This is a genomic window from Kitasatospora hibisci (assembly GCF_043950205.1).
Lineage (GTDB): Bacteria > Actinomycetota > Actinomycetes > Streptomycetales > Streptomycetaceae > Kitasatospora > Kitasatospora hibisci.
Window position 1 is genome coordinate 1,621,670 of record NZ_CP171642.1, and the last position, 457,057, is coordinate 2,078,726.

Consider the following 457,057-nt stretch of genomic DNA (forward strand, 5'->3'; position numbering starts at 1 on the left):
ACCCGCACGGTCTGGCGCAGCGGCATGGCCATGGCTAGCTCGCCTCCTGGGGGATCGAGGGTGTGGGGTGGGTGAGGGTGCCGGGTGCCGGGCGCCGCCGGTCCGGCCGGTTCTGTCCGTGCCAGTCGACCAGCCCGGGCACGGCGGCCCGCAGCGTGCGCCAGGCCCGGACGCCGGCCGGCAGGGTGCCCGGTCGTAGCAGTTCGTGCTCGGGGGTGTCGACCACCACCCGCAGGACGGCCGCGGGCAGCACCGGCCGGAGCTCGTGCAGGGCGGCGAGGACGGCGGCGGCCTCCATGTCGACGGCGAGCGCCCCCTGCAGGTGCAGGGCACGCCGTTCCAGGCCGCGCACCACGTGGTCGGCGGTGTGGTGGGTGCCGGTGTGGGCGGTGAGGCCGCGCGCCCTCAGGGCCCGGGTGAGGTCCGGGCCGGAGTCGACGGCGAAGTGGTTGCCCTCGGCGTCGCGCACCCCGTCCGCGACGATGATGTCGGCGGGGGCCACGCCGGGCCCGACGGCGGCGCCGAATCCGGCCACCACGACGGCGCCGTAGCCGCCGGGCGCCGAGGTGAGCAGCCGCCGTACGGCGTGCGAGGCGCGCCGCCGCCCGACGCCGGTGCGCACGAGCACCGGTGGACCGCCGGCCGCGCCGCGCCAGTCCCCTCCGCGCAGGGCCCAGACCTCGGGGCCGAGCGCGCAGAGCACCAGCAGCGGGGCAGCGTTCACCGGGCCGCCCCGATCGCCGGGGTGCCGGTGGCCGGACGGCCGGTGCCGGGGTTGCCGTGCAGGTACCGGCCCAGTGCGGTGACCGGGAAGACCAGCCGGTACAGGTGGTAGTTGATGGAGAAGTCCCATGGGAAGCCGGTGCCGGTGAACTGTGGTTCGTCCCAGGTGCCCTCGGGCAGCTGGGTGCGGACCAGCCAGTCGACCCCGCGCTCGACCGCCGGGTTGGCCCGGCCGTCGGGGCCCTCGCCGGCCGCGAGCAGGGCCATCAGGGCCCAGGCGGTCTGCGAGGCGGTGGAGTCGCCGCGCCCGGCCCAGCGGACCGGGTCGTCGTAGGAGCGCATGTCCTCGCCCCAGCCGCCGTCGGTGTTCTGGCGGTCCTCCAGCCAGCGGACGGCGCGGCGGATCGCGGGGTACTCGTCCGGGACGCCGACGGCGACGAGGGCGGGCAGCACCGAGCCGGTGCCGTAGATGTAGTTGGTGCCCCAGCGGCCGAACCAGGAGCCGTCCGCCTCCTGGTTGCGCAGCAGCCACTCGACGCCCCGGCGGGTGCGCGGGTCCTTGGCCTTGCCGACCTCCGCGAGCATCTCCACCACGTGCGCGGTGACGTCGGCGGACGGCGGGTCGACCACCTCGCCGAAGTCGCAGAAGGGCAGTTTGTTGGGCAGGGTGCTGGTGTTGTCGACGTCGAACGCGCCCCAGGCGCCGTTCTTGGACTGCATGCCGAGGTTCCAGCCGACGCCGCGGTCGACCGCTCCGCCGACCTTGGCGGGGTCGGGGTGGCGGACCCGGCGCAGCGCGAGGACCACCTCGGCGGTGTCGTCGATGTCGGGGTAGGTGTCGTTCTCGAACTCGAAGGCCCAGCCGCCGGGGCCGAGCGAGGGCCGTTGCACCGACCAGTCGCCGCGCCGGGTGATCTCCTCGGCGAGCATCCAGTCGACGGCGGAGACCAGGGCGGGGTGGTCGGCCGGCAGCCCGGCGTCGACCAGGGCGATGGTGGCCAGGCAGGTGTCCCAGACCGGGGACTGGCAGGCCTCCAGCCAGCGGCGGCCGTCCTCGGTGTGCACGGTGAAGCGGTCGAAGGAGGAGAGTCCGGCCTGCATCACGGGGTGGTCGAGCTCGTAGCCCTCCAGGTGCAGGGCGATCAGCGAGTAGACGGCGGGCGGCTGGATGCCGCCCCAGCAGCCGTCCGCCTCCTGGCGTTCGACGATCCAGCGGCAGGCCTGGGAGACGGCGAGCCGGCGCAGCGGGCGCAGGGCCCGGCGGTGGTAGGCGTGCAGGACCTTGTCCAGGCGTTCGAAGACGCCGTCCCAGCTGGTGGCGGGGGCGAGCGGGCGCTCGGGGAAGGGGTGGTCCGGGTCGGTGTGCAGCTCGGTGAGCGGGAACGGCGCGGGGCGGACCGGGCGGTGGGCCGAGACGATGGTCAGCGGCACGATGGTCTGGCGGGCCCAGCAGCCGAAGGCGTAGATGTTCAGCGGGAGCCACTTGGGCAGGAACATGATCTCGGGCGGCATCTCGGGCAGCCGTTCCCACGGCCACCAGCCGAAGAGTGCGAGCCAGATCCGGGTGAAGACCCGGGCGGCCGCGATGCCGCCGGCGGATCTCACGTAGCGGGCGGCGGCGGCCATGTGCGCGTCGTTCGGGTCGTCGCCGGCCAGTCTGAGGGCGACGTAGGCCTCGACGGTGGTGGAGAGCTCGGGCGGCCCGCCGTGGAAGGTGGACCAGGTGCCGTCCTCCCGCTGTTGGGAGCGGATCCACTCCGCGGTGGCCTTGGTCTGGTCCTCCGTCCGGATCCCGAGGAACTGCCGGAGCAGTAAGTCCTCCGCGTCCATGGTGACGTTGGTTTCCAGGTCTCCCTTCCACCAGCCCTCGGAGCTCTGCAGCGAGAGCAGGTGGGTGGTGGCCCGGGCCAGGGCCTCCTCGGCGGAGGCGGGCCCGGGCGGCTGGTCGGGCGCCTCGGCCGCCCGTACCGGCTCGGGCCCCGCGGGCTGCCACCGGCCGGCGCTCAGCAGCGCCGGCGGGCGGTCGCCCACCGCGACCGGCTCGGAATCGTACTCAGGGTCGAGCCGGCCGTCCGCGGTAGATGTCAACGTAACGTCACCTCTCTCGTACCACCACGAATTCGGCGAGTGCGACGAAGTGCTCACGCACTGCGTCGGGCATGGGTACCTCGTCCAGGGCGGCGAGGGCAGTCGTGTGCTGGCGGCGGGCCTCTTCCTGGGTCCAGGCGCGGCCACCGGCCTCCTCGATCAGGGCGGCGCGGGCGGCGAGCTCGGGCTCGCTCTCCTCGCCGCGCCCGGTCGGGTCGGCCAGCTGCTCGGCGAGCTTGCGGGAGGCGGAGCCGCCCTCCGCGAGGGCTGCGGCGACCGGCAGGGACTTCTTGCGCTGGCGCAGGTCGCCCCAGTGCGGCTTGCCGGTGACCTCGGTGGCGCCCCAGATACCGAGCAGGTCGTCCACCGCCTGGAAGGCCAGGCCCAGGTGGTGCCCGTAGCGCTCCAGCGCGCCCGAGACGCGGTCGTCGGCGCCGGCCAGGACGGCGCCGATCGCCGAGGCGGCGGCGAGCAGGGCGGCGGTCTTGCCTCCCTCCATCTCCAGGCACTCGTTGACGGTGACGCTGTCCCGCTGCTCGAAGGCGACGTCCATGGCCTGGCCGTCGATGAGCTTGCGGGTCGCGGTGGTGAGCAGACGGACGGCACGCGCGGCGTCGGTGGCGCTCGCGTCACCGGAGGTGGCCGCGTCGAGCAGCACCTCGGTACCGAGCGTCGCCAGTGCGTCGCCGACCAGGATCGCCTGGGCCGGACCGAAGACCGTCCAGGCGGTGGCCCGGTGCCGTCTGGTCTCGTCACCGTCCATCAGATCATCATGGAGCAGGGAGAAGTTGTGCACCAGTTCAACAGCCACCCCGCCGGGCACCCCGGCCTCGGACGGAGCACCCGCGGCCTGGGCGGAGAGCAGCGCCAGGGCCGGGCGGACGGCCTTGCCCCCGTCCCCCGCGGACGGCGTGCCGTCCCGGTCGATCCAGCCGAAGTGGTACGCGGCGACGGTGTCCATCGGTGCCGCCAGACGGGCGACGGCGGCCTTCAGCGGCGGGGTGCAGAGCGTTCGGCTACGGGCGAGCAGTTCCGGCACCGAGACCGGTTCGGCGTGCGCCGTGCCTCCGACGGCAGTGCCGGTGCGTGACTCCACGTGCGTTCCCTCTCCCTGGTGGTGCCGGGCCGCACGGGACGGCCGGGCGCTTGCGATGTCGATGAGGCCGGTACGGCCGACGGCGACGGACCCGCCGGCTCTCGCGGGGTCGCCGGGGCCGGCGGCGGGGCCCTGGGTCACCTGGGCCACCTCCCGTCGCCCCGGTCCACCGGGAGCCGGGCGCCGGCCGCGGCCGGCGCCGCGTCGGCCGCGGCGTGGCCGCTGCGGACGGCGCCTTCCATGGTGGCGGGCCAACCGGTGGCCGTCCACGCGCCGGCCAGCAGCAGGCCCGGGACCCTCGTCCGGGCGGACGGGCGCACGGCCGCGGTGCCCGGGGCCGGGTCGAAGGTGGCGGTGCGCTCACGGGTGACGAAGAAGTCCAGCACCTCGGCACCACCCGCGGCCGGGAGCAGACGGGCCAGCTCCGGCAGGTAGCGGCGGCGCAGCTCGGCCACCGGCAGGTCGATCTCGTCCTGCACGGCGGACTGCGAGAGGGCCAGGTACTGGGCACCGGCGTGCGCCCGACCGAGCGCGGAGCCGGCCAGACCGGAGTGCTCGGTGCGGTCGAAGACCCACTGCACCGGCGAGCCGAGCGCGGCGAAGAACGGCCGGCGCAGCACCTTGCGGTCGTAGACCACGTGGACGTTGAGGATCGGCGCGGTGCCGAAGCCGGCCAGCCGGTCCTGCCCGGGGACGGCGTCGGGCGGCAGCAGTGCGGCGGCGGTGTCCTGCGCGCCGGCCAGCACCACCGTGTCGGCGGTGAGCAGCTCGCCGCCCTCCAGCCGGACGGCGTGCTGCGGCGAGGCCGGCTTGAGCTCGACGGCCCGGGCGCGCAGCAGCACCGTGACACCGGCGCGCTCCAGTTCGGCGAGCGCCCGGTCGTGGTGGATCCGGCCGAGCGGGACGGCCGCCATGCCGATGTCGGAGGCGCCCGGATCGGAGAGCAGGCCGGTCTTGAACACCATCGCGGCCAGCGCCAGCGACACCTGGTCGGCCCGGGCGTTCAGGGTGGCCACGCCGACCAGGTCCCAGAGGGCGGCGACGGTCCGCTCGTTCTGCCCGTTGCCGCGCAGCCAGGCACCGAAGGAGACGGTGTCCAGGGCCGGGTCGGCGAGGTCCAGGCCCTGCAGCGCGAGCGCGCCGCGGACCACCCGGGCGCGGTCGGCCGGGCCCAGGTGCGGGTAGCGGGCCAGGCTGCCGGCCAGGTGGAGCGGAACGGGCAGGCCGGCCCTGCGCAGCCGGCCCAGGGTGCGCTCGGGGGCGCCCTCGGGGCCGGAGACGCCGAGCACCGGCACGTCCAGCCGGTCCTGGAGGTGGACCAGCCGGCTCGCGCCGAGGCGGTCCAGCAGGCCGCGGTAGGCGGTGCAGCAGCGCAGGTAGACGTGCTGGCCGTTGTCGACGGTCAGCTCGCCGCGCTGGAACGAGAAGGCCAGGCCGCCCAGCCGGGGGCGTCCCTCGACCAGGGTGACCCGGTGGCCGGCCTCGGCCAGCCGCAGCGCGGCGGTGATGCCCGCGAGGCCGCCGCCGACGACCACGGCGGCCGGGCACGCGGCGTCGGCTCGCCCGGTCATCGGCCCTCCCCCTCGCGTCCGGCGCCCGGCCGGACGGCGGCCGGGGCGTTCGTGGTCAACCCGGTCGTGGCCGAGGCGGCCGCGCCCGGCACGGTCGTGCCCAACACGGTGGACAAAACGGCTCCACCCATCAGTGATTCCCCGCTGACACAGCGTGACAGAACTGCGGCAAGAATCAAGAACGCCCCCCGGCGAGCCCGGAAAGCGCCACGTACGCCTTCTCCCAGCCCGGCAGCGAGACCCGGCCGCGCAGCACCGACTCCGGGTCGGCGGCGATCCGGCCGAGCAGCCGGTGGTAGATGCCGGCCATCGCCGCGGTACAGGCGCGGCTGCGGCGGTCGAGCATCGGCAGCAGCCGCAGGCCCTCCTCGAAGGCGGCCTGGGCCCGGCCGGCCTCGAAGGCCACCAGGCCGGCGAAGTCCGCTCCGGCCGGCGGCCTGGGCAGCGCGAAGCCCTGCTGGCAGCCGAACCGCACGAGGTCCTCGGCGGGCAGGTAGGTCCGGCCGTTCAGGGCGTCCTCGCGCAGGTCGCGCAGGATGTTGGTGAGCTGCAGCGCCAGGCCCAGAGTGTCGGCGTACGCCGCGCCGCGCTCCGGGTCGTCGCAGCCGTAGACGCCGAGCGAGAGCCGGCCGATCGCACCCGCGACGCAGCGGCAGTAGACCTTGAGCTCCTCGTACGTCTGGTACTCGGCGCCCTTGAGGTCCATCTCGACGCCGTCGATCAGCTCGTCGAAGCCGCCGAGCGGGATCGGGAAGCGCCGGGCGGCGTCGGCCAGGGCGACCTTGATCGGGTCGGTGTCGTCCTCGGCGACCACGCCGGCCCTGATCTCGTCCAGCAGCTCGCGGGTGCGCAGCAGCGCCTCGGCCTTGCGGTCGTCGGGGAGGTCCCCGTCGCCGATGTCGTCGACCCGGCGGGCCAGGGCGTACAGGGCCGACATGGCCAGCCGCTTCGGCTCCGGGAGCAGACGGATGCCGTAGCTGAAGTTGCGGGCCTGCAGTCCGGTGACTGCCTCGCAGTACCGGTACGCCGCCATGACCTGCGCCGACGCCAGTGGTGATGCCGCCACTCGGGCGTTCACCTTCCCTTCGCGAAGATGGCCGCCGCCTTCGCTGCGAGGCGGCGCTTGTCCGGCTTCGCCTGCTGGGCGAGCACGTCGTACCCGGCGTCCTCGATGGCCGCCAGGGCCGCGTACCCCCCGGCGGTGAATCCCGCCAGGAGCAGTCGAAGCCTCCCCCGAACCGTACCTACCAATGGCGCGCCGCGGTCGAGCAGGGTGCGGGCCCGGTCGGCCTCGAAGGCGATCAGCTCGCGGACGGCGCCGCTGGCGGTCGGCGCGGCGAGCTCGGCCTCGGTGACGCCGAACCGGGCGAGGTCCTCGGCCGGCAGGTAGATCCGGCCGTGGGAGAGGTCCTCCGCGACGTCCTGGAGGTGTTCGACCACCTGGAGGGCGCTGCAGACGGCGTCCGAGAGCTCGATCCGCGCGGGGGTGGAGACGCCGGCGATGGCGAGGACGAGGCGGCCGACCGGGTCGGCGGAGAGCGTGCAGTAGCCGATCAGGTCGTCGTAGGTGGCGTAGCGGGTGGTGGTCTGGTCCACCCGGTTGGCCTCGATCAGACGGCGGAACGGCTCCGGGGTCAGCCCGTGCCGGTCCACCACGGGGACGAGGGCGCGCAGCAGCGGGTGGCGGGGGGTCTCGGCGGCCGCGGGGTGCAGGACGGACTCGAAGACCCGGTCGAGGTCCTGCTCCAGCCCGTCGAGCAGCGCGAGCCGGAAGACGGTCTCCGCCGCAGTGGGCGGGCCGCTCTGGGCCGAAGGGGTGGCGGGGGGCCGTTCGGCCACCCCGAGCAGCCGGGCGGCGCCGGCCGGGTCGGCGAGGTCGCCGTCGCCGGCGTCGTCCACCAGCCGGGCGAAGCCGTAGACGGCCATCAGGTCGCCCCGCCAGGCGGCGGGCAGGAAGAACGGGGCGACCGGGAAGTTCTCCGCGTTCGCCTTGTCCAGCGTCACCCCCGTCGAACGGTCCGCTGGCTCACTACTGGGCTGGGCCGAAGCCGACACTGCAGTCACTCCCCCGTTCTACACCGCTCCGCACTCCCGGCCCGAGTCGGACACGCGTCCGATACCGGGAGTCCCGTACGACACACCACTCCCGCGTCTACAGCGTGGCACCACCGACCGCGCCGGAGAAGGGCGCCCCGCCCGGCGCACCGGGCGCTCACCCGGCCGGCGGCGGGCCACCCGGGCGACGCCCGGAAGGCGCCCGACGCCCCGCGGGCGGGCCCGGGAACGCCGCAAGGGCCGGTGACCGGGTGTCCCGGTCACCGGCCCCGTGCGTGCGGGCCGGGCGGCGCTAGGGGCGCTCGCCGCGCTCGTACCGGCCGACGACCTCCTCGGTCGGGCCGTCCATGACCAGCTCGCCGGCCTCGATCCAGATGGTCCGCTCGCAGACCTCGCGGATCGAGGCGTTGTCGTGGCTGACCAGGAAGACCGTACCGGCGGACTTGCGCAGCTCGTCGATCCGGGCCTTGCTGCGCTGCTGGAACGCCTGGTCACCGGTCGCCAGCGCCTCGTCGATCAGCAGCACGTCGTGGGTCTTCGCCGCCGCGATGGAGAACCGCAGCCGGGCGCCCATGCCGGAGGAGTAGGTGCGCATCGGCAGGGAGATGAAGTCGCCCTTGTCGTTGATGCCGGAGAACTCGACGATCTCCTGGTAGCGCGCCCTCACCTGGGCGGGGGTCATGCCCATCGCCAGGCAGCCGAGCACCACGTTGCGCTCACCGGTGAGCTCGTTCATCAGGGCGGCGTTGACGCCCAGCAGCGAGGGCTGGCCGTTGGTGTAGATGCCGCCGCGCTCGGTCGGCAGCAGGCCCGCGATGGCCGCGAGCATGGTCGACTTGCCGGAGCCGTTGGAGCCGATCAGACCGATCGCCTCGCCCTTGTAGGCGGTGAAGCTGATGCCCTTGACCGCGTGCACCTCGCGCACGCCGGCGGCGCGCTTGCGGCTGATGATGCGGCTCATCGCGGAGGTGGCGCTGCCCTTGCCGGAGCCGGCGCCGTGCACCTTGTAGACGATGTGCACGTCGTCGACGACCACGGTGGGCTCGCGGGCCACGTCGGCGTCCTGGACGGACAGGTCCTTGCGCAGGTCGATGTCAGCCACGGCCGTACTCCTCCTCGGCCTTCCAGAAGAAGACGTATCCGACGACGAACATCCCGACCGCCCAGGCGATGGCGAACTTCCACTGGTGCGGCGGGAAGTCCTGGTGCTGGGCGACGTGCTTGTTGTAGATGACGGGGGCCAGAGCGTGCCGGACCAGGTCCATGTAGACCGAGGCCGGGTTGAGCTGCATCACCTTCTGCCAGAACTCGGGCCAGCCGTTGATCTTGTCCTGGATGCTGAACATCACGCCGGACAGGAACATCCAGGCCCGCATCGCGAACGGGATCAGCTGCGAGATGTCGCTGGTCTTGGAGCCGATCCGGGCCATCACCAGGGCGATGCCGGTGTTGAACATCGACTGCAGGAGCAGCGCCGGGACCACCAGGACCCAGGTGCGGCCCGGCGCGATCCCGCTCGCCAGCACGACGCCGACCAGCACGACCAGCGAGATCAGCAGTTGCTGGAGCTGGATCACCGTGAAGGCGATCGGCAGCGAGGCCCGCGGGAAGTGCAGGGCGCGGATCAGCCCGAGGTTGTCGGAGATCGCCCGGGTGCCGGACTGCACCGCGTTCTGGGTGAACTGGAAGACGAAGACGCCGATGCAGAGCCAGGCGGTGTAGGTGCCCTCGGGGAACCCGTCCTTGTTCTTGAGGATCACACCGAAGACGAGGTAGAAGACCGCGCAGTTCAGCAGCGGGGTCACGACCTGCCAGAGCTGGCCGAGCTTGGCGTCGGTGTACTGGGCCACCAGGCGGGCGGTCGCGAAGGCCCAGATGAAGTGCCGGCGGGCCCAGAGCTGCTTGGTGTAGGCGACCAGGCCGGGTCGTCTGCCACTGACCGCCAGGCCGTACTTGTCCGCAAGCTGCTTGGGGGTCAGGCCTGCGTCCGCCCCCCTCGGGGCTGAGAGGCTGACGGGTTCACTCACTGTCGACACATTCGTCCTTCGCGCGGGATCGGGTCGGGGCGGGCCGGTCGGCGGGGGTCCGCCGGCCTTTCGCCGAGGGGGATCCACTCGGATCACGGGGGTTGCGGCCGGTGCTGGTCCACCGGCCGGTGCGATCGGCCTGCCCTGCGGCTCGCGACGCAGCGGCAGGCCGTCGCTTCGGTCGTCCGACGGATCAGACGACCGGCGGTCGGCCCAGCCTGGTCAGTTGCCAAACGGTACGCCATCGCATGGGCCGCCGCTTACCGCAGGGTTCGCGCCAGCCCGCCCGGAACCCGCCCCACCAGGCCTTCAACGCCTCCTTGGAGGGACGGCGGGCCAGCGTGAGCAGGAACCAGGTTCCCAAGTAGAGAGGCACCAACAGGGCCGGAAGGTTCCGCCGGGCCAGCCAGACCCTGTTCCGCGCCACGTTGTGGAAGTACGCGGCGTGCCGGGCGGGCGAGGTCGCCGGGTGGTACAGCACCACGTCGGCCCGGTAGTCGATGGCCCAGCCGGCGTCCGCCGCGCGCCACGCGAGGTCGGTCTCCTCGTGCGCGTAGAAGAACTCGGCGGGCAGCTGCCCGGCCTGCTCGAACACCGTGCAGCGCACCGCGCTGGCGCCCCCCAGGAAGGTGGTCACCCGGGACGAGCGCAGCGGGTCGCTCGCCCGCAGCCGGGGGACGTGCCGGCGCTGGGTGACGCCGGTCTCGGGATCGGCGATCCGGAAGCTGACGATGCCCAGCCGCGGGTCGGCCGTGAAGGCCTCGCGCAGCAGCCGGGCCGAGTCGGTGCCCGGCAGCAGGCCGTCGTCGTCCAGGAAGAGCACCGCGTCGACGTCCCGGCCGTCCCTGCCGAACAGCTCGATGCCGACGTTGCGCCCGCCCGGGATGCCGAGGTTCTCCGGCAGCTCGACGCTGCGCACGTCGGCGGGGAGGGACGGCAGCGGGGCGCCGTTGGCGACCACGGCCAGCTCGACCCGCGGGCCCTCCTGGGCACGGACCGAGGCGATCAGGGCGTTGAGCTCCTCCGGCCGGTTGCCCATGGTGATGATGACCGCGCCGAGCCGGAAGGTGTCGGCCCCGGTCTGCGCGGCGCTCACCGCAGCCTGCTCGAAAGGACGATGCTCAGCAGGTGGAGCACGGTCTGCAGCATGGCGATCGCGGCCAGTACGACCACCGCGAGCCGGGTGAAGAACAGCCCGCCGTGCACGGCGTCCGCGACGCCCGCGGCGAGGATGAACAGCGAGGCCTCGACCGCGCCCACCAGGCGGTGGAACTTGAGGACGGAAGCCGCCCGACGGGCCCTGGCGACGCCCGCCGAGCGCGGCACCGAGGCGCTGTCCTCGACCGCCGTCATGCCGCTGCGGGCGCGGGCCACGTCCACCAGGTCCGTCTCGGACTTGATCAGGATCGCGCCGAGCGCGGCCAGGGTGCCGAGGAAGGCCCACTCCCAGTGCGAGCCGCCGCCCTCGCGGTGCAGCAGGTCGGTGGCCCGCAGGCCGAGGCCGGTGAGCAGGGCCGCCTCGGACATGTAGTGGCCGACCCGGTCCAGGTAGACACCGGTGAGCGAGGTCTGCCGGCGCCAGCGGGCGACCTCCCCGTCGACGCAGTCCAGGAGCAGGTAGGCCTGGATGAGCAGGGCGCCGAGGACCGCGCCGACGAGGCCGGGGACGACGAGCGCGGCACCGGCCAGGATGCCGGTGAACATCATCAGGTAGGTCAGCCCGTTGGGCGTGATCGCCGTCATGGTCGAGAGCACGCGGGTGATCCGCAGCGAGATCTTCCGCATGTAGAGGCGGCCGGCCCAGTGCTCCGCGCTGCGGCGCTGGAGCATGCCCTCCGGGTGGATCACCGCGCGCAGCTCCTCGATGGAGGGGCGGCGGGTGAGGTCCACCGGGGCCGGGGGAGAGCCCTTCGTGGCGGGGTCAGCTGTTGACGGCTTGGACATAGTCGGCGTACGCGTCCCTGATGGCTGAAGGGGAGAGGTCGAGGTGCTCAAGGATGGTGAAGCGACCCGGACGGGTGTTCGGAGCGTAGTGCACCGCTTCGGTGAACTCCGCCTCGGTGAAGCCGATCTGAGCTGCGGTCACCGGCAGCCCGTGGCGCGCCAGGCGCTCCACGATCAGGCCGGTCAGCTCGCGCTCGCCCCGCAGGAAGCTGGCGAAGGCGGCCCCGAGGCCGACCTGCTCGCCGTGCTGGGCGGACCGCTTGGGATACAGCACGTCCAGGGCATGCGAGATCTCGTGGCAGGCACCCGAGGAGGGCCGCGTGCTGCCCGCGATGTTCATCGCGATGCCGGACAGTACCAGGGCTTCCGCGAGCGCAGTAAGGAGGTCCTGGTCCTGGAGGCTTCCTGGGTGGCGCAGCAGGTTCTCGCCGGCCGAGCGGGCCATCGCGACGGCCAGTCCGTCCACCGGTTCACCGGTCTCGGCCTGCGACAGCTCCCAGTCGGCACAGGCCGAGATGTTGGAGATGACGTCGCCGATCCCGGCCGCCACGAAGCGCGGCGGGGCCTGCCGGATCACGTCCAGGTCCACCACGATCCCGATCGGGCTGGGCACCCCGTAGGAGCCACGGCCGGCGTCGTTGTCGAGGGTGGAGACGGGCGAGCAGATGCCGTCGTGGGCGAGGTTGGTGGCGACCGCGACCAGCGGCAGGCCGACCCGGGCGGCGGCGTACTTGGCGGCGTCGATGATCTTGCCGCCGCCGAGGCCGACGATCGCGTCGTAGTGCCCTCCGCGCATCGCCTCCGCCAGCCGGACCGCGCTGTCCAGGCTGCCGTCGTCGACGTTGTACCAGTCGGCACCGGGCAGGGCCGGCTCCAGCCGCGCGCGCAGCACCGCCCCCGAGCCGTTGCTGATCGCCACCGCGATCCGGCCCGAGGCGGAGAGCCGCTGGTCGGCGAGGATGCCGCCGAGCGCGTCCAGCGCGCCCGAGCGGATCTCCACGAAGACCGGCGACGGCACCAGCCGGGTCAGTACTGGCACGCGATCTCCCGCGCCCTCGCCAGGTCGTCGTGGTTGTCGACCTCGACCCAGGACACCTCGCCGATCGGCTGCACGTCGATCCGCAGGCCGCGGTCGACCATCTCCTGGTAGCCGTCCTCGTAGTACAGCTGCGGGTCGCGCTCGTAGGTGGTGCGCAGCGCGTCGGTGAGGTCGGCGGCGGCGGCCGGGTTGATCACGGTGACGCCGATGTACTCGCCGGTGGCCTCGGCCGGGTCCATCAGCTTGGTGATGCGGCGCATGCCGGCGGCGGGGTCGACGACGACCTTCATCTCCTCGTCGGCGAGCTTCTTCACCGTGTCGAGGGCGAGCAGGACGCCGGGGGCGTCGCCGCTCTCGGCGAGCCGGGCGTTGCCCTCCAGCATGGTCCGCTGGACGGAGGCCGGGTGGACGGTGTCGCCGTTGGCGAGCAGCAGGCCCTCGGTGAACAGCTCCCGGGCGCACCAGAGGGAGTAGGCGTTGTTCCACTCCTCGGCCTTGTCGTTCTCGACCAGGGTGAGCTTGACGCCGTACTTCCGCTCCAGCGCCGCCTTGCGGTCGTACACCGCCTCCTTGCGGTAGCCGACGACGATCGCCGCCTCGCGCAGGCCGACCTCGGCGAAGTTGCCGAGGGTGAGGTCCAGGACGGTCCGCTCCCCGTCGACCGGCACCAGCGCCTTGGGCAGGGTGTCGGTGTACGGGCGCAGTCGGCGGCCGGCGCCGGCTGCCAGGACGAGGCCGATCATGCGGGGGTCTCCTGATCCGTCGTGCTCTGGTGATCCGTTGATCCGTCGTGTCCGCTGGTCCGTCGGTCCGGTGCGGTCCGTGCGGTCCCTCGGTGGGTGCGCCGCCGCCCGTCCGCCCCTCGGGGGGACGGAGCGCGGGTGGCGCGCCGGTGCCGGCGGGGATGCGGGCACCGCGTCGTATGTGATGGTAGGCGACCGTGGCGACCAGCCCGAACGGGGCCGGGGCCCGGCGGTCACGGGGCCGCGGACGGGCGGCGGGCGTGCCGGGCCGGCGCGGCGGGGGTTGTGGAGGAGGAGTGCCGCCGAGGTGTCGGTTTCGCCGCGCGCGCACCACCGGATCGAACGCCGGCCGAACGAGACCCGAACGGTTCTGCTAATCCGTTGCCCGTTCCGGGGACGGGATCGGACCGGGTTCGGCCATGATCGGCCCGGTTGTGCGTGGGACCCCTGTGCACCGCCACCCGTACGGCAGACTGGAGCACGACGCCACCGGTGCTCCCTTTTGCCCCTGAAAGAGGCCTCATGCCCCAGAGTCTGCCGACCAGCCCGACGCACTTCACCTCCGAGATCGACACCGGTCTCGACGTGGAGACCGACGTGACGGCCGACCCGACTGCCGGGACCGCAGCCGCCGGGCCGGAGATCCTGCTGGAGCTCGTCGACGACGAGGGCGTGACCATCGGCACCGCGGAGAAGCTCTGGGCCCACCAGCAGCCGGGCCGGCTGCACCGGGCGTTCTCGGTGTTCCTCTTCGACCGCCAGGGCCGCCTGCTGCTGCAGCGCCGCGCGCTGGGCAAGTACCACTCCCCCGGCGTCTGGTCGAACACCTGCTGCGGCCACCCGTACCCCGAGGAGCAGCCGTTCGTCGCCGCCGCCCGGCGCACCGCGGAGGAGCTGGGCGTCGCCCCGGCGCTGCTCTGCGAGGCCGGGACGGTCCGCTACGACCTGCCGGACGAGGCCTCCGGCCTGATCGAGCGGGAGTGGAACCACCTGTTCGTCGGGCTGGTCACCGCGCCGGTGCGGCCGAGCCCGGAGGAGGTGGACGACTTCGCCTTCGTCACCGCGCAGGAGCTGCGCGAGCTGCAGGAGGAGCGGCCGTTCTCGGTCTGGTTCCGGACCGTCTTCGAGGCGGCCCTGCCCGGGATCCGCGAGATCGCCGGCCGCGACTGGTAGGCGCCCGACCGGCGTCCGGTCACTCCGCTCCGGGCCGGCCGGTCGGCCTCGGGCGGTCACTCGGCTTCCGGGCGGTCACTCGACCTCGGGCCGGTCCGCGTCCTGTCGGGGGATGGGCAGCGAGGCCCAGATGACCTTGCCGCCCTCCCCCGTGCGCTCGACGTCGCAGATCCCCCCGGCCTGCAGCGTCACGCTCTTCACCAGCAGCAGCCCGCGCCCACCGGTCCGCCCGGTGTCGCTCTCCAGCGCCTTCGGCCGGTAGGGGTCGCCGTCCTCGACCGAGACCCGCACCCAGCCGCCCCGCACCGCCAGCTCGGTGGTCACCTCCGGGGAGAGCTCCGCAGCGTGCGTCACGGCGTTGCCGACCAGCTCGGAGACGATCAGCAGCACGTCGTCCACCAGTTCCTGGTAGCGCACCCCGGCCATTCCCTGGGCGAGCAGCCGGTCCCGCACCGCATGCCGGGTCCGCGGCACGGAGGCCTCGGCGGCCGGCACCGCGAACCGCCACACCCCCTCGACCGGCCCGGCCCCGACCCGTCTCGGCTCGGCCTCAGCCGCCCCGCCGATCTGCTCCAGCTCCACGTCCAGCCGCCCTTCGTCCGCGACCCCGGGAATCAGGCGTTCCGCTCATGGCGCCCTCGGTCCACAGAGGCTAGGAGAGCCGCCGGGGCAGTCCGGGGCACCGTCGACAACTTGCCCGTGTCGGATCGTTCCCGCTCGATCCCGATCGCTCCCCCCTCCCAACCCGACCGCTTCCCACCCCCGAAACCACCGCTTCGCTCAGATCATCGACCCGTCCCGGCCACCCGCGCGATCCCCACCGGGGAAACGCAGGTGAGAAGCACTCCAGAACCCTGGTAATGTTCTCTCTGTCGCCGAGGGGGCGAGAGAAAAGTCCCCGAAGCACACACCCCGTCCGGGTGGCGGAATGGCAGACGCGCTAGCTTGAGGTGCTAGTGCCCTTTATCGGGCGTGGGGGTTCAAGTCCCCCCTCGGACACCGACAATTCCCCGTGGGAACTCGAAAGAGCTCCCACGGGGAATTTCTCTTTTCCGGACCGCTTTCCGCGGTTCCGCGACGGGGACGCGACGGGGGGCGCCCCCGCGCCGCAATTCCGTTCCGACCACGCATCCCGAGGCGCACGGCACGCGACCGTACGCCGGGCACACGCCCGCCGACCGGCCCCGCAGCAGCGTCACGCCTCCGACCTGCGGGCATCGCGCTCCGATAGTCGGACACGAGATGGCAACGATCGAACGATCTGAGCTTTACCTGAGGCTTTCGCCCGATTTCGCACCATAGTCTGCTCTGCGTTTGTCCTGGCCCCGACGAGAGAGAGGACCGATTCGTTGAGCGCGCCCGATTCGACGACGGCATCGACGGCCTCCCATCAGCACTACCGACGTTCGCTCGGCACCATCAGCCTGACCGCGGTCGGGCTCGGCTCGATCATCGGGTCGGGCTGGCTGTTCGGAGCGGAGCGCGCGGCCAGACTGGCGGGCCCCGCATCGATCGTCGCGTGGGTGATCGGGGCCGCGGTCGCGCTCACCATCGCGCTGACCTACAGCGAGCTCGGCTCGATGTTCCCCAAGGCCGGCGGGATGGTCCGGTACGGCCAGTACTCGCACGGGTCGCTGGCGGGCTACCTGGCCGCGTGGGCCAACTGGATCGCGATCGTCTCGGTGATCCCCGGCGAGGCGACCGCCTCGGTCCAGTACATGAGCTCCTGGGACTTCGGCTGGGCCAAGGGCCTGTACGACGGGCAGGAGCTGTCCGTCAGCGGCGTGGCGCTGGCCAGCGTGCTGCTGGTCGGCTACTTCGCGCTGAACTGGTTCGCGATCACGCTGTTCGCCAAGACCAACACCGCGATCACCGTGTTCAAGGTCGTCGTGCCGACGCTGACGGCGGGCGCGCTGCTGCTCGCCCACTTCGACACCGCCCACTTCACCGACCACGGCGGCTTCGCGCCGAACGGCTGGAGCGCGGTCTTCACCGCGGTCGCCGTCTCCGGCATCGTCTGGGCCTTCAACGGCTTCCAGTCCCCGCTGAACCTGGCCGCCGAGGCGCGCAACCCCGGCAAGTCGCTGCCCAAGGCCGTGATCGGGTCGATCCTGATCGCCCTGGTGATCTACGTCGCGCTGCAGGTCGCCTTCCTGGGCGCCATCCCGGCTGCGGACCTCTCCGGCGGCTGGAGCTCGCTCGGCTACACCTCCCCGCTGGCCGACCTCTCCATCGCCTGGGGCCTGAACTGGCTGGCGCTGCTGCTCTACGCGGACGCCTTCGTCTCCCCCAGCGGCACCGGCATGATCTACGCCGCCACCACCTCGCGCATGATCCACGGCGTGCAGGAGAACGGCCACCTGCCGTCCCTGTTCGGCCGGGTGGACCCGAAGACCGGTGTCCCGCGCCCGGCTCTGCTGCTCAACCTGCTGATCGCCTTCCTCTTCCTCGCGGTCTTCCGCGGCTGGGGCTCGCTCGCCGAGATCGTCTCGGTGGCCACCGTGATCTCCTACATCACCGGCCCGGTCGCCGTCATGGCACTGCGCCGGCTGGCCCCCGAGCTGCCGCGCCCGGTCCGCCTGCGCTCGATGCCGGTGGTCGCCCCGGTCGCCATGGTCTTCGGCTCGCTGGTGCTCTACTGGGCCCGCTGGCCGCTGACCGGCAAGGTCATCCTGCTGATGGCGGCCGGTCTGCCGATCTGGGCCTGGTACGAGCTGCGCAAGCCGTTCGCCGAGCTGAAGCCGCACCTCAAGGCCGGCGCCTGGATGGTCGCCTACCTGTTCGTGATGGCCGCCGTCTCCTGGGCCGGCTCCGCCGACTTCGGCGGCCACGGCTACCTGCCGGAGGGCTGGGACCTGCTGATCGTCGCGGCGATCGGACTCGCCTTCTACCAGTGGGGCGTCGCGAGCGCCTGGGCCAACCCGTCCCTCGCCGCCGTCAAGGCCGAACTCGCCGCCGAGGCCGCGGACGCCGCGGACGCCGACGGCGCCGCCCACCTGCCCCGCCAGGCCGCCGAGACGTCGCGCGTCTGAGCGGAGCGCGTCCCGGCGACGGGGAGAGGGGGTGTCGAGCTCGATGCTCGACACCCCCTCTCCCCGTCGCCGGCGCATCGTCACGAACACCCCGTACCGACGCGTGCGGCCGTTCAGCCTGCCGCAGCCGTCGACCTCCCGAGAGGTGCGGCCCGGCGGTCCTTCGAAGCGCCGTTCGCGCCGGCTCGACCGGCGCTTCCGTGGCGGGAGGGCGTCCTCGACACCGGGACGATCAGGCGGCCACGGAGTCTGCGGTACGGCCGGCCGCGGGGTGGTCCTCGGTGCGGGCCAGACGGGCGGCGAGGCCCAGGTGGAGAACGGCGAGCACGGTGCCGCCCGCGGCCATCCCCGGGTTGTGGGCCGCCAGGCCGATGGCGGCGTCTCCCGCCTGGACCACCCCCGCGACCAGCAGCAGCGGCGCCAGACCGCGCCCGGTCCGGCTGACGAGCAGCTGGTGCAACAGGGCCGCGCCGAGCGGCAGGGCACGGGCCACGTAAGCCTGGACGTACAGCTCGGCGAGCGGACCGGCCTGCTCGGCGGTGCCGGGCAGGGCCAGCTCCGGGGAGAGCAGGCCGGCGACGGCGGACGCCACGGAGAGCGCGGCGCCGGCCGCATTGGCGATGGCCAGGGCCCGCATGCCCCGGGTGGCGGCGAGGGTGGAACGGCGCAGCATTGAGTCACTCTCCGAATCGTTCTAATTCTGAATGGTTTTCGCATGCTAGCGTTCCTCGCGTGAACGATGTCAACCCCCCACCGGCTCAGCCCCCGCTCCTGACGGACTCCGTGGTCTTCCGGCTCGGCACCCTCGGCAGCGTCGTCACGGCCCGGTACACCGAGGCGCTGGCGGAGCTCGGGCTCAAGCCCAAGCACGTCGGCCTGATGGTGGCGCTGGATTCCGGCGCGCCGCCGTCGCAGCTGGAGCTGGCCCGGACCATGGCGGTCGCGCCCAGCCTGGTGGTCTCGTTGGCGGACCACCTGGAGCAGATCGGCGCGGTGGACCGGGTCCGCGACCCGGCGGACCGGCGGCGGCAGGTGCTGGCACTGACCGGCGCCGGGCGGGCGCTGCTCGCCGAATGCGCGGCGCTCGCGCACCGGCTGGACGCGGAGGTCACTGCCGCTCTGGGGGATTCGGAGCGCGAGGCGCTGCGGCGCACGCTCGGGGTACTGGGGGTGCAGGCGGGGCTACCGACCCGTGACTGAGCCGGGCCGTGTCCCCGCCGGGCATTCCGGCGGGGACACGGCCGGCGGAGCCGTCCCCCGGGAGCGGGAACGGCGAGAGCCGCGTGGCACGGGGCCACGCGGCTCTCGGGCGCACCGCCGGGTACGCCGTCGACGGACGCGATGCGGCGATGCGGCGATTCAGCGGATCACAGGAGCGGAGGGGTCGGGCGTCAACCAGGTCAGCCGCGGCGGGCCCGACGGATGGCGGAGGTGACGACGGGGGGGAGGAGGTCTCCGGCGACGCGCTTGGCGACGTTGACAGGGCGCCGGCGCTCGGCCGCACGGGCACGGCGGGCGTCGAGGTCGGCCTCGGCCGCGCGCTGCGCCCGCAGCTCCTCCTCCGCCGTCTGCTCGGCCTCGCGGTGGGCGGCCTCCGCCGCCAGCCGGTCGTGGTGGCGGGAGGGCCGGAACGGGGCGATCCGCAGCGGGTTGTTGCCGATGCGCACTATGCGCCGGCCGTTCAGCAGCTCGACCGTGAGGTCGCAGTCCTCGGACAGGCCCACCCGGCCCAGCAGGTCGTGCTGCGCCGGCTCGGGGTCGCCCCAGGTGCCGTAGAACTTGCCCTCGGTCAGCACGATCGGCTTCAGGCCGTGGTTGAACACGGCCTCCCAGGTGGCGGCGGCGACGCCGGGGGTGTGCGCCGAGCGGTAGTCGTCGAGGACCACCACGCCCTCCGGCTGCAGCGCCACCCGGGCGACCTGAAGGTCTCCCACCACATGCTCGTACAGGTGCGAGGCGTCGATGTGGATGAAGCGGAAGGCGCCGGCCGGGATCCGGCCGCCGGCCAGGGTGGAGGTCGGCGCCTGGATGATCTCGGGCAGCGCGTCGTGGAAGGAGAGGTAGTTCTCCTCGAACGCGGACCTGGTCAGCGTCTTCCGGTAGGACATCTCCATCTCGGCGGCGTTCTCGTCGTCCGGGGCGTCCGAGTCGAACAGGTCACAGACGGTGAAGGTCTCGGACGGCTGCAGGTGGCTGCCGATCACGATGGCGCTGCGTCCCAGGTAAGCGCCCATCTCCAGGAGGTCGCCGGTCACCCCGGCCTTCTCCTGCCGGGTGAGGAACCACTCGAAAAGGTGGCGGTCGTGGTCCCAGAACCAGCCGGGGACGTCATCGAGCACGGCGGGCTCGGCGGGCCGGTGCTGCTCGGTGCGCAAGGCGGCGTCGGTCACGAGGTGGCTCCTTACACGGTACGGACGACCGATGGGAACGGTCCCTGGACTCGGGACGGCGGGTCCCGGACTGCGAACGGTCTCCCACCCATCATCCGGAGGAGCCGGCGGACCGGCACGGCGAGAACCCGCCCGGACTCGCCGCCGGCACCGCTGCCGAAGGCCCGAGTGCGCTGCAATCTACCCTCCGGTGACCGGAGTTGAGGAGCTTTTGCACAAGGAATCGGCCGCGACCCGTCGATCCGCCGGGAAGCGGCGAACGGTGGCACGGAACCGGAGGGAACGAGGGGGACGCGCACCACCGGACGCGCGCCGACCGTCACGCACGGCGCCGACGAACCGCCCGCACCGGGCGGCAGGGCGGTTTCCGGCCAGGTGGGCCGCCGGATCCGGCTCTTGCGCACGCCCGCCCGGCCGTCCTTGACTGGCCTCCGACCAGCGATGTCAGTTGAACCGCCGATCACACGAAAGGACCAACCGGTGCCGCAGCACACGGACCACCAGCGCACGGAGGACGCCGTCCCGTACGGAGAGCACGGCGACCAGTACATCGACGGCAGCTGGCGCCCCTCGCTGGACACCGGCTCGATCCTGGTGCTGAATCCGGCCACCGAGCGGGTGCTGGCCACCGTCGCCGCCGGCGGCGCGGCCGACGTGGACGCCGCCGTCGCGGCCGCCCGCCGGGCCGCGCGGGCCTGGGGGGCGACCACCCGTGAGGAGCGGCTGGCCCCGCTCACCCGGCTCCGCGACGGCCTGGCCGCACACCAGGAGGAGATCACCGCCACCGTGGTCGCCGAACTGGGCGCGCCGGTCGGTTTCGCCGCCGCCGTGCACGCGGGGCTGCCGCTGACCGTGGCCGGCTCGTACCTGACGCTGCTCGCCGACCACCCCTTCGAGGAGCGGATCGGCAACTCCGTCGTGTTCGCCGAGCCGGCCGGGGTGGTCGCGGCGATCACGCCGTGGAACTATCCGCTGCACCAGATCGTGGCCAAGGTGGTGCCCGCCCTCGCGGCCGGCTGCCCGGTGGTCCTCAAGCCCGCCGAGGACACCCCGTTGGTCGCCCGGCTGTTCGCGCGGCTGGTCCACGAGGCGGGATTCCCGGCCGGCGTGTTCAACCTGGTGACCGGCACCGGCCCGGCGGCGGGCGCGGCGCTGGCCGCCCACCCGGGGGTGGACGTGGTCTCGTTCACCGGCTCCACCGCCGTCGGCCGCAGCGTCGCGGAGACGGCCGGCCGCGGGATCAAGCGGGTCGCACTGGAGCTGGGCGGCAAGTCGGCCAACGTCGTGCTGCCCGGCGCCGACCTGGCCCGGGCGGTCAACGCGAACGTGGCCAACGTCTTCGCCAACTCCGGCCAGACCTGCAGCGCCTGGACCCGGCTGCTGGTGCACAGCGACCGGTACGAGGAGGCGGTGGCGCTCGCCGCGAAGGCGGCCGGCAAGTACCGGCCCGGCGACCCGGCCGATCCGCAGACCCGGGTCGGCCCGCTGGTCAGCGCCCGCCAGCGGGAGAGGGTCCGCGGCTTCATCACCGGCGCGCTGGCCGAGGGCGCCCGGCTGGTGGTCGGCGGCGCCGGGGCCCCGGACGGCCTGGCGACCGGCTACTACGTCCGGCCGACCGTCCTCGCCGGCGTCACCGCCGACATGGCGGTGGCCCGGGAGGAGGTGTTCGGACCGGTGCTGGCGATGCTGGCCTACCGCGACGAGGACCACGCCGCCGAGCTGGCCAACGCGACCGAGTACGGCCTGGCCGGGGGCGTCTGGGCGGCGGACACCGCCACCGCCGCGGCCTTCGCCCGACGTCTCGACGCGGGCCAGATCGACCTCAACGGCGGCCGGTTCAACCCACTGGCGCCGTTCGGCGGTTACAAGAACTCCGGCCTCGGCCGCGAGCTGGGCCGGCACGGCCTGGAGGAGTTCCTGCAGTACAAGTCCCTGCAGTACTGAGGCGGTCGAGGGCGCCGGGCGCAGGGGCGGGGCCCCTGCGCCCGGCGGCGACCGGTGTCAGGCCAGGTCGACGCCCGGGTAGAGCGGGAAGCCGGACAGCAGGTCGGCGGCCCGCTTGGCGACGCCCTCGCTCAGGGCGGCGTCCAGGTCGTACTGGGCCTTGGACGGGGCGCCCGCGGCGGTGGTGACCGGGGTGGTGCCGCGCAGGACGGTGTCGACCAGGGCGGCGACCTCGTCCATCTCGGCGGTGCCGAGGCCGCGGGTGGTGAGCGCCGGGGTGCCGAACCGGACGCCGGAGGTGTACCAGGCGCCGTTCGGGTCCTGCGGGACGGAGTTGCGGTTGGTGACGATGCCGGAGTCCAGCAGCGCGGCCTCGGCCTGGCGGCCGGTCAGGCCGTAGCCGGTGACGTCGGCGAGCACGAGGTGGTTGTCGGTACCGCCGGTGACCAGCTTGCCGCCGCGCCGCAGCAGGCCCTCGGCGAGCGCCCGGGCGTTGTCGACCACCTGCCGGGCGTACGCCTGGAACTCCGGGCGTCGGGCCTCCGCGAAGGCGACGGCCTTGGCGGCCATCACGTGCGAGAGCGGGCCGCCGAGCACCAGCGGGCAGCCGCGGTCGACGTGCTCGGCCAGCTCGGCGGCGCAGAGCACCATGCCGCCGCGCGGGCCGCGCAGGGACTTGTGGGTGGTCGTGGTGACGATCTGGGCGTGCGGCACCGGGTCGTGGTCGCCGGTGAGCACCTTGCCGGCGACGAGGCCGGCGAAGTGGGCCATGTCGACCATCAGGGTCGCGCCGACCTCGTCCGCGATCTCGCGCATCCGGCGGAAGTTCACCAGCCGCGGGTACGCCGAGAAGCCGGCCACCAGGATCAGCGGGCGGAACTCCTTGGCGGTGGCGCGCAGCGCGTCGTAGTCGATCAGGCCGGTGGCCGGGTCGGTGCCGTAGCTGCGCTGGTCGAACATCTTGCCCGAGATGTTGGGCCGGAAGCCGTGGGTGAGGTGGCCGCCGGTGTCCAGGGACATGCCGAGCATCCGCTGGTTGCCCAGCTCCCGGCGCAGCTCGGTCCAGTCCTGCTCGGTCAGGTCGTTGACGTTGCGCACCCGGGCGCGTTCCAGGGCCGGGCCCTCGACCCGCTGGGAGAGGACGGCCCAGAAGGCGGTCAGGTTGGCGTCGATGCCCGAGTGCGGCTGGACGTACGCGTGGTCGGCGCCGAAGAGGGCGCGGGCGTGCTCGGCGGCGATGGCCTCGACGGTGTCGACGTTGCGGCAGCCGGCGTAGAAGCGGCGGCCGACGGTGCCCTCGGCGTACTTGTCGCTGAGCCAGTTGCCCATGGCCAGCAGGACGGCCGGGGAGGCGTAGTTCTCGCTGGCGATCAGCTTGAGCGAGGCACGCTGGTCCTCGATCTCCTGGCCGATCGCCGCGGCGATCCGCGGCTCGACCTCGCGGACGGTGTCCAGGGCGCTGCGGAAGGCGGTGTCGGCGACGACGCTCGCGGTGGTGTGGGGATGCTGGGCGGCCAAGGCGGTCTCCTCGTGTCCTCGTGACGCGTTCGGACGGCCCAGGCGCTCGGCAACTTGACGTGGCGTTCCACGGAGCCGCTTCCCGATGGTCGATTCCATCCGTGCGCGCCAGTCGCGACTCGCCCGGATCGTATCAACACCCGGGGAACGGCGGCGGCGGTCTCAGAGTGCGGGACGGGCTGCCCCCGCCCCCGCCGCCGCCACCCCGGCCGGCCCCCGCAGTGCGCCCCGGCCGACTCGTGGCCGCCCCCGGCCGCGGCGCACTGCGGGGGTGCCCGGACGTGCGGCGGCGGGCCCGGACGTGCAGGCGGGAGGCGGTGTGCCGGGCATGCGACCGCTCCCCCGGCGTTCGGCTGCGCGGCCGGCCCCGGAGGCACTAGCGTGCGAGCAGGAGTGATCACCAACCCGAGGGGCCACCTGTGTCGGACGACCTGCTCATGGCGAAGATCCACCACGGCTTCGACCACCTCGACGCCGACGGCGACGGACTGCTGACCGAGCGGGACCATGTGCTGATGGGCCACTCGGTGGCGCGTTCGCTCGGGCACCCGGAGGGGTCGGAGGCCGAGGCCTGGATCGTCCGCGCCTACCTGACGATCTGGCACGACCTGCACCTGGCCCACCTGCCCGCCGACACCCAGGCGATCACCCGCGAGCAGTTCGTCGCCTCGACCAGCTCGCTCGCCGACGACCCGGAGGCCGCGCAGGCCAGCCTGGGCGCGCTGGCCGGGGCCTTCCTCGCCGTCGCCGACACCGGCAAGAGCGGGACGGTCGACGCGGGCGAGTTCTTCGTCTTCCAGCGCGGCCACTTCGCCGGGCTCTCCCGCGACGACGCCGACGAGGCCTTCCGGCGGCTCGACCGCGACGGCGACGGCCGCCTCTCCGCCGCCGAGTTCACCAGCGCCATCATCGAGTTCTGGACCAGCCGCGACCCCGAGGCCCCCGGCAACTGGTGGACCGGCCGGCCCCCGTTCGCGCGGTAGCGGTCGGCGGCGGGGTCGGCCCGGAACCCGCGTCCCGGGATGCGGGATCCGTGCGGCCGCCAGGCCGGGGCGGACGGGACGGCCGGGTAGCGTGGGAGCGTCTGCGTCCGGGCGGGGGCAGCCGAGGACGGCACGGTGCGAGGCGGCGCACCGGCATTCGTCCGGCCGCCGCACCGGCGCCGGCTGCCGTGTCCGACCGGGCGCGGCACCGACCGCCTCAGAGGACTCCGCGTCATGCCTACCACCGCCTACCTCAGCCGGCCCGCTCTGGTCGTCGGCCCGCACGTCGTCCGGGCCGAGCGGATCCGGGACGACATCCTCGCCCGCAACCCCGGCTACTCGGCGCGCCAGGCCCAGACCGTCCGGATGGCCCTGGGCAACCTGCCCGGCACCAGGCGGTACTTCCAACCGTACGAGGTGGTCACCGACCCCGGCCGCACCGCCGCCGAGCGCAAGACCACCGTGATGGCCGACCTGCTGGCCGCCGCCGAGCACGCCGCGGCCGCGGCCATGGCGGACGCCGGGGTGGCGGCCGGTGACGTCGACTGCGTCATCGTCACCAGTGCCACCGGGGACGGCGTACCGGGCCTGGACGTCCAGCTGCAGCAGGGGCTCGGGCTGCGCCCCGACGTCAGCCGCCGACCGATCACGCAGCTGGCCTGCGCGGGTGGCGCGCACGTGCTGATCATGGCCGAGGAGTACCTGGCCCGGCACCCCGGGGCGGTCGTCCTGGTGGTCGCCGCCGAGTCGCTCTCCTCGCTCTACCAGGACAGCCAGACCTCGATCGAGGACCAGATCTACAAGGCGCTCTGGGGCGACGCGGTGGCCGCGGCCGTCGTCACCGCGGAGCAGCGCACGGCCGGGCTCCGCCTCGACCACGCCTTCGAGTACACCATTCCGCAGACCACCGACCGGTACCGGAAGCTGACCGACGGGCGCGGCGACCACTTCGCCTCCACCCGCGCCTCGCTGCGCTCCGTCACCGACCTGGGCCCGGCGCTGCTCGACTGGCTGGACGAGCACGGCGGCCGGGAGCTGGACTTCGGCGTGCTGCACCCGGGCGGACCGGCGATCCTCGACCGGCTCGGCGCCCTGCTCGGTCTGGACGGGGAGTTCCTGCGCCACTCCAAGGGGGTGCTCGGCGAGGAGGGCAACCTGGGCGGCGCGACGATCTTCTCCGTCCTCGCGCGTACCCACGCCGCGCCCCCGGCGGACGGGGCGCGCGGGCTGGTCTTCGGCCTCGGGCCGGGCGTCGCGCTGAGCGTGCTGCTCGTCGGCTGGGCCGGTCCGGCGGCCTGAGCCCGGCAGTCCGCGTCCGCGGGCGGGGCGCGGACGCGGGGGCGGGGGCGGGGGTCCTGCCGTCGGGGTCTTCCCTCGGGGCCTTCCCCCGGGGCCTGGGGCGGGCCGGCCGGGACCGGGATGATGGACCCGGCCGCGCCCCGCGGACGGAGCCGTCGGCCAGGAACCAGCACCACCACCCGCGGACACCACCGCCGTCACCACCCCAGGGAGCCCGCCCGTGCCCTTCCTCTACGTCGTCGTCTGCGCCTCGGGCCGCGCGCCCGAGGCGCCGGCGCTGATCACCGCCGCCCAGGCCGAGGGCTGGGAGGTCGGCGCCGTCGCCACACCCGACGCGCTCGCCCTCGTCGACGGGGCCGCGCTCGCCGAGCTGACCGGGTATCCGGTCCGCTCGGCCTGGCGCAAGCCCGGCGAGCCGAAGCCGCTGCCGCCGCCGGATGCGATGGCCGTGGCGCCCGCGACGTTCAACACCGTCAACAAGTGGGCCGCCGGGATCTCGGACACGCTGGCCCTCGGCATCCTCTGCGAGGCGTACGGGCTGGGCGTACCGACGGCCGTGCGCCCCGTCCTCAGCCAGGCCCAGGCCGCCCATCCCGCGTACGCGGACAGCCTGGCGCGGCTGCGGTCGATGGGTGTGCTGGTGAGCGAGGACGGCGACCTCACCGAGGTGCTGGGCCTGCTGCGGCCGGCCCTGGCGGCGTCCCGGGAGCGGTCGGACGGCTGAGCGCCGGGCGTCGGCGCCGCCCGGCGCCCGGCGGGCTCAGGCCGCCGGGACGATCCGCTCGACCAGCGAGTCGATCAGTGCACCGAGCCCGTCCGTGCCCAACACCTCGGGCAGCGTGAGGTGTTCGAGGATCAGACCGGTCATCGCCAGGTAGAGCGCGACGACGGTCCCGCGGTCGCCCGGGAGGCCTTCTCGCAGGTGGTAGGCGATGTTGGCCTCCAGCTCCTCCCGGATCGTTCCGGTGAGGGCGGCGCGCAGCCCGGGCCGCCGGGTGGACTCCAGGCGCAGCTCCAGCATGGCCAGGTAGCCCGCCCGGTCGGCGGTGATCCGGCGCATCAGATCGTGCATCAGGGCGGCGACCAGGGCCCGGTCGCGCGGGGCCCGCAGCAGTTCGGCGATGACGGCCGGGTCCGGGACGAGGCGTCGGTGGATCTGCCGGGCCGTGTGGTCGAGCAGGTCGTCGCGGTTGGCGAAGTAGTTGGACGCCGTCCCGGTCGGGACGCCGGCCTGCACGTCGACCGCGCGGAAGGTGAGACCGCGGGCGCCCTCCCGGGCCAGGACGTCGATGGCGGCATCGGTGAGGGCGGCACGGCGGGCGGGGTTCTGGGCCACGGCGCGGTTTCTCCTTCGGGGGCGGGACAACCACTACAGGCAAAGCACTATAGTTGAAGTGGTTGGGCGCGGAGCGCCGGGCTCACCGGGCGCCCCACCCCGCCTCTCAGCCGCCGGAGAACCGTCGCCACGGGCCCCGCACCGACGTGCGCCCCGATGTCCTCGGCGCGCGGCTGACACTGACCACCAGGCAGACGCCCACGACCACGATCGCCCCGCCCGCCAGGGTGGGACCGGTCAGCGGCTCGGCCAGGACCAGCCAGCCCAGCGCCACCGCCACCACCGGGTTCACGTACGCGTAGGTGGCCGCCAGGGTCAGCGGCGCGGACTGCAGCAGCCAGGCGTACGCGGTGAAGGCGACCAGCGAGCCGACCACCACCAGGTAGCCCAGCGCCAGCCAGGAACGCATGGAGAAGGCGGCCGGGTCCAGTCCGTGCTGCTCACCGCGCGCCAGTCCGATCAGCACATTGCCCAGCCCGCCCACGAGCATCTGGTAGGCGCTCGCCGCAAAGACGTTGCCCGGCATCGGGAGCCGCTTGGCGACGAACGAGCCGGCCGCCCAGGTCAGGGTGCCGCCGACGACCGCGACCACGCCGACCGGCGCGATGTCCCCGCCGATCGCGGGCGCGGAGAGCACCGCCAGGCCGACCAGCCCGAGCAGCACCCCGGTCAGCTCGGCCGGCTTCGGGCGCCCCCCGGCCGCCGCCGTCAGCAGCACCATCCAGAGCGGGACCGCCGCGACCAGCAACGCGGCCAGCCCGGAGGAGATGTGGTTCTCGCCGAGCACCACCAGACCGTTGCCGCCGGTCAGCAGCAGCACGCCGACCAGCGCCGACGACCCCAGCTGCCGGGCACTCACCCGGAGTGCGGCCGTGCCGTGCCGGACCAGGACGACGCCCGCCAGCAACGACCCGGCCAGCACGAAGCGCGCCCCGGCGAAGAGGAAGCCGGGCATCGTCTCCAGCGCGATCCGGATCGCCAGGTAGGTCGACCCCCACACCACGTACACCACGGCGAGCGCCGCCCAGACCGCACCGCCCAGCCTGGCCGGCCCGCCCGCCGCACCCCCGGCCTTCCCCGGCACGGCGTCGACGGGGGTGCTCGACGGGCGCGAAACGGGAGCTGTCATGGGTGTCCCCCTCGGACGGTACTGGCGATTCACCCGTCATGACAGCGCATCAGCGCCGCGAGCGCCAGTAGGTATCACCAGATGATCCGACCGGCCGGTCCGAGGACGGGACGCGGCGGGCGTACCGTGGGCCCCCGAACGCCGGGTCCGCGCCTTCAGGCCCCGTGCCCGCGCACGCTCCGGCTCCTGCTTCCGCCCCTGCCACACGACTCCCGCTTCGACTCCCCTCCCGCCCCTGACCGGCCATCGGAGGTCCGCGTCCCGTGACCGCCCTGCCCTTCTTCGTCTACGGCACGCTGCGCACCGGCGGCGCCAACCAGGCCGTCCACCTCGCCGGGCGGTGCGCCGACGTGCGGCCGGCCGTGTTGGAGAGTGCGGTGCTGCACGCCGGGCCGGGGTACCCCTACGCGGTGCCGGACCCCGACCCGGGCCAACGGATCACCGGTGAGCTGGTGACGATCCGCCCCGGTGCGTACGCCGCCGCGCTCACGGCGCTCGACCGGCTGGAGGACTGCCGGGCCGACGGGACCGGCGAGTACGTTCGGCGCCGGCTGCCCGTCCGGCTGTCCGACGGGCGGACCGCGGACGCCTGGGTCTACCTGGCCGGCCCGGCGGTCGCCGCCCGGTTGCGGCTCCGCCCGGCTCCCGTCGCCTCCGGGGACTGGTTCCGGCGCTGACGGCCCGCCGGGGGCGGCGCCCAGGCCCGGAAGGCCGAGGTCCCGGGTCGGCGGGCGCACGCACCCTGACCTGCCCGCGGCCGTCCACCGCCAGGTAGGCTGCCCCGGCCACCCTTCGCCGACCCCCGAGGAGCCTCCCGGTGCCCGAGCTGCCCCCTCCGATCTCCGTCGTCGGGATCGGGGCCGACGGCTGGCCCGGCCTCGCCGGTACCTCGCGCGCCACCCTGCGCGAGGCCGAGGTGGTGATCGGCGGCCCGCGGCAGCTCGCGCTGCTCCCCGAGGACGAGGTGGCCGCCGCCCGGGTGCCGTGGCCGTCCCCGCTGCGCCCGGCGGTGCCCGGAATGCTCGCCGAGCACGCCGGCCGCCGCATCGCCGTACTGGCCAGCGGCGACCCGATGTTCCACGGCATCGGCCGCACCCTCACCGAGACGGTCGGCGCCGACCGGCTGCGCGTCCTGCCGCACCCCTCCTCCGTCTCCTACGCCTGCGCCCGGCTCGGCTGGCCGTTGGAGGCCACCGAGGTGGTCAGCCTGGTCGGCCGGCCGCTGGAGACCCTGGCGCTCGCCCTGCACCCCGGCCGCCGACTGCTCGTCCTCAGCGCCGACGCCGGCACCCCCGCCGCCGTCGCCGCCCTGCTCACCGCCCGGGGCCACGGCGCCGCCCGGCTCCGGGTGCTGGAGCAGCTCGGCGGGCCCGGCGAGCGGCAGTCGGACGGTCCGGCGGACGGCTGGCCGCACCCGCCCGGTGACCCGCTCAACCTCGTCGCGGTCGAGCTGCCCGCCGACGGCCCCCGCGGCTCGCTCGTTCCCGGTCTGCCCGACGCCGCGTACGAGAGCGACGGCCAGCTGACCAAGCGCCACGTCCGCGCCGCCACCCTCGCCACGCTCGCCCCCGCCCCCGGCGAACTGCTCTGGGACGTCGGCGGCGGCTCCGGCTCGATCGCGATCGAGTGGCTGCGTGCCCACCGCGACAACCGGGCCGTCAGCATCGAGCGGGACCGCACCCGGGCCGAACGGATCTCGGGCAACGCGGCCGCGCTCGGCGTACCCCGGCTGCAGGTGGTCACCGGCCCCGCGCCGGCCGCACTGGCCGGACTCCCCACCCCCGACGCGGTCTTCGTCGGCGGCGGTCTCACCGCGCCCGGCCTGCTGGAGGCGTGCTGGGCCGCGCTGCCGGCGGGCGGCCGGCTGGTCGCCAACACCGTGACGCTGGAGTCCGAGGCCCTGCTCACCGCGTGGTACCGCCGCCACGGCGGCGAGCTGCTGCGGATCGCCACCGCGCACGCCGTGCCGGTGGGCGGCTTCACCGGCTGGCGCCAGGCGATGCCGGTCACCCAGTGGTCCGCCGTCAAGCCCCACGACCTGCAGCACGACCCCCAGCACGACCTCCAGGAGGACGCCTCGTGACCGTCTACTTCATCGGAGCCGGCCCGGGCGCCGCCGACCTGATCACCCTGCGCGGAGCGCGGCTGCTGGCCCGCGCCGACGTCTGCCTCTACGCGGGCAGCCTGGTGCCGCGCGAGCTGCTGGACGCGTGCCCGCCGGACGCCCGGCTGGTCGACACCGCCGACCTGGACCTGAACGCCATCACCGCCGAGCTGGTCGCCGCCCACCGCGACGGCAAGGACGTGGCGCGGCTGCACTCCGGTGACCCGTCGGTCTTCAGTGCCGTCGCCGAGCAGATGCGCCGCCTCGACGCGGCCGGCGTCCCCTACGAGGTCGTCCCCGGCGTGCCCGCGTTCGCCGCGGCCGCGGCCGCGCTCAAGCGCGAACTGACCGTGCCGACCGTCGGTCAGACCGTCATCCTGACCCGGATCGCCAAGCGTGCCACCCCGATGCCGGAGGGCGAGGACCTCGCCACCCTCGGCCGCAGCGGCGCCCTGCTGGTGCTGCACCTGGCCGCCGGCTACGTGGACGACGTCGTCGAGCAGCTGCTGCCCCACTACGGCGCCGACTGCCCGGCCGCCGTGGTCGCGATGGCCAGCCGGCCCGACGAGCTGGTGCTGCGCGGCACGCTCGCCGACATCGCCGGGCAGATGAAGGAGGCCGGGATCGTCCGCACCGCCGTGATCATCGTCGGCCGGACGCTGGCCGCCGAGCAGTTCCGCGACAGCCACCTCTACTCCGCTGACCGCGAGCGGCCGCACGAGCCCTGCGGGGCGTGATGGCGCACCACCTGCTGATCCTCGGCGGGACGACCGAGGCGCGGGAGCTGGCCGGCGCGCTGGCCGGATCGCTGCTGCGGGTCACCAGCTCCCTCGCCGGGCGCGTCGCCGAACCGCGGCTGCCGGCCGGGGAGGTCCGGATCGGCGGCTTCGGCGGGCCGGACGGGCTGGCCGCCTGGCTGCGCACCGAGCGGGCGGACGCCGTCGTGGACGCCACCCATCCGTTCGCCGCGGCCATCTCCGGCAACGCCGCACGGGCCGCCGCTGCGACCGGCGTACCGCTGCTGGCGCTGCGCCGTCCGGGCTGGACCGCGGTGGACGGGGACCGCTGGCACCCCGTGGCCGACCTGGACGCGGCCGCCGCCGCGCTCCCGGCGCTCGGCCGGCGGGTCTTCCTCACCACCGGCCGGCAGGGCATCGGTGCCTTCGCCCACCTCGACGGCCTGCACTTCCTGGCCCGCTCGGTCGACCCGCCCGAGCCGCCGATGCCCGCCGCCCTGGACGTCCTGCTGGACCGCGGCCCGTTCACCCTCGACGGCGAGCGGGCGCTGCTGCGCGAGCACCGGATCGACGTCCTGGTCACCAAGGACAGCGGCGGCGCCGCCACCGCGCCCAAGCTCACCGCCGCACGCCAACTCGGCCTGCCCGTGGTGGTCGTGCAGCGCCCGGCCCCACCGGCCGGCGTCCCGGTCGCCGAGTCCGTCCCGGCGGCACTGGACTGGCTGGGCCGCCGGTTCGACGGGCCCGGCGGCGACCTCCGGTAAACACGTACCGCTTCCCGTTCCGGCCTGCCACGATGCTCCGATGAGCGACTTTCCACGCACCCGGACCGAGCAGACCGCCGACGAGCGCGCCACCCTCACCAGCTTCCTGGACTTCCAGCGGGACACCCTCGCCATGAAGTGCGCCGGGCTGACCACCGAGCAGCTGCGGGCGCGGGTGCTGGCGCCGTCCGAGCTCTCGCTGCTCGGGCTGGTCCGCCACCTCGCCGAGGTCGAGCGCGGCTGGTTCCGCAACACCTTCGACAACGAGGCCCGGCCTGGCTTCTGGAAGCACCCGGACGGCAGCTTCGCCGAGTTCGACGTCGACACGGCCGATCCGGAGGAGGCGTTCGCCGTCTGGCGCGGCGAGTGCGACCACGCCCGGGAACTCGTCGCCGCCGCCGAGTCGTTGGACGCCCTCGGACACCGCGGCGAGGAGGCCTTCTCGCTGCGCTGGATCCTCACCCACATGATCGAGGAGTACGCCCGTCACAACGGCCACGCCGACCTGCTGCGCGAACACCTGGACGGCGAGACCGGCGAGTAGCCCCGACACACCGGAACGAGCGACGGAGAACCGATGCCGACCCGCCAGAAGGACCGCGACACCCCCGGGCCACCGGAGCGGTGGAGCGAGATCGCGCACGGGCTCTGGATGGGCGGGCACTTCGTCACCCCACCGGGCCGACCACTCGAACCGGTCATCGTGGAAGGGGAGTTCGACCTCGTGGTCAGCCTGTTCACCCGGGCCGGGCACGGGCCGGCGCCGGGGGTGGAGCACCTGGTCCGCGAGCTGCCGGACGGTCCTCTCTCCGCCGGGCAGCTGCTGGTCGTCGAGGAGGCCGCGGTGTCCACCGCCGAGGCCGCCCGGCAGGGGCGGCGCGTCCTGGTGCGGTGCCACTCCGGCTACAACCGCTCCGGCCTGGTGATCGCCCAGGCGCTGGTCGAACTCGGCCACCAGGCCGACCGGGCGGTGGAACTGATCCGCGAGCGGCGTTCGCCGTGGGCGCTGAACAACCAGCTGTTCGTGGAGTACCTGGTCGGCGGATTGAGCACAGCTGCACTGCCGGCCGGCCTCGACGGGTGAGGCCGGCCGGCAGCACATCAGTCGATCGACCGTCAGATGTCGCGGAAGGTCTCGATCTGGGCGCCGATCGAGTTGAGGCGCTCGGCGAGGTCCTCGTAGCCGCGGTTGATGACGTACACGTTGCGCAGCACCGAGGTGCCCTTGGCGGCGAGCATCGCGAGCAGGATAACCACGGCCGGGCGCAGTGCCGGAGGGCAGACCATCTCGGCGGCGCGCCAGCGGGTCGGGCCCTGGATCAGGACGCGGTGCGGGTCGAGCAGCTTGATGTCCGCCCCGAGCCGGGTGAGTTCGGTGAGGTAGATCGCGCGGTTGTCGTAGACCCAGTCGTGGATCATCGTGGTGCCGTGGGCGGCGGCCGCGATCGCGGCGAAGAACGGCACGTTGTCGATGTTGATGCCCGGGAAGGGCATCGGGTGGATGGTGTCGATCGGTGCGGTCAACTTGGACGGGCGCACGGTGAGGTCGACCAGCCGGGTGTGGCCGTTGTGGGCGCGGTACTCCGGGGTCCGGTCGTAGTCGAGGCCCATGCCCTCCAGAACCGCGAGCTCGATCTCCAGGAACTCGATCGGCACCCGGCGGATGGTCAGCTCGGAGGAGGTGACGACGGCGGCGGCGAGCAGGCTCATCGCCTCCACCGGGTCCTCGGCCGGGGTGTAGTCGACGTCGCAGGTGATCTCGGGCACGCCGTGCACGGTGAGGGTGGTGGTACCGATGCCCTCGATCCTGACGCCCAGCCGCTCCAGGAAGAAGCAGAGGTCCTGGACCATGTAGTTGGGGCTGGCGTTGCGGATGACGCTGACGCCGTCGTGCCGGGCGGCGGCGAGCAGGGCGTTCTCGGTGACGGTGTCTCCGCGCTCGGTCAGCACGATCGGCCGGTCCATCGGGGCGCCGGGCTCGACCGAGGCGTGGTAGGCGCCGCCGGTGGTGGCGACCTCCAGGCCGAACCGGCGCAGCGCGGCGAGGTGGGGCTGGACGGTGCGGGTGCCGAGGTCGCAGCCACCGGCGTACGGGATGGCGAACTTGTCGGCGCGGTGCATCAGCGGGCCGAGGAACATCAGCACGCTGCGGGTGCGGCGGGCGGCCTCGACGTCCATCGCCGCGAGGTCGAGCTCGGCGGGCGGGGTGAGTTCGAGGTCGCGGCCGTCGTTGGTCCAGCGGCTCTTGACGCCGATGCTGGTGAGCACTTCCAGGATGCGGTAGACCTCTTCGATCCGGGCGACCTGCCGAATGGTGGTGCGACCGGTGGTCAGCAGCGAGGCGCAGAGGATCGCCACGCAGGCGTTCTTGCTGCTGCGGACGTCGATCGCGCCGGAGAGCCGGGTGCCGCCGGCGACCCGCAGGTGCATCGGACCGGCGTAGCCGAGCGAGACGATCTCACTGTCCAGCGCTTCGCCGATGCGCGCGATCATCTCAAGGCTGACGTTCTGCTTGCCCTGCTCGATGCGGTTGACCGCGCTCTGGCTGGTGCCGAGGGCCTCGCCGAGCTGGGCCTGGGACCAACCACGGTGCTGACGCGCGGTACGGATGAGGGTGCCGATACGGGTGAGGTAGTCGCCTGTCACCCGGCAGACCATATCTCATGGCTGAGATAGCAATAGAGTCAAGGGCAAGAACTGCGCCACATTTGTCCACTTTTGGCCCCGTGTGAACGTCAGATCTTCACATCATGGCGACGGTTCACTCCCCCGGCAAAGGGACGGTCAGGCCGGGGCGGGCCCCAGCGGCTCCGCCCGGCCCACGACGGTGCCGGCCCGGTCGATGCAGATGACGTCCACCGCGACCGGCGAGCCGACCAGCACACCCAGCGCGGTGGCCCGGGCCGCCTCGGCGACCAGGTCACCGAGCGGCACGCCGGCTGCCCGGCAGAGCTGGATGGCCTCCAACGCGGTGTTGGCCGCGGCCACGGCCTGCACCAACTCCGGGCCCGCGCCGCCCCGACCGGCCAGCTCCGCCAGGAAGCCCTTGTCCACCTGGGAGCGCGCCGAGTGCAGGTCGAGGTGGCCCGCGGCGAGCTTGGAGAGCTTGGCGAAGCCGCCCGCGATGGTGAGGCGGGGCACCGGGTGGCGCTTGAGGTACTTCAGGACGGCGCCGGCGAAGTCGCCCATGTCCAGCAGCGCGTCCTCGGGCAGGCCGTGCTCGGCGACCGCGACCTTCTCCGAGGTGGAGCCGGTGCAGCCGGCGACGTGGGTCCGCCCGGCGGCGCGGGCCACGTCGACCCCGCGCCGGATGGAGTCGATCCAGGCCGAGCAGGAGTAGGGGACGACGATGCCGGTGGTGCCGAGGATGGAGAGGCCGCCGAGGATGCCCAGCCGGGGGTTCCAGGTGGAGCGGGCGATCTCCTCGCCGTGGTCCACCGAGATCTCCACCACCACGTCCCCGGCCGCGCCGAACTCCGCGGCCACCTCGGCCACCGCGTCCCGCATCATCTGCCGGGGCACCGGGTTGACGGCGGGCTCGCCGACGGGCAGCGGCAGGCCGGCCTTGGTCACCGTGCCGACCCCGGGCCCGGCCCGGAAGACCACCCCGGAGCCGGGCTCCCCCGCCCAGACCGTGGACCGGATCAGCGCACCGTGGGTGACGTCCGGGTCGTCCCCGGCGTCCTTCACCACCCCGGCCGTAGCCCGTCGGCCGCCGGGCCCGTCCGTCAGCCGCTCGGCGGCCAGGGCGAAGGCGGGCTGCTGGCCCTTGGGCAGCGTGATCACCACCGGGTCGGGGAACTCGCCGGTCAGCAGCGCCTGGTACGCCGCCCTGGTCGCCGCGGTCGCGCACGCCCCGGTCGTCCACCCGTGCCGCAGCCCGCTGCTCCGCAGCTGCCCGGCCCGACCACCGACCTCACTCACGACCGCTCCTCGCTCCGCACCCTGTTCCCGGACGCCTCCATCCTCCCTGCTCGGCCCGGCACCGACGCAGCTGGGGGAGCCGTCTGCGCGGGCGATCGTGTACGAGCTCCCACGAACCGCCGCCATCACGGGCGCGCGGAGGACGGCCGAGCCCGGACAGGGCCCGTACGGTCTCCACACCACCGGAACGGTCGCTTCGCCCGGGCACAGGCGGCTCGGGGCCGGCGGCCACCGGGTGGTCCACGCCGTGGACGGCGGGCGACCCGTCGTACCGGTGATCCGGATCGGACGTCGTTCGGCGGTGTACCGCGGCCGGGAACCGCGGAACGAGGCGACCACGGCCAGGGGGCGGGGCCGACGGCCCCGGCCCCGCCCGCGGTCTCACGCCTCCGGGTAGCGGCGCGGCGTCCAGACGACCTCGGTGGCGTTGCCGCGTTCGACGGCCCGGGTCTGGGAGGACCCGATCAGCAGGATGGTGCGCATGTCGACCTGGGTGGGGTCGAGGTCGCCGAGGCGGACCGTGCGGACCCGCTCGGTCGGGCCGCCGACGTCCCGGGCCATGACCACCGGGGTCTCCGGCGCGCGGTACTCCAGCAGGAGGTCCCGGGCGCGGCCGACCTGGGTGGTGCGGGACTGCGAGCCGGGGTTGTAGAGGGCGAGCACCAGGTCCGCCGCGGCGGCCGCGCGCAGTCGCCCGGCCACCACGTCCCAGGGCTTGAGCCGGTCGGAGAGCGAGACCACCGCGTAGTCGTGACCGAGCGGGGCCCCGGCGCGGGAGGCGGCCGCGTGGGCGGCGGTCATCCCGGGCACGATCCGGACCGGGACGTCCCGGTAGGCCTCCTCGCAGGCCACCTCCAGGACGGCGGTCGCCATCGCGAACACGCCCGGGTCGCCGGAGGAGACCACCGCGACCCGGTGGCCGCGGCGGGCCAGGTCGAGGGCGAACTCGGCCCGCTCGGACTCCACCTTGTTGTCGGAGCCGTGCCGCTGCTGGCCGGGGCGGACGGGCACCCGGTCCAGGTAGGTGGTGTAGCCGACCAGGTCGGTGGCGGCGGCGAGGGCGCCGCGCGCCTCGGGGGTGAGCCAGAGCGGACCGGCCGGGCCGGTGCCGATGACGGTGACGCTGCCCGTGCCGTCGGCGAGCCGCACCTGCGGTTCCAGCGGCGCGACCTTGCTGGGCAGCACGGCCACCGAGAAGTACGGCACGGTCTCCGCCTCCACCTCGGCCAGCGGCGCCGTGCGCTCGCCGTCCATGAAGGCGCGCTCGACGTACTGGGCGTCCTCCAGCCGGCCGGCCCGCTCCAGGGCGCGGCGGACGGCCGGGAAGGTCCGGCCCAGCTTCATGATCACGGCGGACTCGGCGGAGGCGATCCGGGCCGTCAGCTCCTCCTCGGGCAGGGTGCCCGGGATGACCGTGAGCGTCTCCTCGGCCTCGGTGAGCGGCTGGCCGAGCCGGGCCGCGGCGGCGCTGACGGAGGTGACGCCGGGCACCACCTCGGTCGGGTAGCGGTGCGCCAGGCGCTTGTGCATGTGCTGGTAGGAGCCGTAGAAGAACGGGTCCCCCTCGGCCAGCACGACGACGTCGCGGCCGGCGTCCAGGTGGGCGGCCAGCCGGGCGGCGGCCTCCTCGTAGAAGTCGTCGAGGGCACCCCGGTAGCCGCCCGGGTGGTCGGTGGTCTCGACCGTGACCGGGTAGACCAGCCGCTCCTCGATCTGACCGCCCGTCAGGTACCGCTCGGCGATGGACCGGGCGATCGAGCGGCCGTGCCGGGCGCTGTGGTACGCCACCACGTCGGCCTTGCCGATCAGTTCGGCGGCGCGGACGGTGACCAGGGACGGATCACCCGGGCCGAGCCCGACCCCGTACAGCCGGCCCGTAATTGCCTGATCGTCCGTCACTCTTCCTCGCTCGCAATCGCGTTGACGGCGGCGGCGGCGATCGCGCTGCCGCCGCGCCGGCCGCGCACCACCAGGTGCTCCAGGCCGGACGGGTGCACGGCCAGGGCCTCCTTCGACTCGGCCGCGCCGATGAAGCCGACGGGGACGCCGATCACCGCGGCCGGGCGCGGCGCGCCCTCCTCGATCAGCTCCAGCAGCCGGAACAGCGAGGTCGGCGCGTTGCCGACGGCCACCACCGCGCCCTCCAGCCGGGGCAGCCACAGCTCCATGGCGGCGGCGCTGCGGGTGTTGCCCATCTTGCGCGCCAGCTCGGGCACCGACGGGTCGGTGAGGGTGCAGACCACCTCGTTGTCGGCGGGCAGCCGCTTGCGGGTGACGCCGCTGGCGACCATGTTCACGTCGCAGAGGATCGGCGCACCGGCGTGCAGTGCGGCGCGGGCCGCGGCGACCACGCCCGGCGAGTACACCAGGTCCTCGACCAGGTCGGTCATGCCGCAGGCGTGGATCATCCGCACCGCGACCTGGGCGACGTCCGCGGGCAGGGCGGCCAGCTCGGCCTCGGCCCGGATGGTGGCAAAGGACTGGCGGTAGATGGACGCGCCGTCCTTCTCGTACTCGATCACTTCGTGGTCCTCCGGGCCTCGGCGACCGCCTCGGCCATCTCCTCGTTCGTCACATCCACGGCGGTGCCGCGCCCCTGCGGCGCGCCCGCCACCGTCACCCGGTATCCCTGCCCGGTCGCGAGTACGTCGACCCACTGCCCGGTCGGGTGGCCGCAGCGCCGGTCGCACCCCGACCAGTGCACCGGCAGGCCGGCGGCCGGTGCCTCGGCCAGCGCCCGGGCCGCGTCGGCACGGACGTCGGCCAGGGACTTCGCGCAGCCCGGCAGGCCGGTGCAGGCGCTCGCACCGTCCCAGCCCGCGCCGGTCGCGGTCCGGAAGCCGGCCGCGTGGAGGCCGGCCAGCCGCTCGGCAGGCGCGCCGGGCAGCACCACCGCGCGCCACGGGGTGAGCCGAAGCTCGCCCTCGGCCGCGTCGACCAGCGCCCGCCACGCGGCGGCGCCGCAGCGGCCGAAGCGCAGGCCGACCGCCAGGCCGCCGGGCAGTGCGCCGAGCGCCGGGGGCGCGGCGGCGAAGGCCGGCAGCTCGGCCGTGCCCGGCGCCAGCAGCCCCGGGACCTCCCGCAGGTGCCAGGCCGTACGGCCGGTGGCGCGCAGCACGTCCAGGAACTCCCGGGCAGCCGCCAGCGCCGCGTCCACCGCACGGTCGGCCGGCACCGGGCGCGCGGTGGCCGCGTTCCCGAGGCGCAGCAGGGCGGCGCCGGCCGGGCCTGCGATCAACGTCACATCGGCGTTCAGCCCGGCCACGTCCCCGCGCCCGTCGTCCAGGACGAACAGGAACTTGCCGGACAGCCCGGTCGCCCACGGGCTCGCGCAGAGCTTCGCGTCCAGCTCGCGCGCCCAGGCCCGCACGTCGGCGTGGCCGGCGCCGGGGCCGGGGGAGGCGACGATGTTGCGCACCCGCTCGTGGGTGTCGGAGGGCAGTAGTCCGACGGCCCGCAGCCGGGCGCCGAGTTCGGCACCGCAGCCGGCGGCGAGGCCGCGCAGCTGGACGTTGCCGCGCGAGGTGACCTCCAGGTCGCCGTCGCCGAGCGCCGTCGCGGCCTCGGCCAGCGCGATCGCCTGACGCCCGGTCAGCAGACCGCCGGGCAGGCGGACCCGTGCCAGGGCTCCGTCGTCGGCGGTGTGCAGACGAAGGGCCCCCGGACAGGCGTCCGCGCGGCCCCGGTCGGGCGCGCCGGCGCCCGGCGTCGTGGCGTCGGGAGTCGGTGGCATGGCCGCGAGCATACAGATGATCCGATCGGTTGCCCCCGTACTCCCGGTCACACTCCCGGCCGCACTCCCCCAGCTCAGCCGCACCCCGTACGATGCTGCCGGGCGCCCCGCGCGGGCCGCCCGCACGCCAGCGACGGCGCAGGGGAGGAAACCGGTGCAAGCCCGGTGCGGTCCCGCCACTGTGACCGCGGTTCACCGGACTTCCGGGCGGCCGCGGGAGCCAGGAACTCCTGCCGTCCTCCACCGGCCCGGGGCGCGGACCCCGAGGAAGGCTTGAAGCCATGCGCCGCCGCATGCCCGCACTCGCGGTCCTGTCCACCGACAAGGCCGGGAGGGCCTTCGCATGATTCTGCTGCTGTCGACGTCCGACACCGACCTGCTCAGCGCCCGTGCCTCGGAGGGTCCGGTCCGCTACCGCCTCGGCAACCCGGCCCGGCTCACCGCCGAGGAGCTGCCCGAGCTGCTGGAGGGCACCGACCTCGTGGTGGTCCGCCTGCTCGGCGGCCGCCGGGCCTGGCAGGAGGGCCTGGACGCGCTGCTGGCCGGCCCCCGCCCGGTGGTGGTGCTCACCGGCGAGCAGGCACCCGACGCCCAGCTGATGGAGCTGTCCACCGTCCCGGCCGGCATCGCCGCCGAGGCGCACGCCTACCTCGCCCACGGCGGCGCGGCCAACCTCGCCGAGCTGGGCTCCTTCCTCTCCGACACGGTGCTGCTCACCGGCCACGGCTTCGCCCCGCCCGCCTCCGCGCCGGCCTGGGGGCCGCTGGAGCGCGAGGCCCGCACGACCGGGGGCCCGACCGTCGCGGTGCTCTACTACCGCGCCCACCACATGAGCGGGAACACCGCCTTCGTCGAGACCCTCTGCCGCGCCGTCGAGGACCAGGACGCACAGGCCCGCGCCTACTACTGCGCCTCGCTGCGCGGCGCCGAGCCCGAGCTGCTGGCCGCGCTCGGCGAGGCCGACGCGATCGTCACCACCGTGCTCGCGGCCGGCGGCACCCGCCCGGCCGACGCCCAGGCCGGCGGCGACGAGGAGGCCTGGGACGCCGGCGCGCTCGCCGCGCTCGACCGCCCGATCCTCCAGGCGCTCTGCCTGACCTGGTCGCGGGCCCAGTGGGAGGCCAGCGACGACGGCCTCTCCCCGCTGGACACCGCCACCCAGATCGCCGTGCCCGAGTTCGACGGCCGCCTGATCACCGTCCCGTTCTCCTTCAAGGAGCTGGACGAGGACGGTCTGACCGTCTACGCCGCCGACCCCGAGCGCGCCGCCCGGGTGGCCGGCACCGCCGTCAAGCACGCCCGGCTGCGCCACGTCCCGGCCGCCGAGCGCCGGCTCGCCCTCGTCCTCTCCGCGTACCCGACCAAGCACGCCCGGGTCGGCAACGCCGTCGGCCTGGACACCCCGGCCAGCGCCGTCCGGCTGCTGGAGCGGCTGCGCGCGGAGGGCATGGACCTCGGCGACGCGCTCCCCGGGTTGGACGGTGCCGGCGAGGACGGCCACGAGGGCGACGCCCTCATCCACGCGCTGATCGCGGCCGGCGGCTACGACCAGGACTGGCTCACCGAGGAGCAGCTGGCCCGCAACCCCGTCCGCATCCCCGCCGCCGACTACCGCCGCTGGTACGCCACGCTGCCGCAGGCGCTGCGCGAGCAGGTCGAGGAACACTGGGGCCCCGCCCCCGGCGAGCTCTACGTGGACCGCTCGCAGAACCCGGACGGCGACATCGTGCTGGCCGCGATCCGCTCCGGGAACCTGCTCGTGCTGATCCAGCCGCCGCGCGGCTTCGGCGAGAACCCGGTCGCGATCTACCACGATCCCGACCTCCCGCCGTCGCACCACTACCTGGCCGCCTACCGCTGGATCGAGGCCGCCCGCGAGGACGGCGGCTTCGGCGCCCACGCCGTCATCCACCTCGGCAAGCACGGGAACCTGGAGTGGCTGCCCGGCAAGACCGCCGCGCTCTCCGCCGAGTGCGGCCCGGACGCCGTCCTCGGCGACCTCCCCCTGGTCTACCCGTTCCTGGTCAACGACCCGGGCGAGGGCACCCAGGCCAAGCGCCGCGCCCACGCCACCCTCGTCGACCACCTCGTCCCGCCGATGGCCCGCGCCGACTCCTACGGCGACATCGCGCGCCTGGAGCAGCTGCTCGACGAGCACTCCAACATCGCCGCCATGGACCCGGCCAAGCTGCCCGCCATCCGCGCCCAGATCTGGACGCTGATCCAGGCCGCCAAGCTGGACCACGACCTCGGCCTGGACGAGCGCCCGGAGGACGACGGCTTCGACGACTTCCTGCTGCACGTCGACGGCTGGCTCTGCGAGATCAAGGACGCCCAGATCCGCGACGGCCTGCACGTCCTCGGCCAGGCGCCGAGCGGCACCGACCGGGTCAACATCGTGCTCGCCATCCTCCGCGCCCGGCAGATCTGGGGCGGCGTCAGCGCGCTGCCCGGCCTGCGCGAGGCGCTCGGCCTGGACGAGGCGGCGCTCACCCTGGGCGCCACCGACGCGGCCGAGGCGCAGGCCCGCGCCCTGGTCGAGGCCATGGAGGCCGAGGACTGGGCGCCCGCGGCGGTCGAGAAGGTGGCCGCCGGACTGCCGGCCGCCGTCGCCGAGGTGCTGACCTTCGCGGCCACCCAGGTCGTCCCGCGCCTGGCCGCCACCACTGACGAGCTGGACGCCGTGCTGCACGCACTGCAGGGCGGCTTCGTCCCGGCCGGCCCGTCCGGCTCGCCGCTGCGCGGCCTGGTCAACGTGCTGCCGACCGGCCGCAACTTCTACTCCGTCGACCCCAAGGCGGTCCCCAGCAAGCTCGCCTGGGAGACCGGCCAGGCCCTGGCCGCGTCGCTCGTCGAGCGCTACACCGCCGACAACGACGGCGCCTACCCGCCCTCGGTCGGCCTCTCGCTCTGGGGCACCAGCGCGATGCGGACCGCCGGCGACGACATCGCCGAGGCCTTCGCCCTGCTCGGCGTCCGCCCGGTCTGGGACGACGCCTCGCGCCGGGTCACCGGGCTGGAGGCGATCCCGCTGGACGAGCTGGGCCGCCCGCGCATCGACGTGACGCTGCGCATCTCCGGCTTCTTCCGCGACGCCTTCCCGCACGTGGTCGCCCTGCTGGACGACGCGGTGCGCCTGGCCGCGGCCCAGGAGGAGCCGGCGGAGGACAACTTCGTCCGGGCCCACGTCCAGGCCGACCTCGCCGTGCACGGCGACGAGCGCAAGGCGACGGTCCGGGTCTTCGGCTCCCGCCCGGGCACCTACGGCGCCGGCCTGCTCCAGCTGATCGACAGCCGGGACTGGCGCACCGACGCCGACCTCGCCGAGGTCTACACGGTCTGGGGCGGCTACGCGTACGGCCGCGGCCTGGACGGGCGGCCGGCCCGCGAGGAGATGGAGACCGCGTACAAGCGGATCACCGTCGCGGCCAAGAACACCGACACCCGCGAGCACGACATCGCCGACTCGGACGACTACTTCCAGTACCACGGCGGCATGGTGGCCACCGTGCGCGCCCTCACCGGCAAGGCGCCGACGGCCTACATCGGCGACTCGACCCGCCCGGAGACGGTCCGCACCCGCACCCTGACCGAGGAGGCGGCCCGCGTCTTCCGCGCCCGGGTGGTCAATCCGCGCTGGATCGAGGCGATGCGCCGGCACGGCTACAAGGGCGCCTTCGAGATGGCGGCCACCGTGGACTACCTGTTCGGCTACGACGCCACCACCGGCGTGGTCGCCGACTGGATGTACGAGAAGCTGACCCAGGAGTACGTGCTCGACCCGACCAACCGGGAGTTCCTGGCCGAGGCCAACCCGTGGGCGCTGCACGGGATCAGCGAGCGGCTGCTGGAGGCGGCGAGCCGCGGGCTGTGGGAGCAGCCGGACCCGGAGCTGATCGAGCAGCTGCAGGCCGCGTTCCTGGAGACCGAGGGCGACCTGGAGGGCGACGAGGGCTGAGCCCGGCGCGCTCCGGGCGGGGCTGACGACGGCCCCGGCAGCCCCGCCCGGCGTGCGTCGGCGGCGTCCCGGTCATCGGGCCGTCCGCCTTCCCTTCATCCATTCGGGTGACGGAAATGCTGGTGGCACCCCCCTGCCGAGCGGACAATACGGGGCATGTCCCGCCGCCTCGCCCTCGCCCGGCCCGCCCACGGTGCGGTGCCCGCCGCACCGGACCGCGACGCCCGGACCCACCGCTACCGGGCCCGGGTGGCCGCGCTGGCCGCCGGGGCGCTTCCCGTGCTCGCCTTCCCGGCCCCCGGGCAGGCCTGGCTCGCCTGGGTCGCACTCGTCCCCGGGCTGCTGCTGATGCAGCGGGCGCCCGGGGCGCGGGAGGCGGCGGTGCGCGGCTGGTGGTTCGGCGCCGGGTTCATCCTGACCGGGATGTACTGGCTGCTCCCCTCCATCGGGCCGGCGCTGCCGCTGCTCGCGTTGGTCTTCGGTGTCCTCCAGGCCGGGTTCGGCTACGCCGCCCACCGGCTGCTGCACCCGCCGCTGACCGCACGCCGCTCGCTGCTCGCCCTGGCCGTCCTCCCGGCGGTCTGGCTGACCACCGAGTACGCGCGCTCCTGGCACGCCCTCGGCGGGCCGTGGGCACTGCTCGGCGCCACCCAGTGGCGGCACCCGGCCGTCCTCGCGCTGGCCTCGGCGGGCGGGATCTGGCTGGTCAGCGCCGCCGTGGTGGCCGTCAACACCGGCGTACTGATCGCGCTCACCGCCGTCCGGTGGCAGCCCCGCGCCCTCGCCGCGCTGTCCACCGTGCTGGTGCTGGCGGCCGGCCCGGCACTGTTCGCGCTCCGCGACGCGCCCGCCCGCTCCGGGGAGGCCACCGTCGCGCTGGTGCAGCCCGGCATCGTCGAGGATCCGCAGGCCCGGTTCGAGGCGAGCGCCGCGGCCACCGCCGCGCTGGGCGGCCGGCCCGTCGACCTGGTCGTCTGGGGCGAGTCCAGCACCACCGCCGACCTGGACCGCGACCCGGCCGCCCTGGACCGGCTGCGCCGGCTCTCGGCACTGACCGGCGCCGAGCTGCTGGCCGGCGAGGACGCGCGCAAGGCGGACGGGCGGATCTCCAAGGACGCGGTGCTGATCTCGCCGGACGGGATCGTCGATCGCTACCGCAAGATCCGGCTGGTGCCGTTCGGCGAGTACATCCCGTTGCGCCCGGCGCTCGGCTGGATCGCCGGCGTGAGCCGGGCGGCCGGGGAGAACCGGGCGCCGGGCACGGCGTTCCACCTGCTGCCGTCGACCGACCGCGCGGGTGCGCCGCTGCCGGTCGGGGCACTGGTCTGCTTCGAGTCGGCCTTCCCCGACATGGCCCGGGCGGCCGCGAACGACGGCGCCCGGGTGCTGGTCTACCAGTCCTCGACCTCGACCTTCCAGCGCACCTGGGCCCCCGAGCAGCACGTCTCGCTGGCCGCGATCCGCGCCGCCGAGACCGGCCGACCCGCCGTCCAGGCCTCGCTCACCGGCGTCTCGGCCGCGTTCGACGCGCAGGGGCGCGAGCTGGCCCGGCTCGGCACCGGGAGCACCGGGACGCTGACGGTCCGGCTTCCGCTCACCACCACCACGACGGCTACCTGGTACGACCGGGTCGGCGACGTGGTGCCGGCGGCGGCGCTGCTGGTCACCGCCGTGGCGGCGGTGACCGGCGGGGCGGCCCGGCTCCGCCGCCCGGCGGCGGGGGCGCCGGAGGGGGGTCAGCCCTCGGGCCCGGCCGCGTAGATGCCGAAGGCCGCGCCCATCGGGTCGCGCAGGACGGCGATCCGCCGGTCGTTCGCCATCGAGACCGGCGGCATCAGGACGTCGCCACCGAGGTTCCCGGCCCGGAACGTCGCCACGTCGGCGTCGGCGACCGCGAAGTACGGCAGCCAGTGCGGCGGCACCTGCGGCGGGAACCGGTCGTCCATGGTGAGCATGCCGCCGAAGTCCTCACCGGACAGGCCCCACTGGGTGTACCGCTCGGACGGGTTCACCGACCAACCGAACACCGCCGGGTAGAACGCGCGGGAACCGTCCGGGTCGCGGGTGACCAGCTCCACCCAGCCGAGCGCGCCGGGCTCGTTGAGCACCTCGGCGCCCAGCAGCGCGCGCGGCTGCCAGAGCGCGAACACCGCGCCGGACGGGTCGGCGGCGATCACGAACCGGCCGAGGTCCAGGGCCTCCGTCGGCGCGACGATGAGGCTGCCGCCGGCCTCGGTGATCCGGGCCGCGGTGGCGTCCGCGTCGTCGACGGCGAAGGAGACCGTCCAGGCCGTCGGCTGCCCCTCCCCGTAGAGCGGGGTGATGGCGGCGGCCACCTTGCCGTCCAGCTTCATGAAGGTGTAGCCGCCGGCCTCGGGCCGTTCGTCGGGCTCGGCCTGCCAGCCGAAGATCTCGCCGTAGAACCGCTCGGCGGCGATCGGGTCGGCGCTGCCGTGCTCGACCCAGCACGGTCCGCCGACGGTCACGCTCTCCTGCTTCATCTCGTCGCCCTGCTCTCAGCCGATTTCGAGGATCAGTTTGCCCCGCGCGTGCCCCGACTCGACCAGCGCCATCGCCTCGGCGGCGTGGGCGAGCGGGTAGCGGCCGGTGATGTGCGGGTCCAGCTCGCCCGCCGCCACCAAGTCGGCCAGCGCGGCGAGCGTGGCCGGGGTGGTGGAGCGGGTGATGTAGCGGCCGCCGAGCTCGGCGGCGGTGTCCGGGTCCGCGGTGGAGACCAGCTTCGACCGGTCGGCGAGCGTCACCGCCGCGGCCCGCAGGGCTTCACCGCCGACCAGGTCGAGGATGCCGTCCACGCCGTCCGGCGCGGCCGCCCGGATCCGCTCGGCCACGCCGTCGCCGTAGCGCACCTGCACGGAGCCCAGGGATTCCACGTGGGCACGGTTGGCGTCGCTCGCCGTACCGAGGACCCGGATGCCCCGGCTGCGGGCGATCTGGGCGGCCGCGCTGCCGACACCGCCGGCGATGCCGAGGATCAGCAGCGTCTCGCCGGAGCCGACCCCGACGTCCCGGACGCCGTCGTCGGCCGTGGCGGCCGCCACCGAGAGCGTGGCCGCCTCGGCGAAGCCGATACCACGGGGTTTGACCGCGCTCATGTCGGCGCGCAGCAGCGTCTGCTCGGCGAAGGCGCCGGTCGCGGCCACCCCGAACACCTCGTCGCCCGGGGTGAAGCCGGTGACGCCGGGCCCGATCCGCTCGACCACGCCCGAGGCCTCCTGTCCGAAGACGGCCGGGAGCTCGCGGTTGCGGCCCAGCAGCCCGCGGCGGATCTTCCAGTCCACCGGGTTCACCCCGGCGACCCGCACCGCGATCCCCAGCCGGCCCGGGCCCGGCTCCAGTACCGGCCGGTCCAGGAACTCCTGAGTCTCCGGCCCGCCGTAGTCGACGAACCCGAACGCCTTGGCCATCCTCGATCCACTCCTCGCTCGGCCGCACTCCCCCGGCCCAGCATGCGGCCCGGCCGCGGCCCCGGCCCGCCGGTGATGCGCTGAACGGGCGGAGGGCGGAGCCGCGGAGAGTGGCGGGACGGACGGCGCTGCGAGCGGCACCGACGCGACCGGCGTCGCGAGCGGCGGCGTCAGCGGGAACGGCGGAGGGGGCGACGGCCCGCTCGCCGTCACCCCCGGTTGTGGTCCCCCGTCCGGCCGTCGATCAGCTCGCGCAGGATGTCCATGTGGCCGGCGTGGCGGGCGGTCTCGGTGGCCATGTGGATGAGCACCCAGCGCAGCGACACCTCGTCGCCGAACCAGGCCCGGCCGAGCTCGTCGAGCCCCTGCTCCTCGATGACCTGGTCGGCCGCCGCCCGGGCCCGGGCGTAGAAGGTGAGGACGTCGGCGGTGGACTCGTCCGGGCGGATCCGCAGGTCCGAGTCCTCGTCCTCGTCGAGGTCGAACGGCAGCGGCCCGGTCTCCCGGCCGAAGGCCTGGCAGAACCAGCCGAGTTCGGCACCGCCGAGGTGCTTCACCAACCCGAGCAGGGTCGTCCCGGACGGCGCCACCGGCCGCCGCAGCTGCTCGTCGTCAAGCCCTTCGAGTTTCCACAGCACCGCGTCCCGGTGCCGGTCGAGAGCCACGAACAGGCTCTCCTTCTCCGCCCCTCGGAAGGGCACGCGCTTCCTCATGCGCGGACCCTAACAAACGGCCGATCGATCTGTCGCTCAGTCAGATCTCTTCGCTGAAGGAGCATTTCACCGCTCAGTTCGGTCCACGGGGATCCAGAGCTCGGCCTCCGCCTCCTCCCCCGACCCGAAGCCGGTCCGCAGGATCTCGGGGCCGAGCTTGGTCTCGTACGGGTTGGACGGGAACCAGAGGGTGTAGACGTCCCGCCACATCTCCTGGAGCGCCCTCGGGAAGGTCCCCCGGTTGGCGAAGACGGCCCAGGTGCCGGCCGGCACCTCGCGTACGTCCAGCCCGTCCGGCACGACGGTCTCCGCACCTGCCACCACCGCGTGGTAGTAGTCGAGTTCGACGCCCTCCGCGCGGTCGTCCGAGAAGAACTCGGTGACCGAGACGACGCCCTCGGGCTCCTGGTCGGAGAGCGCGGCGATCCGCGCGATGTCCTCCTGGCCGATCTCCCGGATGAACGCGGCCATCGCCGGGTTCACCCCTTCGTGGACCAGGGACACCCGCGCCCTCCGGCCGACCACCTTGAACGCCGGCTTCTCGACGATTCGGTACTCCATGCTGCTACTCCCTTCGACGACGAGCCGGAAGGAGATCCGGGGCTGGGAGCGCAGCACCAGGCCGCCGCGCCGGGCCTCGCCGGGCCCGACGCCGTGCATCGCCCGGAACGCCCGGGCGAACGCCTCACCCGAGGTGTAGCCGTGGCGGACCGCGACATCCAGCAGCGTCCGCCCACCGGCCAGGACCTCGGCCCCGGCGACGGTGAGCCGCCGGCGTCGCACGTACTCCGACAGCGGCATCCCGGCCAGCGCCGAGAACAGCCGCCGGAAGTGGTACTCCGAGGTCGCCGCGATCCGCGCCAGCTCGGCCGCGTCGAGCGGCTCGTCCAGGTGCTCCTCGATGTGGGCGATCGCCCGGTTGAGCTGCTCCAGCATCCCGACCTCGTCCTTCCTCTTATTGATCACCAGCGTAGGAAGGGCCCGCCCTGCCGCACCCGACATCCTGTGCCCGCTCCGGTCGGGTCGGGTCAGGCGGGGCGGGCGGGCGGGGCGGGCGGTTCGTCGTGCGGCCCGCGGGAAGATCCGTCGCCCCCGCGGCGTTGCCGCCCTCCGCCGCACCTCGCACCCCCGGCGGCACCGAACCCTGTTGTTCAAATTGGAACTACCTAGTACGGTCAACACCCGACCACCACACCGGTAACGGAGGCCCCGCCCATGCCGCACCCTGCCCCACCGCTGCCCGGGACCGCCACCGTGCGCGCCCGGGTCCGCATCCCGCTGACCTTCCCCGACGGTTACCGTGCCGAGGCCGAGGTCTTCACCTTTCACGGCTTGGCCGACGGCGCCGAGCACCTCGTGCTCGCCCTCGGCACGGTCCCCGACGGCGGGACGCCGCTGGTGCGGCTGCACTCCGAGTGCCTGACCGGCGACGTGTTCGGCTCGGACCGGTGCGACTGCGGCCCCCAGCTGCGCGAGTCGGTGGAGCGGATCGCCGAGGCCGGCGGCTACCTGCTGTACCTGCGCCAGGAGGGCCGGGGCATCGGTCTCTACAACAAGCTGGACGCCTACGCCCTCCAGGACTCCGGCCTGGACACCTACGACGCCAACACCGCGCTCGGCCTTCCCGAGGACGGGCGCGACTACACGGCCGCCGCCCAGATGCTCACCGCGCTCGGCGCCGGCACCGTCGACCTGCTGAGCAACAACCCGGACAAGGCCGCGCAACTGGCCGCCCTCGGCATCACCGTGGAGCGCCGGGTCCCGACCGGCGTCCACCTGTCCGCCAGCAACGTCCGCTACCTGCGCGCCAAGGTGGAGCGGACGGGCCACTCGATCGAGCTCTCCCGCCTGGTGGGCTGAGGCGGCGTCGGCCCGTCGGCCGGAGGCACGACGGCGGTCCGGCGCCGCGGAGGGGGTTCCGCGGCGCCGGACCGCCGTCGGGACCGGTCAGTCAGGCCGGCCGGTGGCACCGCACCGGGTCAGTGCTGCCAGACGCGCACGTAGTCAACCTGCATGTCCGCCGGGGTCGCGGTCGGACCAGAGGCGTAGACCGCGTTGTTGAGGATCAGGTACATCGGCGACGAGGTGATGCCGCTGGTGATCTGGCCGACCTTCACGCCGTCGTAGTAGTAGGTCACCGAGCCCGGCGCCCAGTCGGCGCCGAAGGTGTGCCAGCCGCTGTAGTTGCCCGGAGCGCAGCCGCCGGGGCCGCCGGACGGCGAGTGGAAGTGGTAGCACGCGTCACCGCTCAGACCCTCCATCACGTCCAGCTCGCCGTCGGCCGGCCAGTTCTGGCCGTCGGCCCAGAAGGCCGGCCAGTTGGCGACCTGCGAACCGGACGCCGGCAGGTAGATCCGGGCCTCGAAGGCGCCGTAGGTGAACTGGGCCTTGCCGTTGGTGTTGACCAGGCCCGAGGTGTACGCGTAGTTCTTGCCGTTCACCGTGGCCGGCTTCTGCTCGGCCTTGAGGTGCAGGCTGCCGCCGCTCTCGCTGATCTGGGACGGGGCGTAGGCGGCGGACTCGGCGCTGTTCACCGGGGGCGTCGTACAGGTGGCGCAGCCGAACCAGTTGGGGTTCCACTTCGAGCTGTCGAGCGAGGAGCCGTTGAACTCGTCCGCGAAGACCGAGCGCCAGGTGCCGGGGATGCCGAGCGGGGCGGCACCGGAACCGGACGGCTGGGTGGGCGTGGTGGTGACGGTGGCCGACGGCGAGGTGCTCGGGGTCGGCGAGGCGGTGGCCGACGGCGAGGCGCTCGGGGTCGGCGAGGCGGTGGGGCTCGACGTCGAGGTCGGCGTCGAGGTCGGCGTCGGCGTCGGGCTCGATGCCGGGCTCGTCGCACCGGCGGTGAAGGTGCCGATCGGCGCCAGGTCGTGCCAGGTGTTGTTGACCTCGTACGCCACGAAGTACGTGTACTTGCCGTCCGGGAAGGTGCGGCTCTCCGGCGTGAACGTCCGCTGCTTCGAGGACAGCGTGGTCGGGATGGCGCCGCGGAAGTCGTAGTGCGTGCCGTCGGCCCCACGGACCGCGATGGTCAGGGCCTGCACCGCGGTCCGCTTGGTGGCGTGCACCTTGGCGGTGGCGGTGACCGTCGCGCCGCTGCCGGGAGCCGACGGCGTGACCGACAGCGAGTCGACCACCACCGGATCGGCCGGCGCGGTCGGCAGGGCCCAGGCCACGGCCGCTCCGGATCCGGTCGCGGCGACCGCGAGGGCGAGGACGGCGAGCCTTCGCCGGCCGGTGAACGTGCTGCGGGCACGGTGCTTCGAGTGCTTGGGCATGAGGGGGAGGACCTTTCGTTCCCCCCGGCTGTGGAGCCAGCAGCCTGAACGAGGGAACGGTCCGTACGCAAGCCCGATGCCGCGGCCGGAACCGCGGCATCGATCGTGCACGTGCTTAAAACTCCAGGTGGGGCAGCCCTTCGAGGTGCGGATGCGGTCAGTCTGTGAGATGGGGCACAGGCGGGGTGCGGGCCCCGGGCCGGTGGTGGACGGGCCGGCCGGCCCGGGGCCGGATCAGGTCGGTCAGCGCACCTCCGCGGCGATCGCCCGGCTGATCTGCCGGGCTGCGAAGCCCGTACCGCAGACGAAGCGCATCATCGGCCCGAAGGTGTCGGCGGCGGACAGGCCGGTGAAGTAGAGTCCGGGCACCGATGACTCGAAGCCGTGGGACAACCGGGGTGCGCCACCGTTGCGCCGGGCTACCCCCCCCCCAGCCCCGGGTCCAGCATCTCCAGCCGCTCGACGTCGACCCGGTACCCGGTGGCGGCCAGCACCTGGTCGACCTCCAGGGTGTCGGTGGTCCCGCGCAGCCGGAGCCGGACCCGGCCGTCGACCTCCTCGGCCGACGCCACCCGGTGCCCGGTGAGCAGCGGGAACCGGCCGAGCGCCCGCTCGCGCAGCCACCACGCCCCGGACGGTCCGAGCACCGTGCGCACCAGCTCCGCCCTGGTGCGGTCCGGCAGGTACCGGAAGGCCGCCGGGGCGCGGGTGAACGCGACGAACGACCACCCCGGGCCCAGTGGGGACCCCGGATGCGCGATCCGCGCCGGCCACGTCCGGTCGCCCGGCCGGTCCGAGTCGGGCGGCTCGCCGAACTGCAGGCGCTCCGCCCTCGCGACCAGGACCGGTTCGGCGCCCGCCTCGTACATCAGCGTGGCGCTCTCCAGCGCCGACTGCCCGGCCCCGATCACCGCGACCCGCTGGCCGGCGAACTTCGCCAGGTCGGCGTGGTCCGAGGTGTGCGAGGCGAGCCCCGCCGCGACCAGCGGCTGCAGGTCGACGGGGACCCTCGCGTACGACGGGAAGCCGCTGGCCATCACCACAGCGCGGGCGGTGAACGCCTCACCGGTGTCCAGGTGGAGCCGGAAACCGTTTGGCGCCCCCTCGACCCGGATCACGGCCGCGCGCTCCACCCCGGGCACGCACCGCTGCTGGTACCACTCGCCGTAGCGGACGAATTCGTCGAGCGGCACCGCGTAGCGATCGCCCACCCGCGGCTGGTTCCTGGCGGCCCGGAAGTCGTTCAGCCCGAACCGGCGTTCGGGGTCCGCGATGGACGAGGCCCGGGGTGTGGACTTCAGGAACATCCCGACGGGCATGCGCGCCCGCCAACTGCCCATCGGCACACCCATGATGCGTGCCGGAACGCTCAGCGCCCGGAGATGGGCCGCGACGGACAGCCCGTACGGACCGGCACCGACGATCGCGACGGGTACTTCGGTGATCGAGTTCATTTCGAACCTCCCAGGGCAAGGCCCTTGGTCATCCGCTGTCCGGCGTAGCCGGCCACGCGGCGTGTCCCCTGGCCGCCGAAGCGGAGCGCCATGACGGCGGCCGGTGCCGGGTCGTCACGGCACAGCCAGGCACGCTCCGTGGACCGCCGTGGCTTCAGGTCCGGCAGCGGACGCCGGTCCTGCCAGTACGTGACGGCGGCGGAGAGCACGTCCAGCTGTCCCACCCCGAAGAAGCGGTGGAGCTGCGGACCACGCGGTACCGGGCGTCCGGTGAGGGACAGGTGCAGGGCGCGGACCACGTCCACGCCGTCAGCCGTCTCGAACAGCCGGAACTGGGCACCGGTGCGGGGATTGAAGTCGAGCAGCTTGTACCTGCCGTCACGCAGGTCCAGCCGCCAGTCGAGGTCGGCGATGCCGCTGTAGCCCAGCGCCCGGCAGAGCCGGACGGCGAGTCCGGCCAGCTCGGGGTTGGGCAGCGACACCGCTCGGGTGGTGAACCCGCCCGAGGGCGGGTACGAGCGCAGCTTCTGCCCGGTGAAGACGGCGAGCGGTTCGCCGCCCGGGCCGCAGCACAGGTGGGTGATCCAGTCCTCGGAGCGTTCCGGGGCCAGGTACTCCTGGGCCAGCACCGAGAGTCGGCCGTTCGGCGGGCAGGCGGCCAGCAGCTCCTGCTCGTCGCGCACGATCGTGGAGTGCTGGACCACCGGGCGGCTGAGCCGGGTGAACGGCTCCAGGTTCTTCAGCACCATCGGGTAGCCGCAGGTCTTCGCGGCCGCCAGGAGCTCGCCGTGGTCGCCCGGAGCGACGGTGACGGGTGCCGGGACCCCGTGTTCCTCGCAGATCGCGTGCATGGCGCCCTTGTTGGCCAGCCGCCGGGGAAGCCCGGCGGGCACGGGCGGCAGCACGAAGTACGGGGACAGCTCGTCGGCGTGCTCGGCGAGCAGGACGGCGGCCTCGTCGTCGGTGGGCAGGGCGATGCACCGGCCGCCGATCTCCCGGCCGACCTCCCGGACGACGGCGAGCAGCCGGTCGGCGCGCTCGCGCCCGGTGGTGGGCCGGACGAAGGCGCGCGTGAGGTAGCGGGAGAGCGCCGTCGGCGTGAGCCGGTCCTCGACCATCGCGTACACCGGCACCCCGGCACGGCCCAGCGATCGCACGGCGCCGACCGGTCCGTGCGCCAGCGGGTACCTCCCCACCTTGACGAGCAGGACCGCGGTCCCCCGGTCCAGGTCCAGCCTGGTCGGCCCGGTGTGGTCGGCCCGGTTCATGTCGTGCCTCCTCTTGTCGTGCGCTCGGGAGTGCCGCTGGTCGGGTGCGTTCCGGTCCGGTCGGTCGTGCGCTCAGTGCTGCCACACGCCGACCCAGTCGACCCGTACCTGCGTCGAGTCGACGCCGGGCGGGGGCGACTGCTGGTAACCCACGGCGAGGTTGAGGATCAGTTCCATCGGGGTGGTCGGGATCGAGGCCCGGTCGGTGACCTGGAAGACCTGCACGCCGTCGACGTACCAGGTGACGGCGTCGGGCTCCCAGTCGAGTCCGAACACGTGGTAGCCGACGGCGAAGTCCGCCGGGCCGTGGGCGTAGTGGGCGTCGATGTCGGTGCCGTCGGGGGCCTCGGCGTGCAGGTTGAGGTCGACGTACTGGTTGCTGTTGATGAACTCGGCGGCGTCGAGCTCCGGGAGCCCGCCCCTGGTGTTGGCGGAGAGCAGCCAGAACGCCGGGAACATGCCGAGCGGCTGGTCGGTGGTCCTGATCGCGGCGGCGAAGTACCCGTAGGTGAAGGTGTGCCGCGGGGTGCCGTCCCAGTTGTCGCGGCCGGTGGAGACCATGCCGGACGTCCAGGGGTAGACCTTCCCGTCGCTGCCGGACGTCGCCTGGCGCTGGGCGGTGAGGGTGAGTGCGCCGTTCCCCACCGAGACCTGGCCCGGGAGGTACCACTGGTCCTCGTGGTTGCCGGCGTTGGTGCAGCCCCGGACGTTCCAGTCGTAGCAGGTGGTCCACTTGGAGCCGTCCAGCCCGGTGCCGTTGAAGTCGTCCCGGAAGACCTCGCGCCACGGGCCCGATCCGGGCGGCCGGTCCGCCCCGACCGGCGGCGGGACGTCCGCGTCGCCCGTGGCCGCCGCGGTCGGGGTGTGCGGCTGCAGGACCGCGCTGACGCCGGTTCCGGCGCCGCTGGCCGTGCCGCAGGCGACGGCCAGCAGCAGCACGCCGGCCACCGGCAGCACCCGCCACCGGACCGCGGACCCGCCGGACGGCCGCCGGGGCCACCGGGAGCGGCGGGAACGGCCGGCCGGCTCGCCCGGCGCGGGGGCCGCTGAGGCCGCGGGCGCGCGTGCCGGGGCGGCGGGGAGGCGGCGCGGGAGCGCCGTCAGGAGGGTGGTGAGCACGGCGAGTGCCAGCACGGCCCGGCCGACCGTGAAGGAGTGGGTGAAGAACAGCGCCTCGGCGGTCAGCATCGAGAGCGCCAGGCTCACCGTCACGGTCAGCGCGGCGGCGGTCACCCGGCCGGGCCCCCGGTCGCGCCAGGAAGGGCCCGGCCGGGCCCAGGCCACGGCCGCCGCACCCGGACCGGCGAGCAGGAAGATGCCGGCGGCGACGGCCCGCAGCGGGTTCCCGGCCGGGAGCAGCAGGGCGGCGAGGGCGATCCAGCCGCAGAGCGCGGGCAGCACGCGCGGCAGGGTCCACGGTCGGACGGTCATGACGTCCTCCCTCCGGTCGGGGCGGAGCCGGCGCCCCCGTCGCCGGACGGGACGTACTGGTAGACGACGGCGTCGTCGTTCGAGAACACCAGCCGGAGGTCGGGGGCGGTCGCCGCGGCGGTCGCGAAGCCCTCCGTCGCGGCGACCGGCAGCAGTCCGGTGAGCTCGCACTCGGCGAGCTGGGCCCGGGTCAGGATCAGATAGGTCGGGCCGCCCGCGACGTTCGGGCGCTCCAGCACCATCCGCAGGACGTCACCGGGGTTGGCCACCAGGCGCTTGAGGTCCTCGTGGGAGGCGTCGCTGAGGACGAGCCGGTCGTGGTCGTCGTAGTGCAGCTCGCCCCCCGGCTCGTTGGCGGTCAGCGAGACGATCCGCGAGCCGGGCGGGGTGGCGGCGACGTAGCGGAGTGCGGCGGCCTCCTGCGGGGTGAAGTAGTTCATGCTCTCCTTGCCGAAGTAGCCGAAGAGCATGCCGCCGAGCAGGCCGAGCAGGACGACGGCGGTGACGCCGGTCCGCAGCGGGCCGCCGGGCCGGCCGGCCGGCGGAGCCGGCGTGCGGTCGGACGGGGAGCCGGGTTCGGGGCCGGACGGGGGGTCGGCGGGCTCGGCGTCGGCGGGCTCGGCGTCCCGGGTTCCCCAGAGCAGGGTCGCGGCGAGGAAGGCGGCGGCCGGGAGGGCGAACAGGTAGGCCCGGAAGAGCATCTCCCCGTCGTAGGCGTTGGCGAGCAGCACCAGGAGCGGCGCCGTCAGCAGCGGCACCAGGCCGATCCGGCGCACCGAGCGGTGGCGGACCAGCGCGGCGAGGGCGAGCAGGAGGACGGCGCCGGTCAGGAAGCGGTCGGCCCAGGAGGTCATGATCTGGCCGGGGGCGGCCTGTCCCAGCTGGGCCAGGCCGGACACCGCGTTGTGGTCCGGCGAGCCCAGGGCGGTGACCAGGCTGGCCAGGTTCTGCGAGACGAACGGGCGGGCCACGGTGGCGTCCCAGAGCACGGTCAGGCCCACCAGCGCGGCCAGCACCGGCAGCACGGTGCGGCGGTTGCGGCGGCCCAGAGCCAGCAGGGCCAGGCTCACGGCCAGCATGACCGGGGTCAGTTGGTGCGAGGAGACGATCACGGCGAGCAGCACCAGGACCAGCAGGAACGGCGCCACCCGCCAGCCGCCGCGGGGCGGGACCTCGTCGGCCGTCGACAGGGCCCGGGCACCGGGCGGACCCGTCCGCCGCTTCGCGGGCCCGCGCCCGGCCGCCGCGAGCGTCCGTGCCACCGCCAGCTGGCGCATGACCAGCGCGACCACGGTGAGCGACACGAGGTAGGCGAAGGCCTGCGGGGAGAAGTAGTCCTGGCCGACCCAGGCGGTGGAGAAGTAGAGCCACACCCCGCCCCAGACCAGCCGGTGGTCCTTGGTGATGCTCCGGAAGAGCATCAGCAGCGGGCCGAGCAGCAGCAGGTTGGTGATCAGCGGGTACCAGGAGGCGTAGCCGAGGACGGAGTCCAGGCCGGTGGCGCGCAGGACCAGTGCGTGCAGCTCGAAGAAGCCGGGCCACTGGTTGTAGACGTCGAGCTTGCCGGCGCCCGGCACCGTACCGCCGTGGCGCAGCATGGCGTCGACGATCGCGACGTGCTTCCAGGCCCAGGCGTACCGCAGGGTGGGGTAGAGCAGGCTGGGCGTCGCGTGGATCACCAGGATCAGCGCCAGGACGTAGGCGGCGGGCCACCGGTGGCGGATCCCCGGGGCGCGCAGTGCGGTGACGAAGCCGAGGGTGAGCAGCACCAGGGCGGCGAAGTAGGCCGGCGGCAGCGCCTGGAGCAGACCGAGGTCGCCCATCCGGGAGAGCTGCGTCCGGGAGAGGGCCAGCAGCCAGAGCGCCAGCGCGGCCGGCAGGGCTCCGCGGACCACCCAGCCGGACCAGCCGGGGGCGGCGAGGGCCGTGCGGAGACCACCGGTCCGGTGGGCGGAGGTGCGATGGGAGAGTGGGCGGTGAGCCGGTGTCCGCGGGTCGGGTCGGACGTCTTCACGTTCCAGGGAGTCGGTCACTGTGATCACTCCTGACCGTGGCCCCTGGGTGGTCCGCTCCCCGGGCGGCCGAGGGCCGCGCGCAGGCGGCGGTACGTCCGCCACGCCCGGGTGGCGGCACTCTCGTGGAAGGGCGCGGTCGGGGCGCCCCGGCGCTTCGTCCAGTCGTCGAACACCTGCGGCGGTGTGTCGGCGCGGACCATCAGACGGGCGATCCGCAGCGGGTCGTCGGCCGGGGAGCTGAAGGCGTTCCGGACGGCGGCGGCCGAGGTGTACCCGGCCTGGGCGACCTTGCGGCGCACCTCGGCGCCCGAGTACCCGTGCGGGTAGGCGAAGGCGACGACCTCGTGGCCGAGCACGTCCTCCAGGAGCGTCTTGCAGCCGGCGATCTCGTCGGTCAACCGCTTGCCGTAGACGGTGTCCATCGGGACGTGGGTCCGGGAGTGGGCGCCGATCTCGACGCCCAGGGCGTCCAGGGTGCCGAGCTGGCGCCAGTTCAGCATCGGGGCCGGCGGCAGCAGGCTGCCGGTGCCGCGCCCGCCGGGCGGGTGGAGGGCTCCGGTGGTGACGTACAGGGTGGCGGGCAGCCCCTCCTCGGAGAGGATCGGGGCGACCGTCCAGTAGAAGTCGGCGTAGCCGTCGTCGAAGGTCAGGACGGCGGCGCCGGGCGGCAGCTGCGGTCCGCCGCGCAGGGCGGCGACCAGGCGGCGCAGCGGTACGAGTTGCAGGCCGTTGTCCGCGATGCGGGCCAGCTGCTTGCGGAACACGGCGGGCGTGACGGTGTACGGCGCGAGCCAGGACGGCGGGTCGTCCGAGACCGAGTGGTAGAGGAAGACGGGTATCTCGGTCATGGCGCGCCCCAGGTGGGTGCGCCGCCGGTCGGCCGGCCACCGGTGGTGGGGCGGGCCCCGGTCGGCTCGTCGCGGGCGGGCCCGCCGTCGGCGGGCTCGCCTCCGGTGACCGGACGGACCGCCCCGGTCCGGCGGAGCGCGGTCCGTCCGGTTCGGCCGCCGGCGGAACCGGTGAGGTAGCCGGCGGCGGTCAGGGCGACGCCGGCGCAGAGCGCCGCCGCCGTGGCGGGGCGCCACCGGCGCAGGCTGCGCAGCACCGCGGCGGGCACGGTGTGCCGCAGGTAGGCGCGCTCGCTCGCGAGGCCGGCGGCGGCGCCGTCGTGCCGCACCACCGCGGCCTTGGAACGGCCTTCGGCGAAGCAGCGCGCGGCGAAGTAGGAGAAGGTGGTGCGGGCCGGCGGCACCCGGTGGCGGACGGCGGCGGACGGCTCGTAGCGGAGCACGGCGCCGGGGTGCCGGGCGGCCAGCCGGATGCAGAGTTCGGTCTCCTCACAGCCGAGCGGGCGCCGCCCCACCCGACCGAGGTCGGTCCGGAAGCCGCCGGCGGCCAGGGCCTCGGCGCGGCGGAAGGACATGTTGGCGCCGATGAAGTTGCGCACCCGGGCGGCCCGGCGCGGCAGACCCCGGTAGGAGCAGCCGACCACCCAGTCGAACTCGGGCGGGAACCAGCCGGGGCGACCGCTCTGCCACCACGGCCGGACCAGGCCGCCGACGCCGAGCACCTCCGGTGCCCGGTAGCCGGCCAGCAGGTGCGCGGTCCAGTCGGGGGCGGCGGTGGCGTCGTCGTCGAGGAAGGCGATCAGCTCGCCGCGGGCCGCTCCCAGGGCGGTGTTGCGGGCTCCGGAGAGCCCGCGCCGCTGTTCGTTGGCGAGGATCCGCAGGCCGGTGGAGAGGCGTTGCCGTGCGAGGCGGAGGAGTTCGGGGCAGTGGTCGACGACGAGCAGCAGTTCGTCCGGGGGACGGTGCTGGGCGTGGACCGAGGCGACGGCGGCGCACAGGTCGTCCCAGCGCTCGACGGTGTAGGCGCAGATCACGACGGTCAGGCTCGCCCCGGGACCGTCGGCGGGCCCGGAGGTCCGGTCACCGCCCCGGTCGGACGACCGGTCGACCGGCTCGGCGGAGCGGTCAGCGGTCATCGCCCTCGCCTCCTTCCGTGGCGACCGGCTCCGCGACCCGCGGTTCGGCGGCCGGTGCCTCCATGGTCCGCAGCCAGCGCCGCAGGACGACGAGCAGGAACGCCGCCAGCGTGTACTCCGCGATCACCCAGGCGAGGCCCACGCCGACCAGTCCGTACCGCGGCAGCAGCAGCGAGACCAGGGTGATGATCATGACGGCGGAGGCCATCCGCACCCCGACCATCCACTTCAGCGCGCGACGGACCCGGGACACCTGGATGATCACGTTGGTCACCGCGATCGGCAGTGCGCACAGGGCGAGCAGCCGCAGCACCGCGGTGCCGTTCTCGGCGTACGCGGCGCCGAACACGCTCAGGATCCAGGGCGCACCGACGACGATGACGAGCACGGCGCCGGACAGCAGCAGTCCGGTGTGGCGCAGCATCCGCCGGGCGTACTCGGCGAGCCGGCGCGGGTCGCGGGCGCCCTCGACCACCAGGGAGTGGCCCATGCTGAACGTCGCGACGAAGAGGGTGGAGGCGATGACGAAGGCCAGCGAGTAGTAGGCGCTGCCCTCCGGGCCGAGCTGGGCCAGCACGATCAGCGGGACGGCGCTGTAGCTCGCGAAGCTGAAGAGGTTGCCCAGGTAGTCGGCACCGGCCCAGCGCAGCACCCGTTGGGGCGGTTCGGCGCCGCCGTCGTCGGCCGCCTCGTGGACCGGCACGGCCCAGCGGAACAGCACCACGTTGGCCAGCCCGATCGAGACCACCATGGCGACCGCCCAGGCGACCAGGATGCCGGTGCCGACGGCCAGGGCCGCGCAGCCGGCGAGGAGCAGGGACTTGGCGACCGCGAAGACCGCGTTCTCGCCGAGCACCCAGCCCGTACGACGGGTGCCGGTGAGCGCGCCGTCCTGGAGGACGAAGATCGCGTAGCCGGCGGTGGCCGCGACGAAGGAGACCGTGAGCACCGGTGAGTGCAGGTAGCGCAGGTTGGGTGCGACCACCGGGATCAGCAGCAGGAAGCCGACCGCGACCAGGGCGCTGCACCCTGCGCTGACCGCGTAGCACCACAGCACCAGGCGCCTGGTGTGCCGGCCGGCGGCGGGGACGAACCGCACCAGGGCGTCGCCGAGGTTGAGGCTGCCGAGCGTGGCCAGGAACATCGCGGCCGACAGCGCCGCGTAGCTGCGCCCGACCGTCTCGACGGAGTAGTAGCGGGTGGCGAGGATCCAGAAGAACGCGCCGAGCCCGGCTGCGACGATCGAACTCGCGGCGAGCACATGACCGTTGTGCATCAGGGCGTCCGCGCGCAGGCGCTCGGTCACGGCCCTGAGCCGGGCTCGCAGCAGTACGGCGTACGAGCACTCGCAGGGGAGCGCCACCGGGCACGAGCACGGCCGGGCGGACGCGGTCCTGCGCCGGGAGCGGGCGTGGTCGAGGATGGACATCACGGCCTCGCCGAGTGGTCGGCCCGGCGTTGCATCCGGACGCTGCGCAGGTAGCAGACCGGCCCGTAGACCAGCCCGAGGAGCTCCAACCGCCCGAGGCGGGCCATCAGCGGGTCACGGCGTCCCCCCGCCGGGGTGCCCCGGCGCAGGGTCTGCCGGATGCCGCGCGGCACCCGGGCGAGCAGGGCGGCCAGCAGCAGCGGCTGCCGTCGGGCGGCGGCGGCGAGGTAGGCGCCGAAGCCGACGCCGAAGCCGAAGACCTGGGTGGTCAGCGACTCCATGGAGCGGCGGTGGGGGTGCCAGACCAGGGCGTCCGGCCGGTACACGACGGTGTGGCCGGAGGTCAGCACCTGGAGGAAGGAGAGCAGGTCCTCCCCGCCGCGGGCCGGCGTGCCGGTGCTGGTGGCGGGGTCGAAGCCGCCGAGGGAGCGGAGCAGGCCGGTGCGGAAGGCCATGTTGGCCCCGGTGCCGAGCCGGCCGGTGGCGAACGGGAAGAGCGGGTCGTCGGACGGTTCGGCGAGCGACCAGCTGCGCACCGTGAAGCCCTTGGCGTAGCCGCAGTAGCGCTCCAGCGCGATCTGTGCCCGGGTGTCCAGCTCTGCGGGCAGCACCAGGCCGGTCACGCAGCCCACCCGCGGGTCCGCGCGGAATCCGTCGACCAGGGCGGCCGCCCACCCGGCGTCGATCAGGAGGTCGTCGTCGGCGAAGGCGCAGATCTCGCCGTGGGCCACGGCCAGTCCGCGGTTGCGGGCCCGGGCCAGGCCGGGCACCGGCTCGTGCACGTAGCGGACGCGGCCCGGGTAGCGGAGCCGGACGAGCAGTTCGGTGGCCCGGTCCGAGGGGGCGTTGTCGACCACGATCACCTCGGTGTGCCGGTAGGTGCCGGCCAGGAGGGCGTCCAGGGAGCGCGGCAGCAGGTCGGCGCGGTCGTGCGTGCAGACGACGACGCTCACCAGCGGGGTGCCGGCCGGCGGGGCGGCGGTCGCCGTCCGGGGGTCCGGCGCGGTCAGGTCCAGTTCACGGGCCGCCGCCGCGGTCAGGGCCCGGCAGAGTCCGTCCCGGTCGCCGGGCGCGGCCTCGGCGGTGACCAGGCCGAGGGGCTGTCCCCGGTGCCGGATCAGCGCGAGGACGCGGCCGTTCGGGGAGAACACCTCGCCCCGTCCCGGGCGGTGCAGCTCGTCCGGGTGTTCGAGATCCAGCTCGGCGACCGCGACGGGCGCGGGCGGCAGGGTGATCGGGGCGTTCATGACGGCTGACCTCCCGCGCGGCCCGCCGCCCCGGGGCGGCGCTGCTGCCAGACGGTGTACAGGTAGCAGAACGGGCCGTAGAGCAGCCCCCGGCGCTCCAGCCTCCGGAGGCTGCGCAGGGTGCCGCTGTCGACCCGCCCGGCGTGGGGGGCCACCCGGTGGGCGACGTGCCATCGCCACACCCCGTAGGGCAGCCGCCGGACGAGGTCGGCGAGCAGGCTCGGCCGGTGCGAGATCGCCGCCGCGAGGTACGCGCCGAATCCGACCCCGAAGCCGCTGATCTGGGCGGCGAGCGCCTCCATGGTCCGCCGGTGCCGGTGCCAGATGATCGCGTCGGGCTGGTAGGCGACGGTGTGCCCGGCGGCCAGCACCTGCTGGAAGGAGAGCAGGTCCTCCCCGCCGCGCGAGGGCGTGCCGGTGCCGGTCGCCGGATCGAAGCCGCCGAGGGAACGGATCACGTCGGTGCGGAAGGCCATGTTGGCGCCCATCCCGAAGCGGCCCGTGGAGAACTGGACCAGCGGGTCGGCCAGCGGTTCCCGGAGCGACCAGCTCCGGGCGGCGAAGCCCCGGCTCGGACCGCAGTACTCCTCCACGACGAACTGCGCCTCGGTGTCGAGCTCGGCCGGCAGCACCAGTCCGGTCACGCAGCCGATCCGGTCGTCCGACTGGAACGCCTCCGCCAGGGCCGTCACCCAGCGGGAGTCGGCGATGGCGTCGTCGTCGGTGAAGGCGCAGATGTCCCCGCGGGCTGCGGCAAGGCCCCGGTTGCGGGCCCGGGACAGGCCCGGCAGGGTTTCCCGGACGTACCGGACCCGGTCGCCGTAGCGCGACCGGACCAGCCGCTCGGTGGCGTCGGTGCGGGGGGCGTTGTCCACCAGGATCACCTCGATCGCGGGGAATCCGATGCCCACCAGCGAGTCCAGGCAGCGGGCCAGCATCTCGGCCCGGTCCCGGGTGCAGACGATCACGCTGACGGTCGGCGGGCCCGCAGGCACCCGGGCGCGTCCGACCCGACCGGGACGCGCCGCGGGTGTCGCGGTGGACAGGGCGGGAACGGGGAGTTCCCGGTGAGCGGCGTCGACCAGCGCCCGGCGCAGCGTGGCGGTGTCGCCTGCTGTTCCGGTGGCCGTGACCAACCCGAGCGGGTGTCCGTGCAGCCGCACCAACGCCAACACGCGGCCGGCCGGGTCACCGGCGCCGAGACCGCCGGGCGAGCGCAGCCCGCTCGGCTCGTCCAGGTCCAGGTCGACGACGCGGACGGGGGTGTAGAGCGAGTCGCGGGCGGCAGGGCGCGGGCAGGCAGCTGCGGTGCGCCGGTCGGAGCCATTCATCATCGCTCCTCCGCGGAAGGGGTCGCCGAGGCCCGGGTGCCGGGACGCTCGGAGATCAGGGTCCTCAGCACCCGGCGGCCGTCGGAGACGGCGTGGAGGTGGGAGCGACCGCTGCGGCGGGGGAGTTCCAGGCTCGGCACCTCGGCGATCCGCAGTCCGGAGCGCAGCGCGTGCGCGATCATCTCGGCCTCGATCTCGAAGCCGGTCGACCGCAGGTCGAGCGCGTCCAGGAAGGAGCGGCGGAAGGCACAGTAGCCGTAGCACAGGTCGGTGAGGTGTGCGTCGTACAGGCGGTTGACCACGGTGAGCAGCACGCGGTTGCCGAGCGAGCGGATCCGGGTGAAGTCCAGCGAACCGCCGCCCGCGATGCACCGGGAGCCCTTGACGAAGTCGTAGCCGTGGTCGAGGAAGTGGAGGAAGTGCGGGATCTCGCCGGGCCACATGGAGCCGTCGGCGTCCAGCATGACGATGTACTCGCCGGAGGCGGCGGCGAATCCGGTGCGCAGGGCGTTGCCCTTGCCGGGACCGCTCTGGGCGACGCTGCGGACGGTCGGCAGGCAGTGCCGGGCCATCGGGATGGTGGCGTCGCTGGACGAACCGTCGACCAGGATGACCTCGTCGACGCAGCGCGGGATCTGCTCGAACACCCAGGGGATGTTCCGGGCCTCGTTCTGCGCGGGAACGACCAGCGTCACGCTGTGCTTGCTGGGAACGCCGTCCCCGGCCCGGCGCATCGGCCGCCGGCCGGTGACCCGGTCCTCGGCGCGGCGGTTGGGCCGGCCGTTCTGCTCCGGGTGCGAAACGACGTGGTTGGGCAGGGTGCTCATCGAGGACGGCCTCTCGGGGGGAGGCGGCGGGCGGCGCCGGTCGCGGCGCGGCCCCTGGTGGAACGGGGCGGGCCCGGGCGCGCGACGGATGCGCGGGGCGGGCGGGGCCCCGGAGGGAAGTCCCCGGGGGGACTGCCGAAAAGCTGGAGAGCGACTCTCGCGGCCGAAGGGGGTGCGCGCCGCCTGCTCTCGCTCGGGCGCCGGAGCGCCCGGTCTGTCGAACTGGCCAATGTGCTTCCCGCACCGGGGTGCGGGGTGTGCCAGGGCCTCATCGTGCCCAGGTGATCTGCGTCACGTCAAGGGGTTTGCGGGGATTGGTTCCTTATGCCCGGTTCGGAATGGATCGGGCGGGTCCGCCGGGAGCCCCGCGGAACGCGGCCCGCCCCTGCCGGGGCGGCGCGCGACCCGGGCGGCGGCCCGTTCAGCCCCCGACCGGCCGGCCCTCCGGCTCCTCGGCGATCCGCCGGGCGATCTCCCCCGGCCGCACCGGCCGCCCGAAGTGCCAGCCCTGCGCCCAGTCGCAGCCGATGGTGCGCAGCCGCTCGGCGTCCTTGCGGGTCTCCACGCCCTCGGCCGTGACGGTCAGCCCGAGCGCGTGCGCCATCGACACCAGGCCGCTGACGATCCGCCAGCCGGTGGCCTCGTCCTTGGCGGGGTCGTGCAGGTCGCCGACGAACGAGCCGGCGATCTTCAGCCCGGAGACCGGGAGGTCGCGGAGGTAGGCGAGGTTGGACCAGCCGGTGCCGAAGTCGTCCACCGCGAGCGAGACCCCGAGGTCGACCAGGCCGTGCAGGGTGCGCAGCGCCTCGTCCTCCGGGCCGACCACGGTCGACTCGGTGATCTCCAGCTGGAGCAGCGCCGGGTCCAGGCCGGTGGTGTCGAGGATCCGGTCGAGGTCGGTGACGAGCGCGGCGCTGCGGGCCTGGCGGACCGCCAGGTTGACGTTGAGCTGCGGTGCGTCGCCGCCGAACCGCTTCGCCCAGTCGGCCGCCTGACCGCACGCCTGCTCCAGCACCCAGCGGCCGAGCGGCATGATCAGGCCGGTCTCCTCCGCGGTCGTGACGAACTCGTCCGGGCCGAGCACTCCGAGCTGCGGGTGGCGCCAGCGCACCAGCGCCTCCACCGCGGCGAGCCGGCCGTCGGCCAGTGCGTAGAGCGGCTGGTAGTCGATGAAGAACTCGCCGCGGTCGAGCGCGGCGGGCATCCGGACCGAGACCGCGTAGCGACTGACCGCGCGGGCGTTCTCCTTGGGGTCGAAGAGCGTCCACCGGCCGCGGCCGGCCTCCTTGGCCCGGTACAGCGTCAGGTCCGCGGCGCGGACGGCGGCACCGGGGGTGGTGGTGGAGACGCGCCGCTCCAGCACGCCCACGCTCGCTCCGACGGCCAGCTTGTGATCGCCGATCAGCACCGGTCCGGCCAGCGCCTTCAGCACGGTCTTGGCGGCGGCCACCGCCTCCTGCTCACCCCGGCAGTTCTCCAGCAGCACCACGAACTCGTCGCCGCCGAGCCGGGCGACCAGGTGGCCGAGCGGGGTGAGGGCGGCCTTGAGCCGGGCGGCGACGGCGGAGAGCAGCTGGTCCCCGGTGTCGTGCCCGAGGCTGTCGTTGACCACCTTGAAGCCGTCGAGGTCGACGTAGCAGAGCCCGAACCGGGCACCCGGGTCCGGCTCCTCGAAGAGCTTCTCCAACCGGTCGAAGAAGGCGGCCCGGTTGGGCAGGCCGGTCAGCGGGTCGTGGGTGGCCTGGTGGCGCAGCCGCTCCTGGAGGCGGTAGCGGTCGGTGATGTCCTCCAGCATCGCGACCTGGTACTGCGGGCGGCCGTCCTCGTCGCGGATCAGCGAGACCGTCAGGTGGGTCCAGACCACCTCGCCGTCCTGCCGGTAGTACGGCTTGTCGAACTGGAAGTAGTCCCGCTTGCCGCTGATCAGCTCCTCGTACGCCTCCCAGACGCCGGGGGTGTCCTCGGGGTGGACGAGGTCACCGACCCGGCGGCCCTGCATGTCCTCCGGGGCGGCCCCGAACAGCTCCTGAAGCGCCTTGTTGACGGCCAGGATGTTGCCCTCGGTGTCGCCGATGCCGATGCCGATCGCGGCGCTCTCGAACAGCGCGCGGAAGCGGGCCTCGGAGGCGCGCATCGCCCGCTCGGCCTCCCTGCGGGCGGCATCGGCGGCGGTGCGGATCGCCTCCTGCTCGCGCAGCGTGCGCTCGCGCAGGGCGGCGGCCCAGCCGGCCGCGAAGGCGCCGCACAGCGCCGGTCCGCGGCCGTCGGAGGCCGGCTGCTCCTGGAGCAGCTCGACGGCCCGGGCGAGCACGACCGGATCGGTGAAGTGGGCGTCGACCAGCTCGGCGCCGGCCTGCGCGGCCAGGTGCGGCTCGAACGGATGGTCCTGCTGGGCGCGGTGGAGCAGCGCGGCGGTCCGGGAGACCAGCCGGCCGAGCAGGCCGGGGTGAACCGCCGTGCCGTGGTCACCGGAGAGCAGCCGCGCCCAGTCCTCGTGGAACCGTTCGGCGCTGCTCGGCACCGGCGCCTCGCTCACACTCCCTCCCCGCTGCGCGCAACGGCGGCCGCGCCGGCGGCTCGCCGGCGGGCGGTCCCGCCCCGGCCGCCGGCCGGGGGGACCACCGTCGCGCCCACGCTCACGCGCGGAACCCCACGCCCGCCACCCCGGTCATCCGCTCGGGGTGCTGGCCGACCGCCTCGGGCTGGTCCGGGCGCCACTGCGGCAGGTAGACGACACCGGGCTCGACCAGCTCGAAGCCGGCGAACATCGCGGTGATCTGCTCGACGGTGCGCATGGTCAGCGGGGTGGGCGTCATCCGGTACAGCTTCTGGTGGTCCTCGGCCTGGTCGGGGCGGCCCTCCAGGGAGGCGTGGGAGAGCACCAGCGCGCTGCCGGGCGGCAGGGCGTCGCGCAGCACCGCGACGAGCTTCCACGGGTCGTCGGCGTCGCCGACGAAGTGCAGGACGGCGACCAGCAGCACGGCCACCGGCTCGCCGGGCGCCAGCAGCGCACGCACCTCGGGGCGCTCCAGCAGGTCGTCGACGTCCCGCAGGTCGGCCTGGACGACGGCGCTCTGCGGGTCGTCCTGCAGCAGCAGCCGGCTGTGCGCCGCGGCGACCGGATCGCGGTCGACGTAGACCACCTCGGACTCGGGGTTGATCGCCCGGGCGATCTCGTGCACCGCGCCGAAGGTGGGGATACCGGAACCGATGTCGAGGAAGCGCGTGATGCCCTGCTCCGCGACGAACTGCACGGCGCGGCGCAGGAAGGCGCGGTTGGACCGCATAATCTGGGGCAGCTCCGGCCACAGGGCGATCGCCTTGCGGGCCATCTCCCGGTCCACCTCGAAGTTGTGCGAACCGCCGAGGTAGTAGTCGTAGACCCGCGCGGCGTTCGGTTTGTCCAGGTCCGTGCCCTCCGGTACCCAGTTCGGTCGCCGCATCCTAGGGACTCCTTCGTTCCGGTTACGGGAAGCCAGCCGTCTGACGGGACTGCTGCGACTGATGAGACTACAAGCACAAAAGATCCTCCCCTGCACGCTGAACGCGTGCAAGCGGAGTTCCGCCCTCCTACCGGCGGGTTCTCGTCGAGCACTGGCGGAGCGCCCCGCCCGGGAGCGCGGCGCGCCGCGGCCGTCCGGACTGCCGTTCCGGCGGCGGCGGCCGAGAATGGAGGCGATGGCCGGACGCATCGAGGACTACGCGCTGATCGGCGACCTGCAGACCGCCGCCCTGGTGGGCCGGGACGGCTCGGTCGACTGGCTCTGCCTGCCCCGGTTCGACTCGCCCAGCTGCTTCTCCGGTCTGCTCGGCAGCGGCGACCACGGTGCCTGGCGGCTCGCCCCGGTCGGCGCCGCGCAGTGCTCCACCCGCCGCTACCGGGGCGACAGCCTGGTGCTGGAGAGTGAGTGGCACACCCCCGAGGGCTCCGTCCGGGTCACCGACTTCATGCCCCAGCGCGGCCGGGGCGGCCGGCGCACCCCGCAGCTGATCCGGATCGTCGAGGGGGTCGAGGGCACCGTGCCGGTCCGCGGCGAGCTGCGCCTGCGGTTCAACTACGGCCGGATCGAACCCTGGGTCCGCCGCACCGGCCGTCACCGGGTCGCCGTCGCCGGGCCCGACTCGGCCTGGCTGCGGGTCCCGCCCGGGGTGCACACCTACGGCCTGGACGGCGTCACCGTCTCCGAGTTCACCGCCACCCCCGGCCGCCGCACGGCCTTCGTCCTCACCTGGCAGCCCTCCCACCTGCCGACCACCCCGCGCACCGACACCGAGGACGCGCTGGTCGCCACCCTCCGCGACTGGCAGCACTGGGCCGGCGCCTGCCGCTACGACGGCGAGTGGCGGGACGCCGTCCTGCGCTCGCTGATCACCCTCAAGGCCCTCTCCTACGAGCCCACCGGCGGGATCGTCGCCGCCGCGACCGCCTCGCTGCCCGAGCGGATCGGCGGGATGCGCAACTGGGACTACCGGTTCTGCTGGCTGCGGGACTCCTCGATGACGCTCTCCGCGCTGCTGCGCGGAGGTTTCCGCGAGGAGGCCGCCGCCTGGCGCCGCTGGCTGCTGCGCGCCATCGCCGGCGAGCCCCGCGACCTGCAGGCCGTCTACGGCGTGGCCGGCGAGCGCGTCCTCGGCGAGACCATCGCCGACTGGCTGCCCGGCTACGAGGGCTCCCGGCCGGTCCGGTTCGGCAACGCCGCCGTCGACCAGCTCCAACTCGACGTCTACGGCGAAGTGGTGGACACCCTGCACCTCGCCCTGCTGGCCGGCCTGCCGATGGAGCGGCACGTCTGGACCCTGCTCCGCGCGCTGATGGACTACCTGGAGCGGCACTGGCGCGAGGCGGACGAGGGCCTCTGGGAGGTCCGCGGCGGGCGGCAGCACTTCGTCCACTCCAAGGTGATGTCCTGGGTGGCCGCGGACCGCGCCGTCCGGCTGGCGGAGGCCACCGGCCTGCCGGCACCGGTCGACCGCTGGCGGGCCATGCGCGACGCCGTCCACGCGGACGTCTGCGCGAACGGCTACGACCGTCGGCGCGGGGTGTTCGTCCAGCACTACGGCGGCCAGGGGCTGGACGCGGCGACGCTGTTCGTGGTCAAGACCGGCTTCCTGCCGCCGGACGACCCGCGCGTGGTCCGCACCGTGGACGCGATCCGGGAGGGCCTGGACCACGGCGGCCTGGTCCGCCGCTACCAGGCCCGGCAGCGCACCGACGGCCTGCCCGGCGGCGAAGGGGCCTTCCTGGCCTGCTCGTTCTGGCTCGCCGACGCGCTCGCCGCCACCGGCCGACGGGCGGAGGCCCGCGACCTGTTCGCCCGGGTGGTCGGGCTCGGCAACGACCTGGGCCTGCTCTCCGAGCAGTGGGATCCGCGCGCCCGACGCCAACTCGGCAACACCCCGCAGGCGTTCACCCACGTCGCGCTGGTCAACACGGCCTTCGCCCTGAACGAGGCGGCCCAGGCACCCTGACGCCCTATAGTGCGGGCGTGGACCCCAACCACTACCGGTTCCGCGGCGCGTGGCGGTTGAACGCGCCGGCCGCCGCCGTGTACGCGGCGCTGGAGGACGTCCGGAACTACCCGCTCTGGTGGCCGGAGATCCGTTCCGTCCGGGAGGACGACCCGGACTCCGGCACGGTGGTGGTGCGCGGGTACCTGCCGTACCGGCTGGTGATCGGCCTGCGGACGGTCCGGCGCGATCCGGCGGCCGGGGTGCTGGAGGCCGCCATGACCGGCGACCTCACGGGCTGGTCCCGTTGGACGGTCGCCCCGGACCGCGGCGGCAGCCTGCTCCGGTTCGAGGAGGACACCCGCCCCGGCAAGCCCCTGCTGCGCCGGCTCGCCCTCCCGCTGCACCCGGTGTTCCGGGCCAACCACGCCGTGATGATGCACCGCGGCCTGCGCGGGCTGGCGGCCCACCTCGGCTCCGACCGGCCACGCCGGGCGGAGCCGAGGTGACTGCCCGGGATCCGGCTCTCACCCGGTGAACAGCCAGCGGCGCAGCAGCCGGGTGACCACCGGCAGCGCCGCGTAGGTCATCAGCGCGCTGATCAGCGGCGCGGTCACCAGCGGGCGGACGGCCACCGGCAGGCCCGCGAGGTGCGGGTTGAGCAGCAGGCTCGCGGTGACGGTGAGCGGGGCTATCGCCACCGTCGAGGCGACCGCCATCTTCCAGCGCACCGGCGGCCGTCCCTGGGCGGCGGCCGGGGTGGTGGCGAACCAGCCCTCCATGCCGAGGATCTCGTGCCGGTGCACCTCGTGGTGGTGCCCGTCCGCCTCGGCGAAGCAGGCCGCACGCGCCGGGGAGTCCTGCCAGGAGCGGAACGCGGCCGTGTCCCGGAAGTGCAGCAGCAGGTGCCAGGGGTCCTCCGGGCCGGCCGGACGCAGCAGGCCGGTCCCGAGGTTGCCCTGGTGCGCGGCGGCCGCGGCGAGGATGCCCTTCGCCCAGACCTCGAACGCCGCCTCGTACCCGGGCTCCACCCGCCGGGCCACGAACAGCGTGATCTCGTCGCCCTGCCGTCCGTGCTGTCCGTCCGCCGTCATCGTGTGCCCCTCCTCCTGCCGGTGGCCGCCCGGCGTGCGGGTGCCGGTCCGGCGGGCGGGTGCCCGCCCGGCGTGCCAGGCCCGCAGCGTAGGCGCACCGTGCCGGCCGGTGCCGCACCGGGGTGCCGCCGCCCGCCGGGACCTGATCATCGTCCAGCCCGCCGCGTTCCCGGGCCGGGCAGGTTCGGGCGATCATCCGTAGCGGCCGGCCGGAACCTGCCGCCGGCGCACGGCCCGACGGCCCGTTACTGCCTCGGGCCGCTTCCACAGCCCGCCGGGGGTATCCGGGCCGCGGGACGGGAAGACGGGAGGAGCGGCGGCCGCGGCCCGCCCGGTGGCCCGACCGCCGCCGCTCCCCCCGCCCGCTCCCCCTGGAGGCCGCATGACCAGCCAGCCCGACGAGTTCGGCTTCGACCGGCCCTTCGACCGCACGGGAACCGGCAGCAGCAAGTGGGCGCGGGCCGGGCGCAGCTCCCCCGACCCCGCCGGCGTGATCGCGATGGGGCTGGCCGACATGGACCTGCCCGGGCCGCCGGCCGTCGCCCGGGCACTCGAACGGCGGGCACGGCACCGGGCGTACGGGTACACGGTGTGCGATCCCGCCGACCGGGAGCTGGTGGCCGACTGGTACCGCGTGCGGCACGGGGTCGCGGTGGACCCGGCGTGGGTGCTGCTGCTGCCGTTCGGGCCGCGGACGGCCGTGCGGTTGCTGCTGGAGGCGGTGCGCCCGACCGGGCCGGTGCTCTTCCCGACCCCCGAGTGGGGCGGCTTCGCCGAGTTGTGCCGGGCCGCCGGCCTGCCGTACCGGGAGGTCCCGCTGGACCGGGACGCCACCGGCTACCGACTGCCGGTCGCCGCCCTCACCGGGCACCTGGCCGCCCTGCCGCCCTCCGCCGCGGCCGACCCGCGACACCCGGACCTCCACCCCCGCCCCGGCTCCCCCGGTGTCGTGCTGCTGAGCAGCCCGCACAACCCCTCCGGCCGGGTCTGGACCGGGGCCGAGGTCCGTGCGCTGGCCGAGGCCGCGGCGCGGGCCGGCGCCGTGCTCGTCTCGGACGAGGTGCACGGCGATCTCACCCATCCGGGCCACCGCCACCCGGTGGCCGTCGAGGCGGCGGGGCCGTACCGGGAACGGACGGTGACGCTCAACTCGGTCGGCAAGACCTTCAACTCCCCGGGCATCCCCAGCAGCTTCGCCCTGGTGCCGGACGCCGCGCTGCGCGGGCGGTTCACCGAGGTGATGGCGGGTTACGGGCTCTGGGAGGGCGGGCTGCTGGAGCAGGAGGTGCAGCGGGCCGCGCTGCGGCACGGCGGCCCGTGGCTGGACGCGCTGCTGGCGCACCTGGCGGCCGCCCGGGACCGGCTGACCGGCCTGCTCGGCGCCGCCGTCCGCTCCGCGCCGCAGGCCTCGTACCTGCTCTGGGTGGACGCCGCCGCGCTCGGCCTGCCGCCGGTGGGGGCCCGGGCGGCGCTGCTGGAGCGGTGCGGGCTGGAGGCCTCGGACGGGGCCGGCTTCGGGCCCGGCGGCGAGGGCTCGCTACGGCTCGACTACGCCCTGCCGGAACCGGTCCTGGAGGTCGTCGCGGAGCGGCTGAAAGGGCTCCGAACGGATTGATTCACCCGGTTGCCACCCCTCCGAGCTGCGAGGACGCTCTCTTCACGAGATGTTCGCGGGGCGGCCCCGCATGGTCCGTAGCAGACTGGGCAAGGTAGACCGGGCCGCAATCGTGATCCCGAGGATGGTGAGTCCGGTGATACCCGTTCGCCCGACCAGCCCGAGCAGTCCGCCGGAACGGCAGAGCGCCGGACCGCCCCCGACCGGGGTGTCCCCGCTCACCGAATCGGCGGCGCGCAGCCACATGGCCGGCGTCTGCTTCAAGATCGGCCCCCCGCGGCTGGTCGGCGTCGAGGTCGAGTGGTTCGTCCACGACGACCGATGTCCCACCGACCCGGTCCTACCGGAGCGGCTGCACGCCGCACTGGACGCGCTGCCCCTCGGCGGCCCCGACGGGACGTCGCTCCCCTCCGGAGCCCGTCTCACCCTCGAACCCGGCGGACAGGTCGAGCTCAGCTCCCCGCCCGCCGACGGCCTCGTCGCCTGCGTCGCCGGTACCCGGCACGACCTCGCCGCCCTGCGCGCCGCCTTCGCGGCGCAGGGCCTGCGCCTCACCGGCACCGGCACCGATCCCCTGGCCCGCCCGCGCCGCATGGTGCTGGACCACCCTCGCTATCTGGCGATGGAACGTTTCTTCAACTCCGCCGGGCCCTGGGGCCGGATCATGATGACCGGCACCGCCTCCGTCCAGGTCTGCCTGGACGCCGGCGACGCGAGCGGACCGCACGCGCTGGACCGCCGCTGGCGCCTGGCCCACCGGCTCGGGCCGGTGCTGGTCGCCGCCTTCGCCAACTCCCCCCTGCTGGACGGGAAGCCGACCGGCCACCGGTCCACCCGGCAGACCGTCTGGTCCCGGATGGACCCCACCCGCACCCTCGCCCCCGAGCCGGACCACGGCGACCCGAGCGAGGCCTGGACCAGGTACGTCCTGGACGCCGAGGTGCTCTGCATCCGCCGCCCCGACGGGCTGCCCTGGACGGCGCCGGCCGGGCTGACCTTCGCCGACTGGCTGCGCGACGGCGGCGAACGCCCGCCCACCCTGGCCGACCTGGACTACCACCGCACCACGCTGTTCCCGCCGGTCCGCCCACGCGGCCACCTGGAGCTGCGGATGATCGACGCCCAGCCGGGCGACGGCTGGATCGTCCCCGCCGCCCTGGTCGGCGCACTGCTGGACGACCCGGTCGCCGCCGACGCCGCACTCGCCGCCCTGGAGCCTCTGGAGTGCGCCGACGGCCCGCGCCCGCCGCGCAGCGACGCCTGGCGCCGCGCCGCCACCCTGGCCGTGGCCGACCCCGAGCTGCGCCGCGCCGCCCTCGCCTGCTTCGCCGCCGCCGACGCCGCGCTGGGCCGCCTGCCCGGCGCCGAGCGGCTGCGCACCGCCGTCGCCGCCTTCGCCGAGCGCTACCCCGCGCGCGGCCGCTGCCCGGCCGACGACCAGCTGGACGCCCTGCGCTCCGGCACCCGACGCACTCCCCCGGAGGAGGCCGCACCATGATCGACGACGCCCGCCCGACCGGCGCCCCCGCCGCCGGAACCCCCGCCGCCCGGCCCGCCGCCGCCCCCTCCGGACCGGGACCGGACACCCCGGTCGAGGCCCTGCGCGAGGCGATCGCCGCCGAGCTGCAGGCCGCCCGCGTCCGGACCGCCGCGCTGACCGACTGCGTCGAGGACGCCGACCTCGCCGCCCAGCACTCCCCGCTGATGTCGCCGCTGGTCTGGGACCTCGCGCACATCGGCAACCAGGAGGAGCTCTGGCTGCTGCGCAACGTCGGGGGCCGGGACCCGATGCACCCGGAGATCGACCCGCTCTACGACGCCTTCCAGCACCCGCGCGCCGAGCGGCCCGCCCTGCCGCTGCTGCCGCCCGGCGAGGCCCGCGCGTACGCGCACGAGGTCCGCGGCCGGGTGCTCGACCTGCTGGACGTCAGCCCGTTGGAGGGCGAGCCGCTGCTGGACGCCGGGTTCGCCTTCGGCATGATCGCCCAGCACGAACAGCAGCACGACGAGACCATGCTGATCACCCACCAGCTCCGCAGGGGCGAGCCGGTGCTGGCCGCTCCCCCGCCGCCGCCCGCCCCGGCGGACGCCGCCGCACTGCCCGCCGACGTGCTGATCCCGGCCGGCCCGTTCACCATGGGCACCGACACCGAGCCCTGGGCGCTGGACAACGAACGCCCCGCGCACCGGGTCGAGCTGCCCGCGTACCGGCTGGACTCCACGCCCGTCACCAACGGCGCCTACCTGCGGTTCATCGCCGACGGCGGCTACGACGACCCGCGCTGGTGGGCCCCCGCCGGCTGGGAGCACCGGCAGCAGGCCGGGCTGACGGCCCCGCTGTTCTGGCGCCGCGAGGGCGGCCAGTGGCTGCGCCGCCGGTTCGGCGTCCTGGAGCCCGTCCCGCTCGACGAACCGGTGCTGCACGTGGGCTGGTACGAGGCCGACGCGTACGCGCGGTGGGCCGGGCGGCGGCTGCCGACCGAGGCGGAGTGGGAGAAGGCCGCCCGGCACGACCCGGTCACCGGCCGGTCCCGCCGCTACCCCTGGGGCGACGCGGCGCCCGCCCCCGCCCACGCCAACCTGGGCCAGCGGCACCTGCGCCCGGCCCCGGCCGGCAGCTACCCGGAAGGTGCGTCCCCCTACGGCGTCCGGCAGTTGATGGGCGACGTGTGGGAGTGGACGGCCAGCGACTTCCGCCCCTACCCCGGCTTCACGGCCTGGCCGTACAAGGAGTACTCGGAGGTCTTCTTCGGGCCGGAGTACAAGGTTCTGCGCGGCGGCTGCTTCGCCGTCGCCCCGGTCGCCTGCCGCGGCACGTTCCGCAACTGGGACTACCCGATCCGGCGGCAGATCTTCGCCGGCTTCCGCACGGCCGCCGACGTGGAGGCCGGCTGATGTGCCGCCACCTGGCCTACCTGGGCACGCCGGTGGCGCCCCGGGAGCTGCTGGTGGAGCCGCCGTTCGGACTCCACCGGCAGTCCTGGGCGCCGCGCGTCCAGCAGTACGGCACGGTCAACGCGGACGGCTTCGGCCTCGGCTGGTACGCGGACGGGGACGCGATCCCGGCCCGGTACCGGCGGGCCGGGCCGATCTGGGCGGACGCCGCCTTCGCCGACCTCGCCCGGGTGATCCGCACCCGGGCGCTGGTGGCGGCCGTCCGCTCCGCCACCGAGGGCTGCGCGGCGGGCGAGGAGGCCGCCGCCCCCTTCACCGCCGGGCGGTGGCTGTTCAGCCACAACGGCGCGGTGAACGGCTGGCCGGGCAAGCTGGACGCCCTGGCCGCGCTCCTGCCGCCGGCCGAGCTGCTGGAGCTGGTGGCGCGCACGGACTCGGCGCTGCTCTGGGCCCTGGTCCTGCACCGGCTGCGGGCCGGCGCCGGCCTGGGCGACGCGCTGGCCGGCACCGTCGCGGACGTCACCGCCCACACCACCGGCCGGCTCAACCTGCTGCTCACCGACGGCCGCACGATCGCCGCGACCGCCTGGGGCGACACCCTGCACCACCGGAGCCTGCCCGGCCCCGGCGTGGTGGTCGCCTCCGAGCCCTTCGACGACCACCCGGGCTGGACGGCCGTCCCGGACGGCTCGCTGCTGCTGGCCGGCCCGGAGGGCGTCACGGTCCAACCGCTCTGACCCGGGCGGACGCCCGGAACAGAGCCCGCGCCGCCGGTCCTCGGAGCCGGCCGCCCCATCCCCTCTCCTTCACCTTTTGAACAGAGGATCCAACGCCCCATGAGCACCTTCGACGTCACCCGCCTGCTGCCCGCCGACCACTTCAGCACCGCCCTGCGGCACGACGTGCAGCTCGGTCTGACCTCCGAACCCAAGTGGCTGCCGCCGAAGTGGTTCTACGACGCCCGCGGCAGCGAGCTGTTCGAGGAGATCACCCGGCTCCCGGAGTACTACCCGACCCGCGCCGAGCGGGCCATCCTGACCGCGCGGGCCGGTGAGATCGCCGCCGCCACCGGGGCCCGCACCCTGGTGGAGCTCGGCTCCGGCTCCTCAGAGAAGACCCGGCTGCTGCTGGACGCGCTGCGCGAACGCGGCACCCTGGACACCTACGTACCGGTGGACGTCAGCGAGAGCGCACTGACCGCCGCCGGGGAGGCGCTCGCCCACGAGTACCCCGGGCTGTCGGTGCACGCCGTGCTGGCCGACTTCACCGCCCGGCTCGGCCTGCCCCCGGGCGGCGGCCCGCGGCTGGTCGCCTTCCTCGGCGGCACCCTCGGCAACCTGCTCCCGGCCGAGCGCGCGGCCTTCCTGCGCGGCCTTCGCGCCGCCCTGGAGCCGGGCGACTCCCTGCTCCTCGGCACCGACCTGGTCAAGGACCCGCGGGTCCTGGTCGCCGCCTACGACGACGCGGCCGGGATCACCGCCGAGTTCGACAAGAACGTGCTCGACGTGCTCAACCGGGAGCTCGGCGCCGACTTCGACCCGTCCGCGTTCGAGCACGTGGCGCTCTGGGACCGGGAGCAGGAGTGGATCGAGATGCGGCTGCGCTCGCTGCGCTCGCAGACCGTGAAGATCCCGGCGCTGGACCTGCCGGTCCACTTCGACCGGGGCGAGGAGCTGCGCACCGAGGTCTCGGCCAAGTTCCGCCGCGAGCGGGTCGCCGAGGAGCTGGCCGCGGCCGGCATGCGGCTCGCCCACTGGTGGACGGACGACGAGGGCCGGTTCGGGCTCTCCCTGGCCGAGCCGATTTGATTTTTCACCTTACTAATGCGCAGAGGGGTCTGACGACCATCCCGCGTACAACACTTGAACATTGACGGGTTACGATCGCGACGACCGAGCTCAGTGCCGAGTACCAGGAGTCAAGATCGTGAGCGTCACCCAGCAGCCCGCGGAGCCGGCGGCGGCGGAGGCCGGGTCCTCCGGCCGCCTCGGCTTCGTCGTCTTCATCACCGCCGCCGCGGCCCTCGGCGGCTTCCTGTTCGGCTACGACAGCTCCGTGATCAACGGCGCCGTCTCCGGCATCCAGGACAGGTTCGGTGTCGGCGACGGAGTGACCGGCCTGATCGTCTCCTCGGCGCTGCTGGGTTCGGCCGTCGGCGCCGCGATGGCCGGCCGCTTCGCCGACCGCTACGGCCGGATCAAGGTGATGAAGGCGGGCGCGCTGCTGTTCGCGGTCAGCGCCGTCGGCTCGATGCTGCCGTTCTCCGCCTGGGACCTCGCCTTCTGGCGGGTCCTCGGCGGTGCGGCGATCGGCATCGCCTCGGTGATCGCCCCGACCTACATCGCCGAGGTCGCGCCGACCCGGTACCGCGGCCGGCTGGCCTCCTTCCAGCAGGCGGCGATCGTCCTCGGCATCGCGATCTCCCAGCTGGTCAACTGGGTGCTCGCGGACACCGCCGGCGGCGACACCCGCGGCCACCTGCTCGGCCTGGAGGCCTGGCAGTGGATGCTGGGCGTCTGCGTCGTGCCGGCCGCGGTCTACTTCGTGCTCTCCTCGACGATCCCCGAGTCCCCGCGCTACCTGATCTCGGCCGGCCGGCTGGACGAGGCCCGCACCGTGCTCGCCGAGGTCGAGGGCAAGGACGCCGACACCGACGCCCGGATCGCGGAGATCCAGGGCCTGATCGCCTCCGACCACCGTCCGCGCTTCCGCGACCTGCTCGGCGGCCGGTTCGGCCTGCTGCCCGTCGTGTGGGTCGGCATCGGCCTCTCGGTCTTCCAGCAGCTGGTCGGCATCAACGTGATCTTCTACTACTCGTCGATCCTCTGGCAGTCCGTCGGCATCGACCAGGGCAACTCGCTGCTGATCAGCTTCATCGGCTCGGTCATCAACATCCTCGGCACCGTGGTCGCGATCCTGCTGGTGGACCGGATCGGCCGCAAGCCGCTCGCCCTGATCGGCTCGGCCGGCATGGCCGCCGCGCTGGCCGCCTGCGGCTGGGCGTTCTCCTCGGCCACCGGCAGCGGCGGCGACGTCTCGCTGCCCGACCTCCAGGGAACGGTGGCGCTGGTCGCGGCCAACGCCTTCGTGCTGTTCTTCGCGATGTCGTGGGGCGTGGTGGTCTGGGTGATGCTCGGCGAGATGTTCCCCAACCGCATCCGCGCCGCCGCGCTCTCCGTCGCCGCCTCGGCGCAGTGGATCGCCAACTGGGCGATCACCGTCTCGTTCCCGTCGCTGTCGCGCTGGAACCTCTCGGCGACCTACCTGGCGTACGCGGGCTTCGCTGCGCTGTCGATCCTCTTCGTGGCCCGCTTCATGAAGGAGACCAAGGGCGTCCGCCTGGAGGACATGGGCTGAGCCACCGGCCGACGCCCCACGGCGCCGACCCGGTCCGACCCGGCCACCCCGACCAGAGGCCGTCGCCGGTCCGACGGTCGGACCATCGGCCCCCGCACCTGCGGGGTCCGTCGTCGAACCCCCTCCTGCCCTCCGGGCGGACGACGGGAGTTTGAAGACGGACCCTAGCGCCCCCGGCGCGGGTGCGGGGGCCGAATCGTTCACTCCCTGCGGCGGGCCGCGCGCCTCCGGTACTCATGACCGGCAGGAGGGATGTGTCCTTGATCTTCAACCGGCTTCGCACCCGCAGCACCCACATCAGCCGCCGGCCCGCTTCGGCGCCCGCCGCAGCGCCGGCGTCGGCACCCGCCGCCGGCTGCCCGTACACCCACACGCACCCCGCCACCGACGCCACCGGGCCGGCCAGGCCGGCCACGGCCCGGCCCGAAGCGCGGCCCGACCTGCTGCCCGCGGTCCGGCAGCCGACCGGCCACGGCACCGGGCGGCTCACCCCCCACCCGGCCGAGCCGTTCACAGACCCCGGGGAGGCCGCCGCCTTCGTCCGCCAGTTCCACCACGAGCAGCCGGCCGCCGGCGACCCGGCCGAGCGGTTGCACGCCGTGCTCGACGAGATCGACCGCACCGGCACCTACGAGCACACGGCGGCCGAGCTGGCCTACGGCGCCAAGCTGGCCTGGCGCAACGCCGCCCGCTGCATCGGCCGGCTGTACTGGCGCAGCCTGGTGGTGCGCGACCTGCGGCACCTGGGTTCGGCCGACGACATCGCCACCGAGTGCTTCGAGCACCTGCGCACGGCCACCAACGGCGGACGGATCCGCCCGGTGGTCTCGGTCTTCGCCCCCGACCGGCCCGGCCGCCCGGCCGCCCGGATCCTCAACCAGCAGCTGGTCCGCTACGCCGGCCATCCGGCCGCGGACGGCGGCTGGACCGGCGATCCGGCCGGTGCGCGGCTCACCGCCCGGGCGCGCGACCTCGGGTGGAAGTGCAGCGAGGAGCGGTTCGAGGTGCTGCCGCTGCTGGTCCAGGAGCGGCCCGGCGAGCGCCCCGAGTGGTACGAGGTGCCGGACGACGCCACGTTGGAGGTCGAGCTCACCCACCCCGATCACGAGTGGTTCGCCGAGCTGGGGCTGCGCTGGTACGCGGTGCCCGCGATCAGCGACATGACGCTCGAGATCGGCGGCGTCCGCTACCCCACCGCGCCGTTCAACGGCTGGTACATGGGCACCGAGATCGGCGCGCGCAACCTCGCCGACGCGGACCGGTACGACATGCTGGCGACCGTGGCCGGGCGGCTCGGCCTGAACACCTCCAGCGACCGCACACTCTGGCGGGACCGCGCGCTGGTGGAGCTCAACGTGGCGGTGCTGCACTCGTTCCAGGAGGCCGGGGTGACCATGGCCGACCACCACACGGAGTCGGCCCGGTTCCTCAGGCACGTCGCCCAGGAGCAGCGGCTCGGCCGGCCCACCCCGGCCGACTGGAGCTGGATCGTGCCGCCGGTATCCGGCGGGCTCACGCCCGTCTACCACCGGTACTACGACCCGGTGGACCCCTCGCTGCGGCCCGCGTTCACGGCCCGCGGGCCCTGGTGACGGCCCCCCCGGGCCGCGGTCGCGGCCGCCGGCCGGTTCGCGGTCGGCCCGGCCGCCGCCGCCCTACCGGTCCGCCCCGGCCCGCCGGGCGCCCTCGACGGTGCGCCCGAACCGTAGCGCGAGCCCGTCGAGGAGGGCCTCCAAGCCGGTCTCGAAGGCGCCCTCGTCGATCGCCCCCCGGTGCTCGGCGAGCCGGTGGGCCTCCCCGAGGTGGGGGTAGTCGGCCGCGTCGTACAGCCCGGCGTCCTCCGGGAAGCCCGCCGCGAACGAGGCCAGCGCCGAGCCGGTGACGAAGTACCGCATCAGCGCTCCGATCCGGGTGGCCTGTCCGCGCGGCCAGCCGGACTCGACCAGGCAGCCGAAGACGGCGTCGGCCAGCCGCAGCGCGTTCGGCCGGCGTCCGGGGCCCTGGGCCAGCACCGGGACGATGTTCGGGTGGGCGGCCAGGGCCGAACGGTAGGAGCGGGCCCAGGCCCGCAGCGCCTCCGGCCAGGGCGCCCCCGGGGTGAACATCGACAGGTCGACCTCACCCATCACGCTGTCCACCACCGCGTCCAGCAGCTCGTCCTTGGTACCGAAGTGGTTGTAGAGGGACGGCCCGCTGACGGACAGCTCGGTGGCCAGGCGCCGGGTGGAGAGTGCGTCCAGCCCCTCGGCGTCGACGAGCCGGAGCGCGGCCGTGATGATGCGCTCACGACTGAGCAGCGGGGTGCGCGGGCGAGCCATCGGCGCGGTTCCTCCGGTCGGGTGAGGGTCGGGCGGCGTCCCGCGTGTCTGCCCGCGGGTCACCTGGGGGTGGGCGTCGATTCTGGCAGGCGGCCCTTCCCAGCGGAGCCCCGTCGGGGCTACAGTCCCCCCATAAAACTTGCAGCGCTAGTTTAACGGGGTCTCGATGAACCTGGAGCTGTCCGAGGAACAGACCGCCGTCCGCGACCTGGCGGCCTCCTTCACCGACCGCGAGATCGCCCCGCACGCCGCCGCCTGGGACCGCGCCGAGTCCGTCGACCGCGCGATCATCGGCAGGCTCGGCAAGCTGGGCTTCCTCGGCCTCACCCTGCCCGAGCAGTACGGCGGCAGCGGCGGGGACCACCTCGCCTACTGCCTGGTCCTGGAGGAGCTGGGGCGCGGCGACTCCGCCGTCCGCGGCATCGTCTCGGTCTCGCTCGGGCTGGTCGGCAAGTCGATCAACGGCTACGGCACCGAGGAGCAGAAGCGGGAGTGGCTGCCCCGGCTCACCTCCGGCGAGGCGCTCGGCTGCTTCGCGCTCACCGAGCCCGGCACCGGCTCGGACGCCGCCAACCTCACCACCCGGGCGGTCCGCGCCGGCGGGGACTGGCTGATCAGCGGCAGCAAGATGTTCATCACCAACGGCACCTGGGCCGACGTCGCCCTGGTGTTCGCCCGTACCGGGGGCGACGACCCCGAGCAGCAGGGCCACCGCGGGGTGACCGCATTCCTCGTCCCCACCGGCCTGCCCGGCTTCACCCGCACGGAGATCCACGGCAAGCTCGGCCTGCGCGGCCAGGCAACCGCCGAGCTCTCCTTCGACGACGTCAGGGTGCCCGACTCCGCCCGGCTCGGCGAGGTCGGCAAGGGCTTCACGGTCGCCATGGCCGCGCTCGCCAAGGGCCGGATGTCGGTCGCCGCCGGCTGCGTCGGCATCGCCCGGGCCTGCCTGGACGCCGCGGTCCGGTACGCGGGCGAACGCGAGCAGTTCGGCAGGCCGATCGCCTCGCACCAGCTGGTGCAGGAGCTGCTCTCCGACATCGCGGTGGACGTCGAGGCCTCCCGGCTGCTCACCTGGAAGGTCGCCGACCACATCGACCGCGGCCTGCCGTTCGCCACCGAGTCCTCCGTCGCCAAGCTCTACGCGAGCGAGGCCGCCGTCCGGGCGGCCAACAACGCGCTCCAGGTGTTCGGCGGCTACGGGTTCATCGACGAGTACCCGGTCGGCAAGTACCTGCGCGACGCGCGGGTGATGACGCTCTACGAGGGCACCAGCCAGATCCACAAACTGCTCATCGGGCGCTCGCTCACCGGCGTCAACGCCTTCTAGCCGGCTCCCGCTCCCGACCATCGGTCCCCCGCTGTTCCGCTGTTCCGCTGTTCCACTGTTCCGCCGTTCCGCTGTTCCGCTGTTCTGATAAGGAGCCCGACGACGTGCGTCCTGTCTACTTCGCCGCAGCCCGCCGCACACCCATCGGCCGGCTGCGCGGAGCGCTCGCCACGGTCCGCCCGGACGACCTCTCGGCCACCGTGCTGCGCGCCCTGCTCGCCGACGTTCCCGCCCTCGACCCCGCCCGGATCGACGACGTCTACTGGGGCGCCGCCAACCAGGCCGGCGAGGACAACCGCAACGCCGCCCGGATGGCGGTGCTGCTGGCCGGCCTGCCCGACACCGTCCCCGGCGCCACGGTCAACCGGCTCTGCGCCTCCGGTCTGGAAGCCGTCACCCTGGCCGCCCGGGCGATCGGCTCCGGCGAGGCCGACGTGGTACTGGCCGGCGGCTGCGAGTCGATGACCCGCGCGCCGTTCGTCCTCCCCCGCCCCGACGAGGCGCTGCCGCACCGGATCGAGACCTTCGACACCCGGCTCGGCTGGCGCCTCACCAACCCCCGGATGGCCGACCTGCACGGCGTGCTCTCCATGGGCGAGACCGCCGAGGAGGTCGCCTCCCGTTACGGGATCACCCGTGAGCGGCAGGACGCCTTCGCCCTCCGCAGCCACCAGCGGGCCGCCGAGGCACGCAGACGCGGCCACTTCGACGCCGAGCTGGTGCCGGTCGAGCGACCGGACGGGGTGAAGGTCACCCAGGACGAGAGCATCCGCGAGGACACCAGCCCGGAGAAGCTCGCGAAGCTCAAGCCCGCCTTCCGCCCCGGCGGCACGGTGACCGCGGGCAACGCCTCGCCGATGAACGACGGCGCGGCCGGCCTGGTCCTGGTCAGCGAGGAGGCACTGGGCGACCTCGGTCTCCGGCCGCTCGGCCGGTACGTCGCGGGGGCCTCGGCCGGCGTGCACCCGGACGTGATGGGCATCGGCCCGGTGCCGGCCACCCGCAAGGCGCTCGCCCGGGTCGGCTGGTCGCTCGACGACCTCGGGGAGGCCGAGCTCAACGAGGCCTTCGCCGCCCAGGTGCTGGCCTCCGCGGACCAGCTGGGCATCGACCCGGAGCTGGTCAACCCGACCGGCGGGGCGATCGCCCTCGGCCATCCGCTGGGCGGCTCCGGTGCCCGCATCCTCACCACCCTGCTGCACCGGATGCGCCGCAGCGGCGCCCGGCGCGGGCTGGCCACCATGTGTGTGGGCGTCGGTCAGGGCACCGCCGTCCTCGTCGAGAACGTCAACTGAGCAGTACCGAGCATCGTCCGGAGGGAGAGTCCGTCGTGACTCGTTTCGCAGGCAAGGTCGCCGTCGTCACCGGTGCGGCCCAGGGCATCGGCGCGGCCACCGCGCGGCTGCTGGCGGAGGAGGGCGCGGCCGTGGCCGTCGTCGACCTCACCGCCGAGCGGGCGGCCGGAACGGTCGAGGAGATCACCGCCAAGGGCGGCACCGCGCGCGCGTACGGCTGCGATGTGGCCGACTACGACGCGGTGGAGGCGGTCTTCGCCGAGGTGGTGAACGACCTCGGAGGGGTGCACATCCTGGTGAACAACGCCGGGATCACCCGGGACAACCTGTTCTTCAAGATGGCCAAGGCCGACTGGGACACCGTGCTGACGGTCAATCTGACCAGCGCCTACAACTGCAGCCACGTCGCCCAGAAGTACATGGTGGCGCAGAAGTACGGCAAGATCGTCTCGCTCAGCTCGCGCTCCGCGCTCGGAAACCGGGGCCAGGCCAACTACGCCGCCGCCAAGGCCGGCATCCAGGGCCTCACCGCCACCCTGGCGATCGAGCTGGGCCCGTTCAACATCAACGTCAACGCCGTCGCCCCCGGCTACATCGCCACCCCGATGACGGCCGCCACCGCCGAGCGGGTCGGCGCCACGGCGGAGGACCACCAGACGGAGGTCGCCGCCCGGACGCCGCTGCGGCGGGTCGGCCGGCCGGAGGAGATCGCCTCGGTGGTGGCCTTCCTGGCGAGCGAGGACGCCTCGTACGTCAGCGGCCAGACGCTGTACGTCAACGGCGGGGCACGCTGAGCCCGAACGGCGGGGTGGGATCGGCCGAACCGGCCGGGCCCGCCGGGCCGGCCCGGCGGGGCTCGGCGGCTTCGGGCTGACGACTCGTCAGACTGTCGGCCCAGGTGGAGACTTACCTTCACCTGGGCCGGCCTTTACCTTTTCCGGTGGCCAGGCGTGACCATGCCACAGGTACCAAATGACTATGGCATGATCATGCGGCTATCGATGGGATGGCCGGAGCCACCCGACCGGACCAGGTCGGGCCCCGTATCCCAAGGAGTCCCATGGGCAGCCCCGCCACCCTCCGCCGCTCCCTGGCCCTGCTCGCCGCGGGGGCCACCGCCCTGACCGCCGGCACCGTCGCGGTACCGGCCGCGTCCGGCGCAGCGTCCGCGTCCCTCTCCGGCGTCCACGTCCGTCCCGCCTCCGCCGGGCACCACAACGCCGTCGGACGGACGGCACCCCTCTCCACCTCGGAGTGCGTCAGCCAGATCGGCATCCACTGCTACTCCCCCCTCCAGTACCGGACCGCCTACAACCTCGACCCGCTGTACCGGGAGGGCATCACCGGCAAGGGCCGGACCATCGTCATCGTCGACTCCTTCGGCTCGCCGACCATCCAGCACGACCTGGAGGTCTTCGACAAGCAGTGGGGCCTCCCCGACACCAAGGTCGAGGTGGTCAAGTGGGGCGACGTCCCGGAGTTCGACCCGAAGAACCCCGACCACACCGGATGGGCCGGCGAGACCACCCTCGACGTCGAGTACGCCCACGCCATCGCGCCCGACGCGCACATCATCGTGGTGGAGACCGGCGTCGCCGAGACCGAGGGCACGACCGGTCTGCCCGAGATGATGGACGCCGAGAAGGCCCTGATCAAGGCCGGCCGGGCGGACGTCATCTCGCAGAGCTTCGGCGCCACCGAGAACACCTTCCCCGGCTTCGACAAGGGCGACTTCAAGTCGCTGACCGACCTGCGCTACGCCTTCAAGGAGGCCGCCGCCCACGACGTCACCGTGCTCGCCGCCTCCGGGGACGACGGCGCCACCGACGCCCAGGAGAACGGCGAGGACCTCTACCCGTACCGGGTCAACTCCTGGCCGTCCGCCGACCCGCTGGTCACCTCCATCGGCGGCACCCAGCTCACCCTGGACGACGCCGGCAAGCGCACCGCGCCCGACAAGGTGTGGCACGACAAGTACGGCGCGGGCGGCGGCGGGGTCTCCGGCGTCTTCGATCGCCCGTGGTACCAGGCCGGCGTCGCCGGCGTGACCGGCAACCACCGCGGCACGCCGGACATCAGCATGAGCGCGGCCGTGGACGGCGGGGCCTGGACGTACGAGTCCTACGACCCGGCCTCGGTCGGCTGGCACCTCACCGGCGGCACCAGCGAGGCGACCCCGGTCTTCTCGGGCGTCGTCGCCCTCGCCGACCAGCTCGCCGGCCACCGGCTCGGCCAGATCAACTGGCGCCTGTACGGCCTCAGCCTGCTGCCGCCGAAGTGGAGCGGCCTGGTCGACGTGACGGAGGGCGACAACTCCTGGGACAAGGTGACGGGCTACCAGGCCGCCAAGGGCTACGACCTGGCGAGCGGCCTCGGCACCATCGACGGCGCCAGGTTCGTCCACGCCCTCGCCGGTCGCTGACCGACCCCGGGCGGGCGGGACCTACGGGCACGTCCGGGAAGGCCCTCGGGCAACACTCGCGCGCGGGAAGCCGGCCAGGTCGGCTCCCGCGCGCGGGTGTGTCCCGCGGAGCCGTCGGGGCCGGGCCGCCGATCCCGTTCCCCGGCTCAGGGCTGCGGCCGGGCGCCCCGGGCCGCGAGGTTGGCCAGGTGGCGTTCGGCGGCGCGCAGCTTCCGGTTGTCCGCACCCGGCAGGTGGGCCCGGAGCTCGATGATCTCGGGTGCGATGCGGATGGCCTCCGCGCGGTCCGGGATCGCCCTCCAGCAGGCCTCCGCGTTGGTGGTCGCCCGCTGGGTCTCGGGGTGCTCCGGCCCCTGCGAGCGCAGCAGCGTCAGCGCGACCTCGCGGTAGATGTCGGCCGCCTCCGCCGTCCGCCCGGCCAGTCGGCACACGTGGGCGCGGACCTGCCGCACCTGCAGCACGGGCTCGGAGACGGTGCCGTGCTCGGCGATGGCCTCCAGTTCGAGGGCGAACGCGAGATCGGTCGCGGCGGCGTGGTCCCCGGCGTCGGCACTGCGGACGATCCGGCCGATCGCCTCGCGGTAGTCGGCCCGGGGCGGCCGCTCCGCGTCGTCCTCGGCCGGGGGCGCCTCGGCGGGGACGGCCTCGGCAGGCTCAGCGCCGGCGGGTACCGGCGCCTCGGAACCCTCGTCAACGGAGCTCTCGTCAGAGCGCCCGCCGGCGCGGGCGTCCGCCGGCACCGCGTCGGCCGGGGGCGCGTCCTGCGGCACCGCGTCCACCGGGAGCGCGCCCTGCGGCACCGCGTCCTCGGGTACGGCGTCCTGCGGAACGGCGTCGGCCGGCACCGCGTCGGCCGGGCGCGCGTCCTGCGGAACGGCGTCCGCCGGAGCGGGCTTGGCGAGCCGGATGCCGTCCGTCAACGTGGGCCGCCAGGCGTACTGCTTGACCAGGTCGACGGGCTGGGCCGGTGGCGGGGGTGTGGCCGGGACGCCGGCCTTCAGCAGGTCCACCGGACCCTCGGGCACCACGGGTGGCGCGGGCGTGGCCGGGACCTGGGCCTTCAACAGGTCCACCGGACCCTCGGGCACCACGGGTGGCGGAGCCGGGGCGGCCGCCGGCTTGTCCAGGGTGACGGCCGGCCGGTCCCCGGGCACGGCGCCGCGCGGCACCGCATCGCGCGGCGCGGCGTCCCGGGCGGCGGGTGGCCGGGGCAGCACCGCGGCCGGGCGCGGCCCCTCGTAGGGGACGGGGTCGAGCTGCGAACCGTCCGTCCGGCGTGCCGTGTTGCGGAAGAACGGGCGGTTCGGCGCGTGCGTGGCCAGGATGACGACGTCCGGACGGAGCACCGAGTAGACCTGGTTGCGCAGCTGCTCGGGGGCGAGCACGGCCTCCGCGCCCGGGCGCCCGCCGTGCAGGGCCTCGATCAGTGCACGGGTGAAGGTGCCGATCTGCTCCGGGTCGGGGCTGACCACCGCCCAGAGCGGGAGGCCGTCGGCCAGCGGCGAGATGGTGCCCTGGAGGAACGGCAGGGCGTTCTGATCGGCGCTCAGGTCGGCGATGACCAGCGTCTGCCACTCGGCGGGCCGGTGGCGCAGCTCGCCGGCGATGGAGTGCCAGGCCAGGCCGTCCTGCCGGACGCTGCCGGGCTTGGAGTCGCGCAGGGTGAGGTGGAGCTGGCCGCCGCGCTTGTCGGCGAGCAGGTGGCCCCCGAGGTGGACCAGCAGCGGTCCGGGGTGCCGGGCGGCGGCGCGCAGGTGGGCGAGCACGGTGTGCGGGTCGCTGGCGCCGGGGAGGTGGACGGCGTCGACCGCGTCGGCGGCGAGCAGGACCTGCGGCGAGACGGCGGCGAGCATCGCGGAGAGCACCGGCGCCTGGGTCGGACCGCCACGCCCCCAGGTGCGGCGGCCGGAGGTGCCGTAACCGCCCTCGACGACCAGGATCCGCCCGCGCGGTGCGGTGCCGAGGCCGCCCGGACCGCCCACGCTGATCCCGTGCGCGGGCGTGGCGCCGGGCACGGTGAACGGCAGCGGTGTCGCGGACGGCGGAAGGTCCACCGCAGGCATCCCGGTGACGGTCCATCCGGTCGGCGGCATCGGCGGCGCTACGGGGGGTGCCGCGGGCGGCGCCGCGGGCGGTGGGACGGGCGGGTCGTACAGGGCGGCCGGGCCGGGAACGTGCTCGTCGTACGGGTTGCGCGGCGAAGGCGGTGCGGCGTCGCGCGGGGCGGCGTCCGGCACGGGATCGGGGCCGCCGGGGACAGCCGTCGTCTCCGCCATCTCTGGTCACCGCCCCGCCCCGCCGCCCTGCGGCGTCTGCTGCCCTTGCCTCGTGGTGGCGGACCACCACTACCCGTGGGCGCCACCCTACGAGATCACGCCCCGCCCGAGCCAGGCCGGGTCGGCCCCGGAGGGCGCCGCCGGGGCACGGGTGACGGAGCGCCACCCGCGCCGTCCGGTCCCGGCCGGTCAGCCCGCGAGGAGGTCGCGGAGCAGGGCCACCGTGTCGGCGTCGAGGTCGCGGCCGGTGCGGCGGCTCAGCGCGTCGAGCCGGTTGACGGCGCGGACCAGCTGGTCGCGGGCGCCGGCCGAGGCGTAGGCGTAGAACAGGTCGCGGTGCAGCAGTTCGACGTCCGGGGCGACGGCGAGGCCCCGGAAGACGGCGGCCTCGGCGCTGCGGTGATCACCGTACTGGAGGCGGCGGGCGGCGAGTTCGTGCGCGGTGTCGACGATCGCGGCGATCATGTCCTGTCGCTCGGCCTCGGCCCAGCCGTACGAGGCGGGCGGTGCCTCCGCGAACGGGGCGCCCCGGACCAGTGCCAGGGCGTGGGCGAGCGCCGCGTCCGCGGTGGCGCTGGTGCTGCGCATGCCGCGCCGGTAGAGGCTGCGGAACTCGTCCCAGTCGCAGGTGACGGTCGGGGCGTAGGAGTAGCCGTCGGAGGTGTCGGTGGGCAGGAACGACCGGCCCTCCGAGGAGGTACCGAGCCAGGCGGCCAGGTCGGCGAGCTTGGCGGGCAGCGGGCTCTTGGCCCCGGCCGCGGTCGGGTGCGGGTCGAGGTGGGCCGCGCCCGGGTGGAGGTCGTGGTCGAGGGCGTTGTGGTCGGCGCCCGGGCGCAGCGCCAGGTAGGCGGCCAGCTCGGTGAGCCGGGGCAGCGCTCCGGGCTCGGCGGTGCCGGCGGCGCCTGCCACGTCCACCGGGCCGAGCAGCCGGATCCGGGGAGCGGTGCGGCTGGCGTGCGCCTCCGGGGAGCGGAGGATGGCGAGCAGGTCGTCGCAGTCGGTGCGGCCCGGTGTGGTGCGGGCCGCCGGTGCGGTGGCGGCGGGGCCGGGCTCGGGGGCCGGGGCCGGTTCCGGGCGGCCCGGGGTGCGCGGGGCCGCGGCGGACGCCGCGGGCGCGGGGTCGTGCGTCGGCGCCGGCTCGGACGTGGTGGCGCGCTCTGCGGCCGCGTCGTCCGGCGCGGCGCCCGCCCCGGGGGCCGGCTCCGAGGTCTGCTCGGGCGTCGGCGCGGGCTCGGGAGCGGGCCGCAGGGGTGCGGCGGGCGGCAGCGGCTGGACCGGGACGACCACGTCGCCCCGGGCCTCGGGCCCGGACGGGAGGCGGAGATTCTGGGTGGTCTCCTCCTGGTCCGCCGCTCCGGCGACCGGAGCACCCGAGGGCGATGCGGCCGGTACCGCGGGCGGCGCCGGGTGGGCGCTCGCGTGCCGGCCGAGGCCGTTGACCAGGAAGCGCGCCCCCGGGCCGCCGTTCGCGCCGTTCGCATTGGTCGCGCCGTTCGCACTGTTCGCGGCAGCCGCGGCGGGCCCGGCCGGTGACGCCGGGTCGGTGCCCGCGAACGGGCTGGCGCCGGTGCCGATCACCCGGGCGAGCAGGCGCGGTCCTGCCGCCTCCGCCCCGTCGTCCTCGTCGGCGACCGCTGCGCCGAAGTCTCCGCCGAGGCCGACGCCGAGGCCCGCGAACGGCTCCGCGGCGGCCCCGACTGCCGCCAGCACCGGTACGGGGACCGGGAGTTCGGCCGGTTCGAGGTCGATGCCGGGGCCGTCGAGGGTCCACGCCGGCGCCGGGTGCTGGGTGGTGTCGTCGGCGGCCCGAAGCAGCTCGGTGACCTGGTCGTACTGCGGACCGGTCAGGCGCTGCAGTTCCAGGGTGAGGTGCAGACCCGGGATGGTGGCCTGACCGGTGGCGGGCAGCGTCCAGCGGGCGACCGGGCCGGTTCCGCGTTCGGGCGCCCGGGTGATGACGGCGACACAGGTCCGGGGGCGGGCGTCGAGCAGACGGCCGAGCTCGGCCGGGATGTCGCCGCCGGGCTGCTGGGCGCAGAGCACGATCTCCGGGATCCAGGACTCGTCGGCCAGACCCCGGCTGCGGGCCTCCCGCGGGCTGGTGGACTCGGCCGCGACCAGGGTGGCCCGGGCCTTGGCGGTGCGCGGCCCGAGGGCGGTCAGCGCCGCCTCCAGGGTGGTGTGCCGGTGGATCCGCTCGGCGGCCGGTCCGCTGATCGGCAGCTCCTCGGCGAGGTCTACCAGGTGCAGGTGCAGCCGGTCGGCGAGCGGGCTGTGGGCGAGCTCCACGGCCAGGGTGCGCAGCACGTCGCGGGCGTCGTCCGGGTGGCCGGAGAGGTGCAGCAGCCGGACGGTCTCCAGGTCGGCGAGGACGACCGAGCCGTCCGGCGCGGTGCCGAGGGTGACCAGCGCCGGGTAGGGCGCGGCCGCCTTGCGGGCCTGGGCCGGCGAGAGCAGTTCGGTCGAGTCGGCCGCGCACCACCAGATGTTCGGGGTGTGGGCGGCGCGGAACGGCGCGATCGGGGCGGCCGGGCCGGAGAGGTGCAGCTCGACGGTGTGGTTGGAGGTGACCCGGGCGGCGACGACGGCCGGCAGTCGCTTGCCGCCCCGGACGGCGTTGCGGGCCATGGTGCGCAGGGCGCGGTCGAGCAGGTCGAGGCCGCGGTCGTCCTGGCGGGTCCTCAGCTCGGCCTCGAACGCGGCGGCGGGTGAGGCCGGAAGGGCGATGCGGTGGCGCGGACGGCGGGCGCGGAGCTGGCCGCCGCGCCTGCGGGCGACCGTGCCGATCATGATGGCGGCGAGCAGCACGCCGACGGTGGAGGCGGCCAGGGCGACGGTGTAGTCGTCGCTGGGGGCGTCCTCCGCGTGGGCGGACGGCGCCGCGGGGGTCGGGGCGGGCGCGGGCGCCTGGCTCGCGGGGGCGGACGGCGCGGGCGCGGGTGCCTGCGTGGCGGGCGGCACCGGCGTGGCGGGCGCCGGTGGCGCGGTCGGTGCCGGTGCGGGCTCGGGTGCAGGAGCCGGGGCGGGTGCAGTCGCACCCGGCAGCGTCAGGACCATCCCCGGCACCACCACGTCCGGGTCGGTCAGCCGTTCCCCGTCCGGCGCCTCGACGCCCTCGTTCGCGTCGAACAGCTTCGGCCAGGCCTCGGCGTCCCCCAACTCCCGCTGGGCGATGGCCGACAGGCTGTCCCCGACGGCCACCGTCACCGTGGCGTGCCCGGCACCGGCGCCTCCACCGGTCCCGGCCGGCGGCGTGGACGGTGCCGGAACCGGGGTGGGCGCCGGGGCTTTGGCGTCGTCGGCCTTGGCGTCGCCCGGCATCAGCAGCTCCCAGCCGGGCTGGATCGGCCGCTCTGCGTCGAATCTGATGCCCGAGTCGTCCATCACCCGCCCGTCGTTGAGCTTGGCGATCTCCAACCAGCGTTCTCCGGAGCCGAGTTGGCGCTCGGCGATGGACCAGAGGCTGTCCGCGGGCCGGCTGTCCCGGACGGTGTAGCTCGGGTGCTGGTCGGCGGCGGGGGCGAGCGCGGGTGCCGCCTGGGCGGCGGGCAGCGCGGCGCGCGGCGTGCCGGCGGCCAGCTCGGCGGGCGCGGCGACGGCCGGGGCCCGGTCGGGGGCTGCGGCGAAGGCCGAGCCGGCCACCGGGAGCAGCGCGATCACCGAGCCGACCAGGCCGGCGGCGAGCCGCTGGCTCCAGCCGAAGGCCGGGATCCGCCGGGCGATCCGGCCGCGCAGCTGGGCCGGGATCTCCAGCAGGACGGAGAAGGCGAAGCAGAGCCAGCCCAGCCAGCCGACCACGACCAGCAGCCAGAGGAAGAGCCGCCCGTCGTCGGGGCTGGTCAGGGCCTGCCCGATGCCGTCCGGCGCGACCTCGCCCATCCCGGCGACGGCCTGGGTGCCGTACAGCAGCAGGGCGGGCAGGCCGATCAGCAGGGCGAGCAGGGTGAGCAGCGCCGCGAGGGCGGTGAGCACGGCGCCGCCCCGGCCGCGGCGCGGCGGCAGCGGTGCCGGCCGCCGGCCGGGCGCCGGGGAGGCGGGCCCGCCGCGGGCCGGGCGTCCGGCGCGGGCTTGGTCCTTGGCACGTGGCGCGACCATCAGTCGGTCTCCGCTTTCTCGACTCCGTGGACGAGGGTGGCACTCCCCTTGCCCGTGACCTTCTGCTTGCCGAGCTCCCCCAGCAGGGCGGGCCGGAACTCGGCCTTCACCGTGACGGTGACGACCGAGCCGTCGGCCGAGAACGTCACGCTCTCGGCCTGGAGGTGGTAGAGGGCGAGGTAGCTGTTGGCGGCGTCCCGGACGTAGTCCTGCTTCACCCGGTAGCCCGCGCCCTGGAGGACGGCGGCCTCGTCGAGCTGCTGTCCCCCGATCCGGGCGGCCTCCTGGGCGTAGCCGTCGGTCCGCTCGGCGACCCGCAAACGGCCGGCCGCGTCCACCACGAGGGCGATGACCAGGATCAGGAAGGCCGCGCAGATCGCCACGAAGACGCCGATCGCGCCGCGGTCCGACCGGCCGCGCACGGCGCACCGCACGCCTGCCGCCCGGGCGCTCCGCCGGCCCGCTCCCCCGGGTCCGCGCACCGCCGTGCACCCCTCCCGCACGTTCCTCTCCCCACCGGTCGCCGCCGGGACCGCTCCGCCTCGCACCTGCCGTCCCCCGGGAGCCCTCCGCTTGCGTCTCCCCCGCGCGGACGCTCCCCAATCCCCGCCCCGAGCCCTCGGGTGCACCCCTGCCCGCACCGCGCGCCTCACCCGCCCCGGTAGCGGTCGACCACCGAGACGAAGCGGCCGGTGAGACGCTTCGTCCAGGGCATCCCCGGCCCCGGCAGCAGGTCGTTCAGCGGCACCTCGCACACCACCGTCACCTCGACGGTCACCAGCGGGGCTCCGTGGGTGACCAGTTCGCCCTGCTTGACGTCGGCCTCCCAGTGCCGGCACGCCACGCCCTGCTGCCGCATGGTGTCCAGGGCGGCCCTCTTCACGAGCTCGTCCATCCCGTCGACGCTGCGCGCCAACGAGGCGGTCCTGGCGGCCGAGCGGGCCGCCGACTCCACCGTGCCGGCCGAGGTCTGCACCCGGCCCGCGGCGGCGGTGGCGAGGATCAGCGCCGCCACGGCCGGCAGGACGATCGCCGCCTCGATCGCGACCCCGCCCGCATCCCGTCCGTGCGCCGACCTGGCGGCCCGCCGGGCGGCGAACCGCCGCCCCCATCCGTCGCTCCGGGCCCGGGCGTTCACGGCGTCGCCTTCGGCGGGACGAACCGCTCCCGCGGGGCCTCGGCCGACTGGACCACGGTCGGGTTGAGGAACGGGACCACCGACGGGGCGGTCAGCCGGACCGTCACCCGGACCAGGACCGGGGAGCTGCCGTCCGTCCGCACGTCGTACCCGCGGACGTCCTGCCGGTCGAGGAAGTCCTCGGCCTGCGACCTCGCCGCCGCGTCCTTGACCTCGTCGCGCTGGTTGCCCTGCACCCGCCCGGCGTCGACTCCCTCGCGGGCGGCGGTGAGTGCGACCTGGCGGTAGTACCACACCATCGCCACGTCGACCACGAGCAGGATCAGCACCAGGACGACCGGGAAGACGATGGCCAGACTCAGGCTCATCGCTCCCCGGTCGCCTCGGCGACGGGGCCGTTCGATCACGTGGCCGCACCCGCTCCGGGCATGTTCGGGTCCTGCTCGACCTTCTTCACGACCTTGTCCTTGAGCGCGTACAGGGCCACCGCGACGGCCCCCGCCACGAAGACCAGCGCGATGATGGCGAGGGCGAGCTCGATGCTGATCGCACCGCGGTCGCCGCGGGCCCGGGCGGCCTTCACCCGGCCGACGCGGAACTGGAAGAGCAGCAGGGCGAACTGGACGGGCAGCAGGGTCGGCCGGAGCAACCGGCCGGCCAGGGACTTGAGCTGGTGGGACATCAGGGGACTCCCGGGGTTGGGTGCGTGTCGTCCGCTCGCGGTGCCGCATCGGCGTCAGGCGAGCATCTGGTGGAGGGCGGGGAAGACGATCAGGACGGTCATCAGCAGGGTCAGGGCGGCGCCGGGCGCGACCATCCGCTCGCTGTCGGCGTTGGCCCGGGCCAGGTCCTCGGCGAGCAGCTCGCCGCGCAGGCCCTTGGCGCGGGCCCGCAGGGTGTCGTAGACGGCGGCACCGTCGGTGCCGGAGAGCCGCATGATGTCGGCGACGTCCTGCAGCGGCGTCAGCCCGAGCTCCACGGCCAGCGCGTCCAGCCCGGCCCAGGGCGGCAGCCGGTCGGTGGCGGCGCGGTCCAGGGCGTCCCGGATCCGGCCGAAGACGGTGCCGCGGCCGACCGAGGCGGCGCGGCGCAGCGCCTCGGCCGGGCCGAGATCGGCGGCCCGCTCCAGCGCGACCAGCTCCAGGTAGGCGGCGATGCCGTGCAGGTACTCGGTGCGCGCCTCCTTGGCCTCGCCGCGCACGATGGCGTCCGGGACGAACCAGAACAGCCCGGCCAGCAGCGGCCCGACCAGCAGCGGCAGCGCGAACGGCAGGCCCATGTCCAGGAGCGCCGCGGTCGCCCCCAGGTAGGCCGGCAGGACGAGGCCGACCAGGGCGAACAGCAGCTTGTGCGCCATGAACCGGGCCGGGCTGCGGCCGATCAGCGACAGCTCGCGGTGCGGGATGCGCACCCCGCGCAGGCCGAGCGAGCGCTCGCCGATCCGGTCGAACCAGCGCGGCCGCTCGTCGGGGTCGACCACCCGCTCGGCAGGGGTGCGGTGCAGCCGCTCCAGCGCCTGGCCCAGGTCGGGCGGGGCGGGCCGGAGTTCGGAGACCAGCAGGGCGATGCCGCCGGCCGCGACCGCGCCGGCCAGCACGGACCAGGGGGAGATCACCGGGCCTCCCCGAGGAGTCGGCGCTCGTCGCCCGCGTCCCGGCCCTCGCCGTCGTCCGGCGCGGACGCGGTCCGGCCGCGCCGCCCGGTCCGGCTGCGCCGGTCGGCCTCCAGCAGCCGCGGCACCGGCGGGTGCGAGGCGAGCGCGCGCATCCAGGCGATGATCGCCACGAACAGGCCGGCGACCACGGCCAGCACGATCTGGCCCAGCGCGGTGCTGTACGGCCGGGTGTAGTCGGTGCTGAACGAGCCGATCGAGACGACCAGCACGATGATGCCGACCAGCCAGCGGATGGTGGTCCGGTGCTTGGCCCGGTCGGCCTCGATCGTGCGGCGCTGGCGGACCTCCTCGCGAACCGACTCGGCCATGTCGGAGAGCGCCCGGGCCAGGCCCGGGCCGCTGTCCCCGGCGCGCAGCAGCAGCGCCGCGAGGACCTTGTCGGCGGTGGCGTCGGCGATGCTGTCCGCGAAGGCGCGCAGCGCCTCCTCCGGGCGCCAGCGGGCCTGCAGTCGGGCGGCCAGCTCGGCCACCTCCTCCTCGATCGCGGCGGGCGCGGTCCGACGGCTGGTGACGATGGCCTGGTTGAGGCCGACGCCGAGCAGCAGCACGTCGGCGATCCGCTGGGTCCACTCGGAGAGCGCCTCCAGCCGCTCGATCCGGTGGGTGTCCGGGCGGGTGGTGTCGAACAGCCAGGGCAGGCCGAAGACGGCCAGCGGGAGGAGCAACGCGGTGAGCGGGATGCCGGTGAAGAGCCAGCCGAGCGGCGCGCCGACCAGGGCGGCCGGCAGCTGGACCCGGCGCAGCCGCACCATCCGGGCCGGGGCCGCGCCCGGGGCGCCGTACCAGAACACGTGCAGTCGGCCGGCCAGCGGGTTCCGGTCCGCCCCGGCGTCGTCCTCGACCGGCTCGCCGCCGCGGGCCCAGGCCACCAGGGCGACCACGCCGAGCGCGACCAGCAGGCCGCAGAGCACGAAGAGCAGCGTCATCGGGCGCCTCCACCGATCCGCAGCTGCAGCGGCTCCGCCCAGCTGCCGAAGCGCGAGCCGAGCAGGGCGGCGTCGAAGCCGGCCCGCCGCAGGTCGTCCAGGCAGTTCGGCGGGGTGTGCGGGACGGCGCGCGGCTCACCCAGGTCGGGGCGCGGGCCGAAGACCGTGTTCAGCGCGGGCCGCCCGCTCTCGCCGAGGCCGGTGACCTCCAGGACGTGCGAGACGAACCGGTGCCGGCGGCCGCCGACCGCGGTCTCGTCGACCATCGAGACGTGCACGATGAGGTCCACCGCGTTGGCGGTGAGCCGGTAGGCGAGCGCGTCGGTCATGTGCGAGCCGTACTCAAGGCAGAGCTCGGCGATGCGGTCCACCACCATGTGCGGGCCGCGGGCGTGCAGCGTGCACATCGACCCGCCCTCGCCGTTGGTCATCACCCGCAGCATCGGGACGACCTCGCCGGAGCGGACCTCGCCGACGATGATCCGCGACAGCGTCATCCGCAGTGCGGCCGGGATGAGGTCCCCGATGCTCAACTCGCCCGCCATCCGGCCGTCGACGCGCTCGCCGTTGCCCTCGCGGGCCTCCATCGGGACGACCTGGCGCAGGTGGCCGAGGGTGTGCAGCCAGAGCTCGAACTCCGACTCCAGGGTGCCGATCCGCTCGTCCGGCGGGATCTCGGCCGCCATCGCGCGCAACAGGCTGGTCTTGCCGACGCCCTGGGTGCCGGTGATCATCACGTTCTTCCGGGCCCGGATCGCCGCCGCCAGGAAGGCCGCCAGGGTGGAGTCCAGGGTGCCGAGGCGCACCATCTCGGGCAGCGTCGCCGAGGCCACCCGGTGGCGGCGGATCGCCACGTACGGACGCGGGGTCACCTCGGTGAGCGCCTGGAGGCGCATGCCGCCCTCCAGGCGCAGCGCGAGCGTCGGACTGGCGGTGGAGAGGCTGCGCTCGCCGCCTCCGTGCTGGCGGGCCAGGTCCTGGAGCAGCTCGATCAGCTCGGCGTCGCTGTCGGCCACCGGCGGCACCTGGCGCAGCGGCTGGTGCACCCGGGAGACCCAGACGTCGTCGCAGCCGTTGATCAGGATGTTCTCGATCTCCGGGTCGTCCAGGTAGGGCTGGAGCCGCCCGGCCCGGAAGAGCAGGTCGAAGACGGCCTCGGCCAGCGCGCGGTCCTGCTCGCGGGTGGGCGGGATGCCGTGGGTCTGCGCGTAGGCGTCGGACCAGCGGGCGACGGCCTCCTCGATCAACGCCCGGCCGCGCTGGCGGCGGGTGGCGCGGTCCGGCTCGGTGCCGGAGGCGGCGGTCAACCGGGTGATCTGCTGGTGCAGTTCGGCCGCGACCTGGCGCTTGAGCTCGCGGGCGACCTGCGGGTCGACGGCCGGCCGGGTGGCGGCGCCGCGCAGGTCGAGCGAGGGCAGCTGGGAGGGGACGGCGGTCGGGCCCGCGGCACCGCCGGGCACACCGGCGGCCGGCCCCGGCACGACCGGGCCGGTCCCGGTGAATCCCGCGGCGGTGAAGTCCGGTGCGGTGAAGTCCGGTGTGCCCACGCCTGGTCGGGCGCTCGGCTGCGGCTGCGGCGCCGTCCGGGGCAGTGCGGCCGGGTCGGCCGCCGGGTGCTGGTGCAGGGGGCTACCGCGCACGGAGCACCTCCCCGGGTGCGGTGGGCGACTGCCGCGGCCCGTGGCCGGACGGCGGCTGGTCCTGGCGGTACTGCTCGGGCTGCACCCGGCCGTAGGGCCGGTCGTGTGGCCGGCCGTCGGCCTGCGGGTCGTTCCCCGGGGCAGGGCCGTCCTGCGGGACCACGGGCTGCGGGCCGTACTGCTGGCCGTTCTGCTGCGCGTACTGCGGGTCGAACTGCTGCCCGTACTGCGGGTAGTACTGCGGGTGGTACTGCTGCGCGTACTGCTGGGCCGCACCCGGACCGGCCTCCGGCCCCGGCTGCGCCGCGTACGTCGACGGCACTTCCTGTCCGTACGGCGCCCCCTGTCCGTACGGCGGCTGCGGTTCCTGCGGCCGCCCGTGCGCCGGGAACGGCGCGGGCGCGGCCGGCTGCGGCGCCAGCCCGGCGAGCGGCGCCACCGGACCGGTGGTGATCACCGGCGGGGCCGGCTGCGGCGCCTGTCCGTGGAGCGGGGCGGGCTGCGGCGACGCCGGGGCCGGCGGCGGCGCGCAGGCGAGCGGCTGTGCCCCCGGATCGGGTGCCGGCGCGGCGGGCAGCTGCGCGGGTGCCGCCGTGGGCGCCAGCCGCTGCCGGCGGCGGCGCACCAGCAACTGCACCTCGTCGGCCGCCGACCGGGCGGTCCGCATCAGCTCGGAGCGGATGAACCGCCGGTCGGTGGTGTCCCCGCCGTCGGAGAGGATCCGTGCGGTGCGCACCGCGTGCGGCAGCAGGCCGATCACCGGCAGCCCGAACTCGCGCGAGACCTCCGCCCCCGAGTACGGCCCCTCGGCGACCAGCAGCAGGCCCAGCGCGTCGGCTCCGGTGCCTGCGGCGGCCAGGTCCTCGGCGAGCGCGGACAGCCGCGGCCGGGCCGCGCTCAGCCCGCGCAGAGTGGTGCGCACGGTCACCGCCACCGCGTCCGCCCGGCGGGCGAGGACGGCGCTGGCCCCGGTGGCGCCGGAGCGCCCGAGGTCGAGGATCACGTCGTAGCCCTGCGACTCCAGCCCGTGCAGCACCTCCATCAGCGGTTCCCAGGTGTAGGCGAGCCCCGGTGCCTGGGACGGGTCGGTCAGGCCGGGCAGCAGCAACCGCTCGGCGTTCCCGTCCGGCGAGAGGTCGATCAGCTGCTCCCAGAGCGTCTGGGCGAGCAGACCGCGCCGGTCGGCGACGGCGAGGTTGCGCAGCCCGTAGACCGCCTCGACCCGCCCCTCCAGGGCGCCGGCCAGCACCGCGCCGCCGTCCGGGTCGCACTCGACCAGCAGGATCCGGCGCCCGGGCTGGAGCGGCCAGGCCAGCAGCAGCGCCAGCGCCGCCGTGGTGGCGCCCGGCGCCCCCGGCCCGCCGGCCACCGCGATCACCGCCATCTCAGGCCCCACCGGCCCCGGACGGCGCGGCCGCCGTCGAACCGCCCGGCGCTGCGGGCGCACCGGACGCCGCCCCCGGTGCGGCGCCGGACGCGCCGGCCGACGGGGAGGCCGCGGGCGCCCCCGAGGGCGCGCCGGCCGCCGCTCCGCGCGGCGCCAGCACCACCTGGATCCGCTGACTCGCCACCCAGGCCGCCAGCCTGGCGGCGTCGGCCGACGGCACCGCCACGTCGATCACCTGGCTGCCGTCGGTGTCCACCCGGCCGACCGCGACGACCACCGCGGACAGCGACTCCGGCCGCCCGGTGTCCGGGGTGTAGACCACGACGATCGGCACCCCCGGCTGCAGCCTGGTCGCCGGCAGCTGGGTGCGCTTGGCCGCGACGCCCACGATCAGCTGGCCCGGCTGGACGGTCAGCGACTGCGCCAGGTGAGCCTTGGTCAGCATCTCGCCGCGCTTGAGGTCGGTGGCGGCCCGCATCCCGACCGCCCTGCTCCGGTCCGCCGCGTCCAGCGGCTTCAGCGCCGGGTCGGTCGCGATCCGTGCCACCACCAGGTCCGCGTCGGTCAGCACCTGCCCGTACGGCACGTCATGGGCCAGTGCCAGCACGGCGACCCGCTGCCCGGTGCTGTTGTAGAGCACCGCGCCGCCGAGCCCGCCCGCGGCGATCAGCGCGACCGCCATCGCCAGCACGGCCGGCCGCCTCCGCCGGGCGCGCAGCGTCCGGCCCGGAGCGTGCGGCGTCGTGCGCCCCTGCTCGGGCAGCACCGCCGCCGCGGTCCCGGACGTGCCGGCCCCCGGCGTCGCGAATGTACGGTTCTCCACCGGGTTCCCGACCTCTCCTGCGTCGTGCGGTTCTCGCTGCTACGGGCGTTGCGGACGTGCTGGGCCGGCCCCGGGCGGCGGTCTCCCCGCCGCCCGCCGGTCAGTTGAGGACCTGCACCTCGCCCACTCTGAGCTTCAGGTCGGTGGAGAGCGACATCTCCTTGTCCCCGACCGGGCTGCTCCCGGTGACGGTCACGTAGCCGCGCCACCGCGTGGTGACCGTTCCGGTGAAGGTGCCGCCCTGCTTTCCGCCCGAGCCGGACGTGAAAACGTGGCCGCAGGTCGGCGACTTGGCCGCGCCGTACTTGGCCTCGTACGGCGTCCCGCCGGCGTTCGGCCCCGCACAGACGACTCCCGGACCCCCGTCGCCGAGGTCCCACTCCACCGACTCCAGCTTCGGGGTGACGGTCACACTGATCGCGCCCTCCGTCACCGTGACCGGCTTCAGCGTGGTCGCGTTCCTCAGCCAGAACCACACCGGGACGCCGACCACGGACGTGCCCTCGGGCGCGACACCCGGCTCGGGGAACGGGAACGTGAGGGCGTCCCAGATCTCCTGGGCCTTAACGCGCGGGTTCATCGGCGGCGGCGCGACCGGCGTCTGGGCGAAGAACGTCGGCTGCGGTGCGCCGAAGGTGCCGTCGCTGTAGGCGCAGGTGACGTCGTAGACCGCCCCCTCCGACGGCTTGTGCCCGGCCCAGGCCGGGTCTTCCGCGGCGGGCTGCGGGCTGGTGGCGCGGTAGTAGCAGCCGTTCGAGCTGCTGAACCAGCCGTGGACGGGGTCGTGGCAGGCCATCGGCAGACCGTTCCACTGACACACCTGGTCGCCACCGCCACCGCCACCGCCGCCCGTGCCGCCGCCACCGGGGCTGGGTGTGCTGCCCGGGACGTGGACGCCGGTGCAGATCACGTTCACCGCGCACTGCGTGACGTCGCCCCCGCCCCCGGCAGGCGGTTCGTCCGCCAACGCGGTGCCCCCGGGGGAAAGCAGCAATCCGGCGGACAACAGCGCCGGGACCGGGATTCGCCGTAACGGTTTCAGCATGTTCGGTCCACCTCCTGCTTGAACTCGGTTACCAGCCAACGCGCCTGGTACTTCCGCACGGAAACGGTCGCGATGTAGCGGGTGAACCGCTTCGGCGGATCCTTTACCGCGCGCGTCGCCGCATCCGCCTGATGCCACCCCGAGACGTCCAGACAGTCCTCGATCACGGCCGTCTGCGGATCGGCCTTGAGGTCCACGCTCTTCAGCACGGGGGAATTGCCCGGGCTTCCGATCATTACCAGTTTGGCGTCGTGCAACTGGCGGAGATTGACGAGCGATCCGCTCAGCGCCTTCCCGGAGGAGAAGGCCTCCAGCCGGGAACCGTCCGAATCCGTTCGCCCGAAGACCTCGACCTGCGCCTGCCACCAGTCCTGATACGTCCTCAGCACCAGTCGCCCGGCCGCGCCTTCGGGGCCGTCGGTCGGCGCGATCCGGTCGTTTGCGGAACCACCCGAAGGGGTTAGCGGCGCAACTCCCGCAACAGTGGGCGCAGTCGTCCCGAGACGATCGACCGAACCGGAGTCACCACCGGCCGCGCAGGCACTCAGAAGCAACGCCGAAACCAGCCCGGCACCCCCTACCGCCCCAGTGCGCACCAGATTCAAGCGCCGCCACATCGCCCCACCTCGTCGCGACCGACCCCGTTCGTGGCCCGTGGTCGCCAGAAGATTTCCGCCGTCCCGCTGGTGTGCCGCGAGAGCATCGATTCTTCGCCATCCCGCCCCTGCACGGCAACACCCCGAGCCCCCTGACCTTACGTGGAAGGCGGATCCGTCGGGGCACTTTCGCGCCACAGGACGGCCAACAGTTCTTCGGAAAGCGACAATCCGGCCAATGCGCCCCGAACGGCGGCCCGATTGCGCATCAGCAGGCGCCCGCCCTGCGGCGGTAGGAGCAGGCGTGCGCCCGGTGTACCGGCACTCGGGGTGGCGTCCGGCCCGCCGTCGAGCAGGGCCGCCACGGCCGGCTGGAGGTCGAGCGGGGAGACCGCCGCCGGCGCGCCCGGGAGGCCGTGCCGCAGGACGGTGGTGAGCGCGTGGCTGAAGGATCCCTCGGCACCGGGCAGGACGGCGTCCCGGCCCCGTCTACCGGCGGTGAAGCGGCCGACCCGGCCCCAGAGCGGGACGCGCGGGTAGCTGAGCAGCTCGCCCGCGCCGTCCTCGCCGCCGCGTTCGAGCGCCGCCCAGGTGTCCCGGTCGGCGACGGCGTCGACCAGCAGCAGCGCCTCCTCCTGATCACCGTGGACCATCGCGCTGACCACCCAGTCCCAGGCCAGGCCGCGACGGTAGGCGTTGTCGGCGGTGGAGCCGCCGGTGACCAGGGCCAGCCGCCGTCCGCGCGGGTCGGCGGCCAGCTGGCCGACCAGGCAGACCACCAGCCAGCGGCCCGGCCGGGCGGCCGCCTCGCGCACCGCGGTGAGCATGGTGTTGGCGTCCGCGGCCGGGTCCACCCCGGTGACCCGGCAGCCCGCCGATCCGGCGTCGAAGAACATCCCGGGCAGCACCTCGGCGAGCAGTCGCGCACCCTCGGCCGCCCGCACCGAACCGCCGAAGCCGCGGTCGGGCCCGCCGTCCGCCCCGATCACCACCAGATCGACCCCGCTGACCACCCGCATCGCCCCCTCCTCGCCGGCCCGCCGTCTCCGGGACCGCCCACCGCTCCGTCTCGCCGTCTCGCCGCCACCACCGGCCGGGGCTCGTCCGCGGCGAACCGCGGCCCGGCCGGCCGTGCCCCCGGCACGTTCCACCGCCGCGGAGCAGCACCGGCCACCGCCGGACAAGCTACCGCCCCGGGGGCCGCCTCCCCGGCCGGCCGAGGGGCTCCCGACCCGGGCGCTCCGGGACCATGGGCCCTATCGACCCGCCGTCGGGGCGGAGGACGATCGGACCCATGGACCGTGACGACCGTGTGGAGACCCTGAGCGAGGCCGAGTGCCTGCGACTGCTCAGCACCGTGCCCGTCGGGCGCGTGGTGTACACCGAGCACGCGCTGCCCGCGGTCCTGCCGCTCTCCTTCGACCTCGCACCGGACGGGCGCCTGCTGCTGGCCGTGCGCCGGGACAGCGCCACCGCGCGCGGGTTGGACGGCACCGTCGTCGCCTTCCAGGCGGACCGGCTGGACCCGGTCACCCGCACCGGATGGAGCGTGCTGGTGCACGGCCGGGCCGACCTGCTGCGCGACCCGGAGCAGATCCGCCGGGCGCTGCGCTCCGGCCTGCGGCCGTGGGTCGGGGACCCGGACCCGCTGTTCGTCGCCCTGGTGCCGGAGCTGGTCACCGGCCGCCGCCTGCTGCCCGCCGGCCGCACCGTGACGCGGTCCTGACCACCCGCCCACGCCCCAGGGGGACGGCCGCGTCCGCTTCCCCGCGTCCCGCCCGGCTCCTGACAGGTGACCGGCGAGTAGGCATACTCTGCCGAGTCCGTACCCCAACCTGCCACCAGGAGCGCACCGTGACGATCTTCGCGTCCCTCGCCGACCTCACCGCCGCCGTCGGCACCGAGCTGGGCACCAGCGAGTGGCACACCGTCGACCAGTCCCGGATCGACCTGTTCGCCGAGGCCACCGGAGACCACCAGTGGATCCACGTGGACCCCGAGCGGGCGAAGGAGAGCCGGTTCGGCTCGACCATCGCGCACGGCTACCTGACGCTGTCGATGATCCCGGTGCTGGCCAAGGAGTGCTACGGCGTCGAGGGCGTGCGGATGGCGCTCAACTACGGCTCCGACAAGGTGCGCTTCCCCGCGCCGCTGCCGGTCGGCACGGCGATCCGGGCGACCGCGGAGCTGGTCTCGGCCACCGAGGTGCCCGGCGGTGCCCAGGTGGTGGTCCGCTTCACCATCACCAGCGCGGAGAGCGCCAAGCCGCACTGCGTCGCCGAGGCGATCACCCGTTTCTACGCCTGAGGCCTCCGGTCACCCCTCCGGGGCGGGCCGGGCGCCGCTCGGGGCCCGGCCCGGACCGCCGCCGTTCGAAGCCCGCCCCGCCGCGGCCCGCCGGTACGCCGAACGGCCCGCGGCGGGCCGCCCACCAGGTCCGGACGGCCCACTGCGAGTAACCTCCGACGAGATGGTTGTCGTACCTCGGCGGCCCCACCGCCCTGGGTGCGCGCCCCGGCATGTCCGGTAGCCGTAACCGTCCCTGGAGGTGCCGTGCCCCGCTCCGTTCCGTGGTACTCCCGCGTCGCCGGTCTGACCTCGCCGTCCGCCACGGCGTCCGCGCCCTCCCCCGACCGGACCGGACCGGGCCTGGCAGGCCTCCCCCGGGCGGCCTGGCACCGGATCCGCACCGACGCCTTCGGCGCCGAGCCCCGCGGCGGACGGCTCGCCCGGATCCAGCGCTCACCGCAGTTCGCCGACGGGGCCTTCCGCAACCCCCTGCCCACCCGCCGGCTGGTCTACGAGCGCACGCCGCTGGAGATCACCCGCGCCCAGCTGGCCGCCGACAAGACCCGCCGGACGCCCGCGGCCGCCGTGCCGCTGCACCGGCTGCTCCCGGTCGACCTGGCCGCCCCGCCCGACTCCGGCCTGCGGCTGACCTGGCTCGGCCACGCCACCGTGCTGGCCGAGCTCGACGGCCGCCGGGTGCTGTTCGACCCGGTCTGGGGCGAGCGCTGCTCGCCGTTCGCCTGGACCGGCCCCAAGCGGCTCCACCCGGTGCCGCTGCCGCTCGGCGAACTCGGCCCGGTGGACGTGGTGGTCGTCTCGCACGACCACTACGACCACCTCGACATGGCGACCATCCGCGCGCTCACCGGCACCGGCGCGGTCTTCGCCGTCCCGCTCGGCGTCGGCGCGCACCTGGAGCACTGGGGCGTCCCCGCCGGGCGGATCGTCGAACTGGACTGGTGGGAGTCGGCCGAGGTGGCCGGGCTGACCCTGACCGCCACCCCGGCCCGGCACTACTGCAGCCGCGGCCCGCGCACCAGCGCGCTGTTCCTCTGGGCCTCCTGGGTGGTGGCCGGCGGCGGGCACCGGCTCTTCCACAGCGGCGACACCGGCTACTTCCCGGGCTTCGCCGACATCGGGCGCCGGCTCGGTCCGTTCGACGCGACGATGATGCAGGTCGGAGCCTACTGCGACTACTGGCCCGAGGTGCACATGACGCCCGAGGAAGGCGTCCGGGCCCATCTGGACCTCGGCGGGGAGCTTCTGCTGCCGATCCACTGGTGCACCTTCAACCTGGCGCCGCACCCGTGGGAGGAGCCCGCCGAACGGGTCGTCGCCGCCGCCCAGGCACTGGGCGTGCGGCTGGCGGTGCCCCGCCCCGGCAAGCCCTTCGAGCCGGCCGACCCGCCCGCGCTGCGGCTCTGGTGGCGGGCGGTCGCCGCCCCGCCGAAGGACGACTCCGGGCTGGTCGTGCCGGCCGCCCCGGCCGCCGCGCCCGCCCGTCCGCCGGCCCGGCCGGTGGCGACGACGGAGGACGACGGCGTCGCGGTGTGACAGCCGGGCGGGTTCCGGCCCGCCCGGCGGCTCCCGCCCGTGCCCGCGTCGGGGCCACCGTCGGTCCGGGGCCCGGGGCCCGGGACGCCCTCTCGGCCGACCCCGCCCAGCCGGCCGGGACTGAAACAGGTTCTACGCCTGAAGTTCGCCCGAAATGGTTACCCAGGTCACACCGTGGGACCGTTGGCTTCTGCCACTATGGGCCCGTGACCGACGTGAGTGAACAGGAGAGAAGGGCCACCGGCACCATCGGCCCGTTCGCCGAGCTGCTGCGGATCGAGCGGCTGGACGAGAACACGTTCCGCGGCCAGTGCCACGCCGGGGCCCCGATGCGCGCCTTCGGCGGCCAGGTCGCCGCGCAGGCGCTGACGGCCGCCGGGCGCACCGTCGAGCCGGACCGCCCGGTGCACTCGCTGCACGGCTACTTCCTGCTCCCCGGCGATCCGACCCGCCCGATCCGCTACGAGGTCGAGCGGATCCGCCAGGGCATGTCGTACGCCACCCGGCGAGTGACGGCGGTGCAGGGCGACGCGGCGATCTTCACCCTCTCCGCCTCCTTCAAGCGGCCGGAGGCGGCCGCCGACCGCCACCGGGAGGCGCCACCGGTCCCCGGCCCCGGAGAGCTGCCGGACGCGCTCTCCCTCTGGGACGAGGCGGCCCGCGCCGAGCTGACCCGCTCCGGCGGCTTCGGCTCGCTGGAGCTGCGGTTCGTGCCGGCGGACGCCCCCGGCCTGCCGCCGGCCGTCCCGGGCATGCCGCAGCAGTACGTGTGGCTGCGCACCGGCTCGCCGCTGGACGACGACGACCCGCTGCTGCACGTCTGCGCGCTCACCTACCTGTCCGACCTCACCCTGGCCTCGACCGCCGGGCTGCACGTCCAGCCGAACTTCTTCCAGCGGCGGGAGCCGCCGCGGCTGATGATGGCCTCGCTGGACCACGCGATGTGGTTCCACCGCCCGTTCCGGGCCGACGAGTGGCTGCTGTTCGCCCAGCGCAGCCCCTCCTCCTCGGACGGACGGGGGCTGTCGCTCGGTGAGTTCTACGACCGGGAGGGCCGGCTGGTCGCCTCCGCCGTCCAGGAGGCGTTGATCCGCGACCGTGGCGCCCGGCCTCGCTGACCTGCCGCCACCCGGCGTTCGGACGCCCGGGCCCGAACGCCCGGGCGCGGTCGAGCGGCACCCGGGGGACAGTCGCGGAGGCGTCCCCGACCGGCGGGGAGACGGCAGGCGAACGCGGGGCGGCCGGCCGACGTCATACTCCTGAGCGGCCCCGAGCCGTATCATGGTGCGGGTGACCAAGGTTGACCTGTCACCACGACCGGTGGAGGCGATGTCTCCGCGTCAGCTGGAACGCCGCGAATCCCTGATCGCGGCCGCACTCGCCCTGGTGAACGAGATCGGCGTCGAGCGGCTGCAGATGAAGCAGGTCTGCGAGCGCTCGGGAGTCGCCCTCGGGACGGCGTACCGCTACTTCTCCTCCAAGGACCACCTGCTGGCGGCGGCGATCGCCGAGTGGCACCGGCTGCTCCTGGCCGATCTGGTGGCGGAGCTGCGCGGGCCACGGGCCGGACTGGGCGCCACCGACCGGGTGGTGCGCTTCGTCCGCGGCGGGATGCGCGCCTACCAGCGCCAGCCCGAGCTCGCCAGACTCCGGGTGGCCGTCGCCGCCTCCACCGACCCGTTCGCCAGCGAGGCCCTGCAGGGCATGGCCCGGGCCGACAGCGCCGCCCTGCAGGCGGTGATGGCCGAGGTGCCGGCCGCCGCGAGCGACCTGGTGCGGCACATCGTCGGCCACGCCTGGCAGGGCGAGCTGACGGCCTGGGTGACCGGGCGCACCACGCTCGGCGACGCCCGGCGGCGGCTGGAGGACGTGGTGCGGCTGGTGCTGACCCCGTACGAGACGCCGTTCCCGGCTCCCTATGAAGGCCTGACGGAGGTACGGCCGGACCTCCGGTCCGACGTGCGGTCCGAGGTCCGGCCGACCGTGTGAGCCGGCGGCGGGGGCGTCCCCGCCGCCGGCTCGCACGCCGGGCTCGGTCGGCCGTCACCGGGTGGGCCACGACGGCGTCGCACCGGCAGCCCTCCCGGTTGACCAGCGCCACGTCGGGCCGGGTGCTGCCCGGCCGGCCGGTCGCGCGCCCGGGCGGGTGGGGCATATCCGGCAAGCCGACGCCCACCTCCCATCCGGACTTCACCCGCGCGTAGCGATCGTTAACGCCGCCCTGGAACGCTCCGTGACATGAACGCCCACCCTCCGGCGACCTCCCAGGATCCGCGCTTCCCGCTCCCCCAGCGGCACCGCCGCTTCCTCGCCTGCGCCGCCGTGCTCGCCTCCATCGCCCTCGGCACCCTCGGTGTCGGCGCCACCGTCGAGACCGTCCGGCACGACACCGCGGCGACCACCACGGCGAGCAGGTGATGTGATCCGGGCCGTGTGGACAGTGGGGTCACGGTGCGGCTTCGGCCAGGAGGTGCACCGTGGCCCCGCCCGAGAAGCTCGCGGCGGGGGCACCGGCCGTCTCGCCGCCGGACGCACCAGGGTCGCCGGACTCGGACTCCGATTCCTCAGGCCCGCTGTTCGGCGCGTTCGCCCGCGGGGGACGGGACGGTGACCGCCGGGTCGCGGCGGGAGTGGCGGCCGGTGCCCGGGGCCGGCAGGAGGTCGGCCGCGGGGGCGTAGCGGGCGGCGGGGGCGCGGAGCAGCCAGCCCGGCGGGCGGGTGCCGCGAGGGGTGGGGGTGATCAGGCCCATCCGGTGCAGCAGGTCGAGCGCGTCACGGCGCAGGGCCGTGCGGTCGGCGAGGTAGTCCCGCCGCCATCCGGCCGGGAGGCCGTACTCGTCGGCGATGTCGCCGAGCACGCCGTCTATCAGCGCGTCGGGAACCGGGACGACCGGCACCGCCGGCTCGTCGCCCGGGGCCTCCGCCTCCTCGGCGGGCTCGCCGGGCAGCGGGCGGACCTCCTCGACCAGGCGCTCGACCAGTAGCAGCGCGGCCTGTGCCAGGGTGCCGGGGCCGGGCAGCACGAGGTCGGTGAGCTCCTCCGCGGGGTCGAGCAGGGCGACGCCCTCGGCCCGCGACTCGGCCTCCAGGCCCAGGAACTCGGCGAGGGCCGCCGGGCCGCTGTGACGGTGCTCGCGGAGCCAGGCGCGCTGGTCCTCGGGCAGGTCGGCGACGAGGACGGCCGGGGTCTCGGCGAGGCGGCGGCGGACGGCGGTGCCGGGTTCGGCCTCCGCGGCGCGACGGATCAGGTCGGCGGCGTCGGCGGCGAGCTCGGGGGGCCCGGCGGGGACGGCACGGGCCAGCTCCCGGTCGACCGTCAGGACGGCGTCCTCGTCGGCCGGGTCGGCGGGGACCCCGGTGAGCACCTGCCAGTCGGCGAGCGCGGCCAGGGCCATGGTGAGGTCGCCGGGGGCGGCGGCGGGGAGCGGTCCGGGCACGACGGCGCACATCGCGGCCCGCAGCCGGCCCAGCGGCAGCTGCTCCGGGGCGTCGACCAGCAGGGCCAGGACGAGGGCGAGCTGGGCGTAGCCACCGGGGGTGAACGGGGCCCCGGTGGCCGGGTGTTCGAGCCGGCGGGTGGCGCCGGGGCCGAGGCCCGCCTTGCAGAGGCGGGCGTGCCAGGGGCCGACCACGAGGCGGTAGCCGAGCAGGGTGTCGAAGCGCTCGGCGAGCCAGTCGCGGTGACGCCGGATCAGCGGGAAGCCGTCGGCGTGCGGGCCGGAGGCGGTGACCAGCGGGTGGGCGAGCAGCAGGCGGGCGGCGATCCGCTGCTCGGCCGCGGCGGCGGAACGGTCCTGCGGTCCGGTCGCGCCGGCCGGGCCCGGCGCCACGGCTGCGGAGCCGCGGGCCCGCTCGGGCTTGCGGTGCCGCCCGGGGCTGCCGGGCTTCGCACCCGAGCGGACGACGGGCAGGGTGTCGGCGTGGGGGGGGGGGGGGGGGCGGGCCTCGCGGGCGCGCAACGCGGCGGCCGCGTGCGCGGTGGGGCCGTGCCACCAGCTGACGTCCGTCGCGCCCCCGGCGGCCGCCCCGGCGCCGGCCCGCACGGGAACGGTCGGCGCGGGGGCCGCCTCGGCGGGGGCGCCGAAGTGCCGGGCGGGATAGAGGCCGAAGGAGGCGGCGCAGAGGTCGTCGGCGGTGCCGGGATCGGCCTCGGCGAACCACTGGGCGAGCCGGAGCAGGCCGGGGTCGGGCGAGAGCCCGTCGGCGGGGCCGACCGGCTCGGCCCCCTGCGGAGCGTCAGGCCCGGCTCCACGTACAGCGGCGACGGCGTCGGTGGTGCTCCGCCCCGCCCCGCCCGTGCGCCCGTCCGCCGTGCCGCCGGCCACCTGCGTGGCGCCGGCCGCGTACTCCTGCTGCTCCATGTCGTGGACCAGACTAGACGGTGGGCGCCGCCCCCGGTGGCGGCAACCGCTCCTCCCGGCGAATCGACCTGCCCGGCTCCGCCGGGCACCGGCGGCCGCCCGTCGCCTCCCCCGCGCCTCCCGCCGCCGTGCGGATCCGCCGCCGCGTCACCGCCCGGCCGGCACCGACCCTACGCACCGGTAACAATGTCTTCCGCAGGCGGGCCGAGTCGCCTAGGGTGCGGACGAACGGGCCGCCGCCCCGGCCCCGCCGCGCCCGTGCACCGCCCCACCCACCCGGAGGACACCGCCGCATGAGCATCCGTACGACCACCCGCGCCGTTCTCGGCGGGCGCCTGCGCTCCGCCACCGGGCTGCTCGCCGGCTTCGCCGCCACCTCCGCGGCCCACCTGGGCGCGATCCTCACCGAGACCCCGGTGCTGCGCCACGCCACCAAGCCGGCCCTGATGCCCCTGCTGGCCGCACAGAGCGTCACGGCCGCGACCGAGGCCGGCCGGAAGGCCCCGGAGCTGCTGGCACCGGCACTGCTGTTCAGCACCGGCGGCGACGTGCTGCTGCAGCTCGGCAACGACACCGCCTTCCTGGCCGGCATGGGCTCGTTCGCGGCGGCACACGTCTGCTACGTGACGATGTTCGTGCGGCGCGGGGCGCTGACCGACCGGCGGCGGGCACTGCTGGTGGCCGCCGCGTACGCGACGGCGTGGGCGACGATGATCGGGCGGCTCTGGCCGGACCTCGGCGACCTGCAGATCCCGGTGGCGGGCTACAGCCTGCTGCTCGCCTCGACCGCCGTCACCTCGGCGGGCCTCGGTTGGCGGACCGGCCTGGGCGGGGCGCTCTTCCTGCTCTCGGACACGCTGATCGCGACCAAGCTGGCGAAGTGGCAGGAGCTGCCGGGCCACCAGTTCTGGATCATGGCGACGTACGTCCTGGCCCAGTACCTGCTGGCGAGCGGCACCCTGCGGGGCGAGGAGGCGTCCACCGCCGAGCCCGCCACCGCCCGGCCGGCCCTCCGACCCGCCTCCGCCTGACCCGCCGCCGTCGTACACCGGTCGGCCCCGGACACGGCGGTGGGGGGGGGGGGGGGGGGGGGGGGGGGGGGGGGGGGCACCGCCGTGCAGGACGCCCTTCAGACCGAGTCGGCGCCGGTCCGCCGCCGGAGCAGCCAGAAGCCGCCGATGCCGGCCGCGACCAGGGCCGCGCCGCCGGCCAGCTCCGCCGGGTTGGCCGCGACCGAGCCGCCGAGCCCGGTCTTCACGGCTCCGTGCGGAGCCACCTGCTGGCTGCCGGCGCCGGACTGGCCGAGCGAGCCGGCCCACTCCCCCGCCGCCTGGCTCCACGACCCGATGCTCTCCGCGGGCGAGGACGCGGTCGCGGTGGTGACCGTCACGCTGGTCGAGAAGACGGCGCCGTCCGGGCAGGTGCCGTCGACCTTGCTGTCACCGCTGTTCTTGCCCGCCAGCCGGGCGGAGCCGGTGTGCCTGCCGTCCGAGCCGAGCGTGAGGGTGGCCGGGCCGCCCTCGAACGCCGGGGAGTGGGCGGTGATGGTCTTGGCGTTGGGCTTGTCGGACTTCTCGCAGGAGACCGTGACCGTCACGGTCTGGCCCGGTGCGGCCTGGGACGGGCTGACCGTGGCGGCGCCGTCCTTGGCCAGCGCGGTGGGAGCCGTCAGGCCGGTCAGCACCGCCGCGCCCATCAGGGCGGCGGCGGCCGTACGCGTGGGGCGCATGCCGGAACCTCCGGGATTCTCGGGCGCAGCCGGGGACTCCGATGTCCACGTGATCGAACAACTACACCCAGTCATTCACCGACGGTAGGCACCCGCCCCCCGCCCGGCCACCGGTCTGGACCGTTCGGGGGACTCGCCGTCACACGGCGTGATCCGGGTCGGCTCAGAGGTCGAGGTCGACCACGACCGGGGCGTGGTCGGAGGTGCCCTTGCCCTTCCGGGCCTCGCGGTCGACGTAGCTGTCGGTCACCGCGTCGGCGAAGGGCTTGTTGCCGTAGGTGAGGTCGATCCGCATGCCCCGGTTCTTCGGGAAGGCCAGCTGGCGGTAGTCCCAGTAGGTGTAGGGGCGGTCGTACTTGAGCGGGCGGGGCACGACGTCCTGGAGGCCGGCCCCGGCCAGGGCGGCCAGCGCGGCGCGCTCGGCGGGGGTGACGTGGGTGAGGCCCTCGAAGGCGGCGACGTCGAAGACGTCCTCGTCGGTCGGGGCGATGTTGAAGTCGCCCAGGACGGCGAACGGACGCGGGCGGGCCGCGTCCTCGGCCGCGGCCACCCGCAGCGCCTCCAGCCACTCCAGCTTGTAGTGGTAGTGGGGGTGGTCGACCTCGCGGCCGTTCGGCACGTAGACCGACCAGACCCGGACCGGGCCGCAGGTGGCGGCGATGGCCCGCGGCTCGACGTCGGGCAGCAGGGCGCCGTCGGCCAGGTAGCCGGGCTGGCCGGGGAGGTCGCGCACGACGTCGTCGAGGCCGAGCCGGGAAACGATGGCGACGCCGTTCCAGCGGCCGGTGCCGTGGGCGGCCGTCTCGTAGCCCAGCTCGCGCACCTCCTCGTACGGGAAGGCGTCACTGGCGCACTTGAGCTCCTGGAGGCAGAGGACGTCCGGCTTGGCGCTCTCCAGCCATTCCAGGAGCTTGGGCAGCCGCGCGGTGACGGAGTTGATGTTCCAGGTGGCGATGCGGACGGTCACGGCGTGCGGCCTTCCCGGTGGCGGTACGGACGAGGGGTGGGCGCCCGAGCGGACGCCCACCCCGAATCTACCGAACGGCACCGACAGACCCGGCCGGCGTCAGGGGGCGGGCCGCACCACCGCGGCCGAACCGCCGCCGCGGCGCACCGGCTCGGCGGCGGCCACCCAGCGGCCGTCCGGCAGCCGTTCGACGCCGGTGGCCGCCCCGATCTCGGGCGTGCCGGCGAACACGTGGCCGAGCGCCTCCAGCCGGGCGCGCTCGGGCAGTGCGAGGAAGTCCGGCTCGGCCTGGGTGGCGGCCGTGTTGCGCTGGCTGGCGCGCGGCGCGGCGATCGCCTGCTCCAGGCTGAGGCCGCGGTCGAGGCGGCCGAGCAGCACCTGGAGCGTGGTGGTGATGATGGTCGCGCCGCCGGGCGAGCCGGTCGCGAGCAGCGGCTCGCCGTCGCGCAGCACGATGGTCGGCGAGAGCGAGGAGCGCGGGCGCTTGCCGGGGCCTGGCAGGTTGGGGTCGGGCACCCCGGGGGTGAGCGGGGTGAAGTTGAAGTCGGTGAGCTCGTTGTTGAGCAGGAACCCGCGGCCGGGGACGGTGATTCCGCTGCCGCCGGTCTGCTCCAGGGTGAGCGTGTAGGAGACGACGTTGCCCCAGCGGTCGGCGACGGTGAGGTGGCTGGTGCTCAGCCCCTCGTACGGCTCGGCGGCGGGCGCCGCTCCGGTGTCGGCGCAGCGGGCGGGGTGGCGCGGGTCGCCGGGGGCGAGCGGGCTGGTGAGGGCGCGGTCGGGGTTGATCAGGCAGGCCCGGGAGGCGGCGTACCGCTCGGAGAGCAGCTCCCGCACGGGGACGTCGTTGAACGCCGGGTCGCCGACCCATCGGTTGCGGTCGGCGAAGGCGATCCGGCTGGCGTCCAGGAGGTGGTGGTAGTACTGCGTGCCGTCGTACCGCCCGACCTCGCCGTCCTCCAGGATGCCGAGCGCCTCGCCGACGGTGGTGCCGCCGGAGCTGGAGGGGGCGATCGAGTAGAGGTCGTAGTCGCGGTAGGCGACGTGGGTGGGCTGCTGCCGGCGGACCCGGTAGGCGGCCAGGTCGGCGGCGTCGACCTGGCCGGGGCGGGCGTTGCGGCCGGAGGCCGGGTCCACCGGGGGGTGCTGGACGGTCTTGACGATGTCGGCGGCGAGGTCGCCCCGGTAGAGCGCGTCGGTTCCCTCGCGGCCGAGCTGCCGGTAGGTGGCGGCGAGGTCCGGGTTGCGGAAGGTGGAGCCGACGGCCGGCAGCGCGCCCCCGGGGAGGAAGAGCTTCGCCGTGTCGGGGAAGTCCTTGAACCGGGCCTGGTTCAGCGCGGTCTGGTCCTGGAACGTCCGGTCGACGGTGAAGCCGTGCTCGGCGATCCGCTCGGCGGGCTTGAGCGCGTCGGCGAAGGAGCGCCTGCCCCAGAGCCTGACGGCCGTCTCCCAGGTGGCCGGGGCGCCGGGCACGCCGACGGAGAGGCCGCTGGTGACGGCGTCGGCGAAGGGCAGCGGCTTGCCGTCCTCCAGGAACAGCGAGGTGTCGGCCGTCCGGGAGGCCGTCTCCCGGCCGTCGATGGTGGAGACCCGGCCGGTGTCGTGGTCGTAGTAGACGAGGTACCCGCCGCCGCCGATCCCGGCCGAGTACGGCTCGGTGACCCCGAGGGCTGCGGCGACGGCGACGGCTGCGTCCACCGCGTTCCCGCCCTTGCGCAGCACCTCGATCCCGGCCGCCGTGGCGTCGGCGTCGACACTGGCCACCGCACCGCCCCAGCCCACCGCCTCAGGCACCTTGGGCGGTGGTTCCGCCGCTCCGGCCGGCCCCGCGACGGAGCAGACCAGGGCGGTGGCGAGCAGGATCGGCGGGGTGATGCGGGCCAGAGCTCTCATCCGAAGGGCCTCCCGAGTCGACGTCAACTCCGTTGTTTCACAGGAGGCATGGCCCGGACAACAGGGCCGCACCGGCACCACCGCGCAGTTGACGCTCCGCCCGGGGCCCAGCGTGCGCCGGGGCAGCGAAGGGGCGCCCGCCGTCGGGCGGGCGCCCCCACGGACCGAGGCGTGCTACGGGACGCTGCGCTCCACCCGGCGGCGCTTGATGGTGCGGAAGCGGCGGGCCACCTGGCGGGCCAGGTCGGCGGCGCCGACCAGGCCGGCCTCGTTGCCCAGGGCGGCGTGCACGATGGTGGACTCGGGGCGGAAGCCGCGGCCGGTCAGGGTGCGGCGGAAGGTGTCGCGGGCCGGGGCGAGCAGGAGGTCTCCGGCCTCCGAGACGCCGCCGCCGATGACGAAGCGGCCCGGGTCGAGCGCGGCCGCCAGGTTGGCGATGCCGACGCCGAGCCAGGTGCCCACCTCGTACAGCAGCTCGGTGGCGGTCGGGTCACCGGCCCGGGCGGCCTCGGTGACCAGCGGGCCGGTGATGCCCTCGGCGGTGCCGCCGGCCCGGGCCAGCAGCGGCTGGACCACCGGCGACTCCTCGGCGACCAGCTCACGGGCGTCCCGCACCAGGGCGTTGCCGGAGGAGTACTGCTCCCAGCAGCCCCGGTTGCCACACGGGCAGCGGTGGCCGCCGGGCACCACCTGCATGTGCCCGAACTCCCCCGCCAGGCCGTACTTGCCCCGGTCGACGTAGCCGTCGCGGACGACGGCGCCGCCGATCCCGGTCCCCAGGGTGAGCATCACCATGTGGTCCTCGCCGCGCCCGGCGCCGAACCGCCACTCGGCCCAGGCGGCCGCGTTGGCGTCGTTCTCGACGATCACCGGGAACCGCAGCCGCTCGCTGAGCGCCTCGCGCAGCGGCTCGCCGCGCCAGTTCAGGTGCGGGGCGAACAGCACCGTGGAGCGGTCCGCGTCGACCCAGCCGGCCGCGCCGACGCCCACCGCGTGGACGTCGTGCCGGTCGGCGAGTTCGAGCACCAGCTCGACGATGACGTCCTCGACCACCTTGGGGCTCTTGCTCTTGTCGGGGGTGTCGGTGCGCACCTTCTCCAGCACCTTGCCCTCGCCGTCCACCACGCCGGCGACCACCTTGGTGCCGCCGATGTCGACGCCGATGGTGGGCAGCCGCAGGACCCCGGCGGGCAGGGCGCGCCGGCGGCGCTCGGCCCGCGGGCCGAGGCCGAGCAGGTTGGGCAGGACCGGCGGCCGGGTGCCGGCGTTGGGGCTGGTCACGGCTGCGGACGCTCCTCACGGGGTTCGGGGGCGGGGTCGGTGGGCCGGCCCAGCTCGTGCGAGAGCTCGGCGAGGTCGGAGCCCCCGGCCATCTCGGTGGTGAGCCGTTCCAGGCCGATCTCCGCCCGGGGGTGGCTGCCGGCCGTCCGGCCCCGCTTGAGCAGGGTGAAGTGGTCGCCGACCAGGTACGCGTGGTGCGGGTTGTGGGTGATCAGCACCACCCCGAGGCCGGCGTCGCGGGCGGCGGTGACGTACTTGAGCACCACGCCCGACTGCTTGACGCCGAGCGCGGCGGTGGGCTCGTCCAGGATGAGCACCTCGGCGCCGAAGTGCACGGCACGGGCGATCGCCACGCACTGGCGCTGGCCGCCGGAGAGGGTGCCGATCGGGCGGTCGACGTCGGGCAGGTCGATGCCCATCCGGGCGAGCGCCTCACGGGTGGTGGCGCGCATGCCGTCGGCGTCCAGCCTCAGCCCGCCCCAGCGGCGGTGGCCCTGCTCGGAGCCGAGGAAGAAGTTGCGCCAGACCGGCATCAGCGGGACGACCGCGAGGTCCTGGTAGACGGTGGCGATGCCGCGGTCGAGCGCCTGGCGCGGGGAGTCGAAGCGGACCTCCTCGCCGCCGACCGTGAAGGTGCCCTCGTCGTGCTGGTGCAGCCCAGCGATGATCTTGATCAGGGTGGACTTGCCGGCGCCGTTGTCGCCGAGCACGCAGCTGATCTCACCGGCCCGCAGGCTGAGGGAGACGTCCTCCAGCGCGCGGACCGTGCCGTAGGTCTTGCCGACCCCGTCGAGCGCGAGCAGCTCGGTCATCGCGGTCCCCTCTCGGCGCGGCGCTTGACCCAGGAGTTCAGCAGGGCGGCGAGCAGCAGCATCGCCCCCAGGAAGAACTTGAACCAGTCGGGGTTCCACTGGGCGTAGACGATGCCCTTGCCGACCATCCCGAAGATCAGCGCGCCGAGCGCGGCACCGACCACCGAGCCGTAGCCGCCGGTGATCAGGCAGCCGCCGATCACCGCGGCCACGATGTAGATCAGCTCGTTGCCGACGCCCTCGCCGGACTGCACGGTGCCGAAGGAGAACAGCAGGTGCTGGCCGAGCACCCAGGCGCAGAAGCCGACCCCGAGGTAGAGCACGGTCTTGGTCCGGGCGACCGGCACGCCGACCGCGCGGGCCGCGGCCGCGTCGCCGCCGACCGCGAAGACCCAGTTGCCGAAGCGGGTCCGCAGCAGTACCCAGCTGCCGACCGCCACCAGGCCGAGCCACCACCAGACGGTGGCCCGGATCGTCAGCCCCCCGACGGTCAGCTCGGAGGCGAACAGCCACCGGCAGGACGCGAAGCCCTCCATGTCCGCGATCGGCTTGGTCGAGACCGTGCCGGAGACCAGCTTGGTGACGCCGAGGTTCGCGCCGGTGAGCATCAGGAACGTGCCCAGGGTGACGATGAAGCTCGGCAGTCCGGTGCGGCCGAGCATCCAGCCGTTGAAGAAGCCGATCGCCAGCGTGACGGCCAGCGAGACCAGCACACCGACCCAGGTCACCGCGGTCAGCTGGTAGCTGACCATGGACGAGGTGAGCGCGGCGGTGGTGACCAGCACGCCCGCCGAGAGGTCGAACTCGCCGCCGATCATCAGCAGCGAGACCGGCACCGCCATGATGCCGATGGTGGACGCCGCGTACAGCACGGTGCCCAGCGAGGAGACCCGCAGGAACGGTTCGGCGACGGCGGCGAAGACCAGGAAGACCGCCGCCGCGGCGATCAGCGCGCCCAGCTCGGGCCGGGCGAGCAGCCGCCGCACCGCCGCCGGGCGCTCCCGGACGATGACGTCGGTACTCAACGCGTCCCCCTCGCGACGTACTCGGCGAGGGCGTCGGCGTCGTTCCGGGTGAGGATCTGCGGGCCGGTCAGCACCGGCTTGCCTCCGCCGAGCATGTCCAGGTTGGAGCGGTAGAGCCAGAGCAGGTCGACGCCCTCGTACCCCTGGAGGTAGGGCTGCTGGTCGACGGCGAAGCCGACGGAGCCGGACTTCAGCCCGGCCACCACGGCCTCGCCCAGGTCGAAGGTGTCCAGCTCGACCGGGCGGCGGGCGTCCTGGATGGCCTGCAGACCGGTGGCCGCCATCGGACCGGAGAGGGTCAGCACGGTGTCGATGGCCGGGTCGGCCTGGAGCTTGGCGGCGACGGCGGCGCGTGCGTCGGGCATGTTGACGCCGTCGACGTAGAGGACCTGGAAGCCGCCGCCGGCCTTGCTCCGGGCGCCGCCGCAGCGCTGCTCCTGGCCCACGTTGCCCTGCTCGTGGATGACGCAGAGGACGCTCCTGCGACCGCGGGCGGCGAGCTCGGCGCCCGCGGCCTGGCCGGCGGTGGACTCGTCCTGGCCGATGTGGGTGAGCGCGCCGAACTTCGCGGAGTACTCCTGGCCCGAGTTGATGGTGATCACCGGGATGCCGGCGGCCTCGGCCTTGCCGAGCACGTCGGCGAGCGCGTCGCCCTTGGCGAGGGTGACCAGCAGGCCGTCGACCTTCTGGTCGATGGCGGCCTGGACGAGCTGGACCTGGTTCTGGGTCTGCGCGTCGTTGGAGTACAGGAAGGTGATGTTGTCCTTGGCGGCGGCCTGCTCGGCGCCCTTGCGCACGGTGTCCCAGAAGGCGTCGCCGGCGCCCGCGTGGGTCACCATGGCGACCTTCCAGCGCGGGGTGGTGACGGCGCTGCCGGCGGCGGCCGCGGCCTTGGCGCGGGCCTGCTCGGCGCGTCTGCCTCCGGTGCTGCTGCAGCCGGCCACGGCGACCAGCACGGCCAGGGCGGCGCAGGCGGGCAGGAACCGGCGGGAAGGGCGAAAGCGGGTTGTGCTCATCCCCATAGTCTCGCTGCCCCGCGGGCGCGCGATTGCACCGCCTCGCCCGCCGCCGGAGTCCGGACGGGCGGTATCGTGCCCCGTCGGGGGCAATCCTGGGCGTCCGCTGGGCGTATGGTCCGGGCGCGGGCCGCCGGGGTGGCAGACTAGGGCGAACCCGGAAAGGGATCATCGCGGAAACGTGATGTTCCTCTCAGGTTCCGCACAGATTCGGACGGCAACCGATCCCCGTTCGAGGCCGTCCAATGCCATTGGAGTGCGTTCGGGCGAGTGGGGCCCGAGCGGCTTGCGAACCCGGATACGAGACTTTGATGCAACTGACAGGCACGCCGTTCCTCATCTGCACGGTGATCCTCGTGCCGATCTCCATCGCGGTGGCGATGCTGTGCTGGGGTCGGGTGCGCGGGCCGCAGCCGGTGCGGATCCTGTCCCGGCTCGTCATGATCGTGTTCTGCCAGATCACGGCCGTGGTGATGGTGTTCGTCATGGTCAACAACGCCAACCTGATCTACGGCAGCTGGGAGGACCTGCTGGGCACCGGCAACCACGTCCGCGCGGTGCCCTCGATCCCGCCGGCCGAGCAGCCGGTCCCGGCCTCGGGCGGCACCGCCAGCGCGCAGCCGACCGCGGGCGGGGACGCCGCGAAGCCCAAGCTCACCCAGCAGTTCCGCGGCGTCAACGACCCTGCCGTCCCGGGCGACGTGCAGAAGACCGACCTCAAGGGCCCGGTCTCCGGCGTCGACGGCGAGGTGCTGGTCTGGCTCCCGCCGCAGTACAACGACCCGGCGTTCAAGGACAAGAAGTTCCCGGTCGTCGAGCTGATCCCGGGCTACCCGGGCTCCTCGTCCACCTGGTACGGCACGCTGAAGGTCTCCGAGCAGCTGAAGCCGCTGATGCAGCAGGGCAAGGTGGCGCCGTTCATCCTGGTCTCGCCGCGCACCCTGCTGCTCGGCGGCCACCAGGACGCCGGATGCACCGACATCCCCGGCAAGATCAACGCGGACGCCTGGCTGACCCGGGACGTGCCGCAGATGGTCATGGACAACTTCCGCGCCGACCCGTCGCCGGAGCGCTGGGGCATCGCCGGCTACTCGGCCGGCGCCCACTGCGCGGCCAAGCTCTCGCTCGCCCACCCGAACCGCTACCGCGCCGGGGTGGCCCTGTCCGGCTACAACGACCCGGCGGTCGAGAAGGACTCGCTGGTCGGCAAGGACGCCAAGCTGCGCGAGGCCAACAACCCGGTCAACATCCTGAAGAACGCCCAGCAGCCGCCGAAGGTCGCGCTGTACGTCTCCGGGAACAAGGGCGACGGTTTCGAGGACGGCCAGGCGATCGCCGCCGTGGCCAAGGCCCCGACCACCGTCCAGGTCCAGGAGGCCACCGGCCCGCACACCACCGACCAGTGGAAGGCCCTGGTGCCGGGCGTCTTCGAGTGGCTGACCGGCGTCATCCCGGTCCAGTAGGACCTGCCCGACGCAACGGAGGGCCCGCCGCGCGATGTGCGGCGGGCCCTCCCGGCGTTCCGGTCCTCAGACGGTGTCGGCGTGCCAGATCCGGCTCGGCGGATCCCCGGCCTCGGTGTCCGCGCTGAACCGCTCGGGTGTCCCCCGGCGTCTCCGTGTTCCCGGCGTCCCCGGGCGCAGCGCGGGCCTGAGCAGCCGCCGGAGCCGTTGGGCGGCCTCACCGGTGAAGCCGTCGAACTCCGGCACCGCCTGGAGCGGCACGGCGCCGTCCGCCAGCTGTTCACCTGCGACGGCACGCCGGCGCAGCGCCGGAGCATCCCGACCGTGAACACCCCCGTCCTGCCGGGCAGTCCGTAGCAGGATCCGGGCAGGCATTGCGCCCCGTCGGCCGACCGGCGGGGCGCCGTCGTGTCACGCCAGTTCGAGGGCCAGGTAGAAGTCCACCCGGTCCTCCAGGCGGGAGAGGTCCCGCCCGGTCAGCTCCTCGATCCGGCCGATCCGGTAGCGGAGGGTGTTGACGTGCACGTGCAGCTGGGCGGCGCAGCGCGTCCAGGAGCCGTCCGAGCGCAGGAACGCCTCCAGCGTGCGGACCAGGTCGGCCTGGTGCTCGATGTCGTAGGCGATCACCTTGTCCAGCAGGCGGCTGCGGAAGGCGCGGCGGACCTCGTCCGGGACGGCGGCCAGCAGCAGCACGTGCGAGGCCAGCTCCTCGGGGCCGGCCACGCAGACCCGGCCGACCCGGGCACCGGCGATCCGGCGGGCGTGCCGGGCCTCCTCCAGGGCGCCGCGCAGGCCGCCGGCCTCGGGGGCGGGGGCGGAGACGCCGAGGGTGATCCGGCCCTCGGAGCCGAGGCCGGCCTCCAGCGGGGCGAGCAGCTCACGCAGGGTGTCGGCGGGGACGGCGGTGTCCATCGCGGGCATCACCACGACGGCGCCGGTGCCGGCCCCGGCGACCAGGGCCCGGTCGGTGGTGCCGCCCAGGGCCTCTTCCAGGACGGCGCGCACCGCCCCCTCGGGCAGGCCGGTCCCCTCGGCGCTGAGCACCAGCCAGTTGCCGTCCGACGCCTGGGGCTTCGGCTCGGGGATCTCGTACCGGGCGGCCATCGCCGAGGAGGCGTAGAGGGTGCGGCTGATCTCGGCCGGGTCGGCGTCGCGCTGCAGCAGGGTGAGCACCTCGTCGGCGAGACGGCGGCGCAGCCGGCGGCCCTCGTCGCGGCGCTGGCGCTCGGCGGCGACCAGCCGGGCCAGGTTCTCGGCGAGCTGCTGGCGCTTGGTGGTCCACTCGGTGACGTCGCCGGCCACCGCGAGCACCCAGTCGGCGAGCGGCGCCTCGGCCTCCGGGGTGGCCGAGGCCGGCAGCAGCGAGTACGAGCCGGTGAGCAGCCTGGCCCGGTGCGGGGGCCGGCGGCGCTGGCGCTGGGCGCCGAGGTGGGCGCGGACCAGCTGGTCGCGATCCTCGGCGGAGAGCCGGTCGGCGGGTCCGGCGATCACCGCGCCGGTGGGGGTGAGCACCCAGCAGTCCAGGTCGAGGTCGCCGCCGAGCAGGTCGAGGACGGCGTCCAGCCCGCCGCCGCCGGCAGCGGAGACCAGCAGGCGGTGGCGGTCGACCAGGGCGGCCAGGTCGGCGGCGCGGTCGGCCGAGACCTGCCGGCCGATGAACTCGGTGACGGTCCCGAAAGCGATGTCGTCGGGTACCGCCAAGAGGGGCATCCGGTGCCGGCGGCAGGCGTCGACGAGGTCCTCGGGGACGGGACCGACCTCGGCCTCGCCGGCCGCGAGGGCGACGGCGCCGCCGGCCACGATCGTCCGGACGAACCGCTCGGAGTCGGCCGGGCCGGTGCGCCAGAGCATGCCGGTGAGCACCAGCTCACCGCCGTGCAGGTAGCGGCCGGGGTCGTGCAGGTCCGTGGTCATGACGCCGCTGACCTGCCGGTCCAGTTCTTCCTCCGCCGCGAGCAGGCGCAGTCGCGGGGCTCCGGGGGCGAGCAGGTCGCGGACACGCATCCGGGACTCCTAACGGGCTGGGGGGTGAGGGTGAGGGCCCGAGCGCTCGGTCCGGGCAGACAGTGTGCCCGAACATCGGTGCTCGGTGTTACGTACCGACGGGCGCCCGGATCACGGGCCCATAGCTTGGGAATCACGGCCGGATTACGGTCGTAGGTAGCGCCCCGTAAACAGCTGGGCTGCGCGATTGTCCTCCTTAGAGGAACGTACAGGATGCCGGGCGGCACCACAGCCGGGGCTTCATGCCATCGGTGACTCCCAGTGGGCCCGGTCACAGCGGTTCACTGGCCACACGCCGCCGGACACACCCGGGTGACCAGGACGCGAAGCGAAGGCGACGAAGCAGTAGCGCAGTCCGAACACCGGAAGCGGGCACTGTGCCCACCGTCCGGCGGCAACGACTTGAGGAGACACCCGCATGGAGTTCCTTCGGCCCGCTACCTGGGACGAGGCACTCGCGGCGAAGGCTGAGTACCCGACCGCGCTGCCCATCTCGGGCGGTACGGACGTCATGGTCGAGATGAACTTCGACGTGCACCGGCCATCCGCGATTCTCGACCTGAACCGCATCACCGAGCTCACCGAATGGTCGAACGACGGCAGCGTCGTCCGGCTCGGTGCCTCCGTCCCGTACACCCGGATCATCGACGAGCTGTCCGGCCCGCTGCCGGGCCTCGCGCTGGCGGCCCACACCGTCGGCTCCCCGCAGATCCGCAACCGCGGCGGTGTCGGCGGCAACCTCGGCGGCGCCTCCCCGGCCGGTGACGCGCACCCCGCGCTGCTGGCGGCCGGGCGCGACGTCTTCGTCGAGGCCGGCTCGGTGCGCGGTACCCGGATGATCCCGATCGACGATTTCTACGTCGGGGTGAAGCGCAACAGTCTGGAGCCCGACGAGCTGATCCGGGCCGTGCACATCCCGGTGGCGGACGGCCCGCAGCAGTTCTCGAAGATCGGCACCCGCAACGCGATGGTGATCGCGGTCTGCGCCTTCGGCTTCGCCCTCCACCCGAGGAACGGCACCGTCGGCACCGGCATCGGTTCGGCTGCCCCCACGCCGCGCCGCGCCGTCGAGGCCGAGGAGTACCTGCAGGGCGTACTGGCCGAGCGCGGGCTCTGGGAGTCCGGCGACCTGCTGGGTGCCGAGGTGATCCAGCGGTTCGGCGAGCTGGTGAAGGACGCCGCCTCCCCCATCGACGACGTCCGCGGCACCGCCGACTACCGGCGCCACTCGCTGGCCGTGATGGCCCGTCGCACCCTCACCTGGTGTTGGAACGACTACAGCAAGCAGATCAGGAGCGCGGCATGAGGGTCACTTTCACCGCCAACGGCAAGCCGGTCGAGGCCGACGACGTCTGGGAGGGCGAGAGCCTGCTGTACGTCCTGCGCGAGCGGGTCGGCCTTCCGGGTTCGAAGAACGCCTGCGAGCAGGGCGAGTGCGGCTCCTGCACCGTCTACCTGGACGGCGTGCCGGTCTGCTCCTGCCTGGTCGCGGCCGGCCAGGTGCAGGACCGCGAGGTCCGCACCGTCGAGGGCCTGACCGAGGAGAGCGGCGAGCTGGGCCTGGTCCAGCAGGCGTTCGTCGACGCCGGCGCCGTGCAGTGCGGCTTCTGCACCCCGGGCCTGCTGGTGCAGACCGACGCCCTGCTGGAGCGGGACGCCCAGCCGAGTGACAACGACATCCGCGAGGCGCTGTCGGGCAACCTCTGCCGTTGCACGGGCTACGAGAAGATCATGGACGCGGTGCGGCTGGCTTCCGCCCGCAAGTGCGCCGGTAAGGCGGTCTCGGAATGAGCGAGCGAAGCGAGCGAATCATGAATGGCTGCGCATTGTGCGAAGCGCCCGCCGAGCGTTGCGAGGTGGCCGCATGAGCGTTCGCACCATCCAGGGTCAGAAGAACCTCCAGAACATCAACCAGGCCAGCAAGGACGGCATCGGCGGCTCGCCGCTGCGCCCGGACGGCAACCTGAAGGTCAAGGGCGAGTTCGCGTACTCGTCCGACATGTGGCACGAGGACATGCTCTGGGGTATGGCGCTGCGCTCGCCGCACCCCCGGGCCAACATCCTGGGCGTGGACGTCTCCGAGGCCCTCAGGGTGCCGGGCGTCTACGCCGTGCTCACCCACGAAGACATCCCGGGCTCCAAGTACTACGGCCTGGAGATCCAGGACCAGCCGGCCCTGGCGATCGACAAGGTCCGCTACCACGGTGAGGCGATCGCGCTGGTCGCCGCCGACCACCCGGAGACGGCCCGCCGCGCGGTGAAGAAGATCAAGGTCGAGTACGAGGTGCTCACCCCGATCACCACCGAGGAGCAGTGCCTCGACCCGGAGACCCACGGCTACGTGCACGAGCCGCACGAGTACAAGTCCCACGGGTACGGCAACATCTGCCACGAGCAGAGGCTCGTCTCCGGCCTCGGCGTGACGGACGAGGTCCGCGCGATGGCCGACGTCATCGTCAAGGGCACCTACGAGGTCGGCATGCAGGACCAGGCCTTCCTCGGCCCGGAGTCCGGCCTGGCCGTGCCCGCCGAGGACGGCGGCATCGACCTCTACATCGCCACCCAGTGGCTGCACGTGGACCGCCAGCAGATGGCCCCCGTGCTCGCCCTGCCGGAGGAGAAGGTCCGGCTCACGCTGGCCGGCGTCGGCGGCGCCTTCGGCGGCCGCGAGGACCTCTCGATGCAGATCCACGCCTGCCTGCTGGCCCAGCACACCGGCAAGCCGGTCAAGATCGTCTACTCCCGCGACGAGTCCTTCTTCGGCCACGTGCACCGCCACCCGGCGCGGATGACCTACGAGCACGGCGCCACCCGCGACGGCAAGCTGGTCTTCGCCGACGCCCGGATCGTGCTGGACGGCGGCGCGTACGCCTCCGCCTCGCCCGCCGTGGTCGGCAACGCCGCCTCGCTCGGGCACGGCCCGTACGTGATCCCGAACGTCAGGATGCACGCCATCGCGCTGTACAGCAACAACCCGTCCTGCGGCGCGATGCGCGGCTTCGGCGCCGTCCAGGCCGCGTTCGGCTACGAGACGCAGATGGACCGGCTGGCCGCCGAGCTGGGCATGGACCCGGTCGAGCTCCGCCAGCTGAACGCGATGGCCGAGGGCGACCACATGCCCACCGGCCAGCAGATCGACTCGCCGGCCCCGGTCGCCGAACTGCTCCAGCGGGTCAAGGACATGCCGCTCCCGCCGCCGCTGGACCTCGACCACCTGGACGTCCGGCAGATCCCCGGCGCGCTGTCCAACACCTCGCACGGCGAGGGCATCGTGCGCGGCGTCGGATACTCGGTCGGCATCAAGAACGTCGGCTTCTCCGAGGGCTTCGACGACTACTCGACCGCACGGGTGCGCCTGGAGGTGATCGGCGGCGAGCCGGTCGCCATGGTGCACACCGCGATGGCGGAGGTCGGCCAGGGCGGCGTCACCGTCCACGCCCAGATCGCCCGCACCGAGCTGGGCGTCGAGCAGGTCACCATCCACCCGGCCAACACCGAGGTCGGCTCGGCCGGTTCGACGTCCGCCTCGCGGCAGACCTACATGACCGGCGGCGCGGTGAAGCTGGCCGCCGAGGCGGTCGGACAGGCGCTGATCGAGAAGGGCCGCCGGCGCTACGGCTGGACCCAGAAGGACCTGTCGCTGGTCGGCGGCAAGGTGGTCTCGGAGTCGGCCGGCGTGCTGGTCTCCATGGTCGACCTGCTCGGCGACGAGGCGATCGACCTCACCCGGGAGCACCACCACCGCCCGACCGTCCCGTTCGACAAGGAGACCGGGCAGGGCTTCGGCCACGTCCAGTACACCTTCTGCGCCAACCGCGCGGTGGTCGACGTGGACGTCGAGCTCGGCCTCGTCAAGGTGGTGGAGCTGACCGCCGCCCAGGACGTGGGCAAGGCGCTCAACCCGCTCTCCGTGGTGGGCCAGATCCAGGGCGGCTGCACCCAGGCGCTCGGGCTGGCCGTGATGGAGGAGATCATCGTCAAGGACGGGAAGGTGCGCAACGCGTCCTTCACCGACTACCTGATCCCCACCATCCTGGACACCCCGCCGATCCCGGTCGACGTCCTCGAACTGCCCGACCCCAACGCGCCGTACGGTCTGCGTGGCGTCGGCGAGGCCCCCACCGTCTCCGCGACGCCGTCGATCGTGGCCGCCATCCGCAACGCCACCGGCCTGGCGCTCAACCGGATCCCGGTCCGGCCCGAGCACCTGACCACCGAGGCCCCGGAAGCCCTGTAACCGGAACCTCCGCGCACCTCCCCGGGGCGGCACCGGCTCCTCCGAGCGCAAGCGAGGGGGAAAGGTGAACACAGCCCCGCCGCCCCGGGGCAGCACCACCGAACGCAGTGAAGAAGCACCGCCCATGCACCATCCGAAGCAATGCGAACGCACCACTCCGCTGCCTCTCCCACGCCGGGGCTCTGCAGCGGTGCCCACCACCCTCGCACTGCCGGCACTGCCACAGAGTGCGCCCAGTGAGTCGAATCGTCCCCCTGTGCCAACTTCGTTGACTGGCTGTCAGGTCGGCTCGCCCACCCCAACCCCCTTTGACACTTGGGAGTGGACATGACCAGGATCCCCACGGAGCCCGGCACCACTGAAGACAGATCCGCCGAGGACGACGCCCCCACGTCGGCCCCTGCGACTCCTTCGAAGAACGCGCTGGACGCGTACTTCAAGATCTCCGCGCGGGGATCGACGCTCGCCAACGAGCTGCGTGGTGGCGTCACCACCTTCATGGCGATGGCGTACATCATCCTGCTCAACCCGCTCATCCTGAGCGGTGCCGACGTCACCGGCGTGAAGCTGGACCACGCCGCGCTGACCACCGCCACGGCGCTCGCGGCCGCCGTCACCACCATCCTGATGGGCGTGGTCGGCAACGTCCCGCTCGCCCTGGCCGCCGGCCTCTCGGTCTCCGGGGCCGTCTCCGCCCTGGTCGTCCCGCACACCACCTGGCCACAGGCCATGGGTCTGTGCGTCATCTACGGTCTGCTGATCGTGCTCCTGGTGGTCTCCGGCCTCCGCGAGAAGATCATGAACGGCATCCCGCTGCCGCTCAAGCACGCGATCACCATCGGCATCGGTCTCTTCGTGACGATCATCGGCCTCTACAAGGCCGGCTTCGTGCACACCGGCGGCCCGACCCCGCTGTCGCTCGGCCCCACCGGCGAGCTGGCCGGCTGGCCGGTCCTGATCTTCTGCCTCACCCTGCTGACGATCTTCGTACTGATGGCCCGCAACGTCCGCGGCGCGATCCTGATCGGCATCGCCGGCGGCACCGTCCTGGCGATGGTCGTCAACAAGCTCGCCGACGTGCCGGCCGAGGCCTGGAAGAACTCCGTGCCGGTCTGGCCGGGCAGCCCGGTCTCCGCCCCCGACTTCAGCCTCTTCGGCGACGTCGACCTGTTCGGCGCCTTCGGCGGCAAGGGGATGGGCGCGATCAGCGCCTCCGTCGCGGTCTTCACCCTCGTCCTGGCCGGCTTCTTCGACGCGATGGCCACCATCATCGGCGTCGGCACCGAGGCGGGCCTGGCCGACAAGCAGGGCCGGATGCCCGGCCTCTCCAAGGCGCTCTTCATCGACGGCGCCGGCGGCGCGGTCGGCGGTCTGTCCGGCGCCTCCGGCCAGACCGTGTTCGTCGAGTCGGCCACCGGCGTCGGCGACGGCGCCCGGACCGGCCTCGCCTCCGCCGTCACCGGCGGTCTGTTCGCCCTGATGCTCTTCTTCTCCCCGCTCGCCGGCATCGTCCCGGTCGAGGTCGCCTCCGCCGCCCTCGTCGTCATCGGCGCGATGATGATGAGCCAGGCCCGGCACATCGACTGGTCCGACCGCGAGGTCGCCATCCCGGCCTTCCTCACCTGCGTCCTGATGCCGTTCACCTACAGCATCACCGCCGGTGTCGCCGCGGGCGTCATCTCCTACACGGTGATCAAGGCCGGCCAGGGCAAGTGGCGCGAGCCCGGCCCGCTCATGTGGATCCTGACCGCGGTCTTCGTGGTCTACTTCGCGCTCACCCCGATCAAGTCCTGGCTGGGTGTGCACTAGCAGCACCGCCGCCGTACGGGAGTCGTTTCCCGTACGGCGGCACCAACCGTTCCGTCCGTTGAGGTTGAAGGAGCTCCCCGACATGCAGGACATCGCCGAGCAGCTGCAGGCCTGGCACGCGGCCGGGCGTTCCTTCGCCGTGGCCACGGTGGTCGGGGTCTCGGGCAGCGCGCCGCGCGATCCGGGGGCCGCACTCGCCGTCGACGCGGCCGGCGAGGCCGTGGGCAGCGTCTCCGGGGGATGCGTCGAGGGGGCCGTGTACGAGCTCTGCCAGGCCGCGATCGAGTCCGGCGAGCCGGTCCTGGAGCGGTTCGGCTACAGCGACGAGGACGCCTTCGCCGTCGGCCTGACCTGCGGCGGCATCCTGGACGTCTTCGTCCAGCCGGTCGTCCCCGGCACCGACCCCGCGCTCGACGCCGGCGTCACCTACATCGCCTCCGGCACCCCGGTGGCCCTCGCCCGGGTCATCGCCGGCCCCGGCGGCCTGCTCGGCGCCACCGTCGCCGTCACCGCCGACACCCATCACGGCGCCCTCTCCCCCGCACCGACGACCGTGGCCGGCCTCGAACGCGCCGTCGTCGCCGAGGCCCGGGCCATGCTGGACGCCGGCCGCACCGGCCGGGTCGTCCTCGGCCTGGACGGCCGCCCGTGCGACGAGCACGAGCAGGGCACCGTCACCGTCTTCGTCGAGTCCTACGTGCCCGCGCCGCGGATGCTGGTCTTCGGCGCCATCGACTTCGCCGCCGCCGTGGTGCGGATCGGCAAGTTCCTCGGCTACCGCGTCACCGTCTGCGACGCCCGCCCGGTGTTCGCCACCCGCAAGCGGTTCCCGGACGCCGACGAGGTCGTCGTCGACTGGCCGCACCGCTACCTGGACGCGCAGCTGGAGCGGATCGACGGCCGGACCGTGCTCTGCGTGCTCACCCACGACGCCAAGTTCGACATCCCGCTGCTGGAGCGCGCGCTGCGGCTGCCGGTCGGCTACGTCGGGGCGATGGGCTCGCGCCGCACCCACCGCGACCGGCTGGACCGGCTGCGCGAGGTCGGCCTCACCGAGGCCGAGATCGGGCGGCTGCGCTCGCCGATCGGCCTGGACCTCGGCGCCCGCACGCCCGAGGAGACGGCCGTCTCGGTCGCCGCGGAGATCGTCGCCCACCGACGGGGCGGCAGCTGCCTGCCGCTGAGCGCCGGCGACGGGCCGATCCACCACGACGTGGCGCGTGCGGCCGAGGCCCCGGACGGCCCGGCCGCCGGGGACCCCCGGGCGCACGCGGCCTGAGCGCCGGCGCGGGTCGGGCCGACGGGGCGGGTCGGTGCCGGACGGTGGGCGCCGCCGGTCAGGTCACGACGTTGTAGGCCTCGCAGATCATCGGCGGGGTGGTGGGCATGCCGATCTCCCTGAGGATCGGCATCAGCACCGCCGCGAAGTGGTCGAAGGCCTCCCTGGACTCCCACACGTCGGTGACGTGCCACCCACCGCCCGGTGTCGGGCCCGCCGCGTGCAGGATCAGCCCGCGCACCGGCCAGTCCGACGGCGAGTTCAGCCCCGCCCCGCCGGTCAGCCGGTCCACGCTCTCCTGGTACTGCGCCTGGGTGACCTCGGGAAACTCGAACGCCACGATGACGGCCATGGGCTGCTGCTCCTGCTCGCTGGGCCGGCGGGTCGCCGGGGGACGGCCGCCTCCAGTGCAGCCCCGGCCCGGACCCGGTCGCCAGTCGGCGCCCCCGCCCGGGTGACGACGACCGCGGTCGCCCCCAGGTGGCACCGGGTCGCATTGCGGGCCCTTGTCGGCGGCGTGACGCTGGAGTCCGGCGGACTCACCGTGAGCCCCGGGGAAGGAGCAGCGGTCATGCGTGCCCTGCTGGAGATCGAGCTCGACACCGAGACGACCAACGCGCTGATCACCGACGGCACGATCCGCGAGCGGTTCGAGCGGATCATGTCCGACCTCCGGCCGGAGGCTGCCTACGCCTTCGCCCGCAACGGCCGACGGTGCCAGATCGTCGTCGTCGACGTGGCGGACGAGGCCTCGATCCCGTCCATCTGCGAGCCGTTCTGGCTGGAGTTCAACGCCGACGTCGACCTGCACCTCTGCATGAACCCGGACGAGCTGCGCACGGGGCTGGACCGGATGAGCCGCTGAGGTCGGCCGCGCCACTGAGTCAGCGCCACTGAGTCCGCGTCAGTCCGAGACCGCGAGCTTCACCCCGAAGCCGACCACCACCGCACCGCTCACCCGGTCCGTCAGACGACGTGCGGCAGGCCGGCGCAGCCGTCCGCGCACCGCCTGCGCGAAGCCCACCAGCACCGCCGACCAGACCAGCCCCTCGACGACGTGCACGCAGGTGAGCGCCACTCCGGCGGCGAAGTGCGGCGGGACCTCGATCGTACGGGCCTCCGGCGGGGCCCGGACCGGACGTTCCCGACGCGTCCCGTCCCGAGCCGGGCGTGCCGCCGGGCTCGGGACGGGACGGGCCGCGTCGCTCAGAGGGGCCGGACGTGTTCGGCCACCGCCCGGCCCTCCTGTTCCGTCGGGTCGTACTCCACCCGCTGCCCCTCGGTCAGCGCCCGGTCGCCCTCCCCCACGATCGAGTCGAAGTACACGTACAGCGCGGGCCCGTCCTCGTCGGGCGCGATCAGGCCGTAGCCGTGGTGCACGTTGTAGGACTGCACGGTTCCGGTGGCCATGGGCACTCCTTCGGTCGCTCGGGGTGAGGACCTCCTGGGTACCACCCCCGGGCTCCGGAGGACCGCTGCCGCGCCCGGGGGGCGGTGTCAGCGGTAGCCCGCCGGATCATCACTCACCCTGGTCCACCGGTCCGGTGAGGTCGGGAAGTCCGCCCTCGGCGAGCCAGGCGAGAAACTCCCTGCCCTTGCGGCGCTTGACCGCGTCTTCGAGGGCGGCGTTGACGGTCGCCACCTTGGTTGTCGTGCCGTAGATCTCGGCGGCCTCGGCGAGCAGCTCGTCGTTGACGTCTATCACGGTACGGGCCATGGTCGGCCTCCCAGATCAGCGCGGGCCTGCGATATCAACATCCAGAGCATCCGATCTCACAGCCCCACGGGCCCTTCGCTCAGGTGACGTTGAGGCGCGCGGCCAGGCGGAGGAGGCCAGGGGAGAGGCGGCTCAGGAAGCGGGCGGCCTTGGCCTCGGGGGTGACCGGGACGACGGGGCGACCCGTGCGGACGGCGTCGAGGATGGCCGCGGCCACCTTCTCGGGCGGGAAGCCGCGGCGGGCGTAGAGCCGGGCGGCGCGCGCCTGCTTGGCGGCCTGCTCCGCCGCGGTGGTGGCGGAGAAGGTGGAGGTGCGGGTGATGTTGGTGTTGACGATGCCGGGGCAGATGGTGGAGACCCCGATGCCGTGGCCCGCCAGTTCGGCGCGCAGGCAGTCGGAGAGCATGAAGACCGCGGCCTTGCTGGTGGCGTAGGCGGTGAGCGCCTTGGACGGCAGGTAGGCGGCGGCCGAGGAGACGTTGACGATGTGGCCGCCGGCACCGCGGTCGGCCATCAGCGCGCCGAAGGCCCGGCAGCCGTGGATGACACCCCAGAGGTTGACGTCCAGAACGCGCTGCCACTCCTTCGAGGTGGTCTGCAGGAACGTCCCGGAGTGGCCGATGCCCGCGTTGTTGACCACCACGTCGGGCACGCCGTGGTCGGCCGCGACCTCCTTGGCGAAGGCGTCGACGGCGTCGCCGTCGCTCACGTCGACCTGGTAGGCGTGGGCCGCCGGACCGATCAGCGAGGCGAGTTCGGCGGTACGCTCGGCGGCCGCGAGGTCGAGGTCGCAGACCACCACCCGGGCGCCGTCCTCGGCGAAGGCCAGGGCGGTGGCCCGGCCGATGCCGCTGCCGCCGCCGGTGACCACGACCAGCCGGCCGGCGGCCGCCTCGGCGGCCCTCCCGGCGTCGACGGCGGTGGTGAACTCGCGGACCATTCCGGCCACGGTGGATCCCTTCTCCAGCAGGGCGGACCAGTGGGTGGCGTGCAGCGAGCGGCGGGTGAGCCTGGGCACCCAGCGCTCCAGCCCCTCGGAGAGGAACGCGCCCACGTAGTGGTCCTTGGTCAGGGTGATCAGCTGGACCGGCACCTCGGTGGGCCGCTCGCGCGGGTTGCGCAGGGCCGGCCGCATGTTGGCCCGGTACAGCTCGATGCCGCGGACGGCGTCGCGCCGCAGGGTGGGCTGCGGGTGGCCTGGGCGCGGGCTGACCTCCTCCAGGTCCCGCAGCACGCGCGGCCAGGCGCGGGCCAGGCCGAGCCGCCAGAGGCCGGGGGCGAGGTAGGGCAGGTGGAAGGCGGTGATGTACCAGGAGTGGACGCCCTGGGAGAGCAGCTGCCCGAGGTGGCGCGGGGTGGGCCGGCGCAGGCGGTCGCGCAACCAGTGGCCCATGTGGTCCAGACACGGCCCGGACATCGTGGTGTAGGAGGCGAGCCGCCGCTCGGCGCCGGGCGCGGTGACGGCCTCCCAGGACTGCAGCGAGCCCCAGTCGTGGGCGACCACGTGCACCGGCCGGTCCGGGCTGACCGCGTCGGCGACGGCGAACAGGTCGGCGGCCAGCTGCTCCAGCCGGTAGCCCTCGCGCGCGGACGGGGCGCCGGACTCGCCGGCGCCGCGCACGTCGTAGCGGACCACGTGGTGGTCGCGGGCCAGGTCGGCGGCGACGTCGTCCCAGACCGCGTGGGTGTCGGGGTAGCCGTGCACCAGCAGGACGGTGGGCCCGGAGGGGGCGCCCTCCTCGAAGACGGCGAGCGGCAGTCCGTCGGAGTGGACGGTCCGGCGGCGGGGGTTGGTCGTCATCGGGTCGCCTCCTGGGCGGTCTCGGCCCCGGCCGGGACGGACGCGGGCGTGCTCGTCGCCGCGCTCCAGCGCCGGACGTGCGGCAGGTCGTCGTCGAGCCAGTACGCGTCGTCCTCGGTGACCACCAGCAGCTCCTCGAACTTGATGCCCACCTCGCGGAACCCGATGTGGGGCTCGACCGCCCACAGGCCCGGGGTCGGCGCGTGCCGGGACGCCCGCCCGTCCGCCCAGAGCGGGGAGCGGCCGTGCAGGCGCTCGCTGATCAGCTCGCGGCCGAGGGTCTGGAGTGTACGCACCCCGAAGCCGAAGAGGTTGACCCCGGCGGGGCCGCGGGCGGTCATCCGGGTCACCTGGTGGCCGATCACCCGGCCCGGGTAGACCCGGTGCCGGTTGTCGTAGCCGTGCGCGGCGATCTGCGCGTCGACGGCCGCGTACACCTCGTTCAGCGGCTTGCGGGCGCGGACCTCCGCCAGGATCAGCTCGCGGTAGACCTGGAGGTCGGCGGCGAGCCGGTCCCAGACCCGGTTCTCGCCGACCTTGCCGCCGTAGCCGATGTCGGCGGTGTAGCCGTCCACCACCGGGGCGCAGTCCAGCACGTAGGGCATGCCCTCCTCCAGTCGACGGCCGCCGGCGAAGAACTGCAGCGGCGTGCGGAAGTGCCGGAACGCCGTCCGGTCGCCGAACCAGGCGAACGGGACGTGGAAGAAGTCCTGCACACCCGCACCGACCAGGCAGCGGCGCAGCTTGGCCGTGGCCTGCCGTTCGGTGACGCCGGGTTCGATCCAGGCGGCGACCTGCTCGGCGCAGTGGTAGGCGAGTTGCTGGGTCTCACGGAAGCGGGCGAGGTCGTGCTCGGTGAACGGGAAGGTCGGGGGCTTCGCCACGGCGGGGGCTCCTGTTCTGGGGGTCCGGGGGCTGCGGGGGCGGGGCTGCTGCGGGCGACGGGCCTGACGCGTCGTCGAGGGGCGCGGCGCGTCGACGGGCCGGGCGTCGGCCGCTACAGGTCGACGACGAGCGTCTCGCCCTCGGCGGCCCGGGAGACGCAGGGCAGCAGGGCGCCGGCGGCGCGCTGCTCGGGGGTGAGGCGGCGGTCGCGGTGGTCGGGCGCGCCGGCCAGCAGGCGGACCTCGCAGGTGCCGCAGAACCCCTGGTGGCAGGAGTAGGGCAGGTCCGGGCGGGCCTCGCGGAGCACGTCCAGCGCGGACCGGTCGGCCGGGACGTCGAGCACCGGGCCGTCCGTGCCGAGGCGGACGGCGAACGGCTCGCCGTCGGTGACCGGCGCCGCGCCGAACCGCTCGAAGTGCAGGGCGGCGGCGGGCGATCCGTCCAGCGCGCCCTGGACGGCGGCGAGCATCGGGGCGGGGCCACAGCAGTAGACGGCGGCCCCGGGAGGGGCGTACCCGAGCAGCTCGGCACCGGTCGGCACACCGCCGTGCTCGTCGTCGGTGCGCCGGTGGACCCGGCGCGGGTCGAGGTCGTCCAGCTCGTCCGCGTACGGGAGGGTGGCGGCGCTGCGGCCGACCAGGACGAGCCGCCAGTCCAGTCCGTGGCGCTGGGCCTCGCGGGCCATCGGCAGCAGCGGGGTGATCCCGATGCCGCCGGCCAGCAGCAGGACGGCCGGCTCGGCGCAGAAGGCGAAGCCGTTGCGCGGGCGGCGGGCGGTGAGGCGTACGCCCCGGTGCAGGACGTCGTGGACCTCGACCGAACCGCCGCCGCCCCCGGGCAGCCGGCGGACGGCGATCCGGTAGGCGGTGCGCTCGTCCGGGTCGCCGCAGAGCGAGTAGTGGCGTTCGCGGCCGGACGGGAGCGTGAGGCGCAGGTGCGCGCCGGGCTGCCAGCGCGGCAGCGGGGCGCCGGAGGGGTCGGCGAGCCGCAGTTCGACGGCGTCCGCGGCGACTTCGCGGCGGGCGGCGACCACCAGCTGCAGCGGCGGGGTGGGAAGGCCGACCGGGCGGCGGGGGTTGCGGCGCAGCAGCGGGCTGCCGAGGGCGGGGCTGTAGCGGTCGCCGAAGGCGGTGAGCCGCCGCATGAACCGGTCGGCGTGGGGGCGTCCGTAGAGGTCGGGGGGCGGGGTGTGCAGGTCCATCCGGCGGGTCCTTGGGTGTCCGTGGGAGCGGCGTCGGGCGGGGCGGGCGGGGACGGGCGCCCCGCCGGCCGTCAGTGGGCGGCCGCCGCGCGGGCGGCCGGGGAGGTGGCCAGGTAGCCGAGGGCCTGGCTGGACGAGCCCTCCTGGGTGGGGTGGTAGCCGGGGCGCAGGTAGCGCAGGCCGGAGCGGACCGACTTCACCGGATCGGGCAGCAGCCCGCGCCGGGCGATCCGGCGGGCCTCGCGCCAGGTCGGCTTCAGCCGTCCGTCGAGGCCGGGGTCGGCCGCCAGCAGGAACCGGGCGCCGCGCACCCAGAGGTGGACCAGCAGCGGCCCGGAGACCGCCATCCCGCGGATCCGCCTCAGGTAGCCCGGGTCGAGGTGGACCATCAGGTCGAACGCGACGCTGCGGTGCTCGACCTCCTCGGCGCCGTGCCAGCGCAACAGGTCCAGCATCGTCGGGTCGGCCTGGGCCCGGTCCAGACCCGGGGAGTTGAGCGCCCAGTCGCCCAGGAAGGCGGTGAAGTGCTCGATCGCCGCGATGAAGGCGACCCGCTCGATGACGTTCTCGCGCCGGCGGGCCGGTGTGAGGCCCGGCTTGTCGCCGAGGACCCGCTGGAACAGCCAGGCGATCTGGCGGACGTACGGGCGCGGGTCGAGCCCCTGGCCGAGCAGGTGGTCCAGCACCTCCTGGTGCGCCTGGGCGTGGATGGCCTCCTGACCGATGAAGCCGAGCACCTCCTCGCGCAGCTGCTCGTCGCGGATCAACGGCAGCGCCTCCTTGAACACCTTGACGAACCAGCGCTCACCCTCCGGCAGCAGCAGGTGGAGGACGTTGATGACGTGCGTGGCCATCGGCTCGTCCGGGATCCAGTGCAGCGGCAGGCCGGCCCAGTCGAAGCGGACGTCCCGGGGCTCCAGGACGAGGCTGTCGTGGACGCGCGGGGCCGGTGCGGCGACGGCGGGAACGGGCGTGGAGCGGGGCATGGGAGGGCCCTCCTGACCTGCGGGTGGCGGCTCGGCTCAGGGAAACGTACTCGCGGGTAGCGGTGGCGACAAGGGGTTCGGCGGCCCTTATCGACATCGAGTCTAATAAGTGATGTGCACCGTACGGCACCCCGGGAAACACGAAGGGCCCCGCCGGACCGGCGGGTTCTGGCGATCCCCGCAACACCCTGAGTTCAGGGAGTTGCGGGGATCGTGGCTCTCCGGGTGTTGAAGGCGAGGATCTTCGAGGCGTTGGACGGGGAGGGCGGCGTCGCGGGTGCTGCCCGGGTGGTCGGGGTGAGTCGCCACACGGCGGCCGGCTGGGCGCGCAAGGCCGGTGTCCGTGGTCGGGGCAAGCCCCGTACGAGCGGGCATCCGGGCCGGGCGGAGTACGGGCGGCTTCGGGTCTCGGGGGTGCGACGCCGTGATGCCGCGGCACGGGTCGGGATTCATGAGCGAGCGCACGGCCCGGGACTGGGACCGCGGGATCCGCAGGATCGGCAACGCGCGCCTGCACCCCGACGGGCACACGATCGACTACACAACCGGCATGACCAGCACCGCCGCCGTCACGTCAGCGCCGTCTCTCGCGGCGGTCGAGGCCGAGCCGCGCCTTCGGTTCCGCACGGTGGCCGAGCGGGAGCTGATCGCGGACATGCACCGTGAGGGCCGGTCGCTGCGGGCGACCGGACGGAAGCTGGGCCGGCCGGCCTGGGCGCGGCCGGCGGACGCCCCATGGACTCCGAACTCACCCAGGACGGTCCGCTGCGCCAGTTCGTCACGGACGGGCTGCGGAAGCGGTGGTCGCCCGAGCAGATCTGTCACGCTCTGGTCAGGGAGGTCCCCGACGACGAGAGCATGCGGGTGAGTCCGGAGACGGTCTACCAGGCGATCTACGTCAAGGACCGCGGCGGACCGCGGCGCGAGGTTGCCCTCGCACTGCGCACCGGGCGCCGCGCACCCGCCGCACGCCGCACGCCGCACGCCGCACGCCGCACCGCAGTCCGGAGCACCGCACGTCCCGGTTCGTCGATGAGATGGTGATGATCTCCGACCTGCCGAGGTCGAGGACCTGGCGGTTCCCGGCCACCGGGAGGGCGATCCGATCGCCGGCGCCCGTGACGAGAGCGCGATCGTGACCCTGGTCGAGCGCTCCACCCGCTACGTCCTGCTCGGGCATCTTCCGGCGGGCACGCCGCCGAGGAGGTCAGCGAGCCGTGCTGGTGCCGCTGATCCAGCCCCTGCCCGGGCACCTGCGCGGCTCGCTGACCCGGGACCAGGGCCGCGAGATGTCCGCGCACCGGCAGTCCGATCCGTGTGAGCGGACATGTGAAACGGCTCTGGCTCGATCTCCGTCAAACCACGTCGACCGGACTCGGGCGCGCCTCTGGGTAAGCCACCGACCTGCCGGTTCGCCAGGGTCGCCGATCTCGGACACCGGGGATCGGTCGACTTCACAGCAGCTGTGCCAGAGCCCGTCCTCGCGTACGGAGCCACACGGCGGTGGCACTTCTCGGCCTCGCGGCTGTCGTAGGGCGGTGCATCCCGATGAGGTCAGCCTTGCTGCAGCGCGGCGAGACCCTTCTGCATGTCTTCGCGGTTCATCACCGGTTGGATCTCGATCTTTGCGCCGAGTTCCTCGAAGAGCGGCTCCGCGATGGTGGGCAGGAGCGAACTGTCCTGCATGTCGAAGACGAACGTGCAAGACCGTCCGCCCTCGCTGGGGCCGAAGTAGGCCGCCTCGGGCTTGAGCCGTTCCATCGTCGACTCCATGACCCTCAGCAGCGTGCCGCTCCTGAGCGCCTCGTTTGTGACCTGGGTGTCCAGATGCGCTCTCAGCATGACTCGCATCGCACGTGCTCCTTCCGTCCGCCGCTGCCGGCGCGGTCTCGTGCGCGCTCGCCGGGGCAGGGGGACGCGCTTCACAGCCTCTCCTCGGGTGATCGGCCCGGCAACATCTCGTCCTCCGTCCGTGAGCCCATGCCCGACGCCGGGTCGGCGGTTCCCGCCGGCGGATTGGCGACAGGGCCGCGGGTGGGGTCATGACGGCTTCGTACTCGACGGTGTTCAATCTGGGGCTCTGGCACAACTTCTGTAAGTCGAGCCGATCCCCGGTGTCCGAGATCGGCGATCCTGGCGAACCGGCAGGTCGGTGACTTACAGAGAGGAGGGCCGACTTGTATGGGGGCAGCGGTGTCGTGATCGGGCCGGCCGCCCGTAACGTGCCGCAGGACACCGGGAGGGCTGACTCGAGAACACGTCGCCCCACAATTCAACGGCCGACACGGCCGACCACGCACGACGCTCGACTGGAGAACTCCAGCCGAGCGTCTGCGTGATCTACTGACGACCCCATAGCCATCAGGTGCTGCGAGGACCCCGAGAATCCGCCGTCCGGCGGCCCGCGTGGACGGACGAAGGCGGCCCGTCAGACCGCCATGGCGAGCATCAGCGGCGCTGCCCGGGCCGCCAACAGCTCCGCTGCCGCCTTGAGCCGGTGCACGTTGTCCACCGGCATCGAGGTGGCCAGGCAGCCGACCGTGCTGCCCGCCGTCACCGGCACGGCCGCGCAGACGGTGCCGAGCGCGTACTCCTGGATGTCCAGTACCGGCACGGTGGCCGGCTGCCGCTCCAGCCGGTGCATCAGCTGGTCGGCGTCGGTGACGGTGCGCGAGGTCAGCCGGGCCACCGGGTGCCGGGAGAAGTGGTCCCGGCGGCCGTCGTGGTCGAGCTGGCTCAGCAGGCACTTCCCGATCGCACTGGCGTGCGCGGTGGCCCGGAAGTCCACCCACTCCTGCACCGCGGGCGCGTGGTCGGCCGCGGAGACCGCCTCCACCGACAACTCGCCGTCGTGGTAACGGCTGAAGTACACTGCGGCACCCAACTCGTCTCGCAGCTCCGCGAGTTTCCGGTTGAGCCGGGCTCGGACGAGCTGCTCCCGGTTGTGCTGTCCGAGCAGCGCGAACGTGCCCCCGAGCAGCCAACCGCCGTCCTGGCACTGGAGATAGCCCTCGATCTCCAGGATCTCGGCGAGCCGCCGAACCGTCGACAGGCTCAGGGACGTCTCCCTGGCGAGGGCGACCAGGGTGGCACCGCCGGCATGCCGGTCGACGGCCTCCAGCAGTCTCAGGGCGTGCTGCAAGGAGGTGATCGGACCGGGCGTGCCCTGGTCCGGCGCGGCGTGACGACCCGGGGCTGGTGTCGACATGTCGTCCCCTTCCGATGTCCGCCCGCGCGGCGACCTGCGGGCTTCCTCCAGCCTAGCCACCCGAACGGCCGGGCAGTTGCCGTCCACGGATATTGGTGCAGGTCTCGTGAACGGGCTTGACCGGCATATGCCCCGACCGCCGCGCGAGCACACTCGCGCCCCGCGGCCCACGCCGACACCCACCGGCCCCGACCGCCGGGAACGCGGATCGGGCCCCTCCCCACTGCCCAGGGGGGAGAGGCCCGATCGCGGCCGCCGGGGTGCGGGCCCCGACGGCCGGTGAGGGTGGTTCGGACGAGCGTGCGGCGCCTCGTCAGCCCTCGTCGCCGGCACGGAGCTTGGCGACGGCCGCCTCCAGGCGGGCGCCGTACTCCTCGTCGGCCGCGTGGAAGTGGGCGAGGTTCCTCTCCACGATGTCCTCGCGGGTCACCTGCGCGAGGAAGCCCGCGATGTTGCCGATCAGGCGGGTCTTCTCGCCCTCCGACATCAGGCGGTAGAGCTCGCCCGCCTGGAAGAAGTCGTCGTCCTTGGTGTGGGCCGGCGTGGCGTAGGTTCCGGTGTGGCCGTTCAGCCGGACCGGGGCGGCGAGCGCGTCGTCGGTCTGGGCGGGGCCGTCGTACGAGTTGGGCTCGTAGTTCTTGCCGCGGCCGGACCTGTTGATCGCGTGGAGGCCGTCGCGGCCGTAGTTGTTGGCCTCGGTGGCGCGCGGGGCGTTCACCGGCAGCTGGGTGTGGTTCACGCCGAGGCGGTAGCGCTGGGCGTCGGCGTACGCGAACAGGCGGCCCTGGAGCATCTTGTCCGGGGACGGGCCGATGCCGGGCACGAAGTTGTTCGGCGAGAACGCGGACTGCTCGACGTCGGCGAAGACGTTCTCGGGGTTGCGGTTGAGCACCAGGCGGCCGACCTTGACCAGCGGGTAGTCGGCGTGCGGCCACACCTTGGTGAGGTCGAACGGGTTGAAGCGGTAGTCCGCGGCCTCGGCGACCGGCATCAGCTGGACGTAGAGGGTCCAGGACGGGAACACGCCGCGCTCGATGGCCTGGTGCAGGTCGCGCTGGTGCGAGTCGGCGTCGGCGCCGAGCACCTCGGCGGACTGCTCGCCGTCCAGCGAGCGGATGCCCTGGTTGGTCTTGAAGTGGTACTTCACCCAGTAGGCGTCGCCCTGCTCGTTGACCCACTGGTAGGTGTGCGAGCCGTAGCCGTTCATGTGGCGGTAGGACGCCGGGATGCCGCGGTCGCCGAAGAGCCAGGTGATCTGGTGGGTCGAGGCCGGCGAGTGGGCCCAGAAGTCCCAGACGTTGTCCGCCTCCTGGATGCCGGTGTACGGGTCGCGCTTCTGCGAGTGGATGAAGTCGGGGAACTTCAGCGGGTCCTTGATGAAGAAGACCGGGGTGTTGTTGCCGACGAGGTCGTAGTTGCCCTCCTCGGTGTAGAACTTCACCGCGAAGCCGCGCGGGTCGCGCACGGCGTCGCTGGAGCCCAGGTTGCCGGCCACGGTGGAGAACCGCAGGAACAGCTCGGTGCGCTTGCCGACCTCGGAGAGGAAGGCGGCCTTGGTGTACTGCGAGACCTCGTCGGTCACCTCGAAGTAGCCGTACGCGCCGGAGCCGCGGGCGTGCACGACGCGCTCCGGGATGCGCTCGCGGTTGAACCGGGCGAGCTTCTCCAGCAGCTGCTGGTCCTGGATGAGCAGCGGGCCGTACTCGCCGGCCGAGGCCGAGTTCTGGTTGTCGGCGATCGGCGCGCCGGACTCCGTGGTCAGGATCTTGGACATGGAGGGTCCTTCAGGTGTCGGTACAAGCGGTGCGTGGAGGAGGGGTTGGCGTCCGAGCGGCGGCCGCTCAGACGCCGAGCAGGCGCCAGACCGCCGAGCGGCGGCGGGAGGAGTGCTCGCCGTCCGGGCCGTCGGCGGGCCGGAGCTCGGCGACGGCGGCGGTGACCGCGGCCGGGTCCGCGAGCGGACGGGCGGCGGTGAGCGCGGCGGCCTCGTCGGCGCTGAGGCCGGCCTCGGCGAGCGCGGCGGCGGCCTCGGCGGCCGGGACGGCGTTGAACCAGCGCAGCGCCAGGGCGGCGCGGCCGGCCTCGGTCAGCCGGCCGGTGAGGCGGAGCCGGGCGAGACCGCCGTCCGGGTACACGTTGATGCGCACGTGGGTGACCGGGCGGCCGACGTCGAGCCGGAACCGGTGCCGGGTGTCGGGCTGCAGGCGGGTGCGGGGCAGGACCTCGAACCAGCCGGCGCGGTCCTCGGCGGGGTTGCCGCCCCGCGAGGCGTCGTAGCCGACCAGGTCGGCCCAGCCGGGGGCGTTGGCGACGAAGTGGGTGGTGTCCACCTCGGCGGCCAGGACCTCGCCGCCCCCGGCCAGGGCGATCTGCACCCAGTCGTTGGCCTTGTCGCGCCGACGCCGGGTCTCCCAGCCCTCGCCCATGACGGAGGCGCGACCGGGAGCGTTCAGGTTGTGCGGGGAGGAGAAGTAGCGGTCGGACGCCGCCTCGGCCACGCCGCCGTACTCCTGGGCGGCGAGGTCGAAGGTGAGGCCGTCGAGCTCGCGCGGGTCGGGCAGCACCTCGCCGTGGACGCGGAGCCGGGCCACGCCGCCGTCCGGGAAGATGTTCAGCCGGACGTGGGTGTAGCGGGTCTCGTCGCGGACCTCGAACGCGTGGGCCGTGTCGCCCCGGAGCGGGGTGCGGGGCAGCAGCTCGACCCACTCCGCGGCGGCCAGCTCGTCGGGCGAGGGGTGGCCGGGTATCGCGGCGGCCTCGACCGATGCGCTCTCCGGGTAGTTGCCGGTGAAGTGCGCGGTGTCGACGATCAGGCCGCGGATCACACCGGCGACGCCGAGCCGGACGATCGTCCAGTCGTGGTCGTCGTCGGCGGGGTGCGGCTGGTCGGCGCTGACGCCGCGGCGCCGCTTGGACTCCCAGCCGTCCATGATCTGGCCCTTGTGGCCGAAGGTGTGCGGCCGGAACTCGGCGGGCTTGGCGACCAGCAGGTTCTCCGCGTCCGCGAAGGTGTCCTCGTTGGTGGCGACGACGCCGGCGCCGAGCAGCCGGGAGGCCAGGTCGACCAGCTCGGTGAAGGGAGCGCTCGGGGTGTTGACGGTGCTCACTGAGTCTCCTCGGGGCGGGTGTCCGGGCCGGCGGCCGGGCGGGTGATCTGGCGGCCGAACGGCTCGGCCGCGACGTCGACGACCCGGCCGCGCAGCCAGGTGGCGCGCACGGCACCGGTCAGCGTCCGGCCGGCGTACGGGGTGACGGGGTTGCGGTGGTGAAGCTCACCGGCGTCCACGGCGAAATCGGCGTCCGGGTCGAACGCGACCAGGTCGGCGTCGTGGCCGACGGCGATGGCGCCCTTGGTGCCGGTGAGGCCGACCAGCGAGGCCGGGCCGCTCGCCATCCAGCGGACCACGTCGCCGAGCGTGTGGCCGCGGCGGCGGGCCTCGGTCCAGATCGCCGGCAGGCCCAGCTGCAGGGAGGCGATGCCGCCCCAGGCCTCGGCGAAGTCCCCGCTGCCGCCGAACTCCGGCAGCAGCTTGAGGTCCGGCGTGGACGGCGAGTGGTCGGAGACGACGGCGACGAACTCGCCGGCCGCCAGGGCCGCCCAGAGCGCGTCCCGGTTGGACTCGTCCCGGATCGGCGGGCAGCACTTGAACGCGGTGTCTCCGTCCGGCACCTGCTCGGCCGCGAGGGTGAGGTAGTGCGGACAGGTCTCGGCGGTCACCCGGACGCCGTCCTCGCGGGCCTGACGCAGCAGCGGCAGCACGGCGGCCGAGGAGACGTGCAGGATGTGCACCCGGGCGCCGGTGCGGCGGGCCGTGTCGAGCAGCCGCGCGACGGCCGCGGTCTCGGCGTCGGCGGGCCGCGAGGCGAGGAAGTCCCGGTAGTGGACGCCGGGTTGCTGCGGGGCGGCGTCCAGGACGGCCGGATCCTCGGCGTGGATGATCGCCAGAGCCCCGATCCGGGCCTGCTCGGCCAGCGCGGCCTCCAGGTCGGCCGCCTCGACGTGCGGGAACTCGTCCACGCCGGACGGCGCGAGGAAGCTCTTGAAGCCGAACACGCCCGCACGGTGCAGCGGTTCGAGGTCCGGGACGTTGCCGGGGACGGCGCCGCCCCAGAATCCGAGGTCGACCCAGGCCTGGCCCTCGGCGGTCTTCCGCTTGGCCTCCAGGCCGGCCACCGTGGTGGTGGGCGGAATCGAGTTGAGCGGCATGTCGATGATCGTGGTGACGCCGCCGGCGGCGGCCGCCCGGGTGGCGGTGGCGAAGCCCTCCCACTCGGTCCGGCCGGGCTCGTTGACGTGCACGTGGGTGTCGACCAGACCGGGCAGCAGCGCGGTGTCACCGAGGTCGGTCAGCTGCCGGTCGCCGCCGAGCAGCGTGCCGTGCGCGGCGATCTGCTCGATCCGCCCGTCCCGGATCAGCACGTCCGCGGGGCGCTCGCCGTCCGGCAGAACCACCCGGCGGGAGCGGATCACCGCAGTCTCGCTGAAGGGCATGGGGGACCTCCGAAGCCTGAAGAAGAGGGGTGGGGTACGTCGAAGGATTGCCCGGAGCCTAGGGCCGCCTTCAACAAAACGTCAATGGAGGAACGTACGAGGGCCGACGGGTTCCGGCCGCCCGGGGCGGGCGTTCGGCCCGACCGGCCGCAACCCTCCCGCCCGCGTCGGACGGGGGCTTGCGGTCGGACGCGAAGGGGGCCTTCCGGTCAGCCGGCGAGGAACTCCGCCGCCAGCCGCTCCCCCGCGACCTCGGCGAGCTCCGCCGCCCGGGTCATGCTGTCCCCGGGCTGTTCGGCCAGGTCGGTGAGGGCGTAGGCGCCGACGAAGCCGGCCGCCCGCCACTCGCTCTCGGCGAGTTCCAACCGCCCTGCCACGACCGCCACCCGAACCCCCGCCCGGGTGGCCGCCGCGGCAACGCCGGCGGGCGCCTTGCCGTGGAGCGTCTGCGCGTCCAGGCAGCCCTCGCCGGTCACGACGAGGCGTGCCCCACGCACGGCCTCGTCGAAACCCAGCAGATCGAGCATCAGCTCGATGCCGGGTCGCATGGTGGCGCCGAGCAGGGCGAGGGCGGCGAAGCCCACCCCGCCTGCGGCCCCGGCGCCGGGGGCGTTGCGGAAGTCCCGTCCGACGGCTTCGCCGACCACGTCGGCGAAGCGGGTCAGGCCCTCCTCCAGGATCACCAGGTCCTCGCCGTCGGCGCCCTTCTGCGGGCCGTAGACGGCGGTCGCGCCGCGCGGACCGAGCAGCGGGTTGTCCACGTCGCAGGCCACCACGACCTCGATCCCGGTGAGCCCCGCCGCCGACGTCGCCGTGGACAGCGGGCCGAGGTCGAGCCGGTCGAGCTTGCGCAGCGCGGCGCCGCCCGGGGCCAGCTCGGTGCCGTCGGCGTCCAGCAGGCTGACGCCGAGGGCCTGGACCATGCCGGCCCCGCCGTCGGTGCAGGCGCTGCCGCCGAGGCCGAGCACGATCCGCTTGGCACCCAGGCTCACCGCCCGGCCGATCAGCTGGCCGACCCCGTAGGAGCCGGCCGCGAGCGGGGCGGTCCGGCCGCCGGGAAGCCGGGCCAGCCCGGAGGACTGCGCCAGCTCGACCACGGCGGTGTCGCCCCGCACGGCGAGTGCGGCGTCCACCGGCAGGCCGGTGGGGCCGGCCACCTTGGCCGGGATCCGGTTGAAGCCGGCGGCCAGCGCGGCGGCCAGGGTGCCCTCACCGCCGTCGGCGACGGGCAGCTCGCGGACCTCGGTGCCGGGCGCGGCGCGGCGGATGCCTGCGGCGATCCGCGCGGCGACCTCGGCACCTTCCAGGGTGCCCTTGAACTTGTCGGGAGCTACGACCACATGGCCCTGGGTGGGGGTGACGGGCATGGCGTGGGCCTCACTTCCGGACTGGTCTGGCAACGGTTCGTCAAGCATGTGCCCGCGGGGCGGGCGTGCGCCCCGGCACGGTCGGCCGGACCGGGCAGGTGCCCCCGTCGGGGTGCGTCCGTCGGGGGCCTGCCCCCGTCCGACGGGTGCCCGCCGGACGGCCTGCCCGCGATCCGGGCGGGCACCCCGCCGGGCGCGGGCCCGGGTGGGGGTGCGATGGCCCCCTCCCCGCCGTTCCCCTCGTCCCGCTTCCGACGTACGAGAGGCTCCCCTCGGCGAAGGAGAGGGCCGGGCGACACGCAACTGGCACGACCGAAGTGCCCCCGTCAGGGAGTGCGCGTCACCGGCTTGGTCGATCGGCAGGGGGCGGATGAGCCCCAGCCCACCTGCCGATCGGGCCTGGCCTCCTGGTGGCGCGGGCACGACCGGATAGGTACACGCCACCAGGAGGAGTCTGCGGGCCGCGGGGGCCCGGTCCGGCTACTTGACCTCGCGGCCGGACAGCCGCTCGACGCCGCGCAGCAGCGCCGAGTGGTCGAGGGAGCCGTCGCCGTTGGCACGGGCCGAGGCGACCAGCTGCGCGACGACCGCGCCGACCGGCAGGGCGGCACCCACGGCCCGGGCGGCGTCGGTGACGATGCCCATGTCCTTGTGGTGCAGGTCGATGCGGAAGCCGGGGGCGAACTCGCGGTTGAGCATGTTCGCCTTCTTGCGGTTGAGCACGGTCGAGCCCGCCAGGCCGCCGCCGAGCACGTCCAGCGCGGCGCCCAGGTCGACGCCGGCGTTCTCCAGGAAGACCACGGCCTCGGCCAGGACCTGGATGTTGGCGGCGACGATCAGCTGGTTGGCGGCCTTCACGGTCTGGCCGGCGCCGGCCGGGCCGACGTGGACGACCGTGGTGCCCAGCGCGTCGAACAGCGGCTTGGCCTCGGCGAAGTCCTCCGCCGCGCCGCCGACCATGATCGACAGGACGGCCTCGACGGCACCGGCCTCGCCGCCGGAGACCGGGGCGTCCAGGGTGCGGATGCCCTTCTCCTTGGCGGCGGCCTCGACCTTGATCGAGGTCTGCGGGGTGATCGAGGACATGTCGATCACCAGGCTGCCGGGCCGGGCGTTCTCCAGGACGCCGCCCTCGCCCAGGATGACCTGCTCGACGTGCGGGTCGGCCGGGACCATGGTGATGACGACCTCGGCGTCCTTCACCGCGTCGGCGATGCTGGTGGCGCCGTGACCGCCGGCGGCGACCAGGGCGTCGATCTGCGGCTGGGTGAGGTTGAAGCCCGTGACGTGGTGCCCGGCCTTGACCAGGTTGGCGGCCATCGGGCTGCCCATGATGCCGAGGCCGATGAAGGCGATCTTGCGGCTCATCGCGTCGTTCCTTAGGTGCGTGGAGGGGTGGGGTGCGGGAGGTCCGGCGGGCGCGCCGGAGGGCGGTGCGCTCAGCCGGCCGAGCGCAGTTCGCGCGGAAGCCACTCGAAGCTGTCGGCGCTGACGCCGGTGGAGGGGCGGTACTCCAGCCCGATCCGGCCGGTGTAACCCGCGGCGGTGAGGCGGGCGAACAGGTCCTCGAAGTCGAGGCCGCCGGTGCCCGGCTCGTTGCGGCCCGGGTTGTCGGCGATCTGGACGTGGCCGAAGCGGTCGGCGTAGGTCTCGATCACCGCGGCCGGGTCCTCGCCGTTCATGGCCAGGTGGTAGAGGTCGCAGAGGAACTTCGCGTTGCCCAGGCCGGTGGCGGCGTTGACCTTGTCCACGACCTCGACCGCGGCGGCGGCGGAGACCAGCGGGTAGTCCGGCGACTCGGGCCTGTTCAGCGCCTCGACCAGCAGGATCGCGCCGATCTCGTGGGCGGCCCGGGCGGCGAGGACGAGGTTCTCCAGCGCGAGCGCGTCCTGCTCGGCCGGGTCCACGCCCTCGACCCGGTTGCCGTACAGCGCGTTGAGCGCCTCGGCGCCGAGCGAGGCGGCCAGCTCGGCGGCGACCGGGACGTTGGCGCGGAAGCGGTCCTTCGCGGCCGGCACGGAGACGGTGCCGCGGACGCCGAGGCTGAGGTCGTCCAGGAAGTTGAGCCCGGTGAGCTGCACGCCGGCGTCGGTGAAGGCCTTGCGGAGCGCGTCCAGTTCGGCCTCCGCCGGCGTGGCGCTCTCGCCGAACGGCCACCAGAGCTCGGCGGCGGTGAAGCCCGCGGCGGCGGCAGCGGCCGGGCGCTCCAGGAGCGGGAGCTCGCTGAACAGGATCGACAGGTTGACCGTGTAGCGGTGCTGGGCCGCAGCCGTCACGTCAATCACCTCTCACTCTCTTCCGTCATCCGCAACTTCCACGATCCGGAAGAGGGATTCTGCTTGGTGGAAGCATGTCCGCCGCGTCGAGCGGGTGTCAAGACCGCCGCAACAATTTGTTGAAGGGCACCGGAACGGCTGCCCCACAGGCCCCGCCACTGTTCGATCGACCAGCCCCTGCCCGCCCGCACCCCCGCTCGCTACAGTGGGCGGGTGCGATTGATGGTGGAGTTCACGACAGAACCGTTCGAACTGGACACGTTCCCGGAGCACGCCGTGGCGGCCCGGAAGGTGGTCGACGAGGCCGGCCTGGCCGTCTCGGTCGGCCCCTTCGGCACCGGCGCGGAGGGCGATGCCGAGCAGGTCCTGGGCGCGGTGACCAAGCTGCTCCGGGACACCCTGGACGCGGGCGCGACCCGGATCTCGGTCCAGGTCAGCGTGCTCGGCGAGGAGGGCGGTACGCCGTGACCGAGCACGTGGAACACCCGCTCGCCGCGGCGATAAAGCCGCTGCTGGACGCCGTCGGCGCCACGCCCGTCCGACTGGACGAGGCGAAGACCGAGGACGTCGTCCTGGAGTGGGAGGGCGCCCCGGCGCTCGCCGTACGACTGCCCCACCTCAGCAGCGCACTGGACCGCCTGCTGGCAGAGATGACCCGCCAGTTCGACGGCCGTCCGCTGACCGAGCTGGACCGCGGGGAGAAGCAGCGCGTGGTCGCCCTCCTGGAGGAGCGCGGCGCCTTCACCGTCCGCCACGGGGTGGAGACGGTCGCCTCGGCGCTCGGCGTCAGCCGCTTCACCGTGTACAACTACCTCAACCGCCAGGACGGCTCGAAGTCCGGCTGAGCACGGCCGGCGAGCCCCCGCGGGGTGTGCGAAGCCGCCCGTGAGGTGCACGGATCCGCGCACTTCCGGGTGAAACCCGCCGGCCGGGCCAGTCTTCACCAGCCCCCGGCGGGGCACACTTGTCTCATCGCACACGAAACGGCCGGGTAACCGGGACCCGTTCAAAACGTAACCACCAACCGTTCAACAAAGTGTTGACGGCCACGTTGGGCCGATCTAGCTTGTGCGGGTGGCACCACTCTTCAGGAGGTCCACCCGTGACCAACCACCCCCACGCCCTTGAGGCCCTGGCGGCGGCCGACGCCGCCGAGCTGAGGGCGATCCTGCTGGAGGTCTGCTCCAGCCCCACCTGGGCCGACGCCGTCGCGGCGGCCCGGCCCTGGTCCGACCGCACGGCCCTGCTCGACGCCAACGCGTCGGCCATGGCCGCCCTCACGGTCGCCGACCTGAACGACGCGATGGCCGGCCACGCCCGGATCGGCGAGCCCAAGGCGGGCGACGCCACCTCCGAGCGCGAGCAGGCCGGCATCAAGGGAGTGGACACCGCACTCCTCGACGAACTGCACGAGGCCAACGCCGCCTACGAGGCGAAGTTCGGCCACGTGTTCCTGATCTGCGCCACCGGGCGCACCGCGGACACCATGCTCGCCGCGCTGCGGGAGCGCCACCCGAACGACGCCGCCACCGAGGCGGAGATCGTCCGGGGCGAGCTCCGCAAGATCAACGACATCCGGATCAACCGGCTGCTCGACGAAGGCTGACGTCACGTCATCCACGGTCGACGCAACGTCACACCTGCCATCAGTAAGGTCACTTCACCCATGACTGGCATCTCCACCCACGTGCTCGACACCAGCCTCGGCCGCCCGGCCGAGGGTGTCCCGGTCGAGCTCGCGCTGCACACCGAGGGTGGCTGGACGGTGCTCGGCACCTCCGCCACGGACTCCGACGGCCGGGCCAAGGACCTGCCGGCCGTGGAGGCGGGCTCGGTCGTCCGGCTGCTCTTCGACACAGCCGCGTACTACGCGGTGAAGTCCGAGGAGACGCCGTTCTTCCCCGAGGTCTCGATCGTCTTCACGGTCGCGCCCGCGCAGCACCACTACCACGTGCCGCTGCTGCTCAACCCGTTCGGATACTCGGTCTACCGCGGAAGCTAGACCGCTTGATTGATTGGGAGCCATGTCATGGCCCACGTGCTCGGTCAGAACCAGTACGGCAAGGCGGAGAACCGCATCGTCCGAATCTCCCGTGACTCGACCCGTCACGAGATCAAGGACCTGAACGTCTCGGTCTCCCTCCAGGGCGAGTTCGAGGACGTCCACCTCACCGGGTCGAACGCCAACTGCCTGCCCACCGACACGACGAAGAACACCGTGTACGCCTTCGCCAAGGAGTACGGGATCGAGTCGGCCGAGGCCTTCGGCATCCTGCTGGCGCGGCACTTCGTGGACAACACCGAGCGCGGTGTCGTCCACAGCGCCCGGATCCGGATCGAGGAGTACACCTGGGAGCGGATCAAGACGCCGGACAGCTCGGCCCGCTTCATCGGCTCCGAGGAGGTCGGCCACTCCTTCGTCCGCACCGGGCAGGAGACCCGCACCACCGAGGTCGTCTACGACGGCGAGTCCGTCCAGGTCATCTCGGGCCTCAAGGACCTCATCGTGATGAACTCCACCAACTCGGAGTTCTGGGGCTACATCAAGGACCGCTACACCACCCTCCAGGAGGCGTACGACCGCATCCTCGCCACCCAGGTGACGGCGCGCTGGAAGTACGGCTTCAGCGGCCGCGACGATGAGGCCCAGCCCAACTGGAACCGCTCCTACTCCCACGTGAAGCGGCACCTGCTGGAGGCCTTCGCCGAGACCTACTCCTACTCGCTGCAGCAGACCCTGCACGCGATGGGCACCCGGGTGCTGAACAACCGCGCCGAGGTGGACGAGGTCCGCCTGGAACTCCCGAACAAGCACCACTTCCTCGTCGACCTGGAGCCCTTCGGCCTCAAGAACGACAACGAGGTCTACTACGCCGCCGACCGGATGTACGGCCTGATCGAGGGCACCGTGCACCGCGAGGGCGTGGTCCCGGTGATCCCGGTCGCCTGACCTCCCCCGTGAACACCGTCCGGCGTCGCGGCACCCTCCGGCCCCCTGCGGCCGGTCGGCACCGGACGGCCCGCACCACCCGTGACACCCGCAGTACCCGCACCACCTGTTTCTCCACCCCCACCCACCGGAGACCGTGCCCGCTCGACGGCGGCCGGCCCGGGGAACTGGAGATACCGGCCGGGGGACCCTTGCACCGCCGTCCCGCCCCCGGCCACCGCGCGATCGAAACGTCTCCAGCGCCGCGGGCGCGCCGCGAGCCACGGGCACAAGAGGGGCTCGACATGGCACCCAGCAACACCAGCAGCACAGACGGCGGTTCCACCCCTGCAAGACCTTCTGGTCCGGACGGTGCGTCAAGCAACCTCCCCGGCAAGCCGTCCGGACCGGAAACCCACCCCGTGGACGAACTGCTGCCACCGGCGAAGCTCGTCTCCACCGGCCTGCAGCACGTCGCCGCGATGTACGCGGGAGTCGTCGCTCCCCCGCTCATCGTCGGCGCCGGCGTGGGGCTCTCCCCCGCCGAGCTCGCCCTGCTCATCTCGGCCAGCCTGTTCACCGCCGGACTGGCCACCCTGCTCCAGACCCTCGGCTTCTGGAAGATCGGCGCCCGCCTGCCGTTCGTGAACGGCGTCTCGTTCGCCGGCGTCGCCCCCATGATCGCCATAGCCGAGGAACACGGACCGAAGGACGCCCTCCCGGTGATCTTCGGAGCGGTGATCGTCGCGGGGCTCCTGTGCTTCCTCGCGGCACCGTACTTCTGCAAGCTGATCAGGTTCTTCCCGCCGGTCGTCCAGGGCACCGTGATCACCCTCATCGGGGTGTCCCTCCTCCCGGTGGCGGTCAACTGGGCGCGCGGCGGCTCGCCGGCCGCCCCCGGGTACGGCTCCATGAGGGCCATCGGCCTCGCCGCGATCACCCTCGTCGCGGTGGTGCTCTGCAACCGGCTGCTGCGCGGCTTCTGGCAGCAGCTCTCCCTGCTCATCGGACTGGCGATCGGCACCCTGCTCGCCTTCCCGCTGGGCCTCGCCGACTTCGGCGCGGTCGAGGACGCGAAGGTCTTCGCGCTCCCCTCCCCGTTCCACTTCGGCGCGCCGATGTTCGACGCGGCCGCGATCGCCTCGCTCTGCATCGTCATGGTGGTCTCGATGACCGAGTCCACCGCCGACATGCTGGCGCTCGGCAGGATCGTCGACCGCGAGGCCGACGAGGCCGTGCTCGCCGCCGGCCTGCGGGCGGACGGACTGGCCACCGCGCTCAGCCCGGTCTTCAACGGCTTCGCCGCCAGCGCCTTCGCCCAGAACATCGGGCTGGTGGCGCTGACGAGGATCCGCAGCCGCTTCGTGGTCGCGGCCGGCGGAGGCATCCTGATCCTGCTCGGGCTCTTCCCCGTACTCGGGTCGCTCGTCTCCCTGGTCCCGCAGCCCGTGCTGGGCGGCGCCGGGATCGTGCTCTTCGGCACGGTCGCGGCGAGCGGCATCCGCACCCTCGCGGAGGCCGGCATGGAGTCCGGCTCGAACACCATCCTGGTGTCGGTCTCGCTCGGCGTCGGCATCGTCCCGATCGCGGTACCGACCTTCTACGACTCCTTCCCGGAGGCCGTCCGCACCCTGATGCACTCCGGGATCTCGGCCGGCTGCGTGACGGCCGTCCTGCTCAACCTGCTCTTCCACCACGTCGGGGTCGCCCGCCGGTCGCCGGCCGACGGGACACCCGGCACGACGGTGCCGACGGCGACACCGTCCTGACCCACCGGGCGGGCATGCCCGGCATGCCCGCCCGCCGCCCCCATAGGAGCTCCCCATGGCAGTCCAGCCCCCGCCCGCCGACCAGCGGATCGTGATCGAGAACGTCGCGATCGCGACGGTCGACGCCAACGACACCGAGTACGCCCGCGGCCACGTGGTCATCCTCGGCAACAAGATCGAGTCGGTCGGCAACGGCCCCGCCCCGCAGTGGCTGGACAACGTGGTGCGCCGGATCAACGGCGAGGGCCACCTCGTCACCCCCGGCCTGGTCAACACCCATCACCACTTCTACCAGTGGATCACCCGCGGCCTCGCCCAGAACGACATCCTCTTCGACTGGCTGGTCGCGCTCTACCCGACCTGGGCCCGGATCGACGAGAAGCTCGTCCACGCCGCCTCGCAGGGCTCCGCCGCCGCGCTGCTCAAGTCCGGCTGCACCACCGCCTCGGACCACCACTACGTCTTCCCCAAGGACGGCGGGGACGTGCTCGGCGCCTCCATTGAGGCGGTCCAGGAGCTCGGCCTGCGCTTCACCGCGCTGCGCGGCTCGATGGACCGCAGCAAGAAGGACGGCGGACTGCCGCCGGACCACGCCGTCGAGGAGCTCGACGACATCCTCGCCTCCTCCGAGGCAGCCGTGGACAAGTACCACGACTCCTCCTTCGGCTCGATGCTGCACGTCGCCATCGCGCCCTGCTCGCCCTTCTCGGTCTCCACCGACCTGCTGCGCGAGTCCGCCGTCCTGGCCCGCCGCAAGGGCGTCCGGCTGCACACCCACGGCTCCGAGACCGCCGAGGAAGAGGCGTTCTGCAAGCAGCTGTTCGGGATGGGCCCGACCGACTACTTCGAGTCGGTCGGCTGGCTCGGCGAGGACGTCTGGATGGCGCACTGCGTCCACATGAACGACTCCGACATCGCCAAGTTCGCCGAGACCGGCACCGGTGTGGCGCACTGCCCCTCCTCCAACGCCCGCCTCGCCGCCGGCATCGCCCGCGTCCCCGACATGCTGAAGGCCGGCGTACCGGTCGGCCTCGGCGTGGACGGCACCGCCTCCAACGAGTCCGGCGAGCTGGGCACCGAGCTGCGCAACGCACTGCTGATCAACCGCCTGCACGGCTACCCGACCGCTCTCACCGGCCGCCAGGCGCTGCGTCTGGGCACCATGGGCGGCGCCCGGGTGCTCGGCCGGCAGGACGAGATCGGCTCGATCGAGGTCGGCAAGCTGGCCGACCTCGCCCTGTGGAAGATCGACGGCATCATGCACTCCTCGATCGCCGACCCGATCGCCGCCCTCACCCTCGGCGCGCTCCCCCCGCTGGCCACCCTCTTCGTCAACGGCAACGCCGTCGTCGAGAAGGGCCAGCTGACCACCGTCAACGAGGACCGGATCGCCCGCGACTGCGCCCGCGCCGCCAAGGAGCTGGCCTCCCGGCCCGTCTGATCCCCGATCCGCTGTACCCCCCTCCCGGAGCGGGAGGACTTCCGGCCCTCCCGCTCCCCTCCCACTCCGGGCCGCCCAGGGACGGTGCGTGACCCGGACTCCGCGAGCCGCCCCTCCCGGGCCGGCGAGCGGAACGCAGCCCCGGACCCACGGCGAGGGTCCGGGGCTGCGGCGCGCCCGCGCCCACCCCTGTCGGGCGCGGACACCGCCGGGTGCCGGTCGGGTGTCGATCCGGCAGGATCGTGGCACTCCGTCAGCAGTGCTTCGGCGCCGAGCCCTTCGCGATCCCGGACCGGTCGCGGACGGCGACCGGCATGGCCGCCCCGGCCACGGCGAACACCGCCGCCAGGACCACCCAGCCGACGCCGCCGCGCTCCAGCACCGTCGCCACGCACGCCAGCGCGACGAAGGCGGCGAAGGAATGGACGAGGGCGTAGCCCAGCACGGCCAGCGCCTCCGGCGGCCCGGTCACCAGGAGCAGGCGTCTGCTGCCGATCCGGTCGGCGAGGCGCCCCATCGGCACGCCGGCCAGCATTCCGCAGACCCCGGCGGCCGTCAGGCCGAGCGCCACCCCACCAGGCGTCAGGCCGACGGAGCGGGTGAAGAACAGGACGCCGACCGTGGCGAACATGCCGTTCCCCACGGTGTTCACGAGGGACATGAGGACGAGCCGGCGCAGCAGCGGATCGTCCGGCAGGAGGCGGCCGGGAACGGGCGGGCGCACCGCGGTCGAGGTCATGCCGGTAGGACACCGGGCTTCCCACGGCGGTGGAATCCTTTTACCGTTGCGGTCAATGTTCGAGTTCCACTTCGGCGTCGACGACCTCGCCGCCACCTGGTTCGGCTACTCCCCGCTGCAGGAGACGGTGTTGAGCCTGCGCGCACGCCGCTTCCCCGCCCGCTACCCCGAGCACCGGGCGTGGACCGCCGGCTGGCAGCCGCGCTACGAGACGCTGGACACCGCGCTGCTGGACTCGCTGATCGCGCCGGTCGGCTTCGTTCCCGACTTCCTCACGCCCCGGCCGGGCTGCCCCCGCCCGGACTTCGCCGCCGAGCTCGCGGTGCTGGCGGCTACCCCGCCGGAGGTGGTGCGGGCGGACGTGCTCGCCGCCTACCGCGGCGACGGGAGTCCGCTGCCACCCGTGCTGGCCGGCCTGATCGACGACCCGGCGGCGCTGAGCGCCCGGGCGGCCGAGGCGCTGGAGGCGTACTGGACGCGCTGCCTGGCACCGGTGTGGTGGCCGCGGGCACGGTCGGCCCTGGAGGCGGACATCGCCCACCGCGGGCGGATGCTCTCGGAGCGCGGCGCGGAGGGGCTGTTCGCCGACCTCGACGCCCGGCTCTCCTGGCACGCCGGGGTGCTGCGGCTCGTCGACCCCCATCCGGCCGTCCGGGCGGTGGGCACCGCGGTGGACGTCGCCGGACGCGGGCTGGTGCTGATCCCGACCCTGTTCGGACTGGGCGCGCAGACCGACATCACCCAGCTGGGACCGCCGCTGATCACCTATCCGGCGCGTGGCAGGGCCACCATGGCCGAGGGCCTGACCGCGGGCCGCGCCGGCCGCGGCGGGCCGGGCGGCGCGATACCCGGCGAGGGACCGGTCGGCGCACCGGGCGAACCGCAGGCGGCGCTGGTCGGGCTGATCGGCGCACCGCGGGCCCGGCTGCTCACCCTGCTGGAGACCCCGGCGAGCACCACCGAGCTGGCGCACCGGCTGGGGGTCACCCCGGGTGCGGTCAGCCGCCACCTTGGCGCCCTCGCCTCGGCCGGTCTGCTGGAACGGACCCGGCACGGCCGCAGCGTCCTCTACCGCCGCAGCCTGCTCGGCGACGGGCTGGCGGGCGGCGGGACCACCCGCTGACGGCCCGCCCGGGTGGTCGCTCAGGCCGTGCGGCCGAGCGTCGCGAGGTAGGCGCGCCAGCCGCCGTGGTGGGTGATCTCGCGGTGGACGCCGCGCTCCGCCTCGCCGCGGGCGAGCAGCATCGAGAGGCAGGCCGAGCCGTCCGCCAGCTCGATCACGCCGAGCTCCAGCTCCCGCGGCTCCCCTGGCAGGACGACGTCGCGCAGGTGCTCCAGGCTGACGTCGTAGAGCTCACCCTCGATCGCGGTGTCGACGGACGGGTCGGGGTGGAGCCCCGGGCAGACGTCGCTCTCGCCGCCGACGTCGATCGAGAAGAAGCGGTAGCCGGGGGCGGTGCGGACCGGGCCGACCAGCGCGTCCGCGACGGAGGCGTGGAAGGGGCCGCCGACCATGGCCTGGCCGTTGAAGAAGATGCGCGCCATGAGGTTCCTCCGGAAGGCCGTTCCGTACGGCGACGAGAGGACAGGTGGATTCGTCGCCGTACGGAACGGAGCAAAGGGCGGCGGGACTGCTACAGCGTGGCAGACGGCAGCCGGCCCGCACGCGGATAGATTGGGCTCAGCCCAGCAGGGGAAGCGCGGGGAGGGTCAGGAAGTCCGCGAACTCCTCGGCCAGGGCGACCTGTTCGAAGAGCTTGGCGGCCTCGCGCCAACGCCCACCGGCGTAGACGTCGTCGCCCAGCTCGGCCCGGAGCTCGGCCAGCTCCGTGGCCACCAGGCGGCGCACGAGGTCCGCGGTGGCCTTCTCACCGGTGTCCGCGAGCACGACGCCGTTGTTGATCCACTGCCAGATCTGCGAGCGGGAGATCTCGGCGGTGGCGGCGTCCTCCATCATGTTGAAGATGCCGACCGCGCCCAGGCCGCGCAGCCACGCCTCGATGTAGCGGATGCCGACCTGGACGGCGTTGTGCAGGCCCGCGTGGGTGCAGGTCCCGCCGGCGCCGGCGATGTCGAGCAGCTGGGCCGCGGTGACGGGCTCGGCGGGGCCCGGGTTGTCCTTCTGGTTCGGACGGTCGCCGAGCACGGCGTCGAAGGACGCGCGGGCGACCGGGACCAGGTCCGGGTGCGCCACCCAGGAGCCGTCGAAGCCGTGGCCGGCCTCCCGGTCCTTGTCGGCCTTGACCTTCTCCAGGGCGCCCGCGTTGACCTCGGGGTCCTTGCGGCTCGGGATGAACGCGGCCATGCCGCCGATGGCGTGGGCACCGCGCCGGTGGCAGGTCTGCACCAGCAGCCGGGTGTAGGCGGCCATGAACGGCGAGGCCATGGTGACGGTGTTGCGGTCCGGCAGGATGTAGTGCTCGCCGGCGTCGCGGAAGTTCTTGACGATCGAGAACAGGTAGTCCCAGCGCCCCGCGTTGAGCCCGGCCGCGTGGTCGCGCAGCTCGTAGAGGATCTCCTCCATCTCGAAGGCCGCGGTGATCGTCTCGATCAGGACGGTCGCGCGGATGGTGCCGTGCGGGATGCCGAGGGCGGCCTGGGCGTGGGTGAAGACGTCGTTCCACAGCCGCGTCTCAAGGTGGCTCTCGGTCTTCGGCAGGTAGAAGTACGGGCCGGAGTTCGGATCCTCCGCGCCGCGGGCGATCAGCCGGGCCGCGTTGTGGAAGAAGTAGAGACCGAAGTCGAAGAAGGCACCTGCCACCGGGACGCCGTCCACCAGGAGGTGGGTCTCGTCCAGGTGCCAGCCGCGCGGGCGCACCACCACGGTGGCCAGATCGGCGGCGGGCTTGAGGGCGTAGGCCTTGCCGGCCGAGGACGTGAAGTCGATGCGGCCCTCGAAGGCGTCGATCAGGTTGATCTGGCCGCCGACCACGTTCTCCCAGGTCGGGGAGGTGGCGTCCTCGAAGTCGGCGAGCCAGACCCTGGCACCCGAGTTGAGCGCGTTGATGACCATCTTGCGGTCGGTGGGGCCGGTGATCTCGACCCGGCGGTCCTGGAGCGCGCGCGGGGCCTCGGCGACCGTCCAGTCGCCCTCGCGCACGGCGGCCGTCTCGGGGAGGAAGTCCAGGGTGCCGGCCCGTGCGATCTCGGCGCGGCGGGTCTTGCGGCGGGCCAGGAGCTCCTGTCGGCGGTCCTCGAACGCGCGGTGGAGGCCGACGACGAAGGCGACCGCCTCCGGAGTGAGCACCTCCTCCGCCCGATGGACGCGCGGACCGGCGACAGTGACGACCGGAGCGGCGGGGGAGGCGCCGGCGGGTCCCTGATCTGTAGCCATGAGCAGGACACTCCTAAGACGGTTGAGCACGGCGAAGGGAGTTCCGGTGGGAACTTCCTTGATCTGAACCGATCTGAACCCACCTGCCGGGGGGTTCGATTCTGTAAGGTGGAGACTAGTTTCCGCGATACAGAATTTCAACGGTTTGTTGAGGTGATCGCAGGGACTCTACTCCTCCCCCGACAGCGAAGGGAACGCCGGTGGTCGCGACCCCCGACACAGCATCGACGACGGGCACGGACCGCGCGAGCGGCGGTGTGCAGTCCGTCGAGCGCGCCTTCCAGCTGCTGGAGGCGCTGGCCGACTCCGGCGGCGTGGCGACGCTCAGCGAGCTCTCCACCTCCTCCGGGCTGCCCATGCCCACCATCCATCGACTGGTTCGTACCCTCGTCCAGCAGGGCTATGTCCGCCAGGACACCGCGCGCCGCTACACCCTGGGCCCGCGGTTGATCCGGCTGGGCGAGACGGCCGGCCGGCTGCTCGGCAGCTGGGCCCGCCCGTACCTGGCCGAGCTGATGGAGGCCACCGGCGAGACCGCCAACCTGGCCGTGCTGGAGGGCGGCGAGGTGGTCTACGTCGGGCAGGTGCAGTCGCGGCGCTCGATGCGGATGTTCACCGAGGTCGGCCGCCGGGTGCAGCCGCACTGCACCGGTGTCGGCAAGGCCCTGCTGGCCCAGCTGCCGGAGGAGGAGGCGCGCGCGGTCCTCGGCCCCAACCCGCTGCCCGCCCACACCGAGTTCACCGTGACGGATCCGCAGGCCCTGCTGGAGCAGCTGGCGGAGGCCCGCGAGCGCGGCTACGTGGTGGACGACCAGGAGCAGGAGATCGGAGTGCGCTGCATCGCGCTCGCGGTACCGGGCGCGCCGACGCCGACGGCGCTCTCGGTCTCCGGTCCGGAGGCCCGCATCCGGGCACTGGAGGAGCAGGCCGGCGCCTCGTCACTGGTGCCGGTGATGCATCAGATCGCGATCAGGCTGGGGCAGGTCCTGGCACCCTGACCGAGCGTCATGGCTCGGGTGCGAGCGCGAAGTCGGGGCGTGCGACTTCCCGCGCACGGCTTCCTGCGCACGGCCTTCTGCGTCGGCTTCCGCACCGGGTCCGGCTAAGGAGGGGTGGGTTCGTCCGTTCGAGCGGCCCGAGGGCGGGTCGCCCCGGCCGCGGCGGACCGGCCGGTCACGCTGGGTGCGGACGCAATGCCCCGCGACGGTGCGGGGCACCGGAAGCAGAGAGCAGGGTGAGCGCCGATGTCGCGCAGAGGTTCCGCACGGGTTTTCCTCGGCAGGTCGTTGACGGTGGGGTGCGCGCTGGTGGCGCTGGCCGCCGGTCCGGCACTGGCCTGCCCGACCGGCGACGAGATGCGGCAGGCGCCCGCGTCGGCCGGCGCACAGGCCGCCGTACCGGTCGCGGCGGCGCGCGCGACGTCCGGATCCGACCTTGAGGTGATCCGGATCGACCCGGAGCCCGCCCCGCCCCGCGGCATCACCACGCTGCACGCCTTCGTCGCGAACCTCGGCCCGGACCGCACCGCCTCGCCCTTCACCATGGTGGTCACCCTGCCCGAGGGGGTGGAGCCGGAGGGGCCGTTCTTCCCCGACAACTGCTACCCGTTCCAGAACGGCCACCGGGTGCGCTGCACCTTCCCGGCCGGCCTGGCCGCGGGCCGGAGCGCAACGGGCCTGATTCCGCTCCGGGTGAGCGAGGATACCCCTGTGGGGAGCCTGCTGACCGGCTGGGTCGCGGTGCGCAGCGACGACGACACGAACGAGGCGAACAACAGGCAACCGTTCGAAGTCTCGGTCACCGAGGGCTGATCCCCTGGTGGCGTGGCGCCACGGACGCGGCGGCGCCGGAGCGCCGGCCCTCCTACGGGGAGGGTCGGCGCTCCGGCGTTCGGATCGTCCGGGCGGGCCGGCGGGCGCGGGCACGCCGGTGCACGGGCGGGTCAGCGGTAGACGCGCAGGTAGTCGGCGGCGAAGGTGATCGGGGCCGTGCCCTGCGGCGCGGGGTGGTACTGCCCGGCGCTGAGCGACAGGTTCAGGATCGGGTAGGCCGACCAGTCGGCGCCGACGCCCTTGCCGTCCGAGAAGACCTTCACCCCGTTGATGTACCAGTCCACCGAGGTGGCGCCGTACTGGGTGCCGACGGTGACCCACTGGTCGTGCGCGACGGCCTTCGCGTCGGTGACGTACTTGTAGCCCGGGTTGACGTGGTTGGTCAGCTCCAGCAGGTTCGCGTTGTCCGCGTGGTACTCGAAGCTGTCGATCTCGCCGTGGTCGCCGCTGGTGCCGTTCCACGTCCACAGCGCCGGCCAGGCGCCGGTGCCGGCGGGGAGCTTGACCCGGGTCTCGATGTAGTCGCCGGTCTTCACCTTGAAGCCCTCGGTGGAGTACTCGGTGGTGAGCAGGCCGGTGTCCCAGGCCTTCTTGCCGTTCTCCAGCGTGTGGGTGCTCGGCCGGGCGGTGAAGGTGGCGACACCGCCGGAGACGCTGACGTTGTCCCTGTCCAGCCAGTCGAGCTTGTTGTCGTTCGGGTTGTGGTCGCCGTAGTGGTACGAGCTGCTCCGGTCGGCCGTCCAGCGGGAGCCCAGGGCGAGGCTGTCGAACTCGTCGGACCAGATCGGCTTCTTCCCGGCGGCGGGCGCCCCGGTGGCCGGGCCGCTCGGGGCGGCGGTCGCGGGGGCCGACGGCACGGGCGTCGCGGTGGGGACGGGGCTCGGGCCGGCGGTGGCCGCCGAGACCACCAGCTGTCGCGCCGGCAGGTTGTGCCAGGCGCCGCCGAGGTCCTGCCAGAAGCCGAACTGGGTGTAGGTCCCGGCCGGCAGCGTGCGCGAACCGGTGGTGATCGACAGGCCGCTCGGGCATATCCGCGCGTTGGCGACGTTGCCGGGGAAGTCGAGGTTGCGTCCGGCCGCGTCGCGCACCCCGACACCGACCGTCTTCGCGGTGAAGCAGGCCGAGGAGTGGACGCTCAGCGAGGCGGTGGCGGCCTTCCCCGCGACCATCGTGGCCGGGGTCAGCTTGTCCTGGGTGACGGTCGGCGTGGTCGCCGCATGCGCACCGGTGACCGCCGAGACGCCGAGGAGGCCGGCGCCGCCGACGGCGAGCACGCCGGTGACGGCGAGGGCCGCGTTGCGGCCGCGGCGAGAGGGTCGGGCATGGCGTGGCGCACGGCGCCGGGCAGGCTTCTGCATGGCAGTGTCCTCTGCGACGCCTGCGAGGTGAGCTGTCGGGTTCGGGCTGAGGTTGCCCGGCCGTCCGTCGGAGCGGCTTCACCCCTAGCCCCGGCCGCGCGGGGAGCGCGCAGACCGAGGCACTACCTTGGGTCCCCCGCTCCCGTCCGCTGTGGTGCTCGGTTGCCGACCGGCGGGTGGACAGGACTCGGCGTCCCGACGGCGGGGGTCCGCGAAGCGGACGTCCCGAGCAGGCTAGGCAGCCCCTCCGGGACCCGACAACTCGGCGGGGTCGGTTGTCGCGCAGCTCACATCCGGTCCGCGGCCGGGGCGGCGCCCCGCGCCGTGGCGGGGTCTCGGCAAGTACGTCGCGGAGGTCACCTCGTCGGATAGGTTGGAGGTCCATCCGCGGCCACGTGCCGACCGGCCCGCACCGCGGTGGACCGGTCCCGCCCGGACCGCGTGCACAGCACCGCACCGCAGGCACCAGACCACACGCCCCGGGACGTACGCCCGGCACCGCACGACGAGAGACGAGGACCCGTCCCGCCATGACCGCCGCCCTGCCCGCCTTCGCCGGCCGCACCTACCTCTTCCAGGTCGACAACGGCGCGGCCTTCCGCAACGCCTACTCGGCCGACGGCAAGCGGCTGCGCTGGGAGGGCCTCGGCGAGTCGGCCGGCCAGTGGGAGGACGTCGCCCTGCACGTCGCGGAGGTCGGCCCGGAGCTGTACTTCGTCAGCTGGACCGAGCAGAGCGGCATCACCGTCAGCCACGTGATGGACCTCGCCAGGCTGACGGTGCGCGCGTTCTGGACGTACGAGGGCGAGGGCGGCCGGGTCGGCGAGCTGCACACCGGCACGCTGGAGCAGGTGGCCTGAGCCGGACGGTCGTGCCCGCCCCCCCCGGGGGGCACCGGCCGATCCGGGTCAGACCGGCCGGCCCGGGACCTTCAGGTGCTCGGAGAGCCACTCCAGCGAGGAGGGCAGCAGCTTGCTCCAGGTCTCGAAGTTGTGGCCGCCGGTCTTCAGGAGGCTGTACGAGACCTTCATCGGGCTCTGCACCGCGCCGACGAACGCCTCGGTGTCGCGCCGGTACTCGCCGTCCCCCTCCCTGGTACCGGCCAGCAGCACGGACACCTTGGGCTGCGGCAGGTTCTTCAGCCGCCACATCAGGTCGGCCTCACTGCGGCGCTGCTCGCCGTCGGCGCCCTTGAACAGGTCGACGGTGGTCGGGTCGTCGGCGGCCCGGTAGTAGCCGGAGAGCGAGACGGCGGTCGGGAAGACGTCCGGGTGGCGCATCGCCAGCTTGAGCGCGCAGTAGCCCCCGGTCGAGTTGCCCATGAAGCCCCAGGCCTGCGGAGCGGTGGAGACCCGGAACGTCGCCTGGATCGCGGACGGGACGTCCCTGGTGTAGTACGTGTCGGACTGCGGGCCGCCGGGGACGTCCTCGCACTCGGTGTCCTGCGGCAGCGCGGGCGACGGGGTCATCAACACCAGGACGGTCGGCTGCATCCGGCCCTCCTGGAGCAACTTCAGTGCGGCGCCCGGGTAGTTGAGCCGCGTCACCAGGTTCTTGGCGATGCCGGGGAAGCCGGTGCTGACGATGACCGCCGGGAACTGCCGCTGCGCGTAATCGGGCTGGAAGTACTGCGGCGGCAGGTAGACGTACGCCTCGGTGGAGAGCCGGGAGACGGCGCCGTCGATCCGGACCTGGCGGATCTCCCCGGACTGCCCGGGGTCCCGGCCGAGCGCCCCGCCGCCCTGGACGTCGGCGTGGCCGACGGTCTCCACCAGGAGGCGACCGGAGGCGTCCGCCTTGTTCTGGATGACGACCGGGCCGTTGTCGCCGGTACCGAGCAGGTCGTCCCAGCTGCTGTAGAAGGCGAAGTAGTTGTTGGCCACCAGCCCGAGCGCGGCGAGCACGGTCACCTGGGTGGCGAGCAGTGCACCGATCCGGCCGAGCACGGCCTGCCAGTTCTGCTTGGCGAGTCTCGGCCAGAGCCAGACCGTGCCGACCATCATCGCCACGGCGACCGCCACGGTCAGCGCCAACACCTTGTGGCTCGTCAGACCCATGTCCTGCTTGCTCCCACGCCTCGAACTCCCCGCCCGGCCACTAGCGGGCAGTTGCTAGGACACTGGGGCGACCGCCCCGGTTCCCCCGTCCACAGCAGAGGCCGCCGCCGAGGCGCGGTAGCCAACCCTAGCGTTCACCGGGTCCCTTCGGACCCGCCGACCAGCGGGGACCGAAAGGATGAGACTCGCCGCCCACCCGTATGGTCGGGCCGTACGAGGGCGGGGCCGCGGCGACGGGCGGGAGCAACGGGCCGCAGGCGCAGCGGGCGGCCCGTCGAGCGTGATCGACCAGCGGATGCTGCGGGAGCGGACGCGAACACCTCTCTGACGGGCAGAGGGTGGCGACCGGTCAGCTGACGCACGCCCAGAGGCGCAGTCCGGCGTCCGGTTCCCGCAGGCGGCGGGCGCCGAGCTCCTGCGGCGAACCGTTGTGCCCCACCTCACGTCGGGACACGCGTCGGCCCGGCGCACCGCGCCACCTCGACACCTCGCCCGTCGGCCCGGTCGTCAGCCCAGCCCGCCGTTCCGGGCTGCGGCCAGGGCCGCCGCGACGGACCGGTCGGCGGCCTCGTCGTCCACCGGCTCGGCCGTGATCAGCACGCGGAAGTAGAGCGGCGCAGCCACGGCCTTGACGACCGCGGCCGGGTCGATCCCGGCAGGCAGCTCGCCGCGCCCGACCGCGCGGGTGACGATCGGTTCCGCCCGGCGCAGCCGGTCGTGGAAGATCCGCGCCCGCGCCTCGGCGATCCCCGGCGCCAGGGCGGCCTCCGAGAGCATCACCGCCAGCACCGCCGCCCCGCTCGGCCCCCGCAGCCAGGCCGCGAGGCCCCGGGCGAGCAGGCGCAGGTCGCCGTCGACCGTCCCGGTGTCGGGGATCGGGATCTCCGTGGCGATCTGCCCGGCCAGAGCGTCGACGATCAGGCCGTCCTTGTCCTTCCACCGCCGGTACACGGTGGTCTTGTGGACGCCGGCCCGCCGGGCGACGGCGTCGACGGTCAGCGCGGCGTAGCGCATCTCGGCGAGCTCGGCGAGGGTCGCGGCCACGACCGCCGTCCGCACCTTCTCTCCGCGTCCGATCGTCGGGCGGGCCCGACCGGCCTCCACGGAGCCGGACGGCCCGGATCCGGACGGAGCCGGCACGGGCCGGCCGGGCTGGGGCGGGCGCGAGTCGGAAGACATTGCAACTCCTGGTTGCGTTACGGCGGACAGCGTGACACGCTCAGGCTATCGCAACCATGAGTTGCGATATCGCCCGAGGCCTTGCCATTCGGAGGGGAACACGCATGCCCAGGCCCTATCGCCACACCACCCCCGTCCCGCAGAAGTCCGCCACCGGACGGGTCGCCGCCGTCTACGCGCAGATGGAGACGGACTTCCTGCTCGCCGACGGCCCCCTGATGAGCCTCTCCCCCGCGCCCGAGGTGCTGGCCGCCACCTGGGCGCTGCTGCGCGAGGCCGAGATCGTCGGCACCGCGCCGCGCGCGGACAAGGAAGCCGTCGCGAGCGCCGTCTCGCTCGCCAACCGCTGCCCGTTCTGCACCGAGGCGCACGCACTGCTCGCCCACGGCGCCGGGGACCACCGGCTCGCCGAGGACGCGCGGGCCGGCCGCACACCCGCCGACCGACGTGACGCGGCGCTGCTGGAGTGGGCCGGCGCCACCCGTTCCCCCGGCAGCCCCGCGCTGGCGGCGCCGCCCTTCCCCGCCGACCAGGCACCCGAGTTCGTCGGCACGGTGCTGGCCACCCACTTCATCAACCGCATGGTCACCGCGCTGCTCGACGAGGAGGCGCTGCTGCCGAGCGCGCTGCGCCGGTCCGAGTACGTCCGGCGGGCCGCCGCGCTCGCGGTCGGCAGGGCCGCGCGGCGCAGCCCCGAGCCGGGAGCCGGGCTCGCCGTCCTCGACGGAGCGCTCCCGGGCGGGCCCGCTCCCGAGTGGGCCGGTCCGGGCCCAGTCGGTCCCGCCTACCTGGCACTCCGGGCCGCCGCCTCCGCCGGCGGCGAGCTGCTGGGCGAGGCCGCCCGGGCCGCCGTGCTCGGTGCGGTGGCCGGCTGGGACGGCAGTCACCCACCGCTCGGCGGCGACCCGACGGCACCCGCCCTCGCCGACGTCCCGCCCGAGCAGCGGCCGGGCGCCCGGCTGGCGCTGCTGGCCGCCCTGGCGCCCTACCGGATCACCGATGCGGACGTCGCCGCATGGCGTGCCGGCCGGGGCGGACGCGGGAGCGGCGACGTGGACGGAGAGCGCACCGGGGGCACGGGCGAGGACGGTGGGCTGACAAGGATCCTGGCGTTCGGGGCGATCACGGCCACGGTGCGGGTGGAGGCGTGGATCACCGCGGGGGCGCGCTCGGCGTCGGCGGCGTAGCCGTCGCCCGGCCGGCGGATCGGGCCAGGGGCTGCGCCACACCGCCGCGGTGGCTTTTACTGGAAGGGAGGGCACCCGAGCCGGCGGCCGGGCGAAGCGTTTCGCCACCGCCGGTGGTTCACCGGTTCACCGCCAGGAGGTCGTGCCATGAGCCCGCCTTCGCAAGAGCTGGATTTACCGCGCCTCGTCGTCGACAGCCCGGACCGACTCAAGGGTCAGGTGTTCGTGCTCGCCGACGAACCGATGCTGGTCGGCCGGAGCTCCGACTGCCAGATCCACGTGGGCGACCCCGGCGTCAGCCGTCGGCACGCCGTGGTGTGGCGCGCCGACGGCCACACCACCGTCGAGGACCTGTCCTCCACCAACGGCACCAGGCTGAACGGCCACCCGGTGCTCGGGCAGGAGGAGGTGCACGCCGGGGACGTGCTGGACTTCGGGCCGTTCGAGGTGCACTACGAGGAGCCGCGCGACGCCGACGTCACCGTCCCCGGGATCGACGCTCCGGGGCCGACGGCCACCTTCCGCACCGTGCAGCCGCCCACACCGGCGCCCGGCCCTGGACACCCGCCCCCGTCGCCGCACCGGGACCGGCCCGCGACACCCCCGCAGGGCCGGCCCGCAGCACCGACGCCGCCGGGCCCGACACCCCCGGCCGGACACCCGACACCGCCGCACCCCGCACAGCCGGGGCAGCCGCCCCCGGGGGCGGAGCGCCGCTTCGACGTGGGGCAGCAGCAGGCCGGGAACGTGAACAACGTCGCCGGCAACCAGTACAACGTCATGCAGGCACGGCGGGACAACTTCTTCCGTGAGATCGCCGCCACCCGGACCAGGGCCCGCCACCTGATCGTCACCGGCTTCGTGATCCTCCTCGTCGGCGGCGGGGTCTACTTCTGGGCACTGATCAGGTTCATCTCGGCGACCAACGACGCCGCCCGGTCCGGCGGCACCGACTACTCCGTCCCCGACCTGCTCGGACCGCAGGTCGGGGGCGTGCCGGTCGGCGCCATCGGCTTCGCAGCAGCGGCGATCGGCACCGTCCTGATGGTGATCGGGATCGTCCTGCACATCGTCACCACCTCGCGCCGCCGCCGCTTCGAGGAGGACGAGTCGCGGCGGTTCAACGTCCCGCCGCCGGCGCGCTGAGCCCGCCCCGACGGCTCCCCGGAGGAGGCCCCCATGGTCTTCAACATCGGCAACCAGCAGGGCGGCGTGGTCAACAACGTCGCGGGCGACCAGACCGTCCACGGCGGCCTGTCGGGCCACCTCACCGCGGACGGACGGGATGTGCGCAGCCTCGTCGGCGATCTGCGGGCCGCCGTCGAGCAGGCGCAGCTGCCGCCCGCGGTGGCACCCGGGGTCCGCGCCGAACTGGATTCCCTCGACACGGAGGTCAACCGCCCGGAGCCGGACCGCGAGGCGGTGGCCGGCCGCCTCACCCGGATCACCCGGATGCTCTCCACGGCCGGTGACCTCGCCGCCGCCGGCGCCGGGCTGATCGGTCCGATCTCCGCGCTGGCCGGCTGGTTGGGTGCCCTGGGCCGGCCGATCATGCATCTGCTCGGCGGCTGAACCGGTCGGAGCGCGGCGGCGTGGACCGGCCGGGAGGGCGACGGGAGGACTGACGCCTGCCGCTCAGCCCGGGCGGGCGTGTGCCCGGCGTGACCCGGGGCGGGTGCCGGTCCACGCAGCCCGGCGTTCGGCGGCGAGGTTGCCCGACCAGACCAACGCGGCCCCGACCAGGGCGAAGCCGCAGGTCGTCAGGAAGCAGGCACCGGCGACCCGCTCGTAGCCGCGGGGCAGCGCGGGGTCGAGGAAGGCGTAGGGGTACCAGTCGGTGACCGCGCCGCGGATGAGCGTGAAGCCGAGGTAGAGCAGGGGGAACGCCAGCCAGGCGCCCAGCGCCGGCAGCAGCCGGATCCGGCGCGACGGCGGGTCGACCAGCCAGTCCGCGAGCATGACGACCGGCACCACCCGGTGGAGCACCTGACCGGCCCAGGGGAGCACGACCTCCCCGGGGTAGCTCGCCACGCCCAGGCCGTAGACCAGCCCGGTGACCGTCGTGCAGAGCAGCACCGCGCCGCGCACCACGGGCGGCACCGGACGCGCACCGGTCAGCCCCGCCCAGCCGCCGAGCAGCAGGACGGCCATGGCGGCGATGGTGCTCACGTTGGTGAAGTATCCGAAGAAGTCCGGCACCCCGACCGGGCCGGTCGCGGCGTGGTAGCCGGCGACTCCGAGCGCCGCGGCCGCGAGGGCGCCGAACGCGATCCGGCAGAAGGCCAGCCATCGGGGCATCGTCGAATCCGCCTCTCACCGGGGGCGTCCTGGTCCGGTCGTTCCTCAGATTCAAACCCGGGCGGGCGGCCGTGGCCACCGGAGGGCGGACGGGCGCGGCGCGCAAGGCACGGCCCCGGGCGGGCCCGGCCCGGTCAGGCCTTCCAGTCCGCGGCCAGCGCCCGGGCCGGGTTCGCGGTGAACACCAGATCCGGCAGCTCCGTTCCGAACTCGCCGGCGAGCCGTGGGGCGAGAGAGGTCAGCAGGTGGGCGGGGCCGGGGGCGTGCCGGGCGGAGCGGGTGGTGGTGTCGGCGCCCAGCAGGATCCGGTCGGCGTGACCGGCGTCGAGCAGGGCGGCGAGGATGTCGAACAGGTGCCGATCCGCGGCGGGGTCACCCGTGCGCGGGGCGTCCAGCGCGACGAAGACGCCGAGGTCGGCGAGGTCGCGGATCGGCTCCGGTGCGGAGAGGCGGTTGAGGTGGCCCAGGATCAGCCGCTCGGGCGGGACGTGGAGCCGGCTCCCGAGCTGGGACAGCACGGCCGCCGGGTCGGTCCCGGCGTCGTGGTGGACGGCGATCGGGGCCCCGGTCGCGTGGTGGGCCTCGGCGGCTGCCCGCAGCACCCGGCGGGTGTGCCCGGTCATCGGTCCGTTGTCGCCCGCGACCTTGATCAGCCCGGCCCTGGTCCCGTCGGGTGCGCCGCGCAGCCCGGTGGTCAGTTCGGCGGTGAACAGCTCGGCGAGTCCCTCGTACAACCCGTCCAGCAGGGCCTGGTCGTAGTGGACGGCCTGGTGCAGGCCGGTGGCCGCCACCAGGTGGACGCCGGTGGTGCCGGAGAGGCCGGCGAGCCGGTCGCCGCCCCGGCCCGTCCCGTACGGGCTCCACTGGACGAACGACCGGCCGCCCGCTGCCGCGAACGAGTGCAACACCTCCTCGGCCGCCACCGGGTCGTCCAGCTCCTCACCGGGGAGGCGGGGACTGCGCAGGAACAGGTGGTCATGGGCGTCGCAGGCGCCGAGCTCGGCCGGGTCGAGGTCGCCCAGGACGGTACGGACGGCGGCGCTCATGCCGCGGCCTCGCCGTCCGCCGCCGCGCCGTCCGCCGCCGCGCCGCCCGCGGCCTGCGCGTTCTCCGCCCGGTCGTCCGCCGCGGCGAAGACGGCCGCGGCGACGCGCAGGCCGGCCAGGGCCTTGGGCACGCCGGCGTAGGGAGCGAGGTGGACCAGGACCTCGGCGATCTCCTCCCGGGTGAGACCGATCCGCAGACCGTTGCGGACGTGGTCGGCGAGCTGCGGTTCGACTCCGCCGAGTGCGGTGAGGGCGGCCAGGTTGGCCACCTGGCGGTCGCGAAGGGAGAGCCCGGGCCGTTGGTAGGTCCCGCCGAACAGGGCGGTGACGATCCAGTCGGCGAAGCCCGGTGCCAGCGCGTCCAGCCCCTGCAGGGTGGCGGTCGTGGTCTGCGGACCGGCGAGTTCGTCCAGCAGGGCGTAGCCGGCGGCGCGGTCGAGCGGCGCAGGGGCGAGTGCGGTCGCGAGCGCGGTGGCGGGCGCGGGGGGTTCCATGGGCTCGGTCGGTCCCTTCAACGGTCGGTCTCTCACCAGTGGCGGCCGGCCGGCAGCCGGTCGAGTTCGGGGTGGCTCAGGTGCAGTACCCGGAAGCGGGTGCCGGGGGTCCCGTCGGGCACCGGGCCGGACCAGAGCGCGAACCGCAGCAGCTCCCAGCGGTCGGGGTCGACGGCGACCGCGGCGGTGTGCAGGTCGGGGTGGTCGGGCAGCTCGGCGAGGGCCGCCGCGACCGCCTCGGCCGGGTCGACGCCCTCGGGAAGGCGTTCCAGCCGGCGGGTCGCGGTGGCGGGGGTGCCGGGGCCCGCGCGCCGACCCGCGCCGTGGCGCAGCCCGGCACCGAGCCAGTGCCGCACGGCCGGGCGCCCGAAGTCGGCACTCAGGCCGCGGAATCCCGGGCCGAAGAGGAAGCCGTTCATCCCCTCGGCGGTGCGCCAGAGGTAGAACGGGGCGTAGGCGTTGACCGGCGAACCGTCCTCGCCGCGCTCCCGCACCAGGTAGGCCTTGGCCCCGAGCCCGGGGTGGGCGTCCAGCAGGTGCCCCCTTTCGGCGACCCGCCTGCGGATGATCCCCGTGTCGTAGTCGGCGGGGAGGGTGATCTCGTACTGCATGGCGAGCACGGACGGCTCCGCTCTTCAGTCGGCGCGGTGGGCGGCGAGCAGGCCGAGGGCGCCGCGGACGGCCCGCTCGAACGGCTCGGCGCTGTCGGCGGCCCGGGCGAGGACGTAGCCGCCCTGGACGACGGCGACCAGGGCGGCGGCGGTGTCGGCCGGATCGGCGGCGGCGGCGAACTCGCCCGCGGCCTGGCCCTCGGCGATCAGCCCGGCGATCCTGCCGCGCAGCCAGTCGAAGGTCTCCTCGACCGGGGCGCGCAGCTGCGGGTCGGCGACGACGTCCGGGTCCTGGGCCATCCGCCCGATCCGGCAGCCGCGCAGCACGTCGCGCTCGCGGTGCAGGTAGGCGGCGATCCGCTCGTGGGCGGTGCCCGGGCCGGCGAGGTCGGCCTCGGCGACGGCCCGCATCTGCTCGGCGCTGCGGCGCAGGGCGGCCGCGGCGAGGTCGGGCTTGCCGGTGAAGTGGTGGTACATGCTGCCCTGGCCGACGCCGGAGCGCTGCTGGATGGCCTTGGGGCTGGTGCCGACGTAGCCGCGCTCCCAGAGGAGTTCCTGGGTGCTCTCGATGAGACGGTCCTGGGTTGCCATGGGAAGCACTGTACATACCTGTAGGTACAGCTGTACATACCATGAGGTACAGAATCCGCCGGGCCGTGGGCCACGGCCCGCCCGCGGAGCCGGCCACAGCGCCCCGGCCGACAGAACGGACGGCGCCGGACAAGGCGGGCGGGGCGAACAGCACGACGCGGCGGGGCCGTCCCCCTTGTCGATGGTCGATCCCGACCCGGGGCTGGCAGGATGTCCGCCATGACCTACCTCGCCGCGGACGACCGCTACGCCTCGATGACCTACCGCCGGGCCGGCCGCAGTGGCGTGCAGCTCCCGGCCGTCTCGCTCGGCCTGTGGCACAACTTCGGCGACGCCCAGCCGCTCGACGTCCAGCGTGCGGTCCTGCGGCGCGCCTTCGACCGGGGCATCACCCACTTCGACCTGGCGAACAACTACGGCCCGCCGTACGGCAGCGCCGAGCGCAACTTCGGCCACCTGTTCGCCCAGGACTTCCGCCCGTACCGGGACGAGCTGTTCATCGCCAGCAAGGCCGGCTACGACATGTGGCCCGGCCCGTACGGCGACGGCGGCAGCCGCAAGTACCTGCTGGCCAGCCTGGACCAGTCGCTGGGCCGGATGGGCCTGGACTACGTGGACGTCTTCTACTCCCACCGCTACGACCCGGACACTCCGCTGGAGGAGACGATGGGTGCGCTGGACTCGGCGGTCCGCTCGGGCCGGGCGCTGTACGCGGGCATCTCCAACTACCCGGCGGAGCAGCACCGCGAGGCGGTGTCGATCCTGCGCGCCCTGGGCACCCCGGCGCTGATGAACCAGTCGGCGTACTCGATCCTCGACCGCACCGTCGAGGGCGACGTGCTGGACGCGGTCGGCGACACCCAGACCAGCCTGATCGCGTACTCCCCGCTCGCCCAGGGCCTCCTGACGGACCGCTACCTGGGCGGGCGGGTGCCGGCCGGGTCCCGGATGTCGGTCGGCCACTTCCTCCGGGAGGAGGCTCTCACCGAGGCCAAGCTGGAGCAGCTGCGCGCGCTCAGCAAGGTGGCCGAACGGCGCGGGCAGACCCTCGCGCAGCTGGCGCTCGCCTGGGTGCTGCGGGACGAGCGCGTGGTGTCGGTGATCATCGGAGCGAGCAGCACGGCCCAGCTGGACCAGAACATCGACGCGCTCGACGGCGGCCCGCTGACGGCCGAGGAGCTCGCGGAGATCGACGCACTGAGCCGCTGACGCCCTCGCGCGGCCGCCCGGCCTTCGCCGCTTCCCGGGCTCTCCCACGTCGCGGAGTGCGGCCGGCCCCCGGGCCCGCCGCACCTCGCAGACCGACTGACGTCACGACAGAACGTCCTGGCCGGGGCGGCGTTCACGTGAGCGCTCTCCCGGCCCACGGCGGTGCCGTTTCGGCGGCGGCCGGGGTCAGGCCACCGGCGTGTACTTGTAGCCGACCCGACGAACCGTCACGATGCTGTCCCGGTGGCCGGTTCCGAGCTTCCGGCGCAGCCGTGCCACGTGCACGTCCACCGTCCGGCCGTCCCCGACGTGACCGTAGCCCCAGACGGCGGAGACCAGGTGGTCCCGGGTGTGCACCCGCTGCGGGTGTTCGGTCAGGTGCGCCAGCAGCTCGAACTCCAGGTAGGTGAGGTCGAGCAACCGTCCGTCGACGTAGGCGTTCCGGCGCTCGACGTCGACGGTGATCCCCCGGCCGGCCGGGCGGACCGGACGGGCGGCGACCGGTCCGAAGGAGCCCGGAGCCGGTGCGGCCGAGCCGGCCGGAGTCCCGCTCCCGGCGGGCACCAGCACCAGGTAGCCGACCATCGGGTGTCCGGGGGCGGCGGCGCCGGACTGCGCTCCGGACTGCGCTCCGCACTGGGCCAGCAGGGCCTGCGGCAGCACGCCCGACGGGAGCGCGGCGACGACCGCCGCTCCCTTCGGCAGCGCGGCGAGCAGCGCCTGCGGCGGCGGGACCTGCACGGCGAGCCGCGTCGAGGGGGCCGGGAGCGGCGGCTGCGCCGGACCGCCGTGCGGGCGCTCGGCGCTCGACCGTTCGGCGCTCGACCGTTCGGCGGCCGGCCGGTCGGCGACCTGCGGAACGGAACGGACTGCGCGCAGGTGCGGTGTCGCACCGGGCAGGGACGGGGCGGCCGTGGGGGAAGAGGTCATGGTGCTGCTCATTTCGCGCGGAACGGACGGGGCGGATTCGTCTGCGCGTCGACCGGGCGGAGTGCGCCGGCGCTGATCCGAGGTCAGCGGACGGCGAGCCGGGACGCACGGGGCGTACCCGGACACGTCCGGTCGAACAGGTACGGCTGCCGCGACGGCCAGAACGGTTCGAGGTCGGAGCGGCCGCGCACGGCTCCGCCCGCGGCTTCGGCGGCACGGGCGGCGGGATCGGCGGCAGGCGGGGCCTGGGTGGGGAGGAGGGGGTTCACTGGCGCTCTCCGCGATGCGGTCCTGGGTGGCGGCCGGTCCGACCGGCCGGGTCGACGGGTCGACGGTTCGTCGGGCGGGGACCGGTCCGGGGCTCGCGCGGCGGTCAGGAGGCCGGGGAGCGGGACGCAGGAGGCCGGCCGGAGGATCCGCCGGAATACCGGGGGCTGCTCCGTCAGCGACAGCAGGCGCTGCAGATCAGCGCCTGGTCGATGTAGCGGCGGGCCGTCAGCCCCGGGGTGACCGGGGCGGGGGCGGACGTGACGGCTGCGCGTCGCCGGTCGACGGTCACGGCGCCTCCCCTCCCCCTTGACGGATGTCCTGAGGCACCCGGAACCCGGGCCGCCTTCGACCCCAGAGCCTTCCACGCCGGGCCGGTCGAGGCAACCTCCGCACATCGAACGTCCGGAATGCGGACGACCGAATGAGACGGCCGGACTCGCCGTCAGACCCGTGCCGGTGCACCCCGGCGCCGCGCCGCGGCATGCTCGACCAGGGTGACCAGCAGTTCCTTCCCGTCCTCGCGCCGCCGGGCGTCGCAGAGCAGCACCGGGATGTCGGGGTCCAGGTCGAGCGCGTCCCGGACCTCCTCGACCGTGAACACCTCCGTGCCCTCGAAGCAGTTCACCGCCACCACGAACGGGATGCCGCGCCGCTCGAAGAAGTCCACCGAGGGGAAGCAGTCCGCCAGCCGGCGCGTGTCGGCCAGGACCACCGCGCCCAGCGCACCGCGGGCCAGCTCGTCCCAGACGAACCAGAACCGGTCCTGGCCCGGTGTGCCGAACAGGTAGAGCGCCAGCCCGGGGCGCAGGTCGATCCGGCCGAAGTCCATCGCCACGGTGGTGGTGCGCTTGGCCTCCACGCCCGAGATGTCGTCGAACGGGCGGCCGAGCTCGCTCAGCTCCTCCTCGGTGCGCAGCGGGCGGATCTCGCTGACCGACCCGACCAGGGTGGTCTTGCCCGCGCCGAAGCCGCCCGCGACCAGGATCTTCACCGCGACGCCCGGGCCGCCGCGCCAGCTCGGGTCGGTGGTCGCGGCGGCGCCGGACGCGCCCGTCGAGGCGGCGGACGCCCCCGCCTGGGTGGTCGGGTCAGAGCGCACGGAGTCCATTGATCACGTCTCGCAACAGGCGCTCGTCCGGCAGCTCGGCGAGCGGAACGGGTCGGGTGACGCTGATCAGCTCGGCGTCGTAGAGGTCGCCGAGCAGCACCCGGACGACGCTGACCGGCAGGTCGGTGAAGGAGCCGAGCTCGGCGACGGACAGCGGCTCCCGGCGACACCAGGCCAGGATGGTCTGGTGCTCCGGGTCGAGCACGTGCGCGGGCACCGCCCCCGCCTCGGGCCCCGGCTCGGCGGCGGTGATCAGTGAGATCAGGTCGAACAGGCCGTCCTCGACCGGCCGGGTACGGCCCCGGGTCATCGAGAACAGCCGCACCACCGGGCCGGCGTCGTCGTCGAACCAGCGGTCGTCGACCGGGGTGCGCGGCCGGAACAGGTCGACCTCAGGCGTCTCCTCGCTCGGGTCGTCCTGTTCGCGCGTCGGCTCCTCGTCCGCCATCGGGCCGCTCATCTCACCGGCGGGGCGGCTTCGGTGCGCGGCTCGGCGGCCATGTGCTCGCCCACCCGCTTGACCAGCAGGGCCATCTCGTAGGCGATCTGGCCGATGTCGGCCTCGGCCTCGCTGAGCACGGCCAGGCAGCTGCCGTCGCCGGCCGCGGTGATGAAGAGGAACGCCTCGTCCAGCTCCACCATGGTCTGGCGGACGCCGCCCACCTTGAAGTGGCCGCCGGCGCCCTTGGCGAGGCTGTGGAAGCCGGCCGCCACGGCGGCGAGGTGCTCGGCGTCCTCGCGGTCGAGGTCGCGGGAGGCTCCGGTGGCGAGCCCGTCGCTGGAGAGGATCACCGCGTGCCGCAGGGCCGCGACGCGCCCCACCAGGTCGTCGAGGAGCCAGTTGAGGTCCCCGGACGACTGCGTCGAAGTGGTCATGAATCAGTTCCTTCCGCTGGGGCGGGTGGTGCGGATACTGCCGGTGTTCCGGATGATGCGGGTCCTGCGGTCCGGGCCGGAGGCCCGGGGGGTCCTGAGGGCGGTGCGTACACGCGCGGTACCGGAGGCGCGGGCGGCACCCTGCGGGCGAGCGGAGCCGGGGAGCCGGCGGCGGGCGCGGGCAGCGCCGCAGGGGCGGGCGCCGGGGCGATCGCACGCCGGGACGGGTCCGGGGGCTGCCAGGCGGGCACGGCGACCGGGCGGGCCGGTGCGGGCACGGACCGGGCCGTGGCGCCGCGTCCGCGGGTGAAACCGCGCTGGAAGGACGTGAAGGCCGCCCGAGCCTCCTCCGGCGAGCGCTCCCGGGCGGTCTCGCCGGCGAGGGTGCCGGCGGTGCCGCCCGCGCTCCGTCGGGCCTCCTCCGCGGCACGCTCCTTCAGCTGCGGCGCGAGGCTGGCCTGCCGGACGCGGCGCGGCAGCACACCGGCCTTACCGGGAGCGCGGGACGCCGGCGGAGAGGAGGGCGCGGGGTCCGCCGCCGTCGCCTCGGCGAGGGCGGCCCGGCCAGGGGCCACCTCGGCGGTCGAGACGTCGGCGGACGGCGCGTCGGCGGACGGCGGCTCGGCGCGACGGTGCCGACCGGTGCCCGGCCCCTCCTCCCCGCTGCCGTCCGGGGCCGCGACCAGCAGCGGTCCGCCCTTGGTCCGGGAGCGGCGCGGCAGGCCGCCGGGGGTGCGGGCGGGCTCCGGCGCCGACGGGCGCGGACCGCCGCTCACCCGGTGCCGACCGCCCTGGCCGGAGCCGGACCCGGCGACGCGGACACCGCTGCCGGTTTCCTCCTCGCCGCTCAGCGGGGGCACCGCGACCAAATCCCGCTGGCCGCGCCGGCCCGTCGCCGGACGGCGTCCGGCGGAGGCTCCGGCAGCGGGGCCGGTTGCGGGGCCGGTTGCGGGCACGACGGCGACGGCACCTGCGCCCGATCCGGTGCCGGCGGCGGCCGGCTCCGGCATCCCGTCCGGCGCCTCCGCCAGCAGCTCGCGCGGGACCAGCACCACCGCCGTGGTGCCCCCGTACGGCGAGGGCCGCAGGTGGACGCGGATGCCGTGCCGCCGCGCGAGCCGACTGACCACGAACAGGCCCAGCCGGTCGGTGTCCGCGAGGTCGAACTCCTGCTCCACCGCGAGGCGCTCGTTGATCTCGGCGAGGGCCTGCTCGCCCAGACCGAGCCCGCGGTCGTCGATCTCCAGGGCGAAGCCGTGCGCCACCACCTCGCCCTGGACCGTCACCTGGGTGCTCGGCGGGGAGAACACCGCGGCGTTCTCGACCAGCTCGGCCACCAGGTGGGTGACGTCGGCGACCGCGCTGCCCAGCAGGCCGGTGCCGGGGAACGGCCGGACGATCACCCGGGCGTAGTCCTCGACCTCGCCGACGGCGGCGCGGACCACGTCCACCATCCGCACCGGCTTGCGCCAGGCACGCCCCGGCGAGCCGCCGGCCAGGATGATCAGGCCCTCGGCGTGCCGGCGCATACGGGTGGTGAGGTGGTCGACCTTGAAGAGGTCCTCCAGCTCCGCCGGGTCCTCGGTGCGGCGCTCCATGGTGTCCAGCAGCGTCAGCTGGCGGTGCAGCAGCACCTGGCTGCGGCGGGCCAGGTTGACGAAGACCGCCGAGACGCCGCGCCGCAGCTCGGCCTGTTCGACGGCGGCCTCGACGGCGGCCCGCTGCACGGCGTTGATCGCGCGGCCGACCTGGCCGACCTCGGCCGGGCCGAACTCCAGCTCGGGCGCCTCGACCGCGACGTCCACCGCCTCGCCGCGCCGCAGCCGCAGCATCACCGACGGCAGGCGGGTGCCGGCCAGCTCGTTGGCCGCGTTCCGCAGGCCGATCAGCTCGCGGGCGAGGCCGCGGCCGATCCGGTAGGAGATCAGCACCGACAGCACCACCGCGATCAGGCCGATCGCACCGGCGATGCCGCCGCGCCAGAGCAGGCCGATCGCGTAGGAGTGCTCGCGGTCGCCGATGGTGCCGGCCAGCCTGCTGTTGATCGCTGCGAGGTCGCCCAGCGCGCGGTCGGCGGTCTCCCGCCAGGAGTCGCCGTTGATCGCCTGGGCCACCCGCTCCGGCCCGCCCGCGCCGACGAAGTCGGCCTCGGCGCGGGCCAGCGCCGCCCAGGCCTCGCCGCCGCGCAGGGCGATGTAGTCGGCCTGGTCGACCGGCTCCAGCTCGGCGACGTAGACGGTGAAGAGCGCCTGCTGGTTGTGCAGGGCGTCCAGCGCGACCTGGTACTGCTCGGCGGTGGGCTTCCCGGGGGCGGTGCGCAGCCCCTCCATCGCCGCGTCCTCCTGCGACAGGTACTCGCGGGCGCGCGCCAGCTCGATCAGGATCGTTCCCTGCCTGGGCAGTTGGCCGCTCTGCCGGGCGACGAACGCGGACCGGAAGCCGAAGGTGGGCTTGACCAGATCGCTGTACTGCCCGAGCGCGAACTCCCAGTTGAGGGCCGAGCGGCCGATCTGGGCGCGCAGCGGGACGAGCTGGTCGGCGGCGGCGAGGATCTGCAGGTAGCGGCCGCGCTGCGCGGCGTCGAGCCGCCCGTTGCTCTCGTCCTTCTTCTGCCGCAGGGCGGCGAGGCCCCGGTCGGTGACACCCTGGGCGTACTCGAAGGCGTCCCGCGCGGACCGCGACCCCGGATCGGCCAGCCGCTGGACGGCGGCGCGCCGCTCGTTCTGCAGCGCGTAGGCGTACTGGTCGACCGGCGTCCCGAACTCCTTGTACGTACTGCTGACCTCCAACTGGCTCCAGACGTCTCCGGTGGTGGCGAGCGTCGCGTACGCCCACAGGGCGGTGAGAGCGACGATGGGCACCAGGAGCAGCGCGATGATCTTCGCGCGGATCGAGCTGCTGCGCAGACGCATGGAGTCCTCGGTCGGGAAGTGCCAGGCGCGGACGGGGAGCGGTTCGAGGAGCCGCCGGCGGGAGCCTGTGGCGGGCTGACGACATCGGGACGGCGGCGGGGAGACGGCGGACGGACGGGAAGCGGGCGGACGGACGGACGGTCGGGCGAACGGGGCGCCATGACGGGTGCATGACGGGTAGAACGCAGACGGACAAACGGCGGTACAGGCGGTGGCCGCCAGGTCGAGGGGGCCTCGTCGGGAGGTCCCGGCCTCGGGTCTGCGAGAGCCTACTACGCCCTGACCACTCGTTCGAGGGTCGAACCCGCCCTCTCCCCCCACCCCGACGCGATCATGTCCGGATCATCCCCGACGTCCCGGAATCGCCCTATCGTCCGATCCGCCCGGACCGCGCCGCCACGGCACTCGCCCAACGGGCACGTGCCGATCTCGTCGCGTCACGGTCACAACCCTGGGCAGTGACAGAGGTATCCGATAGTTTCGCTCCACCTGCCCGACCGGTCGGGGCGCCGCCGGTCCGGGCGCCCGAACGGGCCCGGCAGGCCGGGGCCGCGAACGCGATCGGGGGTACAGTGCGCGAGTTCACCTCCCCCGCACCGGCCGGACCCCCGGCCCGGGGCGGACTGGCCGACTCGCTCTACGACACCGCCGAACGCTACCCCGGGCTGGTCCAGCTGGCCCGCCGCTCCGGCAGCGACCCGCAGTGGCAGGAGGTCACCGCGCGCGCCTTCCGGGACGAGGTGATGGCGCTCGCCAAGGGCTTGCTCACCCAGGGCGTGCGGTACGGCGACCGGGTCGCGCTGATGTCCCGGACCCGCTACGAGTGGACGCTGTTCGACTACGCCCTCTGGTCCGTCGGCGCCATCCCCGTGCCGGTCTACCCCACGGCGTCGGCCGAGCAGGTCCGCTGGATCCTGGCCGAGACCCAGGCGGTGGCCTGCCTGGTCGAGGACGAGGACCACGCCATGACGGTCGGTGCCGTCTGCGACGCGCTTCCCGAGCTCACCGGCATCTGGCAGCTGGACCGGGACTGCATCGCCGCGATCACCGAGGACGGTCACGGCGTGCCCGACTCGCTCGTGCACCGCCAGCGGCTCGGCGTCACGGCCGAGAACGTCGCCACCATCGTCTACACCTCCGGCACCACCGGCCGGCCGAAGGGCTGCCTGCTCACCCACGGCGACCTGGCCACCGCGGCCGACGCCCTGCTCGACGGCTGGGGCGACGTCTTCCGGGACACCGGCGGCCCCCAACCGTCCACCCTGCTCTTCCTCCCGCTCGCGCACGTCTACGGCCGGATGGTCCAGGTGGCGGCGGTGCGCGGCGGATTCCGGATCGGCCACGTCGCCGAGGTCTCCACAGACTCCCTGCTGCCCGCGTTCGCCTCCTACCGGCCGACCTTCCTGCACATGGTCCCGTACGTCCTCGACAAGGTCTTCAACCAGGCCCGGCGGGCCGCCGAGGAGGCCGGGCGCGGCGAACTCTTCGAACAGGCCCGCCAGGTGGCCGTCGAGTGGGCCGCCGCCCGCGAGCAACGGGCGCTCGGCCGCGGCCCCGGCCCGGGCCCCAAGCTGCGGCTGCGCCACCTCGCCTACGAGCGGACGGTGTACCAGCGGCTGCGCGCCGTGCTCGGCGGCCGGGTCCGCGGGATGATGTGCGGCGGCTCCTCGCTGGGCCGGGAGTTGGGCCTCTTCTTCACCGGTGTCGGCCTCGACCTGTACGAGGGCTACGGCCTGACCGAGACCTCCGCCGCGATCACCGCCAACCCGGCGGGGCGGCAGAAGCTGGGCACGGTCGGGCAGCCGGTGCCCGGCGCCACCGTGGCCATCGCCGACGACGGCGAGGTCTGGGTGCGCGGCGCCGGCGTCTTCGGCGGGTACCTCAACCACCCGCGCTGCACGGCGGAGTCGCTCTTCGACGGCTGGTTCGGCACCGGCGACCTGGGCAGCCTCGACGAGGACGGCTACCTGACCATCACCGGCCGCAAGAAGGACCTCATCGTCACCAGCAGCGGCAAGAACCTCGCACCGACCGCCCTGGAGGAGCGGGTCCAGGCGCACCCGCTGGTCTCCCAGTGCCTGGTCGTCGGCGACGACCGCCCGTACGTGGCCGCGCTGATCACGCTCGACCCGGCGGCCCTGGCGCACTGGCTGAAGAGGCACGGCCGGGGGCAGTTGGACCCGTGGGCGGCGCTCTCCGACGAGGAGCTCCACGCGGAGATCCAACGGGCGGTCGCAGCCGCCAACACCGCCGTCTCACGGGCCGAGTCGATCCGCGCGTTCCGGCTGCTGCCAAAGGAGTTCGGCGTGGACCAGGGGCTGCTCACGCCCTCCCTGAAGCTGCGGCGGTCGGCCATCGTGGCGCACTACGGGCAGGACATCGAGGAGCTGTACGCGCCCTGACGGAGCGGGCCGCGAGGCAGCCGGCCGCAATCTCCTGACGGACCGTCTTGTTCCTTTCCCGGAAGGCACGACCGGGCACGCGGTTCGGCTTCCGTTCGGCGCTCGCTTCGTTCGCCGCACCCTTGACGATCCGAGTGGTCCAGTCCATTGTTCTACCTCGGTCTGAGTGCGGCACGCCGACGGCTCCCGCCCCTCGGGGAGCGTTCCAGCCCGTTCCACGCGCCCGCCCCAGGGACGCGCCCACGCCCCAACTCCCCCACGCAGGAGTCCCCACGTGTCCACGTCTGCACGCCCGTCCACGTCTACGGGCCCGGCTACGTCCTCACACCGGTCCACGCCCACGGGCCCGGCCACGCCGGCGCATCGGCCCGTCCGGGTGCGGCTCTCCGCACTGGCGGCCGGCGCGCTGCTCGCCGTCTGCGGCCTGGCCGCTCCCGCCTCCGCCGACGCGGCGCCCGCCGCCACCGCTCCCGTCGTCAACCTGGCCACCAACCCGGGTTTCGAGATCCCCGCCTCCCCGCTGGCGGACTGGGGCAGCATCCCCGGCTGGCGATGCACCGGCGGCCCCGCCGAGGCGGCCGTCACCGCCACGGCCCCGCACTCCGGCGGGTCCGCCCTCGCCGTGAGCCCGGCGGGCGACGACTCCAACGGCGAATGCACCCAGACCGTCTCCGTCCAACCCGACACCACGTACACCGCCTCGGCCTGGGTCCGCGGCACGTACGTCTTCCTGGGTGCCACCGGCACCGGTCGGGACGTCGCGCCCGCCTGGACCGGGAGCACGAACGGCGGCTGGCAGCAGCTCACCACCCGCTTCACCACCGGTCCGGACGTCCACACCGTCCGGCTGTACGTCCACGGCTGGTACCAGCAGGGCCCGTTCGCCGTCGACGACGTCCGGGTGGACGGTCCCGCCCCGGCACCCGCGGCCGGTGCCGGCTCGGTGCCGACGAGCGACCGGGTCGTCTTCCTCACCGTCGACGACGGCTGGCAGCGCACCCCCGAGGCGGAGGCGTTCATCACCGACCACCGGCTGCCGATCACCGCGTTCCCGCTCCCGATGCCGGCCGCCGCCGACCCCGGCTTCTTCCGCCGGGTCACCGCCGCCCCCGGCTCCTCCGTCCAGGACCACAGCGTCTCCCACCAGGACCTCTCCAAGCTCCCGCTCGCCGAGCAGCAGGTGGAGATCTGCGACGCCCGGGACTCGCTGACCCGCCTCTTCGGCGCCGCCCCGACGGTCTTCCGCCCACCGTACTTCGCCTGGAACGCCGACACCCTGCAGGCCGCCGCCAACTGCGGCATCCGCACCCTCCTGACCGCGAACGCCGACTTCAGCTGGGGTGCCTCCAACGTCTGGCACGAGGGCACCCTGTCGCCCGGCGACGTCGTCCTGCTGCACTGGACCGACACCCTCGCCACCGACCTCCAGCGGGCCCTCGCCGCCGCGCAGGCGGCCGGCCTGGAGCCGGCCGGCCTGGCCTCCCACCTTCGCTGACCCACCCGCGGGGGGGGGGGGGGGGGGGAGCCGCCGCGCCGACCGCGTGGGCCGTTGTTCCGGGGGGCGAGGGCGTGGGGAGGAGGGCCGGAGGATCCGGTTCGTTGACACGGCGCGGGCGGGGTGGCTCTAATGAGGGCGTGCAGCGTGGCGTCGGCCAAAGAGAACTGGGCCGGCCGACGGCCGGGCGAGCACCTTCACAGAGGGACGATGCGCGATGAGCACTCACTCCGCTCCCCTGATCTGACCTCGGCGGCCGCTGCGGCGTTCCCGAGCCGGTTCACCCGACCGGCCGCTGAGCCCCCTTCCGCCCGCCCGTACGCGCCGTCGGCTGTCGGCGCGGTCACGGCTGCGCAGCGGCCGGGCGCTCTGACCAACGCCGCTTGTGGCCCTCTCATCCCCATGTTTCGGAGAACCCACAGGCGTATGCCCATGTCTTTCAACCAAGCGATCATCGAGGAGTTCCGCGCCAACGCCGGGAAGGTCGGCGGCCCGTTCGAGGGCGGCGATCTCCTGCTGCTCACCACCACCGGAGCACGGTCCGGCCGCGAGCACACCGTGCCGCTCGGCTACGTCCGCGCGAAGGGGCTGCTGCTGGTCGTCGCCTCGGCGGCCGGGGCGCCGGAGCACCCCCAGTGGTACCGCAACCTGCTCGCCCACCCGGTGGTGCGGGTGGAACTCGGGACGGAGGAGTTCGAAGCCGTCGCCGTCCCGACCGAGGGTGCGCGCCGCGACCGGCTGTTCGAAGCCGTGGTCCGGGTCGCACCCGGCTACGGCGACTACCAGGCGCACACCGAACGGGTGCTGCCGGTGGTGGCGCTGGAACAGGCCGTCGCCGAGGCCGAGCCGCACGAGGTCGCCGACCTCGCCGACAAGCTGATGGAGGTCCACACCTGGCTGCGAGCCCAGTTGCGGCACGTACGGGACGAGACCGAGGCGTACTTCGCCTCCGGGACGGCGGGCGACGGACGCCCGGCCGGGCTCGGATTCCAGGTGCGGCAGCACTGCCTCGCCTTCTGCCAGGGGCTGACGCACCACCACACCGGCGAGGACGCCGCGGTCTTCCCCGCGCTGGCCCGGAGCCGTCCGGAACTGCGTCCCACTCTGGAACGCCTGGGCGAGCAGCACCGCGAGGTGGGCCGGATCAGGGACCGGCTGGTGGCGCTGCTCACCGGCATCGGCGTGGCCGACCCTCAGCGGTTCCGGGCCGAGCTGGCGCTGATGTCGGCCGAGCTGGAGGCACACCTCGACCGGGAGGAGGCCGAGCTGCTGCCCGCTCTCGCCGGCATCCCGTTCCCGCCACGGCGGTGAGGCGCTGAGGTGCTGAGGTGCTGAGGTGCTGAGGTGCCGAGGTGCCGAGGTGCCGAGGTGCTGCGATACCGAGGTGCTGAGGCGGGACCGCGGGCGCGGGCCCTCGGGGCGTGTCCGGCGGTTCCCGTCTGCGGTTCCCGTCTGCGGGGCCCGGCGGGCGCGCGGGGTCCGGCCGGGCCGGTGCCCCGGCTAGGCCTGAGCGGAGAAGACCGGGAGGTAGCCGCCCGAGTGGCCGGAGGCCCTCGGGTGGTAGCTCTCCTCGATCGGGAAGGTGGTGCTGTTCAGCCAGGTCGTGGCGGAACCGCAGATCTCGTGCTCGGTGAAGATGCTTCTGACGTCGCCGAAGGCGAAGCCGGCGTTGGCGGCACGCTTGGCGATCACGCCGTCGAGGACGTCGGCGGCGCCGTTGATGGCCTTGCGCTTGGTGTCGCCGATACCGAAGATGCAGCTGCCGCCGATCTTGTAGAGGTGGGGGTAGCCGAGCACGACCACGCGGGCGTTGGGGGCCTTGGCGTGGATCGCCGCGTAGACCTGGTCGAGCTTGCCGGGCAGGGTGTTGGTGGCGTAGGCCTTCGCCGCCTCGACCGCGTTGATGCAGGCGCTCTCAGAGTCCAGCACACAGGTCTGCATGGTGCTGGCGAAGCCGGCGTCGTTGCCGCCGACGCTGATGCTGACCAGCGTGGTGGAGGAGTTGAGGACCGAGAGCTGGTTGTTGATCACGTCGCCGGTCCGCGCGCCCGAGCAGGCGGTGAACGCGAAGGACGACGGCGCGTGGGCGTTCTTCCAGAGGTAGGCGTAGGCGTTGGTGCTCCGCTTGCAGCTCCCGCTCTCGGCGGTGTAGCTGCCGGCGCCGAGGCCGGAGGAGTAGGAGTCCCCCAGGGCGGCGTAGTTGACGCCGGCTGCGCTCGCGGAGCCGGCGGTGGAGAGGGTGGTGAGGGTGAGGAGAGCCGTGAGGGCGGCAACGGACATGGCACGGGTGGGGCGCGGCATGACACCTCCAGGGAGTGACGTGAGTCACAGATTTGATACCAGGCGGTAGGTATCGCGGGAAGTGCTCATGCCAGGGAAATTGACGGTCCATCCGGCAGACGAGGGGTGAACTGCCGTGCAGGCGAGGTTGAATGCGCTGGTCACGCCCCGGCGGCGCACTCGGCGCGGGCGGCTCGGCTCACCCGTTCGGCGGCCCGCCCTGCGGGTCGGCCGGGCGGCCCCGCAGTGGGACGGTCACCGTGACGGGTCCGGGGAAGCGCCCGGGAAGGGGTTTCCGGGGAGGGGCATCGCGGGTTCGGGTACGGGCGGCACCAGAGGAACACCGGCCACGGCATCTGCCGCGGGGTCAGGCGGAAACCGGCTCCCGGTCAGTCCCCGACGGGACGGACGGCACTCGCGCCGGCGGGGCCCGCGTCCGCGCCGGGGAACACCTCGCAGCCCTCGATCGGGAGCTCCTCGATCGCCTCGTTGGCCGCCGCCGGTACACCGAGCCGCCGGACGGCGGTCGCCACCGCCACCCGGGCCTGCCGCAGGCCGGGCGCACCCCAGCCGAGCAGCTCGACCGCGAGGCCTGGCGCGACCAGCAGCCGCCGGTAGTGCCGACCCGAAGCCGGGTCGGGTGTGCTCGGCCCGACCGCGCGCAGGACGGCGGCCATCCGGACCCGGGCACACTCGTGCCCGTTGTTGGCCGACCCCACCCGGTCGTAGAGGTAGCCGAGGTAGTGGGGCGTGCCGATCGACGCCTGGGCCTCCTCGGCCGCCTCACGGGCCAGTGCGGCGCCGGGATCGCCGCCGTCCTCGGGCTCCAGGGAGCCGCCGGGGAGGGAGACGATGCCGTCCCTGGGGTTGACCAGGGTCAGCACCCGGCCGTCGGGCGCGAACAGCCAGCCCCACGACTGCTTCACCGGCAGCCCTGCGGGCACCCGCTCACCAGGGCGCCACGGCCAGCCCGCGGTGGGACGCCGGCGCACCTTGCCGAGCAGCTCGGCGATCTCCGCGCTGTACTCGATCCGGCTCATGCGTCCCCCCTTTCGGTGTCGGGCTCGCCGGACCGGCGGTGCGCGGGGAGGGCCTGCGGTGCGCGGTTCGAGGCGGAGCGGCAGAAGCGCCGGCGTGGGGTCCGCACGCTTCTACTGTTGATCTTCCCCGAAATCTTCCCCGAACAGGCGGTCGATGAACAGTCCCCAGCGCCGCTTGGTGGACACCCGGCCGCGAATCGCCTGGTCAGGCCGGGGGCCCACCGCCGTCCCGGTCCGGGCCGTCGACCCCCGGCGGGGCATGGTCCGACGCCCCGGAGGCGGGCCCCCGGTCGGACCGCGGCGACCGGACCGGCGGAGGGTCGGGGAGCGCGAATCCCGGCAGCGGCACCGCGCCCGGAGGGTGGGGCAGGCCACGGCCGACGTCGTCGGCGAGCGCGTCGAAGACCTCCTGCGCGGTCATCGGCCGCAGTCGACCCCGCGCCAGGGCCCAGCCCCGGATCACCTGGCCGCCCGGCGCGTCCGGGTCGCCGTGCAACAGCAGCGCACCCGCACCGCCGGCGGCCGCACCCGCCGCCAGCGTGACGCAGAAGGCCTCGACGTCACGGCCCGCGCCGAGCGGGCGGCCGTCCGCGACCCGGACGTCCGCCGCCGCGGTGAGCTCCTCACCGTGCTCCGGGCCGTGGCAGCGCAGCGTGAACAGGTGGCGGCCCTCGCCCGCGCCGTCGGTCAGCGTGAGCCAGACCGCCGCCACGTACGTCATCACGGCCACCAGCCGCGGCCGGCCGAGCGGGCCGTCGCCGACCGCCGCCACCAGCGCGTCGCCGGCCACGGTGATCCGCACCCTGGCCCGGTGGTCGTCCAGCAGGACGGGCAGCAGGTCGGTCAGCCGCTCCCCCGCGTAGACGAACGGCTCCCCCGCCAGCTCCGGATCGGCCGCGTAGGCGACGCGCCCCGCGGCGCCCGCCGGATCGAACCCGAAGGCCTCGCAGTAGTCCTCGAAGTCGGGCGGGTCGAGCACCCGCAGGTGCACCTCCAGCCCCTCCGCCCGCAACGCCCTGAGCTGGGACTCCGTCCGCCGCAGGTACTCCCGGAAGGCGAGCGCCCCGAACAGGCCGTGCCGGGCCAGGCCGGCGAAGTCGGCCGCTCGGACGGCCACCGCGAGCGCCACCGGCTGCGGCGGCGGCGCACCACGCGCCCGGCCGCGCGGGCGCGGACGGCCACCCGGCCCACCCGGCCCGCCCGGCATCCGGAAGCCGCTCCACCCGGCGCCCGGCGGCCCGCCCGCAGTCCCGCCGCCCGGCGGTCGGCCGGCGCGGGGCCGCCGCGAGGCCAGCCGGACCCCCGGGCGCACACCCGCCGCGGCACCGGCACCGGCACCGGCACCGGCACGAGCCACCCGACCCGCGCGCACCCGCGACAACACCTGCTCGAACCGCACAGACACAAGCCCTCCCGTTCGGTCGCGGCCGGTCGGCCCGCGCCGCCCCGAGGCCCGAGGCCCCGGGCCGGACCGGCGGTCGCGACCGTACACACCGTCACTGACAATCCACCCCAGGCGACCACCCGGAGCCACGCGCGCGGCCACCGGGGCCTCCCGGCCGTCGACGCAGCCCGGAGGCCCCGGAGCCCGGGCACCCCTGCACCGCACCGACGGCCACGACCGTACACAAAGCCACCGACATGTCACCCTGAGCGACGGACGGCCCTCCCGGCCGGGCCGCCCCGGGGCGCCCGGGCCCGCTGTTCCGGCCGCGCTGTCAGTGCCGGGCGTTAGGGTCGGGGACCATGCGGCTGCTGCATACCTCCGACTGGCACCTCGGGCGCTCCTTCCACCGGGAGAGCCTCCACCACGCCCAACACGCCTTCCTCGACCACCTGGTGGCGGTGGTCGAGACCGAGCGCGTGGACGCCGTGCTGGTCGCCGGCGACGTCTACGACCGGGCGCTGCCGGGCCTGGACGCGGTCGCGCTCTTCGACGACGTGCTGCACCGGCTGGCCGCGCTCGGCGTGCCGACGGTGTTCATCAGCGGCAACCACGACTCGGCCCGCCGGCTCGGCGTGGGCGCCGGGCTGATCGGCCGGGCCGGGATCCACCTGCGGACCGACCCCGGCGAGTGCGCGGCGCCCGTGCTGCTCGCCGACGCGCACGGGCCGGTCGCCGTGTACGGACTGCCCTACCTGGAGCCGACGCTGGTCCGCGAGCGGTTCGGGCTGGAGCGCGGCGGCCACGCGGCCGTCCTCGGCGCGGCGATGGACCAGGTCCGGGCCGACCTCGCGGCCCGACCCGCGGGCACCCGCGCGGTGGTCCTGGCGCACGCCTTCGTCACCGGCGGCGCGCCCAGCGACAGCGAGCGGGACATCGCCGTCGGCGGCGTCGCCTCGGTGCCCGCCTCGGTCTTCGACGGCGTGCACTACGCGGCGCTCGGCCACCTGCACGGCTGCCAGACGCTCGCCCCGCACCTGCGCTACAGCGGCTCGCCGCTCGCCTACTCCTTCTCCGAGGCCCGGCAGCGCAAGACGATGTGGCTGGTCGACCTCGCCGCCGACGGCACGGTCGCCGCCGAGCGGGTCGACTGCCCGCAGCCGCGCCCCCTCGCCTGCCTGCGCGGTCGGCTCGACGAATTGCTCACCGGCGAGGCGCACGCGGCGCACGAGCAGTCCTGGGTGCAGGCCACGCTGACCGATCCGGTCCGCCCGGCCGAGCCGATGGAACAGCTGCGCCGCCGCTTCCCGCACACCCTGCAGCTGCTCTTCGACCCGGAGGAGAGCCCGGCGGTGCCGTCGCAGTCGTACGCGGCGCGGGTCAGCGGCCGCGCCGACCTGGAGATCGCCGAGGGCTTCCTGCGGCACGTCCGCCCCGGCGCCGAGCCGGGCCCGGACGAGCTGGACTGGCTGCGCGAGGGCTTCGAGACGGTCCGGGAGACCGGCGACCGGAAGGCGGAGCTGCCCCGATGAGGCTCCACCGGCTCACCGTCACCGCGTTCGGTCCGTTCGCAGGGTCCGAGACGGTCGACTTCGACGCGCTCGCCGCCGGCGGCCTCTTCCTTCTGCGCGGCGCCACCGGCGCGGGCAAGAGCAGCGTGCTGGACGCCGTCTGCTTCGCCCTCTACGGCGAGACCCCCGGCACCCGCCGGGCCAACCGGCTGCGCAGCGACCACGCCGACCCGCTGCGGCTCACCGAGGTCAGGCTGGAACTGACGCTCGGCGGGCGGCGGCTGCAGATCACCCGGCTCCCGGAGCAGCTGCGACCGAAGAAGGTCGGCAAGGGCACCACCGTCGAGCGGGCCCAGACCCTGCTCCGCGAGTGGTCCGCCGACGGCGGCGACGGCACGCCCGGCTGGCGGGCGGTCAGCAAGTCGCACCAGGAGGCCGGCGAGGAGATCCACCGGCTGATCGGGATGAGCCGGGACCAGTTCTGCCAGGTCGTGCTGCTCCCGCAGGGTGACTTCGCGCGCTTCCTGAAGGGCGACTCCGAGGAGCGCAGCAAACTGCTGCGGCGGCTGTTCGACACCGAGCGGTTCCAGCACGTCGAGTCCTGGCTGGTCGAGCAGCGCCGGGCCCAGGAGGCCGCCGTCCAGGCCGGGCGGCGCCGGCTGCGGGACTTGGCGTGCAAGGCCGAGCAGGCGGCCGGCCCGCAGGCCGAGCCGGCCGCCCCCTGGGTGCCGGCGGAGGACGAGCCCGCGCACACCGCCGCCGATCTCACCGACGGCGTGCTCGGCTGGGCCGCGGTCCTGCGCAGCGGCGCCGCCGAGCAGCTGGCCGTCGCCGACGCCGCACTGGCCGGAGCGGAGGCAGAGCACCGGCTGGCCCAGCAGGCCCTGGCCGACGCCGAGGAGCTGGCCGGACTCCAGCGGCGCCACCGGGCGGCGGCGCAGGAGGCGGCCCGGCTCGCCGAGGCCGGCCCGACCATGGAGCGCGACCGGCTCCGGCTGGCCGAGGCGCAGTCCGCCGTGGGCGTGGAGGCGGTGCTGCACCTGCGGCGGGGCGCCGCCGACGCGCACCGCGCGGCGCACGAGGAGGAGCGGCGCCGGCGGGCCGCGCTGGCCGGAGCGCCCGGCGAGGGCCCGCTGCTGGCCCGCGCGGAGACCGCGGAGCTCACCGCGGCCGAGCAGCGGTTGCGGGCCGAGGCGGTCCGGCTGGAGGCGGCCCAGGCCGAGGAGCGCCGGTGCGGGGAGCTGGTCCGCGAGCAGGGGTCGCTGGACGGGGAGCGCCGCCGGGCCGAGGAGCTGGCCGAGGAGGCGGCCGACTGGCTGGCCGACTTCGACGACCGGCTGGCCGCGCTCCAGGAGGAGCAGACCGCCGCCCGCGCGGCCGGCGCCATGGTCGAGCAGCTGGACGCCCGGCGGGCCGAGGTGACGGAGCGGCTGGACGCCGCCCGCCGCCGGGACGACCTGCGCGCGGAGATCGCGGCGGCCGAGCCGCGGGCGCTCGCGCTGCGCGCCGAGGCGCTGGACGCCCGCGAGCACGGCCAGGACGTGCGCGAGCGCAGGCTCACCGGCATGGCCGCCGAACTGGCGGCCCAGCTGCGGGCGGGCGAGGCGTGCCGGGTCTGCGGTTCGCCGGAGCACCCGGAGCCGGCCCTCCCGTCCGGTGACCAGGTCGGTGCGGAGGACGAGGAACGCGCCCTGGCCGCCCAGGCCGCGGCCGAGCAGCGGGCCGGGACCGCCGAGCGCGAGCTGGCCGGCCTGCAGGTCCGCGAGGCCGCCGCCGCGGGTGCGGCCGGCCCGGAGAGCGCGGAGGCGCTGGCCGCGGCGCTCGCCGGGGCGGACCGGGAGCGCCGGGAGGCGCTGCGCGTCGCGGAGGGGCTGGGCGCGGTCACCCGGCGGATCGAGCGGCTGGCGGAGGAGCAGGCCCGCCGGCTCGCCGCGGTGCGCGACGCCGGCGAGCGCACGGCCGTGCTGACCGACCGGATCCAGCTGCTCGCCGCCGAGCGGGAGCAGCTGACCAGGCGGGTCGCCGAAGCCCGCGACGGCGCACCCTCGGTGGCCGCCCGCGCCGCGGGCCTGGCCCGCCTCGCCGACGGCGTGGCAGCTCTCGCCGCGGCGGCCCGGGCCGGTGCGGACGCGGCCCGGCGGCTCAAGGAGGCCGACGACGAGCTGGCCCGCACGGCCGCGGACGCCGGGTTCCCGAGCCCGGCGGAGGCCGCGGCCGTCCTGCTGCCCCGGGAGCAGCGCGAGGAGTTGGAGGGTCGGCTGGAGCGGTACCGCTCGGAGCTGGCGGCGGTCGAGCGGTTGCTCGCCGAGCCGGGCCTGGCCGCGGCGGCGGCCGGCCCGCCGGCCGACGTGCCCGGTGCCCAGACCCGGCTCCGGACGGCGGTGGACCGTCTTCGCGGGGCGCACTCCGCCCAGCAGGCGGCGCGCGAGCGCTGCGCGGCGCTCGACGGGATCGGCCGGCAGCTGGCCGAGCTGGCGACGTCGCTGGCGCCGGCCCTGGCACGGTACGCCCGGATCAACCGGCTCGCCGCGCTGGCCGCCGGGACGTCGGGGGAGAACCGGCTCCGGATGCGCCTGGAGTCGTACGTGCTGGCGGCGCGGCTGGAGCAGGTCGCGGCGGCGGCCAGCGACCGCCTGGTGCGGATGTCGGGCGGCCGGTACACCCTCGTCCACAGCGACGACCGGGGCACCGGCAACAAGCGCTCGGGGCTGGCGCTGCGCGTGGTGGACGCCTGGACCGGTACCGAGCGGGACACCTCGACGCTCTCCGGCGGCGAGAGCTTCTTCGCCTCGCTCGCCCTGGCCCTGGGTCTGGCCGACGTGGTCACGGACGAGGCCGGCGGCATGCCGCTCGACACGCTCTTCATCGACGAGGGCTTCGGCACGCTGGACGAGAACACGTTGGAGGAGGTCATGGACGTCCTCGACGGCCTGCGGGAGCGAGCCCGCGCGGTCGGCATCGTCAGCCACGTCGCCGATCTGCGGAGCCGGATCCCGGCGCAGCTGCTGGTCCGCAAGGGCCGGCACGGCTCCACGCTCGCCCTGGCCGGTCGGGAGGACGCCTGACGCCGGGATTGCCGGGCGGTGCTGTCCGGCGGTGCCGTCGGGCGGTGCTGCCGCGCGGGAGGGAAGCCGGGGGCGGCGCGCCGAAAACGGGGGAACGTCCGGGGCCCCCGGACGGGACGGCGTCCGAGGGCCTGGCGGGGCCCGGCGCCCGGCCCGGGCCCGTCCCGCGGCAGCCGGTCGCGGGTGATCGGCCGGCCGGCGGGTGGTCGCGGGGTGAAGCGGGTGAGCGGCTGAAGGCTCGGCCGGGCGGTCGGCAGGACCGAGCGGTGGAGCGGTCGCGGACCGGCGGTCAGCCGGAGCAGGCGATCCGCTGGGCCTGCTGCCAGGCGCAGACCGGGCAGAGGGTGGTGCCCGGGTGGTCGGCGGGCAGTTCGGTGGGCTCGCCGCAGAGCACGCAGTCGGCGCGCGGACCGGTCGAGTCGGGGTCGTGGACCAGCGCCGCCGCCGCGCCCCCGTCGGGGGCGAGGACGCAGGTCGGGCCGCCGTCACCGGTCTCCGCTGCCGCTTCGCTCATGACGCCTTCCTACTCCGCCGTCCGGCCGGAATCAAGGCCCGGCGGCGCCCGGGGAGACCCGGCGGTCACCGCCCGGTCCGGCCGCCCGGCGGTGGTCCGGCACCCCCGGCGGTGGTCCGGGCCCCCCGGCGCCGGTCGGGCGTCCGCCACGGGTACGGTGGCCCGGTGTCCGCCACCCTGCTCCGACGCCTCGCGGCCGCCCGGGCCGCCGCCCCCAACTACCCCGAGGTGGGCGCCACCCGGGGTGCCCGGCTTCCCGCCGGGTACGCGCACCTGCGGCGGCGCATCCACCTCGGGCACGGGCCCGAGGTGCTGGAGCGGGCCGGCCGCTACGTGCTCGGCTGGGGCTGCCAGCTCGGCACCGGCTTCGCCGTCCACCCCTACGCACCGGCCGAGGAGGGCGCGACCGTCCTGCTGCGGCTGACCCTGCCCCGGCTCCGCCGACCCCGGCTGGTGATCCCCTGTCGAGTGGTGTGGACGGTGGACGAGCCGGACCGGATCGGTTTCGCGTACGGGACGCTGCCCGGCCACCCGGAGTGCGGCGAGGAGGCGTTCCTGGTCAGCATGGACGCCGACGGCGAGGTCTGGTTCGAGGTGACGGCCTTCGCCCGGCTCGCCGCCTGGTACGCGCGGCTCGGCCGCCCGGTGTCGGTGCTCTGCCAGTACCTGGCGATCGAGGGCTACCTCGTCGCGGTGGCAGCGGCCGTCGCCGACGGCTCCGCCGACCCCGCTGCCCCTGCCGCCGGCGGTCGCACTGCCGACGGCCGCGCGTAGGACGCGGCGACACCGGGACGTCGACGCAGGGGCGGGGCTGTGTCCGACCGCCGGATCAGCCGAGGAAGGACAGCCGGACCGTCCTCCGCGGGTTGTCCCCGTTGGTGTCGACCAGGACCACCGACTGCCAGACACCGAGGGCGAGTTGGCCGCCGATCACCGGCAACGTGGCGTGCGGCGCCACCAGGCCGGGGAGGACGTGGTCGCGCCCGTGGCCGGGGCTGCCGTGCCGGTGGCGCCAGCGGTCGTCGGTGGGCAGAAGCTCGCGGAGGGTCGCGAGGAGGTCGTCGTCGCTGCCCGAACCGGTCTCCAGGACGGCGATGCCGGCCGTGGCGTGCGGCACGAAGACGTTGAGCAGCCCGTCGCGCCCGGCGGCCCGCTCGTCGAGGAACGCGGCACAGCGGTCGGTGATGTCGAGTGCCACCTCGTGACTGCCCGTGGTGATCTCGAAGGTGGTGGAGTGGAAGGGGGTGGAGTGGATGTTGTCCGGCATGGGCTCATCCTCACCCAGCCGGGGTGGCTCTCCGTCCCGGCTCGCCGACTCTCCTTGCCGAGGAGGCAAGGTGCCGTAGGCTGAGAGGTTCAGACCATCCCGGGCCCGCCGCGTGCGCGCCCACGTCGGTGCCGGACCGCCCTCCCGGATCGGTCGGGCACACCGGTCCCGGGCATGCCGAAGACCCGAGGGGCCCTTGAGGCCCATCGGGTCGGATGCCGCTCGCCACGGCGACGCCGGCCGCGCCCTAGCCGCGGCCGCCGAAGAGGCTCCGGCGCAGCCGGCGCAGTGGCGCCAGCAGCGAGACCCGCGCGTGGCGGCGCGGCGCGGTCGGGGCACCGGCGCCGCGCGGCGTCAGCTCCCTTATCAGCCCGAGCGCCTCCGCGGTGTCCACCGCCGGGAGTGCGGGCGCGCCGAGCACTGCCAGGTGTCGCTCGATCCGGCGGCCGGTCGCGCCGACGCCGCACTGGACCGCCGGCACGCGGGGCCGAGTCCGCACTTGCATGTGTTCCATCAGTTTTCCCACCCCTACGAGGCGCCAGGGCCGTGAGGCGAAGACTATCCGTGACAGACGGCCTTCGCGCAACCGTCCTGGTGTGCTGCCACCGTACCGTGCGGCGTCAACTGACGACGCACCAGGGGCCACCCGTCCGGTCACGACTAGGCATCAATGATGGTGCACGACCCGCCGCCCGTCACGGGGGCGACGGAGGCACTGGCCCGGCGCCTGCCCGAGAGGCAGCGCGCCGGGCGCGCAGGGTCACCGACAGTCACGGCTCACGGCCCCCGGGCGGGCGGCGGAACCGGTGAGCGCCGGGCGCACTCCCGACCGTCACGCCGCTACGCTCCGCGACTTCCCGCTCGCTCGATCAACGACATGCACCCACGGCGTCATCAGATAGGACTATCACTTCAGGAAGTGAACACAAACGCGGGATTGACTCGGCTCCGACCTCCAAGCAATATCTTCATCGACACGCGTGGGCGCGAGCTCGCACCGCCTGCACCCAGCCGCGCGTTCGACAGATGAAGATCTCCGGCTCCCCCGAGCCACTGCCCGGCCGCCTCGACGCTGCGGCGGCCAGGCTCGGGAGGTTCCCGGACAGGCGGCCGGCCGTAGAGGGTCGGCCGGGCCGCCACCTGGCTGCCGGTGCCGCCCCGCACGGGGCCCGGCACCGGCGGTTCCGGCTCCGGGAGCGTCCCCCTCCTCGCCCCTGCGCCACCGGGCGCCCCGCGCGGATCCGCCGCCGACCGCGCTCGCTAGACTCGGCCAGCGTGCCAGTCCTCCTCAGCATCGTGCTCCCGGTCCACGGAGTGGAGCGCTACCTGCCCCGCTGCCTCGACTCGATCCTGGAAGCCACTCCCGCCGGGGAGTCCCGCTTCGAGGTGATCGCGGTCGACGACCTCTCCCCGGACCGCTGCGGCGAGATCCTGGACGAGTACGCCGCCCGCGACCGCCGGTTGCGCGTGCTGCACCTCTCCGAGAACCAGGGCCTCGGGGGCGCCCGGACGGCCGCGCTGCCCGAGGTGCGCGGCGAGTACGTCTGGTTCGTCGACAGCGACGACTGGCTGCCGGACGGCACGGTCTCGGCGCTCGTCGACGAGCTCGCCCAGGAGTCGAAGCGCGACCGGCCGACCGACGTCCTGCTCACCGACTTCGTCCACGCCTACCCGGACGGCGGGACCGAGCCCAACCCCTGGCGCCACGTGCTCGTCGGCTCCCCGCTGGCCGAGGGCGCCACCGCGGCCGAGTACCCGGCGCTGTTCCAGACCGTGATGTCGGTGTGGAACAAGGTGTTCCGCCGCGAGTTCCTGCTCGGTCTCGGCGTCTCCTTCGGGCGCGGCTTCTACGAGGACATCTCGGTCACCTACCCGGCGCTGCTGGCCGCCGAGCGGCTGCGCTACCTCGACCGCTCCTGCTACTTCTACCGGCGCGGCCGGGCCGGCGCGATCACCTCCACCGCCTCCCCCAAGCACGCCGACGCCTTCGCCCAGTACGACGCGATCTTCGCCTTCCTGGACCGCCCGGACCGGCCCGGCCGCCCGGTGTCGGAGTCGCTGCGCACCCTGGTCTTCGACCGCACCGTCCGACAGGCGCTCAACGTCTACGACACCCCCGGGCTGGTCCCGCCGGACCGGCGCAAGGACTTCTTCCGCCGGATCTCCGAGCACTTCGCCCGCCACCGCCCGGCCGGCTACCGGTTCCCGGGCGGGGTGCGCGGCGTGCAGTACCGGCTGGCCGCGCGCGGCGCACGGCGCGCGTACGCCGAGCTGCGGCGCACCGGGCGGCTGCCGCGCGAGCTCAAGCGCGGGGCGCGGGCGGTGGCGCCCGCGGTGAAGAAGGGGGTGCGCAGCAGCGCCCGGTTCACCGCGTACAACGCCTTCCGCCGGCTGCCGCTGGACGAGCACCTGGCGGTCTACGCGGCGTACTGGCACCGCGGGTACGCCTGCAGCCCGGCGGCGATCTACGAGAAGGCGAAGGAGCTGGCCCCGGACGTCCGGGGCGTCTGGGTCGTGGAGAACCGCGCCCGGGCGGCCGCGTTGCCCCCCGGCCTGCCGTACGTGATCGTCAACACCCCCGCCTACCTGAAGGCGATGGCGACCGCCAAGTACTTCGTGAACAACGTCAACTTCCCCCGGACCATGGTCAAGCGGCCGGGCACGGTGCACGTCCAGACCCAGCACGGCACACCGCTGAAGGCGATGGGCATGGACCTGAGGGACCACCCGGTGGCCGCCGACGGGATGGACTTCGACCTGCTGCAGGAGGCCGTCGACCGCTGGGACTTCCTGGTCTCGTCCAACCCGCACACCAGCGAACACTTCGCCCGCGCCTTCCCGGGCCGGTACGAGATGCTGGACACCGGCTACCCGCGCAACGACCGACTGGCGAACGCCGGGCCGGCCGAGGTGGCCGGGATGCGCGAACGGTTCGGGCTGGTTCCCGGGCGCACCGCGGTGCTGTACGCGCCCACGCACCGCGAGGGTCGGGGCGGCTACGTTCCGCTGCTGGACGTGCGCGAGCTGGCCCGGCGGCTGGGCCCGGGTTTCACGCTGCTGGTCCGCACCCACTACTTCCACACCGGCGGCCCGGGTGACCTGGCGGCGGGCGAGGGCGCGGCGGAGATCGTGGACGTCTCCGCGCACCCGACCGTGGAGGACCTCTACCTGGCGGCGGACGTGCTGGTCACGGACTACTCGTCGATGATGTTCGACTACGCCGTGCTGGACCGGCCGATCGTGGTGTTCGCGCCGGACTGGGAGGAGTACAAGCGGAACCGCGGCGTCTACTTCGACCTGTTCGCCGAACCGCCGGGTGCGGTGACGGTGGACGCGGACGGGCTGGCGGCGGCGCTGCTGGCGGGCGACCCGGAGCCCGGGGCGCGGGCGAGGTTCCGGGAACGGTTCTGCCCGTGGGACGACGGCGGGGCCGCCGAGCGGGTGGTCCGCCGGGTGTTCCCCGTCAGGGGCTGAGCGGCGGGCCCCGGGTCGCCCCGGGGCCCGGCCGGGACGGCCTCAGCCCTGGCGGGCGGCCAGGAACTCGTCGAAGGTGAGCTCGCCGTCGTGGTTGGTGTCCATCTGCTTGATGATGGCCTCGGCCACCGAGATCGACGTGGTCAGGTCGCCGAGCTCGCGCGCGACCAGAGCGTACTCGGCGGCGGTGATGCGGCCGTCGCCGTTCACGTCGAACCGGTCGAAGGCCTCGCGGATGTTGTCGACGTCTGCCATGGGACCCCTCCTGAGGGAACTGAACGCTGCTGGGCTTCTGAACTGCTGAAACGCCGATCCGTCGGTCGATCGATCGGCCGGCCCACCGATCGGGCGATGCTCCGGTCACGGAGATCCGCCGATCGGGACGACCCGCTGATCGAAAAACACCTGATGATGTGCGTTTCGCTACGACGGCCGTACCCTACCCGGCCGTGGTGAGCGCCACGGTTGCCGGGAGTGGACGGGTTCGGGGGTGGGTGTCGTAGTCTGCGGGTCTGATTCCCGGCCCGGCCGGGGACGCACCGATCGTCGACCGTCCAGGCCCGGGCTTTCCTCGGGCGTGCACGTCCTGGGAGGGACCATGCTCGATCTTGTCACCAAGCTGGTGCTGAAACCGCTCGCGCGGGGGATCTGGCGGCCGAACATCGAGGGCCTGGAGAACGTGCCGCGCAAGGGCGGGGTCATCCTGGCCAGCAACCACCTCTCCTTCATCGACAGCGTGGTGATCCCGCTGACCGCGCCGCGCCGGGTGCACTTCCTGGCCAAGGCCGAGTACTTCACCGGCGCCGGCATGAAGGGCGCGCTGTCCAAGGGCTTCTTCGAGGCGATCGGCGCGGTGCCGGTCGAGCGCGGCACCTACCGCTCGGCGCAGGCCTCGCTGGAGTCGGCGCTGGCGATCCTGGAGGACGGCAAGGCCTTCGGGATCTACCCCGAGGGCACCCGCTCGCTCGACGGCCGCCTCTACCGGGGCAAGACCGGGGTGGCCTGGCTGGCCCTGACCGCGGGCGTCCCGGTGGTGCCGGTGGCGCTGGAGGGCCCCGAGCAGATCCTGCCGATCGGCAAGCGCGTCCCCCGGCTCAAGAAGGTGACGGTCCGTTTCGGCGAGCCGCTGCACTTCGACGAGCTGCACGGCCAGGCCCGCTCGCTCAAGGCCCGCCGACAGGTCACCGACGAGGTGATGCGGGCGATCCAGCAGCTCTCCGGCCAGGAGGTCGTGGAGAGCTACAACGAGATCCCCAAGGCGGCCTGAGCCCGTCGGCGGCCGGGGCCCTCGTCCCGGCCCCGGTCCGTCGGCAGCCCGAGCCCCGCTCTCCGGCCCGCGCCCGTCCTCGGCCCGAACCCCCGGTCGCTCAGACGCGGCCGAGCTGGACGGCCGGCACCTCGCGCCGCAGCAGCGCCGCGTACCGGCCGTCGGCCCCGACCAGCTGGTCGTGGGTGCCCAGCTCGACCACCCGGCCGCGGTCCAGGACGACGATCTGATCGGCGGACCGGACCGTCGAGAGCCGGTGGGCGATGGTGATGGTGGTCCGCCCCGCCGCCAGCGTGTCGATGGCCTGCTGGACGGCGTGTTCGGTCCGGTTGTCGAGCGCGCTGGTGGCCTCGTCCAGGATCAGCACCGGCGGGTTGCGCAGGATGGTCCGGGCGAGCGCGAGCCGCTGCTTCTCCCCTCCCGAGAAGCGGTAGCCGCGCTCGCCGACCAGGGTGTCGTAGCCGTCCGGGAGCCCGGCGATGGTGCCGTGGATCTGCGCGGCCTCGGCCGCGGCGACCAGTTCGGCGTCGGTGGCGTCCGGCTTGGCGAAGCGCAGGTTGTCGGCGACCGACGCGTGGAAGAGGTAGGTCTCCTGGGAGACCACGCCGACCGCCCGGGACAGCGAGTCGAAGGAGAGCTCGCGGACGTCGACTCCGTCGATGGTGACCCGGCCCCCGGTGACGTCGTAGAGGCGGGGCACCAGGTAGCTGAGCGTCGTCTTGCCGGAGCCGGTCTCACCGACGACGGCGAGCGAGCTCCCGGCCGGGACCTTGAGCTCGACGCCGGCGAGGGTGGGCCGCTCCTGGTCCGGGTCGTAGCGGAAGTCGACGCCCTCGAACCGGACCTCGCCGGTGATCCGCTCCAGCTCGACCGGCCGCTCCGGCTCCGCGATCTCGACCGGCAGGTCCAGGTACTCGAAGATGCGGTGGAACAGCGCCAGCGACGTCTGCACCTGCACGCCGGTGGAGAGCAGGCTGACGGTGGGCCGGAACAGGCCCTGCTGGAGCGAGACGAAGGCGACCAGGGTGCCGACCGAGACGATCGGCGAGCCGCCGGCCGCGGCCAGGCCGGCCGCCCAGTAGATCACCGCGGGCATCGCGGCCATCACGATCTGGATGGTGTTCATCCGCCAGCGCCCCGCCATGCTGGCGCGCACCTCCAGCTCGGCCAGCTCGTCGGACTGGCCGGTGAACTCCTTGGCCAGCGAGTCGGAGCGGCCCATGGTGCGGCCGAGCAGGATTCCGCTGACCGAGAGGGACTCCTGCACCGCCGAGCTCATCGCGGCGAGCTGCTTCTGCCGCTCGGTGGTGATCTTCTTCCGCTCGTTGCCGACCCGCCGGCTGATCCAGACGAAGACGGGCAGGAGCAGCAGCGAGACGACGGTGAGCCGCCAGTCCAGCGCGACCATGGCCACGACGGAGGCGATGACGGAGGTGAAGTTGGACACCAGCGAGGTCGCCGTCGAGGTCACGGTGGACTGCATGCCGCCGATGTCGTTGGCGATCCGGGACTGCACCTCGCCGGTGCGGGTGCGGGTGAAGAAGGCCAGCGACATCCGCTGGAGGTGGCCGTAGACGGCGGTGCGCAGGTCGTGCATGACGCGCTGGCCGACGGTGGTGGAGATCAGCGTCTGCAGCACGTTGAAGATGCTGTTCACCACGGCGGCGGCGACCATGCCGAGCGCGAGCAGGCTGAGCAGGCCGGTGCGGCCCTGCGGGATGGCCGTGTCCAGGACGGCCCTGAGCAGGAACGGCGATATCACCGACACCACGGCGGAGGCCGCCACCAGCAGCCCGACCGCGGCGAGCCGGCCCGTGTACGGGCGGAACAACGCGAGGATGCGGCGCCACTGGGCCGGCGGGCGGGGCTCGTCCTCGGCGCGGGCGGGCGGGGTCCATCGGATGCCGTCGGGCCTCAAGGGCAGACCTCCCAGGGTCGGACGCGCGGGCGGCGCGCGGCGGGCGCGGCAGCGCGCACCCGCGCGGAGGGCATGGCACCGCGCGGGCGGCACGCGGCGGGCATGGCGGTGCAGCGGACACCGGCATGGCGAGCATAGCTCATAGTTAGCGAAGCTAATAGTGAGGCTCGCTCTATTCCCGCCGCACCGGGCCCGCCACGCCGGCGGGTCCGCTGCGCCGCGGCGCCCGCACCGGACCGCAGCCCCGGGGGGCGGGGCCGCACTCCCGTCGCGAGCGTCTCCCGACTCAGTCGGTCCGGTAGGTCCGCGCCGCCTTCGAGGAGAGTCCGCCGAGCTTGCCGGAGGGCAGCAGGCGGGCGATCGCCACGGCGATCTTGTACCGCTTGCCCGGCACGGACAACGAACGGCCGCGGGCGAGGTCCCGCATGGCCTCCTCGACCACCCGCTCGGCCGACAGCCAGCCCCAGGACGGGATGTTGCCGGTGCCCATGCCCGCCCGCTGGTGGAACTCGGTCCGGGTGAAGCCCGGGCAGAGCGCCATCAGCCGCACACCGGTGCCGCCGAGGTCGCGCATCACGCCCTGGGTGAAGCTCACCACCCACGCCTTGCTCGCGCCGTACGTGCCGCGCGGCAGGAAGGCCGCCACCGAGGCGACGTTGACGATCGCGCCGCGCCGCCGCTCGCGCATCCCGGGCAGAGCGGCCGTGGTCAGCCGGAGGACCGCCTCCACGTGGACCTTCAGCATGTCCAGCTCGTCCTGGAGCGGGACGGTGAGGAATGCCCCCTTGTTGCCGAAGCCTGCGTTGTTCACCAGCAGGTCCACCGGGCGGGCGGCGTCCGACAGCCGCGCCTCCACGGCGGCGATGCCCTCCTCGGTGGCGAGATCGGCGGTGAGCACCTCGGCATCGGTGCCGTACTTGTCGTGCAGGTCGGCGGCGGAGCTCTCCAGCCGTCCGGTGTCCCGGGCCACCAGGACGAGCCGGTAGCCGCTCCGGGCGAGCCGGCGCGCGAACGCGGCTCCGATGCCGGCGGTCGCGCCGGTGATCAAGGCAGTGGTCATGCACCCGACCGTACCGACTCACCGGCGGCCAGGGGTACCGCTCCGCGGCACCGGAGCATCGTGGGCCTCCTCCGGCCCGGCGGACGGGCGGTTCGCAACCGAGCGCATCCGGGAACGGGCTCCGCCCCGCACCGCCGGTCACGCAGAGTGCCCCCTTTGCGCCGGACAGTTCGCGCCCGTATCGTCGGACGAGGGGGCATCGCCGGGCCAGGCGGTGAAGTCTCGATGAGGAGGCAGCCGATGCTTGCTCAGACCACCCGAACCACGCGGGCTCCGCTCGCCACGCCGGCCGAGGTCGACGTGCTCGGCACGCTGATGCTGGAGGACGAGGCGACCGTCAGCGACGCGCCCACGTACCAGCCCGAAGCCGCGGGCGTGCTGATCGCCCTTCTGCTGCTGTCGCCGAAGCAGCCCAAGGAGAAGACCCGGTAGCCGGCCGGGCCCGCCGGTCTCCAGAACAGGAGAACCCCGTTCCCATGCCGTTCGCCGACACTTCCCTCCGTGACGAGTACGCCGCGGCCGTCGAGCGAGTGGCGGGCCGGGTCCTCGACGCCCTCCGGGGCGCCGCGGGCCCGGCCGCGCCCGGCCGACCCGGCGACGGCACGCCGGACGGCACGCTGCCGGCGGTTCCGCCCCTGGAAGAGCCCTTGCCCAGGCCCGAGTTGGCCGCCGTCCGGGTGCTCGGGCCGGACGTGTTCGCGCCGCGGCTGCTGCACGGCCTCGCCCCCGACCGGCCGACCGCGCTCGCCGCCGCGCTGGCCTTGGAGACCTTCCCCGCGCCGGCCGACGCCGCGACCGGCGATCCCTCCGACGGCGCCGTGGCCGCGTCCTGGCGCGACCGCGCCACCCTCGACCTGCTCGCCCTCGACGGCCACCCCGTCTCCGCCCCGCGGCCCGCGCCCCGACCGGGTCCTCGTCCGGCCCTCCTGCCCGAACCCGCCCGGCTCGGCTGGCCCCGCTGGACGGTGGCCATGGCCCAGCTCTCGCCCCTCGCCCTGCCCGGGCTCGGCGGCCCGGTCCACGACCTCGCCCACCGCCACAGCCTCGCCCTCGCCCGGGGAGCCGCCCGCTCGATGATGCGGCGCGACCTCCGCACCGCCGCCCGGATCGCCCGCTGGCTGGCCTGGACCGTTGCGAGCGGCGCCCCGGAGCACCTGGAGGTCGCCCCCGTTCTCGACCGGGTCCGCGCCGCCGGCGACGGCAGTGCCCGGATTGCACTGGAAGTCGCCATCGCCGAGGGCCTGTTGGCACTGCGACTGAACGGAGCGGCCGCATGACCGGCACCGCCGACCCGACCGTCCTGCACAGCGCCCAACAGGTCTCCTCGGGCGCGCTGCGCTGGCTGCACTCCTGCTACCGGAACGGGCTCGGCCGCTTCCCCGAGGACGCCACCATCGACCTGGCCGACCCGAACAACGTCTACAAGCCGCTGGGCGAGGCCGCCTTGGCGACCGGTCTGCTGCTGCGCGAGGGCGTCGCGGGCGCCGAGGACAACCGGATCGCCCGCGAGACGCTGGACCTCGCCTGGGAGCAGCTGCGGGGCGGAGACCTGCTCTACGAGCGGCAGTTGCGCCACCCGCTGATGACCGACCCGCTGGAGGTCTACGTCCACTTCGCCCGGGCCGACTACCGCCACCGCGCCCTGGAGGAGCTGCTGGACTCACTGGCCCGGCTCCGCGCGGTGCGGGCCATGGAGATGCTGCCCAACCGGCGACTGGCGGTCGCCAACGCCCGCCGGGTGGTGGGCCTGGAGCAGCAGCCGGACTGGTCGGCCCTCGCCGCCGCCACCTGGCTGGGGGCCACGCCCGAACCCTGGATGATCGACTGGCTGACCGCCTACGACGTCACCCACACCGTGTTCCACCTCACCGACTGGGGCGCCCGGCCGGACGGCCTGCCCACCGCGATGCGGGACTACCTGCGCGACTGGCTACCGGTCTGGCTGGACGTCTGGCAGGAGATCGGCCAGTGGGACCTGGTCGGCGAACTGCTCATCGTCGCCGCGTGCATCGGTGATACCGAGGCCGGGGTCCCCGGCTGGCGGGCGCTGGCCGCCGTGCAGCGGCCCGACGGCCTCGTGCCGCGGGACGCCGACCCGGTCGCCGGCGAGCCGGAGCAGCTGCTGACGGACCACGGCCACACCGCGGTGGTCACCGTGGTCGCCGCCGCGATCACCCTGGCCCGCGCGCTGGGCGGCGCGTCCGGCGCCACCGCCGCGGCGGCCTAGGTGGGCGGCCCGACCGGGGAGGCCCGGGCCGTCGGCACGACAGGCGGGCCGGTGGGTCCACTCGGATGCCTCCCGGGCGAAGGCGGTTCGGGCGCGCGCGGATTGGGCGATCAGGACGCGGAGCGGCTGGTCGCGGCGGCCGCCCCGTTCGCCACCGCCGTCACACTGGCCGTCGCCCGGGGCGAGCGGCAGGCCGTCCACTCCCGTGGACGGCTTTCGCACGGGGGTGCGCCCTGCACGCCGGACAGCGTCTTCGAACTCGGTTCCGTCACCAAGACGTTCACCGCGCTGCTGCTCGCCTCGATGACCGCGCACGGCGAACTCGGCCCGACTGACCCGATCGAGCCGTACCTGCCCCGGCACTGGCGGCCACCGGCCGTCCGGCGGGGCGGGCCCATCCGGCTCCTGCACCTGGCCACCCACACGTCCGGGCTTCCCCGCCTGCCGCCGGGGCTGCTGAAGAGCGCCCTCCCGGCGTGGTCCAGCAACCCCTACGCGGCCTTCCGGGACGAGCAGTTGCAGGCCGCACTGGCCCGAACGACACTGCGCCGCAGGCCGGGCAGCCGGTTCGGCTACTCCAACTACGGTGTCGGGCTCCTCGGACGGCTGCTCGCCGAGTCCGCGTCCACCGACTATCCGGCGCTCCTCGCCGACCGCGTCTGCCGACCGCTGGGCCTGCGCACCACGACCTGCAGCCCGGACCCGCCCGGCCGGGTGGTCGGCCACCACCGCGAGCGCCCGCTGCCGCCCTGGCACATCCCCGGTCTGCCGGGCGCCGGAGCCGTCCGTGCCGGCGGCGCGGACCTGCTGCGCTATCTCCGCGCCCATCTCGCCCCGGGTGACGGGGAGCTGGGGGCGGCGCTGCGCGACGTCCAGCGGCCCCGGCTGCGCCTGCCGCACTCCGCGGACGGGCTCTGCCTGATCTGGAACCACCGCCGGATCGGCGGCCGTGACCTCCTCTTCCACTCCGGCGGCACCCGCGGCTTCACCGCCTTCGTCGGCTTCTGCCCGCAGACCGCCACGGCCGTCGCCGCCCTGGCCAACTGCGGCCCCGCCCTGGACGGGCGGTTCGTCCAGGGCGGCTACGAGGCGCTGAAACGGCTCTCCTCCGCACAGCCCTGACCGCGGTCGGCTGACGGCGCCGACCGGCCGGGTCCGCCGGGTGGGTCCACCCGGCGGACCCGGATCAGTGCCCGGTCGAGCGGGCGGCCGTGTCGGCCGCTCCTCCGGCGCCGACCGGACGCAGGCGGGTGGCGGCGGTGGCGGCCAGCTGCGGTGCGAGCTTGGCGACGTCGCGGGACCCGACGGCCGCGATCACCAGCGGCAACAGCGCACGGACGGGCTGCATGCCGCGCAGCCAGGCCTGGGCGTAGACGTGGGCCGAGCGGCGGGCGATGCCGTCCACCAGGCGGTCCACGGCCGGGCCGAGCGGGTAGGTCTTGTTGGCGGGCCAGGGCAGCCGGGAGCGCATCTGCCTCAGTACGGTGTCCTGGTCGGCGCCGCGGACCATGTCGGTGTCGGTCCAACTCAGGTACCCGACACCGACCTTGACGCCCTGGTACGCGACCTCGGCGCGGACCGAGTGGGCGAAGGCCTCCACGCCCGCCTTGCTGGCGCAGTACGCGCTCATCAGCGGCGCCGGCGTGAGCGCGGCGAGCGAGGCGATCTGCAGCAGGTAGCCGCGGCTCTCGGTGAGGGCCGGGAGGAAGGCCCGCGCGGTGGCGACGCTGCCGAGCAGGTTCACCTCGATCACCCGGCTGAACGCCCGGTGGTCGCTGTCGAGCAGCGGGCCGCCGATGGCGATGCCTGCGTTGGCCACCACGGCGTCGATCCGACCGTAGTGCTCCTTGATCAGCCGGGCGGTCTCGGTGAGGGCGTCGACGTCGGTGACGTCGGCCTCCCAGGCGGTGGCGGACGGGCCGCAGAGCGCGGCGACGGCCTTGAGCTCGGCCGGCTCCAGGCCGACCAGCGCGACCTTCGCGCCGCGCAGGGTGAGCTTGCGGGCGAGCTCGGCACCGACACCGCGCGCGGCACCCGTGACGACGACGACCTGCGCGGACAGCGGCGGAGTGGCGTTCATGCGGACACGGACCTCTCGGTGGCGGCGGACGGGGCGGGACCGGCGACAGCCGGGACGGACACGGACGGGACGGCGGTCTCGGCGGCGGCCCCGAGGGCGGCGGGCCCGGCCGCGCGGAGGTGGACGGCAGCCATCCGGTGGATCTCGGCGGCCACCTCGGCGGGCCGCTCCATCGGGGCCATGTGACCGACCCCGGGGAGCAGGAGCAGCCCCTGCGGGTCGGCCAGCGCCGCCACGATCCGGTGGGCGTGCACCGGCGGGGTGAGCCGGTCGTCGGTACCGACCACGACGGCGGTCGGCGCGGCGAGCCGGGCCAGACCCGGCCGGACGTCGAGCTCCCCCAGCACACCGGCCCACGCCGCCCGGACACCGGTGGGGCAGGCGTGCACGATGCGGGCCGCCGCCTCGACCGGCCCTTCGGGCGAACTCGCGCCCATGGTGGCGTACTTGAGCGCTGACCTGCTGGCCGGGCCGACCGGGCCGAGCGGCAGCCGGGAGCGCAGGACCTGGCGGTGGAGGAACCGTCGCAACGCCGGAGAGCGCACCACGGAGGGCAGTACGCGGAGTTCGGCGATCAGGTCGGACGGGCCGGTCGAGACGAGTACGGCGGCGGCGGTCCGCTCGGCGACCTCGGGGCGGCCGCCGGCGGCCATGATGGTCATGCCGCCCATGCTGTGCCCGGCGAGGAGGGCGCGCTCGCCGGCCGGGACGGTCCGGGTGAGCACGGCGGAGAGGTCCTCGGCCAGCGCGCGGGTGGAGTAGCGGACCGAGCTGGGCGGGATCTCGCTGCGGCCGTGTCCGCGCTGGTCGTACGCCACCACCCGGTAGCGGTCGACGAGTCGGCGGACGACCGGCGCCCAGAAGGCGGTGGAGCAGGTCCAGCCGTGGGCGAGGACGACGGTGGGGGCGCCGGGTTGTCCGTGCACCTCGACGTGGAGCCGGATGCCGTCGGCCGAGCGCACGTCCAACTGCTGGACGGGGAGGAGCGGTTCGTAGTCGGCGGGGATCGCGGGGCTCATACCAGGGCCCCCTCGGCCGCGGCGGCCGAGCCCGGCGCCGCGGGGGCGGTACGCATGATCAGCTCGTACTCGGCGAGGTCGACCTTCCGGGTGGCCCGGCGGAACGCCGTCGTCGAGCCGGGCCAGAGCACGGTGTTCCTGCCGTTGGGGTCCAGGTACCAGCTGCGGCAGCCGCCGGTGGTCCAGACGGTGCGGTCCATCCGGTGCTGGAGTTCGAGGTTCCAGTGCCGCTGGGCCCGCTCGGTCGGCTGCATCGCGGTGGCGCCGATCGAGCCCAGGGTGGTCAACGCGTCGATCAGGTAGTTGAGCTGGGACTCGATCATCAGGATCATCGAGCTGTTCCCGAGGCCGGTGTTGGGGCCGATCACGAAGAAGAGGTTCGGGAAGCCCCGCACGGTGGAGCCGCGCAGCGCCTCCATGCCGTCCTTCCACTCCTCCGCCAGGCTCGTGCCGTCGACGCCGAACACCCGCTCGCCGATGGGCATGTCGGTGACGTGGAAGCCGGTGCCGAAGACGATCGCGTCCACCTCGTGCTCGCTGCCGTCCGCCGCGACGAGGGTGGAGCCGCGCACCTCGCGCAGGCCGGAGGCGACCACCTCGGTGTTGGCGGCGGCGAGTGCCGGGTAGTAGGTGTTGCTGAGCAGGATGCGCTTGCAGCCGATCCGGTAGTCCGGGGTGAGCTTGGCGCGCAGCGCGGGGTCGGCGACGCCCTGGGCGAGGTGCCGTTCGGCGAGCTGCTGGACGACCTTGAGCAGGCCGGGCCGCCGGACGAAGGCGTCCACCTGGAGCTCGCGCAGCGCGAAGAGGGTGCCCCGGCGGATCTTGGCGGTCACGGGGAGGCGGCCGTGCAGCCACTTCTCGACCTCGCTGATCTCGCGGTCACGGCGCGGCAGCACCCAGGCGGGTGTGCGCTGGAAGACCGTCAGCCTGCCCACCTTCGGCTGGATCGAGGGGACGATCTGGGCGGCGGAGGCGCCGGTGCCGACCATCGCGACCCGCTTGCCGGCGAGGTCGTAGTCGTGGTCCCAGCGTGAGGAGTGGAACACCTTGCCCGGGAAGGCGTCCAGGCCCGGCAGGTCGGGGATCTGCGGATCGGCCAGCGGCCCGGCGGCGGATACGACGGCGTCGGCTGTCCACTCGCCGGCCGTGGTGGTGATCCGCCAGCAGGCCTGGCCCGCCTCCCAGCGGGCCTCGGTGACTTCTGCGTTGAAACGCAGGTGCGGGCGGATGCCGAAGACGTCGGTGACCTTCTCCAGGTAGGCCCGGATGTCCGGCTGGCCGGAGAAGCTGCGCGGCCAGTCCGGATTGGGGGCGAAGGAGAAGGAGTAGAGGTGGGAGGGCACGTCGCACGCGCAGCCGGGGTAGCTGTTGTCGCGCCAGGTACCGCCGACCGAGTCGGCGCGCTCCAGGATGACGAAGTCGGTGATCCCGGCGCGGCGGAGCCGGACGCCGGCGCCGATCCCGCCGAAGCCGGAGCCGATCACCGCGACCCGGACGTGCCGGACGGGCGCCGGGCCCGCCGCGGTGCTCCCGGCCGTCCGGGCTGTCGGCACCGTCCCGACGGCGGTCGCCTCCGGCGCGGCGGTCACGGCCGCCTCCGACGTGGCGTCGGCAACGGCGGCGTCCCGGCCGGACGCGCCGGGGCGCGGGCGCTTGGTGCTGGATGCCATGCGGCGTCCTCCTGAGGATGGGGGCCTGAGGTGCGCACTGCCGCGACGCGCCGCCTCCATGGTGCCGTGGCGCGCCGCGAGAACCATGCCAGCAAACACTGGCATGGTTGGCAGATTAGCCCTTGTCGACAGTCGATGGAAGAAGCCCGGCCGCCGCACTTCCGCGACCGGCGGTCCTATGCTGAGCGCCGTGGACAAGGTCAGAGCGGCGGCGGACGACAGGCAGCGCGAGTACCGGGTGGAGGAGCTGGCCGAGGCGGCCGGCATCACCACCCGCACGCTGCGCTTCTACCGCGAGCGCAAGCTGCTCCAGCCCCCGCGCAAGGAGGGCCGGATCGCCTGGTACGGCGAGGCCCATCTCGCCCGGCTCCGGGTGATCGCCGAACTGCTGGAGCGCGGCCACACCCTGGGCGGGATCGCGGAGCTGATCGGCGCCGGCGAGAGCGGTCGCGACGTCGCCGAGCTGATCGGGCTGGAGGCGGCGATCGTCGCCCCCTGGTCCGACGAGACCGCGGTCCGGCTGGACTGGGACGAGCTGAAGGCCACCTTCGGGGACCAGCTCACCGAGGAGAACACCGCCGAGTCCATCGCCCAGGGCTTCATCACCGTCGACGAGGACGGGATCACCCACGTCAGCCGCCGGCTGCTGGACGCCACCACGGACCTCGTCGCCGAGGGCGTACCGCTCTCGGCGGTGCTGGAGGCCAGTCGGCGCACGCGCGAGCACGTGGATGCGATCGCCGAGGTCTTCATCGGCCTGGCCCGCGAGCACCTCCTGGGCGCCCTCGCGGCCGACGCCCCGCTTCCGCCCGGCGAGGCCGCCCGGCTGACCGAGCAGGTGCTGCGGGTGCGCCCGCTGGCCCGGACCGTTACCGACGCCCAGTTCTCCCTGGCCATGGACCGCCGGGTGCACGCCGAGTACGAGGAGCTGCTGCGGCAGCGCCTGGAGCAGCGGGACGAGGCCGACGCGGGGAGCGGCGCCGGCGGCGAGGCGTAGCGGGCGGCGTCCGCCCGCACAGTCCCGGCTCCGGCCCGGGCCGGGCTGCGCGACCTGCCTCCTGGAGGAGATCGTCGGGGAGTTGGCCGTCAACGCGGCGGACGTCGTCGCGGAGTACCGGACCCGGTTGGCGGGGCGGGTCAACCAGCTGTTCGCCCTGCGGCGGGGTGTGATCGACAACCGGTGGAAGGCCGAGCTGCGCCCGGTCAAGGGGGCCAGGACGCCGTTCGAGCACTCCCCCTGCACCGTCCACCGGATCTGAGCGACGGGCCGTTCACCCGCTCCGCCCGGCGCAGTTCACCCGGACCGGTCTGCGCCGTTCACCGGCTCGGGACAGCCCGCGCCCTCACCGAGCCCTGCTCCGGCCGGAGTTGGCCGGTCCTCCAAAGCGGGCGCGAGGCCTCGGGAGACGCCGCTGGGTGATCCGACGGTTACCCGCCCCTGCAGCCGCCCGTTACGGTCGAGGCTCACCCGCGGCCCTTCCACAGGCCGGGCCGGTGGTGGGAGGCGGGCGCCCACCCCGGCCGCACGTGGGGGCTCACCGGAATGTCCGTGATCACAGGATTCCGATCGGCGGCGCAGCTGACGGGCGGCGGAGTGCTGGTCTGGTCGCTGCTGGGCCGGTTGCCCAATGCGATGTGCCCGATCGGCACGCTCCTGCTGGTCACCCGGAACACCGACAGCGTCTGGCGGGGCTCGGTGGTCGCCGGCGCGCTGGCCGTCGGCCAGGCGGTCGGCGGGCCACTGGTCGGCAGGCTCGCCGACCGGCGCGGACAGCGGTCGACGGGGTTGTTCGCGGCGGCCGCCAACACGGTGGCGATCCTGGTACTGGTGGCCGCATCCGAGGGCGGGCTCGACCTGGTGTGGCAGATCGCCTCGGCTGCGTCGATCGGACTCTCGGTGCCGCTGGTCGGCCCGCTGTCGCGTAGCCGATGGATCGGACTGGCGGACGGGGAAGCCGAGTTGACGTCCTCGATGCTCTCGCTGGACGGCATCGTGGACGAGATCTCCTTCACCACCGGTCCCGCGCTGGTCGGCGTGCTCGCCACCCTGGCCTCCCCGGCCGTCGGGCTGCTGACCGCGGCGGCGCTGGTCGGCGTCTGCGCCACCCTGTTCGCCCTGCACCCGACCGCCGCGCCGGGCACCGCCGCCCACGGCGCCACCGGGGCCCGGGGGAAGCGGGCCACCCGCCGCCGCTCCGGCGAAAGCCTGTTGACCGCGCCGTACGTCCTGCTGCTCGCCGGGATGGCACTGCTGGGGGCCTGCTTCGGTTCGGTGCAGGTCGGCGTGACGGCCACCACGGACGCGCTCGGACGGGCGGGTGCGGCCGGGCTGCTGTACGGGTTCATGGGCTTCACCAGCGCCTTCGCGGGCATCGCCACCGCCGCCCTGCCCACCCGCTGGGGGCTCCCGTTGCGACTGCGGGCCGGGACCGTGCTGCTCTGCTCCGCCTCCGTCCTGCTGCTCTTCTCCGGCGGCGGTGTGGCCGCGCTGGCCGCCGCGATCGGCTGCCTGGGGGTGGCGGTCGCCCCGCAGATGATCACGATATTCGGACTGGCGGAGCGGACGGTGCCGACCGCCCGGCTGGGCGAGGCGATGGCGGCGCTGGTCAGCGCGATCATCCTGGCTCAGTCGGCCGGGACGTTCCTGGGCGGCTGGTTCGCCGACCACGTCGGGCCCACCGCGCCGTTCCGGGTCACCGTCGCCTCGGCCGCGGCCGCCCTCCTGCTCGCCCTGCTCACCGCCACCGACCGCCGCTACCGGCGCCGGATCCCGGCCCACTCCGGTGCCAGGGCCCGCGCCGACCTCGACGCCGACGCCCGCACCCCCGCCGGCGCCGTCAGCGCGGCCGAGGACGCCGTCCGACCGGGCTCCGGTTCCACGCCGAAGCCCAAAACCACCCCAACACCCGGCGCGGATTCCCGGCAGGACGGGGAGCCGACGCGCCCTCAACGTGAAGGAATGGAGCAGTCCACGCCGTCTCGGAGGGCGTAGCGGCACGGTCCGCGCCACACGTTAGGCTCATCCCCCGATGCCCGCGCCGCACCACCTCGCGCGGGCGTCGAGCCATACGGACTGACGTACCGGAGCCGGGCGACAACGGTCGCGCGGCGTGCGCCGGAGACGGGGGAACGGGGAGACATGAGCGGCGGACCAGCCCAGGGGGCCGGGGGCACGGGTGACGGCGGATACGGCGTCAACGTGGCCGGACTGCACGGGGTCAGCGAGGCGCTGAGCAAGACGGCGACCGACATCGCGGAGGCCAAGACCGCCTACGCGGGCGGGCTCTGCTACGCGTCGACGGCCTTCGGCGAGTTCGGGATGGACCAGGCCTGGTCGTCCTTCGACCAGAACTGGTCGAAGGAGATCGACGTCACCCAGCGCGCCCTGGACGAGCTGGCGCAGAAGATGTCGACCACCACGGCGAACTACCGCAACACCGAGAAGGCCCTGGCCGCCTCGCTGGCGCCGGCGGGCGGCGGCCGATGAGCAAGGTCAAGGACCTGGAGAGCGCCCGGCACAGCATCGAGAAGTTCTCGCTCGTGTTCGCCAACCTCCAGCTGCTGGAGGGGATCGAGAAGGCCCTGGCCGTCCCGGAGCCGGTCGGTGACCCGGATGCGATCCGGGCCCGGGCACAGGACTACGCCAAAGCGGCCGTCTCCTTCGGCAAGGCCGCGCAGGACCTCTCGGGCATAGCCGGCAACCAGCTGCCCGCGGTCTGGACCGGTTCGGTGGCCGAGCACGCCGCCCAGGCGGTGCACGCGATGTCGGCGGAGACGGTCACCTCCAGGGAGACCCTCGCCGAGGCCGCGAAAGTGCTTGAGGCCTGGGCCAACGACCTGCAGTGGGCGAAGTCCGTCGACGCCCAGGGCCGCCAGCAGTTGCAGGCCGCCCGGGAGAAGGCGCGCAAGGACCCGGGCGGCTTCGACCAGGGCGCACGCGAGGAGGCCCTGAACGGCGTCGCCGCCCAGCTGTCGGGCGCCCGCCGCGCCGAGAGCTGCGGGACCGGCACGGCGAGCAGGCTCAACCAGCTGGCGTCCAAGGCCCGTGCCGAACGGGCCGGCCAGGGGTCGATCGACCCGCTCGCGGCCGTGGTACTGGCCACGGAGAAGAACCCGGGCGCCGGCGAGGACGACGGCTACATCCTCACGCCCAACCAGCTGGACCGCGCCACCCAGACCCTCGGCGTGATGCCAGGCGGCGACCAGGCGGCGTTCCGGGCGCTGCTCTCCAACGCCAAGTCGCCCGAGGAGGCGGCGTACCTGTGGAAGGCGCTGGCGGCCGGCCACTCGGTGGCGGACATCCAGAAGTTCGACGAGGGCATCCACCCGCACGGCGACGACCCGGCCTGGCTGGCCCAGCACCTGGTGCCGGCGACCAGCACCGGTGACACCAACCGCGAGTCCTCGGACAACATCGACGTCACCTATCAAGGCCAGAAGGTCAGCATCGACGGGTACTCGGTCTACTCGCAGCGCAACGTCGGCGACTGTGTGGCCGCGTCCACCGTGATCGCCCAGGCGAAGCTGGACCCGCTGCTGATGTACCAGCTGACCACCGGCGGCACGCCCGACGCGCCCGGTGCGGACTCGCCGGAGAACTTCGAGCAGCGGCTGCAGAAGACCTACATCGGCGAGTACATCGACGGCCAGAAGGTCGACGGCCGGAAGACCTACCCCAAGGAGGACAGCGGCCTCGGCCCCAAGGCCCAGACCTACCTCGCCGACAAGGACCTCGGCAAGGCCACCGGCGCCGACTACGAGCACGTCGAGCTGGAGAGCGACGAGGACCGGCGGGCCGCACTGGCCCGGATCGAGAAGTCGGTGGACGAGGGCCTGCCCGTCCCGATTACCGTCCGCAACAGCGACTCCGGCCACCAGATGATGATCATCGGGCGGGACGGCGACAGGCTGCAGATCTACAACCCCTGGGGCTTCACCTCCTGGGTGACGGAGGAGCAGTTCGTCAACAGCCAGCTCGGCGGACTGACGCCCGGCGAGCACCCCCTGAACAAGTCGACCGCCCTGGAGCTGCCGAAATGACCACCGTCCGGTCGGATGCCGAACTGGCGGACCTCGACGTCCCCGCCGCCGTCACCCGCGGCCTGCTGCTCGCCGGCGGCCCTCGCCAGGCCCTGTTCACGGAGGCCGCCATCGCCGCGGCGCACCGGGCCGAGGCCGCGGGCATCGGCCCCTACCCGCTGGGCTTCCTGGCCCAGCACGTCCGGGCCGGCGGCTTCGCGGCGGCCCTCGCCCTGCCCGACCCGGTCATCGGCGAGCCCGGCCGCACGCTGGTCCGCGGTTGGCTGCAGGCCGCCGCGTCGACCGGCGCCGACCTGGGGCGCGAGCACCTGTTCGCGCGCTGGCTGGCGGAGGTCGCCGCGCTGATGTCGCTGCGGCGCGACGTCCGGGAGGGGAACGCGTGACGGGCGGCCGACTCCGCCCGCTCCACCGCGGCCTCGCCGTGGCCGCCACCCTCGTGGCGGCGGCCGCGGCGGCCGGCTGCTCCTCCACGGCCGACGGCCCGGACCGGCGGCCGGACACCGTCGTCACACTGCCCTCCGACAGGGACGCGGACGCGGTGGGAGGGGGCCGGCAACCCGCCTTCCCGCCCTCCGAGGTCCACCTCGCGATCGGCGGCTCGGTGGGCGTCAGCCTGACCTCCGCACCGCTGCCGCACGGCTGGCAGCTCGCCGGCGCGGGCGATCCGGCGGTCGTCCGCCGGGGCCCGGACGCCCCGCTGAGCAGTTGCCCGGCCGACTCGGACGGCTGCGGTCACACCGTCCGGCAGACCTGGACCGCCGCCACCGCCGGATCCACCACGCTCACCTGGCACTTCGTCGACCGCACCAGCTGCGGCGGCGGCGGCGCGGCCGGGTCGGGGACGGCCGCCTCGGCCACGGGCGGTTCCGGGGCGGCCGGGTCCACGTCGTCCTGCAAGGTGCTGGCCGTCAAGGAGGTCCGGATCAGCGTGGGCTGACGGATCGACGGGGACCGGTTCCCGGAGGCACCGCTCCGCGGCGTGCGCCTACGATCTGATCATGATCGAGGGAACGCTGGTGAAGCTGCGCGCGCTGCGCGCGGAGGACGCGGAGCACCACCTCCGCTGGCGCAACGACCCGGAGGTGGTGCGGTTCGCCGCCGCCGGGGACCCGTGCTTCGGGCCGGTCACGGCCGAGGGCGTGGAGACCGGATTCTCGACGATGCTGCGGCTGGTCCCCCGGGAGGCCGCCGTGCTCACCGTCGAGGAGGCGGCGACCGACCGCGTCATCGGGGCGGTCGACTACCGCGACCTCGACCCGTTCGTCGGCGTGGCCACGCTCGGGATCACCATCGGTGAGAAGGAGTTCTGGGGCCGCGGCCACGGCTCGGAGGCGCTGCGGCTGCTGGTGGACCACCTCTTCGGCGCCTACGGTCTCAACCGGCTGGAGCTGGACACCTGGAGCGGCAACGAGCGGGCCGTCCGGGCGTTCACCCGGCTCGGCTTCCGCGAGGAGGGACGCCGCCGCGCGGCCGCCCTGGTCGGCGGCGTCCGGCACGACCGGGTGCTCTTCGGCATGCTCCGCGAGGAGTGGAAGCCGGCGGTCAGGCCGTAGCCGCCCACCGGTGCGGCTCCGCTCCCGACCCGCCGGGCGCGGGGCCGCTCCGCCCGGAACGGGTCCGTCCCGGCCCCGGCCGGCCCGCGCCCGTCAGAGCGTGCGGCCGAGCAGCTCGAACAGCGCGTTCCAGTGCCGGGCGTCCCCCTCCGGGTGGTAGGGCATGGTGTCGGTCTGGGTGAAGCCGTGCCGGGCGCCCTCGTAGACCTCGCAGGTGTGCTTGACGCCGGCGGCCGCGAGCGCGGCGGCGAACCGGTCGATCTCCTCGGCCGGCAGCGACCGGTCCTGGTCGGCGTGGCCGAAGTAGAGCTCCGCGGTGACCCGTTCGGCGACCAGGTGCGGGCTCTCCGGGGAGTCGGTGGCGAGGTAGGAGCCGTGGAAGCCGGCCGCTGCGGCGACCCGGTCCGGGAACGCGCCCGCCGTGCGCAGGGCGAGTCCGGCACCGAGGCAGTAGCCGGTGATGCCGACCGGGCCGTCCGTGACCAGCGGGGAGTCGGCCAGCAGCCGCAGGTAGGCGTCGGCGTCGCGGGTGAAGCGCTCCGGGGTGAGCGCCTCGATCATCGGGCCGAGGCGCTGGAACAGCGTCGGGTCGGCGGCCGGGTCGATCGGTGCGGGCGGCTCGGGAAGCTCGATGATCGGCGTACGGCCGTGCCGGTAGAGGACGTTGGGCATCAGCACGGTGTAACCCTCGGCGGCGATCCGGTCGGCCATCGCCTTCAGTGCCGGCCGGATGCCGAAGGCATTCATGTAGAACAGCACGCCGGGGTGGGCCAGGCCGTCGTCCGGACTGGCGAGGTAGGCGTCGACCGTGCCGTCCGACGTCGCGATGTCCACGGATGTGCCGCGTACGGCGTTTGCCACGATCGTCTCCTCTGCTTCGGGCCGGCGGAGTTCGGCCCCGCGCAGTATCGGCCGCGGGGCTCCTCGCGTCCACCCGTTTCCACCGGACCCGCGCCGGCCCCGGCTCAGGCGTCCCAGGTGCGGGCGCAGAGCACCAGCCGGTAGCCGTCCGGGTCGGCGACGGTGACGCCGAACTCGTCCCAGTACGGATTGTGCGCCGGCACCCGCGTCCCGCCGGCGGCCTCCAGGCGGGTGACGAAGGCCTCGTCCACGGGTGCGCCCAGGTAGAGGACGAAGAGGTCGTCGACGGTCGGGGTCGGTTCCAGCGGCTGCTCCGGATCGCGGGTCAGCTCGAAGTGCCAGGTGCCGCCGGGAAGGCCGACCATGACCAGGTCGTGCTCGCCGGACACGCGCTCCGTGGAGCGCCAGAGCACCGAGAGACCGAGGCCGTCGACGTAGAAGCGCTCGACGGCGGCGAGGTCCCGGGAGGGGCGGGCGACGCGGACCTGCGTGGTGGAGTCGATCATGCGGTGAGCCTATCCCCGCCAGGGGCACCGGAGGTACGGTCGGCCGCTCAGAACCGCTGCAGGCGCTCCTCGTCGGAGGTGCGTGGGCAGGTGAGACAGGCGGAGTCCGGTCGGATCGCGTAGTAGAGGCAGCAGCCGAGCCGGGTCCGGGTGTGGTGCTCGCGGCCGTCGGCACCGCGCAGGACGCGGAAGTCGGCGGAGCCCGGGAGCGGTCGGGTGCCGCCGGGCAGCACCGCTGCGGCGGCCGCGACGGCGACGGCCTCCTCGTCGAGCATCCGGCCGAGGTACCAGACGGCGGAGGCCAGGTCGTCCGTGACCATGCCCCAGAGGGCACGGGTGCCGCGCCGGGTGGGCCCGGCGAAGGCGGTGAGCAGCGGCTCCACGTGCGCGACGACGGCGGCGCGCAGCTCGGCGCGGAGTTCGTCGTCGCCCGGCAGGGTGCAGTGGGCTCGCGGGCGCAGCGCGAGGTCCCCGGTGGGGGCGTGCAGCCAGAGGTCGCGGGGGTCGATCGCGGGCACCCGCCGGGCGAGGTGCCAGGGGCCGGCGATCAGGAGGCAGGCGGACCAGACGTAGTGGTGCAGCAGCCGGGAGGCGGCGACGTGCGGGCGAGGCGAGGTGCCGTGCTCGGCGGCGAGCGGGGCGATCCGGGCGGACTCGCCGGCCAGCGCCTCGGCCAGGACGGCGGGGTCGGCGGCCAGTTGGGCCGCGGAGTGCCAGCCCTGGGCGGGCGCGGGGTCCGGGTCGGCCGCCGCGAGCAGGGTGAGCGGGAGGGCCGGGCAGAGTTCCACCAGCCGCCGGTAGTCCGCGACGAGCGCCGCATCGTCCTGGCGGGGGCACGCGGCGTCCGCACGGCGGGCGGACACCGGGCCCGCGCCGGGCGCGTGGGCGGCGCGCACGAGCGCAGCGGGTGCATGTGCGCCGGGCGCGAGCCCCGGGTGCGCCCCACGGGTGAGCGCACCGTCCGGGGCGGCATGCGGGCCGGAGGCGAGCGGGCCGTCCGGCGCATCGTCAGCACGGAGAGGACCCAGTGCGGACGGGGCCGCGGGCATGGGTGTGGCACCCGAGATCATCGGCGCTCCCGAGATCGATTAAGGTGAGGCTCACCTTACATCCGCACCGCACGATCGCCGACCCGGGCCACTCGTCCGGACCCGTATCCGGACGACTCCGCCCGGGGCGGACGGGCCAGGACGGGACTTGACGAAGTTAGGCATGCCTAACCTAATATCTCGCATCGTGTTGAAGACCGAACCGCCGACGGCCACCGCCCCGGCAGCGCCCGGGACCTCCGCGGTCCGACGGCTCCTGCTGCTGACCGCGGGAGCCTGCGCGCTCGTCCTCTGCGTCGCGCTGAGCCTCGCGCTCGGCTCCCGCCCCATCCCGATCTCCACCGTGATCGACGCCCTGACCGGCTCCGGATCGGGCGGCGACGCCGACGTGGTGACGGGCCTCCGAGTCCCCCGCACGGTCATCGGCCTGGCCGTCGGCGCCGCGCTCGGCGTCGCCGGGGCCGTCGCGCAGGGTGTCACGCGCAACCCGCTGGCCTCGCCGATCACGCTCGGCGTGAACGCCGGCGCGAGCTTCGCCGTGGTCGCCGCGATCTACGGCCTCGGGCTCTCCAGGCCGGTCGAGTACGTCTGGTTCGCCTTCCTCGGGGCGGCCGTCGCCGCCGTGGCGGCGTACGCGATGTCCCGCCGCGGCGGGGACCTCGACCCGGTCCGGCTGGCGCTCGGCGGCACGGTGCTCACCGTGGTGCTCACCTCCTGGACGTCCGCGCTGATGCTGGCCAGCCACCGCACCCTGGACGAGGCCCGGTTCTGGCTGGCCGGCTCGATCGCCGGACGGCATCTCGACACCCTCACGCCCGTCCTCCCGCTCCTGGCCCTCGGCCTGATCGGAGCCTTCGCCGTCGCCCCCGCGCTCAACGCGCTGGCCCTCGGCGACGAGGCCGCGCAGTCGCTCGGCGTGCCGGTCGCACGGATCCGCGTCCTCGGCGGCCTCGCCGTGGTGCTGCTCGCGGGCAGCGCGGTCGCCGTCGCCGGGCCGGTCGCCTTCATCGGCCTCGCCGCGCCGCACCTGGTCCGGCCGCTGCTCGGCAACGACCACCGCCGCCTGCTGCCCGGCTGCCTGATCACCGGTCCGCTGCTGCTGCTCGCCGCCGACGTACTGGGGCGCCTGGTGGTCAGGCCGTCCGAGATCGAGGTCGGCATCGTGACGGCCTTCCTCGGCGCGCCGCTGCTCGCCGTGCTGGCCCGGAAGGTGGCCCGATGACCACGCTCACCCCGGACACCCCGGACACCGCGGCACGGGCGGCCGCGGGGACGAGCACGGCCCGCCGCCGGGCCCGGACCGCCGCCTGGTCACTGCTGGCCGCCGCGCTGCTGGTGCTGCTCACCGGCGTCGCCCTCGGCACCGGCCAGGTGAAGATGTCCGCCTGGGACGCGCTGCGCGCCCTGGCCGGCGTCGGCGACGCCGGAAACGTACTGGTGGTACAGGAGTTCCGGGCCCCCCGGGTGGCCTCGGCGCTGATCGCGGGCGCCGGGCTCGCCGTGGCCGGCTCGATGCTGCAGCGGCTCTTCCGCAACCCGCTCGCGTCCCCCGACACCATCGGCGTCACCGGCGGGGCCTCCTTCGGAGCCGTCCTGATGCTCGCCTGCGGCGCCTCGCAGGAGCTGATCCCGCTCGCCGCGCTCGGCGGCGGCCTGCTCGCCGCGCTGCTGCTCGGCGGCTTCGCCTGGCGCTCGCGGATGGCGGTGACCCGGCTGGTGCTGGTCGGCCTGGCGGTCCAGCAAGGCCTCGCCGCGGCCGTCAACCTGATGATCGTCCGGTTCCCCACCGAGCTCGCCGCCTCCGCGATGCAGTGGACCACCGGCTCGCTGTACGGGCGCAACTGGACCGAGGTCTGGATCGGCGGCACCGCCATCGCGCTCACCGCCGCCGTCGCGGCGCTCTGCCACCGCCGGGTCGCCGTCCTGGACCTCGGCGACGACTCGGCCGGTGGCCTCGGCCTCAACCCGAACCGCGACCGGCTGCTCCTGCTGCTGCTGACCATCGCGCTCGCCTCGCTCGCCGCCGCGCTGACCGGGCCGGTCGCCTTCGTCGCGCTCGCGGTGCCGCACCTGGTGCGGCTGCTCGCCGGGCCGCCGACCCTCGGCACCCTCGGCCTCGCCGCGCTCACCGGCGCCGTGCTGCTGCTCTCCTCCGACCTCCTCGTGCTCCACGTGATCCCCGTCCACGGCCTGCCGGTGGGTGCCGTCACCGCCACCCTCGGCGCGCCCTGGCTCCTGGTGCTGATGATCCGCCAGGGCCGACTCCCCCAGAGGAGCAGCTGATGACCGCCGCCACCGACCGGCAGCCCGCGACCGGCGGGCCCGCCGGCACCAACCGGCTCGCGGCCCACGGCCTCCACCTGCGGTACGGCAACCGGGTGATCGTGGACGGGCTCGACCTGGAGCTGCCCGGCGGAGCCGTCACCGCGATCGTCGGCCCGAACGCCTGCGGCAAGTCCACCCTGCTGCGCGGCCTGGTCCGGCTGCTCGACCCGGCTGCCGGAACCGTCACCCTGGACGGCTCCGACATCCACCGGATGCCTGCGCGGGCGCTCGCCAAGCGGATGGGCCTGCTGCCGCAACAGCCGGTCACCCCCGAGGCGATCACCGTCGAGTCGCTGGTGCGGCTCGGCCGCTTCCCGCACCAGCGGATGCTCAGCCCCTGGTCCAAGGCCGACCAGGCCGCGGTCGAGGAGGCGCTGGCCCGCACCGGCACCGACGTGCTGCGCGACCAGCAGGTGGACCGGCTCTCCGGAGGCCAGCGCCAGCGCGCCTGGATCGCGCTGGCGCTCGCCCAGGACACCGAGCTGCTGCTGCTCGACGAGCCGACCACCTTCCTGGACCTGCGGCACCAGCTGGACGTCCTCGACCTGGTCGCCGACCTGCACACCGGGGCCGGGCGCACCGTCGTCATGGTCCTGCACGACCTCGGCCAGGCCGCCCGCTACGCCGACCACCTGGTGGTGCTCAAGGACGGCCGGCTCGCCGCCGCCGGAGCGCCCACCGAGGTGCTGACGGCCGAGCTGGTGGAGGAGGTCTTCCAGGTGCCCTGCCAGGTGGTGCCCGACCCGGAGACCGGCACCCCGCTGGTCGTGCCACGGGCACGGAGCCGGTCCCGGACCGCCGCCTCCTCCGGCTGATCCCCCTCCCGTCCTCCGGCCGCCCCGCGCTCACCCGCGGGCCGGGCCGGCGTCCCGCCCTGCCCGGAACCGTCCGCCAACCCCGCACCAGAGACAAGGAACCGCCATGAACCGCTCCGTCCGCGCCCGCAGACTCCCCGCCGCCGTCCTGGCCGTCGCGCTCTCCACCACGCTGCTCTCCGCCTGCGGAAGCAACGGCGACTCCGGGAACGCCGCCAAGCCCGCCGGCGACGCCGCCCCGGCCGCCGCAGGCTCCGGCGCGGTGTTCCCGCGCAGCGTCACCCACGCCGCCGGCACCGCCGAGATCAAGGCCCAGCCGAAGCGCGTCGTGGTGCTGGACAGCGGCGAGCTCGACGACGTCACCCTGCTGGGCATCACCCCGGTCGGCGCGGTCTCCCCGCACATGAAGACCGAGGGCGGCTTCCCGGGCTACCTCAAGGACAAGGTCAAGGACACCAAGGACGTCGGCCCGATGGCCGAGCCGAACCTGGAGCTGATCGCCTCCCTCAAGCCCGACCTGATCCTCTCCTCGAAGGTCCGGCACGCCAAGGTCTACGACAAGCTGAACGCCGTCGCGCCGACGGTGCTGGCCGAGACCACGGGCTTCCCGTGGAAGGAGAACCTCGCCCTGTACGCGCAGGCGCTCGGCAAGGAGGCGGAGGCCAAGAAGGCGCTCGCCGACTACGAGGCCCGCGCCGCCAGGCTCGGCGAGGCGATCAAGGCCAAGTACAACGGCACCGCCCCGACCGCCTCGGTGGTCCGCTTCGTCGCCGGCCCGACCCGCCTCTACCAGAAGCAGTCGTTCAGCGGCGTCGTGCTGAAGGACGTCGGCCTGGGCCGCCCGGCCTCGCAGGACGTCGACAAGTCGATGCTGGAGGTCAGCGCCGAGCAGATCGACCAGGCCGACGCCGACCTCGTCTTCGTCACCGTCGCCGACGACCCGACCAAGACCAAGCAGAGCGAGGTCCAGGGCACCCCGGTCTGGCAGGGCCTCAACGCCGTCAAGAACGACAAGGTGTTCAACGTGCCGGACGAGACCTGGATGTCCGGCATCGGCGTCCAGGCCGCCGACGCCATGCTCGGCGACATCGCCAGGGCCGCGGGCGTCGACGCGCCCGCGTAGGCACACCGACGTACGGGGCGGGCCCGAGCAGCGGCCCGCCCCGCGCCAACCCGACTCCCCCACGGAGAGGACCCCGCCGACCATGCGGCTCTACCTGCTCGCCCACAACCCCACCGACTCGGTCACCGAAGGCTTCCTGCCCGCGGCCTCCCGGTTGGGCCTCGACGTCACGGTCATCTCCGACGACGCGGCGGCCCACCGCCTCGCCTACACCGAACTCTCCTTCCCGGCCGGCTCGCTGGAGGTTCTGGAGTGCGACGTACGGGACTTCCGCGAGGTGATCGGGCAGATCTCCCGCCACCGCACGCCCGACGCGGTCTTCACCAACAGCGACCACCTGCAGACCCAGGCCGCACTGGCCGCCGAGTACTTCGGCCTGCCGGCCAAGGACTGGAAGTCCACCCTGCGGGCCAAGAACAAGGCCGAACTCCGCCGCCACCTCACCGACTCCGGCGTGGACACGGTCTGGTCGGCCGAGCTGGCCCCCGACCAGGACCCGGCCGACCTCCACGCCCTGGACATCCCCTTCCCGTGCATCGTCAAGCCCCGCGAGGGCGTCGCCAGCGAGGACGTCCGACTCGTCTCGGACATCGAGGAGTTGGTTCAGCTCGGCAAGGAGATCCAGCATCGGCGCCCCGGCGCGGCGCTGGTGGTGGAGGAGTTCCTGGTCGGCGAGCTCCGCACGCTGGAGACGCTCGGCGACGGCACCGTCCGACACGTCCTGGGCGGCTTCGAGACCCGGCTCTCCCCGCCGCCGCAGTTCGTCGAGGAGGTGCTGGAGTTCGTCCACGCCCACCCGCAGCCGGTGGTGGACCAGGTCCTCGCCCAACTGGACGCGCTCGGAGTCGGGTTCGGGGCCTGCCACACCGAGTTCATCGTGCAGCCGGACGGGCGGGCCAGGATCGTCGAGGTCAACTACCGCGCCATCGGCGACCGGACCGACCTCATGATGGCGGGGTTCCTCGGCATCCCGCTCTTCGAGCACATCCTGAACGTCCACCTGGGCCGGCCGCTGCCCGCCGACCTCGGCGCCCGCACCGACCTCCGGGCCCACAACCTGGCCGTCTGCGCCGACCGGGCCGGCACGCTCACCGCCGCCCCCGAGCCGTGCGACCTCGACGTCGACGGCATCGGGCTCTCGTACCGCCCGATGCGCGCGGTCGGGGCCCGGCACCCGCACTACCGCACCAACCGGGACTACCTCGGCATGATCTGGACCATCGGCCCGGACCTCACCGAGCTGCGGCGGGTCGCCGCCGAGTTCGCCGCCGTCAACCGCTGGGAGATCACGCCGTGAGCCCCTCCCCCGTCGCCGGGCAGCTGACGATCCGGGTGCTCTCCGCCCTGCTGCGCGAGGACGTCCTCGGCCTGCGCACCCGCAGCGTCCCGGCCGAGCGCGCGGACGGCCGCTGGCTCACCCTGGCCCGGCACGGGATCGCCCTGCCCGTCGCCGAGGAGGGCTTCCAGAGCGAGTACGCCGCCCGGCTGCCGCTGCTGGAGCACGACGGCACCCGGCTCACCGGGCTGGACGCGATCCTGGCCGCGCTCGCCGGGCTCGCCGACCCCGAGGACCGGGGCGGCTGGGCCGCCTTCGCCGAGGAGTGCCGGCAGACCCTGGCCACCATGGAGCTGCACGCCCACGTGCGGGGCGAGGTGCAGACGGCGCTCACCGACCTGTACGGCCCCGACCCCGCCCACTGGACCGGCCTCGCCGCCGCCCTCGGGCAGGACACCCTCGCCGCCCACCTCGACCACCCGGTCTACCCGACCGCCCGCGGGCGCTCCGGACTCAGCGAGCCGCAACTTCGCTCCTACGCACCCGAGTTCCACCCGGCCTTCGAACTCCGCTGGCTGGCCGTGCCGACCGGCGCCGTCCGCCGGCACGGCGAGCAGCCGCTGCCCAGCTGGTGGCCCACCCCGGCCTGGCTCGGCCTCGACCTCGACGGGGACTGGCTCACCCTGCCCGTCCACCCGCTCTCCGTCGGCGCGCCGCTCGACGAGGCGCTGGCCGCCCTCGGCCTGACCGGGCGGGCCGTGCTCGCCGACCGGCCGTACCTGACCGTCGTGCCGACGCTGTCCATGCGCACCGTCGCCGTCGCCGAGGACCCGGCCTGCCACCTGAAACTGCCGCTGGCCACCGCCACGCTCGGTCTGAAGAACCGCCGCACGATCAAGCCCGGCGTGCTGCCGGACGGCGCGGCCGGCCAGCGCCTGCTGGAGACCGTCATCGGCCTCGAACCGCGCTTCGCCGCCACGATCCTGCACGCCGACGAGCAGTGCTACCTCGAAACCGGGCACGAGCTGCTGGCCGCCCTGTTGCGCCGTTACCCGGCCGAGCTGGGCGACACCGTGACCGTCCCGCTCGCCTCGCTGCTGGCCCCGGCGCCCGGCGGCCGGCTGGTGGTCGACCATCTCGCGGACCGCTTCTACGGCGGCGATCCGCTCGCCCTCTACGACGCCTTCCTCACCCTGTTGCTCGACTGGCAGACCACGCTCTTCCGCTACGGCATCGCCCTGGAGTCCCACCAGCAGAACACCTCGCTGGTGCTGGACCGGGCCGACGACCGGACCCGGCTGCGGCTGCTCTACAAGGACAACGACGGCCCCCGGATCAACGGCCCGCGGCTGGCCGCCGAACTCGGCGAGCTCGCCCCGGGGCCGAGCGAGTTCGACGATCACGCACGGATGTTCGGCGACACCGACCGGCCGCTGACCGACCTCTTCACGACCATCACCGGCCACCTGTGCACCGCCTCCCTCGCCTTCGGCCTGGCCGCCCACGGGCGCGCGGGACTCGACGACGCCCTGGGGCTGCTGCGCAAGCGGCTCGCCGAAGCGGTGGACCGGATCGGCCCGGCGGGCGAGCCGCTGCGCGCCGACCTGCTGGACGCCGAGCGACTGCCGGTGAAGGCGATGGTCACCGCCGGCACGCTGCTCAGCAAGCAGCGCTCCGGCGCCGCCGACATCAACAAGCACTACACCAGCGGCCCCAACTACCTGCTGTCGCAGCGCTTCACACCGCCGGGAGCCGCCCGATGACGGTCGACACCCTGGCGAAGCTGCCCGCCGGCGAGACCCCCCGCGCCGGCGGGCTGGGCCGGCGCCAGGTGCACGCCGTCGCCGCGTGCCACTTCGTCGCGTCCTTCGCCGCGCTCGGCCTGCCGCCGTACCTGACGGCGATCCTGCCTGCGCTCGGCGACCCCCAGGGCCGGTGGGCCGGCGTGCTCTACATCGTGCCGACCGTGTTCAGCGCGCTCGGCGCCCCGCTCTGGGGGCGGCTCGCCGACCGGTTCGGCCGCAAGCGCCTGCTGCTCCGTGCCCAACTCGGGCTCGCCGTCTCCTTCCTGCTCGCCGGCGCCGCCGACAGCCTGCCCGCGTTCACCCTCGCCCTGGTCCTCCAGGGATTCCTGGGCGGCACCTTCGCCGCGACCAACGGCTACCTGGCCGCGGCCCTCGACGGCGCACGGCTCTCCCGGGCGCTCACCCTGATGCAGGGCAGCGCGCGGGCCGCCCTGGTCGCCGCACCCGTCCTGGTCGGCGCGCTGTCGCCGTGGATCGACCCGCACCGGCAGTACCTGCCGATGGCCGTCCTGCCGATGGCCGCAGCCGTGCTGCTCTCGCTGCTGCCGGAACCGACCCGGCCGGCCGCCGCCGCGGTCCGCACGGGCGACGCCGAGGGCGAGGCGGGAGGCGCGATCGGAAGCGCCGGCACCGCGAACGCCGGCAGGGCCGGGGCGGCGGACGAGGCCGAGCCGGCCGCGGCCGCCTGCACGCCGCTCACCGCGCTCTACGCCTTCGAGTTCGCCTTCGTCTTCGCGACGATCATCTCGTTCCCCTACCTGATATCCCTGGCCGAGGAGCGGCTCCCCGGGGTCTCCGAGACCACCACCGGCGTGCTGTTCGCGCTGCCGCACCTCTGCTACCTGGCGTTCGCAGCCCGCACCCACACCGCCTTCCTCACCCGCCCGCGCGCCGGGATCGCGCTCGGCTTCGGCTTCGTGGCCCTCGGCCTGGCCGGACACGCCGTGGCGCACTCGCTGCCGGTCTTCGTGGCCGTCCGGCTGCTGCTCGGCGCCGGGCTCACGCTGGGCCTGGTCTGCCTCTCCGTACTGGCCGCCGAGGCCGTGCGGGGCCGGGCACCGGGCCGGATGTTCGGCACCCTCGAATTCGTCTCCAAGGGCGGCGCCGTGGCCGCCGGTGCCGTCGCGGCGCTGGCCAACGGCCGGTTCGGCACCGCCGCCCCCGTGCTGGTCGGCACCGCCGCCGCACTGCTGGCCGCCGCCGCGGCCACCGCACTCGCCACCCCCTCCCTCAAGCGCTGGAGTCACCGATGACCCGCGAACTGCCGACCGCCGACCACGCGGTGGCCCACACCCTGCTCAACTGCCTGCTGCGCGAGGTCTCCGCACCCGAGCACCAGACCGCCGTCGCCGACGGCCGGCTGCTGCTCCGGCTCCCCCGGCGCGGCGTCCTGCTGCGGGTCGCGCTGCGCCGCACCTCGCTGCTCGGCGCGCACCGCTTCACCGGCCCGGTGGAGGAGGAACGCCCCGGCGGCTGGTCCGAGGTGGACTGGCGCTCGCTCGCCGACCACGTCCAGGGCGAGCTGGAGCTGCGCACCGGAACCGTGAACGAGGAGTTCCTCGACCAGCTGGCCTCCAGCCACGCCGGCGTGCTGGCCGGCCTGGAGAACCGCCCCGACGCCGGCCCGGACCGCTACCTGGAATCCGAGCAGGCGCTGCTCTTCGGGCACCGCTTCCACCCGACGCCCAAGTCCCGCTCCGCCGAGCGCGGCGACTGGCGCTCCTACGCGCCCGAGTCGCGGGCCGAGTTCCGGCTGCGCCACCTGGCCGTCCGGGAGGAGCTCGTCGCGGAGTCCTCGACCGACCCGGCGGCGACCGCGCTGCTGGACGGCCTGCGCGAGGTGCCGGCCGGCTACCGGCTGCTGCCCGCACACCCCTGGCAGTTCCGACTCCTCGCCGACCATCCGCTGTTGCGCGGTGCCCTGGAGCGCGGGGACATCATCGACCTCGGCCCCGGCGGCGAGCCGTTCGCCGCCACGGCCTCGGTACGCACCCTGCACGGCGCGGGCGCGTTCCTGAAGTTCAGCCTCAACGTGCGGATCACCAACTGCCTGCGCAAGAACGCCGCCTACGAGCTGACCGGCGCGGTGGCGCTGACCCGGCTGCTCGCCCCCGCGCTGACCGACCTCGCCGAGCGCTTCCCGGACGCCGCGATGCTGCGGGAGCCGGCCTTCCGCACGCTGGCGCTGCCCGGCGCGGACGGCCTTCCCGACCGGTCGCTCTACGAGGGCTTCGGGCTGATCGTCCGCGAGGGGTTCACCGGCCTGCGCCCCGGCGTCACCCCGCTGCTGGCCGCGGCCGTGGCCGACGAGCACCCGACCAGCTCGGCCCACATCTCGCAGCTGCTCGGCCCGGAGGCCGACGCGCGGGCGGCCCTGGACTGGTGGACCGCCTACCTGCGGCTGCTCGTCCCGCCCGTGCTGGCCGCCTACTTCGACCACGGCGTCGTGCTGGAGCCGCACCTGCAGAACGTGCTGATCGGGGTGGACGCCGACGGCCGCCCCGCCCAGGTGCTCTTCCGCGACCTGGAGGGCACCAAGCTCGTGCCCGAGCGGAACGTCGCCGTGCTGGCCGCCCTGCCGACCGAGGTGGCCGGGCCGATGGCCTACGACGCCGAACGCGGCTGGGACCGGGTGGTCTACTGCCTCCTGGTCAACCACGTCGCCGAGCTGCTCGCCGCCCTGGCCGACCGCCACCCGGAGGCGGAGGGCGCCTGCTGGGAGGCCGTGCGCCGCGTGCTGGAGGAGTACGCCGCCGCCCACGGCCGGCCGCCCCGGCTGCGCGCCCTGCTCGCCGGGGTACCGCTGCCGGCCAAGGCCAACCTGCTGACCCGCTGGGAGCGCCGCCCCGACCGCGAGGCCGGCTACGTGCGGCTGCCGTCCCCGCTCGGACGCTCCGTCCTGGCCGGCGCGGCGCAGCTGTCACCGCAGAGCGCCGCCCGCACGCCGGCGTGGAGCGCCCGATGAACGACACCCTGCCGCCGGGAGGCACCCGATGACCGACACCGTCCGCCGACACGTCGCCGGGCTGGCCCCGGAAGCGCTGCCCGCCTTCGTCCACGACCTGGCGGCCCTGCGCGCGCACGCCGCCGCCGTCCGGGCCGCGCTGCCCGAGCGGGTCGAGCTCTACTACGCCGCCAAGGCCAACCCCGACGCCCCCGTGCTGGCCGCGCTGCGGTCCGCCGTGGACGGCTACGAGGTCTCCAGCGGCGGCGAGTTGGCGCACGTGCGACAGTCCGTGCCGGACGCCCCGCTGGCCTTCGGCGGGCCGGGCAAGACGGAGGCCGAGATCGCGGCCGCCGTCGACGCCGGGGTGCACCGCTGGCACGTCGAGAGCGAGCAGGAGCTGTACCGGCTCGCCACCGCCCTGGCCCACCGGCCGCGGGCCTCGGTGGACGTGCTGCTGCGGGTGAACCTGCCGGCGGGCGCGGGCGCCCTGGACGCGGCCGCCCTGGCGATGGGCGGCCGACCGACGCCGTTCGGCCTGGACCCGGAACGCGCCGAGGCGTGCGCCCGCCTGCTGACCGACCCGCTCGGCCCGTTCGGCGCGCTGCGCCCGCGGCTGCGGCTGCGCGGCGTGCACGCCCACCTGGCGAGCGGGCTGGCCGCGGCGGAGCAGCTGACGCTCGCCGAGCAGATCGTCGGCTGGTCGGCGCGGCTGGCCGAGCGGCACGCCTTCGCGCTCGACGAGGTCAACGTGGGCGGCGGCATGGCCGTCGACTACGCCGACCCGCAGGCGCGCTTCGACTGGACCGCGTTCGGCGAGGGCCTGGCCGAGCTGCTCGACCGCCACCCCGGCCCTATCCTGCGGATCGAGCCGGGCCGCGCGCTGACGGCGTACTGCGGCTGGTACGCCACCGAGGTGCTGGACGTGAAGCAGAGCTACGGGGAGGACTTCGCGGTCGTCCGCGGCGGCACCCACCACCTGCGCACGCCGGCCACCCGGGGGCACGACCAGCCGTTCACCCTGCTGCCGGTCGAGGCCTGGTCGTACCCGTGGCCGCGCCCGGCCGTCACCACGGGCCGGGCCACCCTGGCGGGCCAGCTCTGCACCCCGAAGGACGTCCTCGCGCGCAGCGCGCCGGCCGCGGCCGGGCTGCGCACGGGGGACCGGGTGCTCTTCGCCATGGCGGGCGCGTACGCATGGAACATCTCGCACCACGACTTCCTGATGCACCCGTACCCGGGCTTCCACTACCTCGACGGCGACGGTTCGGCACCCGCCGGCTGACGGCGGACGGCCTTCTCCGCGCCGGGGCACCCCCGATCCGGCCCCCTGCCGCAGGTCGGCACCGCACAGACGTGCGAGAGTGGTAGCCAGCGAAGGGAGCGCGCAGTGCTGATGGACAGGGTGGCGGAGATCCTCGCCGAGGCGTCTGCCGAGGCGGTGGAGCCGCGGTTCCGGGCGCTGACCGCCGGCGAGGTGATGGAGAAGGCCCCCGGTGAGGTGGTGACCATCGCCGACCGCGAGGCCGAGGCGATCATCGAGCGACGCCTGCGCGACCTGCTGCCCGTGCCGGTGGTCGGCGAGGAGGCCGTCGCCGCCGATCCCGCCCTCGCCCGCGCCCTGCACTCCGAGCCCGCCGTCTGGCTGGTCGACCCGGTGGACGGGACGTCCAACTTCATCGCCGGCCGCCCCGACTACGCCGTGATGGCCTCCCTGGTCCGTTCCGGCCAGACCGTGGCCTCCTGGATCTGGCAGCCGTCCAACGCCGTCTGCTACACCGCCGAGCTGGGCGCCGGCGCCTGGCGCAACGGCCACCGCCTCACCCGGACGCCCGCGCCGGCCGTCCCCGCGGAGTGGCGCGGCGCGGTGAAGAGCCGCTTCCTGGAACCGGAGCAGCGCCGCCGGGTGGAGGCGAACAGCGCCGCCTTCGGCGAGGTGACCCCGGGGCGGCACGCCGCCGGGATCGAGTACCCGGAGCTGGCCGAGGGCCGGCTGGACTTCATCCTCTACTGGCGCACCCTGCCCTGGGACCACGCCCCCGGCTCGCTCCTGGTCACCGAGGCCGGCGGGGTCTCCGCCCGTCTGGACGGCAGCCCCTACCGCCCGGAGGCCCCGGGCTGCGAACACGGGCTCCTGGTGGCCGCCGACCGGGAGACCTGGGAGCGGACCCGCGCCGTCCTGCTCGGCCCGGACGACTAGGCCCGGCCCGGCCCGGGTCCGGTCCGGGTCCGGTCCGGTCGGCCGCGGGCCCGCCCCCGCGGGCTCACCAGACGACGGGGAGTCGCTCCGGCAGGCGCTTGATGAAGCCGGGGCGCCAGGCCAGCTGCTCGACCGGCAGAGCCAGCCGCAGACCCGGCAGGCGCTCGACCAGCGCCGTGATCGCGATCTCCGCGTGGGTGCGGCCGAGCGCCGACGCCGGGCAGAAGTGGTGGCCGGCGCCGAAGGCCAGGTGCGGGTTGTCGGTCCGGTCGAAGTCGATGCGCTCCGGCTCCGGGAAGACCGCCGGGTCGTGGTTGGCGCCCTCGACCAGCACCAGCACCAGCTCGCCCTCCCTCACCTCCACGTCGCCCAGCCGCACGTCCGCGAGCGCGATCCGGGGCAGCGCGTCGCCGATGGAGAGGTTCACCCGCAGCAGCTCGTCCACCGCCCGGCCGATCAGGGCCGGCTCCCGGCGCAGCCGATCGGCCAGCTCCGGCTGCTGCACGAGGTGGATGACCGCGTGCAGCAGGAACGACGAGGTGGAGACGGCACCCGCACCGAACAGCGAGAGCGCGACGGTGGCCAGCAGCTCGTCACCCACCCGGTCGGACACGTCGGGCGAGCGACGCAGCTCGGCGAACCGGCCGAGCAGGCCCTCCTCGGGCTCCGGGTCGGCGTTGAGCCGCGCCACCATGTAGCCGAGGTCCTTGTACCAGTTGGGCGCGGCGCCCACGAACGGGACGGGGCTGGTCAGGAAGGCCACGTCGACGCCGGCCATCAGGCGCCGCCAGTCGTCGGCCGGGATACCGAGCAGCCGGCAGTGCAGGGCGGCCGAGTACGGCTCGGCGAAGCCGTCGCGCAGCTCGGCCGGCGCACCGTGCTCGACCAGCGTGTCGATCAGCCGGTGGGCCTGTGCCTGCAGCCAGCCGTCCAGTTCCTTGTCCGCACGCGGCGAGAGGGTCTTCATGACGGCGTTGCGCAGTCCCGCGCTGTTGATGTTGCCCATGCTGTCGACCACCTCCGGCGGGATGGTCAGCGCGTACTGGCGCGGGACGCCCGGGTTGGCGGTGTCCTTGAGGCTGAACCGCTCGTCCTCCAACACCTGCTTGGCCAGCGCGTAGCTGCTGACCAGCCAGGCGGGGTCACCGGTCATGGTGCGGACCCGCGCGACGGGCCGCTCCTCGCGCAGCCGGTTCGCCTCCTCCGGCAGCACGTCGCCTCTGCGGGAGAGCGGGAAGGTGGGATCGGACATGGTGAACTCCGTTGCGGATCGGGGTGGTACGGGCGGGAAGGCACGCGGACGTGCGGGAGTGGGAGGGCATGGGTGCGCGGAGCCGAGGACGCTCAGGCGGCGCGGACCGGCGGCCCGGCCGTCACGGGCAGCGGCGGGGCGGCCGGTCGGACCACCGCGTACGCCTGGCCGGGCGCCGCCCGCAGTCCCCGGTCACGGCCGAACAGGACGGGAGTGAGAGGGAGTTCGACGTGGTAGCAGCTGACCGAGGAGGCCACGCCGAGCAGCGCCGGGGTGTCCAGGAAGAACGGCAGCTCCGCGGCGATGTACTGCAGACCTGCGGCGAGCTGCAGTTCATTCGGTGCCAGCCCCTCGTCCATCCGGGCGGCAAGGAAGCCGCGTGCCATGCCCTCGGCGGCCTCGCGGAACTCCCGGTCGGTCCGCAACGCGTCGACCGTCTGGTGGTGCAGTCGCCCGTACGCGGGATGGCCGGTGAACTCGGATAGTGCGTGGGCCCGGACGTTGTCGGGTTCGCCGGCCTCCTCGGCGCCGCGCGCGATCCGCCGGGCGGTCGCCTTGACCTCCTTGGCGGCCCGCCGCTGCGCGTGCTCGGCGGTGTAGCCGAAGGCCGCGAACTGCGCCTCGACGTGCAGGTCCGCGTGGACGATGTCGATGCGGTCGAAGAACTCGCGCCCCCACCTGATGAGTTCGGATATTCGCCGGTGGCTGAAGTAGCTGTTCCCCGGGCTCACACCGATGAGCAGGTGGTCGCCGCGCCGCCAGATCTCCCGGCAGCGGGCGGAGAACGGAAGTGCCTCGTACGCGGTCCGATCGATGGTGACGGCGCTTTCGCCCGGGAGGGTTTCGCGCATGCCTGGTCTCCGCTTCGCAGAAATGGTCAAGGGATCCGGTCGCGCGGCTTCGCACGGTGCCCGTCGGCTCCTCCGCCGCACGCGGTTCACGCCGGCCGGTAGCGGCTCGCGCGGTTCCAGCGGGATTCACGGAATTGCACGGCGGATAGGCGGATTTCACCCGGATGTAAGGGCGAGCTCACCGCATGCCGATAGTGCGCGCCCGGTCAGGCGGCCCACCCCGGAGAGCCGTGTGCGTCTGGTGGGGCGGCGACCACATGAAGTTACCGCCGGTTCTCGGGATCTCCGCAAGCCCTGCCGGCGGGTTGGCGGAATCTGATCTCCGGGCGGCCGAAATCGGCCTGTACTCCTGCGTGAAGGTATGTCCACGGAGGCTTTTCGGCGGCGGCGGAATATCCCTCGGAGAGCATGTCACACCAGTGTGACTTCCTCCAGTATCCGCCCGGGGAATAGCTGTTGTTTTGGAATGCAGGCGCCGGGCCGGGGTGCGCGCGCCGGCGGGCGGTGCGCCCGGGACACGCCCTGACGGCGCACGGCCGAGCCGCTACGCGGGCCGGGTCTCCCGGCCGATCCGCACCACCTCGTGCAGCAGTGCGCCGATTTCGGCCGCGGACGCGTGCGGGTTCAGCAGGGTGAGCTTCAGCCGGACCCGACCCGGCCCCTCGCCGGGCAGCTCGGTGCGTCCGACGACGGCGCGGCCGGTGCGCAGCAGCGTCCGGCGGAGCTCGGCGTTGACCACGTCGAGCGCGGCCCCGTCGTGCTCGCCCGGCGGACGGTAGCGGAACACCACGGTGGTGAGGACCGGTTCGGCGTGCAGCTCCAGCTCGGGCTCGGCCCGCACGGCCTCGGCGGCGCCGCGCGCCAGCAGGTGGCAGGCGTCGACCAGCCGGCCGAGGCCCGCCCGGCCGAGGGTGCGCAGGGTGACCGCGATCTTGAAGGCGTCGGCCCGCCGGGTGGTGCGCAGCGACAGCCCCAACAGGCTGGGGTAGCCCGCCTGTTCGTCGTCGGCCGGGTTGAGGTACTCGGCGCGGCGGGCGAGCGACACGTAGGTCTCGGCCCGCCGTACCAGGAAGATCCCGGCGGCGGCGGGCTGCCAGCCGAGCTTGTGCCAGTCCAGCGAGACCGAGTCGGCCCGGGCGATGCCGTCGAGCAGGGGCGCGAGCCGGTCGGAGAGCAGCGCACCGCCCCCGTACGCGGCGTCGACGTGCAGCCAGGCGCCGTAGCGGGCGGCGAGGTCGGCGGCGGTGTGCAGCGGGTCGATTGCTCCGGTGTCGGTGGTGCCGGCGGTCGCGACCACGGCGATCGGGGTGTTCCCGGCCCAGCTGGTCTCGGCCAGGACGCGTTCCAGGGCGGCCGGGTGCATGCGCAGTTCGCGGTCGACGGGGACGGTGACGACGGCCCGCTCACCGAGGCCGAGCAGGGCGGCGGCGCGCTGGACGGAGAAGTGCGCGGCCTCCGAGGCGATGATCCGGGGCCGGACACCTGCCGGGAGGCCGTCCAACTCGACGATGCCGTCCAGCTTCTGGTCGCGGGCCAGCATCAGCCCCATCAGGTTCGACTCGGTACCTCCGGAGGTGAGCACGCCGGCGGCGTGGGCCGGGTCGAAGCCGACCAGGGCGGCGAGTTCGGCGAGCAGCGCGGTCTCCAGCGCGGTGGCGGCGGGCGCCTGGTCCCAGGAGTCCTGGGAGGGGTTGAGCGCGCTGACGGCGAGGTCGGCGGCGACGGCCACGGCCAGCGGCGGGCAGTGCAGGTGGGCGGCGCAGGCCGGATCGGCGGGATCGGCGGCGCCGCGGGCGAGGACCTCGGTGAGGCGGGCCAGGGCCTCCGCCCCGCCCGCCCCGGCCAGTGCGTCGGCGACCAGCGCGGCGATCCGGCCCGGGTGTCCGGCCGGCAGCGGTCCGCCACGGCGGGCGGCGCCGGCGTCCAGGGCGTCGAGCACGGTGGCCAGCAGCGGCCCGAGGGCACCCGGGCCGCCCGCACCGCCGGCGAGGGCGTCGAGCCCGGCGGACGGGTCGTCCGGCATCCCGGGATCGCCGGACCTCCCGGGCTCGGGCCCGCCGGGACCGCCCCCGGCAGCGCCGGGACCGTCCGGGACGCCGGTCCCCCAGGGGTCGTCCGGGAGGTCGGAACCGCCGGGCACCTCCGGGCCGTCGCCGGCGTCGCCGCCCCTGCCCGCGCCGCTCACCGCGCGCCCGCCGAGGCAGCCGCCGCAGCCGGACCGGAGGCCCCGGCTCTGCCTGCGGCTTCCCTCGCGCCCCCCACGCCCCCAGCGCCCCCAGCGCCCCCAGCGCCCACGGACGCGATCGCGTCCGCCAGCCGGTCGAGGACGGCGTCGACCTGTTCGTCGGTGACGGTGAGCGGCGGCAGGAGGCGCAGCACCGCGTCGTGCCGGCCGCCGAGTTCGACGATCAGCCCGCGGGCCAGGCAGGCCTCGCGCACCCTGACGGCGAGTGCAGGAGCCGCCGGCCGGGCCCCGCAGGCGTCCGGTTCGGCTTCGGGGTCGACCAGTTCGACGCCGAGCATGAGCCCCCGGCCGCGCACGTCGCCGATCACCGGCAGCTCCCCTGCCAGCGCGCGCAGCCGCTCGGACATCCGGGCGCCGACCAGCGCGGCCCGCTCGGCCAGACCGTGGGCGGCGACGAAGCGGATCGTGGCCGCCCCCGCCGCCATGGCGAGCGTGTTGCCGCGGAAGGTGCCGGTGTGCGCGCCGGGTCGCCAGCCGTCGTACTCCTCGCGGTAGACGACGACGGCGAGCGGCAGGCTCCCGCCGATCGCCTTCGAGAGCACCATCGCGTCCGGGACGATCCCGCTGTGCTCGACCGCCCACATCGCCCCGGTGCGGCCGACGCCGGTCTGCACCTCGTCCACGATCAGCGGGATGTCGCGCTCGGCGGTGATCCGGCGCATCTCGCGCAGCCAGCCGTCCGGCGCGGGCACGACGCCGCCCTCGCCCTGGACGGCCTCCAGGATCATCGCGGCCGGCCGGACCACCCCGCCCGAGGGGTCGTCCAGGAGCCGCTCCGCGTACGTGGCGGCGAGGTCGGCGCCGGCCTCCCCGCCGACCCCGAACGGGCAGCGGTACGCGTACGGGTAGGGCAGCCGGACCACCTCGCCGCCGCTCGGCAGCGGTTCCTTGACGGCGGTGTTGCCGGTGAGCGCGAGGGCCCCGGCGGTCATCCCGTGGTAGGCGCCGGTGAAGGCGAGCGCGCCGGAGCGGCCGGTGGCGGTCTGCATCAGCTTGAGCGCGGCCTCGACGGCGTCGGTGCCGGCGGGGCCGCAGAAGTGCACCCGCGCCCGCCCGGCGAACTCCTTCGGCAGGCTCTCGAACAGCGCGGTGGTGAAGTCGTCCTTCTCGGCGGTGGCGAGGTCCAGCAGGTGGAGCGGGGCGCCGCTGTCCAGGGTGCGGCGGATCGCCTCCAGAACCGCCGGGTGGTTGTGGCCGAGCGCGAGCGTGCCGGCGCCGGAGAGGCAGTCCAGGTAGCGGCGGCCGTCGGCACCCTCGACGGTCATGCCGTTGGCGCGCACCGGCACGATCGGGAACGAGCGGGCGTACGTGCGGGCGGCGGACTCGCGGACGCGCTGGCGGCGCAGGACGGCGTCGCCGCCGGGGGTCTGGGCGGGCACGGTCGGACCGGTGGCGGGCTCGGCGGCGAGCGACAAGGCGGGACTCCCAAGAAGTTAGGTAAGCCTAACTTTACTTTGCTTGACCTGGCCGGATACACCGAGGGCCGCCAGAATCACCCGCGCGGGTGACAACGAGCCCGACCACCCAACGAGCGGGCCGCCCGGAGGTTACGGGGCTCCGCGCTACGCTCGCCCCATGTCGCCCGAATCCTCGCCCGCGCCGTCCGACCACGAGGCCGAACTGGCCCGCACCCGCGAGTTCTTCGCCGCACGCGCCGCCGGCTGGGACACCCGCTTCCCCGACGACGGCCCCCGCTACGCCGCCGCGATCGCCGAACTCGGCCTGCACCCGGGCGACTCCGTGCTGGACGCGGGCTGCGGCACCGGCCGCGCGCTGCCCCTGCTGCGCGCCGCGGTGGGGCCCGAGGGGCAGGTGCTCGGAGCCGACGTCACCCCGGAGATGCTGGACGAGGCCGCCGCCCGGCACCCCGGAACCGCGACCCTGCTGCTCGCCGACTGCGCCCGCCTCCCGCTCCCGGACGCCTCCCTCGACGCCGTCTTCGCCGCCGGCCTGGTCTCCCACCTCCCCGACCCGCCCGGGGCCCTGCGCGAACTCGCCCGCGTCACCCGCCCGGGCGCACCGCTCGCACTCTTCCACCCCGTCGGCCGCGCCGCCCTCGCCGCGCGCCACGGCCGCGGGCTCACCCCCGACGACCTCCGCGCCGAACCCAACCTGCGCCCGCTGCTGGCCGCCGCCGGCTGGCGGCTGGACCGCTACACGGACACCGACGACCGCTACCTCGCGCTCGCCACCCGGGCCTAGCCGAGGACCGGCCGCTCGCCGGCCGGGGATCCGGGCCGCGGGTGCGGCACCGCCGATCTCCGAGGACTCCACCGAGCGCGTCGACGGCCACGAGGCGCAGGCGCTCCTCGCCCGGTACGCCGCCCGGCAGCCGCCGGGACCGGGCCGGGCGAGACCCCCGCTAGGCTCCGCCGGCCGTCCAGCGGTAGCAGAGCTCCGGGCGGCCGACGCTGCCGTACTGGGGCTCGCGGGCGGCGAGGCCGGTGTCGACGAGGTGCTCCAGGTAGCGGCGGGCGGTGATGCGGGAGACGCCTGCGGCGGAGCCGGCGGCCGCCGCGGAGAGCCCGGTCCGGGCCTCGCGCAGGACGGCCGCGACGGTCTCCAGCGTCGGCGCGCTCAACCCCTTGGGCAGGGCGGTGCGTTCGGGCGTGCGGAGCAGGGCGAGGGCCTGGTCGACCTCGTCCTGTCCAGTCGCGTCGCCGGTGCGCCCGAGGGAGTCGCGGTAGCGCGCGTACCGCTCCAGGCGGTCGTGCAGGGCGGCCGCACTGAACGGCTTCAGCAGGTACTGGACCACGCCCGCCGAGACCGCCTGCCGCACCATCGCGAGGTCGCGGGCCGAGGTGACGGCGATGACGTCGGTGGTGTGCCCGGCCGCGCGCAGGGTGCCGCAGAGCTGCAGGCCGTGACCGTCCGGCAGGTAGAGGTCGAGCAGGGTGAGGTCGACGGGCGTTCCGGCGGACCGGGCGCGCTCCAGGAAGCGCAACGCCTCCGCGCAGCCGCGCACCGTGCCGACGACGCGGAAGCCGGGTTCGCGGTCGACGTAGAGGGTGTGCGCGGCGGCGGCCACCGGGTCGTCCTCGACCACCAGGACGGTGATCTCCGGGCGGGGCCCGCCGGCGCGGCGCCCACCGGGACGGCGGGGCCCGTCCGGGGGCAGGTCCGGGCGCCCGTCCGCGGGCCGGTCGACCGGCCGGTTCACGACGCCACCGGCTCGGGCAGACGGGCCGGGCGGCCGAGCGGCAGCCGGACGGTGAGCACCGCGCCGCGGTCACGGCCGACCTCGACGGTACCGCCGTTGCGCCGGGCGGCCTGGGCGACCAGGGCGAGCCCGAGGCCGTGCCCGCGGTCGTCCTGCTTGGTGCTCCAGCCGCGCCGGAACACGTCCGCGACGGCGGACGGGTCGATGCCGGTGCCGGTGTCGGCGACGCGGAGCAGCAGGTGCCCAGCGGAGGGGGGCACGGACCCGCCCGGACCGGTCCCGTCACCGTCCCCGGGTCGCGCGGCGCCGGCCGGCCCGGACTCCGACCCGGCGGACTCCGCTCCACCGGACTCGATCCGGGCGGTGACGGTGACCTCGGGCGGGTCGGGGCTCGCGGCGGCGCCGGCGATCGCGGCGTCGACCGCGTTGTCGATCAGGTTGCCGAGCACGGTGATCAGGTCGCGGGCGGACAGGCCCGGCGGCAGCACGCCGTCGTCGATCCGGCTGTCCTCGGTGAGGGTCAACTCCACACCCCGCTCGGCGGCCTGGGCCGCCTTGCCGAGCAGGAGGGCCGCCAGCACCGGCTCGCCGACGGCGGCGACGACGCGGTCGGTCAGCTGCTGGGCGAGTTCGAGCTCGGCGGTCGCGAACTCCACCGCCTCCCGGTGCCGGCCGAGTTCGATCAGCGAGACGACGGCGTGCAACCGGTTGGCCGCCTCGTGCGCTTGCGCGCCGAGCGCCTCGGTGAATCCCCGCACCGAGTCCAACTCGCCGCTCAGCGACTGAAGTTCGGTGTGGTCACGGAGGGTCAGAACCTGCCCGAGGCCGGTGCCGATGGTCGACGTGTTGAGCACCACGACCCGCTCTGCGGTGAGGTGGACCTCGTCCCGGACCGGCTCGGCCCCGAGCACGGCGGCCACCAGTGCCGCCGGCAGCCCCAGCTCGCCGAGCGGCCTCCCCTCCACCTCCCCTTCCAGCGCCAGGAGTTCGCGGGCCGCGTCGTTGCAGAGCACCACCCGGTGCCGGCGGTCGAGCAGGACCAGTCCCTCGCGCACCGAGTGCAGGGTGGCCTGGTGGTACTCGTAGAGATGGCTGAGCTCGTCCGGCCCCATGCCGTGGGTGTGGCGCCGCAGCCGGGAGTTGGCGAGGTAGGTGCCGGCGCCGCCGACCGCCAGGGCGGCCACCGCGACGCCGACCAGCGCGAGCAGCGGCCCGCGCAGCTGTGCGGAGATCGACTGCACCGTGATCCCGGCGCTGACCAGCGCGACCACCCGGTGCCGCTCGTCCAGCACCGGCGTGACCACCCGGACCGACGGGCCGAGCGTCCCGGTGTACGTCTCACTGCGGGTCCGGCCGGCGAGCGCCCAGTCGATGTGCCCCAGGAACGTCTTGCCGATCTGCTCGGGCAGCGGGTGGGTCCAGCGCACCCCGGCGGTGTCCATCACGGTGATGAAGGAGACCCCGGTGTCCGCGCGGACCTGCTCGGCGTACGGCTGGAGCAGGGCGCTCGGGTCGGGCGCGCCGACGGCGGCCAGCACGGACGGCGAGTCCGCCACCGAGCGGGCGACCGCGGTGACCTGGCGGCGGGCGGCGTCCTCGGCCCGACCCGCGGTGAACAGGTACGCCAACACGGCGCCGCCGGCCACGACCGCGGCCACGATCACCACCTGGACGACGAAGAGCTGTCCGGCCAGGCTGCGCACCGGTCCACGCGGCCGCCGGCGCGGTGTGGGGCGGATGCGCACGGACATGCCAGACAGTGTGCACCACCGCCGACGCCCGGCAGGAGCCCCGTTCGCAGCGGGGCCGTGCCGCCCGGCTCCCGGGGCCGCCCGGCCGCGGCATGAACTCTATGAACGCAAACGTGACCCCCGTCACTGTCCGGCCCGATAGTCGGAGCGGCCCACCACCCGGGGCCACCAGGACTGCAGGGCGAAGGAGCCGCAGATGTCGATCACTGGAGCAGGGCCCCAGGCGGGGGTCAGACGCCGGGACCGCACCCACTACCTCTACCTCGCGGTGATCGCGGCGGTGGTCGCGGGCGTCGTGGTCGGACTGGTCGCGCCGACCTTCGCGGTCGAGCTGAAGCCGCTCGGGACCGGATTCGTCAACCTGATCAAGATGATGATCAGCCCGGTGATCTTCTGCACGATCGTGCTGGGCATCGGCTCCGTGGCCAAGGCCGCGAAGGTCGGCAGGGTCGGCGGACTCGCGCTCGGTTACTTCCTCACCATGTCCACCGTGGCGCTGGCCATCGGCCTGGTGGTGGGCAACCTGCTGGAGCCGGGTGGCGGCCTGCACCTGACCGCCGCGCTCGCGAAGTCCGGCCACGCCCAGGCCGCCGCCGGACACGCCCAGTCCACGACCGACTTCCTGCTCGGAACGATCCCGACGTCCATGCTCTCCGCCCTCACCGAGGGCAAGGTGCTGCAGACCCTGCTGGTCGCCCTGCTGGCCGGCTTCGCCCTGCAGGCGATGGGCGCGTCCGGCGCACCGGTGCTGCGCGGGATCGAGCACGTGCAGCGGCTGGTGTTCCGGGTCATGTCGATGATCATGTGGGTGGCTCCGATCGGGGCCTTCGGCGCGATGGCCGCGGTGGTCGGGGCGACCGGCACGGCCGCACTGAAGAGCCTCGCCGTCATCATGATCGGCTTCTACGTCACCTGCATCCTGTTCGTGGTCGTGGTGCTCGGCACGCTGCTGCGGCTGGTCGCCGGCGTCAACGTGTTCACGCTGCTGCGCTACCTCGGCCGCGAGTTCCTGCTGATCCTCTCCACCTCGTCCTCGGAGAGCGCACTTCCCCGCCTGATCGCCAAGATGGAGCACCTCGGCGTCAGCCGCCCGGTCGTCGGCATCACGGTCCCGACCGGCTACAGCTTCAACCTCGACGGCACCGCGATCTACCTCACCATGGCCTCGATCTTCATCTCGGAGGCGATGGCCAAGCCGATGTCGCTGGGCGAGCAGCTCTCGCTGCTGGTCTTCATGGTCATCGCCAGCAAGGGCGCGGCCGGGGTCACGGGAGCCGGGCTGGCCACCCTCGCGGGCGGGCTGCAGTCGCACAAGCCCGCGCTGGTCGACGGCGTCGGCCTGATCGTCGGCATCGACCGCTTCATGTCGGAGGCGCGGGCGCTGACCAACTTCGCCGGCAACGCGGTCGCCACCGTGCTGATCGGGCACTGGACCGGCGAGCTCGACCGCGAGCAGGCCCGGCGGGTGCTGGCGGGCGACGCGCCGTTCGACGAGCAGACCCTCGTGGACGCGCACGGCACCGCGGCACCCGCTCCCGCGGGCGCCGGAGCGCTGCCGGACCCGGTCCCCGCGCAGAGCGGCACCGCGAGCGCAACGGCCGCCTGAGCCCCACCCGCACGCCCCACCGCACGCCCCACACCGCACGCCCCACACTGGACTCCCCCGGTCCGGCGCCTCGCCCAACCCCCCGAGCGGCGCCGGGCCGGGGGCCTTTCCGTCCGCCGACCCGGCACCGCCTGCGCGCCTCAGGGCTCGTCGGAGCCGCTGACCGCCCAGCTCAGGCCCGTCGCCGGATCCTCCATCGCGAGGTGCAGATGGCGCAGGCCGTCCGCCGGGTCCCACCAGGTGAAGCAGCGCATCCGGGCCACCAGCGCATTCACCGCCGCTCGGTCCGGCCCGTCGTGGCCGGCCATCGCACCGAGCGCCCGCCAGAGCGCCAGCCGGCCGTGCGCCGACCCCCGTGACCGCTCGGTCGCGCCCGCCTGGACCAGCACCGGGTACGCGATCGCGAACGGCAGGTACCCGCCGGTGACCCGGTGGCCGGGGGCCAGCTGGGCGGCCGCCCGCGGCGCGGGCCCGCGGACGCAGACCACGTCCGCCCATTCGGCCAGCGCGGCCAGCGCCCCGGTCGCCGGCTGGCCGCGCAACCGGCCCCCCGGCTCCGGCAGCAGCACCGGCCCCAGGCCCTCGCGTGTGGCCGGCAGCGTCAGCAGCGCACTGCGCGCACCGCCGCCGGGCAGGTAGTCGCGCACCCGCACACCCTCACCCCAGCCGACCGACTCCCACGGCTCCAGCAGCGGCGGGACGCTCTCCGGGTCGGGCTCGGCCCCGTACGAGAGGTCCTCGCCGATCAGCACCCGGGTCTGTGCGACCAGCCGCCGCACCGGGGCCGGGCCCAGCAGCGGGGCCAGTCGCAGCCAGGAGTGCCGGGTGGCGAGCACCTCCCAGAGCGGCCCGGCGTCGTGGTCCGCCACCCCGGCGGAGGTCCCGGGGCCGCCGTCCGCGTCGAACAGGCGGACGGCCAGTTCGGGCGGCGCGGCGTACGCGATCAGGTGGCCGAGCAGCGCGCTCTCCACCACGGCCGCCCCCTCGCCCGCGCGCGCCACGGCGGCGCCCCGGACCCGCCGGTATACGGTCAGCAGGTCGTGCCAGCGGCCGCCCTCGACCAGGGTGCGGAGCCGGTGCTCCTGGTACGTGATCACGATTTTCAGCGTACGGGCCGGGGCCCCGCATCAGCTGACTTGCCGTCAGCTCGGTGCGTCGGGCGACGCCGGGAACCTCCGCGCCCGGCCGGTGCACGGCCGCCCCGCTTCGGCGCGCCCCCCGCCGCCCGTGCCGCCGCCACCGGCACGCTCCCCTTCGAGGAAGGCCCGGAGGCGCCGGAGCGCCCGGCGGCGGGTGACCGCCAGCGTGGAGCGGTGCACACCCAGCAGCGCCGCGGCCTCGTCGATGCCGTAGCCGTCGACGTCGACCAGCAGGACGACGCGCGCCTGCTTGGCGGTCAGATGGCGCAGCAGCCGGACCACCTCCCAGTGGGCGTGCAGTTCCCCGAACCCGCAGCCGTACGGCCCCACGTCGACCCGCGCGCCCTCCGGCGGCTCCGGAACGACCTGCCGGCGCCGCTCCCGACGCCACTGGTCCCGCAGGATGTTGGCCATGACGGTGAACACATAGGCGTAGGGCTGCGGATGGCCGAGGAACCGCTCGGGGCGGCGGGCGATCCGCAGATACGCGTCGTGCACGACGTCGCCGGCGGCGGACGGACTTCCGCAGAGCGAGGCGGCCGTCCGATGGAGCCTCGGCAGCATTTCCGTGAACGCCCGGTTGAAAGCCGCCACATCGGCGCCTTCCGATCGGGAAGTGTCCGGCCCCGACCGCATTCCGTCACGTTCAGCCCGGTCACATCCGGACCGGCCGGACCCGGGGAGGTCGCACTCGACCCGGCCGCATTCCGGGGGACCTTGCCCGGATGGGGCCGGTCCGGACCGGCCCTGCCCGGGGGGACGGGCGCCGGCGGCGACGTCCGCCCCCTCCCCGCCCCGGCGCTGACGGACGAATTCCATGCCGCCCCCTCGGAAATCGGCAGCCGAAGGCACCGGTCGGTGGTCAGTGGTTCGCCATCGGCCGCCATGTGATGCAGATCACATCATAGTTCGCCACCTCACGATGCGCAGTCATTCGTGTGCAATTCGTCACCAGCCGTACAGGGCTTGGGAATTGCCGCCCGGCGGCCGCGGGACGGCCGGTCGTGGACACCCCGCCGGGCGCCGGGCGCGGCACCGCGGCCTTCACGCACGGGTGAGGGGTCCTTCGGGCGGGGAAGGTCGGGAAGGAGTCCGCCGCCTCCGGACGGCCACTGCACGGAGCGACGACGGCGGGGAACGGCGTGGACGGTGAAGGTCCGCCGCCTGGATCGGCGGTCCGGTCGGGGCCGCTTCCGGACCGCCGGTTCGCCCCTCAGGCGGCGCGGTCGTGGTCGCCCGGCGCCGGCCGCACGGGCATGGTCGGGAACTCCTCGATGGCGAGCTCGCCCGCCTCCCCGTGGGCGGCGCGCTCCCGGGGGGCCGGGGAGAGCACGACGAAGGCCGAGGCGAGGAAGAGGAACGAACCGAGCCCGACGGCGAGCGGGAAGACGAACTCCATCGGAGCGACCCCGCCGAGGCCGGTCCGCGCCGGCTCCAGGTGGACGTGGACGGCGGCCATGGCCGTGTAGTGCATGCAGCTCACGGCGAGGCCCATCACCAGCGATGCGCCGACGGCCGCGTACACGTTGCGGATGGTGACGGCCGCCCAGAGCGCCGCCGTGGCGGCGCCGACCGCGATCAGGACGGAGAGCGCGACGGTGCCCGCGTCGTGGCGCAGGCCGCCGTGCAGCCGCATCGCGGCCATGCCGAGGTAGTGCATCGCGGCGACGCCGAGGCCGGTGGTGAGCCCGCCGGTCACCAGGGCGAGGCCCCGGTGCCGGCCGTGGCCGACGGCGAACACGCCGAGGCCGGTGACCAGGACGGCCACCAGCAGGCTGAGCACGGTCAGCGGGACGTCGTAGCGCAGTTCGGTGCCGTCGACCGCGAAGCCGAACATGGCGACGAAGTGCATCGTCCAGATGCCGGAACCGATCGCGGCGGCCGCGGTGAGCAGCCAGTTCCGGCGGGAGGCCCCGGTGGCGGCCAACCCGCGCAGCGTGCAGCGCAGGCCGAGGGCGGCCCCGGCGCACGCCACCACGTACGAGAGCGCGGGCGTGAGCCAGCCGAAGGTGAAGTGGTTCATCGTTCCCATCGGACCTCCGTCGACCGGTCGGGCCCGGGTGGTTCACGCTGCACGCCCGGGCTCCCCGCACCGGGCGGACTCCGCGCGGTCGACGGACGGCGACGGGTCCGGACCAGGCCGGAGGATCGGTCGCTTGTCATATGCCATACGCACGTGCGCACCCGCTTCAGGGTGCGTGGGACGCTATCGGCGGCGCCGAAGAGCCTTCGCGAAGATATGAAAAGCTACCCACCGTACGCAGCGGCTGTGTTCGAATGGGCCGGTCCTCTGCCCGCGCGCGCCGCCCTGCCCGGCAGCTCGCAGCGGCCGGCGACCGGCGACCGGCGGCCGGCGGCCGGCGGCCGGCGACGGCACTTCGCAGAGCGCCCGAGCACTCTGCGAAGTGCGCCGGGATCAGGAGTCCGACCGCGGCACGAGGCGGATCCGCAGCGGACCGTCCACCTGCAGCGTGATCCCCTGGCCGAGCGCCACCTCCCGGTCGATCGCCTCGAAGTCGAAGTCGCGCAGCAGCACCCCCAGCGAGAGCACCGACTCCAGCATCGAGAAGTGCTGCCCGATGCAGGCGCGCGGACCGCCCCCGAACGGGTACCAGGCGTAGCGGTGCCGCCCCCGCTCCCGCTCGGGGAGGAAGCGGTCCGGGTCGAATCGCTCCGGCTCCTCCCAGTGGCCGGGATGCCGGTGCGTCACCCAGGGCGCCAGCACCACCTGCGCACCGGCCGGGATGACGAGCCCGCCGATCACCGTCTCGGCCACCGCCCGCCGCCCGATCAGTGGGGCGGCGGGGTACAGCCGCATCGCCTCCTTGACCACCCGGGTCACGCACGGCATCGCCTCCAGGTCCGCGGCGGTCGGCTCGCGTCCGCTCAGCACCTTCTCCGCCTCCTCCCGGGCCGACCGCCGCTGCTCCGGGTGCTCGGCCAGCAGGTGCAGTGCGAAGGCGAGCGAGGTCGCCGTGGTCTCGTGGCCGGCGAGCAGGAAGATCAGCACCTGGTCCCGCAGCTCGGCGGGATCGAGCCGCTCGCCGTCCTCGCCCCGCGCCCTCGCGAGCAGCCCGAGCAGGTCGTCGGACGCGTCCTCACCCGTGGAGCCGGCCTCCGGCCCCGACCCGGCCCCGACCCCGGTGCGCGCCGCGCGGGCGGCGCGCTCGGCGATGATCCGGTCGCAGACCCGGTAGAGGTCCCGCTGGGCCCGGGCGCCGCGCCGGTTGGACGGGGTCGGCCAGCCGCGCGGGACGCGGACCGGCGCGAAGCCGCGCTCCATGACGTAGTCACCGAGGACCGGGAAGCTGCGGTGCACCACCGCGACCGCCTCCTCCACGTCCGCCCCGAACAGGATCCTGGCGACGGTGCGCAAGGCGAACCGGGACATCTCGTCGGCCACGTCCACCACGCCGTCCGGCACCGCCCGCCAGCGCTCGGCCAGAGCCCGCGCCTCCAGCCCGATCGCCGCCGCGTAGCCGTCGACGCGGCGACGGGTGAACAGCGGCTGGACGAGCCGGCGCTGCCGCTGGTAGTCGCCGTCCTGGCTGGTCAGCAGACCGTTGCCGACACTGGTGCGCAGCTCCTCGTAGAAGTTGTTCTCCTTGCGGAAGTTGGCCGCCTCGCCGCCGAGCACCTGCTGGGCGCCCTCCGGGGAGAAGACCGCGAAGAACTCGGTCCGCAGCCCCGGCGGCCCGGCCGTGAAGCGGACCACGTCGCCGTAGTCGCGCCGGGCGGCCAGGTAGGTACGGAACGGCCTGCGCGTGAGATCGAACAGCGAGCCGATCAACGGGAGTCCGGGCGGGCCGGGTATGCGGATGGCAGCAGCGGTCATCGGAGCCTCCTGTCCAGTGGCCTACCCACCAGTTGACTGACGGGTCATCATCCACGGAAAGCGGCGCAGCGGACCAGGGCGCGTTCGCGCCACCGGCCCGGGGGCCCGGGGCCCGGAGCCCGGTTTGAGCCTTCCAACGACGAAGAGGCGACTGCCGCAGATCCCCGCCTGTGCGATGAACCAGGCGACTTTCCACTGGCATCTGCGGCACTATGATCGCCATATCAGCCGCACCTGCGGACGTGGCACCGCGCCCCGTCCGGCGTGCCCCGGAGGGGAAAGCCCGATGAGCACCGACACCACGCCCACCGCCCGCACCCGCAGACTCGCCGTCGTTGCCGCAGCGGCTCTCGTCCTCAGCCTCGGGATCACCGCCTGCGGTAGCGACGGCGAAACGATCTCCTCGGGCACCGGCACCGCGTCCGCCGGTGCCGCCGCGGGCGCCGGCTCCCCGACCGCCGCCCCGGCCGACGTCCCGAAGGCCTCCGGCACGATCACCGTCTTCGCCGCCGCCTCGCTCAGGGAGAGCTTCACCGAGCTCGGCAGGAAGTTCGAGGCCGCCAACCCGGGCGCCAGGGTCACGTTCAACTTCGGCGGCAGCTCCGGCCTCGCCACCAGCATCAACTCCGGCGCCCCCGCGGACGTGTTCGCCGCGGCCAGCCCGGCCACCATGAAGACGGTCGGCGACGCGGGCGGCACCGCCGGCACGCCGAAGACCTTCGTGCGGAACACGCTCACCATCGCCGTGCCCAAGGGCAACCCCCAGCACGTCGCAGGGCTCAGGGACCTCTCCGCCCCCGGCGTCAAGGTCGCGCTCTGCGCGAAGGAGGTCCCGTGCGGAGCCGCCGCACAAGCCGCGCTCAAGGCGGCCGGCGTGGAGCTCACCCCGGTCACCCTGGAGCAGGACGTCAAGGGCGCACTGACCAAGGTCGAGCTGGGCGAGGTCGACGCCTCGCTCGTGTACCGGACCGATGTCAGGGCCGATGCTGCGAAGATCGACGGCGTGGACTTCCCCGAGGCCGCCGAGGCCGTGAACGACTACCCGATCGCCGCCCTGGCCAAGGCGCCGAACAAGCCCGGCGCGGCCGCCTTCGTCGCCTACGTCGGATCGGCCGAGGCGCAGCAGGTGCTCACCGCGGCGGGGTTCCAGGCGCCGTGAGCCCCCGCCCCCGCACCACCGGGCCGGACGCCGGGGAGGCCGCCCCGGGCACGGGCCTGCCGCCCCGGCGGCGGCGAGCGAACCGCGTCCCGGTCGCGCTGCTGCTCCCGGCGCTGATCGGGCTGGCGTTCCTGACCCTGCCGGTGGTCGGGCTGCTGATCCGGGCGCCCTGGAGCAGTCTGTCCGACCAGCTCACCAGCACCGAGGTCTGGGACGCGCTGCGCCTCTCGCTCGTCTCCGCCACGGCGGCGACGGGGGTGTCGCTGCTGCTCGGGGTGCCGCTGGCCTGGCTGCTGGCGAGGACCGAGCTGCCCGGGCGCCGGCTCGTCCGGGCGCTGGTGACCCTGCCCCTCGTGCTGCCGCCGGTGGTGGGCGGTGTGGCGCTGCTGCTGGTGCTCGGGCGGCGCGGCATCGTCGGCTCGTGGCTGGACTCCGCCTTCGGCATCACCCTGCCGTTCACCACCACCGGTGTGATCGTCGCCGAGTCGTTCGTGGCGATGCCGTTCCTGGTGATCAGTGTCGAGGGCGCTCTGCGGGCCGCCGACCCGCGGTACGAGGAGGCGGCCGCCACCCTGGGGGCCTCGCGGCTGACCGCCTTCCGCCGGGTCACCCTGCCGCTGATCGCCCCCGGCATCGGCGCGGGCGCCGTCCTGGCCTGGGCCCGGGCGCTGGGCGAGTTCGGGGCGACGATCACCTTCGCCGGCAACTTCCCGGGCAGGACGCAGACGATGCCGCTGGCCGTCTACCTCGCCATGGAGCGGGACCCGGAGGCGGCCATCGCACTCTCGCTGGTGCTGCTGGTGGTCTCCATCGCCGTCCTGGTCGGGCTGCGCGAACGCTGGCTGTCGGCCCCGTGAGACCGGCCTCAGCCCCCGAGGCCGGACACCGGGCGCCCGCCCGGCAGCGCGCACGGGAGGGTGGCCGGGCACGGGCCGCACGCACGGAGGGGGCACGTCGGACGCGCACAGTGGAAGCGCGGGGTGGGAGGTCGGCCCGCCCGACCTCCCACCCCGGGGGTGGATCGGCCCCCCGTCCCGCCACGGTCCCCCGCCCCGGATCCCGCGACGACCCCAAGCCCTGCGAAACCCTGGAAGCCCGCACCATGACTGCCGCCGCCCCCGCCCCCGCCCCCGCCCTCGAAGCCCGGCTACGGGTGGACCGCACCGCCTTCAGCCTCGACCTCGCGCTGACCGCCGCCCCCGGCGAGGTGGTCGGCCTGCTCGGACCGAACGGCGCCGGCAAGTCCACGGCCCTGCGCGCGCTCGCCGGTCTGCTCCCGCTCAGCGGCGGCCACCTGCGGCTGGACGGCCGCGTCCTGGAGGACCCGGCCCGGCGGGTGCACACCCCCGCCGAGGAGCGCCCGGTCGGCGTGGTGTTCCAGGACTACCTGCTCTTCCCGCACCTCAGCGCGCTCGACAACGTCGCCTTCGGCCCGCGCTGCCAGGGCCGGCGCAAGCGCGAGGCGCGCGCCGAGGCGGCCGGCTGGCTGGAGCGGATGGGCCTGGGCGAGCACGCCACCGTGCGTCCGGGCCGCCTCTCCGGGGGCCAGGCGCAGCGGGTGGCGCTCGCCCGCGCGCTGGCCGTCCGGCCCCGGCTGCTGCTGCTCGACGAACCGCTGGCCGCCCTCGACGCCCGCACCCGCCTCGACGTCCGCTCGCAGCTGCGACGCCACCTCGCCGAGTTCGAGGCGATGGCGGTGCTGGTGACGCACGACCCGCTGGACGCGATGGTGCTGGCCGACCGGCTGGTGGTGATCGAGGACGGGCGCGAGGTGCAGTCCGGCAGCCCGGCAGAGATCGCCCGCCGGCCGCGCACCGACTACATCGCCCGTCTGGTCGGCCTCAACCTCTACCAGGGCACGGCGGACGGCCACCGGGTCACGCTGGCGGACGGCACCGAGCTGACCACCACCGAGGAGCTGAGCGGCCCCGCCTTCGTGGCCTTCCCCCCGTCGGCGGTGACGCTCTACCGGGAGAGGCCGCAGTCCAGCGCGCGCAACGTCTGGGAGCTGGAGGTGGCGGGTATGGACCTGCACGGCGACCAGGTCCGCGCCGACCTGGCCGGGGCCGTGCCGATGGCCGCCGACCTGACGCCCGCCGCCGCGGCCGAGCTGGACCTCGCCCTCGGCGCCACCGTGTGGGCGTCGGTCAAGGCCGCCCAGACGCACGCCTACCCGGCCTGACCCCGATCCGCCCGGACGGCCTACTCCGACGGCTCCACGAAGCCGGCCTCGTACGCGGCGATCACCGCCTGGGTGCGGTCCCGGGCGCCGAGCTTCGCCAGCACGCTGCTGACGTGCGTCTTCACCGTCTGCACCCCGAGGAACAGCTGCTCGGCGATCTCCCCGTTGGCGAGTCCGCGGGCCATCAGGCGCAGCACCTCGGCCTCGCGCCCGGTCAGGGCGGCGCGCTCCAACGTCTCCCGCGCGGCGCGGTTGCCCTGGCCGACGGCGAGGCGCCGGATCGCGGCCGGGAAGAGCAGCGACTCGCCCGCGGCAACCAGCCGGACGGCCTGGGCGATCTCGGACGGGCGCGAGCGCTTCAGCAGGAACCCGTCGGCGCCGGCCCGCAGCGCCTGGTAGACGTAGTCGTCGTTCTCGAAGGTGGTAACGACCAGGATCTTCGGGGCCTGCCCCGACGGCCCGCCGTCCGCGGCCCCGCCGGTGCCCGACCCGACCAGCGCCCGGGTGGCCGCCAGGCCGTCCGTCCCCGGCATCCGGACGTCCATCAGCACCACGTGCGGGCGCAGTTCGCGGGCCAGCGCGACCGCCTCGGCGCCGTCGGCGGCCTCGCCGACCACCTTCAGGTCGCCCTGGGCCTCCAGGACGGCCCGCAGACCGGCCCGGACCAGCTCCTCGTCGTCGGCCAGCAGTATGTTGATCATCACACGCCCAAGCGTAGGGGGATGCGCACGGCCAGCACCCACTCGCCCGACTCCCCGTCCGTCCCGGCCGAGGCCTCGCCGCCGAGCAGGACGGCCCGCTCCCGGATGCCGCGAAGGCCCTTCCCGCCCCGGCGCGGGGTGGACCGGCCGTGCGCCGCCGGGCCCACGGCGTTGGCGCAGCGCAACTCGAACGCGCCCTCGCGCACGGCCATCCGGATGCCGATCGACTGCCCGGGCGCGTACTTGAGGGCGTTGGTGACGCCCTCCTGGACGATCCGGTAGCCCTCGCGGGAGAGCACACCCGGCAGGCTCCCGGACGGCACGTCGATCCACGCCTCGACCTGGCTGCCGGCCGAACGGGCGGTCTCGAAGAGCGCGGGGAGCTGCTCGATGCCGGGGCGCTCGCAGGCGTCCCCGCCCTCACCACCGGGGCCTCCGCCACCGGGGCGGTCGCCGGTGTCGCGGAGCAGGAGGAGGGTGCGCTCCAGGTCGTCCATCGCCCGGCGCCCGGTCTCCTCGATGACCTGGAGCGCTTTGGCGACGAACGCCGGATCGCCGACCTCGCGCGCCGCACCGGACTGAATGACCGTCACCGTCAGCGCGTGGCCGATGGAGTCGTGCAGCTCGCGCGCCAACAGGTTGCGCTCCAGCAGCCGTTCGGCCCGCAGCTCGGCGGCGGCCAGCCGCTCGGCCTGCGATGGCCCCAACAGCCCCTTCGCCATGACAAGTTGGAGTCGGCCCGCCCAGACGATCAGCCACCCGAGGCCGAACAGCAGGACCGGCGGCAGCAACTGGTACCACGACAGGCCGGTCCGGGCCGGGAGCCGGACACCGTAGAGGTCGGGCTCCGGCCGGACGGCCAGCTCGACGGCGGACACCGCCACCAGGATGCAGGCCGCCCCGGCGGCCGAGCCCAGAGCCGTCCGCCCGACCAGCCACACCGCGGTCCGCCACCGGTCGGCCCAGGTGCGGGCCGGCTCGGCGGCGATGTCCTGCTCCCGCCCGGGCATCAGCAGGAGACGGGCCTGTACGCCCTCGGCCCGGCGCATCGCGGGCACCATGGCCGCCAGGACGAGCAGTGCGACGTCCACCGGAACCGCCCGGGCCAGGATCCCGCCGAGGGTCGGGCCGGATGTTCCCGGATAGACCATCAGGACCACGCCGGCGAAGACCCAGCCGATGAGCAGATGCATCAGCCGCGCGTAGACGGCGGCGCTCAGCAGGGGCGCGAATATGCGGGGCATTCGGCCATCCTGCCAGGTCAGCGGCGTGGACGGCCTCCCTCTCGGGAGGGAGTGCCGTCCACTCCCCGGCGGGATCCGCAGGGGTGGTCCGCTCCGGTCGAATGGTGACCGCCCCGAGCGCGCCACCGCAGACGGCGGCAGCGACAGAGAGAACAGGAGAACGACCGTGATCCAGGTCCAGGGCCTCAGCAAGGAGTACGACGGCACGCGGGTGGTCGCCGACCTCGACTTCGAGGTCCGACCCGGAGTGGTGACGGGCTTCCTCGGTCCGAACGGCGCCGGCAAGAGCACCACGATGCGGATGGTCCTCGGGCTGGAGCGGCCGACCGCCGGCCGCGCCCTGGTGAACGGCCGCCCGTACGCCGAACTGCCCGACCCGCTGCGCCGGGTCGGCGCCCTGCTCGACCCGCAGGCCGTGCACGGCGGTCGCACGGCGCGCGGGCACCTGCGCTGGCTCGCCGCCAGCAACGCCCTGCCGAAGCGCCGGGTGGACGAGGTGCTCGCCCAGGTCGGACTCACCGGCGCGGCCGACCGCCGGATCCGCGGCTTCTCCCTCGGCATGCGCCAACGTCTGGGCGTGGCCGCCGCGTTGCTCGGCGACCCGCCGGTGCTGATGCTCGACGAGCCGGTGAACGGCCTCGACCCGGAGGGCATCCGCTGGATCCGTACGCTGCTGCGCGGCCTGGCCGCCGACGGGCGCTCGGTGCTGGTCTCCTCGCACCTGATGACGGAGATGGCCCTCACCGCCGACCACCTGGTGGTGATCGGGCGGGGCCGGCTGCTGGCGGACGCCGCCACCGCGGACTTCATCGACCGGCACGGCCGCACCCGGATCCGGGTGCGTGCGGTGAACCCGGACGAGCTGTCCGCCCTGATGCGCGGCTCCGGCCTGGACGCGGAGCCGGTGGACGGCGGCGCCTGGGAGGTCAGCGGCGCCGAACCCGAGCAGCTCGCCGCCCTGGCGGCGGCCAACGGCGTGGTGCTGTACGAGATCGCCGTCCAACAGGACTCCCTGGAAGAGGCGTTCATGCGGATGACCGCCGACAGCGTCGAGTACCGGGCGGTCGCCGCATGAGCGCCCCGATCGTGCCGGCGGTCACGGCCACCGCGACCGGTCGCCCCGTCGCCGGCACGGCCACCGCCCCGGACGTGCTCGACGTCCTGCGCGCCGAGGGGATCAAGCTCACCACCCTTCGCTCGCTCTGGATCACCCCGGTGCTCGCGGCGCTGTGCACCGCCGGGGTCGGCACCGCCGTCGCGGCGGCGGTCGGCGGCGCGGACGCCGGCCTCACCGACGACCCCGGCGTCGGCGTCCACTACGGCCTCAACTTCGGTCAGGCCGCACTCACCTGCTTCGGGATCCTGCTGCTCGGACAGGAGTTCAACACCCGCATGATCGGCGTCTCGCTCGCCGCCGTCCCCCGGCGCGGGCGCCTCTACGGCGCGAAGCTGGCGGTCGGCGCGCTCGTCGCCCTGGCGGTCGGTGCCGTCGGGACGGCCGGCTCCTTCGCCGGGTACGCCACCCTCACATCCGGCGCCTGGGACGGCCCGGCCTTCGTGCGCAGTGCCACCGCCGGGGTGCTCTACCCGGTGCTGCTGACGGTGCTCTGCCTCGGCCTGACCGCCGTGATGCGCAACCTCACCGCGGCCATGGGCCTGTTGGTGCCGAGCGTCTTCCTGGTCTCGCCGCTGCTCTCCGGTGTGCCGGGCGTGCGGCACGTGGTGCAGTTCCTCCCGGACCGCGCCGGCCAGTACGCGCTGCGCTACGCGGACGACCCGGCGGTCGGCTACGGGCACTGGACCGGGCTGCTGATCATGGCGCTCTGGACCGCCGCCGCGGTCTGTGGCGGCCTCCGCTCGATCCGCCGCCACGCCGCCTGACGTGCCGGCCCGGCGTACCTGCCGCCCGTCCCCAGAACCAGTCGGAAGAGGAAACCGATGACCTCCGCCCTCGCCGTGCTCCGCTCCGAGCGGGTCAAGTTCACCACGCTCCGGTCCCAGTGGATCACCCCGCTCGTCGCCGTCGCGCTCACCGTCGGCATCACCGCCCTCGTGAACGTCGCGTACGGGACCGTCGACCACACCCCTGGCGAGGACCCGGCCGGCGGGATCTACTACGGTCTGCTCTTCGGCCACGTCGCCGTCGCCTGCATCGGGGTCCTGCTGCTCGGGCAGGAGTTCAACACCCGCATGATCGGCGTCTCGCTCGCCGCCGTCCCCCGGCGCGGGCGCCTCTACGGCGCGAAGCTGGTGCTCGGCACCGGGCTGGGGCTACTGGTGGGGCTGGTCTCCACCAGCGGCTCGTTCCTCGCGGTCGCCGCCACCGTCGGGCTCGACCTGTCCACCCCGGGCCTCGGGCGCAGCTTCCTCGCCGGTGTGCTCTACCACCCGCTGCTGGTGGTGCTCTGCCTCGGCCTGACCGCCATGATGCGCAACTTCACCGCGGCGCTCGGCGTGCTGACGCCGATGCTCTTCCTCGGCACGACCTTCCTGGCCGCGATCCCCGGGGTCGGCGAGGTGGGCCAGTTCCTCCCCGACCGGGCCGGGCTGCACGCGATGCAGACCCAGGCGGACCCGGCCGTCCACTACGGCCACGGGACCGCGCTGCTGATCACGGCGCTCTGGACCGCCGCCGCGGCCTACGGCGGGCTCCGCTCGATCCGCCGCCACGCCGCCTGAACCGCCCGGACCGCGCCGGACCCGTGCAAGGGCGCGATCGGGACGATCAGAGCCGGCAGTGCGCCACCGGGCGCCGACGGACGGCGGAGATCAGCAGCCTGAGGCCGCCGGCGGCCCTCCGCCTCCCGTCGCGGCCCGAGGCGCCACGCGCGCAGCGCCGGGTGGTCGGCGACTGCGCAACCCCTCCCAGTCGCTCCGAAGCCGTGATCCACATCGCCATGACCGATCTCAGGACCCGCCGCCCGACCGGCGAGAACACCATCTCCTGGCGTGGCCCCAAGAAGCCCGCCGAACACCCCGTCCCGGGACGAAGCATCGGACGAGGACGGCCTCTCAGGCGCGTCACCCGGTCGGTCGCCGCCGGTGGCCGGAGACGTGCCGAGCGCCTACGTTCGCCGCATGACCGCCGACAGCGCGACCGAATCGAAGACCACTGCGGATGCAGAGGACGTGGCACACCTCCTGGTGCGCTGTCTGCAGGCCGAGGGCGTCGAGTACGTCTTCGGCATCCCGGGCGAGGAGAACATCCGCTTCGTCGACGCCCTCGACGGGTCCGGGATCCGGTACGTCCTGACGCGCCACGAGCAGGCGGCCTCGTTCATGGCGGAGATCTACGGACGGCTGACCGGCCGGGCAGGCGTGTGCTCCGCCACGCTTGGCCCCGGAGCGATCAACCTGCTGCTCGGCGCCGCGGACGCGACCACCAACAGCACCCCGCTGGTCGCCCTCGCCGCCCAGGGCTCGCTCCGCCGCGTCCACAAGGAGTCGCACCAGGTCATCGACCTGGTGTCGATGTTCTCCCCCGTCACGCAGTGGTCGGCCCGCATCGAGTGCCCGGACGCAGCACCGGAGATGGTGCGCAAGGCCTTCAAGACCGCGCAGAGCGAACGCCCCGGCGCCGTCTTCCTCGCCGTACCGGAGGACGTCGAGGCCGAGCACCCCGCGGAGCGTCTCTCGCCGCTGCAGATCGACACGGTGCACGCCGACGCCCCGTCAAACGAACGGATCGCGCGGGCCGCCGAGGTGATCGCCTCCGCACGCCGACCCGTGGTGCTGGCCGGCCACGGCGCCGCCCGGGCCGGCGCGTCCGCGGCCCTCCTCCGGTTCGCGGAGCGGCTGGACGTTCCGGTGGCGACCACCTTCCACGGCAAGGGCGTCTTCCCCGATGACCATCGCAACGCCCTCGGAGCCGTCGGCTTCATGCGCCACGACTACAGCAACTTCGGCTTCGACGAAGCCGACGTCCTGGTCTGCGTGGGCTACGAGATCCAGGAGTTCGACCCGGCCAAGATCAACCCTGGCGGCGACAAGCGGATCGTCCACCTCCACCGGTTCCCCGCCGAGGTGGACGCCCACTACCCGGTGACCGTGGGAGTCGAGGGCGACCTCTCGCAGGCGCTGGACGCACTCGCGGCCGCACTGCCCGAACGCCCTGCGCGGGAGTCCGGCGGCGCCGGCGCGGCGATCCGGTCCCTGCTCGACGAGGAGCTCCGCCGCGGCCGCGACAGCGAGGCCTTCCCCCTCCTGCCGCAGCGCGTGGTGGCCGACGTGCGCGCCGCCCTCGACCGGCAGGACGTCGTACTCGCCGACACCGGCGTGGGAAAGATGTGGATGGCCCGCCTGTACCCGACCTACGAGCCGGACACCTGCCTGCTCTCCAACGGCCTCTCCACCATGGGATTCGCGCTGCCCGGCGCGATCGGCGCCAAGCTCGCCCGGCCGGACCGCAAGGTCCTGGCAGTCATGGGCGACGGCTCGTTCCTGATGAACTCCCAGGAACTGGAAACCGCCGTCCGCGAGCGCATCCCGCTGGTGGTGCTGGTCCTGGTCGACCAGGAGTACGGGCTGATCAGCTGGAAGATGGAACTCGAACTGGGCCGCCACAGCCACACCCGGTTCACGAACCCCGATCTGGTCGCCTACGCCCGGAGCTTCGGAGCCCGCGGCCACGCCATCGAGTCGGCCGACCAGCTCCTCCCCGCGCTGCGCCTCGCCCTGGACGAGGGAGCGGTCTCCGTCATCGCCTGCCCCGTCGACTACTCCGAGAACCTGCGGCTGACCGACAGACTCGGCGGACTGCACGGCCCCTTCTGATTCGTCTGCGCGGCGGCACCGCTCCGGGCCCGGCGCACAGCGTGGTCGACAGGAGCGGCCCCCCGCCTCACCCCCGCCCGGGTGCGGCGGGGGTTTCGCAGCACCCACCCGACCACCGCTCGCCCGGCAGCGGCACCGAAGCCGGTCCAAGAGCTGAGACCTCGTCACGGTGGGCACCGTTGCAGTACTAGACGTCGGCCACGGGAGTGCCTGGCGGTGGGGCCATCGTGGCGCCCCAGGCTCCCAGCGCGCGGATGACGGGCGCGAGGCCGAGGCCCGTGTCGGTCAGGGTGTACTCGACCCGCGGAGGGATCTCGGCGTGGACGACGCGCCGCACGAGCCCGCGCTCCTCAAGGGCGCGCAGCCGGTCGGTGAGGGTCTTCGGGCTGATGCCGGCGAGCGAGGTGCGCAGCTCGGAGAAGCGCTTGGTTCCGCCGAGCAGGTCGCGGATCACGAGCATCGTCCACTTACCGTCGAGGATCCCGACGGCCAGGGCCACCGGGCAGGTCGCCTCGACGCATTCCTCGTTCATGAAGTCTCCGCAGGTCATCCCAATGGTTCACAGAAGGATACTGGTTCACTCTTTGACAATCGACCTTCACGCTCCCCTACCGTCGAGGCATCTCGTCGACCGGCTGGACGGAGCACCCCATGCGAGCACTACGCGTCACCCTCGTCACCATCGGCGTCTTTCAACTGGCCCTCGGGGCGATGTTCCTGGTGGCGCCCGGCGCGAGCGCCGAGGTGCTCGGCCTGCGTCCGGCGGCGCCGGCATGGGCGAACTGGCTGTTCGCGATGATGGCCGCCCGTTTCCTCGGCTACGCCTACGGCATGTTCGCCGCAGCGCGGGCACCGCGCATCCGGGTCGGCTGGATCGACACGATGATCGTCGTCCAGGCCGTCGACTGGACGGCCACCCTCAGGTATCTGGCCGTCGGGGACCTGAGCCTGCGCCAGGTGAGTACCGCCGCGTTCGCACCGGTGTTCTTCATCGGAGCGCTCCTGTGGTTCCATCCACGCCGACAGACCGTCGCATACTGACCAGCCGACCGCCGACGGAGGAGTCGACATGCGCCGCACCTACCGCACGCTCTACCGCATGGGCATCGTCCCTTGGGAGCGCGCCGGCATACCGGACCCGCTGGTCGACATCGTCGAGGGTTCGTCGCCGCCGCTGCCGCCCGCTCAGGCCGTCGACCTCGGCTGCGGCACCGGCCGCCAGGCACGCTACCTCGCCGAGCACGGCTGGTCGGTCACAGCCGTGGACTACACGCGCGCCGCCATCGCCGCCGCCCGCAGCAGGGACCCGAGAGGCCACGTCGTGTGGCGTGTCGCCGACGTGACCGAGCCCCACTCTGTCGACCCCGATGGCCGACTCGCCGGAGTCGCCTCGCTCCTGCTCGACAACGGCTGCCTGCACGGCGTCCCGGCGGGGCGCCGGCCCGGCTGGGCCGCCACCGTGAACGCCCTCGCCGCTCCCGGAGCCACCCTCCTTGTACGTGCCGCGCCGCGCCGACGCCGCGGCATCGGGCCCCGCGGTGTCAACGCGGACGAAGTCGCCGTGCTGCTGACCGAGCGGTGGCGGCTGATCGCGAAGCCCGGGCCCGACTGGTACCGCTACGCCCCGGTGCCTTCCGGGGCAGCACCGTCGACACCCACCTGAGAGCGGATCCGGTCCGGTGTCTGCCACGCAAAGCTGCTGAAGGCCGGTCTGTCACACCGCTGCTGTCCGCGAGGCCGACACCCGTCCGTGAGGGGGTGTCGCGTGGGCGGGAGAAGGGCGGGGCGACCCGCCGCAGACCCGTCTGAACCTCTCCGACGGAACGGAGCCGCCCGACAGGGGCGAGCACCGCCGGATGCGCGGCCCGGCCGGCCGGGTCCGGGCGAAGGCGGACGGCACCCCGGAAGAAGTACTCGTCGAAACCGTGGCCGAGGCGTATCCCGCCGTCGCGGATCCGCGTGTGCAGCGGGAGTCCTTCCCCGCCACGCAGTGGAAGCCGGCGCCCTCGGCTCCGGAGCCTGTGGACGCCGTCCACGCCGTCCACGCCGTTTCGCCATCTCGGCCACCCGGTGTTCGGGGGTGGCACGTACGACGACTACCAGGTCCGGATCGACCAGGACTTCCTGCCGATCCGCACCGTCCCGACCGCGACCGTGGCGGGCCGCAGGACGACCGGGCCGCAGGACTTCGAGAACCGCGGGAAGCCGGGGACCATGCCGACCCTGCCGACCCTGCCGACCATGTCGCCTCGATGATCCGATCGCGGCCCGCGCCGAACCGACCCACCGACTCCTGGGGGCACCGATGACGATCCACCGCTTTGCCCGAGCCGCCCGTGCGGCCGCTCTCTGCGCCCTGCTCCTTCCGGCCGCGGTCTCCTGCGGGGGGCAGGACGCGACCGGTGATCCCATGGCCTCCCCCACGGCATCGGTGGCCGGCTCCTCTGTCGCGCCGCAGGGCGGCCCCGGCGGAACGACCGCCCCCTCCGGCGCTTCCTCGGCCCCGGCCGGCGCCTTCGATCCGACGTCGGTTCCCGTGTCGGAAGCGCCTCTGGGCGACTTTCCGTATCTGAGGATCCCCGCGGGCTTCCGCGACCCGAACCCTGCGATCCCCGTAGCCCCCGCCGGCCGCGTCCCGTTCTGGACGGGCGACCGCCTGCAGTGGGTCGAGGGCAAGGTCTACCAGGCGACGGTCCACGCGGACTCGGGCAGGGAGTTCTCGGCCGCGGAACTGGCCGGTGCTGTCGAGAAGGCGGTCGCCGAACTGGGCGGCGTCCCCGTCACGCACTCCCCGATCCCGGGAGACGTCGCCTCGTCCATCGACGAGGACACCTCCGTGAAGTTCGTCGCGGGGCTCGGCGACATCTACAACAGCCCGGCACACACCTACGTCGTCCGTCGTGTGGACCGGCTGATCTGGATCCACCTCTGCGCCGACTCGGCGAGTGCGGGGTGGATGATCGCGGAGAGCCCGAACTGACCTGGTGGACGACCAGCTCCGGCGGCGGACGCCTGGAGGCCTGACTGCGCAGTCGCACGTGCGCAGCCACGTAGTCCTCGTCGAGGCCGCTGCCGAGGCGGCCGGGCGCCGGCACACCGCCGTCCGCGGGAGGGCGGACCTACCGGAGGCGCGCAGCTGCCGGGAACGCGCGCTCCTCACCCACTACGTCCCCGTGTCGGGCTCGGCGTGGAGCGTTCACGGGCGTCGCAGGCGCCCCACGGGGCAGTAGCGCTCGCCGCCTTCGAGTGCGACAGTCGGCCCCGGGGCGATCTCCGTGAAGCCCGCGTCCTGGACGAGCGGCAGCCCGCTCGCCACCAGCTCCGCCCAGGTCTCGGGCGTGGCCGTGCGGACCGCCAGCGCGAAGCCGGACCCGGCCCACTCCTTGCGCTGCGCGTCGCTCAGCCGCCACCAGGCGAGCTGGGCCGCGTGGCCGGTCTGGGCCATGGCCTTCCCGGCGCTCATCTCCAGCTCCGGGTTCAGCCAGAGCACCGGGATCCCGGCCCCGGCGGCGTCCACCGGGCCGGCCTCCTCCAGGTCGGTGCCGGAGACCTGGAGCTTCGCGAGCTCCTTCGGCCAGCCGTCGAGCGGGATCGGCGGGAACACCCGCACCTCGGCCTGCTGCCCGGTCACCGTGATGCCCGGCAGCTCGCCGGCCTTGCGCCACTCGCCGCCCCGCGCCCGGCGGACCACCTTGCGGATCCGGGCGTCCTCCCAGGCCGCCACCCGCTCCGCCCACTCACCGTCCGCCTCGGTGACCCGGGGGTCGGCCAGCAGGGTGAGCACGGCACGCGCCGAGGTCTCCAGCGCGTCGGTCCGCCCGGGCGGAGTCGCCTTCTCCAGCCGGACGAGCAGCGGGAGGACGTACTGCGGCCGCGCATCGCGGTCCTCGGGAGCAGGGACAGGGGCGGGAGCATCGAACGGAGAAGTCACCCGTCAAGCATGCCAGCCCCCGCTCCGCGACGATCACCGGAGCCGCAGGCACGGCCGGAGCCGCAGCGGGACGGCCGCCGCCGGGCGCCGGCGCGGGGCAGGCTCAGGAGAGGTAGTCCTCCGGTCCGCCGTCGCGCCGGATGTCCAGCGTCACGCAGTGGAACCCGCCGCCGAGCACCCGCGAGTGCCGCAGCCGGTGCGGCAGGACGGTGATGCCGGCGTGCTCCAGCTGCTTGATCAGGCTGTGCTGCCCCGACTCGACGATCGCCGTGTCCGGGCTGACCATCAGGAGGTTCATGCTGATCCAGCTCTCGCTGAGCGCGTGCTCGGGCGAGTCCGCCGACGGCTCGGCGGGCGGGCACCAGAGGACGTCCCAGCCACGCAGCGGCTCGGGCACCGTCTCCGGGCTGATCCGCTCCGGGTTGAGCAGCACCAGCCCCGGACGCAGCAGCGCGATGGTGCTGTCGATGTGGGTGTAGCCGTAGATGTCGCGCAGCGGGTGGAGTCTGAGGTCGCCCAGCAGACCGAGGGTCGACTCCAGCCACTTCAGGCCGAGTTCGTTGCCGCTGCGGGACACCTGGTAGAAGACGTCGCGGCCGAGCCGGAGCACGTTGGCGGCGTCGAAGACGGGCTCGGCCTCGCCCAGCAGCGGCAGGCCGTCGGCGTCGAACTCGAAGAGCCCGTCGTGGAGTCGGGGCCGCGGCGCGGAGAGCCATCGCGCCCCGCCGAGCAGGTACTCCTGGAAGAGGTCGCGCAGGCCGAACACCTCGAAGTACCGGTGGCGCATCGGGCTCGCCACCTCGATCACCGTCTCGCCGACGACCAGCGTGAGGTCGCGCGGGCAGTAGGAGTGGAAGCCGCCGTCGGCCTTCCAGTCGGGCGCGGAGAACGCGGCCGCATGGTCGACGAATTGGGGCTGGTGGACGGTCACGCCCAGCCCGCGGAGGGTGGCGACCAGCGCGTCGAGGTCCTCCTCGGTCTCCTCCACGACCTGCTGCGGGTAGGCGCCGACCTCGATCGCGGCGAGCTCCGCGGCGCTGGTCTTCGGGAAACAGGAGAGCCAGGACGACGGGTCGGTCTGCTCAGGCAGCCGTGCGCCCACGGCGGTGCCGACCACCACCTCGCGCAGCGTGGTGAACTCGTCCCAGCTGTGGACCGGACGGGCCGGCGCAGCCGGACGGGTCGACTCGGACATGACTCCCCCTTGACACGTGGCGGAACAGCGTGGATTCGGAACGGATCGGACAGCGGACGACGAGCAGCGGACGGCGGGGCAGCCGGAATCGGCCGAACATCGGTATCGGTGGGGAAGAACGAGGACATCCGGCTGAAGCGGATACCGAACGGGCCGCTCCGGCGGTGGAATTACCTCGAACCTCGGAGAAACCGCCGACCCGGCCGAGGCCGACCACGACGGACGGGAAATCACCGGCCGGGCAGGCGAATTCACGGATTGCACGAGCCGGGATCGATCGCCAAGCTACCCGGCCGCCGGACGGCCACGCAAGGGAGTGATCGACATTCCCGGCTCCGCCCGATCACCCCGGTGATTGACCGGCCCGTTGTTCGACGCCGCTTTCCCGAGGCTGATCAAACCCGCAGGACGCGCCGGATCCGGCTCCCACCGGCCAGGGTCAGCAGCGCCCCGCCGGCCGCCGCGATCCCGGCCACGGCCAGGCTCTGCCGCCGGGCCCGGCGCCGGTCGGCCGCCGCCGCACGGACGGCGGCCGCCAGGAAGGCGCGCTCGACGCCTCCCGGCACCAGATCGCCCGCCGCCACCTGCCGCCGCACCGCCTCCAGCCGACCACCCCGGTAGAGCAGCTCCGGGTCGCGGTCGGCCGCCGCCCAGCTGCGCGCCGCCTCGGTGAGCCGGCGGTGTTCGACGATCGTCTCCCGTCCCTCGGCCAGCCAGTCGCGGAGCCTGGTCCAGGCCTGCGGCAGCGCGTGATGGGCCAGCTCGACGGTGTCCCGGTCCAGGACCACCAGCCGGGCCCGGACCAGTCGTTCGAGCACCGCGGGAACACCCGGATCGTCGAACTCCCGCCGTCCGACGGGCTGGTGCGCACCGTCACCGGCGGCCCCCGTCGGCGGCCGGCCGCCGAGCCGCAGGAAGACCGCCTTCGCCCGCTCCCGATCGGCCGGGTCCAGTCCGTTGAAGAACGCCTCGGCGGTGCGGGCCAGCGCCCCCTCGAACCCTCCGGTGGCCTGGAAGCCGGCCAGCGTGAGGGCGTTGCCGCTGCGCCTGCGCCAGGTCTCCAACAGGGCCGCCGACAGCAGCGGCAACGCGCCGGGCTGCCGGGCGGCGGTGGAGATCAGGACGGCGAGCAGGGAACCCTCGACGGTACAGCCGGCCCGGAGCGCCGGTTCGGTGATCGCCCGGCGCAGTTCGTCCGGCGCCGGCGGGCCGACGTCCAGGACGGCGCCGCGGGTGACCGCGGCCAGCCCTCGGTGCTCCGCCTGGAGCGCGGCCGCCTGGTCGGAGCGGAGCACCAGCACCACCCGGCACGGCACGGCGCCGGCGGTTCCGATGCCGGGTTCGCCGAGCCCGTCGGTACCGGAGGCGTCCGCCCCGATCCCGCCGGCACAGGGTCCACCGGCTCCGAGCCCCTCCGCCCGGCCCTGCGCCACCGCCACCAGGGCGTCCAGGAACCGCGCACGTTCCCCCGCGTCCCGGCAGCGCGTGCGTAACTCCTCCCCCTGGTCGACCACCAGGACCGGGCCCGCGGGGCCCGCTCCCGCCGCCCGGCCGCCAAGCGCACCTCGCGCCTCCCCGGCCCGCTGTCCGAGCCGGGCCAAGGCCAACCTGTACGCCTCCATCGGGCGCTCCCCGGGGGTGAGCAGGGCCACCGGGACGGTGCCCGCTCCACCCGTCCCCCGGCCGCTCCCGGACCCGGGCCTCCGGCCGGCGTGTCCGCCGTGCGTGCCCGCACCGCGGGGAGCCCCCCGACCCGGCGCTCCGCCACCCGCTGGTCCGCCGCCCGGCGCGTTCTCCCCCGGAACCCCGCCACCTGCGGCCGGCCCCCCGGCGAGCCGGGCCAGCAGCCCGGCCCGGACGAGCGAGGACTTGCCGACACCGGACGGCCCGGTGACCACCACCAGGCGCCGCTCGTCGAGTAGCCCGACCAGCCGGTCCAGCAGCGCCTCGCGTCCGAAGAACCGCTCCGCGTCCACCGCCTCGAAGGCCACCGCCCCCGGGTAGGGAGCCCGCCCGACGTCCTGGGCACGCCGCCGCGCGGCGGTGTCGGCGGCCAACTCGGCCGCCAGCAACTGCCAGCGGTGCTGCCACTCGCGGACGTCCCCGCCGCACGCCTGGACGTACGCGAGCGTCACGGCGAGGCTGGGCAGCCGCCGCCCGCCCGCGGCCACCGAGAGGCTGGCCGCCGAACAGTGGGCCCGCACGGCCAGTTGGCGGTACGGCGGGCTGCCGGCCCGTTCCCGCAACGCCCGTAGATCGCTCGCGAACCGCAGCAGCGGCCCGTCCCCCTCGTCCAGCGGACTCTCCCGACGCGGCACTGCAGTCCTCTTCTCCGTCGAAGTGGCGACCATCCGGTGTCCATCCCCCGGATTCATCATGCGCAACACCGTTGGCGTCAAACAATGGGGCGCACGAGCCGGTTGTTCCGAGTTGATGTTCAATGTCCAGTCGCTCGGCGCCGAACAATGCCGGTGGGATAGAACCGTGAGCCGCAGACTTCGCTGACTTCGGAGATTTCCCATGAAGTTCACGCGGTACTGCCGTTCCCTGCTGTCCACACCCGCGATGGCGGTGGAGCGGTACGCCAAGAGCCATCAGTCCGGGGCCGATATCGCCATGGTCGACCTGGAGGACTCGGTCCCGCCCGCACGGAAGGAGGAGGCCCGCCGACTCGCCGAGGAGTTCTTCGACCTGCCGACCACGAAGCTCGCCCGGAGCGCCGTGCGCATCAACGCCCTCTGCGGGCCGGACGGTCTGCGCGACCTGATCGCGATCAGCCGCTACCGGGTGAAGCCGGACATCGTGCTGGTGCCGATGGCGGAGTCCCCCCGTGACATCGAGATCGCGGCCGGAGCGCTCGGACCGGACTGCCCGGACACGGAGTTCCTGGCCGTCGTCGAGACCCCGCTCGGCATCGAGCACGCCCCCGCCATCGCGACGGCCGGCCACCGGCTGCGCGGACTGGTCTTCGGCTCGGCCGACTACGCGTTCGCGGTCGGTGCCCGGCTCTCCTGGGACGCCCTCGCGCACGCCCGCGGCCGGCTGGTCAACAGCGCCCGCGCCGCCGGGGTGGAGGCGATGGACGCGCCGTTCTTCGAGGTCGCCGACCTGGCCGGACTGCGCCACGAGGCCACGCTCGCGCGGGACTTCGGCTTCAGTGGCAAGATCGCCGTACACCCGCGTCAACTCCCCCTGATCAACGAGGCGTTCAGCCCGGACGAGCAACTGCTGGAGCGGGCCCGCCGGGTGGTCGAGGCGGGCCGGGAGAACGGCCGCTCGGTCACCGTGGTGGACGGTGTGATGGTCGGCATGCCCTTCTTCGAGGCCTCACAGCGCCTGATCGAGCAGTTCGCCCCACCCGAGCCGAACGAGACGAAGGAGAAGTGACGATGACCGAGGCAACCGAGCCGGCCGGGTCCGTCCAGGGCCCGCGCCGCTACCGCAACGCCGCGGCGATGCTCGCCACCGCCGATCCGGTCTGGCAGGCGGCCGGCGCCAACGGCCTGATCGGCATCAAGGTGGACTCGGAGTCCAACAACCGGCTGATCGTCCGCGAGAGTGGCCACGAGTTCGCCAACATGGTCTCCTGCGCATACCTCGGGCTGAACAACCACCCGCAGGTCGCGGCCGGCGCGGTGGACGCGCTCACCGAGTCCCGGAGCACCTGGCTGGTCACGTCCACCACCCGGATCCGGCACAACCTGCTGGTCCGCCTGGAGGACGAGTTGGGCGAGCTGTTCGGCGCGCACGTCCTCCCCGGCGCCTCCTGCACCTCACTCACCGCCGGCATCCTGCCGCTGGTCGCCTCCGGCCACCTGGACGACCGCTGCGACGGCAGCAGCGACGGCCCCCGGGTGATGGTCTTCGACCGGTTCTGCCACTTCTGCATGGCCTACGTGAAGCCGATCTGTGCGGACGAGGCGCTGGTCCTCAACTGCCCGCACAACGACCTGAACTACCTGGAGGACATCTGCCGCAAGTACCCGCGGGTGGCCTACGTGGCGGACGGGGCGTACTCGATGGGCGGCGCGGCGGCGCTCGACGGCCTGCTCGAACTCCAGGACCGCTACGGGCTGTTCCTCTACATCGACGACTCCCACTCGCTCTCCATCATGGGCGAGCGCGGCGAGGGCTTCGTCCGGTCCCGGCTGGAGATGAACCCGCGGACCGTGATCGTCGCCAGTCTCGGCAAGGGCTTCGGCACCGGCGGCGGCATCGCGATGCTCGGCAACCGGGAGCAGTTCGAGTTCCTGCACCGGCACGCCGGCCCGGTCGGCTGGTCGCAGAACGTCGCGCTCCCGCTGGTTGGAGCCTCGCTCGGCAGCGCCGCCATCCACCGCTCGCCCGAACTCGCGGAGCTGCAGCGCAGGCTGAACCGCAACATCGACCTCTTCGACGAACTCCTGCCGACGAGCTTCGCCGGCAACGGCCTGCCGGTGCGACGCGTGGACGTGGGCGACGCCGAGCGTGCGGTCAAACTCTCCGCCCAGCTCTTCGAGCGCGGCTTCTACAGCTCGGCGGTGTTCTTCCCGATCGTGCCCAAGGGCGAGGCCGGACTGCGGCTGATGATGCGCGCCGACATGGACGAGCGCCTGATCACCGAGTTCGCCGGCCACGTCAAGGAACTCACCGCCGACCTCTGACACCTGGGAGCACCCGCACCATGCCCGAACCCCTGTCCGCAGACCACCGCACCCCCGCGCTGCGCCCCACGGCCGCCGGCGACCTCCCGGGCGCGGCCGCGCCCGGACCCGAACCGGTCGGCTACCGGCGGATCGGGCAGCGGCGCTATCGCGAGGTGGTCGGCCGCTACTACGAGGAGTTCACCGTCGGTGACGTGGTCGAGCACCGCCCGGGACGCACCGTCACCGAGCTGGACAACGTGCTGATGAGCATGCTCAGCATGAACGACGCGCCGCTGCACATCGACGCCGCGTACAGCGAGCACACCCCGTGGGGGCGGCCGATCGTCTCCAGCCTGGTGACGCTCAGCATCGTCGGGGGGATGACCGCCCGCTCCACCAGCGGGCGGACCATCGCCAATCTCGGCTGGGAGAACATCCGGATGACCCACCCGGTGTTCACCGGCGACACCCTGTACGCGGAGACCGAGACGCTGGCCAAGCGGCTCTCCAAGAGCCGCGCCGGACAGGGCATCGTCAGCTGCCGCACCACCGGGACCAAGTCCACCGGCGAGGTGGTGGTGGTGTTCGAACGCAGCTTCCTGGTCCCGCTGCGCGGCCACGGCCTGGACGAGGTCGCCGGCTACTGACGGAGGAGAGCCGAACCGCCCCGGGTGGACGGAGCCGGCGGACGGACACCGGGATCCGCCCGCCGGGCTCCGCGTCTGCGAGCCCGTCCCCGGATGCGCCGGTCGCGTCCTCGCGCGCGCCCGTACCCCGGCCTACGCCCGCACGTCCACGAGCACCTTGCCCATCGTCTCGCGTGCCCCCATCGCCCGGTGCGCGGCGGCCAACCCGGCGAGCGGGACGACGCGGTCGATCCGCGCCACCAGCCGCCGCCGCTCGGCCAGCGCGAACAGGCGGGCGGCGACGTCCGCGAACAACACCCGGTCGTCCAGCACGTGCTGGAGCCAGAAGCCGAGCACACCGACCGATCCCTCGGCCAGCTCGGCCACCGAGAACGACTCCTCGGGACCGCCGCGCGCGCCGACGGAGAGCAGCCGGCCGAACGGCGCCAGCGCCGCCAGCCCGGACCGCAGCACCCCACCCCCGACCGAGTCCACGAAGAGGTCCACGCCGCCCGCCTCGCCGAGCAGTTCGGCCAGCCGCGGGTCGGCCGGGTCGAACACGGCGTCGGCCCCCAGCGAGCGGACGAAGGCCCGCTTCGCCTCGGTCGAGGCCACTCCGAGGACCCGGCCCGCGCCCAACTCCCTGGCCAGCTGCACCGCCAGGTGCCCGACGCCGCCGGCCGCCGCCGTCACCGCGACCCGTTCGCCCGGCCGGATCCGCCCCAGCAGGGTCAGCGCGCCGTAGGCCGTCGCCCCCTGCTCCAGCAGCGCCAGGGCCTGCTCATCGCTCACCCCGTCCGGCACCTCCACCGTGAACGCCGGATCGGCGCAGGACACTTCGGCGTATCCGCCGCCCGAGCGGAGCAGCGCGGCGACCCGCCGGCGGTCACCGCGCCGCCGGCCGACCACGTCGGCGCCGAGCACGGCGGGCAGCGCGTAGCACCCGTAGGACCCCTCGCGGCAGTGCAGGTCCGCGTAGTTGAGACCGGCCAGGGTCACGTCGATCAGCACCTGTCCCGGCCCGGCGACGGGTTCGGGCACGGTCTCGGTACGCAGGACCTCCGGCCCGCCGTAGGAGCGGATCACCGCCGCACGCATCACCGAAGACCTCCCGGCGGGGCGGTCGGCCCCGGCACCGCCGCCGGGGTCACCCCCCGGGGCGCCCGGGCCGGCCCGTTCGCCGCCGCGCTTCACCGCGCGAACAACGCGAGCAGACGGCTCTCGGCGGCCCGCGCCGCCGCCGCGTCCTCGGCGACCACGCAGTACATCACCGAGCCGTCGGCCGGGCCGAAGTCCGCGCTGAACACCACGCCGGTGCGCGTCCGCGGGTCGAAGGCCAGCCCGGCCCGCTCGACCGCCGCGACGGCCTCCGGAAAGGACGGCACGTGCAGCCCCGCCAGCTCCAGGATCACCCGGTCGGCGCGGTGTCCGGCACCGACCAGGCGGGCGAACAACGCGTCGTGCAGGTGGGTCGACCCGGTCAGCCGCCCGTTGGTCTCGCTGAAGTACAACTCTCCCTTGGGCGTGAGGAAGGCGTCGGCGCTGACCGTCCCCCGGTACCCGAGCACCCGCAGCGACTCGCACAACCGCGCCGCCTGCTCGACGAGTTCGGCCCGCACACCGGCGTCCGGGGTGACCGGCGGAGTGATCTCCCCGACCACCACCGGATCCATCACCATCTCGCCGCAGCCGGAGAGCACCGCACCGGCGTCGCCGACGGAGAACTCCGCGTACAGCGGCACCGCGTCCGCGAAGTACCGCTCCACGACCACGCGTTGGTTGCGGCCACCGGTCAGCCACTGCCACCGCTCGGCCACGTAGGAGGCCACGGCATCGGCATCCGCCAGCTCCACCGCCCGCTGCGCCCCGGCCGGGGCGACCTGCTCGGCGCGGGTGAGGACCTCGTTGCCGAAGCCGCCCGCCTGGTACTCGACCTTCACCATGACGCTGTGGCCCCGGTCCAGCAGCCCGTTCACGGCCGCCTCCACCTGCTCCGGCGAGGTGGCCACCGTCCCGGGCGACACCGGCACCCCGGCCCCGGCGGCCAGGGCCCGGAACACGGCCTTGCTGTTCACCAGCGCGTTGCCGCCCTGCGCGGCGAACGCGTGCCCCGGCACGGCGTCCTCGGCGCCGATCGCGGCGGCCAGATCGACCACGGCCGCGTTCGGCGATATCGCCAGCACCCGCCCCACCGGCCGTCCGGCCAGCACACGGCGCAGCTCCCGGCGGAATCCCGGGTCGGCGAGGCGGTCCGGGGTGAGGATGTCCGCGCCGTCCGGGCCCGCGGGCGGCACGACCACCGTCAGGCTCTCCGCCCTGGTCCCGGTGAGCCCGGTGACGTACGAGAGGTAGGCCGGTTCGGGTTCCCACGGCAGCACCAGGACGTCACCGTCCTCGGCGAACCAGAGCATCCGCTGGGCCCCGCAGCCGGCGAACGCCCGCTCCAGCGGCGTCATCCCGGTGAGGTCCCCGACCATCTCCTCGGTGCGGTTGTTTCCGATGCACAGCGTCGTCATCTGCCGAACTCTCCCCATCGCCGGTCGGTGCTGCGCTCCAGGTGTAGCGCACCGGGGTTGTTCGAGCTCGGCTCTCGGTCATTGAACATAAACGCTGAACAACGGCCTCCGCGCGCCCGGCAGGGCGGCCTGCGGACGCCTCGGCGCGGCACCGGCCGCAGCCTCCGCGCGGCACCGGGCGCCGGGTCAGTGCAGGCGCTGCCGCAGTTCGGCGACGGCGGCGCGGATGCCGGTGCCGTACGCGTCCTCGGGCAGTGCGTCCAGGCTCCGCACCGCCCGTTCCAGCTCCTCGCGCGCCCGGTCGGGCTCGCCGAGCTTGAGGTGGTCGGAGGCCAGGTTGAGGTGCAGTGAGGGGTAGAAGGCGCGGACCTGCAGGGCGGACTCGTAGGTCTGCGCCCGCTCGGCGGTCAGCGAGTCGGCCGCGGCCAGCGCCCGCCGGTCCCAGTCCAGTTCGGCATGCGGGTCGTCCTGCAGGTCGGCCAGGTAGTGGGCCAGGACGCAGCGGTGGAAGACGTCGCCGCTCTCGCCGAGGGCGTCCCACAGCCGCTCGAAGCTCTCCCGGGCCTGCGCCGTCCGCCCGCGCTGCGCCGCCTGCACGCCGTCGAGGCCGAGCGCCAGCCGCTCCAGCACCGGGTCCGGGGCCGCCGGGTCGGCGCCGGCAGGCAGGTGTGCGGCCCGGTCGGGCCGGTCCTCACGCTCGGACATCTCGGACATGTCCGCAGCCTAACCGCGGAGCCGCCCCGCCGCCCCGCCGGAACCGCTCGGGCCCGCGCCCGGCGCGGGAGCCGGCGGCCTCCCGGTCAGCGCCGGTAGCCCCGCTGGCCGTCCCGCTCCTCCGCGTCCTCGTACCCGAGGAACCACCCCTCCGGGTGGGTCGCCGCCAGCAGCAGTCCGGTGCGCTGCTCCGAGTCCAGCTCGGGGTCCCCGTCGTCCGGCCCGTAGGCCCCGAACAGCTCGTCCTGGCAGCCGTCCCAGTCGTAGTCGTAGAGGTCGGCGGGCAGGTCCCCCATCATGTCGGCGACGGACTCCGGCTGCGCGCCGAGCAACGCGCGGGCGTCCACCAGGGCCATCCGCAGCGCGATCTCCTCGGCCAGGCAGCGCGGCAGCGGCCACTCGCCGAGCGCGAGGTCGTCGGCGAGGTCGTCGAAGGCGCGGGCCATCGACCGCCGCCAGGCCCGGTGCATACGCCAGGTGCGCTGCGGCAGACGGCCGAAGACCGTCCAGTCCCCCTCCTCGCCGTCGACGACCGCTTCGTCCTGGTGCTCCTCCAGGTCGTCGTACGCCGCGTCGGCCAGGCCGAGCAGCTGGGCGTGGAGCAGGCAGGCGGTCCGCGGCGTGAGCGTCCAGTCCCCCGCCGCGCCGCCGTCCTCCTCGTCGCCGTCCAGCGGGAAGAGCTCGGCGAAGTCGGGCGCGAAGTCCTCGGTGACGCTGATCTCCAGAGTGCCGCCGATCGCCTCGACGCCCGGGATCGCCGCCACCAGCCGGTCCGGGTGGAGCAGCGCACCGAGCGCCGCGTTGGCGTCCTCGGCCACCTCGCGCAGCAGCTCGCGGCGTTGGCCGGCCGGGTCGATGCCCTCGAAGTCCAGCTCCTCCACGGCCGCGATCGCGGCCGCGCGCAAGGCCGGCCAGTCGGTGATCCGCAGGCCCAGCACCACCGTCGCCTCGATCTCCTGCGCGCCCGAGTCCTCGGCCGCGCCCGGCCCCTGTGGATGATCGCTTCGCTCGCCCATGGGGCTACGGTACGGCTTTTCCGCCGCCCGATCACCGGTCCGGTGCGGTCCGGCTCGGCAGCGCCTACTCCAAGCCATCTCCGGTCCTCCCGGCCACGCCTCTGGGCGGGGGCCCCGGACAGCCCGCAGGATGGCCCCATGGCGAACATCGACGAATTCGGCGGCGGGCAGCGCCCGGACGCCCAGGTCCTGGTGGTGACCACCAACGACATCCCCGGCTTCCGGGTCGACCACGTGATCGGCGAGGTCTTCGGGCTGACGGTCCGAAGCCGGCACGTCGGCAGCCAGATCGGTGCGTCGTTGAAGTCGTTGGTCGGCGGCGAGCTGCGAGGTCTGACGAAGACCCTGGTGGAGAGCCGCAACGAGGCGATGGAGCGGCTGGTCGAGCAGACCAGGGCGCGGGGCGGCAACGCGGTCCTCATGTTCCGCTTCGACGTCACGCAGGCGGCTGACATCGGCACGGAGGTCTGCGCCTACGGCACGGCCGTGGTGATCTCCCCGGCGACCTGATCCACCGCCCGCAGGCTCGGGCCCCGCGCGGGCGTGCACGCCCGACGCCCCCGGCGTGCGCACGGGCGGGACGGCCCGCGCGCGAGGGGAACACTCACGCCGCGCCCGATGTTTCACCAGCATGAATGTTTACGGCGCAACCAACGGCAGCGGAGTGCAGACCGGCGGGCTCCGGCGGGTGGACGTCGTGGTGGTGGGCGCCGGGCAGGCGGGCCTCTCCGCCGCCTACCACCTGCGCCGCCGTGGCTTCGCCCCCTACCGGGCGGGCTCCGACGGGGGCTTCGTGGTGCTCGACGGGGACACCGCTCCGGGCGGGGCCTGGGCCCACCGCTCGCCCTCGCTGCGGATGGCCACCGTGCACGGCTTCCACGACCTCCCCGACTTCGAGCTGCCCGCGCCCGACCCGGACGCCCCCGCGCGCGAGGTCGTCCCCGGGTACTTCGCGGCGTACGAGACCCGGCACGGGCTCCCGGTCGTGCGCCCCGTCCACGTCCTGGCGGTCCGCTCCGCGTCCGACCGGACGGACACCCGGCCGGACACCCGGCCGGACGGCGCGCCGGAGGGCGGGCATGAGGCCGTGCCGGGCGGGCGGCTGGTGGTCGAGACCGACCGCGGCACCTGGTCCACGCGTGCACTGATCAACGCCACCGGCACCTGGACCCGCCCCTTCCTGCCCCACTACCCCGGTCACTTCGCCGGTCGGCAGCTGCACTACGCCGCCTACCGGGGCCCGGAGGAGTTCGTCGGCCGGCGCGTCCTGGTCGTCGGGGGCGGGGCCTCGGCGATCCAGGTGCTGTCCGAGATCGCGGCCGTCGGCGAGACGGTGTGGGTCACCCGCACCCCGCCGGTCTACCACGACGGCCCGTTCACCCCCGAGTACGGCCGCGCAGTCGTGGCCCAGGTCGAGGAACGCGTCCGCCGGGGTCTGCCGGTGCGCAGCGTGGTGAGCGTGACCGGGCTCGGCCCGTCCGTCGCCTACCGCCGCGCCGAGGAACTGGGCGCGCTGCACCGCCGCCCGATGTTCGACCGCCTCACCGAGCACGGGGTCGCCTGGGGCGACGAGGAGCTGGCGGTGGACGCGATCGTCTGGGCCACCGGCTTCCGCCCCGAGGTCGGCCACCTCGCGCCGCTCGGCCTCCGCTCCTCCGGCGGCGGCATCGCGCTCACCGGCACCCGCGCCACCGCCGATCCGCGCGTCCACCTGGTCGGCTACGGCCCGTCGGCCAGCACCATCGGCGCCAACCGGGCGGGCCGGGCCGCCGTGAACGACATCGTCGGTCTGCTCGGCACCCCGGCCGCGGCGGGCCCGCGGCCGGACACCTCGGCCGACCCCGTGGCCGCCCCGGAGGCGGACAGCGGCCGGGAACCGGTCGCGGTCGCCGTCCGCTGACCGGGCCCGAGCCTTTGCCGGTCAGCGGTCGAAGTCGACCGTCACCCGGTCGGTGACCGGACGGGCCTGGCAGGTCAGGACGTAGCCGGCGGCCACCTCCTTCTCCTCCAGCGCGAAGTTGCGCCGCATCTCCACCTCGCCCTCGGTGACCAGGGCGCGGCAGGTGCCGCAGACCCCGCCCTTGCAGGCGAACGGCAGGTCCGGGCGGGAGCGCTGCGCCCCGTCCAGGATGGAGCGGTCGCAGGGGAGGTTGAGCGTGCTGCCCCGCCCGTCGAGCACGACGGTGACCTCGCTGTGCGGGCGGTCGTCCGCCGCCCCCGTACCGGGCTCGTCCGCGCGCTCGGTGATCGGCTCGTCCTCGGCGTGGAACAGCTCCTGGTGCACCCGCTCGCCCGGGACGCCCAGGCCGGCCAGGAGCTCCTTGGCCCCGGCGACCATGCCGAACGGGCCGCAGAGCCACCAGTGGCCGACCTGCCGGACGTCCACCAGCGCCGTCAGCAGCGCCTCGACCCGCTCCGGGTCGAGGCGCCCGCTGAGCAGTTCGGCGTCCCTGGTCTCACGGGAGAGGACGTGCACCAGCTGGAGCCGGCCGAGGTAGCGGTCCTTGAGGTCGGCCAGCTCGTCGGCGAACATCACCGTGTCGCTGCGGCGGTTGCCGTAGAGCAGGGTGACGGTGGACGTGCGGTCGGCGGCGAGCACCGAGGCCGCGATGGAGAGCATCGGCGTGATCCCGGAGCCGGCCGCCAGCAGCACGTGGTCGGCGGGCACCCCCAGATCGGGGGTGAAGAGGCCGGTCGGGGTCAGCACCTCGACCTCCTCCCCGGGCGCCGCATCGCGCACCAGCCAGCGGGAGAACAGCCCGCCGGGCACCTCCCGGACGGCGATCCTCAGCGGTCCGCCGACCGGGGCGCAGATCGAGTAGGAGCGGCGCTCGTCCACCCCGTCCACCACCCGCCGCAGCGTCAGCGTCTGCCCCGGGCGGAAGGCGAAGGCGTCGGACAGCCCGCCCGGCACCGCGAAGGTCACCGCGACGGCGTCCTCGCAGAGCCGCTCCACCTCGGCGATCCGCAGGTGGTGGAAGGTCGGGCGGCGAGCCGGCCGGACACCGGGGGCGGCGTCGCCGTCAGCACCGGCGTCGGCAGCGATGTCGGCGGCGACCGGGTCGGCGGTCTCGGTGGGGCGGGCCGTGCTGGCGGGACCGGCGGCCATTCAGATCTCCTTGACGCGTTCGAAGGGCTCGCGGCAGTCGCGGCAGCGCCACAGCGCCTTGCACGCGGTGGAGCCGAATCGGGACAGTTCCTCGGTGTCGGTGCCGCCGCAGAGCGGGCAGGGCACCAGGTGGCGGGTGGGACCGAGCGTGAGCAGGGGCGAGGCGGTGCCGCGCGGCGAAGCGCCGACGGCAGCCGCCGAGGCTGCGCGTTCCGACGCGGAGCGCGGCGGGGCGATGCCCGCCTCGGCGAGCTTGCGGCGACCCTCGGCGGTGATCAGGTCGGTGGACCACGCCGGGTCGAGCCGCAGCCTGACCCGGACGTCCGCGTAGCCGGCCGCCCGCAGGCGGCGGTCCACGTCGGCCGCCATCTCGGCGACGGCCGGGCAGCCCGAGTAGGTCGGCGTCAGCCAGGCGGTGACCGCGGCCTCGGCGGGGGCGCCGGGCACCTCCGCCGTCTCCGCCGACACCGCACCCGCCGACACCGCACCCGCCGCCTCGACCTCCACCTCGGCCAGGACACCCAGGTCGGCGAGGGTGAGCATGGGCAGCTCGGGGTCGGGGACCTCGGCGGCCACCGCCCAGGCCCGCTCCCGCGCCGTCGCCGCCGCGCCGGTCACCACGTCGCCCCCGGGTGCGCGCGGGCCAGCACCTGCAGCTCGGCCAGCAGCAGCCCGAGCGCCTCGGTGTGCACGCCGTCCCGGCCGGCCCGGCCGCCGACCGTGGCCAGGCCCGGCACCTGCGGCACCGCCAGCCCGGCCTCGGCCAGCACGGCGGAGAGCGAGCGCAGCACCGGCTCGCGCAGCGTCGCGGGGTCCACGCCGACGCGCAGTTCCACCGGGTGCGCGGTGAACAGCTCCTCCAGCAGCGGCCAGACGGCGTCCAGCCCGGCCTGCATCCGCTGCGCCGAGTACGGCGTCCCGTCGCCCAGCCGCAGCGTCCAGGCCGTCGCATACTCGCGGTGGTACGCCAGCTCCTTGACGCCCCGGGCGGCGACCGCCGCCAGCACGGGGTCGGCGTGGCCGGCCAGCTCCTCGTACAGCGCACCGCGCGCGGTCGCGAAGAGCAGCAGGCGGGCGATCGAGTAGGCGAAGTCGCCGTTGGGCGCCTCGACCAGGCGGACGTTGCGGAACTCGTGCTCCTCGCGCCAGTACGCCAGGTCGTCCTCGCTGCGGCCGGAGCCGTCCGCCTGGCCGGCCCGGGTGAGCAGCTGGCGGGCCTGGCCCAGCAGGTCGAGGCCGAGGTTGGCGAGCGCGACCTCCTCCTCCAGCTCCGGCGCCCGGGTGCACCATTCGATCAGCCGCTGGGCGAGGACCAGTGCGTCGTCGCCCAGCATCAGGCAGTACGCGGCGAGGTCGGCGCCGTCGAGGCCCGCCGGCACCGCCGTGTCGACCCCGAGCAGCGGGTCGGCGAAGCCCGTGCCGTAGGCCCAGCGGCCCTCGCCCTCGGGCTCGGGGGACGCCTCGGCGAGGCTGAGGTAGACGTGGTCGTCGGTCATGGTTCTGCTGCTCCCCGTCAGATGTGCGGGACATCCTCGGGGATGTCGTAGAAGGTCGGGTGGCGGTAGACCTTGTCGCCGCTCGGCTCGAAGAACGGGTCCCGCTCGTCCGGCGTGGAGGCGGTGATCGCGTCCGAGCGGACCACCCAGAGGCTGACACCCTCGTTGCGCCGGGTGTAGAGATCGCGGGCGGCGAGCAGGGCCATCCGGTCGTCGGCCGCGTGCAGCGAACCGACGTGGACGTGGTTCAGCCCGCGCCGGGGGCGCACGAACACCTCGTACAGCGGCCAGCCGGCCTTGGACTCGGTCACTTTCCGTTCTCCTGTTCCGGGGTGTTCTGGGCTTCGTCGGCGGTGCGGGTCCCTGCCTCGGCGCGGCGCTTCCCGGCGTAGGCGGTGGCGGCCTCGCGCACCCAGGCGCCGTCCTCGTGGGCGGCGCGGCGGCGCTCGATCCGCTGGGTGTTGCAGGGCCCCTGGCCGTGGATCACCCGGGTCAGCTCGGACCAGTCGGGCTCGCCGAAGTCCCAGCCGCCGCGCTCCTCGTTCCACCGCAGCTCCGGGTCGGGCAGCGTGACGCCGAGGTGCTCGGCCTGCGGGACGGTCATGTCCACGAAGCGCCGGCGCAGTTCGTCGTTGGTGTGCCGCTTGATCCGCCAGGCCATCGAGCGGGCGGTGTTCGGCGAGTCCCCGTCCGAGGGGCCGAACATCATCAGCGACGGCCACCACCAGCGGTCGACCGCGTCCTGGACCATCCGGCGCTGGGCCTCGGTGCCGCGCATGAGCGTCATCAGCAGCTCGTAGCCCTGGCGCTGGTGGAAGGACTCCTCCTTGCAGATCCGGACCATGGCCCGGGCGTAGGGACCGTAGCTGCAGCGGCAGAGCGGCACCTGGTTGCAGATCGCGGCGCCGTCGACCAGCCAGCCGATCACGCCGACGTCGGCGTAGGTGAGCGTCGGGTAGTTGAAGATCGACGAGTACTTCTGACGGCCGGAGATCAGCTTCTCGGTGAGCTCGGCACGGTCCACGCCGAGGGTCTCGGCGGCCGCGTAGAGGTAGAGGCCGTGGCCGGCCTCGTCCTGGGCCTTGGCCAGCAGGATCGCCTTGCGGCGCAGCGACGGGGCACGGGTGAGCCAGTTGCCCTCGGGCTGCATGCCGATGATCTCGGAGTGGGCGTGCTGGGCGATCTGGCGGATCAGGGTGGCCCGGTAGGCGTCGGGCATCCAGTCCCGGGGCTCGATCCGCTGCTCGGCGGCGATGACCGCCTCGAACAGCTCCTCCTGGGTCTGGGCGGGGACCGGTTCGGCCACCTCTGCTGTCACCACGGTCCCCTCTCACGTGTCGCGCGTCGGACGCGAGGTGTGACGGGCAGGACGGCTGCGTCCTGCCGGTGTCGCCCGCCGGGCACTCGCACTACCGACTGACCGTTCGGTCGGTTCCATTGTGCGTGGTGAGGCGGCGCGCTGACAAGGGAGGCGGGCCGGCGACCGCTCGGGACCGGTCGGGACGCGGCTCGCGGACCGGGCAGACCCGACGGGCCCGCCGTCCGGCGGCTGCCGGACGGCGGGCCCGTTCCCGTTCGCGGTCGAACCCGACGTCCGGGCGCCGGGCCGCCCGTCCGCTAGCCCTCCGCCCGGTCCCGCAGGCGGGGCAGCGGCACGGCGAGGAGTGCGGCCAGCAGCGCGATCCGCGGCGCCAGCTGGTCGATCCGGATGTGCTCGTGCCGGGCGTGGGCGCCCGCGCCGACCGCGCCGAAGCCGTCGAGCGTCGGCAGTCCGCGCGACCCCGGCAGATTGGTGTCCCCGGCGCCGCCCGCCGGACCGCCGTCCAGTTGCTGGCCGAGTACGGCCGCGAGCGACCGGACGTGCCGCAGCAGCGGGTTCGCGGAGCGCTCCGGCCAGGCCGGACGGCTGGAGAGCACCTCGGTCCGCACCCGCGCCCCCGGGCGCAGTGCGGCGAGCCGGGCCAGGTTGTCGAGGGTGCGGCGCTGGGCTTCGGCGGTGGAGAAGCGCAGACCGAGCTCGGCCTCCGCGCGTCCGGCGACCACGTTGGCCCGGGTGCCGCCGCTGATCCGACCGGCGTTGAGCTCGGTGCCAGGCTGGCAGGCCAGTCCGCGGACCGCGACCAGCTGGTCGACCAGCTCGTCCACCGCGGACACGCCCTCCGCGGCGTCGTTGCCGGCATGCGCCTCCCGCCCGGTGACCGTGAGCCGGACCCGGCTGCTGCCGCGGCGCGCGGTCTTGAGCCGGCCGTCCGGGTGGGGCGGTTCGAGGCCCAGGACGGCGGCCGCACCACGCAGTTGGCGCTCGACCAGGCGCCGGCCGTCGGGGCTGCCGACCTCCTCGTCGGAGACCACGACCAGCCGGACGGTGCGGTGCGGGCGCTGGCCGAGGTCGGCGAGCAGGGCGAACGCGCCTTCGAGGACGGCGAGTCCGCCCTTCATGTCGATCACGCCGGGACCGGTGAGGATGCCGTCCTGTTCGGCGACGGGCCAGTCCGCGAGCGTGCCGACCGGCCAGACGGTGTCGTGGTGGCCGACCACCAAGAGGTGCGGCAGGCTCTCGTCCTGGCCGTCCCACTGGAGCAGCAGGTGATCGCCGGCCGGACCGGCCTCGCGGTACGCGGTGGCCCCGGTGGCGCGGAATCCGGCGGCCAACTCCTCGGCGAGCGCGTTGAGTCGGGGAACGTCCCCGCTGGGTGACTCGATCCGGGCCAGGTCGGCGCAGCGGCGTCGGACGGCTCCGGCCAGGGTCCGGGCGCGGGTGCTGAGCGCCTGGGGCAGACCGGGCAGGGCCGCCGTGGGTCCATCGGCGGTCGCTGCTCCGACGGCGGGGCCGACGGACGGGGCGGCCGCCACGGCACCGGCAAGGGCGCCGGGAGACGAAGCGGTGGCCTCCGGGCCGGACGGCTCGGCGGCAGCGGGGGCCGCGGTGGCGGCCGCTCCCGCCTCGGCGTCGGGGGACGGCGCGGAGACGGCGGCCGGGGTGCGTGCGGGTTCGGTGGTCACGGCGTCCGCGAAGGGCGGCCGGACGGTTCGGGGACTCAACGCTCGCCTCCGCGGCCGCCGCCGGTATTGAGCGGTCGCACCGGCCGGCCGGAGCGCGCGGCCCGAGTGACCCCGGACGCCCCGCTCCGCCCGATGACCCCTCTGAACCCGGCAGGAACCGGGATCCCCCGGGACGGCCCGTCTGGCTCAAGTCCCTTGGAACGGCTGGGCGGCGTGCTTGGCATTGCGTCCTCCTCGCTCGATCCGGCGGCCCCGGTCGGCCCGGGGCCCCGTGGACGGCGGCCTCGAAGCAGCGGGCGCAGCGACTGCACCGCCACAGGGAAGCCGAGAGGTGAGCCTAGAAGAACCGTTCGGCTTCCTGCGAGGTGGCCCTGCTCCCAGCGCACCGAGGGCCGGGCCCCGCCTCGCGTGCCCGTCGGAGAACGGCGGCGGGCCCACGGCGCGCAGGCCTGGATCGGCGCGCGAGCGCGGTCGCCGGATCGCGCCCATCTCCACCATGAACCCCTCGCCGGGGTTTGGCAGCGCAAACGGCCAAGGCGCGGCATTTCCACGCCGGATGGGTGACAGCGGCTCAACGCCCGGTACCAGGTCGGCGGGTCGCGGGCCGGGCCTGCGGGGGTACGGGCGCGCCGGGGTACGGCGCGGGGATCGGCACCAAGCGGCGGTCCGGCGGTCGCGTCATGTCGCGACGGCGTGCGGCGCGGGGAAACCGGGCCACACGGCGCGAGATCCCCCGGTGGCGGTCCGGTCGACGGGCGCATCGACGATGACACTTCGCAATCGCGCGGACACCTAGTTCACGTGACAAGTTTCAGAGAACAGACTTTGAAATCTGTTCGCATTCGTGGCACGGTTGAACTCGGCCACCCGCCACGCCTCCACACCTGCCCCGTCCCCTCTCCCCCAGGAGCCCCGCATGTCCGCCACCCCCTCCGCCGGCCCGCGCATCCAGCGGCGCCCTCTCGGCGCCACCGGCCCCACCACCTCCGCCCTCGGCCTCGGCTGCATGGGCATGTCCGACCTCTACGGCCCGGCCGACGAGGCCGAGAGCATCGCCACCATCCACGCCGCACTCGACGCCGGCGTCACCCTGCTCGACACCGGCGACTTCTACGGCATGGGCCACAACGAGCTGCTCGTCCACGACGCACTCCGCGGCCGCGACCGCGAGAGCGTCCAGATCAGCGTGAAGTTCGGAGCCCAGCGCGGCCCGGACGGCCAGTGGCTCGGCTACGCCGCGAGCCCCGCGGCGACGAAGACCGCGCTCGCCTACACCCTGCGCCGCCTGCACACCGACTACGTCGACATCTACCGGCCCGCCCGCCTGGACCCGAACGTCCCGATCGAGGAGACCGTCGGCGCGATCGCCGAGCTGGTCGCCGCCGGCCACGTCCGCCACATCGGCCTCTCCGAGGTCGGCGCCGACACCCTGCGCCGCGCCGCCGCCGTCCACCCGATCAGCGACCTGCAGATCGAGTACTCCCTGATCTCCCGCTCCGTCGAGGAGAAGATCCTGCCCGCCGCCCGCGAGCTGGGCATCGGCGTCACCGCGTACGGCGTGCTCTCGCGCGGCCTGCTCAGCGGCCACTGGGACGACGACCGCGCTCTGGCCGGGAGCGACTTCCGCAGGCACAGCCCGCGCTTCCAGGGCGACAACCTCACCCACAACCTGCACCTGGTCGAGGCGCTGCGCGCGGTCGCCGCGGAGCGGGGCGCCACCGTCGCACAGGTCGCGATCGCCTGGGTCGCCTCACGGGGCGAGGACGTCGTCCCGCTGGTCGGCGCCCGCCGCCGGACCCGGCTCACCGAAGCCCTCGGCGCGCTGGACGTCACGCTCGGCCCGGCCGATCTCGCCGCGATCGAGGCCGCGGTCCCGGCCGGTTCCGCCGCCGGGGAGAGGTACGCTGCCGCTCAGATGGCCCACCTCGACAGCGAGCACTGAGCGCGGCACCGCCGCGGGACGGCACCGCCGCCGGATCCGGGCCGTCGGGCCACCACCTCCGACCACCGACGAGCCCCCGGCACCGGCCGGCGACCCACGCCGCACCCGAAGGACGTACCTCCCCGTGACCACGGACAGCGCACTCACCCCCGAGCAGATCCTGAGCGCGACGGAGGAGGTCCTCAGGCGGTTCGGCCCGGCCAAGGCCACCGTCGTGGACGTCGCCCGCAGCCTCGGCGTCAGCCACACCAGCGTCTACCGGTTCTTCCCGAGCAAGGCGGCGCTGCGCGAGGCCGTGACCCAGCGCTGGCTCGACCAGGCCCACCACGAGCTGCAGTCCATCGCCACCGAGCCCGGACCCGCCGCGGACCGGCTGCACCGCTGGCTGGTGACGCTGTTCGCCGCCAAGCGGAAGAAGGCCCTGGACGACCCCCAGCTGTTCGCCACCTACATGGCACTGGTCGCCGAGACCAGCACCACCGTCGAGGCGCACGTCGGCACGATGGTGGCGCAGATCGGCCAGATCGTCCGGGACGGCGTCCGGGCCGGGGAGTTCGGCCCCACCGACGTCGCCTCGACCGCCCGCGCCGTCTTCGAGGCCACCGCGCACTTCCACGACCCCGCCCACGCGGGCGAGTGGTCCGACCCGAGCGCCCAGGACCGCTTCGAGGCCCTCTGGAAGCTCATCCTCGGCGGCCTCACCATCAGGTAGCCCCGCCGGGCCACCCGGGTCGCCCGCACCCGACGGGTCGGGCGACCACCGGGGTCAGCGGCGGGAATTGCCGAAGATGAGGCGGTAGGCGATCAGGAGCACCAGGGCTCCGCCGATGGCCGAGGCCCAGGTGGCCAGGTCGAAGAAGTGCGCCGTCACCTCGCGGTGCAGGAACCGCGAGGAGATCCAGCCGCCGACGAAGGACCCGGCGATGCCGATCAGGGTGGTCACCACCAGCCCGCCCGGGTCCTTCCCCGGCAGCAGCAGCTTGGCCAGGGCCCCGGCCACCAGGCCCAGCACGATCCACGCGACGAAGCTCATGCGTCCTCCCACCCTCCGTTACGGCGGTCCCTGCCGGACCGTCCTGCCCGCAGGGACGATCGCCTGTGCCCCTGCGGTTCCGGTGCGCCGGGCGTGGCCGCCCCCGTCCGGGCCGCGGGGGACGGAACCACGCCACCCCGCTCCTGCACGCCTCGGCGCCACCCCGCTCCTGCGCACCCTCAGCGGCGCGCCCATCGGCTCGCCGGCGTCAGCACCGTGTAGAGCGCCAGCGACGACCCCACGCCGACCGCCCACCCGTAGTCGGCGAGCGGCTTGAGCGCCGGGATCAGCCCGTCGGCCGGGAACGGGCCGCCGTACGAGCCGCCGACGGCGAGGACGCCGCCGACGATCAGCGCGGCGACGGCGCGCCAGTTCCAGCCGGCGGTGTACCAGTAGGCCCCGCCCGGCCGGTAGAGCTCGGAGAGCTGCAGGCGGGTGCGGCGAACCAGCCAGTAGTCGGCGACGAGGACGCCGGCGACCGTCCCGAGCAGGCCGCCGACGACGCCGAGCCAGGTGAAGATGTAGACGTGCGGGTCGGAGATGAGCCTCCACGGGAAGATCGCGATCCCGACGACGCCCGTGACCAGCGCCCCGGTGCGGAAGTCGATGAGGCGCGGCACCAGGTTGGCGAGGTCGTAGGCGGGTGAGACGACGTTCGCGGCGATGTTGACCGACAGGGTGGCGATCAGGACGGTCAGGAGCGCGAAGAGGATGCCGACCGGGCTCTCCATCTTGGCGGCGAGGGCGATCGGGTCCCAGATCGGTTCGCCGTAGACGGCCTGGGAGCCTGAGGTGACCAGGACGGAGAGCAGCGCGAAGAGGGTCATGGTGGTGGGCAGGCCGAGGGCCTGGCCGCGGATCTGGGCGCGCTGGCTGCCGCCGAAGCGGGTGAAGTCGGGGATGTTGAGGGAGAGGGTGGACCAGAACCCGATCATGCCCATCAGGGCTGGGAAGAAAACCTTCCAGAAGTCCGCGTCCCAGCCGAGCCGGGACGGCTGGTCGAGCAGCGGGCCGAACCCGCCGGCCTTGACGGTGATCCAGGCCAGCAGGGCGAGGGCGCCGACGATGACGAACGGCGCGGCCCAGTTCTCGAACCGGCGCAGGGTCTCCATGCCGCGGGCGATGACGGCCATCTCGATCAGCCAGAACAGCAGGAAGGAGAGCCACTGCGTCCACGGGTAGCCGCCCAACTCGGCCGCCGTGCGCCAGGATTCGCCGAGGAGTTTGCCGGCCAGCAGGAAGATGCCCTCGCCGCCGATCCAGGTCTGGATGCCGAACCAGGCGCAGGCGACCGCGGCGCGGACGAGGGCCGGCAGGTTGGCGCCGCGCAGGCCGAAGGCGGCGCGGGCGAAGACCGGGAACGGGATGCCGTACTGCGTCCCGGCGTGGCCGGTGAGCAGCATCGGCGCGAGCACGATGAGGTTCGCGAGGGCGATGGTGAGGACGGCCTGCTTCCAGTCCATGCCGAGGGCGACCAGGCCCGAGGCGAGGGTCCAGGAGGGGATGTTGTGGGCCATCCCGACCCAGAGCGCGAGGAAGTTGTAGGTGGTCCAGGTACGGCGGGCGACGGGGACGGGGCGCAGGTCGTCGTTGGTGAAGCCGTTGGCGGGCAGGGCCCCGGCGGCCGGGTCCAGCTCGACCCGGCCGTCGGTGTGCCGGAGCTCCGGGAGGGGACCGCCCGGTCGGCCCGGCGCGGTGCCGCCGTCCCCTATCGCGGCGGTTCCGGTCATGGACGGGACCCGTCCGCGGCCAGCTGCGGGATGACGTCGGTGCCGTAGGCGTCGATGGTGTCCTCGATGGCGTCGTGCATGGCGTAGACGGCGAACTGGTCGACGCCGAGGGAGCGGAGGTGGTCGAGGCGTTCGAGCTGGGCGGCGGGCGGGCCGATCAGGCAGAAGCGGTCCACGATCTCGTCGGGGACGAAGGCGGTGTCGGGGTTCCCGGCGCGGCCGTGGTGGCTGTAGTCGTAGCCCTGGCGGTCCTTGATGTACGCGGTGAGGGCGTCGGGGACGAGGTCGGAGTGCTCGCCGTAGTGGCGGACCAGGTCGGCGACGTGGTTGCCGACCATGCCGCCGAACCAGCGGCACTGTTCGCGGGCGTGGGCCAGGGCGGCCGGGGAGTCGTCGGCGGTGACGTAGGCGGGGGCCGCGACGCAGACGGTGAGCGCGTCGGGGTCGCGTCCGGCGTCGGCGGCGGCCGCCCGGACCGCCTTGATCATGAACTCGGTGAGGTAGGGGTCGGCGAGTTGGAGGATGAAGCCGTCGGCCTGGCGACCGGTCAGGGCCAGGGCCTTGGGACCGTAGGCGCCCATCCAGACGGGCAGTCGCCGGCCCTCGCCGACCCAGGGCAGGTGCATCTCGGTGCCGTCGACCTCGACGGTGCGGCCCTCGGCGAGCTCCTTGATCGCGTGCATGGCGTGGGAGAGCCGTTCCAGGGTGGCCGGGTGGCGGCCGGCCACGCGCATGGCGGAGTCGCCGCGGCCGATGCCGCAGACCGTCCGGTTGCCGTACATGTCGTTGAGGGTGGCGAAGAGGGAGGCGGTGACCTCCCAGGTGCGGGTGGAGGGGTTGGTGACCATCGGGCCGACGGTGAGTCGCTCGGTCTCGGCGAGGATGCGGCTGTAGATGACGAAGGGCTCCTGCCACAGGACGCAGGAGTCGAAGGTCCAGCCGTGGCTGAAGCCGGCCCGCTCGGCGCGGATCATGCGGTCGATGAGCAGGCGGGCGGGCGGGTCGGTCTGCAGGACGAGGCCGATGTCCATGGGGGTGCTCCAGGGGGCTGGCCGCGGCCCCGGGCCCGGCGTTCGGCCCGGGGCGGCGGACGGAGGTGCCGGCCGACGGGTGCAGGCCGACGGGGTGTGTCGGCGAGCGGAGTCGTCGGCGGACGGGGGGACGGGTGGTGCCGGGCTTCAGACCAGGTACTGGCAGGTGTCGCGGCGCAGGAAGGTGCCGTGGCCGGCCCGGCCGAGCCAGCTGCCGCGGTCGAGGACGACGGTGCCGCGGGAGAGCACCGTGCGGGCGCGGCCGGTGAGTCGCCGTCCCTCGTAGGCCGAGTAGTCGACGTTCATGTGGTGGGTGGCGGCGGAGACGGTCTGCACGGCTGCGGGGTCGTAGACGACCAGGTCGGCGTCGGCACCAGGGGCGATGGTGCCCTTGCGCGGGTGGAGACCGAACATCCGGGCCGGGGTGGTGCAGGCGATCTCGATCCAGCGGCGGCGGGTCAGGTGCCCGTCGACGACCGCCTGGTGCAGGAGGTCCATCCGGTTCTCCACGCCGGGCAGGCCGTTGGGGATCTTCGAGAAGTCGCCACGGCCGAGCTCCTTCTGGCCGACGTAGCAGAACGGGCAGTGGTCGGTGGAGACCACCTGGAGGTCGTTGGTGCGCAGGCCGCGCCAGAGCGCGTCCTGGTGCTCGCGGGGGCGCAGCGGGGTGCTGCAGACGTACTTGGCGCCCTCGAAGCCGTCGGGGCCCTCCTCGGCGAGGTCGTCGGTGGAGAGGAAGAGGTACTGGGGGCAGGTCTCGCCGAACACGTTGAGGCCCGCGTCGCGGGCCTGCGCGATCTCGGCGAGCGCCGAGGCGGCGGAGACGTGGACGACGTAGAGCGGGCTGCCGGCGACCTGGGCCAGCTTGATCGCCCGGTGGGTGGCCTCGGCCTCCAGGAGTTCGCGCCGGACCTCGCCGTGGTACCGGGGGGCGGTCTTCCCGGCGGCGAGCGCCTGTTCGACGAGGACGTCGATGGCGATGCCGTTCTCGGCGTGCATCATGGTCAGCCCGCCGTTGGCGGCGCCGCGTTGCATGGCGCGCAGGATGCGGCCGTCGTCGCTGTAGAAGACGCCGGGGTAGGCCATGAAGAGCTTGAAGGAGGTGGACTCCCCGGAGTCGACGAGCGCGTCCATCTCCTTGAGCACGCCGTCGTTGACGTCGGAGACGATGGTGTGGAAGGCGTAGTCGACGGCGCAGTTGCCGTCGGCCTTGGCGTGCCAGGCGTCGAGGCCCTCGCGCAGGGAGCCGCCGACGGGCTGCACGGCGAAGTCGACGATCGTGGTGGTGCCGCCCCAGGCGGCGGCGCGGGTGCCGGTCTCGAAGGTGTCGGACGCGGCGGTGCCGCCGAAGGGCAGTTCCATGTGGGTGTGCGCGTCGACGCCGCCGGGGATCACGTAGTGGCCGGTGGCGTCGATGACGGTGTCGGCGGTCCAGGCCAGGGCGGCGTCGCTGCCGGTGGCGGCGAGCGCTGCGACGCGCTCGCCCTCGACCAGGACGTCGGCGTGGAGTTCGTCGGTGGCGGTGATCACGAGGCCGCCGCGGACGATGGTGCGGGTGGTGGTCATCGCGGTTCCCCTCACGCCTCGGTCAGGGGTCCGTAGGCCTCGGGCCGGCGGTCGCGGTAGAACGCCCACTGCTGGCGGACCTCCTCGATGAGGCCGAGGTCGAGGTCCCGGACGACCAGCTCCTCCTCCTTGTCGGAGGCGACGTCGCCGACGAACTGGCCGCGCGGGTCGACGAAGTAGGAGGTGCCGTAGAAGTCGTTGTCGCCGTACTCCTCGGTGCCGACCCGGTTGATGGCGGCGACGAAGTACTCGTTGGCGACGGCGGCGGCGGGCTGTTCGAGCTGCCAGAGGTAGGCGGAGAGGCCACGGCTGGTGGCGGAGGGGTTGTAGACGATCTGGGCGCCGGCCAGGCCGAGGGCGCGCCAGCCCTCGGGGAAGTGCCGGTCGTAGCAGATGTAGACGCCGACCTTGCCGACCGCGGTGTCGAAGACCGGCCAGCCGAGGTTCCCGGGCTTGAAGTAGTACTTCTCCCAGAAGCCCTTGACCTGGGGGATGTGGTGCTTGCGGTACTTGCCGAGGTAGCGGCCGTCGGCGTCGATCACGGCGGCGGTGTTGTAGTAGACGCCGGGCTGGTCCTCCTCGTAGACGGGGACGACGACGACCATTCCCAGCTCGCGGGCGAGGTCCTGCATCCGGCGGACGGTGGGCCCGTCGGGGACGGCCTCGGCCCAGCGGTAGTGCTCGGGCTCCTGGACCTGGCAGAAGTAGGGGGAGTTGAAGACCTCCTGGAATCCGATGATCTTCGCGCCCCGGGCGGCGGCCTCGCGGGCGTACCGCTCGTGGAGGGCGATCATCGACTCCTGGTCCCCGGTCCACCGGGTCTGGACGAGGGCGGCGCGGACGATCTGCGACATGGGTACCTCCGCAACTCCGTGGCCCGGCCGGTGGAGGCGGGCCTGCGGTCTGAGGGTTGTCGGGCGGATCCGTACGACCATCTACGTGCGTAGAACGTGGTCCGTAGACCGTAGGCCCGGCCTCGGTGGCCTGACAATACGTCGGACGCAGGGCGGCTGGGGCGATCTTGTTGCGTGGACACGCTGGGGCGAGTAGGTGGGATGAAACGCTCATCTACCCCGATAGCGCTGCCCTTACTCATCCGGGTGAATCCGTGCACGGGGTACTGCGCGACGGGGTAGGACGCGCCATGATGCTGCTCCGGTCCGTCACCGGAGCCTGCCCGAGAGTGATGTGCGCGTGCTCCGCCCGCGGCCCCCGCCGGCCCGGGAGGCACCCCGCACGTGCGGTCGAGGGCGTCGTGGTTCCGGGTGCACGGGGGAGGTGGACGTGGCGACTGGATCACGGACGCGCGGAAGGCGTCCGGTCCCGGCGTGGGCCGGGGTGCTGCTCGGGCTCGCGGTGCTCGTCCCCGCGGCGCTCGGGGCCCTGCTGTACGCACGGTGGGCACCGCCGGTGCGGGACGTCGCCCTGCAGCTGGCCGGTACCCGTGCGGCCGCCGCGGCGGTGGTGGACGGCAGGGCGCCGGAGTACCGCGCCGCGCTGGCGGCGGACGGCTGGCCGATCGCCGGGTACACGCTCACCCTGGTCGCGGCCGGGCTGCTCGGCCGGTACGTGCTCGGCCGGGAGCACTGGCGGCTCGCCGCCCTCGCCGCCGGCGGCGCCGGGCTGCTGGCGGGCGCCTGCGACGTCGCGGAGGACGTGCTGCTCGCCACCGGGTTGGACGGGTTCGACCGGTTGAACGGTGCGGGTGGTCCGGGCGGCTCCGACGCGCCGTTCGCGGCAGCGACGGCGCTCAGCACCGTGAAGTGGCTGTTGCTCCTGCCCGCCGGGGCGGCCGCCGCGGTGGTCGTCACCGTGACCCTGCACCGTGCGGTGCGCGCACTCCTGCGGCGCCCACCGGAACCGGACGACCCGGCGGACGACGCGACGCCCGGCGGCGAGGTCCACCCCGTGACCGCCGCCGGCGGACGTACGACCGGGGCCGACACCGGGCTGGCCACCGACGCCGGGGCGGCCGGGCCGGGCGCGCCGACGGACGGGCGCTCCGCCGGGCCCGCGCTGATCCCGCCCTGGCCCGTGGCCACCGCCCACGGCGGGCGCTGGCCGCCCGGCCGGCGGACGCACCGGCCGCTCGACCACCAGGCCCGCTGGCGCAACGGCGCCCTGGTACCGCCCGGCCGGGAGCACGCCGAGCTCGGCTTCTGCGCCTCCGGCGGCGGCATCCGCTCCGCCTGCGTCACCCTCGGCGCGCTCCAGGCCCTGCGGCCCTGGCTCATGCGGTCCCGCTACCTGGTCTCCGTCTCCGGCGGCGGCTACGCCGTCGGCGCACTCCAGCTGGCCCTCTGCGACTCGGCGCCGGGCAGCGCGGTGCACGCCGTCTCCGGGCTCACCGCGGCCGACGTCCTGGCGCCGGGCTCGCCGGAGGAGGACCACCTCCGCCGGCACGCCAAGTACCTGGCGGACGGCGCCGGGCAGTGGCTGGTCGCCCTCGGCACCCTGCTGCGCGGCCTGGTCGCCGCCCTGGCGCTGCTGCTCGCCGCCATACTCGTCCTCGGCCTCGGGCTCAGCTTCTGCTACCACCTCGTCCCGCTGGCCGACCTGGACGCCCTGGCCTCCGTCGGCCTGCGCACCGGCGGGGCCGTCCGGCTCGGCCCGCTGCCCGTCCGGACGCCCGCCGTTCTCGCCCTGGTGGGGCTGCTCACCGCCGCCGCGGCCTGCTGGCTGCTCTGGCTGCTCGCCTTCTCGATGCTCGGCTGGAACACACGGCTGCCGCGCGCGCTGCGCCGCCTGGGGCACGGCGCGCTGGCCCTGGCCGGGCTGGTCACGGTGGGAGTGCTGGTGGTGCCCGGGCTGGCCTGGGGCGCGGTCGCGCTGCAACAGGCGCTCGCGGTGGGTGCGCGGCAGACCGGCGCCGGCCTGAGCCTCACCGTGCTGCTCAGCTACCTCGCCCTGCTGCTCGGCATACTGTGGCACGGCCGGCGGGCCATCGAGCTCGGTACGGCGGCGCTCGGCGGGCTGGTGAGCGGCGCCCGGCGCGTCGGCGGCGGCCTCGGCACCAAGGTCACCCAGTACCTGGTGGTCTGGGCCGCCCTGGGGACGCTGTCGGTGGGCGCGCTTCTGGCGCTCGGGTGGGCGGTCGCGACCGGCCACGCCTGGCCGGTCGCCGCGCAGGTGCTGCTGCCGCTCGTCCTGGCGACGGTCGGCCTCAACCTCGACCAGACCTGGATGGGCCTGCACCCGTTCTACCGGCGCCGGCTCGCCTCGGCGTTCGCCGTCCGCCGCTCCACCGAGGACGGCGAGGTGCTGGCCCGGCCGTACCACTTCTACCGCGAGCAGACCCGGCTCAGCCACTACGGCGCCCGGCAACCGGGCTTCCCGCAGGTGGTGTTCGCGGCCGCGGCCAACCTGTCCGGCAACTCGCGCACCCCGCCCGGGCGCCGCGCGGTCTCGTTCACCTTCTCGCACGACTACGTCGGCGGGCCGGACGTCGGCTACGCCCGCACCGACCTGCTGGAGCGACGCACCCGCCGGCACATCGCCCGGGACCTCACGGTCCAGTCCGCGATGGCGGTCTCCGGCGCCGCCTTCTCCTCCGCGATGGGGCGTCAGTCCCGTGCCTACCAAGGGCTCTTCGCCGTGACCAACGCCCGGCTCGGCACCTGGCTGCCCAACCCGGCCGCGCTCGACCCGCTCTGGACGGCCGACCGGGACTGGCGGCACGCGCCGCAGCCCGGTGTCCGCCGGCTGCCCTACCAACTGCGCGAGCTGTGCGGGCGCTTCCCGATGGACGACCGGTTCCTGCTCACCACCGACGGCGGCCACTACGAGAACCTCGGACTGGTCGAGCTCCTCCGGCACGGCGTCCGGACGGCGGTCTGCATCGACGCCAGCGGGGACGCCCCGCTCGCCGCCACCCTGGCGGCCGCCATCACGCTGGCCCGCGAGGAACTGGGCATCGTCATCACCCTGCACGAGCCGGAGCTGCTGATCCCCGGCAGCCTCGGCGAGCGGGGCGGGCCGGCCGGGCCGCCGCTGCGCGGGCTGGCGGCGCGGCTCGCCGACCGCTTCTCCGCCCGCGCGGTGATCACCGGGACCATCCGCTACCCGGGCCCGCTCGACCTCCCCGAGGACGGGGACGGAGACGGGGACGGGGACGGGGACGGCGGCGATCACACCGGCCCGGTGGGCGTGGGCCCCGGCGGGGAGGACGGACGCCGCCTCGGCACGCTGATCGTCGTCCAGGCCGTCCTGACCCCCGACATGCCCTACGAACTGCACGCCTACGCGGCGGCCAACCCCGCCTTCCCGAACGACAGCACCGGCGACCAGTGGTTCGACCACCGGCAGTTCGACGCCTACCAGACGCTCGGTCGCCATCTGGGCGAGCTGGCGGCCCCCGTCCTGAAGGCGGTCGTGACCGGCCCCGGCCCGGCGGCACCGACGGCACCCGCGTCGCCGGTCCCGGCACCCGCTGCGTCGGTGCCGCCGGTCCGCACGCCGTCGGAGCCCACGGAACCGGCGCCCACGTCAGCGGCACCCGCGCGGTCGGTGCGCGGGCCGTCCGCACCCGCGCCGCCCGCGCCACCCGCACCACGGCCTCCCGCGGAGGGGTGACCGGGGCCGGAGCGCACTGGAGGAGCTCCCGCTCGGCGGCCCGGAGCAGGGCCTGCCGGTGCGCCGACGCACGAGCCGGGGCTGCACCGGGCTCCCGGCCTGGACGGCGGGTTCGTGGGCCGGACCGCCGCCGGACCGCCGACACAGCCGGACCGCCGACGCAGCCGGGCGGCTGACGCTCCGCAGGCCGCACACCGGGCCTGATCCGAACCGCTCCCCGGGTCCCGGCGGTCACCCGTGGTCATCGACGGAGCCCGCGGGGCACGCACGAGGCACCCGTAAGGCAGCTGTAAGGCACCCACCGGACGGTAAATCGGCGACAGGAGATGATCCAGGTCATAGTCTGATCAGAGTTTCCGCCGGTCCGATGCTGGGCAGCCACGCGGGCGGAAGAACGCCCGAACAAGTCGCCCGACGAAGAGGACCGCACCACGTACTGTCATTTGTCGACAAGACGCCACCAACCCACGAACGCGATCGACTGACCGTTCGACAGACTGACAGAACCGACACCATCGGCGCCGCCGGCATCCGGGGCGCCGAGACGAGGAAACTCCCCGTGATCAGATTCGACGGCGCCGGCAAGCGCCACCCCGACGGCACCATCGCCGTCGAGGGCCTGGACCTCGACGTGCCCACCGGGCGGATAACCGTGCTGGTCGGCCCATCCGGCTGCGGCAAGACGACGCTGCTGCGCATGGTCAACCGGATGGTCGAGCCGACCTCGGGCCGGGTGCTGCTGGACGGCGCGGACGTCGCCGAGCTGGAGCCGGCCAAGCTGCGCCGCGGCATCGGGTACGTGATCCAGCAGGCCGGTCTCTTCCCGCACCGGCGGGTGATCGACAACATCGCCACCGTCCCGTACCTGCTCGGCTGGGACCGGAAGAAGGCCCGGGCCCGGGCCGCCGAGTTGCTTGAGCTGGTCGGCCTGGCGCCGGAGACCGGCAAGCGGTACCCGTTCCAGCTCTCCGGCGGCCAGCAGCAGCGGGTCGGCGTCGCACGCGCGCTTGCCGCCGACCCGCCGGTACTGCTGATGGACGAGCCGTTCAGCGCCGTCGACCCGGTGGTCCGCGCCGGACTCCAGGAGGAGCTGCTGCGGCTGCAGTCCGAGCTGCACAAGACGGTCCTGTTCGTGACGCACGACATCGAGGAGGCCGTCCGGCTCGGCGACCAGGTCGTGGTACTGCGCGAGCACGGCCGGATCGCCCAGCTCGCCGATCCGCACACGCTGCTCACCGAGCCCGCGGACCACGGCGTGGCCGCCTTCCTCGGCCGCGACCGCGGCCTGCGCGGCCTCGGCCTGCGCCCGGCCCGCGGCGTCGCCGTGCGCCCGCTGTCGGCCGGACTGCGCTACGGCGGTTGGGAGCTGGTCCTGGACGACGAACGCCGGCCGATCGGCTGGGTCGACCGCGACGCCGCGACCGCGGCCCTGCACCCGGCGGCCGGCTTCCGCCCCGGGAGCGACACCCTACGCACCGCACTGGACGCCGCCGTCCTGTCGCCCGCCGCGGTCGCGGTCGCCCTGGACGACGAAGGCCGGGCCACCGGCACGGCGAGCCGCGAGGCCGTCCTCACCGCACTCGACGCCGCACCGGGCACCACCGCGGACGGCGCCGCCGCGAACGACGAGGCAGCCGCTCGGGACGGCGCCGCCGCGAAGGACGGAGCAGGCCGTGGACGATGAACCGATCGTCCGCTGGTACTGGATCGGCGACCATCTCGGCTACCTCGGCGGCCTGCTGGCCGACCACGCCGTGCTCGCCCTGCTCCCGGTCCTGATCGGCCTGCTGCTCGCCGTCCCGCTCGGCCTGGCCTGCGCCCGGCTCCCCCGGCTCTACCAGCCGATCGCCGCGGTCTTCAACGTCGTCTACGCGCTGCCGGCGGTGGCCGTCTTCGTGCTGCTCATCCCCTACACCGGGCTGGCCACCCAGACCACCGTGATGATCCCGCTCACCTTCTACGCGATCGCGGTACTGCTGCCGACCACGGTGGACGGGCTGCGCGCCGTGCCCGAGCCGGTCCGGCAGGCGGCGACCGCCATGGGCTACGGGCCCTGGCACCGGCTGACCGCCGTCGAACTGCCCGCCGCCGTGCCCTACCTGGTGGCCGGGCTGCGGGTCGCGGCGGTCTCCAGCATCTCGCTGGCGAGCGTGGGCGCCCTGATCGGGCGCGGCGGCCTCGGCTACCTGTTCATGGACGGCTTCCAGCGCACCTTCACGACCCCGATCGTGGCCGGCATCGTGCTGACTGCCGCGCTGGCGCTCGCGGTGGACCTGTTGCTGCTCGGCGCGCGGCGGCTGCTCGCGCCCTGGGCGGTCCGCGAGAAGGGGGCGGCCCGGTGAACTGGCTCTCCTGGCTGGGCGACTTCTTCTCCTCCCCCGACCGCCGCACCGGTCCGAACGCGATCACCCAACGGATCGCCGAGCATCTGGTGTTCTCCGGTGAGGCGCTGCTCTACGCGGCGGTGCTGGCCGTCCCGCTCGGTCTGCTGATCGGCTACACCGGGCGCGGCACCGCCGTCGTCACCGCCCTGGCCGGCGCGACCCGCGCGCTGCCGACGCTCGGGCTGGTGACCTTCACGGTGCTGCTCGCCGGGGTCGGTGACACGGCCGTCCTGGTCCCGCTGGTCGCACTGGCCGTGCCGCCGCTGCTGGTGGCGGCCGTCGAGGGGGTGCGCGGCACCGACCCCGACGTCCGGGACGCCGCGCGCGGGGTGGGGCTGACCCACCCCCAGGTGCTCCGGCAGGTCTGCCTGCCGTCAGCGCTGCCGACCCTGCTGGCGGGGTTCCGCACCGCGACCGTGCAGGTCATCGCGACGGCCACGGTCGCCGCGTACGTCGGGCTCGGCGGGCTGGGCCGGTACGTGATCGACGGGCTGGCCACCCGCGACTTCGCCCTGACCGCGGGCGGGGCGCTGCTGGTGGTTCTGCTCGCGGTCGGCGCCCAGCTCCTCTTCACCGTCCTCGCCCGGTTCGCGCTCCCGCCCGGGCTGCGCGCCCAGCGCCGGGCCCGCTGACGCCGCCCCCCGGCGACCCGATCACGACGCGCCGCCCACGCTGCGCCGGTCACGACGCCGCGGTCACTGCGCCGCGGTCACTGCGCCGACGTCCGCTCACGCTGCCCACTTCGCTTCGTTCAAGCCCTGGAAAGGACATCTCTCACCATGTCGACCCCTGCCTCCCTCCGGCCGGCACTCGGCCGCCGCGCCGTCGCCCTCGGTGCCCTGGCCGCGCTCGCGCTCGGCGCCACCGCCTGTTCCTCCTCCGGTTCCGACCCGCTCGGCGCCGGCTCCTCGTCCGCGCCGGCCGCCGGCACCGGCTCCTCGGGTTCGACCGTGGTGGTCGGATCGGCCAACTTCCCCGAGAACGTGCTGCTCGGCTCGATCTACTCACAGGCGCTCAAGGCCAAGGGCGTCAAGGTCGAGGAGAAGTTCAACATCGGCAGCCGCGAGGTGCTCTACGGGCAGCTGCAGAGCGGCAGCCTGACCGTACTGCCCGAGTACAACGGCGCGCTGCTCGCCTACCTCGGCGGCAAGGCCCCGGCCGCCACCAAGGACGAGGTCGACGCGGCCCTGACGAAGACCCTGCCCGCCTCGCTGGCGATCCTGGACTCCTCGCCCGCAGAGGACAAGGACACCCTGAGCGTCAGCCAGGAGACGGCCGACAAGTACGGCCTGAAGACCATCGCCGACCTGGCGGGGAAGGCCGGCGAGCTCACCATCGGCGGCCCGCCGGAGTTCAAGTCCCGGCAGGAGCAGCCCTTCAAGGACGTCTACGGGCTGACGTTCAAGGAGTGGAAGCCGACCGGCGACACCACCGCCAACGCGGTCAGGGACGGTGCGGTCCAGGTCGGCAACGTCTTCTCCACCGACCCGAAGATCACCCAGCTGAAGCTGGTTCCGCTGGCCGACCCGAAGAACCTCTTCGGCGCGCAGAACATCACCCCGCTGGTGAACAAAGCGGGGGTCGACGCCAAGGCGACGGCCGCGCTCAACGCGGTGTCGGCCAAGCTCGACACGGCGGGCCTGCTCGGCCTGATGAAGAAGGTCGCCGTCGACAAGGAGGACCCGTCGGCGGTGGCGAAGGACTGGCTGAAGGCCAACGGCCTGGTCTGACCGGCGAAGCAGCGGCGGCGGTCCGGGGAGCGTTCCCCGGACCGCCGCCGCCTCGGGGCGGCGCGAGCCCACCGGGGCGGCGGCGCGGGCCGGCCCCGGCGGCGGTACGAGCCCGTCCGGGGATCTTCCCTTGAGCGGCGCGAACATGACAGTGTGACGGGATGCGCACTCGTCTCCTCGCCGCCACCCTCACGGCGTTCGCCGCGGTGAGCCTCGCTGCCTGCTCCAGCTCCGGCTCCGGCACCTCCGCGGCCGGCGCCGGCGGCTCCGCCACCGCATCCCCCACCGCTTCCGCCACCGGCAGCAGCGCCGCCCCGACGCCGGAGGCGCCCACTCCGGCCGCACCCTCCCCGGGCACCCCCGACGCGGGCGCCTCCGACGGGCCGGCCGCGGGCTCCACCCCACCCGGCGCTCCGGACGCCCCGGGCACCCCGGCGCAGCCCAAGCCCGCGCCGCCCGCCGATGCCGGGCTGCCCACCAAGCCGGGCACCGACGTGACCGCCAAGCTGGTCGAGGCGCTGAACGCGATCGACCCGGCGATCGTCGGCGGCAAGCCCGACCAGGCCGTCGACCGCGCGCGCAACCAGTGCCAGGCGATGTACCAGTTCCCGAAGGACAGGTCCAAGCTCGTGGAGCTGGCCGACCAGCGCTTCACCGACGCCGCCCACCCGCAGGGCTTCGGCCCCGAGAAGGCCGAGAAGATCATCGACGCCCTGCGCGCCACCCTCTGCCCGCCGGCCTAGCCGAACAGGGCGTCCAGAGCGGCCCGGCGTCCTGAGCGCCGGGCCACCGCGGCCGCGCGGCGATCCGCGCGGCCGCGGGCCCATCGCCCCTCCTCCAGTCGCCCGGTGGTCGAGGACCCGTCCCCGTCGCCCGCCATCGACGATCGATCAGGCAGGTCGGGAGCTGCACACCGGGCCGGTGGAACGACAGCGGCCACGCGGGCCGTTCAGCCACTGCCCGCCGACCGGCCGGGCGGACCGGGCGAGTTCGGCCGGTCCTGCCGGGCGCACGACTCCGGGATCCCGCCCGGACGCACGCCGGGATCGCCCACGCAGGTCCGGTACGGGGACGATCCGGGCTCGCTCGGGCGGTGGCCGCCCTTCCCGTCGAGGTCGCACGTGGAGCCGGTCCCGGTCGAGCGGGGACGCTCCCGCGGGCGGAGCGTCCGCCCGGCGGCCGGCAGGCCCGTACGGTGACGAACTGTTAGGGCTCTTGACAGAGGAGTGGTCTAGTCCAACCATAGGCATGTCGATCCGACCGGGATGCACTGTGGGGGTGTGACCACCGGCGGCTGAGGCATCGCCCCGCCCTGCTCCGCTCCACCCCCGACCCGCACGGCCTCCCGCGGCCGCACGGCCACACCTGCGCCCCGTCGCGCCCTCGCGCCCGGGTTCCCGCACGCCTGCATCCTGAACGCCTGCACAGCCGCACGCCCCGCACACCTGCACACACACGCGTGCGCGCCGCCTCCGGCGCAGCCATCGCGACACGTCTGCTCCGCAGCGCAGTTCAGTCCAGAACTTCACCAACAATCAGCCCCACCAGACCTGTTGGAGAACCCATGCGTCTACGCAGAACGATCCAGGCCGTCCTCACCGCCTGCGCCACGCTCGCCGCCTCGGCCGGGCTGGTCGCCACCGGGACGTCCTCGGCCGAGGCCGCGGCCCCGCTGCCGACCCGGGTGTTCGCCCCGTACTTCGAAGCCTGGACCGGCCAGAGCCCGGCCACGCTCGCCGCCCAGTCCGGCGCCAAGCACCTCACCATGGCGTTCCTGCAGACCGCCGCCAAGGGCTCCTGCACCCCCTACTGGAACGGCGACACCTCCCTGCCGGTCGCGTCGTCCTCGTTCGGCGCCGACATCGCCGCCATCCGGGCCGGCGGCGGCGACGTGATCCCCTCCTTCGGCGGCTACACCGCCGACAACACCGGCACCGAACTCGCCGACAGCTGCAACGATGTGAACCAGATCGCGGCCGCCTTCGAGAACGTCATCACCACCTACGGCATCAGCCGGATCGACCTCGACATCGAGGACAACTCGCTGACCAACACGGCCGGGATCGACCGCCGCAACAAGGCGATCAAGCTGGTCCAGGACTGGGCCGCCGCCAACGGCCGCTCGATCCAGTTCTCCTACACGCTGCCGACCACCACCGCCGGCCTGGCCGCGAGCGGCCTCGCGGTGCTCAAGAACGCGGTCGGCAACAACGCCCGGATCGACGTCGTCAACCTGATGACCTTCGACTACTACGACAACGCGGCGCACGACATGGCCGCCGACACCCAGACCGCCGCCACCGGCCTCTACAACCAGCTGGCGAAGCTCTACCCGACCAAGTCCCCCGCCCAGCTGTGGGGTTCCATCGGCATCACCGAGATGCTCGGCATCGACGACTTCGGCCCGGCCGAGACCTTCACCGTCGCCGATGCGACCACCGTCTACAACTGGGCGGTCGCGAAGGGCATCAACACGCTCTCCTTCTGGGCCCTGCAGCGCGACAACGGCGGCTGTCCCGGCACCGGCGGCCGCGACGACTGCTCCGGGATCAGTCAGGGCACCTGGGACTTCACGCACGTCTTCGCGCCGTTCACCGGCAGCACCCAGCCGGGCAACGACTTCTCGGTCGGCGTGAGCCCCGGCTCGGCCACGGTGGCGGCCGGGGCGTCCACCACCGCGACGGTCTCCACCGCCGTGACGGCCGGCTCCGCCCAGTCCGTCAACCTCACCGTCACCGGCGCCCCGGCCGGTGTCACCGCCACCGTCTCCCCCAGCAGCGTGACGGCGGGCGGCACAGCCACCCTCACCATCAGCACCACGTCCGCGGCCGCCGCGGGCACCTACCCGCTCACCGTGACCGGCAGCGCCCCGTCCGGCAGCCGCACCGGTACCTTCAACCTGACCGTCACCGGCGGCACCCCGCCGACCGGCGGGCTGGTCAACGGCGGCCTGGAGACCGGCAGCCTCGCCCCGTGGACCTGCCAGACCGGCGGCGCGGTGGTCGCCGCCCCGACCCACTCCGGCTCCCACGCCCTGCAGGCGGCGGCAGGCTACGCGCAGACCGGCCAGTGCGCGCAGACCGTCACCCTGAAGCCCAACACCTCGTACACGCTGAGCGGCTGGGTGCAGGGCAACTACGCGTACCTCGGCGTGAGCGGCGGCGCCACCGCCAGCACCTGGACCAGTGCCTCGGGCTGGACCAGGCTGACCGTCCCCTTCACCACCGGATCCTCCGGCACCGTCACGGTCTACCTGCACGGCTGGTACGGCCAGGGCAGCGTCTACGGCGACGACTTCACCCTCGCCTGACGCCCACCCCGCACACCCCTCACCCGCCACCCGCACACCCCGTCGGGGGCGCCGCACTCCACCCACGCGGCGCCCCCGGCGACATCCCGGGCACGCTCCCGGGCAGAGCCGGCGACCGGTTCAGGCCTCAGGTCAGGTGGCGGGGGCGGGCGCGGTGGCCGGGGCGGTGGGGCGGCAGAGGAGGAGGTAGGAGGCGGCGGAGAGGAGGGCGCAGGTGAGGACGACCGTGGCGAGCAGCGCCGCGGAGGGGCTGCCGCCGAGGGAGCTGAGCGGGGCGACGACGGCGCCGCAGAGGAAGTTGCCGGTGCCCAGGAGGGCCGAGGCGGAGCCGGCGGCCTGGGGGGCGACCAGGCTGAGGGCCCGGGCGGCGGTGTTCGGCAGGACGATGCCGAAGCTGCCCATCAGGACGAAGAGGGCCGGGCAGACGCCGAGCAGACCGAGGTCCCACACCGTGGTGACGAGCAGCAGCGCGGCGCCGGCGGCGACGGCGGCCCCGAGGCCGGCCAGCATCAGCGCGCCGGGGGTGAAGCGGCGGGCCAGGACGCGTCCGTTCAGCTGGGTGACGGCGACGATGGCCAGCGAGTTGAGGCCGAAGAGCACGCCGTAGGTCTGCGGTGAGACGTGGTAGACGTGCTGGAGCACGACCGAGGAGCCGCTGATGTAGCCGAACAACGAGCCGAAGGCGAAGGTGCCGGTCAGCAGCAGACCGAGGAAGGGCAGGTCCCGCAGGAGCCGGCCCATGGTGCGCAGGGTGGTGGTGAGGCCGCCGGGCTGGCGGGCGGCGGGCGGGAGGGTCTCGCGCAGGGCGCCGAAGGCCACCAGGGCGAGCAGCAGACCGAGCGCGGTGAGCGCGCCGAAGGTGCCCCGCCAGGAGGTGACGCGGAGCAGCTGGGCGCCGAGGAACGGCGCGAGCATCGGGGCCAGCCCGGATATCAGGCTGATCGAGGCGAGGAAGCGGAGCATCGCGACGCCTTCGAACCGGTCGCGGGCGATGGCACGCCCGACGACCAGGCCGGCGGCCCCGGCGGCCCCCTGGAGGAAGCGGCCGAGGACCAGGACGGGCAGGTCGGGCGCGACGATGCAGACCGCACTGGCGAGGGTGTAGACGAGGAGGCCGACCAGCAGGGGCGGACGGCGGCCGAGGCGGTCGCTGAGCGGTCCGAAGATCAGCTGGCCGACGGCGACGCCGAGCATCGAGAAGGTGACCGTGAGCTGGACTGCGGCGGGATCGGCGGCGAGGTCCTGCGCGATCGCCGGCAGGCCGGGCAGGTAGAGGTCGGTGGTGAGCGGGCCGAGGGCGACCAGGCCGCCCAGGACCGCGACGGTGCCGCGGCCGGGGGCGGCGGCGGCCGGTCCGACGGGCGTGGAGCCCGTGGGACCGGCGGGGGTGGAACCGGTGGGGGTGGCAGGGGAGGTCGACGTGTCGCCGGCGGGGTCGGGGTGGCCGGCGGTCGGACCAGGCATGGGGCTCCTCACGGGGCGGCGCGGGTGGATTCTCCTCGCTCCGTCCTATCGCAGCGCGCCCGGTCCGCGACACCCGGGGTCGGCCGCGCGGACCAGTCCGGCGCCCGTCCCGGCCTGGGCTCAGTGCTTGGCCTGGTGCCCCGTCCGCAGTGCGGCCTGGACGGCGGCGCCGTCCTGCCACGCGTAGAGCTGGCTTCCCGTCAGGGTGACGCTGTAGTGGCCGCAGCTGCCGGTGGTCCTGGCCGCGACGCCCTCCGGGAACCAGCCGGCCCTGAGGCTCGCCGGCATCGGGTGGACGCTCCGGGCCGGCGTTCCCACCGTGCAGCCGGCGGGCAGCCGGCCGTCCGGCAGGGTGGCGCTCAGCAGGCGGTCGTCCCCGGTCGTGGACATCAGGTAGTGGACCGAGGTGGCGTTGTCCGGCAGCCAGGACGGCATCGAGCGGCGGTCCGCCTTGGCGTCGCTGCCCTTGGCGTAGCTGGCCTGCTCCTGGTGCCGGCCGTCGTACCAGTCGGAGACCCGCGGGCCGATCGCGATGGTCGCGACGGCGACGGCCATGCCCGTACCCGCGACCCCGACTGCGACCTTGCTCACGATGCCGTTCATGCCTGCCGTGCCCTCTCCGTCCGATGTCCGTCCGCCCGGCCCGTGCTCCCGGGCCGGCGATGCCTCCATCCTGGGGCCGACCCGCCTGCCGGGTCGTCACCACCAGGTCGCGACCGTTCCTCCGACCGTGGGGGTACGGCCTCCGCCTTCAGAGGTACACGCGGCGCACCGGCCCGCGGGTTCCCGGGTGCGCCGGAGCGGTCAGACGGCCGCCGGAGCAGGCTGCGCGACCCGGAACGGGCGGCCGTCCAAAGTCCAGTGGGGATCGATGGGCCGACCGAGTGCCGCGAACACCTGGGCGGCGACGTCCGGGTGGCGGATCTCGCCGGTCGGCGGGGCGGCCGGGATTCCGGGGCCGGCGCAGGCCACCCACGCGGTGCGTTCCTCGGGGGTGCGGCCGCCGTGGCCGCCGGCATCGACGTGGCCGTGGTCGGTGACGACGATGACCGTCCACGCCTCCTCGGCGCGGCCGGCGCGGCTGCGGACGGCGTCGAGCAGCCGGCCGAGGCGCTCGTCGGCGGTACGCATGGACGCCCGGTACTCCTCGCCGCAGCCGAGGAAGTGCGCGGTCTCGTCGACGGCGCCGAGGTAGACGAAGGAGGCCTCCGGGTCGGCGCCGGCGAGGACGTGCACGGCCTCCCGGGTGACCTCCTCGTCCACGGCCTCCCAGGCCTCGGGGGTGTCCGCCGCGGGCGCGACGTAGGAGAGGCGGCTTGGGGCGCGGAACAGCGGGCCGCCGGACTCCTTGATCATCAGCGGGTCCCAGCCGCCGGCGACGAAGGTGCGGCGGCCGTCCTGCCGCGCGAGGCGGGTGGCGAAGTCGGGGAACACGTCCAGCCGGTTGCCGCCGAAGTGGTTGCCCCAGACGCCGTGCTTGGCGGGCTCGACCCCGGTGACGATGGTGGCCCAGCAGGGGCCGGACATGGTGGGCGTGGAGTCGGCCACCGTGACGGGCACCAGGAAGCCGGCCGCGGCCACCTCCGTGAGCCGCGGCATCGGGACCTGGTCCAGCAGGTCGTACCGGACGCCGTCGATGCCGACGACGAGGACCCGGGGGCGCGGCAGCGGAGGTGTGGACATGGCGGGGTTCCTTTCACGTGGCGCGGCCGGCGCCCCCGCTCCGGGGTCACGCCGACCGCGACATGATCTCCACGCTGCCGGTCCGGGACGTGTCGGCAGCCGGAACACCGGGTGTCCGGCCGGTGTCGGGCGCCATGCCGGGGCAGCGGAAGGGCCGCACGCCGCGGCCGTGCGCCGGGTCGGCGTTCCGGGCACCCGACCCGCCGGGACGGGGCGCGGGGCCCGTCAGCGGTAGGCCGACTCGCCGGTGATGGCCTCGCCGAGGACGAGGGTGTGGATCTCGCTGGTGCCCTCGTACGTGAGCACCGACTCAAGGTTGTTGGCGTGGCGCAGCACCGGGTACTCGGTGGTGATGCCGTTGGCGCCGAGCACGGTGCGCGCGCTGCGGGCGATCTCCAGCGCGGCACGTACGTTGTTGAGCTTGCCGAAGCTGATGTGGGCCGGACGGGCTGCGCCCTCGTCCTTCAGCCGGCCGATCCGCAGCGCGACCAGGTACGCCTTCTCCACCTCCAGCATCATCTCGACCAGCTTCTGCTGGGTGAGTTGGAAGCCGGCGATGGGGCGCTCGAACTGGATGCGGCTCTTGGCGTAGCCGAGCGCGGCGGTGTAGCAGTCGCGGGCGGCGCCGACCGTGCCCCAGAGGATGCCGTAGCGGGCCTCGCCCAGGGAGGAGAGCGGCCCGCGCAGGCCGGTCACGCCGGGCAGGACCGCGTCGGCCGGCAGGACGACCTCGTCGAGCACCAACTCGCTGGTGACCGAGGCGCGCAGCGACAGCTTGCCGTGAACGTCGTTCGCGGTGAAGCCGGCGGTGCCGCGCTCGACCAGGAACCCTCGCACGCCCTCGTCCGTCTGCGCCCAGACGACGGCGACGTCCGCGATGCTGCCGTTGGTGATCCACATCTTGGAGCCCGAGAGCACCCAGTCGCCGTTCGCGCCGCCCTTGCGGCGGGCGCGGGTCCGCATGTTGGCCGGGTCGGAGCCGAAGTCCGGCTCGGTGAGGGCGAAACAGCCGATCAGCCGGCCGGCCGCCATGCCGGGCAGCCAGCGCTGCTTCTGCTCCTCCGAGCCGTAGGCGTGGATCGAGCGCATGGCGAGGGAGCCCTGGACGGAGACGAAGCTGCGCAGGCCGGAGTCGGCGGCCTCCAGCTCCATGCAGGCCACGCCGTAGGCGACCGCGGTGGAACCGGTGCAGCCGTAGCCGTCGAGGTGCATGCCGAGGACGCCGAGGGCGCCGAGCTCCGGGGCGAGTTCGCGGGCCGGGAAGACACCGCGCTCGAACCAGTCGCCGGCGTCGGGGCGGATCCGCTCGTCGGCGAACTTCCGCACCGTGTCACGGATCAGCCGTTCCTCGTCGGTGAGCATGTCGCCGACGGCGAGCAGGTCGGCCGGATCGATCCGGGGCGGCTTCGCCATTGAAGCTCCTTGTAGTCTCGGCGGGTACCGGCCCGGGCTGGTCGCGGTACTGATCGCGCTGCTGGTACCGGCGAGTATTCCGCACCGGGGCCGACCGTGGACCGCCGGCGACGAGGGAGTGAGCATGTACACAGTCGAGCAGCTGACGGCGGACGAACTGGAGGGCGCGGCGGGACAGCTGGCGACCCTGCTGCTGGAGACCGTCGCCGGCGGCGCCTCGCTCGGCTTCCTCGCCTCGCTCGATGCCGAGGACGCGGCGCTCTGGTGGCGCGCGCTGGTCCCGGACGTCGCCGCCGGCCGGCTGCTGCTGTGGACGGCCCGCACCGGGGGCGACGACCGGATCGCCGGGACGGTGCAGCTCCGGCCGGCCGTCCCCGCCAACGGCCGGCACCGGGCGGAGGTGGCCAAGCTGATGGTGCATCCGGCGGACCGGGGGCAGCGGCTCGCCGGACGTCTGCTGGCGGCCCTGGAGGCGGGCGCGTCCGAGCGCGGCATCCGGCTGCTGGTGCTCGACACCGAGACCGGGAGCCCGGCGGAGCGGATGTACGCGGCGGAGGGCTGGACCAGGGCCGGCGCGGTGCCCGACTTCGCGACCGACCCGGCGGGCGTCGCGCACCCGACCACCATCTTCTTCAAGCAGCTGGGCGTCACCGCCGCAGCCCCGGGCGACGCGTAGGGAGGGGCGGCGGCGGTGCCCGGCCGAGTCGTTTCAGCGGCACCTGGGAGCGGACGGCTCCGCGCGGGGCACGGTCGGGTCCGGCGGCCTCGGACAACTCGGTGCCGATGCATCCCGGGCCGGCCGAGTCGGCCCGGATGCCGCGCGCGGCGGGATCGCCGCCCGGCGTGCGGGCAGGGCTGCGGGCAGCGGCGTCTGCAGCCGCCACACGGGTACGGCAGCCGCACGTGCGGTCGCCAGGCCCGTTCCGCTCGTTCCGCCGGCGACCGCTACCACGCGCTCATGGAGCGGTCGCATCACAGCATTCCCGTTCGTCGGCCTCATCCGCCTCCGGCGCCTTCGAAAGTCATTCCGCAATCAGCAAGCCGGCCGACCTGGCGGCCTGCTCGATCGTCGCGCAGTGGGCGGCACGGGCTTGCCCGTCGATCTGCTTCTCGTGTTCGGGGCGCACCCCGGTCCGGCCGTCGAGGCCCTCGCGCAGGATGTCGGCATGCCCCGCGTGCCGGTTGGACTCGCCGAGGACGTGGACCATGACGGCGAACAGGTTCGTGTTGGGATATTGCTCCGGCCACCACGGCACGTGGCCGGGGGCGTCGAGGGGAAGCTCGTTGATCGTCGCGTCCGAGTGTTCCCACGTACGCCGGTAGAACCCGATGATCTGATCGCGGGTCTCGTCCTCGGCCGCCCACAGATCGCTGCCGTCGTGGTCCTGCCACCGGGGTAGCGGTTCCGGGGAAGGGCGGTCGAAGACCTCGCCGAAGTACCTGGCCTCGACGGTGGCCACGTGTTTGACCAGGCCGAGGAGGTTGGTCCCGGTCGCCGTCAGAGGTCGGCGGGCGTCGTATTCGGACAGGCCGTCGAGTTTCCAGAGCAGCGCCTCGCGGTCCCGCCGCAGTCTCCCGTGCAGGTTGTCCTTCGCGAAATCATCGATCATGCGGCATGAGCCTGCCACGGACTACTCGTGGTCTCAAGATCCCGTACACGGGCCGCGACGACCGGCAGAGCCGGGGCCCGGCCGCCGCCCCCACCCCGACCTGCTGCCAGCGGCTCGCGAAACCTGCCGCGTGAGACGACCACTTAGGATGACCGTCTTCGCAGGCCGAACGAGGGGTGGGACATGGCGCGCTGGGCACTGGTCGTCCAGGAGACCGAGGGGGTCGGCCACGATCGCATCTGGGGCACCAACGTGCTGGCCGAGGTCGAGGGCACCCGGGAGGACGCCCTCGCCGAGTTGAAGCGGATCGTCCCGGCGTACACACCGCAGCACCCCTTCAACAGCCGGCGGCGCACACTGCTCCGGGACGGCGACACCTACCTGCTGATCTCCAAGGGCAGCATGCGGGACTACCACTGCGTGTTCACGGTGTGGGAGCTGCTCTGGGACAGCACGCGGCCCGAGATCCAGCAGGAGCGCCTGGCCGACGGCCCCGCCGGCTGACCGGGCCCGGCGGTCCGTCAGCCGACTCCGCACAGGCGCAGGGCCGCGGTGGTCGCCGCGCCCGCCACCACGACGAGCAGGAACGACGCGCGGCGTACCGCGAGCACCCCGGAGACCAGGACTCCGGCCGGTCGCGCCCAGCCGGCGAAGCCATGGCCCTGGGTGAACGCGCCGGTGGCGACCAGGGCGACCAGCAGCACGGCGGCGGCCACGCCGAGCAGGTGCCGCAGGCGGTCCGGGAGGGTGAGGCGGTGGCCCAGGACGGGGCCGACGACCCGGAAGGCGAAGGTCCCGGCGGCCAGCAGGAGAACGGCGAGCAGCGGCATCAGTGGGCCTCCTCGACGGCGCCGGCCGGCCGCTCGGCGCCGGCGGGCTCCGGCCCACCTCGCCGCGGTGCGCCCGCCTGCGGTGCACCGGCCGGCACCGCGACGGGTCCGCGCCAGGTGAGGAGCAGGCCGACAAGGGCGAGCAGGACCGGCAGACCGCCCGGCAGGAACGGGGTGGCGGCGACCGCGAGGGCGGCGCCGGCCAGGGCCGCGGTCCGGGTGCGGCGGTCGCCGAGCGAGGGAAGGACGAGGGCGAGCAGGACGGCCGGGAAGGCGGCGTCGAGCCCGAGGACGTCGGTGTCGCCGATGAGACTGCCGGCGGCGGCGCCGAGGACGACGGAGGCGTTCCAGATCAGGAACAGGGCGAGCCCGCAGAGCCAGAACACCGCCCGGCGGCGGCGCCGGTCAGGCTGGAGCAGGGCGAAGGCGACCGACTCGTCGGTGATCAGGTGGGTGCCGGCCAGCCGCCTCCACCAGGGGCCGTCGAGCAGGTCGGCGACGGTGAAGCCGAAGGGCAGCAGGCGGGCGTTGAGCACCAGACCGGTGGCGACGGCGGCGAGCGCGCTACCGCCGGAGAGCACCACGCCGACGGCGGCGAACTGCGAACCGCCGGCGAAGACCAGCACGGACAGGACGACAGGCACCCAGAGCGGCAGGCCGCCCGAGACCGCGATGGCGCCGAACGAGGCCCCGACCAGGGCGTCGGCGACGCAGACCAGCGCGACGTTCCGGAGCGTGGCGGCATCGAGTGTTCGGAGGAGCGAACGCATGTCCAGTAGAGTGAACCGCATGACGGCCGTTCGTCAAGGCGAACGCATCGACCAGTGGAGCGAACGCGGATGGGCGTGAACAACGAAGGCGACGCGAGCACCGACGGGGTCCCGGGCGCAGGCGCCACAGCGGTACCCGCCACGCCGGCCGCACCCAGCGCGCCCGCCGTGTCCGGCTCCGACCTGATCGCCCTGATCGCCGCGTCGATCCGGCGCGAACGCGAACGGGTCGGCCTGTCGATGGCCGAGCTGGCCCGGCGGGCCGGGATCGCCAAGTCCACGCTCTCCCAGCTGGAGGCGGGTGCCGGGAACCCCAGCGTCGAGACGCTCTGGGCGCTCGGCGTCGCCCTGGACGTGCCGTTCAGCCGGCTGGTCGACCCGCCGCGGCCCGTGGTGCGGGTGATCCGGGCCGGCGAAGGACCGGTCACCCACTCCGAGCGGGCCGACTACGCCGCCACCCTGCTGGCCTCCTGTCCACCGAACGCCCGGCGCGACATCTTCCGGATCCAGGCGCAGCCGGGCGAGACCCGCGCGTCCGACCCGCACATGCCGGGCACCGTCGAGCACCTGCTGCTCGGCGCCGGACGTGCCCTGGCCGGGCCGACGGAGGCGCCGGTCGAGCTGCTCCCGGGCGACTACGTCAGCTACCCGGGCGACGCCCCGCACGTCTTCCGCGCCCTGGAACCGGGCACGCTGGCCGTGATCGTGATGGAGCACATCTGACCGAACACATCTGACGGAGCACAGCAGGCGGCGCCCCGCGCACCGGCCGGGTCAGCCGGCCAGCAGCCGGTCCAGGAAGGGGTTCCCGAACACCCGGTGCGGGTCGTGGCGGTCCAGGACGGCGATCGCCTCGTCCCAGCCGGGGCCGCCGCCCGCGCGGTGGCTGGCGGGGACGACCCGGCCGAGCACGTCCGGGTCGGCCCACGCGGCGTCCTCGGTGTAGGCCCAGCCCTTGGACCACTCCACGCGCAGGCCGGCCCGGGTGCCGTCGAAGGTGCGCAGCAGGAACCGTTCGAGGTCGCGGGCGAACCGGTGCAGACCTGGGGTACCGGGCAGGGCGAGGACGTCGAGCCAGACGGCGGTGTCCCACTCGGGCCGGTCGGGGCGCGGGCGCAGCGCGGAGAGCAGCGGCGGCCGGGCGCCCGGCACCCCGGACGCGGCCGGGTCGTCCAGGCCTGTGACCCGGATCTCCACCGCGCCGTTCACCGGGAACTCCCCGCGGTCGCGGTACTCGGCGAGCAGCGTCCGGTAGTGATCGGCGAATTCGGCGACGACCCACTGGAGGTCCGCGCGCCGGGCGAGCACGGCGTAGCCGTTGGCGGTGACCCGCAGGGTGGTGGGGCGGACGTAGTTCAGCAGGGCGCGCGAGGGGCCCCAGAGGTCGGAGCGAAGGCCGCCGGCGAGCAGGTGGGTGAGTACGTCGCCGGTGAGCAGGTCACGCAGCAGGGTGCCGGAGAGCAGTACGTCGGTGATGTCCCCGGTGAGAGCCACCTTCGTGACCAGGTACTGGAGTTGGCCGAAGAGCGGTGCCGATGCCCAGGCTCCGGCCACGAGTTCGCCGGCGAGTCGGGCGACCGGCTCCGGGATGCTGTCGGAGAACGGGTAGTTGTAGGGCTCGTCGACGGCCCGGGATCCGAAGGGCCGGTCGGGCGCGACGGTCCACGTCTTGAGCCAGGGGCGGTCGGTGTAGGCGAACCAGATCGCCTCGGCGCGCCCGTCCCGGTCGACGAAGCCGGCCAGGGTGCGCGGCCGGCCCGCGGCGCCGGGGCGGGCGAACAGCTCGGTCGCCGGGATGTCCACCCGGCTGACGCAGCGCAGCGGCCGGTCGGCGCCGGCCCGGAGTACCACCTCGGTGACGAAGGCCCGGCCGAGGTGGACCAGGAAGGCGGCGCTGTCGGCCTCGGCGCGGTCGAAGGCGCGCAGCGTGTAGCGGTCGGTGGCGGGGTCGTGGACGACGGCGGTGAGCCGGGTGACCTGGTTGCTGACCGAGCCGTAACCGTGGCCGTCCGGGCGGAGCTCGCCGACGGCGGGGACGGCGGTGCCGTGCCCGCCGATGGCGAGCACCCCGCCGACGGTGAGTTCGCCCGGGGCGGGGCAGTTGGCGAGGCCGAGGCCGCGGCCGGCGAGGTGGGCGAGCAGGTCCTCCATGGTGGCGCCGGTCTGGACCCGGACGGTGCTCGGCGAGTCCGCGGTGATCGCCGTCAGGTGGCGGGTGGTGTCCAGCAGCAGGACGCGGGCGGACTCCGGGGTGGCGTTGGCGACGGTCAGCGGGGCCCAGGTGTGCCGGTGGCCCTGGGCGCGCAGCCGCCAGCCGTTGGCCCGGGCCCAGTCGGCGAGCCGCGGGACCTCTTCGGGCGTGCGCGGTGCACAGGTCCAGAGCTGGTCGGTGCGGACCTCTCCGGACCAGTTCTGGTAGACGCGCCGGTACAGCTCGGTGTCGGCGGGCAGTCCGGGCGGGACCGTCTCCGTGGCGTGCGCGCCGTCCGGACCGACCGTGCCGCGGAGCAGCCAGACGGCGCCGCCGAGGGCGGCGGTGGCGCCGAGCAGCCTGCGCCGGCTCAGACCGGCGCCGGGCGCCCCGCCGGCGCCGCCCCGTTCGCCGGGTCCGCCCCGTTCGCCGAGGCCGTTCCGAGCTCCGGTCCCGCCCTGAGCCGCGGCCGCGCCCCGGGCCACCGCTCCGCCGTCCGACCGCCGTCCCTCCGTCATGCCGCCCCCTGGTCGCCGGCCCCGCGTTCGGCGGTGACCGTGTCCGTCTCCACCGGGGTGTCCCGGCCGAGGTGTCGCGCTGCCGTGCCGCGCCCGCCGGGTCGCGCGGACCGGAGCCCGGGCCCGCGGCCCCGCCGGCTGCAGGCCCCGTCGCCCGAGGACCCGCCGTCCGGCCCGGTTCCCGCCGGGGCCGGCCGCCGGCCACGCCGACCCGGGAACCGGAGTGCCGCACTCCCGTTCCCCGGCCCGCGGCCGAGCGTACGGAGCGTGGCGGCGACTCAGCGTGCCGACGTCGCGATCTTCACTCCTTCGAGTGAACAGTTGGCCGCTTCTCCCACACCGCCGCCCCCACGTCGATCCGGATCACCACCCCGCTCTCCCGGAGGTCCCCGTGCGCACTTCCGCGCCCTCCGCACCCGACGGCGGCCGCCCCGCGCCGACCTGCCGCCGACCTGCCGCCGGCCCGCCCACCGACGCGTGATCAACTGGGGCGGCCGGGCGGAAATAGCCGGGGCCCCCGCACGGCTGTGGTGATCGAAGAGCAGGACCGACAGCGACGGGCCCCGGGCCGTGAGCGGCCGCGGGACCTCCCAGGAGGTGCAGCGCGCGATGGGCGACGAGCAGCAGTACCGGACCGAGCACGATTCGATGGGTGAGGTGCGGGTGCCGGCCGCGGCGAAGTGGCAGGCGCAGACGCAGCGGGCGGTGGAGAACTTCCCGGTCTCGGGCCAGCGGTTGGAGCGCGCGCACATCGCGGCGCTGGCCCGGATCAAGGCCGCCGCGGCCCGCGTGAACGCCCGGCTCGGGGTGCTGGACGCGGAGACCGCGGAGGCGGTCGCGGCCGCCGCGGAGGAGGTCGCGCAGGGCCGCTGGGACGCGGAGTTCCCGGTGGACGTGTTCCAGACCGGTTCGGGCACCTCGTCGAACATGAACGCCAACGAGGTGATCGCCACCCTCGCGTCCGAGCGGCTGGGCCGGCCGGTCCATCCCAACGACCACGTCAACGCCAGCCAGTCCTCGAACGACGTCTTCCCGTCCTCGATCCACATCGCGGCCACCGCCGCCGTCACCCACGACCTGATCCCGGCGCTGGAGCACCTGGCGGAGGCGCTGGAACGCAAGTCGGCGGAGTTCGGCGAGGTCGTGAAGTCCGGCCGGACCCACCTGATGGACGCCACGCCCGTCACCCTCGGCCAGGAGTTCGGCGGGTACGCGGCGCAGGTCCGGCACGGCCGGGAGCGGCTGCTCGCCACGCTCCCCCGGGTGGCCGAACTGCCGCTCGGCGGTACGGCGGTGGGCACCGGCATCAACACCCCGCCCGGGTTCTCCGCGGCCGTCATCGAGGAGGTGGCCCGGACCACCGACCTGCCGCTGACCGAGGCCCGCGACCACTTCGAGGCCCAGGGCGCACGGGACGGCCTGGTCGAGCTGAGCGGCCAGCTGCGCACCGTCGCGGTCGGGTTCACCAAGATCGCCAATGACCTGCGCTGGATGGGCTCGGGCCCGCGCACCGGGCTCGGCGAGATCAACCTGCCCGACCTGCAGCCGGGTTCGTCGATCATGCCCGGCAAGGTGAACCCGGTCCTGCCCGAGGTGGTGCTGATGGTCTCGGCCCAGGTGATCGGGAACGACGCGACCGTCACGGTGGCCGGCGCGAGCGGCAACTTCGAGCTGAACGTGATGCTCCCGGTGATCGCGCGCAACGTGCTGGAGTCGATCCGGCTGCTCGCCAACAGCGCCCGGCTGCTGGCCGACCGGACGGTCGACGGCGTCACCGCCAACGTCGACCGGGCCCGCGAGTACGCGGAGTCCTCGCCGTCGGTGGTCACCCCGCTCAACCGGTACATCGGGTACGAGGAGGCCGCCAAGGTCGCCAAGCAGGCGCTGGCGGAGCGCAGGACGATCCGCCAGGTGGTACTGGAGCGCGGGTACCTGGAGCAGGGTCTGCTCACCCGGGAGCAGCTGGACGAGGCGCTGGACGTGCTGCGGATGACGCGACCCTAGCGTCACCCCCGGAGCACGCGCCGGGGCGCGGACGGCGGCCTCCGCCGCTCCGCGCCCCGGTGTCAGGCTTTCCTGTCGACCCTGCGGGTCAGCTCTTGGCCCGGCCTGCCCGGCCGCGCCGCATCGATGCTCCGTTCGACGTCATGGTGGCCATGGAGATCGCGGCGAGCCCCAGCAGGAACATCACGGCGCCCGTGATCAGGCAGGTGACGATGTTCTTGCCGCGGTCGACCTCTCCCGAGACCACCCAGGGGGAAATGATCGTCCAGGCGCCGAGCAGGGTTGCCGCCCATGCCCGTGCGTGGGTGCGTTCGTAGGCCGAGCCGTAGCCGGCCATCAGCAGGCAGTAGGCGAGGCCGACGATCAGGCAGGTGACGGTCAGCGTGTTGAAGGCCGTGAAGCCGACGATCCACGGCGATGCCGCCAGGAACAGGCCCGCGAGAACGGCCAGGGCCTCGACGGCCTGGGCGCGCGGGGTCAGAGTGAGCCGCTCGTACTGCTCCCTCAGTTCGACGATGTCCGGATGGTGCTCCATGCCCATCGGAATCTGGGTAGACACCGATACCACCTCCTAGGTCTGGACCATGGAAGGCGCTAGCCCAGTACCATTCTGTCGCCGATCCGCCGTTTTGCACCTTTTGATCAGCGAAGATACCCTGCCCCGCCCGCATCACGACCGGTGGGTGAGCTGCGTCTCACCGTGACCGTCCGCCATTGCGTATGCAATTCGTTGCATAGCAGGATGCCACCATGGCACTGGAGCACGCGATCCTCGTCTCGCTGCTGGAGCAGCCCGGCTCCGGCTACGAGCTGGCCCGCCGCTTCGACCGTTCCATCGGGCGCTTCTGGACCGCCACCCACCAGCAGATCTACCGGGTGCTGCGGCGGATGGAGGCGGACGGCTGGGTCTCGGTCGAGGAGGTCGCCCAGGACGGCCGGCCGGACAAGAAGGTGTACTCGGCCGCGGGGCCGGGCCGCACCGCGCTGTCCGCCTGGCTGCGCGAACCGGTCGAGCCGGAGACCGTCCGCCACGAGCTGGCGGTCAAGATCCGCGCCGCGGCCTTCGACGACCCCGCCGCCCTGATCTCCGAGGTCGAGCGGCACCGGGAGGGTCACGCCACCCTGCTCGCCCGCTACCTGCACGGCGAGCAGCGCGACTTCCCGGACCCCGCCGCACTCGACGCCCGCCGGGAACTGCAGCACGTCGTGCTGCGCGGCGGCATCGAGTACGAGCGGATGACCCTCGCCTGGCTGGACGACGTGCTCGCCACCCTGCACCGCCTGGCCGACCGGACCGACTCCGGCGCCACCCCACCCTCGACCCCCGGGAGCCCGTGATGCTCTTCAACCCGCGTACCTACGACCCCGCGCAGTTCGACGAGCCGACCCGCCGGCTGCTGCGCGCGACCGTGGACTGGTTCGAGTCCCGCGGCAAGAAGGCTCTGATCGACACCTACGTCGACCGCACCTGGTACTCCGACTTCCTGGAGTTCGCCGCCCGGGAGGGCCTGTTCGCGGAGTTCCTGACCCCGTCCGCGGCCGACCCGGAGAAGCGCTGGGACACCGCCCGGATCGCCGAGCTGAACGAGATCCTCGGCTTCTACGGCCTCGGCTACTGGTACACCTGGCAGGTCACCATCCTCGGCCTCGGGCCGGTCTGGCAGAGCGAGAACGAGGCCGTCCGGGCCCGGGCCGCCCGTCTGCTGACGGAGGGCCACGTGATGGCGTTCGGGCTCTCCGAGCGCAGCCACGGCGCCGACATCTACTCGACGGACATGATCCTCACCCCGGACGGCGCGGGCGGGTTCACCGCCACCGGCTCCAAGTACTACATCGGCAACGGCAACGTCGCGGGCCTGGTCTCGGTGTTCGGCCGCCGCTCCGACGTCGAGGGCCCGGAGGGCTACGTCTTCTTCGCCGCCGACAGCCGCCACGAGGCGTACCACCTGGTCAAGAACGTGGTGAACGCCCAGATGTACGTGAGCGAGTTCCGGCTGGAGGAGTACCCGGTGCGCGCCGAGGACGTGCTGCACACCGGCAAGGCCGCCTTCGACGCCGCGCTGAACACCGTCAACGTCGGCAAGTTCAACCTCTGCACGGCCTCCGTCGGCATCTGCGAGCACGCGATGTACGAGGCCGTCACGCACGCCCACAACCGGGTGCTCTACGGCAAGCGCGTCACCGACTTCCCGCACGTGCGCCGCGAGTTGACCGACGCCTACGCACGCCTGGTCGCGATGAAGCTGTTCGCCGACCGCTCGGTGGACTACTTCCGCACGGCTTCCCCCGAGGACCGCCGCTACCTGCTCTTCAACCCGATGACCAAGATGAAGGTCACCACCGAGGGCGAGAAGGTCATCGACCTGATGTGGGACGTCATCGCGGCCAAGGGCTTCGAGGCGGACACCTACTTCGACAAGGCGGCGAAGGACATCCGCGGTCTGCCGAAGCTTGAGGGCACCGTCCACGTCAACCTGGCCCTGATCCTCAAGTTCATGGCCAACTACCTCTTCGCACCCGCCGACTACGCACCCGTGCCGCGCCGGCTGGACGCGGCCGACGACGAGTTCCTGTTCCGCCAGGGCCCGGCCCGCGGCCTCGGCGCGATCCGCTTCCACGACTGGCGCACCGCGTACGACGCCCACGCGCACGTCCCGAACGTCGCGCGCTTCCGCGAGCAGGCCGACGGCTTCTGCGAGCTGCTGCTGAAGAACGCGCCGAGCGAGGCGCAGCAGGCGGACCTGGACTTCCTGCTGGAGATCGGCCAGCTGTTCGCGCTGATCGTCTACGGCCAGCTGGTGCTGGAGCAGGCCGCCGAGACCGCGCTGGACACCGACGTGCTGGACCAGATCTTCGACGCGCTGGTCCGGGACTTCTCCGCGCACGCCACCGAGCTGCACGGCAAGGCGTCCACCACCGAGGCGCAGGCCGCCTGGGCGCTGGCGCACGTGCGCCGCCCGGTCGCGGACGGCGAGCGCGCGGCCCGGGTCTGGGAGCGCGTCGAGGCCCTGTCGGGCGCCTACGAGATGCAGCCGTAGGCACCTGCGGCCGGCGCCGCGGCGCAATGACCCCGGGGGTGTCGGTCGGCGGACCGGCACCCCCGGTTCACTTCCCCGGTCGGGTCAGAAGGTGAGCTTCCAGCTGTCGATGTAGCCGGTGTCCTGCGACGCCACGTCCTGCACCTTGAGCTTCCAGGTGCCGTTCGCCGGCACCGCGGAGGCGTTGACCGTGTAGGTGGCCTGGACGTTGTCCGCGGAGTCGCTGCCGCTGGAGTTCTTCAGACGGAAGCTGGTTCCGTTCGGCGCGACCAGGTCGATCACCAGGTCGCCGCGCCAGGTGTGCTTGATGTCCACGCCGACCTGGAGGGCGGACGACGCGTTGCCGGTCCGGCCGGTCACCGTCACGGAGGAGGTGACCGCCGGGCCGTTGTCGGGGATCTGCACGTCGGCGGTGTTCTCGAAGACGGTGCCGGAGGGCGGGGTGGTGTCGCCGGCCGACAGGGTCCAGATCGCGTAGGCGATCGCGTCGCTCATCCGGTCCAGCGCGGTGTCGTTGATGTTGGCGCTGGTGTCGCAGGAGGAGTGGTAGCAGCGGTCGAACGCCTGGCCCGCCGTGCCGCCCCACTTCGCCGCCTGGGCACTGGTCTTGGTGTAGTCGGCGCCGCTGAAGAGGCCGCCGACCCGGATCCCGGCGTTCTGGAACGGGGCGTGGTCGGAGCGGCCGTCGCCCTCGAAGTCCTGTTCCGTGGCGATGCCGAGGCCGGCGAAGTAGTCGCGGAACAGGGCGTCCAGTGCGGAGTCGTAGCGGTAGGTGAAGTAGCCGGGGTTGGGCGAGCCGATCATGTCGAAGTTCAGGTAGCTGTCGATCTTCGAACGATCCGCGGAGGAGAGGCTGTTGACGTAGTTCTTGGAGCCGACCATGCCGTACTCCTCGGCACCCCACCACCCGAACCGCAGGTGCTTGGCGGGCTTGAGACCGGCCCGGGAGACGGCCAGCGCGGTCTCCAGGACCCCGGCCGAGCCCGAGCCGTTGTCGTTGATGCCCGGGCCGCCGGTGACGGAGTCGAGGTGGGCGCCGGCCATGACCACGTGCGAGGTGTCGCCGCCCGGCCAGTCGGCGACCAGGTTGTAGCCGGTCGAGCCGTTGTAGCTGAAGGTCAGCAGCGTGGTGGTGTACCCCGCCGCGTCCAACTTGCCCTTCACGTAGTCGATCGAGGCCTTGTAGCCGGATCGCCCGTGGGCGCGGTTGCCGCCGTTGGCGGTGGCTATCGACTGAAGCTGAGCCAGGTGCGCCTTGACGTTGGCGACCGGGATGTCGGGGGCCGCGGCGGCGGTGGCGGCGGTGGCGGCGGTGGCGGCGGAGACCGCTTCGGCCGCAGGTGCCGCGGCCGCCGGCCCGGCGACGGCGGCGGGGCTGATCAGGGCGGCGGCGAGGGCGACGACCGCTCCGGTCGACAGGACGGTTCGGCGCAGGCGGGATCGCCGCGGGGCACGCTCGGTCACGGAAGGCTCCGGTTTCTGGTGGGGCAGAACGGAAGCGCGACACTTCGCGGACGGCGTGGGCACTCGGAGGAGCATGGGGGCGAGCGCCCGGTGAAGTCGGGGGCCGGGACACAAAGTTGACGCGACCATGATGATTGGGCCAACCTGCGGTTCCGTCAAGAGGCCCGGGAATCCGGCCCCGTGTCCTCGGCGTCCTGCGGGCCCGGGCACGCGGCGCGGCGGGCCGGTTCCGGACCCGGCCCGGGCGGCCGGACCGGCACGGCCGCGGCGGGGAACAGCCGGGCGGCCTCGCGCAGCCACGCTCCGGCGTGCGGCCCGGTGATCCGGCCGGACACGTCCGCGCCGAACACCGCCACGCCCGCCACCGCCGCGCCTCCGCGTGCAGCACCTGCTCCCGGCCGGTGTCCTTGATCATGCAGCCGCGCGCCCCGCCTGGGGTGCGGCGGGCGGTCTCCGGCCCGGAGCCGTACGGCGGCGGGCGGTCCGTGACCACCCACCCTCCGGACCGGACCGGGCGACCGCGCCCGGCCTCCCCTCCGCCCTCGGCGGCGGGCGACGTACGGTGGAATCCGGAGGCCGAGCCATGCATGTCACCGGTACCCACTTCACCGACCGCACCGATGCGGGCCGCCGACTGGCTGCCCACCTGGGCCACCTGCGCGCCCCCGGCACCGTCGTCGTCGCCCTCCCCCGCGGCGGCGTCCCGGTGGCCGCCGAGGTGGCCGACGCCCTCGGCGCCCCGCTGGACATCTGCGTGATCCGCAAGCTCGGCGTGCCCTACCAGCCCGAGCTGGGCATGGGCGCGATCGGCGAGGACGGCATCCGCGTCCTCAACGACCAGGTGATGCGCGTCGCCGGTGTCACGGACGAGCAGCTCGCCCGCGTCGAGCAGGTCGAACGCGCCGAGCTGGAACGCCGGGCCCGCCGCTACCGGGGCGGCCGTGCGCCCGCCGACCTGCGCGGGAGCACGGTCGTCGTGGTGGACGACGGGATCGCCACCGGCTCCACCGCCCGCGCGGCCTGCCGGATCGTCCGGGCCAGGGGCGCCGCCCGGGTCGTGCTGGCCGTCCCGGTGGCGCCCCGCGACTGGGTCGACCGGCTGGCCGACGTCGCCGACGAGCTGATCTGCGTCGGCACGCCGTCGCCCTTCTTCGCGATCGGCGAGTTCTACGGTGACTTCTCGCAGACCACGGACGAGGAGGTGCTGCGGCTGCTGGCCGAGGCGCGCGGAGAACGGTCGCGGGCCCCCACCGCGGTGGACCACGAGCTGACCGTGCCCGCCGCCGGGGTCCGGCTGGCCGGGCGGCTGACCGTGCCGGTGCACGCGCTCGGCGCGGTGGTGTTCGCGCACGGCAGCGGTAGCGGCCGGCACAGCCCGCGCAACCGCTTCGTCGCCGCCTACCTGAACCGCGCGGGCCTGGCGACGCTGCTGTTCGACCTGCTCACCGAGGACGAGGAGCCGGACCGGCGCAACGTGTTCGACGTGGAGCTGCTCGGCTCCCGGCTGACCGAGGTGAGCCGGCGGCTGCCCGACCTGGACGAGGCGGCCCGGGGCCTGCCGATCGGGCTGTTCGGCGCCAGCACCGGCGCCGCCGCGGCCCTGTGGACGGCGGCCCGGCTGGGCGACGGGGTGCGCGCCGTGGTGTCCCGGGGCGGGCGGCCGGACCTCGCCGGCCCGGCCCGGCTGGCCGCCGTCGCCGCGCCGACGCTCCTGATCGTCGGCGGTCGCGACAGCACGGTGATCGACCTGAACCGACAGGCGCGGGCCCGGCTGCACTGCGAGAGTGAGCTGGCGGTGGTGCCGCGCGCGGGCCACCTGTTCGAGGAGCCGGGGGCGCTGGACCAGGTCTCCGAGCTGGCCCGCGACTGGTTCCTGCGCCACCTCCCGGAGGAGCCGCAGGACCCCGGACCCGGCGGAGGACAGTCGTCCGGTTCCTGAGGGCGGCGGCCGTCACCAGCGGTGGGAGCACGGGGATCGGAGGGATGGCAAGGGTCTCGGGAATCCCTCATTCGACAGCACATATTGCACAGCCGGACCGGGGATTTCCTGACCAGCTTGTACACATTGAACAGTGAAAACGCGACCTGTTGCCCAACCAGTCCGACAGGAGCAAGCTCTCCGCTCAGCCGCACCGCCCACCCTTGCGGCGTGGCCGCCTCAAGCGGATGCCTCAAAGCCGAGGCCTCATTGTGGAGGAACGACCGATGACCCCGCAGACCCACGCTCTTGAGCTGACCCCCGAGGAGCGCGAGGCCGGTCTCGACGCCGAGCAGCTGCGCCGCCTCGTCGGCCTCGTCGAGCACGACCCCGCCACGGACCCGTTCCCTGTCATCGCGCAGGACGCCGTGATCTTCGTGGTCGGCAACGCCACCCAGACGGCCCAGTTCTACCAGGTCGTCTTCGGCATGGAGCTGGTCGCCTACTCCGGCCCGGAGACCGGCCGCCGCGACCGCAAGGCGTACGTCCTGCGCTCGGGCTCGTGCCGCTTCGTCATCAAGGGCGGTGTCTCCCCCGACAGCCCGCTGCTCGACCACCACCGCCGCCACGGCGACGGCGTCGTCGACCTGGCGCTGGAGGTGCCGGACGTCGACAAGTGCATCGCGCACGCCCGTGCCCAGGGTGCCGTCGTGCTGGAGGAGCCGAACGACGTCTCCGACGAGCACGGCACCGTGCGCCGCGCCGCGATCGCCACCTACGGCGAGACCCGGCACACCCTGATCGACCGCTCCCGCTACCACGGCCCCTACCTGCCGGGCTTCGTGGCCGCCGAGACCAGGGTGACCCGCCCGGCCGGGCAGCCGAAGCGGCTGTTCCAGGCCCTCGACCACGCCGTCGGCAACGTCGAGCTCGGCAAGATGGACGAGTGGGTCGGCTTCTACAACCGCGTGATGGGCTTCGTGAACATGGCGGAGTTCGTCGGCGACGACATCGCCACCGAGTACTCGGCCCTGATGTCCAAGGTCGTCGCCAGCGGCAACCACCGGGTGAAGTTCCCGCTCAACGAGCCGGCGATCGCCAAGAAGAAGTCGCAGATCGACGAGTACCTGGAGTTCTACGGCGGCCCGGGCTGCCAGCACCTGGCGCTCGCCACCAACGACATCCTCACCACCGTCGACGTCCTGCGCGCCAACGGCGTGGAGTTCCTCTCCACCCCGGACTCGTACTACGACGACCCGGAGCTGCGTGCCCGGATCGGCAAGGTCCGCGTCGAGGTCGAGGAGCTGAAGAAGCGCGGCATCCTGGTCGACCGGGACGAGGACGGCTACCTGCTGCAGATCTTCACCAAGCCGCAGGGCGACCGCCCCACCGTGTTCTTCGAGTTCATCGAGCGGCATGGCTCGCTCGGCTTCGGGAAGGGCAACTTCAAGGCGCTCTTCGAATCCCTGGAGCGCGAGCAGGACCGCCGCGGGAACCTCTGATCACCACCCCTGATCAGGGCGAATCGGCGAACGGGCCAGGAGGAGCAGGACGATGGCGTACTACCGGCAGCTGGGCAGCATCCCGCCCAAGCGGCACACCCAGCACCGCGCACCCGAAGGCGGGCTGTACTACGAGGAGTTGATGGGCGAGGAAGGGTTCTCCTCGGACTCCTCGCTGCTCTACCACCGGGGCATCCCCTCTGCCGTGGTGAACGCGGTGCCGTGGGAGCTGCCGGACCAGTCCACCGTGCCGAACCACCCCCTGCTCCCCCGCCACCTCAAGCTGCACGAGCTGTTCGCGGGCCAGGAGTGGAAGTCCGCGGACGTGGTGAGCAGCCGCCGGCTGGTCCTCGGCAACGGCGACGTGCGGATCTCGTACGTCGCCGCCGGGGCCCCGAGCGAGCTGTACCGCAACGGGCTCGGCGACGAGTGCGTGTACGTGGAGTCCGGCTCGGGCACCGTCGAGACCGTCTTCGGCTCGCTGGAGGTCGGCCGGGGCGACTACGTCGTCATCCCCCGGGCGACCACCCACCGCTGGGTGCCGACCGGCGACGAGCCGCTGCGCGCGTACTGCATCGAGGCGAACAGCCACATCACCCCGGTGAAGCGGTTCCTCTCCAAGTACGGCCAGCTGCTGGAGCACGCGCCGTACTGCGAGCGGGACCTGCGCGGCCCGGTCGGCCCGCTGCTGGTGGACGACGCCGGCGACGTCGACGTCCTGGTCAAGCACCGCGGCCCGAACGGGATCGCGGGCACCCGGTACACCGTGCCCCACCACCCGTTCGACGTGGTCGGCTGGGACGGCTGTCTCTACCCGTACGCCTTCAACATCAGCGACTACGAGCCCATCACCGGACGGATCCACCAGCCGCCGCCCGCGCACCAGGTGTTCGAGGGCAACGGGTTCGTGATCTGCAACTTCGTGCCGCGCAAGGTGGACTACCACCCGCTGTCGATCCCCGTCCCGTACTACCACTCCAACGTGGACAGCGACGAGGTCATGTTCTACTGCGGCGGCGACTACGCGGCCCGCAAGGGCTCGGGCATCGCCCAGGGCTCGATCTCGCTGCACCCGGGCGGCCACACCCACGGCCCGCAGCCGGGCGCGTACGAGCGCAGCATCGGCGTGGAGTTCTTCGACGAGCTGGCCGTGATGGTGGACACCTTCCGCCCGCTGGAGCTGGGCGAGGGCGGCCGGGCCAGCGAGGACGCGAACTACGCCTGGACCTGGGCGGGCCGGGGGCCGGGCCGGTGAGCACGATCCCCCCGCTCTTCCAGGACCTCTTCGACGACGCGGCCGTCTTCCCGCCGGGGAACCTGCCGGTCGCCGAGGCGGTACCGGCCCACCGCGCGCACCGCTCCGCGTGGTACGCCGAGGCGGTCGGCCCGCTCCTGTGCGGGGCGGGCCGGCTGGACGAACTGGCCGCGGCGGTCGAGGCCGCCACGGCGGCCGTCGGCGGCGCACCGCTCCTCCGGGTCGGGCTCGTACTGCCGGGGGGCAGTGCCGAGCTCGGCCCGGCCCTGGCCGCCGCCGCGCCGTTCGAGGTGGCCGGCGTCGAACTGGCCACCCGGGACGCCCGCGAGGCGGTCGCCGCGCTCGACCTGCTGCTCCCGACCCACGTCCCCGCCGCCGTCGAACTGCCGCGCGAGCTCCTGCGCGGTGACGGCCTGGACGAGGTGCTGGACGTGCTGGTCGACAGCCCCTACCGGGCGAAGTTCCGCACCGGCGGCGTGGCGGCCGACGCGTTCCCGGACGAGGACGAGCTGGCCGGCTTCCTCACCGGCTGCGCGCAGCGCGGCCTGCCCTACAAGTGCACCGCCGGCCTGCACCACGCCGTCCGGCACACCGATCCGGCCACCGGCTTCGAGCACCACGGCTTCCTGAACGTGCTGCTGGCCGCCCGGGAGACCGACCGCGCGGCCGCCGCCGAGCTGCTGGCAGAGCGCTCGGGCGACGTCCTGGCCAAGGCAGTCCGCGAGTTGACCGAGCACCAGGTTACGGTGATCCGGAACTCGTTCACCGCGTTCGGCACCTGCAGCATCGCCGAGCCGCTGGCGGACCTGGTCGCGCTCGACCTGGTGTCGCCCGGGACCGGCCCCAGCCCCACGCCCCAGGAGGACCGTTGACCACCCCCCGTAGCTGGCTCGCCGGCGCCGACGACTCGCCGTTCGGCGTGCACAACCTGCCGTACGGCGTCTTCACCGCGGCCGACCGGCCCGGCGTGCGGCGGATCGGCGTCCGGATCGGGGAGTCCGTCCTCGACGCCGGCGCCGCCGCCCGGGCGGTCGGCGAGCCGTCGGTGCTGCTGGACGCGGACACCCTCAACCCGCTGCTGGCCGCAGGGCGTCCGGTCTGGACCGAGGTCCGCACCGCGCTCACCCGCTGGCTCACCGACGAGTCCCACCGGGCCGCGCTCTCGCCGCTGCTGCTGCCGCTGGCCGAGGTGGAGCTGCACCTGCCGTTCGAGGTCGCCGACTACGTCGACTTCTACGCGTCCGAACACCACGCGACCAACCTGGGCCGGATCTTCCGCCCCGGCTCGGAGCCGCTCACCCCCAACTGGAAGCACCTGCCGATCGGTTACCACGGCCGGGCCGGCACGGTCGTCGTGTCGGGCACCCCGGTGATCCGCCCGCAGGGCCAGCGCAAGGCGCCCACGGACGCCGTGCCCTCGTTCGGCCCGACCCGCCGGCTCGACATCGAGGCGGAGGTCGGCTTCGTCGTCGGTGCCCCGTCCGTCCTCGGCACGCCCGTCACCCTGGACCGGTTCCGCGAGCACGTCTTCGGCGTCTGCCTGGTCAACGACTGGTCCGCGCGCGACATCCAGGCCTGGGAGTACGTGCCGCTGGGCCCGTTCCTGGGCAAGTCCTTCGCCACCTCCGTCTCGCCGTGGATCGTGCCGCTGGACGCGCTGGAGCAGGCCCGGGTCACCCCGCCGGCCCGCGACGTCGAGCCGCTGCCCTACCTCGACGACCGCGGCGGCGAACCGTGGGGCCTGGACCTCGCCCTGGAGGTCCGTCTCAACGGGCACCCGGTCTCCCGCCCCCCGTTCGCCTCGATGTACTGGACGGCCGCGCAGCAGCTCACCCACATGACCGTCAACGGCGCCTCGCTGCGCACCGGGGACTTCTTCGCCTCGGGCACCATCAGCGGCCCCGAGCCGGAGACCCGCGGCGCGCTGATCGAGCTGACCTGGAACGGCGAGGAGCCGCTCAAGCTTCCCGACGGCACCACCCGCACCTTCCTGGAGGACGGCGACGAGGTGACCATCACCGCGACGGCACCGGGGCCCGACGGCACGGTGGTCGGCTTCGGCGAGGTCACCGGCCGCGTCACGCCGTAACGGCTGCGCCGGGCCCGTGTCTGTTCCAGTCAGTGGAACCGGCACGGGCCCGGCGCGGTGCTCCTCGGGCGCGTCTGACGGCTCGCACCGGGCGGGCGACGCGAATCGGCCGGACACGGCCTAGTACGGTGGCGCGAGGATCCGGCGATCCGGAGATCCCTGGACCACCGCAGAAGCGGCGACGAGGAACGGGAGCAGGCCCGATGAGCGCAGAGGTGCAGGTCCACCGGGACGGCGGGGTCGGGCGGATCGTGCTCGACCGCCCCAGGGCGCTCAACTCGCTGACCCACGGCATGATCACCGCCGTCCGGGCGGCGCTGGACGCCTGGGCCGCGGACGACGCGGTGGGCGCCGTCGTACTGACCGGCGCCGGCGCGCGCGGCCTCTGCGCGGGGGCGGACATCCGCGCGATCCACGACGACGCCAAGGCCGGCGGGGCCGGTTCGCGGACGTTCTTCGCGGACGAGTACGGCCTGAACGCCCTCATCGCCCGCTACCCGAAGCCCTACGTCGCGGTGATGGACGGCATCACCATGGGCGGCGGCGTCGGCCTCTCCGCCCACGGCTCGGTGCGGATCGTGACCGAGCGCTCGGTCGTCGCGATGCCGGAGACCCGGATCGGCCTGGTCCCCGACGTCGGCGGCAGCCGCCTGCTCGCGCGCGCACCGGGCGAGCTGGGCACCCACCTCGGGCTCACCTCCGGGTCGATGGGCCCCGGCGACGCGCTGCTCTGCGGCTTCGCCGACCACTTCGTGCCCTCGGCCGCCGTCCCCGCCCTGCTCGCCGCGCTCGCCGCCGTCCCGGCCGGTACGGACACCGCGGCGACCGCCGCTGCCGTCGCCGACGCGGTCGCCGCGCACACCGGGCCGGCGCCGGCCGCCGCGCTGGCCGCGCAGCGGGAGTGGATCGACGCCTGCTACGCCGCCGACACCGTCGAGGAGATCACCGAGCGGCTGCTCGGCAGCGGCGTCCCCGAGGCGAAGCAGGCCGCCGAGGAGCTGGCCGACCGCTCGCCGACCATGCTGAAGGTCACCCTGGCCGCCCTGCGCCGGGCCACGGGGCAGGACACGCTCACCGAGACCCTGGTGCAGGAGTACCGCGTCTCGTGCGCCGCGCTCGCCCACCACGACCTGGTGGAGGGCATCCGCGCGCAGGTGGTGGACAAGGACCGGAACCCGCGCTGGTCCCCCGCCGCCCTGCTGGACGTCGACGACCGGGCGGTGGCCGCGTTCTTCGAGCCGCCGGCCGGCGGCGACCTGCGGCTCGGGTGAGGCGCAGGTCCGCCGGGTGACGACCGTCTCGCCTGGCGAGACTGGCGCTCGGGCGGTCCGTCCGCGATCGTATCCCCCGTCAGAGTGCCGCCGAGCTGCGAATGGGAGTCAAGGATGCGGACCGAGACCTACGAGACGATCCTGGTCGAGCGCAAGGGCCGGGTCGGGCTGATCACCCTCAACCGGCCGGAGGCGCTCAACGCGCTGAACACCCGGCTGATGAACGAGGTCGTCGCGGCCGCCACCGCCTTCGACCGCGACCCGGAGATCGGCTGTCTGGTCGTCACCGGGTCGGAGAAGGCCTTCGCCGCCGGCGCCGACATCAAGGAGATGCAGGGCAACCGCTTCCCCGACGTCTACCTCGACGACTGGCTGGGCCCGTGGGACCGGCTCGGCGAGCTTCGCAAGCCGGTCGTGGCGGCGGTCGCCGGGTTCGCCCTCGGCGGCGGCTGCGAGCTCGCGATGCTCTGCGACATCCTGCTGGCCGCGGACACCGCGAAGTTCGGCCAGCCGGAGATCAAGCTCGGCGTGATCCCGGGCATCGGCGGCTCGCAGCGGCTGACCCGCGCGATCGGCAAGGCCAAGGCGATGGAGCTGTGCCTGACCGGCCGGATGATGGGCGCCGAGGAGGCGGAGCGGGCCGGTCTGGTCTCGCGGATCGTCCCGGCCGACCAGCTGCTGGCCGAGGCGCTGGCCACCGCGGAGAAGGTCGCGGAGATGTCGACGCCCGCCAGCATCATGATGAAGGAGAGCGTGAACCGGGCCTTCGAGACCACGCTCGCCGAGGGCGTCCGCTTCGAGCGGCGCCTGTTCCACGCCGCGTTCGCCACGGCGGACCAGAAGGAGGGCATGGCCGCCTTCGCCGAGAAGCGCCCGGCGAACTTCTCGCACCGCTGACGGTCGGCTGACGGCGGTCGGCGGAGGGACCGGTCCTCCGCCGACCGCCGTCAGTCCTCGCTCACCAGCGCGGTGTTGAGGCGGGCCAGGCCGCCGCGGCTGGCCGCGACCACGATCCGGTCGCCCGGGACGAGCTGCCGGGTGCGGTCGGCGTGGTTCCACTGGTAGGTGCGCGGGCCGGCGGCCAGCCGGACGGCCACCACCCGGACGCCGCCCGGGTCCTCCAGGTCGTGCCGGTTCATCCCGACCAGACCGCCGCCCTCCTCGACCCGCAGCTCGGCGATGAGCAGCACGTGCCGGAACACCGACAGCGTGCCCAGCACCTCGCGCCCCATCAGGGCCGCCGCGAACGCGGGCGCGGCCAGGTAGGACGTCGAGCGGGAGGCCGCGTTGTCCAGCGTGGCGTACACGTGACGAGCGAAGTTGTCGTCGAAGAGCCGGACCACCACGCGGACGTCGGGCCGCACCGCGCGCGCCTCCAGCGCCGCCTCCAGGTTGGTGGCGTCGTCCCCGCTGACCGCGACCACCGCCCGGCTGTGCTTCAGCCGGGCCCGGCGCAGCTGCTCCGCGAGCGGACCGTCGTCGACCACCACCGGGACGCCGAGTGCGCGGACGGCCGAGATGCCGCGCGCCTGCGGGTCGCGCTCCAGCCCGACCACCGGCACGCCCATGCCGTGCAGCTGGGCGACGACCCGGGTGCCGACGTTGCCGAGCCCGGCCACGATGACGTGGTCGCGGGTGCCGGCGCCGGGGTTGCGGGGCTGTCCCCGCCGGCCGGAGCCGAGCACCTCGACCATGATCGCGGTGGCGACGGGCGCGAAGGTGATGCCGCAGAAGGTGATCACCACCTGGGCGACCCGCTGCCAGAGGCCCCCGGTGCCGGTGCCGGCGGCCGCGTCGGCGGGTTCGTCGGGCTGGGCGGCGCCCGCCAGGTCGAGCAGCGAGACGTAGAGGGACCAGCCGAAGTCCCGGTTGAGGTACCAGAGCAGGCCGAAGGACGTCAGCACGGCGGCCAGCGCAGTGATCAGCACCAGCCGGAGCCGGGCGCTGGTGAGGTAGCGCAGGGTGTCGAGCAGCCGCCAGCGCAGTCGGCGGGTCCAGGCGATCCGCACCCGCGGCTCGCTGGGCAGCGCCTGGAGCGCCGCCACCCCGCCGGGCGCCGAGGGCCCGGGACCGGGCCCGTCAAAGGCGTCGGAGGCGTCGGAGGCGTCGGGCCCTTCGGGGGTGTCACGCTCCGGCGTCGCGGGCTCGTCCGGCGCGCCCTCCTCACGAGCCGGCCCATCGGGAGCCTCCGCCGGGCGGTCGGCGTCGGGGGTGGCCGCGTTGCGCGCCCGCCGGAGCGGTCCGTGGTCGCCGAACTCGCTGGCCAGCCGGACGAACGCGGCCGAGTCGCCCTCCTGCTCGGGCAGCAGCCGGATCCGGCCGAGGTTCTGCCGGTCGATCCGGTCGGCGACGATGCAGATCCGGCTGGAGTCGATGTCGTCGTCGTAGGCGACGTAGAGGAAGCGGTCGCCGACCTGGACGGAGTTGGGGCGGGAGAGCGCGGACGCGGCGAAGGCCGGCGCGGCGGTGGCCGAGCCGGAGAGCGCGGCGCCGTTCTTCAGCAGCCGTTCGATGTTCTCGCCGAGCCGCTGGTTGAACATCCGCAGCACGATGCGGATGTCGGGGTTGTGCTCCTGGGCGCTGAGCGCGGTGTGGATGTTCTCCTGGTCGGACCCGTCGACCAGGGCGATCCCGCGCGCGGTCTCCACCCGGACCGCCCGCAGCGCCTCCTCGGTGACGCTGCTGAACTCCACCACCGCCGCGACCCCGGCCAGCTGCTCGATCTGCGGGGCGTGCTCGCGGGTCCGGTCCGGGACCAGGACCACCACCTGGACTTCGTACTGCTCGACCAGCTCCCGGGCCAGGCGGTGCGCGAGCGCGTTCCCGCCACAGATGATGTAGTGCTGGCCGATCGGCCCGACCGGAGGGGTCCCCCACCCTTCAGAAGTCATATCGCCGGATCGTATCGACGGCGAATGATCGGCAGATGGCGCTCCGGTGGCCGCGGGGGAAGCAGTTCGTTCCCCCGAACGGGTGCGTCCGGCGGGCGAACCGGATCACCCGCGACGATCGTGAGAGGCGCCCCCTGCCACTCCCGGCAGCGGCCCCGGCAGGACCCCGAGGTCCCGGGCCGCCGTCCCTCACCCAGCCGTCAGGAGTTCGCCGCCGTGGTCTCCCCGATCATCACCCCCAACGGTTCCCCGGTCCAGGGCCCACTCGGTCTGCTCGCCAAGGCCGCCTGGCAGGTCCTGCTGATCGCCGGGCTCGCCTCGCTCGCCCTCGGGATCGTCGTGCTCGTCTGGCCCAAGCAGACGCTGCTGGTGGTCGGCATCCTGTTCGGCGTCTACCTGCTGATCATCGGGATCGTGCAGCTCGTCGCCGCCTTCGGCACCCACGCCACCACCGCCCTGCGCGTGCTCGCCTTCATCAGCGGCGCGATCTGCGTGCTGCTCGGGCTCCTCTGCTTCCGCAGTGCGGCGCAGTCGGTGCTGCTGCTGGCGATCTGGATCGGGATCGGCTGGCTCTTCCGGGGCATCACCCAGCTGGCCGCCGCGATCTCGGACGAGACGATGCCCGCGCGCGGCTGGCAGGTCTTCGCCGGTGTGGCCAACACACTGGCCGGCGTGCTGCTGATGGTCTGGCCGGCCGGCTCGATCACCGCGCTGACCGTCCTCGCCGGGTGCTGGCTGCTGATCCTCGGCCTGATCGAGATCGTGACGGCCGTCCAGATCCACGGGCGGGCCAAGGAGATCCCGTCCGGCGTCTGACGGCGGAACGCCGCGGGGCGCCGGGTTCTACGGCTCGGGTGCGTAGCCGAGGACGTACTCCGCGGACTCCAGCGCCTCGGCGGTGAGACGGACGTCCGTCAGCCGCTCGGCGAGGGCGAAGGCCGCCCGGGTGTGCGAACCGTCACCCGGGCGGCCGCCCCGGTCGTCGTCGGCCAGCAGGAAGCCGCAGTGCGTCAGCAGCTCGGGAATGCCGGGCGCATCGGCGTCCGAGCCGTCCCGCTGCCCCGGGAAGAGCGGTTCGAAGTGCAGCCTGGTCCGGCCGTCCTCCCACCAGTGGAAGTGGTCGACGGCGTTGACGTTGCGGAAGTGCGAGACCAGCCGGGTGCCCTCGGTGAGGCCCGGGAGGAGCGTCCAGGTCGTGCCGAGGTAGCCGTTCACCTCGACCGCCAGCGCCCAGCCGTCGAGCCGGGTGACGGCGATGAGCATGCGGCCCTGCTCGTCGTCCCCGAGCGTGTCGTCCTCGCCGTCCTCGAACGCGTCCCAGGCCTCCACCACCGCCCGCAGACCGGTGACGCGCCGACCGGGGACGGCGGCGAACCGGTCCAGCAGCTGCTCCGCGGAGAGCCCCTGGACGAGGGTCAGGCAGTACGCCTCGGCGAGGTCTGCGTAGCGCTCCTCGAACCAGGTGAAGTCGGTTGCATGTGCGGCCATTCCGCCATGATCTCAGAGCGGTCGGACAGCCGGCCCGCCGGCCTGACGGCGGGCCGGGCCGGCGTCCGCGGTCAGCGCCAGACCGGTGCGTCCGTCCCCCAGCGGCCCGGCGGACGGGTCCAGTCGGCGGGGCCGCCCTGGTAGCCGACCGGCGGGAGCGCGTGGCGCAGCCTGCCGTACGGGGAGTCCGTCCCGACGACCCAGGTCGCCGGGTCGTACGGCTCGTCGTCGAGCGGCGGGAGCGGCTCGACGCCGTACTGCAGCCAGGAGGCGGTGCCGGCCAGGGAGTAGCGCAGGTGACGGCCGCCGGGGCGGCCGGTGCGCTGGTCGGTGAGCGCGCGCAGCACGCCGGCGGCGATCAGGTAGCCGGTGCCGTGGTCGAGGGCCTGGGCCGGCAGGACTCCCGGTCGGCCGTCGGCGCCGGCCTCGGTCACGGCGATGCCGACACCGGCCTGGACCAGGCTGTCGAACCCACGGCGCCCGGCCCAGGGACCGGTCCGGCCCCAGGCGTCGAGCTGGGCGACGACCAGGCCGGGACGACGCTCCAGCAGCTCCTCGGCGGCCAGGCCGTGGGCGTCCAGGGCGCCGGGGCGGTAGCCGGTGACGACGGCGTCGGCGCCGGCCAGCAGTTCCTCGAAGACCGCGCGGTCGGCCGCCTCGGCGAGGTCGAGCCGGGTGGACCGCTTGCCGAAGCCGGTGTCGACGTGGGCGTCCTCGGCCTCGGGCAGGCGGGGCGAGTCGACCCGCAGCACGTCGGCGCCGAACAGGGCGAGGGTACGGGTGGCCACCGGGCCGGCGATCACCCGGGTGAGGTCGAGGACGCGCAGGCCGGCGGCGGGCAACGGGGCTCGGTCGAGCGGACGGACGGCGGCCTCGCCGACCGTCCGCGTCTCGACCAGGGGGAGTGCGGTGGGGCGCGGTGGTGCGACGGCGACGGCGAGCGCCCCGGCTGCGTAGGCACGTTCCTGGATCCACTCGGCGGGGTGCTCGCGCAGCGTCCGGGCGAGCCGGTCGGGCTCGGTGTCGGCCGGCAGTCCGAGGGCGTCGAGCAGCCGGGCGCGGTGGTGCGGGTAGTTGGCGTGGGTGCGGACCCAGCCGTCGGCGGTCTGCCAGAAGCCGGAGAGCGGCGCGAAGGTGACGGGTGCGCGGCCGTCGATCCGCAGGTGCCGCTCGCTCACGAAGGCGGTGGCGACGGCTCCCTGGTCGATCGGGACCGCGGGCACGTCGCCGCCGTTGCGCAGTGCGGACAGCTCGGCGGCCGCCAGTGAGCAGGCCGCGACGGTGGCCCGGGCCAACTGCCGCACGGGCAGCCTGGCGGGCAGGACGGCGTCGGGGCCGTGGAACGAGACGCGCTCCAGCAGCGCGGCGGGCCCGCCCAGGGCACCCCAGGCGTATGCGGTGGCGGGGTCGGCCGACGTGCGGTCGGCCGGGGCGGGATCGCCTGCGGGGATGATCGGACGCTCTGTCATGACCGCATTCTGCGCCGGTTTCCCGGCGCTCGCCGTGACCCCCGCCACGGGCACCCGCCGCACGGGCCGACGGACGGACCGGCCGCACGAGGACCGCGGCTCCGGACCGGTGCGGGGTGCAACCCACGCCCCCCGAGGCGCGCGGGGCCCCGGACCGCTCCGGCCGGGCAGCGGAGCCCGGTCAGAAGGTGAACCGCAGGGCGCGCACCCGGTTGTCGAAGTTGGACGGGACCAGCTCCGGCTCGCCGACCGACCGGGCCGCCGGCAGCCGGGTGAACAGCTCGCGGAACAGCACCTTCATCTCCTGCCGGGCGAGGTGGGCGCCGAGGCAGTAGTGCGGGCCGCCCCCGCCGAAGCCGAGGTGGGGGTTGGGGCTGCGGGTGATGTCGAAGGCCTCCGGATCGGTGAAGACCGCCTCGTCGCGGTTGGCGGAGGCGAAGAAGAGCACCGCCTTCTCCCCCGCCGGCAGCAGCGGGCCGTCCGGACCGCCGAGGCGGTGGTCGACGGCCAGGGTGCGGCGGAACTGGATGATCGGCGTGGCGTGGCGGACGATCTCGTCCACCGCGCCGCCGAGGTGGCGCTCGGGGGCGGCGAGCAGCAGTTCCCGTTGCTCGGGGTGGGTGGAGAGCAGGTGCAGACCGTGGGCGAGGGCGTTGCGGGTGGTCTCGACGCCGGCGACCAGCAGCAGGGAGAAGAAGGCACCGAGCTCCCGCCCGGTCAACCGGCGGCCGTCGACGTCTGCGGTGACCAGGGCGGAGATCAGGTCGTCGGCGGGCCTGCGGCGGCGCTCGCGGCCGAGTTCGGCGACCATGCCCTGCATCCGGGCGAGCGCCCGCAGCCCGCGCCCGGGCACCCGGATCCGGCTGCGCAGCGGGCGGGCGACACCGGTGTGCTCGGAGGCGTGGTTGACCTCGTCGAGGATGGCGCGGCGGGGCTCCTCGGGGATGCCCATCATGTTGCAGATCACCTGGAAGGGGAGCTCGGCGGCGACCGCGGTGACGAAGTCCCCGGGCCGCTCCCGCTCCACCCGGTCGACCAACTCCCCCGCCACCCGGCGGATGTCCTCCTCGGCCCGGGAGAGAAGGCGCGGGGTGAACGCCCGGGAGACGATCCGCCGCAGCTGGGCGTGGCGGGGGTCGTCCAGGTTGACCATCGAGTCGCCGAACAGCAGCCGGACCCAGCGGGCGGGTTCGGGGGTGGTGACCCCGGGGCCGCTGAGGAAGACGCCGGGCGTCCGGCCGGCCTCGACCACGTCGGCGTGGCGGACCAGGGCGTGGAAGCCCTTGCGCGGGCCCCTTCCGGCCCGGCCGCCGGCCGGCCCCTCGCCGAAGAAGAGCGGGCCGGGGAGGCGGCGCAGCGCCGCGAAGGCGGCGGCGCGGTCGGCGGCGGGCAGCCGCCAGAAGGCGGGGTCGGCGAGGTCCGCGGGGACGCCGACGCCCGCCGGGTCGGTCGCTGTCCCCATGTCGTGCCTCCGGTCCGGTCGTTGCTCTCTCATGACGCTGGGTGTGCACATTAAGTGACCGATCGGTCACCGCTGTCAAACCTCACCGACCATACGACGATCGGACTTTCGGGCGGCGTCATCACCCCTGCGGCCCCTCGAGCCGGGCGGCCGGGCATGCTCTCACGGGACGGAACCGGCCAATACCGGAGGGGGCGGTACGGACCGGCGGAGCCGGATGCGACGATGAGTGTCATCGTGATGACCGACCGGATCCGCTCGCTGCGCGCCGTGGTCTTCGCCACGCTCTGCGTGGCGCTGGCCGCCACGGCGCACGTCACGATGGCCGGCACCGGGGTCTCCGCGCCCGTCCTGGCCGGAGCGTTCGCGGCCACCCTCGCGTTGACCTGGCTGCTGGCCGGCGAGCGGCGCGGGCTCGGACTGGTCAGCATCTGGATGGTGGGTGCGCAGACCGCGCTGCACCTGGCGTTCGAACAGGCCGGGGCACTCGCCGCCGGCGGCCGGCTGGACCGGCTCGGGACGACGGACTGGGCGAGTCTGCTCCTCTGCAATCCGGATCGGGCACCCGCCGGGCTCTCCCCCGCCGACCTGGCCCGGATGGCCGGGATCGATCCTGACGTCCCGCCGGCTCCCGGGCTCCGGGCCCTGGCCGCCGGTGTGCACCACCCGGGCTCGCACGGCGGTTCCGCGACCGGAGCCCCGGGGGCGGCCGGCATGGGTGACATGGGCGGCATGGGTGGCGGACCGGCCACGGTGCGGCCGGTCACGCCACGGCCGGCCACGGCATGTCCCCGGGGATGGTCGCGGCCCACCTGGTGGCCGCGCTGGCCTGCGCGCTGCTGCTCTGGCGCGGCGAGGCGGCCGTGGCCCGGCTGTTCGACCTGCTCGGCGTGCTGGGCGGGGTGCTGGCGGGTGCGCTGCTGGCCCCGCTGCTCGCGCTGTTCGCCCGCCCGCTCGGGTTCCGGCCGCCGGCCGTGCCCCGCTCCGCCGCCCGCGTGCGCCCGCCCCGGTTGGTGCTGCTGACGCACGCTCTGGTCCGGCGCGGCCCGCCGGCCCTCGCCCCCGCCTGCTGACGCGCCCTCCGTCCGACGCCTGACGCCCGACATCGCTCCGGTGTCCGCCACGCGGTGGGCAGGTCGCCCCGTGCCGTGGCGCTGCCGATCGGCCGCGCCGCCGGGGTCCGCGTCCGTGCCCGCCGCCGCCCCTCCCGGGGTGCCGCGGCGCCCGGGCGCCCGCCGACGCCGAGCGCGTGCCGCCCGCAGCGGCACCGCTCCCACGCCTCCCCCTCAGGACCTTCCATGCCCGACCACGACGGCGCACCGGCTCCGGCCGGCGCCACCGTCCTACCCGCCCTGCCGGCCGCCCCCCTGCCCGGAGCGGCCCGTCCCGTCGCCTCCGTCCTCGGCGGCTCCGCTGCCCGGCACACCGCCGGCCTCGCCCAGACGGGTGAAGAGGGCTGCCGACCAGTCCGCCGACGGCCCGGCGGCCCCGGCCGCCGACACCACACCGCGCAGCCGCTCCGCCCGCTCCAGCCACTCCCGGCAGGCCGTGCACCGGGCGACGTGCTTGTCCAGCCGCCGGTCCGGCACGCCGGTCGGCTCGCCGTCGAGGCGGGCGGAGAGGGCGGTGCGGAAGTGGGCGCATCTCATATGCCCATCGTCCCGCACGACTCCTCGCCCCCGGCGGACCGGGTGGGCGACCGCCGCGTTCACGGGACCGGGAACCACCACGGGCGCAGGATGGGAGGCCGCCGTGGATGACGAGCAGCTGACCGCCCTCGCCCTCGCCGCCCGCGCGGGCCGGTCGGCCGACGTGGAGGCCTTCGTCCGGGCCACCCAGCGGGACGTGTGGCGGTTCGTCGCCCACCTCACCGATGTGCAGTCCGCGGACGACCTCGCCCAGGAGACCTTCCTGCGCGCCCTGCGCAGCCTGCCCGGGTTCGCCGGACGCTCGTCCGCCCGGACGTGGCTCCTGTCGATCGCCCGGCGGACCGTCGTCGACCGCTACCGCACCGCCGCCGCCCGCCCGCGCTGCGCCGCCCTGCCGGACTGGCAGGAGGCCGCCGAGCGGCAGGGCCCGCTGCCGGCCTCGGGGTTCGAGGACGGCATCGCCCTCGGCGACCTGCTCGACCGGGTGCCCGCGCAGCGTCGCGAGGCCTTCGTGCTCACCCAGGTGGTCGGGCTGAGCTACGCGGAGGCCGCCGAGGTGGCCGGCTGCCCCGTCGGCACCGTCCGCTCAAGGGTCGCCCGGGCCCGTGAGGAGCTGATAGCGCGGCTGCGGGCCGCCGAGGGCGGCGACCCCGTGCCGCGCGGTCCGGTCGTCCAGCTCGCCGCGGCCTGCTGACCGGAGGCCGGACGACCGCCGGTGGCGGTGGTGCCGATGCACCGCCGCCGCCGGCGGTCGGCGTGCTCCGCCCGACAGGCCCGGGTGGCCGGTGCCAGGGGCTCGTCGCCACGCACGACACGAAGCGGGAAGTCCGGAGATCGGTTGTGCCGCCTGATCCGGACTCGGTTGCCGGTGTCGACCACGGCCACGCCCTCCGTGGCTTCGTCGAACAGGCCGACCGGGAAATTCACCCAGGTGTTCGGAACCAGCGCGCCCGCGCCTCCGACTGCTGTACCGGACCCGGCCGCCGAGGCGGTGTCCGGGACAGCACGGGATTCGGAGGAGCGCCATGTCAGCGCAGCAGCCGCCGGCCGTCGGCGGGCCGAGCGCCGGTCGGGGCCGGTCGGAGGACCGGTGGAGCCTGGTCGTCGCCGCCGGGCTGCTCTCGTTCGTCGCCATGCTCGACATGAACGTCGTCAACCTGGCTCTCCCCGACATCGCCGACGGCCTGCACGTCTCCGCCACGACGGCACAGTGGGCCGTGCTCGGCTACCAACTGCCCCTGGTCGCCCTGCTGCTGCCCGCCGGGCGCCGGCTCGACCAGGTCGGGACCAGGTCGGCGCTGCTCCTCGCGGTCAGTTGCTTCGCACTGTGCAGCGTGCTCGCCGCGGCGGCCCCGTGGGCCGGTTGGCTGATCGCCGCCCGGCTGGCCCAGGGCGCCTTCGGCGCGGTGCTGTTCGTGCTGATGCCGGTGCTGGCCGCGACCGCCGTCCGGCCCGAGCTGCGCGGACGGGCGATGAGCGTGCCCGCGACGCTCGGCCCCCTCGGCGCCGTCACCGGGCCGGTGGTCGGCGGGCTGCTGCTCGACCACGTCGGCTGGCGGGCGGTCTTCCTCGTGAAGCTGCCGGTCTGCCTGGTCGCCCTGGTGATCGCGTACCGGGCGGCACCGCGCGGCGGGGGCCTGCGGGCGCCCGCCGGGGGCTCGGCTCCGGGCGGATCCCCGAGCCGGCCCCTGGGCGACGCCACCCTGATCGGCTCCGCGGTGGCGGCCGTGCTGCTCGGGCTCACCCTCGCGCCCGCGGCGCCGGCCTGGCTGCTGCTCGCGCTGCCCGCCGCGCCCCTGGTCGTCGTCTGGTGCCGTCGCCCCGGCGGGCGGCCGGTCGCCACCGTGCTGCGGGCGTCCGGCACCGCTGCCGTCAACGGCTCGGTGCTGGCCCTGGCCGCCGGGTTCGCCGCCAACCACTACCTGTTGGCGCAGCACCTGCGCCGCGCCGGCGGGATCAGCGCCACCACCACCGCCCTGACCATGCTGGCCTTTCCCCTGGGCATGGTGCTGGCCGGCCGCTTCGGAGGGCGACTGGCCGACCGCTGGGGCGCCCGGCCCACCGCGCTGACCGGTGCCTGCGTCACGGCCCTCGGGATGCTGCTCCTCGTCCCGATCGGCGCGGACTGGACACCCGCCGACATCTCCTGGCGGCTCGCCCTCGCCGGGGCCGGAATGGGCCTCAACGGCGGGCCCGTCCAGGCCCTGGTGATGACCGCCGCCCCGTCCGGGCAGCTGGCCACGGCAGGCTCCGTCGTCCAGTTGGCCCGCAGTCTCGGGTTCGCCCTCGGCCCCGCCCTCGCCACCGCCGCCGGCGCCTTCGGCGAGGACCACGTCACGGATGTCCGGGCCGGCATCGGGCTCGCCGCGCTGCTCGCCGTCACGGCCGCGGCCCTGCTCCTCCTGCACCACCGCACCGACCGCACCGACCTCGGCGGACCGGGCGGCCACGACGGCCTGACCGACCGGACCGGCCCCGACGGGGCCGCCGCACCCGTGGGTGCCGACCACGCCGCCGAGCCGCACACCTGACCGTCCGCCGACCGCCGGACAGCACTACCGACCACCCGACCCCGGAGGAACCCTTCGCATGACCGACACCGTCCACGAACCGACCGCGGCCGGCCCGGCGGACGACGCGCCGCGCTGCCCGTTCGGCCACGGCGAACTTCCCGACCCCTTGCCGCTGTACGGGCCGGAGTACAAGCGCGACCCCTATCCGCTCTACCGGCGGATGCGCGAAGCCGGCCCGGTCCACCGGGTGCGGTTCCCGAGCGGGATCGCCGCCTGGCTGGTGACCGGCTACAAGGCCGCCCACGAGACCCTCAACGACCCCCGGCTCGGCAAGAACCACGCACTGGGGAACGCGAACTGGCGCAAGCTGGCGTCGATCATGCCGGAGCCGCAGCACTCCCGGCTCCAGGTCCACCTGCTCCACCAGGACCCGCCGGAGCACACCCGGATGCGCCGGCTCGTGCTGGACGCCTTCACCCCGCGCCGGGCCGAGGCACTGCGTCCGCGGATCCAGGAGCTGGCCGACTCGCTGGTCGACGCACTGCCCGAGACCGGCGGCGCCGACCTGGTGACCGGGTTCGCGGCGCACTTCCCGTTCCGGGTACTGGCCGAGGCCATCGGGCTGCCGCCGGAGCTGGCCGTCCGCTTCGACCGCGACTGGGGCAAGGTGGTCCAGCCCGTCGGCCCACAGGACCCGGGCCGACCCGCATACGAGGCCCGGCTGCTCGGTCTGGAGGACTACATCGCCGAGGTGGTCGCGCACAAGCGCTCCCGCCCCGGCACCGACCTGCTCGGCCGGCTCGTCGCCGCCCACGACGCCGGCGGGTTGAGCAGCGAGGAGCTCGGCTCCATGGTGTTCCAGCTGCTGGTGGCCGGGCAGGAGCCCGTCACCAACCAGATCACCACCATGCTGATCACCCTGCTGCGCCACCCCGACCGGCTCGCCCGGCTGCGCGACGGGCTCGCCGACGACCCGGGCCTGCTCGGCCGGGCGGTGGAGGAACTGCTGCGCCACGACGCCGCGTTCGAGCTCACCACCTGGCGCTTCTTCGCCGAGGACAGCGACCTGCACGGAACGACCGTGCCGGCCGGTGACTCGGTGATCGTCTCGCTCTGCGCGGCCAACCGCGACGACGAACAGTTCCCGGAAGCGGACGTCCTCGACTTCGACCGCACCCCCAACGCGCACCTGGCCTTCGGCCACGGCATCCACTACTGCCCCGGCGCCGCGCTGGCCCGTACCGAACTGCAGGTCGCGCTCGGTACCCTGCTCACCCGCCTGCCCGGCCTCCGGCCGTCCACGGCGGCGGGCGCGGACCTCGACTCGCTGGCCTGGGTGCCCGCCGTGCTCGCCCGGGGAGTGAACGGCCTGCCGGTCGTCTACGACCAGCGGACCTGACCCCGGGCCCACGCGGCTCACCCCTCACCCTCGCGCGCCCACCGCGCGCCCCCGACTGCCCCGCAGCCGCCCCGGCCCCGGTGCCGGGGCGTGGCTCCCACCTGCCCCGCAGCCCGCCCACCGTCCCGTGGAGGACCCGCCATGCCGCCCGCCGGCACCCTCACCACCGCTTCCCCGTCCGCCCCGCAGTCCGCCGGGGCGCCCACCGCGCCGGCCGCCGACAGAGCGAACGCCGCACCGGCGCCGACCGAGCGCGCCGTCGCCGACCCGCGGGAAGCCGCCCGGATCGCCGAGGGGATCATCGATCTCCTGCTGCCGCACCGCCGGGCCTCCGATCCGGAGCTGTCGGCGACCGCCGCCGACTTCCCGCTCCAACTGGCGCAGTTGGCCGACTTCATCACCGCCGGCGACCCGGTCCGGTTCACCCTGCCCGGCTTCCCGTGCAAGTCGCCCAACCCGGCCAAGGTCCTCGGTCACCTCCCCGACGAGGGAGAACGCCTCTCCCTCTCCTTCCTCAACGGGCTCTGCGAGGCGATCGGCACGCTCTACCCGCCCGGCGCACAGATGCTGATCTGCTCCGACGGCCACATCTTCGGCGACCTCATCCACGTCCCCGACCACCACATCGACCGGTACGCCGACGAGCTGGCCGCGATGATCGGGCGCGAGGGCCTGGCCCACCTCGCCACCTTCGACCTGCGGGCCGTCCTCGGCGACCTGCCCCACGACGAGAAGCGCGCCCGGGTGAACGCCCGGTACGCGCCCTCCGCGGAGGAACTGCGCGAGCAGGTGCTGATCGACGAGGAGACGCTGCGGCTCTACCGCGGCATCACCCGCTTCCTCACCGAGGACACCGTCGGCTTCACCGGCACGAGGTCCGCCCTGCAGCGTGAGTGCCGCCGGCGCGCCTACGGCGTGATCCAGCGCAGCCGCGCCTGGGGCGACCTCATCGCCGAACACCACCCGCGGTCCGTCCGGCTCTCCATCCACCCGCAGAAGGCGGGTGTGCCGAAGTTCGGCATCCGGCTCCTGGAGGCAGCCGACGTGTGGACGACGCCGTGGCACTCCTCGGTGCTCCACCGACCCGACGGCCGCTGGGAGTTGCTGCGCAGCGAGGACGCCGCCAAGATCGGCCGCCTGGTCGAACGAGACGGCCGACCCAGCCATTACGAAACCTGCTGAGGCTCCTGCTCCACCTCCGGCCCCGGCACCGCGGCGGCGGTGCCGGGGCCGGGGGTGCGGTGGTCGAAGGCGATCAACGGGTCGCCGGTGAGCGGGTGTTCGACCACCGCCGCCCGCACGCCGAACACCTCCGCCAGCAGGTCGGGGGTCAGCACGTCGCGCGGCTTCCCCGAGGCCACCAGCGTCCCGCGGTGCAGGACGTGCAACCGGTCGCAGACCGAGGCGGCCGCGTTGAGGTCGTGCAGGGCGATCAGTGTGGTGCGGCGCTGCTCGCGCAACAGGGCGAGCAGTTCCACCTGGTGCCGCACGTCCAGGTGGTTGGTCGGCTCGTCCAGCACCAGTACGTCCGGCTGTTGGGCCAACGCCCTTGCCAGCAGAACGCGTTGGCGCTCGCCCCCGGAGAGCTGGGCGAACCGGCGGGCCGAGGCCTCGGCCATCCCGACCCGGGCCAACGCCTCGGCGACCACCCGGCGGTCCTCGGCGTCGTCCGCCGCGAAGGCCCGCTTGTACGGGGTGCGGCCCATCGCGACCACCTCGCGGACGGTCAACTCGAAGTCCCCGCCGCGTTCCTGGGGCAGCGCCGCGATGTGCCGGGCGGACTGGGCGGGGGTGAGGCCGGCCAGTTCCCGGCCGGCCAGCAGAACCCGCCCGGCGCTGGGCCTCAGGTGCCGGTAGACGGTGCGCAGCAGGCTGGACTTGCCGCTGCCGTTGGGGCCTACCAGCCCGGCGATCTCGCCCTCCTCGGCGACCAGGTGGACGCCGGCCACCACCGTCCGCCCGGCCAGTGTGACGGTCAGGTCCTCGACCGCGATCCTCAATTCCGCTCCAGTCGTCGGTCCAGCAGGTAGAGCAGGGTGGGTGCGCCGAGCACGGCGGTGACCACGCCGATCGGCAGCTCCTGGGTGTCCAGCGCGGTGCGGGCGGCGGTGTCGACCACCACCAGCAGCACCGCCCCGGTGAGCGCCGACAGCGGCAGCAGCCGGCGGTGGTCGCCGCCGACCAGCAGCCGGCAGACGTGCGGCACCATCAGCCCGACGAAGCCGATCGCACCGGAGACGGCGACCAGCACGCCGGTCAGCACGCTGGTGACGGCGAAGATCTCGCGGCGCAGCCGGGTGACGTCGACGCCGAGCCCGGCCGCCGTCTCGTCGCCCATCAGGAGCGCGTTCAGCCCCCTGGCGCGGGCCAGGAGCAGGGCCATCCCGAGGGCCACGGCGGCTGCGGGGACTGCGAGTTGGCTCCAGACGGCGCCACCGAGACTGCCCATCAACCAGAACAGCACACCCCTGGTCCGCTGTTCGTCGCCGGTCTGCAGGACGAGGTAGCTGGTGAACCCGGCGAGGAACTGCCCGATGCCGATGCCGGCCAGCACCAGGCGCAGCGGCGAGAACCCGCCGCCGCGCCGGGCCAGCACCCAGACCAGGCTGAACGCGCCGAGTGCGCCGAGGAAGGCGGCCAGTGAGACGGTGAGCCCGAGCGCACTGCCGAAGGCCGCCTCCAGGCCGAACCCGCCGCCGAGGACGATCACGGCGACGGCGCCGAGCGAGGCGCCGGAGGAGATCCCGAGCAGATAGGGGTCGGCGAGCGGGTTGCGGACCAGGGCCTGGACGGCGGTGCCGACGAGCCCGAGCCCGGCCCCGACCACCGCGGCGAGCAGGGCGCGCGGGACCCGCAGCTGCCAGACGATGAGGTCGCGGGTGCCGGGCTCGGGGGTGCGGCCGGCGAGCCGGTGGGCGACCACCGACCAGACCTCGCCGGGTGGGATGTCCACCGAGCCGAGCGAGACGGCCGCGGTGAGTGCGGCGACCAGGGCGAGCCCGAGCAGCGCGGCGAGCGGGCCGGCGCGCAGGGTGCGCGTCCGGCGCCGCTCCCCGTCGGCGGTGGCGGCAGCGGAGCCCGCGGGTGCCACGGGTGCCACCGCCCTACCGGCCGTTCGTGACGAGCGTCGGGTGGACGGTGGCGGCGATCCGCCGGACGGTGTCGGCGTTGCGCACGCCGGCGATGGTGGTGACCTCGGAGCCGATCCGCAGGAACCTTCCGTCCTTGACCGCCTGCAGGCCCTGGGTGGCGGGGAAGTCGCGCAGGAAGGCCTCGGCCGCGTCGAAGGCCTTGCGGTTCTCCTCCTCGCTGCCCCGGTTTCGGACCGCGAGCTGGATCCAGTCGGGGTTCCTGCCCACCACGTCCTCCCAGGAGACCGGCTTGAAGTCGGCGTCGCAGTCGGCGAACACGTTGCGGGCGCCGGCCAGCGTGATCACCGCGTTGGCGACCTGCCGTCCGCAGACGGCGACCGGCTGCTTGGTGCCGGCGTCGAAGTCGAAGAGGAAGTAGCCCGGGCGCTGGTCTGCGGGGACGGCGGCGGTCGCGGTGCGCACCTCGCCGACGGTCCGCTCCATGCCGGCCACCAGTTCCTCGGCCCGGGCGGCGGTCCCGGTCACGGCACCGAGCCGGCGGATGTCGTTCTCGACCTCGGCGAGGTCGGTGCGCGGCCCCTTGGCGGCCTTCGAGGTGCCGGCGCAGGCCGTGGAGAGGAGGAAGACGTGCTGGATGCCGGCCGCCGTGAACTCCTGCTCGGTCGGCCCGGCGCCCGCCGCACCCATCATCGGCATCGCGCCGAAGGTGTCGACGTAGAGGTCGGCGCCGGAGCCGAGCAGCTTCTCCTTGGCGATCACGGTGGAGCCGAGGACCGGCACCTTGGCGCCCTGTTCGGCGAGCGGCGCGGGAAGGCTGCCCTTGCCCGGCGGGAAGCCGGTACCGATGACGCGGTCGCCGGCACCGAGCTGGAGCAGCATCTCCAGGCTCGCGGCATTACTGGTGACGATCTTCTTCGGCGCCTGCGCGACCGTGGTCTCCTTGCCCGCGCAGTCCGCCACCTTCACCGGGAACACGCCGGCCGCGGTGGTCCGTCCGCCACCACCGGCTCCGCTCCCGCCGTCCGCACCGCCGCCACCACCGCTCCCGCAGGCGGTGGCGAACAGGGCGACGGCGGCCGCGATGCCGCAGAGGACGCGAGGGCGCATGACAACTCTCCTGGTCAATGGTCGTGCCGGGGGACGGGCTGAGAACCCGGACCAGGTAGTCGGCCGCCGCGTCCACCCGGTTCCCGGGACTTTCACCCGAGGCGCCGAGGACAGCGGGGTGGCAAGGACAACGGGGTGACATGGAGAGCGGGGCGGCGGGGCGCTGGCCTAGGGTGTGCTGATGGAGCAGCGGGCGGGCGAGGGAGTGCCGGTGGGCGGGGACGCCCGGGCGGGCGCGGGCGGGCGGACCGACGACCCCCCGGTGGACGACCTGGGCTCGACGGTGCCGCTGGACGGCGGGCCGGTGCGGCGGGTGGTGTCACTGGTCCCCTCGCTGACCGAGGCCGTCGCCGCCACGGCACCCCACCTGCTGGTCGGCGCGACCGACTGGTGCACCCACCCTGCCGGTCTGGCCGCCACCCGGATCGGCGGCACCAAGAACCCCGACGTCCGGCGGATCGCCGCACTCGCCCCGGACCTGGTCCTCGCCAACGACGAGGAGAACCGCCGCCCGGACCTCGACGCGCTGCGGGCCGCCGGGCTGCCGGTCTGGGTCACCGACATCCGCACGCTGGAGCAGGCCTTCACCTCGCTGCACCGCCTGCTCACCGTCGGCTGCGGCCTGCACCGCCCCGCTTGGTTGGACGCCGCCGAGGCTGCCTGGGTCGACCCGGGACCGTGCGCGCTGCGCCCGCGCCGGAGCGCCGTCGTCCCGATCTGGCGCCGCCCGTGGATGGTGCTGGGCCGCGACACGTTCGCCGGGGACCTGCTCGGCCGCCTCGGCGTCGACCTCCTCCACGCCGACCACCCCGACCGCTACCCGGCCGTCCCCCTGCCGGAACTCCTCGCCTGCGAGCCCGACCTGGTCGTCCTCCCGGACGAGCCCTACCGGTTCACGGCGGAGGACGGCCCGGAGGCGTTCCCCGGCATCCCCACCGCGCTGGTCAGCGGCCGGCACCTGACCTGGTACGGGCCGTCGCTGGCGGAGGCCCCGGCCGTGCTGGCCGCGCAGCTGCACCCGGACGCCTCGCCGGCCTGAGCTTCGTCGCCGACTCCCCGCCCGGTCCCGCCCGGTTCCACGCCCGGTTCCACGCCCGGATCCGCACCCGATCCGCGCCCCGGTCGGCCCGACCCCGGCAGCCGACGCCATAGTCCGATCATCGTAGGATGTCGCCCTCTCGCCGGGCCGTCCGGCGAGGCATCAGGGGGGGGCGGGATCCATGCCAGGGCACGAGCGCATGCCGGAGCACGAGCAGGGCCACGTGCGGGGGACGAACCGCGTGCGGGAACCGGAGCACGGTCGGGGCCGGGCCGGCGCACGACGGGCTCTGGTCCTGGTCTCGGCGGCGGCCGTTTCCACGGCCCTGCTGACCGGTTGTGGCACCAAGAAGGCCGACGACACCGCCGGGAGCACGGGCACGCCCGCCCCGGTGGCGACCGCCACCGGGGCGGAGGCCACCCCGTCGCCGTCCCCGACGCCCTCCGAAGAGGCCTCGCCGAGCGCGACCGCGACCGCGAGCCCCACCGCCGGCCGGAGCGCCTCACCGAGCGCGACGGCGGGCAAGTCGGGCAAGCCCAGCCCGACCGCGACGCCGAGCAGTGCCAAGCCGAGCACCGGCGCCAAGCCCGCCGACCCGGCCCCCAAAGCCGCGCCCGCGCCCCCGCCCGCCCCGGCCGCGGTGGTGCCGGCGCCCGCACCGACGCCCAAGCCCGGTCCGGTCGCGCCCACCCCGCCGCCGGCCCCGCCGACGCCGCACGTCCCGCCGCTGCAGAGCGGCTGCACCCCCACCAAGCCCCAGCCGGACGAGGCGAAGGAGGCGGTCGGCGCCGCCCTCACCGCGGCCGCCGGCCAGCCCCGCACGCTCAAGCTGAGCAACGGCGGCACCGACAAGCTCCCGCCGCTGCCGGTCAGCCTGGTCAAGGCGATCGCCTGGCAGGAGAGCGGCTGGCAGTCCGGAATCCTCGCCTGCGACGGCGGCATCGGGACGATGCAGATCATGCCCGCCACGGTGAGCTGGATGAACAACAAGTTCGGGACGACCTCCGACCCGAAGACGCTCAACGGGAACGTCCAGCTCGGCACGCAGCTGCTGGACTGGCTGGTCGCCTACTACGGTGACTCCTCGTTCGGCGGCAGGTACGACCTCTCCCCCGACCCGACCACCGGCAAGACGCCGCTGCTCGACCTGGTCATCGCCGCGTACAACGCGGGGGCGGGCAACGTGCACTACAACACCGTCACCGACCCGGCCACCGGCGCGACCACCGGCAGCCTGGTCATCCCCAACCCCAGCTACGTCGCCAACGTCAAGGCGCTGATGTCCAGCGCGCCCTGGAACAAGGCGGGCTGACCGGCGGGGAGGACTCCGGGGCGCCCGGGGCGAGGGCCCCGGAGGCGGGAACGGGCGAGGGCCCGGCGGGAGCTGCGATCCGCATCCCACCGGGCCCTCGCCCGTGTCGCTCGTCCGTCTGGTCAGCCGCGCGCGGCGGTGACGGCGGCGCCCAGCGCCTCCTTGATCCGCGGGCCCAGGCGGGCGAAGCCCAGCTCCTTCATCGCGGCGCGCAGCAGCTCCTCGTCGCTGCGCTTCACGCCGTCACCGTCCACCCAGCGGACGACGGCGAGCAGTTCGTCGGCGGAGTAGGCGGTCACCGGGCGGCCCGGGGTGAAGTCGGGCTTCTCCGGCCGGCCGACGGGCTCGGGCTCGACGACGGGCTCGGGCTCGACGACGGCCACCGGCTCGGGCTCGGGCTCGGGCTCGGGCTCGGGGGAAAGCTCGTCATCGGAGATGGTTTCCTCGACGGCCGGCTCAACAGCCGCCGCCTCGGGCTCTTCAGCCTCCACCGGCAGGGCGACGGCCTCGGCGGTCTCCTCCTCCGCGACCGGCTCGGCCTCGACCACGGGCTCGGCCTCGGGCTCGACGGCGGGCTCGACGGCGGCCTCGGCGGCGTCGGTGACCTCGGTGACCTCGGTGACCTCGGTGACCTCGGTGACCTCGGCCTCGGCATCTGCCGCCTCGGGCTCGGCCACGACCTCCGCGGCTGCTTCCCCGGCGACCGGCTCGACGGCCGCCGCCTCGGCCTCGGCCCCAGCACCGGGCTCGGCGACCTCGACCACGGCAGCCTCGGCCTGGACCTCCTCGGCCTCCGCCGCTGCGACGACCCCGGACTCGGCAGCCTCGGCCACCTCGGGCTCGGCCTCCACAGCCTCTTCGACCGGGACGACCTCGTCCACAGCATCCTCGACGACCGGCTGGTCGACGTCGACCGCGCCGTCCTCGACCTCCTCGGCCTCCACTGCCAGGGCAACCTCGGTCACCTCCTCGGCGACCTCGACCACTGCGGCCGCAACCTGGGCCTCGGGCTGGACCTCGGGCTTCGCCGGGAGGATCGGGGTGACGTCGACCAGGTCGTCCGCCGCGGGGGACGGCGCCGGGAGCGTCACGACGAGGGGCTGAACCTCCACGGGTTCGTCGACGGCGGGCTCGCCGGCCTCCAGCACCGGCTCGGCGTCCGCAGCACCCGGCTCGGTCGTGACCTCGGGCTCGACCTCGGCCCCGACCTCGGGCTCGGCTTCCGCTACAGCCTCCGGCTCCGGCTCCGGCTCGACGGCAACCGCCGCCTCCGGCCCGACCTCCGACTCGGCCTGGTCCTGAGTGCCGGCCAGACCGTCCCGCTGGCCGCCGGCCAGGGCCTGGCGGGCGGTGAAGGCGGCCTCGGCGGCACGGCGGTCGGCGCGGGCCCCGGTGAGCTCGGCGAGCAGGTCGGCGAGGCCGGCCTCCTCCAGGGTGGCGCGCAGCGAGCGGATGGTGGGGAGGCGGTAGAGGGTGCCCTCGTCCGCCGCGAGCCGCTCGACCAGGTCGATCAGCTCACCGAACGGCAGCCCGTCCAGGTCGCGCTCGGGCAGCAGGCGGGCCAGCTCGCGCAGGCCGGTGCCGATCGCTTCGAAGGCGGTGGCGGTGCTCTCGACCAGCGCGCCGTCGGCGGGCGGGTTCGGCAGGGTGCCGGCCTGGGCCAGCACGGCCCAGGCCCGGCGCTCGATCTCGGCGGAGCTGAAGGCCTCGTGCAGCTCCTCGGGGCGGATCTTGCGACCGTCGCGGGCGAACGCCGCGGCCTGCTTGCGCAGCCCGCGGATCTTCAGGAACGACAGCTTGACGCCGCGCTCGCGCCGCCAGGCCCGGTCGGCGGTGGCGGCGATGAGGGCGTTGAGGTCGGCGTCGTAGGCGGCGCCGACCAGCGTCGCGGAGGTCTTGTGGACGCGCTGGAGGAGCTCGACCAGCAGCGCCGCCTTGGCGACGGTGTCCGGTTCGTCCAGCTTCGCGTCGGCGGCGAGGGCGGTGACGGCGTCCCAGGTCTGCTGGAGGTCGCGACCGCGCAGCTCGGCGAGGACGGTGGAGGCGGCGCGGGCGTCCTCGGGCGTGGCGACCGTGTCCACGGCCGCGTACCAGGCGTGGCTCTCCGCGGTGAGGGTGAAGGCACCGAGCTCGGCGTAGCGGCCGAGCTCGTCCCGGAGGTCGGTGTCCGTCGCAGCCGGCCGGGCCGTGGTCTGCTCCAGGTCGGTGGCGTCCGTGGTGTCGGCGGCGTCCGTGGCGGTCTCGGCGTCGGCGGCCTTGGCATCGGCGGCATCGGACGCGTCGGCGTTGCGCGAGTGAAGCACTGTCATGTGAGGTCCGGTTCTGGGCGACTGCTGCGGGGGCGGGGCGGCGGGGGGACGGCCGACCGGGTGCGCGGGCCCCGGCGGGAGGGGGCCGGGGGGCGCGCGGTCGGCCTGCCGGTTGTGGAGGCCCAGAATACGGGTGCCCGTTCGAGCCTTGCACGCACCCACCGCCCGATGGACCGGTGTGGCGTGCCACACCGCTCACCTGGGCGCTACTCGGGAGGACCGGACGGGTGATGCGGTCCGGGACCGGACGGGCGCTGCTGCGCGGGGCCGGACGGGCGGGGCGGACGCCGCCCGGACCGGCGGCCGCCGCCGCGGAGCCCGTCCACCGGCACCGTCCGGGTGCGTCGGCCGAGCGGTGGTCGGTAGCCGGATCGAGTGAGGGCGTCAAGGCTGACGGGACCGAGGTACTCGTGCAGCTCGGTCCGGTGCCACCACGCGCCGGTCTCCCGCAGTTCGCGCCATCCGGTGAACCGGTACAGGTAGAGGGTCGCCCGGACGTGCGTGGGCGGGGCCTCGGGGAAGGGGTTGCTCCGCAGCAGCCGCAGGGTGTCCGGGTCGTTGACGAGCAGCCGGGCGACGAACGGCAGGAACCAGGGCCGGGCGTACGCGGGCGAGATCCCCGCGAACCACATCAGCCAGTCCAGCCGCAGGTGGTAGGGGGCGTACTGGCGCGGGAGGCGGCGTACGTCGCCGGGCTTGCCCTTGAAACCGTACTCGCGCCAGACCGTGTGCCGGGTGACGGTGGGCTCGTCGGTCCCCTCGACGACGACCTCCTGGCGGATCCGGTTGATGCTGCCGAAGGCACCGTAGGTGTTGACCAGGTGGAGGCGGTTGAACGAGCGGTTCATGACCTGGCCGCGGGAGAGCATGTTCCGCACCGGCCAGTAGCTGAGCACGGCGACGCCGGCGGTCAGCGCGATCACCAGGACCTCGAACCAGACCGGTGTGCCGGCGTAGGAACGGGGGTGGACCGGCAGGCCGAGCCGGGCGGGGTCGACGGCGGCGAGGGCGAGCGTGATGGTGAGCCAGTTGAGCCAGGCGAAGTTCCCGGAGGCGACCAGCCAGAGCTGGGTCACCACGATCACGCAGGCCGCGTACGTGGCGACCGGTTGCGGGAGGAGGAGGGCGACCGGGACCACGAGTTGGGTGGCGTGGTTGGCGGCGGCCTCGATCCGGTGCAGCGGAGCGGGCAGGTGATGGAAGAACCAGCTGAGCGGGCCGGGCATGGGCTGCGTCTCGTGGTGGTAGCGCAGGCAGGTCAGGTCGCGCCAGCAGCTGTCACCGCGCAGCTTGATCAGTCCGGCACCGAACTCGACCCGGAGGACCAGCCACCGCATCAGCCAGAGCACCAGGACGGGCGGGGCGACGTCCTCGTTGCCGAGGAAGACGGCGAGGGAACCCGCCTCCAGCAGCAGGGACTCCCAGCCGAAGGAGTACCAGGTCTGTCCGACGTTGACGATCGAGAGGTAGAGGACCCAGAGCACCGTCCACAGGAGCATGGCCGCCCAGAGCGGCACGACGTCGCCGAGCCCGCCGACCAGCGCGGCGGAGAGCGCGGCGCCGGTCAGGGCGACGGCGGCGAAGAAGCGGTCACTGTAGTGGAGGTGGAAGAGGCCGGGTGCGCTGCGGAACGGCACCCGGGCAGTGAAGCGGGGCACCGGGAGCATCCCCGAGGTGCCGATCAGGGCCCGGAACTGGGCCGCGGCCGCGAGGAAGCCGGTGAGGTAGAGGCCGGCGAGCAGCCGTTGCACGAGCAGTCGGCTGAACCAGTACTCGGGGGCGGCGAACCAGTCCATGCGGCCCATGCCTACCACCGACGGGGCGGCCGGGCGGCCGGGCCGGCTGCGCGGCGGAGGCGGTTCACCCGGGCGGCACCGGCACCGGCACCGGCACCGGCACCGGAGAGCATCGTGGCGGGGAGCCTCTCCTCGGGGGTGAGAGGCGCCCCGCCAGGATGACGGTACGACGTGCGGTGCGGCGCGTGGCGCAACGTGCGGCGCTATGTGCGGCGCAACGTGCGGCGCTATGTGCGGCGCTACGTGCGGTGCTACGTGCGGTGCTACGTGCGGTGCGACGGTCCAGTGCGGCCGGAAGTGCGGTGGACGGCCTGCTCAGGGCTCAGCCCGGCAGGAGCGGTCCGGTCTCCCCGCCGCCGAGGCCCGGACGGCCGGCCCCGTTCTGCTGCAGCCGGTCGACCAGCAGAGCGGCGAGCGTGCCCAGCTCCTCCTCGGTGCGGGACTGCGCGGTGACGTCCATGCCGACGGTGACGACGCCGTTGACCTGCCCGGTGCGGGCGCTCCGGAGCGGGGTGCAGGTGAAGCTGAAGATCTGCTGGATTCGCTGGGCATCCGGCCGGACCGACTGGACACGGACGTCGTTCAGGACGGTGGTCCGCCCGGTGTGGTAGGCCTCCGCGACCACCCGGTCCAGTCCGGCCGCACCGAGCTGCGGGTAGGCCATGCCGACCGATCCGTACGCCGTCGGGGCGCCGAAGGTGTCGGCGTGCCGGGCGTTGGCGTAGCGGATCTCCTGGCCGGGGCCGTCGGTGAGCATGATCGGGAAGGGCGAGCCGTCGAAGGCCGCGAACATCTCCTGCTGCTGGGCGAGCAGGTTGTCGCGCAGCCGGATCTCGGAGAGCAGGGCCTCGGCGAGGTGCTGGATGTCGCGCAGCCGCTCGCGCCCCCACTGGCGGGGTTCGCGGTCGAGGACACAGACGGTGCCGATGACGGTGTTGGTGTCGTCGACCAGCGGGGCGCCGAGGTAGGCGCGCACACCCAGCTCGTCGACGACCGGGTTCCCCGCGAACCGCGGGTAGGCCAGGATGTCGTCGAGGGCGAGCGGCGAGCGCTGCGCGACGACGTGCGGGCAGAAGCCGTGGCTCAGCGGCATCTCCCGGGTCGGAAGGTCGAACGCGATGCCGCGGTCGGCCCAGGAGGCGCCGATTTCGGCCGTGGTCTCGCCGGAGGTTGGCGGAATGTAGAGCCCCCGGAACATCTGCCGCTCGTCGTTGATGAAGTTGACCATCGCGATGGGGGCGCGGGTGATGCTGGCGGCGAGGTGAGCGAAGCGGTCGAAGGCCTCGTCCGCGGTCGGCTCGTTGAGACCGAGGCTGCGCAGCCTGCGGGTCCGCTCGGACTCGCCGCCGGCACCCGGGAACTGGCCTTGAGTGCTCATCACATCAGTCATGTCGCACATGTAATCAGACATCCGACGGCCGTCGCGCTCTCGGCCCACCGCGGACAGCTTGCTGATGCTCAGCCAAAGCGCCACGTGAACGGGGCCGGGCCGGGTGGCGAAGCAGGGGAAGATCGTTTCCCTTTCTGACGGACGTTCAATCCACTTCGTCTACCGACCTATCCGGATCCGGCCAATCCAAGATCCACACTGGAGACGTCCTGCTTGCCGGACAACAATGGCCCTGCCGAAAATGCGGGCGGTTCCCCCCAAGGACTCGGCCCGGCTACTCCGCACGCACCGGTTGCACCCTGGGCAACCGGCCGCCATCCCAACTCCCCACCCTCGGGCGGCCGGCGCGGATCGGCGGCACGGATGGAGGCACGACAAACCGACGGACCCGAGAGGACCCAGCATGGCGATGGACTACTTCACCGACGAGCGACACGAGAGCCTCCGAGCGGAGGTGCGCCAGTTCGCCGAGAAGGAGGTACGTCCGCAGGTGGCCAGAATGGAAGCCACTCGCGAGGTCGAGTTCGAGCTCTCCCGCGAGATCGCCCGTCGCGGCTGGATCGGTGCCACCATCCCGCGCACGTTCGGGGGCATGGGTCTCGGCCACCTCGCCAAGACGGTCATCGTCGAGGAGCTGTCCCGGGTCAGCGGCGCGATGGGAGCCATGACCCAGGCCTCGCAGCTGGGCGTCGCCAAGGTCATCCACTTCGGCTCGGACGCCCAGCGCCGCAAGTGGCTGCCCCGGTTCGCCTCCGGGGAGTCGCTGCCGACCATCGCCGTGACCGAGCCCGAGTCCGGCGGCCACGTGCTCGGCATGACCGGCACCGCGCACCGCGAGGGCGACGAGTACGTGCTCAACGGCCGCAAGTGGTTCGTGGGCAACTCGCACATCGCGGACGTGCACGGCGTGGTGCTGCGCACCGGAACGGGCAGCAAGGGCCTGTCCGCGTTCCTGGTCGAGAGCAACCGGCCCGGCTTCCGCACCGGTGAGCTCGGCACCCAGAGCGGCCTGCACGGCTTCAGCTTCGGCGAGATCGTCTTCGAGGACTGCCGGATCCCGGCCACCAACCGGCTCGGCCGGGAGAGTCAGGGACTGGACGTCGCCTACTCCTCGTCCACGCTGTACGGCCGGCTCAACCTGGCCGCCGTCGCGCTCGGCATCCACGTGGCGATCGTCGAGGACACCGTGCGCTTCGCCGAGGAGCGGATGCTCTACGGCAAGCCGCTCTCCCAGCTGCCCAACATCGCGCTCAAGCTGGGCGAGATGCAGTCCCGGCTGATGACCGCCAAGCTCGCCGCGTACCACGCCTCGCACCTGCTCGACCACGGCAAGGCCTGCGACGCCGAGCTGATGAACGCCAAGCTCATCAACACCGAGTACGCGCTGGACTCCGCCCGCAACGCGATGGAGATCCACGCCGCCCGGGGTCTGCAGAGCGAGTTCCGGATCGAGCGCTACCTGCGGGACGCCACCCACATCTACCCGCCCGCCGGCACCTCGGACGTCCAGCGGCTGCGACTGGGCCAGTTCGCGGCCGGCACCTACGGCAAGGAGTGGTCGGCGGAGCTCTCCGACCTGGCCAGTTGGGCCTGGACCGAGCTCGCCGAGCGCGAGGCCGCCGCGGAGGCGGAGGCCGTGGCCGCCCAGACCGGAGGGGCGTCGCTGCTGCACATGCCGCTGGCGGGCTGACCGGCGGGGTCGCCCCGACGCCGACCCGACGCCGACCCGGCGAGTTGCGGCCGGACCCACCACCTGCGGGGCGGCGGTCGGTTCGACCATGAACCGGCCATTCCACCCCGGGGTACGACCGATGATCCGTTCGAGTCACCGGACGCAAGCGGGAGTCACCCTCCGGACTCCGAGCCGTTCGTCGAGCGGCCCCCCGACCGGCGAGTTTTGAGGCTCTTCTGCTCCATCCGTGGGTCGGTCCGGAGTGCCTGACACGGCACACGCCGTCCCCTGTGCAGATCTTGAGGTATCGAGGCTCAGGATCAGACGCGCAGGGAGAACGGCGTGCGGTTCACCACCGTATTGAAGGCACTGGTCGGATGCGGGGAGGCAGCGCCGGAGGACGCCTGGTTCGAGGAAGAGTCCCAGGTCATCGTGGTCGCGGTGCGTCTGCGGGGTCGGGCGCGTCGCCGCTGCGGGGTCTGCGGCAGGCGCTGCCCCCGCTTCGATGCCGGGGACGGCCGGCGCCGCTGGCGGCACCTGGACGCGGCCGGCCTGAAACTCTTCCTGGAGGCTGACGCTCCGCGGGTGTCGTGCACGCGGCACGGTGTGGTGGTCGCGGCGGTGCCCTGGGCCCGTCACGGAGCCGGGCATACCCGTGACTTCGACCAGCAGGTCGCCTGGCTGGCCACCGAGTGCTCCAAGTCGGCAACCGCGCAGTTGATGCGGGTCGCCTGGCGCACTGTCGGCGCGATCCTGACCCGCTACCGGCGCGACGCCGACGTCGGGATCGACCGCCTCGCCGGGCTGCGGCGGATCGGCGTCGACGAGATCTCCTACCGCAAGGGGCAGAAGTACATGACCGTGGTCGTGGACCACGACACCCGGCACGTGGTGTGGATGGCCGACGGCCACGGCAAGGAGGTCCTGCGCCGCTTCTTCGACGCTCTCGGCGAGCAACGGGCCCATCGGCTGACGCATATCAGCGCGGACGGCGCGGAGTGGATCGCGGACGTCGTGGCCGAGCGCGCCCCGAACGCGATCCGGGCGATGGACCCGTTCCACGTCGTCGCCTGGGCCACCGACGCCCTCGACGAGGAACGCCGCGCGAGCTGGAACCGGGCCCGGCGCCAGGCCGCCGACCCCGACCTGGCCCGCCGGCTGAAGCACTCGCGCCACGCGCTGTGGAAGAACCCGGAAGACCTGACCGAGCGCCAGAGCGCGAAGCTGGCCTGGATCGCCGCCAACGACCCCCGTCTGCACCGCGCCTACCTCTTGAAGGAGGGCCTGCGCATGGTCTACCGGATCGCGAAGGCCGAGGGCATGGCGGCTGCCGTCGCCGCGCTGGACCGCTGGCTGGCCTGGGCCCAGCGCTGCCGCATCCCCGCCTTCCTGGACCTGCGCCGGAAGATCAAACGGCACCGCGAGGCCATCACGGCCGCGATCGCCGAGCAATTGTCCAACGGGCTGATCGAGTCGACCAACACCAAGACCCGTCTGATCATCCGCCGAGGCTTCGGCTTCCGCACCGCCGACGCCGTCATCGCCCTCGTCATGCTCACCCTCGGCGGCAACCGACCCACCCTGCCCCGCCGCCAACTCACCTGATCGCGCCCACGGATCCAGCAGAAGAGCCAGTTTTGACCTGTTCCTGACGGCTTTCCGGAGGTCGCCCAGCGACCCCCGGAAAGCCGTCGCCGCGTCCAGGCATGCCACCTGACCAGCGATGATGCCTCCGCAGGGAGTGAACCGGCGAGCGGACGGCGCGTCATCGCCCGTTCACAGATCGTCAGTTGATGTTGCGGTGAGTCCACCTCGGGCTGGTAGCGTGCCTACCGTCGGCGGCTGTGCGCACCGCCCGGACGGTGACGCTGCGTCACCCGATCCGGCGTGTCCCTCCGGACATCGCCGGCCGCGGGCATCCCGATGCCCCGGCCGGGGAGCGCACCGGACCGCACACGGGGGACCCGTCGTTCGGCCCAGCAACAAGGAATCAGATGCCAGGCATATCGGCCCCCCGGACGGGCCACCGCGCCGGCCGGTCCGGCTCCCTCCGCACCTCGCTCCTCGGCCTCGTGCTGGTCCCCTGCCTGGGTCTCGCCGCCGCCTGGGGCTACGCCGCCTACCTGCTGCGCGACACCGGGCACCGCACCGCCCTGCTGGCCGTCAGCGCGCTCGTCGTGGTGGTCCTGCTCTGGAGCCTGATCCGCGGCATCGGGCTGGCCCGGGCCCTCTCCGCCCGGCTCTCGGGCCTGCGCACCGACACCCTCGCCCTCGCCCACCACGAGATCCCCGACATCGTCGGCCGACTCCGGGCCGGCGAGTCCGTACCCGCACCACCCGCCTGGGCCCCCGCACGGCGGGCCGGCGACGAGGTCCAGCAGACCGCCGACGGCCTCGCCGCCGTCCGGCAGGCCGCCCTCGCCGCCATCGTCCACCAGGCCCAGGGCCGCGAGGGCACGAAGAAGGTCTTCCTCAACATCGCGCGCCGAACCCAGATCCTGATCCACCGCCAGATCAGCATGCTGGACGGGCTGGAGCGCGAGCACGAGGAACCCGACCTGCTGCGCGAACTGTTCGCCGTGGACCACCTGGCCACCCGGATGCGGCGCAACGCCGAGAACCTGGTCATCCTCGGCGGCGCGCTGCCGGCCCGGCGCTGGCGCAACGCCGTGCCCATGGTCAACGTGCTGCGCAGCGCCGTCTCCGAGACCGAGAACTACTCCCGGGTGGTGGTCCAGGGGGTCCCGCGCACCTCGCTCAGCGGGCAGGCCGTCGCCGACGTGATCCACCTGATCGCGGAGCTGATCGAGAACGGCACCACCTTCTCCCCGCCCTACACCCAGGTGCAGGTGTCCGCCCAGGAAGTCCCCAAGGGCCTGGCCGTCGAGGTCGAGGACCGCGGCCTCGGCATGGGCGAGGAGGACTACGAACGCCTCAACGCCTACCTGGCCAACCCACCCGATCTGGACGTCTCCGCACTCGGCGACGACCTGCGGCTCGGACTCTTCGTGGTGGCCCGGCTCGCCGCCCGGCACGAGATCCAGGTCACGCTGCGCCCCTCGCCCTACGGCGGGACGCGGGCCGTGGTGCTGGTGCCGTCGGTGCTGCTGGAGCAGGCGCAGCCGGCCGCCTCGGTGCCCGGCCTGCCGGCCGGCGCCAGGGTCACCCGGACGCCGGCGCCGGAGGTCGGGCCGGGCTCGGGCGGCGGGCCGCCCGGCGGCGGCGAGCTTTCGGGCACGCCCGCCGGGGTACCCGTCGGCCTGCTGGGCGGTGGACCGTCCGCGGTCGGGGGGCCGACGGCCGACGACGCAGGCGGAGCGGGTGGCCCAGACGGAGCGGGCCCTGCGGCCGGTGGCGGCGCCGGCGACGATGAGCAGCAGGACGGCGGCCTCACCATCGGCGAGCTGCTCGCCCGGTACGGCCAGTACGGCGACGCCGGCGCGGGCGAGGAGGGCCGCCTCACCAACGGCGGCCTGCCGGTGGGCGCTTCGATCCCCGGCCTGCCCGGCGCGGTGGTCGTCCCCCGGCCGGCCATGCCGCGGCCGTACGAGATGCCGCTGGGCGCGGCTCCGGAGGCCGGGGCTCCTGCGGGCGCTGCCCAGGCCGGGTTCGCGCGTGGGCCCGACGGCGCCGTGGGTGCTCCGGCGGGCAGTCCGGCGGACGGCCGGACCCCGGCCGACGTCGCCACGCCCACCCACGAGCACGCCCCGGAGACCCCTCTGGAGCACGGCCCGGACGGCGAGCTGCGCACCCCGCGCGTCCTGCCGCGGCGGGTACGGAACGCCAGCCTCGCGGAGCAGTTGCGCGCGGCCAACGCGCCCGGCGGAGTGCTCCCGCCGCCGGCGGGCTTCCCCGGCGCGACGGGCGGCGGCGCGGCGGGCGGCAACACCTTCGGCAGCGGCACCTTCGGCGGCGGTGCGTGCGGCGGTGGCTCGTTCGGCAGCGGCACCTTCGGCGGTGGCTCGTTCGGCGGGGCCCCCGTCGACGGTGCGGCCGGTGTCCCCGGCGCCGACCCGGGCCCCGTCGACGACCCCTCGCCGCAGCGCTCCCGCGCCACCATGGCCGCCATCCAGCGCGGCACCCGTACCGCCCGTGCGGCGGAGCACGACTCGGGCGCACCGGCCGTTCCCCTTGCACCGGCCGCACCTTCCGCAACTAAGGATCAGCAGTGATGACGCAGTACACCGACACCCAGCGCGACCTCAACTGGCTGCTCGACCAGCTGGTGGCGCGGGTTCCGGAGACCCGGCACGCCATCGTCCTCTCCGAGGACGGCCTGCTGGTCGGACTCTCCCAGGGCCTGGACCGCGCCGACGCCGAGCACCTCTCGGCCGTCGCCTCCGGCCTGCAGAGCCTCGCCCGCGGCGCCGGCCACCGCTTCAACGGCGGCCGGGTCCGGCAGACCGTGATCGAGATGGACCAGCTGTTCCTCTTCGTCACCAACGCCGGCCAGGGCGCCCGGCTGGCCGTGCTGACCACCGAACTCGTCGACGCCGGCCTGATGGCCTACGAGATCAACGTGCTGGTCAAGCAGGTCGGCCAGTACCTCACCGCGGCGCCGCGCGGCGACGCCGGCCAGGTCGGCGCGGGCGGCGGTGCGTGACCGTCGACGCCGACGAAGCCTGGTTCTTCGACAAGGACGCCGGCCATCTGGTCCGCCCCTACGCCATCACCAACGGGCGGACCGGCCCGGTCCGTGACGGCTTCACGCTGATCACCCTGGTGGTCACCGCGGACCCTCGCACGGACACGTCGCGGATGTCGCCCGAACCGGCCGCCATCATCGACCTGTGTCGTGAACGCCCGCTCGCCGTGGCCGAGATCGCGGCCGGCCTCGACCTGCCGGTGAGCGTCGTCAAGGTCCTGCTGGACGACCTGGCCGAGGCCCGGATGATCCTCACCCGGGCTCCCGTCCAGCTCGCCGAGGCGCCGGACGTCTCGCTGATCCAGGCCGTGATCGAGGGCGTCCGACGACTCTGATCCACGACCGCGGCCTTCCTGCTCGCACCCTGGCCGCGGCTCGCACCGCCACCTCCAGTTCCCCCCTACAGGAGACCTGAATTGACGACTCAGAGCCTGGTGCCGGGCGCGGTCAAGATCCTCGTCGCCGGCGGCTTCGGCGTCGGCAAGACCACCATGGTCGGCTCGGTCAGCGAGATCGAACCCCTGCAGACCGAGGAGCGGATGACCCGCGCCAGCATCGGGGTCGACAGCCTGGAGGGCGTCCAGGAGAAGTCCACCACCACCGTCGCCATGGACTTCGGACGGATCACCATCCACGACGAGCTGGTGCTCTACCTGTTCGGCACACCGGGCCAGTTCCGGTTCTGGTTCATGTGGGACGACCTGGCACTCGGCGCGCTCGGGGCGATCGTGCTGGCCGACACCAGGCGGCTGGAGTCCAGCTTCGCCGCCGTCGACTTCTTCGAGCAGCGCGGCATCCCGTTCGCGATCGGCGTCAACTGCTTCCACGGCCGCCGCGACTGCACTCCCGACGACGTCCGCCGCGCCCTCGACCTGGACCCGGGTGTCCCGGTCGTGCTCTGCGACGTCCGGGAACGCGCCTCCAGCAAGGAGCTGCTGCTCGCGCTGCTGGACCGCGTGCACCGCGACGCGCTCGCGGCGCGGCGTTAGGGCGCACCGGCACGCTGCGGCTGTCCCTGAGCGGTAGGTGCGGTTCGGTCGCTCCGGACGGGCCGCGCCGGGGGCGGTCAGGTGGTCGTGGAGGCCGCCGGGGTCAGTTCCAGCTCCTCCAGGGCGCGGACCAGTGGGGCCAGCTCAGGGGTCTCGGTGGCTTTGGCCAGCGTCGCCTCCAACGTGGCGTCGTGCACGGGGCGGGCGGCCTGCAAGAGCTCGCGGCCCCGCGGCGTCAGCTCGGTGTAGATGCCGCGCCGGTCGTCCGCGCAGAGGTAGCGGCTGAGCAGGCCCCGGTCCTCCAGGCGGGTCACCAGCCGGGTGGTCGCACTGCTGCTCAGCGCAGCCGCGCGGGCCAGCTGCTGCATCCGCATGTGCCAGCCGTCCTGCCGGGAGAGCGCGTCCAGCACCGTGTACTCGACCACGGACAGCTGGTGTTCGGCCTGCAGCGCCCGCTCCAGTGCCGTGTCGATGAGACCGTGCAGCGCGGCGAGCGTGCGCCAGCCGCTCGCGCGGATCTCGGCGGCATCGTCGTGGATCCCCATGGCTCGCCCCTCTTCTTCCCCGGCCCCGTTCGGACCGCCGTCGGACCGGTCGCCGGACCGCCGTCCACCCCCGCCGACCGGTGTCCGACGCCAACAGGGTGTCCGGCCCAGGTCAGCGGTACTACGGCCGATCGAACGTCTCCCGTCCGCCCAGTATGCCATTCGGCGCGCTCTACCAGTTTGTGCAAGTACTTTCCCGTGCGGCGGAGGCGCGGGGGTGGTCGCGTCGGACTCGGCTCCGGATCTCGCCCCCGCCCTCGGCCCAGGATCACGATGCGGGATCAGGTCTCGTCTCGCCCGGACCAGGCGGCCGCGCAGAGTGCCCCGGCCAACTCCTCGCCGTAGCAGGCCGCCGCCAGCCACGCCGCGGTGAAAGCCTCGTGGTCGTTTGCGACGACCCGGCCGAACACGTCGCGCGGCTGGTCCGCCGCCGAGGCGCGCAGGGCGCCCAGCAGCGCCGCCCCGGTGGCCAGGCCCGCCGACCTCAGCCGGGTCGCGTCGCCGTCCGGCGTGCCGGCACCGAGCGCGAGAGCCTGCCGTCCACCCGTCACCGCCTGCTCCACCCGGCGGGTGAGCAGGTGCACCGGGGCCTCCGGGGCCTCGGTCACGCCGGGCAGGTCGGGCGCAGCGCACGGCGTGAGGGCGTCGGCGCCCGGGGCGGGCAGGACGAGGTCGGCGGTCTGCAGGCGTTCTAGGCCCAGGTTGACCCGGCCCGACCGCGCGGTGGTCAGGGCCAGTGCCGGTTCGCCCGGTGCCGGGTCGGCCGGGGGCGTCCCGACGGCGAGCAGGCGCAGTTCCGGCCGGGCGGCGCGCTCCAACCTGCCGATCACCCGCAACCGCAGCCCGGGCGCCGTGGCGAGCAGCGCGAGGTTGCCCCGGAACGCGAGCCCCGGGTGGTCGTGTGCCGCCCGCAGCGCGACGACCAGGCCGCCGCCGCAGTCCGCGAGCAGCTGTGGCACACCGGTCGGACCGTACGGTGCGGCACCGAGCAGCGTGACGTCCAGGAAGAGCAGGTCGCTCCCGGCCGGCCTGGTCTCGTACGGGGCCGCCGCCGCCGACAGCGCACGATCCACCTGGGCGGCCGGCGGCTCGGCCCAGAGTGCCGCGAGCGGCTCGGCCGTCCATGCCGCACCTGCCGCCCGGACCGCCCGCACCGAGGCACCGGCACCGAGCCGCCCGTTGGCGGACCTGGTCGCCCCCTGGACGGCGAGCCCGGCCCGACCGAACTCGCCGTGGCCGAGCACGGCGTCGCCGAGCCGGACGGCCCGGTTCGCCGCGCCGACGGCCTGCGGGGCCGCAGCCGTCGCGTCGGTATGCGGCATGACCTCCGCGACCGTGCTCAACCGCCCGCCGGCGTCCACCGCCCAGGTGACCACACCTGCGTGCGTGGCCGTCAGCACCGGCTCGGTGAAAAGCCCGTGGAGTCGCAGGCCACCCGCTTCGTGGTAGGCCTGCCGGGCCGAACCGCGCAGCTCGGCGAGGCGGCCGGGAGGGAGAGCCGACGGGGTGGCCGGTGCGGTCGTCAGGGCCGCGGTCAGAGCGGTCGTCAGATCGAGCAGCTCGCGCAGACCGGCGGCCAGGTCCGCCAGCCGGTGGTCCGGCTCGCCCGAGCGGGCGGCACGGACCCTGGTCACCACCGCCACCGCCGCGGCGGCCGGCCGGTGGAGCCCGGCCAGCCGCGCCCGGTGGGCCGCCCGCAGCAGCTCGGCCTGGAGGACGGCGCCCGTGCCACCGACGCCCGCCGCGAGCACTGCCGCGGCGGCGTGGTGCAGGTGGTGGACGGCGGCCCGCTCGGCCGGCGTCGGCGGATCGGCCGGCCCGGTGGTCTGCGGGGCGGCGCCTCCGTCCGCCCCGCCGGCGCCGGCGTCCACGTCGGCCTCGGCGTTCGCGTCGGCCTCGGCGTTCGCGTCGTCGTCGGTGCCCGCGTCGGCTGGGCGGCAGACCGTGACCGCCGCCGCCCGGTGGACGCAGGCCGGTGCCAGCAGGCAGCCGCAGCGGACGCCGGCCGGGTCGCCGATCACCCCGCCGGGTGCGTGCAGGACGAGCTCGGTCTCCTCGTCCACCGTGATCCGCCAGGCGTCGCCGGTGCGCTCGACCGGGCGGCCGGCCAGCTTGGCCGCCGCGCCGTCCAACCGCTTCTGCAGTCGGGGCGACAGCCCGGCCACCACCTCGGCGACCACCTCCGGCCGAACCGCCGGCCATTCCGTCGTCGATGCCGTCATCGGACCTTCTCCCCTACCCAGCGGGCCAGTTCGAGCGGGCTGAGTGCCGCCACGGGCATTCCGGCCGCGACCAGTCGGCTCGCGACCGCCTTGGAGTACCGCGCCTTCCCGGTGTCGTCCAGCGCGGCGCAGCCGAGGACGTGGCACCCGGAGTCGACCAGCGCCCTGGTCCGCGCGAGCAGCGCGCCCACCGGGCCGCCCTCCTCGAAGTCGCTGATCACCGCGACCAGCGTGCGGGAGGGCACCGTCACCAGCTCCTGCGCGTACTCCAGCCCGGTCGCGATGCTGGTGCCACCGCCGATCCGCACCTCCAGGAGCAGGCCCAGCGGATCCCGCACCTGCTCCGTCAGATCGACGACCTCGGTCGAGAAGGCCACGAAGTGCGTGCTCAGCGACGGGACCCCGGCCAGGATCGAGGCGGTCAGCGCCGCCCAGACCGTGGAGGCCTCCATCGACCCCGAGACGTCCACGACCAGGATCAGCCGCCAGTCCGCGGCCTTGCGGGCCCTGGTCCGGAACACCGGCCGCTCCGGGACGATCAGTGTGCCCCGCTCCCCCTCGGGCCCCGACGGGGCCGGGCGGGCGGTGGCGAGGTTGGCCCGGATCGTCCGGTCCAGGTCCAGCCCGCCGCCCGGTCGGCGGCTCGGACGCGGCACGCCGACGCCGGTGAGGGCGGGGCGCAACCTGGTCGCCAACTCCCGGGTCAGTTCGTCCACCAGGCGCCGCACCAGCGGGCGCAGCATGGCGATCCGGGCCTCCGGCAGACCGCCGGCGTGCTCCAGTACGGTCCGCAGCAGGTCGACGGACGGACGGACGGCGTCCGGGTCGACGGCGTCCAGGGCGTCGGTGCGGCCGTGTGCCACGGCGGCGGCCAGGACCTCCTCACGGATGCCGGGGCCGAACAGCGCGACCAGCTCCTCCGACCACTCGCGCACCCCCGGGTACGGCGCGCCGCGCCCGCCCCGGTGGCCTCCGGCGCCGCCGCGCCCGTCCAGGCCGGGGCCCGAGCCCTCACCGTGGCCGGTTCCGTAGAGCTCGTCGAGCGCGGTGGCCAGCCGGGCCGACCGCCCGCCGAGGCCGCCGCTGCCCGGCCGGCCGAGCAGCAAGCGCCACCGCTCGGCGGGGGTCAGGGCGTGTGCCGTGGCGGCCGCATCGGGAGCCGCGGTCGCGGCCCCGGTGGTGGCCGCGGGCGTGACCGTGCCGCCACCGGGTGCCGCGGGCGGCGCCGTCGGCTTCGGTCGGCCGGCCTGCGGACCGGTGGTCTCCGCCGGGAGCAGACCGCGACGGCCCAGTGCCGTACGGGCGGCGAGATCCGCGCGGGCCCAACGGGCGAACAGCGCCGGTGCGACGGTGTCCGGCAGGGCCTGCACCCGGGTGCCGAGGCGCTCCTCCACCAGCGTCAGCAGCCGGTCGCGGGCGGCCGGACTGAGGGTGTCGAAGCCGCCGCGCAACGCGGGCAGCCGGTCGAGGAAGGCCGTGTCGGCGAGTGCCGTCACCCGTTCCAGGACGGGTTCCAGGACCTCGGGCGCCGTGGCGAAGAGCCCTTCGGCCGCCGTGAGCATCCCGACCAGCGAGCGTGCGAGGGCGTGCCGGGCCGCGGGGTCGGTGGCCCCGTCGATCCAGGAGGCGGCGCGGCCGCCGAGTGCCGAGGCGCCGTCGTGCCCGAGCAGCACCCGCACCGAGCCGGCCGCGCCCCGAACCAGCGGGCTTCCGTCGTTCGTGAGTTCGGCGAGCACGTGGCCGAGTCGCAGCCCGCCCGACCGGTCGGCGCGCCGGGCCAGCTCCAGGAGGGCCCGCGCGTCGGCGGGATCGTCCGAACCGCCCAGCCCCTCCAACTGCCGCACCGCGGCGACGGTCAGCAGCTCGGCCGCCGCCGCTGCGGCACGTCCGGTGGCCTCCGGCCCGGCCGCCGTGGCGCGGTCTCCCGCAACGGCGGCTGCGGGCGCAGCCCGGCCCTCGTCGTGGACCGGCCGATCGGCCGGCGGCAGGCCGGCGGCCACCGGCAGGCCCGGGACGTGGCCGGCGATGAGGCGGTCCAGGAGGGCGAGGCCGTCGAGCAGTTCGGGCAGCGTGCCGCTCTCGGGGAGGACGGAGGTGAGCTGGTCGAGACGGACGCCGGCGAGGGCGGGCAGGCCGCAGGCCGCGGCGTCCGCGAGGCCCTGCAGCACGTCGCGCCCGGTCGGTCCGTCGGTCTGCTGCTCACGGCGCAGCCGTTCCCGCAGGGCGCCCTCGGCCGCCTGTGCGGGGGTGACACCGCGGGTGCCCGCGACCGTCAGCATGGCCGCGGTGGCCGGCGTCCACTGCACCTGCCAGCGGGTGCCGACGGTCTCGATGCCGCCCGCAGCGGTGCCGGCGACCGGTTCGCCGTAGGGGACACCGCAGGCGGTGAGACGGTGCAGGAGGAGCTCGCGCCGGCGGTCGAGGGGTGAGCGCAACGGGTCCAGCCGCAGGTCGCGCGAGGCGGACTCGGCGGCGTCGGCCGGGCCGGGGAGGCCGAGTTCGGCGAGCAGGGCCTCGACGGCGGGGGCCAGACCACTGCGGGGGGCCGCGGGGGCCGCCCGGCCGGTGCGGTTGCCGACCAGGACCCGTTCGAGGGCGCGGGCCACAGCCCGGCCCCGGCCCAGTGGTTCACCCTGGGCCAGCACGGTCTGCACGGCCTCGACGAGTTCGCCCCGGCCGGGGGCGGAAAGCCCGCGCAGCCGGGCGAGGTCGCCGGCGAGGCGGACGATCTCCCGGGCGTCGGCCGGGCCGGCCGGGTGGTCCTGGGTGCGCAGGGCCTCGCAGATCCGCACCGCGGTGCGGACGAGCGCCTCGGCGAGCCGGTCACGGTCCCCGCCGGCCTCCAGGACCGTGTGCTGCCATTCCGGGTCCCGGATGCCGGCCGGGTAGCCGGAGCGGGCGTCCAGCAGCGGGTAGGTGTACGGGATCAGCGAGACGACGTGGCCGCCGGCCTGCGGCTCCCCCGCCGAGGGACGGGCCGGCCCCTCCACGGCCTCCACGGCCGTCCGGGCCTCGGCGCAGCCGTCGGAGCCGGCCGGCTCCGACGGCTGCGGCCCGTCCGGCCGCTCGGCGCCGTGGAGCAGCGCGGGTGCGTGGAACGCCCCGACGACCGCGGCGACGCGCCGACCGCCCGAGGCCGCGGCCGCGATCCGCGCCCGCATCCAGGCCTCGCGCCGCAGGTCGTACGGGTCGACGCCGGGACCCTCCTCGGCGTCGCGGCGCATCGCCCAGCCGACCAGCAGTGCGGCGCGCCGCACCGCCTCCGGGGTCGAGCCGGGGGCTGCGGTCTCCACCAGCCGGTCCCAGAGGTCCTCGTCACCGTCCCGCCCGGTGAGCCGGCGGCGCAGCGCGCCGGCGAAGCCCGGGCCGCGGCCGTCGACGGGTGCACCGGCGGCGGGTGCACCGGCGGCGGGAGAACCGCCCGCCCGGTCGGTGCCCGCGCGGTCGGTGCCGGCGCGGTCCGCGTCGGCCCGGCGGAGCTCGGCGCGGTGGGCGAGCGGGAGGTCGCAGGCCACCACCTCGACGCCGTTGCGCCGGGCCCACCGCAAGGCCGCCAGCTCCGGGGAGAAGTCGGCGAACGGATAGAAGGCGAGCCCGGACGCCCCCGCGCCCGCGCTGCCCTCGGCGCCGCCGCCCTCGGCCCCGCCGGGGGCGGCGGCGAGGGCGACGGGCGCCCGGGTGGAGTCGTCCGCCAGCCAGCCGAGCCACGGCTGGAACTCGGCGGGCAGCTCCACCAGCACCACCTCGGGCCGGACGGCGTCGAGCAGCGCGGGCACGACCGCACTGAGCGACGGCGCGTGGTGCCGGACCCCGATCAGGTACGGACCGGGCGCGCCGTCGCCCGAGGCGGCCAGGCGTGCCGTCGCGGCCTCCACGGCCGCCCGCGGGCCGCCGGTGTCTGCGGCAGGGCCGGAGCGACCGGACCGGCGTGGCCCGCCGGAGGCCCCGGGGGCCGCTTCGCGGCCGGGGGGTGCCGCGCTGCTCGTCGTCGTCATCGCGTCACGCCTCCAGGGCCGAGCGGAGGTCCCACAGGGTGCGCCAGGTCGCGGCGCCCTGCTCGGCGCGGCGGCGGACCGGGCCGTCCCAGTACCCGAGCAGGCGGGCGGCGTCCGCCGGGTCGTCCTTGCGGACGACGCCGATCAGCTGACCGGGCAGCCGGCCGAGCACGTCGCCGCCGTCGGGCAGATAGGCGGCGGAGACACCGAGGGCGGTGGCCACCGAGACCGCCTCGGCGGTGCTCATCACGGTGGACGGGCGCTCGACGTCCCAGCCCTCGGTGGAGCGGCCGGTACGCAGGTCCCGGAAAGCCGTGACCAGGGCCTCCAGCACCGCGTCGTCCACCCCGAACGGGGCCCCGGCCCGGGCGACCGCGGCGGTGGACTGGCGGCGGACCAGCTCGACCTCGGCCGCGAGGCTGCCGATCGGGCCGACCGTCTCGAAGTTGAACCGGCGCTTGAGCGCGGCGGACATCTCGCTGACGCCCTTGTCCCGCAGGTTGGCCGTGGCGATCAGGGTGAAGCCCGCCGCCGCGTGCAGCTGGCCGTCCGGGGTGCCGGCCAGCTCCGGGACGGCGATGCGCCGTTCGGAGAGCAGCGAGACCAGGGCGTCCTGCACCTCGGGCAGGCAGCGGGTGACCTCCTCGACGCGGGCGACCGCCCCGGTGGTCATCGCGGTGAGCACCGGCGAGGGCACCAGGGCCTCCCGGCTCGGACCCTTGGCCAGCAGCAGGGCGTAGTTCCACCCGTACTTGAGCTGGTCCTCGGTGGTCCCGGCGGTGCCCTGGACGGTGAGCGCGCTGGTGCCGCAGACCGCGGCGGCGAGCAGTTCGGAGAGCATCGACTTGGCGGTGCCGGGCTCGCCGACGAGCAGCAGGCCGCGCTCGCCGGCGAGGGTGACGACGCAGCGCTCCACCAACGCCCGCTCGCCGACGAACTTCTGCTCGACGACCAGGCTCTTCCGCCCCGACTTGAGCTTCTCGCCACCGCTGCCCATGACGAAGGTGACCACGGCGCGCGGGGTGAGCCGCCAGCCCGGCGGACGGGGGCCGGAGTCGTGCGCGGCGAGGAACTCCAGTTCGGCGGCGTACTTCTCCTCCGGCGGGACGGTCTGACGGTCCGCCGCCCGGATGGTGGCCGCGGTGCCGGCGGACGCGGACACGGACGCGGTCTCGGTGGTGCTGATCATCGGCGGGCCTTCCTGCGCTTGCCGGTCTGGAGCTCTTCGTATCCGGGGGTGTCGCCGTCGCCGATCCGCTGCCAGGCCCGCGCGAACAGCTCGGGGACCGGCAGGTGCGGCAGGGCGGTGTGGCGGGTGGGCAGGTCGTACAGCCCTGCCTTCCAGGTCTCGACGGGAAGGCCGGGGGCCTTGGCCTCCTGCCAGCCGCCGGGCAGGAAGAGACCGCGGCCGGCCCGGGCCCGCTTGGCCTCCAGCACCAGGCCCGCGGCGGCGGCGAGTTCGGCCCGGGCCTTCTTCAGCCGGGCCGGCTTCCAGCCCGTCCAGCGGGCGACGTTGCGGTCGGTCGGGTCGGGCAGCGCGAGCAGCTGGAGGTAGAGCGCGGCCGCGTCCTCGCCGAGGGCATGCGCCGTGGCCACCTCGGCGACCAGGCCGGGGACGCTGAGCAGCGGGTTCTGCAGCCAGCTGCCCGGCGCGGCGGCCTCTCCGACGGCCTGCGATCCCGCGGCGGGCGGCACGGCCGGCAGGGCGACCAGACGCTCCGGCTCACCGTCGAGGACGGCGCGCAGGGCGGGGAGCTGGCTGTCGAACCAGTAGCTCTGGGCGAGTCCGCCGAGCAGCTCCAGCAGCGGGTCGTCGCCGCCGGTGAGACCGGCCGGGCGCAGCCAGGCGCACTCGGTGCCGCCGTGGCCGGGGGCGAGAACCAGCGCCTCGCCGCAGCGGACCAGGCCGTCGGCGTCGGCGCCGCCCTCCTCCGGCAGCCCGAAGTGGCTGCGCAGCACGGGCGCCAGCTTCCCGTCCTTGACGGTGCCGTGGAGTCCGTAGTCGAGCAGCAGACCCGGGTCGGCGAGGCGGGCGCGCAGCGCGGCGGCGGTCTGCGGCAGCAGCGGGCGCAGCGGGCTGTCGGCGGGCAGGTGGTAGGCGAGCCAGCGGAGGGCGTCGACCGAGCCGCGCAGCGTGTCGTTGCCGGGCAGGGCGGCCGGGTCGTCGGCGGCCAGGCCGACCTGGCCGCCGTCCTCGCCGGCGCGCAACCGGTAGCCGGTGGTGCGGGTGAGCCAGGTGTCCCGGGCGGGGTTGAGCACGGCCTCGATGTGGCCGATGTCGACGCCGCTGACGGCGGCCAGGGACTCCTCGGGCAGGGTGACGAGCCGTCCGAACCGTGCCGTCCACCAGGCGGCGCCGGCCGCGGTGTCGGGGCCGTCGGTCCACAGGGCCTTCGGGTCGGCGGGCAGCAGGGCCGTCCAGACGCCGGTGAGGCCGTCCCGGTCGCGGTCGCGCAGCCAGTCACGGGCGGCCTTGGCCTCGCCGGCCTTGAGGCCGTACTCCTTCAGCCGGTCGGCGGAGAGCACGCTGCCGTACCAGTCGAAGAGGGTGGCGGGCGGGCTGAGCAGCAGGCCGGCGCGAGCGGTGCCGATGCCGGTGCGCTCGGCGAAGTCGGCGGCGTGGGCCGCGTCCCGGGTGATGGCGCCGTGCAGGGCGAGCACCTGCCGGAACCCGGCCACCCAGGAGGCGTCGATCTGCTCCTCGGTGCTGCGCTCCGCGGTGGTGGTGAAGTGCGCGACCGGGCCGAACACGCCGCTCGGGTCGTGGTCGACGGCGAGCCAGTGCACCTGGTCGCCCTGGTGGTGGCTGCAGCCGAGGATCACGACGGTCCGGTCGCCGTGGCGCAGCACCTGGCCGGCCCGCTTCCCGTGCCGGTGGTAGCCGGTCGAGCCGGTGAGCGGTTCGGCGAGGCTGAGCTCGCGCAGGGTGGCACCGCGGTCGGCGAGCACTCCCCTGGTCAGCTCGTCGAGCAGCAGGGCGAGGGAGGACCGCTGGGCGCTGTCGGTGAGCGGGGCGGCGGCCGCGTAGGCCACGGTGCCGAGCCGGCCGAGCAGGTGGAGCCACCCGTGGTGGTCCGCGTCGTCCTGCAGGTCGATCCGGAGCGGTCCGGCCCAGCCGTCGGTGCCCTCGGGCACGGCGGGGGGATCGGCGAGGACGGCGGTGACGGCGCGCAGGTTGTTGACGACCCGCCACGAGTCGGAGTCCTCCCAGGACCGGCCCAAACCGCCGAGGCCGGGCAGCAGGATCCCGACCGCCTCGCGCAGCTGCCGGTCACGACCGTACTCGGGTCCGTACGAGGCTCCGCCGGCGGTACCCGGCTTGGCACGGGGCTCGGCCTCGGGCTGCGGAGCGAACCGGCCGGCCTGCTCCAGCAGGTCGGCGGCGGCCCGGGCGAAGCCGGCCACGCCGGCGCGCAGCAGTGGGTGCCCGACTGCGGGGAGCAGCGCGCCGACCGCCTCGGCGGGCAGGTTCGCGCGGCTGTCCTCCCCGTTGGCGAGCAGGCGGCGCACCCCCTGGACGGTGAGCCAGCGCTGCTCGTCCGCGGGCACGGGCTCGGCGTCGACGGGCCAGGCGGCGTCGATCAGGCGGGCCGCCTGCTCGGCGGTGACGGCGCGCAGCGCGTGCGAACCCGCCTCGTCGCGCGGTCGCAGGGCGTGCCAGTGGACCAGCGGCGGGACGAACGCGGTGCCGGCCGCGCCGGGCCCGCCGGGGCTGCAGACCCGCAGGTCGCCGATGACGTCGGCGATCCGGGGGCCGGTGCTCCCGGCGTCGGTGGTCCCGGCGTCGCTGGTCCCGGTGGCGGAGCCGTCGGCGCCGGAGCCGTCGGCGTCAGGGGCCAGGGCAAGGGAGAGGGTGCCACCGGCCTGTTCGAAGACCAGCGGATGGGCGCCGCCGGGCAGCCCCAGCCGGCCGACCGGGTAGCGCAGGGCCTGCCCGCCGGTGCCCGCCAGGACGAGGGTTGTCCCGTCAGCGGTCCCGGTGGTGACCCGGGCTCCGTCGACCCGGACCCAGCTGCCGAGGACGGCGCCGTCGGTGCCGAGCGGGGTGGCCTCCAGACCGGGCCGCATCGGGAGCAGCCGGGTGCGGTGCACGTCGAGCCGGCCGGCGGCGGCGCCGGCCGCGATCCGGGGCGGTTCGCAGACGCGGCCGAGGGTGCCGGTCGCCGGGTCCAGCTCGACCAGGTGGCCGCCGTTGCGGTCGTAGCGGACCGTCCAGTGGCCGGAACCGTCCCCGATCACCGGATGCTCGGCGGGCACCCTGGTGTCGCCGGCGTGCAGCGGGCGCTCGCCGGTGGACCGTCCGCCGCCGGGCAGCGCGAGGGACGGGCCGCCGGGCTCGTCACGGCCGCCGTGGTAGCCGACGATGGTCTCGCCGCCGAGGTCGAAGACCTCGGCAGGGCGGCCGGACCAGTAGGCGCGCTGCGTGCCCTCCATGTACCAGGCGACCAGCAGTTCGCCGTCCGCGTAGCGGATCCGGGGCCGCTGCCAGCGCTCCAGCTTGTCGGGGATGCGCAGGGTGTGCTCCAGCACGATGCCCTCCGGACCTGCCACGAGGACCTCTCCGTTGCAGGCCAGGATCAGGTACGGCCACGCCTCTTCGATGAGGACGTCCGCGGGGAGGGTCTTCCAGCCCTGGCGGTCGGGTGTGTCCCCGGGCTCGGAGCCGAACCGGTCGAGCGCCTCCTCCAGGGCGGGCCAGCCGAGTTCGTCGAAGATGCCGGCGCGCAGCGTGCGCGCGAGCAGCCCGGCCGCGTCGACGCCGGCGATCCGCTCGGCGGCGGCCGGGTTCACGGCGCAGATGGCGGCACGGTTGCGCCGCAGCTCGCGGAGCAGGTCGGCGGCGCTCGTCAGCCCGCGGACGGCGAGGAGTTCGTCCGCCCGCGCGTCGGACCACTCGACGACCAGCTCGCGCAGCACCGGCAGGGCGGGCAGCCCGTTCTCCACCGCGGTCCCCCAGACGCCCGGGGCCGCGGTGCGCAGGGCGGGGCGGAACCGGGGGTCGGCGGCTATCGCGGCGAGGGTGCTGCCGTCGGTCCGGGCCTCGCGGGCCCACGCGAACAGTTCGAACGACAGTCCGGTGCCCGGATCGGCGACCGGGACGCCCTCGGCCAGCAGCAGATCGAGCAACCCGATCCGCGTGGTGCCGGCCCCGTGGCCCTGGAAGAGGTCGACCGGGACGCCGTCGGCACGCAGCCGCGCCGCCATCCGACCGGCCAGGGCGACGGTCTCGCCGTTGAAGCCGCCGGTGTGCCGGCCGCGGCCGATGTGGGCCGTCCAGCGCTCCAGCCAGGCGGCCGGCGCCGTGCCGCCCGCGGCGCCGGCGGCCGACGGGCCGGTGAGCAGCTGCTCGGCCCCGGACTCGGCGAGGAGGGCGAGCCAGGAGGCGTCCTGGGCCGTCCGGTCGGTGGTGCCGGCCGGCTCCGGCATGATCTCCAGCAGCCGGGCGCGGACCGCCTCGTCGCTGCGGCCCAGCTCGACGACGGCGCCGTGCCAGGACTTCCAGAACGCTCCGGGCGCCCGGTCGACGGCCGCTGAGGCGAGCAGTTCGGCGAGCAGGGCCCGCTCGTGCTCGGTGCGGTCCAGCCCGGCCGCCCTGATCAGCGCGCGCGCGTCCTCGGCCACCCCGGCGTAGGGGGCCATGCCCGCTGCCGAGCGCTCGGTGCAGAGCTGGCGGAACCGCTGCCAGGCCGTCAGCGGGTCGAGTCGACCGCTCAGCTCCCTGACGTACTGGCGCAGGGCCTTGACGGTGAGGGCCCCGGCCAGCGCGAACTCCAGGAAGACCGCGCGCAGCCGCTCCTCGTCGACGGTCAGGCCGTGGGCGCGCTCGGCCTCACGGGCCTTGCCGAAGAACGTCCCGGCGTAGGTCTGGTTGCCCTGTCCGAGGAAGATCCGGCCGACCTCCTCGCAGAAGGTGGGCAGGAAGTGCGGCACGGTCCGGCCGAGGCGCACGGCGAGCGCCTCGAAGCCGTCCTTGGCCTGCCCGGGCTTGGACTTCGCCTGCCGGGCGAGCCGCTCCATCTCCTTGACCAGGGCGAGCGCGTGGTGCCCGTTGGCCGGGTCGTGGACCAGCGCCCAGGCGGGGAAGCCGAGCGCCTCCTGCCGCACCTGGCCGACCTCGGCCGGCTCCTCGGCGGGCTTCAGGCCGAGGAAGTCGACGGCGAGGTCCTCGGCGGGGCCGAGCGCACCGGGCACCAGCCGCACGACGCGGCGCTCGCCGAGCACCGGGTGGGCGTACGTCCGGGCGGTGAGCACGTCGGCCGCGCTGTCGGGCCTCCCGACGTCGGGCAGGGTGCCGGCCGGGAGCACCGCACCGGCGTCCAGCAGCCGCTCGTGGGCGGGCTGCGCCCGCTCGGCCGGCGGCCCGGCGGACGGGCGTCCGGCCTGAGGCTCCTTCGGTTCGGTGGTGCTCATGCGGCTTCCTCCCCTTCGACGGTGCGGCCGGCGTACAGCGCGGCGGCCATCCGCATCCCCTCGGACCAGGCGACCGGCCCGACCCCGGCCTGCGGCAGGACCTTCCCGTCCGGGCCGGTCCAGCTGAGTGCCCCGGTCTCGCACTCGTCGTACTCGTAGTAGTCGCCGACCCAGACCCGGGCCTCCAGCGGGACACCGCCCTCGACGACCGGCAGGACGGCGTGGCCGCCGCGCACCCGGTAGCCGAGCCGGGCACACCGTCCGAGCAGGTCGCGCAGCGCGTTGTAGCGGCCGCCGGCGTAGGTGGTGACCTGGGTGCCGGCCGGTGCGCCGGCGCCGTCCGGGCGGTGCCAGACCTCCCGGTACAGCTGCTGGACCTGCTGGCTGACACCCAGCTCGACGGCGAACTCGCGCAGCTCGTCGAGGTCGCCCAGGAGGACGGGGTGGGGTATCCGGATCTCGCCGTCGGTGAGGCGGACGGTGTCCCCGTCGAGGTCGACCAGGCCGAGCCCGCGCTCGGCGTCGGCACCGCGCAGGAACCCGGTGACCGAACCGTCGGCTCCGGTGACCACGAGGTCGCGCAGAACCCCCTGCCAGGCCTCGTCGGCCCAGACGGCGGTGATCACGGCGGTCGGGACCGGCAGCGAGCGGACCATCCACCGCTCGACGTCCTCCAGGCAGCGCCGCCGGTGCGCGGCCAGCCATTCGGTGAGCTGCTTCAGACCGGTGACCACCGGATCGTCGTTCAGCTTCGACGGGAGCGACTTCAACCGGCGGCCGGCCGCGTTGCGGCACACCACCCTGCCCTCCTCGTCGAGCGCGACTTGATAGCCGCCCGCTCCCGCTTCCACCCACGCCACGGCCGCTCTCCTCCCAGCTGCTGGTCTGCGATGGGAGGAACGTAACGGGACACACTGACAACGCGGACGCCGGGTTCGCCGCTGGTGGGCGACGGGAAGTCAAACCCATCGAACGGGTGAACGATCGCGGACTGCGGGCACCCGCGCCCGGCCGGTCCCGGACGGGGGCGCGCCGATCCCGGTGGTACGGCAGGCCCGGCAGACCCGCCCCCTCACCACCCGCGCCCGGCCGCAGCCCTAGCCGGGCCGGTCGACACGGCTACGACACGGTGAGGCGGAGGATGCGGTCGTCGCCGGGGCGGGGGTCGCCGCGGCCGTCGGTGTTGTCGGTCATCAGCAGCAGCGTGCCGTCCGGGTCGGCGACGACGGTGCGCAGACGGCCGTAGGCGCCGTCGAAGAACTCCTGTGGTGCGGCGGCCGGACGGTCGCCGTCGAGCGGCACGCGCCAGAGACTGGTACCGCGCAGCGCGGCGACCCAGACGGCGCCGTCGGCGTACGCGATGCCGCTCGGGGAAGCCTCGGAGGTGCGCCACCGCACCACCGGGTCGATGAACTCCGGGCGGTCCCCGATCCCCTCGACCTCCGGCCAGCCGTAGTTGCCACCGGCCCGGACGAGGTTCAGCTCGTCCCAGTTGTCCTCGCCGAACTCCGAGGCCCAGAGCCTCCCTTGAGAGTCGAAAGCGATCCCCTCGACGTTGCGGTGTCCGTAGGAGAAGACGGGCGATCCCGGGAACGGGTTGCCGGGGGCGGGCGCGCCGTCGGGCGTGACCCGGAGGATCTTGCCGCCGAGCGAGTTCAGGTCCTGCGCGAGGGCGCGGTTGCTGCTGTCGCCGGTGCTCGCGTAGAGCATGCCGTCCGGGCCGAAGGCGATCCGGCCGCCGTTGTGCCGAGGGCCGTGCGGAATGCCCGTCAGGACGACTGTGGGCTCGCCGAGTTGCTGCCCGGCGGGTCGCGACGGGTCGTAGGGGAAGCGGACGATGCGGTTGTCGTTCGCGGTGCTGACGTAGGCGTAGACCAGGTGGTCGGTCGCGTACCCGGGTGACAGCGCGAGGCCCAGCAGCCCGCCCTCGCCCCCGGGGACCACGCCGGGGACGGTGCCGACCTCGGCCTTGGCCCCGCCCTCGGCCGCGACCCGGAGGATCCGCCCGTCGTCCCGCTCGGAGACCAGCAGGTCGCCCTCGGGCAGCACCGCCAGGCCCCAGGGGGACCGGAGGCCGTCGGTGACGGTGGCTCCGACCGCGACGGACGGCGTCGCACCGGCGGCGGAGGGGGCGCCGGACCCGAACGCGGACGCGGATCCGGCGGCCGGACCCGTCGAGGGCGCACCGGGCCCGGGGACGGCGGAGGAGCAGCCCGCGGCTGCGACCGGCCCGAGCAGGAGGGCGAGCAGCACGACGGCGGTTCGGCGGAGCACCGGTGGGCCTCCCGGAGCAGGGCGGGTTCGGATGCGGCGCCACCCAGGACACCACATCCGCCCGCCACGGGGGAGGCAACCCGCCGCCGGTCCCGTGAGGCAGCCGACCGCGCGGCGCGTCCGGTCGGCCGCACCGGGCCGCCCGCGGCTCCTCAGCCCGCGGCCACCCGGGCGCCCGCCCGCGGCACGATCACCGGCGCGCCGTCGCCGGGGGCCGCCAGCACGTCGCTCTCGATGTCGTAGAGGGCCCGGACCAGCGGCGCGTCCACCACCTCGCGCGGCGCGCCCCACGCGACGACCCCGCCGTCCCGCATCGCGACCACCAGGTCCGCGTACCGGGCGGCGGCCGCGAGGTCGTGCAGCACCATGACGACGGTGCGCCCGCCCGCCGCGACCTCGCGCACCAGCTCCAGCACCTCGACCGCGTGGCCGAGGTCGAGCGCGCTGGTGGGCTCGTCGAGCAGGACCACCGGTGCGTCCTGTGCGAGCACCATGGCCAGCCAGCAGCGCTGCCGCTGGCCGCCCGAGAGCCGGTCCAGGCGGTGGTCGGCGAAGGCGTCGACACCGGTGGCGCGCAGCGCCCCGGCGGTCAGCCGCTCGTCCTTCGCCGACCACTGGCGGAAGAGGCCCTGGTGCGGGTGGCGACCGTAGCGGACCAGCCCGGCCACGGTGACCGCCTCGGGCGCCTGCGGGCTCTGCGGGAGCAGGGCGACCCGGTGCGCGGCGTGGCGCGGACGCAGCCGCCAGATGTCCTCGCCGCCGACCAGCACCCGCCCGGCGTCGGGCCGGTGGAGCCGGGCGATCGAGCGCAGCAGGGTGGACTTTCCGCAGCCGTTCGGGCCGACGATCGCCACCACCCGCCCGGCGGGAAGGGCGAGGTCGATCCCGTTCAGCACCGGGCGCCCCGGCCCGTAGCCCGCCGTCAGCCCTTCGACCGTCAACTCCATCGCGGCGTCCTCCTTCGGTTGGAGCGGGTTCCGGTCGGCCGTGGGTCAGGACTTGGCGCCGAGCGCCTTGCCGATGTCGCCGATGACCACGTCGGCGGCGAGCGGGCCGCCGCGGGTGGACCAGACCGAGCCGTCCACGGTGACGGTGTGGTCGTTCTTCACCGCGCCCAGCTCCTGGTAGGCGGGCTTGGACTGGACGTCCTTCAGCGCGGCCTTGCCGTCGTCGGTGAGGGTGGAGAGGAACAGCCAGTCGCCGTCGATCTCGTTGATCTTCTCCAGGCTGAGCGCCGGGGTGTGCGCGTTGCCGTCCTTGTCCTGCGCCTTCGGTCGGGTCAGGCCCATGTCCAGCGCGACGCCGCTGGCGAACTGCCTCTTCTCCATCCAGCTCGGCCCGGTCGGGTTCCAGCGGACGATGGAGACCGCGGCGCCCTTGTTGGCGCCGAGCTCGCCACCGGCCTTGGCGGCCTTGGCGTCGTAGTCTGCGACGACCTTGTTCGCCTGGTCCAGCTTGTTGACGGCGTTTCCGATGCCACGGAAGGAGAGCTTCCAGTCGTCGGTCGGCGCCATCGTGACCAGCGTGGCCGGGGTGATCTCGCGCAGCTGCTTGAGCACCTGCTCGTCCTGCATGTCGCCGGCCAGGATCAGGTCCGGCTTGGCCGCGATCACCTTGTCCATCACGGGCTGCAGCAGGTTGCCGACCACCGGGACGCCCTGGACCCTGTCCTTCAGGTAGGCGGGCGGCTCGGCCAGGCCCTGGCCGTTGGTGATGCCGACCGGCTTGAGCCCGAGGGCGAGCACCGCGTCCAGGTCCTCCTGGGTCAGGGTGACGATGCGCTTGGGCTCCGCGGGGATCTCGACGGCCCTGCCGGTGGCGTCCTTGACGGTCCGCTTGCCGCCGGCGTCCGCGGCCGGACCGCCGGACGCGGCGGCCGTGTCGGAGGACGCCTTGTCGGAGGAGCCGGACGAACCGCAGCCGGTGAGCAGGAGCGCGACCGCCCCGGTGGCGGCCAGCGCCTGGACCGCCCGGTGGCGGACGAGGTGGAGCGGGCTCTGGGCGGTCGACATGGGTGCCTCCGGGCAGGGGTGTTGCAGGGGAGTTGGGCCGGGCCGCGGCAATCGGCGCAGGGCCGGGCGGCCATCGGACCGCGATGACCATTAGGTTAGCCTTACCTTATGACACTGTCGCAAGTGGGTGCCGCCGAACCGCCCCGCACCGGCCCGGACACCGCCCCCGGCCCCGCCTCCGACGCCCGCAGCTCCGCCCCCGTCCGGCCGGGTTCCCCACCCGAAGCGCCGGCCGCCGGCCCGTCCGCGCCGCCGGACGCACGCGGTGCCGGCCCGTCCGCGCCGCCGGAACCGGCGCCGGGCACGCCACGGACCGGCCCCCGCGCCGCCTGGCTCACCGTCGGCGGCGTCCTCGCCGCCCTGCTCGCGCTCACCGCGCTCTCGCTCTGCGTCGGCGCCGGCGAGGTCGGCCCCGCCCGCGTCCTCGACTACCTGCTCGACCACGACGGCGCCCGCGCCGACAGCCGACTCGCCCTGGTCGTGGGCGACCTGCGCCTGCCGCGCACCCTCACCGCTCTGCTGGTCGGCGGCGCGCTCGGGGTGGCCGGCGCCCAGCTCCAGTCCGTCACCCGCAATCCGCTCGCCGAGACCGGCCTGCTCGGCGTCAACGCGGGCGCCTCGCTCGGCGTCGTCCTCGGCATCGCCGTCCTCGGCGTGCAGAGCAGCTACGGCTACCTCGCCTTCGCCTTCGGCGGGGCCGTGCTCGCCAGCGGGATCGTGCTGGCCTTCTCCGGCGGCCGGGGCGGCGGCTCGCCGATGCGCCTGGTGCTCGGCGGCTCCGCCGTCGGCGCGACCTTCGGCGGCCTGACCGGTGTGCTGATCGTCAACTCCCCCGAGGCCTACGACCGGTACCGGGTCTGGGTGCTCGGCTCGCTGGCCGGCGTGGAGGGCTGGACTGCGCTGCGCCAGCTCGCCCCGGTGCTCGGCGTCGGCTTCCTGGTGGCCGCGGCGACCACCCGCCCGCTCTCCGCCCTCGCACTCGGAGACGACCTCGCCCGGGGCCTGGGCCACCGGCCCGGCGCCACCCGGGCGGCGGTCGCCACCGCCGTCACCGTGCTCACCGCGTCGGCGGTCGCCCTGGCCGGCCCGATCTCCTTCCTCGGCCTGCTGGCCGGCTTCCTCGCGCGGGCCGCCGCCGGACCGCGGGTCGGCCGGCTCACCCTGCTCGCCGGCCTGGTCGGCGCCTCCGCCCTGACCGGGGCCGATGTGCTGGCCCGGGTGGTGGCCCGCCCGTTCGAGGCGCCGGTCTCCGTGATCGTCGCGCTGGTCGGCGCGCCAACCCTGATCGCCATCGTCCGCTCCCGGCGGACGGCCGCTCTCGGGATGACCGACACCGCGCCCACCGCGTCGGCCCCCGGACGGCGGCAGGGGGCCGCCGGACCGCCCCGGCCGGACGTGGTGCTGCGGCGCGGCGTGCTCTCCGTGCTGCTCCCCCGCCGTTCGGCGCTGGCCGTGCTCGGCCTGGCAGGCGCACTGCTCGCCGCCGTGGTGGTCTCCGCGCACGTCGGCCAGAGCGATCTCGACCTCGGCCGCACCTTCCGGGCGGTCTTCGGCTACGGCGACCGTCTCGACGTCCTGCTGGTGCAGAAGTTCCGGCTCGGCCGGATCGTCGCGGGCATCGCCGCCGGCGCCGCGCTCGGACTGGCCGGCTGTCTCACCCAGACGCTCGCCCGCAACCGGCTCGCCACCCCCGAACTGCTCGGTGTCAACGACGGCGCGACCGCCGCCGTGCTGATCTCGGTCACCGCCTCGGGCGCGTTCGGCGCCTGGTGGGCCGGACCGCTCGGCGCGCTCGCCGCCGTCGCCGTGGTCACCGTGGTCTCCGGCGGGCTCGGCGCCCGCGGCTACCGGGTGCTGGTCGTCGGCCTCGCGATGTCGGCCCTCGCCTCGGCGGTGATCCAGGTGGCGATGGCCCGTCGCTCGCTCAACTCGGCCGGATCGCTCTACGTCTGGACCTCCGGCAGCCTCAACGGCCGGGACTACGAGGTGGCCACGCCGGTCCTGGTCGGGCTGGCCGTCCTCGTCCCGCTCGCACTGGTCGCCGCCCGCCGCCTGGCAGTGCTGCGCTTCGACGACGACGTGGCGTCCTCGCTCGGCGTCGACCCGGGCCGGGTGCGGCTCGCCTGCCTGCTGCTGGCCGTCGCCCTCGCCGGCCTCGCGGTCGGCGTCTGCGGCCCGGTCGGCTTCGTCGCACTGGCCGCCCCGGTGATCGCCGGACGCCTCGCCGGGCCCGCCCGCGTCCCGGTGCTCGGCTCCGCACTGGTCGGCGCGGTGCTGGTCGTGCTCGCCGACACCCTCGGCCGGGTGCTGATCGGCGGCGTCGAGATCCCGGTCGGCATCGTCACCACCGTGCTCGGCGGCCCCTTCCTGCTCTGGGTGCTGCTCGGCCGCAAGAGCGACCCCGCCTGATCCCCGCCCGATCCCCGAGGAGTCACCACCGTGCAGAGCCACTTCCCGCCCTCCGACGAGGAGTTCTGGGCCCGCGTCGCCGCCGAGGGCGCGCCGCTGGTGGACCCGGACCCGGACGACCCGGCCTACCGGCTGGTCACCTTCGTCCACCGCGACGAGCCGGCCGGCGACCGCGCCGACGCCGTGCTCGCCCTGGTCCACACCGTCACCGACAAGGACCGGCACGCCGGCGACCTCGCTCCGCACCTGATGCGGCGCCGGCCGGGCGGCTGGTCCCGCACCTACCGGCTGCGCGCCGACCACCGGGCCTCGTACCAGCTGTACCCGGTGCGGGGTGCCCTGCCGGGCACGGCGCGCGCCGACTGGCTCCGCGTCCTGGACGGCGCCCGCCCCGACCCGCTCGCCCGCGGCCCGCAGCTGCCCGCGCGCGACGGCCGCCGGCCGTCCTCGGTGCTCAGCCTGCCGGACGCCCCCGCCCAGCCGTACGCCCGGCGGCGCACCGACGTACCGCGCGGCCGGACGGTGGCGGCCGAGGTGGCGGGACGCCGGGTGGACGTCCACCTCCCCGCCGGGGCCGGGGCCGAGGCCGGCGCCGGGCCGCTGCCCGTCCTGGTGCTACTGGACGGCGAGATGTGGGGCGAGGTGCTGGCCGTCGGCGACACCCTCGACAACCTCGCCGCGGACGGCGTGATCCCGCCCACCGCCGCCCTGCTCGTCCACACCATGGGCCCGGTCCGCCCGGAGGACCTGAGCTGCAACCCCGACTTCGTCGACCTCCTCGCCGACCGGCTGCTGCCGTGGGCCGCCGCCGAGCACGGCACGACACTCGCGCCGGACCGCACGGTGGTCGCCGGTCAGAGCGCGGGCGGCCTGACCGCCGCGTTCGCCGCCTTCCGCCGGCCGGACCGGTTCGGCAACGCGCTCTGCCAGTCCGGCTCGTTCTGGTGGCCCGACGGGACGGAGTTCGACGCCGGCAGCGAGTGGCTGACCAGGCAGTTCGCGGCGGAGCAGCTCCGGGAGGCCCGGTTCTGGATCGAGGTCGGCCTACAGGAGTGGATGCTGCTGGCGCAGAACCGCCACCTGCGGGACGTCCTGGTGGCCCGCGGCTACGACGTCGCGTACCGCGAGTTCAACGGCGGCCACGACTACGCCTGTTGGCGCGGCGGGCTGGCCGACGGCCTGGTCCACCTGCTGGGCTCGCCCGCGCGCGGGCTCCAGTCCCCCGGCGCCTGCCGCGGCGAAGGCGGGTCCGGACGCCGCGCCGGCGGTCCGACACCGGCCGTGCGGGCGTGTTGACCCGTGGTTCGTGGGCGATCGTCAACTAGTCTGCGTCGACGGGCGACAGGCGACGCCACACCGACGAAAGGGCCGATCATGGTCGAGAACTACACGGATCTGCCGGCGCCGGAGTCCGTGCGCATCATCGACTTCGACGAGGCGCGGGCCGTCCCGGGGATCGTGCCGGGCACGTTCATCCTCGTCGTGAACGGGGTCATGCCCTACCAGAACATGACGGTCCGACTGTCGCCTCGGGTCTACGTCGAGCGGCCGGTCCACTGGGGCATCGAGGTCGTCGGCTCGCTGCCCGGCATCGGAATCCCCGCCACCGCCCCGTACACCGTGTCCCTGCCGCTGGACGGCGTCCTCGGGACCAGGGGGATCGAGGTGATCGGAGCGAACCGGACCGAGCAGATCGCCGTGCCGTAGCCGCGCCCGGCCACGGCGTGCGGACCGGCACGCACCGAGGCCGAGGCCGGCAGGGCTCCGGCGGCCCCGGTCGACTCGCTCCTCGGGCACCGCTGGGACCCGGGTACCGGCGGCTGGTGAAGCGGCTCTGACGCGGCGCCGGCCGAGCCCGGTTCCGTCACCGGCCGCCGAGCAGTGACGGTCCGGCCTGGCTGGCCACCAGCTCCCGGTACGGGAGGCAGCGGGTCAGCAGGGTCGGGTGGTCGGCGGCGTCGACGACGGTGCCGCGGTTCATCATGATCACGTGGTCGGCCCGCTGGACCGTGGAGAGCCGGTGGGCGACCACGACCACGGCCCGGTGGCGGGCCAGGCGCTCCACGATCTCGCGGAACCGCAGTTCGTTGAGGCCGTCCAGTTGGCTGGTGGGCTCGTCCAGCAGGACGATGTCGGCGTCGGCGAGCAGCGCCCGGGCCAACGCCATCCGCTGCCGTTGGCCGCCGGAGAGGTCCGACTCGCGGCCCAGCACGGTGTCCAGGCCCTGCGGGAGACGGGCGACGTCCTCGGCCAGGCCGACGGCGGCCAGCGCCTCGGCCAGCTCGCCGTCGGCGGCCGCGCCGACCCGGCCGAGCTGCAGGTTCTCCCGGGCGGTGGCCTCCAGCAGAGTGAACGCCTGGTCCACGTAGGCCATCCGGGCACGCAACGCGCCCAGCGGCCAGCTCCCGACGTCGTGGCCGAGGACGCTGATCACACCGGCGGACGGCCGGACGAACCGGCCGATGAGCGAGAGGGCGGTGGTCTTCCCGGCCCCGGAGGGACCGACCACCGCCGTCAGTCCGGTACGCGGGACGCTGAAGGAGACGGCGCGGAGGGCGGCGTCCTCCGACCCGCCGTGGGTGTAGGTGACGGAGCGGAAGACCACGGCCGGGGCGTCCGGTGCCGGGGCGGGGGCGGTCCGGTGGGCGTCGTCCGGGTCGGCCTCCAGCGGCAGGGCGAGCAGTTCGTTGCAGCGGTCCCGCGCCGCCAGCCCGGCCTGGAGCCGTCCGAAGCCGGTGGCCAGCATGTTCACCGACGGCACGGTCTGGAGCAGGTAGAGCATGAACGCCGCGAAGGCCGCCACCTCCAGATCGCCGGCCGCCATCCGGGCCCCGCCGGTGAGGATCACCGCGATCATCGCGAACTGGTTGCCGAGCGTCAGCACCGCCGGCACCAGCGCGCCGAGGCGGGCCCCGGTCAGGGAGACCGCGCGCAGTTCCTCGGCGTCCCCGGCCAGGGCCCGGTCGGCCACCGGTTCGGCCCGGTACGCCTTGATGGTGGTGAGCGCTTCGAGGTTGGCCGTGAAGCGCTGGGCGATCCGCCCCACCGCGTCCTGCTGTCCGCTCACGTTGGACCTCATCCGACGCGTGATCAGCAGCACCAGGACGGTCAGCACGGCGAGCGCGGCCACGGTGACGGCGGTGAGCACCCAGTCGATCCACACCATCACGCCGAGGGTCGCGACGACGCTGAGCGCGGCGAGCGGCAGCTGGGTCGCCACCTCGACCACCTGCCGCAGCAGCTGCGCGTCGGAGGTGACCCGGGCGGCGAGGTCGCCGGCGCCGCGGGCCCGCACCACGGGCAGCGGCAGCCGCAGCGCGTGCGCCATGATGCCGACCCGCAGGCGGTAGGTCATCCGCTCGCCGATCCGGGCGAGTTGGAAGCCCGAGAGGGCCTGGGCCAGTGCCCCGCCGACGGCGGCACCGGCCATCATCAGCAAGCCGGGGGCGAGTGAGCGGTGGGCGGAGAAGTCGCCGACGATCTTCCGCACCAGCAGCGGGAGCGCGAGTCCGGCGGCGGTGGCGGCCACGGCGAGCAGCAGGGCGACGACGAGCCGGACGGGCTGGGCGGCGAGTTCACGGCGCAGCCGGACCGGGGACGGCACGGGGATCTCGGCGTTGGGGGGCTGGTCGGCCACGGGTTGCCTCTCTGCTGGGGCCTGGGTGACGCCGCGGCCGGTCGGTGGGGCGGCCGGGCCGGTCGGGCGGCCGATCGGAGCGGACGGACCGGCGGGGACGGACCGGCGGGGACGGGCTTGCACGGGCGGGCGGACACGGACGGGCGGGCGGGCGGCGCGGCGGAGGACTCCCGGGACTCCCGGCGGGCACCGCCCCGGAACCCCCGCCGACCACGGACCGGGCCGCAGCGGAGACCGCTGCGGCCCGGTGACCGGCCAGGTGCCCGGAACACCGGGCCGGCCTCGCCGTGCTACCCCGCCCTGCGGGCGGGGGTACGGATCAGAGGCAGAGGATCGTGCTGACCGTGCTGGTGCCGCAGTTGACCACGCTCAGCGAGCTGGTGCTCGCGAGGGTGTCGTCGATCGGGGCCGCCTCGGTCTCGGGCAGCTCCATGGTCTGGAGGTCGAGGATCGCCATGACGTTCTCCTTCACTGTGCGGTGACATCACCCGGCCGGGCGGCCGGGAGCCTGGGGGCGCGGCAGTCGCGCCCGGGTCGGACGGGCCGGACGGCCCGTCAGCGGGGGTCGGGGCGCGAGCGCGGCGGCGCGGTGCCGGGCGCCCCGGTGAACGGGAGGAAGGGGGTGCCCGCGAGGGCCGTGCCCAGTGCCAGCAGGACTCCGGCGGAGCCGGTGGCGAGGTCGGTCGAGAGCCTCAGCAACTGGTCGCCGGGGAAGGCCAGCCACCCCCGGTAGGGGATCTGGTGCAGGGCCAGCAGGGCGCGCTGCCGGTCCAGCAGCGCCGCTCCGTCCACCGCCCCCGTGCCCGGGCGGCCCGCCGCAGGACCGCCGATGCCGGGCGGGGCGACGCCCCCGGCGCGGCGCCGGGTGAGCGCGAGGTAGCCGATCAGTCCGGCCCTCCCGTTGAACAGACCGGGCTGGATGAAGAACTCGGGCTCGCCGGCGCGCCGGATCGGCGCCTCCCGGTCCGCCAGGGCGGAGTCCGGCCGGTGGGCGAGCAGCGCGTCCAGCGCCAGTCCGATGCCCGCGCTGCCGGTCTCGATGTAGGGCAGGACCCGGCGGCCGTCGACCACCTGGAGCGTCCCGTCGCCGACCCTGACGCACCGTTCGAGGTCCAGCTCCAGCAGGGTCTCGGCCTGGTCCAGCAGGGTGTGGTCCCCGGTGTGCTCGTGCAGCCGGACCAGGGCGAGCGCGGCGCCCGAGGCGCCGGCCAGCAGCCCGGCGCGGCGCCGGGGGTCGCTGTTCCCCGCCTTCTCCCACGCCCCGGCGGCGGACCTGGCCTGGGTGAGCGCCTCCTCCAGCAGCCGGTCGTCGCGGGTGGCGACGGCGAAGTGGAGCAGTGCGAGGGCGATGCCGGGACCCCCGGCGGCCAGCCCCGGCCCCGGTTCGGCCCCCGCGGCCGCGGACGTGGTGAGCCGGTGCAGGAGCTCCACCGCCGGCTCGTGCTCGCCCAGCAGGTCCAGGACGTAGGCCACGCCGTGGCCGCCGTGGTAGAGGCCGGCCGGGAGGGTGCGGCCGCGGGCGGCACCGGCCAGCCAGCGGACGTGGCCGGGGTCGACGGCGGCTCCGGTGGCGTGCAGGGCGTAGAGCACACCGGCCGCGCCGTGTGCCAGGCCGAGTCCGCCGTGGGTGAACTGGGCGATGTCGCCCGGGAAGAGCCGGTCGGTCCGGTCGGGGGTGGCGGCCGCGGCGATGCCGGCGGCGAGCGAGTCCCGGATCGCCGGCCAGTCGGCGACCGGCGCCTCCAGCAGCGCCATGGTCTCGGCGCGGCCCAGGTCGAGTTCGGGGCGGGGCCTGCGGCCGTCGGAGGGTGCGGAGCCCAGGTAGCGGCGGATGTCGTCGGTGTAGCCGGCCGGGACCGGGAAGCGGTGTTCGACGGCGTCCGCGAGCTGCCCGGCCTTGCCCGGGTCGAGGGCGGTCAGCTGGGCCAGCGGGAAGAAGAGCCAGAGGCGGATCGCCGCCAGCCCGTACCGGTCGATGTCCGCCCCGGTGTAGCCGAGCGGCGCGGTGAATCCGGCGGCTCCCAGCGCGGGCCGGAGGAAGTCGTCCAGGGTGCTGGCGAGTTCGAAGTCGATGAGGCTGAGCTCACCGTCCGGTCGGATGATCAGGTTGCGCGGGTGGAGGTCGCCGAAGACCACGCCGCGGGCGTGGATCCCCGCCAGAGCCCGTTCCACCTGCTCGACGATCGCGAGGGCGTCGCGGGTGTACTCGGCGACGGCCTCCTCGTCGGCGCCGGGGTGGACCAACGGGTAGCGGGCCGTCAGCCACTCGCTGAGGGACTGCCCCTCGACGTACTCCTGGACCAGGAACTCGTGCTCCCAGGCGGTCAGCAGTCCGTGCTCGGCGGGCACGCCGGGCACACCGGCCAGGCGGGCGAGGATGCCGTGCTCGTTGCGCAGCCGGGTCACCGCGTCGACGCCGCGCTGGTCCAGGCCGGCGAACGGGCGGGCCTCCTTCAGCACCACGGGCGGCCGGTCCGCGCCGTCGCGGGCCAGGTAGACGCCGCCGGCGTTGGAGAAGTGCAGGACGCGCTCGACCGTGTACGGCAGTCCGGTGTCCTGCGGGGCCGCGCGCTCGGCCACGGCCGGGGCTATGCAGTCCGGGACGGGCGCCCAGGGCGGGACGGCGAAGCCGGCACCGCGGACGTCCGGGACGAGCCGCCCGTCGGGCCCGGTGAGGGCAAGCACCCGCTCCCCCTGCTCATTGCGGCAGTAGCGCTCGGCGAAGCCGCCGTACCGGAGGTAGAGCGGCCCGTCGGCCCAGCGCAGGTCGCTGAGAATGTAGGGGCCCTTGCGGCCGGCCAGCAGTCGGCCGAGCCCGTGCAGACACCGCTCCAGTTCCGCGTCGTCCACCGGGTAGAGCGTGCAGAACTTCCCGCTGGAGCCGCGCGGCGCGTACTTGGAGTTCTGCACCTGGAGGATCGGCAGACCGCGCAGGAACTTGAAGGTGACGCGCTCGCGCAGGCAGTAGGAGTGGACGGTCTCCAGCACCTCCTCCGCGGTCTCGGTGCACGAGGAGACGTGGATCTTCCAGCCCTGGTCGGGGATCCGGACGCCGGCGGGACGCACCACGGACCACATCTCCAGCTCGCTGCGCTCCCAGCCGTCGGGCAGCGGCCGGGTGACGGCGGCGAACTCGTCGTGCGCTCCCCAGCGCCGGGGCGAGTCGTAGAAGAGCGGGTCGGCGTAGGCGTAGGCCTCGTACCGGTTGTCCAACGGAACCCTCCTCGGTGCGTGCAGGGACCTGCACAGGCGGGACGGCGGGTGGAGCTGGTGATGCCGGAGAGCCGGAGTCTGTCGCGCCCGGCGACGCGGAAGTGCCGGTCGGAAGCCATGGTGTGGAAGTGCCGTATGGCGATGCGACCATCTGAATAGTGGAGCCACAAAGGTTCCCCCTGCAACGGCGCACTTTCCACACGACGGAACGATTCCGCGCACCGGATCGCGCTCCGGGCCGGCCCACGAGCCGGGCGCAGGACGGTGCGCCACCGCATGGCGCGGACGGACCGCTACAACGCCCACGAGCCGCCCGGGGCGATCACTCCGATTCGGCCGGCGGGGCCGGAGGAATCGGCCCCCACCTGCACAGATGCCGAGGGCTCGGTCCGCAGCGAGAAGCGGCGGCCGAATCGACACCCCCGTGGCGGGCTCCGGCGCGCGCCCGGCGGAGGGGGGGATTCCGCCCCCCTGCGTTCACCTGCCGGGACACCCGGAATCCACCAGAATCCACGAACGGAATACCTTGCACCGTATTTCTGTTCTATTACGCGACCATTCCCCGAAGGCGAATTATTCGTTTCTGATCGCCGCACCGCGGGTCCGGGAACACCCCGCGCCACCGGGAAACACGCGATGCCCGCGGAGACGGCCGCGTCGAATGAGTGACGACCGGTGACCGGTGCTGCTCGCCGGGCTGTCGATCTCTACTTGGGCCCAGTCGCAGAAGCGGTGACCTTTGGCGCCGTCTCCGGCCGAGAGTCGCTGCCATGCGGTCTTCGGGCGGCAGTGGGCCGGCATGCCGGCCGTGAAGACGCCCGCGCGGGCGGCGCGCCCGACCGGGGCGGAGTGGACGAGGTGGACGGCGACCTGGTTGCCGAGGTGCTCGACCACGAAGTCCCGCATGTCGTCGCGGACTCCGTCGGCGTCCCAGGACGTGCGGCTGAGCAGGTGCTGCATACCGGCCGGACTGCCGTCACCGGCATGCTCCGCGATCGTCCAGCAGTTCTTCCGCGGCAACTCTGCCAGCAGGCCCGGCACGAAGGCCCGTTCGCTGCGACGCGGCTCGACCCGGGCGAACCGCCTCGCCACCCTCGCCATCAGGTCGTCGAACACCGGCTGCCACCGGGCAGGGTCCGCGCCGTGGCCCACGGCCATCGGCTGGTCTTCGCCTGTCCACACAACCGACGATGATCGGCGGTGGCCGTGCCCCTGCTACGCCACCCAGCAGGACGGGTTCTCGTCTCCCTCGTGGACGGCACGGGCCGGGTCGGCCAAGCCGCTCAGGATCCAGACGGCGATCTCGGGGTCGAAGACCTCGCCGCCTGCCGCCCGCTCGGCCACCCACGGCCGGCCGACTTCAGCGAGCCGGTGCTCGACGGCAGTGCACAGGGCATCTCCAAGGGTGCCGGAGACGGCGAGGACGAGCGGACCCTCGCGGTCGTCCGGGTCGACAACGGTCTCGGGAACATCGTCGTCGAGGACCTCCTCAAAGCTGGGGTGCTGGTAAGAATGCTGTCACCAGCCGCAAACGGCGAGGGTCACGCACGCCGACGTGCGGCGGGGTCGCGTTCGGCGACGTGTCGGGCAACCGAGTCGACGCCGGGCCGCGCGTATCGCTCCAGGAAGCGGACGGAGGCGTGGCGGGAGCGCGCGAGCAGCATCGGGGTCGAGGTGCCGTCCTCGGCGTCGCGGGTGAGGGCACTGTGGCGGAGCCGGCGCAGCGTGAAGCCGTCCAGGTTCTCGATGTCCTCGGGTGAGGCGATCGGGTTGGCCAGCAGCCGGGTGTTCTCCTCGAAGATCTCCTCGGCCCGGCGGTAGGACAGCCGGGCCCGGCTCGTCTCCGGGCAGACGTCGAGCGTTGGCGCTCCGGCGGGAGCCTTGCGGTCGGTGAGGAACAGCGGGCCGCGGGTGCGGCGGGCGATGAGGCGGGGCAGTCGCCGGGCGGTGCCGGACTGCCAATGATTCCACTCGGTCGCGCCGCCCTTGGCGGTGATCTTCCCGCGTTTGTCCTGCGGGTACAGGCCTTCCACGTTCAGGCACAGCACCTCGTCTGCTCGTGCGGCGCTTTCGTAGAGAAGCTTCCAGAACGTCTTCTCCCTGAGCCCGACGTCCAGGCGCCACAGGGCGGCGATCTGCTTCTCGGCGAGGGCCTTGGTGCGGTCGGGCGGTGCTGGCCGCCGCTCGACGCCGATCGTCGGGTCGCCGACGATCCGGCCTTGGCGCTGCCACCAGCCGATCGCCTTGCCTGCGATGGGCAGTTCCCGGTTGACGGTGTCGGCGTCCATCTCGTCCGCCCGCGCCGCCGTCAGTTCCGCCAGCGTCTCGGGCAGTACTGGGTCGTCCTCGCCCTGGCGGGCGGTCAGGCGCGCCGGAAGCCTGATAGGCGGACCTCGAAGCGGAATCGCTGCTATCGCCGATCGCTGTACCGTCGCCCCTCGCGCCCGGCCTACCGGTCACTGAGGTCGCCATCCATTGACGGCACTTCGTTGGCTGCGACCAGGTCCCGGGTACGGCGCAGCAGTGCTTCCCGTACATCGTCCGGGGACAGGACCTGTAGTGGGGTAGCGAGGCTGAGCAGGTATCTGGCGAGCCCGTCCGCGTCGGGGCCGCCGATGTCGACGATGGTGGCGTCGGGGCCGTCCTGGCGGTGGGTACCGACCGTCGGCGGGACCAGCCGCAGCGCTCGGTCCATGGGCAACGGGAGACGGACGGTCACATGGAGCGGGTAGGTGCCGGATGCAATGGACCGGGAGACGAGCAGTACCGGGTCGGGCGGGTCGAGGAGTTCCACAGCATGCCCGGTTGGCCGTATGTGCACCACCCGGTCCGCCCGGAACGTCCGCCACTCGCCCCGCGTCACATCCCGGGCCACGAAGTACCAACGGCGTCCTGTGTACACGAGACGGTACGGGTCGGCCTCCCGGGCGGTGGCCCTTCCTTCCCTGTCGCGGTACGACAGGTGGGTGCGCTCGCCCCGGCGGCACGCGGTGGCCAGTTCCAGCAGCATGCCCGGCGCGATCTGCGGCTCGTCGGGCCTGGGGGTGTGCACGAAGGCGGCATCCATCTCGCCAAGTCGGTCCGCGATCCGTGGTGGAAGGACCTGGCGCAGTTTCAGCAGCGCGGACAGCGCGGCCTGGTCACCGCCGAGAACGCCGCTGAGTGCTGCCTCACGCAGCCCGACGGCCACGGCGAGTGCCTCTTCGTCATCGAGGATCAGTGGCGGGACTCGGTTTCCGGCCCTGAGGCGGTAGCCGCCCCAGGGCCCGGGGTCGGACTCGACTCCGTAGCCGAGTTCCCGGAGCCTGGCGACGTCCCGGCGCACCGTGCGCTCGGTGACCGCCATCTGGTCGGCCAGCTCACCGCAGGTCCACGAGGGCCGAGCGGACAGCAGTGAGACAAGTCGCAGCAGGCGGGCCGAAGTGCTGATCACATCGTGAAGTGTCCCGCATGACCAGGACTGAAACTGTCCTGGTCCCGTCATAGCGTCTGCCTCATGAGCACTGGAAAGACATCCGCACCCGCGATCCGCTACTCGGCCATCACTTTCGACTGCCCGGACCCCGCCGAACTGGCCCGCTTCTATGGCGACGCCCTTGGACTGCCCATCGCCTACTCCACTGACGACTTCATCCTGCTCGGCCAGGAGGGCTCGGCCGGACTGGGGTTCAACCGCCTGGCCGACTACCGACGCCCCACCTGGCCTGACCCCTCCCAGGAGAAGCAGGCCCACATTGAACTGGGCGTGGATGACTTGGATGCCGCCCAGGCATGGCTGCTCGCCCAGGGTGCCGTCGAGCCGGCGGTCCAGCCGGAACCCGACCGGTGGCGGGTCTTGCTGGATCCTGCAGGTCACCCGTTCTGCATCACCACGCTGGTCTGAGCATGATCGGCAGACTGATGACCATGACAGCGCACGCAGGCAGAGGCGGCGAACTCGCCGCTGTCCTGCTGCGGGTGGCGGAGAGGCTGCACGGCTTCCCAGGCTGTGAGATCTACCTGATCAGCCAGGACACGGCCGATCCGGACACGGTGCATGTCACCGAAGTCTGGCGGGACGACGCCAGTGCGCAGGCAGCCCTCGCCACTCCGTCGCCCGCCAACGGTCCCGCCCCCGAAGACGTCCTTGCGCTGTTGTCGACCGCGCCGCACCGCACGGACCTCACCGTCCTGGGCGGGGTGAGTCTCCCGACCGGCGACCAGCCCTGACGAACAAGCCACCGCCCGTAGGCACGGGGCCCACCCGGGGCCCCCGCCTACGGGCGGCGCGGGGTCATGCAGTCTCCACGGCGGGTCGCGCGGCCCGGCCATCGGCGGCCCTCGGGCCCGGCACGGTGGATGACCACGCTTGCCGGACACGAGCGCCTGCTCGTCCTTCAACAGCGTCCAGTGCTCGACGAGTTCATCCAGGTCCAGCGAAGTACGGGCCGCGATCGCCGATCGCCCCCGCAGAGCTTCACCCACCGCAGCCGAACAGCCTCGGACTCACCTACACGAGTGACACCCTCGCAAGATCAGCGCCGTTTGCGGCTGGTGACAGCATTCCTTCCGGCACCCCAAGCTCCGACCGGTGAAGATGCCCTCCCACTCGATCAGAGCCTCTTCGACATCGAAGTTGCCGAAGGTCAGGGACCCGAAGACCGCGTCGGGACCACCCTGCGCGACAGCAGCGGCAGCTTCGGCGTCCGCTGCCGCGAAGAACTTGATGACGATGCTCACCCGGGCATGGCGCCTGTTCCACCGGGCCCCGTCTACCTGTCGGCGGCCGGCGGAAGCCGACCCGCCGACCCGAGATGCCGTCCGCCCACAGGCCAGGATCGAGATCCGCAGCTGGTACTAGGTTCACCATGAGATCGGGTACAGATTTCATGGCACCGCCCCCTACGGTGCCCTAGCGTCGTGCCATGACGATTCCAGCTGGACTGAGACGCGCGGTCCTCCGGGCGCAGCGGGACACCGGCTTTCTTGCCGCTGGTGTGCTGCCGCACCTGGCGCTGGTGCCCGTGTGGGCCTGGGCGGCGGCGACTACCGCCAGGACGGGGAACTGGCTCCTCACGGTCTCCGTGTCGGCCGCCCTGGTCCTGCTCGGCACCACGGTTCTGACGGCCGTTCAGCGGGCTCGCTACCGGGTGCTCATCGGTGTGGACGTCCCCCGGCTCACCCCCACCGCGCCGGAACGGTGGACGTGGGCCTCGACCGCCCGGTGGCTCGCGGCGACGCGGCCTTGGCGCAAGACCGGCTACCACCTCCTGCTGGGCCCGCTGCTCGCGCTGCTGGAGCTGCTGGTGCTCGCGGTGGCGGCGGCGTGCCTGGCGGGCGCCGTCGCCTACGCCTGGTCATGGGCGCTGCCGACCGGAATCCGCCAGGACTGGTTCGGCTACCTGACCCAGTTGCCGGCCTACACGGCCGCTGGGCTCCTCCTTCTGTGCGCCCTGCCCTGGACCGCGCGGGCAGTAGCCCGGGCCGAGGCGCGGCTGGCGTTGGGCATGCTCGGGCCCAGCCGGGCGCAGCGGCTCCAGGAGCGGGTCGATCAGCTGGCCGTGAGCCGGACCGACTTGATCGAGGCAGTCGACGCGGAGCGCCGCCGGATCGAGCGCGACCTGCACGACGGCACCCAGCAGCGCTTGGTGTCTCTCGCGGTCAACCTGGGTCTGGCCATTGCCACCCGACCCGACCTGCCGGGTGATGCCCGCGAGTTGATCGCGAGAGCGCACCTGGAGGCGAAGGAGGCGATCGCCGAACTCAATGACCTGGTGCGGGGGCTGCATCCGGCCGTGCTCGAAGACCGAGGTCTGGACGCGGCGCTGTCCGGGCTGGCTGCCCGCACGCCCCTGCCGGTGCGGCTGCGGGTCAATCTGGAGGAGCGGGTGGCACCCAACGTGGAGTCAGTCGCGTACTTCGTGGTCTCCGAGGCGCTGACCAATGCAACGAAGCACGCCGACGCGATGCGCGCAGAGGTGATGGTCCATCAGGTCGGCGAGGTGCTGCGAGTGCGCGTTACCGACGACGGGCTGGGCGGTGCCGACGCCACCGGCACGGGGCTGACCGGGCTGGCCAAGCGGGTCGGCTCCCTCGACGGGGCCTTCCACGTCAGCAGCCCCGTTGGCGGGCCCACCACCATCACCGCGGAGCTGCCGTGCGCGCGGTGATCGCCGAGGATTCGGTGTTGTTGCGGGTCGGCCTGATCAAGGTACTGGAGATGGGCGGATTCCAGGTCGCCGCAGAAGCCGGCGACGCGGAGGGGTTGTTGGCGGCGGTGGCGGAGCACCGGCCCGAACTTGCCTTGATCGACGTCCGGATGCCGCCCGGCTTCACCGACGAGGGGGTGCGGGCGGCGATGGAGATCCGTCGACGCTGGCCGGGGACGCCGGTGGTGCTGCTTTCGCAGTACGTGGAGGAGCGGTACGCGGCGGACCTGCTGTCTGCGAACACCAGCGGCGTGGGCTACCTGCTCAAGCAGCGGGTTGCCGATGTCGCCGACTTCGTGGCGGCGGTCCGGCGAGTGGCGGACGGGGGCACGGCCCTGGACCCGCAGGTCGTCGCCCAGTTGCTGCTGCGGCGCGACAGCGACCCGCTCGCGCGGCTGACCCCCCGCGAACGGGAGGTGCTCGGCTTGATGGCCGAGGGGCGCTCCAATGCCGGCATCGCCCAGGCGCTGGTGGTCAGCGAGAGCGCCGTGGCGAAGCACATCAACAACATCTTCGCCAAGCTTGACCTGCCCGTGGTCGACGCGGACCACCGCCGCGTCCTGGCCGTGCTGCGGTTCCTCGGAGCGTCCCGGGCCTGACCTTCCCATCCGTGATCACGATCCACGGCTGGAGCACTGGGGCGCGTAGCAAGTCGTGATCAATTTGCGGGACGGGCCTTTGCGGTACGGTCCGGCCCGATAGACGGTCTTACGCGACGCGAGTGCAACTGAACGATCCGGCCTTGGTGTCCATCGAGACGTACCTGCCGATCGGCGGGTACGGCCGGTATCCCGAGCGACTGCGGCAGCGGTTCGAGGGGGTGATCTGGCGCATCGGGACGGGCGGGCAGTGGCGGGAGATGAGGCAGGAGGCCGGAAGTGATCCCGTGCGGGAAGAACGACGACGGATCCGGCGCCGGCGGAGACTCCGGCTGAAGGCCGCCCTCCTCGGACGTTCCAGAGGCGGGCAGACCGGCAAGGTCCGCCTCGCCGCCGACCGCAAGTGCCGCCCGCCGGCGTTCATCCCGACCATGGGCCAGGCAGCGGACGGCCCGCGGTTCATCCCCGTCCTGAAGAAGGTACGGGTACCCGGCCCCTGCCGAGGCCGGCATCGGCCGACCTCGGCGTCTATGAGGCGTACTCGTCCCGCGGAAACCGCGCCCACCTGTGCAAACGCCGTATCAAGGCGGTCATCCCGGAGAAGAAGGGCTCCAGAGGTGGCCGGCACGTCAGCCACGACGCCGATCTGTACAGGGAACACCAGCCACACCCGGACCCCTGGGTGTCCCGATCGTACGAGTGACCGGGATCGGCCCGAGACCAAGGTACGGAGCGGAACACCGTCGAACGCCTGATCAACAAGCGCAAGGCATGGCGAGGCATCGCCACCCGGCACGACAGGACTCCCGACGGCTACCTCGCCGGTCTCCACCTGCGCGCCTCGGTGATCCGGATCAGAGACCGCACCAGGACCACCCGGTGGTCACGACTCGATATGCCCCCCCCGGGTGACGCGCTGAGGTGCCGGACACCAAGGGCGGGCAGGAGTCGAGTCAACGGTCAACCAGCCGTGGGCGCGGGGCCTCACCCCTGGATTCCGCGTCGGTGCCGACCGGGCCGCGGGGAAGCAGCCGGTCCAGCCACTTCGGCAGCCACCAGTTGGTCCGGCCGAGGAGCGTCATGGTCGCCGGTACCAGCACCATGCGTACGACCGTGGCGTCGATGAAGATCGCCGTGGCCAGGCCGAGCCCGAACATCTTGGTGGAGGGGCTCTCGGCGACGGCGAAGGACAGGAAGACCGCCACCATGATGAGGGCGGCCGAGGTGATGATCCGGGCGGTGCGCGAGACGCCCTCGACGATCGCCGTGCCGTCGTCGCCGGTGCGCAGGTATTCCTCGCGTACGCGGGAGAGGAGGAACACCTCGTAGTCCATCGACAGGCCGAACAGGATGGCGAAGAGGAACATCGGGATGAACGACACGATCGGAACCGTCGCTTCCAGCCCGATGAGTGCGCCTCCCCAGCCCCACTGGAAGACCGCGACCATGATGCCGTAGGCCGCGCCGATGCTCAGCAGATTCAGCAGTACCGCCTTGAGCGGTACGAGTACCGAGCGGAAGACCAGCATCAGCAGCAGGAACGACATCGCCAGCACGGCGGCGACCAAGACCGGCATGCGTTGGCTGGTGCGTCGGCCCACATCGGACAGGCTCGCGGCGGCGCCGCCGACGTGGGCCCTGGCCGGGCCGTGCCCGATCGCCGTGGGCAGCACGTCGGCGCGCAGCCGGGCGATGGTGTCGGCCGTGGCCTTGTCCTGAGGGCTGGTGGTCGGGAACACCACGAGGGTCGCGATGCCGGTGGCCCGATCGATGTGCGTCGGCGCGACGGAGGCGATGCCCGGATCCGCCGCGACCGTTGCGACGAGTCGGTCCAGTACCCCCGGATCACCGGCGGGGTCCGCGGCGATGACGAGGGGACCGTTGGTGCCGGGGCCGAACCCCTCGGCGACGAGGTCGTAGGCGCGGCGCTCGGTACGGCTGTGGGGCAGTGAGCCGTCGTCGGGCAGGCCGACGCGCAGGCCGAGCACGGGCAGCGTCGCGGTCAGCAGCAGCCCCGCCGCGCCGGCCGCGTACGGCACCGGGTGCCGGCTGACGTGCCCGACCCAGCGCCGCCACCCGGCGGCGGGGGCGGCGCCCGCCGCCGGGTGGCGCCGCCGTGCGAGTCGGCCCGGCTTCCTGGTCTGCAGAGCCCGGCCGATCCGGCCGGCCCGGGCCAGGCGTGGGCCGGCGGCGCCGAGGAAGGCCGGCAGCAGCGTCACCGACGCGACCACCATGGTCAGAACGACGATCGAGACGGCGATCCCGCCCACCGTCATGAACGGCACGTTCGCGACCGCCAGGCCGAGGATCGATACGACGACGGTGCCGCCGGCGAAGACCACGGGCCTCCCCGCCGTGGCCACCGCCCGCCCCGCCGCCTCGCGGGGATCGAGCCCGCGCGCGAGGTACTCCCGGTGCCTGGCGAGCACGAACAGCGCGTAGTCGATGCCCACTCCGAGCCCGACCATGCTGCCCAGGACAGGGGCGAAGGTGGGGACGTCCGTCACCCGCGCCAGTACCGTCATCGTGGCGACCCCGACGGTGAGTCCGAAGACCGCCATGCCGATCGGCAGCGCGGCGGCGACGAGCGAACCGAACGCCAGGAACAGGATCGCGGCCGCGGCGAGGATGCCGATCAACTCGCTTGCGCCGCCGTCGGGGTCGGAGAAGACGTAGAAGAGGTTCCCGCCCATCTCGATGCGCAGGGGCAGCTCGGCGCGCAGCCGGTCGCCGAGACCGACGAGGGCGTCGAGGTCCTTGGCCGACAGCCGGCTCTGGTCGGGGTACTGCACCCGGACGACCGCGATCCGCCCGTCGGCCGAGACAAGCCCACCGCGCACGGCGGCGTCCCCGCCCGCGTCGAGCACCCCCACCGGGTCGCTCGTGCCGAGCACGTGCGGCAGCCGCTCCACCTCGGTCTGCAGCCGCGTGAGAGCGGTGCGCGCGCTGCCGGGGTCGAAGAACGTCGCACCGCTGTCGAGCGGGGTGACGACCACCTGGGCGGTCATCCCCTCCTGGCCGGTGCCGGCCCGCTCGATCAGTTCCGCGGCCCGTTGGGAGTCCAGTCCCGGAGCGGTCATCGAGTCCGCGGTCCGCCCGCCGAAGGCGATCGCGGCGAGAACGGCGAGCGTGGCGGCGATCAGCCATGCCGCGATCACCCGCCAGGGATGGCGGGCGGCGCCTGCGCCCACGAGCAAGAGGGCTTTCGAGAGCATCGGGTCCTCCAACCACCTCGTCGGCCGTCCTTGTACGGCCGCCGATGCCGAGGATCGTTGCCACGGCGCTCTGCGGCATCGGCCGGCGGGCCGCGGATCCGTCGGCCCCGGGACGGAGTGACGCCCCGTCCTTTCGGCCGATGCGCGGCACGGCGCGGTGCCTAAGCTGAGAACCGTGCTGCGAGACGACCTGCGAACCCTGTGGACCGAACCCCGGCCGCCCGCCGCGCCCGCCCGGGTGTGGCGGGACTGGGCACTGCTCGCCATGGGCCTGGGCGGTGTGATGGTGGAGGCCACCCTGCGCGAGAACGTCGTGTGGCGGCCGGCGGCAGTGGTGCTGGCCGTCTGGCTGTGCGTGCTGCCCCTGTGGCGCCGGACCCGCCCGCTGACGACGGTCGTGCTCGCGTTCGGCTCGGTGATCCTGCTCCAGGTGGCCACGCTGATCGCCGCACCCCGCGAGCCCGTCGGCCTGCGCACCAGCGTGGTCGTCCTCGTACTGGTGTATGCGCTGCCCCGCTGGGGATCGGGACGGGAGATCGTGCTGGGCGGCGCGGTGATCCTCGCGGCCTTCGCGGCGTGTGCCGTCACGGACGAATCGCCCGCCGCCGAACAGACCGTGGGCTTCGTCTTCCTGTTCCTGCCCGGCTTGGCCGGAGCCGCCGTGCGGTTCCGGGCCACCGCTCGCGGGCGACTGCTGGAGCAGGTACGCTCCCGCGAGCGCGAGCAGCTCGCCCGGGAACTCCACGACACGGTGGCGCACCACGTTTCGGCCATCGTGATCCGCGCCCAGGCGGGCCGGGTGCTCGCGGGTACCGACCCGTCCGCCGCCGTCGAGGCGTTGGAGGGGATCGAGGAGGAAGGGGCACGAACCCTGGAGGAAATGCGAGCCATGGTCGCCGCGCTGCGCGACCGGGGGGCGGGCGCAGAGCTGGCGCCGCCTGCCGGCGTCGCAGATCTGGAGCGCCTGCTGCGTACGCCGGGTGGTCGCCTCAGGATCGACGTGGGGCTCGACGGCGAGACGGACTCACTGCCCTCGGCCGTGGACGCGGCCGTCTACCGCATCGCGCAGGAGTCGGTGACCAACGCCATGCGCCATGCGGTCAACGCGACCGAGGTCATCGTCCGGGTCACCGCGGAACGGCACCGGGTACGCGTGAGCGTGCGCGACAATGGCCAACGCACCGGCCGTGGCCACGACGGGTTCGGCCTTGCCGGGCTGCGCGAGCGCGCGGCCCTGCTGGGCGGCCGGCTGCAGGCCGGCCCGGGCACCGACGAGGGCTGGCATGTCGAAGCCGAGCTGCCACTAGGGAGGAACGGGAGCGGTGGCCATCCGCGTTCTCGTCGCTGACGACCAGGCCATCATCCGCACCGGGCTGCGGATCATGCTCAACGCGCAGCCCGGAATCGAGGCGGTCGGCGAGGCCGCCGACGGACAGCAAGCGGTACGTCTGGCCCGCGAACTGCGCCCCGACGTCTGTCTGTTCGACATCCGCATGCCCGTTCTCGACGGGCTCGAGGCCACCCGGCTGATCGCCGGCCCGGGCGTCGCCGACCCGCTGGCCGTGGTCGTGATCACCACGTTCGACCTCGACGAATACGTCTACGGCGCGCTGCGCGCCGGCGCCCGCGGGTTCCTCCTCAAGGACACGGGGCCGGAGCTTCTCACGCAGGCTGTTCGGTCGGCGTCCGACGGTGAGGCGCTCATCGCGCCGAGCGTCACCGTCCGTCTGCTCCAGACCTTCGCGGACCTCCCCGCCGGCCGGCCCGCGGCCCAGCCCGTCTCTCCCGTCACCGCCCGCGAGGAGCAGGTGCTCCTCGCCGTCGCTCGCGGGCTCACCAACACCGAGATCGCCGATGCCCTGCACATCAGCCTCAGCACGGTGAAAACGCACCTGGCCAGCCTGATGGCCAAACTCGGCGCCCGCAACCGGGTCGAGATCGCGATGTGGGCCTACGAGACGCGCCGCATCGTCCCCGGGACCTGAGCCGGGTGCCGGGTCAGGTCCCACGAGTCCCCGCCCGGACATCGGTGCACCGGTCGGCTCGGGTCACCACCACGTGCCTCACCCGGCCCAGAGCGTGACGTACCAGGAGGCCGGAACCGGGACGGTGAGACACCCGACACGACAAGACTCCCGACGGCTCCTCGCCGGTCTCCACCTGCACGCCTCGACGGCCTGGACCAAAGACCCCACCAGGACCACCCGATGATCACGACTCGGCACGCGCCCTAGTCCGGCGGCGGACCCGGGGCCTCGCGGGGGAGGCGGGCCGCGACCGGCGCGCCGGCGGCGACCAGCACAGCCGTCAGCAACAGCGCCGCCCGGTAGGGACCGGGCTCGGCCGCGTGGGCGCCGTCCGCTGCGAGAACGCCGACCAGGGCGGCCGTCGCGGCGATGCCGAGGGCCCCGCCCAGGGTGCGGACGATGGTGAAGAGGCCCATCGCCCGGCCCATCGCGGGCGGCGGCACATCGGCGAAGCCGGCGATCTGCAGGGTGAGCACCGCGGTGCCGAGGACCAGCCCGATGCCGAACATCAGCGCCCGGACCGCCCAGGCGTTCCCGCCGACGCCGGGGACGGCGAGCGCGGCCAGCACGAGGGCGGCGAGGAGCAGCGCCGGCACCGCGAGCCGGCGCGGGCCGATCCGGGGCAGCAGGCGGTCCACCACCTGGGATGCGGCCATCAGGCCGATCGCCTCCGGGAAGACGCTCAGCCCGGCGTCCAGGGCGGAGCCGCCGAGGGCCGCCTGGTGGAGCAGCGGGAAGACGAACAGCGCGCCCATCAGCCCGGCGGAGGTCAGCAGGGCGAGCCAGGTGGCCGCACCGAAGACCCGGTCGGCGAGCAGCCGGAGGTCCACCAGCGGCTCTTCGGCCTGCAGTTGGTGGCGGACGGCGGCGCCGAGGAGCAGGAGGCCGAGCACCGCGGCGGTGGCGACGGCCGGGGAGGACCAGCCGTGTGCCGGGCCGAAGCCGAGCGCGTAGGTGAGCAGGGCCAGGCCCGGGGCGGCGAGCAGGAGGCCGGCGGTGTCGAAGCGGCCGGCCTGCTCCTCCTCCCCTGCGGGCAGACCGAGCAGGCCGGTCAGGACGGCGGCCACGCCGATCGGTACGTTCACCAGGAAGAGCCAGTGCCAGGAGAGGTGTTCGGTGAGGAAGCCGCCGAGCGGCGGCCCGAGGGCGGGCATCAGCGCGGTCGGCACGATCAGCACCTTTCCCAGCCCGGCGCGCTCGTGCGGGGCGAAGGCGCGGAAGAGCAGGGTCATCCCGACCGGGGTGAGCAGCCCGCCAGCGACGCCCTGGACGGCCCGGGCGGCGGAGAGCAGACCCAGGCCGGGCGCGGCGGCGCAGAGCGCGGAGGCGAGTGTGAAGCCGGCCAGCGCGGCGAGGAAGACCCGCTTGACGCCGTACCGGTCGCCGAGCCGGCCGGCCGCCGGCAGCCCGAGGGCGAGGCCGACCAGGAAGGCGGTCTCCACCGCGTTGGCGGCGGACACCGGTCGGCCGAAGTCCTCGGCGATGGTGAACAGCGCGGGGTTGACGATCGTCGAGTCCAGGCCGTTCATGCACATCGCGGCCGTGTAGACGACCACCACCGCGACGCGCCCGGCGAACCGGGGGCGCGCCGCGGGGGCCGGGGCTGCGGCGCCGGTCACCGTACCGGGCACAGGTCGGTCCAGTGGGCGGTGATCCAGTCCAGGGCCTCGGCGCGCGGGCAGGGCCCGTGGGCGGCGGTCCAGCCGGCCGGGACGGCGGCGAAGGCCGGCCAGAGCGAGTGCTGGCCCTGGTCGTTCACGAGGGCGAGGAAGTCGCCGTCGCCGTCGAAGGGGTTGGCGGGGGCGTCACTCATGGGTGGCGTTCTCCAGGGTTGCGAGGTGTTCGGCGACCACGCGCGCGATGCGCGCGATCGGCTCGGGCAGGGTCATGTCCTTGTGCGAGCAGGCGACGTCGGTGTGGTGGATCCGGCCGGCCGTGTAGGGGGCCCAGAGTTCGGGCACCAGGGCCTCGTCGATGGTGTCGACGGTGGCGCGGAAGAACAGCACGTCGCCCTCGAAGCGGCGGTGGTCGTAGCCGCGGACCAGGTGGTTGGTGTTGAGGTAGATCCGGTTGAGCGCCTCGACCGTGGCGTCGTCCAGGCCGGCCAGCGGGCTGCCCTCGCGGCGCAGCAGCTCGGTGACGTGGGCGAGTTCGAGCGGGCGGCCGTCGAGGTCCGCGGGGCCGTAGCCGCCCATGGTGAGCAGCGCCTCCAGTGCCTCGGCCTGGTCGGGCACCGGCAGCTCCCGGAAGCCCTCGGCGGGGTAGGCGTCGAGGACGGCCAGCAGCTCGACGGCGCAGCCGAGTTCCTGCAGTCGCACGGCCATGGCGTGGGCGATGATGCCGCCGGTGGACCAGCCGAGCAGCCGGTAGGGGCCGTCGGGCTGGACCCCGCGGAGCCGGTCGACGTAGTGGTCGGCCAGCTCCTCCAGGGTGCGCGGCAGCGGCCGGTCGGCGGTGGCGGCGCCGACGCCCTGGGCCTGGAGGCCGTAGATCGGCACGTCGGCGGGCAGGTGGCGGATCAGGCCGGTGTAGCACCAGCTGAGGCCGCCGGCCGGGTGGACGGCGAACAACGGGGCCCGCTTGCCGGGGGCGGCGGGCCGCAACGGCAGCAGGACGTCCAGGGCGTCGGCGCGGTGGACGTCCGCGGACAGGGCGGTGTCGAGGGCGGCCGGCGTCGGGGCCTGGAAGAGGGCGCCGATGCCGACCTCCAGGCCGAGGACGGCGCGGATCCGGCCGGCCAGGCGGACGACCAGCAGGGAGTGGCCGCCGAGGGCGAAGAAGTCGTCCTCGGGGCCGACCGCCGGCCGGCCCAGCACCTCGGCGAAGAGCTCGCAGAGCTGCTGTTCACGCGGGCTGCGCGGGGGGCGTCCGCCGCCGCCGGCGGGGGCGTCGGGGGCGGGCAGGGCCCGGCGGTCGAGCTTGCCGTTGGCGGTCAGCGGCAGCTGTTCCAGCAGCACGACCGCGGAGGGGACCATGTGGACCGGCAGGTCGGCGGCGGTGTGGGCGCGCAGTTCGTCGGCGGTGGGCTGCGCGCCGCCGGCGGCCGCTGCCGGCACGGCGTAGCCGACCAGGCGCTTGTCGCCGGGCGCGTCCTCCCGGACGATCACGGCGGCGTCCGCGACGCCCGGGTGGGCCGCCAGCACGGCCTCGATCTCGCCGAGCTCGATCCGGAAGCCGCGGATCTTGACCTGCTGGTCGGCGCGGCCGAAGTACTCCAGGACGCCGTCGGCGCGGCGGCGGGCGAGGTCGCCGGAACGGTACATCCGGGTGCCGCGCTCGCCGAACAGCCCGGCGTGCGGGTCGGCGACGAAGCGTTCGGCGCTGAGCGCGGGGCGGCCGAGGTAGCCGCGGGCCAGGCCGGCGCCGGCCACGTACATCTCGCCGGTGACACCGGGCGGGACGGGCTGCAGGTGCGGGTCGAGCACGTAGACGCGCAGGTCGGGGATGTTGACGCCGATGGTGCTGCCGGCACCGGCGGCGGCGCTCGCCCGGTCGAGGGCGATGTGGGAGACGTGCACGGTGGTCTCGGTGATGCCGTACATGTTGACCAGGACGGGCGCGTCGTCGGCGTGCCGCTCGTACCAGTCGTCCAGGCGGCCGAGTTCGAGTGCCTCGCCGCCGAACACCACGTAGCGCAGGGAGAGTTCGCGGCCGGGTTGCTCCCGGTCGGCGGCGCTGAGCTGGTAGAAGGCGGACGGGGTCTGGTTGAGCACGGTGACCCGTTCGCGGGCGAGCAGGTCGAGGAAGGCCGCCGGGTCCCGGCTGACCAGGTGCGGGACGACGACCAGGCGGCCGCCGTGCAGCAGGGCGCCCCAGAGCTCCCACACCGAGAAGTCGAAGGCGTAGGAGTGGAAGAGCGTCCAGACGTCCTCGGCGCCGAAGCCGAACCAGTGGTCGGTGGCGGTGAACAGCCGGACCACGTTGTGGTGGGTGACCGGGACGCCCTTGGGCCGGCCGGTGGAGCCCGAGGTGTAGATGACGTAGGCGACGTCGTCGGCGGTGAGCGGCCGGGTGCGCTCGTGCTGGGCCAGCGGGGTGGCCGGGTGGGCGTCCGGCTCGCCACCGTCGACCAGGATCCGCGGCGCCCCGTGGGCGGGGAGGCGGTCGGCGGTGGCGGTGTCGGTGAGCAGCGCGGCGGGCGCGGCGTCGGCCAGCATGTAGGCGAGCCGGTCGGCCGGGTAGTCCGGGTCGAGCGGCAGGTAGGCCGCACCGGACTTGGCCACGGCGAGCAGGGCGGTGACGAGTTCGAGTGAGCGCGGCAGGGCGAGCGCGACGATGGTGCCGGGTCCGATGCCGCGGGCGGCCAGCAGGCGGGCCAACCGGTCGGCTCGGGCGGAGAGTTCGGCGTAGTCGAGGCTGTCGCCCCGGTGGCTGACCGCGGTCGCGCCGGGGTTGGCGCGGGCGGCGGCCTCGAACAGCTCGGGCAGGGTGGCGCCGGCGGCGGTGGCGACCGGGGTGCCGTTCCACTCGACCAGGGCCCGGCGCCGTTCCTCCGCGCTGATCAGCGGGAGCAGGCCGATCGTGGTGTCGGGTGCGGTGGCGGCGGCGGTGAGCAGCCTGGCGAGCCGGTCGGCGAGCGCCTGCGCGGTGGCCCGGTCGAACAGGTCGGTGCGGTACTCCAGGAAGCCGGTGATGCCGCCGCCGGGCCGCTCTCCCGCGTTGAGGGTGAGGTCGAACTTGGCGGTGCCGGAGGGCGCGGCGGCGATCCGCGCGGTGAGTCCGCCGCCCATCGCGAACTCCGCGTCGGGGACGCTCTGCCAGGCCAGCATGACCTGGAACAGCGGGTGCCGGGCCAGCGAACGGGGCGGGTTGAGCTCCTCGACCAGCCGGTCGAAGGGCAGGTCGGCGTGGTCGTGGGCGGCCAGCACGGTGGCCCGGACCCGGTCCAGCAGCGCGCGGAAGGTCGGGTCGCCCGAGGTGTCGGTGCGCAGCACGACGGAGTTGACGAAGTAGCCCACCAGGGCGGCGGTCTCGTCGCTGTCGCGGCCGGCGACGGGCGTGCCGACGGGGATGTCGGTGCCGCAGCCGTGCCGGGTGAGCAGCGCCGCGAGGCCGGCCTGGACGGCCATGAAGACGGTGGTGCCGGTGGCGCGGGTGAGCGCCGCCAGCGCGGCGTGGGCGGCCGGCTCCAGAGTGAACGGCACGGTGGCGCCGTGGTGTCCGGCGACGGCCGGGCGCGGCCGGTCGGTGGGCAGGTCGAGCTGGTCCGGCAGGCCGGCGAGGGTCTTGCGCCAGTGGTCGAGCCTGCGGACGGCGAGCGGACTGGGCGCCTCGGCGGTGCCGAGCAGTTGTCGCTGCCAGGCCACGTGGTCGGCGAACCGGACGGTGAGCGGAGGCAGTTCGGGCTCGCGACCGGCGCTCCGGGCGGTGTAGGCGGCGGCCAGGTCGCGGGCCAGCGGGGTGGTCGAGGCGCCGTCGCCGGCGATGTGGTGGAGCAGCAGGAGCAGGGTGTGTCCGCCGTCCGGTTCGGCGAACAGCGTGGCCCGCAGCGGCGGTTCGGCGGCGAGATCGAAGGCGTACCGGACGGCCTCGGCGAGCGAGTCCCCGTCGTGCAGCGGGACGGCGGCGGCCGGCAGGACGCGCTGGTACGGCTCGCCGTCGGCGGGCTCGACGCAGACGCTGCGCAGGGTCTCGTGCCGGTCGGCGAGGTCGGTGACGGCGCGGGCCAGGGCGTCGCGGTCGAGCGGGCCGGTGAGGGTGAGGAGCAGCGGGATGTTGTAGGTGGGGCTGGGGCCGTCGAGCCGGTGCAGGAACCAGAGCCCGCGCTGGGCCGGCGAGAGCGGGAGCCGCCCGGTGCGCGGCACCGGCACCAGGGCCGGGCGCGGTTCGGGCGCCGAGCGCTCGCGCAGCAGGGCGGCGAGGGCGGCCGGGGTGGGGTGGCGGAAGACGTCGGCGAAGCCGACCGCCGTGCCGAGGGCCTCGCGCAGGCGGGCGGCCAGCCGGCCGGCCAGCAGCGAGTGGCCGCCGAGCTCGAAGAAGGAGGCGGACCGGCCGGGGGCCTCGGACAGGCCCAGGACGGCGGCGAACAGACCGCAGACCACCTCCTCCTGCGGGGTGGCCGGCGCGTCGCCGGCCGCCGGCGCGTCGGCGGCCGGCTCGGGCAGGGCGCGCTGGTCGAGCTTGTCGTTGCCGGTGCGCGGGAGCTCGTCCAGGACCAGGACGGCCGCGGGCACCATGTGCTCGGGCAGCCGTTCCGCGAGGGCGGCGCGCAGCGCGTCCGGGTCGGGCGCGGTGCCGGGAGCGGGGACGGCGTAGCCGAGCAGCCGCTTGCCCTGCGGGCCGGTCCGGGCGATCACCACGGCCTGCGCCACGTCCGGGAGCCCGCCGAGGACGGCGGCGATCTCGCCTGGCTCGATCCGGAAGCCGCGGATCTTCACCTGGTCGTCGGCGCGGCCGAGGAACTCCAGGGTGCCGTCGGCGCGGCGGCGGGCGAGGTCGCCGGTGCGGTACATCCGGCCGCCGGGCGGGCCGAACGGGTCGGCGAGGAAGCGCTCGGCGGTGAGGTCGGGGCGGCCCAGGTAGCCGCGGGCCAGGCAGGCGCCAGCCACGTAGAGCTCGCCGGGGACGCCGTCGGGGGCGGGGCGCAGCGAGGCGTCGAGGACGTAGGCGCGGGAGCCGCGGACCACCCGGCCGACGGGGGTGCCGTCCGGTCCGGGGGTCCAGGAGTAGGCGTCGACGGTGGTCTCGGTGGGCCCGTAGAGGTTGAGCGGGGCGAGGCCGTCGACGGCGGTCAGCCGCCGCCAGAGGGAGTCGGGGGTGGCCTCGCCGCCGACCACGAGCACCGCCGGTCGGTGCCGCCCCTCGTCCAGCAGCCCTTCGGTGAGGAGGACTTCGAGGTAGGAGGGGGTGACGTCGAGGTAGTCGATCCGCTCCCGGTCGACGTAGCGGGCCAGGGCGGCCGGGTCGCGGTAGGTGTCGTCGTCCAGCAGGTGCAGTTCGTGGCCGTGGACCATCCACAGCACCGGGTCCCAGGAGGCGTCGAAGGCGAACGAGGCGCTGTGGGCGACGCGCAGCCGGGTGCGGCCGGTGCGGGCGAGGGCGGGGGCGATGTGGTCCCCGCCGTGGCCGGCGTGCAGGTTGGCGAGCGAGGCGTGGGTGACCACGACGCCCTTGGGGCGGCCGGTGGAACCGGAGGTGTGCAGCAGGTAGGCGGCCTGTTCGAGGGCCGGCCCGGGGAGGGGCCGCAGGGCCTCCGGCGAGGGGGTGGGGAGCGGGGCACCGGGCAGCAGCCCGAGTCCGGCCCGGACGGCCGGGTCGTCGAGGACGACGGCGGGCCGGCCCGGGCCGTCGAGGCCGTCCGCACCGCCCGGGAGCGCCGCGAGGGCGGCGGCGGTGCCGACGGCGCAGACCGGGCGGGCGTCGGCCAGGATGTCCGCGATCCTCCGGCGCGGGTGGGCGAGGTCGAGCGAGAGGCAGGCGCCGCCGGCCTTGAGCACGGCGAGCATGGCGACGAGGGTGTCGGCGCTGCGCGGCAGGGCGAGCGCGACCGGCCTCCCGGCACGCACCCCGAGGGCGGCCAGGCGGTGGGCGAGGCGGTCGGCGGCGGCGTCCAGCCCGCCGAAGGTGAGCACGGAGGCGCCGCACCGCAGGGCGACGGCGTCCGGCGTGCGGGCGGCCTGCTCGGCGAAGAGCGCCGGCACGGTCCGGGTGACGGCGGGTTCGTCGCGGCCTGCCGTGGCACGGCGCAGAGCGTCGGCGTCCAGCAGCTCGATGCGGGCGATCGGCGTCTGCGGGTCGGTCAGCAGCAGTTCCGCGAGCCCGTCGAGGTAGCGGAGCAGGCCATCCCGGTGGGCGGCGAGCGCGTCGGTGGCGTAGCGCGCCGGATCGGCCTCCAGAAGGAGGCGCAGGGCGCCGTCGGGCCCGGGCGAGACGGCGAGGGCCAGGTCGTCGACCGGGCCGGCGGCGAGGTTGCGGACGGTGCCGGGCAGGCCGGCCAGGTCGAGGTCGCGCTCGAACGCCTTGATGTTGACCATCGGGCCGAACAGGGCGCGCCGCTCGCCGGTGAGGGCCAGGTCGCGGCGCAGGTCCTCCAGCGGGTAGCGCTGGTGGCGGCGGACGGCGCGGAGTTCCAGGACGACGCGGCGCAGCAGGCCGGCGGCGGTGTCCCGGGGGCGGACGGCGAGGCGCAGCGGCAGCACGTTGGCGGTGGCGATCGGGGTGCGCAGGGCCGCCGGGCCGCGGCGGTTGGCCAGCGGCAGGCCGAGCACGACGTCCTCGGTGCCGGCCAGGCGGTGCAGGTAGCCGGCGGTGGCGGCGATGACCAGCTCGGCCCAGGTGGCCCGGACGGTGCCGGCGGCGCGCTCCAGACGGGCGAGCGTGCCGGCGGGCAGTTCCGCGGCCAGGCGCGCAGGTCCCCCGGCGGCCTCGGCGGTGGGGGCGCCGGCGGCGGGCATCACGGCGAGCGTGGCGGGCGCCTCGGCGTCGGCCAGCCGGTCGCGCCAGAACGCCCGGTCCGCGGCGTGGTCGGCGCTGTCGCGGTAGGCGGCCTCCTCGGCGGCGACCTCGGCCGGGGTGGCGAACGTGCGCCCGCCGGGCCGCGCCCCGGCGACGTGGGCGGTGTACAGCTCGGCGACCCGGTCGCCGATCAGGGTGAGCGCGTAGGCGTCCACGGCGAGGTGGTGGACGCGCCGGTACCACCAGTGGCGGTCCTCGCCGAGCCGGATCAGGGCCTGGGCGAACAGCGGGCCCTCGGCGAGGTCGGCGGGCCTGGCCAGGTCGGCCCGCATCCAGGCCTCGGCCTCGGCGTCCGGGTCGGCGGCGGCGCGCAGGTCGAGCCGGTGCAGCGGCCAGGGGCGGCCGGGCCGCAGCCGCTGGCGCGGGGCTCCGTCCTCGGCGGCGACGACCACCGCGCCGAGCGCGTCCGCCTCGCCGACGGCCTGCCGGAGGGCGCCCTCGAAGAGGTCGGCGTCGAGCGGGCCGGCGATCTCGACGGCGTCGCCGGTGTTGTAGACCGGGCTGCCGGGGTCGAGCGCCTGGGCGTACCAGATCGCCGCCTGGGTGGCCAGCAGCGGTACGTCGGCGGCGGGATCGGCGACGGGGTCGGACGCGGCCTGGTGGGGACGCATGGTTCTGAGAGCTCCTCGGGTCCGGCGAACGGAACGCCTACTTAGGTTAGCCTAAGCTATCTTCATATCGTCTGGTCAACCGCCCGTCATAGCACGGGCCCTGACGCCTCCGGAGGCGCCGATGTCCCCCTTGAACGCGAACCCGGCCGGCCCCGGGACCGCACCCGAGACCGCTGCGGAGGCGCGCGGGGACACGACCGCGGGCGGGGGCGGTGCAACCGGCACGGCTCCGGCCGCCGCGGGTACAGCCGAAGCGGGCGCAGCCGCCGGAGGCGTGGCCGCGCTCGAACGGGCCGGCCTCAAGGCCGCCGTGCGCGAGCGCGTCCACGCGCACCGCGACGAGCTGCTCGCACTCGGCCGCCGCCTCCACGCCCACCCCGAGACCGCGTTCGAGGAGCACCGCGCCGCCGCCTGGTGCGCCGAGCTGCTGCGCGACCACGGCTACACGGTCACCGCGCCGGCGCACGGCCTGCCGACCGCGTTCACCGCCACGACCGGCTCCGGCCCGGTGACCGTCGCCCTGGTCTGCGAGTACGACGCCCTGCCCGGCCTCGGCCACGCCTGCGGCCACAACCTGATCGCCGCCGCCGGCCTGGGCGCCGCGCTCGGCCTCGCGCCGTACGCGGACCGGCTCGGGCTCACCGTCCGGGTGATCGGCGCCCCGGCCGAGGAGCGCGGCGCCGGGAAGGCGCTGCTGCTGGACGCCGGGGCCTTCACCGGCGTGGACGCCGCGATGATGGTCCACCCCTGCCCGGTCGAGGTCGCCGACTTCCGCTCCTTCGCCCTCGGCACCCTCGCCGTCCGCTACACCGGACGCGCCGCCCACCCCAGCCTCAACCCGCACGAGGGCCGCAACGCGGCCGACGCACTCACCGTCGCCCAGGTCGCGCTCGGCCTGCTGCGCCAGCAGTTGCCGCCGCACTGGAGGGTGCACGGCATCACCACGGCCGCCGGGACGGCCCCCAACCTGATCCCGGACACCGCCACCGCCGAGTACGAGATCCGCGCCTCGGCCGCCGAGGACCTGGCGGAGCTGCGCACCCGGGTGGAGGACTGCTTCCGTGCCGGCGCCCTGGCCACCGGCTGCGAGGCCGAGCTGACCCGGCCGGAGCCGGACTACCTGGACTTCCGCAGCGACGCCGGCCTGCTCGCGCTCTGGCGTGCCAACGCCCGCGCGCTGGGCCGGCCGGAGCCGGTCGAGAGCGGCCCGTTCGCCTGCACCGACATGGGCAACGTCTCGCACGTGCTGCCCGCGATCCACCCGGTGCTGGACATCACCGGCGGCGCCTGTGCACCGCACGAGCCGGCCTTCGCCGAGGCGGCCGTCTCCCCCGAGGCCGATCGCGCCGTGCTGGACGGCGCGATCGGGATGGCGTGGACGGCGGCCGACTTCGCGGCCGTCCACGCGGGCGCGGCCGGCAGCTGACCGACCCGCCCCGGCGCCGGGTCAGCCGCGTCCGAGCAGGACGTGCACCGGCGCCGGGCCGGGCTCCGGGAGCAGGCCCCCGAGCACCGCCGGGGCCGCCCGCAGCGCGGTGACGCCCAGCTCCCGGACCAGCCCGCCCACGTCGGCCGGCCGGTCCGGGCCGGCCAGCACCAGCGCCGCACCGGCCCGCAGCGGCCAGAAGAACTCCCAGAGCGGAAGCCCAAGTTGCAGCACCCGGTCGCCCGGTCCGAGCCGGTGGGCGGCCTGCAGCCCGCGCACCCGCCGGTCCGCCTCGCCGTGCGTCAGCGCGACGCCGGCCGGCCGGCCGCCGGGGCCGTAGCCCAGGCAGAGCGGGTGCTGCGGCGTCAGCGCGCGCGGCGGGTCGGTGGCCAACGCGGCCGCCAGCTCGGCCGGTCCGGGCCGGACCGCGCCGGGCACACCCTCCCCCAGGACGGCGACCGGCTCGGCGTCGGAGCACAGCCGGGCCAGCCGGCCGGGGGCGTCATCCGGGTCCAACGGCAGGTACGCCGCACCGGACTTGGCAATCGCCAGCAGCGCCGGCACCACGTCGGCCGGGCGGGCGAGCGCCAGGCCGACGACCGTGCCGGGGCGGGCGCCGAGGCCCGCCAGGTGCCGCGCCAACCGGTTGGCGCCCGCGTTCAGCTCGCCGTACGAGACCTGCGTGCCGTCCGCGAACACCAGCGCGGGCGCTCCGGGCGTCCGGGCGGCCTGCGCCTCGACCGGGCCGACCACGGTGGTCGGCGGCCGCTTCACCGTCGCGGTGCCCCGCGTCGGCACGTCGGCCGGGTCCATCAGGACGCGCCCAGCAGCTCGGCCCAGGCCGCCACGGCCGGCCGCTCGGCCAGCTGCGGAAAGGAGACCTCGGCGCCGTCCGCCCGCCACCGCTCGGCCAGGACCATCAGCCGGACCGAGTCCAGGCCCCAGTCGACCAGGTTCTCGTCCGGCGGGATGTCCGCCGGGTCCTCGCCCAGCAGGTCGGCCACCTCGGCCCGGATGCGCTCCACGGTGAAAGCCATGCCAGCCACTTCCCACTTCCCTTCGAGATGAGTCGAGTTCGGCGTCGTCGCCGGATCAGGCGGCGCCGAGGACGGCGTCCGCGGTGGTGACCACGCCGCACCGGCCGGCCACCCAGGCGAGCGCGGCGCGGTGCTCGTCCGCGCCGAAGTCGGCGACCGCGTCGGCCACCACGAAGGCCTCGATGTCGCGCATCCAGGCGTCGCAGGCGGTGGCCTGCACCCCGATGTGCGCGTAGACGCCGGTGATCACCAGCTGGTCGCGGCCCCGGGCGCGCAGCAGCTCGGCCAGTTCGGTACGGACGAAGGCGCTGTACTTCCACTTCGTCAGCAGGACGTCCCGCTCGCCCGGGGCGACGGCGTCGGCGACGGCCGCCGCACGCGGGTCGTCCGGGATACCGGGGCCCCAGAAGTCCTGCTGGAGGCCCCGCTGTTCCGGGCTCTGGCCGCCGGGCTGCGCCGAGTAGACGACCGGGACGCCGAGGCGCCCGGCCTCCTCGCGCAGCCGGTTGACGTTGGCGAACAGCTCGGTGACCGGCTGCGCGCCGGTGTCGAAGGCGTCCAGGAAGTGGTTCTGCAGGTCGTGCACCAGCAGCACGGCGCGCGACGGGTCGACCGTCCAGGCGACCCGGTTGGCGGGCAGCTCGCCGGCGGCGGGCATGGGATAGGAGGGGATGCGGGGCAGGCCCACGGCGGTGCTTCCTTCGGTCTCAGGGGGTGGTGAGGGTGGCCGCGACGGCGGCCCGCAGGTCCTTCTTGCTGACCTTGCCGATCCCGGTGGCGGGGAACGCGTCGACGAACTCCACCCGGTCCGGCACCTTGTAGTCGGCGAGCCCGCGCTGTCGTACGAACCGCTTCAACTCGACCGGCTTCGGAGGACGTTCACGGTCGCTCGCGTGCAGCACCACGTACGCGCAGGTGCGCTCGCCGAGGTAGGGGTCGGGCATCGAGACCACGGCCGCGTCGTGCACGGCCGGGTGGGCCAGCAGGTGGTTCTCGATCTCCTCCGCGGCGACCTTCTCACCGCCGCGGTTGATCTGGTCCTTCGCCCGTCCCTCGACCACGAGGTGACCGGTGGCGGTGCGCCGGACGAGGTCGCCGGTGCGGTAGAAGCCGTCCGCGGTGAAGGAGCCGCGATTGTGCTCGGGCGCGTTCCAGTAGCCGCGGATGGTGTACGGGCCGCGGGTGAGCAGGTGGCCGGTGGCGCCGTCGGGCAGGTCACGGTCCTCGTCGTCGACCACCCGGACCTCGTCGTCGGGGGAGATCGGCCGCCCCTGGGTGGTGACGATCACCTCCTCCGGGTCGTCCAGCCGGGTGTAGTTGACCAGGCCCTCGGCCATGCCGAACACCTGTTGGAGCGTGCAGCCCAGCACCGGGCGGACCCGGCGGGCCGCCTCCTCGCTGAACTTGGCGCCGCCGACCAGCAGCACCTCCAGGCTCGCCAGCCCGGTCGGCTCGCCCGCCGCCGTCCGCCGCTCGGCGGCGTCCAGCCAGAGCAGCGCCAGCGGCGGTACGAGGCCGGTGATGGTCACGCGCTCGCGCTCGATCAGCGGGAACGCCGCCTCCGGGCCGGGCTGCGGGCAGAGCACCACCCGGCCGCCCGCGTACAGCGTGCCGAGCGAACCCGGCGAGCTGAGCGGGAAGTTGTGCGCGGCCGGCAGCGCGCACAGGTAGACGCTCCGCTCGTCCTGGCCGCAGATCTCCACCGAGCCGCGCAGCGAGTGGATGTAGTCGTCGTGGGTGCGCGGGATCAGCTTGGGCACGCCGGTGCTGCCGCCGGACAGTTGCAGGAAGGCGACGTCCTGCGGCTGCGGTTCGGTGGTCGGGCCCGGGCCGTCGATCGGCACGTCGGCCAGCCGGACGTGCTCCCCCGGGTCCTCGCCGGCCACCAGCAGCAGGCGCAGTGACGAGGACTCCGCCTTGATCCGGTCGGCCAGTCCGCGGTAGTCGAATCCGCCCTCGACGGCCGGGAGCACGTAGCCGGCCGCGCCGGTGAAGGAGCAGAAGTAGGAGATCTCGGTGTAGCGGTGGGCGGGCAGCGCGAAGACCGGCAGGGCACCGATCCGGAAGAGCGCGAAGACCACCTCGAAGAACTCGGCCACGTTGGGAAGCTGGACCACCACCCGGTCGCCGCGGCCGATGCCGCGGGCGAGCAGGCCGGCGGCCATCCGGTCGGCGCGACGGTCGAGTTCGGCGTAGCTCCAGTGGCGCGGGCCGCCGACCCCGTCGGGGCTGCCCGGCCCGGCGGGGTCGGCGGGGTCGGTGATCGCGATGCGCTCGCCGTGGGCGGCGGCGCGCTCGCGCAGCATCCGGCCGAAGGTCTCGCCGCGCCAGTGACCGGCGGCCCGGTAGCGCTCGGCGAACTCCGCCGGGTAGGGGGTGAAGCCGGCCAGCACCTCGGCCATCGGGTCGGCGGCCGAGCCGGCGGTGACGCCGCCCGGCAGCGTACCGGACGGCTCGCCGAACGCCCCGGCGCCCGTCACGTCGTTGCTCCCGGCGCTCATCGCGGCACCCCCGCGGCATCCAGGAAGGTCCGGAACTTGGCGCTGGTCTCTGCGAGTTCGGCCTCGGGGCGGGACTCGGCGACGACACCCGCCCCCGCGTAGACCCGCAGGGTCCGCTCGTCCGCCTCGGCGCAGCGCAGGGTGACCACCCACTCGCCGTCGCCGTCCGCGTCGCCCCAGCCGACCATGCCGGCGTAGAGGCCGCGGTCGAAGGGCTCGATCTCACCGATCGCTCGGCGCGCCAGCGGCGTCGGCGCGCCGCAGACCGCCGGGGTCGGGTGCAGTGCGGTGGCCAGCTCCAGCGCGGAGACGGCCGGATCGGCCAGCTCGGCGGTGATGGTGGTGGCGAGGTGCCACATGGCCGCGGTGCGGACCAGGGTCGGCCGCGCGGGCACGTCCAGCGTGCGGCAGTACGGGGCCAGCGCGGCGCGGATCGCGTCGACCACGACCGCGTGCTCGTGCAGGTCCTTGGGCGACTCCAGGAGCGCGGCGGCGCGGCGCACGTCCTCGCCGAGGTCGGCGCTGCGCGGCACCGACCCGGCCAGCGGGTTCGCCAGGACGGCCGTGCCGCGGCGGGAGAGCAGCAGTTCGGGGCTGGCGCCGATCAGCGTCCGTCCGGAGCCGGCCGGGACGGCGAAGGTGTAGCCGCCCGGGTCACGGCGGGCCAGTCTCTGGAGGATCGCGGGCAGGTCGAGCGGGCGGCCGGCGGTCAGCTCCAGCGTGCGGGCGAGCACCACCTTGTCCAGCTCGCCGGCCCGCAGGCGCCGGACGGCCTCCGCGACGCCGGCGCCGTAGGCCTCCGGGGCGGGGACGGAGCGGACCTGCCACTCGGCCCGGTCGGTGGTCGGGGCGGGCAAGGCGATCAGCGGGTCGTCGCGCAGCGCGCCGCAGCGGCGGAGCCGCGCGGGCACGGCCAGTTCGGCGCGGCTGTCGTGGTCGAACGCCACCGCACCCACCACCAGGGGGTGTTCGACGCCGTCCCGGCGGGCGCGAGCGAGCGTGTCGGCGACCCGGACGGGCAGCGGGCGCCCGTCCTGCGGCACCCGCACGTGCACGCCGTCGGTGAGCAGCGTGCGGGTCGGGGAGGCGAAGAACGCCTCGTCGGGCGCGGCCCGGTACTGGCCCAGCAACCCGCTGGCCGCGCCGATGACGGTGGGGTCCGTCCCGGCGGGGGCGTGGTGCACCGTGGTCACCTGGATTCTCCAGTCTTCGAATGGCCGCCGGGCGCTGCTCGCGGCACCGGCCGGCGGGTGGCGGGGTGGTGGGGGGACCGGCGCGGAGCCCGGGCCGGGGTGCGGGCGGGACGGTCCGAGCGCACGGCGGGACCGGGCCGGGCGGGGAGGCCGCCTCCGGGGCGGCGGCTTCGCGGCGCGGCGCTGCCGCGGACGGCAGCCGTGCGGGTCAGGCCCGCAGGGTGGCGCCGCCGTCCACGTACAGGTCGTGCATGGTGATGTGCCGCGCCCGGTCGGAGACCAGGAAGGCCACCGCCTCGGCGATGTCCTCGGGTCGGGCGATCCGGCCGAGGGGGATGCCCACCCGCCAGCCGGCCGGATCGCCGTCGACGACCCGCCGTTCGGCGGCCTCGGCGTCGTCGCCCCAGAGCGCGCGCTGCATCTCGGTGTCGGTGGAGCCGGGCGAGACGATGTTGCAGCGCACGCCCGAGCGGGCCAGTTCCAGGCCCAGACAGCGGGTGAACATGGTGGCCGCCGCCTTGGAGGCCGCGTAGGCGGCCATGCCGGCGCGCGGCACCCCGGCGGCGTTGGACCCCACGGTGACGATCGCCCCCGAGCCGCGCGCCGCCATCCGGCCGCCGACCGCCCGGCAGGTGTGGAACACGCCGGTGCTGTTGACGGCGAAGGTGTCCGCCCAGTCCTGGTCGGTGAGTTCGACGGCGGGCGAGGTCCGCAGGATCCCGGCGACGTTCACCAGGACTCCGATCGACCCGAGTCGGCGTTCGATCAGCTCCACGGTGGACTCGACGGCCGCCGCGTCGGTGACGTCCAGCACGTACGGGCGGACGGAACCGCCGAGCTCCTCCGCCAGCGCGGCGAGCGGGCCCGGGTTGCGGTCGACCGCGGCGACGACGGCCCCCGCGGCGGAGAGCGCCCGCACCACGGCGGCGCCGATGCCCTGCCCGGCGCCCGTCACCACGGCAGTGGTGCCGACCAATTCCGACTGCAGCACAGGAAATCCCCTCCGACCAGCAACGTTAGGCAAGGCTAACCTAACACAGTTGTTCGGGTGCGCCGAGGGGTCGCGCGGACTCCTGCGGGGTCGTCAACCGGCGGCGGCGGGGCGGATCCCGGCCCGGAGCGATGGACGCCCGCAACAGTAGACGCAACGTTGCGTCCAGTGTTAGCGTCCCGATCGAGTAAGGGAGACGCAACGTCGCGTCCACTTTCACCGCCCCACTCCCCGAGGAGCTCCGTGACCACCACCCCGCCGCCCCGCACCGGCCCGGCACCCGAGACCGCCGGGCCTGCGCCGTCCGGGTCACCGCCCCCCTCCGCCGCACCCGACCCGGCTGCCCGGCCGAGCCGCACCGACCCGCTGGCCCGGGCCGCCATCGCCCTCGCCTTCTGGGTGACCATGGCCGGCACCACCGTCCCGACCCCGCTCTACCCGCTCTACCAACACGCCTTCGGCTTCTCACCGTTCACCGTCACGGTGATCTTCGCGGTGTACGCCCTCGGCGTCGTCGCAGGCCTGCTCACGCTCGGCCGCCTCTCCGACGGGATCGGCCGCCGCCCGGTCCTGGCCGGCGCCCTGCTGCTCGCCGCCGGCGCCGCCGGACTCTTCGAGGCCGCCGACTCACTGCCCTGGCTGCTCGCCGCGCGCGTCCTCTCCGGCCTCGCCGCCGCCCTGGTCACCGGTGCCGCGACCGCCGCACTGCTCGACCTCGCCCCGCCCGAGCGACGTCTGCGCGCCCAGACCGTGGCGCTCGCCGCCAACATGGGCGGCCTGGCAGGCGGCACCCTGCTCTCCGGCCTGCTGACCACCTGGGTCGGCACCGACGCACCGCTACGCCTGCCGTGGACGGTGACGCTCGCCCTGACCGCCGTGGCCCTGATCGCGCTGCCGGCCGTGCCCGAGACCGTGAGCTCCCCGGCGGGGTTCCGCCTGCGCTTCCAGCGGCTGCACGTCCCGGCCGACGTCCGGCCCGCCTTCGTGTGCGCCGCACTGACCGGCGGTTCGGGCTTCGCCGTGCTCGGCGTGCTGACCTCGGTCAGCGGCCTCTTCCTGGCGACCGTCCTGGACGTCCACAGCCCCGCGCTCACCGGCCTGGTCGTCTGCCTGGCGTTCGCCAGCACCGCCGTGGGCCAGTTGCTCACCCGGGTGCTGCCCGGGCCCCGCGCGCTGCCGGCGGCCTGCGCCGGTCTGGTCCTGGCGTCCGCACTGATCGCCACCGCGCTGTTCACCGCCACGCTCGCGCCGCTGCTGGCAGGCGCCTGCATCAACGGCCTCGCCACCGGCACCGCCGTCGGCACCGGGCTCGGCACGGTGAACGACGGCGTCGCACCGCAGCGGCGCGGCGAGGCGGTCTCCACCTTCTTCGCCGTCCTCTACACGATGCTCTCGGTGCCGGTGGTCGGCGTCGGCGTCCTGGTCCATGCCACCGACCTGCGCACGGCCGGCGTCACGTTCAGCGCACTGGTCGCCGTGCTCGCCCTCGTGGTCGCGGCCGGTCTGCTCCGCCACCGGGCGCGATCGGCGGCCGGTGTCCCCGAGGCGTCGTGAGCGGGGCGTGAGAGGATGGCCCCGACCGGCCCGCCCGACCACCGCGCAAACCCCGTACGCACCGCACGACTCGCCCACAAGGACGCCAGTACCATCGCCGCCCAGCCCAGCCGCGCCACCGGGAACGACCGGAGCGCCGACAGCAGCGCCACCGGCAGCACCGGCAGCCGCAGCACCGGCAGCCGCCGGAGCGAGGCCGCGCGCCTGGCCGTGCTGAACGCCGCGGACGACCTCCTGGTCGAGTACGGCTTCGAGGCCCTCACCATCGAGGGCATCGCCGCCGCGGCCGGGGTCGCCAAGCAGACGATCTACCGCTGGTGGAAGTCCAAGGTCGACATCCTCTTCGACAACCTCGTCCTGGACGCGGGGACCGCCCTCGCCTGGCCCGAGCACCCGTCCGGCCCCGCCGACGTACGCGCGTACGTCCACCGCTTCGCCGCCTTCCTCGGCGAGGAGCCGGCCGGCCGGGTCCTCCAGGCGCTCCTCGGCCACGCACAACTCGACCCGCGTACGGCGGAGTTGCTGCACGGCGGATTCCTCGACGAGCTCCGCGCCCGGGACGTCGCGCACGTCCGCACCTGCCTGGCCCTCGCCGACGACGACCGGGCGGCCGTCGTCCTCGACGCCGTCCTCGCCCCGCTCTACCACCGCGCCCTGGTGCTGCGCCGCCCGCACGACACCGCGTTCGTCGACGCGCTGCTCGACCGGCAGCTCGACCGGCAGCCCGCGCGCTGACCCCTTCCCCTCCCACCTCCGGCCCGTGTCACGCCCGGGCCGGCTCTGGAGCGACCATGTTCAAGCGCCCCCGTCCGACCTTCGACGTCACGGTCACCGTGGCCGCCCGGCTGACCTCGACCCTCCTCCGACTCACCCTGGCCGGCCCCGGGCTGGCCGGGCTTGCGATCGAACACCCCACCCAGTGGGTCAAGTTGGCCACCCCGGACGGCGCGTCCCGGGCCTACACCGTCCGCCGTCACCGGCCGGCCGAGGGGGAGGTGGACATCGACGTCGTCCTGCACGGCAACGGTCCCGCCGCCCGCTGGGCCGCGCGGGCCCGTCCCGGCGAACCGATCCGGCTGTCCGGCCCGCGCGGCCGGCGGCCCGCCTTCGACGGCGCCGCCCACATCCTCCTCGCCGCCGACGAGAGCGCGCTGCCCGCCGCCTTCACCATCCTGGAGCAACTCCCGCCCGAAACCCGGGTGTCCGCCTACTTCGAGGTGGCCAAACCGGCCGACGCCCTGCCCGTCGACACGGCAGCCGAGCTCACCACCACCTGGCTGCCCCGGGCGGGCACCGCCCAGCCCAAGGGCGGGCTGCTCGCCGACACCGTCCGCTCCGTGGACGTCCCCCCGGGGACCCGCGCCTGGCTGGCCGGTGAGGCCGGTGCCGTCGCCGCCCTCCGCCGCCACCTCCTCGCCGACTGGGCACTGCCGCGCGAGCACGTGCAGGCGAAGGGGTACTGGAAGCACGGCGAGGCCGATCACAAGGGCTGAGGCCGGAGTTCGGCCCGACCGGCCTCCGGCGAACAGGCCGTCGGAGACGGACCCCGGGCGGACCGCCGGGGACGGGCCGCCGGGGACCCAACCCTCAGCGACCCGGCCGGCCCCCCTGCCGGGCCACCGCATCGGTGTACAGCTCGGTGGTGAAGTCCCCCTCCTCCAGGCCGAGTTCGGACATCACTCGGCGGACGTCGGCGAGCGCGGCCGCCAGCCCCTCCGCCGCCTCGACGGCGGTCTCCACCTCCAGGAAGACCCCGTCCAGCCGCGCCACCCGGACGAGGGTCGCCAGCATCCGCCGGCCCTCGTACCCGAACGCGTAGGTGCGGCAGCGCTTCTCGAACGCGAGCCGCAGGACGAACCCGAGGCCGCGCACGATCCCGTGCGCGGCCCGGACGTCCGCCACCTCGGTCTCGTGCTCCGGCTTGGATCCGGAGGCGGCGTCCACCCGGGCGCCCTTGTACGTGAGCAGCGCGCGGCTCCCCCCGTCCGCGCCCTCCACCACCCGGATCCGCAACTCCCGGTCCGCGCCCATCAGTCCGCCGTCCGGCGCGTCGTAGTAGGTGTCCCGGTACACCTCGGAGCGCCCCGGCCCGTGTGCCGCCTCCAGCCGGCGCAGCACTGCGCGCGGCTCCCGCACCACGGCCTTCAGCTCGGCCTCGATCACCTCACGGCCTCCTCGGCGGCGCTCCCGGGACCTGCCCGCCGGCCCGTCCGGGCCGTCCCGGAGGCCGGGCTGCCCGGCATGACGCCACTGTAGCGGCGCCGGGCGCCGAAGCGGCGTCCGGCGACACGGGTCAGTGCGCGGCGGGCGCCGGGGCCAGCCCGGTACAGCCGCGCAGGCCGTTGCGGCGCTTGAGCGCGGCCTCGGCGGCGGCGCCGGCCTGCGGGACGGGCACGCCCCGGCCGTCGACGGTCGCCGGGGCGAAGCTCTCGCCGGTGACCTTCCCCTCCTTGGAGACGGTCAGCGTGGTGACGCCGGTCTCGTTGGAGAAGGCGTAGTTGGAAGTCCCGTACCAGAGGAAGTTCCCGAAGCCGTAGCCGACGTAGGTGTTCCCGAGCATGCCCGAGCCGAGCATGGTGTGGGCGTGCGTGCCGACCACGGCGGTGGCGCCGGCCGCCGCGAGCTTCTTCGCGACGGCGGTCTGGGCTCCGGTCGGGCAGGCCTTGCCCTCCTCGCCCCAGTGCAGGTAGACGAGCACCACGGGGGCCTGCTTCTTGGCCGCCGCCACCGCCTTGACCAGCGCAGGAGCGTCCAGGGCCGAGGCGATGCCCGGCTTGTTGGCGCCGGCGCGCCACTTCTGGTTGGTGAGGTCCTCGACCTGGCTGGCCGCGACCACGGCGACCTTCACCCCGCGCACCGTGGTGACGTACGGCGCGTAGGCCTCCTTGGCGTTGCGGCCGACGCCGACGACCGGGATCGGTGAGGACTCCTTGGCGGCGAGCGTGTCGGCGAGGCCGTCGGCGCCGAAGTCCACCGCGTGGTTGTTGGCCATCGAGACGACGTCGACGCCGGAGTCCTTCAGTACGCCGAGGGCCTTGGGGGAGGTGCGGAAGGTGTAGGTCTTCGGTTCGGGGGCGCCGCGGTCGGTGATCGCGGTCTCCAGGTTGAGGACCGAGAGGTCGGCGTCGGCCAGCGTCTGCGCGATCGGGCCGAGCGCCTGCTCGGGGGCCTTCACGGCGAGCCGGGCCTCCGTCCGGCCCTCGAAGTGGACGTCGCCGGCGAAGGCCACGGTGATGCTGCCGTCCGGGCGGGGTGCGGCCGCGGCGCCGCTCGGCGTGCCGGTCCCGGTGGACCCGGCGGGGGCGGCGCCGTCGGTGGCCGCGGTGGTGGAGGGCGGGGCGGCGTCGGCCGCCTTGGCGGGGGCCGGGTCGGGGTCGTCCGGGCCGCAGGCGGCGAGCGGGACCAGCCCGAGCAGCAAGGCGACGGCGGCCGCGGCACGGCGCATGAGTGTTCCCCCCGAGGTCGATCCGAGAGCGGTCAGCCTACGCCACTCCCCCGCGGCTCCTTCGCCCCACGTCCACACTGCGTTCGACCGCCGGGCGGGACCGCTCGACCGAACCCCCGGCCGGCCCGGACGCCGCGCCCCTGGTGCACCGCGCGGATCACACCGCCTCCCCGGCCCGGCCGAGCAGTGACATGCTGGTCCCGGACCGCCCGGCCGCGACCGACCGCGGCCGGGCGACCGCGGCCGACAGGTCCACCGGCAGCGGCCTCCGGCAGGACCCGCCCCCCCCCCGGCCGCCGGCAACGGGCGACGAACAGACGACGGGTGACGAACAGCAGATGACAGACTCGGCCGGCCCGGCTCCGGGCGCCGCTCCCCCTCCCACCCCCGCGACCGCGGCGGCCGGCGACTTCACCCCCGCCGAGCGCGCCCGCGGCCGGGCGCTGCGCCGCGCCCAGCTGCCGTGGGCCCTGGGCGGGCGGCTGGCCGGGCTGGCGCTCACGCTGCTGCTCGGGCTGACCCCGGCCGGCGCAGCACTGGTGACCGCGGTCGGCGGCCGGCTCGGCGGCTCCCGCACCGCGCAGGTGCTGGCCGGGACGGCCGCACTGGTGGTCCTCGGCCAGGCGGTGCAGCTGCCGTTCGGCGCCGGCGTCCGCGCCGTCCGGGCCCGGTTCGGCCTGGTGACCCAGGGCTGGGGCGGCTGGGCCGTCGACGTGCTGCGCGGCATGGCGCTCGGACTCGCCCTGGCCCTGCCGGTGGCGCTCGGCCTGTTCGCACTGACCGCCCGGTCGCCCCGGTACTGGTGGATCCCGGCCGCGGGCGCCGCGGCGCTGCTCACCGCGGCGCTCTCGTTCCTCTACCCGCTGGTGGTCGAGCCGGTGTTCAACCGCTTCACCCCGATGCCGGCCGGCCCGCTGCGCGAGGCCCTGCTCGGGCTCGCCGAGCGGGACGGCGTCCGGGTCCGGGACGTCCTGGTGGCGGACGCGTCGCGGCGGACGACGGCGCTCAACGCGTACGTGTCCGGCCTGGGCGCGACCCGCCGCATCGTCGCGTACGACACGCTGCTGGCCACCGCCGAGCCGCGCGAGGTCGAGCTGGTGGTGGCGCACGAGCTGGGGCACGTGAAGCACCGGGACGTGCTGACCGGCACGGTGCTGGGCGCGACGGGGGCGGCCTTCGTGGTGGTCGCGCTCGGGCTGCTGGCCGACTGGGGGCCACTGCTGTCGGCCGCCGGGGCGACGAGCGCGGCCGATCCGCGCGCGCTGCCGCTGCTGGCCGCCTGCGCGGCCCTGCTGGGCGCGCTGTCGGGCCCGGTCCAGTGCGCGGTGAGCCGCGCGGTCGAGGTCCGGGCGGACCGACACGCCCTCGAACTCACTTCGGACGCCGAGCAGTTCATCGCGATGCAGCGCAGACTGGCAGTGACCAACGTCGCGGACGTCGACCCGCCCCGGGTGCTTGAGCTACTGTTCGCCACTCACCCGAGCGCGACCCGCCGGATCGCGGCCGCCCGCGCCTGGCGGGCGTCGTCGCCCGGTCCGGCCGCCGACCCCGGCAAATCCGTTGTATAGTGCAACAAATTTCCGAGGAGGCAGGAAGCCGTGCCCGGCCGCGAGACGTCGATCGACACCATCCAGCGCGAGCTGACCGCCTTCGCCCGGCGAGCCCGCCACAAGGCGAGCCAGCTGCACCCGGACCTCTCCCTGGTCACCTACAGCATCCTCGACCTGATCAACGAGCGCGGCGGCTGCCGGGCCGCCGACGTCGCCTCCCACTTCATGCTGGACAAGTCCACCGTGAGCCGCCAGGTCACCGCGCTGGAGAAGCTCGGCCTGCTGCGCCGCGAGACCGACCCGGACGACCAGCGCGGCCAGATCCTCGGCACCACCGGGGCGGGCCTCGCCCTGCTCCGCGACGCCAACGAGCAGCGCCGGGCGGCCTTCACCGCCCGCTTCACCGACTGGTCCGACGAGGACGTCGCCCGGTTCGCCGACTACCTCGCCCGCTACGGCGCCGAGGGCTGACCACCGCGGCACCCGGGGCGTGTCCGCCGGACACCCCGGCCCGGCAGGGCCGCCGAAGTGCGCCCCACCGCCCGGACGGTGTACAGAGGAGGAGTGCCACTTCGGCCGGGCCCCCGCGACCGCAGCCCGTCGTGGCGGCCCGGCCGCCGCGCGCTGACGGTGCTGCCGCTCGCGCTCATCGCGGTGATCTCGATCGTCGACGTCCTCGCGCCCCCGCAGATCCACCTGGGCCCGCTGCTGATCGTCGCCCCCGCCATCACCGCCTCCTTCGCCGGCGCCCGCGCCACCGCCGTCGTCGCCCTGCTCTCACTGGCCGCGCTGACCCTCATCGGGTTCCTGCGCGACGGCATCACCACCGCCAACCACGAGACCCAGCTGGGCGCCCTGATCGCCGTCTCCGCGCTGATCGTCGGCCTGCGCGTGCTGCGCGACCGGCACGAACTCGAGCTGGCCCGGGTCCGGACGGTCTCCGAGGCGGCCCAGCGCGTCCTGCTGCGCCCGCTGCCCCAGCGGATCGGGCCGCTCCGCCTCGCCTCCGTCTACCTGGCGGCCGAGGCCGAGGCTCAGGTCGGCGGCGACCTCTACGCGGCGGCCCGCACGGCCGGCGGCACCCGGCTGCTGGTCGGCGACGTCCGCGGCAAGGGCCTCTCCTCGCTGGGCGACGCGGCCCTGTTGCTGGGCGCCTTCCGAGCCGCCGCCCACCTCCACGCCGACCTCCCCGAGCTCGCCGGCTACCTGGACGGCAGCGTCTGCTGGGACCTCGCCCAGCTCGGCGACCAGGGCCGGTACCCGGACGGCGACCGGGACGGCGCGCCGTCCCACGGCCGGGAGCGGGGGCACGGCCTGAAGCGGAGCGCGGACCGCGGGCTGGACCTGAGCCCGGAGAAGCCGGGCCGCGGGGTGGAGCGCAGCGCGGAGTCCGCCGCCGGCCTCGGCCGGGACGAGGCCGACCCGTACGGCGGCGGCGACACGGCCGCGGACGACCGCGGCGAGTCCTTCATCACCGCCGTCATCCTGGACATCCCGGACGACGGCTCGGTGCTCCGCCTCATCGACTGCGGCCACCCTCCCCCGCTGCTCCTGAACGCCGACGGCATCACCGTCCTGAACGCCCGCCACCCGGCGCCGCCGCTCGGGCTCGGCGAGCTCGCCCCCACCGAGTACGAGGTGGAGGTCTTCCCGTTCCTGCCCGGCGACCGGTTGCTGATCTACACCGACGGGGTGATCGAGGCCCGCGACCCGGAAGGGCGCTTCTACCCGCTCACCGAACGCGTCGACGCCTGGCGCTCCGAGCGTCCGGAGGTCCTGCTGGACCGCCTCCGTCGCGACCTGCTCGCCCACGTCGGCGGCCGGCTGGACGACGACGCGGCGATGGTCGTGGCGGAGCGGCTCCCGCGCCGTGGCTGAGGCCGCTCGGCCTGCCGGGGCCCGGCCGGCCGAGCGGCGCCGTCACGGCCGGTACGGCAGCTGCGGCACCTCGAAGCAGGTGGAGGTCATCGACGTCACCTGGGTGACCCAGCCGCCCCTGCCGCCCTGCGCGGAGTCCTGCCAGCGGGCCGCGTTGAGGCAGGCCCGGGTCGGCCCGCTCGGAGGGGGCTGCGGGACGAAGGAGGCGGGCAGGATCAGACCGTGCGCGTCGTAGGGTTCCGGGCGGTTCATGAACCGCTCCACGCAGGCCCGCGTGAGGTCGGCCCCACACGAGTCCATCGCGTCGGTCAGCCACTGCGCGCCCGCCCAGCCCTCCAGCTCCCAGGCCGAGAGCAACGGCTCGCGGTCGGGGTAGTACTTGGCCATCGCGGCGCGGAACTCCGCCACCGGCGGGTGGTCGACGTCCTCGTAGTTGAGGCTGGACGAGGTGGCCCAGAGCACGTTCCGGCAGGTGGGCGAGGCCTGGTAGTCCGTCCGGACGGTCTCGGACCAGTTCTGCACGTTGGTCACCTTCGCCTCGACCCGCACGCCCGAGTCGTCCAGCGCCCGGCAGAGCGCCGCGTTGCCCCGGGTGTCCATCGCATCGAAGAGCAGCTGCGAGCCGTCGGCGCGGACGGCCGCGGCCACCGCCTGGAAGTTCGGCAGCGCGAAGTCGACCGTCTGGGTCAGCACCCTGTAGCCCTCCGCCTCCAGGCCGTCCCGCAGCTGCGCGGCGTAGCGCGCCGAGTCGGCCTGGTTGTAGGCGACCACGGCGGCGCTGCGCGCGCCCAGCCGCTCCTTGAAGAAGCGGTACACCTCGGTGGTCTGGTACAGCGTGCCGTTCCAGCCGACGGCGTTCCCGTCGCGCGGCGCGCTGTTGCCGTAGATCTCGTAGAGGTGCGGCCAGCGGTCGTACGCCGTGCCGATCGGCTGGCCGCCGACGTCCGGCACGCCCTTCTCGCTGACGTACGGGGCGCCCGCGTAGTCGAGCACGCTGCCGGAGACGAAGGCGAAGACGTGCGACTGGTCGATCAGCCGGTGGACGCAGTCCTGGTTGCCGATGCCGCTGCCGCCGTCGTCACAGGTGACCACCTTGACCGTGCGCCCGTGCAGGCCGCCGCGGTCGTTGAGGGCCTGGACGAAGGCCAGCGCGCCGTAGCGCGGGCCGCTGAACACCTCGCTGCCGACCGGGCTGGTCAGCGAGGTGACGATGCCGATCCGGATCTCGGAGGCGGTGACCCCGGTGTCCGAGGCCGGGTTGCCACCCGCGGAGGTGCCCGGGCCGGAGGCGGGGCGGGAGGTGAACGCGCCGTCCGGCAGCCGGGTGCCGCAGCCGGTCGCGAGCAGCAGGACGGCCGCCAGCAGCCCCGCCGCGAGCCGGGCGGCGCCGGGCCGCCGGGTGCCGCCGGGCCGGGCCGGGCCCGGACGGGCGGCACCCGGGCAGCCCGGGCGGGCGGACCGCCGACGACCGGACGCGTCGGCGGCCCGGGGGAACGGCCACGCCGTCAGCTGCATCCGGGGATCGGGGTGCCGCTCGCGCCGCCGGCCTGGGTGAGCAGGCCGCAGAGGGTCGAGCGGGACACCTTCCAGGTGCCGTTCTCCAGCACCGCCTGGCCGGTGGCGCTGGGCTCGACCACGTTGCCCTGGAGGGAGAGCTCGTACGTCACGGTGGCCTCGGTCGCCGAGTTGAACGACACGTCCGTGACCGTGGCCTTCACCTCGCCGACCCGCGGGTCCTGGGAGAAGCCCTGGAGGACGGGCAGCAACTCCTCACCGTTCTGGAGCAGCGAGGCCTTCTCCGGGATCGGGGTGGTCGGGTCGAAGAACTTCTCCCAGTTGGCGGTGACCTCGTTCTTGGCGGTGGCCGGGTCGGCGGGCGCGGTGGCACCGGCGGTCCCGCCGCCGGTGGCGGTCGGCGAACCGGTGGCGGCGGTGGGGAGGGTCGGCGACGCGGACGAGGAGGAGCCGGACTCGCTGCTGCTGCACGCGGCCGCCGCGGCCACCAGCAGCACCGCCAGCAGGACGCCCACCCAGCGCCGGACCGGAGCGCCGGACCGGACCGGAGCGCCGTGGGGGTCGTGAGTGTCGTGGGGGTCGCTCTTACTCACGTGCATGGTGTTCCTCTCGACGGCGGCGGGTGGGGTCCACACGGCCCGCTCTGCCGATGTCCGGATGCTGTTCCAGGCCGATGCTGGAAATGTCGCAAGTGACACCATCAAGGCGGATCCATGGACGAATCGCAATCCGAGCGGGAAATCGCGCACCGCGCCGCACCGGGGGAACCCGGCGGACGCGGCACCCGGCTGCGGCGATCCGCACCGCGCGCGGCGCGGATCGTCCGGGACGCACGCGAGTGGTTCGGCTGGATCGTCGCGGCCGCGGGTGCCGCGCTCTGCGTCCTGGGCTGGTACGGGGTGTCGGGCGAGAGCTTCGCCGAGCAGCAGATCCCCTACCTGGCGTCGTCGACGATCCCGGGTGCGGCCCTGATCGTGGCGGGCGCCGTCCTCCTCGCCCTGCGCCCGCCCCGCGGCCCCGCGCAGGAAGGCACGGAACCGCCGGAACGGCGGGGAACCGGCCGCCCCGACCTGACCGACCTGCGGGTGGAGCAGTTGCACGCCCTGCTGGTGGAGCCCACCGACGGGACGGCGCCCGACGGGACCGCGGGCGGGCCGGCCGACCCGGCGGCCCTGCTTCCGGCCGGCGCCGCAGCACCGCGCGGCACCGTCCTGCTGGCCGTGCCCGAGGGAACGCTCTACCACCGCCCGGACTGCCCGCTGGTGGCCGGCAAGTCGCGGGCCGAACCGGTCGACGCGGCCGCCGTGCGGGTGCGCCGGCTCACGCCTTGCCGCATCTGCGAGCCCGGCGAGCCCGGCGACCACTCCGGCCCCCACGGCCCCCACGGCCCGGACAAGCCCGACGCCCCCGCCCCGGACTCCGCCGAGCACCCCCGGCCCACCCGTCCGGGCGAGTCCGCCCCGCCGGCCGGCTGAAGCGGCGGTCCCCGTGCCGGACGTCCCCGCCCTCGACTCCCTCGGCCTCACCGTCGACCTGGCCCTCGCCGGGCTCACCGTCGGCAGCGCGGCCGCGCTGAGCGGCATCGGCCTGGTGGTCTGCCACCGCGCCACCGGCGTGCTCAACATCGCCCAGGGCGCCCAGGCCATGCTCGTCGCCTACCTGCTGCGCGACCTCGTCGTGGTGCGGCAGTGGCCGGTCTGGCCGGCCGTCGCGTGCTGCCTGCTGCTGGTCGCGCCCGCACTCGGGGTGCTGCTGGACGTCCTGGTCTACCGGCCTCTGCAACGGCGCGGGGCGGGGGTGGCCGAGACGACGGTGGCCGGGATCGGGGTGTTCGTGCTGCTCATCGGACTGGTGGTGCTGGTCTGGGGCGGCTCCCCGGTGGGCGGCACGCCCTCGCCCTTCGGCGGCACGCCGATCGCGCTCCCCGGCAGCCACAACCTGCGCGCGGACACCGTGGCGCAGCTCGCCGCCATCGCCGTCCTCTGGATCACGGTGGCCGCGATCACCCGGTTCACCCGGTTCGGTCTCCGGCTGCGCGCCGTGGTGGACGACCGCCGGCTCGCCGGGCTCGCCGGGGTGGACGCCGACCGGGTGTCCGCGGCCGGCTGGGCGTTCGGCTCGCTCACGGCGGGGCTGGTCGGCATCGCCCTCGCCCCCTACCTGCTGCTCGACCCGTACGGGCTGCCGTTGCTGGTGATGGAGACCATCGCCGTCGCGGTGGCGGCGCGGCTGCGCAGCATCCCGGTCGCGGTGGTCACCGGTCTCGCGCTGGGGATCGCGCAGGCCGAGCTGACCAGGGTCCGCCCGTCCGGGCAGCTGCTGCCTCTGGTCCAGGCCCTGCAGGCCAACCTCTTCGTGGTGGCGCTGCTGGCCACCGCCCTGCTGGCCGGGCCGGGGATCGCGGGCGAGTACGGCGACCGCGCCCCGTTGCCCGCCCGCCGTACCGGGCGGGACGGCGCGGCCGCCGGGGGCCGCGCGGCCGGGGCGGTCTGCCTGGTGCTGCTCCTGCTGCCGCTGGGCTTCCGCGACAGCGACCTGCGCAACGCGCTGCTGGTGCCGGCGCTGGCCCTCGTGCTGCTCTCCGTGGTGGTGGTGACCGGCTACGGCGGGCAGATCTCGCTCGGCCAGGCCGGGTACGCGGGGCTGGGCTCGCTCGGGACGGCCCTGCTGATGTCGGGGCGGATCCCCGGCGTGCCACCGCTGCCCGCCGCGCCCGCGCTGCTGTTCGCCGTCCTGGCCACGGCGCCGCTCGGGCTGCTCACCGGCTGGCCGGCGATCCGGCGCCGGGGGCTCGCCCTGGCGCTGGTGACCTTCGCCGTCGGGACGGCGATGAGCCGGTTCGTCTTCCAGCAGCCGTACGCGACCACCGGGCTCACCCTGGACCGGCCCGGCTTCCTGGCCGGCGACCGGGCCTTCTACCTCGCCGAACTGCTGCTGCTGGGGCTGGGCCTGACGGTGGTGCACGGGCTGCACCGGGGGCGGCTGGGCCGGGCGCTGACGGCGATGCGCGACCACGAGCCGGGCGCGGTCGCGGCGGGGGTCGACGTACCCGGGCTCAAGCTGTTCGCCTTCGTGGCGGGGGCTGCGCTGGCGGCGCTCGGCGGCGGCCTGATGGGCCTGGCCGGGCGGGCCTTCGACGCCGCCTCGTTCGACCCGGTGCGCGGGCTGCTCTGGTTCGCGGCGGTGGTCGTGGCCGGCGCGGACAGCGCACTCGGCGCGGTGCTGGCCGCCGCGCTGCTGATCGGCCTGGACGCGGGCACGACGGCCGGGGTGTCGGCGGTCGCGGTGGGGCTCCTCGCGGCGGCGATCGGCCGGCTCCCCGGCGGCCTCGCGGGCCTGGCGGAGCGGCTGGCGGGCCGTCGGCCGCAGCGCCGGCCGGGGGCCGGGGCGGCGCTCGCGCCCGGGCGGCTCACCCCGGCCGGGCGGCGGGTCCGCGCGCTGATCGCGGCGCGGCAGGCGGACGGCCCCGCGGCGGGGGCCGATCCGTGAGCCGGCGCGTCGCCCGTCCGGCCGCCGGGGCCCGGCCCGGCGCCGCCGCCCGGCTGACGGCACGCGGACTGGTCCGCCGCTACGGCGGCATCGAGGCCGTGGCCGGCGTCGACCTGACCGCACCGGCGGGGCGGATCACCGCCCTGATCGGGCCGAACGGCGCCGGGAAGAGCACCCTGTTCGACTGTCTGGCCGGCACGGTCCGCCCGGACGCCGGCCGGGTGCTGCTGGGCGGCCGCGAGGTGACCCGGCTGCCGGCCCACACCCGGGTGCGGATCGGTCTGGCCCGGACGTTCCAGCAGATCGCCGTCTTCCCGACCCTCTCGGTCGCGGACAACGTCCGGGTCGGCGCCGAACAGCGGCCCGGCACCCGGCGGGACACCCGCGCGGTGGACGCCGCGACCGGAGGCGCCCTGGCCCTGCTCGGTCTCCAGGAGCTCGCCGCGCAGCCGGCCGGCGAGCAGCCCACCGGGGTGCTGCGCCTGGTCGAGCTCGCCCGCGCCCTGGCCGGCGGCCCGCGCGTCCTGCTGCTCGACGAACCGGCGGCCGGCCTGGACACGGCGCAGACCGCCCGGCTGGTCGCCGTCCTGCGCGGGCTGGCCGACCGGGGCATGGCACTGCTGCTGGTCGAGCACGATCCCGACCTGGTCGCCGAACTGGCCGACACCGTCTACGCGATGGCCGACGGCCGGGTGGTGGCGCACGGTCCGGCAGGCGCCGTGCTCGCCGACGCCCGGGTGGCCCGGACCTGGGGACCGGACCTGCGGGGAGGCGACCCGCGCCCGTGACCGTCGAAGCCGCCCTGCACGCCGCCCGGGTCCGCTACGGCCCGCTCGAAGCGCTGCACGGCGTGGACCTCGCCTTCCCCGCCGGCGCGGTGACGGTCCTGCTCGGCCGCAACGGCGCCGGCCGGACCAGCGCGCTGCACGCGCTGGCCGGGGTGGTGCGCCTGGCCGCCGGGCGGGTGGAGTGGCAGGGGCGGGACGTCACCGGGCTCTCCGTCCACCGGCGCGTGCGGCTGGGCCTGGCGCTGGTGCCGGCGGAGCGGGCCGTGTTCACCTCGCTCACGGTGGCCGAACACCTCGGCCTCGCCCGGAGCGGCACCGGACCGGCCCCTGCCCCCACCGCCACCGACGAGGCGCTGGAGCTCTTCCCCGAGCTGACTGCGCTGCTCCTGCGCCGGGCCGGCACGCTCTCCGGCGGACAGCAGCAACTCGTCGCCGTGGCAATGGCTTTGAGTACACATCCGCGCCTCCTGCTGCTGGACGAACCGGACCGCGGGCTGGCGCCGGCCGTCACCGCCCGGCTGCACGCGCACCTGCTCGAGCTGGCCGCGACCGAGGGCCGGGCGGTCGTCCTCACCGCGCAGTCGCTGCCGCACGGCCTGGCCGGAGCCGCCGTCGTCCACGTGCTCCACCGCGGCGAGGTCGGCTTCTCCGGCGAGCCCGCCGAGCTCGGCGGGCCGCCGGCCGCCATGCGGCGATCGACCGGCCCGGGGGCGTGACCGCGCCCGGGGCGACGTTCCGCTCGCCGCTACTGGGCCAGGTAGCCGCCGTCCACCGGCAGGACCGCGCCGGTGACGAACGAGGCGTCGTCGGAGGCCAGGAAGAGCACCGCGGCGGCCACCTCGGCGGGGTCGCCCAACCGTCCCATGGGGTGCAGCTTCTCGATCGCCTCCAGGTACTCGGGGCCGCCCGGCTCGTCCTGCAGCCGGCGGACCCGCTCCGTGGTGATGGTCCCGGGAGCCACGGCATTGACCCGGATGCCTCGGGAGGCCCACTCCACGGCGAGGTGCTTGGTCAGTCCCGACGCGACGAACTTGGCCGGCCCGTAGACCGCCTGGCCGCGCTGGCCCGCCTCGCCGGAGATCGAGGAGACGCAGACGATCGCGCCGCCGGCGCCCCCGTGCCCGGCGGCGCCCGATCCGTCCGCCCCGGCCATCGCCTCCACGGCGTACTTGCAGGTCAGGAACATGCCCCGGCCGTCCACGGCCATCACCCGGTCCCAGTCGTCGGCGCCCGCCTCGGTGATCTCCATCAGCGGGATCACGCCCGCGTTCGCCACCAGGACGTCGAGCCGGCCGTGCCGCTCGACGGCGGCCTCGATCATGCGGCGGGCGTCGTCGTCCCGCGAGACGTCGCCGACCACCGTGGTGACGGCCTGCGGCAGCGCGTCCGCGAGCCGCCCCAGGCCGTCCCGGTCGATGTCGGTCGCCACGACCGCCGCCCCCTCGGCCGCGAAGCGCTCGGCGACCGCTCGCCCGATACCGCTCGCCGCACCCGTCACCACGCACACCTTGCCGGCCAGCCGTCCGGCGGCCGGAACACCGCCCTGCGGGAGTCCGCTCAGCTCAGTCATGGCACCGGACCCTACCGACTTGACGTCAGAAAGGCTCACAAGCAGCACAGTTGACCCGCACGTGCCGAACCGGTCGCCGCGGCCGCGAGGTCTCCGGCGCCCTGCACACCGGCGAGTCCACGGTGAAGTCGCACGTCGCCGGGCCATCGCGGCCGGGTTGGACGTCACCTCGGGCGGCGAGCCGGCCGCCCTGGCCCACCCCGCCGGCACGCCGCCCTCGCCGACCCGCCCCGCGGGCCGGACCGGTGGTCGGCGCCGCCCGGACGGCGGTGTGTCCGGGCGACGGTGTGTCCGGGCGACGCCGACCCGGCCGGGTCAGGGTGCCGGGTGCGCTCCGCCGTCGGCCACCGGGGCGAGCCGGAAGTCGACGGCCCGCCACGCCGTCTCCGCCCGGGTGACGGCCTCGTCGCGGTCGGCGCCCACGGCCAGGACGTACCCCTGACGGCTGCCGGATCCGGTCAGCGGGCCGAGTCGGCGGCCGGGCTCCGCCGCGGCCTTCACGGTGACGACGCCGGGGAGTCCCCCGGCGGCGTCGACCCCGTCGACGGCCAGGACCTCGACGTTCTCGTGGGCGAAGAACCGGATGGCGGCGGCGCCACCGACCGGCGCGCGGCGGACCTGCCCGTCGAGGCCGAGCATCCCGGCGGCCGTGGCGGCGGCCAGCGGCACGCCGGTGACCAGCTCCACCATCTCCCAGATCTGGTCCCCGCCGAAGCGGGTCTGGGTCTCGATCACGACCGGCGAGCCGTCCGACCGCAGCATCACCTCGGTGTGGGCGGGCCCCCAGCGGTGCCCCAGCGCGTCGAGCAGCGCGACGACCGTCCCCTCGACGGCCTGCGCCGCACCGGTGTCGAGGGCGGCCGGGAGCTGGTGCCCGGTCTCGACGAAGGAGGGCGCGCCCGAGGTGAGCTTCTCGGTGACCGCCACCAGCTCGTGCTTGCCGTCCAGGGTGAGCGTCTCGACGCTCAGCTCCCGTCCCGTGACGAACTCCTCGGCGAGCACCGTGCCGCCGGCCACCGCGGCCCGCCGCCACGCCGCGGCCGCCTCCCCGGGGCTGCGGGCCAGCGTCACGCCGCGGCTGCCGGAACCGTCCGCGGGCTTGACGATGACGGGGGCGCCGAGCTCCCGCTGGAAGGCGGCCGCCTCGTCGGCGGCGCCGCAGGCCCGGTAGCGCACGGACGGCAGGCCGTGATCGGCGAGCAGCGCGCGCATCCGGGTCTTGTCCCGGCTGCGCTCGACGGCCGGCACCGGGTTGTGCGCGACGCCCAGGCTCTCCCCGATCAGTGCGGCGGTGAGCAGGTGCGGCTCCGCGAAGGAGACCACGGCGTCGAAGGGGGCGCCCGCCCCGTGCAGGAGCTCCGCCAGGGAGCGGGCCCAGCCGCCGCCCAGCTCCTCCTGGACGAACAGCCCGTCCGCCCGCTCCCGTTGGAGGTCGCTCAGGTCGGCGCGCTGCTGGAGGAGCGTGATCCGCGCGTCGAGCTCGGCCATCGAACGGAAGCCGGAGTCCTTGCCGCCGATGACCAGGAGGTGGGGACGGTCGCGTCGGCGCTCCGCGGCTCCCCCCTGCGGGCGGGTCAGGACGAGGTCGGCCATCCCCCAGACCGCCCCGATGTCCCGCTGCAGGTCGTCCGCGCCGTCGGCGGTCAGTTCGGCGGAGAGGACCTGCCAGTGGCCCTCCGCCGCCGTTCCGGCGATCACCCCCGGGGCGTGGTAGAGGCTGTGCCGGGCGTACGTCGGCAGGGCGGTGACCCGGTCGAAGCCGTCCAGCCCGGTGAAGACGCCGGTGACGCGCGGGAACGGGGTGACGATGCCGAAGGGCCGGTCGAAGCGGGCCTCCAGGTCCGGCCGCTCACCGCGCAGCACCGCCGCGTAGGCGGCCATGAAGGAGACCCCGTGGGCCTGGTGGAGCACCCGCGCCCGGTGACCGCCGGGCCGGACGCCGACCTCCAGGAGCCGGGGCCCCTTCGCCGTGAGGATGAACTCGACGTGCGCGGCGCACAACCGCAGGCCCATGGCCCGCACGGCGGCGACCGCGAGCTCGGCCATCGTCCGCCGGTGCTCCTCGCCCGCCAGGCTGGGCGCGAAGCGGGCGAAGTGGTGGAAGTCGTCGCCGCCCAGGTCCGCCCCGGTGAGGACGTCGACGACCGGGCTCGGCCACGGCGTGCCCTCGCCGTCGACCACGAGGTCGACCGAGTGGTTGCTGCCCGCCAGGAACTCCTCGACCTGCAGGGCCGTGAACCGCTCGGGCAGTCCCTTGCCCCGGACGTGGTCGGCCACGCCCCTGCGGATGTGGTCGAAGGTCTCGGCGGCGGCCTCCGGGCCGGGCACCGTGAGCACGAACAGGCTGGAGTAGAGCGCCGCCGGCTTGACCACGACCGGCCACCCGTGCGCCTCGCCGAAGTCCAGGACGTCCTGCACCGACCCGGCGGGGCCGAACCGGCCGGTGCTGTCCGCGCCGATCCGCTCGGTGAAGAGCCGGCGCATCAGCTCCTTGGAGCGCAGGCCCGCGACCTCCTCCTCCGGCAGCGCGGGCAGGCCGAGCACCGTCAGCAGCCGCGCGTACGGCTCGACGTACGCCTCGCGCAGGTTGAGCACGCAGACCCCCGGTTCCTCGCCGAGCCGGGCCGCGAGCGGCTCGACGCCCTCGGCGGGATCCCAGGGGACGACGACGTCGAAGGCCTCGTCGTCGGCGCACCAGCCGTGCGAGCGCACGTCGCGGATCAGACCGACCCGGTAGCCGGCGTCCCGGAGCGGCTCGAACTCGCCGTACCGGGCGTTGCCGAGGAAGAGCACCAGGTCCTGTGCGGTCATCGGGCGACCTCCATCGCGTCCGCGTCGTCGAATCCGTAGGCCACCGAGGCGAACGAGCCGGCCAGGACGGCCACCTCGTCCGCCGTCTCACGGGCCGCGCCCCCGGTCGCGGCGCGCGCCATGAGGTCCGCCAGTCGCCACATCTCGGCGGGCCCCATGCCCCGGCGGGTCACTTCCTGGACCCCGAGCCGCAGCACGACCCGCCCCTCCACCGGCCGGGCGTTGAGCATCAGCCCGGCCCGCATCAACGCGCCGGCGAGCTCGTAGCCGCCCGCCCGCCCCGGCCGCTCCGGGGCCTCGACCAGGAGGACGTGGCTCGCGCTCTCCTGCTCCCGCCCCGGCGGGCGGTACACGGTGAAGCCCGATTCGCCCAGCGCGTGGGCCAGCGCGGCCCGGTTCGCCAGCATGTCCCGCGCGTACCCGGCGGCGTGCACGCCCATCTCCAGCGTGGTCACGTAGTTGGCGAGGGTCGGCCCGGTCTGCTGGGACGAGATCAGGGACATCCCCAGGCGGTCGGAGAAGTTCCGGCCGGCCTCGGCGTCGGCGAAGGCGACCAGGCCCTTGTGGGCGCCGGGGAAGCTCTTGTGGGTGTTGCCCTGGACGATGTCGCAGCCCTCGCCGATCGGGTCCTGGAACTCACCTCCCGCCACCAGGCCCAGCGTGTGCGAGGCGTCGTACACCAGCAGGGCCCCGGGGCCGACGATCGCCCGCAGCTCGCGCAGCGGCAGCGGCGCGAGCGGCACGCCGTGGTCGAGGAAGACCATGGCGCCCGGGCACCTCCGCCAGGCCGCCGCGAAGGCGGCGAGGTCGACCGTTCCCGTCTCGCGGGACCACGGGAGGCAGGCGCTGCGCCGGCCCATCGACTCCAGCAGCGGCCCGGTCGCGAAGTGGCCGCCGTTCTCCGGGGCGATGGACCAGACCGTCCCGCCCGGCTCGGTGAGCAGCGCGAAGACCGACATCGTGGCGTGCAGCCCCGACAGCGGCCGGAAGTCCACCCAGGCGGCGCCGAGCAGCCGCCGGGCCGTCTCGACGGCGGCCTGCTCCAGCCGGTCGACGCCGGGGTAGGCGGCCGACAGCAGGCCGGAGCGCAGCAGCGGGTCCATGCCCCGGCGCTCCCGCTCGTGGCCGATCAGGTAGCGGTTCGCCAGCGGGCTGTGCAGCATGCGCTCGGCGGTGCGCGAGAGCACGTTCTCGAACGCGGCGAGGTTGACGGTGGAGGAGATCCGGTCGGCGTCGGCGCGAACGGCGGCGAGCAGGCCGGCCGCCGGGGCGGCGGGGGCGCCGGACCGGCGCGCCTGCGCCGGTCCGGCGACGGCCAGGGAGGCCGTCATCCCTCGCCTCGCAGCCGGGCGCCCTCGGCGTCCCAGCGGCTGCGGAACTCCAGGGCCTTCTCCAGGTAGTCCTCCGGCTTGTAGCCCTTGGCGAACTCCTCGACGATCGCGGCGCCGCCGAAGCCGTACTCGCCCAGCTTCTCCAGCGAGCCCCACAGGTCGAAGTCGCCCTCGCCGATGGGGATGTGGGTGTGGTCGGCGCCCTTGATGTCGGCGATGTGGGCCGTCTGGACGTACGGCGCGACGGTCGCCAGGGCCTCGTCGTAGTCGCCGCGCGGCAGGTGCACGGTGGCCAGGTGCGGCACGTCCAGGGTCAGCCAGGTGCCGGTGCTGCGGCACAGCTCGACGTGCTCCTCGGGGGTGAAGACCACGTAGCGCGGGCGGTTGGCGCCCATGTTCTCGATGCAGAGCTGGATGCCGGTGCTGGAGATCAGCGGCTGCACCTTGTCCAGCGAGGAGCGCAGCACGTCGAGCAGCACGTCGTTGCTGCGCCGGGACATGTAGCCCGGGTGGTAGGTGACCCGCTGCACGCCGAGGTCGGCGGCGAAGTGCACGGCGCGGCGCAGGTAGTTGACCGACTCGGCGCGCTCGTCCTCGTCCGGCGAGACCAGGTCGGTGTGCGGCCCGTACCAGGCCGCGTGCACCGACACGTCCAGGCCGCGGGTCGCGATGACCGAGCGCATGCCGTCGACGATCTTCTCGTACTCGGGCGCGGTCGCCCCGAAGAGGACCTCCTGCGCCTCCTCGGCGATCTCGAACTCGATGTCGGTGAAGTGCCCGGCCAGGAACTCCATGTGCTCAACGATCTCGGCGGGGTTGTCCCAGATGTTGGTGGAGAACCCGATGCGCGGGCGGACCAGCGCCTTGCTGTCGAGGATGTCGGTCACAGGGCTACCTCTTTCGTGGAGTCGAAGCTGGAGTCGAAGCTGGCGAAGAAGTCGACGAGCAGCATGTCCCGGACGCCGACGGCGGCACCGCGGGCGGCGGTGATCGGCGAGACGTCGTGCAGGACCCGGCGGTCGTCGAGGACGATCGACTCCAGCGGGTCGGAGAGCAGCGCCCGGTGGATCTCGCGCCGGTCGAGGTCGTACAGGCGCGACTGCGCGCCCTCCACTCCCTCGCGGCGGATGAGCACCTGGGCGACGTAGCTGTGCCCGTCCTGGTGGATCCCCTCCGGCGCCGGGTCGCCCTCGGCGTCGGGCAGGGCGACCACCCGGATCTGGTGGACGCCGCAGGTGTCGACGGTGTGCCGGGGACCGGGCAGGCGGTCCCGGAAGGCCTGCACGACGGCGCGCAGCGCCGGGCCGGCGGCCACGGTGTCGTGCAGCGGCGCGAACAGCCGGGGCACTCCGCCGACGAAGCTGTTCACCGTCCGGTCCTGGAGGAACGTGCCGTGCGGCAGCGGCTCCAGGCCCTCGTCCAGCAGCCGGAACCTGCCGTACCGGCGGAAGCGGTAGGGCCGCTCGGTCCCGAGGTACTCGTCGGCGGGGAGGTCGTTCCAGGAGTCCAGGAAGGACTCCAGGGCCTGCGGCGGAACGCCGTCGAGGGCTCCCCGCAGGACGTCGGAGGGGAAGTGCGCGAACGGGGCCGTCTCCGGCGCCCCGGCGGGGGCCGCTCTGCCGGCGCTCGCCGGCAGAGGGGGCACGACCGCGGGGTCCGGTGTGGTCATGGGTGTGGTGGGCATGGTTCCTCGCTTGTCGTGCTGCCTCAGGTCTGGCTTTCCGGCAGTCGGACGACCAGGGCTCCGAGCCCGTCGCCGACGGTCAGCTGGCAGCTCAGACGGCTCTCCGGGCGGCGCTCCACGGCGGTGTAGTCGAGCATCTCGTCCTCGTCGTCGTCGGGCTCGGGCGGCGACTCCCCCTCGACCTCCTCGACGAACACGTGGCAGGTCGCGCAGACCATGCGTCCGCCGCACTGGCCGACGATGCCGTCGATTCCCTCCTCGACAGCGGCGTCCATGACGGTCACACCGACCGGCACGTCCAGCACGGATCGGGATCCATCGGGTTCAACATAGGTGATCTTGGCCATGATGCCGGCAATTCACTCTCGTCATGACGGAACGTCAAATCACTTTCCCCCGGGGTTCGGGGGGTGCCGGGAGTGCCCACGGCGGGGCACCGGCGAAAGGACTTGCGGGCCGGATCCGGCCGGACCGCGTGAATGCACACACGGCCGCCGGAGTCCGGTTTCTGACAGGCAATCAGTACTCAGGAAACGACTGGAGCTGTCGCCCGCCCCCACGGGACGACATCCGATCCGGCGCCCGAGGATTCGGCGCCGGTCTCAATCACGCGAGAAGCGGCACCAATTCGGTGCCGACTCCGTCAAGCGTCATCACGCGAACCCCCCGGCTCCACTCGGTGACGCGGCGCCACGCTAACCGCCCCTGAACTGGCGTGTCAACGGTTCCCAGACCGCGAATTGACGATCCGCCAGGCCATGGCCGGGCACGTACCGGTCGGACCCGATCGGTGTCAATTGTCGGCTGCGTCACAGCCAATTCGAAGGGTCCGTGGCCGCAGTTCCGGGACTACTTCGAGTGCGAAGCGGACTGCTCGGCCGCCGCCCGCTCCCCACCCGCCGGAGCGGTCCCGTCGGCGGGCTCCCCTTCGACGCCGGGACCCTCGTAGGCCGGCCCCTCCGCGGCCGCCCCCGCGACCGGCCTCCCGGACCACACCGCGCCGGCCGACGCCGCCGCGAACAGCGCCGCGAGGACCACCCAGGCCCAGAACCCCAGCGGCAGCAGGGCCGACACCAGGAGGGTCGGCCCGACGATCCGCTGGGCCGTCATCCCCATGCTGAACGTGGCGAGATAGCGCGCCCTGGCCGCGGCCGGCGAGAGCACGTACGAGAGCTCCCAGCCCGCCACCGACTGCAGGTTCTCGCCGACCGTCACCGCCACCACCGCGCCGACCGTGCAGACCAGGCAGACCCACACCGGCACCCGCTCCGCGACCGCGAACAGCCCGCAGCCGATCACCAGCGACAGCGCCGTGGCCCTCAGCAGCCGCACCGAGCCGTCGACGCTGGTCGCGAAGCGGTGCACCCACGCCTGGAGCAGAACCGTGAGGACGGTGTTGACGGCGAGCAGGACGGAGAGCCAGGCGTGGGGCAGCTCGGTGCGCTGCACCACCCAGATCGGCAGCAGGACGACGATCAGCGAGTCGAAGAGCGAGAGCACGCCGTTGGAGACCGTGAACACCATGAACCGCGGGTCGCGGTACGGCGCGGCGCCGGACCGCACGTCCGCGGCGGGCGCCCTCGGTATCCCGTCCGAGGCCCGGACCGCCCACAGCGCCATCCACGCGATCACCAGGAAGGACACCGCGTCCACCAGGAACACGGCCTGGAACGCGGCGGTGACGTGGAGGCCGAGCACGAGCCCGGCCACCAGCAGCCCGCCGGTGAGGCCGGCGTTGCGCACCGCCCGGATCGAGGCCAGGGTGCGGGTCCGCTCCTCCTGCCCGGCCACGCCGGAGACGATCACCTGGAGCAGTGGCGAACAGGCACGCTCGGCCGCGAGGAGTGCACAGGTGAGAACGGCGTACCCGGCGAAGCCGTGGATCAGCGCGTAGGCGGCGAATCCCACTCCACGCAGCCACATCAGCGCGACGTAGGTGCGGACCACGCCCCACCGGTCGGCGACGTGCCCCAGCGGCAACGGGCTGAGCAGGCCGAAAATCGCGGCGACCGAAAGGGTCGTCGCGACCTGGGCCGCGGGAAATCTCAGCACGCCCACGAAGTAAAGCGTGGACGCGGCCAGGAAAAGCCCGTTGCCGAACGAGTCGACCAGCGCCCCGGCGACCAGCATGCGGCTTCCGCGCTTTGCGGGGACGACCTCCGCCGCGATACGAGCGACAATTCCCACCGGCCCGAACCCCCGTCGCCGCGCACACCCCCGTGACCGCGGCCAACCCTAGTGGACCGTCCACCGGGGCGGCAAGGAGCGGACGGTCGCCGATTTCACTGAATTGGAAATGCAGTTGACGCCCCATCGGATCCGCCCGGTTCCCGTCGATTCTGCCGTTGACCGTTGCCAACTCCGTTGTGCAGACTCTTCGAAAACCGATCCCGATGTTCCGGAGAGCCCGTTGCCCAGCACCACACCACCGCCCCGCGCCCTCCTGGTCGGATGGAAGCCGGTGGCGATCGAGGCCCTCCGGGCGGAAGGCTGCTCGGTCGTCTGCGCGGTCAGCGCGACCGACGCGGACCGGGCCCGCAGCGGCACGGACGCCGAGATCGTGGTGGCAGACCAGGCCGGTGACGTCGAGTCGGTGCTCTTCGCGCTCGGGCGTGCCGGGCTCTCCCCCGACGGCTTCGACCTCGTCACCAGCGGCCAGGAGTACTCGCTCGTGGCCGCCGCGGCCATCGGCGCGATCGGTGGCGCCCGGTCCCTCCCGGTCTCGGTCGCGATCGCACTTCGGGACAAGTTCGTGCAGAAGGAGCGCGTCCGCGCGGTCGGCGTGACCACCGCCCGGTGCGAGGCCTTCGACGACCCGGCGGGCGTCGGGCAGGCGGCCCTGCGGGTCGGCGGGTTCCCCGTCGTGGTCAAGCCGCTGGCGGGTGCCGGGGCGCGGAACACCGCCCGGCTGGCCTCGCCCGAGGCGGCACGGGCCTGGGCCGCCTCCGCTGCGACCGGCCCGTGGCTGGTCGAGGAGTTCGTTCCCGGAGCCGAGTTGCACCTGGACGGCGTCGTGCGCGACGGAGGGATACGGCTGCTGGGTGCCTCCCGCTACCTCCGCAACGTGATCGACGTGCACAGCGGGGCGCTGGTGGGCTCGGTCTCCGTCGCCGCCGCGGAACAGCCGGAGCTGTACGCGCGGGCGCATCGCCTGGTCGAGCAGGTCCTGGCCGCCCTGGGCCACACCGACGGCGTGTTCCACATCGAGGTGTTCGAGCAGCCCGACGGTTCGCTGGTCTTCGGCGAGTGCGGCGGCCGGGTCGGCGGCGGGCGGATCGACGAGGTGACCCGCCGGGCGTTCGGCGGCGACCTGCACCGGCACTGGGCCGCCGCGACGCTGGGCGCACCGGCACCCGAGGTGGCGGAGACGACCGGCGGATCGTTCGGCTGGGCCTTCCTCACCGCCCCGGCCGGGCTGGTCCGCTCGGTACCCTCCCCGGACGGACTCCGCGCCCGGCCCGGCGTCGTCGACGCCACCGTGAAGCTCGGACCCGGCGAGCTCTCCAGGCCTGCCGTGAAGTCCTTCGACCGTGCCGGGGACATCGTGGTGACGGGCGCCGACTCCGCGGAGGTGGCCGCACGGCTGACCGCCTGCGCGGAGTGGTTCGCCTCGTCGGTCGCGATCGCCGCGGACGCCGAAGCCGCCGCATGAGCGCCCCCGGCGCCGCCTGGGACCCGACAGCGCCCGGGGTGCTGTCGCTGCCCTCCGGCCGGCTGGTGCGCGGGCGCGGCCTGCGCAGACCGCCGCTGCCCGGGCCACAACCCGACTTCGGGCTCTACCTGCTGGGCCGCCGGCCCGCGAGCCCGCCGTGGGAGAGCCGCTGGCTCCGCTGGCCGGACTTCCGCCTGCCCGGCGACCCGGCCGAGGCCGCCGAGGCACTGCGCGACGCCTGGCGGCGCTCGGCCCGGCAGCGGGTGGAGCTCGGCTGCGCCGGCGGCCGCGGACGGACCGGAACGGCACTCGCCTGCCTGGCCGTCCTGGACGGGGTGCCGGCCGGCGAGGCGGTGGCGTACGTCCGGGAGCACTACGACCGGCGCGCCGTCGAGACGCCCTGGCAGCGCCGGTTCGTGGAGCGGTTCCGCTGACGCCTCGGCCCACGCCTCGGCCCACGCCTCGGCCCACGCCTCGGCACCGGCGGCCCGGCCGCACCGCCCGTCCGGGAAATCCCCTGCGCCCCGCTCGGCGGCCGTGTTACGGTCGGGCCCTCCTTGTGCGACCGGAAACCGAGAGAGACGGGGAAGGTGAGATCGTGGCCGCGGTGAGATCCGCTGCGCCGGCGATGCCGCGCGGCGACCGGACGGCTGTTCTCCGTTCCCGGGCCCTGGTCTGACCTTTCCGCACCTGCAACGCGCTCGTCGTGCCTGCGGTGCGCCGGGGCCCTTCCTCGAAGGGTTTCACCATGCGTTCCACTTCCTCCGCCCACGCCCGTTCCTGGCTCACCCGCACCGAGACCGCCGCGGACGTTCCGGCCGTCCGGGCGCTGACACTCGCGGCGTTCGGGCGGCTCCACGAGGCCGATCTCCTCGACGGGCTGCGCCGGGACGAGGCCTGGATCGACGGCCTCTCCGTCGTGGCCACCGACCCGGCCGACCCCGCGGGCACGCCCGTCGGGCACGTCGTGCTGACCCGTGCCTTCATCGGGGACGTCCCGGCGCTGGCCATGGGGCCGGTGTCGGTCGACCCGGATCACCAGCTGTCGGGCGCCGGGTCCGCGGCCGTGCGGGCCGGACTCGACGCCGCCCGGAGCATGGGCGAGCGGTTCGTCGTCCTGCTCGGGCACCCGACGTACTACCCGCGGTTCGGCTTCGTCCGGGCCTCCGCCCACGGCATCCGTCTGAGCATCGACGAGCCCGACGAGGCCTGGATGGCGCTGGCCCTCGACGACCGGCACCCGCTTCCGTCGGGCCTGGTCCGCTGGGCCGCGGCGTTCGGCATCTGATCCCGCCTCGGGCGCGGCGGTGACGCGCCGCCCGGCCACTGGTCCGGACGCCGCGTCACGCCCCGCGCCGTGCGTCGCCGGGACGCGAATCGAGTGGACGGCCCCCGGCCCCCTGGTTAGGTTGCCGGGCATGGCGACCACCTCGGACCCGGCCGGCTGGCGCGCGGCCAACCGCGCGAACTGGGACGAACGCGTACCGATCCACGTGGCCGGCGACTTCTACGACGTGCCCGGCTTCGTCGCGGGCAACGACTCGCTCCGCGGCTTCGAACTCGCCGAGGTCGGCGACGTCGACGGGAGGACGCTGCTCCACCTCCAGTGCCACATCGGGCTGGACACGCTCTCCTGGGCCCGGCGCGGGGCCGCCGTCACCGGTCTCGACTTCTCCGCGCCGGCCGTGGAGACGGCTCGCGACCTCGCCGCGAAGATCGGCGCTGACGGCGCCCGGTTCGTCGTGGCCGACGTCTACGACGCAGTCGAGGCCCTGCACGGGCGGACCTTCGACGTCGTCTACACCGGCTTCGGCGCTCTGTGCTGGCTCCCGGACGTCGACCGCTGGGCGCGGACGGCGGCCGCCCTGGTCGCCCCGGGCGGATTCCTCTACCTGGCCGAGTACCACCCGATCACCGATGTCCTCGGCGAGGACGGCCGGACGATCGAGGAGGACTACTTCCGGCGCGAGCCGACCGTCTGGGACGAGCCCGGCACGTATGCCGACCCGGACGCCGCCACCACGGCCACGGTGACGGTCGAGTGGCGGCACGGCCTGGGCGACGTGGTCAGTGCGCTCGTCGCCGCGGGTCTGCGCCTGGAGTTCCTGCACGAGCACGACCACGCCCACTTCCGGCTCCCCGACGGCGGGGGCGTCCCGAAGGTGTACTCGCTCCGCGCCGCGAAGCCGGCGTAGGGCGGGCCCGAGCGGAGCGGGCCGCCGGGCGCCGCCGCGGTCAGAGGCGGACGCGCCGACCGAGGGTCGCGGCGCCGCCGACCGTGGTCGCGCTGGCCGTGATGGTGGACGGGGTGCCGAGGGAGTCGCCCATGTCGACTCCGATGCGGCCGCCGGCTCCGGCGCCGAGCCGGCCCTCGCGGGCGAGATGGGCGGCGAGACAGGCGGTGCTGTTGGCGTTGGCCACGTCCTCGGGGACACCGATGGACGGCGCGAACATCCGGGCCGCGAAGCGGATCCCGGCCGCGCCGGACGGGCCGCTCGCGCCCGGCCCACCACTGTTGCCAGTCTCGCAGTGGACGTAGCAGCCCAGCAGGCCCAGCCTGTCGCAGGCGGCGCGGAGCCGGTCGAAGTCCGGGGCCACGGCGGCCAGCGCGGACCGCGAGGTCACCGGGAGAAGGAGCCGCGGCCGGCCGAGGGTGGCGATCCGGCTGCCGGGGACGACCGCGTCCGCGGCGACGCCCAACGCGTCAAGGACGGCGTCCGGTTCGCCGTGCGCAGGCTCCCGCAGGGTGACCGGTCCCGGCTCGAACGCGGCGTCGTACTCGCCGTGCGCACGGGTGACCCGGCCGGCGAAGGAGCCGCCTCTCGTGCGGAGGACGGCCCGGTAGTCGGACCGGCCTGCGCGGGCGGCGAGGAACGCCAGGGCGGCGACGGTCCCGTGGCCGCAGCCCGGAAGCTCCCCGGTGGTGGTGAAGAAGCGGAGCGAGACGTCGGCGCCGGACGAGACGAAGACGGCGTGCGAGGCCCCCGTGAGCCCGGGGACGGTACGGCGCTGCTCGTCGCTGAGGGAGCCGGGGCCGCGGAGGCCGCCGAGGGACGACTCGTCGACGACGGCCGTGGGACTGCCACCCCGGCCGGCGCGCTGGCACGCGTGCACGAGGGTGACGGGCAGGCCGCTCACGTCCGCGGCGACGATGGCATCGAACACGCGGCAATCCTAGGCCGCATATGCCCGTTGCGGGGAGCCCGAGTTGAGGCGGCGGGTGAGCCGCACCCGCCGCCTCGTGCCTGGGTCAGCCCAGGCGGTCGGGGAGCGGGGCGAGCGTGAAGTTGTCCCAGATGAAGTTGTCCATCTGGTGCTGGTCCCCGCTGAGGTTGATCACGCGGTCGATCTTGCCCTCGGCGTTGAAGTGCCACACCAGCGCCCAGAGCGTGTCGACCCTGCCGACACCCTGCGTGCTGTAGCCCCGGTGGACGTCGACGACGTACTCGTCGTTGGTGCCGAAGAAGACCGGCTCGGCCTGGAAGCCGGCCTTGCCGAGCTGGTCGAAGAAGCTGCGGACCTCGGCGATCCCGTGCTTGGTGCCGGAGAGCGGGTGCCGGCCCGGAATGGTCCACGCGATGTCCTCGGCGAGGACCGCGCTCATGGCCTCGACGTCGCCGGCCGCGTAGGCGGCGAAGAAGCGCTCGATGACCTCGGCTTTCGGGTCCTTGGTGCTCATTTCCCGTTCCCCCCGTGAATGTTGAGCAAGTTGTGACGAGCCCATGAAAGCACGTTCGGGGCCGCGAGGCCCATCAATGATCCGAACTTTGAGATGTGGGAACGCGCAGGAAGTCGGAGGGGCCGACTTCCTGCGTCGCTTTCAGCGGGTAGGAGTTGGGGCTGCAGTCGGGGTGGTGATGGCCGGAGGAGGCTGCCAGTGGGAGCGGGTGCCGGGCGGAAGGGCCCACGCGATCAGGGCGAGGAGGAGCGCGAGCGGGAGGACGGTGAGAACGGCGGCCCTGGTGGTGTCGTGGTAACGCTCAGGCGACATGGGCGGCGGAGGTGGCGGCGGGCAGGTCGATCTCGGCCCAGACGGTCTTGCCGCCCGGCGGACGGGGGACGGCGCCCCAGCGGTCGGTGAGGGCGTCGATGAGCATCAGACCGCGCCCGGACTGGGAGTTGGCGGAGGTGATGGCGGGAGGGGCGGGGTAGCGGTCGCCCCGGCAGTCCGAGACCTCGATGCGCAGCAGGGCGTCACCCGCGGCGGTGGGAGTGAGGGCGAGGCCGAGCTCGAACATGCGCCCGGGAGCGCGACCGTGGGTGATGGCGTTGGCAGCCAGTTCGGCGACGACCAGCCGGGCGGAGTGGAACGGCCCCGAGGCCGCGGATTCGATTCCCCAGTCGGCGAGTTGGCGGCACGCAGTGCGCCGGCAGAGAGCAGCCCCCTTGGGGGTAGCGGGGAGGAGCGCGACGAGGGAGCGCGGCACTGTTGTGTCGAGGGCAATTTCGGACTTCATGAGCCAAAGCGTGGTGGGACGGACGTAGGCTGACCAGGCATTCGGCGAGTACGCACAGTATCTGTCCGGGTGCGGAAGGTGGCCTGTTCGGGCCGTTGGGCGTGACCTGGATTCAGGGGTGGTCGCAATGGGTGACGTACGGCGTGGCGGGGCGAGCGCTGAGGCCCGACCGGAATCGGCGGAAGACCTCACGGAGGTATCGGACTTCTTCCGCGCCCTCGGCAAGCAGATCAAGCTGCTGCGCGAGCGCGCGGGGATGACGCAGAAGGAGCTGGCCGGCCACGTCGGCTACACCGAGGCCCTGATCGGCGCGGTGGAGCGGGGGAAGCGGACGCCTCAGCCGGAGTTGCTGGACGCGGCGGACAAACTGCTGGACGCGGGCGGGATGTTGAGCATCGCGAAGGACGACGTCCAGCGCGCGAAGGCCAAGGCCCGCGTGCGGCACCCGGCGTGGTTCAGGGACTACGCGGGTCTGGAGGAGGAGGCCATCGAACTGCACGACTTCAGCACGCTTCTGATCCCTGGCCTGCTGCAAACTGAGGCCCACGCTCGGGCGCTCTACGAGATGCGGCAGCCGCTACTTTCGGAAGAGGTGATCGAAATTCGGGTGGCGGCCCGAATGGCGCGACAGGAGATCCTCACCCGATGGCCCCGGGCCATCTTCAGCTGGGTGATCGACGAGAGCGTGCTGCGTAGACCGCTGGGCGGCTGGGACGTGCACGCGGCACAACTTCGCAGGCTTTTGGAGGTAGGGCAGGCCCGCGGCATGGTGATCCAGGTGCTGCCGCTGGACAAAGCCGAACACGCCGGCATGGGTGGCCCATTCATCCTGATCACCCCCAAAGGGCAGCCTCAGAACGGCTACATCGAAGTCCAGACGAGCAGTAGGCTGATCACAGATCAGGACGAGGTACGAATCCTGAATGCACGGTACGGCACGCTCAGGGCGCAGGCCCACACTCCGCAGGAGTCCCTGACCTTGATCGAGAAGATGCTGGGAGAGCGATGAGCACGGAACTGGCCTGGTTCAAGAACAGCTACAGCAGCAACGAGGGCGGCGAGTGCATCGAGATCGCCTGGCGCAAGAGCAGCTACAGCAGCAACGAAGGCGGCGCGTGCGTCGAGGTCGCCGAAACCACCACCGCCGTCCTCGTCCGTGATTCCAAGGACAAGGCCGGCCCCCACCTCACCTTCGACCCCACCGCCTGGCAGGCCTTCCTCACCTACGCCGCCACCGCCAAGGTCTGAGCACCACTCCCCAAACGGCCCGCCGCTGTGCAGCGACGAGCCGTTGGTGTGGGTGGACTCGTCGCCCTGGAGCGTACGCCGTCCTTCTGTACGGGGGCGACGGCTCACCGGTCGGGCGCCGTGCGGCTCGGTCGCCTGCGCCCCGAGGCAGGCCGTCGCGAACAACAGCAGGGGCGGAAGTCGAAACCGACTTCCGCCCCTGCTCAATTGGAGCGCCGGGCCCGAATTGAACGAACCCCTCCCACTGAAAGTGGGCGTGCTACCGCTGCACCACCGACGCCTGACCGCCGGTCCTCGACCGCTTCCGCGCTCTCGTCCCGTCGACGAGGTAAACCTACCAGCAGCTGATCAGTACGTGAAATCGGGCCTCGATCCGGTCCGGGTCTCCCCCGCATTACCTGGCAGGTCATCGACGCTCACCTCCCCGTCCGCGAAGGTTCTGTCCGTGCCTGGGCAGCCCCGCCCGGGCCCCCCTGACCAGCGCAGGCGAACGAGGTATCACCATGCCCGCCACCACCGCCCGCACCAGCCTGATCGTCGCCGCCGCGGTCGCCGTAGGCCCCTCCGCCGTCGCCACCGGGGCCTCGCCGACCCGCGGGACACCGGCGTGGAGTGCGCCGAGGTCCGCGCGAAGGTCGACCGCGTGGAGGGCCGGATCACTCCCAACGCCTGCGCCTTCATGAAGCGCCAGCTCGCCTTCGGCGAGGTCCCGACCGGTACCCCGCCTGCCCCCGGCGACCTCTCCCACCCCCGTGTCCAGGCCTACCTCGACATCTTCGACGACGAGGCCACCCTCTGGGAGGCCGGCAGTGCACCGCAGCGCGGCCGGACCGCGATCGGCACCTCGATCACCAACTCGCTCCGCCTCGCGCCCGACTTCCGCTACCGGGGCACCGAGATCGTGGCCGAGGGCGCGTCGATGATGTTCGGCCAGTGGAACGAGGTCACGCTCAAGGGACACAAGGTGGCCTACCCGCAGGTCGCCCGCAACGTCCTGGGCGACGACGGCAAGACCATCCAGGCCCGCCGCTACTACGACCGGTACGAGCTCTTCCGCGCCTGCGCGTCCAGGCCGACGGCGGGCTGACGCTCTTCCAGGGCGGCACGCCGACCGCGCTGCCGGCCGCCCCCGCGACGGGCTCGTACGAGGTGTCCGTCGCGCTGGCGACCGGCGACACGCAGCAGGCCACCGTGAAGGTCAACGGCTCGACGGTCTTCTCCGGCCGCACCGCCGCCCGGCTGCCCCGCGACGGCTATGTCAGCCTCGGCGCCCACCACTCGGCGGCCGGCCAGGTCACCACCGCGGACGACCTGCACGTCTCCATGCTGGGCGGGCTCGGCTACTACGGGTACTTCGACATCCGGGACCCCGACTGGCCGAACTACGGCGCCAACCACGCGCCCGAGGTGTCGTCGTTCACCAACTTCAACACCTTCAACCGCGGTACCGACCCGCGGCTGGAGTTCCTGGACCAGTGCCGACCGGCCTCCTGCGTGATCGACCTCAACCAGGAGACCGTCCTCCCCCGGGATCCGGCGACGGACACGTGGACCTTCAAGCCGAACCCGAACGCCGCGCAGAACCTCGCCGACCTGGTACGGCGCATAGGCTCGAACATCGACAAGATCTCCGCCGTCAACGTGAGCGACGAGGCCTACTCGCACGGTCTGACGGCCGCCGAGGTCCAGACGCAGGCCGACCAGATCAAGGCCGCCTTCCCGGACAAGCTGCTGGTCATGAGCCTCGACCGCTGGAACGTCGAGCAGACCGCGCCGATCCCCGCGGCCGTCGACATCGTCGGCTTCGACTACTACTGCGTGGGCCGGGGCGAGATCCAGCCGCGGCTGGCGAACCTGAAGACCTTCCTCTCCTCGCCCGACCAGCACCTGATGCTCTTCCCGGAGTCCACCAACCAGCAGGGTGTCGCCGACGGCTGCTACGGCGGCAGGACCGATGCGGACGTCGCGGCGTTCAACGACGAGTACCGCGCGATCGCCGCGCAGGACCCGCGCGTCGTCTACCTGCAGAACTTCCGCTGGCTCGGCCCCGACCAGCCGGACAAGGTGCCGCTGACCGTCGCGGCGCAGCAGCGGATCGGCAAGGCCGTGGTCAACGCCACGCCCACCCCGGCCCCCGCCTCGGTCGGTGTGTACCGGCCGTCGGACGGCAGTTTCGGCGAGGCCTCCCACAACGGCTGGTTCACCGGCCGGACGGTGTTCGGGGGCGGCGGCGACGCCGTCCCGCTGACCGGCCACTGGAACGGTCCGGGCACCGACACCATCGGCGTCTACCACCCCGACACGGCGACCTTCCAACTGTCGGACGACAACGCCGCGGTCGCCGCCACGGTCCCGTTCGGGGTCCCCGGTGACGTCCCGCTGGTCGGCGACTGGAGCGGCCGGGGCCGGACCACCGTCGGCGTCTACCGCCCCGGCGACCAGACCTTCTACCTCTCGGACGACAACTCGTCCGTCAAGTACCGGATCAAGATGGGCAATCCGGGCTGGCAGCCGCTGGTCGGCGACTGGGACGGCAACGGCACCACCACCGTCGCCATCTACGACCCGGCGACCCAGAACTTCTACCTCAACGACTCCAACGAGACGGAGAACGTGCGGCCCGCGATCCGGTTCGGCAACCCGGGCGACGTCCCGATCAAGGGCGACTGGGACGGCACCGGCAAGGAGACCATCGGCGTCTACCGGCCGAGCGACGGCGGCTTCTACGGCGCCGCCGAGAACAGCGACCTGGTGGTCTACAGCACGAAGTTCGGCAACCCGGGCGACAACCCGCTGGTCGGCAACTGGGGCTGACGCCCCGTCCGGCCGGGGGCGCCCTCCCGACCGCCTCGCGGCGACCGGGAGGGCGTTCCTCCTCCTGGTGGGCCGCCGTCGCCCGGCCACCACCGTCGCGGGCGTTCCGCCGGTCGGCTTCAGCAGCTCGTCGTAGGTCATCGGCACCACGGCGTGCGGGTGGCCGGCGGTCGCCCGGACCGCGGACCGCCCTCCGGGGACGGCTCCGCCCGGTGCCGGCCGGCGTAACGTACCCCGGGCCGGTCAACGCCCGTGCCGACTTCCACGGAGTGGACACATCTTCCGGCGGGGAATGCCACATCGCCTCCACGTGGCCACCTTGACCGGACCTCGTCACACCCCGTCACGTTCGGACCGGTCGATACCGGGCCCCCGTATGAGTTCTCGACGCGTCGCGAGTCGCCGCAGGGATGCTTCGCCGACGGACGGTTAACCGGAGCATGACATTCTGTCAAGGACGTGTGTGCGCATCGCCCAGGCGCCGAACAGGCTTTCACGCCTATCACACGGTATGACTAGTATCGCCTCGTCATATAGCCCGTGCCCGGACGGTCCGGCCCCACCAGGCCGACCGCCAGCCCCTAGGAGTCTGCTCTGCGCGCGCGTGCGAATCGGCGTCCCCGGACACCGAAGGCCCCCCGCAGGCGTCCACGCCTGTCACTACGGACGGCACTGCTCGTTCTGGCCATCGTCCCCAGCCTCGCCCTCACCGCCATCTGGGCGGCCACCAGCGGCCACACCTTCCTGGACTTCAGGCGGCAGGCGGACCAGGGCATGCTGGCCAAGAAGGTCGGCAAGCCGTCCAACCACGTCTACTACAACCTCCAGGAGGAACGCCGACTCACCACCGAGGCGCTCGCCCGGCCCGGCAGCGTCACCGACGCGTTACGCCGCCAGCGCCAACTCACCGACGAGGCGGTGCGGGAGTTCCGGAGGGTCTCCGCCGAGACCGCCGACGCCGCGCCCGCCGAGATCCGCACCGCCGCCGCCGAGGCGCAGCAGGCGATGGACAAGCTGGCCGACCAGCGTGCGGCGGTCGACCGCGCCGCCGTCGACCAGCAGGCCGTCTACACGTACTTCACCGACCTGATCGCCGTCGACCTGCGGCTCTTCACCGAGCTCAGCCGCATCGACAACGGCGAGGTCACCTGGACCTCCAGGGCGCTGGTGAGCTCCCTCTGGGCCAAGGAGATGCTCTCCCGCGAGGACGCCCTCCTGGCCCGCGGCTGGCCCTCCGGCAAGCTCGCCGTCGCGGACTACCAGCAGGTGCAGCAGGCCATCAGCACCCAGGACTACCTGTTCAACCTGCAGATCGTCCCGTTCGTCCCGGCCCAAGAGGTCGACGCCTGGCACGACGTGATGCACAGTCCGGTCTGGCAGAACAAGATCGCCGTCGAGCAGGCACTGCTCCGCCCGGTCTCCACCGACACCGGCGGCTCGGTCAAACTGCCGGCCTCCCAGGACCAGTGGCGCCAGGCCGTCGACCAGATCAACCCGCAGCTGGTCATCGTCATCGACACCCGCACCGACGACGTGGTCGAGGTCAGCCGGAGCTCCTTCCTCGCCCTGCTCTCCCGCTTCGTGCAGACCACCATCGCCGGCCTGATCGCCGTCATCGTGGTGGTCTTCACCAGCTGGCGGCTGACCCGCTCGATGCGCCGCCGGATCAAGGACCTTCAGGGCCAGGCCCAGCAACTGGAGCTCACACTGCCCGAGGTCGTCGAACGGCTCTCCAGGGGAGAGCAGGTCGACGTCGAGGCCGAGACCCGCGCCATCACGGCCGGGGAGCACGGCAAGGGCAACGACGAGCTGGCCCGCCTCGGCAAGGCGCTCAACCTGGCCCGCACCTCGGCACTGACGACCTCCGTCCGGCAGGCCGAGCAGCACCGCGGCTTCGAGCGGCTGCTCCAGCGCATCGCCCGCCGGACCCAGCTGCTGATCGGTCAGCAGCTGCGTAAGCTGGACGAGTTGGAGCGCAAGCACGACGACCCGGAGGTGCTGGAGGGCCTGTTCGACCTGGACCACCTCACCTCGCGCCTGCGCCGCTACGAGGAGAACCTCGTCATCATGGCCGGCGGCCAGCCGCAGCGGAAGTGGCGCAAGCCCGTCCCCCTGCTGGACGTGCTGCGCGCCGCGCAGGGCGAGGTGCAGGACTACCGGCGGATCATGGTCGAGGTCGAGGGCCACCCGTGGATCTCGGAGCGGGCGGTCGGCCCGGTCGCGCACGTGATCGCCGAGCTGATGGAGAACGCGGCGACCTTCTCCAAGCCTCCGAGCCCGGTCGAGGTGCGGGCCGCCATGGTCGGCCGCGGCCTCGCCGTGGAGATCGAGGACCGCGGGCTCGGCATGGACCCCGAGCAGTACGACGCCGCGAACGAACTGATGAGCCGTCCGCCCCGGATGGACGTGCTGGCCCGGGCGAACGACATCCGCCTCGGCTTCTACGTGGTCGCCCGGCTGGCGGCCAACACCGGGCTGAAGATCGAGTTCCGGCCGTCGGCCTTCGGCGGCACCCGGGTGGTCGTGCTGGTCCCCGCCGAGCTGGTCATCGACGGCGACGCGGGCCTGCCGGACGCCACGCCGGTGGAGCCGATCCCGCTCGCCCGGCGCACGCGCAAGGCGGCACTCGCCGCGCTGACGGCGGCGGCGGACGCGCCGGCGGCCGGCGGTGCGGCGGACTCCGGGGCCGGCTCCGTTCACGGGCCGCTGGGCGCATCGGGCGACGGGCAGCTGTCCGAGTCCGCGGTCGAGCCGCCGGAGACCGTGTTCGGCCCGTCGGCCGCCGCGGTGGCGCCGGTCGAGGCCTTCGCGCACGTCGAGTACATCCAGCCGCTCACGTCCGAGCCGGTCGAGCACCAGTCCCCGGCGGACGACCCGGGCTCGGGCCCCCACGGAGGGTACGACCGGGTGGACGGGTACGGCGGCGACGGGTACGGCGGCGACGGGTACGACTCGGTGTTCGCCGCCAAGCGCGCCCCCGTCCCGGCCCAGACCGGGCACGACACCCCGTCCGACGGCGCCGCCGGCTACGGCGCGACGACCGGGCAGTCCGTCGAACCGGGCCGGGCCGCGGAATCCGATCACTCCGGGCTGTCCGGGTACGACGGAACCGACCACACCGACCCGGTCCACAGCAGCCCCGAGCACGGCACGCCGGTCCACGGCGCCCCGGGTGCACCCGCGTACGACGCGCCGGCCTACCCGGACATCGCCTACGCCAAGGTGACCGCCGCCGAGGCGCCGTACGCCGACGAGCAGTACCGGCCGGCCGAGCACTACCGCCTCGCCGAGCGGCGCGAGTACGCCCCGTCGGTCCCCTACAGCGCGCCGACCGACGGCCAGCCGCCGCTGCCGCAGCGCGTCCGCCAGGCCAGCCTGGCGGCCGAGCTGCGCGTGCCGCCCCCGGCCCGGGCCGAGACGGCGCCCGCCGCCGGCCACGGCGGCGTGCACGGCGCACTGCCCGGCACGGCCGGCCCGTTCGGCAACGCGTCGGGCCCGTTCGAGCGCCCCCGCCCGACGCGTTCCGGCGCGGCGATCGGCGCCTTCCAGCGCCAGTCCCGCGCGGCCCGCGTCCAGGAGCCCGGCGAGGTCCACCTCCCCGCGGCCGGCCCCGGCCGCCGGCCCCTCCCGGCGCCCCTCGACCCCCCGACCTCCGCGCCGGGCCCCTCGCCCTGGGCCCTGCCCGCCGCGGATCCCCGAACCACCAGGACGGATGACCAATCATGAATCGCACGATCGCCACCCACCAGGACCTGGACTGGCTGCTGGACGGACTCGTCGACTCGGTGGCCGGGACCAGAAGCGCCGTCCTGCTCTCCGACGACGGCCTGGTCGTCAGCCACTCCCGCACCATCGACCGGGCCGACGCCGAGCGCCTGGCGGCCGTCGCCACCGGCCAGCAGAGCCTGGCCCGGGGCGTGGGCCAGCTGTTCGACGGCGGGCCGGTGCACCAGGTCATCGTCGAGCTGTCGGAGGTCTGGCTGTTCGTCATCGCGGCCGCCCAGGGCACCCACCTGGCCGTCGTCGCCTCCCAGGAGGTCGACGCCGAGGTGATGTCGGTCGCCATGCACACCCTGGTGCAGCAGGTCGGCCAGAAGCTGACCACCCCGGTCCGCGGCGAGTTCGACGCCTTCGCGGCAAGGAACCGGGGTTGATGACCCGGTGATCCCGCACTGGAGCGAGGCGGTCGGCGACGACGAGGACGACGGCGCGGAGTCGATGGTGCGCCCCTACACCATCACCCGCGGCCGGACCACCCCCGAACGCGACGACCTCACCCTGATCACGGTGCTGACCACCGTCGAGGACGAGGCCCGCGCGGCCCTGGCCCGGGGCTCCCGGCCCGGGTCGCGCGGGCTGCAGCCCGAGCACCGGCTGATCCTGGAACGCTGCCGCCACCCGGCCGCCGTCGCCGAGGTGGCGGCCGGGCTGGACCTGCCGGTCTCGGTCACCAAGATCCTCCTCGGCGACCTGGTCTCCCACGGCCTGCTGCTGGCCCGGGCCCCGCTCGCGGTGGCCCGGGCCGGCGGGGGCGTCGACCTCGGCCTGCTGACGGCCGTACGCGAAGGACTCCGGAGGCTCTGAACCCATGGCACCGACCGCACCCCTCTCCCCGACCTCACCCCTCCCCTCGACCGCGCCGCCGTCCTCCTCGGCGTCCGGTGCCCCCAGCGCACCGGCGGCCGTCAAGATCCTCATCGCCGGCGGCTTCGGCGTCGGCAAGACCACCCTGGTCGGCTCGGTCAGCGAGGTCGCCCCGCTGCGCACCGAGGAGTACCTGACCCGCGCCAGCGTGGGCGTGGACGACCTGTCCGGCGTGGACAGCAAGGACACCACCACCGTCGCGCTCGACTTCGGCCGGATCACCGTCAACCCCGAGCTGGTGGTCTACCTGTTCGGCACGCCCGGCCAGGAGCGCTTCTGGTTCATGTGGAACGACCTGGTGAACGGCGCGCTCGGCGGGATCGTCATCGCCGACACCCGCCGGCTGGACACCAGCTTCGCCTCGATCGACTTCTTCGAGAGCCGGGGCATCCCGTTCGTGGTGGCGATCAACTGCTTCCACGGGCAGAACACCCGCACTTCGGAGGAGATCCGGGCCGCGCTCGACCTCGACCCGCAGGTGCCGATGCTGCTCGGCGACGTGCGCGAGCGCGTCTTCGGGCGGGACCTGCTGCTGGCCCTGGTGGACCACCTGATGGACCTCGCCGCCGTCCGGGCCGAGTCGCTCGGCTGAACGGCCGGGACTCCCCGCCGCCCGGGCCGTCGCCCGCCCCGGCCCTGCGCGGGCCGGTGCCGGCGCTGGGCCGGGGCGGTCCCCGGGGATCAGCCCGCCCGGCGCGGCGGCGACGGACGGTGCGGCGGGGCCGGCGGCGACGGACGGTGCGGCGGGGCCGGCGGCGCCGGCAGCGGCCGTGCCGTGGCGATCGCGTGCCGGCGCTCCCAGACCGCGGCCGAGATCCGGGCCAGCAGCCGGGCCGCCGGGTCGTCCTCATCCTCCCCGGAGGCCAGCGGCCCGCTGTAGCACACCGCGAGCAGGTACGGTGGGCAGTCGGGCGGGTGGACCAGGCCGACGCTGTGCCGCACCCCGGGGATCCAGCCGTTCTTGAAGGCGATCCGCGTCCCCGGCGGCAGGCCCGCCGCCAGGTCCACCCGGAAGGCGTTGCGCTCCAGCAGCGCGAGCAGCTCAGGCTCGTCGGCGACGGACTGCAGCAGGCGGACCAGGTCGCGCGCGCTCACCCGGTTCTGCACCCCGGCGTCGCGCGCCGCGTAGTCCTCGATGCCGCGCGGGCTGGCGCTGCCGCTCGCCCCGGCCCGGCGCCAGACCTCGGCGACGGCCTCGGGCCCGACCCGCGCGAGGCAGAGGTTGGTGGCGAGGTTGGACGAATGCGTGATCATGCGCTCGGCGAGGGTGCGCAGCGGCGCCGACCGGCCGAGCAGGCCCCAGGGCACCGGGTCGCTGTCCCAGTCCGGGTCGTTGGCGAACTCGCCGCCGACGGCCGAGGCGAAGTGGTTCACGACGGGGATCTCGGCGTCGAGGTCCGCCCCGCTGCGGTGGAGCGCCGCCAGGACGGCCACCTTCATCGTGCTCGCCGCGTCGTGCAGCTCGTCCCCGGCCCGCACGAACACCGGCTCACCGTGCCGGGGTGCCACCACCACAGAAACCATGCCCGCCCCCGTTCCCGAGCGGCGCACCACGCAAACCGATCCGGGCCCGGCAGTGCCCCCACACCGCCGGGGCGCGGACACCGTCACCGTCTGCGCCGCCTCCGCCCCTCCCGGCCGCCCGCCCCGCCGCCCGTGTGGCCTCCCGACCGGCCCAGGCGGGCGGCCGGGAGGGCGTCCGGGGCCGGCGGGCGGACGTCGTCCGCCGGGGCGGCCAACTCGGCGAGGTAGCGCCGGCGTTCGATCGGGACGGCACCGAGGGCCCGGACGTGGGGGGTGTCCCACTGGGCGTCGAGCAGGCGACCGCCGGCCGCCCCGAAGCGGGCCGCGAGGTCCGCGACCGCGACCCGGGCGGCATCGGGGCGGCGGTTGAACATCGAGTCCAGGCTCAACACCGGCCCCGCGCGGACGCCGAAGACCCCGCCGATCAGTTCCTCCCCCTCCCAGACCTCCGCGCTGTGCGCCGCGCCGCAGTCGTGCAACCGGCTCAGTGCCTCGCGCAGTTCGGTGGTGAGCCAGGCCGGTTCGCGGCCGTCCGCGCAGGCGGCGACGACGCGCTCGAAGGCGCGGTCGGCGCTGGTCCACCAGGCCAGGCCGTTGCGCAGCCGCCGGGACAGCCGGCTGCCGATGCGCACACCGTCCGGGGCGATCACCGGACGCGGATCGGGGGACCACCAGGCCAGCGCGTACGGGTCGTCCTCCGGGGAGACGGAGCCGGGCAGCAGCAGCACCTCGCCCGAGGCCACGGCCTCCTCGAACCGGGCCTCGTTGAAGGCGCTCGCCAGCTCGTCGGCGGCGGGCATCGGGAAGAGCCCCCGCCGGTAGGCGGCCACCAGGGTGTCGGGGCCGAGGGCTCCCCCGAAGGCCACCGGAGCGTCGCCGGGCGCCCGCGCCAGGTCGAGGCCGGCGAACGCCCGGCCGTCGCCCGGGGCGTGCGCGACCCCGCCGGCGGCACCGTCCGCGGCCCCGGTCGGTCCGGTCGGCCCGTTGGCGCCGGGTGCGCCGGGTGCGCCGCTCACCGCTGCACCGTCCCGACCGGCGGGGCCAGGAAGCCCTCCGCCGTCAGCTGGTCCAGGTAGTGGTCGAGCAGCGCGTCGTCGACCGCCGGCAGGGCGATCCCGCTTCCCGTCAGCGCCCGTTCGGTGTTGGCCCGGTCGAACAGCGGGAACGTCGGGCGGAAGTACATCTCGCTGATGGAGAGGTCCGTCCCCGGGCTGCGGTCGACGAACAGCGGCACGAACGGGGTCATCGGGTGGGTCGGGTGCCGGGCGGCGAACCGGACCAGGTCCTGGACCCAGGCGTCGTAGGGGACTTCGTCCACCGGGTGGCCGCGCGCCCGCAGCCGCTCGGCGAGGTCGGCGAGGACGGCCGGGCGCGGCGAGGTGATGTGGTAGACCTCGCCGATCGCCGGGGCGTGGGCGGCGATGTGGGCGACCGCCCGGCTGAACCGGTCGGCCGGCACGAAGTCGAGCAGCAGCCGGACGTCCGGACAGCTGCCGCTGTCGGCCATGTACTTGATCAGCGCACAGATCTCCGTCCCGGTGTTCATCACGCCGGTGGTCAGATCGCCGGTGACGTCGTTGGTGCGCAGCACGGTGACCGGCAGCCCGGCCGCGGCCGCGTGGTGCAGCAGTTGCTCGGCCACCCACTTGCTCTCCACGTAGCCGACGGCGAGCTTCTCCGGATAGGCGAGCGGCGTCCGCTCGGTCACCTCGGCGACGCCCGCGGGGCCGAAGCCGGCCAGCACGGCGAGGGTGGAGAGGTAGTGCACCGGGATGCCGCGGCTGTGCCCGGCCAGCCGGACCACCTCGCGGGTGCCGCCGACGTTGGGGCCGCGCAGCTGGTGGTACGGGTAGATGAAGTTGACCTGTCCGCCGAGGTGGTGGATGGCGTCCAGGCTCTCGGCGAGCGCCTCGAAGCGGTGCTGGCCGAGGCCGAGCAGCGGCTCGGCGAGGTCACCGACGAGCGGGACGACCCGGGCGTCGGCGAGGTCGTGCCGCAGGTAGCGCTGCTGCGCGGCGCGGATGCGCTCCAGGGCGTGCTCCTCGTCGGGTGCGCGGACCAGGCAGTGGATGCGCGCGCCGGTGCTGTGGAGCAGCTCGTTCAGCAGGTGTGCACCGCAGTAGCCGGTGGCGCCGGTGAGCAGGATCTCGGCCGGCTCGGCCCGCGAGGGGGCCGGGCTCCAGGACTGCCTTACGGGCGTGCCGAGTTCGGCCTCGGCGGCCCAGTCGACGACGGCCTCGCCGAGGCCGTTGCGCCCGGCCGCGCCGGCCCGGGCCGCCTGGGTGGCGGCGGCGAAGGCGCGCAGGGTCGAGTCGCGCAGCAGTGAGCGGGTGAGGAAGCGGATCCGGGTGACGTCGATGCCGAACATGATCCTGGCCCGCGCGAGCATCTCCATGGCCAGTAAGGAGTTGCCGCCGAGCGCGAAGAAGTCGTCCGCGGGGTGGACGTCCTCGACGCCGAGCAGTTCGGACCAGAGGTGGGCGACGGCGGGCTCGATGGCACTGCCGCCCCCGTTCGGCCGGACCCGGGTGCCGTCGGAGCGGTCGCCGTCCGCGGTGCGGTCCTCGACGGCGCGCTCTCCGTCCGGGGCACGCTCCCCTCCCGCGCCCCGGCCCGCATCGCGGGTTGAACCGCCGACGCCGCCGGCACCGTCGGCCTCCGCGGTCCAGGTGTCCTCGGAGCCGGGAGAACGGCGCTGCAGCCGAGGCGTGGCGTGCGGCAACCGGCGCCGGTCGATCTTTCCGGCCGACGTGAGCGGCATGGTGTCGAGCAGCACGAAGTCGGCCGGGACCATGAATTCGGGCAGCCGCTCGGCCAGGTACTCGCGGATGTGCGAGCGCCGCGCGTGGGCGCCCGAGCCGCCGCGTCCGGTCAGCGTGTAGTACGCGGTGAGGACGTGGGCCCCGTCGTCGTTGCCGTCGGCGGCGACGCGGGCCTGCCGGACGGCCGGGTGGCCGGCCAGCACCGACTCGACCTCGGCCGGGTCGACCCGGTAGCCGCGGACCTTCACCTGGTCGTCGAAGCGGCCCAGGATCTCCAGGTTGCCGTCGGCCCGCCAGCGGCCGGCGTCACCCGTGCGGTACATCCGCTCGCCGGGTGAGGCGGCGTACGGGTCGGGCAGGAAGCGCTCCGCGGTGAGCCCCGGCTCCCGCCAGTAGCCGCGGGCGAGGCCCGGCCCGCCGAGGTAGATCTCGCCGCGCTCGCCCGGACGCACCGGGCTGAGCCGGGCGTCCAGCAGGTGCACCCGCACCCCCGGCAGCGGCCGCCCGATCGGCACCGGCGCCGCGCCGACGCCGGCCCCGGCGGCCGCGTCCAGCACCTCCGGGGTGACCTCGCAGAGCGTGGACGTCACGGCCGCCTCGGTCACCCCGTAGGCGTTGACCAGTCGGACCCCGGGCAGCCGGGTCAGGCAGGTCCGGCAGTCGTCCGCGTGCACGGTGTCACCGCCGACCACGACCAGCCGCAGTCCGGCCGGCGGCGGACCGCCCTCGGGGAGCAGGGCGAGCACGTGGTGCCAGTAGGCGGGCGTGAGGTCCGCGACGGTCAGGCGCAGCTCCTCCATGCGGTGCACCAGCTCGGTCGGCGCCCAGGTGCGGGCTCCGCCGAGGACGAGGGTGGCGCCGCTGACCAGGGCCGCGAAGACCTGTTCCAGCGAGGTGTCGAAGCCGAGCGCGGCGAGTTGCAGCACCCGGTCGCGCGAGGTGAGGCCGTAGGCGCGGACCACCCGGTCCAGGGTGAAGACGAGGGAGCGGTGGGTGACCGGCACGCCCTTGGGGGTGCCGGTGGTGCCGGAGGTGTAGATCAGGTAGGCGAGGTCGTCCGGGGCGGCGGTGTCCTGCGCCGGTCCGTCCTCCGCGTCGGCTCCCACGTCCGGCGCATCGGCTCCCACGTCCGGGCCGCGCCTGTCGGAGCCCTCCGGCGCGTCGCGGCCCGCGTCCGGTCCGAGCACCACGACACCCGGATAGCCCTGCCCGCGGCCGTCCACCGCCACCCGGGCCCGGCAGTCCTCGACCAGTCGGGCCAGCCGCCGCTCCGGGTGCGCCGGGTCGAGCGGCAGGAAGGCGCCACCGGCCTTGAGCACGGCCAGCCAGGCCGTCACCAGGTCCGGCCCGCGCTCCAGGCAGACCGGCACCACGTGCTCAGGCCCGACCCCGTGGGCCCGCAGCGCCCAGGCCAGCCGGTCGCTGCGCCGGTCCAGCTCGCGGTAGGACAGCGCGCCGTCCTCGGCCAGGATCGCGACCGCCTCCGGGTCGTGCGCGGCGCGTGCCCGGAACAACCCGTGCACGGTGTCCGCGAAGCCGGCCCGCGCAGGCCCGCGCACGGGCCCGGCCGGCCCGGAGAACCCGAGCCCGCCCCAGCGCCACGCGCTCTCCACGTACGCGCGGCACTCCGCGTGCCCGGCCGGGCCGTACACGGTGGCCCAGCCGCCCGGCACGGTGGAGTCACCGAACCAGATCGCATACTGACCGTCCTCGTTCCGCACCACGGCGTGACGACCGGAACTCGCGTCCCCGCGTGTGCCGTGTGCGCTGTCGGCTGGATCATCCACCGGCTTGACCTCGTGCTGTGGCGGCAGAATGCTGGGAGGTGCGACATTTCCGACTATACGCACTCATGGCCCGTTTCGACCGCCCGGCCGAAAGCCGCCGGGAGGACGGGGCCGCTGTCCGAAGCCCGGTCACGCACCGCGCCCGGCAGGCACGGAGCCGACCGGCCCGGAGTCTGACAGGCAACCGCCTGGCAGCCACCGCCCCCGGTAGCGACCGCGCCTGACGGGCACCGCACCGGGAGAGGGGAGCCCCGCTCCGCTTCCCGACCCGTCCGACCGGGCGGGTGGTCCGAGGACCGGCGGAGCGGTGTCGCGGAGGAGGTAGCCTCGTTGACACGTCGGCGACAACGCCTGATGGTCTGTTACCTGTCGTGGATGGTGCTGTTCACCTGCATCTACTACATCAACCCGACCCAGCGGATCATCTGGTGGACCGGCATCGGCCTCGGCAGCGTCGCGGCCATCGTGGTCGGTGTGCACCTCAACCGCCCGGCGCACGCACTGCCCTGGTACCTGCTCGCCCTCGCCAACCTCGGTTTCACGGCGGGCGAGGTCGTCCAGGTCATCCAGATGCAGTTCCTGCACCTGGGCAGTCCCTTCCCGTCCGTCGCCGACGGCTTCTACCTGGCCGAGTACCTGCTGTACGCGGCCGGCGTGTTGGCCTTCATCCGCTGGCGAACGGCACATCAGGACCGCGCCGGAGTCCTCGACGCGCTCATCCTCACCATGGGTCTGGCCCTGCTGGCCTGGATCTACCTGATCCTCCCGTACGCCCGGAACCCCGACCTCACGTGGATCCAGAAGGCCGTCTCGATCGCCTACCCGCTGGGCGACGTGGTCGTGCTCGCACTGCTGCTGCGCCTGCTGGTGCCACGCGGCGGCGGCGGCCGCGCCCTGCAACTGCTCACCGTCGGCACGGTCGGCCTGCTGGTCTCCGACATCCTGTACGGCCTGATCCTGCTGCACGGCAACTGGCACATCGGCACCCCGGTCGACCTCGGCTGGGCCGCCTTCTACACCGCCTGGGGTGCGGCCGCCCTCCATCCGTCGATGGTCGAACTGACCAGACCCGTGCCCAGCCAACAGGTCGACATCACGCCCGGCCGGCTCGCCCTGCTCACCCTCGCCTCGTTGATCGCGCCGGCGATCCTGATCATCGAGTCGATCAACGGCAACACCAGCAACGCCGGCGTGATCGGCGCCTTCTCCGGTGTGCTCTTCCTCCTGGTGCTGGCCCGACTCGCGGTCGTCGTGGTCGCCCGGCGGCAGGCCGTAGCCCGTGAACGGGTACTGCGCGAGGCCGGCGCCTCACTGACCGCGGCCGTCACCGTCGAGGAGGTCGCCGACGCCGTGCAGGCCGCCGCGTCCACCCTGATGCCCACCGAGCCCGGCCACGTCGCGCTGCTCGCGGTCACCGAGGCCGGCGTCCTGCACGTCCGGCACGCCGAGCGCGGCCCCACCACCCAGCGCGCCCCTGGCAACGGCCCCGCCGACGGCCCCGGATCCGACTCGGGCTCCGACTCGGGCTCCGACTCCGACTCCGACTCCGACGAGGTGCTCGCGCTCGCCGCGATCCGCGAGACCCGTTTACTGCCCGTCGAGGAGATCGGCAGCGACCTCGCCGTCCGCTTCGACGGCATGCCCTCGGCCCTGCTCTGCCCGCTCACCCTCGCCGAGCGCCCCTCCGGTGACCCGCTGATCGGCGCGCTCATCGTCACCGGGACCGAGCAGGAGCTCACCAACCTCTGGGGATCGCTGGAGATCCTCGCCGCCCAGGCCGCCCTGGCCGTCGAGCGCGTCATGCTGAGCCAGGAGGTCAACCGCCGCAACAGCGAGCTCTACTTCCGCACCCTGGTGCAGAGCGCCAGCGACGTCATCCTGATCCTCAACGCCGACGACGGCGTCCGGTACGCCTCCTCGTCCGCCGAGCGCGTGCTCGGCTACCCCGACCTCGACGGCGTCCTGATCACCGACCTCGTCCCGCCCGAGGACAGCCGGGCCGTCGGCAGCGCGCTCACCCGGATGCGCGGCCTGGACGGCGCCGCCGACGGCCGCGAGCAGCAGCGCGAGCACTGGCGGCTGCTGCGCCACGACCGCACCCCGATCGAAGCCGAGGTGCGCTGCAACGACCTGCGCGGCGATCCGACCGTCGGCGGCCTCGTGCTCACCCTGCGCGACGTGACCGAGCAGCGCCAGATGGAGCGCGAGCTCACCCACCGCGCCTTCCACGACTCGCTCACCGGGCTGGCCAACCGCGTCCTCTTCCAGGACCGAGTCGGCCACGCGCTCTCCCGCAGCGAGCGCAGCGGCGCCGTCACCGGCGTGCTCTTCATCGACCTGGACGACTTCAAGGTCGTCAACGACACCCAGGGACACGCGGTCGGCGACGAGCTGCTGGTCGCCGTCTCGCTACGGGTCTCCACCGCGTTGCGCACCTCCGACACCGCGGCCCGGCTCGGTGGCGACGAATTCGCCGTCCTGGTCGAGGACGCGATGCGCCCTGCGGACGTCGGGGCCATCGCGGACAGCGTGCTGGCCGCCTTCGCCGAGCCGTTCAAGCTGAGCGCGGGCGCCGTCCGGGTGGGCGCGAGCATCGGCGTCGCCACCACCGAGGACAGCGTGGACGCGACCGAGCTGCTCAGCCACGCCGACCTCGCGCTCTACTCCGCCAAGGCCGCAGGGAAGCGCCAGTGGTGCCACTACCAGCCCGCGCTCCAGGCCGGCCTGGTCGAACGGCACGAGTTGAACGAGAACCTGGACACCGCGATCGCCGAATCCGCGTTCAAGCTGTACTACCAGCCGATCGTCGACCTGGCGAGCGGCGCCCTGGTCGCCTTCGAAGCCCTGGTCCGCTGGCCGCACGACCGCCGCGGCATGGTCCTGCCGGACGAGTTCATCGCGCTCGCCGAGGAGAGCGGCCAGATCGTCCCGCTCGGCGCCTGGGTCCTGGAACGCGCGGCCCAGGAGGCGGCCGCCTGGCACCGCCTGAGCGCCGAGCCCCGGCTCGCCCGGGGCCTGCCCCCACTACGGGTCAACGTCAACGTCTCGGCCCGGCAGTTCCGCGACGCCGGCTTCGTCGACGTGGTCCGCGGCGCCGTCCGCACGTCCGGGATCACGCCGGACGTGCTCGTCCTGGAGCTGACCGAGTCGGTCCTGATGCGCCGCGACGAACGCGTGCACACCGACATGCGCACCCTGAGCGAGCTCGGCGTCGGCATCGCCATCGACGACTTCGGCACCGGCTACTCCTCGCTCTCCTACCTGCGCGAGTTCCCGATCTCCATCCTGAAGATCGACAAGTCCTTCATCGACGGCCTGGGCCTCTCCCAGCAGCAGTACGCCCTGGTCGAGGGCATCACCCGGATCGCCGACACCCTCGGCGTCCAGGTCATCGCCGAGGGCATCGAGAACACCGAGCAGCGCGACCTCCTCGCCGCCATGGGCTGCCCCCTCGGCCAGGGCTACCTCTTCGCCCACCCCCTCACCCCCGACCAGGCCCGTCGCCTCATCACCGACCACTCCCCCATCACCACCCCCGCCCCCCACCGCACCTGAACCATCCGGGTGTCAGCGGGACGGACGCCAACCGTCACCTTGGGTCGAACTCCACTGTCAGTGCGGCCGCCTATGCTCAGACGAACCTAGACCGAGGAGACGTGTGAGCATCGACGACCTGACTGACGCAGACGCCGTTCAGACCGCGCTCAAGGAGTTCGACAGCCTCGGTCAGGAGGCCTTCCTCAAGCGCTACCACTACGCGGAATCGGCCCAGTACTTCGTCCAGCACGACGATCGCCTCTACGACGCCGAAGCCATCGCCGGGGCGGCCCACGGCTACCAGCACCCCGAGCACGGACCGTTGAGCGAGCACGCGTTCCACGGCGACGCCGCACCGGTGACCGTGGCCCTGCAGCAGTTGGGTTTCGCCGTAGTGGACGGGCAGCCCTCCACGCTTGAGGAGGAGCTAGCCTGGCGGCTCGCCATGTGGCGCAATCTGCAGGCTCGCCAGGACGCCGACGGCCTGTTGACCGCTGGCGAGGTCCGGGCGGTCCGGGCCTACGGCGGCCAGCAGGGCATCTGGGTCGACAAGAAGCGGACGCGACACCTCGACCCGCAGGGGCTGGCAGTTGGCCTCAAGCACACCGGTGTCGACTACCCCGATGAGATCAACGACAGCGGAGCGCTCTACCGCTACCCCGACACCAACCGCCGGGGCCAGGACAAGGCCGAGGTCAACGCCACGAAGGCGGCCTCTCGGCGCTCGCTGCCGGTGTTCCTGATCTCCGAGCGGGGAACGCGGCGCGAGGTCCGCCTCGGTTGGGTCGCCGGCTGGGAGGACACCAGCAGCCAGTTCTACGTCAGCTTCGACGCCACGCCTCCGCAGCAGCTCCTCGACCGTGACCGTTCCGACGACCACCCTTTCCAGCTGGAGGGGAATCGGCGCCGGACGCGCGCGGGAACGATCACGAGCCGCCCCGATCAGGCGAAGTTCAAGGTCGAGGTCATCCATCGCTACGGCTCCCGCTGCCCGTTCTCGGGCATCGCGGTGCCTGCCATGATAGAGGCGGCCCATCTGCGCCCCGACGCGGAGAACGGGAGCTCCGACCCGCGCAACGGCATCCCCATGAATGCGGCGCTTCATCGGGCCTTTGATGCTCATCTGTTCGCCATCCACCCGGACACGCTCCAGGTGATGGTCCGCCCTCAGGGCCCGAGCCTCGCCGAGCTCGGGATCATCGAGCCGCAGCTAGCACTGTCCAAGCTACCCCACAAGGAGGCCCTGAAGTGGCGCTACGCGAAGTGGCTGAAGTCGAACAAGATGGCCGCAACCGAAGCCGTCCCGCCTGTC

386 protein-coding genes, 2 tRNA genes, 3 pseudogenes and 3 riboswitches (2 of these 394 cut by a window edge) are annotated in these 457,057 nt (G+C 74.4%); of the genes and pseudogenes, 179 read left to right on the forward strand and 212 right to left on the reverse strand.

Going from position 1 to position 457,057, the window contains the following annotated elements:
- The 13 genes from hpnH to ACF9IK_RS06940 form a co-directional block, all read right to left on the reverse strand.
- Positions 1-32: the 5' end (the start) of an adenosyl-hopene transferase HpnH gene (gene hpnH / locus ACF9IK_RS06880; RefSeq protein ID WP_395293343.1), read on the reverse strand. 994 nt of this gene lie to the left of the window's left edge; only the first 32 of its 1,026 coding nucleotides appear in the window; it begins with the start codon at positions 30-32; its stop codon lies off the left edge, out of view.
- Between the two features lie 2 nt (positions 33-34).
- The gene (locus ACF9IK_RS06885) at positions 35-724 is read right to left on the reverse strand and encodes a 1-hydroxy-2-methyl-2-butenyl 4-diphosphate reductase (protein WP_395293344.1); all 690 of its coding nucleotides are present in this window, start codon (positions 722-724) and stop codon (positions 35-37) included.
- Positions 721-2,754 carry a squalene--hopene cyclase gene (shc, locus tag ACF9IK_RS06890; RefSeq protein ID WP_395298488.1) on the reverse strand — a complete coding sequence of 678 codons (2,034 nt, stop codon included), beginning with the start codon at positions 2,752-2,754 and terminating at the stop codon, positions 721-723. Before shc ends, ACF9IK_RS06885 begins: the two co-directional genes overlap by 4 nt.
- 64 nt (positions 2,755-2,818) lie before the next feature.
- Positions 2,819-3,907, reverse strand: a complete 1,089-nt coding sequence (locus ACF9IK_RS06895; RefSeq protein ID WP_395293345.1) for a polyprenyl synthetase family protein — start codon at positions 3,905-3,907, stop codon at positions 2,819-2,821.
- Positions 3,908-4,044: 137 nt separating this feature from the next.
- Entirely contained in the window at positions 4,045-5,478 is a 1,434-nt protein-coding gene (gene hpnE / locus ACF9IK_RS06900) for a hydroxysqualene dehydroxylase HpnE (protein ID WP_395293346.1), read from the reverse strand.
- A gap of 175 nt (positions 5,479-5,653) precedes the next feature.
- The gene (hpnD, locus tag ACF9IK_RS06905; protein ID WP_395298489.1) at positions 5,654-6,511 is read right to left on the reverse strand and encodes a presqualene diphosphate synthase HpnD; all 858 of its coding nucleotides are present in this window, start codon (positions 6,509-6,511) and stop codon (positions 5,654-5,656) included.
- 41 nt (positions 6,512-6,552) lie between these two features.
- On the reverse strand, positions 6,553-7,482 hold the full coding sequence (gene hpnC / locus ACF9IK_RS06910) for a squalene synthase HpnC (protein WP_395293347.1): 930 nt from the start codon (positions 7,480-7,482) through the stop codon (positions 6,553-6,555).
- A 343-nt stretch (positions 7,483-7,825) separates the two neighbouring features.
- The gene (locus ACF9IK_RS06915) at positions 7,826-8,635 is read right to left on the reverse strand and encodes an ABC transporter ATP-binding protein (protein WP_395293348.1); all 810 of its coding nucleotides are present in this window, start codon (positions 8,633-8,635) and stop codon (positions 7,826-7,828) included.
- Positions 8,628-9,569: an ABC transporter permease gene (locus ACF9IK_RS06920; protein ID WP_395293349.1), complete on the reverse strand. Its 942-nt coding sequence runs from the start codon at positions 9,567-9,569 to the stop codon at positions 8,628-8,630. The genes ACF9IK_RS06915 and ACF9IK_RS06920 overlap by 8 nt, the downstream gene beginning before the upstream one ends.
- A 184-nt stretch (positions 9,570-9,753) precedes the next feature.
- The gene (locus tag ACF9IK_RS06925) at positions 9,754-10,599 is read right to left on the reverse strand and encodes a glycosyltransferase family 2 protein (RefSeq protein WP_395298490.1); all 846 of its coding nucleotides are present in this window, start codon (positions 10,597-10,599) and stop codon (positions 9,754-9,756) included.
- 53 nt (positions 10,600-10,652) lie between these two features.
- Positions 10,653-11,390, reverse strand: a complete 738-nt coding sequence (locus ACF9IK_RS06930; protein WP_395298491.1) for a CDP-alcohol phosphatidyltransferase family protein — start codon at positions 11,388-11,390, stop codon at positions 10,653-10,655.
- Between the two features lie 91 nt (positions 11,391-11,481).
- Positions 11,482-12,543, reverse strand: coding sequence for an iron-containing alcohol dehydrogenase family protein (locus tag ACF9IK_RS06935; RefSeq protein ID WP_395293350.1), 1,062 nt, complete (start codon positions 12,541-12,543; stop codon positions 11,482-11,484).
- The gene (locus ACF9IK_RS06940; protein WP_395293351.1) at positions 12,531-13,286 is read right to left on the reverse strand and encodes a sugar phosphate nucleotidyltransferase; all 756 of its coding nucleotides are present in this window, start codon (positions 13,284-13,286) and stop codon (positions 12,531-12,533) included. Before ACF9IK_RS06940 ends, ACF9IK_RS06935 begins: the two co-directional genes overlap by 13 nt.
- Positions 13,287-13,808: 522 nt before the next feature.
- Here ACF9IK_RS06940 and idi point away from each other — a divergent pair.
- The gene (gene idi / locus ACF9IK_RS06945) at positions 13,809-14,459 is read left to right on the forward strand and encodes an isopentenyl-diphosphate Delta-isomerase (RefSeq protein ID WP_395293352.1); all 651 of its coding nucleotides are present in this window, start codon (positions 13,809-13,811) and stop codon (positions 14,457-14,459) included.
- Between the two features lie 75 nt (positions 14,460-14,534).
- Here the strand turns inward: idi and ACF9IK_RS06950 are convergent, their stop codons facing one another.
- Entirely contained in the window at positions 14,535-15,035 is a 501-nt protein-coding gene (locus ACF9IK_RS06950; protein WP_395298492.1) for an ATP-binding protein, read from the reverse strand.
- Positions 15,036-15,373: 338 nt separating this feature from the next.
- Here ACF9IK_RS06950 and ACF9IK_RS06955 point away from each other — a divergent pair.
- A tRNA-Leu gene (locus ACF9IK_RS06955) sits at positions 15,374-15,458 on the forward strand.
- A gap of 350 nt (positions 15,459-15,808) precedes the next feature.
- Positions 15,809-17,491 (forward strand): APC family permease, encoded by a 1,683-nt coding sequence (locus ACF9IK_RS06960; protein ID WP_395293353.1) that lies wholly within the window; start codon positions 15,809-15,811, stop codon positions 17,489-17,491.
- Between the two features lie 232 nt (positions 17,492-17,723).
- Here the strand turns inward: ACF9IK_RS06960 and ACF9IK_RS06965 are convergent, their stop codons facing one another.
- Positions 17,724-18,164: a hypothetical protein gene (locus ACF9IK_RS06965; protein WP_395293354.1), complete on the reverse strand. Its 441-nt coding sequence runs from the start codon at positions 18,162-18,164 to the stop codon at positions 17,724-17,726.
- A gap of 59 nt (positions 18,165-18,223) precedes the next feature.
- Between ACF9IK_RS06965 and ACF9IK_RS06970 the strand changes: the two genes are divergently transcribed.
- A complete protein-coding gene (locus ACF9IK_RS06970) occupies positions 18,224-18,691 on the forward strand; it encodes a MarR family winged helix-turn-helix transcriptional regulator (protein ID WP_395293355.1) in 468 nt (155 codons plus the stop codon).
- A 200-nt stretch (positions 18,692-18,891) separates the two neighbouring features.
- On the opposite strand, the gene ACF9IK_RS06975 is transcribed toward ACF9IK_RS06970, so the two are convergent.
- Entirely contained in the window at positions 18,892-19,881 is a 990-nt protein-coding gene (locus ACF9IK_RS06975) for a class I SAM-dependent methyltransferase (RefSeq protein ID WP_395293356.1), read from the reverse strand.
- Positions 19,882-20,430: 549 nt separating this feature from the next.
- On the opposite strand from ACF9IK_RS06975, the gene ACF9IK_RS06980 reads away from it, so the two are divergent.
- The gene (locus tag ACF9IK_RS06980; protein WP_395298493.1) at positions 20,431-21,825 is read left to right on the forward strand and encodes an aldehyde dehydrogenase family protein; all 1,395 of its coding nucleotides are present in this window, start codon (positions 20,431-20,433) and stop codon (positions 21,823-21,825) included.
- A gap of 57 nt (positions 21,826-21,882) precedes the next feature.
- Here ACF9IK_RS06980 and ACF9IK_RS06985 read toward each other — a convergent pair whose 3' ends face one another.
- Positions 21,883-23,343 carry a glycine hydroxymethyltransferase gene (locus ACF9IK_RS06985; RefSeq protein ID WP_395293357.1) on the reverse strand — a complete coding sequence of 487 codons (1,461 nt, stop codon included), beginning with the start codon at positions 23,341-23,343 and terminating at the stop codon, positions 21,883-21,885.
- A gap of 29 nt (positions 23,344-23,372) precedes the next feature.
- Positions 23,373-23,469: riboswitch (ZMP/ZTP riboswitch) on the reverse strand.
- Positions 23,470-23,762: 293 nt separating this feature from the next.
- On the opposite strand from ACF9IK_RS06985, the gene ACF9IK_RS06990 reads away from it, so the two are divergent.
- From ACF9IK_RS06990 to ACF9IK_RS07000, 3 genes are all read left to right on the forward strand, one after another.
- A complete protein-coding gene (locus tag ACF9IK_RS06990) occupies positions 23,763-24,326 on the forward strand; it encodes an EF-hand domain-containing protein (RefSeq protein WP_395293358.1) in 564 nt (187 codons plus the stop codon).
- A gap of 234 nt (positions 24,327-24,560) precedes the next feature.
- Positions 24,561-25,625 carry a PhlD gene (locus ACF9IK_RS06995; RefSeq protein WP_395293359.1) on the forward strand — a complete coding sequence of 355 codons (1,065 nt, stop codon included), beginning with the start codon at positions 24,561-24,563 and terminating at the stop codon, positions 25,623-25,625.
- 220 nt (positions 25,626-25,845) lie between these two features.
- Entirely contained in the window at positions 25,846-26,349 is a 504-nt protein-coding gene (locus ACF9IK_RS07000) for a flavoprotein (protein WP_395293360.1), read from the forward strand.
- A gap of 36 nt (positions 26,350-26,385) precedes the next feature.
- Here the strand turns inward: ACF9IK_RS07000 and ACF9IK_RS07005 are convergent, their stop codons facing one another.
- Complete coding sequence (locus ACF9IK_RS07005; protein ID WP_395293361.1) at positions 26,386-26,961, reverse strand: TetR/AcrR family transcriptional regulator; 576 nt, start codon at positions 26,959-26,961, stop codon at positions 26,386-26,388.
- A 106-nt stretch (positions 26,962-27,067) separates the two neighbouring features.
- Positions 27,068-28,090 carry an EamA family transporter gene (locus ACF9IK_RS07010; protein ID WP_395293362.1) on the reverse strand — a complete coding sequence of 341 codons (1,023 nt, stop codon included), beginning with the start codon at positions 28,088-28,090 and terminating at the stop codon, positions 27,068-27,070.
- A 263-nt stretch (positions 28,091-28,353) separates the two neighbouring features.
- Between ACF9IK_RS07010 and ACF9IK_RS07015 the strand changes: the two genes are divergently transcribed.
- From ACF9IK_RS07015 to ACF9IK_RS07040, 6 genes are all read left to right on the forward strand, one after another.
- Positions 28,354-28,767 carry a gamma-glutamylcyclotransferase family protein gene (locus ACF9IK_RS07015; protein ID WP_395293363.1) on the forward strand — a complete coding sequence of 138 codons (414 nt, stop codon included), beginning with the start codon at positions 28,354-28,356 and terminating at the stop codon, positions 28,765-28,767.
- A gap of 140 nt (positions 28,768-28,907) precedes the next feature.
- Positions 28,908-30,173 (forward strand): precorrin-6y C5,15-methyltransferase (decarboxylating) subunit CbiE, encoded by a 1,266-nt coding sequence (cbiE, locus tag ACF9IK_RS07020; RefSeq protein ID WP_395293364.1) that lies wholly within the window; start codon positions 28,908-28,910, stop codon positions 30,171-30,173.
- Complete coding sequence (cobM, locus tag ACF9IK_RS07025) at positions 30,170-30,931, forward strand: precorrin-4 C(11)-methyltransferase (RefSeq protein WP_395293365.1); 762 nt, start codon at positions 30,170-30,172, stop codon at positions 30,929-30,931. The genes cbiE and cobM overlap by 4 nt, the downstream gene beginning before the upstream one ends.
- Positions 30,931-31,695 carry a cobalt-precorrin-6A reductase gene (locus ACF9IK_RS07030; RefSeq protein WP_395298494.1) on the forward strand — a complete coding sequence of 255 codons (765 nt, stop codon included), beginning with the start codon at positions 30,931-30,933 and terminating at the stop codon, positions 31,693-31,695. Before cobM ends, ACF9IK_RS07030 begins: the two co-directional genes overlap by 1 nt.
- A 40-nt stretch (positions 31,696-31,735) precedes the next feature.
- Complete coding sequence (locus ACF9IK_RS07035; RefSeq protein ID WP_395293366.1) at positions 31,736-32,239, forward strand: DinB family protein; 504 nt, start codon at positions 31,736-31,738, stop codon at positions 32,237-32,239.
- Between the two features lie 33 nt (positions 32,240-32,272).
- Positions 32,273-32,779 carry a protein-tyrosine phosphatase family protein gene (locus ACF9IK_RS07040; RefSeq protein WP_395293367.1) on the forward strand — a complete coding sequence of 169 codons (507 nt, stop codon included), beginning with the start codon at positions 32,273-32,275 and terminating at the stop codon, positions 32,777-32,779.
- 32 nt (positions 32,780-32,811) lie between these two features.
- Here ACF9IK_RS07040 and ACF9IK_RS07045 read toward each other — a convergent pair whose 3' ends face one another.
- From ACF9IK_RS07045 to ACF9IK_RS07065, 5 genes are all read right to left on the reverse strand, one after another.
- The gene (locus ACF9IK_RS07045) at positions 32,812-34,341 is read right to left on the reverse strand and encodes a UDP-N-acetylglucosamine 1-carboxyvinyltransferase (protein WP_395293368.1); all 1,530 of its coding nucleotides are present in this window, start codon (positions 34,339-34,341) and stop codon (positions 32,812-32,814) included.
- A gap of 138 nt (positions 34,342-34,479) precedes the next feature.
- A complete protein-coding gene (locus ACF9IK_RS07050) occupies positions 34,480-35,745 on the reverse strand; it encodes a cobalt-precorrin-5B (C(1))-methyltransferase (RefSeq protein WP_395293369.1) in 1,266 nt (421 codons plus the stop codon).
- Between the two features lie 255 nt (positions 35,746-36,000).
- Positions 36,001-37,518 (reverse strand): precorrin-2 C(20)-methyltransferase, encoded by a 1,518-nt coding sequence (locus ACF9IK_RS07055; RefSeq protein WP_395293370.1) that lies wholly within the window; start codon positions 37,516-37,518, stop codon positions 36,001-36,003.
- The gene (locus ACF9IK_RS07060; protein ID WP_395293371.1) at positions 37,515-38,141 is read right to left on the reverse strand and encodes a precorrin-8X methylmutase; all 627 of its coding nucleotides are present in this window, start codon (positions 38,139-38,141) and stop codon (positions 37,515-37,517) included. Before ACF9IK_RS07060 ends, ACF9IK_RS07055 begins: the two co-directional genes overlap by 4 nt.
- Entirely contained in the window at positions 38,138-39,352 is a 1,215-nt protein-coding gene (locus tag ACF9IK_RS07065) for a hypothetical protein (protein WP_395293372.1), read from the reverse strand. Before ACF9IK_RS07065 ends, ACF9IK_RS07060 begins: the two co-directional genes overlap by 4 nt.
- Before the next feature lie 144 nt (positions 39,353-39,496).
- Positions 39,497-39,582: riboswitch (cobalamin riboswitch) on the forward strand.
- A gap of 113 nt (positions 39,583-39,695) precedes the next feature.
- Here ACF9IK_RS07065 and cobN point away from each other — a divergent pair.
- Positions 39,696-43,310, forward strand: a complete 3,615-nt coding sequence (gene cobN / locus ACF9IK_RS07070) for a cobaltochelatase subunit CobN (RefSeq protein ID WP_395293373.1) — start codon at positions 39,696-39,698, stop codon at positions 43,308-43,310.
- A gap of 156 nt (positions 43,311-43,466) precedes the next feature.
- On the forward strand, positions 43,467-45,071 hold the full coding sequence (lnt, locus tag ACF9IK_RS07075) for an apolipoprotein N-acyltransferase (RefSeq protein WP_395293374.1): 1,605 nt from the start codon (positions 43,467-43,469) through the stop codon (positions 45,069-45,071).
- On the opposite strand, the gene ACF9IK_RS07080 is transcribed toward lnt, so the two are convergent.
- From ACF9IK_RS07080 to ACF9IK_RS07095, 4 genes are all read right to left on the reverse strand, one after another.
- A complete protein-coding gene (locus tag ACF9IK_RS07080; RefSeq protein WP_395293375.1) occupies positions 45,047-45,811 on the reverse strand; it encodes a VOC family protein in 765 nt (254 codons plus the stop codon). The genes lnt and ACF9IK_RS07080 overlap by 25 nt on opposite strands.
- A 15-nt stretch (positions 45,812-45,826) precedes the next feature.
- Entirely contained in the window at positions 45,827-46,735 is a 909-nt protein-coding gene (locus tag ACF9IK_RS07085) for an NADP-dependent oxidoreductase (protein WP_395293376.1), read from the reverse strand.
- A 209-nt stretch (positions 46,736-46,944) separates the two neighbouring features.
- The gene (locus tag ACF9IK_RS07090) at positions 46,945-47,448 is read right to left on the reverse strand and encodes a DinB family protein (protein ID WP_395293377.1); all 504 of its coding nucleotides are present in this window, start codon (positions 47,446-47,448) and stop codon (positions 46,945-46,947) included.
- Between the two features lie 66 nt (positions 47,449-47,514).
- Complete coding sequence (locus ACF9IK_RS07095; RefSeq protein ID WP_395298495.1) at positions 47,515-48,384, reverse strand: GyrI-like domain-containing protein; 870 nt, start codon at positions 48,382-48,384, stop codon at positions 47,515-47,517.
- A 279-nt stretch (positions 48,385-48,663) separates the two neighbouring features.
- Between ACF9IK_RS07095 and ACF9IK_RS07100 the strand changes: the two genes are divergently transcribed.
- Positions 48,664-49,308 carry a GTP cyclohydrolase II gene (locus ACF9IK_RS07100; RefSeq protein ID WP_395293378.1) on the forward strand — a complete coding sequence of 215 codons (645 nt, stop codon included), beginning with the start codon at positions 48,664-48,666 and terminating at the stop codon, positions 49,306-49,308.
- A 119-nt stretch (positions 49,309-49,427) separates the two neighbouring features.
- Here ACF9IK_RS07100 and ACF9IK_RS07105 read toward each other — a convergent pair whose 3' ends face one another.
- The 14 genes from ACF9IK_RS07105 to ACF9IK_RS07170 all read right to left on the reverse strand — a co-directional run bounded on the left by ACF9IK_RS07105 (position 49,428) and on the right by ACF9IK_RS07170 (position 67,155).
- Positions 49,428-50,726, reverse strand: coding sequence for a glycoside hydrolase family 16 protein (locus ACF9IK_RS07105; RefSeq protein WP_395293379.1), 1,299 nt, complete (start codon positions 50,724-50,726; stop codon positions 49,428-49,430).
- Between the two features lie 243 nt (positions 50,727-50,969).
- Entirely contained in the window at positions 50,970-51,095 is a 126-nt protein-coding gene (locus ACF9IK_RS07110) for a hypothetical protein (protein ID WP_395293380.1), read from the reverse strand.
- A gap of 50 nt (positions 51,096-51,145) precedes the next feature.
- Positions 51,146-52,180, reverse strand: a complete 1,035-nt coding sequence (locus ACF9IK_RS07115; protein WP_395293381.1) for an NAD(P)-binding domain-containing protein — start codon at positions 52,178-52,180, stop codon at positions 51,146-51,148.
- Positions 52,177-53,448: an ATP-grasp domain-containing protein gene (locus ACF9IK_RS07120; RefSeq protein ID WP_395293382.1), complete on the reverse strand. Its 1,272-nt coding sequence runs from the start codon at positions 53,446-53,448 to the stop codon at positions 52,177-52,179. Before ACF9IK_RS07120 ends, ACF9IK_RS07115 begins: the two co-directional genes overlap by 4 nt.
- Positions 53,449-53,520: 72 nt before the next feature.
- Positions 53,521-54,879 (reverse strand): glycoside hydrolase family 16 protein, encoded by a 1,359-nt coding sequence (locus ACF9IK_RS07125; RefSeq protein WP_395293383.1) that lies wholly within the window; start codon positions 54,877-54,879, stop codon positions 53,521-53,523.
- On the reverse strand, positions 54,876-56,912 hold the full coding sequence (locus ACF9IK_RS07130) for a glycosyltransferase (RefSeq protein WP_395293384.1): 2,037 nt from the start codon (positions 56,910-56,912) through the stop codon (positions 54,876-54,878). The genes ACF9IK_RS07125 and ACF9IK_RS07130 overlap by 4 nt, the downstream gene beginning before the upstream one ends.
- A 5-nt stretch (positions 56,913-56,917) precedes the next feature.
- Positions 56,918-57,742 (reverse strand): polysaccharide deacetylase family protein, encoded by an 825-nt coding sequence (locus tag ACF9IK_RS07135; RefSeq protein ID WP_395293385.1) that lies wholly within the window; start codon positions 57,740-57,742, stop codon positions 56,918-56,920.
- Positions 57,739-58,878, reverse strand: coding sequence for a glycosyltransferase family 2 protein (locus ACF9IK_RS07140; RefSeq protein ID WP_395293386.1), 1,140 nt, complete (start codon positions 58,876-58,878; stop codon positions 57,739-57,741). Before ACF9IK_RS07140 ends, ACF9IK_RS07135 begins: the two co-directional genes overlap by 4 nt.
- On the reverse strand, positions 58,868-60,307 hold the full coding sequence (locus tag ACF9IK_RS07145; protein ID WP_395293387.1) for a lipopolysaccharide biosynthesis protein: 1,440 nt from the start codon (positions 60,305-60,307) through the stop codon (positions 58,868-58,870). The genes ACF9IK_RS07140 and ACF9IK_RS07145 overlap by 11 nt, the downstream gene beginning before the upstream one ends.
- Entirely contained in the window at positions 60,307-61,554 is a 1,248-nt protein-coding gene (locus ACF9IK_RS07150) for a glycosyltransferase (RefSeq protein ID WP_395293388.1), read from the reverse strand. Before ACF9IK_RS07150 ends, ACF9IK_RS07145 begins: the two co-directional genes overlap by 1 nt.
- Entirely contained in the window at positions 61,551-62,888 is a 1,338-nt protein-coding gene (locus ACF9IK_RS07155; RefSeq protein WP_395293389.1) for a glycosyltransferase, read from the reverse strand. The genes ACF9IK_RS07150 and ACF9IK_RS07155 overlap by 4 nt, the downstream gene beginning before the upstream one ends.
- Positions 62,885-63,712, reverse strand: coding sequence for a glycosyltransferase family 2 protein (locus ACF9IK_RS07160; RefSeq protein WP_395293390.1), 828 nt, complete (start codon positions 63,710-63,712; stop codon positions 62,885-62,887). The genes ACF9IK_RS07155 and ACF9IK_RS07160 overlap by 4 nt, the downstream gene beginning before the upstream one ends.
- A gap of 421 nt (positions 63,713-64,133) precedes the next feature.
- Positions 64,134-66,248 carry a putative bifunctional diguanylate cyclase/phosphodiesterase gene (locus ACF9IK_RS07165; RefSeq protein WP_395293391.1) on the reverse strand — a complete coding sequence of 705 codons (2,115 nt, stop codon included), beginning with the start codon at positions 66,246-66,248 and terminating at the stop codon, positions 64,134-64,136.
- 100 nt (positions 66,249-66,348) lie between these two features.
- Positions 66,349-67,155, reverse strand: coding sequence for an SAM-dependent methyltransferase (locus ACF9IK_RS07170; RefSeq protein WP_395293392.1), 807 nt, complete (start codon positions 67,153-67,155; stop codon positions 66,349-66,351).
- Positions 67,156-67,390: 235 nt separating this feature from the next.
- Between ACF9IK_RS07170 and ACF9IK_RS07175 the strand changes: the two genes are divergently transcribed.
- Both ACF9IK_RS07175 and ACF9IK_RS07180 read left to right on the forward strand, forming a co-directional pair.
- On the forward strand, positions 67,391-69,181 hold the full coding sequence (locus ACF9IK_RS07175; RefSeq protein WP_395293393.1) for a glycoside hydrolase family 15 protein: 1,791 nt from the start codon (positions 67,391-67,393) through the stop codon (positions 69,179-69,181).
- 17 nt (positions 69,182-69,198) lie between these two features.
- Positions 69,199-69,669: an SRPBCC family protein gene (locus tag ACF9IK_RS07180; protein ID WP_395293394.1), complete on the forward strand. Its 471-nt coding sequence runs from the start codon at positions 69,199-69,201 to the stop codon at positions 69,667-69,669.
- An 18-nt stretch (positions 69,670-69,687) separates the two neighbouring features.
- Here ACF9IK_RS07180 and ACF9IK_RS07185 read toward each other — a convergent pair whose 3' ends face one another.
- On the reverse strand, positions 69,688-70,254 hold the full coding sequence (locus ACF9IK_RS07185; protein ID WP_395293395.1) for an antibiotic biosynthesis monooxygenase: 567 nt from the start codon (positions 70,252-70,254) through the stop codon (positions 69,688-69,690).
- 382 nt (positions 70,255-70,636) lie between these two features.
- On the opposite strand from ACF9IK_RS07185, the gene ACF9IK_RS07190 reads away from it, so the two are divergent.
- The 7 genes from ACF9IK_RS07190 to ACF9IK_RS07220 all read left to right on the forward strand — a co-directional run bounded on the left by ACF9IK_RS07190 (position 70,637) and on the right by ACF9IK_RS07220 (position 79,713).
- Positions 70,637-71,869, forward strand: a complete 1,233-nt coding sequence (locus ACF9IK_RS07190) for an aminotransferase class I/II-fold pyridoxal phosphate-dependent enzyme (RefSeq protein ID WP_395293396.1) — start codon at positions 70,637-70,639, stop codon at positions 71,867-71,869.
- A 136-nt stretch (positions 71,870-72,005) separates the two neighbouring features.
- A complete protein-coding gene (egtA, locus tag ACF9IK_RS07195) occupies positions 72,006-73,367 on the forward strand; it encodes an ergothioneine biosynthesis glutamate--cysteine ligase EgtA (RefSeq protein ID WP_395293397.1) in 1,362 nt (453 codons plus the stop codon).
- The gene (egtB, locus tag ACF9IK_RS07200; protein WP_395293398.1) at positions 73,364-74,764 is read left to right on the forward strand and encodes an ergothioneine biosynthesis protein EgtB; all 1,401 of its coding nucleotides are present in this window, start codon (positions 73,364-73,366) and stop codon (positions 74,762-74,764) included. Before egtA ends, egtB begins: the two co-directional genes overlap by 4 nt.
- A complete protein-coding gene (egtC, locus tag ACF9IK_RS07205; RefSeq protein WP_395293399.1) occupies positions 74,764-75,501 on the forward strand; it encodes an ergothioneine biosynthesis protein EgtC in 738 nt (245 codons plus the stop codon). Before egtB ends, egtC begins: the two co-directional genes overlap by 1 nt.
- 99 nt (positions 75,502-75,600) lie before the next feature.
- Positions 75,601-76,572, forward strand: coding sequence for an L-histidine N(alpha)-methyltransferase (gene egtD / locus ACF9IK_RS07210; RefSeq protein ID WP_395293400.1), 972 nt, complete (start codon positions 75,601-75,603; stop codon positions 76,570-76,572).
- 118 nt (positions 76,573-76,690) lie between these two features.
- On the forward strand, positions 76,691-78,121 hold the full coding sequence (locus ACF9IK_RS07215; RefSeq protein WP_395293401.1) for a sugar porter family MFS transporter: 1,431 nt from the start codon (positions 76,691-76,693) through the stop codon (positions 78,119-78,121).
- A 260-nt stretch (positions 78,122-78,381) separates the two neighbouring features.
- Entirely contained in the window at positions 78,382-79,713 is a 1,332-nt protein-coding gene (locus tag ACF9IK_RS07220) for a nitric oxide synthase oxygenase (RefSeq protein ID WP_395293402.1), read from the forward strand.
- 63 nt (positions 79,714-79,776) lie between these two features.
- On the opposite strand, the gene ACF9IK_RS07225 is transcribed toward ACF9IK_RS07220, so the two are convergent.
- On the reverse strand, positions 79,777-80,439 hold the full coding sequence (locus ACF9IK_RS07225) for a TetR/AcrR family transcriptional regulator (protein ID WP_395293403.1): 663 nt from the start codon (positions 80,437-80,439) through the stop codon (positions 79,777-79,779).
- Between the two features lie 166 nt (positions 80,440-80,605).
- Here ACF9IK_RS07225 and ACF9IK_RS07230 point away from each other — a divergent pair, with 166 nt between their 5' ends.
- From ACF9IK_RS07230 to ACF9IK_RS07245, 4 genes are all read left to right on the forward strand, one after another.
- Complete coding sequence (locus ACF9IK_RS07230) at positions 80,606-81,769, forward strand: acyl-CoA dehydrogenase family protein (protein WP_395293404.1); 1,164 nt, start codon at positions 80,606-80,608, stop codon at positions 81,767-81,769.
- Positions 81,770-81,873: 104 nt separating this feature from the next.
- Positions 81,874-83,064, forward strand: a complete 1,191-nt coding sequence (locus ACF9IK_RS07235) for a thiolase family protein (RefSeq protein WP_395293405.1) — start codon at positions 81,874-81,876, stop codon at positions 83,062-83,064.
- A gap of 35 nt (positions 83,065-83,099) precedes the next feature.
- Positions 83,100-83,858, forward strand: coding sequence for a 3-oxoacyl-ACP reductase FabG (fabG, locus tag ACF9IK_RS07240; protein ID WP_395293406.1), 759 nt, complete (start codon positions 83,100-83,102; stop codon positions 83,856-83,858).
- A gap of 266 nt (positions 83,859-84,124) precedes the next feature.
- A complete protein-coding gene (locus tag ACF9IK_RS07245; protein WP_395293407.1) occupies positions 84,125-85,486 on the forward strand; it encodes a S53 family peptidase in 1,362 nt (453 codons plus the stop codon).
- A 146-nt stretch (positions 85,487-85,632) separates the two neighbouring features.
- Here ACF9IK_RS07245 and ACF9IK_RS07250 read toward each other — a convergent pair whose 3' ends face one another.
- The 14 genes from ACF9IK_RS07250 to ACF9IK_RS07315 form a co-directional block, all read right to left on the reverse strand.
- Complete coding sequence (locus tag ACF9IK_RS07250; RefSeq protein WP_395293408.1) at positions 85,633-87,762, reverse strand: hypothetical protein; 2,130 nt, start codon at positions 87,760-87,762, stop codon at positions 85,633-85,635.
- Positions 87,763-87,951: 189 nt separating this feature from the next.
- Entirely contained in the window at positions 87,952-91,857 is a 3,906-nt protein-coding gene (locus tag ACF9IK_RS07255; protein WP_395293409.1) for a BTAD domain-containing putative transcriptional regulator, read from the reverse strand.
- Positions 91,857-92,279 carry a hypothetical protein gene (locus tag ACF9IK_RS07260; RefSeq protein ID WP_395293410.1) on the reverse strand — a complete coding sequence of 141 codons (423 nt, stop codon included), beginning with the start codon at positions 92,277-92,279 and terminating at the stop codon, positions 91,857-91,859. Before ACF9IK_RS07260 ends, ACF9IK_RS07255 begins: the two co-directional genes overlap by 1 nt.
- 227 nt (positions 92,280-92,506) lie before the next feature.
- A complete protein-coding gene (locus ACF9IK_RS07265) occupies positions 92,507-92,995 on the reverse strand; it encodes a TadE/TadG family type IV pilus assembly protein (protein WP_395293411.1) in 489 nt (162 codons plus the stop codon).
- Positions 92,992-93,363, reverse strand: a complete 372-nt coding sequence (locus tag ACF9IK_RS07270) for a TadE/TadG family type IV pilus assembly protein (protein ID WP_395293412.1) — start codon at positions 93,361-93,363, stop codon at positions 92,992-92,994. The genes ACF9IK_RS07265 and ACF9IK_RS07270 overlap by 4 nt, the downstream gene beginning before the upstream one ends.
- Before the next feature lie 35 nt (positions 93,364-93,398).
- Positions 93,399-93,677, reverse strand: a complete 279-nt coding sequence (locus ACF9IK_RS07275) for a hypothetical protein (RefSeq protein WP_395293413.1) — start codon at positions 93,675-93,677, stop codon at positions 93,399-93,401.
- Between the two features lie 54 nt (positions 93,678-93,731).
- The gene (locus ACF9IK_RS07280) at positions 93,732-94,610 is read right to left on the reverse strand and encodes a hypothetical protein (protein ID WP_395293414.1); all 879 of its coding nucleotides are present in this window, start codon (positions 94,608-94,610) and stop codon (positions 93,732-93,734) included.
- Positions 94,607-95,596: a type II secretion system F family protein gene (locus ACF9IK_RS07285; RefSeq protein WP_395293415.1), complete on the reverse strand. Its 990-nt coding sequence runs from the start codon at positions 95,594-95,596 to the stop codon at positions 94,607-94,609. Before ACF9IK_RS07285 ends, ACF9IK_RS07280 begins: the two co-directional genes overlap by 4 nt.
- The gene (locus ACF9IK_RS07290; RefSeq protein ID WP_395293416.1) at positions 95,593-97,236 is read right to left on the reverse strand and encodes a CpaF family protein; all 1,644 of its coding nucleotides are present in this window, start codon (positions 97,234-97,236) and stop codon (positions 95,593-95,595) included. The genes ACF9IK_RS07285 and ACF9IK_RS07290 overlap by 4 nt, the downstream gene beginning before the upstream one ends.
- Positions 97,226-98,620: a hypothetical protein gene (locus ACF9IK_RS07295; protein ID WP_395293417.1), complete on the reverse strand. Its 1,395-nt coding sequence runs from the start codon at positions 98,618-98,620 to the stop codon at positions 97,226-97,228. Before ACF9IK_RS07295 ends, ACF9IK_RS07290 begins: the two co-directional genes overlap by 11 nt.
- A gap of 1 nt (position 98,621) precedes the next feature.
- Positions 98,622-99,446 (reverse strand): SAF domain-containing protein, encoded by an 825-nt coding sequence (locus ACF9IK_RS07300; protein WP_395293418.1) that lies wholly within the window; start codon positions 99,444-99,446, stop codon positions 98,622-98,624.
- 100 nt (positions 99,447-99,546) lie between these two features.
- Positions 99,547-100,362: a hypothetical protein gene (locus ACF9IK_RS07305; protein ID WP_395293419.1), complete on the reverse strand. Its 816-nt coding sequence runs from the start codon at positions 100,360-100,362 to the stop codon at positions 99,547-99,549.
- Positions 100,363-100,484: 122 nt separating this feature from the next.
- Positions 100,485-101,096: a hypothetical protein gene (locus ACF9IK_RS07310; RefSeq protein WP_395293420.1), complete on the reverse strand. Its 612-nt coding sequence runs from the start codon at positions 101,094-101,096 to the stop codon at positions 100,485-100,487.
- Between the two features lie 149 nt (positions 101,097-101,245).
- Positions 101,246-102,106 (reverse strand): hypothetical protein, encoded by an 861-nt coding sequence (locus ACF9IK_RS07315; protein WP_395293421.1) that lies wholly within the window; start codon positions 102,104-102,106, stop codon positions 101,246-101,248.
- Positions 102,107-102,381: 275 nt separating this feature from the next.
- Here ACF9IK_RS07315 and ACF9IK_RS07320 point away from each other — a divergent pair, with 275 nt between their 5' ends.
- From ACF9IK_RS07320 to ACF9IK_RS07345, 6 genes are all read left to right on the forward strand, one after another.
- Positions 102,382-102,813 (forward strand): pyridoxamine 5'-phosphate oxidase family protein, encoded by a 432-nt coding sequence (locus ACF9IK_RS07320; RefSeq protein WP_238862534.1) that lies wholly within the window; start codon positions 102,382-102,384, stop codon positions 102,811-102,813.
- Positions 102,814-102,941: 128 nt separating this feature from the next.
- The gene (locus tag ACF9IK_RS07325) at positions 102,942-103,394 is read left to right on the forward strand and encodes a MaoC family dehydratase (RefSeq protein ID WP_395293422.1); all 453 of its coding nucleotides are present in this window, start codon (positions 102,942-102,944) and stop codon (positions 103,392-103,394) included.
- A gap of 342 nt (positions 103,395-103,736) precedes the next feature.
- Complete coding sequence (locus ACF9IK_RS07330; protein ID WP_395298496.1) at positions 103,737-104,930, forward strand: MBL fold metallo-hydrolase; 1,194 nt, start codon at positions 103,737-103,739, stop codon at positions 104,928-104,930.
- Between the two features lie 206 nt (positions 104,931-105,136).
- Positions 105,137-106,048, forward strand: a complete 912-nt coding sequence (locus ACF9IK_RS07335) for an acyl-CoA thioesterase (protein WP_395293423.1) — start codon at positions 105,137-105,139, stop codon at positions 106,046-106,048.
- Positions 106,049-106,220: 172 nt separating this feature from the next.
- Positions 106,221-106,919: a TetR/AcrR family transcriptional regulator gene (locus ACF9IK_RS07340; RefSeq protein ID WP_395293424.1), complete on the forward strand. Its 699-nt coding sequence runs from the start codon at positions 106,221-106,223 to the stop codon at positions 106,917-106,919.
- Positions 106,920-107,168: 249 nt separating this feature from the next.
- Complete coding sequence (locus tag ACF9IK_RS07345; protein WP_395293425.1) at positions 107,169-107,348, forward strand: hypothetical protein; 180 nt, start codon at positions 107,169-107,171, stop codon at positions 107,346-107,348.
- Positions 107,349-107,494: 146 nt separating this feature from the next.
- Here ACF9IK_RS07345 and ACF9IK_RS07350 read toward each other — a convergent pair whose 3' ends face one another.
- Positions 107,495-109,291, reverse strand: a complete 1,797-nt coding sequence (locus ACF9IK_RS07350) for a DUF2398 family protein (RefSeq protein ID WP_395293426.1) — start codon at positions 109,289-109,291, stop codon at positions 107,495-107,497.
- A 293-nt stretch (positions 109,292-109,584) separates the two neighbouring features.
- On the opposite strand from ACF9IK_RS07350, the gene ACF9IK_RS07355 reads away from it, so the two are divergent.
- Positions 109,585-110,322 carry a lysoplasmalogenase gene (locus ACF9IK_RS07355; protein ID WP_395293427.1) on the forward strand — a complete coding sequence of 246 codons (738 nt, stop codon included), beginning with the start codon at positions 109,585-109,587 and terminating at the stop codon, positions 110,320-110,322.
- 98 nt (positions 110,323-110,420) lie between these two features.
- On the opposite strand, the gene ACF9IK_RS07360 is transcribed toward ACF9IK_RS07355, so the two are convergent.
- The 7 genes from ACF9IK_RS07360 to ACF9IK_RS07390 form a co-directional block, all read right to left on the reverse strand.
- Positions 110,421-111,020 (reverse strand): hypothetical protein, encoded by a 600-nt coding sequence (locus ACF9IK_RS07360; protein ID WP_395293428.1) that lies wholly within the window; start codon positions 111,018-111,020, stop codon positions 110,421-110,423.
- Between the two features lie 163 nt (positions 111,021-111,183).
- A complete protein-coding gene (locus ACF9IK_RS07365) occupies positions 111,184-111,987 on the reverse strand; it encodes an exodeoxyribonuclease III (RefSeq protein ID WP_395293429.1) in 804 nt (267 codons plus the stop codon).
- A 99-nt stretch (positions 111,988-112,086) separates the two neighbouring features.
- Positions 112,087-113,877 carry a gamma-glutamyltransferase gene (gene ggt / locus ACF9IK_RS07370; RefSeq protein ID WP_395293430.1) on the reverse strand — a complete coding sequence of 597 codons (1,791 nt, stop codon included), beginning with the start codon at positions 113,875-113,877 and terminating at the stop codon, positions 112,087-112,089.
- A gap of 174 nt (positions 113,878-114,051) precedes the next feature.
- Positions 114,052-115,113: an ROK family glucokinase gene (locus ACF9IK_RS07375; protein ID WP_395298497.1), complete on the reverse strand. Its 1,062-nt coding sequence runs from the start codon at positions 115,111-115,113 to the stop codon at positions 114,052-114,054.
- Between the two features lie 41 nt (positions 115,114-115,154).
- A complete protein-coding gene (locus tag ACF9IK_RS07380; protein ID WP_395293431.1) occupies positions 115,155-115,970 on the reverse strand; it encodes an ATP-binding cassette domain-containing protein in 816 nt (271 codons plus the stop codon).
- On the reverse strand, positions 115,967-116,995 hold the full coding sequence (locus tag ACF9IK_RS07385; protein ID WP_395293432.1) for an ABC transporter permease: 1,029 nt from the start codon (positions 116,993-116,995) through the stop codon (positions 115,967-115,969). The genes ACF9IK_RS07380 and ACF9IK_RS07385 overlap by 4 nt, the downstream gene beginning before the upstream one ends.
- Positions 116,992-118,011 carry a substrate-binding domain-containing protein gene (locus ACF9IK_RS07390; protein ID WP_395293433.1) on the reverse strand — a complete coding sequence of 340 codons (1,020 nt, stop codon included), beginning with the start codon at positions 118,009-118,011 and terminating at the stop codon, positions 116,992-116,994. Before ACF9IK_RS07390 ends, ACF9IK_RS07385 begins: the two co-directional genes overlap by 4 nt.
- Positions 118,012-118,322: 311 nt before the next feature.
- On the opposite strand from ACF9IK_RS07390, the gene ACF9IK_RS07395 reads away from it, so the two are divergent.
- Positions 118,323-119,474 (forward strand): alpha/beta hydrolase, encoded by a 1,152-nt coding sequence (locus ACF9IK_RS07395; protein WP_395293434.1) that lies wholly within the window; start codon positions 118,323-118,325, stop codon positions 119,472-119,474.
- A gap of 66 nt (positions 119,475-119,540) precedes the next feature.
- Here ACF9IK_RS07395 and ACF9IK_RS07400 read toward each other — a convergent pair whose 3' ends face one another.
- Positions 119,541-119,735, reverse strand: a complete 195-nt coding sequence (locus ACF9IK_RS07400; RefSeq protein WP_395293435.1) for a hypothetical protein — start codon at positions 119,733-119,735, stop codon at positions 119,541-119,543.
- A gap of 150 nt (positions 119,736-119,885) precedes the next feature.
- Positions 119,886-121,478, reverse strand: coding sequence for a PucR family transcriptional regulator (locus tag ACF9IK_RS07405; RefSeq protein WP_395293436.1), 1,593 nt, complete (start codon positions 121,476-121,478; stop codon positions 119,886-119,888).
- Positions 121,479-121,896: 418 nt separating this feature from the next.
- On the opposite strand from ACF9IK_RS07405, the gene ACF9IK_RS07410 reads away from it, so the two are divergent.
- The 5 genes from ACF9IK_RS07410 to ACF9IK_RS07430 all read left to right on the forward strand — a co-directional run bounded on the left by ACF9IK_RS07410 (position 121,897) and on the right by ACF9IK_RS07430 (position 128,803).
- Complete coding sequence (locus tag ACF9IK_RS07410; RefSeq protein ID WP_395293437.1) at positions 121,897-122,784, forward strand: FAD binding domain-containing protein; 888 nt, start codon at positions 121,897-121,899, stop codon at positions 122,782-122,784.
- Positions 122,781-123,269 (forward strand): (2Fe-2S)-binding protein, encoded by a 489-nt coding sequence (locus ACF9IK_RS07415; protein ID WP_395293438.1) that lies wholly within the window; start codon positions 122,781-122,783, stop codon positions 123,267-123,269. Before ACF9IK_RS07410 ends, ACF9IK_RS07415 begins: the two co-directional genes overlap by 4 nt.
- Positions 123,270-123,342: 73 nt before the next feature.
- The gene (gene pucD, locus ACF9IK_RS07420; RefSeq protein ID WP_395293439.1) at positions 123,343-125,715 is read left to right on the forward strand and encodes a xanthine dehydrogenase subunit D; all 2,373 of its coding nucleotides are present in this window, start codon (positions 123,343-123,345) and stop codon (positions 125,713-125,715) included.
- A 327-nt stretch (positions 125,716-126,042) separates the two neighbouring features.
- Complete coding sequence (locus tag ACF9IK_RS07425; protein ID WP_395293440.1) at positions 126,043-127,524, forward strand: NCS2 family permease; 1,482 nt, start codon at positions 126,043-126,045, stop codon at positions 127,522-127,524.
- An 82-nt stretch (positions 127,525-127,606) separates the two neighbouring features.
- Complete coding sequence (locus tag ACF9IK_RS07430) at positions 127,607-128,803, forward strand: XdhC family protein (protein ID WP_395293441.1); 1,197 nt, start codon at positions 127,607-127,609, stop codon at positions 128,801-128,803.
- Positions 128,804-128,861: 58 nt separating this feature from the next.
- Here ACF9IK_RS07430 and ACF9IK_RS07435 read toward each other — a convergent pair whose 3' ends face one another.
- A complete protein-coding gene (locus ACF9IK_RS07435; RefSeq protein WP_395293442.1) occupies positions 128,862-129,155 on the reverse strand; it encodes a hypothetical protein in 294 nt (97 codons plus the stop codon).
- 219 nt (positions 129,156-129,374) lie between these two features.
- On the opposite strand from ACF9IK_RS07435, the gene ACF9IK_RS07440 reads away from it, so the two are divergent.
- Positions 129,375-129,668, forward strand: coding sequence for a hypothetical protein (locus ACF9IK_RS07440; protein WP_395293443.1), 294 nt, complete (start codon positions 129,375-129,377; stop codon positions 129,666-129,668).
- Positions 129,669-129,707: 39 nt separating this feature from the next.
- On the opposite strand, the gene ACF9IK_RS07445 is transcribed toward ACF9IK_RS07440, so the two are convergent.
- The 7 genes from ACF9IK_RS07445 to ACF9IK_RS07475 form a co-directional block, all read right to left on the reverse strand.
- The gene (locus ACF9IK_RS07445; protein ID WP_395293444.1) at positions 129,708-129,881 is read right to left on the reverse strand and encodes a LysE family transporter; all 174 of its coding nucleotides are present in this window, start codon (positions 129,879-129,881) and stop codon (positions 129,708-129,710) included.
- Positions 129,882-130,009: 128 nt separating this feature from the next.
- On the reverse strand, positions 130,010-130,213 hold the full coding sequence (locus tag ACF9IK_RS07450; RefSeq protein WP_395293445.1) for a cold-shock protein: 204 nt from the start codon (positions 130,211-130,213) through the stop codon (positions 130,010-130,012).
- A 109-nt stretch (positions 130,214-130,322) separates the two neighbouring features.
- Positions 130,323-130,520, reverse strand: coding sequence for a type II toxin-antitoxin system VapB family antitoxin (locus ACF9IK_RS07455; RefSeq protein ID WP_395293446.1), 198 nt, complete (start codon positions 130,518-130,520; stop codon positions 130,323-130,325).
- A 79-nt stretch (positions 130,521-130,599) separates the two neighbouring features.
- Positions 130,600-132,321, reverse strand: a complete 1,722-nt coding sequence (locus tag ACF9IK_RS07460; protein WP_395293447.1) for an SDR family oxidoreductase — start codon at positions 132,319-132,321, stop codon at positions 130,600-130,602.
- Positions 132,318-133,205, reverse strand: coding sequence for a M24 family metallopeptidase (locus ACF9IK_RS07465; protein WP_395293448.1), 888 nt, complete (start codon positions 133,203-133,205; stop codon positions 132,318-132,320). The genes ACF9IK_RS07460 and ACF9IK_RS07465 overlap by 4 nt, the downstream gene beginning before the upstream one ends.
- 113 nt (positions 133,206-133,318) lie before the next feature.
- Positions 133,319-134,407 (reverse strand): PDR/VanB family oxidoreductase, encoded by a 1,089-nt coding sequence (locus tag ACF9IK_RS07470; RefSeq protein ID WP_395293449.1) that lies wholly within the window; start codon positions 134,405-134,407, stop codon positions 133,319-133,321.
- Positions 134,408-134,478: 71 nt separating this feature from the next.
- Complete coding sequence (locus ACF9IK_RS07475) at positions 134,479-135,393, reverse strand: metal-dependent hydrolase (protein ID WP_395293450.1); 915 nt, start codon at positions 135,391-135,393, stop codon at positions 134,479-134,481.
- Positions 135,394-135,807: 414 nt separating this feature from the next.
- Between ACF9IK_RS07475 and ACF9IK_RS07480 the strand changes: the two are divergent.
- Positions 135,808-136,700 (forward strand): annotated as a pseudogene (locus ACF9IK_RS07480) (IS30 family transposase); the annotation flags it as partial.
- A gap of 247 nt (positions 136,701-136,947) precedes the next feature.
- Here the strand turns inward: ACF9IK_RS07480 and ACF9IK_RS07485 are convergent.
- From ACF9IK_RS07485 to ACF9IK_RS07520, 8 genes are all read right to left on the reverse strand, one after another.
- Positions 136,948-137,244 carry a DUF3303 family protein gene (locus tag ACF9IK_RS07485; RefSeq protein WP_395298498.1) on the reverse strand — a complete coding sequence of 99 codons (297 nt, stop codon included), beginning with the start codon at positions 137,242-137,244 and terminating at the stop codon, positions 136,948-136,950.
- Between the two features lie 577 nt (positions 137,245-137,821).
- On the reverse strand, positions 137,822-138,601 hold the full coding sequence (locus ACF9IK_RS07490) for an IclR family transcriptional regulator (RefSeq protein WP_395293451.1): 780 nt from the start codon (positions 138,599-138,601) through the stop codon (positions 137,822-137,824).
- A 313-nt stretch (positions 138,602-138,914) separates the two neighbouring features.
- Entirely contained in the window at positions 138,915-140,375 is a 1,461-nt protein-coding gene (locus tag ACF9IK_RS07495; protein ID WP_395293452.1) for a catalase, read from the reverse strand.
- Positions 140,376-140,442: 67 nt separating this feature from the next.
- The gene (alc, locus tag ACF9IK_RS07500) at positions 140,443-141,708 is read right to left on the reverse strand and encodes an allantoicase (protein WP_395293453.1); all 1,266 of its coding nucleotides are present in this window, start codon (positions 141,706-141,708) and stop codon (positions 140,443-140,445) included.
- Positions 141,705-143,093 (reverse strand): allantoinase AllB, encoded by a 1,389-nt coding sequence (gene allB / locus ACF9IK_RS07505; RefSeq protein WP_395293454.1) that lies wholly within the window; start codon positions 143,091-143,093, stop codon positions 141,705-141,707. The genes alc and allB overlap by 4 nt, the downstream gene beginning before the upstream one ends.
- Before the next feature lie 209 nt (positions 143,094-143,302).
- A complete protein-coding gene (locus ACF9IK_RS07510) occupies positions 143,303-144,460 on the reverse strand; it encodes a glycerate kinase (protein WP_395293455.1) in 1,158 nt (385 codons plus the stop codon).
- 480 nt (positions 144,461-144,940) lie between these two features.
- Positions 144,941-145,828, reverse strand: coding sequence for a 2-hydroxy-3-oxopropionate reductase (locus ACF9IK_RS07515; protein ID WP_395293456.1), 888 nt, complete (start codon positions 145,826-145,828; stop codon positions 144,941-144,943).
- A gap of 71 nt (positions 145,829-145,899) precedes the next feature.
- A complete protein-coding gene (locus ACF9IK_RS07520) occupies positions 145,900-146,745 on the reverse strand; it encodes a TIM barrel protein (RefSeq protein WP_395293457.1) in 846 nt (281 codons plus the stop codon).
- Positions 146,746-146,958: 213 nt separating this feature from the next.
- On the opposite strand from ACF9IK_RS07520, the gene ACF9IK_RS07525 reads away from it, so the two are divergent.
- The 7 genes from ACF9IK_RS07525 (at position 146,959) to ACF9IK_RS07555 (ending at position 152,875) form a co-directional block, all read left to right on the forward strand.
- On the forward strand, positions 146,959-147,204 hold the full coding sequence (locus tag ACF9IK_RS07525; protein ID WP_255752388.1) for a thiamine-binding protein: 246 nt from the start codon (positions 146,959-146,961) through the stop codon (positions 147,202-147,204).
- Positions 147,201-147,581 carry a helix-turn-helix domain-containing protein gene (locus tag ACF9IK_RS07530; RefSeq protein WP_395293458.1) on the forward strand — a complete coding sequence of 127 codons (381 nt, stop codon included), beginning with the start codon at positions 147,201-147,203 and terminating at the stop codon, positions 147,579-147,581. Before ACF9IK_RS07525 ends, ACF9IK_RS07530 begins: the two co-directional genes overlap by 4 nt.
- 257 nt (positions 147,582-147,838) lie before the next feature.
- Positions 147,839-148,342, forward strand: a complete 504-nt coding sequence (gene uraD / locus ACF9IK_RS07535; protein ID WP_395293459.1) for a 2-oxo-4-hydroxy-4-carboxy-5-ureidoimidazoline decarboxylase — start codon at positions 147,839-147,841, stop codon at positions 148,340-148,342.
- Between the two features lie 60 nt (positions 148,343-148,402).
- Positions 148,403-148,738, forward strand: a complete 336-nt coding sequence (gene uraH / locus ACF9IK_RS07540) for a hydroxyisourate hydrolase (protein ID WP_395293460.1) — start codon at positions 148,403-148,405, stop codon at positions 148,736-148,738.
- A gap of 27 nt (positions 148,739-148,765) precedes the next feature.
- Positions 148,766-149,686 (forward strand): factor-independent urate hydroxylase, encoded by a 921-nt coding sequence (gene pucL / locus ACF9IK_RS07545; protein ID WP_395293461.1) that lies wholly within the window; start codon positions 148,766-148,768, stop codon positions 149,684-149,686.
- Between the two features lie 284 nt (positions 149,687-149,970).
- Positions 149,971-151,434, forward strand: coding sequence for a nucleobase:cation symporter-2 family protein (locus tag ACF9IK_RS07550; protein ID WP_395293462.1), 1,464 nt, complete (start codon positions 149,971-149,973; stop codon positions 151,432-151,434).
- Between the two features lie 55 nt (positions 151,435-151,489).
- Entirely contained in the window at positions 151,490-152,875 is a 1,386-nt protein-coding gene (locus ACF9IK_RS07555) for an 8-oxoguanine deaminase (protein WP_395293463.1), read from the forward strand.
- A 253-nt stretch (positions 152,876-153,128) separates the two neighbouring features.
- Here ACF9IK_RS07555 and ACF9IK_RS07560 read toward each other — a convergent pair whose 3' ends face one another.
- Positions 153,129-153,614, reverse strand: coding sequence for a hypothetical protein (locus tag ACF9IK_RS07560; RefSeq protein ID WP_395293464.1), 486 nt, complete (start codon positions 153,612-153,614; stop codon positions 153,129-153,131).
- 55 nt (positions 153,615-153,669) lie between these two features.
- On the opposite strand from ACF9IK_RS07560, the gene ACF9IK_RS07565 reads away from it, so the two are divergent.
- Positions 153,670-154,737 carry an ArsR/SmtB family transcription factor gene (locus ACF9IK_RS07565; protein ID WP_395293465.1) on the forward strand — a complete coding sequence of 356 codons (1,068 nt, stop codon included), beginning with the start codon at positions 153,670-153,672 and terminating at the stop codon, positions 154,735-154,737.
- Between the two features lie 20 nt (positions 154,738-154,757).
- Here the strand turns inward: ACF9IK_RS07565 and ACF9IK_RS07570 are convergent, their stop codons facing one another.
- Entirely contained in the window at positions 154,758-155,159 is a 402-nt protein-coding gene (locus tag ACF9IK_RS07570) for an allophanate hydrolase-related protein (RefSeq protein ID WP_238862488.1), read from the reverse strand.
- A gap of 136 nt (positions 155,160-155,295) precedes the next feature.
- Positions 155,296-156,948, reverse strand: coding sequence for a malate synthase A (gene aceB / locus ACF9IK_RS07575; protein WP_395293466.1), 1,653 nt, complete (start codon positions 156,946-156,948; stop codon positions 155,296-155,298).
- A gap of 200 nt (positions 156,949-157,148) precedes the next feature.
- On the opposite strand from aceB, the gene ACF9IK_RS07580 reads away from it, so the two are divergent.
- Together ACF9IK_RS07580 and ACF9IK_RS07585 are read left to right on the forward strand one after the other, a co-directional pair.
- Positions 157,149-157,946 (forward strand): IclR family transcriptional regulator, encoded by a 798-nt coding sequence (locus ACF9IK_RS07580; protein ID WP_395293467.1) that lies wholly within the window; start codon positions 157,149-157,151, stop codon positions 157,944-157,946.
- Between the two features lie 246 nt (positions 157,947-158,192).
- Complete coding sequence (locus tag ACF9IK_RS07585; protein ID WP_395293468.1) at positions 158,193-158,759, forward strand: hypothetical protein; 567 nt, start codon at positions 158,193-158,195, stop codon at positions 158,757-158,759.
- A 131-nt stretch (positions 158,760-158,890) separates the two neighbouring features.
- Here ACF9IK_RS07585 and ACF9IK_RS07590 read toward each other — a convergent pair whose 3' ends face one another.
- Positions 158,891-160,138: a glycoside hydrolase family 16 protein gene (locus ACF9IK_RS07590; RefSeq protein WP_395293469.1), complete on the reverse strand. Its 1,248-nt coding sequence runs from the start codon at positions 160,136-160,138 to the stop codon at positions 158,891-158,893.
- Positions 160,139-160,140: 2 nt separating this feature from the next.
- Positions 160,141-160,305: riboswitch (cyclic di-AMP (ydaO/yuaA leader) on the reverse strand.
- Between the two features lie 363 nt (positions 160,306-160,668).
- Here ACF9IK_RS07590 and ACF9IK_RS07595 point away from each other — a divergent pair.
- Complete coding sequence (locus ACF9IK_RS07595) at positions 160,669-160,998, forward strand: MoaF-related domain-containing protein (RefSeq protein ID WP_395293470.1); 330 nt, start codon at positions 160,669-160,671, stop codon at positions 160,996-160,998.
- Positions 160,999-161,046: 48 nt separating this feature from the next.
- On the opposite strand, the gene ACF9IK_RS07600 is transcribed toward ACF9IK_RS07595, so the two are convergent.
- Both ACF9IK_RS07600 and ACF9IK_RS07605 read right to left on the reverse strand, forming a co-directional pair.
- Entirely contained in the window at positions 161,047-162,195 is a 1,149-nt protein-coding gene (locus tag ACF9IK_RS07600; protein ID WP_395293471.1) for an alpha/beta hydrolase, read from the reverse strand.
- A gap of 507 nt (positions 162,196-162,702) precedes the next feature.
- Positions 162,703-163,239 carry a TetR/AcrR family transcriptional regulator gene (locus ACF9IK_RS07605; RefSeq protein WP_395293472.1) on the reverse strand — a complete coding sequence of 179 codons (537 nt, stop codon included), beginning with the start codon at positions 163,237-163,239 and terminating at the stop codon, positions 162,703-162,705.
- A 239-nt stretch (positions 163,240-163,478) separates the two neighbouring features.
- Here ACF9IK_RS07605 and ACF9IK_RS07610 point away from each other — a divergent pair, with 239 nt between their 5' ends.
- The 3 genes from ACF9IK_RS07610 (at position 163,479) to ACF9IK_RS07620 (ending at position 166,133) form a co-directional block, all read left to right on the forward strand.
- Complete coding sequence (locus tag ACF9IK_RS07610; RefSeq protein WP_395293473.1) at positions 163,479-164,561, forward strand: carboxymuconolactone decarboxylase family protein; 1,083 nt, start codon at positions 163,479-163,481, stop codon at positions 164,559-164,561.
- 147 nt (positions 164,562-164,708) lie between these two features.
- Complete coding sequence (locus ACF9IK_RS07615) at positions 164,709-165,707, forward strand: FHA domain-containing protein (protein ID WP_395293474.1); 999 nt, start codon at positions 164,709-164,711, stop codon at positions 165,705-165,707.
- 33 nt (positions 165,708-165,740) lie between these two features.
- Complete coding sequence (locus ACF9IK_RS07620) at positions 165,741-166,133, forward strand: hypothetical protein (RefSeq protein WP_395293475.1); 393 nt, start codon at positions 165,741-165,743, stop codon at positions 166,131-166,133.
- A 63-nt stretch (positions 166,134-166,196) separates the two neighbouring features.
- Here the strand turns inward: ACF9IK_RS07620 and ACF9IK_RS07625 are convergent, their stop codons facing one another.
- The 5 genes from ACF9IK_RS07625 to ACF9IK_RS07645 form a co-directional block, all read right to left on the reverse strand.
- Positions 166,197-166,859 (reverse strand): Pr6Pr family membrane protein, encoded by a 663-nt coding sequence (locus ACF9IK_RS07625; protein ID WP_395293476.1) that lies wholly within the window; start codon positions 166,857-166,859, stop codon positions 166,197-166,199.
- A gap of 134 nt (positions 166,860-166,993) precedes the next feature.
- Positions 166,994-167,905, reverse strand: a complete 912-nt coding sequence (locus ACF9IK_RS07630; RefSeq protein WP_395293477.1) for a phosphotriesterase family protein — start codon at positions 167,903-167,905, stop codon at positions 166,994-166,996.
- Positions 167,902-168,399: a carboxymuconolactone decarboxylase family protein gene (locus tag ACF9IK_RS07635; RefSeq protein ID WP_395293478.1), complete on the reverse strand. Its 498-nt coding sequence runs from the start codon at positions 168,397-168,399 to the stop codon at positions 167,902-167,904. The genes ACF9IK_RS07630 and ACF9IK_RS07635 overlap by 4 nt, the downstream gene beginning before the upstream one ends.
- Positions 168,400-168,431: 32 nt before the next feature.
- Positions 168,432-169,019, reverse strand: coding sequence for a DUF4865 family protein (locus tag ACF9IK_RS07640; RefSeq protein WP_395293479.1), 588 nt, complete (start codon positions 169,017-169,019; stop codon positions 168,432-168,434).
- Positions 169,020-169,034: 15 nt separating this feature from the next.
- Positions 169,035-169,601: a TetR/AcrR family transcriptional regulator gene (locus ACF9IK_RS07645; protein WP_395293480.1), complete on the reverse strand. Its 567-nt coding sequence runs from the start codon at positions 169,599-169,601 to the stop codon at positions 169,035-169,037.
- 219 nt (positions 169,602-169,820) lie between these two features.
- Between ACF9IK_RS07645 and ACF9IK_RS07650 the strand changes: the two genes are divergently transcribed.
- Positions 169,821-170,810, forward strand: a complete 990-nt coding sequence (locus ACF9IK_RS07650; RefSeq protein ID WP_395293481.1) for an aldo/keto reductase — start codon at positions 169,821-169,823, stop codon at positions 170,808-170,810.
- A gap of 186 nt (positions 170,811-170,996) precedes the next feature.
- On the opposite strand, the gene ACF9IK_RS07655 is transcribed toward ACF9IK_RS07650, so the two are convergent.
- From ACF9IK_RS07655 to ACF9IK_RS07675, 5 genes are all read right to left on the reverse strand, one after another.
- Complete coding sequence (locus ACF9IK_RS07655; protein WP_395293482.1) at positions 170,997-171,740, reverse strand: winged helix-turn-helix domain-containing protein; 744 nt, start codon at positions 171,738-171,740, stop codon at positions 170,997-170,999.
- Positions 171,741-172,452: 712 nt separating this feature from the next.
- Positions 172,453-173,001 carry a GTP-binding protein gene (locus tag ACF9IK_RS07660; RefSeq protein WP_395298499.1) on the reverse strand — a complete coding sequence of 183 codons (549 nt, stop codon included), beginning with the start codon at positions 172,999-173,001 and terminating at the stop codon, positions 172,453-172,455.
- A gap of 97 nt (positions 173,002-173,098) precedes the next feature.
- Positions 173,099-173,566 carry a DUF742 domain-containing protein gene (locus ACF9IK_RS07665; protein ID WP_395293483.1) on the reverse strand — a complete coding sequence of 156 codons (468 nt, stop codon included), beginning with the start codon at positions 173,564-173,566 and terminating at the stop codon, positions 173,099-173,101.
- Positions 173,567-173,574: 8 nt separating this feature from the next.
- Complete coding sequence (locus ACF9IK_RS07670) at positions 173,575-173,994, reverse strand: roadblock/LC7 domain-containing protein (RefSeq protein ID WP_313766401.1); 420 nt, start codon at positions 173,992-173,994, stop codon at positions 173,575-173,577.
- Positions 173,991-176,906 carry a sensor histidine kinase gene (locus ACF9IK_RS07675; protein WP_395293484.1) on the reverse strand — a complete coding sequence of 972 codons (2,916 nt, stop codon included), beginning with the start codon at positions 176,904-176,906 and terminating at the stop codon, positions 173,991-173,993. Before ACF9IK_RS07675 ends, ACF9IK_RS07670 begins: the two co-directional genes overlap by 4 nt.
- 572 nt (positions 176,907-177,478) lie before the next feature.
- Here ACF9IK_RS07675 and ACF9IK_RS07680 point away from each other — a divergent pair.
- From ACF9IK_RS07680 to ACF9IK_RS07690, 3 genes are all read left to right on the forward strand, one after another.
- Positions 177,479-179,308: an AMP-dependent synthetase/ligase gene (locus ACF9IK_RS07680; protein ID WP_395293485.1), complete on the forward strand. Its 1,830-nt coding sequence runs from the start codon at positions 177,479-177,481 to the stop codon at positions 179,306-179,308.
- Positions 179,309-179,684: 376 nt separating this feature from the next.
- Positions 179,685-180,803: a polysaccharide deacetylase family protein gene (locus ACF9IK_RS07685; RefSeq protein ID WP_395293486.1), complete on the forward strand. Its 1,119-nt coding sequence runs from the start codon at positions 179,685-179,687 to the stop codon at positions 180,801-180,803.
- Between the two features lie 426 nt (positions 180,804-181,229).
- On the forward strand, positions 181,230-182,114 hold the full coding sequence (locus tag ACF9IK_RS07690; protein ID WP_395293487.1) for a nitroreductase/quinone reductase family protein: 885 nt from the start codon (positions 181,230-181,232) through the stop codon (positions 182,112-182,114).
- Positions 182,115-182,303: 189 nt separating this feature from the next.
- Here ACF9IK_RS07690 and ACF9IK_RS07695 read toward each other — a convergent pair whose 3' ends face one another.
- From ACF9IK_RS07695 to ACF9IK_RS07705, 3 genes are all read right to left on the reverse strand, one after another.
- Positions 182,304-183,104: an SGNH/GDSL hydrolase family protein gene (locus tag ACF9IK_RS07695; protein WP_395293488.1), complete on the reverse strand. Its 801-nt coding sequence runs from the start codon at positions 183,102-183,104 to the stop codon at positions 182,304-182,306.
- A gap of 368 nt (positions 183,105-183,472) precedes the next feature.
- Positions 183,473-184,123, reverse strand: a complete 651-nt coding sequence (locus ACF9IK_RS07700; RefSeq protein WP_395293489.1) for an NUDIX domain-containing protein — start codon at positions 184,121-184,123, stop codon at positions 183,473-183,475.
- Positions 184,124-184,328: 205 nt separating this feature from the next.
- A complete protein-coding gene (locus ACF9IK_RS07705; protein WP_395293490.1) occupies positions 184,329-185,240 on the reverse strand; it encodes a hypothetical protein in 912 nt (303 codons plus the stop codon).
- A gap of 629 nt (positions 185,241-185,869) precedes the next feature.
- Here ACF9IK_RS07705 and ACF9IK_RS07710 point away from each other — a divergent pair.
- Together ACF9IK_RS07710 and ACF9IK_RS07715 are read left to right on the forward strand one after the other, a co-directional pair.
- Positions 185,870-187,039: an exonuclease SbcCD subunit D gene (locus tag ACF9IK_RS07710; RefSeq protein WP_395293491.1), complete on the forward strand. Its 1,170-nt coding sequence runs from the start codon at positions 185,870-185,872 to the stop codon at positions 187,037-187,039.
- Positions 187,036-190,083 carry an AAA family ATPase gene (locus ACF9IK_RS07715; RefSeq protein ID WP_395293492.1) on the forward strand — a complete coding sequence of 1,016 codons (3,048 nt, stop codon included), beginning with the start codon at positions 187,036-187,038 and terminating at the stop codon, positions 190,081-190,083. Before ACF9IK_RS07710 ends, ACF9IK_RS07715 begins: the two co-directional genes overlap by 4 nt.
- Positions 190,084-190,372: 289 nt before the next feature.
- Here the strand turns inward: ACF9IK_RS07715 and ACF9IK_RS07720 are convergent, their stop codons facing one another.
- Positions 190,373-190,597 (reverse strand): hypothetical protein, encoded by a 225-nt coding sequence (locus tag ACF9IK_RS07720; RefSeq protein WP_395293493.1) that lies wholly within the window; start codon positions 190,595-190,597, stop codon positions 190,373-190,375.
- A 165-nt stretch (positions 190,598-190,762) separates the two neighbouring features.
- On the opposite strand from ACF9IK_RS07720, the gene ACF9IK_RS07725 reads away from it, so the two are divergent.
- Positions 190,763-191,371, forward strand: a complete 609-nt coding sequence (locus ACF9IK_RS07725) for a DUF1990 family protein (RefSeq protein ID WP_395293494.1) — start codon at positions 190,763-190,765, stop codon at positions 191,369-191,371.
- Positions 191,372-191,426: 55 nt separating this feature from the next.
- Here ACF9IK_RS07725 and ACF9IK_RS07730 read toward each other — a convergent pair whose 3' ends face one another.
- Both ACF9IK_RS07730 and ACF9IK_RS07735 read right to left on the reverse strand, forming a co-directional pair.
- Positions 191,427-191,864, reverse strand: a complete 438-nt coding sequence (locus ACF9IK_RS07730) for a YjbQ family protein (RefSeq protein ID WP_395293495.1) — start codon at positions 191,862-191,864, stop codon at positions 191,427-191,429.
- Positions 191,865-192,111: 247 nt separating this feature from the next.
- A complete protein-coding gene (locus ACF9IK_RS07735; protein WP_395293496.1) occupies positions 192,112-192,378 on the reverse strand; it encodes a hypothetical protein in 267 nt (88 codons plus the stop codon).
- Positions 192,379-193,139: 761 nt separating this feature from the next.
- On the opposite strand from ACF9IK_RS07735, the gene ACF9IK_RS07740 reads away from it, so the two are divergent.
- Entirely contained in the window at positions 193,140-195,338 is a 2,199-nt protein-coding gene (locus ACF9IK_RS07740) for a bifunctional glycosyltransferase/CDP-glycerol:glycerophosphate glycerophosphotransferase (protein ID WP_395293497.1), read from the forward strand.
- A 42-nt stretch (positions 195,339-195,380) separates the two neighbouring features.
- Here the strand turns inward: ACF9IK_RS07740 and ACF9IK_RS07745 are convergent, their stop codons facing one another.
- Positions 195,381-195,593, reverse strand: a complete 213-nt coding sequence (locus tag ACF9IK_RS07745) for an EF-hand domain-containing protein (protein WP_395293498.1) — start codon at positions 195,591-195,593, stop codon at positions 195,381-195,383.
- Positions 195,594-195,936: 343 nt separating this feature from the next.
- Here ACF9IK_RS07745 and ACF9IK_RS07750 point away from each other — a divergent pair, with 343 nt between their 5' ends.
- Positions 195,937-196,605, forward strand: a complete 669-nt coding sequence (locus ACF9IK_RS07750) for a lysophospholipid acyltransferase family protein (RefSeq protein WP_395293499.1) — start codon at positions 195,937-195,939, stop codon at positions 196,603-196,605.
- Positions 196,606-196,705: 100 nt separating this feature from the next.
- Here the strand turns inward: ACF9IK_RS07750 and ACF9IK_RS07755 are convergent, their stop codons facing one another.
- On the reverse strand, positions 196,706-198,523 hold the full coding sequence (locus ACF9IK_RS07755; protein ID WP_395293500.1) for an ABC transporter ATP-binding protein: 1,818 nt from the start codon (positions 198,521-198,523) through the stop codon (positions 196,706-196,708).
- Positions 198,524-198,809: 286 nt separating this feature from the next.
- A complete protein-coding gene (locus ACF9IK_RS07760) occupies positions 198,810-199,583 on the reverse strand; it encodes an SDR family NAD(P)-dependent oxidoreductase (protein ID WP_395293501.1) in 774 nt (257 codons plus the stop codon).
- Positions 199,584-199,823: 240 nt separating this feature from the next.
- On the opposite strand from ACF9IK_RS07760, the gene ACF9IK_RS07765 reads away from it, so the two are divergent.
- The 4 genes from ACF9IK_RS07765 (at position 199,824) to ACF9IK_RS07780 (ending at position 202,932) form a co-directional block, all read left to right on the forward strand.
- Positions 199,824-200,015 (forward strand): hypothetical protein, encoded by a 192-nt coding sequence (locus ACF9IK_RS07765; protein ID WP_395293502.1) that lies wholly within the window; start codon positions 199,824-199,826, stop codon positions 200,013-200,015.
- Positions 200,016-200,059: 44 nt separating this feature from the next.
- Complete coding sequence (locus ACF9IK_RS07770; protein WP_395293503.1) at positions 200,060-200,860, forward strand: hypothetical protein; 801 nt, start codon at positions 200,060-200,062, stop codon at positions 200,858-200,860.
- Positions 200,857-201,810 (forward strand): DUF6895 family protein, encoded by a 954-nt coding sequence (locus tag ACF9IK_RS07775; RefSeq protein ID WP_395293504.1) that lies wholly within the window; start codon positions 200,857-200,859, stop codon positions 201,808-201,810. Before ACF9IK_RS07770 ends, ACF9IK_RS07775 begins: the two co-directional genes overlap by 4 nt.
- A 102-nt stretch (positions 201,811-201,912) precedes the next feature.
- Positions 201,913-202,932, forward strand: a complete 1,020-nt coding sequence (locus ACF9IK_RS07780; RefSeq protein WP_395293505.1) for a serine hydrolase domain-containing protein — start codon at positions 201,913-201,915, stop codon at positions 202,930-202,932.
- Positions 202,933-202,996: 64 nt separating this feature from the next.
- Here the strand turns inward: ACF9IK_RS07780 and ACF9IK_RS07785 are convergent, their stop codons facing one another.
- Genes ACF9IK_RS07785 through ACF9IK_RS07795 form a run of 3 tightly spaced genes read right to left on the reverse strand, consistent with a single transcriptional unit; the run spans position 202,997 to position 206,579 of the window.
- Positions 202,997-203,890 carry an SDR family oxidoreductase gene (locus ACF9IK_RS07785; RefSeq protein WP_395293506.1) on the reverse strand — a complete coding sequence of 298 codons (894 nt, stop codon included), beginning with the start codon at positions 203,888-203,890 and terminating at the stop codon, positions 202,997-202,999.
- Positions 203,887-204,909: an alpha/beta fold hydrolase gene (locus ACF9IK_RS07790; protein WP_395293507.1), complete on the reverse strand. Its 1,023-nt coding sequence runs from the start codon at positions 204,907-204,909 to the stop codon at positions 203,887-203,889. The genes ACF9IK_RS07785 and ACF9IK_RS07790 overlap by 4 nt, the downstream gene beginning before the upstream one ends.
- Positions 204,906-206,579, reverse strand: coding sequence for a flavin-containing monooxygenase (locus tag ACF9IK_RS07795; protein WP_395293508.1), 1,674 nt, complete (start codon positions 206,577-206,579; stop codon positions 204,906-204,908). Before ACF9IK_RS07795 ends, ACF9IK_RS07790 begins: the two co-directional genes overlap by 4 nt.
- Positions 206,580-206,757: 178 nt before the next feature.
- Between ACF9IK_RS07795 and ACF9IK_RS07800 the strand changes: the two genes are divergently transcribed.
- The 8 genes from ACF9IK_RS07800 to ACF9IK_RS07835 all read left to right on the forward strand — a co-directional run bounded on the left by ACF9IK_RS07800 (position 206,758) and on the right by ACF9IK_RS07835 (position 213,172).
- Entirely contained in the window at positions 206,758-207,576 is an 819-nt protein-coding gene (locus ACF9IK_RS07800) for a MerR family transcriptional regulator (protein WP_395293509.1), read from the forward strand.
- Between the two features lie 82 nt (positions 207,577-207,658).
- Positions 207,659-207,838, forward strand: coding sequence for a hypothetical protein (locus ACF9IK_RS07805; protein WP_395293510.1), 180 nt, complete (start codon positions 207,659-207,661; stop codon positions 207,836-207,838).
- Between the two features lie 290 nt (positions 207,839-208,128).
- A complete protein-coding gene (locus ACF9IK_RS07810; RefSeq protein ID WP_395293511.1) occupies positions 208,129-209,571 on the forward strand; it encodes an MFS transporter in 1,443 nt (480 codons plus the stop codon).
- A gap of 147 nt (positions 209,572-209,718) precedes the next feature.
- Positions 209,719-210,066 (forward strand): type VII secretion target, encoded by a 348-nt coding sequence (locus ACF9IK_RS07815; protein ID WP_395293512.1) that lies wholly within the window; start codon positions 209,719-209,721, stop codon positions 210,064-210,066.
- On the forward strand, positions 210,063-211,619 hold the full coding sequence (locus ACF9IK_RS07820; RefSeq protein WP_395293513.1) for a hypothetical protein: 1,557 nt from the start codon (positions 210,063-210,065) through the stop codon (positions 211,617-211,619). The genes ACF9IK_RS07815 and ACF9IK_RS07820 overlap by 4 nt, the downstream gene beginning before the upstream one ends.
- Positions 211,616-212,002: a hypothetical protein gene (locus ACF9IK_RS07825; RefSeq protein WP_395293514.1), complete on the forward strand. Its 387-nt coding sequence runs from the start codon at positions 211,616-211,618 to the stop codon at positions 212,000-212,002. The genes ACF9IK_RS07820 and ACF9IK_RS07825 overlap by 4 nt, the downstream gene beginning before the upstream one ends.
- Positions 211,999-212,556 carry a hypothetical protein gene (locus ACF9IK_RS07830; RefSeq protein ID WP_395293515.1) on the forward strand — a complete coding sequence of 186 codons (558 nt, stop codon included), beginning with the start codon at positions 211,999-212,001 and terminating at the stop codon, positions 212,554-212,556. The genes ACF9IK_RS07825 and ACF9IK_RS07830 overlap by 4 nt, the downstream gene beginning before the upstream one ends.
- Positions 212,557-212,617: 61 nt before the next feature.
- Complete coding sequence (locus ACF9IK_RS07835; protein ID WP_395293516.1) at positions 212,618-213,172, forward strand: GNAT family N-acetyltransferase; 555 nt, start codon at positions 212,618-212,620, stop codon at positions 213,170-213,172.
- Positions 213,173-213,265: 93 nt separating this feature from the next.
- Here the strand turns inward: ACF9IK_RS07835 and ACF9IK_RS07840 are convergent, their stop codons facing one another.
- The 3 genes from ACF9IK_RS07840 to ACF9IK_RS07850 form a co-directional block, all read right to left on the reverse strand.
- The gene (locus tag ACF9IK_RS07840) at positions 213,266-214,036 is read right to left on the reverse strand and encodes a dienelactone hydrolase family protein (protein ID WP_395298500.1); all 771 of its coding nucleotides are present in this window, start codon (positions 214,034-214,036) and stop codon (positions 213,266-213,268) included.
- Between the two features lie 101 nt (positions 214,037-214,137).
- Entirely contained in the window at positions 214,138-214,539 is a 402-nt protein-coding gene (locus tag ACF9IK_RS07845) for a VOC family protein (protein WP_395293517.1), read from the reverse strand.
- A 47-nt stretch (positions 214,540-214,586) separates the two neighbouring features.
- On the reverse strand, positions 214,587-215,435 hold the full coding sequence (locus ACF9IK_RS07850; protein ID WP_395293518.1) for an iron-sulfur protein: 849 nt from the start codon (positions 215,433-215,435) through the stop codon (positions 214,587-214,589).
- Between the two features lie 409 nt (positions 215,436-215,844).
- Between ACF9IK_RS07850 and ACF9IK_RS07855 the strand changes: the two genes are divergently transcribed.
- The 10 genes from ACF9IK_RS07855 (at position 215,845) to ACF9IK_RS07900 (ending at position 228,076) form a co-directional block, all read left to right on the forward strand.
- The gene (locus ACF9IK_RS07855) at positions 215,845-216,810 is read left to right on the forward strand and encodes a FecCD family ABC transporter permease (RefSeq protein ID WP_395298501.1); all 966 of its coding nucleotides are present in this window, start codon (positions 215,845-215,847) and stop codon (positions 216,808-216,810) included.
- The gene (locus tag ACF9IK_RS07860) at positions 216,807-217,871 is read left to right on the forward strand and encodes a FecCD family ABC transporter permease (protein WP_395293519.1); all 1,065 of its coding nucleotides are present in this window, start codon (positions 216,807-216,809) and stop codon (positions 217,869-217,871) included. The genes ACF9IK_RS07855 and ACF9IK_RS07860 overlap by 4 nt, the downstream gene beginning before the upstream one ends.
- Entirely contained in the window at positions 217,871-218,728 is an 858-nt protein-coding gene (locus tag ACF9IK_RS07865) for an ABC transporter ATP-binding protein (protein WP_395293520.1), read from the forward strand. Before ACF9IK_RS07860 ends, ACF9IK_RS07865 begins: the two co-directional genes overlap by 1 nt.
- Positions 218,729-218,834: 106 nt before the next feature.
- A complete protein-coding gene (locus ACF9IK_RS07870) occupies positions 218,835-219,851 on the forward strand; it encodes an ABC transporter substrate-binding protein (RefSeq protein ID WP_395293521.1) in 1,017 nt (338 codons plus the stop codon).
- 82 nt (positions 219,852-219,933) lie between these two features.
- The gene (locus tag ACF9IK_RS07875; RefSeq protein WP_395293522.1) at positions 219,934-221,148 is read left to right on the forward strand and encodes an ATP-grasp domain-containing protein; all 1,215 of its coding nucleotides are present in this window, start codon (positions 219,934-219,936) and stop codon (positions 221,146-221,148) included.
- Positions 221,145-222,890 carry an IucA/IucC family protein gene (locus ACF9IK_RS07880; RefSeq protein ID WP_395293523.1) on the forward strand — a complete coding sequence of 582 codons (1,746 nt, stop codon included), beginning with the start codon at positions 221,145-221,147 and terminating at the stop codon, positions 222,888-222,890. Before ACF9IK_RS07875 ends, ACF9IK_RS07880 begins: the two co-directional genes overlap by 4 nt.
- Entirely contained in the window at positions 222,887-224,185 is a 1,299-nt protein-coding gene (locus tag ACF9IK_RS07885) for an MFS transporter (protein ID WP_395293524.1), read from the forward strand. Before ACF9IK_RS07880 ends, ACF9IK_RS07885 begins: the two co-directional genes overlap by 4 nt.
- A complete protein-coding gene (locus ACF9IK_RS07890; protein WP_395293525.1) occupies positions 224,182-225,897 on the forward strand; it encodes an IucA/IucC family protein in 1,716 nt (571 codons plus the stop codon). The genes ACF9IK_RS07885 and ACF9IK_RS07890 overlap by 4 nt, the downstream gene beginning before the upstream one ends.
- 28 nt (positions 225,898-225,925) lie before the next feature.
- Entirely contained in the window at positions 225,926-227,161 is a 1,236-nt protein-coding gene (locus ACF9IK_RS07895) for a type III PLP-dependent enzyme (protein WP_395293526.1), read from the forward strand.
- A gap of 111 nt (positions 227,162-227,272) precedes the next feature.
- Positions 227,273-228,076 (forward strand): inositol monophosphatase family protein, encoded by an 804-nt coding sequence (locus tag ACF9IK_RS07900; RefSeq protein WP_395298502.1) that lies wholly within the window; start codon positions 227,273-227,275, stop codon positions 228,074-228,076.
- Between the two features lie 64 nt (positions 228,077-228,140).
- Here ACF9IK_RS07900 and ACF9IK_RS07905 read toward each other — a convergent pair whose 3' ends face one another.
- From ACF9IK_RS07905 to ACF9IK_RS07920, 4 genes are all read right to left on the reverse strand, one after another.
- Positions 228,141-229,328, reverse strand: a complete 1,188-nt coding sequence (locus tag ACF9IK_RS07905; protein ID WP_395293527.1) for a cytochrome P450 — start codon at positions 229,326-229,328, stop codon at positions 228,141-228,143.
- A gap of 92 nt (positions 229,329-229,420) precedes the next feature.
- Positions 229,421-230,179 carry a tRNA-dependent cyclodipeptide synthase gene (locus ACF9IK_RS07910; RefSeq protein WP_395293528.1) on the reverse strand — a complete coding sequence of 253 codons (759 nt, stop codon included), beginning with the start codon at positions 230,177-230,179 and terminating at the stop codon, positions 229,421-229,423.
- A gap of 544 nt (positions 230,180-230,723) precedes the next feature.
- Positions 230,724-232,202 (reverse strand): pyridoxal phosphate-dependent decarboxylase family protein, encoded by a 1,479-nt coding sequence (locus tag ACF9IK_RS07915; RefSeq protein ID WP_395293529.1) that lies wholly within the window; start codon positions 232,200-232,202, stop codon positions 230,724-230,726.
- A gap of 158 nt (positions 232,203-232,360) precedes the next feature.
- A complete protein-coding gene (locus ACF9IK_RS07920) occupies positions 232,361-233,839 on the reverse strand; it encodes a diaminobutyrate--2-oxoglutarate transaminase family protein (protein ID WP_395293530.1) in 1,479 nt (492 codons plus the stop codon).
- A 160-nt stretch (positions 233,840-233,999) separates the two neighbouring features.
- On the opposite strand from ACF9IK_RS07920, the gene ACF9IK_RS07925 reads away from it, so the two are divergent.
- Entirely contained in the window at positions 234,000-234,626 is a 627-nt protein-coding gene (locus ACF9IK_RS07925; protein ID WP_395293531.1) for a class I SAM-dependent methyltransferase, read from the forward strand.
- Positions 234,627-234,786: 160 nt separating this feature from the next.
- Here the strand turns inward: ACF9IK_RS07925 and ACF9IK_RS07930 are convergent, their stop codons facing one another.
- The gene (locus ACF9IK_RS07930) at positions 234,787-235,482 is read right to left on the reverse strand and encodes a response regulator (RefSeq protein ID WP_395298503.1); all 696 of its coding nucleotides are present in this window, start codon (positions 235,480-235,482) and stop codon (positions 234,787-234,789) included.
- Between the two features lie 98 nt (positions 235,483-235,580).
- Positions 235,581-237,335 (reverse strand): sensor histidine kinase, encoded by a 1,755-nt coding sequence (locus tag ACF9IK_RS07935; RefSeq protein WP_395293532.1) that lies wholly within the window; start codon positions 237,333-237,335, stop codon positions 235,581-235,583.
- 196 nt (positions 237,336-237,531) lie between these two features.
- On the opposite strand from ACF9IK_RS07935, the gene ACF9IK_RS07940 reads away from it, so the two are divergent.
- Positions 237,532-238,941 (forward strand): cation:dicarboxylate symporter family transporter, encoded by a 1,410-nt coding sequence (locus tag ACF9IK_RS07940; RefSeq protein ID WP_395293533.1) that lies wholly within the window; start codon positions 237,532-237,534, stop codon positions 238,939-238,941.
- Positions 238,942-239,081: 140 nt separating this feature from the next.
- Here ACF9IK_RS07940 and ACF9IK_RS07945 read toward each other — a convergent pair whose 3' ends face one another.
- The 4 genes from ACF9IK_RS07945 to ACF9IK_RS07960 form a co-directional block, all read right to left on the reverse strand.
- The gene (locus ACF9IK_RS07945) at positions 239,082-240,038 is read right to left on the reverse strand and encodes a hypothetical protein (protein WP_395293534.1); all 957 of its coding nucleotides are present in this window, start codon (positions 240,036-240,038) and stop codon (positions 239,082-239,084) included.
- A 45-nt stretch (positions 240,039-240,083) separates the two neighbouring features.
- Positions 240,084-240,674: an RNA polymerase sigma factor gene (locus ACF9IK_RS07950; protein ID WP_395293535.1), complete on the reverse strand. Its 591-nt coding sequence runs from the start codon at positions 240,672-240,674 to the stop codon at positions 240,084-240,086.
- A gap of 619 nt (positions 240,675-241,293) precedes the next feature.
- Positions 241,294-242,112: an MHYT domain-containing protein gene (locus ACF9IK_RS07955; RefSeq protein WP_395293536.1), complete on the reverse strand. Its 819-nt coding sequence runs from the start codon at positions 242,110-242,112 to the stop codon at positions 241,294-241,296.
- Positions 242,113-242,496: 384 nt separating this feature from the next.
- Positions 242,497-243,915 carry a cytochrome P450 gene (locus tag ACF9IK_RS07960; RefSeq protein WP_395293537.1) on the reverse strand — a complete coding sequence of 473 codons (1,419 nt, stop codon included), beginning with the start codon at positions 243,913-243,915 and terminating at the stop codon, positions 242,497-242,499.
- Positions 243,916-244,201: 286 nt separating this feature from the next.
- On the opposite strand from ACF9IK_RS07960, the gene modA reads away from it, so the two are divergent.
- The 3 genes from modA to ACF9IK_RS07975 all read left to right on the forward strand — a co-directional run bounded on the left by modA (position 244,202) and on the right by ACF9IK_RS07975 (position 247,256).
- Positions 244,202-245,074 carry a molybdate ABC transporter substrate-binding protein gene (gene modA / locus ACF9IK_RS07965; RefSeq protein WP_395293538.1) on the forward strand — a complete coding sequence of 291 codons (873 nt, stop codon included), beginning with the start codon at positions 244,202-244,204 and terminating at the stop codon, positions 245,072-245,074.
- 56 nt (positions 245,075-245,130) lie between these two features.
- Positions 245,131-245,931 (forward strand): ABC transporter permease, encoded by an 801-nt coding sequence (locus ACF9IK_RS07970; protein ID WP_395298504.1) that lies wholly within the window; start codon positions 245,131-245,133, stop codon positions 245,929-245,931.
- A gap of 245 nt (positions 245,932-246,176) precedes the next feature.
- Positions 246,177-247,256 carry an ABC transporter ATP-binding protein gene (locus ACF9IK_RS07975; protein ID WP_395293539.1) on the forward strand — a complete coding sequence of 360 codons (1,080 nt, stop codon included), beginning with the start codon at positions 246,177-246,179 and terminating at the stop codon, positions 247,254-247,256.
- Between the two features lie 20 nt (positions 247,257-247,276).
- Here ACF9IK_RS07975 and ACF9IK_RS07980 read toward each other — a convergent pair whose 3' ends face one another.
- A complete protein-coding gene (locus ACF9IK_RS07980) occupies positions 247,277-247,960 on the reverse strand; it encodes a response regulator (protein WP_395293540.1) in 684 nt (227 codons plus the stop codon).
- On the reverse strand, positions 247,957-249,201 hold the full coding sequence (locus ACF9IK_RS07985) for a sensor histidine kinase (protein ID WP_395293541.1): 1,245 nt from the start codon (positions 249,199-249,201) through the stop codon (positions 247,957-247,959). The genes ACF9IK_RS07980 and ACF9IK_RS07985 overlap by 4 nt, the downstream gene beginning before the upstream one ends.
- Positions 249,202-249,367: 166 nt before the next feature.
- Here ACF9IK_RS07985 and ACF9IK_RS07990 point away from each other — a divergent pair, with 166 nt between their 5' ends.
- The 4 genes from ACF9IK_RS07990 to ACF9IK_RS08005 all read left to right on the forward strand — a co-directional run bounded on the left by ACF9IK_RS07990 (position 249,368) and on the right by ACF9IK_RS08005 (position 253,974).
- Entirely contained in the window at positions 249,368-250,276 is a 909-nt protein-coding gene (locus tag ACF9IK_RS07990; RefSeq protein ID WP_395293542.1) for an ABC transporter ATP-binding protein, read from the forward strand.
- The gene (locus ACF9IK_RS07995; RefSeq protein WP_395293543.1) at positions 250,273-251,082 is read left to right on the forward strand and encodes an ABC transporter permease; all 810 of its coding nucleotides are present in this window, start codon (positions 250,273-250,275) and stop codon (positions 251,080-251,082) included. The genes ACF9IK_RS07990 and ACF9IK_RS07995 overlap by 4 nt, the downstream gene beginning before the upstream one ends.
- Before the next feature lie 57 nt (positions 251,083-251,139).
- Positions 251,140-251,880, forward strand: a complete 741-nt coding sequence (locus ACF9IK_RS08000) for a hypothetical protein (protein ID WP_395293544.1) — start codon at positions 251,140-251,142, stop codon at positions 251,878-251,880.
- 399 nt (positions 251,881-252,279) lie between these two features.
- Positions 252,280-253,974 (forward strand): acetolactate synthase large subunit, encoded by a 1,695-nt coding sequence (locus ACF9IK_RS08005; RefSeq protein WP_395293545.1) that lies wholly within the window; start codon positions 252,280-252,282, stop codon positions 253,972-253,974.
- Between the two features lie 187 nt (positions 253,975-254,161).
- Here the strand turns inward: ACF9IK_RS08005 and ACF9IK_RS08010 are convergent, their stop codons facing one another.
- On the reverse strand, positions 254,162-254,506 hold the full coding sequence (locus tag ACF9IK_RS08010; protein ID WP_395293546.1) for a winged helix-turn-helix transcriptional regulator: 345 nt from the start codon (positions 254,504-254,506) through the stop codon (positions 254,162-254,164).
- 119 nt (positions 254,507-254,625) lie between these two features.
- On the opposite strand from ACF9IK_RS08010, the gene ACF9IK_RS08015 reads away from it, so the two are divergent.
- The 4 genes from ACF9IK_RS08015 to ACF9IK_RS08030 all read left to right on the forward strand — a co-directional run bounded on the left by ACF9IK_RS08015 (position 254,626) and on the right by ACF9IK_RS08030 (position 256,954).
- The gene (locus tag ACF9IK_RS08015; protein WP_395293547.1) at positions 254,626-255,015 is read left to right on the forward strand and encodes a hypothetical protein; all 390 of its coding nucleotides are present in this window, start codon (positions 254,626-254,628) and stop codon (positions 255,013-255,015) included.
- 28 nt (positions 255,016-255,043) lie between these two features.
- Complete coding sequence (locus tag ACF9IK_RS08020) at positions 255,044-255,637, forward strand: class I SAM-dependent methyltransferase (RefSeq protein WP_395293548.1); 594 nt, start codon at positions 255,044-255,046, stop codon at positions 255,635-255,637.
- Positions 255,638-256,044: 407 nt separating this feature from the next.
- Positions 256,045-256,230, forward strand: a complete 186-nt coding sequence (locus ACF9IK_RS08025; RefSeq protein WP_395293549.1) for a hypothetical protein — start codon at positions 256,045-256,047, stop codon at positions 256,228-256,230.
- Between the two features lie 280 nt (positions 256,231-256,510).
- Positions 256,511-256,954: a hypothetical protein gene (locus ACF9IK_RS08030; protein WP_395293550.1), complete on the forward strand. Its 444-nt coding sequence runs from the start codon at positions 256,511-256,513 to the stop codon at positions 256,952-256,954.
- Between the two features lie 216 nt (positions 256,955-257,170).
- On the opposite strand, the gene ACF9IK_RS08035 is transcribed toward ACF9IK_RS08030, so the two are convergent.
- The 3 genes from ACF9IK_RS08035 to ACF9IK_RS08045 form a co-directional block, all read right to left on the reverse strand.
- Entirely contained in the window at positions 257,171-257,905 is a 735-nt protein-coding gene (locus ACF9IK_RS08035) for a peptidyl-tRNA hydrolase (protein WP_395293551.1), read from the reverse strand.
- Between the two features lie 103 nt (positions 257,906-258,008).
- Complete coding sequence (locus ACF9IK_RS08040) at positions 258,009-259,100, reverse strand: inosamine-phosphate amidinotransferase 1 (protein WP_395293552.1); 1,092 nt, start codon at positions 259,098-259,100, stop codon at positions 258,009-258,011.
- Positions 259,101-259,495: 395 nt separating this feature from the next.
- Entirely contained in the window at positions 259,496-261,418 is a 1,923-nt protein-coding gene (locus ACF9IK_RS08045) for an ATP-binding protein (RefSeq protein ID WP_395293553.1), read from the reverse strand.
- Positions 261,419-261,620: 202 nt separating this feature from the next.
- Between ACF9IK_RS08045 and ACF9IK_RS08050 the strand changes: the two genes are divergently transcribed.
- From ACF9IK_RS08050 to ACF9IK_RS08060, 3 genes are read left to right on the forward strand one after another with little or no spacing between them, the layout of a single operon-like run.
- Positions 261,621-262,487, forward strand: coding sequence for an HpcH/HpaI aldolase/citrate lyase family protein (locus tag ACF9IK_RS08050; RefSeq protein ID WP_395293554.1), 867 nt, complete (start codon positions 261,621-261,623; stop codon positions 262,485-262,487).
- Between the two features lie 2 nt (positions 262,488-262,489).
- Entirely contained in the window at positions 262,490-263,743 is a 1,254-nt protein-coding gene (locus ACF9IK_RS08055) for an aminotransferase class I/II-fold pyridoxal phosphate-dependent enzyme (RefSeq protein WP_395293555.1), read from the forward strand.
- A gap of 20 nt (positions 263,744-263,763) precedes the next feature.
- Entirely contained in the window at positions 263,764-264,372 is a 609-nt protein-coding gene (locus ACF9IK_RS08060) for a MaoC family dehydratase (RefSeq protein WP_395293556.1), read from the forward strand.
- Between the two features lie 132 nt (positions 264,373-264,504).
- Here the strand turns inward: ACF9IK_RS08060 and ACF9IK_RS08065 are convergent, their stop codons facing one another.
- From ACF9IK_RS08065 to ACF9IK_RS08080, 4 genes are all read right to left on the reverse strand, one after another.
- Positions 264,505-265,449, reverse strand: coding sequence for a quinone oxidoreductase family protein (locus tag ACF9IK_RS08065; RefSeq protein WP_395293557.1), 945 nt, complete (start codon positions 265,447-265,449; stop codon positions 264,505-264,507).
- Between the two features lie 92 nt (positions 265,450-265,541).
- Positions 265,542-266,867 (reverse strand): peptide ligase PGM1-related protein, encoded by a 1,326-nt coding sequence (locus ACF9IK_RS08070; RefSeq protein WP_395293558.1) that lies wholly within the window; start codon positions 266,865-266,867, stop codon positions 265,542-265,544.
- Positions 266,868-267,053: 186 nt separating this feature from the next.
- Positions 267,054-267,581: a hypothetical protein gene (locus tag ACF9IK_RS08075; protein WP_395293559.1), complete on the reverse strand. Its 528-nt coding sequence runs from the start codon at positions 267,579-267,581 to the stop codon at positions 267,054-267,056.
- Positions 267,582-267,667: 86 nt separating this feature from the next.
- On the reverse strand, positions 267,668-268,597 hold the full coding sequence (locus ACF9IK_RS08080) for a hypothetical protein (protein WP_395293560.1): 930 nt from the start codon (positions 268,595-268,597) through the stop codon (positions 267,668-267,670).
- Between the two features lie 138 nt (positions 268,598-268,735).
- Between ACF9IK_RS08080 and ACF9IK_RS08085 the strand changes: the two genes are divergently transcribed.
- Both ACF9IK_RS08085 and ACF9IK_RS08090 read left to right on the forward strand, forming a co-directional pair.
- On the forward strand, positions 268,736-269,107 hold the full coding sequence (locus ACF9IK_RS08085) for a YbjQ family protein (RefSeq protein WP_313766327.1): 372 nt from the start codon (positions 268,736-268,738) through the stop codon (positions 269,105-269,107).
- Between the two features lie 121 nt (positions 269,108-269,228).
- Positions 269,229-270,497 carry an NAD(P)-binding domain-containing protein gene (locus tag ACF9IK_RS08090; protein ID WP_395293561.1) on the forward strand — a complete coding sequence of 423 codons (1,269 nt, stop codon included), beginning with the start codon at positions 269,229-269,231 and terminating at the stop codon, positions 270,495-270,497.
- Between the two features lie 21 nt (positions 270,498-270,518).
- Here the strand turns inward: ACF9IK_RS08090 and paaE are convergent, their stop codons facing one another.
- The 6 genes from paaE to ACF9IK_RS08120 all read right to left on the reverse strand — a co-directional run bounded on the left by paaE (position 270,519) and on the right by ACF9IK_RS08120 (position 276,244).
- Positions 270,519-271,706 (reverse strand): 1,2-phenylacetyl-CoA epoxidase subunit PaaE, encoded by a 1,188-nt coding sequence (paaE, locus tag ACF9IK_RS08095; RefSeq protein WP_395293562.1) that lies wholly within the window; start codon positions 271,704-271,706, stop codon positions 270,519-270,521.
- Positions 271,707-272,327 carry a 1,2-phenylacetyl-CoA epoxidase subunit PaaD gene (gene paaD, locus ACF9IK_RS08100; RefSeq protein ID WP_395293563.1) on the reverse strand — a complete coding sequence of 207 codons (621 nt, stop codon included), beginning with the start codon at positions 272,325-272,327 and terminating at the stop codon, positions 271,707-271,709.
- Entirely contained in the window at positions 272,321-273,202 is an 882-nt protein-coding gene (gene paaC, locus ACF9IK_RS08105; RefSeq protein ID WP_395293564.1) for a 1,2-phenylacetyl-CoA epoxidase subunit PaaC, read from the reverse strand. The genes paaD and paaC overlap by 7 nt, the downstream gene beginning before the upstream one ends.
- Positions 273,203-273,219: 17 nt before the next feature.
- Positions 273,220-273,513, reverse strand: coding sequence for a 1,2-phenylacetyl-CoA epoxidase subunit PaaB (gene paaB / locus ACF9IK_RS08110; RefSeq protein ID WP_030056311.1), 294 nt, complete (start codon positions 273,511-273,513; stop codon positions 273,220-273,222).
- Positions 273,510-274,520 (reverse strand): 1,2-phenylacetyl-CoA epoxidase subunit PaaA, encoded by a 1,011-nt coding sequence (gene paaA, locus ACF9IK_RS08115; protein WP_395293565.1) that lies wholly within the window; start codon positions 274,518-274,520, stop codon positions 273,510-273,512. The genes paaB and paaA overlap by 4 nt, the downstream gene beginning before the upstream one ends.
- Positions 274,521-274,819: 299 nt before the next feature.
- Positions 274,820-276,244, reverse strand: a complete 1,425-nt coding sequence (locus ACF9IK_RS08120) for a M20/M25/M40 family metallo-hydrolase (protein WP_395293566.1) — start codon at positions 276,242-276,244, stop codon at positions 274,820-274,822.
- A gap of 877 nt (positions 276,245-277,121) precedes the next feature.
- On the opposite strand from ACF9IK_RS08120, the gene ACF9IK_RS08125 reads away from it, so the two are divergent.
- On the forward strand, positions 277,122-278,147 hold the full coding sequence (locus ACF9IK_RS08125; protein WP_395293567.1) for an aldo/keto reductase: 1,026 nt from the start codon (positions 277,122-277,124) through the stop codon (positions 278,145-278,147).
- 124 nt (positions 278,148-278,271) lie between these two features.
- Positions 278,272-278,859 carry a TetR family transcriptional regulator gene (locus ACF9IK_RS08130; RefSeq protein ID WP_395293568.1) on the forward strand — a complete coding sequence of 196 codons (588 nt, stop codon included), beginning with the start codon at positions 278,272-278,274 and terminating at the stop codon, positions 278,857-278,859.
- 54 nt (positions 278,860-278,913) lie between these two features.
- On the opposite strand, the gene ACF9IK_RS08135 is transcribed toward ACF9IK_RS08130, so the two are convergent.
- The 5 genes from ACF9IK_RS08135 to ACF9IK_RS08155 all read right to left on the reverse strand — a co-directional run bounded on the left by ACF9IK_RS08135 (position 278,914) and on the right by ACF9IK_RS08155 (position 284,361).
- Positions 278,914-279,180, reverse strand: a complete 267-nt coding sequence (locus ACF9IK_RS08135) for a GlsB/YeaQ/YmgE family stress response membrane protein (protein ID WP_395293569.1) — start codon at positions 279,178-279,180, stop codon at positions 278,914-278,916.
- A gap of 179 nt (positions 279,181-279,359) precedes the next feature.
- Positions 279,360-280,910, reverse strand: a complete 1,551-nt coding sequence (locus ACF9IK_RS08140; RefSeq protein WP_395293570.1) for an NCS1 family nucleobase:cation symporter-1 — start codon at positions 280,908-280,910, stop codon at positions 279,360-279,362.
- Entirely contained in the window at positions 280,907-281,941 is a 1,035-nt protein-coding gene (locus tag ACF9IK_RS08145) for a TIGR03842 family LLM class F420-dependent oxidoreductase (RefSeq protein WP_395293571.1), read from the reverse strand. Before ACF9IK_RS08145 ends, ACF9IK_RS08140 begins: the two co-directional genes overlap by 4 nt.
- A 147-nt stretch (positions 281,942-282,088) precedes the next feature.
- A complete protein-coding gene (gene hydA, locus ACF9IK_RS08150; RefSeq protein WP_395293572.1) occupies positions 282,089-283,507 on the reverse strand; it encodes a dihydropyrimidinase in 1,419 nt (472 codons plus the stop codon).
- A gap of 11 nt (positions 283,508-283,518) precedes the next feature.
- Entirely contained in the window at positions 283,519-284,361 is an 843-nt protein-coding gene (locus ACF9IK_RS08155) for a nitrilase-related carbon-nitrogen hydrolase (protein WP_395293573.1), read from the reverse strand.
- 430 nt (positions 284,362-284,791) lie between these two features.
- Here ACF9IK_RS08155 and ACF9IK_RS08160 point away from each other — a divergent pair, with 430 nt between their 5' ends.
- From ACF9IK_RS08160 to ACF9IK_RS08190, 7 genes are all read left to right on the forward strand, one after another.
- Positions 284,792-288,079 carry a hypothetical protein gene (locus tag ACF9IK_RS08160; RefSeq protein WP_395293574.1) on the forward strand — a complete coding sequence of 1,096 codons (3,288 nt, stop codon included), beginning with the start codon at positions 284,792-284,794 and terminating at the stop codon, positions 288,077-288,079.
- A 559-nt stretch (positions 288,080-288,638) separates the two neighbouring features.
- On the forward strand, positions 288,639-289,763 hold the full coding sequence (locus tag ACF9IK_RS08165; RefSeq protein WP_395293575.1) for an ABC transporter ATP-binding protein: 1,125 nt from the start codon (positions 288,639-288,641) through the stop codon (positions 289,761-289,763).
- A complete protein-coding gene (locus ACF9IK_RS08170) occupies positions 289,753-290,421 on the forward strand; it encodes an ABC transporter permease (protein WP_395293576.1) in 669 nt (222 codons plus the stop codon). Before ACF9IK_RS08165 ends, ACF9IK_RS08170 begins: the two co-directional genes overlap by 11 nt.
- Positions 290,418-291,095: an ABC transporter permease gene (locus tag ACF9IK_RS08175; RefSeq protein ID WP_395293577.1), complete on the forward strand. Its 678-nt coding sequence runs from the start codon at positions 290,418-290,420 to the stop codon at positions 291,093-291,095. The genes ACF9IK_RS08170 and ACF9IK_RS08175 overlap by 4 nt, the downstream gene beginning before the upstream one ends.
- 147 nt (positions 291,096-291,242) lie before the next feature.
- Positions 291,243-292,193 (forward strand): ABC transporter substrate-binding protein, encoded by a 951-nt coding sequence (locus ACF9IK_RS08180; protein ID WP_395293578.1) that lies wholly within the window; start codon positions 291,243-291,245, stop codon positions 292,191-292,193.
- 161 nt (positions 292,194-292,354) lie between these two features.
- Positions 292,355-292,936 carry a hypothetical protein gene (locus ACF9IK_RS08185; RefSeq protein ID WP_395293579.1) on the forward strand — a complete coding sequence of 194 codons (582 nt, stop codon included), beginning with the start codon at positions 292,355-292,357 and terminating at the stop codon, positions 292,934-292,936.
- An 821-nt stretch (positions 292,937-293,757) separates the two neighbouring features.
- A complete protein-coding gene (locus tag ACF9IK_RS08190) occupies positions 293,758-295,503 on the forward strand; it encodes a glycosyl hydrolase family 18 protein (protein WP_395293580.1) in 1,746 nt (581 codons plus the stop codon).
- A gap of 132 nt (positions 295,504-295,635) precedes the next feature.
- Here the strand turns inward: ACF9IK_RS08190 and ACF9IK_RS08195 are convergent, their stop codons facing one another.
- The 4 genes from ACF9IK_RS08195 to ACF9IK_RS08210 form a co-directional block, all read right to left on the reverse strand.
- Positions 295,636-296,967: a multidrug effflux MFS transporter gene (locus ACF9IK_RS08195; protein ID WP_395293581.1), complete on the reverse strand. Its 1,332-nt coding sequence runs from the start codon at positions 296,965-296,967 to the stop codon at positions 295,636-295,638.
- Between the two features lie 120 nt (positions 296,968-297,087).
- Positions 297,088-297,558: a hypothetical protein gene (locus tag ACF9IK_RS08200; RefSeq protein WP_395293582.1), complete on the reverse strand. Its 471-nt coding sequence runs from the start codon at positions 297,556-297,558 to the stop codon at positions 297,088-297,090.
- Between the two features lie 213 nt (positions 297,559-297,771).
- The gene (locus ACF9IK_RS08205; RefSeq protein ID WP_395293583.1) at positions 297,772-298,650 is read right to left on the reverse strand and encodes an alkaline phosphatase family protein; all 879 of its coding nucleotides are present in this window, start codon (positions 298,648-298,650) and stop codon (positions 297,772-297,774) included.
- Between the two features lie 225 nt (positions 298,651-298,875).
- On the reverse strand, positions 298,876-300,063 hold the full coding sequence (locus ACF9IK_RS08210) for an acyl-CoA dehydrogenase family protein (RefSeq protein ID WP_395293584.1): 1,188 nt from the start codon (positions 300,061-300,063) through the stop codon (positions 298,876-298,878).
- Positions 300,064-300,187: 124 nt separating this feature from the next.
- Between ACF9IK_RS08210 and ACF9IK_RS08215 the strand changes: the two genes are divergently transcribed.
- Positions 300,188-300,739, forward strand: a complete 552-nt coding sequence (locus tag ACF9IK_RS08215; protein ID WP_395293585.1) for a GNAT family N-acetyltransferase — start codon at positions 300,188-300,190, stop codon at positions 300,737-300,739.
- A gap of 346 nt (positions 300,740-301,085) precedes the next feature.
- Here the strand turns inward: ACF9IK_RS08215 and ACF9IK_RS08220 are convergent, their stop codons facing one another.
- Complete coding sequence (locus tag ACF9IK_RS08220; protein WP_395298505.1) at positions 301,086-301,673, reverse strand: DinB family protein; 588 nt, start codon at positions 301,671-301,673, stop codon at positions 301,086-301,088.
- Between the two features lie 183 nt (positions 301,674-301,856).
- On the opposite strand from ACF9IK_RS08220, the gene ACF9IK_RS08225 reads away from it, so the two are divergent.
- Positions 301,857-302,177, forward strand: a complete 321-nt coding sequence (locus ACF9IK_RS08225) for a hypothetical protein (RefSeq protein ID WP_395293586.1) — start codon at positions 301,857-301,859, stop codon at positions 302,175-302,177.
- A 17-nt stretch (positions 302,178-302,194) separates the two neighbouring features.
- On the opposite strand, the gene ACF9IK_RS08230 is transcribed toward ACF9IK_RS08225, so the two are convergent.
- Both ACF9IK_RS08230 and ACF9IK_RS08235 read right to left on the reverse strand, forming a co-directional pair.
- Positions 302,195-302,503 (reverse strand): AzlD domain-containing protein, encoded by a 309-nt coding sequence (locus ACF9IK_RS08230; RefSeq protein WP_395293587.1) that lies wholly within the window; start codon positions 302,501-302,503, stop codon positions 302,195-302,197.
- Positions 302,503-303,273, reverse strand: coding sequence for an AzlC family ABC transporter permease (locus ACF9IK_RS08235; protein ID WP_395293588.1), 771 nt, complete (start codon positions 303,271-303,273; stop codon positions 302,503-302,505). The genes ACF9IK_RS08230 and ACF9IK_RS08235 overlap by 1 nt, the downstream gene beginning before the upstream one ends.
- Before the next feature lie 69 nt (positions 303,274-303,342).
- Between ACF9IK_RS08235 and ACF9IK_RS08240 the strand changes: the two genes are divergently transcribed.
- A complete protein-coding gene (locus ACF9IK_RS08240) occupies positions 303,343-303,996 on the forward strand; it encodes a helix-turn-helix domain-containing protein (RefSeq protein ID WP_395293589.1) in 654 nt (217 codons plus the stop codon).
- A gap of 51 nt (positions 303,997-304,047) precedes the next feature.
- Here the strand turns inward: ACF9IK_RS08240 and ACF9IK_RS08245 are convergent, their stop codons facing one another.
- The gene (locus ACF9IK_RS08245; protein WP_395293590.1) at positions 304,048-305,982 is read right to left on the reverse strand and encodes a cholesterol oxidase substrate-binding domain-containing protein; all 1,935 of its coding nucleotides are present in this window, start codon (positions 305,980-305,982) and stop codon (positions 304,048-304,050) included.
- A 609-nt stretch (positions 305,983-306,591) separates the two neighbouring features.
- On the opposite strand from ACF9IK_RS08245, the gene ACF9IK_RS08250 reads away from it, so the two are divergent.
- On the forward strand, positions 306,592-307,986 hold the full coding sequence (locus tag ACF9IK_RS08250) for a class II fumarate hydratase (RefSeq protein ID WP_395293591.1): 1,395 nt from the start codon (positions 306,592-306,594) through the stop codon (positions 307,984-307,986).
- 88 nt (positions 307,987-308,074) lie between these two features.
- On the opposite strand, the gene ACF9IK_RS08255 is transcribed toward ACF9IK_RS08250, so the two are convergent.
- The gene (locus tag ACF9IK_RS08255; protein WP_395293592.1) at positions 308,075-308,545 is read right to left on the reverse strand and encodes an SPW repeat protein; all 471 of its coding nucleotides are present in this window, start codon (positions 308,543-308,545) and stop codon (positions 308,075-308,077) included.
- Positions 308,546-308,736: 191 nt separating this feature from the next.
- Between ACF9IK_RS08255 and ACF9IK_RS08260 the strand changes: the two genes are divergently transcribed.
- Both ACF9IK_RS08260 and ACF9IK_RS08265 read left to right on the forward strand, forming a co-directional pair.
- Positions 308,737-309,324: a PadR family transcriptional regulator gene (locus tag ACF9IK_RS08260; RefSeq protein ID WP_395293593.1), complete on the forward strand. Its 588-nt coding sequence runs from the start codon at positions 308,737-308,739 to the stop codon at positions 309,322-309,324.
- Positions 309,324-311,024: an acyl-CoA dehydrogenase family protein gene (locus tag ACF9IK_RS08265; RefSeq protein WP_395293594.1), complete on the forward strand. Its 1,701-nt coding sequence runs from the start codon at positions 309,324-309,326 to the stop codon at positions 311,022-311,024. Before ACF9IK_RS08260 ends, ACF9IK_RS08265 begins: the two co-directional genes overlap by 1 nt.
- Positions 311,025-311,108: 84 nt before the next feature.
- On the opposite strand, the gene ACF9IK_RS08270 is transcribed toward ACF9IK_RS08265, so the two are convergent.
- Positions 311,109-312,488 carry a M28 family metallopeptidase gene (locus tag ACF9IK_RS08270; RefSeq protein WP_395293595.1) on the reverse strand — a complete coding sequence of 460 codons (1,380 nt, stop codon included), beginning with the start codon at positions 312,486-312,488 and terminating at the stop codon, positions 311,109-311,111.
- Positions 312,489-313,071: 583 nt separating this feature from the next.
- Between ACF9IK_RS08270 and ACF9IK_RS08275 the strand changes: the two genes are divergently transcribed.
- The 7 genes from ACF9IK_RS08275 to ACF9IK_RS08305 all read left to right on the forward strand — a co-directional run bounded on the left by ACF9IK_RS08275 (position 313,072) and on the right by ACF9IK_RS08305 (position 321,420).
- Entirely contained in the window at positions 313,072-314,427 is a 1,356-nt protein-coding gene (locus tag ACF9IK_RS08275) for a phosphoribosyltransferase family protein (RefSeq protein WP_395293596.1), read from the forward strand.
- 266 nt (positions 314,428-314,693) lie between these two features.
- Positions 314,694-315,908 carry a 4-hydroxyphenylpyruvate dioxygenase gene (gene hppD / locus ACF9IK_RS08280; protein WP_238862368.1) on the forward strand — a complete coding sequence of 405 codons (1,215 nt, stop codon included), beginning with the start codon at positions 314,694-314,696 and terminating at the stop codon, positions 315,906-315,908.
- Between the two features lie 52 nt (positions 315,909-315,960).
- Complete coding sequence (locus ACF9IK_RS08285; RefSeq protein ID WP_395293597.1) at positions 315,961-317,163, forward strand: homogentisate 1,2-dioxygenase; 1,203 nt, start codon at positions 315,961-315,963, stop codon at positions 317,161-317,163.
- Complete coding sequence (locus tag ACF9IK_RS08290) at positions 317,160-318,035, forward strand: hypothetical protein (RefSeq protein ID WP_395293598.1); 876 nt, start codon at positions 317,160-317,162, stop codon at positions 318,033-318,035. Before ACF9IK_RS08285 ends, ACF9IK_RS08290 begins: the two co-directional genes overlap by 4 nt.
- Positions 318,032-319,252, forward strand: a complete 1,221-nt coding sequence (gene fahA / locus ACF9IK_RS08295; protein WP_395293599.1) for a fumarylacetoacetase — start codon at positions 318,032-318,034, stop codon at positions 319,250-319,252. The genes ACF9IK_RS08290 and fahA overlap by 4 nt, the downstream gene beginning before the upstream one ends.
- Before the next feature lie 203 nt (positions 319,253-319,455).
- A complete protein-coding gene (locus tag ACF9IK_RS08300; RefSeq protein ID WP_395293600.1) occupies positions 319,456-320,523 on the forward strand; it encodes an enoyl-CoA hydratase/isomerase family protein in 1,068 nt (355 codons plus the stop codon).
- Between the two features lie 114 nt (positions 320,524-320,637).
- Entirely contained in the window at positions 320,638-321,420 is a 783-nt protein-coding gene (locus ACF9IK_RS08305; protein WP_395293601.1) for an enoyl-CoA hydratase, read from the forward strand.
- Between the two features lie 50 nt (positions 321,421-321,470).
- Here the strand turns inward: ACF9IK_RS08305 and ACF9IK_RS08310 are convergent, their stop codons facing one another.
- Positions 321,471-323,414 carry an NAD-binding protein gene (locus ACF9IK_RS08310; RefSeq protein WP_395293602.1) on the reverse strand — a complete coding sequence of 648 codons (1,944 nt, stop codon included), beginning with the start codon at positions 323,412-323,414 and terminating at the stop codon, positions 321,471-321,473.
- A gap of 216 nt (positions 323,415-323,630) precedes the next feature.
- Here ACF9IK_RS08310 and ACF9IK_RS08315 point away from each other — a divergent pair, with 216 nt between their 5' ends.
- Positions 323,631-324,230, forward strand: coding sequence for an HdeD family acid-resistance protein (locus ACF9IK_RS08315; RefSeq protein WP_395293603.1), 600 nt, complete (start codon positions 323,631-323,633; stop codon positions 324,228-324,230).
- A gap of 27 nt (positions 324,231-324,257) precedes the next feature.
- On the opposite strand, the gene ACF9IK_RS08320 is transcribed toward ACF9IK_RS08315, so the two are convergent.
- From ACF9IK_RS08320 to ACF9IK_RS08330, 3 genes are all read right to left on the reverse strand, one after another.
- Entirely contained in the window at positions 324,258-324,902 is a 645-nt protein-coding gene (locus tag ACF9IK_RS08320) for a DUF6461 domain-containing protein (protein ID WP_395293604.1), read from the reverse strand.
- A gap of 71 nt (positions 324,903-324,973) precedes the next feature.
- Complete coding sequence (locus tag ACF9IK_RS08325) at positions 324,974-326,371, reverse strand: CoA transferase (RefSeq protein ID WP_395293605.1); 1,398 nt, start codon at positions 326,369-326,371, stop codon at positions 324,974-324,976.
- A 181-nt stretch (positions 326,372-326,552) separates the two neighbouring features.
- Positions 326,553-327,833 (reverse strand): cytochrome P450, encoded by a 1,281-nt coding sequence (locus ACF9IK_RS08330; protein ID WP_395293606.1) that lies wholly within the window; start codon positions 327,831-327,833, stop codon positions 326,553-326,555.
- A 785-nt stretch (positions 327,834-328,618) separates the two neighbouring features.
- Between ACF9IK_RS08330 and ACF9IK_RS08335 the strand changes: the two genes are divergently transcribed.
- Positions 328,619-328,906, forward strand: coding sequence for a hypothetical protein (locus ACF9IK_RS08335; RefSeq protein ID WP_395293607.1), 288 nt, complete (start codon positions 328,619-328,621; stop codon positions 328,904-328,906).
- A gap of 270 nt (positions 328,907-329,176) precedes the next feature.
- Here ACF9IK_RS08335 and ACF9IK_RS08340 read toward each other — a convergent pair whose 3' ends face one another.
- Positions 329,177-329,482 carry a zf-HC2 domain-containing protein gene (locus tag ACF9IK_RS08340; protein WP_395293608.1) on the reverse strand — a complete coding sequence of 102 codons (306 nt, stop codon included), beginning with the start codon at positions 329,480-329,482 and terminating at the stop codon, positions 329,177-329,179.
- Between the two features lie 103 nt (positions 329,483-329,585).
- Between ACF9IK_RS08340 and ACF9IK_RS08345 the strand changes: the two genes are divergently transcribed.
- From ACF9IK_RS08345 to ACF9IK_RS08360, 4 genes are all read left to right on the forward strand, one after another.
- Positions 329,586-330,176, forward strand: a complete 591-nt coding sequence (locus tag ACF9IK_RS08345; RefSeq protein ID WP_395293609.1) for a sigma-70 family RNA polymerase sigma factor — start codon at positions 329,586-329,588, stop codon at positions 330,174-330,176.
- Positions 330,177-330,507: 331 nt separating this feature from the next.
- Positions 330,508-332,013, forward strand: a complete 1,506-nt coding sequence (locus tag ACF9IK_RS08350; RefSeq protein ID WP_395293610.1) for an MFS transporter — start codon at positions 330,508-330,510, stop codon at positions 332,011-332,013.
- 58 nt (positions 332,014-332,071) lie between these two features.
- Positions 332,072-333,394: a cytochrome P450 family protein gene (locus ACF9IK_RS08355; protein ID WP_395293611.1), complete on the forward strand. Its 1,323-nt coding sequence runs from the start codon at positions 332,072-332,074 to the stop codon at positions 333,392-333,394.
- A gap of 141 nt (positions 333,395-333,535) precedes the next feature.
- Complete coding sequence (locus ACF9IK_RS08360; RefSeq protein ID WP_395293612.1) at positions 333,536-334,576, forward strand: L-tyrosine/L-tryptophan isonitrile synthase family protein; 1,041 nt, start codon at positions 333,536-333,538, stop codon at positions 334,574-334,576.
- Here ACF9IK_RS08360 and ACF9IK_RS08365 read toward each other — a convergent pair.
- From ACF9IK_RS08365 to ACF9IK_RS08375, 3 genes are read right to left on the reverse strand one after another with little or no spacing between them, the layout of a single operon-like run.
- Entirely contained in the window at positions 334,561-335,394 is an 834-nt protein-coding gene (locus ACF9IK_RS08365) for an ABC transporter ATP-binding protein (protein WP_395293613.1), read from the reverse strand. The genes ACF9IK_RS08360 and ACF9IK_RS08365 overlap by 16 nt on opposite strands.
- A complete protein-coding gene (locus ACF9IK_RS08370; protein WP_395293614.1) occupies positions 335,391-336,485 on the reverse strand; it encodes a FecCD family ABC transporter permease in 1,095 nt (364 codons plus the stop codon). Before ACF9IK_RS08370 ends, ACF9IK_RS08365 begins: the two co-directional genes overlap by 4 nt.
- Positions 336,486-336,498: 13 nt before the next feature.
- Entirely contained in the window at positions 336,499-337,593 is a 1,095-nt protein-coding gene (locus tag ACF9IK_RS08375) for an ABC transporter substrate-binding protein (protein ID WP_395293615.1), read from the reverse strand.
- A 289-nt stretch (positions 337,594-337,882) separates the two neighbouring features.
- On the opposite strand from ACF9IK_RS08375, the gene ACF9IK_RS08380 reads away from it, so the two are divergent.
- On the forward strand, positions 337,883-338,632 hold the full coding sequence (locus ACF9IK_RS08380) for a helical backbone metal receptor (protein WP_395298506.1): 750 nt from the start codon (positions 337,883-337,885) through the stop codon (positions 338,630-338,632).
- Between the two features lie 181 nt (positions 338,633-338,813).
- The gene (locus ACF9IK_RS08385) at positions 338,814-339,944 is read left to right on the forward strand and encodes a lytic transglycosylase domain-containing protein (protein ID WP_395293616.1); all 1,131 of its coding nucleotides are present in this window, start codon (positions 338,814-338,816) and stop codon (positions 339,942-339,944) included.
- Positions 339,945-340,066: 122 nt separating this feature from the next.
- Here the strand turns inward: ACF9IK_RS08385 and ACF9IK_RS08390 are convergent, their stop codons facing one another.
- The 3 genes from ACF9IK_RS08390 to ACF9IK_RS08400 form a co-directional block, all read right to left on the reverse strand.
- Positions 340,067-342,253, reverse strand: a complete 2,187-nt coding sequence (locus ACF9IK_RS08390; protein WP_395293617.1) for a hypothetical protein — start codon at positions 342,251-342,253, stop codon at positions 340,067-340,069.
- Positions 342,254-342,459: 206 nt separating this feature from the next.
- Positions 342,460-344,049, reverse strand: coding sequence for a lipase maturation factor family protein (locus ACF9IK_RS08395; protein WP_395298507.1), 1,590 nt, complete (start codon positions 344,047-344,049; stop codon positions 342,460-342,462).
- 322 nt (positions 344,050-344,371) lie between these two features.
- Positions 344,372-345,439 carry a GAF domain-containing protein gene (locus tag ACF9IK_RS08400; RefSeq protein ID WP_395293618.1) on the reverse strand — a complete coding sequence of 356 codons (1,068 nt, stop codon included), beginning with the start codon at positions 345,437-345,439 and terminating at the stop codon, positions 344,372-344,374.
- Positions 345,440-345,848: 409 nt separating this feature from the next.
- On the opposite strand from ACF9IK_RS08400, the gene ACF9IK_RS08405 reads away from it, so the two are divergent.
- The 6 genes from ACF9IK_RS08405 (at position 345,849) to ACF9IK_RS08430 (ending at position 352,745) form a co-directional block, all read left to right on the forward strand.
- A complete protein-coding gene (locus ACF9IK_RS08405; protein WP_395298508.1) occupies positions 345,849-347,129 on the forward strand; it encodes an acyl-CoA dehydrogenase family protein in 1,281 nt (426 codons plus the stop codon).
- 324 nt (positions 347,130-347,453) lie between these two features.
- Positions 347,454-348,716, forward strand: coding sequence for an ISL3 family transposase (locus ACF9IK_RS08410; RefSeq protein ID WP_395293619.1), 1,263 nt, complete (start codon positions 347,454-347,456; stop codon positions 348,714-348,716).
- 389 nt (positions 348,717-349,105) lie between these two features.
- Complete coding sequence (locus ACF9IK_RS08415) at positions 349,106-351,283, forward strand: sensor histidine kinase (protein ID WP_395293620.1); 2,178 nt, start codon at positions 349,106-349,108, stop codon at positions 351,281-351,283.
- On the forward strand, positions 351,283-351,714 hold the full coding sequence (locus tag ACF9IK_RS08420; RefSeq protein WP_395293621.1) for a roadblock/LC7 domain-containing protein: 432 nt from the start codon (positions 351,283-351,285) through the stop codon (positions 351,712-351,714). The genes ACF9IK_RS08415 and ACF9IK_RS08420 overlap by 1 nt, the downstream gene beginning before the upstream one ends.
- A complete protein-coding gene (locus tag ACF9IK_RS08425) occupies positions 351,711-352,091 on the forward strand; it encodes a DUF742 domain-containing protein (protein WP_395293622.1) in 381 nt (126 codons plus the stop codon). The genes ACF9IK_RS08420 and ACF9IK_RS08425 overlap by 4 nt, the downstream gene beginning before the upstream one ends.
- Before the next feature lie 81 nt (positions 352,092-352,172).
- On the forward strand, positions 352,173-352,745 hold the full coding sequence (locus ACF9IK_RS08430; RefSeq protein ID WP_395293623.1) for a GTP-binding protein: 573 nt from the start codon (positions 352,173-352,175) through the stop codon (positions 352,743-352,745).
- A gap of 77 nt (positions 352,746-352,822) precedes the next feature.
- Here the strand turns inward: ACF9IK_RS08430 and ACF9IK_RS08435 are convergent, their stop codons facing one another.
- The 9 genes from ACF9IK_RS08435 to ACF9IK_RS08475 all read right to left on the reverse strand — a co-directional run bounded on the left by ACF9IK_RS08435 (position 352,823) and on the right by ACF9IK_RS08475 (position 370,204).
- Complete coding sequence (locus ACF9IK_RS08435) at positions 352,823-353,290, reverse strand: MarR family winged helix-turn-helix transcriptional regulator (RefSeq protein WP_395293624.1); 468 nt, start codon at positions 353,288-353,290, stop codon at positions 352,823-352,825.
- Between the two features lie 281 nt (positions 353,291-353,571).
- Entirely contained in the window at positions 353,572-355,512 is a 1,941-nt protein-coding gene (locus tag ACF9IK_RS08440; RefSeq protein WP_395293625.1) for a hypothetical protein, read from the reverse strand.
- Entirely contained in the window at positions 355,509-359,507 is a 3,999-nt protein-coding gene (locus tag ACF9IK_RS08445; protein ID WP_395293626.1) for a DUF5682 family protein, read from the reverse strand. The genes ACF9IK_RS08440 and ACF9IK_RS08445 overlap by 4 nt, the downstream gene beginning before the upstream one ends.
- A gap of 4 nt (positions 359,508-359,511) precedes the next feature.
- Positions 359,512-360,696 (reverse strand): ATP-binding protein, encoded by a 1,185-nt coding sequence (locus tag ACF9IK_RS08450; protein WP_395293627.1) that lies wholly within the window; start codon positions 360,694-360,696, stop codon positions 359,512-359,514.
- The gene (locus ACF9IK_RS08455; protein ID WP_395293628.1) at positions 360,693-365,918 is read right to left on the reverse strand and encodes a hypothetical protein; all 5,226 of its coding nucleotides are present in this window, start codon (positions 365,916-365,918) and stop codon (positions 360,693-360,695) included. The genes ACF9IK_RS08450 and ACF9IK_RS08455 overlap by 4 nt, the downstream gene beginning before the upstream one ends.
- Entirely contained in the window at positions 365,915-366,778 is an 864-nt protein-coding gene (locus tag ACF9IK_RS08460; protein WP_395293629.1) for a DUF4132 domain-containing protein, read from the reverse strand. The genes ACF9IK_RS08455 and ACF9IK_RS08460 overlap by 4 nt, the downstream gene beginning before the upstream one ends.
- Positions 366,779-367,037: 259 nt before the next feature.
- On the reverse strand, positions 367,038-368,249 hold the full coding sequence (locus ACF9IK_RS08465; protein ID WP_395293630.1) for a PQQ-dependent sugar dehydrogenase: 1,212 nt from the start codon (positions 368,247-368,249) through the stop codon (positions 367,038-367,040).
- A 95-nt stretch (positions 368,250-368,344) separates the two neighbouring features.
- Entirely contained in the window at positions 368,345-369,139 is a 795-nt protein-coding gene (locus tag ACF9IK_RS08470; protein WP_395293631.1) for an ABC transporter ATP-binding protein, read from the reverse strand.
- Between the two features lie 45 nt (positions 369,140-369,184).
- Positions 369,185-370,204, reverse strand: a complete 1,020-nt coding sequence (locus ACF9IK_RS08475) for an ABC transporter substrate-binding protein (RefSeq protein ID WP_395293632.1) — start codon at positions 370,202-370,204, stop codon at positions 369,185-369,187.
- 108 nt (positions 370,205-370,312) lie between these two features.
- Between ACF9IK_RS08475 and fhuB the strand changes: the two genes are divergently transcribed.
- The 3 genes from fhuB (at position 370,313) to ACF9IK_RS08490 (ending at position 374,320) form a co-directional block, all read left to right on the forward strand.
- On the forward strand, positions 370,313-372,613 hold the full coding sequence (gene fhuB, locus ACF9IK_RS08480) for a Fe(3+)-hydroxamate ABC transporter permease FhuB (protein ID WP_395293633.1): 2,301 nt from the start codon (positions 370,313-370,315) through the stop codon (positions 372,611-372,613).
- A gap of 30 nt (positions 372,614-372,643) precedes the next feature.
- Entirely contained in the window at positions 372,644-373,909 is a 1,266-nt protein-coding gene (fes, locus tag ACF9IK_RS08485; protein WP_395293634.1) for an enterochelin esterase, read from the forward strand.
- Between the two features lie 78 nt (positions 373,910-373,987).
- Positions 373,988-374,320, forward strand: a complete 333-nt coding sequence (locus ACF9IK_RS08490) for a hypothetical protein (protein WP_395293635.1) — start codon at positions 373,988-373,990, stop codon at positions 374,318-374,320.
- A gap of 157 nt (positions 374,321-374,477) precedes the next feature.
- Here ACF9IK_RS08490 and ACF9IK_RS08495 read toward each other — a convergent pair whose 3' ends face one another.
- From ACF9IK_RS08495 to ACF9IK_RS08525, 7 genes and pseudogenes are all read right to left on the reverse strand, one after another.
- Positions 374,478-376,250, reverse strand: a complete 1,773-nt coding sequence (locus tag ACF9IK_RS08495) for an ABC transporter ATP-binding protein (protein ID WP_395293636.1) — start codon at positions 376,248-376,250, stop codon at positions 374,478-374,480.
- A gap of 319 nt (positions 376,251-376,569) precedes the next feature.
- Positions 376,570-376,707 carry a SapB/AmfS family lanthipeptide gene (locus ACF9IK_RS08500; protein WP_395293637.1) on the reverse strand — a complete coding sequence of 46 codons (138 nt, stop codon included), beginning with the start codon at positions 376,705-376,707 and terminating at the stop codon, positions 376,570-376,572.
- A 98-nt stretch (positions 376,708-376,805) separates the two neighbouring features.
- On the reverse strand, positions 376,806-379,463 hold the full coding sequence (lanKC, locus tag ACF9IK_RS08505; RefSeq protein WP_395293638.1) for a class III lanthionine synthetase LanKC: 2,658 nt from the start codon (positions 379,461-379,463) through the stop codon (positions 376,806-376,808).
- Positions 379,464-380,090: 627 nt separating this feature from the next.
- Positions 380,091-380,564, reverse strand: a pseudogene (locus ACF9IK_RS08510) (hypothetical protein); the annotation flags it as partial.
- A gap of 114 nt (positions 380,565-380,678) precedes the next feature.
- Entirely contained in the window at positions 380,679-380,807 is a 129-nt protein-coding gene (locus ACF9IK_RS08515; RefSeq protein WP_395293639.1) for a hypothetical protein, read from the reverse strand.
- A 197-nt stretch (positions 380,808-381,004) separates the two neighbouring features.
- Positions 381,005-381,751: a site-specific recombinase gene (locus ACF9IK_RS08520; protein ID WP_395293640.1), complete on the reverse strand. Its 747-nt coding sequence runs from the start codon at positions 381,749-381,751 to the stop codon at positions 381,005-381,007.
- A 161-nt stretch (positions 381,752-381,912) separates the two neighbouring features.
- A complete protein-coding gene (locus ACF9IK_RS08525; protein ID WP_395293641.1) occupies positions 381,913-382,896 on the reverse strand; it encodes a helix-turn-helix transcriptional regulator in 984 nt (327 codons plus the stop codon).
- A 63-nt stretch (positions 382,897-382,959) separates the two neighbouring features.
- Here ACF9IK_RS08525 and ACF9IK_RS08530 point away from each other — a divergent pair, with 63 nt between their 5' ends.
- Positions 382,960-383,346 (forward strand): VOC family protein, encoded by a 387-nt coding sequence (locus ACF9IK_RS08530; protein WP_319365530.1) that lies wholly within the window; start codon positions 382,960-382,962, stop codon positions 383,344-383,346.
- Positions 383,347-383,348: 2 nt separating this feature from the next.
- Positions 383,349-383,672, forward strand: coding sequence for a putative quinol monooxygenase (locus ACF9IK_RS08535; protein ID WP_395293642.1), 324 nt, complete (start codon positions 383,349-383,351; stop codon positions 383,670-383,672).
- 276 nt (positions 383,673-383,948) lie between these two features.
- On the opposite strand, the gene ACF9IK_RS08540 is transcribed toward ACF9IK_RS08535, so the two are convergent.
- Complete coding sequence (locus tag ACF9IK_RS08540) at positions 383,949-384,182, reverse strand: hypothetical protein (protein ID WP_395293643.1); 234 nt, start codon at positions 384,180-384,182, stop codon at positions 383,949-383,951.
- 185 nt (positions 384,183-384,367) lie between these two features.
- Here ACF9IK_RS08540 and ACF9IK_RS08545 point away from each other — a divergent pair, with 185 nt between their 5' ends.
- From ACF9IK_RS08545 to ACF9IK_RS08555, 3 genes and pseudogenes are all read left to right on the forward strand, one after another.
- A complete protein-coding gene (locus ACF9IK_RS08545; RefSeq protein WP_395293644.1) occupies positions 384,368-385,612 on the forward strand; it encodes a sensor histidine kinase in 1,245 nt (414 codons plus the stop codon).
- Positions 385,600-386,250, forward strand: a complete 651-nt coding sequence (locus ACF9IK_RS08550) for a response regulator (RefSeq protein ID WP_143600460.1) — start codon at positions 385,600-385,602, stop codon at positions 386,248-386,250. The genes ACF9IK_RS08545 and ACF9IK_RS08550 overlap by 13 nt, the downstream gene beginning before the upstream one ends.
- A gap of 62 nt (positions 386,251-386,312) precedes the next feature.
- Positions 386,313-387,130, forward strand: a pseudogene (locus ACF9IK_RS08555) (hypothetical protein); the annotation flags it as partial.
- A gap of 73 nt (positions 387,131-387,203) precedes the next feature.
- Here ACF9IK_RS08555 and ACF9IK_RS08560 read toward each other — a convergent pair.
- A complete protein-coding gene (locus ACF9IK_RS08560; protein WP_395293645.1) occupies positions 387,204-389,465 on the reverse strand; it encodes an MMPL family transporter in 2,262 nt (753 codons plus the stop codon).
- 175 nt (positions 389,466-389,640) lie between these two features.
- Between ACF9IK_RS08560 and ACF9IK_RS08565 the strand changes: the two genes are divergently transcribed.
- Both ACF9IK_RS08565 and ACF9IK_RS08570 read left to right on the forward strand, forming a co-directional pair.
- Entirely contained in the window at positions 389,641-390,813 is a 1,173-nt protein-coding gene (locus ACF9IK_RS08565) for a sensor histidine kinase (RefSeq protein ID WP_395293646.1), read from the forward strand.
- A complete protein-coding gene (locus tag ACF9IK_RS08570) occupies positions 390,788-391,450 on the forward strand; it encodes a response regulator (RefSeq protein WP_395293647.1) in 663 nt (220 codons plus the stop codon). The genes ACF9IK_RS08565 and ACF9IK_RS08570 overlap by 26 nt, the downstream gene beginning before the upstream one ends.
- 245 nt (positions 391,451-391,695) lie before the next feature.
- Here ACF9IK_RS08570 and ACF9IK_RS08575 read toward each other — a convergent pair whose 3' ends face one another.
- Genes ACF9IK_RS08575 through ACF9IK_RS08585 form a run of 3 tightly spaced genes read right to left on the reverse strand, consistent with a single transcriptional unit; the run spans position 391,696 to position 400,557 of the window.
- Positions 391,696-393,111: a DHA2 family efflux MFS transporter permease subunit gene (locus ACF9IK_RS08575; protein ID WP_395293648.1), complete on the reverse strand. Its 1,416-nt coding sequence runs from the start codon at positions 393,109-393,111 to the stop codon at positions 391,696-391,698.
- Positions 393,108-393,305, reverse strand: a complete 198-nt coding sequence (locus ACF9IK_RS08580) for an MbtH family protein (protein WP_238862329.1) — start codon at positions 393,303-393,305, stop codon at positions 393,108-393,110. The genes ACF9IK_RS08575 and ACF9IK_RS08580 overlap by 4 nt, the downstream gene beginning before the upstream one ends.
- Entirely contained in the window at positions 393,298-400,557 is a 7,260-nt protein-coding gene (locus ACF9IK_RS08585) for an amino acid adenylation domain-containing protein (RefSeq protein WP_395293649.1), read from the reverse strand. Before ACF9IK_RS08585 ends, ACF9IK_RS08580 begins: the two co-directional genes overlap by 8 nt.
- A 274-nt stretch (positions 400,558-400,831) precedes the next feature.
- On the opposite strand from ACF9IK_RS08585, the gene ACF9IK_RS08590 reads away from it, so the two are divergent.
- A complete protein-coding gene (locus ACF9IK_RS08590; RefSeq protein ID WP_395293650.1) occupies positions 400,832-401,983 on the forward strand; it encodes a M20 family metallopeptidase in 1,152 nt (383 codons plus the stop codon).
- Between the two features lie 21 nt (positions 401,984-402,004).
- Here ACF9IK_RS08590 and ACF9IK_RS08595 read toward each other — a convergent pair whose 3' ends face one another.
- The 6 genes from ACF9IK_RS08595 to ACF9IK_RS08620 all read right to left on the reverse strand — a co-directional run bounded on the left by ACF9IK_RS08595 (position 402,005) and on the right by ACF9IK_RS08620 (position 407,738).
- The gene (locus ACF9IK_RS08595; protein WP_395293651.1) at positions 402,005-402,796 is read right to left on the reverse strand and encodes an AMP-binding protein; all 792 of its coding nucleotides are present in this window, start codon (positions 402,794-402,796) and stop codon (positions 402,005-402,007) included.
- Positions 402,796-403,020 (reverse strand): phosphopantetheine-binding protein, encoded by a 225-nt coding sequence (locus tag ACF9IK_RS08600; RefSeq protein ID WP_395293652.1) that lies wholly within the window; start codon positions 403,018-403,020, stop codon positions 402,796-402,798. Before ACF9IK_RS08600 ends, ACF9IK_RS08595 begins: the two co-directional genes overlap by 1 nt.
- A 55-nt stretch (positions 403,021-403,075) precedes the next feature.
- The gene (locus ACF9IK_RS08605) at positions 403,076-403,708 is read right to left on the reverse strand and encodes an isochorismatase family protein (RefSeq protein WP_395293653.1); all 633 of its coding nucleotides are present in this window, start codon (positions 403,706-403,708) and stop codon (positions 403,076-403,078) included.
- Between the two features lie 19 nt (positions 403,709-403,727).
- Entirely contained in the window at positions 403,728-405,422 is a 1,695-nt protein-coding gene (locus ACF9IK_RS08610) for a (2,3-dihydroxybenzoyl)adenylate synthase (protein WP_395298509.1), read from the reverse strand.
- A 95-nt stretch (positions 405,423-405,517) separates the two neighbouring features.
- Positions 405,518-406,720: an isochorismate synthase DhbC gene (gene dhbC, locus ACF9IK_RS08615; protein ID WP_395298510.1), complete on the reverse strand. Its 1,203-nt coding sequence runs from the start codon at positions 406,718-406,720 to the stop codon at positions 405,518-405,520.
- 202 nt (positions 406,721-406,922) lie between these two features.
- On the reverse strand, positions 406,923-407,738 hold the full coding sequence (locus ACF9IK_RS08620) for a 2,3-dihydro-2,3-dihydroxybenzoate dehydrogenase (RefSeq protein WP_395293654.1): 816 nt from the start codon (positions 407,736-407,738) through the stop codon (positions 406,923-406,925).
- Between the two features lie 210 nt (positions 407,739-407,948).
- Here ACF9IK_RS08620 and ACF9IK_RS08625 point away from each other — a divergent pair, with 210 nt between their 5' ends.
- From ACF9IK_RS08625 to ACF9IK_RS08635, 3 genes are read left to right on the forward strand one after another with little or no spacing between them, the layout of a single operon-like run.
- Positions 407,949-409,259 (forward strand): MFS transporter, encoded by a 1,311-nt coding sequence (locus tag ACF9IK_RS08625; protein ID WP_395293655.1) that lies wholly within the window; start codon positions 407,949-407,951, stop codon positions 409,257-409,259.
- 15 nt (positions 409,260-409,274) lie between these two features.
- Positions 409,275-409,994, forward strand: a complete 720-nt coding sequence (locus tag ACF9IK_RS08630; RefSeq protein ID WP_395293656.1) for a TetR/AcrR family transcriptional regulator — start codon at positions 409,275-409,277, stop codon at positions 409,992-409,994.
- 56 nt (positions 409,995-410,050) lie between these two features.
- Complete coding sequence (locus tag ACF9IK_RS08635; protein ID WP_395293657.1) at positions 410,051-410,752, forward strand: siderophore-interacting protein; 702 nt, start codon at positions 410,051-410,053, stop codon at positions 410,750-410,752.
- Positions 410,753-410,846: 94 nt separating this feature from the next.
- Here the strand turns inward: ACF9IK_RS08635 and cyaB are convergent, their stop codons facing one another.
- Positions 410,847-411,422 (reverse strand): class IV adenylate cyclase, encoded by a 576-nt coding sequence (gene cyaB / locus ACF9IK_RS08640; RefSeq protein ID WP_395293658.1) that lies wholly within the window; start codon positions 411,420-411,422, stop codon positions 410,847-410,849.
- Positions 411,423-411,552: 130 nt separating this feature from the next.
- Positions 411,553-412,704, reverse strand: coding sequence for a CapA family protein (locus ACF9IK_RS08645; protein WP_395293659.1), 1,152 nt, complete (start codon positions 412,702-412,704; stop codon positions 411,553-411,555).
- A 338-nt stretch (positions 412,705-413,042) separates the two neighbouring features.
- Between ACF9IK_RS08645 and ACF9IK_RS08650 the strand changes: the two genes are divergently transcribed.
- The 3 genes from ACF9IK_RS08650 to ACF9IK_RS08660 all read left to right on the forward strand — a co-directional run bounded on the left by ACF9IK_RS08650 (position 413,043) and on the right by ACF9IK_RS08660 (position 416,132).
- The gene (locus ACF9IK_RS08650; protein WP_395293660.1) at positions 413,043-414,272 is read left to right on the forward strand and encodes a M48 family metallopeptidase; all 1,230 of its coding nucleotides are present in this window, start codon (positions 413,043-413,045) and stop codon (positions 414,270-414,272) included.
- A 30-nt stretch (positions 414,273-414,302) separates the two neighbouring features.
- On the forward strand, positions 414,303-414,725 hold the full coding sequence (locus ACF9IK_RS08655) for a MarR family winged helix-turn-helix transcriptional regulator (protein WP_395293661.1): 423 nt from the start codon (positions 414,303-414,305) through the stop codon (positions 414,723-414,725).
- A 93-nt stretch (positions 414,726-414,818) separates the two neighbouring features.
- Positions 414,819-416,132 (forward strand): PP2C family protein-serine/threonine phosphatase, encoded by a 1,314-nt coding sequence (locus ACF9IK_RS08660; protein WP_395293662.1) that lies wholly within the window; start codon positions 414,819-414,821, stop codon positions 416,130-416,132.
- Positions 416,133-416,174: 42 nt separating this feature from the next.
- Here the strand turns inward: ACF9IK_RS08660 and ACF9IK_RS08665 are convergent, their stop codons facing one another.
- A complete protein-coding gene (locus tag ACF9IK_RS08665; protein WP_395293663.1) occupies positions 416,175-417,647 on the reverse strand; it encodes an ABC transporter substrate-binding protein in 1,473 nt (490 codons plus the stop codon).
- Positions 417,638-418,240: a hypothetical protein gene (locus tag ACF9IK_RS08670; RefSeq protein ID WP_395293664.1), complete on the reverse strand. Its 603-nt coding sequence runs from the start codon at positions 418,238-418,240 to the stop codon at positions 417,638-417,640. The genes ACF9IK_RS08665 and ACF9IK_RS08670 overlap by 10 nt, the downstream gene beginning before the upstream one ends.
- Positions 418,241-418,435: 195 nt before the next feature.
- Between ACF9IK_RS08670 and ACF9IK_RS08675 the strand changes: the two genes are divergently transcribed.
- The 4 genes from ACF9IK_RS08675 to ACF9IK_RS08690 are packed head-to-tail and all read left to right on the forward strand — an operon-like array spanning position 418,436 to position 422,640.
- The gene (locus ACF9IK_RS08675) at positions 418,436-419,122 is read left to right on the forward strand and encodes a hypothetical protein (RefSeq protein ID WP_428846382.1); all 687 of its coding nucleotides are present in this window, start codon (positions 418,436-418,438) and stop codon (positions 419,120-419,122) included.
- Positions 419,123-419,135: 13 nt separating this feature from the next.
- A complete protein-coding gene (locus ACF9IK_RS08680) occupies positions 419,136-421,136 on the forward strand; it encodes an ABC transporter permease subunit (RefSeq protein WP_395293665.1) in 2,001 nt (666 codons plus the stop codon).
- On the forward strand, positions 421,133-421,924 hold the full coding sequence (locus ACF9IK_RS08685) for an ABC transporter ATP-binding protein (protein ID WP_395293666.1): 792 nt from the start codon (positions 421,133-421,135) through the stop codon (positions 421,922-421,924). Before ACF9IK_RS08680 ends, ACF9IK_RS08685 begins: the two co-directional genes overlap by 4 nt.
- Positions 421,921-422,640, forward strand: coding sequence for an ATP-binding cassette domain-containing protein (locus tag ACF9IK_RS08690; protein WP_395293667.1), 720 nt, complete (start codon positions 421,921-421,923; stop codon positions 422,638-422,640). The genes ACF9IK_RS08685 and ACF9IK_RS08690 overlap by 4 nt, the downstream gene beginning before the upstream one ends.
- A 29-nt stretch (positions 422,641-422,669) precedes the next feature.
- Here the strand turns inward: ACF9IK_RS08690 and ACF9IK_RS08695 are convergent, their stop codons facing one another.
- The 7 genes from ACF9IK_RS08695 to ACF9IK_RS08725 all read right to left on the reverse strand — a co-directional run bounded on the left by ACF9IK_RS08695 (position 422,670) and on the right by ACF9IK_RS08725 (position 431,450).
- Positions 422,670-423,494, reverse strand: a complete 825-nt coding sequence (locus tag ACF9IK_RS08695; protein WP_395293668.1) for an SDR family NAD(P)-dependent oxidoreductase — start codon at positions 423,492-423,494, stop codon at positions 422,670-422,672.
- A gap of 315 nt (positions 423,495-423,809) precedes the next feature.
- Positions 423,810-426,305: an ATP-grasp domain-containing protein gene (locus ACF9IK_RS08700; protein ID WP_395293669.1), complete on the reverse strand. Its 2,496-nt coding sequence runs from the start codon at positions 426,303-426,305 to the stop codon at positions 423,810-423,812.
- Complete coding sequence (locus ACF9IK_RS08705) at positions 426,302-427,636, reverse strand: hypothetical protein (protein ID WP_395293670.1); 1,335 nt, start codon at positions 427,634-427,636, stop codon at positions 426,302-426,304. The genes ACF9IK_RS08700 and ACF9IK_RS08705 overlap by 4 nt, the downstream gene beginning before the upstream one ends.
- Positions 427,633-428,523, reverse strand: a complete 891-nt coding sequence (locus ACF9IK_RS08710) for a sugar phosphate isomerase/epimerase family protein (RefSeq protein ID WP_395293671.1) — start codon at positions 428,521-428,523, stop codon at positions 427,633-427,635. The genes ACF9IK_RS08705 and ACF9IK_RS08710 overlap by 4 nt, the downstream gene beginning before the upstream one ends.
- Positions 428,520-429,320: a 2OG-Fe dioxygenase family protein gene (locus tag ACF9IK_RS08715; protein WP_395293672.1), complete on the reverse strand. Its 801-nt coding sequence runs from the start codon at positions 429,318-429,320 to the stop codon at positions 428,520-428,522. The genes ACF9IK_RS08710 and ACF9IK_RS08715 overlap by 4 nt, the downstream gene beginning before the upstream one ends.
- A gap of 23 nt (positions 429,321-429,343) precedes the next feature.
- Positions 429,344-429,667 (reverse strand): 2Fe-2S iron-sulfur cluster-binding protein, encoded by a 324-nt coding sequence (locus ACF9IK_RS08720; protein WP_255752295.1) that lies wholly within the window; start codon positions 429,665-429,667, stop codon positions 429,344-429,346.
- Between the two features lie 502 nt (positions 429,668-430,169).
- Entirely contained in the window at positions 430,170-431,450 is a 1,281-nt protein-coding gene (locus tag ACF9IK_RS08725; protein ID WP_395293673.1) for an MFS transporter, read from the reverse strand.
- Positions 431,451-431,730: 280 nt separating this feature from the next.
- Between ACF9IK_RS08725 and ACF9IK_RS08730 the strand changes: the two genes are divergently transcribed.
- The 4 genes from ACF9IK_RS08730 (at position 431,731) to ACF9IK_RS08745 (ending at position 435,167) form a co-directional block, all read left to right on the forward strand.
- On the forward strand, positions 431,731-432,972 hold the full coding sequence (locus ACF9IK_RS08730; protein ID WP_395293674.1) for an ATP-grasp domain-containing protein: 1,242 nt from the start codon (positions 431,731-431,733) through the stop codon (positions 432,970-432,972).
- Positions 432,969-433,406, forward strand: a complete 438-nt coding sequence (locus tag ACF9IK_RS08735; protein ID WP_395293675.1) for a protein-tyrosine phosphatase family protein — start codon at positions 432,969-432,971, stop codon at positions 433,404-433,406. The genes ACF9IK_RS08730 and ACF9IK_RS08735 overlap by 4 nt, the downstream gene beginning before the upstream one ends.
- Before the next feature lie 314 nt (positions 433,407-433,720).
- Positions 433,721-434,260, forward strand: a complete 540-nt coding sequence (locus tag ACF9IK_RS08740) for a GNAT family N-acetyltransferase (protein ID WP_395293676.1) — start codon at positions 433,721-433,723, stop codon at positions 434,258-434,260.
- A gap of 130 nt (positions 434,261-434,390) precedes the next feature.
- Positions 434,391-435,167 (forward strand): class I SAM-dependent methyltransferase, encoded by a 777-nt coding sequence (locus tag ACF9IK_RS08745; RefSeq protein WP_395293677.1) that lies wholly within the window; start codon positions 434,391-434,393, stop codon positions 435,165-435,167.
- Between the two features lie 40 nt (positions 435,168-435,207).
- Here ACF9IK_RS08745 and ACF9IK_RS08750 read toward each other — a convergent pair whose 3' ends face one another.
- From ACF9IK_RS08750 to ACF9IK_RS08760, 3 genes are all read right to left on the reverse strand, one after another.
- Positions 435,208-436,137 carry a PhzF family phenazine biosynthesis protein gene (locus ACF9IK_RS08750; protein ID WP_395293678.1) on the reverse strand — a complete coding sequence of 310 codons (930 nt, stop codon included), beginning with the start codon at positions 436,135-436,137 and terminating at the stop codon, positions 435,208-435,210.
- An 85-nt stretch (positions 436,138-436,222) separates the two neighbouring features.
- Complete coding sequence (locus ACF9IK_RS08755; protein ID WP_395293679.1) at positions 436,223-436,651, reverse strand: nuclear transport factor 2 family protein; 429 nt, start codon at positions 436,649-436,651, stop codon at positions 436,223-436,225.
- A gap of 301 nt (positions 436,652-436,952) precedes the next feature.
- The gene (locus ACF9IK_RS08760; RefSeq protein WP_395293680.1) at positions 436,953-437,429 is read right to left on the reverse strand and encodes an ATP-binding protein; all 477 of its coding nucleotides are present in this window, start codon (positions 437,427-437,429) and stop codon (positions 436,953-436,955) included.
- Between the two features lie 127 nt (positions 437,430-437,556).
- Between ACF9IK_RS08760 and ACF9IK_RS08765 the strand changes: the two genes are divergently transcribed.
- A complete protein-coding gene (locus tag ACF9IK_RS08765) occupies positions 437,557-438,438 on the forward strand; it encodes a helix-turn-helix domain-containing protein (RefSeq protein WP_395293681.1) in 882 nt (293 codons plus the stop codon).
- Entirely contained in the window at positions 438,435-438,677 is a 243-nt protein-coding gene (locus tag ACF9IK_RS08770; RefSeq protein WP_395293682.1) for a DUF397 domain-containing protein, read from the forward strand. The genes ACF9IK_RS08765 and ACF9IK_RS08770 overlap by 4 nt, the downstream gene beginning before the upstream one ends.
- A gap of 208 nt (positions 438,678-438,885) precedes the next feature.
- Here the strand turns inward: ACF9IK_RS08770 and ACF9IK_RS08775 are convergent.
- Positions 438,886-438,957, reverse strand: a tRNA-Glu gene (locus ACF9IK_RS08775).
- Positions 438,958-439,284: 327 nt separating this feature from the next.
- Here ACF9IK_RS08775 and ACF9IK_RS08780 point away from each other — a divergent pair.
- The 6 genes from ACF9IK_RS08780 to ACF9IK_RS08805 all read left to right on the forward strand — a co-directional run bounded on the left by ACF9IK_RS08780 (position 439,285) and on the right by ACF9IK_RS08805 (position 446,727).
- Entirely contained in the window at positions 439,285-439,764 is a 480-nt protein-coding gene (locus tag ACF9IK_RS08780; RefSeq protein ID WP_395293683.1) for a hypothetical protein, read from the forward strand.
- 62 nt (positions 439,765-439,826) lie between these two features.
- On the forward strand, positions 439,827-441,491 hold the full coding sequence (locus tag ACF9IK_RS08785; protein ID WP_395293684.1) for a hypothetical protein: 1,665 nt from the start codon (positions 439,827-439,829) through the stop codon (positions 441,489-441,491).
- 774 nt (positions 441,492-442,265) lie between these two features.
- Positions 442,266-445,217 (forward strand): sensor histidine kinase, encoded by a 2,952-nt coding sequence (locus ACF9IK_RS08790; RefSeq protein WP_395293685.1) that lies wholly within the window; start codon positions 442,266-442,268, stop codon positions 445,215-445,217.
- Positions 445,214-445,645, forward strand: a complete 432-nt coding sequence (locus ACF9IK_RS08795; protein WP_238862283.1) for a roadblock/LC7 domain-containing protein — start codon at positions 445,214-445,216, stop codon at positions 445,643-445,645. Before ACF9IK_RS08790 ends, ACF9IK_RS08795 begins: the two co-directional genes overlap by 4 nt.
- Positions 445,646-445,709: 64 nt before the next feature.
- Positions 445,710-446,075, forward strand: a complete 366-nt coding sequence (locus tag ACF9IK_RS08800; protein ID WP_395298512.1) for a DUF742 domain-containing protein — start codon at positions 445,710-445,712, stop codon at positions 446,073-446,075.
- 4 nt (positions 446,076-446,079) lie between these two features.
- Positions 446,080-446,727: a GTP-binding protein gene (locus tag ACF9IK_RS08805; RefSeq protein WP_395293686.1), complete on the forward strand. Its 648-nt coding sequence runs from the start codon at positions 446,080-446,082 to the stop codon at positions 446,725-446,727.
- 89 nt (positions 446,728-446,816) lie between these two features.
- On the opposite strand, the gene ACF9IK_RS08810 is transcribed toward ACF9IK_RS08805, so the two are convergent.
- From ACF9IK_RS08810 to ACF9IK_RS08820, 3 genes are all read right to left on the reverse strand, one after another.
- Positions 446,817-447,659, reverse strand: coding sequence for a serine hydrolase (locus ACF9IK_RS08810; RefSeq protein ID WP_395293687.1), 843 nt, complete (start codon positions 447,657-447,659; stop codon positions 446,817-446,819).
- A gap of 83 nt (positions 447,660-447,742) precedes the next feature.
- A complete protein-coding gene (locus ACF9IK_RS08815) occupies positions 447,743-448,675 on the reverse strand; it encodes a leucyl/phenylalanyl-tRNA--protein transferase (protein ID WP_395293688.1) in 933 nt (310 codons plus the stop codon).
- A complete protein-coding gene (locus ACF9IK_RS08820) occupies positions 448,672-452,271 on the reverse strand; it encodes an amino acid adenylation domain-containing protein (protein WP_395293689.1) in 3,600 nt (1,199 codons plus the stop codon). The genes ACF9IK_RS08815 and ACF9IK_RS08820 overlap by 4 nt, the downstream gene beginning before the upstream one ends.
- A 267-nt stretch (positions 452,272-452,538) precedes the next feature.
- On the opposite strand from ACF9IK_RS08820, the gene ACF9IK_RS08825 reads away from it, so the two are divergent.
- Both ACF9IK_RS08825 and ACF9IK_RS08830 read left to right on the forward strand, forming a co-directional pair.
- A complete protein-coding gene (locus ACF9IK_RS08825) occupies positions 452,539-455,763 on the forward strand; it encodes a putative bifunctional diguanylate cyclase/phosphodiesterase (protein WP_395293690.1) in 3,225 nt (1,074 codons plus the stop codon).
- Positions 455,764-455,866: 103 nt separating this feature from the next.
- Positions 455,867-457,057, forward strand: partial view of an HNH endonuclease gene (locus ACF9IK_RS08830; protein WP_395293691.1) — the 5' portion only. The gene runs 21 nt beyond the window's last position; the window shows 1,191 of its 1,212 coding nt (coding positions 1-1,191); the start codon lies at positions 455,867-455,869; the stop codon falls past the right edge of the window.

What these genes read in the sequence shown, in the direction of transcription:
- ACF9IK_RS07140 (WP_395293386.1), bottom strand. Translation starts at nt 58,878, where the DNA reads ATGACCGCTGACCGCTCCGCCGAGCCGGTCGACCGGTCGTCCGACCGG.
- ACF9IK_RS08695 (WP_395293668.1), bottom strand. Translation starts at nt 423,494, where the DNA reads ATGACTGAGCTGAGCGGACTCCCGCAGGGCGGTGTTCCGGCCGCCGGA.
- ACF9IK_RS07845 (WP_395293517.1), bottom strand. Translation starts at nt 214,539, where the DNA reads ATGATCGACTCCACCACGCAGGTCCGCGTCGCCCGCCCCTCCCGGGAC.
- ACF9IK_RS08705 (WP_395293670.1), bottom strand. Translation starts at nt 427,636, where the DNA reads ATGACGGCCTCCCTGGCCGTCGCCGGACCGGCGCAGGCGCGCCGGTCC.
- ACF9IK_RS08250 (WP_395293591.1), top strand. Translation starts at nt 306,592, where the DNA reads ATGGGCGACGAGCAGCAGTACCGGACCGAGCACGATTCGATGGGTGAG.
- ACF9IK_RS07450 (WP_395293445.1), bottom strand. Translation starts at nt 130,213, where the DNA reads ATGGCCACCGGAACCGTGCAGTCCTACAACGTGCACCACGGCTACGGC.
- ACF9IK_RS08580 (WP_238862329.1), bottom strand. Translation starts at nt 393,305, where the DNA reads ATGAGTGACGCCCCCGCCAACCCCTTCGACGGCGACGGCGACTTCCTC.
- ACF9IK_RS08435 (WP_395293624.1), bottom strand. Translation starts at nt 353,290, where the DNA reads ATGGGGATCCACGACGATGCCGCCGAGATCCGCGCGAGCGGCTGGCGC.
- ACF9IK_RS07665 (WP_395293483.1), bottom strand. Translation starts at nt 173,566, where the DNA reads ATGGCGGACGAGGAGCCGACGCGCGAACAGGACGACCCGAGCGAGGAG.
- ACF9IK_RS07815 (WP_395293512.1), top strand. Translation starts at nt 209,719, where the DNA reads ATGAGCGGCGGACCAGCCCAGGGGGCCGGGGGCACGGGTGACGGCGGA.
- ACF9IK_RS07600 (WP_395293471.1), bottom strand. Translation starts at nt 162,195, where the DNA reads ATGGGTCTGACGAGCCACAAGGTGTTGGCGCTGACCGTGGCGGTCGCC.
- ACF9IK_RS07885 (WP_395293524.1), top strand. Translation starts at nt 222,887, where the DNA reads ATGACGGTCGACACCCTGGCGAAGCTGCCCGCCGGCGAGACCCCCCGC.
- ACF9IK_RS07395 (WP_395293434.1), top strand. Translation starts at nt 118,323, where the DNA reads ATGCAACTGACAGGCACGCCGTTCCTCATCTGCACGGTGATCCTCGTG.
- hpnD (WP_395298489.1), bottom strand. Translation starts at nt 6,511, where the DNA reads ATGGCGGCGTACCGGTACTGCGAGGCAGTCACCGGACTGCAGGCCCGC.
- ACF9IK_RS07900 (WP_395298502.1), top strand. Translation starts at nt 227,273, where the DNA reads ATGGACAGGGTGGCGGAGATCCTCGCCGAGGCGTCTGCCGAGGCGGTG.
- ACF9IK_RS08520 (WP_395293640.1), bottom strand. Translation starts at nt 381,751, where the DNA reads ATGGACGCCGACACCGTCAACCGGGAACTGCCCATCGCAGGCAAGGCG.
- ACF9IK_RS08260 (WP_395293593.1), top strand. Translation starts at nt 308,737, where the DNA reads ATGGCACTGGAGCACGCGATCCTCGTCTCGCTGCTGGAGCAGCCCGGC.
- ACF9IK_RS07890 (WP_395293525.1), top strand. Translation starts at nt 224,182, where the DNA reads ATGACCCGCGAACTGCCGACCGCCGACCACGCGGTGGCCCACACCCTG.
- ACF9IK_RS07620 (WP_395293475.1), top strand. Translation starts at nt 165,741, where the DNA reads ATGGTCTTCAACATCGGCAACCAGCAGGGCGGCGTGGTCAACAACGTC.
- ACF9IK_RS08450 (WP_395293627.1), bottom strand. Translation starts at nt 360,696, where the DNA reads ATGATCAGCACCACCGAGACCGCGTCCGTGTCCGCGTCCGCCGGCACC.
- ACF9IK_RS08310 (WP_395293602.1), bottom strand. Translation starts at nt 323,414, where the DNA reads ATGACTTCTGAAGGGTGGGGGACCCCTCCGGTCGGGCCGATCGGCCAG.
- ACF9IK_RS08080 (WP_395293560.1), bottom strand. Translation starts at nt 268,597, where the DNA reads ATGGGCGAGCGAAGCGATCATCCACAGGGGCCGGGCGCGGCCGAGGAC.
- ACF9IK_RS07555 (WP_395293463.1), top strand. Translation starts at nt 151,490, where the DNA reads ATGGCAGTCCAGCCCCCGCCCGCCGACCAGCGGATCGTGATCGAGAAC.
- ACF9IK_RS07080 (WP_395293375.1), bottom strand. Translation starts at nt 45,811, where the DNA reads ATGAAGCAGGAGAGCGTGACCGTCGGCGGACCGTGCTGGGTCGAGCAC.
- modA (WP_395293538.1), top strand. Translation starts at nt 244,202, where the DNA reads ATGAGCACCGACACCACGCCCACCGCCCGCACCCGCAGACTCGCCGTC.
- ACF9IK_RS08075 (WP_395293559.1), bottom strand. Translation starts at nt 267,581, where the DNA reads ATGTCCGAGATGTCCGAGCGTGAGGACCGGCCCGACCGGGCCGCACAC.
- ACF9IK_RS07635 (WP_395293478.1), bottom strand. Translation starts at nt 168,399, where the DNA reads ATGGAACCCCCCGCGCCCGCCACCGCGCTCGCGACCGCACTCGCCCCT.
- fhuB (WP_395293633.1), top strand. Translation starts at nt 370,313, where the DNA reads ATGACACTGTCGCAAGTGGGTGCCGCCGAACCGCCCCGCACCGGCCCG.
- ACF9IK_RS07350 (WP_395293426.1), bottom strand. Translation starts at nt 109,291, where the DNA reads ATGGAGCAGCAGGAGTACGCGGCCGGCGCCACGCAGGTGGCCGGCGGC.
- ACF9IK_RS07800 (WP_395293509.1), top strand. Translation starts at nt 206,758, where the DNA reads ATGCTGAGCGCCGTGGACAAGGTCAGAGCGGCGGCGGACGACAGGCAG.
- ACF9IK_RS08635 (WP_395293657.1), top strand. Translation starts at nt 410,051, where the DNA reads ATGTTCAAGCGCCCCCGTCCGACCTTCGACGTCACGGTCACCGTGGCC.
- ACF9IK_RS08735 (WP_395293675.1), top strand. Translation starts at nt 432,969, where the DNA reads ATGAGCGCCCCCGGCGCCGCCTGGGACCCGACAGCGCCCGGGGTGCTG.
- ACF9IK_RS07955 (WP_395293536.1), bottom strand. Translation starts at nt 242,112, where the DNA reads ATGGGAACGATGAACCACTTCACCTTCGGCTGGCTCACGCCCGCGCTC.
- ACF9IK_RS08465 (WP_395293630.1), bottom strand. Translation starts at nt 368,249, where the DNA reads ATGTGGTGTCCTGGGTGGCGCCGCATCCGAACCCGCCCTGCTCCGGGA.
- ACF9IK_RS07585 (WP_395293468.1), top strand. Translation starts at nt 158,193, where the DNA reads ATGTCGCGCAGAGGTTCCGCACGGGTTTTCCTCGGCAGGTCGTTGACG.
- ACF9IK_RS08630 (WP_395293656.1), top strand. Translation starts at nt 409,275, where the DNA reads ATGGCCCCGACCGGCCCGCCCGACCACCGCGCAAACCCCGTACGCACC.
- ACF9IK_RS08715 (WP_395293672.1), bottom strand. Translation starts at nt 429,320, where the DNA reads ATGCCCACCACACCCATGACCACACCGGACCCCGCGGTCGTGCCCCCT.
- ACF9IK_RS08015 (WP_395293547.1), top strand. Translation starts at nt 254,626, where the DNA reads ATGCGAGCACTACGCGTCACCCTCGTCACCATCGGCGTCTTTCAACTG.
- ACF9IK_RS08275 (WP_395293596.1), top strand. Translation starts at nt 313,072, where the DNA reads ATGCATGTCACCGGTACCCACTTCACCGACCGCACCGATGCGGGCCGC.
- ACF9IK_RS07455 (WP_395293446.1), bottom strand. Translation starts at nt 130,520, where the DNA reads ATGGCCCGTACCGTGATAGACGTCAACGACGAGCTGCTCGCCGAGGCC.
- ACF9IK_RS08070 (WP_395293558.1), bottom strand. Translation starts at nt 266,867, where the DNA reads ATGACGACGCTGTGCATCGGAAACAACCGCACCGAGGAGATGGTCGGG.
- paaC (WP_395293564.1), bottom strand. Translation starts at nt 273,202, where the DNA reads ATGACCGACGACCACGTCTACCTCAGCCTCGCCGAGGCGTCCCCCGAG.
- ACF9IK_RS07460 (WP_395293447.1), bottom strand. Translation starts at nt 132,321, where the DNA reads ATGACGACCAACCCCCGCCGCCGGACCGTCCACTCCGACGGACTGCCG.
- ACF9IK_RS07255 (WP_395293409.1), bottom strand. Translation starts at nt 91,857, where the DNA reads ATGGTCGCGCCACGTGCCAAGGACCAAGCCCGCGCCGGACGCCCGGCC.
- ACF9IK_RS07030 (WP_395298494.1), top strand. Translation starts at nt 30,931, where the DNA reads ATGGCGCACCACCTGCTGATCCTCGGCGGGACGACCGAGGCGCGGGAG.
- ACF9IK_RS08595 (WP_395293651.1), bottom strand. Translation starts at nt 402,796, where the DNA reads ATGGACCCGGCCGACGTGCCGACGCGGGGCACCGCGACGGTGAAGCGG.
- ACF9IK_RS08325 (WP_395293605.1), bottom strand. Translation starts at nt 326,371, where the DNA reads ATGACAGAGCGTCCGATCATCCCCGCAGGCGATCCCGCCCCGGCCGAC.
- ACF9IK_RS07860 (WP_395293519.1), top strand. Translation starts at nt 216,807, where the DNA reads ATGACCACGCTCACCCCGGACACCCCGGACACCGCGGCACGGGCGGCC.
- ACF9IK_RS06940 (WP_395293351.1), bottom strand. Translation starts at nt 13,286, where the DNA reads ATGATCGGCCTCGTCCTGGCAGCCGGCGCCGGCCGCCGACTGCGCCCG.
- ACF9IK_RS08195 (WP_395293581.1), bottom strand. Translation starts at nt 296,967, where the DNA reads ATGCCTGGTCCGACCGCCGGCCACCCCGACCCCGCCGGCGACACGTCG.
- ACF9IK_RS07865 (WP_395293520.1), top strand. Translation starts at nt 217,871, where the DNA reads ATGACCGCCGCCACCGACCGGCAGCCCGCGACCGGCGGGCCCGCCGGC.
- hppD (WP_238862368.1), top strand. Translation starts at nt 314,694, where the DNA reads ATGACCCCGCAGACCCACGCTCTTGAGCTGACCCCCGAGGAGCGCGAG.
- ACF9IK_RS08790 (WP_395293685.1), top strand. Translation starts at nt 442,266, where the DNA reads ATGCTGGCCAAGAAGGTCGGCAAGCCGTCCAACCACGTCTACTACAAC.
- ACF9IK_RS08360 (WP_395293612.1), top strand. Translation starts at nt 333,536, where the DNA reads ATGCCGCCCGCCGGCACCCTCACCACCGCTTCCCCGTCCGCCCCGCAG.
- idi (WP_395293352.1), top strand. Translation starts at nt 13,809, where the DNA reads ATGCCCCAGAGTCTGCCGACCAGCCCGACGCACTTCACCTCCGAGATC.
- ACF9IK_RS07435 (WP_395293442.1), bottom strand. Translation starts at nt 129,155, where the DNA reads ATGGCCGTCATCGTGGCGTTCGAGTTTCCCGAGGTCACCCAGGCGCAG.
- ACF9IK_RS07690 (WP_395293487.1), top strand. Translation starts at nt 181,230, where the DNA reads ATGCCCATGTCTTTCAACCAAGCGATCATCGAGGAGTTCCGCGCCAAC.
- ACF9IK_RS07125 (WP_395293383.1), bottom strand. Translation starts at nt 54,879, where the DNA reads ATGACCGTCCGACCGTGGACCCTGCCGCGCGTGCTGCCCGCGCTCTGC.
- ACF9IK_RS07895 (WP_395293526.1), top strand. Translation starts at nt 225,926, where the DNA reads ATGACCGACACCGTCCGCCGACACGTCGCCGGGCTGGCCCCGGAAGCG.
- ACF9IK_RS07735 (WP_395293496.1), bottom strand. Translation starts at nt 192,378, where the DNA reads ATGGAACACATGCAAGTGCGGACTCGGCCCCGCGTGCCGGCGGTCCAG.
- ACF9IK_RS07745 (WP_395293498.1), bottom strand. Translation starts at nt 195,593, where the DNA reads ATGGCAGACGTCGACAACATCCGCGAGGCCTTCGACCGGTTCGACGTG.
- ACF9IK_RS07675 (WP_395293484.1), bottom strand. Translation starts at nt 176,906, where the DNA reads ATGCGTCTGCGCAGCAGCTCGATCCGCGCGAAGATCATCGCGCTGCTC.
- ACF9IK_RS08765 (WP_395293681.1), top strand. Translation starts at nt 437,557, where the DNA reads ATGGGTGACGTACGGCGTGGCGGGGCGAGCGCTGAGGCCCGACCGGAA.
- ACF9IK_RS07525 (WP_255752388.1), top strand. Translation starts at nt 146,959, where the DNA reads ATGGTGGAGTTCACGACAGAACCGTTCGAACTGGACACGTTCCCGGAG.
- ACF9IK_RS08405 (WP_395298508.1), top strand. Translation starts at nt 345,849, where the DNA reads ATGGACTACTTCACCGACGAGCGACACGAGAGCCTCCGAGCGGAGGTG.
- ACF9IK_RS08180 (WP_395293578.1), top strand. Translation starts at nt 291,243, where the DNA reads ATGTCGACCCCTGCCTCCCTCCGGCCGGCACTCGGCCGCCGCGCCGTC.
- ACF9IK_RS07510 (WP_395293455.1), bottom strand. Translation starts at nt 144,460, where the DNA reads ATGCCCGTCACCCCCACCCAGGGCCATGTGGTCGTAGCTCCCGACAAG.
- ACF9IK_RS07405 (WP_395293436.1), bottom strand. Translation starts at nt 121,478, where the DNA reads ATGCGTGTCCGCGACCTGCTCGCCCCCGGAGCCCCGCGACTGCGCCTG.
- ACF9IK_RS07470 (WP_395293449.1), bottom strand. Translation starts at nt 134,407, where the DNA reads ATGGACCTGCACACCCCGCCCCCCGACCTCTACGGACGCCCCCACGCC.
- ACF9IK_RS07875 (WP_395293522.1), top strand. Translation starts at nt 219,934, where the DNA reads ATGCGGCTCTACCTGCTCGCCCACAACCCCACCGACTCGGTCACCGAA.
- ACF9IK_RS07010 (WP_395293362.1), bottom strand. Translation starts at nt 28,090, where the DNA reads ATGACAGCTCCCGTTTCGCGCCCGTCGAGCACCCCCGTCGACGCCGTG.
- ACF9IK_RS07655 (WP_395293482.1), bottom strand. Translation starts at nt 171,740, where the DNA reads ATGACCTCTTCCCCCACGGCCGCCCCGTCCCTGCCCGGTGCGACACCG.
- ACF9IK_RS07790 (WP_395293507.1), bottom strand. Translation starts at nt 204,909, where the DNA reads ATGAGCCCCGCGATCCCCGCCGACTACGAACCGCTCCTCCCCGTCCAG.
- ACF9IK_RS07190 (WP_395293396.1), top strand. Translation starts at nt 70,637, where the DNA reads ATGACCAGCCAGCCCGACGAGTTCGGCTTCGACCGGCCCTTCGACCGC.
- ACF9IK_RS08240 (WP_395293589.1), top strand. Translation starts at nt 303,343, where the DNA reads ATGGGCGTGAACAACGAAGGCGACGCGAGCACCGACGGGGTCCCGGGC.
- ACF9IK_RS07750 (WP_395293499.1), top strand. Translation starts at nt 195,937, where the DNA reads ATGCTCGATCTTGTCACCAAGCTGGTGCTGAAACCGCTCGCGCGGGGG.
- ACF9IK_RS07345 (WP_395293425.1), top strand. Translation starts at nt 107,169, where the DNA reads ATGAACGCCCACCCTCCGGCGACCTCCCAGGATCCGCGCTTCCCGCTC.
- ACF9IK_RS07230 (WP_395293404.1), top strand. Translation starts at nt 80,606, where the DNA reads ATGAACCTGGAGCTGTCCGAGGAACAGACCGCCGTCCGCGACCTGGCG.
- ACF9IK_RS08190 (WP_395293580.1), top strand. Translation starts at nt 293,758, where the DNA reads ATGCGTCTACGCAGAACGATCCAGGCCGTCCTCACCGCCTGCGCCACG.
- ACF9IK_RS06965 (WP_395293354.1), bottom strand. Translation starts at nt 18,164, where the DNA reads ATGCTGCGCCGTTCCACCCTCGCCGCCACCCGGGGCATGCGGGCCCTG.
- ACF9IK_RS07270 (WP_395293412.1), bottom strand. Translation starts at nt 93,363, where the DNA reads ATGAGCCTGAGTCTGGCCATCGTCTTCCCGGTCGTCCTGGTGCTGATC.
- cobN (WP_395293373.1), top strand. Translation starts at nt 39,696, where the DNA reads ATGATTCTGCTGCTGTCGACGTCCGACACCGACCTGCTCAGCGCCCGT.
- ACF9IK_RS07285 (WP_395293415.1), bottom strand. Translation starts at nt 95,596, where the DNA reads ATGACGCTGCTCTTCGTGCTCTGCGGCCTGCTGGTCGCGCTCGGCGTG.
- ACF9IK_RS08185 (WP_395293579.1), top strand. Translation starts at nt 292,355, where the DNA reads ATGCGCACTCGTCTCCTCGCCGCCACCCTCACGGCGTTCGCCGCGGTG.
- uraH (WP_395293460.1), top strand. Translation starts at nt 148,403, where the DNA reads ATGACTGGCATCTCCACCCACGTGCTCGACACCAGCCTCGGCCGCCCG.
- ACF9IK_RS07475 (WP_395293450.1), bottom strand. Translation starts at nt 135,393, where the DNA reads ATGCCCCGCTCCACGCCCGTTCCCGCCGTCGCCGCACCGGCCCCGCGC.
- ACF9IK_RS08500 (WP_395293637.1), bottom strand. Translation starts at nt 376,707, where the DNA reads ATGGCGATCCTCGACCTCCAGACCATGGAGCTGCCCGAGACCGAGGCG.
- ACF9IK_RS08235 (WP_395293588.1), bottom strand. Translation starts at nt 303,273, where the DNA reads ATGCGTTCGCTCCTCCGAACACTCGATGCCGCCACGCTCCGGAACGTC.
- ACF9IK_RS07645 (WP_395293480.1), bottom strand. Translation starts at nt 169,601, where the DNA reads ATGGCAACCCAGGACCGTCTCATCGAGAGCACCCAGGAACTCCTCTGG.
- ACF9IK_RS08720 (WP_255752295.1), bottom strand. Translation starts at nt 429,667, where the DNA reads ATGGCCAAGATCACCTATGTTGAACCCGATGGATCCCGATCCGTGCTG.
- ACF9IK_RS08455 (WP_395293628.1), bottom strand. Translation starts at nt 365,918, where the DNA reads ATGAGCACCACCGAACCGAAGGAGCCTCAGGCCGGACGCCCGTCCGCC.
- ACF9IK_RS07160 (WP_395293390.1), bottom strand. Translation starts at nt 63,712, where the DNA reads ATGAGCACCCTGCCCAACCACGTCGTTTCGCACCCGGAGCAGAACGGC.
- ACF9IK_RS08140 (WP_395293570.1), bottom strand. Translation starts at nt 280,910, where the DNA reads ATGACCGGAACCGCCGCGATAGGGGACGGCGGCACCGCGCCGGGCCGA.
- ACF9IK_RS08470 (WP_395293631.1), bottom strand. Translation starts at nt 369,139, where the DNA reads ATGGAGTTGACGGTCGAAGGGCTGACGGCGGGCTACGGGCCGGGGCGC.
- ACF9IK_RS07935 (WP_395293532.1), bottom strand. Translation starts at nt 237,335, where the DNA reads ATGTCCGTGCGCATCCGCCCCACACCGCGCCGGCGGCCGCGTGGACCG.
- ACF9IK_RS07870 (WP_395293521.1), top strand. Translation starts at nt 218,835, where the DNA reads ATGAACCGCTCCGTCCGCGCCCGCAGACTCCCCGCCGCCGTCCTGGCC.
- ACF9IK_RS08390 (WP_395293617.1), bottom strand. Translation starts at nt 342,253, where the DNA reads ATGACAGTGCTTCACTCGCGCAACGCCGACGCGTCCGATGCCGCCGAT.
- ACF9IK_RS07720 (WP_395293493.1), bottom strand. Translation starts at nt 190,597, where the DNA reads ATGAGCGAAGCGGCAGCGGAGACCGGTGACGGCGGCCCGACCTGCGTC.
- allB (WP_395293454.1), bottom strand. Translation starts at nt 143,093, where the DNA reads ATGCCCTTCAGCGAGACTGCGGTGATCCGCTCCCGCCGGGTGGTTCTG.
- ACF9IK_RS07785 (WP_395293506.1), bottom strand. Translation starts at nt 203,890, where the DNA reads ATGAACGCCACTCCGCCGCTGTCCGCGCAGGTCGTCGTCGTCACGGGT.
- ACF9IK_RS07650 (WP_395293481.1), top strand. Translation starts at nt 169,821, where the DNA reads ATGACCTACCTCGCCGCGGACGACCGCTACGCCTCGATGACCTACCGC.
- ACF9IK_RS07595 (WP_395293470.1), top strand. Translation starts at nt 160,669, where the DNA reads ATGACCGCCGCCCTGCCCGCCTTCGCCGGCCGCACCTACCTCTTCCAG.
- ACF9IK_RS07390 (WP_395293433.1), bottom strand. Translation starts at nt 118,011, where the DNA reads ATGAGCACAACCCGCTTTCGCCCTTCCCGCCGGTTCCTGCCCGCCTGC.
- hydA (WP_395293572.1), bottom strand. Translation starts at nt 283,507, where the DNA reads ATGACCACCACCCGCACCATCGTCCGCGGCGGCCTCGTGATCACCGCC.
- ACF9IK_RS08010 (WP_395293546.1), bottom strand. Translation starts at nt 254,506, where the DNA reads ATGAACGAGGAATGCGTCGAGGCGACCTGCCCGGTGGCCCTGGCCGTC.
- ACF9IK_RS07245 (WP_395293407.1), top strand. Translation starts at nt 84,125, where the DNA reads ATGGGCAGCCCCGCCACCCTCCGCCGCTCCCTGGCCCTGCTCGCCGCG.
- ACF9IK_RS07630 (WP_395293477.1), bottom strand. Translation starts at nt 167,905, where the DNA reads ATGAGCGCCGCCGTCCGTACCGTCCTGGGCGACCTCGACCCGGCCGAG.
- pucL (WP_395293461.1), top strand. Translation starts at nt 148,766, where the DNA reads ATGGCCCACGTGCTCGGTCAGAACCAGTACGGCAAGGCGGAGAACCGC.
- ACF9IK_RS07170 (WP_395293392.1), bottom strand. Translation starts at nt 67,155, where the DNA reads ATGCGGCGACCGAACTGGGTACCGGAGGGCACGGACCTGGACAAACCG.
- ACF9IK_RS07960 (WP_395293537.1), bottom strand. Translation starts at nt 243,915, where the DNA reads ATGACCGCTGCTGCCATCCGCATACCCGGCCCGCCCGGACTCCCGTTG.
- ACF9IK_RS07155 (WP_395293389.1), bottom strand. Translation starts at nt 62,888, where the DNA reads ATGATGAATGGCTCCGACCGGCGCACCGCAGCTGCCTGCCCGCGCCCT.
- ACF9IK_RS08445 (WP_395293626.1), bottom strand. Translation starts at nt 359,507, where the DNA reads ATGACGACGACGAGCAGCGCGGCACCCCCCGGCCGCGAAGCGGCCCCC.
- ACF9IK_RS07825 (WP_395293514.1), top strand. Translation starts at nt 211,616, where the DNA reads ATGACCACCGTCCGGTCGGATGCCGAACTGGCGGACCTCGACGTCCCC.
- ACF9IK_RS07570 (WP_238862488.1), bottom strand. Translation starts at nt 155,159, where the DNA reads ATGGCGCGCATCTTCTTCAACGGCCAGGCCATGGTCGGCGGCCCCTTC.
- ACF9IK_RS07995 (WP_395293543.1), top strand. Translation starts at nt 250,273, where the DNA reads ATGAGCGCCCCGATCGTGCCGGCGGTCACGGCCACCGCGACCGGTCGC.
- ACF9IK_RS08805 (WP_395293686.1), top strand. Translation starts at nt 446,080, where the DNA reads ATGGCACCGACCGCACCCCTCTCCCCGACCTCACCCCTCCCCTCGACC.
- ACF9IK_RS07095 (WP_395298495.1), bottom strand. Translation starts at nt 48,384, where the DNA reads ATGCTGGAGCAGCTCAACCGGGCGATCGCCCACATCGAGGAGCACCTG.
- ACF9IK_RS07775 (WP_395293504.1), top strand. Translation starts at nt 200,857, where the DNA reads ATGACCGGCACCGCCGACCCGACCGTCCTGCACAGCGCCCAACAGGTC.
- ACF9IK_RS08125 (WP_395293567.1), top strand. Translation starts at nt 277,122, where the DNA reads ATGTCCGCCACCCCCTCCGCCGGCCCGCGCATCCAGCGGCGCCCTCTC.
- ACF9IK_RS08475 (WP_395293632.1), bottom strand. Translation starts at nt 370,204, where the DNA reads ATGTCGACCGCCCAGAGCCCGCTCCACCTCGTCCGCCACCGGGCGGTC.
- ACF9IK_RS07090 (WP_395293377.1), bottom strand. Translation starts at nt 47,448, where the DNA reads ATGAGGAAGCGCGTGCCCTTCCGAGGGGCGGAGAAGGAGAGCCTGTTC.
- ACF9IK_RS08220 (WP_395298505.1), bottom strand. Translation starts at nt 301,673, where the DNA reads ATGATCGATGATTTCGCGAAGGACAACCTGCACGGGAGACTGCGGCGG.
- ACF9IK_RS08285 (WP_395293597.1), top strand. Translation starts at nt 315,961, where the DNA reads ATGGCGTACTACCGGCAGCTGGGCAGCATCCCGCCCAAGCGGCACACC.
- ACF9IK_RS07715 (WP_395293492.1), top strand. Translation starts at nt 187,036, where the DNA reads ATGAGGCTCCACCGGCTCACCGTCACCGCGTTCGGTCCGTTCGCAGGG.
- ACF9IK_RS08395 (WP_395298507.1), bottom strand. Translation starts at nt 344,049, where the DNA reads ATGGACTGGTTCGCCGCCCCCGAGTACTGGTTCAGCCGACTGCTCGTG.
- aceB (WP_395293466.1), bottom strand. Translation starts at nt 156,948, where the DNA reads ATGGCTACAGATCAGGGACCCGCCGGCGCCTCCCCCGCCGCTCCGGTC.
- ACF9IK_RS07315 (WP_395293421.1), bottom strand. Translation starts at nt 102,106, where the DNA reads ATGCGGGTGGTCAGCGGGGTCGATCTGGTGGTGATCGGGGCGGACGGC.
- egtD (WP_395293400.1), top strand. Translation starts at nt 75,601, where the DNA reads ATGAGCACCTTCGACGTCACCCGCCTGCTGCCCGCCGACCACTTCAGC.
- ACF9IK_RS08355 (WP_395293611.1), top strand. Translation starts at nt 332,072, where the DNA reads ATGACCGACACCGTCCACGAACCGACCGCGGCCGGCCCGGCGGACGAC.
- ACF9IK_RS08800 (WP_395298512.1), top strand. Translation starts at nt 445,710, where the DNA reads ATGGTGCGCCCCTACACCATCACCCGCGGCCGGACCACCCCCGAACGC.
- ACF9IK_RS07145 (WP_395293387.1), bottom strand. Translation starts at nt 60,307, where the DNA reads ATGTCCATCCTCGACCACGCCCGCTCCCGGCGCAGGACCGCGTCCGCC.
- ACF9IK_RS07425 (WP_395293440.1), top strand. Translation starts at nt 126,043, where the DNA reads ATGACCAGGATCCCCACGGAGCCCGGCACCACTGAAGACAGATCCGCC.
- ACF9IK_RS08230 (WP_395293587.1), bottom strand. Translation starts at nt 302,503, where the DNA reads ATGCCGCTGCTCGCCGTTCTCCTGCTGGCCGCCGGGACCTTCGCCTTC.
- ACF9IK_RS08055 (WP_395293555.1), top strand. Translation starts at nt 262,490, where the DNA reads ATGACCGAGGCAACCGAGCCGGCCGGGTCCGTCCAGGGCCCGCGCCGC.
- ACF9IK_RS07040 (WP_395293367.1), top strand. Translation starts at nt 32,273, where the DNA reads ATGCCGACCCGCCAGAAGGACCGCGACACCCCCGGGCCACCGGAGCGG.
- ACF9IK_RS07915 (WP_395293529.1), bottom strand. Translation starts at nt 232,202, where the DNA reads ATGCCGGACGACCCGTCCGCCGGGCTCGACGCCCTCGCCGGCGGTGCG.
- ACF9IK_RS08600 (WP_395293652.1), bottom strand. Translation starts at nt 403,020, where the DNA reads ATGGCTTTCACCGTGGAGCGCATCCGGGCCGAGGTGGCCGACCTGCTG.
- ACF9IK_RS08755 (WP_395293679.1), bottom strand. Translation starts at nt 436,651, where the DNA reads ATGAGCACCAAGGACCCGAAAGCCGAGGTCATCGAGCGCTTCTTCGCC.
- ACF9IK_RS08645 (WP_395293659.1), bottom strand. Translation starts at nt 412,704, where the DNA reads ATGCGCCGTGCCGCGGCCGCCGTCGCCTTGCTGCTCGGGCTGGTCCCG.
- ACF9IK_RS07700 (WP_395293489.1), bottom strand. Translation starts at nt 184,123, where the DNA reads ATGAGCCGGATCGAGTACAGCGCGGAGATCGCCGAGCTGCTCGGCAAG.
- ACF9IK_RS08040 (WP_395293552.1), bottom strand. Translation starts at nt 259,100, where the DNA reads ATGTCCGAGTCGACCCGTCCGGCTGCGCCGGCCCGTCCGGTCCACAGC.
- ACF9IK_RS07410 (WP_395293437.1), top strand. Translation starts at nt 121,897, where the DNA reads ATGGAGTTCCTTCGGCCCGCTACCTGGGACGAGGCACTCGCGGCGAAG.
- ACF9IK_RS07050 (WP_395293369.1), bottom strand. Translation starts at nt 35,745, where the DNA reads ATGGCGGCGGTTCGTGGGAGCTCGTACACGATCGCCCGCGCAGACGGC.
- ACF9IK_RS08490 (WP_395293635.1), top strand. Translation starts at nt 373,988, where the DNA reads ATGGTCGAGAACTACACGGATCTGCCGGCGCCGGAGTCCGTGCGCATC.
- ACF9IK_RS07120 (WP_395293382.1), bottom strand. Translation starts at nt 53,448, where the DNA reads ATGAACCGGGCCGACCACACCGGGCCGACCAGGCTGGACCTGGACCGG.
- paaE (WP_395293562.1), bottom strand. Translation starts at nt 271,706, where the DNA reads ATGGCCGCCGGTCCCGCCAGCACGGCCCGCCCCACCGAGACCGCCGAC.
- ACF9IK_RS07295 (WP_395293417.1), bottom strand. Translation starts at nt 98,620, where the DNA reads ATGGCGGTGATCGCGGTGGCCGGCGGGCCGGGGGCGCCGGGCGCCACC.
- ACF9IK_RS08650 (WP_395293660.1), top strand. Translation starts at nt 413,043, where the DNA reads ATGACAGACTCGGCCGGCCCGGCTCCGGGCGCCGCTCCCCCTCCCACC.
- ACF9IK_RS08725 (WP_395293673.1), bottom strand. Translation starts at nt 431,450, where the DNA reads ATGCTGGTCGCCGGGGCGCTGGTCGACTCGTTCGGCAACGGGCTTTTC.
- ACF9IK_RS08335 (WP_395293607.1), top strand. Translation starts at nt 328,619, where the DNA reads ATGTCCCCGGGGATGGTCGCGGCCCACCTGGTGGCCGCGCTGGCCTGC.
- egtB (WP_395293398.1), top strand. Translation starts at nt 73,364, where the DNA reads ATGATCGACGACGCCCGCCCGACCGGCGCCCCCGCCGCCGGAACCCCC.
- ACF9IK_RS07380 (WP_395293431.1), bottom strand. Translation starts at nt 115,970, where the DNA reads ATGACCGAGCTGCTCGCGCTCGACGGGGTCGGCAAGACCTACGGCACG.
- ACF9IK_RS07320 (WP_238862534.1), top strand. Translation starts at nt 102,382, where the DNA reads ATGGACCGTGACGACCGTGTGGAGACCCTGAGCGAGGCCGAGTGCCTG.
- ACF9IK_RS07765 (WP_395293502.1), top strand. Translation starts at nt 199,824, where the DNA reads ATGCTTGCTCAGACCACCCGAACCACGCGGGCTCCGCTCGCCACGCCG.
- ACF9IK_RS07275 (WP_395293413.1), bottom strand. Translation starts at nt 93,677, where the DNA reads ATGTCCCACCAGCTCAAGTCCCTGGCCGGCCGGTTGCTCCGGCCGACC.
- ACF9IK_RS08320 (WP_395293604.1), bottom strand. Translation starts at nt 324,902, where the DNA reads ATGGCCGCACATGCAACCGACTTCACCTGGTTCGAGGAGCGCTACGCA.
- ACF9IK_RS07610 (WP_395293473.1), top strand. Translation starts at nt 163,479, where the DNA reads ATGCCCAGGCCCTATCGCCACACCACCCCCGTCCCGCAGAAGTCCGCC.
- ACF9IK_RS07185 (WP_395293395.1), bottom strand. Translation starts at nt 70,254, where the DNA reads ATGACGGCGGACGGACAGCACGGACGGCAGGGCGACGAGATCACGCTG.
- ACF9IK_RS06930 (WP_395298491.1), bottom strand. Translation starts at nt 11,390, where the DNA reads ATGCTCCAGCGCCGCAGCGCGGAGCACTGGGCCGGCCGCCTCTACATG.
- ACF9IK_RS08420 (WP_395293621.1), top strand. Translation starts at nt 351,283, where the DNA reads ATGACGCAGTACACCGACACCCAGCGCGACCTCAACTGGCTGCTCGAC.
- ACF9IK_RS08265 (WP_395293594.1), top strand. Translation starts at nt 309,324, where the DNA reads ATGCTCTTCAACCCGCGTACCTACGACCCCGCGCAGTTCGACGAGCCG.
- ACF9IK_RS08375 (WP_395293615.1), bottom strand. Translation starts at nt 337,593, where the DNA reads ATGCGCCCTCGCGTCCTCTGCGGCATCGCGGCCGCCGTCGCCCTGTTC.
- ACF9IK_RS08210 (WP_395293584.1), bottom strand. Translation starts at nt 300,063, where the DNA reads ATGGCGAAGCCGCCCCGGATCGATCCGGCCGACCTGCTCGCCGTCGGC.
- ACF9IK_RS08135 (WP_395293569.1), bottom strand. Translation starts at nt 279,180, where the DNA reads ATGAGCTTCGTCGCGTGGATCGTGCTGGGCCTGGTGGCCGGGGCCCTG.
- ACF9IK_RS07115 (WP_395293381.1), bottom strand. Translation starts at nt 52,180, where the DNA reads ATGAACTCGATCACCGAAGTACCCGTCGCGATCGTCGGTGCCGGTCCG.
- ACF9IK_RS08665 (WP_395293663.1), bottom strand. Translation starts at nt 417,647, where the DNA reads ATGCAGCTGACGGCGTGGCCGTTCCCCCGGGCCGCCGACGCGTCCGGT.
- ACF9IK_RS07820 (WP_395293513.1), top strand. Translation starts at nt 210,063, where the DNA reads ATGAGCAAGGTCAAGGACCTGGAGAGCGCCCGGCACAGCATCGAGAAG.
- ACF9IK_RS08245 (WP_395293590.1), bottom strand. Translation starts at nt 305,982, where the DNA reads ATGACGGAGGGACGGCGGTCGGACGGCGGAGCGGTGGCCCGGGGCGCG.
- ACF9IK_RS07490 (WP_395293451.1), bottom strand. Translation starts at nt 138,601, where the DNA reads ATGTCGACACCAGCCCCGGGTCGTCACGCCGCGCCGGACCAGGGCACG.
- ACF9IK_RS08145 (WP_395293571.1), bottom strand. Translation starts at nt 281,941, where the DNA reads ATGGACATCGGCCTCGTCCTGCAGACCGACCCGCCCGCCCGCCTGCTC.
- ACF9IK_RS08005 (WP_395293545.1), top strand. Translation starts at nt 252,280, where the DNA reads ATGACCGCCGACAGCGCGACCGAATCGAAGACCACTGCGGATGCAGAG.
- ACF9IK_RS07695 (WP_395293488.1), bottom strand. Translation starts at nt 183,104, where the DNA reads ATGCCGCGCCCCACCCGTGCCATGTCCGTTGCCGCCCTCACGGCTCTC.
- ACF9IK_RS08330 (WP_395293606.1), bottom strand. Translation starts at nt 327,833, where the DNA reads ATGGGGACAGCGACCGACCCGGCGGGCGTCGGCGTCCCCGCGGACCTC.
- egtC (WP_395293399.1), top strand. Translation starts at nt 74,764, where the DNA reads ATGTGCCGCCACCTGGCCTACCTGGGCACGCCGGTGGCGCCCCGGGAG.
- ACF9IK_RS07065 (WP_395293372.1), bottom strand. Translation starts at nt 39,352, where the DNA reads ATGCCACCGACTCCCGACGCCACGACGCCGGGCGCCGGCGCGCCCGAC.
- ACF9IK_RS07565 (WP_395293465.1), top strand. Translation starts at nt 153,670, where the DNA reads ATGTTCGAGTTCCACTTCGGCGTCGACGACCTCGCCGCCACCTGGTTC.
- ACF9IK_RS06995 (WP_395293359.1), top strand. Translation starts at nt 24,561, where the DNA reads ATGCCTACCACCGCCTACCTCAGCCGGCCCGCTCTGGTCGTCGGCCCG.
- ACF9IK_RS07670 (WP_313766401.1), bottom strand. Translation starts at nt 173,994, where the DNA reads ATGACCACTTCGACGCAGTCGTCCGGGGACCTCAACTGGCTCCTCGAC.
- ACF9IK_RS08560 (WP_395293645.1), bottom strand. Translation starts at nt 389,465, where the DNA reads ATGCTCTCGAAAGCCCTCTTGCTCGTGGGCGCAGGCGCCGCCCGCCAT.
- ACF9IK_RS07135 (WP_395293385.1), bottom strand. Translation starts at nt 57,742, where the DNA reads ATGACCGAGATACCCGTCTTCCTCTACCACTCGGTCTCGGACGACCCG.
- ACF9IK_RS08225 (WP_395293586.1), top strand. Translation starts at nt 301,857, where the DNA reads ATGGCGCGCTGGGCACTGGTCGTCCAGGAGACCGAGGGGGTCGGCCAC.
- ACF9IK_RS07710 (WP_395293491.1), top strand. Translation starts at nt 185,870, where the DNA reads ATGCGGCTGCTGCATACCTCCGACTGGCACCTCGGGCGCTCCTTCCAC.
- ACF9IK_RS08610 (WP_395298509.1), bottom strand. Translation starts at nt 405,422, where the DNA reads ATGGCCGAGGTGCTGGCCGGCTTCACCCCCTACCCGGCGGAGTTCGCC.
- ACF9IK_RS08000 (WP_395293544.1), top strand. Translation starts at nt 251,140, where the DNA reads ATGACCTCCGCCCTCGCCGTGCTCCGCTCCGAGCGGGTCAAGTTCACC.
- ACF9IK_RS07590 (WP_395293469.1), bottom strand. Translation starts at nt 160,138, where the DNA reads ATGCAGAAGCCTGCCCGGCGCCGTGCGCCACGCCATGCCCGACCCTCT.
- ACF9IK_RS07985 (WP_395293541.1), bottom strand. Translation starts at nt 249,201, where the DNA reads ATGCCCCGCATATTCGCGCCCCTGCTGAGCGCCGCCGTCTACGCGCGG.
- ACF9IK_RS08745 (WP_395293677.1), top strand. Translation starts at nt 434,391, where the DNA reads ATGGCGACCACCTCGGACCCGGCCGGCTGGCGCGCGGCCAACCGCGCG.
- ACF9IK_RS07440 (WP_395293443.1), top strand. Translation starts at nt 129,375, where the DNA reads ATGCGTGCCCTGCTGGAGATCGAGCTCGACACCGAGACGACCAACGCG.
- ACF9IK_RS07550 (WP_395293462.1), top strand. Translation starts at nt 149,971, where the DNA reads ATGGCACCCAGCAACACCAGCAGCACAGACGGCGGTTCCACCCCTGCA.
- ACF9IK_RS07625 (WP_395293476.1), bottom strand. Translation starts at nt 166,859, where the DNA reads ATGCCCCGATGGCTGGCCTTCTGCCGGATCGCGTTCGGCGCCCTCGCG.
- ACF9IK_RS07975 (WP_395293539.1), top strand. Translation starts at nt 246,177, where the DNA reads ATGACTGCCGCCGCCCCCGCCCCCGCCCCCGCCCTCGAAGCCCGGCTA.
- ACF9IK_RS08535 (WP_395293642.1), top strand. Translation starts at nt 383,349, where the DNA reads ATGATCGGCAGACTGATGACCATGACAGCGCACGCAGGCAGAGGCGGC.
- ACF9IK_RS07225 (WP_395293403.1), bottom strand. Translation starts at nt 80,439, where the DNA reads ATGGCTCGCCCGCGCACCCCGCTGCTCAGTCGTGAGCGCATCATCACG.
- ACF9IK_RS07105 (WP_395293379.1), bottom strand. Translation starts at nt 50,726, where the DNA reads ATGCCCAAGCACTCGAAGCACCGTGCCCGCAGCACGTTCACCGGCCGG.
- ACF9IK_RS07835 (WP_395293516.1), top strand. Translation starts at nt 212,618, where the DNA reads ATGATCGAGGGAACGCTGGTGAAGCTGCGCGCGCTGCGCGCGGAGGAC.
- ACF9IK_RS07355 (WP_395293427.1), top strand. Translation starts at nt 109,585, where the DNA reads ATGAGCATCCGTACGACCACCCGCGCCGTTCTCGGCGGGCGCCTGCGC.
- ACF9IK_RS08350 (WP_395293610.1), top strand. Translation starts at nt 330,508, where the DNA reads ATGTCAGCGCAGCAGCCGCCGGCCGTCGGCGGGCCGAGCGCCGGTCGG.
- ACF9IK_RS08700 (WP_395293669.1), bottom strand. Translation starts at nt 426,305, where the DNA reads ATGACCGCACAGGACCTGGTGCTCTTCCTCGGCAACGCCCGGTACGGC.
- ACF9IK_RS07035 (WP_395293366.1), top strand. Translation starts at nt 31,736, where the DNA reads ATGAGCGACTTTCCACGCACCCGGACCGAGCAGACCGCCGACGAGCGC.
- ACF9IK_RS08090 (WP_395293561.1), top strand. Translation starts at nt 269,229, where the DNA reads ATGAATGTTTACGGCGCAACCAACGGCAGCGGAGTGCAGACCGGCGGG.
- ACF9IK_RS07905 (WP_395293527.1), bottom strand. Translation starts at nt 229,328, where the DNA reads ATGTCCGATCCCACCTTCCCGCTCTCCCGCAGAGGCGACGTGCTGCCG.
- ACF9IK_RS07730 (WP_395293495.1), bottom strand. Translation starts at nt 191,864, where the DNA reads ATGCCGGACAACATCCACTCCACCCCCTTCCACTCCACCACCTTCGAG.
- ACF9IK_RS08400 (WP_395293618.1), bottom strand. Translation starts at nt 345,439, where the DNA reads ATGACTGATGTGATGAGCACTCAAGGCCAGTTCCCGGGTGCCGGCGGC.
- hpnE (WP_395293346.1), bottom strand. Translation starts at nt 5,478, where the DNA reads ATGACCGGGCGAGCCGACGCCGCGTGCCCGGCCGCCGTGGTCGTCGGC.
- ACF9IK_RS07925 (WP_395293531.1), top strand. Translation starts at nt 234,000, where the DNA reads ATGTCGCCCGAATCCTCGCCCGCGCCGTCCGACCACGAGGCCGAACTG.
- ACF9IK_RS08545 (WP_395293644.1), top strand. Translation starts at nt 384,368, where the DNA reads ATGACGATTCCAGCTGGACTGAGACGCGCGGTCCTCCGGGCGCAGCGG.
- ggt (WP_395293430.1), bottom strand. Translation starts at nt 113,877, where the DNA reads ATGAGAGCTCTGGCCCGCATCACCCCGCCGATCCTGCTCGCCACCGCC.
- ACF9IK_RS07795 (WP_395293508.1), bottom strand. Translation starts at nt 206,579, where the DNA reads ATGGCATCCAGCACCAAGCGCCCGCGCCCCGGCGCGTCCGGCCGGGAC.
- ACF9IK_RS08530 (WP_319365530.1), top strand. Translation starts at nt 382,960, where the DNA reads ATGAGCACTGGAAAGACATCCGCACCCGCGATCCGCTACTCGGCCATC.
- ACF9IK_RS08205 (WP_395293583.1), bottom strand. Translation starts at nt 298,650, where the DNA reads ATGTCCACACCTCCGCTGCCGCGCCCCCGGGTCCTCGTCGTCGGCATC.
- ACF9IK_RS07415 (WP_395293438.1), top strand. Translation starts at nt 122,781, where the DNA reads ATGAGGGTCACTTTCACCGCCAACGGCAAGCCGGTCGAGGCCGACGAC.
- ACF9IK_RS08215 (WP_395293585.1), top strand. Translation starts at nt 300,188, where the DNA reads ATGTACACAGTCGAGCAGCTGACGGCGGACGAACTGGAGGGCGCGGCG.
- ACF9IK_RS08300 (WP_395293600.1), top strand. Translation starts at nt 319,456, where the DNA reads ATGAGCGCAGAGGTGCAGGTCCACCGGGACGGCGGGGTCGGGCGGATC.
- ACF9IK_RS08585 (WP_395293649.1), bottom strand. Translation starts at nt 400,557, where the DNA reads ATGCGTCCCCACCAGGCCGCGTCCGACCCCGTCGCCGATCCCGCCGCC.
- ACF9IK_RS08795 (WP_238862283.1), top strand. Translation starts at nt 445,214, where the DNA reads ATGAATCGCACGATCGCCACCCACCAGGACCTGGACTGGCTGCTGGAC.
- ACF9IK_RS08385 (WP_395293616.1), top strand. Translation starts at nt 338,814, where the DNA reads ATGCCAGGGCACGAGCGCATGCCGGAGCACGAGCAGGGCCACGTGCGG.
- ACF9IK_RS08760 (WP_395293680.1), bottom strand. Translation starts at nt 437,429, where the DNA reads ATGAAGTCCGAAATTGCCCTCGACACAACAGTGCCGCGCTCCCTCGTC.
- ACF9IK_RS07250 (WP_395293408.1), bottom strand. Translation starts at nt 87,762, where the DNA reads ATGGCGGAGACGACGGCTGTCCCCGGCGGCCCCGATCCCGTGCCGGAC.
- ACF9IK_RS08770 (WP_395293682.1), top strand. Translation starts at nt 438,435, where the DNA reads ATGAGCACGGAACTGGCCTGGTTCAAGAACAGCTACAGCAGCAACGAG.
- ACF9IK_RS08020 (WP_395293548.1), top strand. Translation starts at nt 255,044, where the DNA reads ATGCGCCGCACCTACCGCACGCTCTACCGCATGGGCATCGTCCCTTGG.
- ACF9IK_RS07495 (WP_395293452.1), bottom strand. Translation starts at nt 140,375, where the DNA reads ATGTCCAAGATCCTGACCACGGAGTCCGGCGCGCCGATCGCCGACAAC.
- ACF9IK_RS07360 (WP_395293428.1), bottom strand. Translation starts at nt 111,020, where the DNA reads ATGCGCCCCACGCGTACGGCCGCCGCCGCCCTGATGGGCGCGGCGGTG.
- ACF9IK_RS07430 (WP_395293441.1), top strand. Translation starts at nt 127,607, where the DNA reads ATGCAGGACATCGCCGAGCAGCTGCAGGCCTGGCACGCGGCCGGGCGT.
- ACF9IK_RS07485 (WP_395298498.1), bottom strand. Translation starts at nt 137,244, where the DNA reads ATGCGAGTCATGCTGAGAGCGCATCTGGACACCCAGGTCACAAACGAG.
- ACF9IK_RS07515 (WP_395293456.1), bottom strand. Translation starts at nt 145,828, where the DNA reads ATGAGCCGCAAGATCGCCTTCATCGGCCTCGGCATCATGGGCAGCCCG.
- ACF9IK_RS07560 (WP_395293464.1), bottom strand. Translation starts at nt 153,614, where the DNA reads ATGACCTCGACCGCGGTGCGCCCGCCCGTTCCCGGCCGCCTCCTGCCG.
- ACF9IK_RS07615 (WP_395293474.1), top strand. Translation starts at nt 164,709, where the DNA reads ATGAGCCCGCCTTCGCAAGAGCTGGATTTACCGCGCCTCGTCGTCGAC.
- ACF9IK_RS08415 (WP_395293620.1), top strand. Translation starts at nt 349,106, where the DNA reads ATGCCAGGCATATCGGCCCCCCGGACGGGCCACCGCGCCGGCCGGTCC.
- ACF9IK_RS08305 (WP_395293601.1), top strand. Translation starts at nt 320,638, where the DNA reads ATGCGGACCGAGACCTACGAGACGATCCTGGTCGAGCGCAAGGGCCGG.
- ACF9IK_RS08740 (WP_395293676.1), top strand. Translation starts at nt 433,721, where the DNA reads ATGCGTTCCACTTCCTCCGCCCACGCCCGTTCCTGGCTCACCCGCACC.
- ACF9IK_RS08340 (WP_395293608.1), bottom strand. Translation starts at nt 329,482, where the DNA reads ATGAGATGCGCCCACTTCCGCACCGCCCTCTCCGCCCGCCTCGACGGC.
- ACF9IK_RS07085 (WP_395293376.1), bottom strand. Translation starts at nt 46,735, where the DNA reads ATGGCCAAGGCGTTCGGGTTCGTCGACTACGGCGGGCCGGAGACTCAG.
- lnt (WP_395293374.1), top strand. Translation starts at nt 43,467, where the DNA reads ATGTCCCGCCGCCTCGCCCTCGCCCGGCCCGCCCACGGTGCGGTGCCC.
- ACF9IK_RS07760 (WP_395293501.1), bottom strand. Translation starts at nt 199,583, where the DNA reads ATGACCACTGCCTTGATCACCGGCGCGACCGCCGGCATCGGAGCCGCG.
- ACF9IK_RS08065 (WP_395293557.1), bottom strand. Translation starts at nt 265,449, where the DNA reads ATGCGTGCGGCGGTGATCCGCTCCTACGGCGGGCCGGAGGTCCTGCGT.
- ACF9IK_RS08085 (WP_313766327.1), top strand. Translation starts at nt 268,736, where the DNA reads ATGGCGAACATCGACGAATTCGGCGGCGGGCAGCGCCCGGACGCCCAG.
- pucD (WP_395293439.1), top strand. Translation starts at nt 123,343, where the DNA reads ATGAGCGTTCGCACCATCCAGGGTCAGAAGAACCTCCAGAACATCAAC.
- ACF9IK_RS08810 (WP_395293687.1), bottom strand. Translation starts at nt 447,659, where the DNA reads ATGGTTTCTGTGGTGGTGGCACCCCGGCACGGTGAGCCGGTGTTCGTG.
- ACF9IK_RS07150 (WP_395293388.1), bottom strand. Translation starts at nt 61,554, where the DNA reads ATGAACGCCCCGATCACCCTGCCGCCCGCGCCCGTCGCGGTCGCCGAG.
- ACF9IK_RS08440 (WP_395293625.1), bottom strand. Translation starts at nt 355,512, where the DNA reads ATGACGGCATCGACGACGGAATGGCCGGCGGTTCGGCCGGAGGTGGTC.
- ACF9IK_RS06925 (WP_395298490.1), bottom strand. Translation starts at nt 10,599, where the DNA reads ATGGGCAACCGGCCGGAGGAGCTCAACGCCCTGATCGCCTCGGTCCGT.
- ACF9IK_RS07770 (WP_395293503.1), top strand. Translation starts at nt 200,060, where the DNA reads ATGCCGTTCGCCGACACTTCCCTCCGTGACGAGTACGCCGCGGCCGTC.
- ACF9IK_RS07100 (WP_395293378.1), top strand. Translation starts at nt 48,664, where the DNA reads ATGCCGCACCCTGCCCCACCGCTGCCCGGGACCGCCACCGTGCGCGCC.
- ACF9IK_RS07940 (WP_395293533.1), top strand. Translation starts at nt 237,532, where the DNA reads ATGTCGATCACTGGAGCAGGGCCCCAGGCGGGGGTCAGACGCCGGGAC.
- ACF9IK_RS07175 (WP_395293393.1), top strand. Translation starts at nt 67,391, where the DNA reads ATGGCCGGACGCATCGAGGACTACGCGCTGATCGGCGACCTGCAGACC.
- ACF9IK_RS07910 (WP_395293528.1), bottom strand. Translation starts at nt 230,179, where the DNA reads ATGCGCGAAACCCTCCCGGGCGAAAGCGCCGTCACCATCGATCGGACC.
- ACF9IK_RS08155 (WP_395293573.1), bottom strand. Translation starts at nt 284,361, where the DNA reads ATGTCGCAGATCGTCCGCGCCGCCCTCGTCCAGACCCGGTGGACCGGG.
- ACF9IK_RS08060 (WP_395293556.1), top strand. Translation starts at nt 263,764, where the DNA reads ATGCCCGAACCCCTGTCCGCAGACCACCGCACCCCCGCGCTGCGCCCC.
- ACF9IK_RS08050 (WP_395293554.1), top strand. Translation starts at nt 261,621, where the DNA reads ATGAAGTTCACGCGGTACTGCCGTTCCCTGCTGTCCACACCCGCGATG.